Genomic DNA, 461,373 nt, shown 5'->3' with positions numbered 1-461,373 from the left:
CTAAACCGAGGGCAATCGGCAACATGCCGGCCACCATCGCCACGGTGGTCATGATGATGGGCCGGGCGCGCTTCCTGCAGGCATCCAGCAGGGCCTCATGCTGAGATAAACCGTGGTCGCGCCTGGCTGACAGCGCGTATTCCACCAGCAGAATCGAGTTTTTGGTGACGATGCCCATCAGCATGATCAATCCTATCGTCGATGAAATGTTCATCTCGCCGCCAGTGAGCAGCAGCGCGATAAATGCCCCGCCCATCGACAGCGGAATCGCCGACAGGATGGTCAGCGGCTGGAAGAAATCCTTGAACAGCAGCACCAGCACGCAGAACACGCAAAGCAGGCCCGTCAGCATCGCGAAACCGAAACCGCTGGCCATCTCTTCCATGATTTCCGCATCGCCGGTCGAAATCAGCTTGACGCCGGCCGGCAGGTTTTTCGCTGCCGGCAGCGCCTTGGCGTCGGCCAGCGCCTTGCCTAATGACAGTCCGCCCAGATCGGCGTTGATGACGACGAAACGGCGGCGGTCGTAACGATCCACCTGCGCCGAGCCTCCGGCCAGCGATAACTCGGCGACGCTGGACAAAGGTATCAGACCACTGGCGGACTTGATCCGCAGATTGGACAGCACCTGCAGGTCCCGGCGGGCAGCATCGGCCATGCGCACCCGAATCCCGAGTTGCCGGTTATCCAGGTTGAGCTTGGCCAGCTGCGCGTCGAAATCGCCGATGGTGGCGATGCGCACGGTCTCGCCGATCAGCTCCGCAGTGACGCCCAGTTCGGCGGCGCGCCGCCAGTCAGGCCGAATCACGATTTCCGGTCGTTCCAGACTGGCGGTGCTGGTGATGCCGCTCAGGGTGCCGAGGCTGCGCAGATCCCGTTCCAAGGCCTGAGCGCTGGCTTTCAGCGCCGCGACATTATCGCTGGACAGAATCAGCGACATTTTTTCGCCCGGCCCGCCGATGCCGATGGTGAAACGGGCGCCGGCAACATTCTTCAAAGCTTGGCGCACCGCCTTTTCGATGACGAGTTGCGAGGGTCTTTGATCGCGTTCGTTCAACGTCAGCGTCATCGAGCCTTCACGTACTTCGCCGGCCCGGATCATACCGTTGCCCGGCCGGCTGCTGCCGATCGCCGTGAACAGATGGCTGATGCCGGGGATCGGTTGCAGCGCCACCCGCATGGCTTCGGCCACCCGGCCGGCATCGGTGATTGAACTGCCCGGCGGCAATTCGAAACGTACCAACGTATGGTCGCGATCGGCAGCCGGCACAAAGCTGGACGGAATCAACGGCAACAACGCACAGGAGGCAATGAAGAACAGCGTCGCCAATGCCATGGTGGTCTTGCGCCGATCCAGCGTCCAGCGCACGGTCTGCAGATAAAACCGCATCAGCCCGCCGTCTGCCGCCTCCGGATGCTGGCGATCAGTGAGCAGAAATACCGCCAGCACCGGCGTCAGCAACCGCGCCACCAGCAGCGAGGCCAGCACCGCCACCACGGCCGTCCAGCCGAATTGCTTGAAAAACATCCCGGAAATGCCGCTCATCAATGCTGTCGGCATGAATACCGCCACTAAGGTCAGCGTAGTGGCAATCACCGCCAGCGCGATTTCATTGACCGCCTCGGCGGCGGCTTGGCGTACCGTTTTGCCCATCTGCACATGACGGGCGATGTTTTCGATCTCGACGATGGCATCGTCTACCAGGATGCCGACCACAATAGCCAGTGACAGCAAGGTCAGCATGTTCAGGGAAAAATCCAGCCAATACATTGCCGCAAAGGTCGGCAGTATCGATAATGGCAGGGCCGAAGCAGACACCAGCGTCGCCCGCCAGTCGCGCAGGAACCACCACACCACCAGCACCGCCAGCACCGAGCCTTCGTACAGCATCGTCATCGAACCCTGATATTGTTCCAGCGCATAAGCCACCGAACCGGAAATCAAGGTCACGCTGATGGTCGGATCGGCCTGCTGCAAACGTTGCAATGCTTGTTGCACGCCTTCGGCGATGCGGCTTTCATCATGGCCTTTGGCGCGGTAAATATTGAAGCCTATCACCGGCTTGCCGTCCAGCATGGCTAACTGGGTACGCTCGGCCACCGTATCCCTGACCGTGGCGATCTGATCCAGGCGCACGTCGCGCCCGTTGCCCAGCGTTATCGGCAAGGCTGCCAATTCCGAGGCTTGGCGTACCGTTGCCAAGGTCCGGAACGATTGTTCGGCCAGACCGAGATTGCCGCGTCCGCCGGAAGACTCCTGCTGCACCTGTTTCAGCGCCCGGGACACATCGGTGGCCGTCACGCCCAGCGCTGCCATGCGCACCGGATCGACTTCCACCTGGACCTCGCGCTGCACGCCGCCCAGACGCTCGAAGCGGCCGACGCCGCGCACACTGGACAGGGTTTTGTTAACGGTATCGTCGATAAACCAGGACAAGGCCTCCTCGTCCAGTCGCGAAGAGGCAATCGCATAGGTCAGCGTCGGCGCGCCGCCGACGTTGATGGCGCTAATGCTGGGCTGCTGCACGCTGGTCGGCAAGTCCGAACGCACCTGGTCGACGGCATCCTTGGTTTCGATCAAGGCATCCGACAGTTTCTTCTCCAGCTCGAATTCGGCAGTGATTTGCACCAGGCCGTCGGTGATCGAAGTGCGTATGTGCTTGATGCCCGATAGGGTAGCGATGGAGTCTTCGACCTTGCGTGCTACTTCGGTTTCCAGCTGCGCCGGCGCCGCGCCGGGCTGGCTGAGCTTGATGCTGATGCCGGGCAGGTCAAGGTCCGGCAGGCTTTGAATAGGCAGCTGTTGAAAACCGCGCAATCCGGCCAGCGTCAGCAGTATGAACAACAAGATGGCCGGTATCGGGTTGCGTATGGACCAGGTTGCCAGATTCATCGTTTAACCTCATTGCCGGCGAGCTTGTTCTGTTCCTGGACGATCTGCACCAGATCGCCGTCGTTCAGAAAGCCTGCGCCTTCAACCACGACGCGGTCGGCTTCATGCAGGCCTTGTACGATCTCGATCTCGGTGCCTTGCCGGCGGCCGGTGTCGACCGGCTGCAAGCCGACCGGCGTGACGGGATTGTCGTTTTGCAGTTTCAGCACATAACTGCGGCCGTCGCGGATCACCACGCTGGCGGCCGGCACGGTCAGCGCCGGGCTCTCGGTCAGCAGCACCTGGCCGGCGGCATACATGCCGGATCGCGCCTTGCTTCCCGGCGCCAGGTCGGCATAGACGATGCCCAGGCGGGATTGAGGGTCCAGGGTAGGGGCCAGTTGCCGTAAAGCGGCTTCGGCACGGTTGCCGTCCGGCAGGCTAAGATTGATGTGCAGGCCGGGCCGGATTTGCGCCATCTGCGCGGCCGTCAGTTCGCCGCGCCATTCCAGGCGGTTCTGGCGTATCAGCCTGAACAGTTCCTGGCCGCTGGCCGCCACCGTGCCTAGCGTCGCCTGACGGGCGCTGATCACACCGTCGTCCGGCGCCAATACCTGGGTGTATTTTAATTGCAGCTGTTTGGCCGCCAGCTGGGCCTTGACCGCTTCGACCTGGGTGCGGGACGTTTCCGCTTCGGTTTCATAACGCAGGATCTCCTGCTGGCTCAGGCTGCCGGCGTTGTTCACCAGCTTTAGCACCCGCTGCTTGTTGGTTTCGGCCTGCGCCGCCGTGGCCTGAGCCTGGGCCAGATTGGCCTTGAGCTGGGCCATATCGGCGATCAGCATGTCATCATCGAAGCGCGCCAGCAGCTGGCCGCGTTTGACCACATCGCCGACATTGGCCCGCACCTCTGTCAAGCGCACGCCCGACAGCTGGGCGCCGATGACGGCCTCCTGCCAAGGCGCAATGGTGCCTGCCGCTTCGATCGTCGCCGACCACTGCCGCCATTGCGGCGCGGCCCGGGTCACTGATAATGCCGCCACCGGCTGCGTTTGGCCGGCTTCCGTGGGCTTGGGCGCAGCCCGCAGGTACACCAGGCCGGTCGAAATGACCAGCACGGCAAAAACGGCTGTTAGTAAGGCGCCACGGCCGATGCCGCGCTGTTTCGATAAATTGAAGGAAAGGAATCTGGGTGTCGTCATGACAGATAATCTCCGCAGGTAAGAGTTACACGGTGGCTCTATGGCTGAGTCATTGGGTTCGGAGCATTATAACTCAAGCTAGAGTTATAGATGCCGGCCAGTTTCACAAATCCCGAAGCGCAGTAGGGTATCCACATTCTGTTCGCAGATGCGGTACTCGCATTGCACGCCGCCGATGGGCAGAAAGGCAAGTAACTCGGGCGATTCCTGCTATACCGAATATCCAGATAACAGTCATGCCCAGACAGTCTCGCAAAAACCTGTGCACTGTGATGGATAAAGCAAAATATGAACAGGGAAATCTGGTATTATTAGCGACCATTTTACGGTTTGATTAAGAAAGGATAGTGTTGATGAGTAGGGGGCAAGGAAGAAGACCGGAATACCTGCCGGGCCATTGTCATCAGAGCAGATCAATATCCATTCTGGCCGGACTTCAAGCAAATTCCAGACGCCTGACATACAGTCGGCAGGACCGGAAATAAACAATCCTGTCTAAATTTATAACAAGAAGATATGACAAGACGCTCCTTATCAAAAAAAGCCTTAGGTTTAATGATTGTTTTAGCCAGCGCTTCGCCGTTACAAGCCCAAAATCTGATGGAAACCTACGAACTGGGCCTGCAAAATGACCCCGTTCTAAAGGAAGCCCTGGCTAACCAGCTCTCGACAGGTGAATTAAGGGACCAAAGCATTGCCCGTTTTCTGCCCAATCTTTCCGCCACGGGGACCAGCAGCAGAGATTGGCTGCATAATAGAAAAGCCAAGAAAAGCGGCTTTACTTTCCAGGGCGCTCAAGTCAACCAGGAATACTGGGACCATCGTTTTGACCTGAATCTGGCCCAGCCTTTGTTTCACTGGGAGCACTGGATACAGCTCAGCCAGTCCGACAATCAGATTGCCCAGGCGGAAGCTTCCTATCAGGCGGAGCTGCAGAATCTGATGGTCAAGATCAGCGAGGCTTATTTTAATGTCTTATCGGCCCAGGATAACCTGGATTTCACCGTGGCGGAAAAAGACGCTATCGGCCGGCAGCTGGAACAGGCTAAGCAGCGGTTCGAAGTCGGCCTGGTGGCCGTTACCGATGTGCATGAAGCGCAGGCGGCCTTCGATCAGGCCAGCGCCGCAGAAATCGAAGCCAGCAACAATCTGGATAATCAGAAGGAAGCGTTAAGGGAAATCGTCGGCGATACGGAGGCCCAGCTGAACCCGCTCGGCGAAAAGTTGCCCCTGGCCAAGCCCGAACCGGCCGATATCGCGAAATGGAGCGATTCAGCGGAAATGAACAACTTCAGCATCATTTCGGCCTTGAACGAGGCAGAAGTCTTTCGTAAATCGGTGGACCTGCAGCGCAGCGGCCACCTGCCGCAGCTGGATCTGGTCGCTTCTTACGGCGTTTCGGATGTGAACAGCAGCTTCGGCTTCCGCGGCGATACGCAAAGTGTCGGCGTGCAATTAAATGTGCCGTTGTTCGAAGGCGGCGCGGTCAACTCGCGCACCCGTCAGGCCAACTATGACTATGAAGCCGCCAAAGAGCGGCTGATTGCCGCCAAGCGCGCAGTCAAACGGCAGGTCAAGGATGCGTTCCGGGGCGTCATGTCCAGCATCGGCCAGGTCGAGGCGTTGAAAACCACGGTCGTTTCGGCCGAAAGCGCGCTGGAAGCGACGGAAGCCGGCCATGAAGTCGGCACCCGCACTATGGTGGAGGTCTTGAGCGAGCAGCGGAATTTATACCGGGTGAAACGGGATTACGCGCGCAGCCGCTATGACTACCTGATCAACAGCATCCGGTTAAAGCAGGCCGCGAGCACGCTGACCATAGATGATCTCGAGCAGATCAATCTTTTGTTGACGGCGAATGCCAAATAATACATGCGCTGGTTAATCATTCCTTGCCTGAGGCGCGTCTCAGCTTTAGTTCAGGTTGAAGGAATGTATTGCTTAAAATAGTTGGGAAATTTACCGTTCTTCCATCGCAAAACAATAGAAAGAATTGTCATAAGGTCGTAGTGCATCGACATAGGTTGAAAATTCCATGAGTACGGGCCCATTAACAGTTCATGTGGAGTGTTATGCCGGTTACAAGGGAGAGGAAACGCCGCGACGTTTTTTTATGGGTGATAAATCCATCGAAATTGAAGAAATAATCGACCGTTGGCTGGCTCCTGAGTACCGTTATTTTAAAGTGCGCGGAGGCCAAAACGATATTTACATCCTGCGGCATGATGAATTAGCGCAACGATGGGAGCTGACACTGTTTCAAAGCGGGAAGTATGGCGGCAGCCCATTGTCTTCAACTTAAAAATGCAGGCACTTATATTGTAAAAAACTCTGCACTTGGGCTGGCAGTTTCAAGCATTAGTTTGGATTTAAGAAGATTATATTGGTTATGTAGTCGATACAAGCCATGGGATTGAATTCGACTATTATTCCTACCTGCTTATGCGTTAAGCCTAGAATTGAAAAAGTGATGTTATACTTGGCTTTGTGATTGAGAAAATTATTATATTATGAAATTACGTATGTTATTTGCCTTGCCGATTGTAATATCAGCCATCAGTGGCAAAGCCAATGCCACGACTTATAACTGGCCGGAAAATCCCAATGACACTGTCATCACCGAATATTCTGATGGTGTGCCTTTAGTCAAGGCAGAGCAAGAAGAGACCTTGCTGGATGTGGCCAGGCGGTTTAATCTGGGGCAAACTGAAATAGTGCGCCTGAATCCGGATGTGGATCGCTGGCATGTCAAAAAGGATGAGATTATCCGTATCGCCAACAGACGCGTTCTGCCTGATACACCGCACAAAGGCATTACGCTGAATATCTCCGAATATCGTATGTATTATTATCCGCCGGAAGTAAAAGGCGTACCCCGACAGGTGATGTCTTATGCGCATGGTGTTGGCAGGCAGGACTGGAAAACGCCGCTGGGCGAAACTAAAGTTTCACAGAAGGTTAAAAATCCATCTTGGTATCCGCCTGAATCAATCCGACGCGAGCATGCAGCCAACGGTGATCCTCTGCCGGCGGTCGTACCGCCAGGTCCGCATAATCCACTGGGATTATATTCACTGCATCTGGCGCTACCCGGCGAATACCGCATTCATGGCACCGATATCGACAAGATCTACGGCATAGGCATGCAGATTACGCACGGTTGTGTGCGCACCTATCCTGAAGATATAGAGCAGCTCTATAACATGGTGCCGGTAGGGACGCCGGTTTTCATCGTCAAGCAGCCTGTCAAGGTGGGGTGGCTGGATAATAAGCTTTACATAGAGGCGCACCCTGATTTGGAAGGCGAGGAAATGACGCGGGATCAGCGTTTTGAGCTGGCGCTGAGCCTTATCCAGAAAGCCAATAACGGCCAAATACCCGATTTTGATCGACAAACGCTGAACGAAGCCCTGACCAAGCTGGACGGCGATCCGGTGTCGATCTATGAAAGAAAACCACTTTTGCCAGAGGAAGAGGCTGTAGCCGCACGGCAAGAGCCGCTTCAAACGCCTGTCAAAAGTCCGACTTTGACCAAGTATTATCGCGGTCCTCAAAAAGCGCCTGTCTATTAGAGCAGTATCACATCAATCCTAAACCGGCCCGGAAATGGAAGCAAACCCGTCCTACTCAAGATTGACAGGCAACTCAAAAAAATAACAAAGCCTTGCAGTAAAGGCAGTTGGCATCATAAGCCTTCGGCTTTCAAACATCACTTCCTTAATATTTATAAAGTTTGGCGAGGTGTTTTTTTTACACTCGGCATTCTTAAAGCGCACCTATCCTGAAGAATAATGTCCAATCAAATCGATAAATTTCAATGGTCACACAATGCGTATGTGTCCCATGGATAACGTTAATATTCTGAAAAAATGAGAACGGGTATTTATTAAAACGCAGATATGACCCTTTCTGCACGAGAGCTAGTCATTGAGGCGGAAATAAGACCAGGCAGGAATGGTCGCGGTTCATGTGTTGAGAGCCTTTTATTACCGTTATCCTGCGGAAAAAGCGGATGAAATGCATAGGAAGCACATGTAAATAATTTATGCAACTGGCAGCGGTTTCTACACAAATTTAGGAGAAACGCTAATGAACAGACAAACGACGATGCAACTCGGTATGATCGGATTGGGCCGGATGGGTGCCAATATGGTACGCCGCCTGTTGAGAGATGGTCATCAGTGCGTGGTATATGACCAGTCGCAGCCTGCCGTCATCGCAATGGTTCAGGAGCAGGCAGTAGGTTGCAGTTCGCTGCAAGACCTGATATCAAAGCTGGAAAAGCCACGAGCAATTTGGGTAATGGTGCCGGCGGCGGTGACCAACCAGGCCATTGCCGATCTCCTGCCGTATCTGGAAGCCGGCGATATTATCATTGATGGCGGCAATTCCTACTACGCGGACGATATCCGCCGGGCACACGAACTCGCCGCCAAAGGCATCCACTATGTAGACGTCGGAACCAGCGGCGGCGTCTGGGGTTTGGAACGCGGCTATTGCATGATGATCGGCGGCGAGCCAGATGTGGTCGAGCACCTTGATCCTATCTTCAGAACACTAGCGCCGGGAGCGGGCAGCATTCCGCGTACCCGCGGACGCGAGCTGAGCGAAGGAACTGCGGAGTTGGGTTATCTGCATTGCGGCCCGAGTGGGGCAGGGCACTTCGTAAAGATGGTCCACAATGGCATCGAGTATGGTCTCATGGCGGCCTATGCCGAAGGAATGGGCATCCTGAAAGCCGCCAACATTGGCAAGCTTCAGCGTACCAAAGATGCCGAGACCACGCCATTGCGGGATCCTGAGCGCTATCAATATGATTTTAATCTGGACGAGATTGCCGAGGTTTGGCGGCGCGGCAGTGTCATTGCATCATGGTTGCTGGATCTGACAGCCGCCTCTTTAGTTGAAGATCCCGAACTCTCAAAATTCGAGGGACGGGTTTCGGATTCAGGGGAAGGGCGATGGACCATTAAAGCCGCCATAGATGAGGCCGTGCCGGTACCTGTTCTCTCTACTGCGCTCTATCAGCGCTTTAGCTCGCGTGGCGAATCGGACTTTCAGGACAAGCTGCTCTCGGCGATGCGATATCAATTCGGCGGGCATATGGAAAAACCGGGCAATAAATAACCATCTGATCGTTGAAGAGGTTCTGTCCTGGCTGAATAAAAACTTAGTCGTTGGCCTGAAAGTTCTCAAGGCGATGTATCAATGATCGGGCTGACAGCAAACCTTTTCAGTATATGCCAGTTTAATTAAAAGCCTGTGAAATTAATGTAAATAAATAAGAAACAATATGTATATGTTTTGTTATGTTGTTGACTGTAAAAGTCTACCTTATAGTTGAGTTGCATTTTAAAAAAAACCTTTCAACTTAACGAGGATTTATCTATGAATGACTTTTATAAAGATGTGTTAACTGGGATTGTATTTGTTACCGGTGTATTAGGATTTGTCTCCGGGGAATTTATTATCTCCTCTACGCTGTTCGCAACAGCAGCTATTGCCAGCAACGTCAACCTGAACCGTAAACGGGCCAATGCTGGACATCTGCAATGCGAGTAATCATCCTGTTTAGCAAACTGTCTGAATTACTTAACCACGCAGCCACTTAATGACTTCCAAGGCTTAATCGGCCTTGGAAGTTTTTCATTTTTAGACTCCCTTCTTTCAAACTTCATTAATTTCTTCCATTCTTACTTTCCAATACCTTTAACCGCCGATTGACTCTCTGTTCTTCCGTTTTCGTGTTCAGCAATGAAGCGATCAGGGAAACCGTGATAAAAATAATGACAAAATCTTGGTTGTGATAAAAAGGCAAGGCGTAGCCCGCGTATAATGCGGATATCTCAAATAACAGATCATAAGCATCCTATTCCTATGATCGTCTCATGCCATTTTCAAAATTTTTTTCACTGAACTAAACCTCGAAAGGTAGGCGATGCGTATCCTGTAGGGCTCAGGCTTGTAATATTTTTTCGCAACAATCAAGCTGATATTGATTAAAATGATTCGTTTTACCTTAGTTAGCGAATGAGAAAAAATGAGTATTAAATCCAGTTTCTTGAAAATATTAATAAAACTGACACCCAATATATTAATCATTTGGGTCTCGAATATAATCCTCAAAGGCATTGCAGAATTGATAAAATTTAATTTCGATATCGATTCACGGACAGTTTACGTGCAGACCAGGCTTTACGGTGAAGAGGGTACGATTGATGTTCATCTGGAGGACTTTGCTGTTTTTCACGATGGGGAAGCCTACAGATTTATTATTCATCACGCACAATCAGACCGCCCCTGGCTGAACAATTTATTGGCCCGATTCATCGGAAAAGCCTGGAAAATTCCCGCGCTGCCTCAATTCTCGTCTCAAATTGAGCTTTTAGCAGAGCTATTCAAAGCCAATCCTCCTGCACTGGAAAAGATTGATTGAGATTGTACGGCGTAATTGTCATGTTAGTAGAGGATGCGCCGCGTAAGGTCTGTCTTGAGCACAGTCGAAGGGAGGCGCATCCATTGTGAATGATGTGTCAAAGCTTGAGCGACGCGCTTCGTGCCTCGGCACACCGCTATGCTGCTCCTGCAGTCGTTCGTGGTGAAATATTCAGGTCAGACGGTTACAGTAGTGCCATCGAACTTGGTGAAAGTATAGCCGGCAAAGTTTTCATTGTAGGTATAGCGCTGGTCTCTGAGAATGCTGATCGCAAGTGCCTCGCCCAGTGTGTGGGATGCCGAAATATCCGAACGGATATGGAAGCCGTTAAAATTACGGCCGTAGCCGATATTGTTCACCAGCTTGTTCAGCTCTCCGCCGATAGTCAGCGGCGCGCCGGTGTAAGGAATGAGCTTTGTGGGATCAGTAGGATCAACCTGCACCGGATTCGGTATCACATAGTTTTCGTCGAAAAATGCTTTCAGAAGCGTAATCGGCGTAGCGGCGGAAATGGTCGCGCCACTCGGATAGCCGGGGTGTGTCGGCGCCCCGGTATTATTCGCCAACGGCAACAGATAGCTGCCAAAAGCGCTATAAACCCTGGCTACCGCATCGGAATTCAGTATGTCAGCGTGGATGGGATAATTTGCGCCATGGGCCAGGACCTTATGGACAAGGCCGGCATAGTCCTCCGGCCTCAAGCGCCGGTTGACATACCAGTTCTGATAGTAAGAGGTCTTGATTGCCAAAGGACCGGCCAGGGCGAGCAAACCTTGTATGAAACCAGCCGAAAACGACGATCCGCTATTCTGGGTTTTCGAGTTGACATACGGATTGGCCGGATTGAGCGGCGCGCCCACGCCGCCGGCGAGCAGATTGCCTGCAATGGGGGCAGTGAGAAGAATCTGAAGCACATGCAGATAGGTGGGGCCGGTATTTCGAGCCAGTGTGGCCAGGTCGCGGCCATTGATCAGATGACGCCGTCCGGATTCCAATGTGATGCTTTTACCGGTACTGATGCCGTTACGAATCGCAAGCCATTCGTCGAAATCGGTTCCAAAGGTTTCACCCGCCTTCTGGATAGGGCGCAGTTGCGGCTGGCCGGCAATGGTTCCCCATGCAGGCAGAGGCCTTAACAGAAACTGCGAAATATAAGGGCCTTCAAGCGTTCCGGGCGGTATCACATAGTTGCCTTTCTTTCCGGTGGGGTCTGCTTGATAGTCAACATACGCCGCAGTACTGCGGAACAATGTTTCCGGCGTCACCTGACCATTGTCAGTTGGCCCGTTGAATGCAGGAAGGCTGTTAAGCTCGCTGACAGCCGCCAAAACCAATGGGTGAGACGTGTCATTGCGATACTCGGAAAAGGGGACATCGCGAAGCAAGGCCTGCCAGTAGAGTTCGACATGATCGGCTGCAAGCTCAGCGCTGTCCAGAGTTGCCGCCAGGGGAATTGCCAACTGGCTGTTATTGATGCCCTCCAGGGCCGTCGTCAGAGGCCCTTGAGGATCAGCCAGTTTTGCCGTGCCGCCAAGTATGATTTTTTCAAAATCCTCAGGTTTGCGTGATTTCAGCGCGTTCAGCAAGGACTCATAAGAAGCGGGATCCACATGACCATTGGCGTCGTGCTTTAAACCTTTGGTCGCAACGCTGATCTTTTCGGGATAACGTGCCTCATCGCCGTTATTTGGAAGTGGCGGAATATCGATAGCAAATTCCTCTTCAGCCGCTTTTAGGCGCGCCTTGAAAGCTTTTTTGCGTAAATCCTTGGCATGCAGCGTACCGAATGTGTCGTTGTGATACTTTTTGGTGAAGTCTTGTCCTGAAGATTGTTTGATGTCATCGTCTGCTAACCCGAGCCCATCATCCGCATAAGCCGACGTTGATAGCGCCGGCGCTAGAACGCCGGCAGCGGTGAGAGCGCCGGCCTTGCCAATAAATGACCGCCTGCTGATCGAGAAAGAGGCAGCAGCTGCATGAGTCGAGTTGTCCGTATCCAAAGTAACTGCGTCTGCTTCAGGTGATTGTTGCGTGAAGGATTTGCTTGTCATTGTGTTTTTCTCCATAAAACTTTCCAAATACTGAGTACAGTTAAAGCGAGATGAAGCGTGAGGATTTTTATATCCGCTTTGTTTGCTTCAATATTTATGCCATCGGGAAAAGCCGAATTTCATGGCCTGAAAACACAATAATTGCTTGATATCGAACAGTTAGTGTTTGAAGTCTGCTTGTTTTTAAGCAATCTCCGTCTTGATTTAATTCACTGCCTGAATGCATTCAATGAATAGCATGGAACTCGTCAAATCTTAATTTGGCTCGATAAATGCTTTAGATGATGGGAAAAATTTTTACCTTGCCTTATCAATCCATCACAAAATACAGAGATTCCATTCATGGCCGATGATTTAACACAGCTCAGCGCGAACGAATTGCTCGCGCTCTACCGCAGCAAGGCGACGTCACCTGTCGAGGTGACCAAAGCGGTACTGGCGCGCATCGCTACGTTGCAGCCGCATTTTAATGCCTATCGTGTCGTCGATGCCGAAGCAGCGCTGGCTCAGGCAAGAGCCTCCGAGGTACGCTGGCAGCGTGGTGCGCCGCAAGGTGCGCTCGACGGTGTGCCGGTGGGTTTTAAGGACTTGCTGAATGTGCAGGGCTTGCCCACACGCAAGGGCAGTCTGGCCACATCGGACAAACCGCAGGCCGAAGATAGTCCCGCCGCCGCGCGGCTGCGCGAATCCGGCGCAGTGCTGCTGGGAAAAACACAAACCGCCGAGTTTGGCTGGAAAGGCCTCACCGAGACGAAGCTGGCAGGCGTCACGCCCAATGCCTGGGATCGCCAATACGCCAGCGGCGGCAGCAGCGGCGGGGCGGCTGTGTCGGCAGCGCTGGGCCTGGGGCCCTTGCAGATAGGCACTGACGGCGGCGGGTCGATTCGCCAGCCGGCGTCAGTAAACGGCGTATTCGGTTTCAAGCCCAGCTACGGCCGCGTGGCCGGTTACCCGGCGGCGCACAATGGCACCCTGTTCCACATCGGTCCCATCACCCGTACTGTGACGGATGCCGCTTTGTTGCTGAATGTCATTGCCGCACCCGACGTGCGCGACTGGACCAGCCTGCCGAGCGACGGCCGTGACTGGACAGCAAATCTTAATGATGGAGTGAAAGGGCTGCGCATCGCTTACAGCCGAACGCTGGGATACCTTAAAGTTGATCCAGGCATTGTGGCTATCGTTGACCGCGCGGTGGCTCGCTTGACTGAGCTGGGCGCCATTGTCGAGGATGTTGACCCGGGCTTTGCCAATCCTGCGCCCATCCTCGGCGCGTTGGCAGCCGAACGCGCCGCCCGCTTACGACGAGATATTGGAGAAGCGGGGCTGGCGCTGCTGGATCCTGGTATCCGCGCTTCGCTCGAAAAGGCGGAACGGCACACCTTGGCTGAAGTCGTTGAAGCCAACCGACTGCGCGGAGAACTCGCCGTGTTGATGCGGCGTTTTCACCAGCGCTACGATCTTCTGGTCACGCCGGTCACTTCGCAGTCCGTGCCTTATGTTGGTTCAGCGCCAGTGGCTCCGTTCTTGTCGCCTTTCAATCTCACTCAACAACCTGCTGCATCGGTACCGGCCGGCTTTGACGTCAACGGTCTGCCGGTAGGTTTGCATATCGTCGGGGCTCAGTATAATGATGCATTGGTACTGCGTGCAGCGCGGGCTTTCGAAAACATCCAGCCATTTCCTGCGCTGCACCTCAGCTCTTTGCGCGAGCATGCGCCTGCATGGGAGCTTGCCTGAAGCGCTTTTCGAGATGAGTCAGCTCGGGAAATCCTTCGTCGATTTCCCATAATTACACTCATCAGCGCATTGAAATTATCGACTTTCGAGTAGCACAAACTCAAGCTAGGTCGGCTGGCTATTTTTCAACGGTGCTCGGGAGCGGAATTTACTCAGACGAGCGACCGCCTCGTGCAATACCGCATCTTCTTTGGCAAAACAAAAACGTATCAGTCTTTCGCCTTGGGGGCCTTGGTAAAACAAACTGCCGGGTATGCTGGCAACGCCCGTCTGTTCCAGTAGCGCGAGGGCTGCCGCTTTGGCGGTTGGATAGCCCTGATGCGACACGTCAACCAGTACATAATATGCGCCTTGCGGTATCAGCGGCGTCAATCCGGCATCGGCCAAACCCTGGCAGATGATGTCCCTTTTACGCTGATATTCGGCCCTTAGCTTGTCAAAGTATTCCGGCGGAGCTTGCAGGCCCGCCTCGACTCCGTATTGCAATGGGGACGGTGCACAGACATATAGCAGATCATTGACCAGATTGATGGCTTTCGCCAGGCTGGCATCGGCGACTGCATAGCCCAGCCGCCAGCCGGTGATGCTGAAGGTTTTGGAAAACCCCATGATGCTGACAGTGCGTTTGCCCAACCGGCCGATGGAGGCCGGTGACAGATGTTGACGGCCGTCATAAGTAATGTATTCGTATATCTCGTCAGAGATGATCAGCAGATTGTGCTGTTCGGCAACCCGCTCGATAATCGCCAATTCGGCAGCACTGAACATTTTTCCGCTGGGATTGGATGGCGTACAAACCACCATTGCCCGGGTATTGGGACGTAAAGCGGCACGCAACGCCGTTTCATCCAGCGCGAATTCAGGCGGCGCCAAAGGCAGAAAATGCGGTTCCAATCCATTCAACAGGATCGTGTTGAGGTGATAACCGTAATAAGGCTCCAACAGCAAAATGCCGTCTCCCGGATTGAGCAATGCGGTCAAGGTCGCCGCAAAGGCGCCGGTAGTGCCGCTGCTGATAACGATTTCATGGTCGGGATCAACGTCCAGGCCATTGTCCCGCTTTAATTTTTTCGCAATGGCCTGCCGTAGCGACGCTACGCCTTCGGAGGGTGTATAAGTATTGAGGCCGTTTTGTATGGCCTTGATCGCCCCCTCTCTGACCATCGGCGGTGTCGGCAAGTCGCCTAAACCTTGTCCTAAATTGATCCCGCCCAGCCGTTCGCATTCGCGGGTCATCAGACGGATATCAGAGGGTTGTAAATTGGCAATTCGATTTGCGATAGGAAAATTCATTCACTTGTTTCCAAAAATAGCCCAGCCCATGGCTGGCAATAAAAAAGTAAAAACGTAAAGAGAGCTCTCATACTATTCCTGTCGGTTAAGGGCTCACTCACAGACAGGGCAAACGGCTTAATTTCTGGCGTAGTCTTGATTGCGCGCCACGAGGTTCATTGTCTGTTCGATAAAACACCAGAAAGGCTTGCGCGTCATGAAACCATGATTAGGGATGATGCGTTTGTCCACTTGAATCACCCAGTAAGGATCGTGCGCAGACGAATTATCTTGAAGGCTCAGGTGCAAACCGGCGGAAGCCGAACTATCCGCTCCGGATGTGCATGACCAGTCATCTGCAAATGCGCTATTTGACTCCAGCCGATGCGTAATAAATCGTTTGAAATGGCCGACCGCAGTGGTGTCCAACTCCCATTTGGAAACGTCCGCCAGTTCATCATCCGGATTCAAATCTTGCCCGGATTCGAGCAGGGCAGGTACTGCTCTGCTCCAGGCGAACGCGGTCTTGGTCATGGCGTCCGTCTCCGACGTAGCGATCAGCAGTAGCGGATTGTGTCGGTCAGCGAACGGAGACTCACGCTTATAGTGTTGCGCGGCTGCGCGAATCCTGCTGAAACGCTTGGCTTCGAACGCTGGATTGACCAGCGCCACCAGATCGCCGAATCCGACTGGCTGGCTACCGTCCGCGTGAGTCAAACGTTGCAACAAAATGCGTTGCAAAGCATTGAATATTACCGTAGCGCCCAGGCTATGCCCGATCGTCAATAATCTGTTGTGCTCCTTGGTATCCCCCTTAACCACGGCTTCAACCTGTAACAGAAAATCCAATAGCTGGCTGCGGCCTATGGTCTCGCTGACCGCTTTTCTATCCCAGAACGTCACTAATCTCAGCCAGGGCAGATCCAGGATTTCGCCGCGCCAGCCAACATAAATACCCACCACCTGGTATTGCGGATTACGCCGCTTGATATCACGCAGGCTGTCCCTGAAGCGGCGGACATTGCTATCGGTATCACTGGCATTATGGTGCCAGCCATGAGTGTAAATCACTACGTATTGCGGTTGCTGCGCGTGCTTCAACCAATTCAACAATATGTCTGCCTGTCGTTGATCGTAAAATCGGCCACGATCATTGATCTCGACAAAGCCCAACATATAATGGTCTTGCTTGTCGACCACCAGATTGGCCGAACCGCAGTTGTTGCCCGATGCCGATAAACAAGGGGCATCACTAATCTCGGTTCTGAAATAGTCCTTAGGCACGCAACCCGAAACCAGCAGCAGTAACAGCAAAGCCAACAGCGATTTATTCATGCATAAGAATATTGCCGGACAATAGTCGAAGAACAGTCCGCTTTATTAATAAACTGCAACGCATAAAAGTCTCTCCGCAGGATTTCTTGCCAATAATGCCAGACCGTTCATCAAGGCTGTTTCGTCATGGCTAAGTATCAGCAGATTTCGTGCCGCCAACCGAACCGCCACAATCGCGGATTTTTTACACTTGCCACGCGGCAATTGTTCTTCAAGCAACAGCAAATCAACACATGCTGTTACATACGCAGCATCGGCTACACCTTGGCGATGCCGAAATCTTCAAGCTCATAGCGAACTCTAGCAATTTAAGGCTTTCGCCATGCTGCAGCCTGTGGCATGTGTCTTGCGATATGGACAGTTCCACAATCAACTTACAGTCGTTGTAAATCAAACTACGGCAAAAGGCCGAGGAATCGGCCTGCAACAAGCCCATAAAAATTAACAGGAGTTTACATGCACAGATCACTCTATACCGCCGCCGCTCTGGCGGTGGCATTGTCTACCAGCAGCTGCAGTTCATTGCAGCCCCTCAGCCTGCACCTGGCGAGCGATGCCGCCGGCGTAGACGGACTGAGATCCATTGAGTTTTCAGGTACCGGCCGCTGGTATCAATTCGGTCAGGCGCCCAACCCGGATTTGCCATGGCCGCCATTCCATCTCAAAAACTACACTGCCGACATTGATTACGATACAGCCAGCGCCAGAGTACAGATCACCCGCAGCCAGGTTATCGAGCCTGGCCGCAATCGTCCGGCGCCGGTCGAGCAGAAAGCCGATCAATACATCAGCGGCGCGACCGCCTGGAATCTGGCCCAGCCTGCCGCCAATGCCGCCAATCCTGCGCCGGTCGTTAATCCCCAGCCAGCGGCTGTCGAGGAACGCCGCGCAGAAATCTGGGCCAGCCCGCAAGGTTTCCTGAAAGCGGCGCTTGCTCATCATGCAAAATCCGAAACAGTGGATGGCGGCGCTGAAGTCTCGTTCAGTCTGGGCGGGAAATACCGTTATGTCGGCACTTTGAACGCCAAAAACCAGCTGACCAGTGTAAAAACATGGATAGACAATCCGGTGCTGGGCGATACCCTGGTGGAAACTTACTATAGCGACTACAAAGACTTCGGCGGCATTCAATTCCCCAGCCACATCGTCCGTAATCAAGGCGGCTATCCGGTGCTGGACATCAATGTCTCATCCGTCAAAGCCAACCCTAGAGTAGACATAAGCGTGCCTCAGGAAGCCGCCAAGGCGCCCAAAGTCCTCGTTAATGCCAATAAACTGGCTAACGGCGTTTATTATCTTACCGGCGGCACCCATCACAGTGTCGCGATCGAACAAACAGATCACATCGTCGTGATCGAAGCCCCGTTAAATGAGGAACGTTCGCAAGCCGTCATCGCCAAGCTGAAGGAGACCATTCCCGGCAAGCCCATCAAATACCTGATCAACACCCATGCCCACTTTGACCATGCCGGCGGTTTGCGTACGTTTGTCGATGAAGGCGCCACCATCGTCACGCATCAGCCAAACCAGGCTTATTATCAAAAGATCTGGACGAATCCGCACAGCATCCATCCCGACCGGCTGGCCAAATCAAACAAGCCAGCGAACTTTGAAAGCTTTACCGGCAAACGCGTACTGACGGACGGCAAGCGCAGCATCGAGATTCATTCGCTTGCCGACAATAGCCATAATGATGCGTTCGTGCTGGTCTATTTACCCGCAGAAAAAATCCTGATCGAAGCTGACGCTTATACGCCTTTGGCCGCCAACGCGCCGTTGCCGGCTGTGCCGAATCCGTATTCGGTGAACTTGTACGAAAACATTCAAAAATTGAAACTGGATGTCGACCAGATTGCAGCCTTGCATGGGCCGCGTGTAGCGACATTGGCCGATCTGCGCAGTGCCATCGGCATAAGTAGGGCTTCCAGATAAGCCGTGCAAGGATCGAGGCTGAGGAATGGAACTTTGGACTCGATCCTGCCTGCCTCGTATAGGCGCCACCAATGGTTGTGCTGCCTTAGCAAGATGGCGCGTTGTTCGGGTAAGCGGTTCTGTTGCGTGAATTTCCTTCGAGAGCGAAGGGTGGTTTCGCGTAGCAAACCGCCATTTCCAACAGGCCAGCAATATTGCAGAATATTACGGTTTTAAAGCTCCGGTTATTGATGGATTGCCCAGGCGAATCCGCTCTATAATTCATCCGTCATACGACCATGCCCAACGGTTGTGCCGTTGGGTGTCCCTCACACTATGCGCTCCGCGCCCGGTTACCTCCAATGTTAAACGTTATGAGAGCAGAGCCAGAACCAGTCATTGTGGATTTCCCGCTGCGTGGGGAATGGGTGGCTGCGTATACCCCAGCAGAACAGATACCGAGCCATGGTAGCGATCAGCTCGGCCAACGGTTCGCATACGACTTCGTGCGAATCCAAAGAGATGAGAAGGGCTGGAAATTCTTCCGTCCCCCAATCATTGCCTATGCCCTGTTCGGGGTCAGGCTCCAAGATTGCTATGGTTGGGGCGAACCGATCTATGCACCTTTCGATGGCGTGGTGGTCTCCGCCAACGACGGATGGCCCGAAAGGAAACGATTGCATTTCCTGCGGGATATGGCTGTGGTCCTCAAGAATGGGCTGTTCTTCAACCTGGAGAAGCCCGGCGACCTCAGGTCGGTTGTTGGCAACCATGTAGTTCTCAAAATGAAGGGCAGGGAAGTTTACGCTTTCTTCGCCCATGCGCGGCTTGATTCTGTGCGGGTTCATGAAGGCGATCACGTGAAATGCGGCCACTATCTCGCAGATGTGGGGCACTCAGGCAACTCCACGGCGCCGCATCTCCACTTCCAGCTCATGGACAGGGCCAACATCCTCGAAGCACAAGGTGTACCTTGTGGATTCCGAGCATACCAGGCACTCATCGATGGCGTATGGAAGGAGGTTAAAGAGGGGATTCCGGGCAAGAGGGAATTCATCAGATATGGCGAGTAGCATGTCGCTGAACCGGATGCTGCGCCGCGTACCTTTTGTTTTTAAGAGCGGTTAAGAATCACTCGCCCGCACATTGAACGCTATCAAGCGTGGCGTAGTCTTCAGTTCGTGAGCCCCAGCTTTCAGAGTAAAAGCCTTGTTCCAGCCAACGGTGAAACGATGAATAAGGCCAGTCAATGACATTTTTGACCAGTCCGTGCTTTACCGGATTGAAATGCAGGTAATCGAGGTGATTTTGGTAATCGCGTTCATCACGCAACGCGTGTTCCCAAAAGCGACGTTGCCAGATGCCGCGCCGCCGGTAGCGCAGGCGCGAAGCAGTCATCAATTGTTCGGTGCCGCCCGAGGCCAGCCAATTTTGAGTAAAGTGTTTTTTGACGATGCCCCAGCGTTTGGAGTAATCGCAATCATCGGTCGGCAATGTCCAGATGGCATGCACATGATCGGGCAGCATCACCAGCGCATCGACACGGAACGGCAGTTGTTGCCGGCAATGCCGAATCGCATCCCGCAGGCAATCTCGTGCCGCATCGTTCGCCAAAATGCCCGCCCGCCGTTCCGTCACCATGGTAAAGAAATACGATCCGCCCGGCACATAACAGCGACGATAATCAGACATCCCAATCTCCGAAAAAACACGAACGACAATATTACAACGGCAAAGCCACCGTAGGGTACGCATTGCGTACCATTTTCAAAGTTTTTCGATGAACCAAACCTCAAAAGGTACGCGATGCGTACCCTACAAGGCTATCGCCTTTAGTAAAGAACAAACCTTGCGGTCCGTGGCAGCGTATGATGAATTAATTAATGAAATCAAGAGTCGATCCGGTGCTGTTGAAGCGCATCCAAAATGTCCATAGCTTTGTTATGCGCGTCCGTCATTTCCTGTGTCAGAGCATCAAGTGCGGGCATATCGCGGCTACCGCTTTCCATAGCTGAAAGTAATGCTTGTGTCGCTATTGCTTCAGCTTCACGAGCGGATTGGTATTTAACTATCAAAGGCATAGCATTTTCGTTAAAAATCATATCAATATCCTATGTAGGGCATAACAAGTGATTATCTGAATCTGGATAACATGCAAATTAAGTATGTTATCCAGCATTATTTTTAATAGTTGTTCTTTATTCAATTTAAGCTCAGCAGGAGCGATCGAAATTAGATAATCTACCTCATGCCGTTACAAAGCCTAACTCCCATCACCCACACTTACTCTCTGGCGGAACGGGGTTTGCAACCCCGTTCCTGACGGTTCTGTGATGTCTGAGCCAAGCGCCTACATTTAATCAATGTAAAACGTTTCGGACGGGGCAACATGCCCCGTCCGGCTGTAGCAGTGTCCAAATGGCATGCACATGATCGGGCAGCATCACCAGCGCATCGACACGGAACGGCAGTTGTTGTCGGCAATGACGAATTGCATCCCGCAGACAATCTCGCGCCACATCGTTCGCCAAAATGCCCGCTCGTCGTTCCGTCGCCACGGTAAAGAAATACGATCCGCCCGGTACATAACAGCGACGATAATCAGACATCCCAATCTCCGAAAAAACACGAGCAACCATATTACAACGGCAAAACCGTCGTAGGGTACGCATTGCGTACCATTTTCAAAATTTTTTCGGTGAATTAAACCTCAAAAGGTACGCGGTGCGTACCCTACAAGGCTACAGGGCTACAGGGCTTTTGGCCGCGCTACCAAATGCAGGCTTTTGATTTGGTTGTTGAGATCTTCTAATGATCTCGTTAGCGCTGAAAAAACTTCGCTTTCAGGCTTATCGGATTCTAATGCCACTGTTACACTGTCTGAATTAAGCTCAGTTACTGAGGACGTAACTATAATCCCACAGGGGTTCAGGCGTATGGAAAGAAAGTCTGGCAATGTATCGTACTCCATCGCCTTTTGAGCTTCGGATAAAGGATGAATTACCTGATCAAGCCGTAGTTTGCCTTTTTCATCGTGATTGATTTGATATCGATATTGCATAGCAATTCCTATTTCAATTATGAATTGTGGGATTAAAAATTAATTCTTTAATAAGTATCCGATAATGGTAAAACTCCCTCCGATAATAGCGCCAAGTAGTATATTCTTCCGGTTAATTTTTGCTTGATCATCAGCAAGCCTCCTTTTGTACTCACGTTCAACAACAAAGAACTTTGGAGAGCCGTTTATACTCGATGAAAGTAACTCAGCTAATTTAATAGCTGGCATTTTTTTAATTCTGTACCGGTTGGGATTCCGTATAAACCTTCATAAAAATCTCTTTCAAAAGCATCCTGCAAATCTTCGTTTGGAGCTAATAGGTGTGCGAATGAGCTTTTTATCTTCAGCCACATTTAGACTCCCCACAATTCAAACAAGTCATACACCCATCCATCAACACCATAGCCTTGGTGCTGCATTTGGTGCAGAGTACGGCTTTTTCAGGAAACGCCTGTCCCTCCGACGAACCATGCTGAGCTTCGAACTCGCGGCGTTTTTCTTCCAGGAACTGTTTCTGATGGTCGCTCATCACTTCCGGCTTGATCATGCCGATGTGTTTCAGGTGCGACTCGATGGCATAGCCGATTTCAGCCACCAGTGACGGCATGAACACGCCGCCTTTCTTGAAGTAGCCGCCGCGCGGGTCGAATACCGCTTTCAACTCTTCGACCAGGAAGCAGGCGTCACCGCCTTTTCTGAATACGGCCGAGATAACGCGCGTCAGCGCCAGCACCCACTGGAAATGCTCCATATTCTTGGAGTTGATGAAAATTTCGTAGGGACGGCGCTCTTCGTGTTCCGTGCCCTGGTTCAGGATGATGTCGTTGATCGTGATGTACAGGGCATGTTCCGACTGCGGCGTTTTGATCTTGTAGGTGGAGCCTACCAGCACTTCGGGGCGCTCGACGTTTTCGTGCATGCGCTCCAGCGCCTGCTGTTCTTCCTGCTTGGCGGCTTCGGCAGTAGTTTCTTTGGTCAGGACTTTGTAGCCGACGATTTTTTTTGCGATCTTATGTGTCATGTCTGTAATCTCGATTAAAACTTGCCGTAGTAGCCTTCTTTCAGGGCGTCAAACAGATTGGCGGCGGTATGGACTTCTCCGTCATATTCCACTTCTTCGTTACCTTTGAATTCCACCACATGGCCGTCTTCGAGCGTGAATTGGTAGGTGGTGTTTTCCAGATCCGATTCCTTGACCAGTACGCCCTGGAACACTTCCGGGTTAAAGCGGAACGTCGTGCAGCCTTTCAGGCCTTTCTCATAGGCGTATTCGTAAATCGACTTGAAGTCTTCATACGGATAATCGGTCGGCACGTTGGCGGTTTTGGAGATCGACGAATCGATCCATTTCTGCGCGGCGGCCTGGATGTCGACATGCTGCTTGGGCGTGATGTCGTCGGCGGCGATGAAATAGTCCGGCAGTTGCTGATCAGGCTCTTGACTGTACGGCATCGCATTCGGGTTGACCAGTGCGCGATAGGCCAGCAGTTCGAAGGAGTAAACATCGACTTTTTCTTTGGATTTCTTGCCGGCGCGGATGACGTTGCGCGAATAATGGTGCGCAAAGCTCGGCTCGATGCCGTTGCTGGCGTTGTTGGCCAGCGACAGCGAGATCGTACCGGTGGGGGCGATCGAACTGTGGTGCGTGAAGCGCGCGCCGGCTTCGATCAGCTGTGCGACCAGTTCTGGCTCGATCTGGGCCAGTTGCTGCATGTAGCGGCTGTACTTGGAGTGCAGCAGTTTGCCCGGCACCTGATCACCGACTTTGTAGCCGTCGGCGGCCATTTCGGGGCGTTTGTGCAGCATTTCGCCGGTGACGGTGAACATCTGCTCCATGATCGGGGCAGGGCCTTTTTCCTTGGCCAGCGCGAGGCCTTCCTTCCAGCCTTCCACGGCCAGGGTTTTGGTCACTTCTTCGGTGAATTGCAGCGAGCGCTCATCGCCGTATTTCATGCCCAGCATGGTGACAGTGGAGCCCAGGCCCAGATAGCCCATGCCGTGGCGGCGCTTGCTGAGGATTTCGTGCTGCTGCTGCGGCAGGGGCAGGCCGTTGATTTCGACGACGTTGTCGAGCATGCGCGTGAAAATGCGGATGGTTTTGCGGTAAGTGTCCCAATCGAAATGCGCTTCATTGGTAAACGGTTTCTTGACGAAACGGGTCAGGTTGATGGAGCCCAGCAGGCAGCTGCCGTAAGGCGGCAGCGGCTGTTCGCCGCAAGGGTTGGTTGCGCGGATTTTTTCGCAGAACCAGTTGTTGTTCATTTCGTTGACCTTGTCGATCAGAATGAATCCGGGCTCGGCGTAGTCGTAAGTGGAACTCATGATGATGTCCCACAGACGGCGCGCCGGGATCGTTTTAGTGATGCGGCAGGCGAGCAGGCCGTCTTCGTTGACGATATAGCCTTCGTCTTTGCCGGGCAGGTCGCGCCAGATGATCTGCTCGGGATTATTCAGGTCGAGCTTGTCCAGCTGGAGTTCTTTTTCGGTGATCGGGAATGACAGCGGCCACGGTTTGTCGTTTTTAACGGCTTCGATAAACTCCGAGGTGATCAGCAGCGACAGGTTGAACTGGCGCAGGCGGCCGTCTTCGCGTTTGGCGCGGATGAATTCGACGACGTCGGGATGGCCGATATCGAACGTGGCCATTTGCGCGCCGCGCCGGCCGCCGGCCGAGGAGACAGTGAAGCACATCTTGTCGTAGATATCCATGAACGACAATGGACCGGAGGTATAGGCGCCGGCGCCGGACACGTAGGCGTTTTTGGGCCGGAGCGTCGAGAATTCATAGCCGATCCCGCAGCCGGCCTTCAGGGTCAAGCCGGCTTCATGCACTTTGTGCAGGATATCGTCCATCGAATCGGCGATCGTGCCGGAAACGGTGCAGTTGATCGTCGATGTGGCCGGTTTGTGTTCCAGCGCGCCGGCATTGGAAATAATGCGGCCTGCCGGTATGACGCCCTGACGCAGCGCCCACAGGAATTCCTTGTAGTACTGTTCTTGTTTGGCTTTGCCTTTTTCCGCTTCAGACAGCGCTCTGGCCACCCTTTGGTATGTTTCGTCCATTGTGGCGTCAATAGCGACGCCTTCTTTGGTCTTTAAACGATATTTCGTATCCCAGATGTCAATCGAAGCATCCTGGAACGGTATTTCGGTCACGGCATTGGCTACGACATGGAGTTTGGCTGTCATTGATAAGTCCCTGTGATTGTTGTGTAAGGGGATGAAAACAAGCCGTTGCTTTTGCGGGCAATTTATGCTTGTTAATCGATATGTAGTGATTTATAAATAGGATAACACAATATATAGTGGTTATCGAGAAAATAATGAATCCTCGTATGGTTAAAAAATGCTTGCAGGAAGACGATTTTTTAATGTAGGGATTCTGTTTTTCATCAATTTTAGATTCAAAAACGCCTGGCAAAGTTTAGCGGGATTGCGCCAGGGCAGCGTGCGGAATATCGATTGTGGCGGCGGGTGAGGTCATCATCTGCCTTTTGCAAGGCAGACGATGACAAGCAGAGTCGTTTAGGCGGATTTTGCCAGTTTGCTGTGGCGCATAGAATAGGCGAAGTAAATGATCAGGCCAAGAACCAGCCAGATAATGAAACGCAGCCAGGTGAGGGCGGGCAGGAAAGCCATCAAACTGCCGCAGGACAGCATGCCGAGTACCGGGAACAATGGGTGGAACGGCGCGCGGAACGGACGGGGCATGTCCGGTTTGACGATGCGCAGTATGAGCACGCCCAGGCAGACCAGCACGAATGCGGCCAGAGTGCCGATATTGACCAGTTCCGCCAGATCGCCCAGCGGCATGAAGCCGGCAGTCAGCGATATGATGATGCCGCAAAGCACAATCACGCGCACCGGCGTTTGGGTTTTAGGGTTGATCTCGGAAAAGAAAGGCGACAGCAGGCCGTCGCGCGACATGGCGAAGATGATGCGCGTCAGGGCATAATAAAGCACCAGCATTACCGTCGTAAGCCCTGCGATGACGCCGGTTGCGATCAGCGCCGATGCCCAGTTGATGCCGATCAGGCTAAGGGCGTGCGCCACGGGCGAGGAGACGTTCAGGTCGGTATAAGGCACGACGCCGGTCAGCAGGCCGGATACGACAATATAGATGATGGTACAGAAGATCAGCGAGGCGACAATACCAAAGGGCAGGTCGCGCTGGGGATTTTTGGCTTCTTCCGCGGCAGTCGAAACGGCATCGAAACCGACATAGGCAAAAAACACCAGCGATGCGCCGGCCAGAACGCCGGTCGTCTTGCCGTCGGGCAAGGTCTCAAACCAGCCGTAAGGCATGAAAGGGCTCCAGTTGGCCGGATTGACGTTGAACACGGCGACGGCGATGAACACGGTTATGGTGATCAGTTTGACGAATACCATGGCATTGTTGGTTTTGGCGCTGTGCTTGACGCCTATGATCAGCAGACCCATCAGGAGCAGAATGATGGCCGAGGCCGGCAGGTTGATCAAGCCTCCCAGTTTGGGCGCTTTGGTCAGCATTTCCGGCAGCGGCAGGCCGATGGCCACCAAGGCGTTGTTGAAATAGCCGGACCAGCCGTTGGCGACGGCCGCCACCGAAATGCCGTATTCGAGCAGCAAATCCCAGCCGATAATCCAGGCGAACAGCTCGCCGAACGCCACATAACTGTAGCCATAAGCGCTGCCGCATCCTCCGATGGCGGCGGATAGTTCTGCATAAGCCAGCGCGGCAAATGCGCAGGCCAACCCCGCTATGACGAACGATAGTATGACGGCGGGCCCGGACATCGTTGCGGCGGCTATGCCGGTCAGGACAAAAATGCCAGTGCCAATGATGGCGCCAATGCCCAGAAAGGCAAGATCCCATGCCGATAAGCAGCGGTGAAGGCCGGTGCCGGAATGGTCATCCGGCTTGAGGTGTTTGGTGCGAAAAATTTGCAGTGACATATGATCTCTGAGCGTTTATTAAAGTTGTTTATTAAGGAATTGGACATTGGCAGAAGCGTCATCATCTGCTGAGTGAGCTTAATTATAGTGTAGGAAGACAGTATAACGATAAATCTAATGCCATTTTTTGCTTACTTTCAGCGATTAAAAGCAGGTTTTCAGTGATTAAGGGCAAGATGACGGCAAGGCATTGCTCAGCCGGCGTGGTTTCAATCTTGTGTACGCCATCGTACCGACAGAAACGCTGAATGGAACTAAGGTTACAGTCATTTCCGAGGCGAATCGCCTCGTAATCCGTTTCTTCAGGAGCACAGCTATGAGAGCACTTTGTTGGCATGGTAAATCCGATGTGCGTGTTGATACTGTTCCCGATCCCGTTATTGTCGATCCTACGGATGCTATCGTAAAAATAACGTCTACCGCGATCTGTGGCTCCGATCTCCATCTTTACGACGGCTATATGCCGACCATGGAGTCAGGCGACATTTTGGGTCATGAGTCTATGGGAGAGGTTGTTGAGATCGGCGCTGAGGTGAGTACTTTGAATATAGGCGACCGCGTCGTTATCCCTTTCACGATTTCGTGCGGGCACTGCTTCTTCTGCGAAAAAACGCTTTACGCATGTTGCGATACCACTAACCCGAATGCTGAAATGGCGCGCAAGGTGATGGGGCATTCGCCGGCCGGCATTTTCGGTTATTCCCATTTGTTAGGTGGTTTTTCGGGCGGCCAGGCGGAATATCTGCGCGTGCCCTATGCCGATGTCGGGCCGATCAAGATTAAATCCGGGCTGCCCGATGAAAGAGTGCTCTTTCTGTCCGATATTTTTCCTACCGGCTATATGGCTGCCGAAAATGCCCATATTGAGGCAGGGGATACGGTGGCAGTATGGGGCTGTGGACCGGTAGGGCAGTTCGTTATTCAGAGTTGCTGGATGATGGGCGCCGGCCGCGTCATTGCTATCGACCGTGTGCCGGAACGCCTGAGCATGGCGCAAGAGTACGGCAAAGCCGAAATCGTCGATTTTGAGGAAGAGGATGTCTACGATCGATTGATGGCGATGACGAATGGCCGCGGCCCTGATCGCTGCATTGATGCCGTCGGCTGCGAGGCGCACGGTACCGGCAGTTTCGACGCAGTACTCGATAAGGCGAAAGCGGCGCTTTATTTGGCCACTGACCGCCCGCATGCCCTGCGTGAAGCGATTATGTGCTGTCGTAAGGGAGGAACTGTCTCAATTCCTGGCGTATATGTCGGTCTTCTCGATCATATGCCGATGGGGGCAGCGATGAACAAAGGCTTGACTTTGAAAATGGGGCAGACGCATGTGCAGCGCTATCTTGAGCCGCTGCTCGAGATGATTGAAGACGGTCAGATCGATCCGTCTTTTGTTATCACGCATCGTCTGGGATTGGAGGATGGCCCTCAGGCTTACCAGACTTTCCGCGACAAGGAAGATGGCTGCATTAAAGTGGTATTGAAGCCGTAAGCCGGCAAGACAATGGATATTTTATTTCAGATTGATTGGCGGTCGGTTTTTGTTCCATCCGTCGGTATTCTGGAGATTATTGTACGCGGCACGATCATCTATCTGATGCTGTTCGTTTTATTGCGGGTGCTAAGGCGTGAGGCTGGGTCTTTGGGAATAACCGATGTTTTGGTGATTGTGCTTATTGCTGACGCGGCCCAGAATGGCATGGCCGGCGATTATAAATCCATTACCGAAGGGCTCGTTTTAGTCGCGACAATTGCTTTTTGGGATTACCTGCTCGATTGGCTAGGTCACAGTATTCCTTCTTTTCAACGACTTATTCATCCCGCTCCCTTGTTGTTGATAAAAGATGGCCGGATGCTGCGTAGAAATATGCGTCAGGAAATGATTACTCAGGACGAGCTGATTAGCCTGATACGACAACAAGGGGTGGAGCGTGCGAGTGAGGTCAAGGCGTGTTATCTGGAGAGCGACGGCGGCATCAGTGTAATAAAAAAAGATGCTGACGACAGTAGTTCTCAAGGGCCAACGAAAAAGCAGCCGTGAATTTCATAAGCCTCATCGTTATGCCTGTCCGCTTAAATTCTTAAGCAGAGCGACTGCAGGGAGAATTGACTTTTTCTGCCCGCGCAGTCCCTCATAAATTGATGGCAATTTAAAAAAGTGGCAAGTCAAATGGAAAATAAATTGCCTGAATGCGCTTTAATGGCGTCTGCCGTTTCTGCCGCCAGTCGGCTCTTCAAATTTGACTTTTAAAGGTTTTCCGCAGTACAGGTTGCCGTCTAGCCCGGCGATAGCCGCTCGGGCTTCATGGCCTTCCATTCCGATAAAGCCGAAGCCTCGGCATTTACCGCTAAATATATCCGAAGCCAGTTGGATGGAGCGGACTTTTCCATATTGGGAAAATAAAGCTTGTACAGATTCTTCAGTGGCGTCGCTAGGTAAATTTCCTACAAAAATTCGTTTCAACAGATATGTCCTAAGTTCGGAGGATTGGCCAATTTGGCCTATATTAGTCACAACCCCCTCAGTTTATGCCGATGGGGTCGTGGATCAGAAAGTACCGTAAGATTAAGCTATGGATACTTGGGATGCTTGCGGGCCTTTAGGGCCTTTTTCTACTTCATACTTGACTGGTTGACCTTCAGTCAGTGTGCGATAGCCATCGCCAGAGATTGCAGAAAAATGCACAAACACATCTGCACCGCCATCGCTAGGTGAAATAAAACCAAATCCTTTGGATTCGTTAAACCACTTAACAGTACCTAATGCCATATAAATTACCTCAATAAATAAAAGATGTTCGATTGCAGATATATCGGGCAATTTAAAGGAAAAAACGAATAGGATTTCTGTAAAATGCTGAATAACATGCAAAATTGGATTAGTGGCCATATAAGACCTACTAGCTTCCCCATTATAGAGGCTAATGTGAGGTATAGCTATCAATATTATTGATAGCTATACCTCGTCTATCCGCATTTAGGTTGTGGGTTGGCTGTTATCAATCAGGATTTTTATTTTTTGCCCGGGACGCAGAGCCTTGCCTATTGTGTCTGAATTCCATTTGCGGAGGTCTGTAAGCGAGACATTGAATTTCCGGGTAATTTTCATCAATGAGTCGCCCGGCTTGACGGTGTAATGGATCAGGCGGAATGGGTTTGGTTCTGCAGAAGATGAGGTAACAAGCTGTTGCTCTCCGCCTTTAATGATGAGTTTTTGGCCGGGTGTCAATGAACTTGCCAGCGTGAGTTTGTTCCAGCTTGCGATATCTTTGCCGCTAACCGAAAAATTTTGGCCGATCTTCCAGAATGTATCGCCTTTTCTTACAGTATAGGTTCGGCTATTCTGGAGGTGACTTTTAGATGCTTTGGCGATAATCGGGAAATTGGCTGAATTTCTCGATGAAGGGATTTTTAAAATCATGCCGGAGTGAATAGTATTGCCGGCCAGATGATTGGCCTGGCGGATGGCTTTGGTCGTTGTATGATTTCGGGTGGCAATCGAGGTAAGCGTTTCGCCTGATCGAACCTTGTGGCGATTGTAAGCAACTTGCGTGACCTGCTCGTCATGGGGAACATGAGGTACTCGTTCTTCATAATACCGATGCTGGGCGACCCGGTCTTCATCGGGCAGCATTGCCAGGTTTCTTTTGAATGACTGGGCCTGGTCAACGGGAACCAATAAGCGATGAGGGCCTTCAGGCGCAGTGGTCCAGCGGTTAAAGCCGGGGTTTAGTTTTAAAAACTCTTTAAGCGGGGTGTTGGCCAACTGAGCGGCTTTATCCAAATCCAGTTGAGATTTGATGTCGACGACCTCAAAGTAGGGCTTATTTGGAATATATTGCAAAGGAACATGGTATTCGTCGGCATGGGCAAATAATTTGGCCACAGCCAGCAGCCGAGGCACATAATTCATGGTTTCTTCCGGAAGGTTCAAAGACCAGTAATCCGTCGGCAGGGATAGGTCTTCATTCCTTTCGATGGCTTTTCTTATATTGCCTTTTCCATAATTATAGGAAGCCAATGCGAGCAGCCAATCTCCATCAAACGTTTCGTTCAGCTGTTTAAGAAAAGTAGTGGCGGCTTTGGTTGATGCATAGACGTCGCGCCTGCCGTCATACCACGAATCCTGCTTGAGACCGAAGAGGCGGCCCGTAGCCGGTATGAACTGCCAGAGGCCTGAAGCATCGCTTTTTGAATAGGCTTCCGGTAGGAACGCACTTTCAACTATTGGCAGTAATGCCAATTCTCCCGGAAGATCTTTGGCTTCAATTTCATTGAGGATAAGATGCATGTAGGGTTCTGCCCGTTCCTGAACCCTGGCAATATAATCGGGGTGCTGCAGATACCAGTTTAACTCGCGGTCTATGCGTTCATTATTGATTTCGGGCAGTGCGTATAAAGACAGTAACCGGTCCCAGACGCTGATGCGGGCGTTTAATGATCCTTTAAATCTTTTTTTAGATAATGGGGTATGGTGATGGTATACGTAATTGCTGTCTTCCTGGCCTACAAGCGGCGGTTTTTGACTCACGCTCAGGGGATCTTTAGCATTTTCCGAGCAACCTGATGCTATTAAAAGGATCAAAAAAGATAAAAAATTAACTGACCTGTTAAAATTGGTATGCATCATCTAACCCTAAGGTGAAGTCTAATGGTTTAATATTTTATTATTGTACAGCTTGTCTTCCTTGAAAACCATTTAAAGCCATGAATTGTTGAGCTAGATCAATGAAACGCGATTTTTTGTTTGCCTGCTACGAGACTCCCAGGGGCAAGCTGCTGAAGCAGCTTGAAGAATGCTATTTGCGGCGGGCTATTACCGTCAGTTGTAAGCAGACTATTTTGCAGATCGGTGGGTTAGGCTGGGAAAATCAATTCATTGATTGCTCTTTATACAAAAACTATACGGTGCTCGATGCCAAAAATCTGGGCAGTAATGAAGCAAGAAAGATTCAGGCAAAGTCATATAATCTACCGCTGCAAAGCAATAGCATTGATATGATAATACTGCCGCATTTATTGGAATTCGACGCCAATCGGTTTCAGACCATGAGAGAGGTGGAACGCGTTCTGAAGCCGGAAGGCTTGTTGGTCGTGCTGAGTTTTAATCCTTGGAGCTTATGGGTCAGGTATCAGTATTTATGGGATAAAAAAATGGCTGACTCCTGGCGTGGACATTTTATTTCCAGGGCAAGGATATTAGACTGGCTGAAGTTGCTGAACTTTGAAGTAACGCTCTCATCAGATTTTAATCTGAATTCGGTGAAATCGACGAATGGCAGATTGAATGCCAACAGACATGCATTTTCTGCGGCGGCGTATGCGGTGAAGGCGATAAAACGCCGTTATCATTTAATTCCTTTAGCACCTGTGGAAAGGACAAACCCCCAATTGGTCTTTGCCAATTCAATGGGTTCACCAACAGAGTCAAGCCAACATGACTGATCGCGTTATTATTTATACCGACGGCGCCTGCCGCGGCAATCCAGGACCTGGCGGATGGGGCGCCATTCTCAAATACAAAGGTAAGGCCAAGGAACTGTACGGCGGGGAACTGGAAACGACAAATAATCGTATGGAGCTGACGGCTGCCATACAGGCTCTGGAAGCGCTGACAAGGCCCTGTGCTATCGAGCTTCATATCGATTCAAAATACGTACTGCTCGGGATCACCGAATGGATGGTCAACTGGAAAAAGCGGGGCTGGAAAACCGCAGCTAAAACACCGGTTAAAAATGAGGATTTATGGCGCAGGCTGGATGCCGCTATTGAGAAGCACGATATAGAATGGCGATGGGTAAAAGGGCATGCAGGAGATGAGGGCAATGAGCGGGCGGATGCTTTGGCAAATCTCGGCATTGATTCCTTGATGGCAAGACAGGGTAGCCATGCAATTGCCCGCTGACAAGCCTTCCTGAGTTATTTTTTGCTGTCCAGTAAGGCTTTGAGGTTTGCAAAAGGATTATGGGTAGGGATTGACTCGGACGTTTTATGAGATTGACCGCTGTCAAAGCGAGCTTCTTCATACCGCGAATGCTCATTATCGTGGCAGTAAAGGCATAATAATTCCCAATTGCTGCCGTCGGGAGGGTTATTGTCGTGGTTGTGGTCCCTATGATGAACGGTCAGTTCGCTTAAGTTCTTGTGTGTGAATTCTCGGGCACAGCGTCCGCATATCCAGGGGTACATTTTGAGCGCTTGTCCCCGATAGGATTGTTCCCGCAATTCCTGATTACGTCGGGCTTCAATAACAATTTGATTTAATTTATCCTTATCAATATTGGTCTTTTTAGTAGGCATAGGGTTTCTTGTCAGGTAGGCTATGATCTTTTTTACAATTAGAGAAAGGCATCGTCAAATAAGTGCCTTATATATACCTTAAATATGATCTGCTGTAATATTTTTTATCCTTTTGTATCTCCATGTGCTTTAGTTTGCTTGGATGCACGGTAAAAAATAAAGCATGACAAAGCCCCCTGGAAAGTCCTATTATTTTCCCCTTTTTTTGGCTTGAGTCGCAGTTCAGCTAGCGATACAAGGTTAAAGCATGTCAATTCGTTATATTTCCATTCTTATTTTCTCTGCTGGCTATATATTGTCAGGATGCACAACTACCCGTCAAATTGCTATCGATCCTCCATCAATTGAGCCGCATTCTTTCCAGCCTTTGCAGGGATTTTCGGTTATTGACGGCGATGATTATTATGTACGGCTGATTTCCGAGTTTGATTCCAAAGCGGACAATGTATTAAAAAACGGCTGCACTGATATTGCGCCATCCTATAGCAAGGGCGATTCATCAGCGGCTCTGATTTACGGCGTTCGTAATAATGCGCTCAAGTTCAACAGTGAAGCCACCGGTTTCCTATATCAGACCGCGACAGGGAAGTGCAATTTCAAGTTCGAGGCTAAAAAACAGTATCTCACGCCGTGGATACGCTTGGATTCAGGCAAGGAGACTATGGTCGACTACAACATCTATACAGATGCCAATAATGATCTGAATTTATCAAAACTGGTCGGCGATGTGAATGCGGCCAGTGGTCTGCTGGCGATGACTGGGGTCGGTATGGGCGTTGCCGTTATGGGGCAGTTCGCCAGCGAATGGGTGAAAAGCAGTCAGCAAGCGGCGCCGGCCGCCGTCCAGGAATCAGTCAAGCATAGTTCGGAATCGCACTCGTTGCCGGCTGCGACTTCATTTTCAGGCAAGACAGGTACGCTCAATCATTCCGTATTCAAGGTTCATGAGGTGTCGGAAGGCGGCATCAATCCATTTGGCTCGGATATCAAGCTTCTGGGCGAACTAAAGGTTTATCCTGAAATTTTGCCGTCATTATTGTTGAAAATGACGGCGGATGGAATTCCCGACGCGCGAGATTTATCGCTGGAGGAAATGTGGTACTCGCCCATAAAATCAACAACAGGCCAGATTACACTGCAGCAATTGATTGAGCAGTCGCAGCATCCGGCAAAGCCGAAGTTAAATCCCGACTGGAATAATTATGCTGAAGTCGAGAGTAATTGCCGGAAATTAAAGCTGGTTTTGAAGGATCTCGGCTTTAATAAGTTTGACCGTAATGCCGTGCTTTATTATTTTCTGGCTAAAAACGGCGATTGGAAAAGCTATAATATATCTCCTCAGATGGCCATGGCCGACGAGATCCGGCCCAAAGTGCTGGAAGATTATCGCCGCAAGGGCTTCGGTAATTGTCTCGCGGTTGACGATTATGCCGTTATGAAATCAATGGGTTTATCCGTTAATGCGCAGTCGGACTGGAATTTGATCGGTGAATCCAGGCAGAAAAAAGAACAGTTTTTTACGCCGATGCAGTCAGTGGAAAGGCAGTTGATTTCAGTGCTTAAAAATCCCAATCCGGCTGAAATGGCGCGCCAGATGTTCCCTTTATTAACTACTGCAAAGAGTGGTGACGGTACGGTATTGCTACAGAATCATTTGGGCGATTTCGGCCTGGAAACATTGTTGAATCCATCTGCTCCGTTAGCGCCCCCAGTCCCAGGTGCGCCAGAGGCTCAAACAGCGCAGCCAGCTTCATCCGCTCCCGCGGTTATTCCCGGAGAAGGAATCATTATTAGCGCGCATCAATTGGCGCGAGTCTTTTCCGGGCTTTCCATAAGCGAGCTGAGCTGCGCTCGTCCTGCGCCTGAGCAGCAAGGAAAATCAGCGGAGAATGTGGGGATTTTCTTATTTACTACCAACGATGGTAGTCCGCGCGCCAAAGGCGGTGCCATAGAGTTTGAATTTTCAGGCGGAAAAATTAACCGCATAGCATTTCAGTTACCGACTTTCAGGGATTTCGAGCAGGATCTGCTGAATCGTCCCGAAATTGGCGGTTGCCGGATTGATCCGGCTTTTCTGAAGCAGTTGCACTAAAAAATTGCCAGGTCTTTATAGAATTTGACGGGCAATCGAGAATTGAAAATGCTTGGTTGTTTCATTTATCAGTGACTAATTCAAGAAAATTGTTCTACATCAAGTTGAATTGTTCCGCATCAGTTAGAATTATTTTGCATCAAGCTAATTCAGATGTCATAAGAAACCAACACAAATCCAAAATTGTCTTTTTCCGAAGTAGATTTCAATACATAAGATAAATAGCGATAGAGTGAAGCTCTTCGGTCTAAATTCTACAGACTTCTAGCTTAGAGAAGCTTCATAGGTTAGAATTGCACAGTTTATTTGTGAGAATTCTTATAGAAAAGACGCAATGGGGGTTTAGTGCGTCTTTGAAATTACGAAACGATAACGCATACAAGAGTTTATAACTACTAACGAGGAGAGCGCTCCGTGAAAACAATAAAGCAACTGCTCGCAGGTCTGATCTTAATGGCTTTTGGCCTAGGGACAGCGCAGGCGGCGTATACGCTCAATTTAATGAAAGGGGTTACAGAAATCAGTAATGATATTTATGACCTGCATATGCTGATTCTATGGATATGTGTATTCATAGGCGTCGTCGTATTCGGCACTATGTTCTATTCGATTTACCATCACCGTAAATCAAAAGGACATAAAGCGGAGCAGTTTCATGAAAATACTACTGTCGAAATTATCTGGACCATTATTCCGACACTGATTCTCATCGGTATGGCCATTCCGGCAACCAAAGCCATGTTGGAGCTGGATGATGTGCAAAATGCAGATATGTCCATTAAAGTCACTGGTTGGCAATGGAAATGGGAATATGAATATCTAGATAACGGTATTCATTTTTTTAGTAATCTGGATGAAGCCAGTAATAAGGCGCGTCAGGTAGGTTCGGACATAGATCCTCGTACAGTTCCCAACTATCTGTTGAATGTGGATAACCCTTTGGTTATTCCTACAAAGAAGAAGATTCGTTTCGTATTTACAGCGGCTGATGTAATTCACTCATGGTGGGTGCCTGAGTTGGGCTGGAAAAAAGATACTATCCCTGGCTTTATTAACGAAGCCTGGACCTCTGTTGACAAACCTGGTGTATATCGTGGCCAATGTACCGAACTCTGCGGTAAAGATCATGGCTTTATGCCTATCGTAGTCGTTGCAATGGAACAGGCCGACTATGATGCTTGGGTGAAAAAGACTCAGGAAGAAGCGGCAAAAGGGCCTGATTTAAGTGAGCAAAGCCATGATGAACTGATCTCTAAAGGTGCTGCCGTTTATGCGAAAAACTGCGCATCCTGTCATATGGCCGGTGGCGAAGGCGTTCCGGGCACATTCCCTGCTATTACCGGCAGCGCTGTTGTGAAAGGCGATATTAAAGACCAGACTAATTTGGTGCTGAATGGTAAAGGCATGATGCCGGCTTTCGGAAAAATGCTGAACGCAGCTGAATTGGCTCAGGTTATTACTTACACCAGAAATGCATTAGGCAACTCAGTAGGTGATGAAATACAGCCTAAAGCTATACAAGAACTGCTGCCTGCAGGATCTGCTCCTGCCGCAAAAGAAAAGCCGCAGGAAAAAGTGGATGCAAGTAAAAAAATGTCGCTTGATGATTTAGTGGCTCGCGGAGAATCTGTGTACGCCCAGAACTGTGCATCATGTCACATGGCTGATGGCGCCGGATTGCCTGGTACGTTCCCGGCCTTAAAGGGAAGCCCTATGGTAACAGGTGACATCAATGCCCAGGTTGATTTGATGATGAACGGAAAAGGCATGATGCCGGCTTTCGGAAAGACATTAAATGCGGTTGACTTTGCCGCAGTCGCAACATATATCCGTAACAAACTGGGAAATTCGGTAGGGGATTCTATACAGCCTTCAGCGATTCAGTCTCTGCAATCGGCTATGCCTGCTGAAGATGATGATGAGTAAGTCATTGACTTTGTTATCAATAAAATCTTTTCATATATTCATAGAGGTTAAAATATGTCTGCTGTAGTAGCTGAACATGAACATGACGATCATCATGATCACGGCCCTCAGAAGGGGCTTTTAAGATGGGTAATTACAACTAACCATAAAGATATCGGCACCTTGTATTTAATGTTCGCACTGGCGATGTTTTTCGTCGGCGGCGCAATGGCAATGGTTATTCGTGCTGAGTTGTTTGAACCGGGCATGCAGTTTGTCAATCCCCAATTCTTCAACTCAATGACCACCATGCATGCTTTAGTGATGGTGTTTGGCGCGGTTATGCCCGCGTTCGTAGGTTTAGCCAACTGGATGATTCCAATGATGATTGGAGCGCCTGATATGGCATTGCCCCGTATGAACAACATGAGCTTCTGGATGCTCGTAGCCGGTGTTCTATTGCTCGCCAGCACCTTGTTTATGGAAGGCGGCGCACCTGCAGCCGGTTGGACTTTATATCCGCCGCTGGTGTTGCAGACTGGCACTGCATTGCCTTTCGCGATTTTCTCAGTGCATTTGCTGGGTATTTCGTCCATCATGGGGGCGATTAACATCATTGCGACTATTTTCAATATGCGCGCTCCAGCTATGACATTGATGAAAATGCCATTGTTCGTCTGGACTTGGCTGATCACCGCTTTCCTGTTGATCGCTATCATGCCGGTTTTTGCCGGCGCGGTAACCATGCTGTTGACAGACCGCTTCTTTGATACCAGTTTCTTTGATGCTGCTGGCGGCGGTGACCCGGTTCTTTATCAGCATATCTTTTGGTTCTTCGGACACCCTGAAGTGTATGTCATGATTCTGCCAACTTTCGGTGTGGCTTCCACCATCATTCCGGTATTCGCTCGTAAACCTTTGTTCGGTTACAGTTCAATGGTTTACGCAACTGCATCAATCGCTTTTCTGTCATTCATCGTATGGGCTCACCACATGTTTACAGTCGGCATGCCTGTAGCAGGTGAGTTGTACTTCATGTATGCAACCATGCTGATCGCGATTCCGACTGGCGTTAAGGTTTTCAACTGGACAGCCACTATGTGGAAAGGCTCAATGACATTTGAAACACCGATGCTGTTCTCGATCGCTTTTGTCGTACTGTTTACCATGGGCGGCTTTACTGGACTGATGATGTCTATAGCGCCTTCCGATTTCCAGTACCATGATACTTATTTCATCGTTGCTCACTTTCACTACACGCTGGTTCCGGCTTCTGTCTTTATTTTGATGGCGGCAGGCTACTATTGGCTGCCTAAATGGACCGGCTATATGTACAACGAAAGAATCGGCAGATTGCATTTCTGGATATCTGTTGTATCAGTCAATGTTCTGTTCTTTCCTCAGCATTTCTTGGGGTTGGCAGGTATGCCGCGCAGAATTCCTGATTACGCGGTTCAATTTGCTGACTGGAACATGATTTCAAGTATTGGCGGCTTCATCTTCGGAATCAGCCAGTTGCTGTTCCTGTGGATCGTTATCGATACCATTAAAGGCGGTACAGGTATAAAAGCAACAGATGAAGTTTGGGAAGACGCGCATAAGCATGGCCTGGAGTGGACTTTGCCATCTCCTCCTCCATACCATACTTTTACAACGCCTCCAGCCACTGTACCGACTGAACATATCTAATCTGAATATTACAGATCCATTAGAACCTAATGGATCTGTAAGCTTAGATCATGTTTATTAAAGGTAACTTTAAAGATACGTTGCCTCTATAAGAGTCAGCCTATCAGGTGCAATATGGATACAAAAAAGAAGAATATTCTGACAGCAGTAGTATTAATCATCGTTGCGGTCATTATTTATGTTTTTGCGGTAATAAGAGCAGTTTCTCAATGAAAGAAAACATTACGCAAAAAAACACTAAGTTAGTTGTTATATTGGTGTTTGTTGTATTGGGTATGTTTGGTTTTGGCTACGCGCTGGTTCCTCTTTATGACGTGCTATGCGATATCACGGGCCTCAATGGCAAGGTTGAGGGCGCGGCAGTCAAGGAAATAAGTTACGAAGTTGATAAGAGCCGAGAAATTACCGTAGAGTTTATGTCTGCGTTGAATGAATCGACGCCTATGGTATTCCGTCCAGAAACGAAGAAATTAAAAATTCATCCGGGCGAATACCATACAGTGAATTTCTATGCGGAAAACAAGACCGATAAAGTGATGGTGGCACGGGCGATTCCAAGTATTTCGCCAGGGCCTGCGGCTGAATATTTACAAAAAATAGAGTGTTTCTGTTTTTCAGAACAGACGTTCAAAGCGCATGAAGGCAAAACCATGCCCGTGCGTTTTGTTGTGAACCCTGAACTGCCAGAAAAATATAAAACGATTACACTCGCATATACATTTTTCGATAATACTGAATCATCAGTAAAAAAATAATAGGGGATGGTTATGTCTACAAATAACTCTTACTACGTTCCGCATAAGGCTACCTGGCCGTTTATCGGTACTGCCGGTTTAATGATAATGCTGGCAGGTTTTGCAAACCATTTAAATGGTTCATCCATGGGATCAGCCTGGATGATATTGGGGTTGGTTGTTTTTATTATCATGCTGGCCGGATGGTTTACCTTGCAGGCGGGTGAAAGTGAATCCGGCATGTACAATACTCAGGTAGGCATTTCCTATCGTATGGGTATGATGTGGTTCATCTTCTCAGAGATCATGTTTTTCGGCGTTTTTTTCGGCACGCTTTGGTATACCCGTAATTTATCTGTGCCCTGGTTAGGTGGTGAAGGCACAGGTGCGGCAACTAAAGAACTGTTGTGGCCATCATTTGAAGCTACCTGGCCGACTAACGGTCCTGCCCATGTCGGCGGCGAGTTCGAGCCAATGGGAGCTTGGGGTCTGCCTTTTCTGAATACATTGATCCTGTTAACCAGCGGTGTAACTTGCACATGGGCGCATCATGGCTTATTGGCTCAAAAGCGCGATCAACTAATCAAAGGTTTGATGGCGACTGTGGCTTTGGGCTTTTTATTCGTGACTTTTCAGGCCTATGAGTATCATGAAGCTTATACTGAAATGGGCTTGACTTTAGGTTCCGGTATTTACGGATCTACATTCTTTATGCTGACCGGTTTCCACGGTTTCCATGTCTGTGTAGGTGCTATTATTTTGAGCGTTGTGCTGTTCCGTAGCTGGAAAGGCCATTTTAAACCGGAAAATCACTTTGCTTTTGAAGCTGCTGCTTGGTACTGGCACTTCGTTGACGTTGTGTGGTTAGGCTTGTTTGTATTTGTTTATTTAATGTAATCTAAAAACAAGGCTGACAAAAAAGCGCTGCCTAAACCGGCAGCGCTTTTTTTTTGTCGGAACAACAGCAATGCTATTTTTGAGTCTGTGCCGGCTTTTGTCCGTGCATTTGAACGCCCAATCCATGAGGTTTAAAGATACCCGTAGCAAAGGCGATAAAAATAAAAATGAATAGAATGATTGAAAGAGTAATGCGAAAAGTCAGTGCACGGACTGTTTTTTCGGATTGTTCCTGATCTTTATATTTAACCAGATAAAAAAGTGCAGAGCCGAGGCTGATAATGATGAAGACGAAGGCAATAATAACAATGGTTTTTATGATCATGGTGTAGTTATGCTGGCAAGTAAGTTTCTGGTATTCTCGATTATTCAGTTGTCTGTGCCAATAGGTAAAAGCAAAAAAGTATGATTATCAAAGTTGGCTCCAGGTCACTGGAGCTCAAAATAGCCCCGACAATAGTTTACTTGTGTTTATTATCATTGCTGTTGTCATTGGGAGCCTGGCAATTAAGAAGATCGGATGAAAAGCGGACATTTATCAAACTGGAGGAGCAAAGGATGTCTTCCGGTACGCTGCATTTGTCGGCACATGCCGAAGATGATCTGAGTGTGTTGAAATACAGGCATGCTACAGTAACCGGTAGATATGATTCGGCGCATCAGTTTTTGATAGATAATCAAATCAGTGACGGCAAGCCCGGCTATTATGTATTGACACCGTTTATATTGCAGGGGGAGACCAGGGCGGTACTGGTTAACAGAGGATGGGTACCTCTAAATAACAAAGACCGTTCAATTTTGCCTGATCTGTCTGTTGATGAGCAGCAAACGACTGTTTCGGGGCGGATTAATAGTTTTCCTAGTGTCGGTATAAAATTGGCCGGCGCTGAGATTCCGACTGACAGCTGGCCCTCGGTGGTTCAATGGGTCGATAGTGATGTTCTGACTAAGAAGTTAGGCTATCCATTATTCTCGTTCCAGATTGAACTGGATAATAATTTATCCGGAGGATTTAAACGGGAATGGCGCACTACAACAATTATGTCCCCAGAGCAGCATGTAGGATATGCGATTCAGTGGTTCGGGTTAGCCTTGACGCTTACGTTTATATTTATTTGGTACAGTTTTAAAAGAGACAATGAGTAATCAGCAGAAAAGAAATCGTTTATTGATTCTGGCTATTTTTGGTATGTCTATCATTCCTTTTTTAATTGCCTGGGTATTAAAAGAAAATCCTGAGCTTTTGGAAGGCAGAACTAATTACGGTCAGCTTATAACCCCTGTTATCACGACTGAACGGAGCGATTTTGCAGGATTTGATCAGTTTACAGCGCAGAATATGGATCAATTGCCGGGACACTGGCTGATCGTCAATGTGATTCCGCATGATGATTGCAATGAAGTATGCCAGGATGCTATGTACAAAACCAAACAATTACAGCTAATGATGAGCAAGGATTTGATCCGGACTCGTCGTGTCGCCATGGTTTTTCAGGATATTGCACCTGAGACCGCGGCAGCGTGGTGGAAAGATGACACGCGCTTATTAAGACTCAAGCCAAATGAAGCCCTCATTAAAAAAATCGCTGCTATCAGGCAAGACGGTATACCTGACGGTATGCTGCTGCTAATGGACCCGTTAGGCAACTTAATGATGCAATATGAGCCTGGGTTCGATCCTTATAAAGTAAAAAGCGATCTGATGCATCTTCTGAAAATTTCACAAATCGGTTAATAGAAATATAAAAAATGTTTAGAAAAATAACCCTTTTTAGCGCCGTTTTAGCGTTAATAGTGATCGTGCTGGAAGCCTATGTTCGTTTATCGGGAGCGGAACTAGGCTGTCCTGATTGGCCTGGCTGTTATGGTCAATTGGTAATAAGTGATGATGCGGATTTTAGAGCTCAAGCCATACAAGCATTTCCAGATAAGCCGCTTGATACCGTAAAAGCATGGAAGCAAATGAGTTACCGCTATCTGGCGGCCTTCCTAGGCTTTTTTATCGTATTGCTGGCTTTGATGTCGTGGCGTCAGAAACAGGCGCGCATGCAATCTATAACAGTTTCATGGGCGCTGGTGCTCTTGTTCGGATTGCAGGCGGCTCTGGGGGCGTGGATTGTAAAAACGCAAGCCATGCCGATTGTGGTAACCGGTCACGTGCTGCTGGGAATGATGATTTTCTGGGGATTGTCTTGGCTGTACTTGCGGCTGGACCCACTCGTTTCTGTATCAAAATCACGCACAGGTCCTGTAAACTTTGCCCGCTTTGCCATGCTGGTTTTGTTTTTGCAAACTGTTTTAGGCGCATGGACCAGTACAAATTACGCTGCATTGGCTTGCGCCGGTTTTCCGCAGTGCAATGGCGCCTGGTGGCCTGAAGCCGATTATCAAGGTGCACTTAATTTATTCAACGGCTTAATCAACGGATACAGCGGTGTAATTCCCTACAATGCCCAAGTGGCGGCGCACTGGCTGCATAGGGTGGGCGCACTGGTCAGCTTTATTCTGCTCAGTTTGCTGATGCTGAGCGCTACTTCGGAAAAATGTCCGAAGCCCGTTAGAAAAGCCGGTCTGCTTTTGAGTGTGTTGCTGTTTGTGCAAGTCGTCATGGGCATTGTCAGTGTCAAGCTGGCCATGCCTTTATGGGCGGTAGTGGCGCATAATGCGTTTTCTGCGCTGCTGATGCTGCCGCTGGTCGCCATCAGTTTTTACAGCAGATACGTCTATGCAGAAGCGCCGCAGCTTGTTGCGGTGGAAGCGCCTGCCGGCGTTGTTGCTGAAGAGGTCTATGTCGAGCCGCCGGCCGAATCTCTGTATTTACGCCTCAAATCGCAGCTAAAGCGCACCCGCTCCGGACTCAGCGGTGCATTAGCCACTATCTCTCTGGGGCAAAAGGGAATTGACGAGGATTTGCTGGAAGAGATTGAAGCCCGCTTGTTAATGGCCGATGTCGGCATGGATGCCACAACGGAAATCATTAGACGCCTGACTGAGCGCGTCGAGCGGCATCAGTTGAACGACAGCGCCGCGCTGACATCAGCCTTGAAGCAGGAATTGCTGGCTATGCTTCAACCTTGCAGCCAGCCTCTGCATATCCCTAAACAGGATAAGCCATTTGTCATTCTGGTAGTGGGCGTCAATGGCGCCGGCAAAACTACGACTATCGGCAAACTGGCCAAGCGTCTGCAGGCTCAAGGCTATAGCGTCATGCTGGCGGCCGGCGATACGTTTAGAGCTGCAGCCGTCGAGCAGCTGCAAACCTGGGGAGAGCGCAATAACATCCATGTGGTGGCTCAGCATACCGGCGCTGATTCCGCATCGGTTATCTATGATGGCGTCCAGTCCGCGCAGGCAAAAGGCATCAATGTGTTGATTGCCGATACAGCAGGTCGATTGCACACGAAATCAAACTTGATGGATGAGCTGAAAAAAGTAAAAAGGATCATGGGCAAGCTGGATGAAACGGCACCTCATGAAGTCTTATTGGTATTGGATGCCGGTACCGGTCAAAACGCATTGTCTCAGGCCAAGCTGTTTAATGAGACAGTTGCCTTAACGGGACTGGTTTTAACTAAACTGGACGGCACGGCGAAAGGCGGTGTCATTTTCGCCCTGGCTAAACAGTTCGGCATTCCCATCCGTTTCATCGGCATAGGGGAAGGAATCGATGATCTGCAGGATTTCAATGCGGAAACTTTTGTAGACGCATTATTCGTCAAAGACTGAAAAATGTTATGTTAAAGTTTGATAAAGTCAGCAAGCGTTATCCTGAGACCGGGGATGTGTTGCGCAATGTCAGTTTCCATTTGCAACATGGCGAAATGGCCTTTTTAACCGGCCATTCAGGGGCTGGCAAAAGTACCTTATTGAAATTGATTGCCGTCATCGAGCGTTGCAGCCGCGGGCAAATTTTATTGGACGGCCATAACGTTAATCAGGCAAAGGAAAGCCAGATTCCCTATTTAAGAAGGAAAATCGGGTTGATTTTCCAGGACTATAAATTGTTACAGGACAGGACAGTCTTTGATAACGTGGCGTTACCGTTACTGATTGCTGGTTATGGACACCACGAGGTCCCCCGTAGGGTGCGTGCCGCATTGGATAAGGTGGGATTGTTAGGCAAGGAAAGAAAATATCCGCTGGCTTTATCCGGCGGCGAACAGCAGCGTGTTGGCATAGCAAGAGCTGTTGTCAATAAACCGCCGATGATTCTAGCCGATGAACCAACCGGGAATCTGGATCCGGAATTGTCAGCGGAAATCATGCATTTATTCGAGCAGTTTCAACAAGTCGGCGTCACCGTATTGATTGCGTCGCACGATATCTCACTGATCAATCAAATGAACTATCGCGTTTTGAAGCTGGATCATGGGCAACTGGTGGCGGGTTAAACGATGAAGCGCAGAAAAAATACAGCCAGCTTTCCGAGCGTCTTGATGAAGATTTTCAGAAGTCTATATGATGCTCGAGACAGAAAAACACCTGCAAAGCCTCAAAGACATCACCCAAAAAGCAAAACTGCAACGCCAGCCAGAGCGGATGGTCCGAAAACCAGAGTCTTGAGAGGTGATTTCAGAGATAAATTGCACGCCCATCTTGACCTGCATGCACATGCATTTTTTTCCAGCCTCGGGCGTCTGGTCGATTCACCGTACACGGCCATTATGACCATAACCGTGCTGGCCATTGCCATCTCTTTAGCCAGCGTTTTTTATATTGCCGTGGCAAATCTTCAGCAGTTGGCCGGTAATTTGGAAGCAAGCAATCAAATATCGCTGTTTCTGCGCGATGATATTTCCGAGGCAAGCGCCAGAAAATTTGCAGAGAACATAAGGGGCAATCCTGCCGTCCAGGAAGTCAAATTAATAACCAAAAATCAGGCTTTGGAAGAGTTCCAGACTTTCAGCGGTTTCGGCGAGGCTATCAAAGCGCTGGAAAAAAATCCGCTGCCTATCGTCATCCAGGTTTTACCTAAAAATACTCTGGAAGATGGATTGGAACTTGAGAAGTTGCTTAATACCTTTAAACAGGCTGTTGAAGTCGATTTTGCCCAAATGGACATGCAGTGGATTAAGCGTCTGCAGTCTATAATGGAGTTGGCACGGCGCGGCAGCACTGTACTGAGCCTGCTGTTGGGGGTCGCCGTATTGTTTGTTACGGGCAATACCATACGATTGGAATTGCATAAACGCCGCGAAGAAGTCGTGATTGCCAAGTTGGTAGGCGCTACCAACAGCTTTATACAACGGCCATTTTTATACAGTGGATTTTGGATCGGCTTTTTTGCAGGCGTGGCGGCATGGTTTATCGTTGCCGTGATGATGTTGATTGTGAAGCAGCCCATAGAGGAACTTTCCGGTTTATATGAAGGGGATTTTCATATGCTGTTTTTGAGTTACTCGGAAACTGCGGCGCTGCTGTTTATCTCTTCTTTGCTGAGCGTGCTGAGCGCATGGGCTGTGCTTAACTACCAGCTTCATAAGCTAAAACCCGAGTAGAGCAGTGGAACTTAGAAAATTATTAGCACTCTTAAAAAGAGAGTGCTAGAATTCGAACTAAGTTTTTTTACCAAGGGGATACCATGAGCAGTGCATTAGCTTTACCCGTTAATCTGTCAGTCGGAACATTTGACGCTTACTTGAATCTTGTCAGGCAGATGCCTAGATTGACTGCCGATCAAGAACGTGAATTAGCCTTGAGATTCAGGGATCACGACGATCTGGAAGCGGCTCGGGAATTGGTGATGTCCAACTTGCGTTTTGTCGTTCATGTTGCCAGAGGCTACAGCGGCTATGGCTTGCCTATGCCTGATATTATCCAGGAAGGCAATATCGGATTGATGAAAGCCGTGAAGCGCTTCGATCCTGATGTCGGCGTGCGGCTGGTTTCTTTTGCGGTGCATTGGATCAAAGCCGAAATACACGAGTATGTCATCAAGAACTGGCGTATCGTAAAAGTTGCGACCACAAAGGCGCAGCGGAAGCTGTTCTTTAATTTGCGCAAATCCAAAGCGAATCTGGGCTGGCTGTCCAATGACGAAGCGACCGCCATTGCCAAAGACCTGGATGTCGATGTCGATACCGTTTATGAAATGGAAAAACGCCTGGATAGCAGGGATATGGCTTTCGATATGCCTAGCGATGAATCCGAGGAAGAAAGCTATATAGCGCCTGTCAACTATCTACAGCAACACGGCACTGACCCGGCCTTATTGCTTGAAAATGAAGATTGGGGAGGGCATGAGCAGAATTTATTATCCGAAGCTCTATCGGAGCTGGATGAACGCAGCCTGGATATTCTCTCCAGTCGCTGGCTGGCGGATAAAAAAGCCACTTTGCACGAACTGGCCGAGCGCTACAATGTATCTGCGGAAAGAATCAGGCAGTTGGAACAAAATGCCATGAAAAAGCTTCGGGCAGCGGTTGTGCTTGAGGCCTGACCGATTAATCATGTTTAACAGAAAAGGCTTAGCGGTTTAACCGCTAAGCCTTTTTTTATTTGTTCGTGTTTGAATTTATTAAATAAGCGAGGGTAAGGCTGGCAATCAATGAAATATTAAGGAATCCGACAATATATTTCAGGCGGGTTTGAGTATATCCAGAATAGCCTGGGCCTGTTCTGCAACCTCGCGGCCCAGGTTGGTCAGATAGCCGCCATCTTTCTGCGAGATAAGGCCTTTTTCGTATAAACGCTGGGTAGCGTTTATGACTTCCGGCGCTGCTGTCTTGTGAACCTTGACGCCTTCTTGAGTGGTAGTGAGGTTGTAACGGACCAGCATGTTCAGTTCCTCTACAATGTCTTGCGTATAAGGCATAGTGAATCCTCATGAATTATTTTATGAAGCGATAGCATAATGCTTTTCAAGACAAGGCGTATATTTTTTACGATTATCAATATATAGATTTTCAGGCAGGGAATTTCGGCTTCTGGCACGCACTGCGGCCCTGTTTTTCACAGAGCTGATAGCTTAACTGTGCAGCCCAATATTGATAGGCCAGTATGATATCTTCCCAACCGTTGAATGCTCCAATGAGTGCTCTGCCGCCTCCACGGCCGTCGGCCGACGCCATGAGCAATTCACCGGTTTGCGAGTCGGTTATTTTGCCTTCAACGCTGGCTTTGCCGATATGGGATTCCGTGTCAGCATCGGTGATGACAAACTGGATGCGCAGCGTATCGGGCCCGGGTTTGTTGACTAATTTAAAGTCCTGTTTCAAGACTTCGCGGATTCTGTAATCAAGCAGTTCCTTAAGCCGGTAGTTATCGGCGTGGGGCAATACATTGAGTTTGGAATTGGGAAGCTTATGAATAGTGACCGGATCAACAATCACTTTTTTATAAAAAGCCCAGTCTGTTCCGCTTTTCCAGTAACTGAGCAAGGCATCATCTTGCCGATCTTCTTTAAGCAAGGAATAGTCATCCAGAAAGTCAGACGTTTCAATATGTTCCGCCTGATAGGCCTTCCCGCAGCCCGTACTTGAAAAGATAAAAAAAATTAGACCGATGCGGATAAAAATAGACATAAAGTACAGTGACCTGAACTGATATTGGAATTCAGCTTATAAGTGTAATGTATTTTTGCCGGATGGGTAGGGCAGCCGGAAGCGTTTTTACTCGGCCAAATTTAAAGGCGAAAAAAACCTGCCAGGGCAACCCCAGGCAGGTTTCATGTTCGCTGTGAAGAATGGATGGTTAGCGGCCGCTCATGCCGTTGCCGATATAGGCGCCTGCGGCTGCGCCCAGTCCGGAAGCAACGGGGTCGCCCTTGCCGATCTCATAGCCTAAAGCACTGCCTACAGCGCCTCCTACCAGTCCTGATGTGGATCGTCGATCAGGACTTGGATACCGAGGCGCGGGCGGCGGAGGCGGTGCTGGATAATATCTGGCTTCAGGCGCATGGTAATAGTGTCTCTCCACGATTACCTCACGGTGTTTATGATGGCCTCGGCCATGTCCTTTGCCGTGTCCCCCGGATGCATAAGAAGGCGAGGAATATGCGGCGACAAGCGCAGCCAATTGAATTATAAAAAGCAACTTTTTCATAGAATCCTTCTCAGTAAATAATTTAGTTCAGAGCAGGTGTGTCAACCAATACGATTGACGGCAGTTATAGGTTTTAAGAAATAGTAGGCGGCTAAACCTTAATGGATGCTTAACAAACGCTGCCAAGCTATGATTTCCTGTTGAAGTGGGTCGAAATCAAATAGTGACACAGGACCGCTATAACAACCGGCATTTTATTTTCGCATCCTTTATCAATAGCTGCTCCTATCGCATCAAACTACAGCTGAACCATGGAAGTATAGTTCTTCTTGTTCTTTATTCAAAAAACTAAAAAATAATTAATTGCCGCAGCAATTTATGTAACGCTTATAATGATGGCGTTTTTTGATTTAATTATTATTTTTAGTGGCATATTTATAAATGGAAAATTTCATCCCCGGTCAGCGTTGGATCAGTAATACCGAATCAGAGCTCGGTTTAGGTCTTATTCTCGAGGTAACAGGCAATCGAGTCACTGTGCTTTTCCTGGCCAGTGACGAAAGACGCGTTTATGCGCGCGATAATGCGCCCTTAACCCGTGTCCGGTTCTCACCGGGCGATCCGATTGAATCGATGGATGAGGTCAAGCTGAAAGTAATCAGACTGGACGAGCAAAATGGTTTGATCACCTATATCGCTAAAAATGAGAGTGGCCAGGAAGTTCGTCTGGAAGAAGTCGAATTGAATCACCACATCCAGTTTAACAAGCCTCAGGATCGGTTGTTCACAGGGCAAATCGACCCCAGCGCCTGGTTTCAGCTGCGTTACGAAACCTGGCGCCGGCTCCAGCAACACCAGCAATCGCCCGTCAAGGGCCTGCTCGGCGGAAGGACTTCACTGATTCCTCACCAGTTGTTTATCGCCCAGGAGGCGGCTAATCGCTCTGCGCCCAGAATCATGCTGGCCGATGAAGTGGGCCTAGGCAAAACGATCGAGGCTGGCCTGATCCTCCATCATCGGCTGATCAACGGGCTGAGCAACCGGATTCTGATTATGGTGCCGGAAAGTCTGTTGCATCAATGGCTGGTCGAAATGCTCAGACGCTTCAACCTGCGGTTCAGCATTTTTGATGAAGAGCGCTGCCTCGAAACGCACGGGGATAACCCTTTTTCAACCGAACAGCTGGTGCTGTGCAGCCAGAACTTCTTCGCCGCTTATCCGCGCCGGCAGCAGCAGGCGCTACAGGTGGCTTGGGATATGGTCATTGTCGATGAGGCGCATCATCTCGAATGGAGCGAGGAAGCGCCGAGCCTCGAATATCTGTTTGTCGAGCGTCTGGCTCAGTTGGCGCCCGGCCTGATATTGCTGACCGCCACGCCGGAGCAGTTGGGCAAAGAGAGCCATTTTGCTCGGTTAAGATTGCTTGATCCGGATCGCTTCTACAGCTTTGCAGCGTTCCTGGAAGAAGAACGGCTTTTTGAGCCGGTCGCCAACGCGGCCAAGGTGCTGCTGGCCGGTAAACCGCTCGATGGAGCCGCCACAGACTCGTTAAGGACATTGCTTAAAAACGACAATGTTGAAATCCTGCTGCAAAATCTGAGCGATGCCGCCAAAGCACCGGCTGCGCGCAGTGAATTGATCAAGATACTACTGGATCACCACGGCACGGGCCGCATTCTGTTCAGAAACTCCCGGCAAACGGTGCAAGGCTTTCCTGAACGGGAACGTTACGGTTATGCGTTAACCGGACAGGCCAATGCCGATGATCTGCAACAAGATCCCCGCTATGTCTGGCTGGTCGATAAAATCAAGCAGCTGGCCGGCCAAAAAGCCCTGCTGATCTGCAAGCACGCGCAAACGGCGATCGACCTTGAACAAACCCTGAGAAACCGCGCCGGCATTGCCTCGGCGGTATTCCATGAAGGCATGTCGATCATCGAGCGTGACCGCGCCGCCGCCTATTTTGCTGATCAGGAAAGCGCTGCGAGACTGCTGATCTGCTCCGAAATCGGCAGCGAAGGCCGTAACTTTCAGTTTGTCCATCACCTGATTCTGTTCGATTTACCGACCAATCCCGACTTGCTGCAGCAACGCATCGGGCGGCTTGACCGTATCGGCCAGAAGCATGTGATCCAGATTCATGTGCCTTATCTGGAGAATACCGAACAGCACCGCCTGTATCGCTGGTATGACGAAGGCCTGAACGCCTTCCGCAGCAACTGCTCGGCGGCCCAGCCAGTCGCCGACCGGCTGCATGATGAATTGACCGCTTTTCTGCAGACCGAGAGTCAGGCCGAGATAGACGCTTTCATCAATAAAACGAAAGCTCTGACGGCGGAAATCGAGATCGAATTGCACAACGGCCGCGACCAGTTGCTGGAATTGAATTCCTGCCGGAAAGAGCCGGCCCAGGTTATTATCGACCAGCTCAAGGCCTACGAGAACGAAGGCGTGCTTTGGCCCTATATGGAAGATGTGTTTGAGTGCTATGGCGTCGATACCGAATTTCACTCGCCCGACTGCTTTATCCTCAGACCCAGCGAGCATTTGCGGCTCGCCCATTTTCCGGGGCTGCTTGAAGACGGCGTCACCGTGACCATTGACCGGGCCTGCGCGCTGGCGCGCGAAGATATGCTGTTCATGACGTGGGAGCATCCGATGGTAACAGGCGCCATGGATATGGTGCTGTCCAGTGAAACCGGCAACGCCGCGGTCAGCGTGGTTAAACACAGCGATCTGAAAGCCGGGCAGTTTCTGCTGGAGTGCCTGTTCATTGTCGAATGCAGCGCACCTGCCGAACTGCAGGTCGGACGTTTTCTACCGCATACCCCGATTCGGGTCCTCATTGACCAGAATATCAAAGACTTGAGCGAAACCATAGCGCACCGCAGCCTGATTGAAACAGGAACGACTTTCGATAAGCAGAAGATAGTGGCGTTCATGAACGGTCAGCGCCAGCATCTTGTCAAGATGCTGGACAAAGCCGAGCAAAAAGCCAACGCCGATATGCAGGTACTGATCGCCGATGCGACCAAGGCCATGCTGGATTCATTGACCAGCGAGATAAAACGCTTGGCCAGACTGAAGAAAGTCAATCCGACTATTAGAGAGGAAGAAATCGAGCTGCTGAAGGATAGGGCGATGCTGTTGCATGAAAACATTCAGGTGGCGCAATTGAGGCTGGATGCCGTGCGGTTTGTCATCACCAGCTAAGGAATGTGGGGGCGACTTCAGTCGCCCCTAAAAGCATTTCATGTGAAGCAGAAATCAGACAGCTTCATGCTTCGTAGAAACAAGCCACTTTTCAAAAACTTATCGAGTATTTATTCATGATCAACATTGGCAAAATCAACAAGTTGAAAGTCGCCAGACAGCTGGGCTACGAGATATATCTCGATAGCGGAACCGCCAGGAAAATCCTGCTGGCCGATAAAAAACTGCCCACCAATTGCCAGGTTGGCGATACTTTGGATGTGTTCGTCTATGTCGATTCGGAAGGCCATCTGGCCGCGACGACGCAAAAGCCGCTGGCTCAGGTAGATGAAGTGGCTTGGCTGAAAGTGGTCTCTATCAATTATATCGGCGCTTTTCTAGACTGGGGACTGCCCAAGAATCTGCTGGTTCCATTCAGTGAACAGCACCATGAAATGGAAGTCGGCAAGTCCTATCTGGTCAAATTATTCCTGGATGACAAGGGGCGTATTGCCGCGACGACCAAACTGGACGAATGGTTAGAGGAAGAATCGGTCGATTTCAAGCCAGGCCAGAAAGTATCGCTGATCATCGCCGATAAAACCGATCTGGGCTATAAGGCTGTGGTCAACAATAGCCATTGGGGCCTGCTGTATAAAAACGAAGTGTTCCAACCTCTCAGAAAAGGGCAGAAGGCAGAGGGTTACATCAGGCAGATCAGGGATGACAAAAGAATCGATTTGATGCTGCATGAGCCCGGTTACGGCAAAGTCGAACCGCTGACCGATAAAATCCTGGCCAGGCTGAAGCAAAGCGGCGGCTATTTGGCATTGAGCGATAAAAGCCCGCCGGAAGCGATTTACGCGGCGTTCGGGGTCAGCAAGAAAGTGTTCAAGCAAGCCATCGGTGCCTTGTACAAGAAACAGCTTATCCTCATTGAAAAAGACGGAATCAGGCTGGTTTGATCCATACCCAGCAGTTCAGCATATAAAATCACAAAGGACTCAAGGCTCATGAAGGGCTGAGAGTCTGTATGATCTCATCATTTCCGTATTCCAAATAGCTCGTGAACTCTGTGGATGGTTCACCTGCCGATATCTTCTTGCGTGATTGCAGAGCAGTCTGAATGTGATTGCGTCAGCAAATACAAGTTCAAGTTTTTCGAATTTTCCACGCTGGTGTTGGTCACATTTCTAAAAATAAATAAAGGATCGGTTTCAGCGCAGTCATAAAAAATTATTGCACTGGTTCAGCACACTATCAAAAACAGCAAACTCAAATGGTGGTAGCCATTTATGAATGGAAGGTTTTTTATCGCAAACAAGGACCGCCAACGTTGGTTGATAATCCGCCAATGGATTTTAATATGGGTGCTGCTGACGCTGGTGCTGGCCGTCGTTCTGTGGATTGTTCATAAAACTCATGAGGCATCGACGCTGGCCTTGATGTATAGCGAAGGGCAACAGACCGTGAAGACCGCAAGCCAAACCGTTGACGAAGAATTGAGGCTACTGCATGGCGACATACTTTACCTGAGAGACCAGCCGGTGCTGCATGAATGGCTCGAAAAGCAATCCCCCATAGTCTGGAAGCGTTTGGGGAACGACCTGCTCGCCTTCGTCAAATACCGCGAACTTTATGACCAGATCCGGTTTCTGGATGAAAAAGGGCAGGAGAGAGTGCGTATCAACTGGAACCGGGGACAGCCCGTGATCGTGCCGGCGAGAGAACTGCAGGACAGGTCCGAACTCTATTTTGTCGAGCAAGCGCTCGCCCTGGACAAGGACGATATCTACATCTCTTCATTCGACCTCAGCATCGAGCATGACGCCATCGAGCAGCCGATAAAGCCTGTGATCCGGTTTGGCACGCCGGTATTCGACCGGCGCGGACAAAAACGCGGCATCATTCTGTTGAACTATCGGGGACAGCGATTGATCGATCAGCTTCGGGCGATTTCCAGGCAAAGCATCGGCAGCCTGTGGCTGCTCAACACCCAGGGTTATTGGCTGGTCGGCGCCCGCTCCGAGGACGAATGGGGCTTCATGTACCCCGACCGGAAGAACAAGCGCTTCGCCAACGATTATGGCGAGGCCTGGCGTTCTATTACCGAACACCCCGAACGCCCGCAATTCATGGCCAGCGGCGATTTGTTCACTTACGGTGCGATTACGCCGAGCGCACTGTTTGGAAAAGTCGGTGAGAACGTTGTCGCCGGCGATGCACACTGGCTGCTGGTCGCCCATGTGCCGGCCGAGGTGATTGACGAGAAAACGGTGGTACAAGCCCGGTGGTTTGCATTTAGCGCCTTAAGCCTGCTATTAGGCGCAGTCAGCTGGTTCATTGCCTTCTACCGCGTGAGGCGGCGACAGGTCGAAGAGGAAGTGGCGAGCAGCGAAGCCCGCTTTCGAGGGCTGCTTGAATCAGCGCCCGATGCCATCGTCATGACCAATCGCGAAGGCAATATCGTGCTGGTCAACGTTCAGACCGAGAAATGGTTCGGCTATACGCGCAATGAACTGTTGGGGCAGCCGATCGAAATGCTGGTGCCTGAGCGCTTTCGTGAGCACCATGAAGATTATCGGCAAGCTTATATGGATAAGCCATTGGTACGACCGATGGGAATTGGCCTCTATCTGTCCGGCCGCCGAAAGGATGGCAGCGAGTTTCCGGTGGAGATCAATCTGAGCCCGTCGAAGATAGATCAGGAACTGTTCGTAACCGGCATTATCCGCGACATTACGGAGCGCAAGCGGGCGGAGCGGGCACAGCTCGAGGCGCAAGCCAAGTATCGGGAGCTGGTCGACAATCTGCCGGTCGGCGTTTATCGCCAAACGCCAACGGCGGATGGACGGTTTCTGGAAGTCAATCCCGCCATCGTCGATATGTTCGAAGCCGAATCGGCAGAGCAATTACAGGCCCACCCGGTCAGTGATTTGTGCCGTGACCGGGGCTGCTGGCAAGACTTTATAGACAAAATCATGAAGCAAGGATTTGTCGGCAACGAAGAGATACAGCTGGTTACCCTGCAGGGGCGCGAGTTTTTCGCGGCCGTTAGCGCCGCCATGAAAAAAGACAGCGCCGGCAATCTTTATTTTGACGGCATCATCGAAGATATCAGCAGACGCAAGGCAAACGAACGGCGCATCCAGCAACTAAATATGGCCCTGCGCGATCGTGCCATGATTCTGGAATCAGTCAACCATGAGCTCGAAGCCTTCAGTTATTCGGTTTCGCACGATCTGCGCGCTCCATTGCGCGCCGTGGACGGTTTCAGCCGCATTCTACTTGACGAATATACGGATTGTCTGGATGAGACAGGCCAGGATCGCTTGAGACGGGTGAGGGCTGCTGCTCAGAAAATGGCGACATTGATCGATGATCTGCTCAAATTGTCGCGCATCACTCGGTCTGAGCTGAAGCGGGAAGATGTCAATTTAAGCGCGCTTGCCGACGAAGTGATTGAGGAGCTGCGCAAGCAGGAGCCGGAGCGCATTGTACAATATGCGATAGAACCGGGGGTAATCGTTTGGGGCGATGCCCGATTGTTGCGTGTCGTATTAGACAATTTGATCGGCAATGCCTGGAAATTCACGAGTAAACGGCCCGAAGCGCGGATCGAATTCGGCAGGCAAATGCAGGATGGTGAACCGGTCTATTTCGTGCGCGACAATGGCGCCGGCTTCGATATGGCTTATGCCGAAAAACTGTTTGGCGCTTTCCAGCGCCTGCACGACACCAGCGAATTTCCCGGCACCGGCATCGGGTTGGCGACCGTGCAACGGATTATCCATAAGCATGGCGGGCGTATTTGGGCTGAGGGTGCGGTCGAACAGGGAGCCATCTTTTATTTTACGCTGGAGGCGCGAGAGAATTTATGAACAATAAGGTCATTCTTCTGGTGGAAGATAACCCTGATGATGAGGCGCTGACTCTGCACGCCCTCAAGAAGAGCAATATTACCCATAAGATAATCGTGGCGCACAATGGCGCGGAGGCGCTGGATTATCTGTTTGGCACAGGCTCTTATGCAGGACGCGATCCTTATGATTTGCCGCTGGTCGTGCTGCTGGATCTGAAATTGCCCAAGATCGACGGCCTCGAGGTGCTGCGTCGCATACGGGATGATGAACGCACCCAGCTGCTGCCGGTTGTTCTTTTGACTTCATCCAATGAAGAAGAGGACCGGCTCAAAGGCTATATGCTGGGCGCCAACAGCTATGTCCGCAAGCCGGTCGACTTCGACGAATTTGTGCGGGCGGCAGGGCAGCTCGGCCTTTACTGGATATTGCTTAATGAGCCGCCGCCCGACTGATCGGATTGTAGAGAAAGGTGATGTCATGCTGAAGCGGGTAGATACTGCGCAACCCTTGCGCATACTGATCGTTGAAGACTCCGAAGATGATACGCTGCTGCTGGTGGATCAATTAGAGATAGAAGGCGGACAGTCTGTCGATTGGCAGCGGGTCGAGACGGAACAGGCTTTAACCGAGGCGCTGAAACAGCATTGGGATATCGTGTTGTCCGACTATACAATGCCGCATTTCAGCGGCATGCGGGCGCTTGAAGTAGTCAGACAGCACGACCTTGATCTGCCTTTTATCTTTGTGTCGGGAACGATCGGCGAAAATACGGCCGTGCTGGCGATGAAGTCCGGCGCTCAGGATTATGTTATGAAAGGCAATCTGACGCGCCTGGTACCTGCCGTGGAGCGCGAACTTGAAGAAGCGCAACTGCGCCGCGAACAGCGTCAGGCCGAAGACATGCTGCGCAAACTGTCCCTGGTCGTGGAGCAGGCAGCCGAAAGCGTTATCATTACCGATCCCGATGGCTGCATCGAATATGTCAATCCGGCGTTCGAGAGACTGACCGGCTATACACGCGCCGAGGCTGTGGGTTGCAAGCCCTCCATATTGAAATCCGGCCAGCAGGGTCAAGCTTTTTATCAGCATCTCTGGCAAACGGTGCTCAAGGGCGACATATTTACAGGCACCTTGATCAACCGTAAAAAAGACGGCGAGCTGTTCTATGAGGATAAAGTCATCACGCCTTTGAAGGACGAGCAGGGGCATGTTACGCATTTTGTTTCTACGGGACGTAATATCACCGAGCGCGTCAAGGCCGAAGAAGCACGCGCCCAGTTGGCCGCCATTCTGGAGGCCACGACCGACCTGGTCGCAATCCTTGATCTGGGAGGCTGCCTGCGTTACCTCAATAATGCCGGTTATCGCTTGCTCGGCCTCGACCCCAAAACGGATATCAGCAAAGTCTGTCTGACAGAGTTGTTTCCCGAACGCATAGAACATCAATTAAAAAACGAAGCGCTGCCTATCGCTTACCATACAGGCACTTGGTCCGGAGAGACGGCTTTGCGGCGTATAGACGGCATAGAAATCCCGGTGTCCCAGGTGTTGCTGGTGCATTATGATTCGGCTGGAAAAGTCGAATACCTGTCCACGATTGCCCGCGATATTTCCGAACGCAAACGGTTCGAAGCCGAATTGCAGCATCAGGCTACACACGATCTTCTGACCGGCTTGCCAAATCGGGTTCTGTTGCTGGATCGGCTTGCCGCGGAATTGGAGCGTGCCCGGCATGCCAATAATTTTGTGGCCGTATTGTTCCTGGACATTGATAACTTTAAGCGGATCAACGACAGCATGGGGCATGCGGTCGGCGATACCTTGCTCCAGCAGATCGCCGACCGGCTGCAGGCCGCTTTGCGCCCTAATGATACGATCGCCCGCCAGGGCGGCGATGAGTTTGCGATCATAGTGGGCGATCTGCCGCGCACGGAAAACCTGATGGTCGTGCTGCGCAAAATTTATGCGGCTTTCGATCGCCCGATGTCTCTGGGCCTCCAGGAAACCTACATTACCTTCTGCACCGGCATCGCCATCTATCCGAACGACGGCACCGGCGTCGAAGAATTGTTGCGCAATGCCGGTACAGCCCTGTACCGGGCCATCATGTCAGGTCATAATCAGCACCGCTTCTACGCGCCGGATATGAACGCCCGCAGCCATGAACTGCTGACGTTGGAGACTGATCTGCGCCTGGCTTTGAAGCGCAATGAGTTTCTGGTCTATTACCAGCCTCAGGCTGAGCTTAACACCGGCCGCATTGTTGCCATGGAAGCATTGATTCGCTGGCGGCATCCGCAACGCGGACTGGTGACGCCGGCCGGCTTCGTGTCAATGCTGGAGGAGTCCGGATTGATCATGCAGGCGGGCGAGTGGATCTTGAACCAGGCTTGTGCTGAATACAGAGAAATGGGGCTTCACGATGTGCGTATTTCCGTCAACGTCTCGGCTTCCCAGTTCAACGATCCGGACTTGCTGCACAAGGTATGCCGTGTCATGAAACGGGACAACATCCCCCCGAATGCGCTGGAACTGGAAATGACCGAAAATACCGTCATGCAGGACCCGGCAGCGGCGGCCGAGATCCTGAAGAAATTACGGGCATTGGGCGTGCGCATCGCCATTGACGATTTTGGCACCGGCTATTCATCGCTATCCTATCTCAAACGCTTTCCACTGGATGCGCTTAAAATCGACCAAGGCTTTGTGCGCGATCTGGCCCATGATACCAATGATGCGGCCATTGTCGAGGCCAGCATCACGCTCGGCAAAAAGCTCGGTCTCGAGGTCGTCGCCGAAGGCGTCGAAGGCAAGGAGCAATTCGATTTTCTGCGCGCCCACGACTGCGATCTGGCGCAGGGCTACTATGTCAGCCGTCCCCTACGCAAGAATGAACTGATCGATCTGCTGCGGGAAGGCCGGCGCTGGTGAAAAGGGCATAGGCCAGTCATGCAGGCTGGGTTGGCGCTTTAGCGGAAACCCGGCATAGGGCTTTGAAATGCCGGGTTTATCATCCAGCCTGCAATAAAATAAACGCTCAACCGTCCGGAACCAACATGCTGCGATAAACTGCCGGGCCGCATCAATTTTTCAAACATTCCTGTCAGAGATAAAATGAGCGGATACTCCACCGGATATCTCTGAGCGGTTTTCATTCAGTTCCCGGTTTGACCGACCATTCTGATTGTGAGTCAGGTTGTATGACTCGAAACCGAGCAATACGTACAACCGTTAACCTGCCTGAATAATTGACCTGCTTTTTTCAGGGCACTGTCGCAATTGCTGATGGCTCCCAAATATTGAATCGCTTCCTTGGCAGGAAGATGAGCGCAATCCGATCTATGAACCACATGATCGCCATTGCTTTGAGCATTTCTCTCAACGTAAAACTCTGCCATAGTCGATACCTCTTCAGTTTGAGTTGTCTGAAAATTGGCTCGAAAAAGTCAGTCCGTATGACCAAATCCGGCTTCTGTCGGGCTTCGCACATTCAACCTGCACGATGTCATAAAAATGACAGAATATAACGCTGAATACCGGAAACTATCGAGCTCGTTTAACAAAGTAGCAGAATTTGTACCAGCTCAAGTCAATGGTGCGACGATCTGTGAAGATTGTCGCTAAATCAAATGGGGCGTAGCCAGACCTGACTTTACAGCTTCAGTCAGGCCTTTTACCTCGCCGTCGGTGATAAACACCAGCCGGCTGCGGCCATCATCCGATGTTCTGGAGGGCAACAGCGTCGGCGGATAAAGCCGGCCGGCCGATCCTTGCACGCACACCGGAGCATCATGCTCGGTAGTGTAAACCACGCCTTTCAGGCGCAGCAATTGGGTGGCATGCCGGTCTAGCAGGCTCTCCAGCGCAGTTTTTAAGCGCGGCCAGGAAACAGGATGGTCGAGTTGCAGTGTTGTGCTGCCAAACCCGTGTTCCGGTATTGGCGTATTGGTTTTCAGTCGATAGCAATTTCGTCTCGGAAACGCAAGCAAAGTGGCGGGATTAATGTCGCCATGCGCAGCCTGAATTTTTGATGCTGCCGGCGCCAGACGATTCAACAGCGCTATCAGGTTGTCTATTTGCTGGTCTTCCGCCAGATCCGTGTGCGTAATGATCAAGGTATCGGCCCAGGCAATCTGGGCCAGGGCCTCGGGAAAGCGGTTCAAGACATCCGCGCCGGAAGCGGCTGAAACCGTCACGATCACGCCATCCAGTCGATAGCGCGATGATAGCCAGCGCTCTCTTAATAAAGTGTCCAGCACCGGCTCGGGGTTGGCGATGCCGCTGGTCTCGATCAGTACGCGGTCGAACGGCTTCTGGGCTTGCGATTGCCAGGCCATGCGCAGGTTTTTCAGCAGTGGCGTTAAAGCGCCGTGTACCTGGCAGCACAGACAACCGCCCGACAAGGTGCTTAACGGTACGTTATGTTGTCTCAGTAATTGCTGATCGACAGGTACGGCGCCGAATTCATTGATTACGACAGCCGAGCGCGGCGCATGGTTTAGCAGGCGGTTCAGCAAGGTGGTTTTGCCGCTGCCGAGAAAGCCGCTTAAGATGATGACGGGAATTTGTGCAGGCGAATTCATTTAATAACTCAATCTAAAGCCCACTTCCGCTCCACGCCCGGCTTCCGGCGCAAAGTTGCGCAGATAAGAGGTCGAATTGCGAATATTTTGATCGAGCAAATTACTGCCTTTGGCGAACAACATCAACTCGGCGTCCTTATAAGCTTTGATTCTGTAATTAGTGCCTACATTGAGCAGGAAATAACCAGCGGTCGAGGTTTCGAAGTCGCCGGCATGCGGCTGGGAATCGGCGCGGGTAAAGCGCAGGTAACCGGAAAATTCCTGCTTGCTGTAATCCAGTTGCAGTCCATAGCGCAGCGGCGGCATGCGAGGCACATCGCCGCCATTGACGAATTGCCCCCGGGTGTAGTCGCTGAACAAGGTCAGGTCCAGCTGACCATGACGGTTTTCCATCATTGGGAAGACCAGCTTGGCCTCATAGCCTTTGAAGATCGCGTCATTCTGGCGGGTGGTCAGCACAGGCACGCAGTCGACGGCACAAGGATTGTCGTCCTCGTCGACGAATTCGCCGCTGCGCTGCTGCGTGATGTAATCGCTGGCCCAGTTGTGAAACAGATCGAATTCAGCGCGCATCCAGTCAGAGCTGAAACGGTAGCCCAGGTCCAGGTTGTAAGAAGTTTCTTCTGTTAAATTAATGTTGCCGCGTTCGAAGCTGCGCGTGGCATCATGGAAGCCGTTGGTCAGCAATTCCTGGACATTGGGCGCCCGCGAGGAACGGGTGACGGCCAGATTCAGATTGTTTTGGTCATTGACTTTCCACTCTGCCGAGACCGACGCACTGACCGGCGTATAGCTGAGGTCATTCATGCCCTCCGGCTGGATGTCGGTTTGTTCGACCCGAGCGCCGAGCTGGTAGGTGACTGCGCCAACGTCAATCGATTCCACCGCAAACACGCCGTAGCTGTTGATCTGGGAATGCGGAATGATGTGCTCGCCAGTGAGCTTTTCAATGGCATTAAAGTCGCTCGCTTGCGCCTGAAAACCTACCGAGCCATACAATGGTCCCAAGTCCTGATGAGTCAGTTCCAGCCGGCCTTCGTAAGTTTTATTGGTGTAAAATGCGCCGGGTTCGCCATTGGCTATCTCCGTGTGCTGATAATCAGTGTAGCCGAACCGGGTGCGCAGGCTCTTGGCAAAGCGGAACGGATCCTGTAGCTCGCTTTTAAAATCGTACTTATCCTGCCTGAGGGCGATCCGCACAGTTTCCTCGCCGGTGCCGTCCGGCGCGATGCCGTAATTATTGTTCAGATTGTTGATAGAAATGCCGGCGAATCCCGGATCGCCGATCCAGGACAGACCGGCCGAGCCGCTGATGGCTTCAGCACCGGTATTGTTCAGATGGCCGATGGGATTGTCGACTACAACCAGCGACGGATCGGTGATCGATACGGCAGCGGTATCGATGGCACGGCCGCCGATATCGAGATTGCCGCGATGGCGGAAAAAACCGTCGAGATGATAGGCAATGTTGCCTTGCCCGCCTTCCAGCTTCATCGTGGTACTGGTTTCATTGGACGTGGAGTCAAAGCGCTGTTCCAAGGCGCCGCCCAATAACTTATCCGGCATCTGGCCGGGGATGCGATTGTCAATGACGTTGACCGCTCCGCCTATTGCGCCGCTGCCATAGAGTAAAGTGGCGGGGCCGCGCAGCACTTCGATGCGTTCCGCCAAAAGCGGCTCGACACTGGTGGCGTGATCCGGGCTGAGCGCCGAGACATCATTGCTGCCAATACCGTTATTTAGCACTCGTACCCGAGGGCCGGCCTGGCCGCGAATGACCGGCGTACCCACGCCGGGGCCGAACGACTGATTGCTGATGCCCAGTTCGTCTTTTAAGGTGTCACCGATGCTGTGACCGGTCTTCATGCGTAGTTCGTCATCTGCCAGTATCGTTACAGGAGCCGCTGTTTTCAATGAGTCGGCTCGCAAAGGCGCAGTGACGACCACTTCCTCCAATTCAATAGTCGATGATTCTTCGGCAAGCACAGGAACAGTGAGAGATCCTGATGCAGCCAGTAAAATCAATTTTTTGTACATCATCGTTGTAAATTAATAAAAACTAATGTTATATCGTTACACTTAAGCCATAAATGGACAGGCGCTTTTTGCGTTCAGATTAGGCTGATTGATCATGAGATGATGCGCATCCAGCGCAGGTGCCATGGATTTCAATCGATTTATAGCTGATGGAAAAACCGGCCTGTTTGATTTCCGACGATAGGGCATGCATGACTTCGAAGGCGGCGCGTTCTTCAATCTCATGACACTGATCGCAAATCAGCAGTAGTTGTTCATGCTGTCTGCCTGAGCAATTGCAGCCGACATAGGCATTAAGGCTTTCCACTTTATGAATCAGGCCCTGACTCATCAGGAAATCCAGCGCGCGATAGACGGTTGCCGGCTTGGCGGAATAGTTCAAAGGCTTGATTTGATCGAGCAGGTCATAAGCCTTGACGGCTTTGTGGGTCTCCCAGATCAACTCCAGCACTTTGCGGCGTATCGGCGTCAATTTCACGCTGCGGTTGATGCAAAGTCGTTCCGCCATGTTGATGGCTTCGGAAATACATTTTTCGTGATCGTGAGACAGGGAGTAGCTCATGGTTTCATTGGAAAAAGTTAATCAGAAAGAATCAACAATCCATTTGCGATGCAGACGGAGGCTGAATATCTATTGAAATGTTATGTTATAACATTTTAAACGAAAAAGATAGCTAGCGTGCTAACCGATCGTATTGCTTTAAGTTTGTGAGTTATAGCGGGCGATTGCTTGACTTGACGAGCGTGTTTATCGTTCTGATTGTGGGCGGGTTTTTACAGGAGGTCGCACTGCATTGCCATAACCATCAATTCGGCCAGATTTTCGGCCTGCATTTTTTCCATGATATGGGCTCTGTGTACGTCAATGGTGCGGTTGCTGATATCGAGTATTCTAGCGGCTTCTTTGTTGGAATGACTCCTGACTATCAGGTTCAGTACTTCTCTCTCACGTGTTGTTAAATGACTGAGACGTTCGAGTATCTTGTTTTTCTCTCTGAGTTGCTCTCTAACTTGAGCATCTTTGCTCAGGGCTTCTTCAATGCGGCTCAGCAATATTTCTTCATTGAACGGTTTTTCCAGAAAATCGACGGCTCCGGCTCTGAATGCTTTGGCCGAATCGGGCACATCCGCATGGCCGCTGATGAAGATAATGGGAATATCTATGCTTCTTCTGATGAGCTCTTCCTGAAGATCCAGCCCGCTCATGGACGGCATTCTAACGTCCAGAAGCAGGCAGCTTGGCTGTTCAGGATCATAGTGGTCCAGAAAGGATTCGGCCGATTCGAAACTCATCACAGGCTGTCCAGTTGATTCGATCAATATCGTCAGCGAATCACGCACGGCGAATTCATCATCAACTATATAGACTATAGGAGTCGTCGGCTTGTTATGCGTCATTAGATTTCCTCCGTACAGGTATAGTGAAATAAAAAGTACTGCCTTTTCCTGCCTTGCTGGCGAAATGCAATGAACCGTCATGGGATTTGACTATAGATTGGCTGATGGACAATCCCATTCCCATGCCGGACGATTTGGTCGTATAAAAAGGCGTTAATATTTTCTTTTGGCTGGACTCGCCGAGTCCGTGGCCGTTGTCTTTGACCTTTACTTCGATAAAATTCTCATCATTCAAAAGTGTCTGAATGAAGAGCTTTCGTTGTTTGTTATGTGCCACGTCTTTCAACGCATCGATGCTGTTTCTGACAAGATTTAGAATGACCTGTTCAATTTGAACGCTATCGACATAAATACTCGGCAGATTATCGGCCAGGTTGAAAGACAGCTGGATATTGTATTGTTTTAAATCTGTTATTGACAGGCTGACCGCATTTTCGATCAGCGCATTGATGTCGGCGGTCGACCGATGTATTTTTTTGGACCTGACAAAGTCCCGCATGTGATGGATGATCTGTCCGGCTTTCAGCGCCTGGTCATGGGTTTTTTCCAGAATTGATCTGAGTTTTGCCAGATCGGGTTGATCAGCCTGAATGAAACGCAGACAGGCCTGCGCGTAATTGACGATCGCTGTCAGCGGCTGGTTGACTTCATGAGCGATGCCCGATGCCAGTTCCCCCATCAGGCCGAGACGCATGACATGGGAAAGCGCTTCCAGATGCTCTTTCTGCTGCAATTCCTGCATCTTGCGCTGGGTGACGTCACGGACAATGCTGGTGAAATAATTCTGGCCGTCGAGCGTAAATTCAGCGATGGATATATCCAGCGGCACTGCAGAGCCGTCTTTGCGCATGCCCTCAACCTCGCGAATGCGGCCCAGCACTTTGGGCATATCGGCTTCTTGCCGATAGCTCTTTCGCTCGCGATGAGAGCATTTATCCTGCGATAAGGGCATGAGTTTGTTGATGCTGCAACCGATCAGTTCTGCTTCCGTATAGCCAAAAATGGTTTCTACCGCTGCATTCGCGGAAATGATCTTGCAGGACATATCGCAGGTGATGATGCCTTCTACAGACGCATTGAAGATGGAATTAAGTTTAGCCTCGCGCTCCAGTATCTGCTGCTTGGAATGCTTGAGCTCTTCAACCAGTTGGGTTAGGTTCTGATTGCTCAGCGACAAATCGCAATCTTGCTTGAGCACCTTTTGAGCCAATTTCTTATTGAGATTGGCTATGGTTTCTTCAGCGCGTTTGCGCTCCGTAATGTTGTTTAAAGTCAGCCAGATTTCGCTGTCATTATTATTGATGTCATTGATTTTACCCTGACATTCCACATGAGTGATCTCGCTGCCGTCACTCTTGAGCCGGACATCCAATGACTGATGAGTGCGTTCCGTTGCCAGCCTGCGCAGGAATAAATAGTACTGGTCCTGGTCGCTGGCATCGATATATTGCGCCAGTTTCCTGTTGATCAGCTCCTCAATGGGATGATTCAATAGACGCGTCGCAGTCAGATTGGCCTGCAGGATAACGCCGTCTTTATTGAGGGTCAGATAGCCAACCGGAGAAAGGTTGTATAAGTTGGCATACAGGTCGCGTGAGGCGAGCAGCTCCTGATGCGTTCTGTTCAACTCCTCATTCTGGAGCTCAAGCTCTATCTGGTGGACCTGAAATTCGAACAGTAGCTTTTGAATTTCCTGGCTGGACATGCGCGTAATGTCGGTTCCGGATTTGTTAAGCATCGTTTCCGCCCGATTGCGGAGATTCTCGCGATACTGGACAAGCAGGTTCTCCGCATCTGTCTGGAGAATTTCGTAATCGATATTCCCGTCGAATGAATTAAACATGGCGATTTATTCCAGCGGATAAGTGAAAAAGTGAACGCCTGCGGTTGGGGCAGGCGCTCGCCGGATTTATAGTGCGCAATTTTTGCCTATGCGCCGGAGAAATTAGGACGATTGTATTCATGGATTATCCCGTTCGACATCTTCAATGGCTAACAGAATGCGTCTGGCATTGGTCGATGACTGCTGAAGCAAGCGGCCATTGAGGGTTAGATGTTTTTTTCCTATGACAGGGCATTCACACGTATAGTTAAACGCATCGAAAGGCGTATTGCTGTTTAATGTTTCGTATAAATGGCCGCGTAATTGATCCGAATCCCAGGCCGACCTATTGATAGTGAAGAAAGATTGTCCTGTCAGGTCTTCATGGGACGGATTGAAAGTCTTATGAAACGCAGGATTGGCGGTAATGATGCTGAGATTTTCATCGAGCACCAGCAGCGGGTTGGATACGGTATTGACAATCGCGCTGGCCATACTGGCGTCCAAAGCCGCCTGTTCGGCTTTCTTCAGTCTGTCGATGTCGATAAACGTAATAACCAGCCCGTCGATCATGTTTTCCGCGGTTCGATACGGCAGGATGCGCAACAGATACCACGCACCGTTTGTGGACTGCACTTCTGCATCCTTGTAAATCAGTGTTTGCAACACCGCTTTGGCATCATCTATCAGGTGGGCATATTTAAGACTTGACGCCAGGTCGCCGAGCGGCCGCCCTATATCGCTGTTGATCAGATGGACAATATTGATGGCCGATTTGGTGAAGCGTCTTATTTTGAGGTTATTGTCGAGGAAGATGGTTGCAATATTCGTGCTGTTCAAAAGATTTTGCATATCGTCATTGATCTTCGATAAGGCATCGACTTTTGTTTGAAGCTCGCTGTTGATGGTATTTAATTCTTCATTCAAAGACTGCATTTCTTCCTTGGAAGTTTCCAGTTCTTCGTTGGAGCTTTGCAGCTCTTCATTGGCCGATTGCAGTTCTTCGTTCGTGGATTTGAGTTCTTCGTTCGATGTTTCCAGTTCCTCGATAGTTGCGCGCAGTGATTTTTTAGTAGAAAGCAGTTCATGAGCGAGCTGCTCCTTATCGTTTTTATTGATCAGGATCGGGAAGACAGCTGGCTCGCCAGTTTGTGAGCCGGCATCTTTATGATGCGGATGAAAACTGACCAGGAACAGATCCTGTAGTGCTTCCGGCTCCAGGAGCCTTACCAGCTTCAGGTCGATCGTTTCAAAACCGTTATTGGTTTTGACCTTGATTCCACTATTGATGATTTCCATATCGCCCTTTTTTTGGACTTTACGCAGCGATGTCGCTAATGGCACGCGCAAGCCCTCTCTGGCCATTTCGATGATATTCCAGTTGGGCTGGCCTTGCGCAGGTTCCAGATAATTTCCTGTATGGCCATGAATGTAAATAATTCTGCCGTGTTCGTCGATGATAATGCAGACCGGCGCATAGCGCTCCAGCAATAACTTCTCAATTTGCCGGGCGATCTGGCCGGGCTGGGAGTCGAGTTTGTGTGATTTATCTTCCATTGATGGTGCGTTTTTGGCGCTTGTCGGCAACAAACGGGGTTTGGATGTCGGCAAACCGGCCTGGATATCTTTTCGCTGATAGATCTTGCTCTTTTTGTCAACAACTGAGAACAGATGATCAAAATTGCCGATCGACTCAGATGTGCCAAGAAACAGGAGGCCGCCTGGCTTCAGAGTGTAGTGGAAATGCGGAAAAATCTTTTTTTGCAGTTCGCCGTCCAGATAAATAAGCAGATTACGGCAACTGATCAAGTCGATGCGGGTGAATGGCGGATCCTGAAGCAGATTCTGCGTGGCAAATATCACGGTATCGCGAATTTCCTTGGCGATACGATACTGGCTGTCTTCCCGTTCAAAGTAGCGGGTCAGGCGCTCCGGCAAAACATCGGTTTCAATGCCGCTTGGATAAAGGCCTTCCCGTGCCTGAATGATGGATGACTCGTCCAGGTCGGTGGCAAAGATCTGAAAGCTGTAAGTTTTGCCATGTGTTTCATTATATTCTTTAAACAGAATGGCAAGTGAGTAGGCCTCCTCGCCGGTGGAGCATCCCGGAACCCATACGCGCATTTCGTAATTGTCGGGTTTATTTTCAAATAGTTTCGGCAGGGCAATATTTTTTAATGCCGCGAATGCGGGTTCGTCTCTGAAAAAATTAGTGACGTTGATCAACAGTTCCTTAAACAGTTTATCTATTTCAACAGGGTTCTCCTGCAGAAACTGCACGTAAGCGTTCATGGTCTGGATATGATGGATATTCATGCGCCGGCTTATGCGGCGGTTGACCGTGGTAGGCTTATAGGCAGACAAGTCATGGCCGGTGCGGTTGCGCAACAGGATAAAAATTTTTTGTAAAGGTTCGGTGGCAGCTAACATTTCCGCCGGTTCCAGCGTTTGAAAATTGTTGAAGCAAGGTGCATCAAAATATTGAAGCAGTTGTTGTCCCATTTTTTCAACGGGCAATACAAAGTCGACATCGCCCCTTGCTATCGCACTCTTGGGCATGCCGTCAAATTTTGCAGTTGCAGGATCTTGAACCATGGCCATGCCAGATGCGCTTTTGATGGCTTTTAGCCCCAAAGTGCCATCGGTACCGGTACCTGAAAGAATAATGCCGACACTCATTTCTTTTACATCTTCCGCCAGGGAATGAAAAAAGAAGTTTATAGGCATACGCATTGTCTCATGATCGGTTCTGTCCATAAGATAAATTCGACGATGGAATACGGCGAGATTTTTCCCGGGAGGACATACGAATATATGATCTTTTTTCAATGGCATACCGTCTTCGGCAGCAATCACAGGAATTTTGGTAAATCCAGCCAGTAAATCAGGTAGCAGGCTAATGTGTCTGGGCTGTTGGTGAGATACTACGATGAAAGCAAAACCGTTGTGCAACGGCAGATTGGAACAGAATGCTTCTAATGCTTGCAAGCCGCCGGCTGACGCTCCAATGCCGACTACAGGTAATAGAGAGCTTACTAAATGCTTTTTATGCTGTACATCATGAACACTTGATCTAGATGTGACTTTTGGCTCTACTTTGCTGTTGCCTGACTTCACAGAATAGGTCCTCTAATTTGCTACCTTGCTGAATTATTTTGGATTCTTGTTTCATTTCTTCATGTTTTTGGTGAAGGATTTCAGCTTAACACCCGATTAACCTTAAAAACAAGCGCTCTATCAAGAGCTTTGATGCCCTGTTTGAGAGAGGGTGCGCAGTATCAATAAATATGAGTAATTAAGGAAGCATCAGAACCAGTGACCTCAGCAAAGCGGCAGTCGAGTTAATCTACGAATTTTCCAGAATGAGCGTTCTTCAACAATTGCGGACCAATTTTCTCGAAACAGAATCTCAATTTCGTCTACGTGTAAGAAAATTACTACATTTCCCAATGGCTATATATGCGTAAAAACACTTAGGTGAATATACGAATGTTTTAATCAAGCTCTTTCTTTTATAAATATAAGACCATTTAAATAGTTTTAAGTTTAGCTTTGCAGGACTGCTTTCAAATTGAGTATCTCTTTAGGGTTTTTATACATAATTTATCCAAATAGATAGATTTTCAGATTTAAATGGTTGTTGAAAATTCAGATGAAATAGCGAGTATAAAATGTCGGCTAATATTAATGCACTTAAGCAACAGAAAAGTTTTGATTGGCATTACGAAATTGACGAGGTTGATATTGAGTTAAAGGAAAAGAGATTTATGGATGATGAGTTCGAGTATTACAAATCCACAAAAACCAAATCCAAGAAAAAAGTTCGCCAAGACAGGCAAAAATAAATTAAGTGAAATTCTGTAGATGATCGAATGTCAATGGGGCGAATTATCCGGCAAGGCATCAACCGGAACATCCGGAGAATCATGGCGGCCGTAAGAGTAAATCAAGTCATTATCAAATAACAACATTAAAGATTAAGTTAGATTTGACTGTTTTCCCTTCATTACGATCTGGCAAAGAATTCCAGCCATCTATGTTGTAAGACAGGCGTGAAGAGATTTATTCAAAGGCTTGAGTAAATCTCTTCAAAGTTGAAGATTGGGACCCAAGTGGGAAAATCACTATGTTGATCCAGCATAAATATCGCTATACAAGTTACCAGGAATGTTTGAAACATCCTGATGCAATGACGCCTTTATCGTGCGAAGTGATGAAGGAGTAAATGGGCTATGTTCAATTTATTTAAGGACGAATCGCAGAATGTTAATTCATTTTTTCTGTTTATGCAGAGCTTGGTGAATCGCAATCTGGCCGCTGAGGCCTTAAGAGTGAGCGAAACCAGGTATCGGAATTTACTGGAAAATATGGATACGGGCGTTGTATATCTAAATAATACTGGGACAATCATCTCTGCCAATCAGGCGGCAGAGCAAATTCTGGGCTTGCAGTCGGATGACATGATGGGGCGCGCATTGACCGAGACCTGCGCCAGGATTGTCAGAGAAGACGGTTCGATTCTTCCTCATGAGCAGCATCCGGCCATGCTGGCTTTACGCACCGGAAAACCGGTGGAAAATGTCGTTATGGGTTTTTTAAATCACGTACGACAAGATCATACATGGGTGATGACCAGTTCCATGCCGGAATTCCGCCCGGGAGAGCGACAACCCCATCAGGTTTTCATGACTTTGAACGATATCACTCAGCGTAAATTGGCCGAGGAGGAGTTAAATCTGGCATCGGTTATTGTCAATAATACGGGTGAAGGCATCATTGTCGCCGATCAGGACAACAACATCATTTCAATCAACCCTGCTTTTACGATTCTAACCGGTTTTTCCCGGCAGGAGGTTTTCGGCAGGAAAGCCGATTTTCTGCAATCCAAAAAAAATACCATAAAAATCAATGATGAGCTCCACAAAAGCAGAAAAAATAGGCACAGTTGGCAGGGCGAAATGTGGCATCGGCGTAAAAACAGCGATGATTTCCCTTGCTGGACAACCATCAATCAGGTCAAGGATGCGCAGGGTAAGACAACGCATTATGTGTATGTGGTTATGGATATTACCCATCTTAAAAAGGCTCAGAATCGTCTCGGATTTCTGGCTTATCATGATCCGCTGACTCAACTGCCCAACCGGATGTTATTAAAGGATCGCATCAATCATTCCCTGCAAAATGCGCGGCGGGAAAGCTCGCTGGTGGCTGTGCTGTTTCTTGACCTTGACCGCTTCAAGATCGTCAACGATACCTATGGGCATGCCGTCGGCGATGGTTTATTAAAGGAAGTGGCAAGGAGGATCAAAAATCTGGTCAGAAAGGAAGATACAGTGTCACGTTATGCCGGTGATGAGTTTATCGTGCTTATGGAAGACTTTTTGGACGCGAAAAGCCCCGCCAGATTGGCTAGAAAACTGATTGAAACATTTAACGACCCGGTTGAAGTCAAAGGTCACCGCTTGCAAATAACCACCAGCGTAGGCATCAGTTTGTTTCCACGGGATGGGGACGACACTGACAGTTTAATCAAGAATGCCGATGCCGCTATGTATCGCGCCAAAAAAGAAGGGCGCAATAACTTCCAATACTATAACCCGGAGTTAACGACGCAGGCTTTTGAAAAAATGGCTATGGAAAGCGATTTAAAACAGTCGATAGATAAAAATGAGCTGGTTTTATATTACCAGCCGCAAATCTGTCTTACGGCCGGAAACATTGTCGCTATCGAATCGTTAGTGCACTGGCAGCATCCGACTATGGGCTTGATAAATCCTGCACGCTTCATTTCCATAGCCGAAGAGAGCGGCTTCATTCTGGCTATGGGCGAATGGATGATAGAAACGGCTTGTAAACAGATGAGGCATTGGCTGGATGAAGGCGCGCCGATGAACAAAATAGTGGTGAATGTGTCGGCGGCTCAATTGCTGCGTTCCGATTTTGTGGCTACCGTTGAACGCATACTGCGCACGCACGGGCTTTCACCTCATTGTCTGGAACTGGAAATTAGCGAGAACAGTTTTATGGACAATGTCGAACCGATCATCAAGGCTTTAAACGGATTGGCCGAGGCGGGGGTAGATTTGACCATCGCTAATTTTGGCAAAGGCTATTTTTCACTCATCAATTTAAAGCGTATACCGGTAAAAAAGCTGAAAATTGACAGTTCATTCATATCTGAAATGTTGCGTAATTCCAACTACGAAGACATCGTACGCTCCATGATAGCCTTGGGGCACAGTTTGGATTTAAAAGTTATTGCTCCGGGTATTGAATCGGAAGCCCAGCAAAAGCTGCTGGCAGAGTTGGATTGCGATATGGGGCAAGGCCATTTTTATTATCCTCCTGCTTTGCCAGACGCAAATTTCTTTGCAAAATGATGTTGTGAAATTGATACATTTTAAAAAATTAAACAACGTTATTTATTTTTGCAACTGATTCTAAATGTTTGATTAATTAGGTAATTGCTAGGTAATTGTACGGATTGTTGCCAACTCCGTCTGTTCATAGAATAGACTCCAATGAATATTTCTTCGCACTTTAGGAAGAAAGATGAAAGATGATTGCAAAACCATGCAACACATGCCCAAGACAGCTATCAACCCTGATACGTTTCAGGAAATGGTGGCAGAACGCGCTTATTCCAAAGCCGAAAAAAGAGGTTTTGCAGCAGGACACGAACTCGAAGACTGGCTTGAATCCGAAGAGGAAATTAAAAATCAATGTTTCTACTGGTTTCAGGATGCGGAGTAGCTTTTTGAAACGGAGTTTTTTACTTCCTTAGTCTTTTTACCAAACACATTAAGTGATGCATGAACACACGGAATCTCCTAAACATGGTATTCAATATGAAGCGAAACAAAATAATTGACGTTCCCAGTTTTGACAATAAACTCACAGAACACAAGCAATGCGTCGCTTTCCATGAAGCCGGGCATGCAGCGGCAATTTATCTGAACAACAAGGCCCAGAGTCTGCCTCCGGTTTTCTTTCAGATTTTGTTCAAGGATATAGGAGCGGTTTCGGAAGGCCCTAAAAACGTTTATCACATCGCCCATGATGATTGTATTGCCAGAGTGGAAGGCGGACGGTTAATTCAATCATTGCCTTATTCCATGGATGAGTTTCTGGATAAATTGGCTGGACATGACGACATGGCTCAGGCAATGAAGGATTATGTCACGGCTTTCGAGGCAGACATCGTTAATCTGCTTATTGGTCCTCTTGCCGAAGCCAAATACATTGCTGATGCCGATAATGAGCTATTCAATCATCGTCTGGTCAATTTAAACGCATTGAAGAATTATGGCGGACGTTCTGATATCGCATCGGTCTATGAATATTTACAAAGTTACTCCCCCAGTAAACAACGGCAGGATGAGAAACTGGACGAGTTGTTTAATGTCGCCTTTGACTTCATAAACGACTATGAAAACTGGAAAGCAATTTCCAAGCTGGCCAATTACATTATCGACTCTGATAAAGATACGATCAGCTGTGAGGAGGTTATTGCCGTGCTTGAATCCACAAATGCGAACGATTTTGCGGAGGAGGCAGCGCAGCCAGATTGCTATGTAAAATATGCCTGATTAAGGTGTGACTGCTCTTTGATGGGGATAAGCCGTTGTATAACCAAATTAATAGAGTTCCCTGGACGATTGAAAGTTATTTTTTCTCTATCGCCAAAAGGGCTTTTCGGATACGGGAGCGGATTTGTTGACATGCTTCAGATTCATGGACAGGCAAGTATCTATCGATTGGCGGCCAAGGCCGTCCCACATTAAAACTGTGCCGCTTCTAATACAACGTTTAGGTTGAAGGAACTGTACAATGGATAAGCCGGTAAACAGCATTAAAAATCTATTGAATAAGTTATACAACTATTTGAAGGATTTGCTAATGGCCGGTTCCGGCTCACTCTCCAAGGAAAAGCCGGAGGTTGAGCTTCATAAACCCATCGACGAAAAAACGCCCGACTCCAAACAGCGAAGAATCATTTACCTGGCGCTGTTTTTCATAGTGTTATTGTCTTTGTTTAACAGCATCCAGGAAATTCAGCGGGATGAAATCCCTTATAGCCAGTTTCTGAAGTACGTAAAAGAAAAAAAGGTTGAAAAGGCTGTTGTTACCGACCGCTATATTACCGGCGTGATTAAATCGGACGATCCGCGCGAGCCGTCCAGGCCTTTCATGACCATTCCGCTATTACAGGATGATCTGGCTAATTTGCTGGAGCAAAACAACGTCGAATATGTAGTCAGAAGCGGAGAGAACTGGCTGACCAATATTTTGTTCAACTGGGTCATCCCGATTTTAATATTCGTTTTTATCTGGTCCTGGATTATTCGCCGCACCACCGGCGGACAAAGGGAATTCCTGAATCTGGGCAATAAAATCCGTATTCATCAGGATACGCTGCCCAAGATCACCTTTGACGATGTGGCCGGCGCCGACAATGCCAAACAGGAACTGAAGGAATCCATCGAGTTTTTGAAATCGCCGGAAAAAATACAAAGACTGGGCGGGCGCATGCCCAAAGGCATATTGCTGGTCGGCCCGCCCGGCACCGGTAAAACGCTGCTGGCACGGGCGGTCTCCGGGGAAGCGGGCGTGCCTTTCTTTAATATCAGCGGTTCGGAATTCATTGAATTGTTTGTCGGAGTGGGCGCAGCCCGGGTTCGCGATCTTTTCGAGCAGGCACGCAACAAAGCCCCCTGCATGATCTTTATCGACGAGCTCGACGCCATCGGCCGGTCGCGCAGCGGGCCTGTCATGATAGGCGGCCATGACGAGCGTGAACAAACCTTGAACCAGTTGCTGACCGAAATGGACGGTTTTGATACTTCGGTGGGCGTGGTCGTCATGGCGGCAACAAACCGGCCCGAAATTCTGGATAAGGCGCTGCTGCGCGCCGGACGCTTCGATCGCCAGATCATTGTCGATAAACCGGATTTGCAGGACCGCATCGAAATTCTGAAGCTGCACACTCGAAATATGGTTCTGGCTGATGACATCAATATCGAGATCATCGCCAAACGCACGCCGGGGCTGGTCGGCGCCGACCTTGCCAATATTGCCAATGAAGCGGCGATCATAGCGACCCGGGTCGGCCATAACAAAGTTGAAATGGAAGATTTCGAAGCGGCTATAGATCGCATATTGGCCGGACCTGAAAAGAAAAACCGCGCCCTCAGTCCCGACGAAAAGCGCCGGGTCGCTTACCACGAAGCGGGGCATGCGATGGTCGCCGAGCATGTGCCGACCGGACAGCCGGTGCATAAAATTTCCATTATCCCTCGCGGTGTGTCGGCCCTGGGCTTTACGCTGCAATTACCCGTCGAGGAAAAGTTTCTGTCCACCGAAGATGAGCTCAAGGATCAGTTAGCTATTCTGATGGGCGGACACGTCGCAGAAGAATTCATCTTTGGCAACATCTCGACCGGCGCCCAGAATGACCTGGAAAGGGCCAGCGAGATTGCCCGCAACATGGTCTGCAGTCTGGGCATGAGCAAAAAACTGGGACCGTTGACCTACGGCAAACGGCAGCAACTGCAGTTTTTGGAGGCAGAAACACCGGAAGTCCGCAATTTCAGTGATGAGACAGCTCGAATTATCGATACCGAGGTCATGGCGCTGATCGAAGAAGCTGAAACGCGCGCCCGCGGAGTGATTACAACCAACAGAGAGGTATTGGACAAACTGGCGAATCTACTGCAAGAAAAAGAAGTTGTTAACAGAGAAGAAATTACAGACCTACTTAAAAGCGAGATGAAACAGTGAATACGCAAGCAATCTGGGAGCAAAAACAGCTCAATCATCACCGCCTGAGCAATTTTTTTCAGTCGTTGATTTTATACGTCACAATGCAGTTCCTGATCTCCCTTGTCAGTTATTTGTTATGGGGTATGGAAGGATTGAAATGGGCGGCGACTGTTGGCGCAGTTCTGTTGCTCATCGGCATCAAATTTATGCCGGGAATTATCCTTAAACTGTACAGGGCGCGGCCGATCGTTCATGATGAGATTCCCGGTTTACAACAGCTGGTCTCGGAATTGGCGGCGCATGCCAAGCTTGGAGCCGTGCCGCAACTGTATTATGTGCCCAGCCGTACCATGAATGCTTTTAGCGTAGGCAATCACGACAAATCCTGCATCGTCCTGACTGACGGCCTGCTGCGTACGTTGAGCCGGCGCGAACTCATCGGCATCCTGGCTCACGAAATCACTCATATCGGCAACAATGACAATCAGGTGCTGAGCATCGCCGACATGCTCAGCCGAATGACCAGTTTGTTGTCTACTTTTGGCCAATTATTGCTGCTGATCAACCTGCCGATGTTTTTTCTGGGCGGCGTCATAGTGCCCTGGTCAGTGATTGTCATGATGCTTTTTGCTCCGATTATCAACAGTCTTTTGCAACTTGCGCTGCCGAGAGTGCGCGAATTCGAGGCGGATACGCATGCGGTATATCTGACAGGCGACCCTGACGGATTGGTAAGCGCATTATTCAAGATGGAATACTACGGTGCAGGCTTATTCGAATGGTTGTTCCTGGCTGGACACGGAACACCTGAACCGTCCCTGCTGAGAGCGCATCCCGCGACTGAGGAACGAATGAGAGAGCTAAAGTCTCATTTCAAAATAAGCAAAAACCCATCCAATGATGCTTCCGATGAATCCAGACTGCTTACCATTCCTCTGCATGTGCAGAGAGTTCAACGCAGGCCGCGCTGGCGAATAGGCGGCATGTGGTATTAAAGTCTGAAAACTTAATATCGTACTTTTTCACCTTTCAGTTGATCTTATCGGTTCATAGAAACCAGGACTCCGATTGAGTTGCACGACTAAAAACAGAGAAATTCGCCCTTTTTGAGATAAAAAAGCAGAAAAACAGAGCCGATCAGGATAAAAATAACCTTAAAATTATAGTGGTTAATTTCTTGACGGGCTGGTAAGCTTCTTTTATTGAATTAGGTGTTGAGTGGGAACTGTTTTTAACTGTCAGAGTCGAAGTCTCTGTCAATACGATGCGACAGGCACTGACCAGATGTCTTGTGTAAAGTAGCGAATGTTTATTAAGGATGAGAGAGAAGTTGCAACGTCGGTTTGATGCCGGCCAAGCGGGTAATCAATCATTAATAGAGAATAAATAGTCTGTCCTCTAAAGCCCACTATGCAGTTATCAGATTACACCTCAATGGTTTGATCGTCATTCATACACCCATCACAAAATCCTGAAACCATTGCCATTTTTATTTTATTCGGGCGTTAAGAAAGAATTTTGCGCCATATTCGTTTAAAATAGTTGCTTTAGTATTCTTTCCGTTTTATATAGCGGCTAGTTATTTTATAAGTGTAATTTTCCGAGGTCATCCTATGCGTAAAAAACTTCTTACCATTAGTTGGGGCACAGCGATGCTCCTTATGCCTCCCTGGATACAGGCAGCTAATGATTTACCACCTTCGGCCAAAGTTGAAATGGGAGAGGTGGAAGAGGTATGTTCTGACTTCACGCCAAAAGAATGGCGCCAGGAACAGGTTATTGATGGGGTAACGATACAGGAGTCGCGATTATGCAACCCTGACAACCCTGCCGATATCGCCGCTTTTGTTAAAGGCACGAACGGCGTTTCCATGCAAACATTAATGGAAACCCAACTGGCTGCCGACGCTATCACCATGTCCGACGATATGGACGGCGACGGCGACCCTGACAAGATTGTTATCAAACTCGAAGTTATCGAGTTGAACGGTCATTCGCCTGACAGCACTGAATTGACTACCCAGTTTGACATAGCACCGGGCATAAAACCGACTTTCTGGGTTTTCGCACCTAAAACACGCGATATGTCGACCCTGAGCTTGTACGAACCCCAGGCCAATCCGCTGCTGCGTGCGCCGTCTCCGGCTATCCGCGTCGAACAGGATGACGTCATCTGGCTGGTGCTGGAAAATACGCATTACCTGCCGCATTCCATTCACTTGCACGGCATTGATCACCCTTTTATGGATCATAGCGGCCATGGCAACGACGGTGTAGGCCAGACCAGCAACATGGATACGATGCCGGGAGAAACCAAAACTTATGTGATTAAGCCGCGCCAGCCTGGCACCATGTATTATCACTGCCATGTCCAGCCCCATACGCATATTCCTATGGGCTTGCAGGGGATGTTTATTATTGAGGAAAACCGCCCGAACAACTGGGTGCAAACTTTCAACGTTGGCAACGGCCAGGTTCGTCATCCCTCAGTGGCAGTCCTGGAAAAATATTCCCGGGAATACGACCTGCATTATCAGTCTGCAGACAAGGAACTGCATGAAATTGTCGCCCGGTCAGCCAATGATCCGCGCCTGATCGCGAAACATCTGAACGTCGATTACGACGTGACCGACGCGACCGACGACTACTTCATGCTGAACGGCCGTTCATTCCCTTACACACTAAGGGAATCGTTGATCGAAATGGAGCAGGACAAGAAAGTCAAACTGCGCATTTTAAATGGCCATACCGAAGCATTTGCCATGCACATTCACGGGCACAAACCGACCATCACGCATTATGACGGCGTCGATAACGGCCCCGATTCGTATATTACGCGTGACGTGCACGGCATGGTTCCGGCTCAGCGGATTGACCTGGAGCTGAGCGGCGTCGATGACGGCTTGCATAGTTTCGGCCAGGGCATCTGGATGTTCCACGACCACGTCGAGAAGTCCTTTACAACCAATGGCACGGGCGAGGGCGGCGATATCAGCCTGGTGGTCTATAAAGACTTTCTTGATGAGAAAGGCATTCCCAAATCGCATGGCATGAGCCTTGCGCCTTATTTCACCAAAGGTTTCTGGCAGAAGAACTATCCAATCTGGCAGGACTATGATGCATGGCGCAGCTTGGGCTTGCCTGAAGTGAAAGGCGTCACCGATCAAAAAGCCGCTCCTGCACAAACAACAGCAGCGCCTGCTAAACAAGCGGCTGCAGCATCCGCGCCGGCTGTTGAAGAAGGTTCGGCCATTGGCAGACTGTTCAACGGTATCCTGTTGGGTCTGTTGAGCTATACGCTGATTGCCAAACGGAAATTCATTCTCGAACACCTGCGCAAGCTGACGAAGCAACAGTAACGGTGTAACCGGGAAGCGCCGGGTTAAAATCCGGTGCCTTGTTAAACAAAAAGCCATCGCCGGCATGTCCGGCGATGGCTTTTTTATGTCTTCTAGCGCCGGCGCAATAAGGCATTCTTGAGCTGCCATTCGTCTTGCGGCTCGACGTCCTCCAGAAAATTGATTTTTCCCTGAGCGCCGATGGCTATCGGGACGCCGTCACGGTACAGAATGCGCCGGCCTGCCTGCGCCGGCAAGCGCACTCCGGGAGTGATGATGCCGGTCAGATTCAACGGGTCGGCGGCGCTGATGGCGATCAGATCGCCGCGTTTCGCTTGCTTGCGGATCTCGCGCAGAACGCTTACCGCCTCTGGCAGCGCATACTGCTCGCCGGCAAAGCCCTGCACGAAGCGCCCGCCGCGCAGTTCGCCGCGCGCTTCCATGCGCCGGAACACATACAGCAGTTCCCGCCAGCTCGGCAGGTTGTTTTCCTGTTCCAGCACTTTCCGGAACACGACGCCATAACGGCGCAGCAAAACCTGGGCAATATGCTCGCAATGCTGATGGCGCTCCGTTTCGGCTATTGTATGCCGGCGGATCAGTGACCAGCGGCCGGCCTCCGCAAACGGATCGTAGAATGAATAGCGCTGGCTGAGCCGGTGCTGGGTTTTCTGCTCCGTGATCAGCGTGCGCAGGCCCTGAAAACTGTCGGCCGTGACCAGGCCCCAGGTGCTCAGTTCGGCCAGCGCTTCTTCCAGTTGCGACTTCAGCAGACCGGTTTCGCTGAGTAGTTCTTCGAAGAAACTGGCGCCCCATTGTTTTAACGCATCATGGACTTTCTGAGCTTTACCCGACAACTCCAGCGTTTCAATATCGGGTAATGGCGAATAGGCGCGCCAGTGCTGCAGGTGTGCGCGGGCAATGAAACTGAAGGTCGTAGTCTTGCCGGCCGGGCTCTTGCGTTTTAGGGCACCGACGGGCAGGTGCAGGCGCAGCCAGCTGATTTTGCCGGCACTGCACAGCTTATCGAGATCAGACGCTGCATAGGGCCTGATGCGGGCCGGCAGAATATCGGCTTCCCAACTGGCCGCCGGCAGGCTTAAACCTTCCAGCTGCAATAAGCGCTGTTGCAGCGCGGCCTCGCCGGCGCCCGGATCGTCCAGCCCCTGCCAACGGAATAGAAAACGCATGAAGTCAGCCGGCGCGACAGGTTCGATTTCGCTGCGCAGCTGCTTCAGCGTGTAACGGTGGATGCGGGCCAGCAAGCCGCGCTCGCACCATTCCGTGGTTTCGGTGCCCGGCGTGAACTTGCCCTGGATGATGCCGCCTTCCTGCTGCAGGGCGAGCAGGGCGAGTTCAATTTCAGATGCATCGAGCCGCATCGATGCGGCCAGCTGCGCAGCCGTAACCGGCCCCAACCCTTCCATCCGGCTGCTCAGGATTTCGACAAGCGCGCTTTCCCGGTCTGCGGCCTCGTTCGAATCCACAGGCCGGATTACCGGGTCGATCCCGGCATCGGGGAAAACCCATTGCAGCGCTTTCAACCGTTCGGCCGCGACCCACAGGCGCGTATCATCGGCTATAGTCATGACCGTTGCGCGCTTGGTTTTCATCAGCGTTTCCAGCAGCTTAGGCCAATAGTCCTGCTGCACTGCCAGCGAACCGCGTTTGCCTTCGGCTTCGGTCAGAAAGCCCAGCACGACCAGCGCATCGTGCAGTTCATCGGGCGTTTGCGCCTCAGGCCAGGCTTCCATGCGCACGCGCGCAATCGCTTCGGGATTCAGATGGCCGGTTTCGGCGGCCGTTTGCGGATCCATGAAGCGGCGCTGTTGCACGGCCAGCGTGCGCCGTTCCTCGGCCGGGGCATCGTCCAGAAACGCATAGGGCCGCGCGTTCAGGATTTCCAGCGCCAGCGGCGAAGGGCTGGCCAGTTCGCGCGCAACAATGCTGACCGTACCCTGTTCGATGCCGGCCAGCAGGCGTTCCAGGCCGTCGATGTCCATCAGCTCATGCAGGCAATCGGACAAGGTTTGGTTGACCAGCGGGTGGTCGGGCACTTCGCGGTCGCCGGCGATATTTTCAAAACAGGCGAGCTGATCGGGAAAGATCACCGCGATCAGGTCCTCGGCGTTGTTGCGCTGGAAATAGGCCGGGACTTTCTTGCCGGCGCGGTTGCGCGGCACGGCCAGGGCAGTGTTAGCAACCCAGCGCCAGCGCGTCGGAAACATCGGCGCGGCCAGCAGCGCCTGAACCAGTATGTCCCTGACGGTCGCGGCTTTCAGATAGTGTGCGGGCTCTTCCAATGGAAAACTGTGCGTCGGCCCCAGCGACAGCACGATATTGTCTTCGCTGGCTGCGGCCTGTAATTCGAAGTTGAAGCGCCGGCAAAAGCGTTTGCGCAGCGACAGTCCCCAAGCCCGGTTGATGCGCGAACCGTACGGCGAATGCACGACGAAATGCATGTCGCCGGTTTCATCGAAGAAACGCTCGAACACAATGCGCTGCTGCGTCGGCAATACGGTCAGCGCCGCCTTGGCGGCGGCAAGATACAGAAGCAGCTGCTCGGCCGCGGCGGCAGGCAGTTGCAGTTCGTCGGCCAGATAACGGTAGGCCGCTTCCTGTCCGAGTTCGAGTTTGGCGTCCAGCGTTGCGCGCAGGTCCGATACGGCCTGCGACAGTTCATCACTGCGGCCCGGCGCTTCGCCGAACCAGAATGGAATGTTGGGCGGCTGGCCGTGCGCATCCTCGACAAACACGCGGCCTTGCTCGATTTTGAGCATGCGATAGGAATTGTTGCCGAGCTGGAAAATATCGCCGGGCAGGCTTTCAAACGCGAAATCCTCATTCAGGGTGCCGACGAACAGGCTTTCCGGCTGCATGATCACATCGTAGTCGAACTGGTCGGGAATGGCGCCGCCATTCAGCAATGCAGTCAACTTGGCGCCCTTGCGCGGCCGCAGCAGGCCATTGACGGCATCGCGGTGCAGGTAGGCGCTGCGCCGGCCGCGCTGCGTGTGGAAGCCGTCGCTGAGCATTTTGACGACGTCGAGAAACGGCTCGTAGCTCAGCTCGCGGTAATGCCAGGCAGCAGCGAAGGCTTTGAACAGCTCGGTTTCCTGCCATTCGCGGCAGGCGACTTCGGCCACAATCTGCTGCGCCAGCACGTCCAGCGGCGCATCGGGTATCAGGATGCGGTCCAGTTCATCGCGCTGAATCGCAGCCAGCATGGCCGTGCATTCGACCAGATCGTCGCGCGATAGCGGAAACAGGCGGCCTTTCGGCACGGCGCCGAGCCGGTGGCCGGAGCGCCCGACCCGTTGCAGGAAAGTCGAGATCGCATGCGGCGAGCCGAGCTGGCAGACCAGATCGACGTCGCCGATGTCGATGCCCAGCTCCAGCGATGCGGTCGCGACCAATGCTTTCAGCGAGCCCTGTTTCAGGCGCTGTTCGGCCGACAGCCGGTGTTCCTTGGCGAGGCTGCCGTGGTGTGCCGTGACGTACTGATCGCCCAGTCGTTCGGCCAGGGCCGCGGCCGCGCGCTCGGCCAGACGCCGCGTGTTGACGAAGATCAGCGTCGTGCGGTGCTGTCCGATCAGCGCCTCCAGCCGGTCATAGATCTCGCCCCAGACTTCGGCTGCCATGACCGCTTCCAGCGGCGAGCCGGTGACTTCGATCTGCAAGTCGCGCCGGCGCACGTGGCCCGTATCGATAATCGTGCAATCGGTTGCTGTCGTGCCGGTCAGATAGCGCGCTATCGTTTCGATGGGCTTCTGAGTGGCCGACAGGCCGAGGCGCACGGGCGGCGTTTTGGTCAGCTGCGCCAGGCGCTCCAGCGACAGCGCCAGATGCGCGCCGCGCTTGCTGCCGGCCAGTGCGTGAATCTCATCGACGATAACGCTGCGTACGGTGCTGAGCATGGCGCGCCCCGAATCCGATGTGAGCAGGATATACAGCGATTCCGGCGTCGTGACCAGGATGTGCGGCGGCCAGCGCTTCATGGCGTGGCGCTCGGCTGGCGAGGTGTCGCCGGTGCGCGTCTGCGCGCGGATCAGCACGTCGGGCAGGCCAAAGGCGGCCAGGCCCTCGCGGATGCCGCTCAGCGGTTCTTCCAGATTCTTGTGGATATCGTTCGACAGCGCCTTCAGCGGCGAGATGTAGAGAATGCGCGTTTCATCGGGCAGCGGCGATTCCAGCCCTTGCTGCACCAGCTGGTCGATGGCGGCCAGAAACGCCGCCAGCGTCTTGCCCGATCCGGTAGGCGCCGCGATAAGCGTGGAATTGCCGGCGCGTATGGCCGGCCATGCCTGACGTTGCACGTCCGAGGGCTCATTGAAATGCGCTTTGAACCATTGGGCGATAACGGGATGAAACGATGTTAAGGGCATGGCGCTGAGTGATTGCGGGCGATAAAATAATTTGATAAAGAGGTCAGTGACATACAGAGCTCAGTTTCAACAGCTGCATAGTCTAGCATTGAAAGAGCATGGTGGGTGTCCGGAGTGAATGGAAGCGTTTTGTATTTGCCGATACAAAAGACTCAGACGATGCCTGGACAGGAAGCGCCCCTTCATTAACCGGCTTATTCCGTTTTTATGGCTGAGCAGGGGCAAGGCAGCGAAGCGCTCTTACATCCGTTGAATCGGCAATCGTTGCGGCACCGGAAAAAATATTCAACATTTAATTTATGTTGCAAGTTTCTGTATTTAAAAGTGCTCCTAATATTGTCGTCATCTTGTCTGAGTCTCTATTGCAACTTGTGCCCCGGTTAGCCCTCTATAGAACGATCCCATTGATTTTTAAAAACGCAGTAACAAAATAACGTAGTAAATCTTCCGCATGCTAAAACGCCTTATTTTCCCTTCAACGCTCAGTTTGTCTATGTTGATGCTGACGCTACTTTCAACCTGCCCCTTTCTTTCAGGCTGTACTCCCAGGATTTACAAACCCGGCCCCTATGTCCTCAATGGCGGACAAATACTGGAAAACCGCTATGTAACGTCCGATGGCATTGAATTACCGCTCAGGCAATGGCTGCCCGAGCATAGCAAGGCGTCGGCGGTGCTGATAGCGCTGCATGGCTTCAACGACTACAGTCATTTTCTGCAGCAGCCCGGCGATTTTTTCCGGCAGCAAGGCATTATCAGTTACGCCTATGACCAGCGCGGCTTCGGCGGCAGCCCGCATCGGGGCTTATGGAGTGGCGTCGATGCCTATGTGCAGGATCTGGACTTATTCGTGCGGCTGATCCGGAACAAGCATCCAGGGCTGCCGGTTTACTTATTGGGCGAAAGCATGGGCGGGGCCGTCATCATCGCGACCATGGCGCGTTCCCTGAAAACGCCCGTGGATGGATTGATTCTGGCCGCGCCGGCTGTCTGGGGACGGGAAACGATGCCCTGGTATCAGCAGACGCTATTATGGGCGCTGTCGCATACCATGCCCTGGCTGACATTGACCGGCAAAGGCGTCGTCAAAGTCACGCCGTCCGACAATATCGAGATGCTCAGAGCGCTGAGCCGCGATCCGATGGTCATTAAGGCCACGCGTGTGGAAGCGATGTCCGGCCTGGCCGACCTGATGGACATAGCACTGCACAGCGCCAAGCAGATAGAAGCCGATACGCTGGTTCTGTATGGCGATAAAGACGAGATTGTGCCAAAACAGCCTACTTACCGCTTTCTGCAGGATTTTCTGCAAACCCGTCAGCAGCGAAAAAGGGTCGCCTTTTATGAAAACGGTTATCACATGCTGCTGCGTGACCGGCAGGCCCCGATTCTATGGAACGATATCGTCGCCTGGATCAAATCATCGTCAGCGCCGCTGCCTTCCGGCGCCGATAAATACGCCGAACAGGTACTGGCGGCCGCCAATGGGGATGACAATTCCTGACGGAATATAGGGAATTCCCGGATTGACTTGAAAAGCATCCGGATTTAGGATGCCAGTCAGTTTAACTCTGATGAGGAGTTCAGCATGCGCCGTACGGATTTTGCAGTTCCCCGCAGTTCGGCAGTACCGGATCAGGCCCTTTCGGGCGAAGTGCTGGCGCAATATCAGGTCGTCAGGCATGAAACGGAACAGCTGTGCGAGCCGCTCGCCATCGAGGATTACGGCATCCAGGCCATGCCCGACGTCAGCCCGCCGAAATGGCATCTGGCCCATACTTCCTGGTTTTTCGAGACTTTTCTGCTGATGCCTTATCTGCCTGGCTATCAGGCTTTTCATCCCCGCTTCGGCTACCTGTTCAATTCTTATTACCAGACCGTCGGCAGTTTTTTCCCGCGTCCTCAGCGCGGCTTGCTGTCTCGGCCGACCGTCGAGGAAGTTTACCGCTATCGCGCCCATGTCGATGGCGCGATGGCGGAACTGCTAGCCAACACGAATGATTCCCGGCGCGATCAGATCATGTTCCGTACCGTGCTGGGGCTGCACCATGAACAGCAGCATCAGGAACTGCTGTTGACCGATATCAAATATAACTTCGCATTCAATCCGTTGCGCCCGGCTTATCGGCCAGCGCCCGAGCCTGTCGGGAAACCGCCGGTTTTGATGCAATGGCTGGGTTATGACGGCGGCCTTCGAGAGATCGGTTTCTCGGGCCCAGGCTTCGCCTATGACAACGAAACACCCCGGCACAAGGTTTTTTTGGAGGATTTTCAATTGGCCTCGCGCCTGGTGACGAACGGCGAATTTCTGGCCTTTATCGAGGACGGCGGTTATCGGCGCGCCGATTTGTGGCTCTCCGACGGCTGGGCGGCCTTGCTGCAAAGAGACTGGCAGGCGCCGCTTTATTGGGAGAAGCCTGACGGCGAATGGTGGACCCTATCGCTGGCTGGACTTAGGCGCCTGGATCTGAGCGAGCCCGTCTGTCATGTCAGTTTTTATGAGGCCGATGCCTATGCGCGCTGGTGCGGCAAGCGCTTGCCGGGCGAAGCGGAATGGGAGGTTGCAGCCCAGGACTGCGAGCCGCGCGGCAATCTGCGCGAAGCCGGCTTCCTGCAGCCTGTGGCCGCCGAAGACGGCACATGGAACGGACCGGTCCAGTTGTTCGGCGATGTCTGGGAATGGACGCAAAGTCCTTACCGGCCTTATCCCGGATTTCAGCCGCTGAGCGGCTCGCTGGGCGAGTACAACGGCAAATTCATGTGCAATCAGATGGTGCTGCGCGGCGGTTCCTGCGCGACGCCTCAGTCGCACATCGCGGCCACATACCGCAATTTCTTCTATCCTGCCGACCGCTGGCAGTTCATGGGCATACGGCTGGCTAGCGATGCAGACTGAGCTGATCGGGCCGCATCTTCGGTTTTCGGACCTTAAGCCGCCACCGGCTGATTTCCGGCGCGAGGTCGTCGAAGGTCTGCGTCTACCGCAGAAAACGCTATCGCCGAAGTTTTTCTATGATGCCGAAGGCTGCCGGCTGTTCGAGGCGATCTGCGATTTGCCCGAATATTACCCGACCCGCACCGAAATCGGCATCCTGAGCGAACACGCAGAAGGCATCGCCCGAATCCTGGGGCAGGGCGATACGCTTATTGAACTGGGCAGCGGCAACAGCCGCAAGGTCCGGTTGTTGCTGGAGGCGCTAAGGCCGGCTGTTTACATCCCGGTCGACATTGCCAAAGAGCACTTGCTCGTTGCCAGCCGCACACTGGCGGCCGATTATCCGTGGCTGGATATTCATGCGGCCTGCCTTGATTACTCGGAGCATTTCGAGATGCCGTTTCTGCCGGATGCGCAAAGGAAAGTCATTTTTTTTCCGGGCTCCAGCATCGGCAATTTCGAGCCGGCAGCGGCGGAAAACCTGTTGCGCAGCATAGCGCAATGTGTGCAGCCCGATGGCGGCCTGCTGATCGGCTTCGATCTGAAAAAAGATGCAAGCCTATTGCATGCGGCCTACAACGACAGCGCGGGCGTGACGGCGTTGTTCAATCTGAACCTGCTGCGCTGCATCAATGCCAAAGCGGCGGCGAATTTTGCCCTCGACCGTTTTCACCATCATGCTTTCTACAATGAGCCGCAAGGGCGCATCGAGATGCATCTGTGCAGCGAATCCTGTCAGCAGGTTGTCGTGGCCGGCGAAACGTTTGATTTTCTGGATGGGGAGTCCATTCATACGGAGAATTCCTACAAATATAGGATCGAGGAATTCCGGTCTCTGGCCCTCAGCGCCGGATTCGAGCCGGGGCACTGCTGGTGCGACCGGGACGGATTGTTTTGTGTGCATTACTTTGCCATTGGCAGTGCTTAAATATCAGGGCTAGGATCAGATGTGGGGGCGACTAAAGTCGCCCCCACATTTTTAAACTCCGACGTTTCCGCAGTGAGCTAAGGAACTGCACTTAACCAGCGTCAAACGTTTCGGGCGGGGCAACATGCCCCGTCCGGCTGTGTTGCTAATGCTGTGTCCTGTTTGCCCTAGATTGTTTGGTGAAAACTTGCAGCTCACTCTCCCAGAAAATCCCCTTTTTGATGCTGCCACATGGCGTAATACTTGCCTTTCAGGGCGAGCAGCTGCTCGTGCGTGCCCTGTTCGATGATGTTGCCCTTGTCCAGTACGACGATGCGGTCCATGTTCAATATCGTGGACAGCCGGTGCGCGATCACGATGGCGGTCTTGTTCTCGATCAGCTCAAAAATGGCCACCTGGATCTGTTTTTCGGTCAGCGAATCGAGCGCGCTGGTAGCCTCGTCCAGCACGACGATGGGCGCATCTTCGAGAAACGCCCGGGCAATGGCGATGCGCTGCTTTTCGCCGCCGGACAGCTTGACGCCGCGTTCGCCCACCAGCGTATCGAATCCATTGGGCAGTTTCTCGATGAATTCCAGGCTGCGCGATTTCCGGGCTGCATCGATCAAGCGTTCTTCCGGGATATCTTCACCCAGCGTGATATTGTCCCGCACCGAGCGGTGGAAAAGCTCCGGCTGCTGCGGCACCATGGAAATCTGCTGGCGCAGGGCAGGCAGCGTAAAGGCTTTGGCGGGCATGCCGTCGAAAGACAGCGTGCCTTGCTGCGGGTCGAGGAAGCGGAACAGCAGTTTGGTCAACGATGATTTGCCGGAACCGGACGGCCCGACCAGAGCGACTTTCTCGCCGGGTTTGATAGACAGCGAGAAGTTTTCGAACAGTTTCGGCTGGTCGGGATTCGACGGGTTATAGCTAAAGCTGATGTTATCAAAGCGTATCGCACCTTCAGTGATCTTCAATGGCTTCGCGTCGGAGGCATCGACTTCCAGGTCCCGCTGCCTGAACACATCGGCCATCTCGGAGGCATCGGCCAGCGCCGTGAAAAAATTGCGGAAATTGCGCCCGAATTCCCACAAACGCTGGATCAGCATGAGCATGATCGATTGGAACAGCACGAATTCGCCGACCTGGAAGTTTCCGGCCTGCCATTTGCGGATCATCAGATAAACCAGCAGCAGCTCGATGCCGAAGGTCATCAGGCCTTGTACGGCAAAAGAGACAAACATCAATATCCAGGCGATTTTCTTCTTGCGGTAGACGAAATCCGACGCCTGGTTGATCTGAGCCTGCTCCCTGGCTTCCAGGGCAAAGCTTTTGACGATGAAGATATTGCTGATGGCGTCCGAAAAAGCGCCGCCGACTTTCGAATCGCCTTTGGCCACGGCTTTGTCGAAGCGCAGTTTCCAGATTGAATAGCCGATGTTCCAGGCCACGAACAGCACCACCCAGGCCAGGAAATAAATCGCGAACTGCGACTGCTGCCGGTAGAAGATCACGAACGAGATCGCGACCGCGACAATATTCATGAAGAACTGGAACAGGAACCAGTCCATGATGATTTCAAAAGACCTTGAAAAGCGGTTGGCCTGCTTGATCAGGCTGCCTGAAAAGCTGTTCTCGAAAAAGGCGTATTTCTGTTTTTTCAGCACCTCGAAACAGCGTTTTTCCAGCAAGTTGACGCCGCCGCCATCGAGCGGCACGATTGCGACTTCCAGCAGGCGCCATGACAGCCAGATGCAGGCGTAGATCAACGCGATCGTCTTCAGATTGTCCAGCAAAGAAGCCAGGGTCGCATCGGAGTAGGGCTTCGCCAACCCGTTGGCGATGTTTTTGTAATAGAGGGGCGCCGACAAATCCAGCATAACGGCGCAGACCAAAGCAAACAGCGATAACAGAAAATACCACTTTTTCTGCCAGATAACCCGGCCGTATTCTTTAAATATAATGTCCATATGTAATGTTGAGTGTTTTTCCAGTGGCTAATTTAACATTGTATCAAGCCGAGCCCCCTGAAGTTTTACGTGAGAAGGCGAATTTCAGTCGTAGGGTACGCATCGCGTACCTTTTGAAGTTTGGTTCATCGAAAAACTTTGAAAATGGTACGCGTACCCTACAAAGCATTTTTTCCACAAGAAGTAAGCGCCGTAAATATTATCTTGACCGCATGGCTCAAAGCCGGCTATAAGTATTCGTACTTAACATGTTGAAATACAGGCATAAAGGCTTTGATTTGAAGCCGACTAACAATAACCCGCCATATAAATACCGATATGAAAACAGCTGAAAAATATCCTGCAAATTCTCGCATCGGTAAGATTAATCAAGGTGTGAGGAATGAACCTGAATAATTTTCGCGTCATGGGCTCCGGTGGCACCGGCGGCATCATCAACCGTATCCAGACACTGTTCGTCGGCCTGTTGAGGATATGGACAATCCCGATTGTTCTATTGCTGAGTCTGGCCTCCGGATTTACGACTTACTACGGCATGTCGCATTTCATCACGCCGTGGATCGCCTTGATCATCACCGTGGCGATTCAGTCCATCATCGTCATCTGTTCGCTGGAAATTGCCGGCATCCACTGGAAAGCCAACCGGATTCGCTATATCAGCGTATTAGCTTCCCTGCTGGTGGCCATTATCGCCTCGGTTTCATTTTCTTATTTTCAATTTTACGAAATATCGGAAAAGGACAACCTGCATATAGAGCGGCTGAATCAGGTGAGGGATGACGTTAATCATTACCTGAACAAAATCCTGGCCGTAAAAACCGAGATTCTCGAGCAGCAGCGCGCACAACTGGAACTGGCGTCCAAGGAAGTTTCGCAAGCCTATTTCGGCACGCATCCGCAAATTGCTGTCGAGTATAGAAATCAGGTAGGCGAGGGGCCGTTCTGGAAGCATTACAATGAGCTTTATCAGGCTAAAGCGCAGCAGTCAGCCCAGCTTGAACAGGGATTCCGGCAGCTTGACGACGACATGCGCAAACTGCAGGCCAGCCTCAGGCAGGTGAGTCTCGGGCAGGATGAAAGCGGCGCCTACCAGACTGTGCTGTCCAGCCTTAACGACGTGCAGCTTAAATTCAACCAGCTTGCGACCGGTCTGGGCTATGCCGTGCCCGAAGCGCCTGCGGTGATGTCTTACGCGCAGTTTGTGCAGGGCGTGCAGCCGTCGTTCCTGATGTGGAGAGATTTTTCCCCGTTCGCGTTCGTCTGCGCCTCCATGATCGAGTTTTTTACGGTATTGCTGTCATATCGGCTAGAGATGACGGCGCCCGGGCCGTTGACCGATCAGGAGGAGGAACTGGTGTTCGAATGCCTCCGGCAATTCACCGAATTCAGAATCAACGAAAACGACGAGCTTGAAATGGTGATCGAGAAAAGCGAGCTGGAGCGGGCCAGGCGCTATTCCGACTGGTCGAGAATGTTTGCCGTCGGCTTGTTGCTAAGCCGCGGTTTTCTGCGCAAGGTCGATGCCCGAACCGTCGAGTTCGCTCCCAACCTGTATCCGCTGATCGCCCAGCGCATGGGCGAAAAAATCCGCGCTATCAAAGCCGAATCCGGAATTAAACTCGAAGCAGTGCAGCAGGCCGCCAATGAATAATGAAAACACCGATCTGGAAAAATGGCTGGGCGGATTCGATTTCGACCAGGACATTGCCGGGCAGGAGAGTTGGGACCCCGGCTTTGATGCCGAGCGGCGCATCGTTCACTCCCGGCTCGGCTTTTACAGCAAGCTGTTCAGCCGGCCCGAGAAATTCGTCAAGCGCTTTTACCATACCGTCTATCCGCTCACGATAGCCGACTGGTCCTTAACGGCCGATAACAAACTCTATGACGGCTTCTGCACCATAGCGTCGCGGCTCGATATTCGCTTTCAGGCTTCAATCAAGTACGCGGCCGCCAACTGGGAGCTGTTGCCCGACATCAACCAACATATCCAAGCGGCTTATGAAGGCCTGGTCAGGGATGCAGTCGACAGGGAATTGCTGAATCTGGACGACGGCGCCTGGATACAGACAGGCTTGAGGAGCACAGAGCAAAAGATAGCCCAGGCCGTTAATGAGCTATTGATGATCCGCGATATTCAATGCCGGACTTTCTGCACGTTGAAGCCCTCTTTCGAAGAGTTTCCTGACGATGCGGCGCTGGCGCTGGACGGCCGGTTTGCGCAGGCGTCCGTCTATCTGAGCGTAGTTAAAAAGAATTTCGAGTTTCGGGAAAAACAGGCGCAGGAAAAGCAGCGCCAGGCGCAGGAACTGGAAAATCAGAAACTGCTGCATGAACAACAGCAACTGCAGCAGCTGAACAGGGAAGAGGAACTGCGAAGGCTGAAAGCCATTCAGGACGCTGAAAACCAGCAGTTGCGCCTGAAGGACCAGGAAAAGCTGCAGGCCGAGCAATTCGACATTGAAAAGCGTCTGCATGCGGAAAAAATCAGACACGAAAATGCCCTGAAAGAGATGGCATGGCGGGCCGAAATCGAGGAGCAGGAAAAGCGCCAGGCGCTGCTGCACGAGATCGAACAGCAAAACCAGCTCAATCAACTGTCGCATAACGCGCGCTTGAAGGAAACGGCGCTGGACGCCGAAATCAGGGAATTCGAAAAGCAGCAGGCGCGCTGGAACGAGGCCAAGGAAAAAATGCATGTCGAGAACCTTAAGCAGCAGCAGCGCCTGCAGCAGATGGATCTGGAAGCCGAGCTCAAGGCGCAGGAACACCAGCAGCAGCAAAGGAACAATGTGCAGCAGAAGCTGAAGGCGGACAAGATTGAGTACGAAGCGCGTTTGAAAGATATGCAGCTGAAAGCCGAAGTCAAGGAGCAGCAGAAGCGTTTCGAGGCCACTGAAAAATCGGACGAGTATTTGCGCCGCGAAATTGAATTGCTGATTCTGGAAAAGCAGCGCGCCGAACTGGTGCTGGCCGTCAATAAACCGGCCGGCAATCTTTTGGAAGCCCCAAATAGCTGAAATTCAATTCCGTTTGTGTATGCCGGTCCGCTACCAAAAACTGTGAAACAGCGCTGAACTAGCCGATAATCAATTCCAACAGTGAACTTACTATAAAGCCTGGCTCTTATCTTAAACGATAAGTGCAGGATCGGTTTCATCCGACTTTACGCATGCTGACCCCGTCATGTGATGAGTGCCGGACATTGAATGAAGACCGGTTTGACACCCTATCGGCCAGCCCGGCCGACAAAATAAAAAAGGACTCTGCCAAATCAGTTATATCAAGGTATGGCTGCTCGTCTGGCTCAATAAATCTCCACATGATTTCCATTCCGCTGCAATGTACCTTAATTTTTAGTCAGGTATTTTTCAGCGCCAAATACAGTTTTCACCTGATAGCGTATTTTCTTCGCCTTTAATATGCTTGAGCAAGCGTTAAAGGACGCAACAATTCCGGTTTCACGATTACGATTATGAAACCGCCGCCTAACCACTTTAAACCTCTACGTCCTTATCTTTAGGTAAAGGAATTCGGGTGCCTTTTTCGTCATTCGCATCTTTCGAAAAGCTTGGAGAAAAAATTATGAAATCAAGGCGTACTATTTTTCTTCCTCTCGTACTGTTGCCGTTCAGTTTTTTTCAGACAGCGCAGGCGATCACCGGCGGCTGTCCGATTGAAGGGGCGACGCCCATGAATATCGGTCCCCTCAACAATTCCCCGGACAGCGGTTTTCCGCTTTACGTTCAGGATTCCAGCGGACTGACCGTGGAAATATGCCTGCATCCGACGCTGTGCATCTCCGATCCGGTGATTCCAGGGCATGAATTTTCGGAATTGATAGGCTTTGGCGCCGAGGGTTTCTGGGCGGCAGCCGATGCGATTATTACCACGACCGCCGGCATTGATGCGCGTTTGATATCCGGTGTCGAGGCCGCCTTCGTGACCGAAAACCCGGCTGCCGGCCAGCAGTTTCCGTTTACGCGCCTGCGCATCCGCATCGATGTTCCGCAGGCCGGCATTTATACTGTGACGCATCCCTGGGGGCAGGAGGTATACACAATCGACACGCCGGGCGTGCGCGCCGTCAACGACAGCTTTGATATCGAATTCGCCGCCAATTCCGTGCACCAGGGCCGCATCGGGCCGATTCTGCGCTGGGATGCCGGACTGCCGATCACCGACGCGCAGGGCGGACAATATATCGGCGATCCGGCCATACCCCATGCTGTGACCGGCAGCCCTTGCGGCACCAATTTCTTCCGCATCGAAGCCGTGGCGCTGGACGGCGTAACGCCGCTCGCTATCGATCCGGGCGACAGCGATGGTATAGGCGGCACCAGCAGCGTGCAGACCAATTTATTTAACGTTTCCGGCAAGCTTTTCAGCGGCAACGCGCCGGCGCCGTTAGTGGTCGACCGCACCAGCTATACCCGCGAGATCGGCGATGAAGGGCAAGTGAACGCGTTTGTCACCTCGGCGCCCTTAGCCGAAGTCACGGTGAGAGGGGAGCCCAATCTGCCCCCGGATGACGTACCGCTGGATGGCAACGGACAAGGCCTGTTTTTCAAGAGCATTCCAGTGGACGCCAGTGTGTTGCCGGATTCAGTGGAAGTCAGCGCCAAGAACAGCGGCAATGCCAACGCCTCGCATATCAACCTGCTCACCGATGCCGTGAATATTACCAAGGCCGAATATAACGTGACATCACAGACCCTGACCATCCAGGCGAACTCCAGCGACAAGGCAACGAATCCTGTCCTCACGGTCTTCGGGTTCGGCGATCTGACCAACGGCAGCGGCACATTCAGCAATGTGATCGCTCCGCCTGCGAAAGTCACCGTGACCTCGGCAAAAGGGGGAACAGACAGCGAAGACATAACCATCATCCGGTGAAGGTGCGGCTATATCTGACTTATGCCGACACTTGCAACGACTGATAAAAAATACGGAGAAACCTCATGAATTCAAGGCTTAATACGAGTATTGTCGCCGCCTTCGCGCTGTTTGCCTGCGCCCAGAGCGCCCACGCAATTCCCGGCGGCTGTCCGATCGAAGGGGCAACGCCCATGAACATCGGTCCCATTAACCCACAAAACGGTTTTCCTTTATCGGTTCAGGATTCCAGCGGACTGACCGTGGAAATGTGCCTGGACCCGAACCTGTGCATCTCCGATCCGGTGATTCCAGGCAATGTCTTCTCTGAGCAGATCGGTTTCGGCGCCGAGGGCTTCTGGGCGTCAGCCGATGCCAGATTGACTACGTCTGCCGGCATTGATGCGCGCCTGATCACCGGCGTCGAGGCCGCTTTTTTGACCGAAACCCCCAGGAACGGCGATCAGTTTCCGTTTACGCGCCTGCGGATCCGCATCGATATTCCACAGGCCGGCATCTACACGGTAACCCATCCCTGGGGCCGCGAAGTCTATACGATCGAAACGCCGGCCAGACGGGCCGTCAACGAGAGCTTCGATTTCTCGTTTGCCGCCAATTCCGTGCATCAGGGCCGCATCGGGCCGATTTTGCAATGGGATTCCGATCTGCCGATCACCGACGCGCAGGGCGGGCAATACATCGGCAATCCGGCCATACCTCATACTGTGACGGGCAGCCCCTGCAACACCAATTTCTTCCGCATCGAAGCCGTGGCGCTGGACGGCGTGACGCCGCTCGCTATCGACCCGGGCGATAGCGACAATAATGGCAGCGCCAGCAGCGTGCAGACCAACCTGTTCACCGTTTCCGGCAAGGTTTTCACGCAAGTTGAACCGGCCGCGCTGGTGACCACCCGAACCACCTACGCCCGTCAGGCCAACAGCGCCGGCCAGGTGGATATCTTTGCCACCTCGGACGCAGCGGCCAATGTAACCGTGAGCGGCGGCGCGAATCTGCCGGCCGGAGAAAATCCGCTGATCGGCGACGGCAACGGCTTGTTCTATTCCAGTCTGCTGCTGGAAGATGCCGCCATATTGCCCCGAGTGGTCAGTGTGACGGCCAACAGCTCAGGCAAGACACCTACCCGATTGCTGAGCCTGTTGACCGACAAGGTCGACATTACGCGAGCGGAATATAATCTGCAATTGAAAACCATGACCATAGAAGCCGTTTCCAGTGATCTGCTCAATCCGCCGACACTCACGGCATTCGGATTCGGCAATCTGAGCAATGGCGGCCTGACGGTTCCCGATATAACGGCTGCGCCTTCCAAAGTCAGGGTGATCTCGACGGCCGGCGGATCGGATATCGAGAATGTCACCATTGTGGGAGCGGCACAGCCGGTAGCCGTCAACGATGCTTACAGCACATCGCAAAATACCGTGCTTGAGATTCCTGCGCCCGGTGTGCTGGGGAATGATATTAATCCTGATGGGACAGCGCTGACCGCTGTTCTGGCTGCCAATGCCAGTAACGGTACGCTTGCCCTGAATCCGGACGGCTCATTCACCTATACGCCCAATACCGGCTTTATCGGACAGGACAGCTTTACTTATACGGCGCAGGACGGCAACTCGTCTGGTCCGGCAACCGTGACGATCGATGTCATCGGCTCGAATGCCGCTCCGGCGGCCGTGAACGATGAGGCGACAACGGCCGAGGATACGCCGGCGAATATTGCGGTGCTCGCCAACGACAGCGATGCGGACGGCAACACGCTGACTCTGACATCAGTCAATCCGCCTGTGAATGGTACAGCAGCCATCAATCCGGATAATACGGTCAGCTATACGCCCAATGCCAACTTCAATGGCACAGACGCTTTCACTTATAGCATTTCCGACGGCAATCTCACGGCCACTGCCACGATCACAGTTACCGTGACAGCGGTCAACGATAACCCGGTCGCGGTCAATGACGCGGCGACAACCACTGCCGGCACCCCAGTCACTGTTTCTGTGCTGGGCAATGACAGCGATATAGACGGCGACAATCTGACCGTAGCGGCCATCGCATCATCCCCTGCCAATGGTACGGTAAACTTTAACGCCAACAGTGTCACCTATACGCCAAATGCCGGCTTTACCGGCACCGACGCGTTCCAGTACACCGTTTCCGACGGCAGCCTGACAGCCACGGCCACAGTGACGATCACGGTCAATCCCGTCGCCGTAACCGATCAGGTGACAGTGATCACAGCCGATTTCAGGACGAGGGCCGTCCGCTGGTCGATCAGAGGCACCTCGGGGGCCAATACCACCGTCACCATCCATGTCGGTTCATCCGAGACGGGAACCATTATCGGCACTGCGGCGGCGGACCAGCGCGGCAGATGGAAATTCGATAGCCGCGGCGGTGCCCCGTTAGGAAACAATACGACTATCACTGTCGTTTCGTCAGGCGGCGGCAAAATAACCGTCCCTGTCACTGTAAGGAGATAGTAAAGCCGCTTTAGAGCGACGGTAGGGAAATAAGCCGCCGTGCCGGATGGTCGAATCTGACAATCCCGTACGGCGGTTTTTTTATCCCTGCTGGTCTCATCCCGTCTGATGCAAAGCATGCCGCTGCCGGGCGGCGAGGCTGTGGAAACTTGCGGGATTGAAGAGGGTTCGGCTTTTTTCGTCATCTCCTTTTATTGCCGCGCGAGGTTTTCGATCGCTTGGTATCGATGCGTTTGTCCGGTGCTTCGCCATGATTGAGGTCTTTGCCATTCACTATGGAAAATTCAATCATTTCAATTTGTTGAGTATCCTGCCTGCGGATGCTTTCCCTTGAATTAAAAGTTAAATCCCGCTTTTACAATCAGGTATTTGCCTGACTCAATTTCAGGTGTTCACCCGAGTTTGTTTGATTTGCTTTTGTTATACGCTGTGATCGAGAGCAGCTCAGTCTGGCTGCCATTGCGGCCCTTAACGAGCCTGCCTGATGCCCATACCGGACATTAATTAGGCGGCTTCAGTTGAGGAATGGATGAGGATTATCAATACAAGAAATAATTTTCATACAGCAGTTCATGGATTACCGCCTAATGAATGTAAATCCTACAATGAGGTTTAAACATGAAAATGAGACACACAGCTATTGCAGTCGCGCTCGCTGCGTCGGGCTTCTCCGCACAGGCCGATCTGGCCAGGGTCGGGCCTAGTAACGTGCCATCACCGCCGGGATATGGCTTTCCTCTTTGGTATCAGGATCTGAACGGCACAGTTCTGGATCTGTGTTTGCCGGACGCCAATGACCCCGGCGCTGCGCAGCAGAATGCCTGTTTACTGGTCGGACCCGGCTTGCCCGATCCGCCTTACAGCTTCCCGAACAACTTTCCCGATGAAGCGTTTTACTTCAATGCCACATCCGTGATGGACATGCCGGCAGGCAAGCGCGCCACGCTGGTTACGGCGCTGGAAGCGGCATTTTCTGTAGGCCCCGTAGTCATAGGCGATCAAATAACATTTACACGTATCCGCGTATTTGCCGGCGTTCCCGAACCGGGCACTTATACCGTGACGCACCCTTACGGCGTTGAAACCTTTCCGGTTGATTCCGTTTCCGCCGGCAATCGCGACATCGTCTTCAGCGAAGACGTCGGTGTGGCGCGCGGCATATTTGATGGCGCGCTCAAAAGCCGTGTCGGGCCTTTCCTGCAGCGAGCCGACAGCCTGGGCGCCCCGCTTGGAGCGGTCACGGTTAACGGCGCTCAATTCCTGTCGGATGGGGCTGCCACGGAATTTGTCACCGGCAGTCCTTTCGGCACCAATTATTTCGAGATCTGCGGCGTCCGTACAGACGGCACGCCCATCATATTGGGCGATCAGGGCGCTAGCGGTATGTGTATTCGTTCCGACCAGTTCAGCCTGATGGGCCGCCTGCACGATTTTGTGGCAAATCCGATTCCCAGCCCGCTGGAAATCTACAACAGCTTCTATAAGCGCGACGCGGACGGTACGCAGGTCGATGTCTACGCCCGCAATATCAAGGCATTGCCCAGCCAGCCCAATCCCTCGCTGACAGCGGCAGCGGCAAATATAAAGCCTGTCAAGATGATTCCGTTCGGTCCGGCTGGCCTTGGCCAATTCTATACTCAGGGCCTGGTGGATCCCAGCGGCGCATTGCCTGGTCCCGTATCGGTCATCAACAGTGCCGACACGCCGTCCAGCAAGGTCACGAAGGATGCCGTCGATATCGTGACAGCGGCTTCGGCAAATTACGATTACAACACGGATACGCTGACCGTAACGGCAACCAGCAGCGATAAAGGCTTCGGAACCGATCTGCCGCCAAAACTAAGCCTCGACGAGAATAAATACCCTGGCCATACGGCAGTGGCCGCCAACAACGCCAACGATCCCGCCGAAATGATACTGACGGCTACGGGAGTAGGCACGCCGCCGGATACTGTCACCGTTCTGTCGTCTGCCAACGGCAGCGGGACATTCCCCGTAACGCGCAATCAGGCGACAGGCGCCAATATACCTGGACCTGGCGTGCCGCTGGCGCTGGATGACAGCGCAACGGCGGAAGCGAATGGCGCGGCAGTCGAAATTCAGGTTGCCGAGAACGACATTGTGAATTCGGCAACGCCCATCACCTCCTTGCAACTGGTCGGGCCTGCGATACCGGCCGGTTCTGGAACTGCGTCCGCTGATGGCGCGAAAATTATCTACACGCCAGGTTCCGTCAATGGTGTCGTGACTTTTCAATACACAGCATCGAACAGCGTCGGCAAGTCCAATGCGGCGACGGTGACGGTTACGGTTATTCCGTCCGCAGCAGGTCCTGCGCCGATCGTTAATCCCGATGGTCCAGTCAATGCGACTGTCAGCCAGTCGGTAGTGATCAACGTGTTGGCCAACGATTCGGGCAATGGCGGCACGCTGAATCCGGCCTCGGTAACGTTATCCAACGTCACCGGCGGCACGGCGGCTGCCGATGCAACCGGCAAGGTGACTTTCACGGCCGGTACAGCGGCAGGCAACTTCGGCTTCGATTACACGGTAGCCAACGACAACGGCCAGGTTTCGCCGACAGCGCATGTCGCAGTGACGGTCGTCAATCCTGAGAATATCCAGATAACTACATCACAGTGCAAGGTCATCAGTACCACGGCGGGCGAATGGCGCGTGGCCGGCACCAGCTCGGTGCAGACCAATAACAGCATTCAGTTGTATCTGACGGCATCTGTGCCGGCCGATCTGAGTGCCAACAAACTGGGGGCAGCCGCCCCTGTTGTTGCCGGCGTGCCTAACGGTACCTGGGAAGTCCGGTTAAGACCGGGACCAGCCTGCAGGACGCCGATCAGCTTGATTTCCTCGGCGACAAGCGCCAAGCGGGAAAACATCGCTGTTGCGCCCAAATAAGCGCAGGGAATCGGAAACCGGCCCTACCAAGGGCCGGTTTTTAAGGCTGAACGGCAAAACAGCATCTGGACTTGCTGTTGAGCGTTGGGCAAAAAGAAAAGCACTGAAACACAATTTCTTTGCGCGGTTTTTCAAAAATAAAGATGGGGAAGGAGTGTCATGTTTAAGAAAACAGTCAAAGTAACGAATTACAGCCAGCGCGAAAAGGCCATAGCCCGGTATATGCAGGAGGTTAACGATATTCAGAAAGCCGGCATCAGCCGGCGCGAATTATTCAAGATGGGATTGACGGCCGGCGTGGGCGGCCTGACAGCGATCGGAGGTCGCCATTTTCTGCCTAATCTGGCCGAAGCGGCCGATAGAGGATTGATCAGTCCACCCTGTAGGAAGCCCTGGACGGAGCCGCTGCCGATCCCGAAGGCCTGCCAATCGGTCGGCTCTTTTACCGGCCCTTCGCCGGAAGAAGGCAAATGCGGCGAAAAGCATATGCTTTGGAATCCCGGAAAAAATGATTTCGACGATTTCGAGGAAGCGCGCGACGAGGCGCACCAGCGCTGGAGCGAGTTGGGCGGCCTGGACGCCTGCACGAAATATGAACTGATGGTCAGGGAAATCGACTGGAATTTTTATTCAGCGCAAGAATACCCGGCATTCAATTCCAAAGTCTGGACTTATGTCGACCTGAATTCGGACGCGGTCGGAGTGCTGCGCATCAATGCCCATTACGGCGAGCCTATACTCATGCGTATGTACAATGGCTTGCCCAAGGATGACAAGGAAAACCAGGGATTCGGCATCAACCAGTGCTCGCCGCATCTGCATAACGCCCACAATCCCCCTGAATCCGACGGCGGGCCGACCCGGTTCTTCGATTCCGGCAAGTGGTGGGATTACTGGTATCCGAACATCCGGGCAGGCTTCGCCAGCACGCACAGGAACGGCACCTGGTACAATGGCGCCTGGTGTCCGGGCGACTGGCGGGAAACGCAAAGCACGCTGTGGTTTCACGACCACCGTTTCGATTTCACCGCCGCCAACGTCTATAAAGGCATGGCCTCGTTCTACACGCTGTTCAGCAATGACATCAACCTCGATACCGGCGATGAAACGACCGGCCTGAGGCTGCCCAGCGGCGAATACGATGTCCCTCTGCTGTTTACCGACAAGGTCTTCGACCAGGCCGGACAGATGTTCTTCGATACCTTCAATCTGGAAGGCATCGTCGGCGACATGCAGACGGTCAACTTCAAGATCAAGCCCTATATGTATGTCAAACGCCGCAAGTACCGTTTCCGTTGCCTGGATGCGGGGCCGTCGCGGTTCATCGAACTGTTTCTGAGCAATGGCGCCAAGTTCACGCGCATCGCCAATGACGGCAATCTGCTGCCCAAGGCGCAAGTCGTCTCCAGCGTACGGCTGGGCGTAGCCGAAAGGGCGGACGTGATCGTCGATTTCAGCCAATATGCGCCCGGCACCGTGATTTATCTGGAAAACCGGCTGGAACAGCTCAACGGCAAGGGCACTTCCGGCAAGATTTTGCCTTCCGGCAGCAAGACTCAGCTCCTTAAGTTCATCGTGTCCGGCGATCCGGTCGTCGATGAAAGCGCGCCGTTGAGCACGCTCCAGTCTCAGGTCATGGTGCCGTTGCCGGCCAGAACCAATCCCATCAAGGTCAACCGGACCTTCAAATTCGATTCAAGCAATGGCGCCTGGACAGTCAATGGCAGGTTATTCGATCCCTCCAGAATCAGCGCCTATCCGGCAGAGGGTTCGGCGGAGCGATGGACGCTGAATTCGAGCGGCGGCTGGTCTCATCCGGTGCATACACATCATGAGGAATTTCAACTGCTCAGCCGCAACGGCAAGGCTGAGAACCTGGCGATCGATGACAAGTCCCGCAAGGACGTAGTAAGAATCGGCGATGGCGCCGTGGGTTCGTCGGGATCGGGCGAGGTCAGCTACTACATACAATTCCGCGACTGGTACGGCGACTATCCCTTGCACTGCCACAACGTCGTGCATGAAGACCATGCCATGATGATTCGTTTCCGCATCGTGCCGCCCGATGATTCGAAGGCCGGCAAGTAACGCGACTGAGCGAGGATAAAACCATGAACAAAAGAGATTTTATCAAAAAGCTGACCGGTGCTTCTCTCGGCATAGCCGCATTGAACACCTTGCCTTCCGCCGCTATCGCCCAAGGCGATTTTCACCCGGCCAGAATGGACAGGGCCGAGCGCCGCAAAAAATCCTTTCCGAACGTGCCGCTGATTACGCATGAGGGCGAGGCCGTGCGGTTCTACGACGATCTGATCAAGGACAAAACCGTGCTCATCAATTTCATGTACGCGCGTTGCGGCGATATCTGCCCGGGCATGACCGCGAATCTGAAAAAGGTGCAGAGAGAATTTGGCGATAGGGCAGGGCGCGATATCTTCATGTATTCGATCACGCTGGAGCCGGAACATGACACGCCGTCAGCGCTGAAAGCCTATGCCGAGCTCTTCAGGGTCGGACCGGGATGGAAGTTCCTGACAGGCAAAAAAAATGACATCGAACTGCTGCGCAGACAACTGGGTTTTACTTTCTCGGACCCAATACTGGACCAGGACAAAACCCAGCACATAGGCGTCGTCAAATACGGCATCGAGCCGCTGGAGCGCTGGGGAACATGCCCGGCCCTGGGTAATCCCAAATACATCGCCGAATATCTTTATTGGATGGAGCCTGACGGACGGCGGCCGAAACAGTCGGAAATGCTGGGTTAAGCCCGCACTTGGCAGGGACAATGGCGCCACGGACGGCACGGCTCATTCATGGCATAAATCAATGATAGCTCAAAAATGCCTTAAAATTTCCCGCGTGACACGAAATTAATATCAATAATTTCATATATTTATTTAATTTTTAATTAAATAATCATTAGATAAAATTAATATTTAGGTAGTAGTGCTTATTTATCCCTTCTGACGCAAGCGCTAGCATAATGTCGTAGTGTGTCAAGTTAAAAAGAATAAAAAAGCAGACATTTTTTTAAATTTGTGAAACATGTCGCGTTTTTTGTTCACTGATACACCAGATTGGGGGAGCCATGTTGATCATGTGTCTGCCTGATGAGACATATTTTATTCGAGCATCAATAGAATTGATTAGTTGTAAATTTTTAAAAGTATCTTCTTTTCAATGCTTTTAAAAAGTCCCGTCAGAAGTGGAGAATTATAAATGTATAAGATTGCAATAGTTGAGGACCAAACGATTATAAGAGCAGGGCTGTATGCGGTACTGACTCAGGAACCGCAGTTTAATGTTGTTTCTCAATCCGGGGATCCCATTGAATTGTTTCGGCAAACCTGGTTCGTCCCGCCTGATCTGGTGCTGCTGGACCTGATCATGCCCAAGATGAACGGTGTGGAAGCCATAGAAGAAGTTAAGAAGCGCTGGCATGGCACAAAAGTACTGGTTTACACGTTCAAGGATGCGGGCGCGAGCATTTCTGACGCATTCCAGGCAGGCGCTGATGGCTATCTGCTGAAGAACGCCTCGACGGAAGAATTGGTTTCCGCCGTAAAAAACGTATTGGCGGGGCATTACTATGTTTCAGATGAGATTTTACCGACGATCATGAGCCGGTATCTTCGGGCGGAAAGAATGCTGTCGGCCAACCATTTGCAGAACCTCCTGACCACACGGGAGCGTGAATTGCTTAAATTGATAACCGAGGGTTATAAAAATAAAGAAATGGCGGACAGTCTTTGCATCAGTTTAAAAACAGTGGAGACGCACCGGACTAATCTGATGAAAAAACTCAATGTGCATAATGTAGCGGAATTGATCTCAGTGGCAGGAGAGGCCGGCATTACCCGCTCTGACAATCGGTCTTTTAATCCTGTTTCGTTTCGCCAAGTCCAATTGGCGGACTAACGCTCATTTCGGGATGCTGAAACAATAGTAACCGCTGTTGAGCCTATGTGTCGGTTCGACCCGTAAGAAAGAAGGGGTATCACCCCCGTGTCGAACTGATAAATAGTTTCCAGCGCATTGATCAGCTTTTTCCTGCTTAAGTCCCTGCCTGTTCTTTGCAGGCCTTCCGCTAATAGTTTGGCTGCACTGTAAGATACGGCTTGCGCGGTTAAATGATGCATTGAAAGATTATTGCGTTTGATCAGTCGGAAAAACTCATCCGCGTTCGCTTGAACGGGCGGTATGAGAGACAGGGACATGAAAATCCGGCTGCCGGGCGCTTCATTAAACATGCCAGGGCTTGTCAATGAGCTGGAGACAAACAGGTAAGGTTTCAGCTTCAATTGCTTGATGCTCTTCAATAACATGCGCAATTCATCATCGGCGCCAAAAAAGAAAATCACGCCCGGCGCCCGCCTTTTAAGTTCAGCAGCAAACATCTGGGATTGACGCTGCGGATAAATGAATTTGCCGGCCGGACCCAAGCCGCGGGCCTGGCTTTGCTTGTCGATAGCTTCGAGCGCGCCTTGGACCATGGCGTTTTCAGGGCCGATGACCATCGGCGCGGCATTCTTCAGGCGCAATGCATCAGCCGCGTAATCCACCATGGCGCGGGCCTCGTTTTTAAGGCCAGGCAGCAGATAGAAAGCGGATCGGCTGAGGACCGGATTCTCTTCAGGAAACAAGGTATAAGGGCCGATCTGCGGAACGCTGCGGCTCTCGCTCAGCAATAAAATGTCCTGCTCCAGGTTGCCGGCGAACGGCGCTATCAAAGCAAATACCGGTTCGGCTTCGAACAGACGGCGCGCATTCTTTATGGTCGAATCGGCGCTGCCGGTGAACTCGGCGACTTCCAGACGAATCTCGCGATTGTAAATGCCGCCTCGCGCATTGATCTCGTCAAAATAAGCCGACAGCATGTCCTTCATGGCCTGGCCCATGCCCGCCAAGGGGCCGCGCATCGGCAGCACTGTGCCCAGCCGAATGACAGACTCGCTCAGTCCCGGATCGGCATCGGTCGAGAGGCGTTTCAGGTACGCGATCAGGTCGGCGCTGTCGCTGGCAGACAACGCGTATCTCGGCATGGCGGAATCCAGCCGGTTGCCGGCCGGATCGAGGCCGCCGGCAATAGCCGCGGCGATAGTGCCGGCCGTGAAAGCGGCATGTTTTCTGCCGTTGTCATGGGTGTGCCCATAGGCCAGGGTCAGGTGCTCAAAGGTGATGTCGGTTGGAACGATGCCGCCTTCCGGCCGCCCATGCCCATCCTCGCCATGGCAGCCGGCACAGGGCACATCCGTCCCCGACAGTTCCGTCGATTCGGGCCCTACCAGCGCTTTGACCGGCTTGCCGGAAGGGCCGGCGCCGGTCAGGTAAAGCTGCTTGCCCCGCGTTTCCGAAGCCGTCAGCGGCGCAGCCGACAGGGAAGGGCTGAACAACACGGCCGATAACAGCACAAAGCCGGCCGCGTTCAATCCGTTTATTGTTTTATCAGGGTTTTTCATGGCAGGCAGTCAGCAGGTCATAGATTCTGAAGGTAGCACTTACGCAAGCTTGTGGGGGCGACTTTAGCCGCCTTTTATGTTGAAACGGTCGGCTAAAGTCAGTCGCCCCCACACTATTAGAATAGCTTTTTTTCATCTTTAGATCACCTAATCCTGTTTTCTACCGTTTATGAGAGTCTTCCTATTATCGTTATCGAAAGAGCGAAATACTGCCGGCTTTAATGTTAACGTGAGAAAGAGTGCAGCCTATCCGGGGCTGCACTCCGATACGCTTTAGGTAATATTCGACACGTAATTTGCTCCACAAATTGCTACAAAGTCGGAACGATACTTGCCTTATGCCAGTCCTGGCTTAGTTGCCCGCCAGCGGAACCGGGCAGTCGGCCTGATTGCCCACGCAGAGAGGGCGCATCATGTCGTGGTCTTCATGAGACAGAATATGGCAATGCCAGACATACAGGCCGGGGCGGTCGAATCGGGCTTTTACGCGCGTTACTTCGCCGGGATAGGCGATCACTGTGTCTTTGGAACCGAATTCCCAGGCTTCCGGTCCCCTGGCAGCGCCTCCTATTGGTGTTGCCGGGAGCAAAGGCATACCGTTCAGATCGGTTTGCAGCGGCTCACGGCTTTCAACCTGGAACTCTACCAAGTGCATATGGACAGGGTGGGCGTCTGCGGTGAAGTTATAGACTTCCCATATCTCCGTGGCGCCGTTGCCGGGATTTTCGGTAACCGGGTCCATCCAGGGGAAGGGCGCAGGAGCGCCATAGCTATCCAGCGTGCCAAGCATGGAAATGGTCGGGCCGAACGGAATCCCGGTAGGGTCCTCGATAATATTCACCAGGTTGCCATTGGCATCGGTGTTGTAATTGGCAAACACGGTTCCGGATTCCATTTCGTTGAGGGAAACCTTGCGTATCGTTGAAGGGTTGCCTAAATTTTCAGCCGGCAACAACTCCGTTATCTGTTGCGGAGGAACCGAGTTGTCTTTCGAAGTTGCCTGCACGACGTTAAGCTTCATGATCTGGCCTGTGGTGTCCGGATCGGAGAACGCATAATCCACCCCGCCTTGGCCGCCGCCATAAGGCTCATCAGGGCCTTCGTTGATCAGGTAAAGCTGCGTACCGTTAGCCACATTGGTGAAATCCACGATCACATCGGCTCTCTCGGCGGGCCCGACCAGAAGCGAGCCTGATTGTGCCGGCTGGGTCTGAAATCCGCCATCGCCTCCAACCACCCAAAACGGCACGGCCTCTGTTGCTGGCCGGGCTGTCGGGTCGCCGGCAATTTTCAGAATCATGAAGCGCGAGTCTGACGCATTCAGAATGCGAAAACGATAACGGCGCTGCTCGACGTTAAGTTTCGGCCAGCTGTGGCCGTTGACCAGCATCACGTTAGAAAAATATTCCGGATTCCAGATGGGTGAGACATCGCTGTCGCCGCCCGTTGCGGTTTTGCTCGGAATGAAGGGTATCTGAAGATCGTTCTTGGCCAGTCCTTCGAAGAACGCCCGATCGCCCGGATAAAACAGACTGCCGTCACTGTTGAAAGCGCGGTCCTGGATGATCAGGGGAATTTCGTAGACGCCTTTCGGCAATGACGCGCTAGGGAGGTCCGATGCGCCGCCGCGTAAAAAGTAATTTCCTGCCAAACCGGCATAGACGTTGTTTCTGGTCATGCCCAGCGCATGGTCATGGAACCACATATGCGTGGCGCGTTGATCATTGGTATATTGATAAGTTGCGGCTCCGGCCTCATCGGCGGCTCCGTCTATTTGTGTCCAATGGGAGCCTCGGGGCGCATAGCCGGCCGGAATATCCGATGCCGCAGGCAACGTCCACGATTCGGGATAGCCGTCGCTTCCCGAAACGACATGCGCGCCGTGTAAATGTGTAACCAAAGGCACTGGTCCGGTATACGGATTCGGGTTTGTGCCCATGCTGTCCTGTCCTCCCGGGCCTCCGGCAGGATTGGCCCAGTGCACGGTTTGATCGACCGGCAGAAGATGGGGAAGGAAATTTCCTTTTTTATCCTTGAGGTCGTTGATCCATTTTACCTGTACCGGCCGGTTGACTTTCGCTTCGATGGTATAGGAAGGAGAATGGAAGGTTTTCGAATCACTGCTGGCACCATATGCCCATAGTTTCGTTTTAGGCAGCGGAGCCGGAAGAACCTGTTGTGAAATCTGGCGTGCAGCGATTTCGTAATAATCGATTTTAGAATTACTTTTGTAAGGCACTTTAGGCATTGCGGGTGGAACATACAAAGGACTGGCGTATTTGGGTATTGTCGCCGGATCCAAGGTGCCGCCCGGCAGTGCTGCCCAGGCGGCGCTTCCCATCCATGGCAGCATAAGCATCAGGCTGAATCCGGCCAGAGTCCGCCGCTTAAGTGGGCATATGGCTTTTTGCCTGACTTTTCCACGGTACTTTATGGTTTTGCCGGGCAGCTTTTTCGGATCATGCGATTGAGTTGCTAGCGAGGGAAAAACATCATTGTTAGTCACATTATTATTGTCGTTATGCACTCTCTGAGACATATATAAACCCTCAATAATGCTAAGTTATAAAATTTATGTTTCAAAAAAACAAACATAATTATTTGATAAATAAGTAAATTTTTTTAAAACCTTCTTGTTCAATATCCGTGAGCCTCGCTCGGATCACCCGTGTGCACGACCTGAGCATGATTTCTCTTGCATTCATTCCTGTTCCTTTAACAGCGCATTTTTCATCTCGACGGCAGGCATTGGTCTAACCTGCAAGACGGGACTATCCTGCTTTCTATTGCGTGGCTTGGCGCATCCTCCACCATCCGCAGGCAAACCGGAATGGCGCCTGATTCTGGTAGCGCCAATGGATCACGGCATTGGCCGATTCCCACTTGGCGATACCTTAAAAAATCATTAAGGCAGACAGACTTTATCTGTAGAGCTAGAGAGTGCATATCAGGTGAAACCCTGATTTTTAACTCAGAAAGTACCTGATTTGGTGGGCTGCAATTTGTGAAAACTAAGTAGTCGGGTGACGATGCTTCCGTCATTCGAAAATGACGTCATGCAGGGAGGTTCGGCTACTTGTGAGCTTAAGCTCCAGGCATTTTCACGGCGAGCATCAAGCAGTTTATCGGTTAAAGCTCCTGTTTTGTCTGCAGTCCTGCAGAAATGGAAAAGGGTGCAGCCGACCATCGGCCGCACCCTTGATACGTTTTACGGGATGCTATTGCACTCGTAATTTACCCCACAGCCCGCCGTCAAACTGGAACGATGCCTGATCCCGGTAGAGGTAATCCCCGGGCGTTGCAAAGACACCGCCGGCGCCATTGGCCAGCAGGAAGTTGAAATGGCTGCCCGCCCCGATGCCGGCTTGGGAGCCGTGCCATTCCGAGAAGCTGTTGGTGCCGATCACCGTTGAGCCGTTGGTGAACGGTTCCTCCTGCCAGATGTGCCCATGCTGCTGGAAGACATGGTTGCGGGCATGACCGCCGGCCTGCAGCACGCGCAGCCGGACCGGCTCGCCGGCTTTGGCCAGGAAAGTCGGTGTTTCCGCTGCGCCTGCCAACACATTAGAAAAGTCCAGGCCGCGCGTCAGCGTCAGCGGGGTATCCGCCGCAAAGCCCATGCGTGCCCATAGCGGTTCGGTCCTGTAGTTGAAAGCTCTCTGGCCGGTGTCTTCGGGATCTTCCGATTCGGCCAGGTTGGGCACGGGCACGCCGTCTTGCTGCAGGTTCAGGTCGTCCTGGAACAGCAGCACGTGTTCCCTGAAGAACTTGCCGTTGGCCAGCGTGACCGTGGCCGAGGCGCGCATGTTGGCGTCTTCCTGCCACTTCGCGCCCTGCGGTTCGATGATCAACGCGCCGATGGCACCCTTGCTGGCCTGCTTGATGCGATCCGACGGCATCAGGTTGACGGCGCCGTATTCCACCGGCTCGGCAAACAGCTTCTTCAGTTTCGAATTGGCATCAGGGTAGGGCCTGCTCGTCATTCGACCGGCGTACCATCTATAGTTGACCGTTTTGCCGGGGGCGGCGGTGACCAGATTGCCGCCCGTCAGGACCCAGTTCTGGCCTATGCTCAGGCCGGCGCTGCGCAGGGCGTCAAATTCCACCAGTTGCGGCGTCAGGCCGATATGGCTGGACGGCCGGATGTCATTGTTGTTGAAGCCTTCGACGATCATCGGCAGCGTGCTCCAGCCATCCTGTTGCGTGTTGCCGAGGTTGGCGGGCAGGTGATTGACCAGGGCCAGGTTGATGCAGTCCCCGGCACGGGCGCGCAGGATCAACGGCTCAATCGGCACGCCGGGTTTCAGCCTGTTCTTGGCGGCGTTCAGATCGGAATCGCGCACGAACAGGATGGCGCCCGGATCCTCCAGCCCGGCCCTTTGGTTGTAGACCAGCGGGCCGCCCAGCAGGTCCTTCGCCAGAAACGCATGCACCTTAAAGCTAACCTGAGGGGTGCCGGTTGGACAGACGCCATTTATATTTACACAGTTAGGAAGGCCATTCGCACCGATGGTGTTGCAGTTTACCGGCATCAAGGTTCCTTTCGGATTGCTCGACAGTTTCGCCAGCGTCGGTTTCGAATACTTGGGCGAGAAATTTCCTGCATCGTTATAGGTCCGCAGGATGCCCCACAGGCCATTCCAGAGGTCATCGGTCGCTGCGCCCGGAAAATAGGCCTGATCGACAAAGGGCGTACCCACTTTAACGGAGTCTACGGCGTCCACTTCGAACTCAAAGTGTTCGGAAATGCCCAGCATTTGCGAGTTGCGGTAGCCGGAGTCTTTCAGCGACGGCTCGAACAGCCATTTGAGGCCGTGCATGCTGAAGTTGTGGCCTTCCTCATGAGCGCCCATCAGAATCCGGATCTGGACCTTGTCGCCGGCGAACGTTTTCAGCAGCGGCGTGAACGGGTCGCCGGGCAGGACATCGCGGGTCAACGGCTGGGCAAAAAAGTCCGGCTGGCTGTTCAAGGCCGGAATGGCCCGGTCCGTGAGCGATTCGAACGCGAACGACAGGTCGCCGGCCCGGCCCGGGGTTTGGCCATTGGCGCCGTTATTGACGCGCAACGCGATCGGCTCGTTGCGGTAGTTCACGGTCATGGTGCCGGGATCGTCGGCCGAGATGGCTTCGGGGCAGGGCCGGGGGACGCCGCCCGGACAAACTTCCGCGACTCTCAGCAGATCATGGAGCCCGGCTTCCTGTTTGGCGGGCGGATTGACCGGCGTGTCATCATTGCGGTAGGCCAGCGAGAAATCGCCCATTTCCAGCAGGAACTCGCGGTAGGCTTTGTCGCCGTTTTTCGGCTCGATGATGGCCTGCCAGCTGGTCGGGCCGCCGTCCGCCCGGCCGCTCAGGGGCGTGCCGGTCTCGTTGTGCTTCCAGGTCGAATTGGCCGGCTCGACTACCAGGCCGGCGTAGAGCCCCGGATGCTGATGGGTGGACGGGCCGAAGTGGTCGTGCGTGAACACGGTGCGCAGAGAGCGGTCCTCACCGGTATTGTTCAGCACGTCATCGGCATACCAACGCTGCACGGTGGTCTGCACGCAAGTGCCGCCGCCGCGCTGGAAGTCGCCCAGGGTACAGACCGGCGGCTTGCTTGCGGAGGGGTTAGGGCGCTCGGCATCCAGCCAATCGCCATTAGGCGCGTTGATGGCCGCCAGACGCTCATGCACTTCTTCAGGGCTGAAGGTGCCGTCTTCGTAGTTCCAGCCGTTGCCGGAGCCGTCCGAGGACGTGACGTCGAACTTGACCAGATGGATGTGCTGGCCGATGGTGTCGGTCGGCGTCGTTACCTGAAAGTCATCTTGTTCATAGATATTTGGAATCAGGTTGGTGTGGTGGAAGGTGATGCACTCGCCGGTGTTGGCGCGGAAGAACAGGGGCTCGGGCGGCCTGATTTGGTCGAGCGTGTCTTCGACGTCATCCCTCAGGGTCAGGATGCGCTGTTGCGGGAAGTGCCAGCCCACCTTGTTCATCTTGGTATCCAGCTGAATAGCGGCGGCGTGGTAGAAACGGGGCTTGCCGGCCGCGGGCTGCTGCTTGTCGTCGACGCAGGGGTCGGCATACGGCGCGCCCGGCTTGGCGGGCAGGCCGTTGACCTTGAAAGCGCCCGCTCCGCCGTCCGGTTTCGGCGTGCTGTAAGCTTTCGGGCCCGGCGTCACGCCGTCGCCGCCATGGAAAATCATGGCCTGGCGCTCCCAGGGTGTGCCGTTGGCGGGCAGTTTGATGGCCGCTAAAGTGTTGATGATTTTGCTGAAGTCAAGGCGGTTCTGCACACTCGTAGCAGTACCGTCGGCGATCACATGGCGCGGCAGGCCGCCGTCCTCGATCAGATCCATGGGCGGCTGCGGCGGCCGATGGCCGGCGATGCCGGCGATATAAAACGGATAGCCGGGATTGCCGGCGGCGATATCGGGCAATTTGACCTGGCCGTCTTCGATGGCCACTTTCGCGCCCGGCTGCGGCGCCATGGCCATGGTCGGCAAGGGCACGACGGCCGGGATCGGCGTGCCGGCCAGAATTTCCCGGTCGGGCAGCGCGCGGGCGCCGGGTGCCGGTTTGCCGTCGGCAGCGAGCACGGTGCCGGTCTCCAGCACGTCATGCACGCGCATCAGAGACCACATGCCGCCGGCGAAATGCGGGTAGAAATGGCAGTGGAAGATCGAATCGCCGGCCGTGCGGTTGCGGTTGCCGCCGCCGTGATAAGCGATTTCATAGGTATAGCCGCTGCCCGGCCCGATGCTTTGGCTGTCCAGATAGGCCGAGTTGTCGCTGTCGGGCGTGTGCAGCCATTGATGGGCATGCAGGTGGAAGATGTGGTGTTCTTTCGGGCCGGCATGCAGGTTGCGGAATTTGACCCGGTCGTTCAGGTAGCTGTGGTGCACGTTGGACGGGTCAGCCGGGAAAAAAGCCTGGGTCGCGAATTGCGGGTTGGCGACGACGCCCAGCTGGCCGTCGGAGTTGACACCTGCGGGCACATCCACGACCATGGCCGGATCGCCGAGCACCCACGAGGTCAGGAAGAACTCCTCGTACTTGCAATCGACGCAGTCCTTCATCGGGCCGAGTCCGAGGCGGTTGGCGATGATCTCCGAGCCGATGCCGCCGGTGCCGTAGTTGATGGCGAAGACGTCCCGGACACCGAACAGGGTGTGGCTAAGCACCGGATCATTGAACCAGTCCGGAAACGCCTGTACGGCCTTGGCTTCGTCGTGGAAAATGACCGTAAACTCGCGGAACGGATCGAGACGGTCCGGATACACGGCATTTTTGGGTTCGACAGCCGGGCTGAATTTGCCCCGGTTGGGGCCGGTGATGATGGCATTGAGATCGGAGTGGACGATCTGGTTGCGGCTGTCGAGCAGGCTCAGGATAGGCCGGCCGGCCAGCGGATGCGGCGCCGTGCCTTCGATCCGCCAGCTGTACGGGGCCGCTTCCAGCGCGCTGACGGCCGTGATCGGCGCCACGAGGGCAGAGCCATCGGTATTGACCCGTCTGATCGTGCCCTTGAAGTCGCCCGTGATTAGGGTCTTGCCCTGATCGCCGGGGATGAAGCCGATGTTGCTGGTCAGGCGGCTGATCGTGGCTCGATAAAGACCGCCCCGCGCCGCCGTCAGCGTCAGCTTCTCCTGCGGCTTGCGGGTTTCGACGGCTGGATAGACCGCCTGATAGTCGATGACCGGATAAAATTTGCCGTCGGACGCGGACAAGGTCGAGGAAGTCGCGGCCAGGGCCAGGTCCTGTTCGGTGACCTGGCTGCGGTACCATTCCGCGCCCTGGTTCTCGACATTGACGGCGCCGAACAGGCCGTGCGCCAGCGAGCCGCCGTCGCCTTCGCCGCCGGTCGTGGCGGCCGTGCTGTAGGCCAGGAAGGTGCCTTCCTTCTCGGCGTAAAAGGTATAGGTCAGGCTGCCGCCGGGAGCTACCAATCCGCTAGGGTTGTTGCCGACATGGGACGCGTCGGAGACGATGTCTTTCGGCTGCATACCCATGACATGGAACGAGGCCGTACGCGTGGCGGGGCCGTCGTCATTGCGGACCGGCGTGCGGTTGGGCGGATCGCTGGGTGGCACGGGGGCCGGCAAGGAGCCCGCCAGATTCTGGCTCAGCCAGTTGGTGAAGCGGACCTGCAGGCAATCGCCCTCGTTAACACGCAAGGTCAGCGGCCTGGGCCGGTGATCAGGCCGCAGCATGGCATTGCCGGGGCCGGGATGGGGGCCGCCGGCCCGATCCACGACATCGGCCTTCAGTGCGTAGATCATGCCGGCGGGATTCATCGCACCCAGGCGGTTGTAATAAAACACCTGGTCCAGCGCGACCACATCGGCCGACACGGTGTTTTTGCAGTTGGCGTGCGCCGGGCCGGCATAGGCCAGCGCCACGGCGAGCAAGGGTAGACAGACGACGCCTGCCGCTTGCCGGCGCCGGGAAATTGTGCCGCCGGTTTCCAACCGGCCGCTGATTTGCCGAATTTTCATGACATCTCCACACTACAGTAATTGAAGAAATTATTGCCGCCTGAAAGCAGCCTTGAGCCAGCCACTTTTCTGTACAGCAATCGATTAAGGATTTAAAAGACAATCTGACTTTATAAGCACAGCTACAGTGTGGAAATCGGGTGAAACCCTGATTTTTAGCTCAGGAAATACCTGATTTGATGAGATTCAGCCTGAAAAGTAAGTGAACGGGCAGCGGTGGGAAAGCCTATAGCGATGTTTCAGACATTCAAGAGTGATATCGCGTCACAGGGAGACTTGTAAACTTAAGGCGTAAAATTATGAACGGCTGCATGGATGGTCTTTGCGCCTGCATTACCTTACTACACTCAGGTGGGGCGAGGGTTGCAACCAATGCTGAATGTTTTTGGACAGACAGCAAGCCCCGTCCAGCCGAGTGTTTCGGGCCGAATAAAATTCGGCCCTGCAGCCACACCTCGCGCTCAGGATTTTCCATGGCGGGCATTCAGCAATTCATCGATTCGGGCAGCGATGGTATCCGGGCTGGACAGGCCATTGAAGCGCGTCCATTCGCCGCGGACCGGGTCGCCGACCAGAATGACCGGCGCATGGTTGGCGACATCGGTGCTGTAGACGCCAAGGCTTTTGAGTAGGGCGTCGACCTGGGCCTTCTCTCCGGTCAGCCAGAGCCACTCGGGCGCGGCGTGAAAGCGCTCCGCGTAGGCTTTCAGCCGTTCAGGCGTATCCGTAGCCGGATTGATGCTCAGCGAGACCATGCGCACGTCCTTGGCCAATTTGTCGCCGAGCCGGCTTTGCAGCTTGGAGAAAATGCCCGAGACGACCGGGCAGGCCGTCTGGCAATCAGTGTAAATGAAATTGAGCGCCATGATCCGATTGCCGGCGACATCGCTGGCAAAACGGACCGAGGCGCCGTTCTGGTCCTGCAGTTCGGTATTCGGCAGTGCGACCGGAGACGCTATCGTCTTCGGCGCCGGGTCCGGCACAACGGCGATAAGAACGCCGGTAATTAGCAGGGTGATGATGACTCCGGTTCTGAACTTGATATTCATGGCGCCAACTCCTTGACCTGAGCGGTAGCGATTTCCGGTCGGATGGCGCGGAACGTCAGCATGGGCTGTTGTTCAAAGGTGAAATTGAGCGAGGCCGACTGTGCGAATACCTGATAGACGCCCGTTTCCGTCGGCGTGATGTCCGCCTGATACAGGCCGTCGCCCAGCGGTTTGGCCAGCAGCCGCTGTTGCCATTGGCCGGGGATGCGGAAGATCAGCAGTTGCAGGTCGCTGACATTATTTTTTTCCGTATGATTGACTTTGACCCGGATCGATACCGGCGCGCCGACCGGCACTTCCTTACTGTTCAGCAAATACTCCACCTTGACCGGCTGAGTGTCTGATTTGGCCAGTTCAGGGTCCGGCGCGATGTCGGCGGCGAAGCAGTGGTAGACCGTCGGATTGTTCAGCAGTACCGAGACGCTGTAACGGCCGGCCGGCGGCAACTGAGCGGTGCCTGTATAAACGCCGGGCGCGGTTTCCTGCAGACTTCTATCTACAATCATGACCGCCATAGGATTCATGCCGAAGTTCTCGAAATTGCCCATCGGTGCGGCCATGCCTTCCGTGTAGTAGTACACGGATTTATCGGCTGGATTGGCGACCACCACGGCATTGCGCTCAGGCGTCGGCACAATGGCATCGGCCGACAGCAGCCCGGATGAACCCGGGGCGGACTGACCGCCCGGAAAGGTCGTCACGGCTGCCGGCGCGTTCTTGCCCAGCGCATCCAGTTGCAGCATGCTCACGGTTTCATTGCCGGTCGAGCGGACATAGGCGAAATGATCCGTGAACGTGATCTGGTCCGGCGCGGCACCGGCCTCGACGGTCTGGACCAGGCGGTTCACTGAGGCATCGATGATGAACACTTTGTTGTCTCTCTGGCTGAGCGCGAAACCCCAGCGGCCGTCGGGGCTGAAGCGCAACGCTTTCAGCGGCGAGCCGGTCTCGATGGGCGCACCGGCCTGGCTTTCGGCATCGATGACCAGCAGGCGGCCTTTTTCGGTGGCTGCGTACAGGGTTTTGCTCAACGTCGAGAAAGCCAGCGCCACGGGCCGGGCCATGCTTTTGACGGCGTGATGGCTGGCCAGCTTGGCGGTATCGATGACGGCCACCGTCTGGTCGTCGGCATTACTGACGTAAGCCATGCGGCTGTCGGCGCTGAAGGCAAATTCATGGCTGCCTTTGCCGGTGGCGATCGAGGCGGCCACCTGGTTTTTCTCGGTATCGACGGCGCTGACATCGGCTGAGGACTTGTTATCGGTCTTCTCGAGTCCCACCCACAAATAGTGGCCGTCCGGCTGCAAGGCCAGCCGGGTGGGTGAAGCTTCAAATGACAGAAAAGTCTTTACCTGCCAGGTGCCGGTATCGATGACCGCCACTTCGCGGCTTAACGGCGTAGCCACATAGAGCTTTTTATTATCCTTGCTCAAGGCCCAGTCCACGCCGGGGCTGTTCAGCCGGATACGCGTGATCATCTTGCTGCCGCCGAAGCCGTTCATCGGATCGATGACGGAAATGCTGGCCTTGTTGTTCAGTGCCAGCACGAAATAGGAGTTGAGGTTGATATCGGGCTGAAAAGCCAGCTTGCTTTGCAGATAAGAGTTGATGCGGTCCTTGCATGACAGGCTCTGTTCCTGCGGGTTCTGGCGGTCCAGCCAGACGGCCGGGTGCAGACCCTTGACCGGTTCCTTGCTGGACGTATCCCGAACCGTGAATTGCAGGCGCGCCGGCTGGCCCTCGTGCAGAGCCGAGGCCGCGATCTTGTCGGCCTGGACCGGATCGATGGCCAAGGCGATGGACAAGCCTTCCTTGATTACTTCGTTGTCTGACGGATTATTCTTGAACAATGAAGACAGCTGATCGCTGAACACGAAGAAAAGGCCGGTCAATACGATGAAGCATAATGCTGAATTTCTGTAATTGGGTGTTCTCATAGTCATATCCCTGTTTTATCGAGTATCCGATAACGATAAAAAGAGTGCAGCCGGCTTGCGGCTGCACTCCGATACGCCTTACGCGATGCTATTGCACTCGTAATTTGCCCCACAGCCCGCCGTCAAACGTGAACGATGCCTGATCCCGGTAGAGGTAATCGCCGGGCGTTGCGAAGACACCGCCCGCGCCATTGGCCAGCAGGAAGTTGAAATGGCTGCCCGGCCCGATGCCGGCTTGGGAGCCGTGCCATTCCGAGAAGCTGTTGGTGCCGATCACCGTCGAGCCGTTGGTGAACGGTTCCTCCAGCCAGATGTGCCCGTGCTGCTGGAAGACATGGTTGCGGGAATGACCGCCGGCCTGCAGCACGCGCATCCGGACCGGCTCGCCGGCTTTGGCCAGGAAAGTCGGTGTTTCCGCTGCGCCCGTCAGCACATTGGTGAAGTCAAAGGTGCGTGTTATTTCCAGCGGGGTATCCGCCGCAAAGCCCATGCGTGTCCATAGCGGCTCGGTCCTGTAGTTGAAGCCTTTCTGAGCGGTGTCTTCGGGATCCTCAATACCGGCAAGATTAGGCACGGGCACGCCGTCTTGCTGCAGGTTCAGGTCGTCCTGGAACAGCAGCACGTGTTCCCGGAAGAACTTGCCGTTGGTCAGCGTGACCGTGGCCGAGGCGCGCATGTTGGCGTCTTCCTGCCACTTCGCGCCCTGCGGCTCGATGATCAACGCCCCGATGGCACCCTTGCTGATCTGCTTCATGCGATCCGACGGCATCAGGTTGATGGCACCGTATTCCACCGGCTCGGCAAACAGCTTCTTCAGTTTCGACTTGGCATCAGGATAGGCTCCTGGTGTCGTTTTGCCGGCATACCATCTATAGCTGACCGTTTTGCCGGGGGCGGCCGTGACCAGATTGCCGCCCGGCAGGGTCCAGTTCTGGCCTATGCTCAGACCGGCGCCGCGCAAGGCGTCAAATTCCACCAGTTGCGGTGTCAGGCCGACATGGCTGGACGGCCGGATGTCATTGTTGTTGAAGCCTTCGACGATCATCGGCAGCGTGCTCCAGCCATCCTGTTGCGTGTTGCCGAGGTTGGCGGGCAGGTGATTGACCAGGGCCAGGTTGATGCAGTCCCCGGCGCGGGCGCGCAGGATCAACGGCTCAATCGGCACGCCGGGCTTCAGCTTTTTCTTGGCGGCGTTCAGATCGGAATCGCGCACGAACAGGATGGCGCCCGGATCTTTCAGCCCGGCCTTTTGGTTGTAGACCAGCGGGCTGCCCAGCAGATCCTTCGCCAGAAACGCATGAACCTGGAAGTTGACCTTAGGGGCAGTGATCGGGCAGACGCCGTTGGTGGTGATGCAGTTCCTATAGCCTTTTTTATCCACGGTACAGTTCACCGGCATCACATAACCCTCCGGATTGCTCGGCAGTTTCGCCAGCGTCGGTCTGGGGTATTTGGCCGAGTAAGTGCCTTTATCGTTATAGGTCCGCAGGATGCCCCACAGGCCGTTCCAGAGGTCATCGGTCGCCGCGCCCGGGAAATAGGCCTGATCGATAAAGGGCGTACCCAGATTGATGGAGTCTACGGCGTTCACTTCGAACTCAAAGTGCTCGGAGATACCCATCATTTGCGAATTGCGGTAGCCGGAGTCTTTCAGCGACGGCTCGAACAGCCATTTGAGGCCGTGCATGCTGAAGTTGTGGCCTTCCTCATGGGCGCCGAATGCAGTGCGGATCTGGATCTTGTCGCCGGCGAACGTTTTCAGCAGCGGCGTGAACGGATCGCCGGGCAGGACGTCGCGGGTCAACGGCTGGACAAAAAAGTCCGGCTGGCTGTTCAAGGCCGGAATGGCCCGGTCCGTGCGCGATTCGAACGCGAACGACAGATCGCCGGCCCGACCCGGGGTTTGGCTATTGGCGCCGTTATTGACGCGCAGCGCCAGCGGTTCATTGCGGTAGTTCACGGTCATGGTGCCGGGATCGTCAGCCGAGATGGCTTCGGGGCAGGGCCGGGGGACGCCGCCCGGACAGGTCGGCGCGACCTCGATCAGATCATGGAGCCCGGCTTCCTGTTTGGCGGGCGGATTGACCGGGGTGTCATCATTGCGGCTGGCCAACTGGAAATCACCCATTGACAGCAGGAACTCGCGGTAGGCTTTGTCGCCGTTTTTCGGTTCAATGATGGCTTGCCAGCTGGTCGGGCCGCCGTCGGCGCGGCCGCTCAGGGGCGCGCCGGTCTCGTTGTGCTTCCAGGTTGAATTGGCCGGCTCGATTACCAGGGCGGCATAGAGCCCCACCTGCTGATGGGTGGATGGGCCGAAGTGGTCGTGCGTGAACACGGTGCGCAGCGTGCGGTCCTCGCCGATATTGTTCAGCACGTCATCGGCATACCAGCGCTGCACGGTGGTCTGCACGCAAGTGCCGCCGCCGCGCTGGAAGTCGCCCAGGTTGCAGAGGGGCGGTTTAGGCGGATTAGGGTCATTCGGTTTATCAGCATCCAGCCAATCGCCGCCGGGAGCGTTGATGGCTGTCAGGCGCTCAAGTATATCCTCGGGGCTGAAGGTGCCGTCTTCATAGTTCCAGCCGTTGCCGGAGCCGTCCGAGGACGTGACGTCGAACTTGACCAGATGGATGTGCTGGCCGATCGTGTCGGTCGGCGTCGTTACCTGAAACTCATCCTGCTCATAAAGATGCGGTACCAGGTTGGTGTGGTGGAAGGTGACGCACTCGCCGGTGTTGGCGCGGAAGAACAGGGGCTCGGGCGGCCTGATGCCATCCATTGTGTCTTCGACATCTTCCCGTAAGGTCTCAATACGTTGTTGCGGGAAATGCCAGCCTACTTTGTTCATCTTGGTATCCAGCTGAATCACGGCGGCGTGGTAGAAACGGGGCTTGCCGGCCGCGGGCTGCTGCTGGTCATTGATGCAGGGATCGGCATACGGCGCGCCTGGCTTGGCGGGCAGGCCATTGACCTTGAAAGCGCCCGCGCCGCCGTCCGGTTTCGGCGTGCTATAGGCTTTCGGGCCCGGCGTGACACCGTCGCCGCCATGGAAAATCATGGCCTGGCGCTCCCAGGGCGTGCCGTTGGCGGGCAGTTTGATGGCCGAAATGGCCGTCACGGTTTTGTCGAAGCTGAGACGAGTCTCTTCACTGACGGCCGTGCCGTCGGCGATCACATGGCGCGGCAGGCCGCCGTCCGCGACCATATCCAGCGGTGGCTGCGGCGGCCGGTGGCCGGCAATGCCGGCGATATAAAACGGATAGCCGGGGTTGCCGGCGGCGATATCGGGCAATTTGACCTGGCCGTCTTCGATGGCCACTTTCGCGCCCGGCTGCGGCGCCATGGCCATGGTCGGCAGCGGCACGACGGCCGGGATCGGTGTGCCGGCCAGAATTTCCCGATCGGGCAGCGCGCGGGCGCCGGGTGCCGGTTTGCCGTCGGCAGCGAGCACGGTGCCGGTCTCCAGCACGTCATGCACGCGCATCAGAGACCACATGCCGCCGGCGAAATGCGGGTAGAAATGGCAGTGGAAGATCGAATCGCCGGCCGTGCGGTTGCGGTTGCCGCCGCCGTGATAAGCGATTTCATAGGTATAGCCGCTGCCCGGCCCGATGCTCTGGCTGTCCAGATAGGCCGAGTTGTCGCTGTCGGGCGTGTGCAGCCATTGATGGGCATGCAGGTGGAAGATATGGTGTTCTTTCGGGCCGGCATGCAGGTTGCGGAATTTGACCCGGTCGTTCAGGTAGCTGTGGTGCACGTTGGACGGGTCAGCCGGGAAAAAAGCCTGGGTCGCGAATTGCGGGTTGGCGACGACGCCCAGCTGGCCGTCGGAGTTGACACCTGCGGGCACATCCACGACCATGGCCGGATCGCCGAGCACCCACGAGGTCAGGAAGAACTCCTCGTACTTGCAATCGACGCAGTCCTTCATCGGGCCGAGTCCGAGGCGGTTGGCGATGATCTCCGAGCCGATGCCGCCGGTGCCGTAGTTGATGGCGAAGACGTCCCGGACACCGAACAGGGTGTGGCTGAGCACCGGATCATTGAACCAGTCCGGAAACGCCTGTACGGCCTTGGCTTCGTCGTGGAAAATGACCGTAAACTCGCGGAACGGATCGAGACGGTCCGGATACACGGCATTTTTGGGTTCGACAGCCGGGCTGAATTTGCCCCGGTTGGGGCCGGTGATGATGGCATTGAGATCGGAGTGGACGATCTGGTTGCGGCTGTCGAGCAGGCTCAGGATAGGCCGGCCGGCCAGCGGATGCGGCGCCGTGCCTTCGATCCGCCAGCTGTACGGGGCCGCTTCCAGCGCGCTGACGGCCGTGATCGGCGCCACGAGGGCAGAGCCATCGGTATTGACCCGTCTGATCGTGCCCTTGAAGTCGCCCGTGATTAGGGTCTTGCCCTGATCGCCGGGGATGAAGCCGATGTTGCTGGTCAGGCGGCTGATCGTGGCTCGATAAAGACCGCCCCGCGCCGCCGTCAGCGTCAGCTTCTCCTGCGGCTTGCGGGTTTCGACGGCTGGATAGACCGCCTGATAGTCGATGACCGGATAAAATTTGCCGTCGGACGCGGACAGCGTCGAGGAAGTCGCGGCCAGGGCCAGATCCTGTTCGGTGACCTGGCTGCGGTACCATTCCGCGCCCTTGTTTTCGACATTGACGGCGCCGAACAGGCCGTGCGCCAGCGAGCCGCCGTCGCCTTCGCCGCCGGTCGTGGCGGCGGTGCTGTAGGCCAGGAAGGTGCCTTCCTTCTCGGCATAAAACGTATAGGTCAGGCTGCCGCCGGGAGCTACCAATCCGCTGGGGTTGTTGCCGACCTTGGAGGCGTCGGAGACGATGTCTTTCGGCTGCAGGCCCATGACATGGAACGAGGCCGTGCGCGTGGCGGGGCCGTCGTCATTGCGGACCGGCGTGCTGTTGGGCGGATCGCTGGGCGGCACGGGGGCCGGCAAAGAGCCCGCCAGATTCTGGCTCAGCCAGTTGGTGAAGCGGACCTGCAGGCAATCGCCCTCGTTAACACGCAAGGTCAGCGGCCTGGGCCGGTGATCAGGCCGCAGCATGGCATTGCCGGGGCCGGGATGGGGGCCGCCGGCCAGATCCACGACATCGGCCTTCAGCGCGTAGATCATGCCGGCGGGATTCATCGCACCCAGGCGGTTGTAATAAAACACCTGGTCTAGTGCGACCACATCGGCCGACACGGTGTTTTTGCAGTTGGCGTGCGCCGGGCCGGCATAGGCCAGCGCCACGGCGAGCAAGGGTAGACAGACGACGCCTGCCGCTTGCCGGCGCCGGGAAATTGTGCCGCCGGTTTCCAACCGGTCGCTGATTTGTTGCCGAAATCTCATGACATCTCCTACTATTAAATTAAATGAATGATCGCCGCCTGAAAGCAACCTTGAACCAGTCGCTTTCGCATGCAACAACACCTTAAAAAATTATTAAATAGCGGACTGCGGATTGACTCTATACGGTAGAGGTACAGTATGGAAATCGGGTGAAACCCTGATTTTTATCTAAGGAAGGACCTGATTTTATGAGGTTCAGCCTGAAAAGTAAGTGAACGGGTAGCGGCGGGAAAGCCTATAGCGATGCTTCAGTCATTCAGGAATGACATTACGTCATGGATGCTTATAGTCTGTTGAGAATTTAATGATTGATCAGGCGATAAGTGGCTGGTGCTTAGGCAAGTCGGGGACAGAAGCGGCTGCTTATCAGCTTCCGCTTCTGTCCTGGAGTAAATGTTGTGGCAGGCGGCGAGAAAGCTTGCCCAACCTTTAACGAGCTTTACTTTAATCTGTCATCAGCGGTCATCAGGCGGGCCGCTAATTTATGATCGGAGAATTTTTCCAGGGCATGGCCGACTTGCAGGCATTCGCCGCCTTGCGCTTCGTAATCCCGGCTGAAGTCATCGATGAATTCCATGACGGTATGATCGATCAGATAGCCGTTTGAAAAATCGAACACCAGCGTTTTGCCGCCTTCAAGCTCGGCCAACGCCTTTTTTAACGGCAGAAAATTTGAAAACAGCGCCGAGCCCAATAATTTGACGACAATGGTTTGCCGGTCGGGCCGGTGAATTTCAAAATAAATGCGGAACATATTATCCAGCCAGACGCCGCGCATGGCCTGAATCGCCAGCTTGGCGGCTATGCCGAGCGCCACGCCGATCAGCAAATCCGTTGCCAGCACGCCGATAATCGTGATGACGAACAGGAATAGTTGTTCCACGCCGACAGACAGGACATGCTGGAAGGTCTTGGGCGATGCCAGACGATAGCCGGTATAGACCAATAACGCCGCCAGTGTCGCCAGTGGGATGTTATGGATGACATGCGGGAACAGCAGGATAAACGCCAGGAAAATCAGGCCATGGAAGAAATTGGCCCAACCGGTTCGAGCGCCGCTTTCGATATTGGCCGAGCTGCGCACGATCTCGGCGATCATCGGCAGGCCGCCCAGCAAGCCGGCGATCACATTGCCCATGCCGACGGCGGCCAGATCACGGTCGAAATCGCTGGTGCGGTTGTACGGGTCGAGTTTGTCCACGGCGCTGGTGACCAGCAGCGTCTCAAGGCTGGCTATCAGGCAGATGCCTACGACGGCTTCCCAGAATTCAATGGTCATGGCCTTGGAAAAGTCCGGGAAATAGAAGAGGGAGGTAAACTGGTCGGGAATATCGACTAGAAATTGCGGCTGAATCAGATGTTCGTGATTGGCCAGATAGGTTTTGTCCAGAAAGAAAGCATGGATGTGCTCATGCTGCAGGCCGAAAAATTGCCCCAGGCCCATGCCGGTTATCAGCACGACCAGCGGCGCCGGTATTTTCTTTAACGTCGGATGCTTGAGCAGCGGCCAGACGATCAGAATCGCCAGTCCGCTCAGGCCGATAAAGGCGACTGCATGATTGGGGTAGAGCATGCTGTGCGGAATTTGGGCAATAGTCGAAAGAATACTGCCGAATTCCAGGTTGACGCCCAGCAGGACATGGCTTTGCTTGGCGATGATGATCAGGCCGATCGCGGCCAGCATGCCGTGCACGACGGAAGTCGGGAAAAACGAGCTCAACTGTCCGGCTCGATAGACGCCCAGTAGCACTTGCAGGACGCTGGCGATGACGATTGCACCCAGCGTATAGCGGTAACCGGCCATTGCATCGCCTTCTCCCAGCGTCTGCACGGCGCTGTACAGCACCACGATCAAGCCGGCGGCAGGGCCATTGATGGTCAGATGCGAACCATTGATCCGCGATACCAGAAGGCCGCCAACCATGGCGGAGATAATGCCGGCGGCCGGCGGAAAGCCGGAGGCCAGTGAAATGCCCAGGCACAGCGGCAAGGCCAGTAAAAAAACCAGGAAACCGGCCGCCAGATCATGGCGCCAGTTTTCCGTTAAGCCTGCCAAACCGGTTTTAGGTAAACTTGGTTGCATAGGTTTATCCATCAATTTAGTTTTATTATCAAAGAATCGGCTTCCCAGGCATTTGGGACGCCGTAAACTCAAGTCGTTCTGCCATGAATGACGGGCTTGCGGTAGCTTTCGAAACCGATGCGCCTGTTCATCGGGCGGAACGGGCCGGATTATAGCCTATTACCGGTTTTGTCGAATGAATGGATAAGGCGGCAATTGACTATATATTGATTTTTTTGATCTGCATCTTTAGATTATCAGATAACGCCCTATAATAAAGCCGATATGACGGTCAAACAGTGAGGCATTTTATGGCAAACGTGGATTTTTTACATGAGGTTATTAATGACGAAGGCTATGTGGCCGCGAATTCGCTGGCCAAGGTTCTTCATATTACGCAGCATGACCTTGCCGAGGTGACGGGACTATCGCGCGATTCCGTTTCCAAGAGTACTCGGGTCAAGAGCAAAGCGACACAGGCCCGGCTGCGGGATACCGTCGAAATCATCAATCGCGTAGCGGAATGGTCCGGCGGAGCCGGCCGCGCCTTCGCCTGGTTTCGCTCTCAGCCGCTGCCCTCGTTCGGCGATAAAACGGCCGAGGATCTCGTCAAGGAAGGCCGCGCGTCCGCCGTTAAAGCCTATCTCTCCCGCATTGCCGACGGCGGCTACGCTTGAAGCTCCCCACCAGTCGATTCACCGGCATAGTCTATCGCGCCCATCATCCGATGTGGGCCTACACGCCCCTGTCAGGGGAAGGTGCTAAAAGGCACGGCGGGCGTTTCAACCGGCCCGGCAACAGCGCACTTTACACCTCATTAGACCCTACCACCGCCTGGATGGAGGCGCAACAAGGTTTCCCGTTCAAGCCCCAGCCCATGACACTGGTGGCATACCGGGTTGACTGCGCCGATATCGCCGATCTGAACGACCACAAAATACAGCAGTTCATCAATTGCCCGCTAAACTGCGCTTGGGAGGATCTGGCCTTTCAAAACCTGGAGCCCCCGACCTGGCTGTTGGCCGACCGACTGCAGGCCTGCGGCATCGCCGGCATTCGGGTGCGCAGTTTTGCGCCCGGTTGTTCGGCGGATAACCATAACCTGGTGCTGTGGCAATGGGCGGATGCTGAACCTCATTCGGTGCAGGTCATTGATGATTTGGGGCGTTTGCCGAAGACGCCGGATTCGTGGATGGGTAGCCAGGAAAACAATGGATAAAGGACGGGAGTTATTTTGGATAAAAGCTGGTCAACAATAAAAATTGATTGATGACAGTATTGGAGGATTGTATGAAGGTCTTGAAATCGATTGTACTTGGGGTCTCAACCGCCTTATTGACGGGTTGTGCTTCCGGCCCTGAGATTCATGCCCATGATTGGGCCTATGAGGTACAGACAGCGGACTCCCGGGAGGCCCATCTGCGGTTAGCCAAGCATTATGAGGAAGTGGCCCGGATGATGGATGCTGATGCCGAAGAGGAGCGGCGGATGCTGACGCAGTACAGGTCCCGGCCCTATGTTTACGGCAAGCAGATTCTGGATCTCAATACTCGCGCAGAAGCTATGGTTCGCGATTTTGAAAAGGCTGCGGAAGATAGCCGTAAGATGGCTGAGTATCACCGGCAACTGGCAGCCTCCCAGTCGAAATAGAGCTTGTATGATTTATCGGCCAAAACTATGGGATATGGTCAAGCAGACTCAAGCTATAGCCCGCTCTATAGCGCATCAAAGAGTGTCGCCCTTATAAAAAACATTGCAATCGGCCCCATTGCTTAATGCGGTTCAGAATTTGGAGAAACCATTATGTCTGATAAAAAGCCTCGGCTGATTATTCTGTTCACGAATTTATTTATAGCAGCACGCTGGAGTCCATACGCCTTCTCGAACCGACCGGTTACGGAAGATGATCTCAGGTCTCTGTTTGAAGCGGTCCGCTGGACGCTTCCCTCCTATAAGTAACCCTTCAGCTATATCATTGCGAGGAGGGACAATTCCGACCCGTTTCAGGAACTTTTGTCCCGCTTGGCCGAGAGAGCCCGATTTGGGCATTATCCGCTCGCTCGTCTTCACAAATGATGCGGAATAACAGCGTTGGTTAATGCCAAATTAAAAAGGACACACGCTAGATACCTCGACGAATATTGATGATGCGCTGGTCATGCAAAAGCGCGGTTATCTATGGTCGGTGAACCGGTAATCAACCCACAGCATTTGAACGGAAGACAAGTGGCGAGTCTGGTTTTGATTCCAGTGTCACTTTAGAGAGTTTTTCGGAAATGCCAGCCCGCATGGAGGCAGAGAATAGTTATTTTTTGCTAAAAACTGTGACGAACATCACAAAATAAATAATTAACGCCTACGTCCATGTTGAGTAGACCAATGAATTCGATTAGTCTTAAGTTAATCTTAAAATCATATCGATGATATTAAATTCTGCGGCCTTAAGATGGCGATGACAAAGGACAGGGAGTGGCCCGAACATAAGGATGCCTCATGAACAAGTGGAAATGACTGAATTTCTACGATAGTTACTTTTTCCTAGAGAGCTTCGGATACTGCCCAATCTTCAACTGCACCGGCAACTAATTTCAGTAAGAAATTGATTATTGTGCGTCAACTTGTGTTTCAGTTGTAGCAGCTGCGTCAAGAATTTGCCAAGTGTTTTGGAAATGCTTCAAAACACTGTAGCAAGTAAACCCCATCCTGATAGGCTCAGAGTGGGTTATGTTAATAATACAAAAAATAGAGATAATTAATTATGAAAAGCAAACTGATGAAAACATTGGCGGCGGGTGTTCTTTTAACTGCAACAGGTTTTGCTTCTGCCGAGCCTGTGACTTTGACTGATGCTCAGATGGACAATGTTTCAGCTGGTGCTCTTTTGGGGCTGGACGCATTGGTGGGTAGCACTCTTACCCTGGTAGACGGTCTTCTTGGTTCAGTCGTCGGAGCAGTTGATGCCTTGTTGCCGGCTGTAAATCTGCAATTAGCTACATCTGTCAGTCTGGGGCTTGGTTTACAAGTTTCCTTATAATCCAAGCGATTCCGTTTATATTAAGGTAATGGAACGCCCTATGCCTTCCAAAGGCATAGGGCTTTTCTCATTTCTATTCTGCTGAAAGACCTTTCCATGCATCGTATGCATCCAACAATAGGATGACATGAACGCCTGCCGCTCTCCGATCTTAATATAATCCCAATTCAGCTTAGGCCTCATGAAGAAAAGGTAGCCGATCGGCCCAATATGCGCGTAGATGCGAATTTACGTGCACTTTGGGCTATTCGACCGGGAAACCCTAGCCCGGATATTTCATGAAAAGAACGGGCAAATCCCGTAGAGTTCGATAAAATTCAGTTGCTTAGATTGAATTTGAACAAGGATTTGCCCGTGCCAAATTGTACCGCAGCTCAAATAGATTTTCCTGCTTTTAAACGCCGCAAAATACAAGCCCAATTCAGCGGCGGAGCCATCACCAGTGATGGTGGAGTGCTGTTGTTAAGAACCATTGATCAACAGCTTCGCCTCCTATGAGACGCCGCCCAAGTCCTTGATACTGGATTTCGACGCCACCGATGATCCGGTGCACGGCGCACAGCAAGGGCGTTTTTTCCATGGCTATTACCGGCACTACTGTTTTCTGCCCCTGTATGTCTTCTGCGGTGATCAGTGCCTGGTCAGCTATTTACGCCCCAGTAACATAGACGGAGCCAAGCATAGCTGGGCGATTCTGGCCTTGCTGGTCAAGCGCCTGCGCCAGGCTTGGCCGGACGTTCAGATCACCTTCCGCGGCGACAGCGGCTTTTGTCGGCACCGGATGCTGAACTGGTGCGAGCGCAAGGACGTTCGCTATATCGTCGGCCTGGCCAAAAACCGGCGTTTGAAGCGTTTGAGCCAGCTCTGGATTGAGCAAGCCCGGACACAATATGAAGCAACACAACAGAAACAACGCGTGTTTACCGATCTGCACTATAAAGCCGCTACCTGGCGATGCCGGCGCCGGGTCATCCTCAAAGCCGAACATATGAGCCAAGGCAGCAACCCGCGCTATGTCGTGACCAATCTGGCCGGCGAGGCGCAAACGCTTTACGAACAAGTCTACTGTGCCCGAGGCGAGATGGAAAACCGGATTAAAGAGCAGCAACTGGATTTGTTTGCCGACCGAACCAGCTGCAGCCTGTGGTGGCCGAACCAGTTCCGTCTGCTGCTGTCGACGCTGGCCTATACGCTGATCGAGGCCCTCCGCCGGACTGCCCTGAAAAACACCGAACTGGCGCAGGCCACCTGTGCCACCATCCGTCTGAAACTGTTTAAGATCGGCGCCGTAGTCATCCGCAATACCCGCCGTATTCGGCTGCTGCTGAGCAGTCATTATCCCTTCCAATCCTTGTTTCGATCTGTCTGCCAGCGCCTGTGCCCTAATTAGCGCTCGCTCAGTGCTGTACCCGGCACGCGATAAACAATGGGGTAAGGGGGAGCTGTGCCTGAAGATCGGCAATCAACCCTGAAAACAGTCCCTTGAACTTCACCTCCCAAAAATATCAGTCGTTTCTGGTCGCCTGGTGCTCCTAGGGACGGTTTCATGGAGCTGATGAAATATCCGGGCTAGATATATAGGTAGTGCGAATACCCGCAAGGGGCACAAGTAAATTCGCCCCTACACGGCCGCAGTAACATTAAAACAGCACAGAGATCGATTCGTGCGAAACATCAGTTAAGCCCAATATGAATACATCTCTAACTATTTATGTTAGAGATGTTCCCAAACCAGTTTTAAAACTGTCCTTGATTCACAATTTGAAGTTTTATCGGAGCCAGGAGGCGACTTTAACAAGATTATCATATGACATTGATAATCTTGTTAATTTTTGGCAACCGGTAGTTCAGCATATGTTATCTGTCAATGCGAGATTTCAAAAATATGTGAGAAATGTGCAGTGCGTCTCTATTTTGAGTGGGGGGTGTTATTAAAAATGCGATCGATTTCACGGAAATAGGTGGTGGGGCGGTGTAAATTAAACTTAAGTGAAGCTTAAGAGAAAGTTGAGAGTAGTTTAAATTAAAAATGGAATTTTATGCGTCGCGATCAAGAAAATGAGCAATTCATCTTTGGATAGATCTTGTACGACTTTTTCGATGCGGTTGCGAGGCTCAATTTCTTGGTTATATAAGGAATTTGCCAAGTGTTTTGGAAATGCTTCAAAACACTGTAGCAAGTAAATCCCGTCCTGATAGGTTCAGAGTGGGTTATGTTAATAATACAAAAAATAGAGATAATTAATTATGAAAAGCAAACTGATGAAAACATTAGCGGCGGGTGTTCTTTTAACTGCAACAGGTTTGGCTTCTGCCGAGCCTGTGACTTTAACTGATGCTCAGATGGACAATGTTTCAGCTGGTGCTCTTTTGGGGCTGGACGCATTAGTGGGTAACACTCTTACCCTGGTAGACGGTCTTCTTGGCTCAGTCGTCGGAGCAGTTGATGCCTTGTTGCCGGCTGTAGATCTGCAATTAGCTACATCTGTCAGTCTGGGGCTTGGTTTACAAGTTTCCTTATAATCCAAGCGATTCCGTTTAGATTATGATTAGGAGCGCCCTATACTTTCAGAAAGGCATAGGGCGTTCTCAATTTTTTTAGTAGAAAATACTTTTTTAATATTATATATGCCCTGCAATGGAATGATGGGGACCTCTCTCACTTCCTGATGTTATATGCTCACTGCGATTAAAAAGGAAATTATCCTACTAATACTTTAGAGGCAGTTTTTGCGATAATGCGTAACAAAAACAGGGTTATATACCAGTGCTAAGCCTGATTCCGTATCGCTCTTGCAAAAATATATTAACAAATATTAAATTAAATCTTGCTAAATTAAATTGAATTGAATTAAATTAAATCCCACAAAAGATATGTGGGGGTTAATGTCCGGGGATTGGAGAAATGAGAAGTTGCTCACAAAATTAATACTGGATGATGCTTTTCAATTCAGTCATTTTTTTGGTGGGATCTTGTAATTCAATGTCCAGGGTATGCATGGAGATTGCCAAGTATTTGGAAGGTAATTTGAAGCACTACGGTAGAAAAAAGCCCATCCCGATAGGTTCAGGATGGGTTATGTTAATAATACTAAAGTTTTGTGAAACGCATGCCCAGTAATTAAGAAAATGAGAAGTTGATCACAGAATATTCAGTACAGAATAATGCTTTATTATTCAGCCGTTTCTTCCAGTGTGGTTGGCGACTCAATTTCTTGGGCATGTAAGGAATTAGCCAAGTGTTTTGGCAAAATTAAAACACTATGGTAAATGCCTCCCATCCCGATAGGTTCAGGATAGGCTGATAATAATACAAAAATATGCGGAAATTTATGCCCAATAATTGTAAAAATGTGAAACGTATCGCAAAAATAATTCGACGCTGAACAATGTTTTACTAACCGGTCCTTTTTATGGTGTAGCTGTACGGTTCAATTTTGGGGTGCGTAAGGAATTTGCCCAGTGTTTTGGAAAATTAAAACACTACGGTAAATACCCCATTCTGATAGGTTCGGAGTGGGTTATGTGTTAATAATATTAATAATACTAAAGTAGAGATTATTGTTATGAAAAATAAAATGATGAAAGTTTTGGCAGCAGGCGTTCTTTTAACTGCGACTGGTTTGGCTTCTGCTGAGCCTGTAGCTTTGACTGATGCTCAGATGGACAATGTTTCAGCTGGTGCTCTTTTGGGGCTGGACGCATTGGTGGGTAACACTCTTACTCTGGTAAATGGCGTTCTGGGATCAGTAGTCGGAACAGTTGATGCATTATTGCCAGCTGTAAATCTGCAAGCAGGCGCATCTCTGACTGTTGGCACTGCTTTATCAGTATCTTTATAATCTAAACCATTCCGTTTAGACTAAGATAATGGAACGCCCCATGCCTTAAGGAAAGGTGTGGGGCGTTTTTTTATACCGTTGAAAGCACTTTTCTACATGATGTAGGAAGCGGTCCAATATCTTGTATCTTGATGCAAAGCTGATAATCATTTAGACAATCTCGCTCTGATCCGGTCATAGGTTGCTTTCAATTCTTCGCCGACTATTTTGGCTTTTTCGATAAACTCTTCCGAAGTTTCCACTGTATCATCAGCGATGTCGCCCGCTTTTTGGGTAAAAGTGTTCCAGCTTTTTTCGACACTCTCAAATTCCTCCCTGGCTTCCATGGAACCAAGATGCAGTTTCAGTTTGATTTCATCACGTTCGGTTTTTAGGGATTCGAGCAGGCTTCCAAAGTCTTCTTTTAATGCCATAACACACCTCTGTTTTTGTTTGACTGATAAATCAAAGGACATGCTTCAGAGAAAATCAGCTTGTCTTTGAGATTAAGACAGAAAATCCCAAATTCTGTTCATTCTTCAAGAGCTTAAGATGCGGCTTGATGCAAATAACTGATGATTGCGAGGTTGTTCCGGAAAAACGCGAATATTTTGACGTGCCGATTGTCACAGAGGAACTAATGCAACTCATATTGAATAATTGCGATAGAACACGAGGCTCTAAAAGTTGTTATTTTACGAGGACGATTGATGTCAAAAGCAACCACTATCACGATCGACGGCAACGAAGCGGCTGCCCAGATCGCCTACCTGACCAATGAAGTCATCGCCATCTATCCGATTACGCCGGCTTCGCCTATGGGGGAGTGGGCCGACACTTGGGCTTCGGAAGGCCACAAGAATATCTGGGGCGCGCAACCGCAGGTGATAGAAATGCAGAGTGAAGGCGGTGCGGCCGGTGCCGTGCATGGCGCCCTGCAAAATGGCGCGCTGACCACGACTTTTACGGCCTCGCAGGGACTGCTGCTGATGATTCCGAACATGTACAAGATTGCCGGCGAACTGACGTCAACCGTTTTTCATATTGCGGCCCGCACGCTGGCGACGCACGCCTTGTCGATCTTCGGAGATCATAGCGATGTGATGGCGGCTCGGGCAACGGGCTTCGCGTTCTTGTCGGCCAATTCAGTGCAGGAAGTCATGGACTTTACCCTGATTGCGCAGGCGGCGACGCTGGCCGCGCGCATTCCTATCGTGCATTTTTTCGACGGTTTCAGAACCTCGCACGAGATCGCCACGATCGATCCTGTTGACGAAACGACTGTTCGCGCCATGCTCGACGACGAGTTGATACATCAGCACCGCCGGCGCGCCTTGTCGCCGGATCATCCTATTCTGCGTGGCAGCGCCCAGAATCCCGATGTGTTTTTTCAGGCGCGGGAAAGTGTCAATCCTTATTATCAAGCCATGCCCGGCATCGTGCAGGCGGCGATGGACCGTTTCGCCGGACTGGCCGGACGCCAGTATCACCTGTTTGACTATGTCGGTGCCGAAGATGCCGAGCGGGTCATCGTACTGATGGGTTCCGGCGCCGAAACCGCCGAGGAAACCGTTTGCCATTTAACTGCGCATGGGGAGAAAGTCGGCGTACTGAAAGTCCGCCTGTTCCGTCCGTTTGCAGCCGAGGCCCTGGTTAATGTCTTGCCGGCCGCGCTGCGCAGCCTGGCGGTTCTGGACAGAACTAAAGAAGCGGGCGCCGATGGCGAGCCTCTATACAAAGATGTTTTGACCGCGGTTACACAGAATTATCTGGGCGACAATCCCAAGTTTGCCCAGTTGCCCAAAATTGTCGGCGGCCGTTACGGCCTATCCTCGAAAGAATTTACGCCAGCCATGGTCAAGGGCATCTTCGATGAACTGACCAAAGAACGGCCCAAGAACCCGTTCACGGTCGGCATTATCGATGATGTGACGCAAACCCATCTGAATTGGGACCCGTCATTTCGGACCGATGCCGCTAAAGCCACGGTCAGTGCCATTTTCTACGGATTGGGCAGCGATGGTACGGTCAGCGCCAACAAGAATTCCATCAAAATCATTGGTGACAAGTCGCAGCTCAATGCCCAGGGTTATTTTGTCTATGACTCCAGGAAAGCGGGCGCCGTCACGGTTTCCCACCTGCGTTTCGGTCCGGAGAAAATCCGTTCCAGTTATCTGATCGGCGATAACGAAGCCCGCTTTGTCGCCTGTCATCAATCGGTGTTTCTGGAACGCTACCCTATGCTCGACAAAGCGGCTCCGGGCGCGGTGTTTCTGCTGAATACCTCTGTCGGTGCCGATCAGGTCTGGGACAGTCTGCCGCGTAGTTTTCAGGAGGCTATCATCGAGAAAAACATCGCCTTTTTCGTGATCGATGCCTATGCAATCGCCAGAAGCTGCGGCCTGGGCCGGCACATCAATACGGTCATGCAGACCTGTTTCTTCGCTCTGACCCCTGTTATTCCGCTCGACGAGGCGCTGGGCGCGATCAGGGCGGCCGGACAGAAAACCTATGCCAAGGCTGGAAAACGCATACTGCAGGCCAATCTTGAGGCCATCGACTCGGCGCTTGCCCAATTGCATCAGATCACCGTGCCTGAGCAGGCGGGCAGCGTGATCGAAATGCCGCCCGCCGTGGCCGCCGACGCGCCTGATTATGTGCAACGCCTGACTGCCGAGATGATTGCCGGGCACGGCGATTTTCTGCCGGTCAGCCGCTTTGAGCCAGACGGCACCTTTAAAACCGGCACTTCCGCGTTCGAAAAGCGCAATCTCGCTCTGGAGATTCCGGTCTGGGAGCCCGATATCTGCATTCAGTGCGGCAAGTGTGTGTTCGTCTGCCCGCACAGCGTGATCCGCAGCAAGCTGTTTACCGCCGACAGCATTGAAAATGCACCGCCGACATTCAAATCCGTGCCTGTCAAAAGCAAGGCCTTAGGCAACGATCTTTTGATCAGCTATCAGGTCGCGCCCGAAGACTGCACCGGCTGTAGCCTGTGCGTGCAGGTCTGCCCGATCCGCGACCGCGATAATCCCGAACGGAAAGCCGTCAATATGCATCCGCAGCCGCCGCTGCGCGCTCAGGAGCGCGAAAACTGGAATTTCTTCCTGCAGATACCGGTGCCGGACCGCCGCCTGCTGCACCACAACAAACTACCGGAAGCCATGCATCTGCAACCTTTGTTCGAGTTTCCAAGCGCCTGCCCGGGCTGCGGCGAGACGCCGTATCTGCGGCTGGTCAGTCAGCTGTTCGGCGACCGCATGGTGATCGCCAATGCGACCGGCTGCTCGTCCATCTATGGCGGCAATCTGCCGGCGACGCCGTGGACTAAAAACGCCGAGGGGCGCGGTCCTGCCTGGTCCAACTCCTTGTTTGAGGACAATGCCGAATTCGGCCTGGGCATGCGCGTGGCCATCGACCAGCAGGCCCAGTATGCGCGCGGGCTGCTGCAAGATTTGCGCGATCCGGTCGGCCCGGAACTGGCCGATGCGATTCTCGATGCCGACCAAAGCGGCGAGGCCGGCATCTATGACCAGCGCCAGCGCGTCGCCGAGCTGAACCAACGATTGCAAGGCATTGCTGCCGATGTTGCAGGCCGGCTGCTGGAAGTGTCGGAAAATCTGGTCAAGCGCAGCGTCTGGATCATCGGCGGCGACGGCTGGGGCTATGACATCGGCTTCGGCGGCCTGGATCATGTGCTGGCTTCCGGCCGCGATGTGAATATTTTACTGCTCGATACGGAGGTGTATTCGAATACCGGCGGCCAGACTTCCAAGGCCACGCCGCGGGGCGCCGTCGCCAAGTTTTCGGCGGCCGGCAAGACCACGCCCAAAAAGGATCTGGCGCGTCTGGCGATGGATTACGAACAGGTCTATGTGGCCCAGGTCGCTTTTGGCGCCAAGGACATCCAGACCTTGCACGCGTTTCTGGAAGCCGAATCCTATCCGGGCACTTCGCTGATTATTGCCTACAGTCCCTGCATTGCGCATGGCGTCGACATGTCCAACGATCTGCGCCAACAGGATCTGGCCGTGCGCAGCGGGCACTGGCCTTTGCTGCGCTTCGACCCGAGGCGGACGGCGCAGGGCCAGAATCCGTTGGTCCTGGACAGCCAGAAGCCTTCCATTCCTTACCGGGATTTCGCCATGACCGAGGCGCGCTTCAGCATTCTCAGCCGTACGCATGCCGAGCGCTCGGAACAGCTCCTGCAGCAGGCACAGCGCGATGTGAACGACCGCTATCGGCATTACCGGCTGCAGGCCGAGCAGCCGTCCGGCACACAAAATAAAAACGAACAGGAGTAGATCGACCATGAGCAGCATAGATCTGAGCACAAACTACATGGGACTTAAACTGGCCAATCCGCTCGTGCCTTCATCATCGCCCCTGTCGCGCAGCATCGATTCGGCGCGCCGTCTGGAAGACGCTGGCGCTTCGGCTTTGGTCATGTATTCGCTGTTTGAGGAAGAACTGCGCAACGAGGAAAAAATGACGGCGCGCTTTCTGATTCATCAGACCATAGGGCATCCCGAAGCCGAGAGTTTTCTGCCTTTCGACAGCTGTTTTCAACCGGGACTGGATCAGTATCTGGAGCATCTCGCGGACTTGAAAAACGCGCTGAACATCCCGATCATCGCCAGCCTTAACGGCATTTCCCTAAATGGCTGGGTGGAAAACGGCAGATTGCTCGAAGAGGCCGGCGCCGATGCGCTGGAACTGAATGTCTATTATCTGGACACCGATCCCTATGAAACCAATATGGACGTGGAAAACCGCTATCTGGAATTGTTGCGGATGTTGCGCCATAAAGTGCATGTTCCGATTGCGATGAAGCTGTCGCCTTATTTCAGCGCTTTGCCTCGTTTCATCAGGGAGCTGGAAAATGAAGGCGCCGATGCCGTAGCGTTGTTCAACCGTTTTTACCAGCCCGACATGGATATCGACACTCTGCAAATCATCCCGCAACTGCATCTTTCCACCTCCGCGGACGCGCTGCTGGCTATGCGCTGGATAGCCATTCTTTACGGCCGGGTCAAATTGTCGATGGCTGCGACCGGCGGCGTGCACACTGCCGCTGACGTCATCAAGCTGCTGCTGGCCGGCGCCGACGTCACGCACCTGTGCGCCACGCTGCTGCTGCACGGGCCGGAACAGCTGACGCGCATCAAAGCCGGACTGATGTCCTGGATGGAACAGCATGAGTATGCTTCGGTCAAGGACATGAAAGGCCGTTTGAGCCAGCAGTTCTGTGCCGATCCCGAATCGTTCGAACGCACTAATTACCTTGCCGTGCTGGACAGCTACAGTTCTCCGCCGGGGATGCGGCGTTGATTTGTAGAGGGAAGCAGAAGTTCTGTAGGGTACGCATCGCATACCTTTCCGGACTTGTGGTGTGTCGAGAAGCCCTGAATAGGTACGCGATGCGTACCCTTACAGTGGATTTCGCCCTGGTTTTGCAGGGCAGCGGGGTAAGCCGGGCTGTTAAACCCAGTATTTCGAAACCGCCCATGCTGGGTTTCCGCTAAAGCTCCAACCTAGCCTACACTGGTTACGGTAGGGTAGGCGCCGCGTACCGTTTCAGCTCGGTCAGGCTTGGTAGCTTTGCAGACGCTCGACAATTTCCTCGTACTTGCGCAGGTAATCAAAGTGATCAGGCGTGCTGTTCACTCCCCTATCCAGATCATGCCCGACTTCATCGAAATGATCGGCCGGCCAGGGCGGAGAAATGGCTTCCCAGCCGTCGCGCAGGGCGGAAGAAACCGGCACCGTGCCGTCGTTTTCCTCGTCCGTCATTCTTTTGATGTATCGATGCGCCGGAAGCAGCAGCTTGCAGGTCTTCGATGACTCGTCGCCATGGCGCCCTTCGCCAGCGATGCAGAAATAGTCAACCTGCGGATTATCAATATAGATATCGTTGAATTTACGCGTGGATTCCGTAGTTAAGTCATACACGGCATCAAACCAAAGAAATTTACTGACTATGCCGCGAATGACGCCTTCTATGGCTCCCAGCAGCGGCATATCGGATTCGCCATCCACGAATGACTCGAAAAGATCGGCCAGCGGCGAGCCTTGATGCGGTGTGCCGATAGTGGTCAGCGAGCTGACCCGGTCGGCAATATTGTCGGGGTTGGCCGGAGACAGTATGTAGCGGCTGTCCAGTCCGCCCATGCTATGGGCGATGATATGCACTTTCTTGTCCGGGTCCAGGACGGACGGTTTGACGGTTTGCTCCAGATCATCAAGAATTTTACGCTTCAGTTGGTTGCCGCGCACCTCAATACCGGCTACCGGGGCAACTTCAGCGACCAATACCCGAGCCTGGAATCTGTCTTCGAGATGTTTCTGGATGTCGTTGAAGTATTCGATATCCGTAAAAGGCACGGTGTTGAATCCAAGAATGCCATATGCCAGGACTATGTTCATATTTCCCCTATATAAAATGGTTGCGATAAAACGTTCACATTAAATGGCCCGTATCCGTTTCCGCCGGTACGCACAGTACCTGTTTTTATTTTACCCATAAGATAGCTTGGGCTTCGGCAGGTATGCCGGCATCAGGATGGTTGGGTATGATTCTGGGCGTGTAATCCGAAATCGGCCGCTTTGCCGGAATGCTGATAGTATAAACAAAACCGTTGACGGCGCCGGGCAGCGCATGGTCGATGTGCATTTCATGAATGTTGTCCGTATCGCCTTCAATCGGTTCTGCAAACAGCTCCACTCTGACATCCTGCGCCGTTAAGTCGCCCAGGTAAATCTGCAAGCTGAAAAAATACACGGCTTCGCGGTTCTCGATATTGACGCGCGCGATATGAATCTTAGGCCACAGATCATTCAGGCGCGACAGCCAGCGGCTCAGGGACCGGCCAGCCTGCGCGCCATTCACGGTGCGGCGCTGATATTTCTCCGCCAGGGGCAAATAGAAACGGTCGGTATATTCCCGCACCATGCGGTTAGCCGAGTAAAAGGGCGTCAAGGTCGTCATGCTTTCGCGCATCTTGCTTAGCCAGCGCTCCGGAATGCCATTGCCGTTGCGTTCATAGAAGGCCGGCACGATTTCCTTTTCCAGTAATTCGTACAGTATATTGGCCTGATCGGCATCGGTATGCTCGGCTTCATGTCCGTTCAGCGCCCAGCCGACTTCAGGCCGATAAGCTTCGGCCCACCAACCGTCCAACTCGGACAGGTTCAGGCCGCCGTTGACCAGAATCTTCATGCCGCTGGTGCCGCAGGCCTCCCAAGGGCGCCTTGGCGTGTTGATCCACAGATCGACGCCTTGCACGAGATATTCGGCTGTGATCATGTCGTAATCGCTCAGGAAAATGGCATGATTGCGGATTTCCGGGCGCTGCATGAACTGGTTCCAGTCCTTGATCAAACGCTGGCCAGGCAAATCCGCCGGATGCGCCTTGCCGGAAATGACCAATTGCATTGGCTTGTGAGGATCGGTCAACAGGCGCGCCAGCCGGTCAGGATCGGTCAGCAGCAGGTTGGGCCTCTTGTAAGTGGCGAAACGGCGGGCAAAGCCGATAGTCAGCACGTTCGGGTCGAAAAGGCGCAGCGCCAGGTCTTCCACTTCGCTGTCCGATAAATTGCTGTGCACGTTCAGCTCCCGGCTGTATTCATCCCTGACGAACTGCACCAGCCGGTTCCGGTTTCGGGCGCGCAAATGCCACAGGGCCTGGTCTCCTACACGGTGGAATTGTTTGGCCAGATGTTCTGGATCGCAAAACCAGCGGCCCTTGCCGCATAATTGAGTCCATAGCTCGTCGGCTTCCATGGAGTCCCAGGATGGAGCATGGACGCCATTCGTGACATGCGTGACGGGGACTTCATATCTCGGCCAGCCCGGAAAGAGGGGATTGAAAATATCCCGGCTGACCTCGCCGTGTAAACGGCTGACGCCGTTGACGGCGGCGCTGCCGCGTATCGCCAGATAAGCCATATTGAAAGGCGCAGCCACATCGTTGTTGCCGGGGATTCTGCCCAAAGCCAGCAGTTCGTCGAGATCAAGATTCAGTTCTTTGGCATAAAGGCCCAGGCTGTTCTTGATCAGATCCGGGCTGAAGCGATCGAAACCCGCTTCCACCGAAGTGTGGGTGGTAAACAGATTGCCGGCGCGCGTCACTGTCAAGGCCGTTGCAAAATCGACGCGGTGTTCGCGCATGAAATGGCGCGCACGCTCGAGAACCAGCAGTGCGGCATGGCCTTCGTTCAGATGGCAGACATCAGGCGTGATGCCCAATGCCTGCAGCACCTGCCAGCCGCCGATGCCGAGCAGAATTTCCTGGGACAGCCGGTATTCCGAGCCGCCGCCGTACAGTTCGGCCGTGATGCAGCGGTCCACCGGATGATTGGCCGGGTCGTTGGTGTCGAGCAGATACAGCTTGATGCGGCCGATTTGCGCCTGCCACACCCGCACCCATAAGCGGGACGGCGTCAGCAGTTGTATGCGCAGCCATTCGCCACGGTTGATGCGGACCGGCGAGATCGGCATATCGCTGGTTTCGCTGGCCGGGTACAGGGCAATCTGATTGCCGTCGGCATCGAAAGCTTGGCGGAAATAACCCTTTTGGTAGAGCAGGCCGACGCCCACCAGCGGCAGCCCCAGATCATTGGCGGCTTTTAAATGATCGCCGGCGAGCAGGCCGAGCCCGCCCGAATAAATAGGCAGGGCCTCGCTGAGGCCGAATTCCATGCTGAAATAAGCGATTGTCCGCAAGGCGATGTCTTGCGGCTGTTTCGCTTGGAACCAACGCTGTTCCGATAAAGCCTGGCGGTGGGCTGAAACGATAGCCCGCAGTTTTTCACAGAAGGCTTCATTTTTGGACAGATCTTCCAGGCGGGCGCGTGAAACCGTTTGCAGCACCAGCCAGGGATTTCGGGTCTGCTCCCAGAATTCGGCATCCAGCTCGCGCCATATCTCGTCGGCGCCATGGGTCCAGGAATAACTGCAATCCCGGGCCAATTCGTCCAATCCGTCGAGTCTTCGTTCCATATCGGGGCGGAAATATTTGGGGACGGTCATCGTTGTGGGCTCCCTGAAACGGCAATCCGAAAAAAATAGCAACTATAGGGCTGTGGCGGCTAACCTTCGCTGTTTTTGGGTGTTTCCTGTTGTTCGGCCTTAAGTCGGAATTCCTTGCTGATTGCCGTAAATTGCAATAGCTGGGCTTCAACCTTGCCGTTAAACGATGCCGGCGGATACTTGCCCTGTGCGTCGGCAGCGCCGGCTTCCATTCCGGTCAGCAGTTCAAGCGCCTCATCCACGGTCGTGACGGCGTAGATATTGAACTGGCCGGACTGGGCCGCGTGCACGACGTCCCAGCGCAGCATCAGGTATTTGACATTGGCGGCAGGGATGATCACGCCCTGCGTGCCGGTCAGGCCCTTTTTTAAGCAGATATCGAAGAAGCCTTCGATTTTTTCGTTGACGCCGCCTATCGGCTGGATATGGCCCAGCTGATTCACCGATCCGGTAATCGCCAGATCCTGCCGTAAAGGCACCTGAGCCAGCGAGGACAAGATGACGCATAGCTCGGCCAGCGAGGCGCTGTCGCCTTCGACATGACCGTAGGATTGCTCGAACACTAGGCTGGCGGACAGCGAGAACGGGCTGTTTCGCGCATAGCGCGAGGCGATGAAGCTCGACAGGATCAGTACGCCCTTGGAATGTATGGCTCCGCCCAGTTGGGTTTCGCGTTCGATATCGACCACTTTGCCGCTGCCCAGGCGCGTCGTTGCCGTGATGCGCGACGGCTGGCCAAAGGCGAATTCGCCCAGTTGCAGCACTGACAGGCCGTTGATCTGACCGGCCACTTTGCCTTCGGTGTCGATCAGCACGGTGCCGCGTTCGATGTTTTCGTAGAGCTTCTCCCGGATCATATCCAGCCGGTGAATCTTATGGTCGATGGCTTGCTGGACATCGCTGTTGGCGATCAGGGTATGGCCGTTTTCTTCAGCCCAATGGTCGGATTCCGTCAACAAATCCTTGATGCTGCGCAGGTGCGTCAACAGTTTCTCGGCGTCGCCGGCCATGCGCGAGCTGTGCTCGATGACTCTGGCGACGGCCTGCTGGCTCAATGGGCGCAATTTCTCGCGCCGGGCGATCGTGGCCAGCAGGCGTGCATATTCATGCGTGCTGCTTTCACGGTTGGCGGATGTATCGAAATCGGCGGCGACCTTAAAGAAGTCGGGAAATTCAGGGTCATAGACGCTTAACAGATAATAAAGCAGCGGATCACCGAACAGGATGATCTTTAAATCAACGAGCGGGATGGGCTGCGGCTCCAATGGCGAGGTCGTGATCAGGCTGAGCGTCCGCTCCAGCGGTTCGATGCGGATTTCACCCGCTTGCAGCGTTCTTTTAAGGCTTTCCCAGGCATAAGGCTGAAACAGGATTTTCCGGGCATCGATGATCAGATAGCCGCCGTTGGCTTGATGCAATGCGCCAGGCTTGATCATCGTGAAATCGGTAATCAATGAGCCCATGTGAGCCTGATGGTCGGTATGGCCGATCAGGTTGCTGTAATTGGGCAGGTCTTCGTAGATCACGGGAGCGGCGCGCTTGTTGCTGAAATCCACGATCAGATTGACCTGATAGCGTTTCAGCGGATTCCCTTCCTGCGGCATCTCCAGAAAAGGCAGTGCTTTTTCGCTGTGCGGCACGAAATCCCGGACGTGTTCGATGATGTCTTTCTGGACTTCATTCAGGTAATCGATGACGTCCTGTTGCTTGGCGTATTTCTCGATCAACTCATCAATGGAGTGGTTGACGGCCAAGGCGGCGGTTTCGCGGTTCAATGCCTGGAGTTTGCGCTTGGTCTCCTTGCGCCAGATCGGGAATTTTTTCAGCAGCTGCTGAAGGCGTTCCTGCAAATTAAAAATGGTCTCCTGGATTTTATGCTGCTGCTCTTTATCGAGCTTGTTGAATTGCTCGGGCGTCATCGCGACGCCGTTTTCATCGGCCGGCGCAAATCCGTAACCGGTCACCGTTTCGGTCAGCAGAATATGGGCGTTTTCGGCTTCTTCGCGCAGTCGGTTCAATTCGGTGATTTCCCTTTGGCGCGATTCGCTTTCGAGCTCGCCGGCGCGGGAGCGGTATTCATCACCGTCGAATGCCGCTGGAATGGCGACGCTCAATTCGTCGATCAGTTGCGCCATGTCGTGCTGGAAAACCTTGCCTTGCCCCGGTGATAAGCGGATGGCTGTGGGTTTTGCCGGCTGGCTGAAGTTGTTGACGTAGCACCAATCCGAAGGAACAGGCCGATGGAGGGCTTCGTGCTCGACCAGTTGTTTGATGGTCGTGAACTTGCCGGTGCCGGAAGGCGCCATCGCAAAAATGTTGTAGCCTCTTTTATTGATGCGGATGCCGAACCTGATGGCCTCCAGAGCGCGTTCCTGGCCGACGATAATGTCGATGTCTTCAAGCTCGTCAGTAGAATCGAATTTTAACTGCTCGATGTTGCACGGCTTGTAAAGTTGTGAAGGAGCCAGCGGTGTATTTTTCATGGGATGAACCTTGCTTGGAAACCTTGATTTTTCTTAATTGTTCTAAATGTTTCGTATTCAGGTGCGGGAGAAACTTACCCTGTCACAAAGGCTCCAAATGAAGGCAATGTCGTGATATAAAGACAGTCATGGCTTTATAAAGTTCTTAGCCTTATTCGGGCCTTGTTTCCAGATTATAGCCATATTTGTATGGCGTGCTTAATTTATCCGTTTCTCAAGCTAAAGCAGAGTCAATTAGCCTTATGGAATATAAAGATTATTACAAAATAATGGGTCTCTCCAGGGATGCGACGCCGGAGGAGATAAAACGCGCCTACCGCAAACTGGCCCGCAAATATCATCCCGATGTCAGCAAGGAAGCCAATGCCGAGGCAAAGTTCAAGGAATTGGGCGAGGCCTATGAAGTGCTTAAAGATCCTAAAAAAAAGGCCGCCTATGATCAGGTAGGGCGCGGCTGGCAGGAGGGCCAGCCATTTACGCCGCCGCCTGATTGGGGCTTTGATTTCGGAGTTGACCAGGGGTTTACCGGCACGCAGCCGGGCGGTGGGTTTAGTGATTTTTTTGAAGCGCTGTTTGGCGGCGGTTTCAGGAGGGGACGAAGCGGCGCCTATGGCAGGCAGATGCAGGGCAGCGATCAGCACGCCAAGATTCAGATTGATCTGGAAGATGCCTATCGCGGCGCTGACAGCCTGATTTCATTGAACATGCCGCAAGCAGACAGCCAGGGGCATCTGGTTTCCAACGTGCGCACGCTGAATGTCAAAATTCCGAAAGGCATCAAGGCCGGGCAGCGCATACGCTTGGCCGGGCAGGGCATGCCGGGGGTTGGAGGCGGCGGCAACGGTGATTTGTATCTGGAAATAGAATTCAAGCCCCACCGTTATTTCCGCGCCGAGGGGCGCGATATTCATCTTGATCTGCCGGTGACGCCGTGGGAAGCGGCCTTAGGGGCTACCGTTCCGGTGCCGACGCTGGGCGGCGCCGTCGAAGTGAAAATTCCGCCCGGCTCGCAGGCGGGCAAGCAATTGCGCCTGAAAGGCCGCGGCCTGCCCGGAACGCCTGCCGGCGACCAGTACGTGACATTGAAAATCGTCGCGCCATCGGCCAGAACCGATGAGGCAAAAGCCCTGTATGAGAAAATGGCCAAAGTGATGCCGATGAATCCGCGCGCGGCGATGGGGGTATGAGATGAAAAATGAGATAGTCGTCATTTCCGGTATTGTGCTTGATGAAAGCATGCGCTTCTCGCTGGTTGAATTGTGCGATTTCGCCAAGGCCAGCCCCGACCAGGTCATTGAAATGGTCGAGGAAGGGGTGCTGGAGCCCGAAGGAACTTCTATTTATACCTGGCGTTTCGATACGCATGCCCTGAAACGCCTGCAAATCGCTATGAGGCTGGAACAGGACCTGGGCGTGAATCTGCCGGGCAGCGCGCTGGTGCTGGATTTGCTGGAAGAAATGGAAAGATTGAAGCGATAACCGGTACTTGATGTAAACTGCCATTCCCTTTTGCCGCAGCAGGCCTAAGCCTGCTGTGAAACCTCTTGTGATTTCATTTCATGCTGAAAAAACTGCCACAAAACAGCTTCGCCGAGCACTTGCTGCAACACATGCCTGTTCCGACCTTCGTGCTGGATACCCAGCACCGGGTCGTGATCTGGAATAAGGCCTGCGAGCGGCTGACAGGGCTCAAGGCCGAGGACATGATCGGCACGAGCAGGCATTGGCAGGGATTTTATGCCGAGCCGCGTCCCTGTCTGGCCGATCTGCTGCTCGACCACTCGCTCGGAAAACTGGACAGTCTTTACGAAAAAGCCGGTAATTTGGTATCGGATGCCGGTACGCTGCAAACAGAGAATTGGTGCCCGATGCCGGACGGCCGCAAGCTTTATCTGGTCATCGATGCCGGGCCTATTGTCAATGACAAGGGAGAGATCGTCGCCGTCGTGGAAACCCAGCGCGACAGGACCGAGCAGAAGCTGACCATGCAAGCTTTGGCAGAAAGCGAGCACCGGTTTTCAGCCATCCTGGGATCGGCTATGGACGCCATTGTGGCGATCGACCATCAGCACAACATCACGTTATTCAATGCCGCCGCCCAAAGAATTTTCCGCTGTGCCGCCGACCTCGCCATCGGCCAACCCGTAAAGCGATTTATTGCACCGCATTGCCATACATTGTTCAGGCAATTCCTCAATTTTGACGAGCATACTGTCAAGGCGCCGACCTGGGTGCCGGAAGGTCTCAGTGCGCGCCGCGCTGACGGCGAGGAATTCGCGATCGAAGCGACTTTTTCGCCGCTGGAAGCTGGCGGGCAGCGCCTCTACACCATGATCCTGCGCGATGTGAATGACCGCAGGCTGGCCGAACAGGAATTGGACAGGCTCCAGCTCGAGAAAGGCTATCTGCAGGAAGTGATCGATTACGAGCACAATTTCGGCGAGATCGTCAGCGGCTCGAAGGCCATGCGCGCCGTCTTCGAGCAGTCTCACATGGTGGCCCGCACGGACACGCCGGTGCTGCTGCTGGGCGAGACCGGCACCGGCAAGGAACTGCTTGCGCGCGGCATTCACGACCTCAGCGATCGCAGCGGCGCGATACTGGTCAAGGTCAATTGCGCAGCATTGCCCAGCGAATTGATCGAGAGCGAATTGTTCGGCCATGAGAAAGGCGCTTTTACCGGCGCAACCCAGCAGCGCAAGGGGCGCTTCGAACTGGCGCACGGCGGAACCTTGCTGCTGGATGAGCTGGGCGAGCTGCCGGCGGCGGCCCAGGCCAAACTGCTGCGCGTGCTGCAGGAACAGGAGTTTGAGCGCGTAGGAGGCAGCGAGACGTTGAAGGTCGACGTGCGCGTCATCGCGGCGACTAATCGCAACCTCGCCGACGATGTCGCGGCCGGCCGCTTCCGGGCCGATCTGTATTATCGCCTGAACGTGTTTCCCATCAATATTCCGGCGCTGCGCGAACGCCAGGCCGATATTCCGCTGCTGGCCCGGTTTTTCCTGGCCAAATACGCGAAGAAGTTCGGCAGGCGCATCGACGACATCGATCCGGCCTCTCTGGAATCGCTGCAGAATTACGCATGGCCCGGCAATGTGCGGGAATTGCAGAACGTGATCGAGCGCGCCGTCATTCTCTGCCAGGCGCCGATACTGGAAATCGGCCCATTGCTCAATCCGTACGCCGGCGCCCATATTGTCACAGGCCAGCCGTCTACCATGGAAGAGATGGAGCGCAATCACATTCTGCGCACGCTTGAAGAATCAGACTGGGTCATCTCAGGCTCCAAAGGCGCCGCCGCCAAGTTGGATATGAATCCGAATACCTTGCGTTCACGCATGCTGAAGCTAGGCATAACCCGAAGCCGCTGATAGGTATTTGCAGGCTGGATAAAAACCACGCTGCCGCCCAGGCTCTCCGCCGGCAGCTGAGCGAGTCCAGAAAACACCACTCGACATAGAGGCTTAATCTATTAGTTAGAGAAATTGGCTGGTTTGACTATAAAAAATGGCAATTTTTATTTATAAGATTTATCGCCCAAATGGCTATTGACGGGGACAGTAGGAGCGAATATTCTTTTCGCGCCCGGCTTAAGAAAATTAAAACAAATAGTCGCAGTCGGGATGTTGAAATTCTTTGTTTAATCTAGGAGCTCCCATGAAAAAAATACTTTGTTCTGCCGCGCTCGGTTTGGGCCTGCTCGGAGTCAATGCCGCGCAAGCCTCTCTTGTTACTTATACCGCTCCGGCCGGCGGTTTTACCCATAATACGGCGTCATCAAACTTCCTGACAGCACTTGGTGCCGAAAATGACCATATCAGCTTCGCTGGCGCCACTAATAATGATGGTACAAGCTATTCAACTGATGTGACTTTCTCGACAAAGGCAGGCGCTTTTGGCGGTTCAGATACTGTATCAGTGAATGCCGACGGCGCCTTGGGGGAAATCGGCCCTTACGGATCATGGGATGGCATTCTTAATATCGATTTCCTGGCCAACGGATACACCGTTTCCGGGGTCGGCTTCGGACTGGTCGACTTTGGTAGTCCCCTGGAATCTATTCGTATCTACAACGAAGCCAATATATTAACAGCGACTTTTAACAATCAGTTGTCAGACATATTTAGCTTCTGGGGCATCGTCGCCAACGCGGGCGAGAAGATTGGCCGAGTTGAACTGGATGGAAACTTTTTTGCCATTCAGGATATTTACTTTGCCGAGAATTCTGTTGCAGCCGTGCCTGTTCCTGCCGCTGTCTGGCTGTTCGGTTCCGGCGTATTGGGATTGTTGGGCTTCAATCGCAAGCGCTCTGAGTCGTTAGCGGCATAAAATACCACTCACGATTGCTTAACAAGGACCGCCTCTCGGGCAGCCGAAGGCGGTTTTTTATTGCTCAATTCCCGAGAACCGTCCTTTAGTGCCGGGGATGCCGCCGCAATGTCAAACGTATCCCTATACTCTGAGCCAAGCATACAGGAGATCGGCATAACCAGAAGCAACTCATGTTTTGCCGGGCACTGTCCGTTGCCGGTTAAATAGGTATTCTAAAAAACAGCCAGGGGCGGAGCAGTTAGATGCGCTTGAAATTTTTACTAGGTCTATGGAAAGTAATAGTTTTTAGGGGCCTGTCACATAAATAAGCAATGAGGGTAAATATAATCTCGCAGAGCCCCTACAAGTAAAGTAATTCTTTATATTGGCTATGAATGCTTATCAGCTCATAGGGGTGAGATTCCATAAATTTTAGAGTATCAAAAAATATGGACTTTTAACATTAAGCAACAAGGCAGGATACGATGAAAAAAGTGAAATTAGCGGCGGCTATTTTAGGATTGCTGTCTGTCAGTCAAATCGCAAATTCCGCAACGATTACAAACGGAAACTTTGATTCCGGGCTGACAGGTTGGGGCACTGCGGGTAATGTAACTCTGGATGCCGGCGGTTATGCTGTGTTAAATACATTCTTAGGTATTGATACAAGCGCTTATGGCGGAACCAATGGTTCAATATTGTCGCAGACAGTTAATGCGTTAGCCGGCGATGTTATCTCGTTCAGCTATAGTTTCAATACTGATGATTATTTGCCTTACAACGATTTCGCCCTTATTGCGGGCGATGCTCAATATTTGGTGTCAGATGTCGCTACAGTGGGTAATGGCGATTCCAGCGGCTGGCAGAATTTCTCGTTCACCGCACTCAGCGATTTTTCTGATCTTAAGTTCATTGCCAGCAACCACACTGATACTGCATTCAACTCAACTCTTTTTATAGATAACGTCAGTTCAGGTTCGGTTTCAGCCGTGCCGGTTCCTGCCGCTGTCTGGCTGTTCGGTTCCGGCGTATTGGGATTGTTGGGCTTCAATCGCAAACGTTCTCAGTCGTTAGCGGCATAAAATACCACTCACGATTGCTCAACAAGGACCGCCTTTCGGGTAGCCGAAGGCGGTTTTTTTATTGTTCCAGCATTGTCAAGCCTCAGGAAAATACGGTGAATGTGGAAACGCATGGAGCCGTTTTCTAGTTATCTCCTGCTCAGGTACTCGTACAGGATTAATCAATCCGTCACCGAAAGCAGCAATAATTACGATATTTCGTTATTTAACGATATTAAGTAATTATTCGTAACGTCTTATCGCTGACGCTCTGCCGAAAGTTGATAATAATTTTTTGATTTCATTGGATATTTTTTAATTTTTTTACTTTGGCAGGGAAATTGCTCTTATTGGATATCATAATATTCTAATGAGAGGTTTCCATCATGACTATCGTCCGCAAAAAAGCGCGGCATGTCCCGCCACCAACGAAGCCCGACAGCCTGAATGCGGTCAAGGCGAGCCAAGTCAGCTTGAACAGGACGCATTTTATCCTGCTCAACTTCGCATTGCTGCTCGGAAACATGCTGGTGCTTTTCAATACCGGCGCATTTGCATCCATCAGTTTGCATGCCACCGGCGGACTGGGGGTCAGCCCGAGCCACGCAAGCTGGATGCAGTCGTATTATTTCATCAGCATGGCGATGGCCCTGCCTGTCAGTTCATGGATGGCAGTGCGCTTCGGCAGAGTACGCCTGTTTATTGCGGCCATGATGCTGATGGTTTCGGGATCGCTGCTTTGTTCTGTCACGGATGATTTGATCTGGTTTTTGCTAGGCCGGGTTCTTCAAGGGTTTTTCGGAGGCTTGACGATACCTTTGTCGCAGACCTTGTTGCTGAATGAATATCCGGACTCCAAAAAAGGTTTCGCCGTCGCGCTCTGGAGCATGGCTTCGCTGAGCCCGTTCACGCTGGGGCCGGCGGCAGGCGGCTTGATCGCCGATACACTGGGCTGGCGCTGGCTGTTCTATCTCAATGTGCCGCTGCCGCTTGTTTCGGCGGGGCTGGTTTGGGCCTTGCTGTCCGACCGGATGGATCAACCTGCGAAACTGCCCTTTGACCGTATCGGCTTTCTGTTGCTGGCAGTAGCGCTGGGCTGTTTGCAGACGGTAATGAATCAGGGTCAGGATGCAGACTGGTACAATTCCGGCCTGATCGTATCGCTGGTGCTCATCGGCCTGTTGGCGCTGGCCTGTTTCGTCATTTGGGAGCTGGCCGAACGCCATCCGCTGCTGGACATGCGCCTGTTTGCGCGCCGCAATTTTGTCATCGGATCTATCACCCTGAGCGTGAGCTTTCTGCTCATGTACGGCCTGCTGTCGATTCTGCTGGTGCGCCTGCAATCAGTGGCCGGCTATACCTCATTCATGGTCGGTTCCGTACTGCTGCCTCTGATATTTCTGGCCAAGCCCATGGCTGCCTTTTTCCATCGGATCAGCCATTACTTCGACGCACGCCGGCTGGCCAGCTTGAATCTGGCGAGTTTCGCCGTGTTTTGTTTCTGGACCAGCGATTACGATTTTTTCCGGCGCAACAGTTTGTTCAGCGAATCGCTCGGATCTCAGGTATTGGAAGGTTTTTGTCTGGGCGGGCTGTTTGTGCCGCTCACGACGCTATTCCTGTCCGGACTGACGCCGCGGCGTCAAAATCAGGCTGTGGAGTTGGGTGGCATGTTGCGCGTGCTGGGCGGCAGCATCGCATCGCCGCTGCTCGGCGTGATCTGGGAGCGTCGCGCCGCATTTCATCAGAGCCGATTGATCGAAACGCTGACGTCTTACGATACCTTGGGCAGAGAGACCATCGCTAGCCTGAATGCGGCCGGCATGCATGGTCAGATTGCCACGGCCAAGCTGGCCGGCTTGGCAGGCGGGCATGCCGCTATTCTGGGTCTCAACGACACGTTCCGCCTGGCGGCCTGGATATTTCTGGGACTCGCGGCCCTGGTCTGGTTTGCTCATCCGACTGGCCCTACGCGCCGGCCCTCGCCCAAGCGTGCCCTGCGCGAAACGGCCCTGGAAGCGCTGGTTGAGGAGCCCTAACCGATGCGCAGACAAACTGGTAAACGTCGAACAATAACAGGGTTGCTGACCGGCCTGATGTTGCTGGGCAATGGCTGCGCCCTGCTGCCGGAGGCCGGCAACAGGGCAAAATTGCTGGATATGCCGAGCCTGGAGCAAACCGCGAATGCCGATCCGGCCGTCGAAAAGCGCATCAGGGAATGGCCGAGAGCTCAATGGTGGCGCGACTTTCACAATCCGGAACTGGAGCGGCTGGTGGAAACGGCGTTGAGCGGAAGCCCGGCACTGCGGATTGTCCGGGCCAGACTGGGCCAGGCGCAGGCCGTGGCCGATTATCAGGCCGCCGAGATGCTGCCCAGCGTGGGAGCCAGCGCCGACGTTCATCTGCGCCATTTTTCCGAGACCGACTTCTATGGCCCTACCGGCGGGACAACTGCCGTTGGAGCTTACATTGACCCGCTGGTGTTTCGTTATCATCTCGATCTTTGGGGCAAGGACAGGGCTGCGCTGGAAGCGGCACTGGGCAGGGAGCAGGCGCAGGCGTCGGAACTGGCCGTGGCGAAACTGATTTTGAGCACCTCCATCGCACGCAGCTATTTCCGCTTATGTTCTGCCGAGGACGAGATCAAGCTGGCCCAGGCATTGATTGCCGATGCCGAAGAAATGCTGCGTCTTGCCAAGTTGCGCCGGGATAAGGGCATTGACAAGCAGGATCCTGTCCACGCCGCCGAGCAGAAGCTGGAAGCAGCGCATCAGCGGGAAGCCAGCTTGCGCGCTGAGGCCCGGGTGCTGCGCAACCGGCTGGCCGCGCTGTCGGGGCAGGGGGTGGATTGGGGCAACGTCATCACAACCTCAGAGAGCGCCTTTACCGGGCCGTTCCCGTTGCCCGAGTCATTGTCGATAGGCCTGCTGGCTCACCGGCCGGACGTGGCCGCGGCGCTTTGGCGGGTCAAGGCGGCCGCCAAGTTGGTGAAAGTCGCCGAAACCGAATTTTACCCCGACGTCAACCTGGTGGGTTTCGCAGGCTTGCACAGCCTGAATCTGAAGGACCTGTTCCTTTCCAATGGCGCCAGCGTGGCTTATTCGATCGGGCCGACCGTGACGTTGCCGATCTTCGAAGGCGGGCGCCTGGAAGCCTCCCTGAAGAACGAGCAGGCCGGTTACGATGCCGCCGTGGAAAGTTATAACGAAGCCTTGCTGAACGCGGTGCAGCAAGTGGCCGATGCGCTGGCGCACTGGCGCAAAAGCCGGGAACATGACGAGGCCCAGGAGCGGGCGTTGCACGCCGCCGAGGCGGAAGCCGCGCTGAACGAAAAACGTTTTCGGGCCGGCCTCAATACGCGCGACAGCGAGATCGAGGCTGATATGCAGATGATCGAACAGCAACTGAAACTCAGCGAGTTACAAGCCGGACATCTTCAGGCGGCGGTCGGGCTGATCGAAGCTCTGGGCGGCGGTTACGAAAGCAAGGCAACACAGTATGAATAAAACGCAAGACAGCAAAATCAGTCCGCTTAAAATGACGCCGAGAGTGGCGGCCAAACGCCGTCGACGGTGGCGGGATCTGCGGGCGCGCCGTCTGGCTCTGGTTGCCTCGGTAGCCGGCCTGGCCGGGCTTGTTTATTTGAGCTACTGGCAGTTCCATAACCGGCATTTCGTGGTTACCAATGATGCCTACGTCACCGGCAATCTGGCCTCGTTGAAGGCGCAGACCAGCGGCACGATCGTGGATGTGCGCGTCGACAATACGCAATACGTGCACGAGGGTGACGTACTGATGCGTCTTGATGGCCTGGATGCCCAGGTTGCTCTGGAGCGGGCGCAGGCCGATCTGGCCGAGGCCGTGCGTCAGGTTGAAATCCTGTTCAGCAAGGTTGAGACGCTGCGCCAGCGGCTTGCCGAAAAGGAAGCTGCGCTCAATCGAAGCCGCCGCGACCTCGCGCGCTACCGTAGCGTGGCCGAAGACGGCGCCGTTTCGGCGCAGCAGATCGAGGATACGCAGTTCCTCGTTCTCGAACTCGAAGCCGCCATCAGGCAGATCCGCGCCGAACTGAGCGGGGCCGAGGCCCTGGTGCATGGCGCCGGTCTGGTTGACAATCCCAAGGTCCAGCAGGCCGCCGCGGCCCTCAAACGGGCCTATCTGGACCGGGTCAGGCAGGACATCGTGGCGCCGGTGTCGGGATTCGTCGCCAAACGCAGCATTCAGCCCGGTGAACAGGTGCGGCCGGATACGCCGCTGCTGGCTATCGTGCCGTTGGATTATTTATGGATAGAGGCCAACTTTCTGGAAAGCGAATTGACTTTCGTGCAGCCGGGACAGCCGGTCGAAATCACCGTCGATCTGTACGGGACGGATGTGGTCTATCACGGCGAGGTGCTCGGACTGGGCGCAGGCACCGGCAGCGTATTCGGCCTGCTGCCGCCGGAAAACGCCACCGGCAACTATATCCATATCAGCGAGCGCGTGCCCGTGAGGATCAGCCTGAATCCGGAGGAACTGCGCGCGCATCCGTTGCGTCCCGGACTTTCGGCAATCACGCGCATCGATACCCGCAAGCCGGGGCGCTCAGTGCTGGAGCCTTTGACTACGACGCCGCCGGGAACGTATATGACCGATGTTTATGATGCCCAGCTCGAAGGAGCCGATGCCCTGATTGATAAGATAATCGAGGATAACCGGCTGCCCGGTGCGGCAAGGATTGCGGATCAATGAGTCATAAATCGGACTCAAACAATCCCTGCGCTATAGAGGCGTGTTTTACAGGTTGACTTCCAGGTCAGGCGTTATTCTGGCGGCATAGGTTCTTTCATAAAGCGTCTGGCAGACGATGCAGCGTTTTGCGGCAGGGTAGACCAGTAGACGCTTGAACGCTATGGGCGAATCGCACTCGATACAGATGCCGTAGTGGCCCTCGGCGATGCGCATCAGCGCGGCGTCGATATCGTTTATTTCATGCACGTGCCGGTCTATGCTGGCGAGGTTGATATCAACAAGAAGGTCCGCTACCGATTCATCCCCTGAGTCATGAACCGCCCCGGCCAGCTCCCTGTATTGTTGATTGTCATAAGACATCAGTTCTTCGCGTATTTCATTGCGCAGCTCCATATAGCGGCTTTTTAACTGCCTTTTGAAATTGTTGACCTGGAATTCAGATAATTTATGCATGATTAGAAACCTTTAGAGGTGATGATATGCCCGGTATTGAAATTCATTGATCAATAACGGCATGGTTTGGGTTGTTAAATGTTGTCGGGATCACAGGAACCGGCTTTTATCCAGACACCGTAATCGCAATGCAATAAATTGTCGCCGCTGCAGACATAGGCGTCATGATCATATCGCCTATTATTGAACAGGCAGCTCTTGGCGCCGGGTTGCTGAAGTTTGAAATCCTGGGCTTCCAACGGATACTCTTCAAGGATCGGCGAGGTGTTTAATTCTGGATCAGGCGCTCCGACTTGTGGTCTATTAATGCGATCAGCCATTTGTTCTATGCCTTAAGTATAATGATCGAGATGCTTCAATAGCATGACTAAATATCAGGATGAAAGGCGCTTATATTGGTGGAGCCAATAGACGATTTGGGTTTTTCGCCAATGATTTTTGTCATATCGGTAAGTTCCGCAGGCGCATGTTAATGTTTGCTGATATCTTTCCGGCGGCGGTTAACCGCCGGCAGGTTTAAATTGCCGCAGGCTTATCTCAATCCGCATCGTTGATAATCAAGTCTATTCAACATGAGCTAGCGAGTGAGCAAAAACCTGAACAGGATTATGGCTATTTATAGCGAATCGAATGTATTAAAAGTATTCGTAGGATCACTTAGATAATGATACGGATAGATAATGGCCGGATTTGTTTCTACTATAACGGATGGTTAGCAGGAATAGGCGCGTCTGAATGACGTTTTTTTGATTGAGGCGGCTTCTGTCTGCCGGTATTGGCAGAGAGGCTGATGCGGTCGCACCGAGAGCGGTTTTTTTAGAAGAATAAGGAGAGTTATGGAAAAAAAGACATCACATCGAGGGCTTGATGACATCGGCAAGGCCTGGGGCTGGTTATTCGGCAAAAATAGGGAAACAGATGTTGAAAAAGCTCAACTTGATGCCGTGGAAAAGCAAAAAATTGACAATGCCAAAGATGAACAGCGAGCCATAAAGACGGCTCAGGATGACCCATCGGCACCGCCTGCATTAATCAACAGGGCAGAGCTGGAAAGGATATTCTCTTTCTTTAAAACGAAAGCCGATAGATATGGTATGCGTATAGCCTTTCTTGATGTGTTCGTGGGTGATTGCATAAGCATGGATCACGCGCTGGGGCGTCAGGAGTGCGAATCTCTGTTGAATGATATCTGTAACAGAATCATAAGCTTGAGCAGAAAAGACGAGTTTGCAGTAAAGCTGGATAGCAGTGAAGTGTATTTGTTCGTGCCGTTTTTTCAATCGGAGGAAGAGCTTTGCCTATTATCTGAAAGGCTGCTTAAAAGCATTGAAGAAGCTATACAAATAGAATACCGGAATCTTTCATTATCAAGCCGTATCGGCATATCGATTTATCCCAAAAACGGCAAGACGCTCGATGAATTGTTATTGGCAGCCAGAAAAGCGCTATATAAGATCGATACCTCCAATAAAAGACTCTATCATTTCGCCTTATAAGCCGGGGCAGCTTTGAATCCAGTATGCGAATATAAACGTGCATTCGTGCTGATGCGGGTTGAAACCGTTATTTACGGTGGATAATGCTTTACCAAATTTTTAGGTAGTGACACGCCTATCTATTTACCGCACAATTAGGTTATAAACAGCTAATCGTTAAGGAAAAGGTTATGTTTCCAATCAGAGATGAAAATCCGAGGGTACGTCCGCCAGTAACAACCGTCATCATTATAGGGCTTAATATTGCGGTATGGCTTTTTATTCAGGGCGGCGGAAGCGTTATGCCTCTGATCAAGTCATTTTGCCTTTACAGCCTGATTCCTGGCGATCTGCTTGGTACTGTGCCGCCTGGCACTGTTGTTCCGCTGGTTGAAGATGTGGGTTGCGTCCTTGACGGTAAAGGCAGCCTCACAACCTTGATCACGCATGCCTTTCTGCATGGCAGTTGGTTTCATATCATCAGCAATCTCTGGTTCCTGTGGATTTTCGGCGATAATGTCGAGGATTCAATGGGAGGAGTCCGTTTTATAGTCTTTTATTTGGCCTGCACCATAGCGGCGGCTGTGGCGCAAATCGCAGCCGATCCGGCAGCGATCACGCCGATGGTTGGTGCATCCGGCGCCGTCGGCGGCGTGATGGGCGCCTACGCCAGGTTGTACCCCAGGGCTTCTATTTACGCTTTGATCCCGATAGGCTTTTTTCTCACAACGGCGGTAATCCCGGCTGTGTATATGCTTGGGCTCTGGTTTTTCATTCAGTTGCTCAGCAGTCTATTCGGTGCGGAAGGGCCTGCCAATATCGCATTCTGGGCGCATGCCGGCGGCTTTTTAGCTGGCTTGATACTGATAGGCCCCATGCACCGGCGGGATTATCTAAATGAGCATCGCCGCCTGAATCCGGAAAAATAAGACAAGCATTGCTTGAAGTTGATAAATCATGCGCCAATAAGATTCCCTAAAATTGCAGGATTTAGATTAAACAGACGACCGGCGTTTTATTTATCGCGGTATAATCTGCAAGCGAATCAGGCTGTTTCGTACATTTTCCCTTTTATACAGGTTCATCCGCGTTCGCCCGTGCGGGCATTATTATTTCTCAAGTGACAGAATTAGAATCATTCTTTGGCAATGATGGCGCATTATCGAAGATAATTTCAGGTTATCAGCCCAGAACGGCCCAGATTGAGATGGCCGAAGCGATCGTGCGTGCCGTCGAAGAAAGCCGGAATTTGATAGCGGAAGCAGGGACCGGTACGGGCAAGACTTTTGCCTATCTGGTGCCGGCTATTTTATCGGGTAAGAAAGTCATTATTTCAACCGGCACCAAGAACCTCCAGGATCAACTGTTCAATAAGGATTTGCCGGTTATCCGCAAGGCCGTCAAAAAGCCTTTCATGGCTGCGCTGTTGAAAGGCCGCAGCAATTACTTATGCAGCTATCGGCTGAAGAACGCGTTTGAGTCGACCCTGGGCTTCAGCAAGGACGACGCGGCGGCGCTGGCAAAGATCAAGTCCTGGGCGCAGCGCACCAAAATCGGCGATGTCTCGGAAATGTCGGAGGTTGCCGAGGCCGATCCCATCTGGTATCAGGCTACTTCGTCGGTAGAAAATTGCCTGGGGCAGGATTGTCCCGATTATGCCGAGTGCTTTATGGTCAAGGCCCGCAAGAAAGCGCAGGAAGCCGAACTTCTGGTCATTAACCATCACTTGCTCTGCGCCGACTGGTCGATACGCGACAGCGGTTTCGGCGAGCTGCTGCCGGATGCCGATGTCGTGATCATCGATGAGGCGCATCAATTGGCCGATACTGCTTCAAACTTTCTTGGCATCAATATAGGGGGCAGGCAGCTCAGCGATCTGGCCAGTGATGCATTGGTCGAGTATTTCAAGGATGCCACCGACCTACCGGCCTTGCGCACGGCTTGTGAAGATCTGGACCATGAAGTCAGGGATCTGCGCCTGGCTTTCGGGATCGAGCTGAAGCGCGGCGAATGGTACGAAATTGAAAACAATCCCAAAATAACCGCTGGCTTGAATGCCGTGAAAGAGCAATTGCAGCGCCTGAACGACCAGCTTGAGCTGGCTTCGGTCAAGACCAAGGGGCTGGAATCGTGCTTCAAGCGCGCCGAAGATCTGCTTCAGCAATTGAAGATCATTATCGAAGACGACAGCGGCAAATGGATACGCTGGTACGAGATCCATAAAAAAAGCTTTACCCTGAGTCGGACGCCGCTCGATATCGCGGCCGAGTTCCGCTCGTTCATGCAGCGGCATCAGGCCGTCTGGATCTTTACTTCAGCGACGCTGAGCGTGGCGAACAAGTTCGATCATTTCTCGAATAACCTGGGCTTGACCAATGCGGCCAGCGCCAGTTGGGGCAGCCCGTTCGATTATGCCAACCAGTCGCTGTTTTATCATCCCAAGGGCTTGCCGCAGCCGAATGATCCCGAGTTTATTCCGCTTATCATGAATTTTGCCTTGCCGGTCCTGCAGGCCAGCAAAGGGCGGGCATTTTTCCTCTTTACCAGTCACCGCGCGCTGAAACAGGCCGAAATGCTGCTAAAGGACAAACTGGATTACCCGTTGCTGGTGCAGGGCAGCCGTCCCAAAAGGCTGCTGCTGGAACAGTTCAAAGAGGCCGGCAACGCTGTTCTGCTGGGCACCTCGAGCTTCTGGGAAGGCGTCGATGTGCGCGGCGAAGCCTTATCCTGCGTGATCATCGACAAGCTGCCGTTCTCATCGCCCGGCGATCCGGTGCTGAAAGCGCGCCTGAACGCCATGGAACGGCAGGGCCGCAATCCGTTTTTCGAACACCAGCTGCCTGCCGCCGTGATTGCGCTGAGACAGGGCATCGGCCGGCTGATCCGCGACGTCAAGGACAGGGGCGTGCTGATGGTCTGCGATCCTCGCCTGTTGAAGCGGTCCTACGGCCAGATTTTTCTGGACAGCGTGCCGCCCATGAAGCGCACGCGCGATATCGAGGACGTGCGGGCATTCTTTCAACAAGAGACTGAACAATGAAATTACTAGCGGTAGAAACATCCACCGAAGCCTGTTCGGCGGCGCTGTTCATAGACGGGGCCGTGGCCGAGCGGTTTGAAATATCGCCCCAAAAACATACCCGGCTGATATTGCCGATGATCGATGGTTTGATGGCCGAAGCCGGCCTGAGGCCGCAGCAGCTCGATGCCTTGGCGCTCAGCCGCGGGCCGGGCAGTTTTACCGGCGTGCGTATTGCCACGGGCATCATCCAGGGCATCGCCTTCGGCGCCGATTTGCCGGTCGTGCCTGTGTCCACGCTGGCGGCCATTGCGCAGGATTTTTTCGACCACCACGATGACAATATCTCCTTCACGGCTATGGATGCGCGCATGGGCGAGATTTTCTGGGGCGTTTACCGGCGCGATGAGCGGGGCTATGCCGAACTGCTGGGCCAGGAAGCCGTGACACCGGCCGAACAGGTCGAATTTCCGGCGCTGGCCGGCGTTGGCGTCGGTTCCGGCTGGGGCGTCTATCAGGACCTATTGATGGCTCGATTGGCAGGGTTCGTCGAACGCTGCGAGACCGGTTTATTGCCGCGTGCCGGCGCCGTTGTGCGTTTGGGCGCATACGGTTTCGAACAGGGGCTGGCGGTCGATGTTGAACAGGCCATGCCGGTTTATCTGCGCGACAAAGTCGCAAAGAAAGAATCGGAGCGATAATAGGCTATAATAGCTCATCGTTTGCAACCTACCGCGTCAGGCAATGGCTCAATATTTCGAAATTCATCCCGAGAATCCGCAACTGCGTTTGATACACCGCGCTGTGGACATCATTCGTAAAGGCGGCGTCATCGCCTACCCGACGGATTCATCCTATGCGATTGCCTGCCATATCGACGATAAACAGGCGTTGGACAGGGTGCGCCGTATCAGGCAGCTGGACGAGAAGCATAATCTCACGCTGGTCTGCAAGGATCTGGCGCAGGTATCGAATTTCACCAAGATGGGCAATGACGCCTTCCGGTTGATCAGGGCTTTAACGCCGGGTCCGTTTACGTTCATTCTCGGCGCTACGCACGAAGTCCCGCGCAGGCTCCAGCATCCCAAGAAAAAAACGATCGGCATACGCATTCCCGATCACCCTGTCACACAATTGCTGGTCCAGGAACTGGGCGAGCCTTTGCTGAGTTCCACGCTGATATTGCCGGGCGACAGCGAGGCGCTCACCGATCCTTACGAGATCAGAGACAGGCTTGAACATGAGCTGGATCTGGTCATCGATGCCGGCATCATTGCCTCCGAGCAGACGACCATGATCGAATGTTCCGGCAGTGGCTGCGAAATTGTCAGACAGGGCAAGGGACTTGCCCCCATGCTCGATTGATACAGGAAAGCAAATTATGATGAATGAATTGACGCTGCTGCAGCGTATAGTGGTTTGGATATTGCCGGTGGTTTTCGCGATTACCGTGCATGAAGTCGCTCACGGCTGGGTCGCGAAAAAATACGGCGACAATACGGCCTTCATGCTGGGCCGGCTGACCTTGAATCCAATAAAGCATATTGATCTGGTCGGTACCATTATTTTGCCGGGCATATTATTGATCACGGGGACCGGCTTTATTTTCGGCTGGGCCAAGCCGGTGCCGGTCGATCCGCGCTACTTCAAGAATCCGCGCCGCGATATGGCGATCGTCGCGCTGGCGGGGCCTGTTTCCAATCTGCTGATGGCGATCAGCTGGGCCTTATGCGCGCGCATAGGCGTCGCGCTGAACATGGAAGTCTTATCATTGCCGCTGATTTATACGGGCATTGCCGGCATTTCCATTAATCTGGTGCTGGCGCTGATCAACCTGCTGCCGATTCCGCCGCTGGACGGCAGCCGTATTCTGACCGGCATTCTGCCTTCGCGACTGGCCTGGAAATATAACCAGCTGGAGCCTTACGGTTTTTATATCCTGTTGCTGTTGTTGGCAACAGGCGCTTTGGGCGCGATTCTGGCTTATCCAATGTATATTGTTCAGCAGCTGTTTTTTTCGATTGCCGGACTGTAGTTTTTTGAGATGAATCAAAATACAGCCGAGGTTCTGGAGGAGCCGCAAGCCATCGCTATAGTTCATGGCGCGCCGTTCAATGAGTTGCCGGAAGACCTCTACATTCCGCCCGATGCGCTGGAAGTGTTTCTGGAGGCCTTCGAGGGGCCGCTGGATTTGCTGTTGTACCTGATCAGAAGGCAGAATCTCGATATTCTCAACATACCGATCGCCCAGATTACGCATCAGTATGTCGCTTACATACAGATGATGGAACTGCTGAATCTGGAACTGGCGGCCGAATATCTGGTCATGGCCGCGCTGCTGGCGGAGATCAAGTCCAGAATGCTGCTGCCCCGGCCGCCGGAGACGGAAGACGAGGAAGAAGATCCCAGAGCCACGCTGATCCGCAGATTGCAGGAATACGAAGCGATCAAGAATGCGGCCGAGGAAATCGATCTGATGCCCAGGATTGAGCGTGATCTGTTTGAAACGCCAGTTGATGTTTCCACGCTTAACGTCGAAAAAATATTACCTGATGTTCAGTTAAGAGAACTGTTGCTGGCGTTTCAGGATGTACTGAAACGCGTAGAACAGCTTAGTCACCATCAAATTATCAAAGAACCGTTATCAGTCCGTGAACGAATGGCAACCATTTTGGAAAAACTTAAAGGAGAAGATAGTCTCCTTTTCTCGCAATTATTTATCCGAAAAGAAGGACGACAAGGGGTCGTTGTCTCGTTTCTGGCCATCCTCGAACTCAGCAAAGAGCGACTCATCGACATCATCGAATCAGACGCCATTGCCGGGCTTCGAGTCAGAAGAGCCGGTAGCGCCGCCTGAGCCAAAGAGAGAGCGAAAGCCCAGAAAAGCCAAACCGGTACCCAATCTTGCGACTGATTCAGATACCTCGATTATTCCCGAGCCTGTTGAAGGGCCGCCTGTCGATCTAGACAGACTTAGAGCCTACGTCAGCCACAAGAATCGACGCCGACAATATCAACCCATACAATTACCCGAACCGCTACCCGTCAGTGAGCAGCCGGAATTCAACATGGAAATCAAACGCATAGTCGAAGCCATTTTATTCGCTGCCAGCAGGCCGATGACCGCAAAACAGGTGCAACAGGTCTTTCCCGAGATCGAACAGCCGGAATTGCCGGAAATTCAGGCGGCCATCGACGCCATTGTCGAAGAATACCGGTTCAGGCCTGTCGAACTGAAAAAAGTGGCCAGCGGCTATCGGTTTCAGGTCAAACAGGAACTGTCGCGCTGGGTGGCGCGGCTTTTTGAGGAAAAACCGCCCAAATACTCGCGCGCCTTGCTGGAAACGCTGGCGATCATCGCCTACCGTCAACCGGTGACGCGCGGCGATATCGAAGATATTCGCGGCGTCAGCGTCAGCAGCAGCATTATGCAGACGCTTCTCGAGCGCGAGTGGGTGCGCATAGTGGCTTATAAGGAAGCGCCGGGGCGGCCCGCGGTTTACGGCACGACCAAACAATTTCTGGATTATTTCAATATTGCCGCGTTGGAAGACCTGCCGACTTTACAGGAGATTCAAAATCTTGATTTGTCGGTGGACAACGGGCAACAACCCATGCAGGTAAAGAGTGAAGAGCAAGAAACCAGCGAACAGTTCGCAGAAACAGCCGAATAACAGCAAGGCATCGAAAAAGACCGATCGCGCTAAACCGGCGGCGGGCGAACATTATAAAAAAGCGCCGCGGCGCGACGGTTCAGATGCACACAAACCATTCAGCAAAACCAAGCCGGCCAAGCCGCTCAAAAAGACCGATGCGGATCAGCCGGCAGAAGGCGAACGCATCCAAAAAGTACTGGCGCGCGGCGGCGTCGGTTCCCGCCGGGAAATCGAGCGCTGGATAGAAGAAGGCCGGGTCAAGCTGAACGGTGTGGACGTCACCCCGGGCACCCGCTTAAAGCCAGGGGACTTTTTGCAGATCAACGGCAGGGCCGTGCACTGGGAAAAATTCGGCAAGCAGCCTACGCGCGTGCTGCTGTACCACAAGCCGACCGGTGAAGTCGTTACGCGCCGCGATCCGGAAGGCCGCCCGGTCATATTCTCGCAGTTGCCGGAACTGGCGGTGGGCCGCTGGATTGCGGTAGGCCGTCTCGATATCAACACCTCGGGATTATTGCTGGTGACCAATAACGGCGAGCTGGCCAATCGCTTGATGCACCCGTCCACATCCGTGGAGCGCGAATATGCCGTGCGCATTCTGGGCGAAGTATCGGACGCGACGATGGAAAGGCTCAAGCAGGGCGTGGAACTGGAGGACGGCAAAGCTAAATTTGACGAGATCCATTTTGCCGGCGGCGAAGGGGCCAATAAATGGTATCACGTCATTGTGACCGAGGGCCGCAACAGGCTGGTCAGGCGCTTGTGGGAATCGCAGGAGGTCACTGTCAGCCGGCTGATTCGTCTGCGTTACGGGCCTGTGGTGCTGCCGGAGCGTTTGAAAACGCAGGCTTTTTATGAACTGACCGATAAAGAACTGGATCTGCTGTTTGAATTCGCCGGCATGGTTAAAGAGGAGAGAGCGGCTGCAGCCGAACCCGCAACGAAAGTCTATAAGCCAAGACGACATTAACGCCAGTCACATCCGCTGATCAGCTATCAGGATCGTCTGGCAGCTGATCAGCGGAGCGGCATTTTTCGGGCTGATTTTGACATCAGGAATAGCTTTTGAGCGTTTAAAGCAGCGGCTTATTCCACAGCAATATCTTCATTCCAAAGTTGCGGCTTTTCCCGGATTAAACGGGCCATCAGTTCGATGCACCGTTCATCGTCAAGCAAGGTTACTTCGACGCCATGACTTTTTAAAAACTCAATGTTGCCGGGAAAATTTTTGTTTTCGCCAACGACAACGCGTTTAATGCCGAACTGAACAATGGTGCCGGCGCACATCATGCAGGGGCTGAGCGTCGTGTACAGGGTAACGGCCTTGTAACTGCTGCGCCGCCCGGCCTGGCGCAGACAGTCCATTTCGCCATGCGCGATCGGGTCGCCTTCCTGAACGCGTTTGTTGTGGCCTACGGCTAAAACCTTGCCGTTTTCAACCATTGCCGCACCGATAGGCAAACCACCTTCGTCGTAGCTTTTTTGCGCTTGCTCGAAAGCCATGTCCATGAATTTTTGGTCTTGTTCTCTCGTTGTCATAATTGATCACCACTTCTCTGCAATTATTTAGTTTTGACTTGCTTGTCCAGTCATTCCTTCGTTTATCTGCGCGGAAACGAAGCTGGCGGTAATTTATTGATTATGGCTGAAGTGCGCTTTGTCTGCACCCTTAATTTCTCCATCAGAATGACTGTTTTCTAATGGTTTTTCTTCAGACACTTTCTGGAGACAAGGCGTTGGTATCAGGCATTTACGAAACGAGGGCAGTTGGCGGACAAAATAAATTAATCGGCAAATAGACTCTGATTTGTGTCCTTTGATGATCCTGGATAATATGAATAATGCCTGCAGTCAGCGGTCCTGCCGCGGCATCTTTCCGGGCTGGATCAGGCGACCTTGGGTTTCTTTCAATTTTTGGTGTAAAACCCGTTGCGCTTCCTTTTTTCGATTAAACTTTTCGTGGATTTGCTGCAATTCCTGTGTTCGTTTTCTTAAAGTTTCTTCAAGTTGGGCCACAGATAAAGCCAGTGCCGCTTCAATCTGTTTTTGTCTCGAAATATTCATGCCCCAGCCGATAAAGCCGGCAAACTCGTTATTTTCAAACCTTCTGGGAACCGCGGTTTCTAAAACATGAAGGCAGGCCTCATCACGGGTAATCAGCCGGTATTCAATCTGCATTATTGAGCGTTCTTTAAAAGCTCGGGCATATTCGGCCAGTAATCGATTGCGGTCATCCGGGTGAATGTAATTCAGCCATGCGTCGGTTGAATAGTCGCTGGCCGTTAAACCAGTGACTTGCTGCCAGTGTTTATTACAGTAAATAAGCCGGTTGCATTCATCCTTGAGCCAGATAAAGACAGGCAGATCATCGGCAAACGTTGTGAATTGGCTTTCGCTGTCCTGTGGCGCACTGCCGGAAGCGTCCTTGATGAAGTAGCATGCGCTGGTTTCGCCGACAGCTTGCTTGACTTCAAGCATTGTTAACGCCATCTGTTTATCGGCATTGAGTATATGGTCGGTGAGCCAATCCATAAAAAAATTGAGCAGTTCCAGCGAGATTCTTTTCGGGTTGATCGCACACCGGAGCTGTTCCTTGGCAATTTTTTTTACAAATTCCTGATGTTTTACCCGATGCTCCAGAAAGAGCGGTTCAGGATAGTCATTTTGGCGCATGAAATTTTCTTCGGCATCGAAATGATAATAGATATAGGCGACCAGTTTATCTAATGTTCTGATCAGGACCTGCTGCGCTTCTCCCATGGCAATGACCTCATTCAGCCGATTGATTAGATTGAACAGCCGCTTATGCTGTGTATCAATCTTATCAATACCGGTAGTGAATTTCGGGTCCCAAGGGAAGAGTGTCATGGTTCATGTGTATAAATGGATGGTAACAGTAATTTTTACAGTACCCGATAGTTTTATACAATCATGCAAAAATTATAATAATGTCAGTAAATGCTGATAATCTGATTGAATAGGGTCAGAGGAAAACATTGATGAATAGGGAGAGTTGCCGGAAAAAACAATATTCCGAGTGCAATGCCTCGGCGGCAATGTAGCCGGGATGAAAACCGTTTCCCGGTTAATAGTCCTGAAGAAGGGTGAGGGATGGCGGCAGCAGGAATATAGCATCCATCATGCAGCCGCCGGGAAATATCAGGTCCAGGCCCTGGTTGTGCAAGCTCGCGTACGTTAGTGTCGAGCCTGTTCGGGCTTGCTTAATACAGGCCTAGCTGCAACTGAGCGACTTCCGACATCATTTCGCGCGACCAGGGCGGATCGAGCACGATTTCGACATTGACGCTGGCGACGCCGGGCAGCGCGCGGATGCATTTTTCCACATCGCTCTGGATGACAGGCCCCATGCCGCAGCCGGGCGCCGTCAAAGTCATCATGACATGCACGTCGTTCAGTCCTTCACCAGTCGGCGTGACCTGGCAGGAGTAAACCAGGCCCAGGTCGACGATGTTGACCGGGATTTCCGGGTCGTAAACCGTTTTCATGACTTCCCAGCAGTTTTTTTCAACCGCTTCCGGACTGGTATCCTTGACCAGGGTGTGCAGTTGATGCTCATCCTTGCCCAGTGCGTCGGCATCGACGCCGGCAATGCGAACCATGTGGCCGTGTTCGGTTACGACGGTGTAGTTGTTACCGAGAGACTGGTGAATAGTAACCTGGTGGCCTTTGCTCAAAGTTCCGGTATTGCCGTCCGGTATAGTGACAACATTGACATCGCGGGTTAAAACAACGGTTTCTCTTTCTGCCATAATAGTTCAGTTATAGATTAAAGGTTCGGGCGTCTATAATCTGGCCGGTGATGCCAATGCTTTCGGCGCCAAATAAATAGACATAGACGGGGGCCAGGGATTCCATGGCGGGCAGCTTGTGTTTGTCTTCCGCCGGATAAGCGCGTTTTCTTAGCGGCGAGTCAACAGGGCCGGGCACTAAGGTATTGACGCGTATTTTGTTGAAGGCTTCAAGTTCTTCGGCCAGGATATTGGCCAAGCCTTCCATTGCTATTTTCGATACGCCGTAAGCGCTCGAAAAGGCCGGCGCGTTTCTGGCGGATGAGTCGGAGGTGAAGACGATCGAGGCATGCGCGCTTTTATTCAGCACCGGCAGCAATACTCGACTCAGCAGAAAAGGCGCATTCAGATTGACGTTCAGCGTATGCCCCCAATCCTTGGTTTTGGTGACTGAAATAGGCGAGAATGCGGTGAATTCCACGGCCGAATGCAGAACGCCCTGCAGGGAGCCGTATTTTTCGTCGATTCTGTCGGCCAGTTCCTGATAGTCCATTTCATTGGCGCCCGCCAGATCGAAAGGATAAATAATAGGTTCCGGCGCGTTGGCGGCTACGATGGTGTCGTAAGTTTTTTCCAGCTTGGGGATGCTTTTATCGAGCAGGATAATATGCGCACCCTGTTTGGCCAAGGCCAGCGCCGCCGTGCTTCCCAGGCCGCCGCCTGCCCCGGTGATGAGAATGACATGATGAGTTAGCGGCATGTGAATGACTCTATCCAGGTTGGAATTTGTTCGGGCGACTCTATCAGCGCATCGGCGCCCCAGGTTTCCGGCATGTCGCCCGGTTTCAGGTAACCGTACAGTGCGGCCAGGGTTTTCATCCGGGCATTTTTTCCGGCCGTAATGTCATGAACGGCATCGCCGATAAAAACGCATTCCTGGGGCTGAACGCCGGCCTGCCGGCAGGCTTCCAGCATCGGTTCAGGGTGCGGCTTGCTGTTGGCCGTAGTATCGCCGCTGACGATGCAGGCGGCCCTCGCGGTCAATTGCAATGCTTCCATCAGCGGCTCGGTAAAGCGTTTGCGTTTATTGGTCACGACGCCCCATTTCAATCCCAGCGCTTCGATGATGCCCAGTGTTTCGACCATGCCCGAGAAAAACGCCGTGTGTTCGGCAATATTGGTCTGGTAGTAATCGAGCATGCTCTTTAAAACAGCAGCCTGAGTCTCCTGATCGGTATCGGCGCCCACGCTCTCTCTGACCATGGCGGCGCCGCCATAGGAGATAAAAGGACGGATAGCTTCGGGCGCGACGGTTGAAAAGCCATGCTCGGCCAAAGCCTTGTTCAGGCTGGCGATCAGATCGGGCGCGGTATCGACCAGTGTGCCGTCCAGGTCGAATAAAACGCAAGCTAATTTGAAGTCGGTCGACATTGGGCGTCTACTCGGGCCGTTTGAATGCGGCGAGGTAGTTGACATCGATGTCCTTGCCAAGGCTGAAATGCTTGGTGAACGGGTTGTATTCGATGCCCACCATGCCTTGCAGTTCAAGGCCTGCGCTGCGGGCGGACTGGCTCAATTCCGACGGCTTGATGAAGGTTTTGAAATCATGCGTGCCTTTAGGCAGCATTCTGAGCACGTGTTCAGCCGCGACAATGGCCAGCAGATAGGCTTTCGGCTGCCGGTTCAGGGTCGAGAAGAATACCATGCCGCCGGGCTTGACGAGCCGGGCGCAGGCGCTGATGATAGAGCCGGGGTCCGGTACATGTTCGAGCATCTCCATGCAGGTGACATGGTCGAAGCTTTCAGGCTGCTGCTCCGCCAGCGCTTCGGCGCTGATTTTCTGATAGTGCGTGTTGATGCCGGATTCCAGCCCATGCAGATCGGCGATATCGATCAGTTCTTCGCTGAGGTCAATGCCCAGCGCATCGGCGCCAAGTCTGGCGAGCCCTTCGGTTAAAATGCCGCCGCCGCAGCCGACGTCAACGATGCGCTTGCCGGCAATCTCCGCATACTGCTGGATGAACTGGAGGCGCAGCGGATTAATGTCGTGCAGGGTTTTGAATTCGCCTTGCGGGTCCCACCAGCGTTCGGCCATTGAGCCGAATTTGTTGATTTCGTGCAGATGTACGTTGTCTGATGCTGTCATCTTATGAACCGTGTGTTGGATGGCTATTAGTGTACTATATTAGTAGGTTATTCGTCATTACTGGTTGCTCATGCCGACAGGCGTTGCCGCCATTCGCCGAGCTTCTGTTTTAAATCCGTCATATCGATCGTGGTTAGATTGCGTTGTTTCAACAGGCGTTTGCCCGCTACCCAGACATCGGTAACTTGCTGGCGGCTGGCGGCATAGACGATCTGTGAAACCGGACAATACAGGGGCTGGGTTTCCAGTTGCGACAGATCGATGGCAATTACATCGGCGGATTTGCCGATGCTGAGCGAGCCAATTTCCTGATCCAGGCCCAGCGCTTTGGCGCCGTTGATGGTAGCCATGCGCAAAGCGGTCATGGCGGGTATGGCGCTGGCATCGCCGGCAACGGCCTTGCCGAGCAGCGCGGCGGTGCGCATTTCCCCGAGCATGTCCAGGTCATTATTACTGGCCGCACCATCGGTGCCCAGGGCGACATTGATGCCCGCCGCCAGGCATTTGGCAACCGGGCTGAAGCCGCTGGCCAGCTTCAGGTTCGATTCGGGGCAGTGCACGATATGCGCACCGGTTTCGGCAACCAGTTCGATTTCGTCATCGGTCAACTGGGTCATGTGGACGGCTATGAATGACGGACTGAGCAGGCCCAGTTCATGCAATCGCTGCAACGGGCGCTGTCCGGTTTCATGCTTTGCCTGTTCGACTTCATGCAGGGTTTCGTGCACATGCATATGCACGGGCAGTTCCAATTCGTCGGCAAACGTTCTGACTTTGCTCAACGGCTCATCCGAGACCGTATACGGCGCATGCGGAGCGAACGGCGTCGAGATCAGCGGATGATGGCTGAGTTGATCGTGCAGGGCCAGGCCTTTTTCGATGTAGGCTTCACTGTTTTCGGCCCAGACTGACGGAAAATCGATCACGATCAGGCCGACGCTGGCGCGTATGCCATGGTGCAGGGCCTGCTGTGCTGTGATCTCGGGAAAGAAATACATGTCATTGAAGCAGGTCGTGCCGCCCAGAATCATTTCGGCAATGGCCAGATCGGTGCCATCGCGCACAAACGCTTCGCTCATCCATTTCTGTTCCAGAGGCCAAATATGATTTTGCAGCCAATCCATCAGATGCAGGTCGTCGGCGATGCCGCGCAGCAACGTCATGGCCGCATGCGTATGGCTGTTGACGAAACCGGGCAGCAAGGCGTGACTTTCCAGGTTTTCCGTTGTCGTACCTTGGTACTTTTGCCGGGCTATATCCGACGGCAACAGATCGATAATCCGGCCGCCATCGATAACCAGAGCATGGTATTCATATACGGAGGGAGCCGTAGTTACGGATTCCGGTTCAACGGGTATAATCCAGCGCGCGTGGATCACTGTATCGACTATCATAGGTATTCCTGTTATTTAGACGCGGAATTATAACTTTTTTAACTTAATTTTTGATAAATAATGACAAGACAGAGTAAATTGGCTATACAAGCCCTGCAATGGACAGGCGCTGCTTTAAAAGTATTGGATCAACGACAACTCCCCGAAACCATCGTTTATGACGAATACAGCGATGCCGCCGGCGTGACGGAAGCCATTGCTTCCATGCGTGTGCGCGGGGCGCCGGCGATCGGCATTGCGGCGGCTTACGGGGTCGTGCTGTCTGTCATGCGGCATTATTCGGCCGGATCGGACCAGTGGCGGCAGCAGGTGGCGGCCGATATCGACAGGCTGGCGCATTCCAGGCCGACGGCCGTCAATCTGTTCTGGGCGCTGGATCAGATGAAATCGGCATTGAATCAGGCACAGGGTGATCCTTTGGCGGCTGCGCTGATCTGTGCCGAGAAAATTCATGCGGACGATATCGCCGCCAATCACGCCATGGGCGAATTGGGGGCTGACATTCTGGCCGGCGCCAAAGGCATCATGACGCACTGCAATGCCGGCGCGCTGGCGACAGGCGGCTATGGCACAGCGCTTGGGGTTATCCGCAGCGTCTATCGACGTCAGCCGGTCAATGTCTATGCCGGCGAGACCCGGCCTTGGCTGCAGGGTGCGCGCCTGACCGTCTGGGAACTGGCGCAGGATGGCATACCGGCAACGCTAATCGCTGATTCGGCAGCAGCCTGGCTCATGAAATCCGGCGCGATCGACTGGATAGTCGTGGGTGCTGATCGTATTGCCGCCAACGGCGATGCGGCCAACAAAATCGGCACTTATTCATTGGCTGTGCTGGCCAAGCAGCATGGCGTCAAACTCATGGTGGCGGCGCCGACTTCGACGATAGACTGGGACATCAAAGACGGCAGCAGCATAGAGATCGAACAGCGCAATCCAAACGAATTGCTGGCATCTTGCTACATCAAGGAGGATTCTCTGGTCAGCGCCTGGAATCCGGTATTCGACGTAACGCCGGCTGAATTGATTTCAGCGATCGTGACCGAGAAAGGCGTAGTATTGAATCCGTCTGAACATGGGGTAGGGAGTCTAAAACATGCAGATCAATAAAAAAGGCAATAACCCGGCATTGGCAGTCAGCTATTTTTTCAGAGGATTGGGATTATTGGCCAGTCCTCAATTGCGCGCCTTTCTGATCATTCCGGTCCTGATCAACCTGGTGCTGTACAGCGTGATGTTGACGTTGGGCTATTTTTACGTCGACAGTCTGATCGAGCAGTTTATTCCCGGTTGGCTGCAATGGTTGAGCTGGATCTTGTGGCCTCTGTTTTTTATCAGCTTTTTTATCGTTGGCTTTTTTACCTTCACGATACTGGCGAATCTGATAGCGGCGCCATTCTATGGCAGACTGGCGGCAAAAACCTTGGCTATCGTCACCGGGAAAAACGGCGCCGTTGCAGAACAGCCTTTGACCAAAGTCATGGCTGCTGAAGTCAAACGCTTCGGGTATCTTGTTGCGCGGGCTTTGCCGTTACTGCTGTTGTCCATTATTCCCGGCCTCAATGTGATCGCGCCCTTTCTATGGGCCTTGTTCGGCGCCTGGGCCATGGCGCTCGAATACATGGCTTACCCGCTTGAAAACGAAGGCGTGCTGTTTTCGGAACAGAAACGGCTGGCTAAAGAGATGCGTTTGGGCGCCTTGAGTTTCGGCGGATTGACCATGGCAGGATTGACGTTGCCGTTATTGAACATTGTCGTGGCGCCGGCTGCCGTCATTGGTGCAACTATTTATCTTCATGATGTCAAACAGGGTTAAAAGCACGAGGTTGATCATGAACAGCAAATACAAAGCACATCCCTGGCATGGCATTAGTCCTGGCGATAATGCGCCGACCACTGTGACGGCATTTATCGAAATAGTGCCGACCGATATGGTCAAGTATGAAATCGACAAGGCCAGCGGTTATCTTAAAATCGACCGGCCGCAGAAGTTTTCCAATACGGTGCCGACGCTATACGGCTTTATTCCACAGACTTTCTGTGCCGAAAAAATTGCCGAGTTCGCAGGATTAAAATCCGGTAAAACGGTCATTAAAGGTGATGGCGATCCATTGGATATTTGCGTGTTCAGTGAGCGTACGATAACGCATGGCGACATTCTTGTGCCGGCCATTCCTATCGGCGGATTTCGCTTGCTCGATAAAGGCGAAGCCGACGACAAGATCATCGCAGTTATGGAAGATGATGAGTTTTATAGGCAGTGGCGTGATGTATCGGATTGCCCCGAATCTTATATCAATCGCCTGAAGCATTATTTTCTGACGTACAAAAATCTTCCTGATGAAGACAGCGTCAGCGAGATAGTCAATATTTATGGACGGGACGAAGCGCAAGAGGTGATCAGAAAGGCCATGGAGGATTATAAAAATCATTTCGGCCATTAAGCTGTTTTTGCGTCAAAGCCGGGGCGATGAGATCGCCCCGGCTTTAAAAGTTTAATGCAGCTCTATCAGATGTGCGGACCGGCTTTGGTGAAGTCGAAATCATCACCGGCGCTGATGTATTTTTTGAAGTTTTCGATGAACATGCCAGCCAGTTTTGCTGAAGTCGCATCGAAAGCCCCTTTATCAGCCCAGGCATCGCGCGGGTTGAGTCGGGCATCATCGACGCCCGGCAATTCCTTGGGAATGAACAGGCCGAAGTAAGGGATCTTGTTAAACTCGGCATTGTTGATGCTGCCATCCAAGATCGCATTGATACAGGCACGGGTTGCTTTAATGCTCATGCGCTTGCCGATCCCGTAACCGCCGCCGCTCCAGCCGGTATTGACCAGATAGGCATTGACGCCGTGCTTTTCCATTTTTTCGCCGAGCAGTTTGGCATAGACAGTCGGGTGCAACGGCAGAAAGGCCTCGCCAAAACAGGCAGAAAAAGTGGCCTGAGGTTCGATAATGCCGCGCTCGGTGCCTGCAACCTTGGCTGTATAGCCGGACAGGAAGTAGTACATGGCCTGGTCTTTAGTCAGGCGGGATACGGGCGGCAGAACGCCGAATGCGTCGCAGCTCAGGAAAATGATATTTTTCGGCAGGCCCGCCCTGAGCGTCGGCTCATGGTTTTCGATATGCTCGATAGGGTAGGAGACGCGCGTGTTTTCCGTTTTGGAGCTGTCGAAGAAATCAACCACGCCGTCTTCGTCATACACGACGTTTTCGAGCAAGGCCTTGGGCTTGATGGCAGCGTAAATTTCCGGTTCGTTTTCCGGAGACAGGCCGATGCATTTGGCGTAGCAGCCGCCTTCGAAGTTGAAAATGCCTTCATCGCTCCAGCCGTGTTCGTCGTCGCCGATCAGCTTGCGTGCAGCATCGGTCGATAAAGTGGTCTTGCCGGTGCCTGACAAACCAAAGAATAAAGCCACATCGCCGCCTTTGCCGACATTGGCGCTGCAATGCATCGACAGGATGCCGTTCAGCGGCAGCCAATAGTTCATCATGGTGAAGATGCCTTTTTTCATCTCGCCGCCGTACCAGGTGCCGCCGATGATGGCAATGTTCTTTTCGATGTTGAAAATGCAGAAGACTTCAGAATTGAGGCCATGCTTCTGCCATTTTTCATTAGTCATGTTGCTGGCGTTATAGACGCAAAAATCGGGCGCGAAATGCTCGAGTTCCGATTCGTCGGGGCGGATGAACATGTTTTTGACAAAATGCGACTGCCAAGCGAATTCGGTAATGAAACGCACGGATTTGCGCGAGTGCTCATTGGCGCCGCTGTAACCGTCGGTTACATAAATATCCTTGCCGGAAAGATAATCGATGACGTCCGCATAGAGTTCATCAAAAACCTCGGCCGAAACAGGCTGATTGATTTTGCCCCAGGCGATATGTTCGCTGGAGGGAAGTTGTTGGACAAAATACTTGTCTTTTGGCGAGCGTCCGGTAAATTTGCCGGTATCGACCATCATAGTCCCATTGCTTGATTCCTTACCCTCGTTTTTATCGACTTCGTGGGCATGCAAATCAGCATAGCTGAGATTACGATAAACGGTACCAACGCTCTTCAATCCCAAACTTTCTGGGCTCAATCCACTCATTAAAACCTCTCACAGATGGTTTTTTCCACCATCACTAAATAATTAATGTCTAAACTGGTCTTGTTAGTCAGCCACAACAACTTTTTTGCTAAAGGATTGAGAAGCAATTGAAAGCCTCCCTTCATTGATGTCCCCAAGGTGCTAAAATCAGTAGAGCAGGATCTAATACCGCTGCATGTTGAGCTATAAATAAATGATATCTTATTTTAACTTAAAGCTAAACTCCCGGATTAAGGCGGCTCAAGCTGTATTCACGCTTGTTCAAGCAATTATTCGGCAAGTTGGGCAGCAAGATAATTTTCGGCAACCGCTGTCAATCTGGCTTTAATAATTTGATTCTCAAGCGATTCGTCCTGATTGATTACGCAGCCTACGCGCAGATAATTGGGCGTATAGCCAAACACCCTTTTTTTGCCGGCGTCGAGTTCTTCGCTATAGCCTTCCCATAGCACCGGAAACGAATGGCCGACATTGGCTTCAAAAAACTGTCGCTTCATACTGTCGGCCAATTCATGAAGCTGTTGGCTGCGCTGCTTTTTGACTTCATTAGACAGTTGATCGGGCAGTGTAGCAGCTTTCGTGCCTTCGCGCGGCGAATACGTGAAGATATGGATATGGCCGAAACCGGTCTGCTTGATGAAATCGAAGCTGTCCTGCCATTCCTGTTCGGTTTCGCCGGGAAAGCCGACGATGATATCGGTCGTGATGTTGAAGTGCGGTATTCGCGCGCGCAACCGGTTCACGATGGCGGAAAACTCGTCGGTTTTGCAGCGCCGCGCCATGCGTCTGAGCACCGGATCCGAACCGCTCTGCAAGGGCAGATGCAAGTGCGGCATCAAACGCGGATTATCGAACAGCGCATAGAAATCATCCGACAATTCCCACGGTTCCAGAGAGCCTAATCGCAAGCGAGGGATAGCCGTTTCGGCCAGGATGGCTTTTATCAGCTCTGACAGATTGTTGCCCAGATCGCTGCCGTAGCCGCCCAGATGGACGCCGGTCAGGATGACTTCGTCGATGTTCTGGCTGTGCAGCGCGTTGATTTCGCCGATCACGTCCGCGACAGGCCGGCTACGCTCGACGCCGCGCGCGACAGTCACGATGCAGAACGTGCAGCGGTAGCGGCAGCCGTCCTGAACCTTGACAAAGGCGCGCTGCCGGCCGCGCGTGAACAGGGAAATCTCTCCCGGCTCCGTCGACATGGCCGGCATGCTGTCCATGTTGAGCGCGGTCAAGGTTTTTTCGACCAGCCGATCCTTATCCTTGTTGCTGACGACCAGGTCGACGCCCATTAACTGCGCCGCTTCATCTTCGTTCAAAGTGGCGTAGCAGCCGCTGACGACCAGTTTGGCTGCCGGATTGTCCCTGTGTATGCGTTTAATCAGCTGGCGCGATTTTCTGGCGGCGTCCTGCGTCACGGCGCAGGAGTTGATGACGACCAGATTGGCGGCTTCCGCCTGCCGCGTTATCTGATGGCCGGCTTTTTGAAAAGCCTGAGCCCAAGTTTCCAGTTCCGCTTCGTTAAGACGACAACCGAGCGTTTTGAGGTGGATATTCATAAAATCAGCCAAAGAACCAATAGGCAACAAAAATGGCGGCCATAATGCCCGCAAAATCGGCTATTATCCCACAAGCGGCGGCATGACGGATATTTTTGATGCCGACTGCGCCGAAATAAATGGCCAGCACATAAAAGGTCGTTTCCGTGCTGCCTTGTACGATCGATGACAGACGGCCGGCAAACGAATCGGCGCCCATCGTTTTCATCGTATCGATCATCATGGCCCGGGCGCCGCTGCCGCTGAACGGTTTCATCAGCGCAGTGGGCAGCGCATCGATAAAACGGTCGTCGATCATGAATAAAGAGGCCAGATAGCGCGCCAGGTCTGCCAGCAAGTCCAAAGCGCCGCTGGCCCTGAATACGCCAATGGCGACCAGCATGGCGACCAGGTAGGGAATGATGGTGATCGCAGTCTGAAAGCCTTCTTTGGCGCCGTCGATAAAAGCTTCGTAGGCATTGATGCCTTTATGGATCGCGCCGAAAATAAATACGACAACCAGCGTGTACAGAATGACATTGCTCATCAAGGCTGATTGCTCGAGCATCTGCTGCTGGGGCAGGCTTGAAAAATAACTGATGATGCCGGCTACAAGCAAGGTGAAACCGCCCAGGTAAGCCATGACGACTTTATCGAGCAGATTGATTTTCTGCACGAATGCCACGGCAAGCAGGCCACCCAGTGTTGACATATAAGTCGCTAGTAAAATGGGAATAAAAACGTCGGTCGGATTAACGGCGCCCAATTGCGCGCGATAAGTGAAAATCGTGACCGGAAACAGCGTGACCCCCGCGGTATTGATAACCAGAAACAGTATTTGCGCATCGCTGGCCGTGTCGGGATGCGGATTCAGCGTTTGCAGTTCCTTCATGGCTTTGATGCCCATCGGTGTAGCGGCGTTATCCAGCCCCAGCGCATTGGCCGAGATATTCATGACGATGGCGCCCAGCGCAGGATGGTCTTTCGGGATGTCGGGCATCAAACGGCTGAATAGCGGCGTCAGTCCTTGCGTCATTAACTGGATGAATCCGCTGCGTTCGCCGATGCGCATTATGCCCAGCCATAAGGCCAGGACGCCGGTAAGGCCTATGGAGATTTCAAATGCCGATTTCGATAGGCTGAACATCGCGGTCATGATTTGCGCAAAAACCTGTTGATCCCCCAGGAACAGCAGTTTAAACAGCGCAGTGAAAAACGCGGCGACGAAAAAGAAAATCCAGATGATATTGAGCACGGCAGGCCAGTATGAGTAATAACTGCGTGCTATTTTAATGCGGGAAAGCCGTGGTTGTCTTGCCGGGAATAAAAGAGGGCTGTGCCAGGAGCGGCGACACAGCCAGGAAGTCTGATTGTCGAGTTAGCCTAACAAGGGAGAAAGTTAACCTGTGTGACAATCGCGTTCGATTATCTCGAAAATTATTGAATTATGCTGTGAGCCGCCTCACAAAATTGATCATTAAATGTTTCTGGCCAGTTTTTCAGCATAGCCGGTGTAATTGCGCGGCGTTAATTCCAGCAAGGCTGCCTTGGCTTCAGCCGGTATGTCCAGGCTTTCAATGAAGGTTCGAAGCTGCTCTGGCGTAATGCGTTGGCCGCGGGTCAGTTCTTTTAATTTTTCATAAGGTTTTTCAATGCCGTAACGACGCATGACGGTTTGAATCGGTTCGGCCAGCACCTCCCAGTTGGCATTCAGGTCGGCTTCAATGGCTTCGACATTGATCTGCAGCTTGGAGATGCCTTTCAAGCTGGCCTGTATGGCGATGCTGGTGTGAGCGATGCCGACGCCGATATTTCTGAGTACGGTTGAGTCGGTCAAATCGCGCTGCCAGCGGGAAACCGGCAATTTTTCGGCCAAAAACGAGAACAGGGCATTGGCAATGCCTAAATTGCCTTCCGAATTCTCAAAATCGATCGGGTTGACTTTGTGGGGCATTGTCGATGAGCCGATTTCGCCGGCAATCGTTCTTTGGCGGAAATAACCCAACGAAATATAACCCCAGACATCACGGTCGAAGTCGAGCAGAATCGTATTGAAACGCGACAGCGCGTGGAAAAATTCGGCAATATAATCGTGCGGCTCGATCTGGATCGTATACGGATTCCATTGCAGCCCTAAGGATTCGACGAAGTTCTTGGAAAATTCAGCCCAATCCACATCAGGATAAGCCACGGCATGGGCATTGTAATTGCCGACGGCGCCGTTGATTTTGCCTAATAAGGCAACAGCTTCTAGTTGCTCTTTCTGGCGCAGCATGCGCGCGGCCACGTTGGCGAATTCCTTGCCGGTCGTGGTCGGGCTGGCGGATTGGCCATGAGTACGCGACAGCATGGGCTGGCCGGCCGTTTCCACGGCGATAGCTTTGATCGCATTAATGCAGTCAGTGATTTGCTTGGCGATGACTACACGGCCTTCTTTCAGCATCAGTGCGTAAGACAGGTTGTTGATGTCTTCTGAAGTACAGGCAAAATGAATGAACTCACTGACTTTTTCCAACTCAGCGTGGCCGGATATTTTTTCTTTCAGCAAGTACTCAACCGCTTTGACATCATGATTGGTGGTTTTCTCGATGTCTTTAACGCGCTGCGCATCGGCTTCCGAAAAGTTATCAACGATGCTGTTCAATAACTGGTTGGCGGAATCGCTCAGCGGGCTGACTTCGTTAATCTGCGGATGGGCGGCCAGTGTCTGCAGCCAGCGCACTTCAACCTGCACGCGAAAACGAATCAGGCCGTATTCGCTGAAAATAGGCCTTAATTCTTGCACTTTATCGGCATAGCGGCCGTCAATGGGAGAAATAGCGGTAAGAGCAAAATTAGTCATGAGTTTGTCCGAATGTTTTTGATATTTTGTCACGACGAAGCCATACCGATGCCTGATGGCAGCATAGCTTCGCATTGAATAAACTTTAGATATTATTCATTGGCTTTGGATTCAATAATGCCGCCGCCGAGGCAGATTTCCCCGTCATAAAAAACGACGGACTGGCCTGGTGTAATGGCTCGCTGAGGCTGGTCGAAAACCGCTTTGCAGCGGTCGTTGCCGATAGGCTCCAGGCGGCAAGACTGGTCCGGCTGCCGGTAGCGCGTTTTGGCGCTGCAGCGTATCGGCTGAGTCAATGGCTTGTTGCTGCACCAGTCCAATTGGCTGGCTTCCAGCACATTGTGCAGCATCAATGGATGATCGTGACCCTGGCCAACGACAAGAACATTGTTTTCAAGGTCTTTTTCGAGTACATACCACGGTTCGTCCGGCGCGTCTTTAACGCCGCCTATGCCAAGGCCTTGGCGTTGCCCGAGGGTGTAATACATCAAACCTTGATGCCGGCCGATATATTGGCCTTCCGGCGTGCGCATTTCACCGGGCTGGGTCGGCAGATACCGTTGCAGGAACTCCTTGAATTTGCGTTCGCCAATGAAGCAGATGCCGGTGCTGTCTTTTTTCTTGTGATTGGCGAAACCGGCCTTTTTGGCCATGGCCCGGATTTCGGTTTTGTGCAGATGACCGATCGGAAACAAGGTGCGCGACAGCTGTTTTTGCCCCAGCGTATAAAGAAAATAACTTTGCTCTTTGCCGGGATCGAGTCCTTTCAAAAGAAAGTATTCGCCGTTTTTTTCGCTGACGCGGGCATAGTGTCCCGTGGCAATGTATTCGGCACCCAGATCCTCGATCGCATAATTCAGGAAAGCTTTAAATTTGACGTGTTTGTTGCAGAGGATATCCGGGTTGGGCGTGCGGCCTGCCTGGAATTCGGACAGAAAGACTTCAAACACTTCATCCCAGTATTCGGCGGCAAAATTGATGGTTTTTAATTCAATGCCCAGCTTGTCGCAGACCTGTTGCGCGTCAGCGAGGTCCTGCATGGCTGTGCAGTATTCGGTGCCGTCATCTTCTTCCCAGTTTTTCATGAATAAACCGGTTACCTGATGGCCTTGTTCCAGAAGTTGTAACGCTGTTACGGATGAATCGACACCGCCGGACATGCCGACGATTATGTTTTTACGCATGATCAAGATCGAGAAATGATTGTAGTAATGATAAGGAGTGACGCTGCCCGCTAAGGTATTCATCCACGCTGATAAGCACCAAAGGGCTGCGCAAACGATGCTCTCTGGCGGCTATTTCGTCGCGGGTCAGCCAATGGGTGCCAATAATGCCGTCATCCAGTTTCTGGCTTGGGTTGTGCGAATGGCATAGTCCTGAAAAGCAGATTCTGATGAAACTTGGAAATTCCGGGTTCTTTCGCCAAAGTTGAATCGCTACGATGTGTTCGGGCTCAAAAAACCAGGCAGTTTCTTCATGAACTTCACGTTTGACGGCCGTGATCAAATCCTCTCCCTTTTCAAGATGGCCCGCAGGCTGATTGAATTGAATGCCATTGGAGGTTTCTTCTTCAACAATTAAAAAACGATTGTTCTGTTCAATCACGGCAGCAACTGTGACGTGTGGTTTCCAAACCATCGATGAATTCCAGCTGTAAAAAATGCTATTTTACTTGATTTGGCTATATTATGTTTGTAAAGATTTTTGAACTCTACTGATGAAATAAGTCAAACGGGTGTCGCAAGCGTTTCCCGGAGATATCGGTTAATGCTTGAGAATAAACTTTTCGCTAGTCGGAAAGAACGGATGTATTTTGTTATGTTTAGAGTTGAAATTTACTGATATTGGCACTATGGTTAAGCTCTTAAAATACTTTTATTATTTTCGTTGATATGTCTGATTTTGATCCATCTAAAGATAACGATGACGGTTTGGTTGTTCAGGAAGCCAAGCCCAAGTTAAAACGGCCACCTTTATACAAAGTTATCCTGTTAAATGACGATTTTACACCGATGGACTTTGTAATTGAGATTCTAATGGATTTTTTTGCTATGTCTGAAGAAAAAGCGACGCAGGTGATGTTGCAAGTGCATACGCAGGGTGTAGGTGTGTGTGGCACGTATTCTAAAGATGTTGCTGAAACCAAGGTGTATATAGTCAACGAATATTCACGTGAACATCATCATCCATTATTGTGTTCAATGGAAGAAGCATAGGTTGGAGAGATAAATTATGTTAAGTAAAGAACTTGAAATTACATTGAATCATGCTTTTAAAACTGCGCATGAAAAGCGACATGAATTTATCACGGTTGAGCATTTGCTGCTGGTGCTACTCGATAACGCTTCCGCAGAACCTATTCTGAGAGCATGTGGATGTGATATCAAGTTGCTGCGCGCGCAGTTGACCCAATTCATTGATGAGACTATGTCGTTGATTCCGGAAGGCGTGCAACGGGAAACTCAGCCTACTTTGGGATTTCAACGAGTCCTGCAGCGCGCGGTTTTTCATGTGCAGGCATCGGATAAGAAAGAAGTTTCCGGAGCCAATTTGTTTGTAGCCCTGTTCAGCGAACAGGATTCTCATGCGGTTTATCTGCTGAACAAACAGGACATATCCCGCCTGGATGTGGTCAATTATCTGGCTCATGGCATTTCAAAAGTGGATCAGGAGAAAGATTCTCCCGATGAGCGGACATCGGAGGTTGGCAGTTCTGATCCTGACGCTTCAGGTAGTCCGCTGGACAAATATGCCGTCAATCTCAATGAAGAGGCTCTGAGAGGCCGGATAGATCCGTTGATTGGGCGAGAGCTTGAGGTTGAAAGAACCATTCAGATACTTTGCCGCCGCCGTAAAAATAATCCTTTACTGGTAGGCGAGGCGGGTGTTGGTAAAACGGCCATCGCGGAAGGTCTTGCGAAAAGAATTGTCGAGGAGAATGTCCCTGAGGTTCTGCTGAACAGTACCATTTACGCGCTGGATTTGGGAGCTCTGGTTGCCGGCACCAAATACAGGGGCGATTTTGAAAAACGCCTCAAAGCTTTGGTCAGTCAGTTAAAGAAAGAGCCTGATTCGATTTTGTTCATTGACGAGATTCATACCATTATTGGGGCAGGATCTGCTTCGGGCGGCGTCATGGATGCTTCCAATCTGATCAAGCCAGTGCTGGCTTCCGGCCAGTTGCGCTGTATCGGGTCTACCACTTATCAAGAATACCGAGGCATTTTTGAAAAAGATCATGCACTGGCGCGCAGATTTCAGAAAGTCGATATTGCCGAACCTTCTGTTGAGGACACTATCCTTATTCTGAAAGGACTTAAGTCCCGCTTTGAGGAGCATCACGAGGTGAAATATTCCGCTGAGGCCTTGCGTCTGGCAGCGGAATTATCGGATCGCTATATCACGGACCGGCATTTGCCCGATAAAGCCATCGATGTCATTGATGAAGCGGGTGCAAGACAGCGTATGATGACCGAGACTGATCGCAAAGAGGTTATTGATGTCGCTGAAATTGAAGAAATTGTTTCAAAAATAGCCAGAGTTCCTGCGAAATCCGTTTCTTCCAGCGATATAGATAAGCTGGCAAATCTGGAGAAAAACCTGAAAATGCTGGTTTTCGGCCAGGACGAGGCAATCTCGGCATTGGCTTCGGCGATAAAATTATCTCGCGCAGGTTTGCGTGAATCGCAAAAAACCATTGGCGCCTTCCTGTTTGCAGGGCCTACGGGCGTAGGTAAAACCGAAGTGACGCGGCAACTGGCCAAAGTGTTGGGCGTCGAGCTGATCCGTTTCGACATGTCCGAGTACATGGAACGTCATACGGTTTCCAGATTGATCGGTGCGCCTCCCGGTTATGTAGGCTTCGATCAGGGCGGTTTGCTGACCGAGCAGGTGACCAAGCATCCGCATGCCGTATTGCTGCTTGATGAGTTGGAAAAAGCCCATCCGGACGTGTTCAATCTGCTGCTGCAAGTCATGGATCACGGTTCATTAACCGATAATAACGGACGCAAAGCCGATTTTCGCAACATCATCCTGGTCATGACTACGAATGCCGGAGCGGAAGAGGGCAGTCGCGCCTCCATCGGCTTCACCCAGCAGGATCATGCCAGCGACAGCTTGAAAGTGATCGAAAAAGGCTTCTCGCCTGAGTTCCGCAACCGTCTGGACGCCATCATCCAGTTTAAACCGCTGGATATCTCAGTTGTCGGGCATGTGGTCGACAAGTTCATCTTTGAACTCGAAGCCTTGCTTGCAGAAAAGCATGTAACGCTGACGCTGGAGCCCGATGCCCGGTTGTGGCTGGCTGAAAACGGCTGTGATCCCAAAATGGGAGCGAGACCTATGGCGCGCTTGATTCAGGAAAAAATCAAGAAACCTCTTGCTAATGATTTGCTATTCGGCAAGTTGGCGCACGGAGGCGATGTGCGGATTTACGTGGAAAACAATGAGCTTGCCTTTGCTATAGAAAGCAGAGAGCTAAGTGTGCCGGAAAACAGCTAATAAATCAGGAAGCATGCGCTGTCCCATGAACAATGGAATTAGCGCATGCGGAATGTGATGCGGCCCTTGGTTAAGTCATAAGGCGTCATTTCAACCTTGACTTTATCTCCGGTGAGGATGCGGATGTAATGTTTGCGCATTTTTCCGGAAATATGCGCTGTCACAATGTGACCGTTTTCGAGTTCAACGCGGAACATGGTATTCGGAAGGGTGTCAATCACTTTGCCTTCCATTTCGATTTGATCTTCTTTTGCCATCTGTTTTGGTCCAGGTAATATAAAGCCGCCAATGATAACATAAGCTTGTTTTTAACAACAAACGTGTATATCGAAATGGGGCTTTATTTGTCTAAAGGGATAATTCAGTCCAACAATTTTTACTAAATAACTGTAAAGGCTGATATTCACTCTTGTAAGACATTTTTTTACAGTCTTTTATCCAGAAGCCCAGGTATAAATATTCCCGCTGTTGGCGTCTGGCCTGCTCGATCTGCCATAACACGGCGTAAACGCCGAGGCTGTAACTTGAAAGTTCGGGATCAAAAAATGTATAAACAGCCGATAAGGCATTATCAAGGTAATCAACTACCGCTATGCCAGCCAGCCGGTTATTGATCGAAAATTCCACGAAACGAGTATCGCACCACGAACTGCTCAGAAAACTGAGGTACTCATCGGGACTGGAATGCGCCATGGAGCTATCATCGTGCCTCATTTTCTGATAGTGCATATACATATCGTAATGCTGTTGTTCAAAAACAGGCGGTTTAACCGTAACTTGAGTCTGGCTGTTCTTTTTCAGGCAGCGCTTCTGGGCCCTGTTGGCCTTGAATTGGTTGACCGCCAGCCTTGCCGGGATACAGGCAGAGCATTGAAGGCATTTAGGAATATAGATCTGATCACCGCTACGGCGAAAGCCTTGCTCTATCAGTAATGAATAGATAGGCGTAGTCAATTGAAATGTCGGGTGCACGAACGCGGACTGCGCCTGCTCCCCATCCAGATAACTGCAGTCATATTCCTGAGTCAGAAATAGCGGGATAGAAATTGTTGTCATCAAAGTTTCCAGGCGGATTTATTGGCGGCAGTATCGCAATATTGATTAAGCAACTCTACAAAATAAGCTCGGTCAATTTCCTGGGCGCCCAGGCTTTCCAGGTGGCGGGTATGCACCTGGCAGTCTATTAGCTGATAATCCCATAATTTAAGCTGTTCGACCAAACTGACAAAAGCTACCTTGGAGGCATCAGTCATGGTATGAAACATGGATTCGCCAAAAAAAACCTGACCCAGGGCAATGCCATATAATCCGCCGACCAGCGAGCCATTAAACCAGGCCTCTACAGAGTGAGCAAAGCCGAGCCGGTGCAGTTCGCTGTAAGCCTCGGTTATTTCATCCGTTATCCAGGTGCCCGAACTGTCTTTCCGGAGCGCCGCGCAGGCATTGATGACTTTATCAAAAGCCAGGTCGAAAGTTACCGAGAACTTGTTTTGCCGCAAAGTCTTGCGCAAGCTGCGGGAAACGATCAGCTTGTCTGGGAATAAGACCAGTCGAGGGTCTGGCGACCACCAGAGTATAGGATCTTCAGGGTTATACCAGGGAAAGATTCCGTTTCGATAAGCTTTGAGCAGTCGTGTTTTTGACAGGCAGCCGCCTACCGCAAGCAAACCATCGGGATCCCGTAGTGCCTGGCTCAATGACGGGAAGTCTTCATACGGATTATTCGGATCTAGAATTGTCAGTTGCATAATGCGGACAGAAGGCACCAGGCGGGAGTTTTCGCCTGGGTGCCTTCGCGTTTTTGCATATCTCCTATGCTAGTTCATCCAGGAATTTTTCTGCATCGAGAGCGGCCATGCAGCCCGTTCCGGCTGAAGTGATTGCCTGTTTATAAACGGAATCCATGACGTCACCCGCCGCAAATACGCCTTCGACACTTGTAGCCGTGGCATTGCCATGAATGCCGCTTTTCACTTTAATGTAGCCATTCTCCATGTCAAGTTGACCCTCGAAAATGCTCGTATTGGGCGTATGGCCGATCGCGATGAAAACACCGTGCACATCCAGTTCTTTGGTTGAGCCGTTGTGGGTATTTTTGATTCTGACGCCGGTAACGCCCATATCGTCGCCCAAAACTTCATCCAGCGTATGGTTCCACTCGATGGCTACATTGCCGTTTTCGGCTTTTTCAAGCAATTTGCTGGACAGGATTTTTTCGGAACGGAACTTATCGCGGCGGTGGATGACGGTGACTTTCGAAGCGATATTCGCTAAATACAACGCCTCTTCAACGGCAGTATTGCCGCCGCCGATAACCGCGACCGGTTTATTTCTGTAGAAGAATCCGTCACAGGTCGCGCAGGCCGAAACGCCTTTGCCTTTAAAGGCTTCTTCCGATTCCAGCCCCAAATAACGCGCTGAGGCGCCGGTAGCGATTATCAGCGCATCGCAGGTATATCTGCCGGCATCGCCGGCCAGTTTGAAAGGGCGGGCTGACAAGTCGGCCGTATGGATATGGTCAAAAATAATCTCGGTATTGAATCGCTCTGCATGCTTAAGCATTCTCTCCATCAGAGCCGGGCCTTGCAGGCCTTCAACATCGCCGGGCCAGTTATCAACTTCTGTGGTAGTGGTTAACTGACCGCCTTGTTGCATGCCAGTGATGATAACCGGATTCAGGTTGGCGCGCGCAGCATAGATGGCAGCCGTATATCCGGCAGGGCCGGAGCCAAGAATCAAAAGACGACAGTGTTTGACGTCGCTCATCAAAAATCCTCCAAAGGACAAATATAGATAAATCTTCAAGAAATTATGAAGGCGAAATACTATTTCGTAAACTTTATTCTCTAGCATTCAGAGAGAAAGCAGGCGGGCGGTTATTGAGTATACTTCTAATGTAAAATATGTGATCATTCGCCTATAATAATGTTTTATTGGAATTATTATCTGACGAGTTATGACATGGCTGCTGTGATGGAAGAAAAAACTTTTCGGGGTTTGCGCGAGGTCGCTCTACTGAGTTTTTCAGCTGGCGCATTATTCCTTCTCATTTCGCTGATCACTTTCAGCAATGAAGATGCCGGCTGGTCGCATAGCGGCGCGGCACAGACAGTTACCAACGCCTGCGGTGTCGTCGGGGCCTGGCTTTCTGATTTTACTCTCAGCATTTTTGGTTTAACGGCCTACCTGTTTCCAGCCATGATCTCCTGGTATGGTTATCTGATCTACAGGCAGGGCAGGCCAACAGACGGCAAAGTTATTACAGCCCTGCGCTGGTCAGGTCTCATCGCCACTATTGTCTCTGGAGCGGCCTTATTTTATTTGCATTTGTTAAGGGTCAGGATTGAATTGCCGGGCAGCACAGGAGGCATTTTAGGCCAGGAAACCGGAGACGCCTTGTTGATAATATTCGGCAATTCAGGAACGACTTTGTTTCTATTGGTCGTGTTATTGGCCGGCGTTACGCTGTTTACAGGGCTATCCTGGATTACGTTGCTTGATTTGATCGGTAAATCCACAGTCATCCTCTGCCGTTTTTTAGGGGCTAAAACCATGACTCTCTGGCAGATGAGCCCTCTCAACCGGATTGAGATATCTGTCAAGCCTTCTGTCCGGGTTCAGGCGCCTGAATTTTCCGCCGAGAAATCCGAAGTCAAGAAAAAGCCCAAGCCGAAAATGCTGCCTGCAATCGAAGCGGTACCCGTTATTGAAAAGGCAGTCGGAAAGACGGTGCCTATTCTTGAAAAGGCAGAAATCGCCATCTTTGAAAAAGTTGAAAAAATAAGCAAAGCCAAAAAACAACAGAACACCGATTTTTCAATTGCGGGCGAGGGTGTATTACCGCCTTTAACGCTGCTGGATGAACGTGATACGCATGTTAAAGGGTATTCCGAAAGTGACTTGGAAGAAATGTCCCGGCTGGTCGAGAGCATTCTTGAGGATTTTAATGTCGTTGTGGAAGTCGTAGGTGTGTTGCCCGGCCCCGTGATCACGCGCTTTGAACTGCAGCCGGCCGCCGGCGTTAAAGTTAGCCGCATCAGCGGTTTGTCCAAGGATCTGGCGCGGGCCTTATCGGTGACCAGTGTGCGTATTGTCGAAGTGATTCCGGGCAAGTCGGTTATCGGCCTTGAGATTCCGAATCGCGAACGCGAAATGGTAAGCCTGCGCGAGCTGCTGGCCTCAAAGAATTTTGAGAAATCGAAATCACAGCTGACGTTGGCGATGGGCAAGGATATTTCCGGTGCGCCGGTCGTCGCCGACCTGGGCAAAATGCCGCATGCCCTGGTGGCCGGTACGACGGGTTCGGGAAAATCGGTCGCCATCAATACCATGATCCTCAGCTTGCTCTATAAATCGACGCCGGAGCAGGTGCGCATGATCATGATCGACCCCAAAATGCTGGAGTTATCGGTTTATGAAGGCATTCCCCATTTGCTGACGCCGGTCGTGACCGACATGAAAGAAGCCAGCAATGCCTTGCGCTGGGCTGTCGCCGAAATGGAGCGCCGCTACAAGCTGATGTCCAAGATGGGCGTCAGAAACCTGGCCGGCTTCAACCAGTTGATTACGGATGCCGAAGCCAGGGGCGAAACGATTAGGGACCCGATGTTCCAACTGGTTAGGGAGCTTGAAGAAGGTGAAGAATTTCCGATTCTGACGACATTGCCGAGCATTGTCATCGTCATCGACGAGCTGGCCGATATGATGATGATCGTCGGCAAGAAGGTCGAAGAGTTGATCGCACGTCTGGCCCAGAAAGCCAGGGCGGCCGGCATTCATTTGATTCTGGCGACCCAGCGCCCGTCGGTCGATGTACTGACCGGCCTGATTAAGGCCAACGTGCCGACGCGGATTTCATTCCAGGTTTCTTCAAGGATCGACTCGCGCACGATTCTCGATCAGGGTGGCGCTGAAGCGTTGCTGGGCAACGGCGACATGTTGTTTTTGCCATCCGGCACCAGCATTCCGGTTCGCGCACATGGCGCGTTTGTCGATGACCATGAAGTTCATCGGGTTGTCGAGTTTCTGAAGAAAACGGCCCCGGCAAATTACCTTGATGAAATTACGCGCGAATCATCCGATTCCGGCGACGGTTTCAGCATGGGTGGCGGTGGCGGTGGCGGCGGGGAAGGCGATCCGCTGTATGACGAGGCCGTGCAGTTTGTCACTGAATCACGAAAGGCTTCAATCTCCAGTGTGCAGCGGCGCTTCAAGGTCGGCTATAACCGTGCCGCCTCCATGATCGAAGAGATGGAAGCGGCGGGCGTTGTCAGTCCGGCCGAGTCCAACGGCTCGAGAGTGGTTTTGGCGCCGCCTCCGGTCAGGGATTGACGATGAATATTGCAATTATTGGTGTGGTCATGGTGATTATTGCCGTCATCGGCGGTGTCTTTTTCGTCAGACGGCACACCGAACAGCCGCAGATACAAGTAAAAATGGTGCTTTTCGGACTTTATTTCTGGGGGCTCATTTTTGTGGAAATAATTATTCTGGCTCTGGTTTACGCCCTGAACCAAAAGTTTCATTTTTTCCAGTGAGTGTGGGGCGACTTTAGTCGCCTTTATCCAATAGATTTAAGTAATAAAGACTTCAAAATAGCAATTGCCGATCAATCATAGGGCTCTTCATTCTCCCTATAGTCATTCTCTAATAATTTGGCATGTGCGGCGGCGAGCCTTGCCACCGGTATGCGCGGCGCCGAGCAGGAGACATAGTCCAGCTTGATGTGGTGGCAAAAACGGATGGATTGCGGATGCCCGGCCTGTTCCCCGCAGATGCCGATTTTGATATCGGGCCGGGTCTTGCGGCCCAGTTCCACAGTCATCTTCATGAGTTGACCGACACCTTTGACATCCAGCACTTCAAAAGGGTTGTCTTCAAGCAGTCCCACTTCGTTATAAAGCGGCAGGAACTTGTTTTCGGCATCCTCGCGCGAGAAAGAGAAGGTCGCCTGCGTCAAGTCATTGGTGCCGAACGAAAAGAATTCGGCGATTTCCGCCAGCTGTCCGGCACGCGTACAAGCGCGCACCGTCTCGATCATGGTGCCGAACTTGAAATTCAGTTTGAGCCCATAAGAGGCCTCAATTTCCTGCTGTATGTCGATGACATATTCTCTGACCCGTCTCAGTTCCTGAGCAGTAATAACCTGCGGAACCATGATTTCCGGCGCAATGCTTAATCCCTGCTGAATGCAGAGGGCAGCGGCCTCGAGGATGGAGCGGATCTGCATCCGGTAAATTTCAGGATACGACATGCCCAAACGCACGCCGCGGTGGCCGAGCATCGGATTGACCTCGTACAGATCGCGGACTTTTTTCAGCATCAGCTGTTTCTTGGCGATGGTTTTGCGAATGACATCTTTGTTCAGCAGATTGAACGGCGCGGGCAGTTCTTCATGTTCGCCCAGCATTTCCAACGTGACGCGCTGGCCTTTGGCAATAATTTCATACTGTTTGAGTGCCTGTATTTCATCTTTTAACTGCTGTTCGCCGGGCAGAAATTCATGCATGGGCGGATCGAGCAGACGCACCGTGACCGGGAGCGGCGACATCACCGTAAACAGCTGGATAAAATCCTCCCGCTGTATCGGGAACAGTTTCTTCAACGCGGCTTCGCGGCTTTTCTGGTTGTCGGCCAGTATCATATCGATGACCAGCGGCAAGCGGTCCTTAGCATTGAACATGCGCTCCGTGCGGCACAAGCCGATGCCGGCGGCACCGTAATCGATGGCCAATCGGGCGCCGGCCGGCGTATCGACATTGGCGTATACTTTCAACTCTGCATAGTGATCAGCCCAAGCTAACAAAGTCTGGAGATCGCCGGAAACAGAGGGCGTAACCGTCGGAATTTCACCCAGATAGATCAGGCCGGAACCGCCATCGATGGTGATGATGTCGCCTTCCTGTATATGGACATGGCCGACGATGGCCTGGCGTGACTTGACATCGATTCTGATATCTTCGGCGCCAGCCACACAGGCTTTGCCCATGCCGCGCGCGACAACCGCAGCGTGGGAGGTTTTGCCGCCCCGGCTGGTCAGTATGCCCTGGGCGGCAAAAAAGCCGTGGATGTCCTCAGGCTTGGTTTCCTCGCGCAGCAGGATGACTTTTTCGCCGGCGCGGCCCATCATTTCGGCGATATTGGCGTCAAATACGCATTTGCCGCAGGCGGCGCCCGGCGAGGCCGGCAGCCCCTGTGTCAATGGCGGTATTTTATTATTCGGGTCCAGTTGCGGGTGCAGCAATTGTTCCAGTAACTCCGGATCGATGCGCAGCAGCGCCCGTTCCTTATCGATCAGTCCTTCATTGGTCAAGTCAACGGAGGTTTTGACCATGGCCGTAGCGTTCATTTTGCCATTGCGGGTTTGCAGGCAGTAGAGTACGCCGCGTTCAATCGTGTACTCGTAATCCTGAACTTCCCGATAATGGCGCTCGAGCTTATCGCGCAGCTCAACCAGTTGCCGGTACATATCCGGCATTTCCACAGCCATTTCCTGAACTGGCTTAGGCGTTCGGATGCCGGCCACGACGTCCTCACCCTGGGCATTGACGAGGTATTCGCCGTACATTTCATTGGCGCCGGTGCCCGGATTGCGCGTAAAGCCGACACCGGTCGCGCTATCATTGCCCATGTTGCCGAATACCATCGCTACAACATTCACGGCCGTGCCGTTAGCCATTGCCGGCGTGATGCGGAATTCGCGTCGGTAATCGACGGCGCGTTTGCCCATCCAGGAATTGAACACGGCTTTAATGGACAGTTCCAGCTGTTCATATACGTCTTCGGGAAACGGCCGGCTGGTTTCGTTGCGCACCACCTGTAAGAACAGCTCGCAGGTCTGTTTCAGGTCATCCGCGCCCAAATCGGTGTCTGTCTTGACACCGGCCTGATGTTTGATGTTTTCGAAATGCACGTCGAACTTTTCATCGGCGATGCCCAGGGCGACTTTGCCGAACAACTGAATGAAGCGGCGGTAGGCGTCAAAGCCGAAGCGCGGGTCTTGCGTTTCTTCTATTAGCGCTTCCAACGTGATTTGATTCAAGCCCAGATTCAGGATCGTATCCATCATGCCAGGCATCGATAGCGCCGAGCCGGAACGTACCGAGACCAGCAACGGTCTGACCGGTGCGCCGAATACTTTGCCTGTCGTCTGCTCGACTATGCGCATCTGCAGCTTGACTTCATCCATCAAGCCGATGGGCAGCTGTTGATTTTTCAGGTAGTCCAGGCAGGCTTCCGTGGTAATGACAAAGCCGGGCGGCACATTCAGGCCGATCTGGGTCATTTCGCAAAGATTGGCACCTTTGCCGCCTAACAACACTTTATTTTTACCGTCACCTTCGTGAAAAGAATAAATATACCGAGTCGTCATGCCTGCCCCCTGAAAAACAGTGAAAATGAGTGTTTATTTGCCGGTTTGTACCTCGGGCGCCAACAATGTTTTGACATGAACGGCAACACTGGCGGCCAGGGCTTTCAGGTTGTAACCGCCTTCCAGTATTGAAATCATTCTGCCTCCGCAATAGATGCCGGCAATCTCCATCAGTTCCTGAGTAATCCATTGGTAATCGTCTTCAACGAGCCTGATTGATGCCAAAGGATCGTCCTTGTGCGCGTCAAAGCCGGCTGAAACAAGCAGCAACTCTGGCTTGAAGGTTCTCAGCGCCGGTAAAATGATTTTGTTGTATTTTTGCCTGAACTCCAGGCCTGACTCGCCGGCTGCCAGCGGCACATTAATGATATTGCCGACGCCGGTTTCATTCGGATAGCCCGTGCCGGGATAATGCGGTACTTCATGACTGGAGGCATAAAGCACAGCCGGTTGCTCATAAAAAGCCGCCTGCGTGCCGTTGCCGTGATGGACGTCAAAATCCACGATGGCGATGCGCTTGAGCTGATGGTGCGTGCGGGCGTATTCGGCGGCGATGGCGATATTGTTGAATAGGCAGAAGCCCATGGCCCGCTCGGCTTCGGCATGATGGCCGGGAGGGCGTACCGCGCAAAAAGCGTTGTCGGCTTCGCCAGCCAGGATCTTGTCGACGGCATCGCAAACGGCCCCCACAGCCCGCAAGGCGGCTTTGCCCGAACCGGGCGAAAGCACCGTGTCGGAGTCCAGATAGTGCAGCCCATGCCGGGGTACGGCATTCAACACGTTATCGATATGCGCTTGCGTATGGATCAGTCTGATCTGCTGCTCTGTACCAAGCGGCGGCGATGCTTTGATTAAACCCGAGAACTCTGGAGCGTCCAGGACACCGGCTATGCTTCTGAGCCGGTCGGCGCTTTCCGGATGGCTTATGCCAGTGTCGTGAAGCAGGAAATCGGCATGGCTGTAATAAAGTGTCTTCACGACGCCTCGCTTTCAAGAATCTGTTAAAATAAGCTTCTTTTCTACCGATTTTTTGATTTATTTACAAGGAGCATCATGCTAGATCAATACCGCAAACATGTAGAAGAACGCGCAGCTGAAGGAATAGTTCCGAAACCGTTGAATGCAGAGCAGGTTGCCGGTTTGGTCGAGCTGATCAAGCAGCCGCCGGCAGGCGAAGAGGCGTTTCTGCTCGATTTGCTGGCCAATCGCGTGCCGCCCGGTGTTGATGAAGCCGCTTACGTCAAGGCTGGATTCCTGGCCGCTATCGCCAAAGGCGAAGTGATCTCACCGATACTCGATGCCGCCAGGGCCACCGAACTGCTGGGCACGATGCTGGGCGGCTACAATATCGCGCCGCTGATCGAATTGCTCGATAACAAGGCTCTGGCGCCGATTGCCGCCAAGGCGCTTTCGCATACCTTGCTGATATTCGACGCCTTCCATGACGTGCAGGAAAAAGCCGAAGCCGGCAATGAATTCGCCCAACAGGTGCTCAAATCATGGGCGGAGGCCGAGTGGTTCACCAGCAAGCCCGACGTGCCTGAAAAACTGACCGTGACGGTTTTCAAAGTCACCGGCGAAACCAATACCGACGACCTGTCGCCGGCGCCTGATGCCTGGTCGCGGCCCGATATCCCGCTGCACGCCAAAGCCATGCTGAAAATGCCCCGGGAGGGCATAACACATGCCGAGCAGCAGATTGAAGAACTGAAAAAGAAAGGCTTTCCGGTTGCCTACGTCGGCGATGTGGTCGGTACCGGCTCATCGCGCAAATCTGCCACCAACTCCGTGTTATGGTTTACCGGCGATGATATTCCGTATGTGCCGAACAAACGCGCCGGCGGCGTCTGCATTGGCGGCAAGATCGCGCCGATCTTTTTTAACACGATGGAAGACTCAGGCGCCTTGCCATTCGAGTGCGATGTGTCGAACATGCACATGGGCGATGTGATCGACATTTATCCGTATCAGGGCGTCGTCAAGCGCCATGACAGCGATGAAGTCATCGCCGAGTTCTCACTCAAAACCGACGTGCTGCTCGATGAAGTCCGCGCCGGCGGCCGTATTCCGCTGATTATCGGTCGCGGCCTGACCGACAAGGCGCGCAAAGTGCTGGGCTTGCCGCCATCGACCGTCTTCCGTCGTCCGGGCAGCCCTGCCGATACCGGCAAAGGCTTCACTCTGGCGCAGAAAATTGTCGGCAAAGCTTGCGGCATGGCCGGCGTGCGGCCTCATGCCTACTGCGAGCCGCGTATGACCACGGTCGGCTCCCAGGATACGACTGGCCCCATGACCCGCGACGAGTTGAAAGATCTGGCCTGTCTCGGTTTTTCGGCTGATCTGGTGATGCAGTCGTTCTGCCATACCGCCGCCTATCCGAAACCGGTTGACGTGGAAATGCAGCATACCTTGCCTGATTTCATCATGAACCGAGGCGGCGTGTCCTTGCGTCCCGGCGACGGCATCATCCATTCCTGGCTGAACCGGATGCTGCTGCCGGACACCGTCGGCACCGGCGGCGATTCGCATACGCGTTTCCCGATCGGCATTTCGTTCCCGGCCGGCTCCGGCCTGGTCGCTTTCGCGGCGGCTACGGGCGTCATGCCGCTGGATATGCCTGAGTCTGTGCTGGTGCGTTTCAAAGGCGAAATGCAGCCCGGCATTACCTTGCGCGATCTGGTCAACGCCATTCCGTACGCGGCGATTCAGCGCGGCCTGCTGACGGTCGAGAAAAAAGGCAAGAAGAACGTGTTCTCGGGCCGCATCCTGGAAATCGAAGGCTTGCCGGATCTGAAAGTCGAGCAGGCGTTTGAATTATCCGACGCTTCGGCCGAACGTTCGGCCGGCGGCTGTACGATTCGCCTGAACGAAGCGCCGATCCGTGAATACATCAATTCCAACATCACGCTGCTGAAATGGATGCTGACTGAAGGCTACGGCGATGCGCGCACGATCGAGCGCCGCATCAAGGCCATGCAGGAATGGCTGGACAATCCGGTATTGCTGGAGCCCGATGCCGATGCCGAATACTTCGAAGTCATCGAAATCGACCTGAATGAAATCAAGGAACCGCTCCTGGCCTGTCCGAACGATCCTGATGACGTCAGACCGTTGTCGGAAGTTGCCGGCACCAAAATCGACGAAGTCTTTTTAGGTTCCTGCATGACCAACATTGGCCATTTCCGCGCCGCCGGCAAACTGCTCGATAAGCATGCCGGGCAGCTGCCGACCCAGCTTTGGGTGTCGCCGCCGACGAAAATGGACCAGTCACAACTGACCGAAGAAGGCTATTACGGCATTTTCGGCAAGTCCGGCGCGCGCATGGAAATGCCGGGCTGCTCGCTGTGCATGGGCAACCAGGCCCGGGTTGCGGACGGCGCGACCGTGGTTTCGACCTCCACGCGCAACTTCCCGAACCGTCTGGGCAATAACGCGAACGTGTATCTGGCCTCGGCGGAACTGGCGGCCGTATGCTCGATTCTAGGCAGAATCCCGACGGTTGAGGAATACATGCAGTTCGCGCGTCAGATCGACGAGACGGCGGCCGATACCTACCGCTATCTGAACTTTGACCGGATCAAAGCTTATCGGGAAAAGGCCGAAGCTGTAGAGACAGACAAGTAATTGCTGTAAATTATGACTAGTGCACTGCCAACGCTAAGAATATGGGCTACCTAAAACTGTCTAATAGGCTTCTTTCCCAAACCGGAGACGAGACATGCCCAAGAAATACATTGTCCGCCTGAGCGATACGGAACGTCATCATCTTCAAGAGGTGATCAAAAAACTTCAAGGCAGCTCACAAAAAGTCCGGCGTGCGCAGATTCTGTTCAAGGCCGATGCGAATGGCCCGGGTTGGACAGACCAGCGGATTGCGGAGGCCTACGCATGCCGGATCAACACGGTCGAAAAGATCCGCCAGCGCTTTGTCGAAGAGGGCTTTGAACGGGCGTTGGAAGGCCGAAAACGCGAGTATCCGCCGACCCCGAGGTTATTGGACGGGGCACAGGAAGCGCGCATTATCGCCACGCGCTTGGGATCGCCGCCGGCAGGCTATGCGCGCTGGAGCCTGCGGCTGTTGGCCGGGCGCGTCGTGGAACTGGGGATTGTAGACGCCATCAGCCATGAGACCGTCCGCAAGCTGATTAAAAAAACGGCATGACGCAGCGGGCGATTGCCTATTGGGTGATTCCGCCCGAGCAGGACGCCGAATTTGTGGCTGCAATGGAAGAGGTGCTGGACGTGTATGCGCGACCGTATGAGGCCGCGCATCCGGTCCTTTGCATGGACGAACAACCGATACAGTTGATCAAAGAGACCCGTACGCCACGACCGGGGACGCTGACGCAGCCGCCACGGGTCGATTACGAATACGAGCGTGCCGGCACCGCCAGCTTGTTCCTGTTTACCGAGCCGTTAGTCGGATGGCGCGAGGTGACGGCCCGCCCTCAGCGCACCAAAGCAGATTGGGCCAAAGAAGTGGCCCGCTTGCTGGAAGGGCGTTATGCCCAGTGTCCCGTGGTGACGCTGGTGAGCGACAATCTCAACACCCATACCAAAGGAGCCTTTTATGAGGTCTTCGAACCCGAACGTGCCCGCAACCTCGTACGGCGGATCAAGTTTTGCCAGACGCCCAAGCATGGCAGTTGGTTGAATATCGCTGAAAATGAGTTGAGTACCCTGACCCGACAGTGCCTGGCGCATCGAAGGTTCGGTGACATGGAAACCTTACGGACTGAAATTAGCGCCTGGTCGAGCTCTGTTAATAGCAAACAACGCGGTGTCGATTGGCAGATGAAAGTGGACGATGCACGAACGAAACTGAAATCCATTTACCCTAAAATTAAGCTGTGACAATGCACTAGGGCACGCATCGCGTACCTTTTCAGAGTCAACAAACTTTGAAAAAGGTATGCGGTGCATACCTACGGGGTTTAACAGCAGCGAAGCGTCCCGAGTCGAATGAATTCGACCCTACAGCTTGTTATTAACCCGTCAGCGAAGCCAACATCAAAAACAACCCCTGAGTCATTCTGGCAAATGGCTCATAATCGAGCTTATCGGACGTATCTTCAGGCGCATGGTAATAAGGGTACCGATAGAGAGCCGTATCAGTCACCATAAACGCCTTATAACCGTGCCGCCAGAACGACGAGTGATCGCTCCAGGAGACGCCCGGCACTATTTCCGGGGCCGCAATCGTTTCCAGGGGAAAATCGGTCGATGCGGAAAAGGCCCTGGCGCTTTCGAGCATGACGCCTCGAGATTTCAGGTTGGCAACAAAGGCGATGAAATTGCCTGTATCGGGATAGAAGTGCTTGAGCAAAGGCGGGTAGGTCTGGCTGCCCGGACTGTTCCTGTAGCAAGCGATGGTTTCCAGCGCGATCATGAAGCGTATCGGTTCGCGGCGCTGCCTGGCGGCTTTGGCGTAAACCATGCTGCCCATCTCATGGCCGTAGAAAAAAGGCGGCTCTTCATTAACAAAGGCGACAAAACGAATGCTGGTATCGGGCTGAATCTCTCGGAACAGACGCGACAGCTCTAATAAGGCCGCGATGCCGCTGCCATTATCGTTGGCGCCGGGACTGCCGATGACTGAATCATAATGAGCGCCTACCAAAATGTATTTGCCGCTCCGGCTTTTGCCTTCACAGGTAATTTCAAGATTGGCGCGTTCAACGCCTCGATCAACATAAACAAGTGGCCGGACTTCATAGCCTTGTTTGTGCCATTCTTCGGTAATGTATTGCGCGGCAGCACTCAGAGCCTGCGGATGAAATATATTGCGCTGCCCAATCTCACCGGCAAGTTTGTAAACATGCGTTCGTAATCGTTCTGCGGATATTTCAGCCATGTTTTATGGACAGTGACAGAGGCGATCAGTTTAACTATTTTCTGCCACCGCTAAAGCTGGTCAGATTTCCTTGCTTTTATGCGCCAGTTTATGGGTGGATTCTCGCAATTATGAGGCCAAAAATACTACAAGAGGCACGAAGTTTTTGACTTGATCTGCGTGCCTCTGGAAGCTATTGCCTAGCGTCGGAAGTTGATTCTACAGTTCCGTCTCTATATTCAGCTCTTTAGGCTTATTCCTTTTGATCAGGAAATAAACCACCGGAATCACGACCAGCGAGAACAGCGTGGAAGCCACGATGCCGAAGATGAAGCTCCAGGCCAGCCCCGAAAAGATCGGGTCCAGCACGATGATGGCGGAACCGAACACGGCCGCGGCGGCGGTCAGGAAGATCGGCGTCAGGCGTATCGCGCCGGCTTCTATTAGGGCTTCCGGCAGCGTCGTTTCGGCGTCGCGGTTGTAGGTACGCTCGATGAAGTCGATCAGGATGATCGAGTTTCTGACCACGATGCCGGCCAGCGCAATCATGCCGATCATGGCCGTGGCCGTGAAATAGATCGGCGTGGCATAGCCCGCTACCGGTTCCGTGAACAGGTTCAGCAGCCAGAAACCGGGCATGATGCCGATGATGGTCAGCGGGATCGCGATCATCATGACCAGCGGAATGCCCAGTGAGCCGGTCTGGCCGACCAGCAGCACGTAGATCATGACCATGGCCGCGGCAAAGGCTAGCCCTAAGTCGCGGAAGACGTCAACGGTGATTTTCCATTCGCCTTCGCCGGCCATGTCGGCCGAGTAACCTTCTGGCAGAGGGTTCTCGTCGAAGTAGTCGAACATATCCAGTATCGCTTCAACAGGACTGCGGCCGGCCATTTCAGCGGTTACATAAGACAGCCGTTGCAGGTTTTTATGGTAGATGGTCGGATCGCCTGACTCGACGGTCATCGTGCCGATTTCACCCAGCGGCACTAAGTGCCCCTGGTCTGACTTAACGCGCAATGAGAGCAGGTCAGGCAGGGTCGAACGGATGGCACGGGGCAGTTGCAGATAGATTTCCAGTTGCTTGCGTTCGGTCATGACATGCACGGAACCCGCTGGCGCCCCTTGCAGCGCCAGCTGCAGAGTTTGGGCAACCTGGGCTACGGTAATGCCGTTCAGGGCCGCTTTCTCGCGGTTTACGCGGAAGTGTATCTTTTCATGCTCGGCATCGACCATGTCATCAACATCAACCACGCCTTCGGCCTGGGTCAATGCGCCTTTGATACGGTTGGAAACATTGACGATGTCCTTATAGGTCGCTTCAGGCGGACCGTACACTTCGGCGACCACGGTCGACAGCACGGGCGGGCCGGGCGGCAGCTCGACTATTTTAAGTTTGGCGCCGTATTCTTTGCCGATGCGCTCGACTTCAGGCCGTATGCGCAGGGCGATATCGTGCGATTGATGTTCGCGGTGCTCCTTGTCGATCAGGCTGATGCGCATCTCGCCGACATAGCTGCCCTGGCGAAGATAGTAATGACGGACCATGCCGTTGAAATCCATCGGCGAGGCGAGGCCGATGTAGGATTCATAATCGGTCACTTCATTGACGGTGGACAGGTAGCGGCCTAAGGCCCGGGCAACCTCGTCGGTCTGCTCCAGCGTCGAGCCCTTGGGCATGTCGATGACCAGTTGCAGCTCATTTTTGTTGTCGAACGGCAACAGCTTGAGCGGCACGGCACGAGTGACGGCCAGCAGAGCGGAGGCGATAAAGGCGATAATAATGATGCCGATAAACAGCCAGGCGCGCCGTGGCGAAGCCACCAGTGGAGTCAGGATTTTATTATAGATGCGGTAACTGGCGCTTTTTTTCAGCTCGAACGGTTCGCCGTGATCCTTGCCGTAGTCGCCTTTCAGCAGACGGTAGCTGGCCCACGGCGTCACGGTGAAGGCGATGATCAAAGACATCAGCATCGCGATAGGCACGTTGAAGGCCATCGGCGCCATGTAAGGCCCCATCATGCCGGTGATAAAAAACATCGGGATGAAAGACAGGATAACGGCAAACGTCGCGAGAATGGTCGGCGGCCGGACTTCGTCGACGGCTGTCAGCAGTGCGCGCAGCGGCGGCTCCTTGCGCAGCTTGTAATGGCGGTGGATGTTTTCGACGTCGACGATCGGGTCGTCGACCAAAAGGCCCAGCGACAGGATCAGCGCAAACAGCGTGACGCGGTTGATGGTATAGCCGAAGATCAAGTCCAGCAGCAGCGTGACGGCGAAAGTCATCGGCACGGCGATGGAAACGATGAACGACTCTTTCAATCCCAGGCTTAACGCCAGCAGCACGATGATGGTCAGGATCGCGATGCCTAAGTGCTTGACCAGTTCGTTGACCTTATGGTCGGCCGTTTCGCCGTAATTGCGGGTGATAGTCACGAGCAGATCATCGGGAATCAGGGTGCCGCGCAGTTCCTCGGTGGCTTTGATGACGTCCTCGGCGACGCTGACGGCATTGCTGCCTTTGCGCTTGGCGATGGCGATCGTCACCATTTGTCTTTCCTCGCCGGCCTGAGGCTGATCGCCTACCGCCTTGCCGACCGTGCGCATGTGTTCGGCGGCGGGGCCGAAGCCGATGCGCGTGTAATGCTGCACATCGGCCGGGCCGTCCTCGATGCGCGCAACATCGCGCAGATAGACGATGCGGCCATCGATGCTTTTAATGACCGTCGAGGCCACTTCTTCAGGCGTTCGATAGAAAGGGCCGGCTTCCAGCAGGATTTCGCGGTTGTTATGCTCGAAGACGCCGGCCTGCACGTTGATGTTGGCCTGCATCAGCGCCTGTTTGATTTCCAGCAGGGTCGTGTTGCGCGAAGCCAGTTTGCCCGGATCGGGATAGACGGAAATGCGCCGCGGCGGCGCGCCGACCACCCAACTCTTGCCGACGTTTTCAACTGTACGCAGCCGTTCGATCACTTCATCGGCAATGCGCCGCAGACTCATGGCGTCGTAGAGCTGGTTTTGCGGCGACAGGGTCAGCAATACGATCGGCACGTCGTCGATTTCCACAGGCTTTACAACCCAGTTGGTCACGCCGGCCGGTATGATGTCCTGATTGGCAAATAGTTTGTCACGGGTTTTGATGACGCTGTTTTCGCGGTTTTCGCCGACAAAATAGCGGACTGTGATCACGGCTTCGCCGGGCCTGGACATCGAATACACGTATTCCACGCCGTCGATTTGCCGTAACAGGACTTCCACCGGCGTTGTGACCAGTTTTTCCACTTCTTCACTGCTGGCGCCCGGATATTGCACGAATACGTCCATGACCGGCACGATGATCTGAGGGTCTTCTTCGCGCGGCGTCAGCACCAGCGCCGCTGCACCGGCCAGCAGGGAAATGATGAGAAACAGCAGCGACAGTTGCGAGGTAGTAAACAGCCTGACGATACTGACCGTGAAGCTGTCTTTTTTTTCAGGCTCGGCCGGTTGGACCGCCTTGGGTTGATGCTCGCTCATTCTGGTGAACCGTTATTGATCAGTATGGTTTCGCCGTCGCGCAGGCCGGACAGGACTTCGATTTGATCGCCGTATTGCTTGCCGGTGCGGATATGGCGTGTATAAATATGATTGTCTTTAACGATGGTGACCGCTTCGAGCTGGCCATAGTGCAGCACGGCGGATGCCGGTATCAGGATGGCGTGATGCTCTTCGGTGCAGTTCAGCAGCAGCCAGCCCAGCAGGCCGGGTTGCAGCCCTTCAGTCTTTGGCAGCGCGGCTTTGACCAGCTGGGTTCGCGTTTCTATATCGATCTGAGGAGTGATCTCATCGATTTTTGCTTTTAAAATCTTATCCAGGGCATCGATGCGTACATCAACTTCCATGCCGGTACGGATGCGGCCGGCGCAGAAATTCGGAATTGCGACTTCCAGACGCAAATCCTCGGGTTTTTGCAGAATAACGATAGGCTCGCCCGCCAACCCCATGTCGCCCGGTTCTTTCAGCCGCTGGGAAATGATGCCGTCAAAAGGCGCGCGCAGATTGTTTTCGCCTAGGGAGATGCGCAACTGCTCAACGGCGTTGGCGGCCTGTTTGACATTGGCCTGCGCGGCTCTGGAACGGGCAATGACGGCGTCGTAATTCTCGCGCGTGGCGGCCTGTTTTTCATAAAGGACTCGGGTTCTCTTTTCGTCGGCAACCGCTTGAGCGGCTTGCGCTCTGGCCGCCGCCAGGCGCGCCTGGGCTTCGTTCAGGCTTGCCGTTGCTTCACGTTCGTCCAGCCTGGCCAGTACCTGGCCTTTTTTGACGCTGTCGCCGGCATTGACTTCAATGCCGATGATGCGGGCCGTGTATTTGGGCGCTATCTTGGCGACCGTACGCGAACGGATCGTGCCGGGCCAGAACTGGACATCATCGGTCTTGCTCTGGCCGACAGTCAGTGTTCGGGCGTTGGGCGGAACCGGCCGGGCCGCAATCTCCTGCGTGCCCGGTTCTACTTTATCACCGGCGCCGATAAGGCCCAGCGCATAAAGAATGACCAGGATAAGCCCTATGATGGCGGCGGCCGGGATAAGCCATTTGCGCTTCGTGGCCGAATTGTGATCTGTCATAAAGAGTCCTTTATTTCCAATTACCTAATGCTTTATTGAGTTCGGCTTCCGCCTGCAGGGCATCGTAACGGGCGGCGATGACGCGTGAATTGGCTTCGTCGCGCGCGACTTCGCTTTCAATATAGCGTGTGATGGTGACGACATCGGCCTGGCGCTGCTCGCTGACGAGACGGAAAGCTTCTTCCGCGGACGCGACCGAAACGGTTGTGACTTTGACCCGGTCCAAGGCCTCCTGAAGCTTCAGATAGGCGGTTTTAACGTCATTTTCGATGTCGAGCTGTATTTTTCGGGCGATTTTTTGGGCTTCCGCAAGTTGCCTTTCAGCTTTTTTCACATTCTCGCTGGTGCGAAAACCCGAGAAGACGTCCACTTCGACCTGGACGCCGGCCGTGACATTGTCGCGACTGGTCGAATAATCGAGGTTCTTGCTGTCGGAGCCGTAGCTGAGATAAGCATCAGCTTTGGGCAAGTGAGCGCCTTTGGCGGCGCTGAGCTTGCGTTCGGCAATTTCAACCTGTTTTTGGGCCGCTTCAGCTTCCGGCCGTTGCGCGATAGCCTGAGCCAGCAGCGTTGCAAAGGGCTTGTCGAGCTGCGGCAGTTGCCAGGATGAAGCCTCGGCAATAGCAAACGGATCTCCGGCATTGATGCCCATCAGGGTTTTGAGCCCGCTTTGGGCCAGTTCTATGGCATTGGCAGCCCGGATTTCGGCATCCTGAGCTTCGGCCAGTTGCACTTCCAGCGACAGCACATCGGATTTAAGAACCGTTCCGGCCTCAAAGCGCGTGCGGCTTTGTTCCAGCTCACTTTTGACGGCGTCAATGGAGCGCTGGGCGACTTTATGCGCTTCCTTGGCGGCCAGTACACCGTAAAACGCCGAAGTGACCGACTGGATCAATTGGTTGCGAGTCGCCGATTCCTCGAGCGTTGCCGCATCCACGCCCAGCTCGGCGGCTATTTTGTTTTGATAATCCTGGCCGCCGTTAAAAAGAGAATAGGTGGCGATCACTTCCGGACGATAGTTGTCGACGCCGCCAGGATGGTTGAAGTCAGTACCGCCGAAATCCAGCCGCCGCTGCGAGATGATCATGCTGAACGCGCGGGCAGGGTTGTCGGAATGCTCATAGGACAGCCGCGCTTTCACTTGCGGATAAAAACTGGCCCGTGCTTCGCCTAATTGGGCCTCAGCCTGCGCAATACGCTCGTGCATGACCTGCAAGCTCGGATTATTGTCCAGTGCGTAATTGACAGCCTGTTCGAGGGTATAGTAGGTATTGTTTTCGGCGACTGCCGTGACGGAATAGCCAACGCTATTCAATAATAAGGCCGTAGCGGCGGCGGTAGCGCATTTTGATAGATCAAACATTGTGTGTGCCGTTTTTTTGTTGTTATTTCCAGTTGGAAAATCAGCCTAAGATACATTTTAGTATATTAGTAAAAGTTAATGTAGTCTATTAACTCTGCTTCCCATTGTCCTAAACTACCCATTTGTTAATGCATAACATTATGATTGAATTCGATAAAAAAGATAAATTGGCTGTTAAATTGTGCATGGGCATTGCCGCAGTGCTGTCAGGCAGTATAAGTTTTTCCATGCCTGCTAAAGCCGCCCAGGCCGAAAATGGCAAACCCGTGAACAAAGCCTGGGCTTTGCCGTCTTTAATACTGAATGACCTCGATGGAAAAGAGCATAAACTGAATGACTGGCGCGGCAAAGTCATCATGATGAATTTCTGGGCAACCTGGTGCGGGCCGTGTCAGATTGAAATTCCGCATTTCATGAAATACCAGCAAAACTTTGCCGGGCAGGGACTGCAGATCATCGGCATCGGTCTTGATGAGGCGCAAAAATTACGCAACTATGCCCGCACCCTGGGTATTAATTATCCAGTTTTGCACGCCGGCCCCGAGCGGCATCATGCATTGTTGACTCAATGGGGCGACCCGTCAGGCGTCCTGCCTTTTACCGTTATCATTGACCGTGAAGGCCGATTGGTCTTTAAGGAAATCGGCGTATTCGATGACGAGGCATTCGAAACGATCGTAAAACCATTACTTGAGCAACCCATTGTGCTCAAGCCTTAAATATGATCTTGTATTTGCCAATCCAGCGGATATTTTGTCATAACCTGTTCCAGATAAGCTGTCATTTTCTCGGCGATCAGCGCTTGTTTGATCCGGTCTTTTATGGCGGCAAATTCTTTATGCTCGGCAGGCTTGCGGTCCACGATCATGACCAGATGCCAGCCTTTGGGCGTCTGAATAACGTCGCTGACCTGATTGTCAGGCAGTTTTTTCAAGGCCTGTTCAACCGCATCGAAACCGCTGCCTTCCTGCAACCAGCCCATATCGCCGGCATGCTCGCGGCCATAGGGATCAATACTGTACTCGGCCGCCAGTTTGAACAGGCTTTCACCGGCCAGGATGCGCCGGCGCAATGCTTCGGCCTGTTCTTTTGAGACCGCGACAAGCTGGCCGATTTGTCTGCGCTCGGGTACGTAGCCGATGTTCGGATGTTTCCGGAAATAATTGAGCAATGTCTTGTCATCAGGTATCCATTGCTGTTCCTGCTCCGCCAATAGCATTTTTGTGCTTAGATAATGGCCGTAATCGGCCATTTGCTCTTCGACGTTAATGCCTTCGGCCACTGCCGCACGCGCCAGAACCATCAGCTCCAGCCATTCGTTTACTCGGTTTTTTATTTGTTGAGAATCTGCGTTAGCGCCGCTTTGCGGCGGTACCAGATCGGCATATCTGATAGTGTAGCCGGTAGCTTCCGCCAGTACTGTATCGGCTTTTGCATTTTTATCCAGGCGCTCGAAGTAAGTTTTGATCCGGGCTTGCTGTTTAAACTCGGCAATGCGCTTTTCCTTTAATGCCTTGAATTGCTGGGCGATATACGAGGCCCGGGCCGCGGCGAGCGCATCAGTGTTGTTTTTTAAATCGCTTTTCAGCTGGCTTTCCAGCTTGCCCGGAACGCTGATTTGATCGCGAAGATGCGCTAAATAACGTTGAGCCAGCAGCGAAGTGCGGAAATTGCTCATTTCCTGTTTATAGGCCTGCGTTTCAGTCTTGCCCAAAGCGACGGCTTCCTGATAAAGCGCTTCCGATCTGGCCAGCCGCATCAGCATATCGCCGCGCAGGTAAGCCTGATCTTTTTCATCCATAGCCGGAAACTGGCTGGCGAAAGGCGCCGCATTCATGGCTTTTTCCAGTTGCTGCTCGGTAACCTGGCCGCTGCCGACTTTGACTAACACGGTGTCGGCTACGGCGGCGCCGCAGAGTGTGCAGGACAGCCAGAATAATAAGCTGATCTTTTTTAAAGGCATAAAAACTGTCTCATCTAGGCATTAGTGACGGCAGGGCAAGGCCCTGCCGGCGTTTTGCAGCTATTTGGGGTTTTTACCGCCCAAATCAGGCGCATTGGCATGTATCCAGCTGATTGCTGCATCCAGGTCATCCTTGATTTTCTTGCCGTTCCAGGTGAGCGCTTCCGCGACAACCGGCACGCCGAACTTGTTCGTCTGATGGCAGGTGGCGCACAACAGCGGACCGTGGCTGCCGTCCGGATTGTATTGCGGCGCCTGTTTATAGGTTGTCGGGTCGACTACCGGCGTTACTGGAAATAAACCATGGATAGATTCATGGCAAGACTGGCAGGCAAGGCCGGCATGTCCTTTCGAATAACGCATCAGGCTGTATTTGCCGGGCTGATTGATAGGGAAAGCCACGCCCCCCTGGCTTTCAACATAAGGCGGGGCGTGGCAGTCGGCGCAATGCGGCTCGCCCGGCGACAGCCAATAATCCCGGCCATGTGATGCCGCATCATAGGAGACGGCCGTGACACCGTTTGCCTCTTCCGGAACGGTCAGTTTGGACATTTGCACGGAAGGATTGGGCGACAATATCGAGACATTGGCATCACCGTCTTCATCCTTGTGGATTAGCGGCTTGCCGTCTTTGGTAGCGATGACGGCAATGTCAGGCACCATGTGATTTTTAGCCCAGTTTTTCAGAATGCCGGACTTGTCAGGTGTATCATGCCCGTCTTTATCAAGCACTACTTTGGGATCCAGATACTGCTCTTCGAGTGTTCTGCGATCAACGCCTATCGCCTTGGCGATATCATCCAGCGACTGATTGCGGATGGTTTTGCCGGTTTGTTTAAAGGCATTTTCCAGATCATCGCGTTGATATAATTCTCTGGACAGTTGGGTATGGCAGTTCGTGCACCAGACGCCGTTGCCGCCTTCGCCGGTACCGATTTTGGAGACATTGGTCTGTATCCATTTACCGATTTCATTCAGATGTTCGGGTGTGCCGGCGCCGTCTTTCTCCTTGTCGGGATTGGAGTGGACGTCGCGACTGGCAAAACAGCCGCCTTTGGAGTCGCGGTTATCGGATGAGGCATAAAAGTTCTTGCCGTCCGGCGTGATGGCATAGCCGTCCATAGAGCCGTCCTGCCTGTGCGAAGGATGACAACCGGCGCAAGTGCCGGTGCGTCCGTGCGAATCAGGCATGGGTCGGATGGTCTGATGGAGCCGGTGCAGGGCTTCCGAGAGAGGCATGATCGGTGTGTCGTTTTCAACTTTCTGACCGCCTGATATCACTTCAGTGACACCTTTCGATTGCAGCACGCCTATGACGTTATCGGCATGACATTGCTGACATAAAACCGGATCAGCGCCAAGACGGTTTTGAGTGTCACGGCTGGCGGGATTGTATTTGGCCGTAAACTGGGTGCCGTGGCGAGCATCGTGGATCTGTAAAATGGAAATGGAAGTGGCTTTTAAGTCGGCCATGTAATCGCTGGCACCCAGGCCTTTCCAGAACGCTTTTTCCTGTTTATATAAATTGAAGGTGTTGCCATTGGCATTTTCATTGGCATGACAGTTGGCGCAATTCGGTACATCGATCGGATTGGTGCCGATGAATTTCACGGGCTTGCCGGAATGACTGTCAATGACGGGCTGGTTGGTTTTGGCGTCGACCAGTCCTACCCAGGCTTCCTGATAAGGCCGAATGTCGCTTTCCACAATTTCAAGCGGGCTTTTTTTCACCATGTCATCATAGAAAGGCGTCAGCGGCAAGCCTAGCGCATCCCAGATGCCTGGATCGGTCAGCATGATAGGCACATTGTCCAATACGGGCGATTTGGTATAGACAACGGTGCCGTCCTCGCCCGTGTAGTGCAGGTGGCCGCCTCTCATGGGGCTTGGGACTGCCGCGCCGGCCGGACCCATGTCGCGCGGGATCGGTATCTCGATGCCGACCCGTTTCTTCTCGCTGTCCTTGCTGGTTTGGCCGGGATTGCTGCCTTTCAGATCCTTATAAATATACAGATGCGTAAAATAAGCGTTGGCGACATTCTCGTTATTGCCGTATTTGCCGTCATGATTGACGTCATACGGTATGTTCCAGTAAGCCAATTTGGTACCTTCTGAATAGGTGTTGCCGACATGGCCATACTCAAGTTTCATGCGCTTGTCGCCATCGACCAGCACGGTCGGATCGTTCGGGTCGGCGCCCAGTAAGCGCGGAAACTGATTCGGCGCGCCGGACGTTTTGATGACCTGGCTTTGAATGGAATTATAAGGCGGCAAAACACAGCAATAGGAAAAGTCAAACCCGGTGCAGTGCATGCCCAGTTCATAGTTGATAGTGATGTTGTAATCGTTCTTCGGTTTCCGTTCATTCTCCTTAAAGGTTTTGATAGTGTCCGCTTGGGGCGCTTTCTGGGCGAGGGCCGGCATAGCCGGCAGGCTGCCTGTCAGTACGGTGGTTAACAGACCTGCATGAAATAGGTTCATAGTCTCACCATCACTGCAATTGCTGGTAATATTGCGCAAGCTCTTGTATTTCTGTATCGCTTAACTGCTGGCTGAGTATGCGCATACGGCTGTATATGTCGTTGTGGCGTTCACCGTTTTTATAGGCCTTGAGCGTGGCGGCAAAATATTCAGCCTGTTGACCCGCCAAGGCGGGTATATCCATTCTTTCACCTTCACCGTCTGAGCCATGGCAGGTATAACAGGGCGGCAGGGTGCGTTTGCCGTCACCTTCGGAAACCAGCTGCTCGGCAATTTCCAGATCTTTCTTGCCGGTTTTATTCTTGGGCAGCGGCAGGGAACTGTACCAGGCGGCCATATCGGCCATATCCTGATCACTTAGTCCTGCAGCGATTGAAGTCATGAGCGTGTGGGTGCGCTGGCCGGTTTTATAGTCCTGTAACTGTTTATAAGTATAGGTTGCCAATTGGCCCGCTAGCGAGGGAAACTCCGGTGCTGAACTGACACCGTTATCACCATGGCAACCGGCGCACTGCGCGGCCAATTCCTTGCCGTTTTTGCTGTTGCCCTGCTTTATGAAATTCAGTTTATCAGGCGTCCAGGCAACTTGAGACGAGGGCTGGGCATGTGCAAGGCTTGCAGCAAAAAGACCCAACAATGCTGTTTGAATCATTTTATTCATGATTAATACCCCCATCCGCTTGATTCGAACGTGTCCATAATAAAGAACTGAAGAATAGGGTAGCCGAAGCTAATGAACATGAAGGCTGCAATGACCCAGTTCCAGATCTTGAAGTCATTCAGAAACTCGGGCAGATTATTGACCGGATAAATCGGGTCGGCGTATTCGATTTTGCCTGTATAGGCTTCAGTTACAGGATTCAACTGGGTCTTCACGAGGTTATAGACAAACAGGCAGGCTGATCCTAGCATTATCAGTCCGCCCACTATCATAGCCAGCTCAAACGTATCCCAGGCCAGCGTCAGCGGGCTGTTGTATTGAACGCTGGAAATGCGCCGAGGCTGGCCTAATAAGCCCAGGATATGCCAGGGCGTCGTCAGGACAACCATGCCGATAAACCAGGTCCATAATTGCAGCAAGGCCATATTGTTCGAGAACAGCGGCTTGCCCGTCAATATCGGCCAGAAATAATAGGCGACGGCAAAGTACATGATCACGGTCGTGCCGGCAAATATCAGATGGAAATGGCCAGGGACCCAGGCGGTATTATGAATCATGGCGTTCATGGCATAACTGGCATTGATGATGCCGCCGAAACCGCCCAGTATCAGCATCAGCAAGCCTAGAATCATGGCCAGCACCATCGAGTTGCGCCAGGGCAGGGCGCCGATCCAGCCGAACAAGCCTTTGCCGCCTCGCAGTCTGCCGGCTATTTCCAAGGAAGCAAGCACAGCAAAGGCGGTCAATAAAGTCGGCAAGGTCACGATGAAAGTGCCGACGCCGTGCAATAACTTCCAGCCTTTGGCCTGTTCCGGGTCCATATACAGATGATGGAAGCCAATCGGCAGGCTGAAAACGACCAGCACAATAAAAGCGACTCTGGCCATTTCATCACTCAGTATATAGCTGCCCGCCTGCTTGGGCACCAGCACATAAAAGGCCGTATAAGCGGGAATCAGCCAGAAATAAACGATAGGATGCAAGGTCCAGGCAAACAGCGTACGCGCCAGGCCGGGATCGACCGTATCCATCCAGCCGAAAGCCCATGGGAGGATTTGGAACAGGACTTCGGCAGCAACGCCGACACTGGTCCACAGCCACAAATAGGCGTTGGCCACGGTTGAAAACATTGCCAGAGGCACAGGCTGGCCGGGGTTGGCCTGTTTCCACTGCCGCATCATGACAATCATGATCACGCACCAGATCCAGGAGCCGGCGAGCAATAAAGTCGCGCCGACATAAAACAGCGTATGCGCCTTTATCGGTGGATAGAAAGTATAAAGTACGGAAGCCGATCCGGTCAGCAGCGGTATGGCCGCCAGAACCGTGCCCAGCAGGGAAACACCGAAGCCGGTCCAGGCCCACTTGATATTCCATACCGGCTGATTGAGACTGGTCGTGGCTATGTAATAGCCGAATCCGGGCACAAAAAAAATGGTGAGAACGTAAGCCATCAACACGCCGTGGCTGCTGACCGCGGCAAAATAAACCGGAGCCGACTCAATCAGCGGCAGAAAACCGCTGCGTTCCAGAACCTGATAAGCGCCCATGAAGGAGGCGATAAGGAATGCTCCGAAAGCAATCCACATGTGGCTTAACGCCAGTTTTTTTTCTTCCGCATCATTCATGGCTGCGGCCTCCTTTAGACGTTGTTTTTACCGGCGCGGCCCAGTGTTCTTTGGCGACAACTGTAATATTGGCCCACATGTGGTCATGGCCCATGCCGCAATATTCATTGCACAGCAGCGGATAATTGCCGGGTTTCGGAAAGTCCGTCTTCAACTCTGCAACATAGCCTGGCAGTATCATGGTATTCATATTGGTCATCGGCAAATGGATGCCATGCAAGACATCCATGCTGGCCCAACGGAACGTCAGAGGCGTGCCGGAAGGCACGGTAACCTGCTTGGGGTAAAAGCCGTAACGCCCTGCCACTATCCTGACCATGATATTGCCTTTGTCGTCGACCTGAACGCCAAGATTATCTTCAGCGAATTCTTCGCTCAGATGCAGGCGGGCTGAATCGATGGTTTCAACATGACTGGGAGGATTAATGTGATGAACCAGAGCATCTATCACGATGATGGCGGTCAGCAGGCCGACTATGGCCAGGATTACATAGCCCCATTTCTTTTCCAACGGATCGATATGCATAAGATCACCTTATAATCTATAGCGAATCTATAGCGCCACGCGGCAGAAATACGCCGTAATAAAGAAATAGCCAGGCTGCAACCATGCCGGCGCTAACGATAAGCATCAGCGCCCAGGTGCCGACAGGCGGGCTTTTGATGATTTTTTCCCGCTCTTCTTCGCTTAATTGACTCATAGCTTCTCCTCAGTTTTTATTGTTATTGGGGTCTGGTGCAATGCTGGAGATTCAGCCGGTCCGGCAGATGAATCGGATATTTGTCGGAAACTAGCAATATCGAATGTAATTACGAAACAGATGAAAAGTCAACTTATATTTAAGTGACTGAAAAGCAAGAAAAAATCTAAGTAATAATGCTTACTGTCAAACCCTGCAGATTCGATTTATAATGGAAAGTTAATTTGGATCCGTTTGAGAGAGAATCATGGACATCAAACAATATATGAGCAGTCTTGGCCTTAAAGCCAGAGCGGCCGGCAGAGAAATCAGCCGGACTGAGTCGGGCAAAAAAAATCTGGCATTGTTAAAGATTGCAGAAGCCATCGATGCTGATCAGGACATGCTGATTGCGGAAAACACCAGGGATTTGGAGGCCGGCAAGCAGAACGGTCTGGATGCGGCATCGCTGGACAGGCTGGCCCTGACGCCGGCACGCATTCAGGCGATGATTGAAGGCTTGAAGCAGGTTGCCGCTTTGCCCGATCCTGTCGGCGAAATCACTGATTTAAGCTATCGGCCCAGCGGCATACAAGTCGGGCAAATGCGCGTGCCTTTGGGTGTGATCGGCATTATTTACGAATCCCGCCCTAACGTAACCGTTGATGCGGCGGCTTTGTGCCTCAAATCGGGCAATGCCTGCATCTTGCGCGGCGGTTCGGAAGCGCTGCATTCCAATCAGGCGATTGCGGCATGTATTTCAAAAGGACTGGCGGCGGCCGGCTTGCCGGTAGAAGCCGTGCAATGCGTTGCAACGGCTGATCGCGCGGCCGTCGGTGAATTGATCACGATGGACCGCTATGTGGACGTGATCGTGCCGCGCGGCGGCAAAAGCCTGATCGAGCGCATTTCCAGGGATGCAACGATTCCTGTCATCAAGCATCTGGACGGCATCTGTCATGTTTATATCGATGACACAGCCGATATCGATAAGGCGGTCAGAATTGCCGTCAACGCCAAAACCCATCGCTACGGCGTTTGCAATGCCATGGAAACATTGCTGGTGGCCGAAGGCATTGCCGCAAAGGTATTGCCGATATTGGCTACAGAATATGGCAATAAAGGCGTGGAACTGCGCGGCTGCCTGAGGACCTGTTCCCTGATTCCCACTTGTAAAAGAGCGACTGAGGAAGACTGGAACACTGAATATCTGGCGCCGATTTTGTCGATCAGGATTGTCGATGGGTTAGATCAGGCTATTGAGCACATCGCCCAATACAGCTCCGGCCACACCGAAGCCATTGTTACGGAAGATTACACGCTGGCCAGACGCTTTCTGAGAGAAGTGGATTCCAGTTCGGTCATGGTCAATGCCTCGACGCGTTTTGCCGACGGCTTTGAATATGGCCTGGGCGCGGAGATCGGCATCAGCACCGATAAGCTGCACGCACGCGGCCCGGTCGGTTTGAAAGGATTGACTTCGCTGAAATACATCGTGCTCGGCGATGGGCATATCCGGCAATAAATGATCGGTATTTTTGGCGGTACGTTCGACCCCGTTCACTACGGGCATTTACGCTCGGCGCTGGAAGTCAAGGAGATCTTCGGACTGACTGAAATCCGCTTGCTGCCCAGCGCCCAGCCGCCTCATCGCGAACAGCCCGTGGCCACAGCGCTGATGCGGGTGCAGATGCTGGAACTGGCCATTAAAAACCAGCCGGGATTTATCATCGATACCCGAGAGCTGGATAGGGCGGGTCACTCTTATATGGTCGATACGCTGAAATCCTTCAGGCAGGAATTCCCAGAGCAGCCGTTATTGCTGTTTATCGGCAGCGATGCGTTTAAAAATCTGGCAACCTGGCATCGATGGCAGCAGTTGTTCGATTATGCCCATATAGTCGTCATGACCCGTCCGGGATTTCAACTGCAGGAACTTGATGGCTATTTTGCGGCCAAAAAGGCCATTGAGATAACAGAGCTGGCGCAAGCATCGGCCGGCAGATTGTTTTTTCAGCCCATCACGCAGCTCGAAATCTCGGCGACGGCCATCAGGAAAATGATTGCGGAAAAACGCAATCCGGGTTTTTTATTGCCTGATGCTGTCATAGAATACATTAAGCAGCATGCGCTTTATGAGAAATAAAGCTTTCATAATTATTTAGTACAGGAATTTGAATGCAGACAGATGAGTTATTACACATTGTCCAGACGGTTTTGGATGAACGCAAAGGGCAATACATCACCACAATAGATGTGCGGGGCAAGACCAGTTTTACCGATTACATGGTTATCGCTACCGGTACTTCCGACCGTCATATACAGTCTTTATGCCAATATGTGTCGGAAAAAGTTCAAGAGAGCGGCTTAAAACCGTTGGGTATTGAAGGCGGGCAGGGTTCTGACTGGGTATTGCTGGATCTGGGCGATGTCATCGTCCATGTGATGACTGCTCAAGCGCGTGAATTTTATCAATTGGAAAAATTGTGGTCGGTTGATCATGCCAAAGAAGCGGGTTGATTTAGCCGAGTAAGAAAATGATCGTCACAGAGGGCCTTTATGCCCTCTGTGGGCAACATCAATTAAATTTCTTTATAGGCTGTCTGCGTATCAGGCATTGATTTGAACAGCTTGATGATTAGGTAGATAGTCAGTCCGTAAACCATGGCGAAGCCTACATAAGGCGGATAATACTTTACTACGCGAGCGAAGTATTGTGCCCATGACAAATCCGTATAACGTCCTGAGAACAGATAGAAACTGCCGTTCGAGATAATGAACGCAGCCGATGCAGCCAGCGTCATCAGGCCGATAGAACTGGCCAGTTCATATGCGTTCAAGGACTTGAATTTCGAGCAGTAGCGGCCCGCTACCCACATGACTGCATAAGTCGGAATCAAAAACACGTAAGCCGGGGATACGCACCAGCTGCTGGTGCCGTTTGCGATAGCGATATAATCGATCAAACCTGCCAACAATAACAAAAAGACGAAAAAGGCTTTCTTGCGATAAAAGCCGGCGAAGAAAAAAACCGCCAGCGATGCGTCGGGCAGATGCAGGACATCGCCGAAGTGATGAAAGCGGGTCAGCGCCATCAATGCAATCAAGGGAATAGGCAAATACTCGACTTGCAGCCATTGTTTCATGTTCATATTGTTATCTCCAAATGGGTTAGTGATTAAGATCCAGCTTGTGGTCAGTTATTATAATGGATAGCCAGGAAGAAGTTTCTATCCGCCGTATTATAAGTATTGATGGTTTGATAATTTTTATCTAGTAAGTTATTGAGCTGCGCGCTCAGCATCCAGTTTTTATTGAAATGATAGGCTGACCGCAGGTCGACGGTTACGTAACCGGCTATTTTCGTTTTATTGCCTATGTCATCGAATCGGTCACCTTGGGCCAGTATGTGCGTGCCCACATCAAGCGATCCGAGCGATTTGGATAGGTCGAATGTCAGGGTTTTCTCGGCGCGTCGCGGCAAGCGGGCATTGGTTTCCCGGTTTTTGGGGCTTAACAGATCGAGGCCCAGTTTGCCGTCCCAGCCCAGCCACTGCTTGCTGATTTCAACTTCAATACCGTCGATTTGCGCTTTGCCGATGTTTTCCGCGCTGAATTGAAATGTGACCGGATTCGTGACCGGCGTGATCAGGTTGTCGATGTTGGTATGATAGGCCCGCACTTCCCATTGCAGCCAGTGGTCGCCGGCAAGCCCCGCTTCGAACGAGGTCGATTTTTCCGGTTTCAGGTTGGCATTGCCATAATTCGGAAAATAAAGATCGTTGAACGTCGGCGCCTTGAAAGCATTGCCAAAGCTGGCAAAAGGGCTGATGCCGAAGTCTGAGTTATAGCGCCAGCCGAAATTGCCGGTGACATAATCGCCGAAAGCCTCATTTTCATCCCAGCGCAACGAGGCATTGACAAAGTGATTATCCAGCACGCGGCTGTGCAACTCCGTGAACACGCCGACATCATAACGGGACTTTTCCTTATAAGACGTTGTGCTGTCCACTTCATCGACGCGGTAATCCGTACCGGCAATCAATTGATGGTTATCAGATAAGGTGAAATTATTCAGCCAGGTGGTGTTCCAGCGCGTCGTGTTGAAACGGCTGGTGAATGAACCGTCGGGCGCAAACTGGTCGCTGTCATCGCGGCTTTGGCCTAAACGTAATGTTGATCGCCAGTCCTCCATAAAATCCATGCTGGCGGAGGCGCCGACAACCTGGTCGACGAATTTGGTTTTATTCTGGGCGTTGCCATCATATTCGTTTTTGCCTTCGGCACGCATGAAAAACGCTTCTACTTCGGCGTTATTGTCGAAGCGGTGGCCAAGCCGCGCATTCAAGCCTGTGTTGCGGTAGCCGTCTTTGTCGGGCTGATCGAAACCGAAACGCCCCGGAATCGGTTCACGGTTATTAAAGCCCTGAGAGTTGAAATGCGATGCGCCCAGGCTGTACCAGCTGTTTTTCCATTTGCCGCTGACCGTGCCGGAAGTCTTAATTGTATCGTATGACCCGCCGCCGGCGTCCAGCGTGAAACCGGGCTTTTCTTCCTGACTGCCTTTGCGCGTAAAAATCTGGATGACGCCGCCTATCGCTTCCGAGCCGTACAGGCTCGATTGCGGCCCTTTGATGATCTCCACGCGTTCGATCTGGTCGATGGGAATAAACTGAAACGGTGTCGTGCCTAAAGTTGCCGAGCCGACTTTAATGCCGTCGATCAGGACCAGCACATGATCGGAATTGGTGCCGCGCATGTACACGCTGGTATTTTGGCCGTAGCCGCTTTGTGCCATATCGATGCCGGTCGTGTTTCTTAATAATTCCGGCAGGGTTTTGGATTGAAGACGTTCGATATCGGTCCGCGTATAAATTGTTGATGCAGCCGCCAACTGGTCTTTCGGCGTTTCCGTTCGTGTGGCCGTTATGACCATTTCGGGTAAATTGAGTGAATTGTCGGCCTGCGTTTCCCGAGCCTGTAACGGGCTGTTAAAACCGGCCAGCACTAATGAACCGACTATGAATTTTTGCATGTGTCCTCTGCGCCGCCCGCGCATCAAGGTTGTGTGTAATTACAACGGAGGACAAAAGAAGACGACAGGGATGTGCGGTCTTTTTCGTAGACAGCCCTCCGCTGTACCGAATTAAACTTTCGGGCCGGTCTCCGGGCTTATAAGTGGCATGGGCCTGAATCGTCACCTTCCCGTGCATGACACAGTGGCATTTTAACGATTCTTTTACTTATCTACCGTTGCGGGGGCAGCGTCGGCTTTGGCAGGACCTGACCGACTTCCCGTTTAATCATCAGGTAAAAACCTGACAGAACCTGAAAGCAGGCGGCAATTATAAGGGGTAACAGGGATAAAGCAAATTAATGCTGACTGCATATGCCTCAAGCAATTGGTATTGGAGAGAGTATGCAATGGTCCGGTTTGAAGCAGACCGTAGTTTACGTATTTTCTAAGTCTGATGATCAGGCTCAAGGAACGCAGTATTTATTGTGAAAAATTACACTGCTTATTGTGAAAAATTACATTGTTGATCGAAATCTATAAAGGATAAGATTCTGTTTGAGATAGATTGAAATATCTCTGCTTTAGCATGCTCTATATTATAAATTCCTCATTCAATCCAAATTTAAACTTCAGGAGGCAGATAATGCGTCTAAATTTAGCCATAATCGCGGCTTTGCTACCGATCCATCTCGTCTTTGCAGCAGATAATCCCGTGTTGCAGGGCGATTCATTGGCAATCTCTCATGTCGATACGCCTGAGCAGGTCGGGCAATATCGGGATGCCAGGTTTCAACGGAATGAAAAAGACGGTACCTGGACATTGTCAGGCATGACAGAAACCCAATTGGCGACAGTAGAAAAAGTCGAAGTAATCAAAATTCGCTCTCGTCCTGTGCAAGTATTTCTAAAGGTGAGCGGCTATCTTCCTAACCCCTGTTATCAATTGGAGCAAGCCGGCCAACGCTACGAGCCTGTCTTCGGCATACCGGAAGCCAATCTGCCGGCGGGACGATTCGAAGTGGCGCTGGGGCTTGTTCCGCTGCAAACTTTTGCCGTGTGCGCTCAGGTCATCGAGCCGTTCGAACGCACTATTCCTCTGCCTGTTTACGGGCTGAGTCAAGGGACTTACGAATTTGATGTCAATGGTATTACTGGATCATTTCGGTTAAATACTGATAACAATCTGCCGGTTTTTTACGGCTCGAAAGACAGCCCCATCCGTGTATTGGACGGCATCGTTCCCTCTAAATAATCAGCAGGCAACGATCAGCTTTAACCAATAAATTCGAAGTGAGTGGAATTCAGAATGGCTTTTACGCAGGTTTTTTTGAATTCCGCCGCTTAATCTGCGGGCTAGTGAGACGGATTATCGCTCTACCGCTGGCAGTCACTGCAAAATACCGTTGACCGGTTGGCTAGTCTGATTTCCTTTAAAATCTGTTGGCATCGGGTGCAAGGCTGTCCGACGCGCCCGTAGACATTGAGTTGTTGCTGAAAATAACCCGGCTTTCCGGCTTCATTGACGAAATCGCGCAACGTCGTGCCGCCTTGTTCAATAGCCTGGCGCAAGATCACTTGAATACAGCCGGCCAGTTTCTGATAGCGGGACAAGGCGATTTTTCCTGCCTGGCGTGCAGGGTGTATGCCAGCCATGAATAAGGCTTCATTGGCGTAGATGTTGCCGACGCCGACGACAATGTGGCTGTCCATAATGAATGATTTGATGGGTGTTTTCTTGTTTCTGGACAGATCATAGAGAAGATCGCCGCTGAAATCCTCCAGCAGCGGTTCGGGGCCCAAATCTTTGAGCAAGGGATGCTGTTCGGCCGGTTCCGTCGTCCACAACACCGCGCCGAACCGACGCGGATCATTGAAGCGCAGGATGATTTCGTCCGCGAAAATAAAGTCGATATGGTCGTGCTTGCCGGCCGTCTGGCTGTCGGAGATGATCCGCAAACTGCCGGACATGCCCAAATGCAGCAGCAGCGTGCCGGCATCGGTCGCAAGCAACAGATATTTCGCTCTTCTGGAAACCGTCTGTATGCGCAGGCCTTTCAAGGTTTGCTCGAGATTTTCCGGTACGGACCAGCGCAGCCTGGGCTGGCGGATAATGACGCGTTTGACGGTTTGCCCTTCAATATAAGGCGTTATGCCGCGTCGGGTCGTTTCAACTTCGGGTAATTCAGGCATGAAAGTAAAGCTAAAGCATTATAGGGAGTTGTATTTTATTTATTAAAGCATAAGACTACGAAGAATACAGAAGACGCGAAGCTTTATTCGGTTTTTACCGCTGTTTGCGTTTGCGCCAGACGAAAAAACCGGAGCCCGCTAGCAATAACGGTATGACAACCAGAAAGCCAAAACCGATGACCGCAACGGAGGTTTCCGTTAACTGCAGGGTTTTATCGGTAGCGGTCTTGGCCGGGATGTCGATAAACTGGTCTTCATGGATCAGCCAGTTGACGATTCTAAGGCCCATGTCCAGATTGCCGACATTGCCGATATAGGCATTGGACAAAAAGTCGCCGTCGCCGACAACGACGATGCGTTGCTGGTTTTTTCCATTGACGGTGCGCGTCAATGCATAGGCTACGGGCAACGGGCCTTGTTTTTCGTCGCTGTCGGCATCAAAACGGACCTCTCCGTTGATAGGGCCGGTTTCTGTCCAGGATTGCTGCGCGCTGTCGAATAGGGCTTCAGCTTGGAAATTCGACTCCGCATCCATCTCCAGCGCCGCGGCCGCAGGATAGATCGTCGTGGTTTGAAAGCCTTGGGTAACGGCGTGTTGCGCATATTCCGCGACAAGGACAAAGCTCGGATCGGTAATGCCGTAAAGCTTGGTGCTGCCGTCCATAATGGCGCCTGGCAATCGGTGTATGCCCAGGCGCTGTTCCAATATCTCCAGATGCTTGGCGTCAGGATCGGTCAGCACGAGCAGATTGCCGCCTTGTTCTACGTAGCGATGGATAATCTCGATTTCATTGGTCAGCAGCGGCACGGCCGGGGCAGTCATAACCAGCAGGGCAGAGTTGTCGGGTATGGCTGGCAGCGTGGCCAGGTTAATGGTTTGGGCATTGATCTTGCGCCGGGCCAATTCCTTGCCGAACTGCTCTAGATCAAAATTGGCTTGTCCGTCAATGGCGCGCTCGCCGTGGCCGGTCAGGAAGGTGATCCAGCGCTCGTGGGCATTGGCCAATTGCAGCAGGGCATTGGTCAATGATGATTCATCAACAAAGGTTATTTTCTCGGTACGGCCCTGATAATCGACCAGAATGGCGCCGGCCGCGCCGATATTCAGTTCGCGTGTTTTCTCCGGCTGCGCGTCAGGATCTATAAAAGCAAGGCTTAGGTTGGGTTTATGCCGTTTGTAACGATCAATCAGTTGCGCAATCTGACTGCGTATTGGTTGATCCGCTTTCATGTAAACCGTGATGGCTATTGGGTCCGGCATGGAGGCGAGCAGTCTGATGGAAGCGGGCGATAGCGTGTTGCCGGCATTGGCGGTTATGTCTGCTTCCAGCGTATAGCGGTTGCTTAACCAAGCCAGTCCGCCGATGGCGCTCAATAAGACCAGCGTCAGAAACAGGTTTTTCAAGCGTATCCGCTGGTGTATGCGTTGGGATATCTTCATTTTTGTAAACGGTCGTTATCGAGTCTGCGAATGCTGAGCAGGATGAATGTGCCGGTAACTAGCAGAAAATAGCTGATATCGGCGCTGCTGATCAGGCCGGTTTGAATGTTCTGAAAGTGTCTCAGCAGAGACAGGTATTCAAACAATTCGCTGCGCTGGTCTTCAATGCCCGTGGTCCAGTCTATGAGCCACAGCACCAATAACAGGCCGAATGTGCCCAGGGCGGCGACAGTCGGATGGCCGGCCAGACAGGATACAAAAAGGCCGATGGCGGCGAAAGTCGAAACCAGCAGCAATAATGCCAGCATGTTGGCGAATAATTTGCCGAAATCTAGTTCGCCGCCCGCCAGCAGGGATAACGGCATCAATGCGGTCAGCAGGATAATCAGCAATAACAGGCCGAGCGTGCCCAGATACTTGCCGATGATGATATCGCCGTTGGAAACAGGCGCGGAAAGCAGCAATGACAGGGTTTTGTTTCGGCGTTCCTCGCAGATCAGCCGCATGGTCAACAAGGGAGTCGCCAGTAACAGGATGATGGCCGCGTTGCCGAACAACGGCGTGACGACAATATCGGTCAGCCCCGGCGCCCCTTCAATAGCGGTCAGCTTAGGTTGGAGCATGGTGAAGGTTTCAACCTGGGATAAGAATAAAAAAGCCAGGATAAATTGCAGGATAGCCAATATCGTCCAGGCCATCGGCGATAAAAACAGGGTTTTAAACTCACGCGCAGCAATAGCTAGAATCATAAATCGATCTGTTTCGGCTCTTGGGTCAGGGTAATAAAAATATCTTCCATCGATTGCTTTACGGGTGTCAGTTCTTGCAAACCCCATCCCGAGGCGATAATGGTCTCGGCAATTCGCTCAACGGTGTTGTCGGTCATGCTGTGATGGATTTTGATCTGATGTTCGGTTATTTTGTCTATGGATGTCACGCCGGGCAATGTCAATAATACGCCTACATTAGGCTCAAGACGCGTAGCGACCCGCAACGTGCCCGTATTCATTTGCCGGTTAAGTCCGGCGATGGTTTCATTCAGAATCAGCCGTCCCTGATGGATGATTTGTACATGTGAGCAGGATTCCTGCACTTCGGTCAGAATATGTGTCGACAGAATGACCCCATGATCCTGGCCCAGCTCTCGGATCAATTCACGGATTTCACGGATCTGTATAGGGTCGAGGCCAACGGTCGGCTCATCCAGTATGATGATTTCCGGGTTGTGCAGGATAGCCTGGGCGATACCGGCCCGCTGTTGAAAACCTTTTGACAGATTGGTAATCAGCCGGTCGGCGACATCGCCAAGGCCGCAGCGCTCCTTGGCCTTATCGACAGCCTGCCTGATCGAATGCCGCGGGACGCCATGCAGTTGCGCACAGTAATGCAAATATTCCTGCACGCTCAGTTCGCGGTAGAGAGGCGGTGTATCGGGTAAATAGCCCAGGCTCTGCTTGGCTGGTCTGGGTTGATCGAGCAGATCAAAACCGTTAATTTTAATCTGGCCGGCGCTGGGCGCCAGATTGCCGCACAGCATCTGCATGGTTGTGGTTTTGCCGGCGCCGTTGGGTCCCAGAAAACCCAGAACTTCGCCTTTGGACAGGGTAAAACTGACATCATGAACGGCGCAATGCTTGCCGTAATAGCGATACAAATGCTCGGCTTCTATAAGAGTTGTCATGTTGGCGGTTAAACTTGTTTCAGCAGGCTTGCCAGTTCGGTTTGAATTTTTTTGCGGAAAAACAGAAATTTCCAACGGGTGCCGCCGCATTGTTTCCATAATATGGCCGAGCGAATGCCTGCCAGCAGCAATGCGCGTATTTTATTGACTATGTCGGGCCGGGATATATAGGCCGGATTGCCATTGACCATGATTCTCGGCTGCAGGGTGCTGATGGTGCTGTGGTATATCTCGCCAAGGTTGGCCAGTACATTTTCATGCATCGGTTCGAAATGCCCGCTTTGGATCTGGGCTTTTTCCACGCCGTTTCGTATGGCCTTGATCATGTCCGGACGGCTGGACAGTTGCTTCTCCAGAAAAACCAGGGACGCGGAATAACGCGCCTGTTCAGGGTTGACAATTTTATAACCGGTCATTTGCTCATTAAGTTGTTCAAGCCCTAGTTTTACACCGGACAGACCGCCATAAACATCGGAAACGCTATCGGAATCGATTTTTAAAATACTGGTAATGCTGGCTTCCATGGCGGCGGCATCGGCCGTGCCGGTTGTTGCCAGTTGTTGAACCAGCGCCGCTGCTTGCGCAATGCCGGCAAGCGCAATAGTTTGGTTGGTAATCGTGTTTAATTGCATGGTTATTTATCGATGTGGAAGCCGGGCAGTTTATATCAAAGATGATGTTGCTCAGAACATCTTTTGCCCAGTTGATACTTAGATATAGGTTTTGCTAAAAAACTTTAGATCCAGATCATGAAAAGCCATGGTCTGGCCGAAATGTTCCAGTCATTATAGTTGATAATGCATTGCTGCACTTCTCCGGTTGGCTCTTCGCCCGTTAATATGGCCGAAGTCATGCCGCACGTCAATGCTGACTGGGCAAGCGCTTCTTTATTGCAATACGTCCGATACTGCCCAGGCTGGACAATATATTAATTTGAAAAAGGGTTTGGTCTGTTCGATAAGGACATTACAATTAGTATATTTACCTAGCGTTTTAATTCTTTTAATCCAAGGTAAGAAACTAAATTTTGAATATTGGAACAAAATTTATTGTTTGAATCAAAAAGCCGGCTGATAAGGTAGACTTGAAGCTTTGATTTTCAGCGGGAATAATATATTTCCCTGTTAATATGATCAGGATAAATAGCAAAGCAAACGAACATATTGGAACGGTCAATTTACATCATGCTTATCGGCTGCCAGTCGAGTATGATATTAAAGATGAAAAGTATTATTTAAGGAGAGCGAAATGACTGAATCAGTAACATTAACTGTCACCGGCATGAAATGCGGTGGTTGCGAATCGAATGTAACAAACAAGCTGAAGGCTGTCGAAGGTGTTTTATCGGTTAAAGCATCCGCCAAAGATAATGAAGTCAGCGTTGAATATGACGCTGAAAAAACGGATCTGGATGCGATTGAGGAAGCCATTACTGAAGCAGGCTTTAGCGTAGAGTAGCGGTAGCTGTTATTAGTGGATAAACATCTTTATCAGGCCGGGTAATTTATGAACGCGCAAGTGACTTCTAATATGACAGAGAAAGAATTGCGGCTGTCAATTCTGGGCATGCGCTGCGCGGGCTGCGTGAGTGCTGTTGAGAGTGCTTTGGCAGCGGTAGACGGCGTGACATCGGTCAGCGTTAATTTTGCCGATCACTCGGCAATGGTGAAAGGGCAGGCCGATCCCGACGTTTTAACGCGGGCTGCCAGGGAAGCCGGTTATGACGCAGCGGTGATGGAGGGTCTCGAAGATATAACCGAGCAGGAAGAACTGGAACTGCAACGCTACCGGAATCTGATGAAGAAAGCAGCCGTGTCCGCAGTTATCGGCCTGCCGCTCATGCTCGGCGATCATTTCGGCTGGCTGCCGGAAATCGGTTCGGCGACAGGGCAGTGGTTCTGGCCGGAAGTCGCGCTGATTACCTTTGCTATCCTGTTTTATTCGGGCGGCCATTTCTTCAGTGGCGCCATCAAGCTGTTACGTTTGGGCCAGGCCAATATGGATACGCTGATCGCATTAGGTACGGGCTCGGCGTGGCTTTATTCCACCATCATAATCGACTATTCCGACACGCTGCCTTCTCTGGCTCAACATGCTTACTTTGAAGCGGCTGTGGTCATTCTGGCCTTTATCAATCTCGGGTCCGCGCTGGAAATGCGGGCAAGGGGCAAGACCTCCGGCGCCATTCGCCAGTTAATCGGTCTACAGCCGCGTACGGCGCGCGTGATCAGAAATGGCGTGGAAACGGATATTCCCATTGAGCAGGTGGGACTGGGCGAAACCTTGAGAGTAAGGCCCGGCGAAAAAATCGCGGTGGACGGCGTACTGCTTGAAGGGCATTCCACTGTTGATGAATCCATGTTGACAGGCGAGCCGCTGCCGGTAGAAAAAATAGCTGGGTCAGAGGTTGCCGCCGGCACAATAAACCAGAACGGCAGCTTCCTGTTCAAAGCAACGCGCATTGGCCGCGATACCGCATTGGCACAAATCATTAAAAGCGTGCGTCAGGCGCAGAGCAGCAAACCTGAAATCGCCCGCTTAGCGGACAAGATCTCGGCTGTTTTTGTGCCGTCAGTGGTCGCACTTTCACTGATGACGTTCTTGATCTGGTACGCATGGGGGCCTGAACCCGCATTGGGTTACGCCTTCGTGACATCCATGACGGTTCTGGTTATTGCCTGTCCGTGCGCGCTGGGGTTGGCGACGCCCATTTCGGTCATGGTCGCAGTCGGCAGAGCCGCCCAATCAGGGATTTTGATTCGCAATGGCGAGGCATTGCAGACGGCAGGCAAGCTGACCTGTATAGTCCTTGATAAAACTGGCACCGTGACTGAGGGCAAACCCGTTGTTTCAGCTATTGAACCGATAGGCGATTACAGCGACGAGGTGATCTTGCGATGGGCTGCAAGCCTTGAAGCAGGCTCTGAGCATCCGTTGGCGGCAGCTATTTTATCAGCCGCGGAAGAAAGAAAGCTCAAGCTGGAAAAAGCCAGAAAGTTTGAGGCGGTTATAGGGCATGGCGTAGCGGCGCAGCTTAATGAACAGTCCGTACTGTTCGGCAACAGGGCCTTGATGGATCAGAAAGGTATTAAATATTCCAGGCATAATAGCAAGCTGGAAAAGCTTGCAGCGTTGGGTCAGACGCCGATGCTGTTGGCAGTGGATCAGAAAGTCGTCGGCATTATCGCCGTTTCCGACCCTATTAAGGCAGATTCGGCGGAAGCTGTACGGCTTATGAAAAGCCAGGGCATCCGTCTGATAATGGTGACGGGCGACAATGAAGTCACAGCCCAGGCCATTGCGCGCCAGGCAGGCATTTCTGAAGTGAGGGCTCAGGTATTGCCGCAGGATAAGGCGGCGGTGGTGAAAGCGTTGCAGCAGCAAGGGGAAATCGTCGGCATGGTCGGCGACGGCATTAATGATGCGCCTGCATTGGCTCAGGCCGATGTCGGGCTGGCTATCGGTACCGGTACCGATGTCGCGATTGAGAGCGCCGATGTGGTAATTTTGCAGGGTTCGTTATTGAAAGTGCCTGAAGCTGTCGAATTGTCCAAAGCCACTTTGGTCAATATAAAACAGAATCTGCTAGGCGCTTTTTTCTATAATACAATCAGTATTCCTGTCGCGGCAGGCCTGCTATATCCGCTATTTGGAATTTTATTGAATCCGATGATTGCAGGCGCAGCAATGGCTATGTCTTCTGTGACTGTGGTTTCAAACGCCAACCGTTTGCGTTGGACAAAGTTCAGTGAGAGTAAATAATGAAATACATGTTTCAATTTGCCATTGTTGCGATGCTGCTGCTTTTAGGCGGTTGCGGCGAGTCATCAAATGATAAGGGGGGGGCTGCTGGAAATTATTCCCGTATTGAGGGAATTGTCACAGATAGAGACGGGCCGATAACCAGTGGTAAGGTTATAATCAAGGATAAAAATGGCGCCGCAATAACCTTGGTAACACTTAACGGAGACTCCAGATACTCGGCGGATATTCCGGCTAATACCGCTTATCCGGTTTTTCTAGAAATTGAGGGGCACGATGAATTATTGGAAGCAGTAGTCCTCGACCCTATGGCAGTGAAGCAAGATATCACCCCCATGTCTTCATTAGTGGTGCGCTCAGCACGAGATCTGGGCGGCGTAACCAAAGAAAACATGGCCAGAGCAGCGATCAACGCAATTTCACAAAGCAAAACGGCTAGCGGCAAAAACACGACAGCCGGTTTCAAGGGCGATCCTACTAAGCAATATGGGGGCTGGCATTAGACCTTGGCGTACGGACTTTTTGTTTTTAGTGTTAGAAGTGAGAATAGGTAGCTGCAAACACTAGAATCAGAGTTGGTAAACGCGTCTATAGAGGCTCATGCGGTTAGATAGAAATTAATGGAACTTTTTACGTTGCATCCGTATGTCTATGAAAAACTCACCAGTTTCATAAAAGTCGGCATTATCGTCTCGGCAATCGGTAGTTCCTCGGTCAATGCGGCTGAAATAGTTGTCAATCAAACAGTACCCTCAAAGCAATATACGCTGGCAGATGCGCGCGCCATCTTTATGATGCGGCAACGATTCTGGCCTAATGGCGAGCAAATAAAGGTCTTTACTCTATCTGACACTGACCTCCTGCATAAGGATTTCGTTAAAAATAATCTTGATATGTTTCCTCATCAACTCAGGAGGATATGGGACAGAATGCTTTTTTCAGGGACAGGCGCGACACCCGTTCAGTTGGATTCAGAACAGGAAATGATTGATAAAATAGCGAATACCCCTTATGCAATCGGGTATTTAAATAGCAGGCCGGACAATGAAAAAATACGCTTGTTTGAATACCAATAACGGCATCTTGTTGTTGGGCGTATTCTGCGTGTCCGGCATCGTACAAGCCGGTATTATGCCGGATGAAATTGAGTTTCATGGTTTTTTAACGCAGGGCTTTTTTCATTCATCCGACAATAATATTTTTGGGCAAAGTGACGATGGCATCAGTCCCGGATTGACCGAAATAGGTTTGAATGGCTCCTATCAACCGCTTGATCGATTAAGGTTTACGGCTCAAGGTCTATATCGACGCAATGGCGATTTGGACCGGGGCAGCGTAAACCTTGATTATGGCCTGGTTGACATAGCGTTGTTGAATTATGAGAGCGGCAGGGTCGGCATGCGCGCCGGCCGGATTAAGACACCGTTCGGTTTATATAATGAAACTCGGGATGTCTCTTTTACGCATCCGACTATATTATTGCCTCAGGGAATCTATTTCGAACGTTCACGCTCGCTATTGGTATCTTCGGATGGCGGCTCACTTTACGCTGAACAGCGCACGCTCTATGGAGATTTTTCCGTCAAGCTTAATGTCGGGATTCCGTTAGGGAATAACAGCGAGATACGGTCATCTATACTCGGTCCTGATGCTAAAGGCGAGTTTCAGTCGAAGCCGGCTGTTGCTGCGCAGCTTAATTATGAGATTAATGGTGGAGAATATATTTTTGCTGTGAGTTACGGAAGTATTGACCTTGAATATCAGCCTGCAGCGGGCGAGACGTTATTAAACGGTGAGGCGTATATTCAGTCATTAGTGTTTTCTGCTCAATATAATGGTGAAAAATTCTCGTTAACAGGCGAATTTGACCACCGTTGGAACAATATCAGTGACTTTGGAAATTCTCTTCCAGATTCTAAATCGATTACGGAAAGTTGGTATATTCAGGGGGGATATCAGATTTTGCCGCAGTTGCAAGCGAATGTTCGTTATGATGTTATTTATAACGATATAGATGATAAGCATGGGCAACGCTTTGCTAATAGCAGATTGCCCAATCATATTGCCTATGCTAATGATTGGATGTTTGGTCTGCGCTGGGACCCGGCAGCATCGTGGATGTTAAGAGCAGAATATCATAGCGTTCATGGTACGGCCTGGTTGCCTCTGGCGGATAATCCCGTCACCAGTTCGCTTATTCAGGATTGGGATTTGTATGGATTGCAATTATCGTTCAGGTTTTAGTTAAGCAGATGCATATCAAGGGAATCTTTTTTAGTTTGAGATGGAAGTTAGCTATTCTGTTTGGTAGTGTCTTTTTGATATTGCATAGCGTTTTTTCCTATTTTTCCTATCTGGAAGCTATAGATAATTTTGAGATAGGCCGAAAAAAAATTCAAAATAATCATATCAATATCGCTATAGCGCTAACTGAAGACTCATTTTTAGTGCTAGAGCAATTTGGTGAACTGTTGTCGTTGATCGATCTTCTCTCGTCTCACGACAAGTCGCGAAACCAAACATTATCGGTGCTGGATGAAACTTTGTCGAAATGGCAGTTCAGTTGGGACATGGAAAATGTCACTTTTTTCGACAGACAAGCACAGCCTGTAAAGTCCTGGGGCAGTCAACTGGTTGCCGTAAATTCGGCCGTCAAGCAAGTTCTGAGCAATGAAGCGCCGGCGCATCAGATTTTTTGCCCCCACACGTGTTTTCAGCAGACTATTACGCCGGTTATGGCAGACTCCGAAATAACCGGTGCTTTTAGCGTCATTCGGTCATTTGCCGACGTTATCATTAAATACAAGCGGGCAACGCATTCGGATATCGGTCTTTTAATCATGGATGAAGCGACAGGTGAGCATCAATGGCCTTATAAACTATCTGGCATGACATTGCCTGAAAAAAATATACCGGTATATGACTATATCTCCAGACATTTCAAGATTGATGAGCTGTTGGAGCACAGCAAGACGATAAAACTGGATAATGCTGTTTTTGAGGTTAGAGTTTTCCCCGTTCATCAAGAGGCGGCAGGGCCGCCCTTTTTTCTGTTTGTCGATGACATTACTGCTGATTTCAAAGGCTTTAAGGATGATCTGAAGCAAGTCTGGTTTCAGGGGGCTGTCAGTTTTTTGGTTTCCCTTATATCGCTGGTAGTGGTTCTGCATTTGTTGTTGCGCCGCGTTACGAAACTTTCACAGGCTTTGCCTTTATTATCGCAGAATCAATACGAGGCATTTAAGCAACAGATAGCGATAAAAAATTTTTCTAATCTGGGCTACGATGAGTTGGATAAATTAAATGATACGGCCTTAACCTTGTCGGACCAATTGGAGTCTCTGGAGTTGGCGGTGCGCCGTAATACGCTCAAATTGCTGGAAAAAAGCCAGGCTCTCGGAAAAGAGAGGGATTTTATCCGGCAATTAGTTGAAGCGGCGCCCATTATTATTATTACCCAAAAATTGAACGGCATAATTTTAACCATCAATCAGGCCGGCGTTGATGAGTTTGAGTCCGATAGCCGATCTATAATCGGCAAAGTGTTTGATGCTTTCCTGCCGGAATCGGACAAGGAGCACCTAAACAAGTTGAACCAATTAAGAGCGGGCGATTTGGGTTCCGGCCGGTTTCAGGTTGACGGCTTCTTATTGACTGAATCCAGTAAGTTGCTGAATGTCTCTTGGTTGCACACGCTACTGAAATCCAATGACGAGAATAACGAGATGGTTATTTTGACTTTGGGTGTCGATATTAGCGCCCGCAAGATTGCGGAAGAAAAAGAGTCTCAGCATACCCACTCGTAATCATTTTTACACAGGCTGCGTCTTAGGGTTGTAAATATCGATTTGCTTTGGATTATTATTTAACAGCTCAAGTTCGTAGATGAGGCAATAAAACTGAAAAGTGTTTGACTTTATTGCGAATAGGGCGGCTGTACAAAATTTTCTGAATATAGGCTGATGGTTTACAATACCCGGTTTTATCCCGTAACAGAGCAGATGACATCGCGAAATTTCTGTTGTTATCAAGCCTTCTTGTTGGGGTGCAAGTTGAACTAAATATAAAGTAATTACATGAAAAAAATAAAATGCGCTGTTATTGGTACAGGCTATTTGGGGAAGTTCCACGCACAGAAATACGCATCATTGCCTGATTGCGAGCTGGTTGCTGTTGTTGACATTAATGAAGCGGCGGCTAGAGATGTTGCCGGGCAATATGGCGCCAAAGCGCTGACAGACTACAAACCGCTGCTTGGCGAAGTCGATGCCGTAAGTATTGTCGTACCAACGACGCTGCATCATGAGGTTTCAAAGGATTTTCTTGAAAATGGCGCGCATGTGCTGGTGGAGAAGCCGATTACCGTAACGGTTGAGGAAGCCGACGAATTGATAGCGATTGCCAGGGCAAAAAACTTGATTTTGCAGGTAGGGCATCTGGAGCGTTTTAATCCGGCCGTATTGGGGCTCGATAACGAACAAAAGCCGCTGTTTATCGAATCTCATCGCTTATCGCCTTTTAACCCGCGCGCCAATGATGTCAGCGTGGTGCTGGATTTAATGATTCATGACATCGATATTATCCTGGCCTTGGTAGATTCCGAAGTAGAGCGCATCGATGCCAGCGGCACGCCGGTGCTGACCCAGGGCACGGACATCGCCAACGCCAGGCTGTTATTTAAAAACGGCTGCGTGGCCAACGTGACCGCCAGTCGCATCAGCATGAAGATGGAGCGCAAAATGCGCATGTTCCGTCCCGATTCATATGTTTCGGTCGATTTCCAAAACCGTATTCTGACCAAGCACCGTACCGGCACCAAAGAAATGTTCCCCGGTATTCCCGAAATAGAAACCGAAGAATCTGTGTTTGAAAGCGGCGACGCCTTGCTGGAAGAAATCAAGCATTTCATCAATTGCATTCATACCGGCGAGAATCCTCTGGTGTCCGGTGAAGCCGGCAAAAGAGCACTCGAGACGGCGATACAGATTACGCGCTTGTTGGGCGATAAATAACCGCACTTTTTATATTACGCTATAAGATTTTCTGAATAAATAAAAGGCAATAACAATATGATACCAATGGTAAACCTGAAGGCTCAATACGCTGAAATTAAAGACGAAATTGAGCAAGGGCTGGCTGAGACAATAGCAAACTGCTCGTTTATTCTAGGCCCTAATGTACAGGCATTTGAAAAAGAAGCGGCTGAATATCTGGGGGTCAAACATGCCATCGGCGTGGCTTCAGGAACCGATGCCCTGCATCTGGCATTGATTGCGGAAGGCATCGGCGCTGGTGATGAAGTCATCACTACCGCCTTCACTTTTATTGCTACGGCCGAAGCGATCAAATACGTCGGCGCCAAGCCGGTCTTTGTCGATATCGATCCAAAGACTTTCAATATCTCGCCGGAAGCCATAGAAAAAGCCATTACGCCTAAAACTAAAGCGGTGATGCCCGTGCATTTGTTTGGCCAGCCGGCTGACATGGCTAAAATTCAAAAGCTATGCGATGAACACAATCTGAAGCTGATCGAAGATTGCTGTCAATCATTCGGCGCCAGCATCAATGGCAAACAGACCGGCGCTATCGGGCATGCGGCTGGCTTCAGCTTCTTTCCGAGCAAAAACCTGGGCGCCTTCGGAGATGGCGGTCTGGTGACGACAAACTCCGATGAAACCGCTGCCAAGATTAAGCAGCTGCGCAACCACGGCTCCGACGTACGTTATTATCATGATGTCATTGGCTATAACAGCCGCCTCGATGACATGCAGGCGGTAATTCTGAGAGCCAAGCTGAAACGGATCGATCAGTACAATAAAGGCCGCCGTCATGCCGCGCATCTTTACTCGGAATTAATGGCTGACTTGCCATTGGCGACGCCGTTTGAAGATGGTCTGGGCGAGCACGTGTATCATCAGTATACCTTGCTGTGCGATCGCCGGGATGATGTGATAAAAGCCTTGCAGGACAAGCAAATAGGCTGCGCCGTGTATTATCCGGTGCCATTGCATAAGCAAAACGTTTTCAAAGAGGAGTGCGCGGAATTGAGCCTGCCTGTGACTGAGTCTGTTGCGGCCAATTGTTTCTCGCTGCCGATCTGTCCTTATCTGGCTGATGCGACTATCAAAGAAATTGTCAGTGTTATCCGTGAGGTTTTAACCGCTTAAACTTATCGCAGGATTGATCAAGCGATAAAAACTGACGCAATACCAATAAAGGCCGGCTCTTAGTCGGCCTTTTGTTTGGTAGTCGCTGATATTATTTACTTAATAGGTTATTTCTTGTCACACAACAAACCCTTAACTGTCCTGTTTAGCGCTGGCGAATCCTCGGGTGATCAGCATGCTGCCAATATGTTTCTGGAATTGCGCAAATATCGGCCTGATATCCAAGGCATTGGCATGGGCGGCGCAAAAATGGCTCAGGCGGGTATCGATGTTCGCTATGATTCATCGAATATCGCCGTAATCGGTCTTGTCGAGGTTATAAAGCATTATGGCGAAATCCGCCGCGCATTAAAGCTCATGCAGAAGCTAATCTCCGATGAGCAACCTGATTTGCTGGTTTGCGTCGATTATAAGGAGTTTAACTTCAAACTGGCGCGATATGCCAAGCAATGCGGTATCAAAGTATTGTTCTATGTCAGTCCACAGATATGGGCATGGCGCCCCGGGCGAGTCAAGAAATACGGCGAAGTGATCGATATGATGGCCGTTATCTTTCCTTTTGAGACGGCTTATTATGAAGCCGAAAGTGTGCCGGTTCGTTATGTTGGGCATCCGTCTGTCGACAAAGTCCACGCCCAGCATTCGAAGGAAGAAGATTTAGTGCGTTTTGGGCTGGATCAAAAAAAGACGATTATCGGCCTATTGCCGGGAAGTCGCGCCAATGAGATCAAGCGCATGCTGCCGGTCATGCTGAAAGCCGCCGAAGAAATTCAAAATGATATGCATGAAGTCCAGTTTCTGCTGCCTCAGGCCGACTCGATCAGCGATGCCTTACTTGAAGCGTATTTGAGTCAGTCGCCGGTTAAAATTATTACGGTAAAAAATCAGCCTTATGATGTGATTCAATGCTGCGATGTAGTCATGACGACTTCGGGCACGGCAACGCTGGAAATTGCTTTATTAATCGTGCCTATGGTTATCACCTATAAGCTTTCATCGCTGACCTACATACTTGGCAGATGGCTGGTAAAGACGCAGTTTATTGGATTGCCCAACATTATTGCCGGCAGAGGGATCGTAAAGGAGTTTATTCAACATGAAGCGACTTCGGAAAATCTGGCTGCGGAAGTTAACCGGATTTTGACCGACAAGGTCTATGCCGATGCGATGCGCGACAATTTAACCCAGGTTAAAGCGCAGTTGGGCGAAGGCGGAGGCTCAAAGAACATGGCGGAACTCGCTTGGACTATGCTGTCTAAAAATGAAGCAATTTAATATCATAAAGATAAATCTTGATTTGAAAATCAAAACTATCCGAATGCATATCTCTATGTGATAATAAACAGTTCGATTGGGTAATACTTCTTTACATACAGGACATAAACAATGGACGAGAACAAGAAGAAAGCGCTGGGCGCAGCGCTGATGCAGATAGAAAAACAGTTCGGCAAAGGCTCTGTCATGCGCATGGGCGATGTGGCCGCCGCGCGTGATATCGAAGTGGTTTCTACCGGTTCTCTGAGCTTGGACATTGCGCTGGGTTGTGGAGGCTTGCCTCGCGGCCGTATCGTGGAAATTTATGGGCCTGAATCTTCCGGTAAGACTACCTTGACACTGCAAGTCATCGCTGAAATGCAAAAGCTCGGCGGTACGGCGGCATTTGTCGATGCCGAGCACGCGTTGGACCCTGGTTATGCCGAAAAAATCGGCGTCAATGTCGATGATTTGTTGGTGTCCCAGCCCGACACTGGCGAACAAGCCTTGGAGATCACCGATATGCTGGTGCGTTCAGGCGCTGTTGATGTGGTCGTCGTCGACTCGGTCGCGGCCTTGACGCCTAAAGCCGAAATTGAAGGCGATATGGGCGATTCGCACATGGGCCTACAGGCACGTTTAATGTCCCAGGCATTAAGGAAATTGACTGCCAATATCAAACGCTCCAATACACTGGTTATTTTTATCAACCAGATCAGGATGAAAATCGGGGTCATGTTCGGCAGTCCGGAAACCACAACCGGCGGTAATGCGCTTAAATTCTATGCTTCAGTGCGGATGGATATCCGACGCATCGGTTCGGTTAAGAAAGGTGAGGAAGTGATAGGCAATGAAACCCGCGTAAAAGTGGTTAAAAACAAAGTCGCTCCGCCTTTCAAGCAGGCCGAATTTGAGATTTTGTATAACGAAGGCGTGTCGTTTCTGGGTGAGTTGGTTGACTTAGGAGTCAATTACGGTTTTATTCAAAAATCGGGTTCCTGGTATAGTTACGGTAATGAAAAAATCGGCCAAGGCAGGGACAATGCCAAAGCCTTCCTGAAAGAGCATCCCGACATGGCCAAAGAGATCGAAGACAAAATACGGGCCGAAGCGTTCGGCCGAAGAGTCGAGTTCAGTGAGGAACCTAGCTTTACTGATGAAAGCGAATAGTCCATTTAGTCCTCATAGCCTGTTGTGAATGACGTTCATAAGGATATTAAAGAAACTTGCCTGCGATTGCTGGCCCGTAGAGATCACAGCCGGAAAGAATTGCTCAACAAGCTGACAGGCAAAGGCTTTGATAGGGAAGATGTATCGGCTGTCATTGATGAATTGGCACAGCAAGGCTGGCAGGATGATCAACGTTATGCGCAGAACTACGCTCGCTACCGCATACAGAAAGGCTACGGACCTGTTCGTATTGAATATGAACTGCGGCAAAATGGTGTTGACGAGATTGATTTAGACGCAGTTTTGCAGGCGTCTGCCAGTAGCTGGATGGACTTGCTGGAACAGGTTTACAACAAAAAATACAACCATAAAAAGAATCTGGACAGAAACGAGTGGGCTAAACGCAGTCGATTTTTGTTGCACCGCGGCTTTACTGGTGAAATGATCAGCGCTTTGCTTGACCATTTGAATATTAACAAGAATAAATTTTAGTTTTAAAAATCATTTATTTACCATTACCATGAAAAAAATGACTAGCTCAGAACTGCGCACTGCTTTTCTGGAATTCTTTCGTGAACGAGGACATTCTGTACAGCCTTCAAGCTCCCTGGTGCCCGGCAATGACCCGACATTGTTATTCACCAATGCCGGCATGGTGCAGTTTAAAGATGTATTCCTAGGCAGAGAGCACCGTGATTATAACCGGGCGGTGACTAGTCAGCGCTGCGTCAGGGCGGGCGGCAAGCATAACGATTTGGAAAATGTCGGTTATACGGCGCGCCATCATACCTTTTTTGAAATGCTGGGCAATTTCAGTTTCGGCGACTATTTCAAGAAAGAAGCGATTTATTATGCCTGGGAATTTTTAACGAAAGAGTTGGATATTCCGCCGCAGAAATTATGGGTGACTGTTTTTGAGGAAGACTCCGAAGCGGAAAAAATATGGCTTCAGGATGTTGGGATTGATCCAAACCGATTCTCAAGAATCGGCGCCAAGGATAATTTCTGGTCTATGGGCGACGTAGGGCCTTGCGGGCCTTGTACTGAAATATTCTATGATCACGGCGAAGGAATTGCCGGCGGCCCTCCAGGTTCGCCGGATGAAGACGGCGACAGATATATCGAAATCTGGAACCTGGTATTCATGCAATATGATCGCGACAGTGAAGGCAATTTGCATCCACTGCCCAAACCTTCTGTTGATACCGGCATGGGGCTTGAGCGGATTTCTGCGGTAATGCAGGGCGTACACAGCAATTATGAGATTGATCTGTTTCAGAAATTGCTGCGGGCTGCGGCCGAGATTGCCGGAACCCATGATTTAACGCAAAGTTCATTGCGCGTGATCGCCGATCATATCCGTTCCTGCGCCTTCTTAGTGGCTGATAGCGTCATGCCTTCAAATGAGGGACGTGGTTATGTCTTGCGGCGCATCATTCGCCGGGCTATTCGCCACGGTTATCGTCTAGGTATCCGTGAGGTGTTTTTCTACAAATTGGTCGCCCCACTGGTCGAAGCAATGGGCGAAGCTTACCCTGAGCTTAAAAACGGGCAGGCACAGGTTGAACGCGTACTGAAAAAGGAAGAAGAGCGTTTTGCTGAAACCTTGGAACAAGGCATGAAAATCCTTGAAGCCTGCGTGGCCAAAATGGAAGGCTCTGTGATTCCTGGCGAGACTGTATTTCAGCTTTATGATACTTATGGTTTTCCAGTGGATTTGACGGCTGACTTTGCCCGTGAAAACAATCTCACTGTCGATCACGCCGGATTTGAAATGGCTATGTCTGAGCAACGGGAACGAGCGCGGCTGGCCAGCAGTTTCGGGGCCGATTACGATCAGGATATCAAGCTGGACGTGCAGACCGAATTTACCGGTTACGGACAACTCGATGATCAGGTGCATATCATAGGTCTGTACCAAAAAGGTCAGCCGGTCGATAGCCTCAAAGAAGGCGATGAAGGCATTGTGGTTCTGGATAAGACGCCTTTCTATGCTGAATCCGGCGGTCAGGTAGGTGATTGCGGCAAAATTGAAGCCGGTGGTGCAATATTTGAAGTTACCGATACACAAAAGCAGGGCAGTAATCTGTTCTTGCATAAAGGTAGGGTGACTGCCGGAACACTAAACAAGGGACAATTGTGCGATGCGCGTGTCAGTGCAGCAGATAGAAAAGCAACCGAATTGAATCACTCTGCCACGCATTTGTTGCATGCGGCATTAAGAAAAGTCTTGGGCGAGCATGTGGCTCAAAAAGGCTCACTGGTTAACCCGGAGCGCTTGCGTTTTGACTTTTCCCATTTTGAGCCGGTAACGGCTGACGAAATCAGTACTGTTGAGCGCCTGGTCAATGAGCAGATCCGCATGAATAATCCTGTTTCTGCGCAGATTATGGCAAAAGATGAAGCTATGAATGCCGGAGCCATGGCCTTGTTCGGCGAAAAATATGGCGACGAAGTCAGGGTCTTAAAAATCGGCGACTTCTCAACCGAGCTGTGCGGCGGTACGCATGTTGAGCGATCAGGCGATATAGGTTGCTTTAAGATAATCAGCGAAACGGGTATTGCTGCTGGCGTCAGACGTATTGAGGCGGTTACTGGCAGTGTCTGTATCGACTGGATCGAAAGTCGCGATAAAGCATTGAGCAGTATTGCGGGGCTTTTGAAAAGTTCGGCGGACAAGGCATCTGACAAGGTCGAGCAGCTGATAGAAAAGAATAAGTCGTTGGAAAAACAGCTGGAGCGGCTGAAATCGAAACTGGCAAGTTCAGCAGGCGGTGAGCTCAGCTCTCAGGCCATCGATGTCAATGGGATCAAAGTGTTGGCCACTAAACTTGATGACGTTGATCCTAAGTCCATGCGTGACATGGTGGATCAGCTGAAAAACAAATTAGGCAGCTCTGCAATCGTGCTGGCAGTCGTCGAGGGCGATAAGGTCATGCTGTGTGCAGGTGTTTCCAAAGATCAGATGGGCCGTGTAAAAGCCGGTGATCTGGTTAATTTTGTGGCGACTAAAGTCGGCGGCAAAGGCGGCGGTCGGCCTGATATGGCTCAGGCTGGCGGCAACGATCCGTCAAAGTTGGCTGAGGCACTGGCTCAAGTTTCTGCTTGGGTGCAAGAGCAAATGAATGCTTGAAGATAAGGTTATAGTGAATGGCATTATATGTATATAAATTTGGCGGTACATCGGTAGGCTCTGTAGAGCGTATTAAAGCAGTCGCCGAAAAAGTTAAAAAAGTGCATGATCTGGGGGATCAGATTGTTGTTGTCGTTTCAGCAATGAGCGGAGAAACCAATCGTCTGGTTGCGTTGGCAAAAGAAATGCAACCACAGCCCAACGAAAGAGAAATGGATGTTCTGCTTTCCACAGGAGAGCAGGTTACCGTTTCGCTTTTAAGTATGGCTTTGCATGAGCTTGGATGCCCAGCATGCTCCTATACAGGTGGGCAAGTAAAAATTCTGACCGATAGCAGTCATACGAAAGCGCGCATTCGTAATATCGATGACACCCGCATGCGAGCTGATCTTAGTGCAGGTAAAGTAGTGGTTGTCGCCGGTTTTCAGGGGGTTGATGAAAACAACAATATTACAACGCTAGGGCGCGGAGGTTCTGATACGACCGCTGTCGCTTTAGCTGCCGCTTTGAAAGCCGATGAGTGCCACATCTATACCGATGTGGATGGTGTTTATACCACTGATCCTCGGGTAGAACCGAAAGCCCGCAGACTTGATAAGATTACCTTTGAAGAAATGCTGGAAATGGCCAGCTTGGGTTCAAAAGTATTGCAAATAAGATCGGTAGAGTTTGCCGGCAAGTATAATGTTGCTTTAAGAGTATTATCATCATTTACAGAAGGTAAGGGTACGCTCATTACCTATGAGGAATCACAAATGGAAAGTGCTTTAGTTTCCGGAATCGCATTTAATCGTGACGAGGCAAAATTAACCATTACTGGCGTGCCTGACTTACCAGGGGTTGCATTTAAAATTCTTGGGCCGATAGCTGATGCAAATATCGAAGTCGATATGATCATCCAGAATATTGCTGATGACGCGACGACTGATTTTACCTTTACCGTGCATCGCAACGATTATCCCAGAGCAAAAGCTTTGTTGGAAAATGGATGTGCAGAGCTTGGGGCCAGAAAAGTGACTGGAGATGACAGCATAGTAAAAGTTTCAATTGTAGGCGTAGGCATGCGTTCTCATGCTGGAATTGCCAGCACTATGTTTAAAACGCTTGCAAAAGAAGGCATAAACATTAAAATGATATCGACATCGGAAATTAAAATTTCCGTCGTTGTTGATGAGAAATATTTGGAATTGGCGGTCAGAGCATTACATGCGGCTTTTAAACTAGACCAAGAAATAGAGTCTTAGATTTTATTTTAACTTAGGACTTTATTTATCTGAAAAAGCTGCTATAATTGTCGTTCTTGGTTGGATGCTGTGTAAGAACAGTGGTTTTTAAATAGACATAGGGAGAAGCCATGCTTATCTTGACTCGTCGGGTAGGAGAGACTTTGATGATCGGTGATGAAGTTACAGTCACTGTTCTTGGAGTCAAAGGAAATCAGGTTCGCATCGGTGTTAATGCACCAAAAGAAGTCTCTGTTCATAGGGAAGAAATTTACGAACGGATTAAAAAAGAACAGGCCGAGTCTACAGGCTTAACCGGTTCAGAAGAGTAAAAGTTTTAGGAGAGATGGCCGAGAGGCCGAAGGCGCTCCCCTGCTAAGGGAGTATGTGCCAAAAGCGCATCGAGGGTTCGAATCCCTCTCTCTCCGCCACTTAATTAAAGGTTGATTTTTGTTTTTTAAGAGAATGAAAAATAAAGGTTGACAAGGATGAGGTAAAGAAGGATAATAGTCGGATCAACAAGGCGCCCGTAGCTCAGCTGGATAGAGTACTCGGCTACGAACCGAGCGGTCGGGAGTTCGAATCTCTCCGGGCGCGCCATTGAAGAAGACAAAAAGTTTATTCCCCTGTAGCTCAGTCGGTAGAGCGGATGACTGTTAATCATTAGGTCGGCGGTTCGAGCCCGTCCGGGGGAGCCAAGTAAAACAAGGCCTTAGGTAATTTACCAAGGCCTTTTTTATTGCCTGAAAGTTTCTGCATGTCCTTGGTAGGGCATATTCAAAATAAAAATCACAATAAAACTCACCAAAAATCCAGAGTATTGCAGGTCTGTAATTCAGGTTTCAACAGTAGCGAGGTATGATGAAACTTCTTGGAATGCATACCATCATAAACCCAGAGCGCTAAGTTCAATTATTTCAACTCCATCAATTGGATTTACTTAAGTAAAATCCAACATTGGTTTTATTGAGTAAGAAGGAAATCAAATGAATAAATCATATTTAGCTTGGCGGCTGATAACTTTCGCCTTACTCACTCAGTTCAGCGCTGCTGTTTTGGGCGATGATGCACCAAGCCTGGACAAAGATTGTACCGATTCAGCGAACAGTGCTAGTGACGCGTGTAGTCTTTGGCACAGTGTTGAGGACTGCAAAGATGTTCAACCGGGTGATTCCTGTCCGCATCATCCACCATACATTAAACATATCGGAACAATGCCGGCCCATTATCATACTGTGTTTAATGCAGTGTATGACAGTTGCGATACCTCAAAAGGACCCGGCCATTGGCTGGTTGTGCCAAACTATCCTGTTATCGGTGTAGAGGATCATGCTCAACGAGACCCAATGTCTTGGAACTTGGCGTGGGATCTGGCTAAGGATGAAAATATTCCCACTGAGGATATTGCACTCGCGATTAATCCACTCCCGAAGCGGAGCAAACATCAATTGCATATTCATATCGGCAAACTCATGGGCGATATGAAAAGCGCAATCAATAATAGTCAGATCGTTCCTCATGATGGACATTGGCATCAAGTTAAGCTCGGAAATATAACCTATTCTGCAATTTTCGATGACAGTCCGTTTACCGACCCATTCACGATGGTTAGTAAAAAAGTTGGCGAAGAAAATATGGTGTGTAACGGTATAATTATTGCCGGATCGAAAAGTGGGTTTTATGTTTTACATACTGGCGGCACTTACAACGCTGGAAGTAATCTATGCACCTATAGCGTGTTTGTTGAGGGACAGCTTAACTACTCATGTCCTCCTTGATAAACCAGGGTTATAGTTAAGCCCAGGTTGAAATAACGGAGTTCTGGCCCGCTATAAAGACAGTAAATGCAATGAGCTTTGCTGCCCTTTTGATGGGCTAAAAATCGGAAGAGGTACTCAATTCAAGCGGATAACTCGCCGCCTTCCATGCCCTAAACCGATCCTTGCTTCTTAGTTTGAGATGGATTAAAAAATTATTATCGCTGATTTGCTGTATCAATTTAGGGAAGTTGTTTCTGGCGGTATCCTAAGCAGACTAATAGATATTTTTTCTGTTTCATTTTTGGACTTGGATTTTTGTAGTGAAATGGTTTGTACGCACCGATCTTGACGGTTTTTTTGGCTTGGCTTTGGATAACCTTGTGCAATTGTTGGTTATCGTGGGGTTATGTGATCAGGTCCTGGGTTTTTCAGAAGATTTGATTTACCGCCATATTCTGCCTGGCGTCGCCGTTTCTTTATTGATCGATAATATCTATTATGCTCATCAAGCCAAACAATTGGCGGCGGCGACTGGGCGCGCCATGATGTTTGTGCCTTGCCTTACGGCATCAACGCCGTGTCTTTATTTGCTTATATTTTTTTAATCATGTTGCCGGCAAAAATGCTGGCAGAGGCCGGCGGCGCTGAGAATCCGGAACGTATTGCTTGGCAAGCAGGCTTGTTGGCTTGTTTGGGTTCCGGTTTGATTGAGTTAGGCGGCGCCTTTGTCGTGGAAAAATTAAGAAAAGCGACGCCACGTGCAGCTTTGCTATCGACTTTATCCGGAATCGCCTTAACATTTATTTCTCTGGGCTTTTTATTTCGCACCTATGCGCATCCTGTCGTCGGTTTGGTGACACTAGTGCACTGCCAACGCTAAGAATATGGGCTACCTAAAACTGTCTAATAGGCTTCTTTCCCAAACCGGAGACGAGACATGCCCAAGAAATACATTGTCCGCCTGAGCGATACGGAACGTCATCATCTTCAAGAGGTGATCAAAAAACTTCAAGGCAGCTCACAAAAAGTCCGGCGTGCGCAGATTCTGTTCAAGGCCGATGCGAATGGCCCGGGTTGGACAGACCAGCGGATTGCGGAGGCCTACGCATGCCGGATCAACACGGTCGAAAAGATCCGCCAGCGCTTTGTCGAAGAGGGCTTTGAACGGGCGTTGGAAGGCCGAAAACGCGAGTATCCGCCGACCCCGAGGTTATTGGACGGGGCACAGGAAGCGCGCATTATCGCCACGCGCTTGGGATCGCCGCCGGCAGGCTATGCGCGCTGGAGCCTGCGGCTGTTGGCCGGGCGCGTCGTGGAACTGGGGATTGTAGACGCCATCAGCCATGAGACCGTCCGCAAGCTGATTAAAAAAACGGCATGACGCAGCGGGCGATTGCCTATTGGGTGATTCCGCCCGAGCAGGACGCCGAATTTGTGGCTGCAATGGAAGAGGTGCTGGACGTGTATGCGCGACCGTATGAGGCCGCGCATCCGGTCCTTTGCATGGACGAACAACCGATACAGTTGATCAAAGAGACCCGTACGCCACGACCGGGGACGCTGACGCAGCCGCCACGGGTCGATTACGAATACGAGCGTGCCGGCACCGCCAGCTTGTTCCTGTTTACCGAGCCGTTAGTCGGATGGCGCGAGGTGACGGCCCGCCCTCAGCGCACCAAAGCAGATTGGGCCAAAGAAGTGGCCCGCTTGCTGGAAGGGCGTTATGCCCAGTGTCCCGTGGTGACGCTGGTGAGCGACAATCTCAACACCCATACCAAAGGAGCCTTTTATGAGGTCTTCGAACCCGAACGTGCCCGCAACCTCGTACGGCGGATCAAGTTTTGCCAGACGCCCAAGCATGGCAGTTGGTTGAATATCGCTGAAAATGAGTTGAGTACCCTGACCCGACAGTGCCTGGCGCATCGAAGGTTCGGTGACATGGAAACCTTACGGACTGAAATTAGCGCCTGGTCGAGCTCTGTTAATAGCAAACAACGCGGTGTCGATTGGCAGATGAAAGTGGACGATGCACGAACGAAACTGAAATCCATTTACCCTAAAATTAAGCTGTGACAATGCACTAGGTGTGATTTTATTAGTCTATTTTGGCCGACTGCGTTTTCGCGGCAATATTCCGGGAGGTTTGGTTGCTATAGTATTAGGCGCTTTGCTTGCTTGGTTAATAGGATTGGCTCCCGTTGGCGATAGACCGGATAATGATTTAAATCTGTATTTGCCTATACCGGTGCTTGGCGATTTATTCGAAGTGCTGACTTCGGAGCATAGCTTAACTTATTTGTCAGTCATCATTCCGATGGGACTCTTCAATCTCATCGGCTCCCTTCAAAATATTGAATCTGCCGAGGCTGCGGGTGACAGTTACTCTACACGGTCTTCTTTGGCGGTCAACGGCATTGGAACATTAGCGGCTAGAGCATTTATCTGTTACCTAAGATCAAGCCGTATTGCTAAAATGGGGCTTCATTGAATGAGAATGACCGAAGATGCCCAAACCTTACTCAGAAGACTTGCGCTTGCGTGTCGCGAAGGCTGTTGACAGCGGCAAAACGACACGCGAAGTCAGCGCGCACTATCAAGTCAGCCCCTCCTTTGTCTCCAGAGTGCATCAACTCTGGAAAAACACCGGCGGCGTTCAGAGCAAGCCGATCGGTGGTTACAGACGGGCCCTGTTGGAACCCTATGCAGCCGCCATCAAGGAACAGTTGGCGAACAGCCCATCGATGACCTTGAAGGAACTGCAGGATTGGCTGGAAACTGAACAAGCCCTGAGTGTATCGATTTCGGCCATTGATAAGTTTATCCGGCACAAACTGGGCTATCGCTATAAAAAAAACGGTCGTTGCCAGTGAACAGCAGCGCGAGGATGTCGCCAGGGCTCGCGAGCAATGGCAAGCCTGGCAGCAAACCTGCGATCTGTCGAAGTTGGTGTTTCTGGACGAAACAGGGCTATCTACCAACATGATCCGTCGTTATGGACGGGCCTTGGGTGGTGCTCGCTGCCGGGATGCTGCCCCAGCTGGTCACTGGCAAACGCTGACTTTTATTGCCGGCTTGCGTGCCGACAAACTCACGGCACCCTGGTGTGTGGATCAAGCCATGACGGGCGAAGCCTTCAAGGAATACCTGCGTTCGCAGCTGGCGCCAACTTTGAAACCCGGTGATATTGTTATTTGTGACAACCTGCCTGCGCATAAGGTGGCGGAAGTCCGGGATATTGTTGAAGCACACGGGGCGACGATCAAATACCTGCCGCCTTACAGCCCTGATCTGAATCCGATCGAGCAGGTTTTCGCCAAGCTGAAGGCGCTTTTGCGCAAGGCAGCGGCACGAACTTATGACAATCTCTGGCGCACTGTCGGCCAATTAATGGAGCGGTTTCATCCCGACGAATGCCTGAACTTCTTCAGGCATTCAGGCTATGTTTCTGACTAAAAAATAAATGCTCTAGTTTGTTCGGTTCCTGTTTTCCGACGACAATTTATATTGGACATCCTGGTTGGAAAGCGATGGGATCTCGTGCCGGCTATTCGACTTTAAACGGAGCGTTTATCACGCTCATTTGTTTAACCGGCAGTTTGTCTTATATCGCTTGGGTGATTCCGATCGATGCCGGCATGGCGATTATGTTGTGGATCGGTATTGTCATTGCGGCGCAAGCTTTTCAGGAAACTCCGAAAAACCATGCGCCGGCGGTTGTAATGGGGTTGCTGCCCGGCATTGCGGCTTGGGGAGCCTTTATGGCAAAAAGCGGTATCCGGGCGGCAGACTATGGCGGCGGGCCCATGCCGGCATTTTCGGACGCAATGCTAGCGCGTTTTCAACAGGCCGATGTCTGGATTCAGGGCGCTTTTGCATTGGAGCAGGGCTTTATTATGACAGCGATGATCTTGGCCGCGTTGACGGTAGCGATTATTGAGCGTCATTTTATCAAGGCTGCGCTCTGGAGCGGCTCGGCCAGTCTATTGTCGGCTTGTGGTCTGATGCATTCTTACCAGTGGACAGCTAGCGATACAGCCTTATCATTAACTCCCGCGTGGGAGTGGGCTATGGCTTATGCAATTATGGCATTAATATTTTTAAGTGCAAAATGGCTATGTGTTGAGGCTGATGGATACTGATCTTTAGTTATCAAACTGATGTTACGCACGAATCGATTTATGTTTTGTTTTAGTTTTACTGCGATGCCGTGCTCATTCGCACTGCGGAGGCCGGTACGTGGGCGTTTGTCCCCCGCCGAATGAATTCGACCCTACAACGGCGTTTAAATCAAGGTTAAAGTTTTACAGGCATAAAAATGCAATAGCCAGAATATTGAAATGGGACTGAAGATTGTTTTAGCGCCGTTTTAGTCTTACCGGAATGCCCCCTTTAGGCCGTACAGTCACAGCCATTTCAATCTCGACTTCATCAGCATTGAGCAATTCCACATCATAATGCTGAACAATCATACTTAGCAGCAACTGACTTTCGAGTAAGGCAAAATGGTTGCCGATGCACACGCGTTCGCCGGTACCGAAAGGCATATAGGCGAATTTCCGTTTTTCAGCCGTTAAAAAACGTTCAGGATCAAATTGTTCAGGCTGTTGCCAATAGTCGGGATGATGGTGAACATTGTAGATGCTGAATATTGCCAGACTGTCAGCTTTAAGGGCATACCCGTCAATTTCAGTATCTTGGCTTATTTTGCGTATCAGAATGCCTGCCGGTGGGCGGATGCGCATGGCTTCGCTCAATACCGCCCGGGTATAAACCAATTGCTGTAGAGATTCGGCATCGGGAGTATTGCCTTGCAACTGATCATGGAGCTCAATTTTGAGTCTTGCTAGAACATCTGGATGTCGAGCCAATAAATATAATGCCCAGGTAAGCACATTTGCCGTGGTTTCATGGCCGGCAGTGAAAATCGTAATCACTTCATCACGAATTTGCTGGTCACTCATGGGATTGCCTGTATCGTCATCGCGCACCTTCAACAACATGCTCAATAAATCGCGTTGCTTGATAGATTGGGATCGGCGCTGATTAATCATGCTGTAAATAATGTCATCTAATACGCCGGTAGCTTGTCTGAATGCTCGATTGGCGGGCGTCGGTATAAATAAAGGCGGGGTTAAAGGATTCGATATGGTTTTGGCAGCGTACTTTAATCCGGTATCCAAAGCTGATGCGATCTCGCCTACTTTGTCGAGTACGCTGGTGCTGAACATCGTTTGGGTGATGACTTCCAGTGCCAATTGCATCATCTCGTCAGCAAGATTAACTTGCGCCTCATCACCTAATTGCTGCCAACGATGCAACAGGTTATTTCCGGCCGTGATCATTTGTGGCAGCATGGATGTTAAATTGGCGCGCTGAAAGACCGGCTGCATTAAGCGTCGTTGTCTACGCCATAAATCGCCCTGGCTGGTAAGCAGTCCTTGTCCTAAAATCAAGGACAGACCCGTCGGCTTTTTCGGGTTGTACATTTTGACAAAGTTATGGCTTTGTTTGACCAAAGCCTGTTCCACTAACTGTGGATGACTGAATAAATAAAGCTGACGGGCGGCTAGCCTGAAACTGACCAAGTCTCCATAATCGCGCTGCCAGCTGCAGATCGCTTGAAAAGGATTAGCTTTATATTGACGCAAATTGCCCAGCAAAAAATCGCCTTTGACGCAAGGAATCGTTTTGGTTGCCATTGTCGATAAAATTGGAAAAAAGGCTATTTTTGACGAAAAACAGGAAATGTCAATGAATGGCTGATCTCGTGTAAGAGTTTAAAGTGCCATTATCGATAATTAATGTGATTTATAGAAGCATAAAATTCACTGTTCTAAAGTTTAACTTGCATCTGAAGATCGCTTCATGGCATTGACGTTAACTTTCAGCATGACTGTAGAGATTGCTGAATAGCTGAACCACTATGAAAACCATGGTTTGGGTCACTCGGATGGTTGTTTTCCTGCTGGGAATTTCTGCCGCGAAATCCTCAATGGCTTTATTCAGGAATCTGACCAGGACCGGCTGCGGGCTGTCCTGAGTCGAACGCTGCATGAATCGGCTCTGTAATCGAGCCCTGATCTTCTCGTCCATGTCCTTCTCCTTGATCAGTGATTGCAGTTCAGCCTCCAACAGCATGGCTTGCTTTTCCAGCCAGTCGAAGTCCATCCCTTCTTGGGAAGGCAACGGGCCGAAAGCTTGCTGGAAGACGCACAGGACATCGAAGCATAGGGTCAGGAAAAGATATGACATATCCTGGTTTTGTTCGGCAATGACGGCTGGAAAGACGTTGAAAATTGCTTGCGATAGAGCTGCCTGATCGAACTGAAACCGTTCGATGATCTCGCTGACTTCCTCTTCATCCAGGTGCTTGGCGTATTTGAGTGCTCGATAAAGTTCGGGACCGTCCAGTTCGCGCATGATGCTATGGTTTAAAGAGTGATAACAAAAATTTTCCTTAAAGGTGTTGTTATAGTACACATTTGAAGCCAATGAAATAACGATGAATGCGTATATAGCTCAGCTGCGGCAGGTAGTTATCCTTGTAAAGGCAAGTTGAAAAAGGCCAAGAGCAATTTTTCGTCGCTTTGATGGATGAGGATGGGCGGATATTGCTAGATGAATGCACTGATTAAGCAGCAGTTTGGTAAAAACTTTATCTTCATCGCAGTATAATGGGCGTTATTTCTTCAGAGTCAAAAGAAAAAATTGCGGAATCCGACGAGTTACAAGAACCCTACATGTGCTGCTGCAATGCCACTGAAATTTGTACTTCGCAGAAGTGGGGAAAGGACTATTCTTAACAAGTTTCTTGCCTCTCGCCAATAGAGACTATCAAGGTTACAAGTTAAGTTGTTTTCTCAATTTATCAGGATGTTTATCTCTATTAAATTGCTGTATTACAATGAAAGGGTGAAGCAGAGTCTCCTGCAAAGGAAAAGTGGAAATACGGAGCTTTGAGGAATTTTGAAAGAAGGAGATCTAAAAATAAAAAAACTTCCAAGGCCGTTAAGCCTTGGAAGTTATTAAGTTGCTACGTGGTTAAGTAATCCAGGCAGTTTGTTAAATTGGATGATTACTCGCATTGCAGATGTCCAGCATTGGCCCGTTTACGGTTCAGGTTGACGTTGCTGGCAATGGCCGCCGTTGCGAACAGCGTAGAGGAGATAATAAATTCTCCAGAAACAAATCCTAATACACCGGTAACAAATACAATCCCAGTTAACACGTCTTTATAAAAGTCATTCATAGGTAAATCCTCATAGAGTTGAAAGTTTTTTGAAATGCAACTCAACTATACGTTAGACTTTTGTCATTAACAATATTACAAAATATATACATATTGTTTCTTATTGTTATACATTTATTTAATAAACTTTTAATTAAAACAGGATAAAGTTATAGAGTTCATCATCGGTTGCTCTGCCATACAGTTATTGCAATTCGTCCCGATTTTGCGGCTTTGTACAATCCCATTTCTATTGATTTAGGGAATCGACCTGTTGGAAATTGCCGATCAAGATTATTGTTCAAGTAGAAATGCCGGCTGTCTCTCCGTTTCTGCCAAACATTAATCCATCCGTAATAAGAGCCCATTAACCTCTTATTTTTCTACCGCTCCTTATATTGTCGGCGGATTCTACCTTCCTCTGAAAAGTTCTGGTCATCGTCAGCATGTCTGAACCAATGCCTCTGAAATAATAAAGATAATCGGGCCGGAACTAATGCTTGTGAGATCCGTTAGCACAGCCTTTAGTTTATTCCCCATCCATGTATAACGCCATTCTTGAATTAAGAATTGATGCTACGCCGTTGCAGGGGCAAGTTCACTTATGCTCTTTGGGTATTCGACCGGAGACAAACGCCCACGTACCGGCCTCCGCAATGCGAATGAACACGGCATCGCAGTAAAACTAAAACAAAACATAAATCGATTCGTGCGTAACATCAGTTAAGAAAAATATAATATATCAAGAGTGTCTCATCGTCTCATTTGAAGCTGGGACTCGGCAGGAGTTTCATTTCCAATCTCTTTACGTAACAGGCATTTAGATAAAAATAACAACGGAAAAAGCGGAGACATAAAATAAAGTTAGTAAATTATAAAACTCTAATATACTATAGCAAGCAAAGAAGCAATTCATGCTTTGCAAATAGCGTTTAAGCTTTTGGCCTTGTTTACCGTTATCTGCCGCGCTTATTTGATAAGCATTGTAGTTTCTTAAATTCAGCTGCTGCAGTAGTGGTCAGGCCTGGAACCAGCAGATTGACAGCCTGCCAGCTGACATTTTTAGTTTCTCAGGGATAGAAAGAGCGAGCATGAGGGTTGTTGTATGCAAAAAGAAAGGATTAACGCATTTAGGGAGACAAGTAAAACATTTGTCGATGAGTTAGGCAGCTTGTTGATAGATGTGTTTCACTATTTGGCCTTGTTTATTATCGGCGCCAGCGTAGTCTGGTCGGCGGTAGTGGCGTATGCCGGCATGATCAGTCAGGGACATGCCACCATAGGCGATATATTACTGCTGTTTATTTATCTTGAACTGGGGGCCATGGTCGGCATTTACTTCAAAACCAACATGATGCCAGTGCGCTGCCTGATCTTTATTGCCATCACGGCACTATCAAGACTTCTTATTTCCGATATACAGGCACATCACCAAGCCGATACGGGAATTCTGCCGATATCCGGATCAATTCTGCTGCTGGCCTTATCAACGCTCGTTATCGGCAAACCATTTAATAATTGATGAATATGAACACCTTGTTTTAACACTATTTAAATTAGTCCAGAGGAGGAGCCATGATTGGTTCAGCCAAGATAAATCGGATTCTGCCGCATCCCGGATTGCTGCGGTGGGAAATCGGTATTGCATTATTGATCAAAATCATTCTGTTGATGGGCCTTTGGTTCCTGATTTTCCGCTGGGAAGGTAAACCGTCAACCGGAAAACCAGATATCGCTCAACGCTTTTCGCTACCTGCCAAGCAATCTTCAATAACCCCAAGTTTTTCGTCTCAGTCTTATAAGGAGTTCAGCCATGTTCAGTGATGATGTTGTAATGCTGTCCAGAATGCAATTCGGTCTGACGGCGCTTTATCACTTTCTGTTCGTGCCGCTCACCTTGGGCATGACGTTTATTCTCGGCATTATGGAATCGGTGTACGTCATGACCGGCCGGGAGGTTTACAAGGATATGACCAAGTTCTGGGGTAAGCTGTTCGGCATCAACTTCGCTATGGGCGTTACCACCGGCTTGACGCTGGAATTTCAGTTCGGCACCAACTGGGCTTATTACTCGCATTACGTCGGCGATATTTTCGGTCCGTTGCTGGCGAGTGAAGGCTGGATGGCGTTTTTTCTGGAATCCACCTTTGTAGGGCTGTTCTTTTTCGGTTGGGACAAACTCTCCAAGGTTCAGCATTTGGTTGTGACCTGGCTGCTAGCGATAGGCACTAGCGTATCAGCGCTGTGGATTTTGATCGCCAACGGCTGGATGCAGCATCCGGTAGGAGCTGAATTCAATTATGAAACGCTGCGCATGGAAATGACCAGCTTTGCCGACGTGTTTTTCAACCCGGTCGCTCAGGTTAAATTCGTCCATACTGTGGCCGCAGGTTATGTGACCGGCTCGATGTTCGTGTTGGGCGTCAGCTCCTGGTATTTGCTGAACAAACGCGATGTCGGCTTTGCCCGGCGTTCTTTTTCGATCGCTTCAGCATTTGGCTTGGCCTCAATCCTGTCAGTGATCGTACTCGGCGATGAAAGCGGTTATACCTCCGGCGAGACTCAAAAGATCAAATTGGCGGCGATCGAAGCGGAATGGGAAACCAGCCCTGCGCCAGCCAGCTTTACGGTGTTCGGCTTGCCTGACCAGGAGCATGAAAGAACGGATATGGCGATAAAAGTGCCTTATCTGCTGGGATTGATAGCGACTCGTTCCATTGATGAAGATGTGAAAGGCTTGAAAGATCTTCGCAATGAAAGCGCCGAACGCATCAAGAGCGGTATGGTGGCTTATGCCGAGCTGCAAAAACTGCGCGCCGGCGATAACAGCGAACAGACTCGTCAGCGTTTTGATGCCCATAAAAATGACTTAGGCTACGGGCTGCTGCTGAAAAAATATACCGACAAAGTCGTGGATGCCGATGCCGGGATGATCCAGAAAGCGGCCAACGATACGATTCCGAAGGTAGGGCTGCTGTTTTGGACATTCCGCATCATGGTCGCTTGCGGTTTCACCATGCTGTTTATCTTTGCCGTAGCCTTTTACCACTGCGCTGTACGCAATGCCGACCAGAAACGCTGGTTGATGCGCATGGCGGTATGGAGCATTCCTTTGCCCTGGATCGCTGCCGAGACCGGCTGGTTTGTCGCCGAGTATGGCCGCCAGCCGTGGACGATTTCCGGCGTTTTGCCGACCCATCTGAGCGTTTCCAGTCTCAGCAGCGAACAGCTCTGGTTTAGCATCGGCGGCTTCGCATTGTTTTACACGGTGCTGCTGGTTATCGAACTGTATCTGATGTTCAAGTATGTTCGCCTGGGACCGAGCAGTCTTCATACCGGTCGTTACTTTCATGAACTGCAAGTCGATCAAGGCCGCTAGGGCCATGCCACACTATTTAATAAGGAGCCTATTATGTTCGATTATGAAACCATTCGTCTGATCTGGTGGCTGTTTATCGGAGTCGTCGCCATCGCCTTCGCGCTGACCGAAGGCTTCGATTTCGGCATTTGCACTTTACTGCCGCTGTTGGGCAAGAGCGATGTGGAACGCCGCGTCATCATCAATACGGTCGGCGCCACTTGGGAAGGCAATCAGGTTTGGCTGATACTGTTGGGTGGCGCCATTTTTGCGATCTGGCCAGCTGTATACGCGGCGCTGTTCTCGGGGCTATATGCGGCCATGCTGCTGGTGCTGTTTTCGTTGTTTTTCAGGCCGGCTGGTTTTGACTACCGCAGCAAGATCAGCAATCCGGCTTGGCGCAATGCCTGGGACTGGGGGTTATTCATCGGCGGAACTTTGCCGCCGGTTCTGTTGGGCGTTTTGGTCGGCAATTTGCTGCTTGGGCTGCCGTTTCACCTGGATCAGGATTTGCGCCCTTTCTATGACGGTTCGTTCTGGGCCTTGCTGAGCCCCTTTGCGTTATTATGCGGCGTAATCGGCCTGCTGGTTACCAGTTTTCATGGCGCTCTGTTCCTGAAGTGGCGCACGGAAGGCGTAATCCATGAGCGTGCCAGAACAGCCGTATCAGTGCTCGGCCCGCTGTTGCTGATCAGTCTGACGGTAGCAACGTTATGGCTAATGTCGACTGTCAACCGTCCTGAAATCACGCAGATGGCGGGAGCATCCGCAGCATCGAATCCGCTCAATAAAACCGTTATCGCAACTGGTGCGGATTGGCTGCATCATTTCCTTTCTACGCCCTGGATGCTGCTTGCGCCCGCATTGGGTTTTTCGGGTCTGGCCCTGGCTTGGCTGCTGGGCAAGGGGCAATCCAAGGCCGGGGCTTTTCTGATGAGCAGCATCGGTATCAGTGGGGTATTGTTGACGGTAGGCTTGGGGCTGTTTCCATTCCTGCTGATTTCGACTACTGATCCTCGCTCCAGTCTGACGCTATGGGATGCTACGGCCAGCCACACTACGCTGCTGCTGGCATTTTGGATTACCGTGGTCTTCCTGCCGATTGTGCTGTTATACACGCGCTGGGTTTATAAGGTGATTTGGGGCAGCGTCACTGAAGCTGCAGTGTTAAAAGATTCACATACACTCTATTAAGATTAAGAGGAGAAACACGCATGTGGTATTTCACTTGGATGCTGGGCGCCAGCTTCGCCGCCGCTTTTGCCGTCATCAACGCTATGTGGCTGGAATCAAATTGCGATATCGATAACGAGGGCATTGATCAGTCTTGCGATACTGTGCAAAAAGGCGATTCGTAATTGAATAAATAAAGGGTTGGCGTAAAAAGCCAACCCTTTTTATGCTTGAAACCCGAGCAAGCAGATCCCGGAACTTCTCCAACCGGGAGGCAGTCATTTGGGAATAAATCCACGACAGCCGGTTTGGAGACCATGCTGTATATCGTCAAAACCTGATTGACTTGTATCAGGAGATCCTCATGAAACAGCGGGAAGTTTATCAGCACAAACTGCAAACACAGCTGGCCGAGTGGAGCGCCGCGATTGATCAGCTGAAATTCAGAGCGGATGAGACGGAGGCCGATGTCAAAGCTGAGTATGATATGCAGGTCGGCGAGCTGCAGCAGAAACTGGATATTGTGCAGGGAAAGCTGGATGAACTGCAGCAAGCCCGCGATGACGTTTGGGAAAGTCTTAAGGCCGATGTGGAAGCAGCCTCAAATAATCTGGGAGAGTCGGTGAACTTGACCACTGCCAGGTTTCATTAGCCAAGAGATTTAAAAACAATTGGCAGCTGAATATTTTCTTAAACTCGGGAGAAGATCATGCCTTACAAGCGTTTAACCGACTTGCCTGATAATGTAAAAAATCATTTGCCCACGCATGGGCAGGAGATCTATCTGTCGGCCTACAACAATGCCTGGGATGAATACAAGGAACCCGAGGAGCGCCGCTCCAGTGACGATGACAGGGAGACGGTGGCGCACAAAGTAGCCTGGGCGGCCGTGAAAAAGAAATATGAAAAGCACGGCGATGATTGGGTCGAGAAAAAGCATTAATTCAATAGGATCAATGTCCTGCTAATAGTCTTGCCTTACGTCGTCATGTTCAGTTTCTGGTTCGGATAACGTCAAGTGCTATATCTGTTAAAGTTCATCCAGTTTGTAGCACGACAAACGACAAAAAACCTCATCACTGCAATATCGGTTATATAATGCCAAGCCTACTGACCGGAACCGCATGAGCGGTTTAAATTCCGGGGCTGTTTGAGCATGTACTCATCAGCCCGAGTATTTCCTTAATCGATCAACAAATTTAAATGGGCATTATAAAAAAACTGGCATCCCAAACTGCAATCTATGGCATCAGCAGTATTTTCGGGCGCTTCCTCAACTATCTTTTGGTGCCACTTTATACCTATTATTTTTCGGCGGCGGAATATGGCGTGGTGTCGGAGTTTTATGCCTATGCGGGATTTTTTTCCGTGCTGTTGTTGTTCGGGTTTGAAACGGGCTATTTTCGCTTCCGCGACAAGGAGTCACCCGGGCGCGATACGGCATATTCAACCGCGTTGATCTTTGTCGTTCTGGTCAATCTGGGTTTTTTTCTGCTCATCCGATGGATTAATGCACCGCTATCGGCAGCACTGCATTATGCCGATCATCCGGAATACGTGCTGTGGTTTGCAACCATTCTGACACTGGATGCGATGACGGCAATTCCTTTCGCACGGCTGCGGGCCGAAAACAAGGCGCTGCGTTTTGCCGGCATCAAAATGGCCGAGATCATGATAACGATCCTGCTGAGCCTGTTTTTCATCGTTTATTGCCCCAAGGCGCTCGGGCAAAGTCCTGGTTCCTGGGTAAGTCGGGTTTATGATCCGGCTATTGGCGTGGGCTACATCTTTATCGCCAATCTGCTGGCCAGCATATTCAAGTTTTTACTGTTAATTCCGCAGTTTAGAGGACTGACCTGGGGCTTCGACCGGCAATTGTTCGGCCGCATGCTGCGCTATTCGCTGCCGATGGTCGTGATCGGCTTCGCCGGCATTATCAACGAAATGCTCGATCGCGCCTTGCTCAAATATCTGCTGCCTTATGATGATGTCACTAATCTGAAAATGCTCGGTATTTACAGCGCCTGCTATAAGCTTTCGATTTTGATGTCATTGTTCATTCAGGCTTTCCGTTATGCCGCCGAGCCGTTTTTTTTCGCCTATGCCGGCAACAGCGATGCGCGCAAGGTCTATGCCGATGTGCTCAAGTTTTTCGTGATTTTCTGCGTGTTTATCTTTTTGATGGTGGCATTGTTCATCGATTTCTTTAAATATTTTATCGGCGAGGAGTTTCGCGCAGGGCTTGAAGTTGTACCGATATTGTTGCTGGCCAATCTGTGCCTGGGTATTTATGTCAATCTGTCGATCTGGTACAAGCTGACCGATCGCACCGTAATGGGTGCTTTTGTGTCATTGGCCGGTGCAGCTTTGACAATCGTGCTCAATATCTGGTTGATCCCTACGATGGGGTATATAGGTTCGGCCTGGGCGACACTGGCCTGTTATGGCGCGATGGTCATCGTCTCTTATGTGCTGGGCAGGAAGTATTACCCGGTGGCTTATGACCTCAAGCGCGTGGTTGGCTATACCAGCCTCGGCATCGCGTTGTATCTGGCGCATGAGCAATTGCCGCTCGATGCCGGCCGGCCGGCATGGCTATCTGCCGGCGGACTGATGCTGGTCTATCTTTTAAGTGTCGCGCTCTTTGAAAGGCGCAAGATAGTGGTAAAGCCGGCTTAAAGAGAGGTGCTGTTATCTTTTCCCGCCGGCGTGAGTCCTACTTATTGGCTCGATGATCGATAATATCTTCAACGACGGATGGGTCAGCCAGGGTAGACGTATCACCGAGATTGCTGATGTCATTGGACGCCACTTTGCGCAGGATTCGGCGCATGATCTTTCCTGAACGCGTTTTCGGCAACCCCGGCGCCCATTGAATCACATCAGGATGTGCGATAGCGCCGATTTCTTTTCTGACCAGTTCGATCAGTTCCTGTTTGAGCTTTTCCGTGGGCTCTACACCGACATTTAACGTCACGTAGGCATAAATGCCTTGGCCTTTGATGTCGTGAGGATAGCCGACCACGGCCGCTTCAGCGACATCTTCATGCAGCACCAGTGCGCTTTCAACTTCGGCTGTGCCCATGCGGTGTCCGGACACATTGATCACGTCATCAACGCGCCCGGTGATCCAGTAATAGCCGTCCTGATCGCGCCGGGCGCCATCGCCGGCAAAATAATAATCGGGATAGTTCTTGAAATAAGTGTCGACAAAGCGTTGATGATCGCCATAAACCGTTCGAGCCTGTCCAGGCCATGAACGGCTGATGACCAGGATGCCCTCGGCGACGCCTTCCAGCAGGCGACCTTCATTATCGACAATCTCGGGTTTGATACCAAAAAACGGCAAGGTGGCGGAGCCTGGCTTCAGCGCAATGGCGCCGGGCAGAGGCGTAATCATGATGCCGCCGGTTTCGGTTTGCCACCAGGTATCCATGATCGGGCAACGGCCATTGCCGACCACGTGATAATACCATTCCCACGCTTCCGGATTGATCGGCTCGCCGACGCTACCGAGAATCCTGAGGCTGCTGCGGTCGGTGCGCGTGACAAAATCATCGCCCTGCGCCATCAGGGCGCGGATGGCGGTCGGCGCGGTATAGAAGATGTTGACCTGATGCTTGTCGACAATTCGCCAGAAACGATCGGCTTCCGGATAAGTCGGCACGCCTTCGAACAGCAACGTCGTGGCGCCGTTGCATAATGGCCCGTAAATGCTGTAGGAATGGCCCGTGACCCAGCCGATATCGGCCGTGCACCAGTAAATGTCGCCGTCGTGGTAATCGAAGATATATTTGTGGGTCATGGCCGCATACAGCAGATAGCCGCCGGTCGTGTGCAGGACGCCCTTGGGCTTGCCGGTGGAGCCTGATGTGTACAGGATAAACAGCGGATCTTCCGCATCCATGGCTGCGGCCGGACAGTCGGTTGAAGCTTCGGCCATGGCTTCGTGATACCAGATGTCGCGATGTTCGTGCCAGTCTATGTCCGCGCCGGTGTTTTTGATGACGATGACTTTTTCAAGTCTGGGGCAATTCGCAGCCGCTTTATCGACATTAACTTTTAAGGGGGCGGTCTTGCCGCCGCGATTGCTTTCGTCGGCGCAGACCAGGTATCGGCAGTCCGCATCGATGATGCGATCTTTTAATGCGTCAGCGGAAAAGCCGCCGAAAACGATTGAATGCACGGCGCCGATGCGCGTGCAGGCCAGCATGACGATTGCCGCCTCGGCAATCATAGGCAGATAAATGCAGACGCGATCGCCTTTTTTGACGCCTTGCGCTTTTAAAACATTGGCAAATTTACAGACCTGTTCGTGCAGTTCGCGGTAAGTGACTTTTTTATCATGAGCCGGATTGTCGCCTTCCCAGATAATGGCCGTCTGGTCGCCGCGAGTAGGCAAGTGGCGATCCAGGCAATTGACGCTGACATTGAGTTTCCCGCCTTCGAACCAGCGGATATGGCCTTTGGGGAAATCGTATGCCATGACCGTATCCCAGCGCTTGCTCCAGTTCAGAAACTGCTCTGCCTGCTCCGCCCAGAACGCTTCGGGGTCATCAATAGAGTGTTGGTAAAGTGCTTTGTACGTTTCGGTGTTAATATGCGCGCTGGCAGCGATTTCCGGTTGTACGTCGTAAATTTTAACGTCTGACATGTTTTTTTAATCCTTATTTGGCAAATGCCTTGGTTAATTCATCGGCTGATTGCACGCAATTTCTCCAGAGGGTTCGGGTTCCAGTGAGCAATGGCCCAGTTAAGCAGTTCGGTGGTTTCGGCATGTTTAAGTTCGTCCGGGGGCGCTTGTTTTAATAAGGTCAACAGCTCAAAGATCAGCTTGTTCGGTGCTTTTAAATCGACTGCCTGCGCCAGGGTTTGTTTACTGAGCTTGTAGCCCTGGGTATCGATGATAATCGGCACGTGCATGTATTGCGGTGTAGCGAGCCCCAGTTGCTGCTGCAGATAGATTTGTTTGGGCGTCGAATCGAGTAGATCAAAACCGCGCAAGACATGATTGATTTGCTGCCTGTGGTCATCGACCACGACAGCGAACTGATAAGCTATGATGCCGTCTTTTCTTTTCAGGATAAAATCGCCGTGCTGTTCAGCCAGGTTCTGCGCGATGAAGCCTTGCAGACCATCCTGAAATGAAATGATGCGATTGTCGGTTTTGATGCGGAATGCATAGGCGGTATGCGGTGGGGGAGGCCTGTCCCGGCAGATGCCCGGATAAATATCGGACTGAGCCTGTTCCGGATGTGTTTCAGTAAGCATTTTGCGGCTGCATGTACAGGCATAAATAAGCCGGTTTTCTGTCAATTCATGCAGCGCGTCTTCGTAAACGTCGAGATTATGGCTCTGAAAGTAAACACTATCGTCCCAATGCAGGCCGAAAATATCCAGCGTTTTCAGGATGTGATCGATTGAACCCTTGGCGTTTCGCGGCGTATCGAGGTCGTCGATGCGCAGCAGCCACTTGCCTTTCTGCGATCGGGCTTGAAGAAAACCGGCCAAGGCTGTATATAAGGATCCGAAATGGAGTGGGCCGGTAGGCGAAGGTGCAAACCGGCCGATATAAGGTTGTTTGTCCTGAGACAGACCTACCCCATTTGTTTTTCCCGAATTTCATCGAGAGTTTTGCAGTCTATGCACAAGGTGGCGGTCGGCCTGGCTTCCAGGCGGCGTACGCCGATCTCGATGCCGCATGATTCGCAATAGCCATAATCACCCGATTCAATTTCTTTCAGGGCTTCTTCAATTTTCTTGATCAGCTTGCGTTCGCGGTCACGAGTTCTTAATTCCAGACTGAATTCCGACTCCTGAGTCGCCCGGTCATTAGGATCAGGGAAATTAGCGGCGTCATCCTGCATGTGGTGCACAGTACGGTCAACTTCCTGCATTAATTCAGCTTTCCAGTTTCTTAGAATGGTCTCAAAATGCTTTAGTTGAGCCTCGCTCATATATTCTTCGCCTTCTTTTTCTTTATAAGGCGTAAAACTGAAAGGTGATGCGTCAGTTTTAGAACTATCGGTCATCCTTTAACTCCTAAGACAAGATAAATAAAACTGAGCATTTTTATCAGAATCATAATAAGATGGCAAGAATTATTGGTATCATTAAGAGTTTTTGGCGAGCGATAAGACATGAGCGAAAGACTGGCTAAGCGGACTCAGACTATTTCTCCATTCTACGTTATGGAATTGCTTCGACGCGCCAAGCAATTGGAAAGCGAGGGCAGGGATATTATCCATATGGAAATCGGCGAGCCCGATTTTGCTACACCGCAGACCATTATTGATGCTGGTATCGAACATATTCAAACCGGCGAGATTAAATACACACCGGCTGCGGGCCTGCCCGAACTGCGTGAAAAAATAGCCGGCTTTTACCGGCAGCGCTACGGTGTGGCAGTAGCGCCGGAGCGCATTTTTGTAACGCCAGGCGCGTCCGGCGCCTTTTTGCTGGCGCTGGGCAGCAGTTTGAACCCAGGCGAAGAGCTGCTGATGGCGGACCCCTGTTATCCGTGCAACAGTAATTTTGTCAAAGTGTTCGAGGGCAGAACCCGAGCAGTGCCCGTAGGTTCGAGCACCCGTTATCAGTTAACAGCGGAATTGATAAGAGAGAACTGGACGGAAGCGACTAAAGGAGCGCTGATTGCCTCGCCGTCCAATCCTACCGGTACGATTATCGACCCGGCGATACTGAATTCGGCCATTCAAGCGGTCAATCAGCTAGGCGGATGTTTTTATTCCGATGAGATTTACCACGGCCTGGTTTATGTCAAGAGTGCACCGACAGCGCTGGTGTTCAGCGACGACGTGTTTATCATTAACAGTTTTTCCAAATATTTCGGTATGACCGGCTGGCGAATTGGTTGGTTGATTGTGCCCGATGAGTTTATTGAAGCCACCGAGAGGCTGGCGCAGAATATTTTCATTTCCACGCCCACGCATTCTCAATATGCGGCTTTAGCCGCTTTTGATGAGCGTACGCTTGATGAGCTTGAATTCAGGCGGGCAGAGTTTGCCGCCCGGCGCGATTTTCTCTATGACACCCTGTTGCGGTTAGGTTTTGATATTCCGATCAAGCCGGAAGGCGCCTTTTATATTTACGCCAATTGTGCAAAATTTACCGATGACAGCTATCAATTCGCACTGGATTTTTTAGAGGCCGAAGGCGTGGCGATCACGCCAGGCAAGGATTTTGGCGACTATGAGTCAAATCATTACATCCGTTTTGCCTATACGACTTCCATAGATAGAATGGCTGTTGCCATGCACCGTTTAGAAAGATTCATTAATAGATAGAAGGTAATCATGTCTGTAAAACAAATTTCAGCGATTGAATTGAAAAATAAGATCCAAAATGGCGAGTCTCTGTTTTTGCTGGATGTCAGAGAGCCGCATGAGTTTCAGTACGCGCATATCGAAAAGAGTGTGTCGGTTCCGCTGAATCAAATTCCATACAGACTCGATGAACTGGATCGGCAGCAGGACATAGTCGTGATTTGCCACCACGGCATGCGCAGCCAACAGGCTGCCGACTATCTGGTGCATTACGGCTTTGAAAAGGTTTCAAACCTGAGAGGCGGCATCGACGCCTGGTCTTGCGAATGCGACAATTCGGTACCGCGCTATTAATCTATTCTACACAAACAGGCTGAACGGCTCGACGGTCACTTGTTCGCCGGCTTCCACGCCTGTGCAGTCGGCCGGCAAGATAATATAGCAATTGGCACGACTGAATGAGCCGAGCAGGTGTGAGCCCTGCTTTCCCGATGAGGTTACAAGCAATTTGCCGGCATCGCTTTGGGTCAGTATGCCGCGCTGAAACTCCTGCCGTCCCGCCGCTTTTTTCAACGAGCTTGTGCAGATGGCCGTCAATCGTAGAGGTTGGGTAAACGGCTCGCCGGCCAGTTGCTTTAATGCTGGCTTGACCAGTTGGTCAAAGGTGGCAATGACGGCAACCGGATTGCCGGGCAGTCCGAAAAAATAACAATTGCCGATTTTGCCGAATGCCAGCGGTTTTCCGGGCTTCATGGCAATCTTCCAGAAATTGACTTGGCCGCAGCTGGCCAGTACGTCCTTGACGAAATCGGCTTCGCCTACCGAAGCACCGCCTGTTGTGATGATGACATCGTAATTCTTGGCCGCTTCAACAAGGTTTTCTTCCAGTTTGTCACGGTCATCGGCAATCACGCCTTTATCGGCTATGCTATAGCCTGGATCAGCCAGCAGGCCGCTCAAAATATAGCGATTGCTGTCATATATTTTCCCGGATTGCAGCGCCTGGCCTAAGGCCGTCAGTTCATCGCCGGTAGAAAAAAAAGCAATGTTCAATCGACGCTTGACGGTAATCTCGCAAACGCCGGCAGAGGCCAGCAATCCTAAATCCGCGGCAGTCAACTTTTTAGGTGGGGCAATCAGACAGGTGCCTTGCCGGGTATCTTCTCCGATTTCGCGGACATTCTGATAGGGCCGTGCCTGTGCCGGAAAATGTATGGTTTGTCGGTCGGCGCGCACCTGCTCCTGCATGATGACAGTATCGGCCTGTTCAGGCAATACCGCGCCAGTAAAGATTCGGATGCATTCGCCCGGTTGCAGTTGTTCCTGAAACGGTCTTCCGGCCCAGGAGGTGCCGGCTAAATGCAGAGAAAAAGGCTGATTCGGCGCTATGTCACTAGCGGCCAAGGCATAGCCATCCATCGCGGCGTTTCTTTCATGAGGTATATTGATGGGCGAGTAAACCGGTTGCGTCAGGGTGCGTCCCAAGGCGTCTTTTAAAGCCACCTTTTCAGAGCCGGCGGCAGGCAGCAGGGCTGCTCTGACTCTGGCCAATGCTTCCGGCAGTGATAACAGCGGGTTTGTGTCCTGACTGCATAAGTCAATCATAATTTCCTCTCATGAATTGATTCAGAATGAATGCCGCAATCATTTCAGGTTGGTTGATATCGAGCTGAATCAGCTCCGGGGGCGTTTCCAAGGCGCAATCCGAGGCGATCGCCATGATGTGCGGATCGTCAGGATAAAGCAATGGTTTGTTGAGCGAGGCGCGGTGCAATTCTATCTTCGGAAATGGCTCGGTTCTAAAACCTTCAACCAGAATCAGGTCCAGTTCAGACTGATCAAGCACCTTTAGCTGATCGTCCAGCCTAGGCTCTTTTTCGGGTGTGATCTCGGTAATAATGGCACGCCGGGATTTCGATATCAGCATGACAGGCGAAGCCCCCGCTGCCCGCAAGCGGAAGCTGTCTTTGCCCGGCTTGTCGATTTCAAAATCATGATGGCTGTGTTTGATTAAACCTACGCGCAGGCCATTGGATTTCAGAATCGGGATCAATTGCGACAGTAAAGTTGTTTTGCCGGTGCCGCTGAAAGCGGCAAAACCCAGGACTGGAATTTTGGCATTCTGCATGGAATCAAATATTAAGGCTGTTATCGTGAGATGACTTATTCTAAGGTATTATTCATAAGGCCACTAAGAAAAAGCGGTTTGAAAACGGATATTGATCCCGGAGACAACATTGATTCGAATTTATCTGGTTTTATTGCTAATCATTATTTCATTTTTCGTCCTGCGCAGGTTTTTAAAAACGCCGCCGGCTCAGATGGTCCGCTATATCAAAGCTCTCGGTCTCGGGTTCGTCGGTATAATTTTAATTTATTTAGGCGCGACCGGGCGCTTGAACTGGCTTTTTGCCCTGGTCGGCATCGTTGTTGCCTCTTTGTTCAGATTAATACCGGTCTTGCTGCATTATGCGCCTCAACTGCACAGATTATGGACTGAGTTTAATTCCGCCAAGCAGGGGGCATCATCGTATCAGCGTGCATCAGGTTCTTCGGGAAAAATGACGGCTGAAGAGGCCTACGAAGTGCTGGGGTTGAAGATAGGAGCATCGAAACAGGAAATCATTGAAGCTCACCGCAAATTGATGCAGAAAATACACCCTGACCGCGGCGGGTCAGATTATCTGGCCGCGAAAATAAATTTGGCAAAGAAGATATTGCTGGCCAGATAGCTCATGCGCTCTCGTTATGCCCAGCCTGTTTTTATTGTAAGGCTGATGCTGGTGTTTCTATTAAGCGCCTGTTCAGAACATGAAAATTCTGAACCGGTAAAATCTTATGACATTGATTCTTCTGAAAATCAGACCAAACCCTCAGAAAACAAGATCGAGGCGGAAGATAATACCAAACGCATTACTGCCGGAACAAAATACTATGTGATAGAAAGAGGCGATACCCTATATTCTATTGGCTTGCGTTCGGGGCATGGCTACCAACGCCTGGCTCAGTGGAATCGCCTGTCGCCGCCTTACGTTTTGGCGATTGGCCGAAAACTGAAATTATTTAATTCAGATCAAGGATATAGTGCAGTGGCTGCGGTCAATCCTATCAAAAAAAACAGACGTAATTCGCAAAAAAAGCTGATTTTTTCAGACAATAACAAAATAGTAGCAAAGTTAAACTGGCAGTGGCCGATAAAGGGAAAGGTAATAAAAAACTTTACTCAATCGAATAACAAAGGAATTGATATTAGCGGAAAAGCAGGACAGGCCGTCAGCGCTGCTGAAGCAGGAAAAGTGGCTTATAGCGGAAAAGGCTTGATTGGCTATGATAATTTACTGATTATCAAACACAATGAGAGGTATTTAAGTGCTTATGCCAATAATAACCGTTTGCTGGTTTCGGAAGGACAAACCATAAAAAAAGGCCAAGTTATTGGCTATGTTGGAAAAACCGGACCAGGGCAAGCTTCGCTGCATTTTGAAATAAGAAAAAATGGAAAATCGGTAAATCCATTAAATTATTTACCCAAAAATCATCGCCAGCCTGCTCAAGTGTCTATAAGCAAATAATAATTTTTAAGCTTAGTTTAATCAGTGTATGCATATGGCCAAATTTTCCGAGACTAATTCAGGCAGTGCACTCGGTCGGCTTGTGCTCCGGGCATGGCTATCACCGCCTGGCGCTATGGAATCACCTGCCGCCGACTTACGCTTTGGCGGTTGTCCGGAAACTGAAATTATTCAATTCAGATCAAGGATATAGTGCAGTGGCTGCGATCAACCCTATCAAAAAAAACGGACGTAGTTCACAAAAAAAGCTATTTTTTTCAGACAATAAAAAAATAGTGTTAAAGTAAACTAGCAGTGATTGATAAAGGAAAACACCGATAAAAACTTTACTCAATAGAATAACATAAGGAATTGATATCAGAGGAAAAATCGACAGGCCGTCAGCGCTGCTGGAGCAGGAAAAGTTGCGTATAGCGGAAAAGGTTTGATTGGCTATGGTAATTACTGAATTATCAAACACAATAAATGTATTTAAGTGCTTATGCCAATAATAACCGTTTGCTGGTTTCGGAAGGGCAAACCATAAAAAAAGGCCAAATTATTGGCCATATTGGAGAAGCCGGACCCGGGCAAACTTCGCTGCATTTTGAAATAAGAAATAATGGAAAAAAACATATCCATTAAATTATTTACCAAAAATAACGGTGTTTCGACTCAGGTCGATTAGCCAGAGGGGGGTGTATGCAGGAAGAAATGTGTGAAGTATTGGACGATGATATTTGTGTAGCGTTTGACGACGAACTTGATACAGATTCCGTGTTAGGTGAAGTGATGGAGGTTGACGAGGCAATTTCCATGGAAGCTCATAATGATAATAGCTTCGATGCGACGCGGTTCTATTTAAACGAGTTGGGCAAATCACAATTACTGACCGCGGATCAGGAAAAATTCTACGGCAAGAAAGCGTTGCGAGGCGATGAAGCAGCCCGCAATATCATGATCGAAAGCAATTTGCGCCTTGTCGTCAAAATTTCCCGCCGTTATTTGAACAGAGGGCTGCCGTTGCTGGATTTAATAGAGGAAGGCAATCTGGGACTGATCCGCGCCGTTGAAAAATTCGATCCTGATAAAGGGTTCAGATTTTCAACGTATGCCACTTGGTGGATCAGGCAAACAATAGAGCGGGCTATCATGAACCAGACCCGCACGATCCGATTGCCGATTCATATCGTAAAAGAAATGAATGTTTACCTCAAAGCCCAGCATCATTTGGCCCAGTTGATGGATCGTGAGCCCAGCGCCGAGGATATCGCTGAGTATCTCGATAAGCCGGTCAGCGTGGTGAAAAAAATGCTCAAGCTCAATGAACGGGTCACATCAGTGGATATACCCGGCGGGAAAGATTTTGACAAACCTTTGGTAGAAACGATTTCGGATGCCGAGACTATGTCGCCGACCGAAAAATTACAGGAAGACGGCATTAAAAAGAATATTGCCAATTGGGTATTTCAACTATCTGAAAAGCAACGTGAAGTGATTTGCCGCCGCTACGGGCTATGCGGTTATGAAAATGCAACGCTTGAACAGGTCGCTCAAGAGTTAGGTGTAACAAGAGAGCGTGTTAGACAAATTCAGATGGATTCGTTAAAAAGACTGAAAGAAATATTGGAGTTTAACGGTTATTCTTTCGAGGCGATTTTTTGATTAACTGAACTGATGTTGCGCGCATGGCGGATTCTGTTCGCTGCGCTGAGCGTTGCGGCCTTAGTCAAGCGCAATCAATATGCATATAGATACGGATTAACTTGTGCCACAGGGGATATTCGCATTGCATGATGGCAATACTGCCATGTTATAAAGTACGGCAGTCGTTTGGTCGAATTCTTCGACCAAACGACTGGATAGCATCAGTTATCTGAATTTTTGTTGCAATGGCCAGTCCCGGTAATTAAAGACCTGCCCTTGTTGCCGGACTGCCTCGCAAGCGCTGAGAGAGATTTCCGCCATGACCCATTGCCCCTTGTTGAGCTCGCCGATAGCCAGAATGCCATTGTCAGGAAAACCGCGGTCCACAGGCGTATAAACGGCCGCCGCACCGATATTGACGTCAACCGCTTCAGACCAGGGCGCTTCGCCTACTGTCGGAGATTGCACAACATAACACTGGTTTTCCAGAGCCCTTGCCTGGCAGCCTATTTTGACCCGATGATAGCCGGCGAGCGTGTCTGTGCAGCTGGGTACCAAAATCAGGTTGGCTCCGGCTTCAACCTGTTTTCGCGCCAGCATCGGAAATTCGCTGTCGTAGCAGACATTGATTGCGATTCTTCCGTATTCGGTATCGAAACATTTCAATTCCTCGCCGCTATTGATCAGCCATTGCTCATTCTCAAAGCGGGTCATAATCAGCTTATCCTGGTAATCGAGCCGGCCGTCGGGCATGAACAGATAAGCCCGGTTACGATAAACATTGGGCTCGATTTCCACCGGAAACGTGCCGGACTGGATATAACAGCCGTATTTTTGCGCCAATGCCTGAAACAGGCCGGTATAGTCATCCAATAGGGATTGCATGGACGCCAGTTGCTTGCTGAGCGATGAATAGACCTCTTTAGGAAACAGTGAGGCCAGTTCCATGCTGCCATATTCGGGGAAAAGCAGAATCTTCGCGTCCTGTTCGGCCGCTTCGCCAACCCAGCGCTCAATTTTGGCTTGATAATTCTGCCAGTTCTCCAGGAAGCTGATGTCGTATTGGGCGGTAGCAATCTTAACTTTCATGTTTCAGCCAGAATGTCATCGGTTTAGGGGTTTCTTCAGCATCGTCCAGGTCTTTCCAGCTGTAAGTTGTCGATAATTCGGGATGCTTGAAATAGCCGCGTTTGTTCCAGAACTTATCGAGCGGCACATAATCGGCCGGACGGCGGGGGTGGTCGGCTGGCCGTTCCACGCAGCAAAAGCAGATATGCTTAAAGCCGCCCAGTTCCCGGGCATGAGCCTCTCTTTCCTCAAAAAAACGCACGCCGATGCCGAGACCGCGATAATCCTTGTTCAGTACTGATTCGCTGCAATAAAAAATTTCGTCGAGGTTGTAGCCGTGCTCAATAAACGGTTTTTTTAGTTCATCCGTTTCATATTTCATCGGGATGGCGGTCGATGCACCGACTACCTTATCGCCGTCGAATGCCATAACGATGACGCTCGCCGGGCAATTGATATAAGTCTGCAGGTACTTTTCTTCATACTCGTAAGTACCGTCATACAAATAAGGGAAATCATGGAACACTTCAATTCTTAAACGGGCCAACTCTGGAATATACCGTTCCAGCGCTTTGCCGCTACATCTTTCAATGCGAATATTTTTGGACATGGGATATAAACGTAGATAAAAGATTACAATTTTATCCGAACTTGTGAGCGGATGCGTAGCTTATAAAACAAAAATATAGCCATGGCTGCGCCGACGGTATCGGCAATCCAGTCAGCGACATCAGACGTCCGGCCCTCGACAAAAGATTGATGCCATTCATCGGATATGCCATATACACTGCAAAAGGAAACAGCGAGTATAGCGAGTATAATAGGATGCTCGATCCAGTGCCTGAAGCTGCGCCAGGCCAGTAGCGCCATAATGGAAAAGATTCCGGCATGGTGGAGCTTATCCTGATGGGGGAACCACTCGGGGCCTTTCAATGATGGTTGATCGGAAAGCCAGTAGATACACAGGCAATAGGCTAATAGAAAAGTGAAATCCAAAATTTTATTCATTCTTTTACTGTCACTTTGATTAATGAAAAATATATTTGAGTTTGCCGAAGCATGCTTGCATCGGGCTGATATCGACGAAAAGTTAGCGCTTACGCATCAGGCTTGGCAATTATTGCAATCGCAACGTTTAAGCCTTGATTCCGATCGACCGGTATTGCCGATTGTTAATGTAAAGTTTCCTGACCGGCCGCAGTTATTGGCGCCGCGCCATATGCCGCAGCGGAAATTGACTACTCCGGACGGCCTCATCGCTTTTTTTCATGCTATTGCGCACGTTGAATTTGTCGCTATTTATCTGGCCTGGGACATACTTTATCGTTTCCGCGGCTTGCCCGATCAATTTTATCAGGATTGGCTGCGCGTTGCTGACGAAGAAGCGCAACATTTCGCATTGATTAGGGATCATCTCCGATCTCTGCAGATCGATTATGGCGATCTGCCGGCCCACAGCGGTTTGTGGGAACATGCCACGGATACGGCCGATAATGTGCTGGCTAGGCTAGCCATGGTGCCGCGCTGCATGGAGGCGCGCGGCCTGGATGTGACGCCGGCCATCATTGAAAAATTCAAGAAACTGGGCGACGATACCAGTGTAGCACTCCTGACCCGGATTTTAACCGATGAAGTCGGGCATGTGGAGCTGGGTTCCTACTGGTTTAAGTTTGTCAGCCGGCAGCACGGCTACGAGTCCGAAGCGAAATATCGTGAATTGATCAGGGAATACTACAAAGGCGGCAAACCAAAAGGCCCATTTAACCGAGAAATGCGTATAATTGCAGGTTTCTCGAATGCTGAACTGGACTGGTTGGAAAATTGATCGACATGAAATCATCTACTATTTTTGATTATCCTCTGTTTGCCTTGGGATTTAGGGCGTTCTTCGGATTAGCCGGCTTGTCAGCGCTGATTCTGATCGTGCTCTGGAACGCTATTTTCAAGGGTGAGTTGACGCTGAGCAATTACTTTGCCAATACCTATTGGCATGCGCATGAAATGCTGCTCGGGTATTCCGTCGCCGTGATTGCAGGCTTTTTATTGACGGCGGTTAGAAATTGGACCGGCCGGCCTACATTAACCGGCGATCAATTGGCCGGCTTGTGTCTGTTATGGTTATACGGGCGCATCGTGCCATTCTATGCCGGGCTCCTGCCGGATGCATTGATTGCCTTAATCGATTTTTCCTTCCTGCCGGCTCTGGCTTACCAGATCAGCAAACCGATCATGCAGGTCCGCCAATACAGAAACCTGATCTTTATCGGGCTTTTGCTCCTGCTGGCCTTGGGCAATGGTTTGATACATGCCGAGACTCTCGGCATTCAGGAAAACAGCGCATGGCCGGGCATTCAGATGGTTGTTGCGACTATCATTATCATGATTCTGGTCATCGCCGGGCGCGTCTTTCCTTTTTTCACGGAGCGAGGCTTGCCAGGCGCGCGGGTGGTGAGAAATCCTATCATGGATGGTCTGTCGATTGCGGCGGCGGCACTGGTATTCGGCTTGCAGCTGTTCAATATTTCGGGCATTGTCTTGGCGCTGATAGCGGTTCTGGCCGTTGCCGTTAACATTATCAGAGTGGCGGGCTGGTACGTGCAGCGCATCTGGTACGTACCGTTATTGTGGGTGCTCTATATCGGCTACGGTTGGGTCATTTTAGGCTTTGGACTGACGGCGTTTTCCGCTTATGAGCTGGTGGCGCCGACTTTGGCCTTGCACGCTTTTACGGTTGGCGGCATTGGCGTGCTAACGCTGGGCATGATGGCGCGCGTGTCGTTAGGGCATACCGGCAGGGCGCTTCGGGTTTCTAATGCCATGGCGATCGGATTTGTGTTGATCAATGTGGCGGCCTTGTTCAGGGTTTTATTGCCGATAGCGTTGCCGGACTGGTACGGCGTTCTCGTGTATGTGTCGACGCTATCCTGGCTGGCGACGTTTTCGCTGTTTGTGTTTGTTTATGCGCCGATATTAACTACGGCCCGGATCGACGGTCAGGAAGGGTGATTGAAGATACCGGCTGAATTCAGCATTCAGCCGGTGAATGGCGGCTTACGCGCCGTAATGCGATTCGATGTAACGCTGTACTATTTCCTGAAATTCTTCGGCAATCCGGTCGCCTTTCAGGGTGACTGTTTTTACGCCGTCTTCATAAACAGGCGCGACAGGTGATTCGCCGGTACCGGGAAGGCTGATGCCGATATTGGCGTTTTTGCTTTCGCCGGGACCGTTGACCACGCAACCCATGACCGCCACTTCCATGGTTTCAACGCCCGGATATTGGTTGCGCCAGACCGGCATGCTTTCACGCAGATAGGTTTGAATTTCCAACGCCAGCTTCTGGAAATAATCGCTGGTAGTGCGGCCGCAGCCAGGGCAGGAGATAACCATCGGCGTAAACGAGCGAAAACCCATCGTTTGCAGGATTTCCTGGGCAACAATGACTTCCTGGGTTCTTGCCGAACCGGGCTCGGGCGTTAGGGAAATACGAATGGTATCGCCGATGCCTTGCTGCATCAGCACCGATAGCGCGGCGGACGAAGATACGATGCCTTTCGAACCCATGCCGGCTTCGGTCAGGCCCAGATGCAAGGCGTAATCGCAACGTCTGGACAGTTCCTCATAAATACTGATTAATTCCTGCACATTACTGATTTTACAGGACAGCACGATTTTGTTTTTGGCCAGGCCGATTTCTTCGGCCTTGGCCGCGCTTTCAAGGGCCGAAACAATAATCGCTTCGCGGGTGATGGCCGACAGTTCTTCAGGATTGGTCTTGTTTCTGTTTTCTTCCAACAGGCGAGTCAATACCGATTGATCGAGACTGCCGCCGTTGACGCCGATACGGACCGGTTTGTCGTAGCGGCAGGCAAACTCGATCATTTGCTGGAATTGCGGGTCGCGGCTTTTCCCGCGGCCGACGTTGCCCGGATTGATGCGGTATTTGCTCAATGCTTCAGCGCAGTCCGGATATTTTTCCAGTAATTTATGCCCATTGAAGTGAAAATCCCCAATAATAGGGGTATCGCAGCCTTTCTGATCCAATTGATTGCGGATTTCAGCGACGGCTTTAGCCGCTTCTTCCGAATTAACCGTAATACGGACAAGTTCAGAACCCGCCTTGGACAGCTCGATAATCTGATTAACGGTTGCGGAAGCATCGGCCGTATCAGTATTGGTCATCGATTGAACCACGATAGGCGCGCCGCCGCCGACTTTAACATTGCCGATTAAAACTTGCTGAGTAATTTTTCTAGGGCTAATTGACATATAAAATCTTTATGGAAAAGGTTACGGTTATCTGAAAGAATAACCGGAAATTATACTCTCATACAGGACATTGAGCAGATTAAATCGTGAGGATCAATTATTTTTCTGATGTACATTTGGAATTCGGGGCACTGGAAGCGTCGGCCAATGATGCCGATATTATTATTGCCGCAGGTGATATCGGAGTTTGCACACAAGGTCTGGAATGGCTGAAATCCCTGGATAAACCCGTTGTTTATGTAGCCGGCAATCACGAATTCTATTACCACGACTATCAGGAAACGCTGCAAAAGCTTAGAGAACAGTGCCAAGGCAGCAATGTACGATTTCTTGAGAACAGCGAGTTTTTATTTCAGGATGTTCGTTTTTTAGGCTGCACGATGTGGACCGATCTGTTTATTGAAGGTGATGAAAAAGCCGATACCTTATGCAAAAGCTTAAATGATTTCAAGAAAATCAGATTGGCAGGAAGGTCATTCGACAGCGCTGATTTTACCCAATTGCATCGAATTTCGAAGGAATGGCTGGAGCAGGAACTAGCCCAGCCATTTCCAGGCAAGACCATTGTAGTTACGCATCATGCGCCGTCCCAATGGAGTTGGTATGAGTCGCCGAATGCCCTTAGAAAATTAGCCTATTGCAATGACTTTGACTTACAGCCCTTGTTTTATGAATACGAGATCGACGCCTGGTTTCACGGCCATGTTCACAGTTCGTCCGATTACCGGATAGCCGGCACCCGAATATTATGCAACCCCAGGGGATATGCCGGCAAAAAAACAGTACCGGGCTTTGAACTGAACAGAACCGTGGTTATCTAACACGGCTTTACAATGCCTTACTGTTTCTAAATATTCATAAAAAATTATATTTATAGAGAACGACACCGATGATAGTGACGCCTGAAATTATTGGCTATATAGCTGCAACATTGACGACAGCCTCATTTTTACCGCAGGCCATATTGACCATAAAAACCAGAGATACGGAAGCGCTGTCTTTGAGCATGTACAGTATATTCACATTGGGCGTGCTATGCTGGCTTGTCTATGGCGTTTATATTTCCGATAAGGCCATTATATTCGCCAATGCGATAACGCTGGTGCTGGCAGCCTCGATACTATCCTTCAAGGTATACAATACAGTCTGCAAAAAAAGTTAGGCCTTCATCTCTGTTACGAATGCTTGCGGCCGATCTGAGCCGCACTCTGATCATTGATAAAATTCAAAACAGGGCACATAACGTATAATAGTTTTATTTGCCTTGATTGTACTGGATGTCCACCCTCGATCTTATTAAACAACTCACTTCCCGATTACCTCAATGCCTGAGCCAGGACCGGCACGGATTCAAGCGGCAACTGGACAGGTTGCGCAGTGACTGTCAAAAAGGCAAAGATCCGATCGAATCCTTTAATGCGCTGAAAGGCCGTATTGAAAGATCGATAGCCCTGCGCAATAAACGCTTGGCCAGTATTCCTGCGATTAATTTTCCCGACTTGCCGGTCACGGGCAAGAAAGATGATATTGCCGAGCTGATTAAAGCCAATCAGGTTGTGATCGTCTGCGGCGAAACCGGGTCGGGCAAGACTACGCAATTGCCGAAGATTTGTCTGTCAATCGGCCGCGGTGCTTCGGGTTTTATCGGCCACACGCAGCCTCGGCGTATTGCAGCGCGCACCGTAGCCGACCGGATAGCCGAAGAGCTGGGAGAGCTGATAGGCAAATCAGTTGGCTACAAAGTCCGCTTCAACGACAAGACTCATGCCGAGTCGCTGGTCAAGCTCATGACAGACGGTATTTTGCTGGCTGAATCGCAAAACGATCCTTATCTGACTCAATACGATACGATCATCATCGACGAGGCGCACGAGCGCAGTCTGAATATCGATTTTCTATTGGGCTACATGAAATGGTTGCTGCCCAAGCGTCCCGATTTGAAACTGATCATTACTTCAGCCACGATCGATCCGCAGCGGTTTGCCAATCATTTCAACGATGCGCCGATCATTGAAGTGTCAGGACGCACCTATCCGGTAGAAATCCGCTACCGCCCGATAGAGCAACGGGACGAAGAGGACGATGAAACCAGCGATGATCTGCAGCAAGCCATCCTCGATGCCGTCGACGAACTGCAGCGGGACATCCGCGGCGATATCCTGATTTTCCTGAGCGGCGAACGCGAAATCCGCGAAACGGCCGATTCATTGAAAAAGCACCATCCGGCCCAGTATGAAATCCTGCCGCTGTATTCGAAACTCAGCGTCAGCGAACAGGAGCGCGTGTTCAAGCCCAAAGGCGGCAAGATCCGCATCGTGCTGGCGACCAACGTCGCCGAAACGTCGCTGACCGTACCGGGCATACGCTGCGTGATCGATACGGGCCATGCACGCATCAGCCGCTACAGCCACCGCAGCAAAATCCAGCGCCTGCCGATTGAAAAAATATCGCAGGCCAGCGCCAACCAGCGCGCCGGACGCTGCGGCCGTGTCGCCGAGGGCATCTGCATCCGGCTGTACTCGAAGGACGACTATCTGGCCCGGCCCCTATTTACCGAGCCGGAGATCATGCGCACGAACCTGTCATCAGTCATTCTGCAGATGACATCGCTGAATCTGGGCGATATCGAGAAATTCCCGTTTGTCGAGCCGCCCGAAGACAAAATGATCCGCGACGGCAAAAACGCGCTGCATGAAGTCAACGCGCTCGACAAGCAGGGTAAGCTGACCGAGATCGGCAAGCAACTGGCCAAATTCCCGACCGACCCGAAACTGGCGCGCATGCTGATCGCAGCCGAGAAGCAGCATTGTCTGACCGAAGTGGCGATCATCGTGTCGGCCTTGAGCATTCAGGATCCGCGCGAGAAACCGGCCGATAAAATGCATCAGGCCGAGGCCAAGCATGCGGTCTTCCGCAAAGAGGATTCCGATTTTCTGACGATCCTGAATATCTGGAATACTTTCGAAGAGCAGAAGAAGCATCTGTCCAACAACAAGCTGCGCAAATACTGTACCGAGAATTTCCTGTCCTATATCCGTATGCGCGAATGGTACGACATCCATGCGCAGATCATGCAGGTGATCAAAGGCGAACTGAAAATGAAGCCGAATATGATCGAGGCCAGTTATGAAGAAATTCACCGCGCCTTGCTGCCTGGGCTGCTGTCGAACATCGGCTTCCGCCATGAGCAATACGAGTACCTGGGCGCCAGAGGTCTCAAGTTCTTTATTTTCCCCGGTTCCGGCCTGCATAAAGCCCGGCCGAAGTGGATCATGGCCGCCGAGCAGGTCGAAACCAGCAAGGTTTACGCACGCAATGTCGCCAAGATTGAGCCGGAATGGATAGAACAGTGCGCCGAGCATTTGATCAAGCGAAGCTATTATGATCCGCACTGGGAAAAGAAAGCCGGCCGCAGCGCCGTTTATGAACGAACTTTGCTGTTCGGCCTGACCTTGCAGGCCGGCCGCAAAGTGCCTTATGAACGCGTCGATCCCAAGGCGGCACGCGAGATTTTTATCCGCTCGGCGCTGGTCGATCAGGATTACCATAGCAATGCGCCGTTTTTTATCGCCAACCAGAAGCTGCTCGAAGAAGTCGGCTATATCCAGCACAAAGGCCGCCGCGTCGATCTGATCGAAGATGAAGAGTGGCTTTATCAATTCTACGACAAGAAACTGCCGGCCGATATCGTCAGCGGCATTGCGCTCGATCAATGGCGTAAAATCGCCGAACGGGAAAATCCCAAAATCCTGTTTCTGACCAAGGAGGACCTGACCCGCGGGCAGGACAGCCAAGTCAGCGAATGGGATTTTCCCGACAGCAAGAAAGTAGGCAATCTGGCGATCGCGCTGCAATACCGCTTTGAGCCGGGCCATGATGAAGACGGCGTCACGGCCGTCATTCCCGTGCATCAGCTGAATCAGGTTTCGCAGGTGCCGTTCGACTGGCTGGTGCCGGGCATGCTGGAAGAAAAACTGGTCGCATTGATCAAATCGCTGCCTAAAAACCTGAGAAAACATTTCGTGCCGGTGCCGGAAACCGTCAAGCAATGTCTTGAAATCGAGCCCGACTTTAAAGGCTCGCTTTATGAATGGCTAAGCACCCGCCTCAGAAAATTGACGGGTGAAGCGATACCGCTCAATGCCTGGAATCCGGAAACGCTGCCTGAGCACCTGAAAATGAATTTCAGAGTCATTGACGACGAGGGCAAACTGCTGGACTACGGCCGTGACCTGAAAAAGCTGCAAGGCAAATATACCCAAACGGCTGGGGAAAGTTTTGATCAACTGGCAGCCGATGAATTGAATTATACCGGCTGCATACAATGGGCATTCGATGATCTGCCCGAAACCTGGCAATTCATGCAGAAAGGGCAGGCATTTGTTGGCTATCCGGCCATTGTCGATGAAGGCGATGCCGTCGGGGTGCGCATTTTCGATACCGAGCAAAAAGCCGCGCGCCAGCACCAAGCGGGGCTCATGCGCCTGTTCCAGCTCTATCTGCGCAAGGAGTGCACATATGTCGTCAAAAACCTCCCCAAGTCGGCGGTTGCGGAATTAACTTACAACCAGTTGCCCAAACATCCGATCATAGAGACGGACGCGGTGGCTTCCTATAAAGACGATATGCTCTATTTGATCCTGTACACGGTGTTTGTCGAAGGCAAAACGATACGCACACAGCAGGCTTTCGAACAAAGTTTAAAACAGCATAAAGGTGAGCTGGCCGGGTTTTCCAATGAGGCGGGCAGGATCATTCTGGAGATCATGGAACTGCATGGCGCCGTCAAAGCGCAGCTTAAACGCTTCAATGTCAACGATCCGATGGTTCAGGACATCAATGAGCAACTCAAGTTTATGATCTACGAGTGCTTTGTCCGCCACACGCCGTTCCAGCAGCTTAAAGCCATGCCGCGTTATTTAAGGGCGATTCTCTACCGTATCGATAAGCTCGATAACAGCATGCAGAAAATGCAGGAAATAAACCGGTACTGGACGCGCTACTGGAAAGACGTTGAGAAGAAGACTAAAAAAGAGCCCGTTATTCCCGAGCAGGATAATTACCGCTGGATGCTGGAGGAATTCCGAGTTTCGCTGTTTGCGCAGCAACTCAAGACGGCTTACCCGATTTCGGCAAAGCGCATGGAAAAAGCCTGGGATGAAAGAGGGTAAAAATCGGATGTTTTTGGAAAGTGTTGACTCAATATCAGTTGCCCACAGGCTAAATCAATAACTTAGCGCATATTTATCCGGCTTGAATCAGGCTTAAAGCTAGAGTTTAACTTATTGATAATTAATGAATAAATGGATTGGTTCGTTTTTGTACAATTTAACAAAACTGTAATAAAAACGGTAATTAAGCGATGAATAAAACAATCAATCCACAGAGTTATCCACAGGTTTTGTGAATAACTGCAAAAGAAGCCTATCGGATGCCTGCCGATAGGCTTATCTCAACAAAGCCATATTTGGTTTTCCTGTCTGAAGCGCTATAAAAAACTGAGTAAATCCAACGCAAGGATTAGCTTGATGCTTATGGAAGTGGTATTGACTCAATATCAGTTGCCCACAGGCTAAATCAATGACTTAGCGAGCGCTAACCTAGGCTCCAATATATGGGGAATTTATCTGTAAGTTATTGATAACAATAAAATTACCGTATTGGTTTATTTTTGTACAATTTAACAAAACTGTAATAAAAACGGTAATTAAGCGGTGAATAAAACAACCAATCCACAAAGTTATCCACAGGTTTTGTGAATAACTTTTTAAAGCATGCGGTGTGGCTATTTTTATCGGCATGTTTCTGAAACTGAAGCCCTCTCTAAAGCTGAAAGTGTATAATATCGGTCCATGAAAGACGTATGCCGCCGGCTTTACACTCGCTCTAAAAACCATGCGCTTCGTGGTAAAAAATAGGCTTGGCTGTTCAAGCCTTGCCTGTTTCGCGCTGCTTTACCCGCTTTGATGCAAGCACTACTTACCAGCACTACTTACCTGATTCTGATAAAAAAACACCTATGCAACCCGCGTTTGTTCATTTAAGGCTTCATTCCGAATTTTCCCTGGTTGACGGCATCGTCAAAATCAAGCCGCTGGTTAAGCGTCTGGCCGAATTGAACATGCCGGCCGCTGCGGTGACCGAACATGCCAATCTGTTCTCGCTGGTCAAGTTTTATAAGGCGGCGCTGGGGCAGGGCATCAAGCCGATAGGTGGGGCGGACGTGCTGATATTCAATCCGGAGGAGCCAGCGACGCCTTTCCGGATGACCTTGCTGGTCAACAATCACACGGGTTACATCACGCTGACCGAACTCATTTCCAAAGCCTATCAGGAAGGGCAGCATCAGGGCGTGCCGATGCTGAGAAAGGAATGGATAGAAGCCAATCATGCTGGCTTGATTGCCTTGTCGGGTGCCATGAGCGGCGATATCGGCAAGGCCTTGCTGGCCGAAAACAAGGAGCTGGCAAAACGACTGGCCGAGCAATGGGGTGCGCTGTTCGACCGGAGCTTTTATCTGGAGCTGCAGCGCGTCGGCAAGCCCGATGAGGAACGTTACATAGCCGCAGCCGTCGAACTGGCTCTGGCTGCCGATCTGCCGGTGGTGGCGACCAATGATGTCAGGTTTATACATCAGAAGGATTTCGAAGCGCATGAAGTCCGGGTCTGCATCAACCAGGGGCGCGTGCTCGATGATGCCCGGCGGCCCAGAGATTATACCGACCAGCAATATCTGCGCAGCAGCGAGGAAATGCAGGCGTTGTTTGCCGATATTCCTGAAGCGCTCGAAAATACGGTCGAAATTGCCAAGCGCTGCAATTTGAAGCTGACGCTGGGCGAGAACTTCCTGCCTGATTTTCCGGTGCCGGCCGGTGTGTCGCTGGGCGATCATCTGATCGATTCGGCCAGAAAAGGGCTGGAGGAGCGTTTGGTGCAATACCCGGCCGTTGGCAAGGGCACCGATCAGGAAAATCGCCAGGCCTATTACGACCGTCTGGAGGTTGAGCTCAATGTGATCGTTCAGATGGGCTTCCCCGGCTATTTCATGATCGTCGCCGACTTTATCCAGTGGGCAAAAAACAATCAGATTCCGGTCGGACCGGGCCGTGGATCGGGCGCCGGCTCTCTGGTGGCGTACGCGCTTAAGATTACCGATCTGGACCCTATCGAATTCGATCTGCTGTTCGAGCGGTTCCTGAATCCGGAACGTATTTCCATGCCCGACTTCGACGTTGACTTCTGCATGGACCGGCGCGACGAAGTGATCGATTATGTGGCGCGCCATTACGGCCGCGATCACGTCGCGCAGATCATCACCTACGGTTCGATGGCGGCCAAGGCGGTTATTCGCGATGTCGGGCGCGTGCTGGGCTTTTCCTATGGCTTTGTCGACCGGCTGGCCAAGCTGATTCCGTTCGAGATCGGCATGACGCTGGATAAGGCGCTGAAAGACAGCCCCGACCTGAAGCAGCTTTACGATACCGAGGAAGAAGTCAGGTCGCTGATCGATATGGCGCGTGCTCTGGAAGGAACATCCCGAAACGCAGGCAAGCACGCAGGCGGCGTGGTAATTTCGCCGACCAAACTGACCGATTTTACGCCGCTGTATTGCGAGCAGGGCGGCGGCAATCTGGTCACGCAGTTCGACAAGGACGACGTGGAGGCCGTCGGTCTGGTTAAGTTCGACTTCCTGGGGTTGCGCACGCTGACGATTATCGACTGGGCGCTGCAGACGATCAACCAGAAGAAAAAACAGGCCGGCGAGCCATTGGTCGATATCACGACCATTCCGCGCGATGATCCTGCTTCCTATGAGCTGCTGAAAAATGCGCAAACGACAGCCGTGTTCCAGCTCGAATCCCGAGGCATGAAGGAGCTGATTAAAAAGCTCAAGCCCGACTGTTTTGACGATATTATCGCGCTGGTGGCGCTGTTCCGGCCGGGCCCTTTGGAATCGGGCATGGTGGACGATTACATCAACGTCAAGCACGGGGCCAAGGCCGAATACGCGCATCCCTTGCTGATACCGATTCTGAAGCCGACCAATGGCGTTATTCTGTATCAGGAGCAGGTGATGCAGATCGCGCGGGAAATGGCGCAGTATACGCTGGGCGGCGCCGATATGCTGCGGCGCGCGATGGGCAAGAAAAAGCCCGAAGAAATGGCCAAGCAGCGCGAAGTGTTCACGCAGGGCGCCGTCGCCAATCAGATCGATGAAGGCATTGCGACCTATATCTTCGACTTGATGGAAAAATTCGCCGGTTACGGTTTCAACAAATCGCACTCGGCCGCCTATGCGTTGGTCGCGTACCAGACCGCCTGGCTGAAGGCGCATTACCCGGCCGCGTTTATGGCGGCGGTGCTGTCCTCGGATATGGACAACACCGACAAGATCGTGGTGCTGATTGAGGAATGCCGGCAGATGAAGCTGACCATCTGTCCGCCGAATATCAATGTGTCCAATTTCCGCTTTACCGTCAATGACAAGGGGCACATCGTCTACGGTATAGGCGCCATCAAGGGCGTAGGTCAGGCGGCCATTGACGACATGCTGAAGGAGCGGGATGAAAACGGCCCGTTTACCGGCTTGTATGATTTGTGCAAGCGTGTCGACTTGAGAAAAGTCAACCGGCGCGTGCTGGAAGCGCTCATACGCGCCGGTGCATTCGATGAGTTTGACGATAACCGGGCCGGCCATCTGGCCGAGCTGTCTACGGCTTTGAGAGTGGCTGAGCAGCACGGCAAGATGGCGCAGACAGGCCAGAATGATTTGTTCGGCCTGGCGGTCAATGCCGAGAATAATGTCGAAGAAACCGAAGCTTATTCAACGACTGTCGAGCCTTGGTCTGAAAAGGATCGTCTGGCAGCGGAAAAGTTAACGCTGGGACTGTTTCTGACCGGTCATCCTATTGACCAGTACGAGGCGGAACTGAAAGAGTTTACGCATGGGAAAATAGCCAGTTTGGCCGCCAATGTCGAGCGTGCAGGCCCTCAACGGGGCATGAAAGGCAAGATGGAAGCGCGAGTTGCCGGGTTGGTCGTGGAAATCAGAACCCGTCAGACCAAGCAAGGAAAAATGATGGGGTTTGCCACGCTGGATGACAGGTCCGGCCGGCTCGAAATCGCGGCGTTTAACGATGTTTATGAAAAATATCGCGATATCTTTGCTCGCGATACGTTGCTGGTCGCTGAAGGTCCGCTGGCGGTTGACGATTATTTGGGCACCCTGCGCTTGACGGTAGAGAAACTCTACAGCATGGATCAGGCCCGGGATGCTTTCGCCAGAGGGATTCAGCTGACATGGCAGGCCGAAGAGCATGACGATACATTCCTGCAGAGATTAAGTGCGGTGCTCAGCCCCTTCAAGGGCGGCGGGTGTCCGGTGCTGATGAATTACAAATCGCGCCAGGCGAAGGCAACCGTGCGTCTTGGCGATGAGTGGCGTGTGCTGGCAACAGATGAATTGATTATGCGCCTGAAACGTCTGCCGGGAGCCAGCGAAGTGGAAGTTAAGTACAAGTAATGATCGCCGCGAAGCATAAGCTTTTATGCTTCGCGGCGATTCATAATGCAACCGATCGATTAAGAGTCGGAGCCAGATTCTTGTGTTACGGGTTCAACTCTAGCCCTTGGTTCAGCGACAGGTTTCGGCGATTCTGAAACCGGTTGACTGGTGTTTTCATGGGCCTGCGGCTCATGGCGTTCTATTCTTTCGGCTCTTTCAGCAAAATCGTGAGCATAGGGCCGAGGTTCGCTTCGGGCTTCTTTTGGCGCTTCCTCTGAAACGGCATGGATTTCGCCATTTGCATCGCCATTGGATTCAGGTTTTTTGTAATTAGGATTACGCGGTCTTCTGCGATTAGGTCCTCTTCTGTTTCTGCCGCCGGATGGTTTCTGCGCTTGCTGTTCCGCTACCGGTGCGGCATTTTCGGCAGGCTTTTCCGCTACTTCCGGCTCTGCGACAGGCTCGCTTTTAGCCGGCTCGCTTTTTGCCTCAGGCACGCCAGCAGCAGCCTCAGAGGGGCGCTTGCCGTTTCTGTCCTGGCCGCGGCCGCCACGCTTGGGGCGAGGGCCGCGTCTGCTATCGCGGCTTCTGCTTGGCTGGGTTTCATCTGCGCCTCTGGCCTTCTCGGTGGCGCCTGTCGAGGCTTCTTTTCTCTCGGGCTCGGGTTCTGCGCTTAGAATGCTCGGGCCGATCAGTTTATACCAGAAGCGCTTGATCAGGCTGGCTGAAACGTTCTTTTGCATCGGAGCCGGGGATTCCGGTAAAAATTCCCTGATAGCCGCCTTCTCGATTTTTTGCCTGACTTGCTGGGCAAATTCCGGAATTGTGATCTCTTCTTCTTTTATCTGCTGGTAGCTGGGTTTTTCTTCAATAGCATCCTTTTCCTTGATGCGCTCGATGTCATAAGCCGGCGTTTCCAGATGTTTGCTGGGCAGGATCACAATGCTGACTTTCAGTCTTGATTCAACCTGCTCAATGGCATGGCGTTTTTCATTCAGCAGAAAAGTGGCGCACTCAATCGGCAAGTGGGCGATGACTTTTTCCGTGCCTTTTTTCATGGCTTCTTCTTCAAGAATACGCAGCACAGCCAGCGCAACCGATTCTACATTGCGGATAGTGCCCTGGCCTTTGCAGCGCGGGCAGGGCAGTTGCGTGGAATCGCCCAGTGACGGGCGCATTCTCTGCCTGGACATTTCCAATAGACCAAAGCGCGAGATGCGGCTGGTCTGGATGCGGGCACGGTCTATTTTCAGCGCATCGCGCAGACGATTTTCAACGAGACGCTGGTTTTTATTGGACATCATGTCGATGAAGTCGATGACGAACAGGCCGCCCAAGTCACGCAATCTGAGCTGGCGGGCAATTTCATCGGCTGCTTCGAGGTTGGTATTCAGAGCAGTTTCTTCAATGTCGCTGCCTTTTGTGGCGCGCGCCGAGTTGATATCGATCGAAGTCAGAGCCTCAGTATGATCGATGACCAGGGAGCCACCGGAAGGCAGAGGTACTTCGCGGCCATAGGCCAGCTCGATCTGTGATTCGATCTGGTAGCGGCTGAACAGAGGAACCGCGTCCTGATACAGTTTTGCTTTCGGCAAAAAGTGCGGCATGACTTGCTTCAGGAATTTCTGCACCAGTTTGAACGAGGATTCGTTGTCTATCAGGATCTCGTCGATATTGCCGCGCAAATGGTCGCGCAGGGCGCGGATGATGACATTGCTTTCCTGAAACACCAGGAACGGCGCGGTTTGTTCGCTGGAAGTGCGTTCTATGGCTTCCCATAACTGCAGCAGGTAATTTAAATCCCATTGCAGTTCTTCAGCGTTTTTGCCGCAGCCAGCCGTGCGCACGATCAAGCCCATGCCGTCCGGAATATCCAGTGCTGCCATGACTTCACGCAATTCACTGCGGGTTTCGCCTTCGATGCGGCGAGAAATGCCGCCTGCTTTCGGATTGTTAGGCATCAGCACCAGATAAGTGCCGGCCAGGCTGATATAGGTGGTTAAGGCGGCGCCTTTATTGCCGCGTTCCTCCTTTTCAATTTGAACCAGAATTTCCTGGCCTTCTTTAATCAGGTCTTTAATGGATGGGCGGCGGCCTTCGGTTTCGGCGCCTTCTTGAGGTTGGCGGTAGACGGAAGAAATTTCCTTAAAAGGTAAAAAGCCGTGTTTTTCGGCGCCATAGTTTACAAATGCTGCTTCGAGGCTGGGCTCTACGCGAGTAATGATGCCTTTGTATATGTTGGACTTTTTTTGTTCTTTAGAAGGGACTTCTATGTCAAAATCATACAGTTTTTGACCGTCTACCAATGCGACTCGCAGTTCTTCTGCCTGCGTAGCGTTGATAAGCATTCTTTTCATTCAATTATCCTTGTGGTTTCCTGCTCCATTATCAGAATTTACTGATCAGACTGGGTTAGGGTCTAGTGCTAAGTAAGTTTGTAAGGTCAAACTAGATTCATTTTTCTGGCCAATAACGCGTCAGACTTGTTTTTTTACGGTTTTGTTTTTCCGTCATCTAAGCGTTGCAGTTGGTATCTTGACCTTCAAGACGTGAAGGCAACGATAATTGGCACGGACAACTACTAAGCAAATAAATATTCTTTTTTCAGTCTTGTTGTAAATTCTGTCTTAAACAGGAGTTATAAATCGTTCGTCATGGGTCGAACGCTACCCGAAAAATCGTATTTGAAGACCCAGCATCGTAATCGGCTGTTTTATCTTCAGTTGGGTTGCCGGTTCAGTTTCGTCATGGAAATCTGCCGAGCAAAAGTATGTTTTTTATATTCAAACTTGCTTAATATAGCAACCTTATCGCTCTACATCAATTTAAAGAATCAATCCTAACGAGATGCTGGTATTATCTATATCATGAATTCAGAAGAACAAAGCGCGCCAAAAGTTCAATTTGTCGAAATTACGGAAGAAAATAGTGATCAACGATTGGACAATTTTTTAATTACCCGCTTGAAAGGTGTTCCTAAAAGCCGCATATATCGTATTGTTCGCAAAGGCGAGGTTAGAGTCAATAAAGGCCGTGTGGACGTTAAGTACCGCCTGGAAGCGGGCGATATCGTCAGAATTCCGCCGGTCCGGGTATCGGAAAAAACCGAGGAAACATTTGTCGGCCAGAATTTGAGGGATGCCCTGCAAAAAAATATTTTATTTGAGGATGATGCCTTTTTAATTTTGAACAAGCCTTCGGGTTTTGCCGTTCACGGCGGCAGCGGCGTAAATTCGGGCATTATAGAAGGTCTCAGGCAGATAAGGCCCGAGGCTCATTTTCTGGAGCTGGTGCATCGGCTGGACCGCGATACTTCCGGTTGTTTGTTGATAGCGAAGAAGCGTAGCGCTTTGCGCAAGCTGCATGAACTTTTCCGCAGTGATCAGGTTCAAAAAACCTATGTAGCCTTACTGGCAGGTCAGTGGGCCAAGAAGCAAACTATAGTTACTGTACCTCTGCAAAAGAATGTCAATAAAGGCGGCGAGCGTATGGTGGTCGTCAGTCAATCCGGCAAACAGGCCGAAACGGCTTTCAAGCGTCTGAAATTATTCCCAAATGCAACGCTGGTCGAAGCTTCGCCGAAAACGGGGCGTACTCATCAGATACGTGTGCACGCCGCTTGGTTGGGCCATCCTATTGTCGGCGATGAGCGTTATGGTCTGGACGAGGTCAACAAGGCATTTAAGAGCAGAGGCTATAAACGTTTGTTTTTGCATGCACAGAAACTGAAGTTCCTGCATCCGGTCAGCGGGGAATTACTGAAAATTTTCGCTCCTCTGCCGCAGGATCTGGAGGAATTATTAAGCAATGAAGAACAGGTTTGATTTAATTATATTTGATTGGGACGGTACTTTAGTCGATTCCATCGACTGGATCGTCAGTTGCTTGCAGCAAGCCGCGGCATCGTGCAATTGCACTGTTCCGGAGCGGCAAGCGGCGAAGGATGTGATCGGCTTAAGTACCCAAAATGCAATACGGACCTTATTTCCGGAAGCCGACGAAAAAATCCGCGATCAGCTAATGTCCCATTACATTCAGGCATTTTTCGCAAGGCAGACTAGTCAGGATGATTTATTTGAAGGCGTTTATGAGATGCTGGTGCAGCTGAAACGGGCGGGCTTTCAGCTGGCTGTAGCGACCGGGAAGAGCCGAACCGGTTTGGAAAAGGCTCTGCAGGCGACGGGAACCGAAGATTTGTTTCATATCACGCGCTGTGCCGATGAGACCGCTTCGAAACCCGACCCCGCCATGGTTCTGGACATTATTCAGCATATGGAGGCCGCCAATGAGCGAACGCTTATGGTAGGCGATTCGGTTCACGATATGCAAATGGCGCTCAATGCACAGATTTCATCAATCGCCGTATCGTGCGGAGCGCATTCAAAAGACATATTGCAACAATACAATCCGTTGATATGCTTACAGCGGCCGACGGAATTACTGGATATTATTGGAGGTTAAATCAAGTAATGGAAAATCAACAAGACAACCAAATTAAAATGGCTGCCGGATGGGAGCGTGAAGTTCTTGAGAAAGTGGCTTTGGCGGCCGTTACAGAGCAAGCAAGAGCAAGACGCTGGAGCGTTTTTTTCAAATCCCTTGTATTCTTATATCTATGCGTCATATTAACCCTGTTCACATTTCCGAATATTATGGAGGGTATGAGCGGCGACACTGAGGAGCATACGGCAGTTATTGATATAGTCGGGATGATTGCGGAGGATAAGGACGCCAATGCCGATAGCATTATAAAAAGCCTGAAGAATGCGGTAAAAGATACGAATACCAAAGGCATTATTCTGCACGCCAATTCACCTGGCGGCAGTCCGGTTCAATCATCCTATGTTTATGATGAAATCAGAAGGATAAAAAAAGAGCATCCTGACTTGCCGATTTACACTGTAGTCAGCGATATTTGCGCTTCAGGTTGCTATTATATCGCTTCAGCGAGCGATAAGATTTTTGTCAACCAAGCCAGCCTTATCGGTTCCATAGGCGTTCTCATGGATGGCTTTGGATTTGTTAATGTCATGGAAAAATTGGGCGTCGAACGTCGGTTGCTGACGGCAGGCACGCATAAAGCCATGCTGGATCCGTTTTCGCCGCCTAAAGAAGATGAAACACGCTACATGCAGGGGTTGCTGGATCAGGTTCATCAACAATTTATTGGCGCCGTTAAAGCCGGCCGCGGCGACAGGCTTAAGGATGCGCCTGAACTCTTTTCGGGACTGGTGTGGACCGGTGAAGAAGGCGTCAAGCTTGGCGTTGCCGATGCGTTTGGTAATGATGACTACGTTGCCAAGGAAGTTATTGGCGTCGAGAATAAAGTTGATTTTACACAACAGGAACAATTGCTGGACAGAATTGCAGGCAAATTGGGTGCATCTTTCGGACAAGCTATCGGCACTATGGTTAAAGGAATGTCATTGCAGTAGCGGATTCAGTTCGGATTCAGTATGGTGATTTAAAATCCTTTCCGCTCAATGTATTCTCCTGATTGTAAAAATCCGGGCACGGTTACTTTCGGCAATGGCTAAATAAACAATAACTTAAGCTCTGGATCATCCATGAGAAATTTGATTAAACTGCTCGCATTGGTCTTGTTATTTTCCAATGTCTGTTATGCGGAAAGCGCTGTCATACTGGCGCGCGTCAGCCTGGATCAGGCTACGAAACAAATCATTAAAAAAGGCGGTAAAAGAGTGCTGGGCGCTCAAACTGAGATAATTAACGGCAGGGAAGTCCATGTTATTAAAGTTCTAACACCTGATGGACGTATTCAGCATTATTTGATTGATGCCGAGACCGGTGAGTTAATCGGTTAATTTAAGGAAGAAAAACATGCGTATTCTTGTCGTCGAAGATGAAGTAACCCTTTGCGAACAGATCCAGGAGTTCTTGGCGGACAAAGGTTTTGCCGTCGATACGGCTCATACGGGCAGCGATGGTTTTTATATGGGCAAGGAGTATCCGCTCGATGCAGCTGTCGTTGATATTGGGCTTCCTGATTTTTCCGGCATCGAGTTGATCAAACGCCTGCGCAAAAACAACATTAAAATACCGATCCTGATCCTGACGGCCAGGAGCCGATGGCAGGAGAAAGTGGAAGGGCTGGAAGCCGGCGCGGATGATTATCTGGTCAAGCCTTTCCATTATGAAGAGTTATTGGCCAGGCTAAATGCCTTGATCAGGCGTTCCGCCGGACTGGCGCATCCCGTTTTGAGCCACGGCAATATAGAACTGGATACCGTGGCGCAGGAAGTCTCCGTTGGCGGAGTGAAGCTGGAGCTGACGGCTTATGAGTACAAGGTGCTGGAATACCTGATGTTCCGTAAAGGCGAAATCGTTTCAAAATCCGTCCTGACCGCACACATTTACGATGAAGACTTCGATCGTGACAGCAATGTCATTGAAGTCTTTATCGGCCGCTTGAGGAAAAAACTCGATCCTGACGGTACGTTGAAACCCATCGAAACATTGCGCGGCCGAGGTTATCGCGTGCCGATCATTCCTTCCTGACATAATCATTTCTGCAAAAGCGCTTAATGCGTCTTTGTATCTTATTTTTCCTTAAAGGCATTGTGTGCAAACCAGATCTTTAAGCTTTCGATTGCTGATGTCCGCCGGTTTGGTGCTTGCTGCTTTCTTTGCGCTGGTGGCTGTCGTTCTTGAACAGAGCTTTCGCGAAAGTGCCGAGCAGGTGTTGAAGGAAAAATTGCAAGTCCAGGTTTACTCACTTCTATCCGCCGCCGATCTTAAGAATTCCGGTCAATTGGTTATGCCCGCCGATTTGCCTGAGCCCCGGTTTACCAATCCGGGATCAGGCCTTTACGGATTTATTCAGCAAATAAAAAAGGGCAAGCCGTCATTGGTCTGGCATTCGGCGTCGGCTATCGGTCTGGACCCTGTGGCGCCGCCGGCTGAATTAAGCGCGGGCGACACAGCTTTTTTATTGGATGAGCAGGGGCGCTACTATGCGCTGCATTATGATGTGATTTGGGAAAGCCGGGCCCATGTGGAGCGCGAATATACCTTCACAGTGACTGAAGATGCCGAGTTTGTAAAAGGCCAGGTGGAGCGTTTTAAAGCGGCGTTGAGATTCTGGCTGCTGGCGATAGGACTGATCCTGATTTTTATCCAGTTTGCCGTGTTGCGCTGGAGCTTAAAGCCGCTGCGCGTTGTCGTCAGGGATCTTGAGGAGATAGAAAAAGGCAAAAAAACTCGGCTGGACGGCCGTTATCCAACGGAATTGCAAGGCTTGGCAGGAAATCTGAATGCCCTGATCAGCAGTGAACGGGCGCATTTGGAGCGTTATCGCAATACTCTGGCTGATCTGGCGCACAGCCTGAAAACGCCGCTGGCCATCCTGCGGGGGTGCGCCGAGTCTTTCAGCGATAACAAGGAGACCGTACAAGAGCAGATTTTTCGCATGAACGAAATTGTCGAATATCAATTGCAGCGAGCCGCCGCGAAAGGCGAGCACCAGATTACCCGAACAGTGGATGTGGCGGTCATCATTAAAAAAATTATCGCATCGCTCAGCAAAGTTTATATTGATAAAGGCATTGCTTTCGATATTGATGTTCCCGAGCCTTGCCAGATCTATTGCGAAGAAGGCGACTTTTACGAAATTGCGGGCAATTTGCTGGACAATGCCTGTAAATGGTGTCGTCAGAAGATCAGTATCAGCGTTTCGTTTCATGACCCGAAGGCCAATGCCGGCTTTTCGGTGCTGCTGCAGATTGAGGATGACGGTTCCGGCATTCCTGCCGATAAGCTTAAGGAAATTCTGAAAAGAGGGGTTCGGGCCGATGAAAACATTCATGGGCACGGTATCGGCATGGCAGTAGTCTACGAATTAACGGGACTTCTGGGAGGCAAGCTGGAAGGGGGTAAAAGCAAGGCGTTGGGCGGCATGAGTTGGCGCGTTTACTTGCCATGACTTTGGATTTATATGCCTTTGCTTCGGTTCTCCATGCGCCTTAGGAATTCGGTCAGGATCAATACATAAAGCTCATCGCCCAGGTATTTGTCTTCAATGCCGCTGTCGATGTTTGGATTGTCGTTCACTTCTATTACATAGCCCTTGCCGTTTTTTTCCTTGACGTCCACGCCGTACAAGCCATTGCCTATCGGCTGTGTGGCTTTTAGCGCTGCTTCCAATACGGCTTTAGGTACTTCAAAAGTCGGCAGGGTATCAAAGTTTCCGCTATCGGTCCGGCTGCTGCCGTGACGGTAAATCTGCCAGTGGTTTTTAACCATATAATAACGGCAGGCATATAAAGCCTTATTGTTGAATACGCCGATGCGCCAGTCAAAATCCGTATATAAAAATTCCTGAGCCAGAAGCAGTGCCGATTTTTGAAACAATTCCTCGACTTTAAGATCCAGTTCTTGTCGGTTATGAACTTTAACAATGCCTCGGGAGAAAGAGCCGTCCGGTATTTTGATGACCACCGGAAAGCCGGCTTCTACTTCCAGTTTATCCAGATGTTCGGCATTGCCTTTATGCAGCAGCCAGGTTTTGGGTGAGGGAACGCGATGCGTGCGAAACAGATCGGCAAGATAAACCTTGTTCGTGCAGCGCAGGATGGAGGTAGGATCATCGATGACCACCAAGCCTTCGGCCTCGGCTTTTTTGGCAAAGCGGTAGGTGTGATGATCTATGGCAGTGGTTTCGCGGATAAACAAGCCGTCAAATTCAGACAGGCGGATATAGTGCTGCTGCGATATCAATTCGACTTCAATGCCCAGCTGCCTGCCGATTTTGATGAATTTTTTAAGGGCGGCGAGGTTGCTCGGCGGCAGTTTTTCTTCCGGATTAACCAGAATGGCAAGATCGTAGCGCGCGGCTTTACGGGCGCGGCCTTTGCGCCAGACTTTTTTGCTGAACTGGTCCAGTGCTTCGGCAAAAATCGTTTCCTGTTCTTCGCTCAGGCCGCGGTGTGAGATGGCTTTTAAACTGGTGATTTCCCATTGTTGCCGAAAACGTAGCGTGACTTCTAGGATCGGGCAGGGGAAGCGTTCAAACAATAGCCTTGCCAATTCGTTAAAAGCCGGATCGGACGTAGTGCCGAAGTAAGTCTGCAGGGTAATGTCAGTGTCTTGGCTATGGCTTTTAAAGGCCCGATTCAAGGTCTGGGACAAGTCTTCGAGTGGCGATCGGTACGAAGCGCTTTCGGTTTCCTTGCCGTAACTCTTAAAAGTGCGCGTTAGCGTCGGGGACAGGTCTTCAAGCTGTAGCCGGTATAAGGATTTCTTGCCCAGATCGTTCAGTACCTTGACAGATGGAATAACGTGATGACCTCTGGCTTCGGCCAGCAGAGAACAGTAATAACCGTCTGAAAGATAACGATAGCTGCTGCAGAGATTGATAACACGCGTGCGCTGCTGAGGGTCGCCTTGCTCGATTGCCAGATAGGTTTCAAAGGCCATGACCTGGTCGCTGGGATAATAAGGTCCCCAATCGGTAAGATTATCGACAACCAGAATCGTACGCGCCATAGCAAGCAAAAGCCTCAAATTAAGATAAAATATAATTTTGGAGCCAGTCAGATTTTTCTACAAGGAGTTTTTTGGGGCTGGAAAAATATTTCATATTGTTCTGACTGGCGCTATGCTAAAGAAAAATTCTTAGGTAATCATTATGTCCTCTTCTCTTCCCGTTGCCGCTTTTGATACAGACGTTTTTCCAGTCAGCTATGCAGTTGGCAGGCAGCGTTGGCAGGCGGCGCTGGCTCAGCTGTCCTGCTTCAAGAAACATATACCGTATCGCTGCGCCGGGGCGGGGCCTGAAGGCGAGGAGTTATTTACCGATACGGTCTGGCTGGGTTCGGAAGAGGCTTCCAAAGTGGTGGTGCTGATAGGCGGCACGCATGGCATTGAAGGATTTGCCGGTACGGCGGTGGAAATTGACCATTTGCGCCTGATTGCTGCTGAACATATCTGTATTCCGGCTGATACGGCTGTGTTAATGATTCATGCATTGACGCCTTGGGGCTATGCCTGGCAGCGCCGCTGTGATGCCGATGGTGTTGATCTGAATCGGAACGTGGTCGATTTTTCCAAACCGTTGCCCAGAAATCCGGGCTACGAGTCGCTGCGCCCTATTTTATTTCTGGCCGATGCCGGTCAAAGACAGGCGGCTTTTGCTGATTGGGAACGTAAGTATGGGCGCGAATCGCTTGAAAGCGCTATCAGCGCCGGACAATATGTCGACGCCAGCGGTCCTTTCTATGGCGGGCAGGCGCCCGCGCATGGCAGACGGGTCGTTGAAGATCTTATCGATAAATATGACCTGCAACAGCGTGATCTGGCTGTTATCGATTTGCATACCGGGCTTGGATCTTATGGTTACGGTGAGATTATTTGTGACCATGAGCCGGATAGTTTCGGCACAAGCGTAGCTCGCCGCTGGTATGGCGATTCTGTGGCCTTGCCGGCTTTGGGCACGTCCAGTTCAGTGCCCAAAATAGGCTTGCTGGATTATGCCTGGCATGCGGTCATGAATGAGAGAAGTTGCTATATCACCCTGGAATTCGGTACGTTCAAAACAGATCAGCTCTTTGAAGTCTTGCTGCTCGATCATCAGGTGTGGGCGCAGCCGGACAACCAGCGAGCCCGTTTAGAGCATGCCAGGCGCATGCGGCACCATTTCTGTCCGGATGATCAAGCCTGGAAGGAAATGACGCTTTTTCGGGCAAGGCAGGTGTTTTCGCAGGCATTGCGGGGGCTATCAGTTTAATGACTATCAACAATATCCTGATTCGACATGCCGAGCCAGATGATCTTGATCAATTGGTAGCGCTTGAAAATGCCAGTTTCGAAACCGACAGACTGAGCAGGCGCAGTTTCCGGCACTGGATAACGACGGAGCATCGCGCTTTACTGGTGGCGGAAGTGGAAGGCAGGATCGTCGGTTATATCCTGATTATCTATCATCCCGGCACCCGCCTGGCCCGTATCTATTCGCTGGCCGTATCGCATCAGCAACGCGGCTCCGGCATTGCCAAATTGCTCATGGCGGCAGGCGAACAGGAAGCCATTGAGGATGGTCGATTATACCTGCGCCTCGAAGTGGGCATTGATAATATCGCGGCGATTAATCTGTATGAAGCACTGGGCTTTCAGAGGTTCGGCGTATACCATGATTATTATGAAGACCACAAAGACGCCCTGCGTTACCAGAAGCGCATCCGCCGGTATCGAGAGCCATTAGAGCACAGGCCCGTGCATTGGATGAGGCAAACGACGCCTTTTACTTGCGGGCCGGCTTCGCTGATGATGGCCATGCACGGACTCAACAAGACGTATCTGCCGTCCCAGGAAGAAGAGCTCAATTTGTGGCGTGAAGCGACGACGATCTTTATGACGTCCGGCCATGGCGGCTGTCATCCGGTGGGGTTGGCCTTGGCGGCAAAGCGCCGGCATTTTAATGTCGAAGTCTGGATCAGTCAGACAGGGCCGCTGTTTATAGATAGTGTACGCAGTGAGGAAAAAAAACAGGTTGTCGAGTTGGTGGATAATGGTTTTAAGCGCGAAGCCGAAGAGCAGGGCGTGAAAATACATTATGCCAATATTACCCAAAACGATTTGATTGAAGCCTTTAATGCCGGAGCGATACCGCTGGTGCTCATCAGTACTTTTCGTATGGACCGTAAGAAAGCACCGCACTGGGTGGTTATGAGCGGAAGCGATGAAGATTGTTTGTATATGCATGATCCAGACCCGGAAGAGGGGCGTCAAAGTGAGGTCGACTGCCAGTATATTCCCGTGGCGCGTGAGGATTTTGACCGCATGTCCTGCTTTGGCAAAAACCGTCTGCGGGCGGCGGTCATACTCTGGCCAGCTTAAAAATTTTTAAAAATATTTCATCAGGGCTTGCATCATTAAGCAAATTCGATCATAATAGCACTTCTTTAGCCGCTACGGCTGATTGTTTCATGGTAACCGTGTCGGTCCTCTCGCAACGATACGCTGTAAACCCCGCCAGGCCCGGAAGGGAGCAACGGTAGCAGCAGATTCGTGTGCCGGGATGTGGCTGGCATGGTTGCCGCCCAACCTCATAATCATCAATTCGAGCCTGCAATGAATTACCAGGTTCTCGCCAGAAAATGGCGTCCTCATAATTTCACAGAAGTTGTCGGACAAGAGCATGTTGTCAAATCGTTAATGAACGCTTTGCAGCATGACAGACTTCATCATGCCTATTTGTTTACCGGAACCCGCGGTGTAGGCAAAACCACAATTGCCAGAATTCTAGCCAAAGCCATCAATTGCCAGAATCTCCAGGATTTCAATCCTTGTGGACAATGCAGCGTTTGCCGTGATCTTGATGAAGGTCGGTTTCTGGATTTGATCGAAGTGGATGCGGCATCCCGCACCAAGGTCGAAGATACGCGGGACTTGCTGGATAATGTCCAGTATGCGCCCAATCAGGGCCGTTATAAAGTCTATCTGATCGACGAAGTGCACATGTTGTCAGGGCATAGTTTCAATGCCTTGCTCAAGACCCTGGAAGAACCGCCGCCGCATGTGAAATTCCTGCTGGCAACTACTGATCCACATAAGATTCCAATAACGGTATTGTCCCGCTGTCTGCAGTTTAATCTGAAGCGTCTGCTGCCGGACCAGATTTTCAAGCAGATGGAATTCATACTCCAGCAGGAACGGATTGAATTTGAAATTGCGGCTTTAAAATTACTGGCCCGCGCTGCCGATGGCAGTATGCGTGACGGGTTAAGCCTGCTGGACCAAGCCATCGTCTTCGGTAACGGCAAGGTAAATACTGAGCAGGTCAGCGCCATGTTAGGCACTGTCGCCCAGCAGCCTGTCGATGACCTGCTGACAGCCCTGGCTGATAGCGATGCCGAGGCCATCCTTAATAAAATCAACGAAATCGCCAATTTGACTCCCGATTTCGGCGACGTTTTGCAGCAAATCCTGCAGGTCCTGCATCGCATAGCGTTAATTCAGCAGGTGCCCGGCGCACTCAATCATGATTTTGACGCTGAAATGATCGCAGCATTGGCTTCGCGGTTAACGCCCGAAGATGTCCAGCTTTATTACCAGATCGGCTTGATAGGGCAAAGAGACCTTGATCTGGCGCCCGATCCGCGCAGCGGTTTCGAAATGGTCATGTTGCGCATGCTGACTTTCAGGCCGGTAGCGCAAGAACAGAGTCTTGCCAAGCCGGTTCAGGTTTCCCGGTCAGCTGTCAAGCCGGAAGTCAAGGCATCACAAGTGACTGTCAGCGCATCGAATAAACCGGAGTCCGTTCAGGAGTCTGCGATTGATAGGGCAGATAATAATTGGGCAGAGATGGTTGTAGCCATGAAGATTGGCGGCATGACGCGGGAGCTGGCGAATAACTGCGTTTTGGACAGTATTGACGACAAAGTTTGTACATTAATATTGGATCCGGGGCACAAACATCTACGCAGTGCGGTCACAGAGGAAAAATTGCAAAGCGCTCTGCAGCGTTATCGAGGCACATCACTGAAGCTGGTGATCAATACCGAAAAAATAGCGGTTGACACGCCGGCGGTGCAGTTGATTAAAGAGCGCGAAGACAGACAGCAGGCAGCTGTTGACGCTATTAATTCAGACGAAAATATTCAGGCTTTGAAAGAGCATTTTGATGCCAGGGTGCTGCCCGGCTCAATAGAGCCTGTTTAACAACATAAAGGAGAGCGACAATGAAAAATGCACTGGGTAACCTCATGCAGCAAGCCCAAAAAATGCAGGAAGACATCAAAAAAGCGCAAGAAGAGCTTGCTTCCATGCAGGTGATGGGGGAGGCCGGCGGCGGTCTGGTCACCATCTTGATGACCGGTAAGCGAGAAGCCAGAAAAGTCACTATTGATGATTCTTTGCTGGGTGAAGATAAGGATATGCTGGAAGATATGGTTGCGGCCGCCATTAATGACGCTGTCAATAAAGTGGCAAAAATGAAGCAAGAAAAAATGGCTGAGCTAACATCTGGCATTCCATTGCCGCCCGGGTTCCAGATGCCTTTTTAATATGCAGAAAAGGGGCTTGTTAGGGCAGTTGATACAGAATTTATGCTGCTTGCCAGGCGTAGGGCCGAAAACCGCGCAACGCATGGCTTTCCAATTGCTGCAGCGCAACCGTGATGGAGCCAGAATACTGGCCGAGACGCTATTGCGGGCTGTTGATGAAATTGGCTATTGCCGCGAGTGCCGTACGCTGACCGAAGATAACCTCTGCGAAATCTGTGCCGATAGTTCACGGGATGATTCCGTCATCTGTATCGTTGAGAATCCGGCTGATGTCTGGATCATTGATCAATCTACTGCATTCAAAGGGCGCTATTTTGTCTTGCATGGAAGATTATCTCCGTTGGATGGCATCGGTCCTGATGAACTCGGTCTGGATGTGCTGGAACAGCGGCTTGCGACAGGCAGTGTCAAGGAATTGATATTGGCTACGAATTTAACGGTAGAAGGCGAGGCAACGGCCTATTTTATCGGCGAACTGGCCAAAAAATATCATGTGCAGGCCAGCAGAATCGCTCATGGCGTACCGATGGGCGGAGAATTGGAGTATATTGACAGCAGCACCTTATCGCACGCCTTTAATGGAAGAAAACAGATTTAGATTCAATATTCAAGGGGAAAAATATGGCTGATTGTTTGTTTTGCAAGATGGTTGCGGGCGAAATTAAGCCCGATGTGGTTTTTGAAGACGAGCATGTTCTGGCATTCAGGGATATCAATCCGCAGGCTCCTGTGCATATTCTCGTGATCCCTAAAACACATATCGCCACATTGAATGATTTGGATGATGTCCAACTGGCCGGCCGCCTGTTGCAGACCGTCATAAAGTTGGCGAAGCAGGAAGGCTTGTCTGAAAATGGCTACAGAACGGCAATCAGCTGCAATAAGCAGGGTGGGCAGGAAGTCTATCACCTGCATTTGCATCTGTTGGGCGGACGCCAGATGAAATGGCCTCCGGGCTGAGCCTTTTGGCAGCAACAGGGTTATTTATTCATTAAGGCTTGCTTGATCTTCCAGATACTCGACTTCCACTTCTGTATTCCCCCGCAAGCCGATTTTCCTTGCGGCTCCTTTTGACAGATCGATCAAGATGCCGTTTTTAAAGGGGCCGCGGTCATTCACTATTACATCAACGTAACGACCATTACGCAGATTAGTCACACGTACCTTGGTCGGTAATGGCAATATTCTGTGAGCGGCTGTCAGGCCGTGCGGTCTAAAACGTGTTCCCATGGCGGTGCGATTGCCGGATTCCGAACCATACCAGGTAGCGATCCCTTGTTCTTTATAGCCTTCCGCTGAAGGGAGTGGATAGTATGTTTTGCCTTTCACTGTATAAGGCCGGTTATAAGGCGCGCTATGAGAATAAGCGGGGGATTTGTAAGGATAAGGCGATTTGTAGATGGAGGGTGCTGTGGTTACCGAGGTACAGCCGCTGAATAAGCTGGTAAATAGCAACATCAGACCGATGTTTCCGGGCTGTAAATGCGTTTTTCTATTGTTCGAGGTGGTTATTTGCCAGGACATGCAATTCCGTATTGATGATATGGTTTTTTATTTTAAAAAAAGCGTTTTTAAAAATTCCTTTCTTTGTTATCTCATCGTTTTAACGGGAACAATGATAATTGCCGTTTTATTTTGCCCTGCTTAATGATTCCGTGCCTTAAGCTTTTATTTTTAAGTTTATCTTAAAAAACTGGGCGACCCTTGCTGAGTTGCTGTTATTTCTAATGCTTGCCTGGATATTTCATGACAAAATATGATTTATCTTAATGTGTGAGGAACTGCCTTTTTATGAAAATTGCTATTTTGTCTCGTAACTCTAAATTATATTCAACCGCTCGGTTGGTTGAAGCCGCAGAGGCGCGCGGCCATGAGGTACGGGTTTTGGATGTTTTGCGTTGTTATATGAACATTACTTCGCATAATCCATCCATCCATTATCGGGGTGAGGACCTGACAGGGTTTGATGCTGTTATCCCCCGTATTGGAGCTTCAGTTACATTTTACGGTACTGCAGTGTTAAGGCAATTTGAAATGATGAATGTGTTCCCGTTGAATGAATCGGTAGCCATATCACGCTCACGCGACAAACTGCGCTCAATACAGTTGTTGGCGCGAAAAGGCATAGGCTTGCCAGTAACCGGTTTTGCCAACAATCCGGATGATATTGAGGATTTAATCTCTCAAGTGGGCGGCGCGCCACTGGTTATTAAATTACTGGAAGGTACGCAGGGGATAGGCGTGGTATTGGCCGAAACCCATAATGCGGCCGAAAGTGTTATTCAGGCCTTTATGGGGCTCAAAGCCAATATTATGGTACAGGAATTTATTAAGGAAGCCGAGGGTAGCGATATACGCTGTTTTGTGGTTGGCGATAAAGTGGTGGCCGCCATGAGGCGTCAGAGTGCGGCGGGTGAGTTCCGCTCTAATTTGCACCGCGGCGGAACGGCTTCATTGGTTCGATTGACGCCGGAAGAACGCTCTACCGCTGTGCGGGCTGCCAAAATCATGGGGCTGAATGTCTGCGGTGTGGATATGCTGCGTTCCAATCACGGCCCTGTAATTATGGAAGTCAATTCATCGCCCGGATTGCGTGGTATCGAACAAACCAGCGGCAAGGATATCGCCGATCTGATCATTCAATTTATTGAAAAACGCATTGAAACGTTGGCAACGGTTAAAGATAAATCATCATTCCACCCCAGCCGTACGCGCACGCGCGGTAAAGGCTAGTCGCTAGGCGACCCCATAAAAGTCAATCTGAAGCTGGCGGCGATGGAATGCATGGGCCAAAAAGGATGGCGTTAAACTAATCCTTGACTATGATGTCCTTGTAGCAAAGATTTAAACAATTCTTAAATAAATCTTGACAAAATATATAGGTTAATAGTCTATTTAAGGCTGAAATTGTAATAGTAATTTTTTCTTATCCATGTGTTCATCATGGTAGAAATTAAAAAGTTCTTTAATGTGAGTTCAAAAATGTCTAAAACATCCTCAAAATCGGTTGTCAAAACCCGTTCAAGAAATAGCGCAGACATCGAACATGAAGATGAAGAGCTGTTTGAAGATAGTGAATATGCTTCATTTTCCGATGGCGTTGAAAAAGAAGCGATAAAAAGGGATGCTCGCAGAAAGATCGAGATCTATTGGGAAAAGAAGCGCTTGAAAGAGCAGTTAGATGGTCTTGATGAGTCTGAATTCGACGAGTCTGATCTCGACTTCTAGCTATTAATTGAAAAAGATAATTGCCTGGGCTTAATCTTCAGAAGGGCGACCGGTTTGGCTGGTCGCCCAAAGATAGTTTGTATTTAGCCTTGCTTCAGCATGCGGTTTTGCTTGTTTGTGGCTCAAAAGCAAGCTTTTAAAACCGGCCAATAGAACGTCATTGTCAGGTGCGATCTTTGATATCGCGGTAATGGCGTATAGATTCGCCGACATAGATCTGACGGGGGCGATAAATAGCAACACGCTCGCCATGTATCATTTCACGCCAGTGAGCCAGCCATCCAGGCATACGGCCAATAGCAAACAGGACAGTAAACATATTGGTAGGAATGCCGGCTGCGCGCAGTATCAGGCCTGAATAAAAGTCGACGTTCGGATAAAGCTTGCGAGAAATGAAATAGTCGTCATTCAGCGCGACTTCTTCGATTCGTCTGGCAATATCCAGCAGAGGGTCTTTGATGCCAGGCTTGTTGAGCAGCACGTCGCAATGTTTTTTCAGTACAGTGGCGCGCGGATCATAATTCTTATAAACCCTGTGACCAAAGCCCATCAGGCGCTTGGACGAATACTTGTTTTTGGCTTCGTTGATGAATTCGGTACCGTCTCCGCCTTCAGCATGTATTTGCTCCAGCATCTTGATCACTTCCTGATTGGCCCCGCCGTGCCTTGGTCCCCATAATGCGGAAATGCCGGCCGAGATAACGGCATAGACATTCGCCATGCTGGAGCCTGCGGTACGGACAGAAGACGTGCTGCAGTTCTGTTCGTGGTCGGCATGCAATATCAGCAGCATATCGATCGCGCGCACGATATCATCGTCCAGTTGGTAATCGCGTACCGGCGACGCGAACATCATGTTCAGAAAGTTGCGGACGTAGGATAGCGTGTGGGATGGATAGACCAGCGGTTCACCTATCGATTTTTTGTAAGAGAAGGCCGCGATAGTGCGTACCTGCGAAACCAGATTCGCTACAATCTGTATTTCGGATGCTTCATCGAGACGGTCGAAAACCGGGTAAAAAGTCGACAGTGATGCGACCATCGTTGCCAGGATGCCCATGGGGTGCGAGCCGCGCGGGAAACCGTTGAAAAAATGGTGCATGTCTTCGTGAATGATTGATGAGTCATTCAATGCGGTTGAGAAGTGCTGCAGCTGTTCCACGGTCGGCAGTTCGCCATACAGCAACAGGTAGGCGACTTCGACAAAGCGCGAATGTTCAGCCAGTTCTTCAATAGGATAGCCCCGGTAACGCAAAATGCCTTTTTCACCGTCAATATAGGTGATGGCGCTTTCGCAGGCGCCTGTATTTCCATAACCCTCATCTAGTGTCACATAACCGGTCTGGCTGCGAAGCTTGGAGATATCGATCGCTTTCTCACCTTCAATTCCTATATAGGTGGGCAATGTGTAAGTCTTATCATCCAAGGTCAATATAGCCGGGGTTAGCGGCTTTAATCTATCGGTCATATATACTAAATCTCCAAAACTAATAGGTAACCTTGAAATTGAAGACTACCAAGGTTACCGCAAGCTATTCTCTCACTAATTGTTCATTATATCCGGATCTCCCTTTCAACTTTCAGTTTTCGTTAACTGTTAAGTTGAAAGGCTCTAAAGCGCCAGTCTGTTGGATTATTTTTTCATTCAGATGCTGATGCTATAACTCAACAATACCATATTAGCTATATGACAAGGCAATAAAAGCTTTCACAATTTCAGCCGCATTAGCCATGCCGGTATGCAAATGGTGTTCAATTTCCGCCATGGTAATTTCGCCTTCGGTTTTGCCGGCAGCCCAGTTGGCAACCACAGCAACCGTGGCGTAGTCCATATTCAGCTCCTTGGCCAGAGCCGCTTCCGGCATGCCGGTCATGCCGACCAGGTCGCAGCCGTCGCGTTCCATTCGTTGAATTTCTGCGGCTGTTTCCAGGCGCGGGCCTTGTTTGCAACCGTAAGTACCTAGGGGGGAAACTTTAATATTGGCTTGGGCTGCGGCAGTGATCAAGCGCGAACGCAGCTTTTGACTGTAAGGGTAGGTGAAGTCTATGTGGGTCACTGCATCTTCATCATCTTCAAAAAAAGTATGGCTGCGGCCATAAGTGTAATCGATGATCTGATCCGGGATGGCGATATGGGCGGGCGCCATTTCAGCGGTGATGCCGCCGACTGCGGCCACGGCAATGATTTCTTCAATGCCCAGCTCCTTAAGTCCCCAGATATTGGCCCGGTAATTGATTTTATGAGGCGGTATGCTGTGTGGATTGCCGTGCCGGGCTAGGAATACCACTTCAACGCCGTTCAGTTCGCCAGTAACATACTCAGCCGAAGGCGATCCATAAGGCGTGGTGATCCGATCCCGTTTGATGATTTTCAGTTCAGGCATTTGGGTAAGACCTGTACCGCCGATGATGGCCAATTGGGTCATGATAGTTTCCTCGTTTTTATTCTTTACAGGCATAAATGCCGGCTGCATTGCGTAAGTAACCCTTGTAGTCCATGCCATAGCCGAACAGGTAACGGTTTTCAACTTCCAGGCCGACAAAATCTGCTTTTATCGGTTTTTCATGATCGAGAATTTTATCGACCAGTACGGCGGTAAAGACGGCCTTGGCGCCTTGCTCCAGGCAATATTGGTAAATTGCCTTTAATGTAATGCCTTCATCCAGAATATCGTCGACCAGAAGAACTGTTCTGTCTTTAAGCGGGGCGCCTGGCTTAAGAATCCATTCGATGTGGCCTCCCGAGGTCTGGTTCTGATAGCGGCTGGCATTGATGGCATCCAGCGTCAGCGGTATCTTCAAGCGAGTCATTAATTTGCCTGCCGTAACCATGCCTCCGTTCATGACGCAGAGGAATAACGGGTTGCGGTCGGCGAGTGCGGCATCGATTTCTTGAGCCATTTTATCCAGGGCGGCCTCAACTTCCTGTTCGCTGTGCAGTAAATCGGCGGTAGCCTGTACGTGTTTGATTTCTTCAAGCATGATTAAAAGTTTGGTTAATTTGATCTGAGATTTTTTGCCATTTCTCGCAGTTCATTAACTGCTCGCGGTCCATTTGCGGCTTACCCCGCATGCTGTTGAGGCGTCGTTCCCTGAGCGGATCTTGGGTAACGGGCAGCGAATCAAGCACCTGCTCTGCAGCGCGCGGATTATTGCAGACCAGTATCATGTCGCAGCCTGCCTGTTGTGCCAGCCTTGCACGTTCGGGGAAATCGCCGACCGATGCGGCGCCTTCCATGGTGAGGTCGTCGCTGAAAATTGTGCCGTTGAAGTTTAATTCCCTGCGCAGAATTTGTTGTATCCAGAACGGCGAAAAGCCGGCTGGGCTGGCATCGATGTTGGGATAAAGCACATGCGCGGGCATAATGCCTTCCAGTCCTTCAGTAATGAGTTGCTTGAATGGCAGCAGGTCTTTATTTCTGATGCTGTCTATGTCCCGTTCATCTATGGGCAGCGTAAGATGCGAATCCAGCGCTACAGCGCCATGGCCCGGAAAGTGTTTCCCCGTAGCGGCCATGCCGGCGGCCTGCATGCCTTTTCTGAAGGCGCTTGATAAGCGTGTTGCCAGTTCATGATCTGTTGAAAATGAGCGGTTGCCGATGATCTCGCTGACACCGCAATCAATATCCAGGACGGGGGCAAAGCTGAAATCGACGCCGACAGCCAACAGTTCGGCAGCCATAAGCCAGCCGGCGGGTTCGGCCAATTCAGGGGCTTCTGCATAACGCGCCGCAGGCGGCAGGCGGGTAAAACCTTTCTGGAAACGCTGAACTCGTCCGCCTTCCTGATCAACGGCAATCAGTAGATCGCCTTGGCGTGCAGCGCGAATGCTTGCGATCAGTTCAGTGACTTGCTCGGGGCTTTCATAGTTGCGCGAAAAAAGTATGACTGCACCGGTATTGGGATGATTTATGACTTCTTTTTCATGCGGCGTCAGGGTCAAACCCTCAACATCCAGCATAATCGGGCCGATAGGATAGTTATGTGTCATTGCCTATTGTCGTTTGGAAAAGGCCTATTCAGATCTGATATTTAAGTTATACAGAATTAAATTTGCATTGTTATTAAGCTTTTGTGCATTCCGGCTTATACAATTTTGCTGGAGATGAACAAAAATAGAGCCAATTATAGAGTATTTGCAGGTAAATCCGAAGTTTGCTGTAAATCTGGCGATATTTTTAATCAATGTTTAATTAAAGATCGAGAGTTAAATAGCGCTTAAAAAACCTCCGGAATTACAGTATGAACGCATCTGCTTTCGAAACGGATGCAACGCAAAACCACTGAGCGGCATAAGGCGCAATGACAGAAACGTATCGCCGCCAATAAGCAGAACAGTGGACAAGCATGAATATGGCGAAACCTGAAAAGGCGTGTTTTTGCCACATTTCTGGTTAATTCAAGCGGTCGCCTAACCGGTCTTCAATAAGCTTGAGATTTTCTAAAATTTGCTGCTGTGTGTAGGGGATTGGGTCGAATTTTCCCCAGACGGGCGCCGGCCAGGCTTTATCGGTCCGGTAGCGGACGATGTGATGAATATGCAGTTGGGGCACCAGGTTGCCGATCGAGGCGATATTCATTTTGTCGGCTTTGTAAAGCGCGGCCAGGTTTTCCGCCAGATAGCCGGATTCCTCCATTAACAGTTCCCGCTCCGGCTTTGACAATTGATAGATCTCATTCAATCCCGCCTTTTCAGGCACCAGGATAAACCAGGGATATTGGCTGTCGTTCATCATCAGCAATCGGCATAACTCAAACCGGCCGATTTCGATGCAGTCTTGCTGGAGGCGAGGGTGTAATTGGAATGTCATGATTTTTATATACTGAGGCTTGAATTAAACTCAAAAATAGGTGAAATTTGCTATTTAAAATATAACAAATAGTAAAAGGTAGTTTCATGTCTGCGCAAACGATTTCAATTCAAGACTTGCCCCATGAAAATAAACTGGCGGTCTCGTTCCGGTTGCTGCTGGGATTGTATGCCATCATTCCTGCTTGTTTGCTGCTGCAACTGATTGATGTCGGATTTTTGCAGGGATATCTAAAGCAATATCTACCAAGCAGTCCTCACCATTTCATATTGTTCCAAATTGTTTTCGGTACGCCTCATATTGTTGCCAGCGCCATTGTCATGGCCAGCAACACGGAATACCTGAAGTTTTACAAAAAGAAAATCATTTTGATGACGGCCGCTCTTGCGGCTTTTTTCGGCATAGGCAGCCTGTTTATTCCTTATCTGGTTTTTTATGTGCTTGTGGCATGCTGGACTGTCTACCATGTGCTTAAACAGCAGCATGGCGTGGCGCGGAGCATCTGCCATCTGCCGGCATGGGCGTTCTATCTGCTATTATGGTTGAGCGTGGCAGCCGGCATTGTAGTTTACATCGGCATATTTCTGAAAAACACCCTGGACGCCCAACAGACTGAATGGGTCAAGCATGCGGCCGCCGGCTTGTGTATTGGCCTGGCATTGAGCACGGTTTTGTGCCAGCGCTACGTCACTACATCGTTTGGAAAGCTGTTTCTCTGGGCCAATACCTTGCTGGTGCTGAGCAGTTTTTATCTTTACAGTCAGCAGTATTACTTTCTGGCCATTCTGGTGCCAAGGCTGGTCCATGATGCCACGGCTTATGTATTTTATGTGACGCACGATTACAACAAGCATTATTCGCATCCACAGAATTTCATTTATCGTTGCGCCGCTCGCTGCAACCTCCATGTTTTTGTTGTGTTGCCTGCGCTTTCCTTTATGCTGGCGTTTGCTTTGCAGAACTATGGCGATGCGGCGGTTAATTTAATGACCAACTACATCTTTGGCATAGAGTTCCGCAAGGTTATTACCGTCGGCTTGCTGGGCTATCTGGCTTTGATGCATTATTACACGGAAGCTTTTACCTGGAAGCAGGGCTCTCCATATCGGCGTTTTATCGCTTTTACGAAGTGACAGAGGTGAATGGCAGCTCGCTTGCGGCGGTTGTGGCTGAGAGGCTTTTTCGGCTTAAAGCAGCCGGTTAGGGCAGGGGAGCTGCCTCAAAGCGTAAACGAATGCAGATAACGCCTGTCTTATGGACAGCGTTATTCTGCTAAGGCTATAAGTTGCTGATGCGGGTTGCAAGAAACAGAATTCTTATTACGCTAAAGCCCGTCATCATCCATTTGGGCGGCAAATCCGGAAAAGTTATAGCCGTGTCAGCAAAAATATCAAGCGCATCAAGTCGCCCTGACGTCGGGTATTGGTTTTCTCGAATACCTTTTTCAACTGACTGCGAGCGGTATTGTCGGTGATATCGTATTTTTGACCATATTCGGCCAATGACAAACCGTCCGCCAAGGCCAGACATAGCCGCAACTCGGCGGCTGTCAAGCTGAATAAATCCTGAAATGCCCGCCATTGCTCTTCGGAATAACAGCCGGGGTCACACAATATCGCCATGATTTTTAATCCACCCTCGTCGCCCGGCGATTGCCGCATTGGAAAACAGCCCAATAACAGTGGAGAGCTATTAGCGCGCTCTAACAGCAGAATACAGCTTCTAGCCCGCCGGGAATCAAGCGCCGAAGGCGTCGAATCGACGGTACGAGATTGCGCCAATCCATTGATAAATGCCTTGAACTGTTTTGCATTGTAGGAGTCGAGCAGAGTGAATTTCGGTTTCAACCGCAAAGGTATCGCATCGCTCTCCAGAAGGGCATCGACCTTTTTAGACCGATACAACACACGCGATTGACTGTCTAACAGCAAAACATGTCTGCCGAAAGTTTCAAACGAGGAGAAAATGTGTTGAAAATGCTCGGCCTGATAATCGGCGGCGCGCCGGAATTGCCTGCGGCGTTCGATGCGTGATGAATTATTTTCGTTTACCGGATCAGGTGGGTCGGATTCGCTGGTCATTGGATTATTACGGTTGCGCTTTTTGTTGTTTGTCTTTCGCTACCACTAGGTATCGGGCTGTTTTTGATCGAACTCAGGCAATTTGGTCTATTTCAGCAGTTAAGCCAAAGGCGGGCCTCCATGGACGCTGAGTATTAATCCCTTCTTAATTGTAGGGTTACAGCTATTGTAGCGATAAAATGCGCATTCGGCACCATCAACTTACAAGTTAGGCTGATTGGCTTGGTTTAATCAATCTTCGGCGTTACACTAGGGGCTTGCTGATACGCGGAGATAGTGTTGTGACTACATTAAAACAAACGCCGCTTTACCCTCTTCACCTTGAACTAGGGGCCAAAATGGTGCCTTTCGCCGGTTATCGGATGCCGTTACACTACCGCAACGGCACACTGCACGAACATCTGCATTGCCGTCATTACGCCGGCTTCTTTGATATTTCCCACATGGGCCAATGCCTGATTCTGGGCGATTCAGCCGCCGGCGAATTGGAGAGGCTGACACCCAGCGACATCATCGGACTCGCTCCCTGCCAGCAGCGCTATACCGTTTTGACCAGCGACACTGGCGGTATCATTGACGACATCATCGTGACTCGCCTGCCTTCAGGTTGCATGGTCATTGTCAATGCGGCCTGCAAGGAAAAAGATTTTGAGCATTTTAAAACTCATTTATCTGACCACTGTCATTTCAAAGAAATGACCGATCGGGCACTGTTCGCTCTGCAAGGCCCTGCCGCAGCAACGGTCATGCAGAAATTCTCTGCGGCAGCCGCTGATTTATCCTTTATGCATGCTTGCGAAGACGACATTAACGGCATCCGCTGCATAATCAGCCGCAGCGGTTATACCGGCGAAGACGGTTTTGAAATTTCCGTGGCCGGCGAGCAGGCGGATCATCTTGCCCGCTTATTGTTGGCTGAAGAGGCGGTGGAACCCATAGGGCTCGGCGCACGCGACAGTTTGCGGCTGGAAGCGGGCCTGTGCCTGTATGGGCATGAACTCGACGAATCGATAACGCCTGTGGAAGCGGGCCTGCGCTGGCTGATCAAAAAAGGCCATGATCAGTTTCCGGGCGCTGACAGGATTCTTACGCAGCTACAGCACGGCACAGAGAAAAGCAGTGTCGGCCTGCTGGTCGAAAGCAAAATACCGGCGCGCGAAGGCTGTATTATTGCCGATGAAGCGGGCGAGGCTATCGGCCATGTCACCAGCGGCGGTTTTTCCCCTAGCCTTGGCCGCCCCATCGCCATGGCGATGCTGCACAACCCGGCGCCGGGCTCCGACAGGGCATTATATGCACGAGTCCGTGATCACCTGCTGCCGGTCATGATCACGGAATTGCCTTTTATCCCCCATCGCTACCGGAGATAAAACCATGCCTTCATCTCGCCTCAGTCTGGACAAACTGGAAATGCGCGGCAACTTTATCCATCGCCACATCGGGCCTGATCAGCAGCAAATTCAGGATATGCTAGCGGAACTCGGCTTGAATGAACTGGAAGACATCATCCAGCAGGCGGTTCCGGCGGATATTCTGACTGACGAACCGCTGAAGCTGACTGAAACGATCAGCGAACGTGCCGTGCTCAAATACCTGCGCAGGATGCGCGCACGCAACCAGGTGTTCACCTCCATGATCGGCATGGGCTATTACGGCACGATCATGCCGGCCGTAATCAAACGCAACGTACTGGAAAACCCCGGCTGGTACACGGCGTACACGCCGTATCAGGCCGAAGTCAGCCAGGGCCGGCTCGAAGCCCTGCTGAACTTCCAGCAGATGGTGATCGATTTGACTGGCATGGAACTGGCGAATGCCTCGCTGCTTGATGAAGCAACCGCCGCGGCCGAAGCAATGACCATGTCGCGGCGTTTATCGAAAAGCGCTTCCAACAGCGTGTTCGTCGATCAGGACTGCCACCCGCAGACCATCGCCGTTATTCAAACCCGCGCGCACTCGCTAGGCTATGAAGTTATCGTCGGCGATCCGTATCAGGATCTGACGCAGCAGGACTTCTTTGCGTTGATCGTGCAATATCCGGGTTCGAAAGGCGAAATTCATGATCTCGGCGAAATGACCGCAATCGCCCATAGCAAATCGGCGCTGGTTACGGTCGCGGCGGACTTGCTGAGCCTGGTGCGGCTGAAGCCGCCCGCCGCCTTCGGGGTCGATATTGTCGTCGGCAATTCGCAGCGCTTCGGCGTGCCGATGGGCTACGGCGGCCCGCATGCCGCTTTTTTTGCCACCAAGGACGACTACAAGCGTTCCGTGCCGGGGCGCATCATCGGCGTATCCAAAGACAATCACGGCCAAGTCGCGTTGCGCATGGCCCTGCAAACGCGCGAGCAGCACATCCGCCGCGACAAAGCCACCAGCAATATCTGCACGTCGCAAGTGCTGTTGGCCGTCATTGCGGGTTTCTATGCGATCTACCACGGCTCTGAAGGCCTGCGCCTGATTGCCGGCCGCGTGCACCGCTATGCGGAAATTCTGGCCGCCGGTCTCAGGCAATTAGGGCACCACGTTATCAGCCAATGCTATTTCGACACGCTGCTGGTGCATACTCCGCACCGGGCCAAGCGCCTTGCCGCGCATGCCGCCGAATCCCATATCAACATACGCGTCGTCGACCCTGACCATATCGGCATTTCGCTCGATGAAACGACGACGCGCAATGATTTAAGAGCGCTCTGGCAGGTCTTTTCATCGCCTTTTGCCAGTCTGCCCGATATTAATGCGCTTGATGCATCGATAACGGAATGCATTCCCGAATCGTTATTGCGTGCCGATGACATTCTTGAGCACCCGGTATTCAAACGCTACCATTCGGAAACCGAAATGATGCGTTACATGCGCCGATTGGCGCGGAAGGATATTGCGCTGGACCGCTCGATGATACCGCTAGGCTCCTGCACGATGAAGCTGAACGCGGCCACCGCCATGCAGACCATTTCCTATCATGAGTTTCATAGTCTGCACCCGTTTGCGCCGTTGTATCAAACCCATGGCTATCAGCAAATGTTCGCCGAACTGGAGGATATGCTCTGCGATCTGACCGGCTTTGACGCCATTTCGCTGCAGCCCAATGCCGGCTCTCAGGGCGAATACACCGGCTTGCTGGTCATCCGCAAATATCATGAAGTCACGGGTCAAGGCCAGCGCAACATCTGCCTGATACCGGCTTCGGCACACGGCACGAATCCTGCCAGTGCCACTATGGCTGGCCTCAAGGTCGTTGTCGTGGCCTGCGATGAAAACGGCAATGTCAGCCTTGATGATTTACAGGCGAAAGTCGCCGAGCATCACGACACGCTGGCTGCGTTGATGATTACCTATCCGTCCACGCATGGCGTTTATGAAGAATCATTCCGCACCATCTGCGACCTGATCCACAAGCATGGCGGGCAGGTCTATCTGGACGGCGCCAATTTCAATGCGCTGGTAGGCTTGAGCCGGCCCGGCAAAATCGGCGCCGATGTCGCCCATCTCAATCTGCACAAAACTTTCAGCATTCCGCATGGCGGCGGCGGGCCCGGTGTCGGCCCCATAGGCGTGCGCGCCCATCTGGCGCCATACTTGCCCGGTCATCCGGTGGTCAAGGGCGTCAATCCGGCCCAAAGCAAATACGGCACGATCGGCACCGTGTCGGCCGCGCCATGGGGATCGGCCAGCATACTCGCCATATCCTGGGCTTATATTGCCATGATGGGGGCGGCCGGGTTGAGACGCGCGACTCTGTTAGCCATTTTGAATGCCAATTATATCGCCAGGCGGCTAGCGCCTTATTACCCGATCTTATATACCGGCAAAAACGGCTGGGTCGCTCATGAATGCATTATCGACTGCCATGCCTTCAAGAAATCCTGCGATATTACCGTCGACGATATCGCCAAGCGCCTGATTGACTTCGGCTTTCATGCGCCGACCGTCTCGTTCCCGGTTGCCGACACGCTGATGATAGAGCCGACCGAAAGCGAGAATAAAGTTGAAATCGACCGTTTCTGCGATGCGCTGATCGCGATCCGCCAGGAAATCAAGGCCATTGAAGACGGCACGGCCGATGCTGAAAACAATATATTGCGCAATGCGCCGCATACGCATCGTTTATTACTGGAAGAATGGACGCTGCCTTATTCTAAACAGCAGGCTTTTTTTCCGGCCAGCTATCAGCATGACGATAAATACTGGCCTCCGGTGGGGCGTATCGATAATGTTTATGGCGACCGGCATCTGGTATGCACTTGTCCACCTATGTCGGAGTATGAATAGTGGTATTTAAGTAAGACTATCAGGACCTACGCAAGCCTGTGCAGGGATCTCCCGATACTAATCGCTGCAATGCCCGAACTGACCGGTTTGCCTGTAGAGGGAACTTACTGCACAATCGCCCCATCTTAATGGGTATTTAACCCCCCAATAGCGGATATTCCTGATAGCATTGATGCCTTGGTCGTGGAAACTATCACAGACAACGCCTCTCCTGTGATTGCTTAATCCTGCGTTCGCTGTAATTAAGCCTGTGATCTATATCCAGGCTATTGTTCAAAGAGTAGTAAAAGTTTGATACCCATAAAACAGCCGATGGCTTTTGTTGACCTGGAAACTACCGGCGCTTCTGCAACTAAAGACCGCATTACAGAAATTGGCATCGTGTTAGTCGATGAAAACGGCATTCAGGAATGGAGTCAGTTGGTTCATCCGCAAACCCGAATACCTGCGTACATCGAGCAGATGACCGGCATCACCAATGCCATGGTTGAACAGGCGCCGAAGTTTGCCGAAGTGGCAGACGAAGTCGAGGCGATGTTACAGGGCAGGCTGTTCATTGCCCACAATGCCCGTTTTGATTACGGCTTTTTGAAAAATGAATTCAACCGCCTGGGCATGACGTTCAGGCCTACGGTGTTATGTACCGTCAAGTTATCGAGAGCGCTCTATCCCCAGTACAGGCATCATAATCTCGACAGTCTGATGGAACGCCATAACCTGATCACCAAAGATCGCCATCGGGCCTTGGCCGATGCCCAGCTGATTCACCAATTCTGGCATGTGCTCTTGGAAAAATTTTCCGAATCAGAGCTCAACGACACGGTCCGGCAGTTGATCAATCGTTCGAGTCTGCCGTCGCATATCGATCCGCTATTGATCCATGAACTGCCCGAAGGCCCCGGCGTTTATCTATTCTATGGCGAAAATGACCTGCCGTTGTATATAGGTAAAAGCGTCAATATTAAAAGCCGTGTTTTGTCGCATTTTTCCGCCGATCATCGTCACCATAAGGAGATGAGCCTGTCGCAACAGTTACGCCGAATCGACTGGATTGAAACGGCAGGCGAATTGGGGGCATTGTTGACCGAAGCCAAACTGGTCAAACAATTGCTGCCGACGCACAATCAACGGTTGCGAAGGAAAAAGGCGCTGTGCGCCTGGCAGCTTCAGCAACAAGGTGATCATCTGCGGCCGGTATTGGCCTGGGCCGACGATCTTGATTTTGGCGCTCAGGACAATCTGTATGGCTTGTACCACAGCCAACGCGATGCGCAAAAAGCATTGCGCAGTCTAGCCGATCAATATCAGCTCTGTTTGAGTGTGCTGGGTCTCGAAAAGACAGCCGGAAACCGCCCTTGTTTTGCCCATCAGCTTAAAAAATGCCGGGGAGCTTGCGTAGGCAAGGAACGACCGCTGGTTCATGCAGGCCGGCTATTGATGGCAATGACTAGGCTTAAACTCGCCGCTTGGCCTTATCCGGGCGCCATCGGCATTCGGGAGGGGGATGATCTGCATGTCATTGATCAATGGTGCTGCCTCGGTACGGCAAAAAATGAAGCGGATGTTCAGGCATTATTGGCCGCAGGAAAGCCGGTGTTTGACCGAGATACTTATCTTATTCTCAACAAAGCTTTGAAAACATCGAAGGTGGTCCTGTTAAAAGATAGTTAATTTAAATGACTGAAACTTAAGCGTTCTTTGAGTAAAATAGGCATAGTTCGTCTCAATAGATTCTGCTAGTTTATCTCCCTGTGCCATCTTTTGATTAAGGAGCGGGTGATGAAACAATCAGCACTAATGCTTTTTATACTGGCGCTACTTTGGGGCTGTGAAAATACCAAAGGGCAATATCGGCATGATCCCAATCATCATGAAAATATCATGCAAAATAATCGGGATTGAATGCGCCTCTGCCTGAAAGGGGAGGATTGCCGATCCAAGCCACAAGGCCAGGCTCAACGGCGCATCAGCGCTTGAAGATTATCGCTTTCAAAGTCCGATCTGCTACTCAAATAGCTAGTGCGCCAGAGCCCATGGGCGCTTAGTCGCTGCCGGACGGCTTGGGTTTGGTTGTCTGCCGCGGAGCAGGCAAATTTGGCGGCGGCGGCGCAAGCCATTCCTGCTGAGTACCATACGTCAGCCTTCCCGGCACGGGAACCCGATGGTTTTGACTGTACATGCACTGAATGTAAATGATGTCATAATCTTGTTGACCTTCCTCTTCGGAATCGGGCCGGTTTTGCGATTCGTCAATTTGCTTATAGGCAAGCCGCCTGCACAACTGATCGTCATTATGGAACTGATCGTAGCTTTTACCAGTGCCTGGCAGTACTAAAATACTCGGGCTGCTTGGCATTGTCGTGCATGCGCCGAGCACGAAAACAGAAATTAGGATTATCAGAATCTGTCGCATTGGGCACGCCTCCGTTAGGGAACAATTTTTTGCCAACTGGTTGAGCAATTCCTGACATAAGGATAATAACCGGCTGGCCTGGTGCAGTAATACCAATAGCCGGGTTCTTGCCCGGCAGGTTGAGGATCGATTTTCGCCCAGCCTGACGGACATTCTTTCACATGGGGATAATATCCCTTGGGATTTGAACAATAGCTCCAACTGCCCGGTTCAAGCGGCTGGACTTTGGGCGCAGTCCCTTGTTCTATGTAAACAGGAGGGGTGATAGTCGAGGAGTAATAAGGAGGGGTTGAATAGTAAGGCCAGTAATAATAGGGCGGCCAATAATAGTCTGGCCAGAAGAAAGGGTAGCCTGCGTAAAATCCCCAACCGCCGTAATAATAAGAGGGATATACTTTATGCCCTGGCCCGATATAACCGCCTCTGCGAACATCTCCATAGCCGCCGCTAAATCTGCCGCTGTAGATCCCCCTGAAACCGCCGCCTCTATAGCTTCCGCCATAATCTCCTCGATGATCGCCGCCACTAAATCCACCGCTGTAGATCCCCCCAAAACCGCCGCCCCTATAGCCGCCGCTGAAGCCGCCTCCATGACCTCCACTGATACCGCCTCCACGGCCTCCGCCAAAACCGCCGCCTTGAATTCCGCCAAAGCCGCCTCCACGGGCTCCGCCTCCGTCACGGGCCGAGGAACTTTCGCTAACTAGGAAAGCAACAAGGATCATCAGCACAATTGATAGTTTTCTGAACATCATGATCATTTCCTCATCTGGCGGATTGAGCCGAAGAGAACGGGAGTCGTCTTTTACATTACCTCACAATTGACCATTTTTAGGAATCGAAAGTCCAACGATCAGTCCTCTGCGTGGCCTGGCCGGGACATGTAAGCCCAGGAACATGCGCTCTCGAATCGGCACAGCATCATTGACACGATGCCCTGGTCAACCAGCCCGCTAAATCACCCACATCGACTAAAACGCCATCAGGACCCAGATAATAAACATGGTTGTTGTCGGCTGAAACCCCTGCATAAGAGTTTGTCTGGCTATAATGGCGATAAGTATACGGCGGTTGAAATTGCGAGGTTGCTCCAGCCGGAGAAAATAAGTCTGGGTAATTATTTTCCGCCCAATTCAGAAGGCACTCTATTCGATTGCGCAACACGGAATCCCGCGTAAATTTACCGATTGAGTTTAATGTACACGAAAAGGGTACGCCGGAGTCCGTGCCTCTGATTTGGCCCGTACCACTTAAAGTAAACTCATCCGGAGCGTTTACTGCGCCTGTCGCGGTAAAGCTATTTTCAGAAAGCGTTACGCCGGCCCCGGGAACAACAAGTACCCCGGAAAGAGTGACCATGTTGCCGTTTATCTGGCCGGTTCTTTTGATTGGATCGGGGCCTGGTCCCGTATAGCTGATGTTGCAACCATTCTGCAGAATGTCAAATGTTCCCGTGTCGCTTATAGGGTCAGTAAACGGCTGTTCTCCCTCAGCTTGACAGGTAAAAGTGCCATTTTCCGAAAAATTCCATCGGCCGGCGATATTAATGCATGCCGCCCCGTTAGAGCCTTTAACCGTGATTTCCGGCTGCGTTTCGCCATTATTAGGTTTCAAGATATCTACTTGGCGGCCGTTTCCTCCGCCGATGCCGTAGATTTTCATGGATGGCGCGGAATCCACTCCGGCTGAGACAAAAAGCAGACAGGCCATCATATATAGTGAAAACGATTTTTTCATTTTCTTTCTCCTCTATTTATCAGCCTCAATTTTTGAACCGAAATTAGAGGCTTACGATAAAAGTTAAGCAAGCCGCATGATTAGCGGAGCATTTCGGAATTATTGGGCCGGCCAATCCTCCTGTAAGCGCTGTTCTAAAGGATGAACGGTATGACCGGTCGATGGGGTAGTCCTTGAATCGGACTTAATCTGGAAAAGCACAGGCATATGATTGCGCCGGATGAAGATAGAGCATCAATGTGGAATTGATCGGGATCAGTAGCTGCTTGCAGTAATGCAGGCAACTCGATAGGCTTCTTTTTCATACTTCTCAGACACCGCTCGCTCGTTCAAGTGCCCTATCAGTTCAAGGAGTCTTTGAAAGTCTTAATAGATTAAGTCGACGGATGTTCAGGTCATTATTCTCTAAAAAGATTACGTTATTAACCCATGTAATCCATATAAGCTCTGTAGCCGGCAAGGACTGCCAATATCAGAAAAATTGCGCCGCTGATTTTGTGCAGCAGAGTTAACGGGAATTTCTGCAGGATAGTGCGTCCTGCCAGAATGCCAAGGGCCGATGTTGAGGCGAGGGCGGCTGTAGAACCCAGCCAGACGGCAACAGGAGAGGCGGTACTGCTTAAAGCGACGACGGCCAACTGCGTTTTATCGCCGAATTCAGCCACTGTAATCAGCAGAAACGTGGTAAAGAAAATGCCGTGGCCGCTTTTTTCCTTGACTTCCTCGTCTTCATCCTCTTCTTCTATCCGTAATGCATGAATGCCAAAGGCCGCAAACAAGAAAGCGACAGTGGCCGCAACGATATACTCAGGCAGCCAGGCGGCGATAGCAACACCGAAAACCACGGCCAGCGTGTTTAAAAAAGCGAAGGCGGTGATGGCTCCGAGCATGACCGGCAGCCCTCGATGCCTTGACGCCAGCGTCATGCAAACCAGCTGGCTTTTATCGCCGATTTCGGCCGCTGCAATCAGCGCATAGCTGGTTGCGGCCGTGGCCGATATTTCAGCCAAGTTGCCGGAAGTCAGTAGAGATAAAAAGTGTTGTAGATAGTTTTGAAAGTGCTGTAGATAATTTGGAAAGTGTTGTAGATAGTTTTGAAAGAAATTTTGCAGCTCACCCATTATTTGTCTCTGTAAACAGTACGAAAGGCAAACGTCCGCCCCACCGGCAGATGCGGCGGACAGCCGATATATGTGTTTGGTTTGTAGTGGAAGTTAGGGATCTTTGTCAGCCCAACAGGTTATCCAGAACCATCATGATGATAAAGCCGATCATGAGGGCGAAAGTGGCATAACGCGAACGGCCGCCGGAATGCGTTTCAGGAATGATCTCCTCGCTGATGACGAACAGCATGGCGCCGGCAGCAAATCCCATGGCGACCGGCAGTACCGGTTCGAACAGCGTGACCATGGTGATGCCCAGCAAGCCCCCCACGGGCTCAACTAGGCCGGTGACAGTGGCGATGCCTATGGCTTTCCAACGGTTATAGCCGAGGCCCACCAGCGGCAGGGCGACGGCCAAACCTTCGGGAATGTTTTGCAGGGCGATCGCGACAGCCAGAATCACACCGTTTTTGATCTCTCCTGAACCGAAGCTGACGCCGACCGACATGCCTTCAGGAAAATTGTGAATCGTAATAGCGATAATGAATAACCAGATTTTTTTTAACGAGGCCAGTTGCGTATCTGAGATGGTCTCGAAATGAACATGGGGCAGTTGGCGATCGGCATAATGCAGAAACAGCCCGCCAATCAGCATGCCGATGGAGACGACGTAAATGCCGTTGCCGGGCCAGATCTCGTTGCCATAAGTCATGCCGGGAACCAGCAGGGAAAAGGCCGTCGCCGCGAGCATCACGCCGGCCGCCGCACCAAGCATGCCATTGAACAGGTTGACTGAAATGTTTTTAAAGTACAGGGCGGGCAGGGCGCCGATGCCGGTCGCCAGTCCAGCCAGAATGCTGGCGAAAAAGCCAATCACAACGATTTTGCCGAAAATCAGATACAAAGCGCCGAACAGGGCTATCTGCGACAATAAAAACAGTCCGGCTACAACGCTCCAGCGCTTCAATGGAGGCATGGCCTGCAGTTTTTGATAGTTCTGGCTGGATTTTATCCGGACTAATTGATGTTCTAAGTAGCGCTGTATTTTATTGACAGTATTTACTGTGATTGTCATAAGCGTGGCCTGCCTCAGCTGATCTGAATGGTTATAGTTATTGTGCCTGGCATTATAGCTAAATACTCTGCTGTTGTATGGTTATAAAAACCTAAGAAGCTGTTTGGAAACTCCCGCTTCAAGCCAGGCGATTCAACATAATGCGGGTCATGGCGATGTAAATCCAGGTTTCATCGGTGAGAGTGAGACGCTCATAGCTTTTGCTGAGGCGGCGTGAGTGATTCAGCCAACCGAAGGTGCGCTCAACCACCCAGCGCCGGGGCAATAGCACAAACTTCCGGGTTTCCTTGGGTCGCAGCACCACTGCCAGACAGAATTTGAAGCGTTCTGCGACCCAAGCCACTAGCCGACCACTGTAGCCACCATCCACCCAAATTTTCTTCAGTTTTTTGCAACTCCCCGGCAGTTGACGGAACAATAACCGAGCACCGTCTCGGTCTTGCACACTGGCAACGGTCACTACGGCAACCAACAGCAGCCCCAGTGTATCCACCAGAATATGGCGTTTACGGCCATTGACCATTTTCCCGGCATCGAACCCGCGTGCTCCGGGAACCGCTGTGCACTTGATACTTTGGCTGTCCAGGCAACCGGCCGTCGGGTGTTTATGACGACCGCATTGTTCCCGCAGTCTTGCGTGCAGCAGATGGTGCAAACGCTTCCAGGTGCCCGTTGCAGGACCAACTACTAAAATAGTAGTAAACGGCCGTCCAAGCCGGAAACTCGCGGGGCAGTTGCCGCCACTGGCAACCGGTCTTCAGAATATAGAGGATGGCCTTGATCACCTGCCGCAGACTTATCACTCGAGGCCTTCCCATTGCCGACACCGGCAGATGGGGTTTCAGGTAACGCCACGCTCCATCGCTCAGGTTACTCGGATAACGCTGCTTCCGCTTTTTGATTCATGAGTACACCTGCTGGTAGCAAAATTTCATTACCCTAAATCAGAAAAACGAAATTTCCAAACAGCTTCTAAGTAATTCAATAAGCCTGTATCTGCCGCATGGTAATTTAATTGCCCGAATATAGGAATTTTTCCTTTTTTGGGGTCATGTCTATGTTCTCCCGGTTGATTTAGCTACCATGTCTGGTTCTTAAGTTTGGGGGGATAATGAAAAAAAATCTTGTTTATGGAGCGATCGGGCTTTTCAGCCTGTCCTCGCTGTCTGCCGTTATGGCGGAAGAGCAATCAAAAGTTACGCTGGAAACCATCGATGTCGTAGGCGTTACGCCATTGTCGGGCAGTGGCGTTGAGGCCGCCAAGATACCGGCCAATATCCAGACGGTGACCTCAGAGCAGTTGGAGAAGGCGCAGAGTCTGTCTCTGAATGAATATATCAACCGCTATCTGGGCAGCGTACATGTCAATGAAGCGCAGAACAACCCGTTGCAGCCTGATATATATTACCGCGGCTTTGTCGCTTCGCCATTGCTGGGATTGCCGCAAGGCTTGTCGACCTATGTGAACGGAGTCAGATTTAACGAGCCTTTCGGCGATACGGTCAACTGGGACCTGATCCCCAAGGGTGCGATTGACACGATGGCATTGGTGCCAGGGTCCAATCCGATGTATGGCTTGAACACGCTGGGCGGCGCCATAGCGCTCAAGACCAAAACCGGCTTTTCGGCGCCTGGCCATCAGTTTGAAGTTTACGGCGGTTCATGGGACCGGCATTCGGAAGAATTAACCAGCGGCGCCAATAACGGCACCTGGGGCTATTTTCTCGATGTGCACAATTTCGGCGAACAGGGTTGGCGCGATTTCTCGCCGACGCGCGCCAAGCAGGTTTTAGGCACCTTGAGTTGGCAGAACGACCGCGGAGAACTGGATTTAACGCTGGCCGCCAACGATAACGATATGAAAGGCAACGGCGCAGCGCCTGAACAGTTGCTGGGTCTGGGCAGAAAAGCCGTATTTACGCATCCTGACCAAACCATTACGCGCATGTTCTTTTCCGAACTGTCAGGCAGTTATGACCTGACCGATGACATTGAAGTAAGCGGTAATGCCTATTTCCGTCAGAACCGGATCAGAACCTTTAACGGCGATGACAGCGATTTTGATGGCTGTGCAGATGACAGCGGTTTGCTGTGCGATGAGTCAGGCGAATTTCCGGTTGTCGATATCAACGGCAACCAGGTGCTTGAAGACGACAGCGTGGAAGGCGCGACCAATAATACCAGCGCAACCAATATGCGCAGCCGGGGCGGCACTTTGCAATCGATGTTCAAGCAGGACTGGTTCGAGCATGAAAACAATCTGACAGTCGGCGCCAGCTATGATTATGCCGATGTGCATTTTGGTTCCGATACCGAATTGGCGCAGCTGACCGATGACCGCGGCACCATAGGCAGCGGTATTCTGGTCAGAGACGCCAGGGTGCGCCTGAATACCAATACCGAAACCTATGGCTTCTATCTGAGCGATACATTCTCGGTGACCGACGATCTGGCCGTCACATTGGCCGGACGTTACAACCATGTCAGCATCACCATGGCCAACCAGTTCATCGACGGCGAGGACAAATTAAGCGGCAAGCATAGTTTCGAGCGCTTTAATCCATCGGCCGGCTTTACTTATCAGATTATCGATAACGTCGGCATGTACGGCAGTTACAGTGAATCCTCGCGGGCGCCGACGCCGATGGAGTTAAGCTGCGCCGATCAGGATGATCCCTGCCGGCTGCCGAATGCGTTTGTTTCCGATCCGCCGTTGGATCAGGTCGTGGCCAAAACTTGGGAGGGCGGTTTCCGCGGGGATTTTGATAAATTCTTGGAGAAAGGCGACATGAAGTGGAATCTGGGCTATTTCCATACCGTGAATCATGACGATATCATCTTTAATCGCGGCGGCGACAGCATCAGCGAAGGATTTTTCAGCAACGTCGGGCAAACGCGCCGTTACGGCATAGAAGCCGGCACTACGCTTAATTATGCGCAGTTGTTCAGCGGCATTGACGACTGGCATTTTGCGGCCAATTATACCTACCTGAATGCGCGTTTTATGGATGGCTTTACGATTCAAAGCCCGTTGGATGAAGACGAGCCGGCTCAAGTAACGCGCGGCAATAGAATTCCGGGCATGCCCGAGCATATCTTCAAGGCGTCGATCGGTGTCGATTTATGGAAACGTTTCTCGTTGGGCATTGATGGCCTGTACAGCGGTGATCAGTTCTTTAGGGGCGATGAGGCCAATACCACTCCGAAGCTGGCCGGTTACTGGTTGTTCAATGCGAAGGCGGAATATAAGATCAATAAACACCTGGCCTTGTTTGGTAAGGTGGATAATATTTTCGATAAGGACTATGCCTCTTTCGGTGTCTACGGGCAAGCTGATGAAGTTTTGGGCGATGCTTTCAATAGCGGCCGTTTTGTCTCGCCCGGCGCGCCAAGGGCCGGATGGATCGGTGTGCGCTTGAGCATGTAAAATTCCGGATTGAGCTGAGCAGGGACGCTCGAAAATCTGAAACAAGTTTGTATAAATTGCAGGCAATAAAAAGCCCGCATGGAGCGGGCATACTGAGTGTTATTATTTTTATTATTTTTGTTGTACTCTATGATCCTCTGTACAACTTAACTCAAGCAGAATTACTTAATTTATTATTGTTATCAATAGCCTGAAAGGCTTATCCTCCTCTTAGCCGGCCGTTAAACCGGGCTCACTCCGTTAAGCTGGTGAAGATTCTATATCAAAAAAAACAGTAGTGTCCATCAAAAAAAATGATTTTTTAAGTTAAATAGTATCGGCTCGAAAATAGTTAATAGATACATTATGTTATGAAATTTTAGCGATTTCTAATGTAAGAAATGGCTGGCAAAGATTGCAGTCAATTAAGTAAACGTTAAGAATACACGTGATTGCTTTTTGCCAGTCAATGCAAAATTTTTACCGGTCACGCCGGGCTTCTTCTTCCTCGTTCAGAAAGAAACTGAGGCGCTCGTTAAGAATGGAGGATAGATAAAAATTAAGGTCTTTTGATTTCTGGGCCAATCTGATCTGCAGGATGGCGTCTCTGGTTTGTCCTGTCATATAGTAGTATTCGGCAAGATAGCGATGCGATTCGGCCGATTGGTTTAAATCGCTGTAGGTTTGCGCCAGGAGCTGCATATACATCGGCTGCTGCTGGATTTTAGGACTCAATGCCATTAGATTTTTGCGGGCCGCCTCGGGGTTGCCCGCTTTCAACAGAGACGTTATATATTCAAGCTTGACGGCATCATTGTCAGGAAATTGTTTAACCGTTTTTTGATAGAGGGCAAGGGCTTCAGGATAATGCTTTGCTTCAAGCAGCGTACGGGCCAGCGCCGCTACGTATTGGGCCTGCTCGGGATGTTCTTGGGCCAGTTGTCGAAAGATGGCTTCGGCTTCCTTGAATTTTTGCGCATGAAGCTGAGCCAAACCCATGCCGTAACGGGAAACGGTGCGCTGCTCTTCGGTGCCCTGCGTCAAGCGTGATTGAAAATAGTTGACGGCATCGGCAGTATCGGTTGCGGTTATTACGCGCAGCTTGGCTTTGACCAGCTGATAGCCGAGCGAGTCGGGGTATTGTCTGTAAGGATAGGTTTCCGCCCGGCCGCGGGTATCGGAAATACGCGAAGCGGTAACCGGGTGTGTTCTTAGAAACTCCGGAACATCCTGCCCGTAATAGCGGGTGGATTGCTGCAGGCGTTCAAAGAAAGTGGGCATGCTGCGCGGGTCATACTGCGACCCCGCCAATGTTTGCATGCCGACGCGATCGGCTTCCGCTTCATGTTCGCGTGTAAAGTCAATTTGAAACTGAACACTGCCGGCCTGTATGGCCATGAGTGCCGCTTGTGCAGCCGCTGGCGATTGTGTGCCTAATAAAATAGCGGCCAGGGTGGCGGCAGCCGTGGGAAGCGACAAACGGCTGGCGGCTTCAAAGGCACGGTATAGATGACGCTGGGTTACGTGAGCAACCTCGTGCGCCATGACCGAAGCCAGCTCGCTTTCGGCTTCAGTTGTCAGAATGAGCGCGGAATTTACGCCGATATAGCCGCCAGGACCCGCAAAGGCGTTGATCTGATTTTCCATGACGACAAAAAAATGGAAAGGATAACCCGGGGTATCACTGTTGGTTGCAAGCCTTTTGCCGATAGAGTCAATATACTGCTGGATTTCGGCATCCTGGCTGATGGAAACTTGGCTGTGCAGGCTTCTGAAAAAAGCGGCGCCGAGTTCCTGTTCCTGCGCCGGGGTGATCAGTGCGCCTGAGGAATCGCCCATGTCGGGCAATTCAATCTTATCAATTTCAACAGCCTGCTGTGCAGCAGGGAACAGGGCAAGGCCCAAAGCCAGCGTTAGAGCGGATGGTTTAAATTTCATGGCGATGAGACTGAGTGAGACAGGATTGGTTCCGAAAATAATGAAATAACGGCCTGACAGCCGACTATTGATATTTTATAGGATTATAATAGGCTAAGATCGTCACTATCAACAAGGCTGTTCTCGAGGGTTCCGAGTGTATTTATTCTATGTCTAACTATTCTTTTAATAATGAAATTTGCCATTCAAGTTAATACCTGTCCTTATCAGTCGAATGCCGGCCATACTGCCTATCAGTTTATCAAGGCCGTTTTGGCACAGGGGCACGAAGTGTTTCGGGTGTTTTTTTATCATGAAGGCATCTATCATGCCTTCAGGTACGCCACGCCCCCGGATGATGAGCTTCAGTTCACGGCGCAGTGGAGTGAATTGGCGCGGCAGCATCAAATTGACCTGGTCATTTGTATCTCTGCCGCCCAGCGGCGCGGTTTATTGTGCACGGACGAAGGCAAAAGGCAGGGCAAGGCCGATAATGATCTGGCTGAGGGCTTTCGTATTTCAGGGCTGGGGCAATTGGTTGAGGCTACGCTGGAAGCTGATCGTTTCATCGTTTTTGGTTGAAAGAAATGAAAAAATATTTGTTTGTATTGCGCAAACCGGCGCACAGCGGCGGCCAGGTTCAGGAAATGCTCGATATTGTTCTGACCACGGCAGCATTCGATCAGCAAGTCGCGATCCTGTTATTGGATGATGGTGTTTTCCATCTGAAAAACGGCCAGCAACCCGGTATTGCGGGCATGAAGGATACGGCCGCCATCTTTAAGGCGCTGGAAATCTATGATGTACATAATATTTATACGGAAGTTGAATCCCTGCAAGAGAGAGGGTTAAAACCGGGCGATTTATGTCTGCCGGTGCAGGAGTTTTACCGAAAGGATATAGCCGGGCTGATGAAGCGGTATGACGTTGTGTTTGCGGGCTAAGGGATCGGGTATGGAGCGGGTTATTCCCGCTCCATACGACTGACACTATTGAGCCAGCTTTTTGTATTTCAACCGGTGAGGGTTATCCGCATCGCTGCCCAGGCGGCGATGGCGGTCAGCTTCGTAGTCCTGATAGTTGCCTTCAAACCAGACCACGTTGCTGTCGCCTTCAAAGGCCAGCATGTGCGTGGCGATTCTGTCCAGGAACCAGCGGTCATGCGAGATAACCACGGCGCAGCCGGGGAAGGCGAGCAAGGCTTCTTCCAGAGCGCGTAAGGTTTCAACGTCGAGATCGTTGGTCGGCTCGTCAAGCAGCAATACGTTGCCGCCGGTTTTCAGCAGCTTGGCTAAATGTACGCGGTTGCGCTCGCCGCCGGAAAGCTCGCCGATGCGTTTTTGCTGATCAGCGCCTTTAAAGTTAAAACGCCCGACATAAGAGCGCGAAGGCGTTTCATACCTACCGACCGTAATCATATCCAAACCGTCGGAAATTTCTTCAAAGACGGTCTTGTTCGGGTCCATGTTGTCGCGCAACTGGTCAACATAGGCCAACTGCACGGTTTGTCCCATGGTCAGCGAACCTGAGCTGGGCTGCTCCAGGCCCGCCATCATACGGAACAGCGTGGTTTTACCTGCGCCGTTAGGTCCGATAATGCCGACGATGCCGCCCGGCGGCAGTTTGAAGCTCAGGCCGTTGAACAGCAGCCGGTCGCCGAAGCCCTTGCTGATGTTATCCGCTTCGATCACTACATCGCCCAGGCGTGGACCGGGCGGAATATAAATTTCCTGAGTCTCATTGCGTTTTTGTACTTCCTGGGATGACAATTCCTCAAAGCGCGCCAGACGGGCCTTGCTTTTGGCATGACGGCCTTTGGGATTCGAACGCACCCATTCGAGCTCGGCTTTCATGGCTTTTTGGCGGGAAGATTCCTGCTTTTCCTCCAGTTCCAGGCGGCGGCCTTTTTGTTCCAGCCAGCTGGAGTAATTGCCTTCCCATGGAATGCCCGAGCCTCTATCCAGTTCCAGAATCCAACCGGCGACATTATCCAGGAAATAACGGTCGTGCGTTACTGCGACGACAGTGCCGGGATAATCGTGCAGGAAGCGTTCCAGCCAGGCGACCGATTCGGCGTCCAGATGGTTGGTGGGCTCGTCCAGCAGCAGCATGTCCGGATTGGATAGCAACAACCGGCACAGGGCGACGCGGCGTTTTTCGCCACCGGATAATTTGGTCACATCGGCATCCCAGTCCGGCAGGCGCAATGCATCGGCCGCAATTTCCAGTTTCCTGTCCAGCTCCCAGGCGCCGGCCGCTTCAATCTTTTCCTGCAGCTCGGCCTGTTCTGCCAGTAAGGCGTCGAAATCGGCGTCAGGATCGGCAAAAGCATTGCTGACTTCGTTAAAACGGTCCAGGATCGCTTTGGTTTCGGCAACGGCTTCTTCGATATTGCCGCGCACGGTTTTATTGGGGTCTAATTGCGGTTCCTGCGGCAGATAACCAATATTAGTGCCTTTTAGCGGAATCGCTTCACCTTCGATTTCTTTATCGATGCCGGCCATGATTCGCAGCAATGTCGATTTACCGGAACCGTTCAAACCCAGCACGCCGATTTTGGCGCCGGGAAAGAAGGATAGCGAAATATCCTTGAGTATGTATTTTTTGGGCGGGACAATTTTCCCTACCCGATTCATTGAATATATGTATTGCGCCATATTTTTGCGTATCAGTTGTAAATTGATAAAGGGTAACCTGATGTTTACTATTATTCCATGTTATTTATAAATTTTTAACCGTTGACAGGTATCGGATCAAGCTTTCTTCTCCAGACTTCATGACGCGTGCATGGTTCCATGCAAAAATCGGCGCGGCTAATGTGGCAAATCGGTTCATCCAGGGTTTGCAGGTTTGCACCTGCCATCTGAATTCAACTTCAGTGCGGCTGTTAGTGGAGTCCGGGCATAATTGACAATAGCCATGACCTTGCAGATCGCCGTCAACCTTTACGGCGATAAAACGACGAGGCTGTATTTCAGTGACGCATAAATTAAGCATCAGCGTGTACGGCAAGCAGGTGCGCCAGTAATAACGCCTGATATTGTTGATGCCGGACGCATCTCCCGATTCTATTTCCTCAACCGATATCACATATTTCCACCAGGACGGCCAGTTTTCAGTATCGATCAGGCACGGCCAGACGGCTTCAACAGGCGCAGGGATCAGCCAGTTTGTGTTTAAGGAAAACTCAGGCATGGCAAAGACTCCGTTACCGTATCGGTTTGGTATAAATCTGACTTTTGCTGAAAAAAACGGTAGCTGGGCGGCCGCAATCAGAGAATCGCAAGGCCTGCGAGAAAGTCTATAAGCAAGACAGCAGTCTTGCTAAATGAGAGAATGCCAACAATGACTATATCAAATAGTACAGGGAAGCTTTAATAAATAAACCTGAAAAGGTTTTAGCTCCCAATGCATGGCCGAAGCGAACCGGCAGTTATTTCGCATGCAAAATAAGCCCAAAAGTCTATCGACTTTTGGGCTTGATTTTGGGGTTGGTTACGCTGGGGTCACATTCTCAGCTTGCGGGCCTTTTTGACCTTGAGTTACCTGCATAGTAACTTTTTGGCCTTCGCGCAAGGTTTTGCGACCGGTGCCGTTAATTGCACTGTGATGAACAAAAACATCTTTACCACCTTCTTGTTCAATAAATCCAAACCCTTTTTCATCATTGAACCACTTAACGGTACCTACGACTTGCTCTGACATATTTCACTCTTAAACTTAAAAAAAATCGCCAATTTCTGTTGGCTTTATAAATCCCAGCCTTAACAATAAAGCCGGCTCAAACGTCTCACTGCATCCAATGGTAGAACTTAAAATACTGGCGGAGCAAAACTTAATGAATAATATTTTGACCGGGTTGAAACCCCCTGTTATTCGGCCTATAGCGGGATACAGAGAAATCAAAACCAGTAGAAAGATACGCATAAATGCTAGTCACAGTATATAGATAAATTAGATTTTTTAGCAATGAATTTAACTCTTCGACAAATATATTTTTACTAAGGATCTCTGCATTCTCGACGGCTCAATTAGAGCCTTCGTAATTGCTGAAGCCGCCAGTCACCTACTATAAAAATTTTATTAAAGCCAAACGGGTTAAAAAGCCTCTAACAGTTTATCTATGCTTCTGTTATTGCCTTGCAAATTCTTTGGCTGATTCTAGAGATTTAGGGCTGAATTGCTGATGTTGCCTTTACGCTGGGAATTTTTTCTATTGGCTCGTCTTAAATTTTCATGGCGCAAGTCCGGAAAGCGGAAATAGCGATTCTCCTTAATCCAGATGACGATTCTTGACAAAAATTGGCATGAGCGAGCGATTAGAAAAAATGAATGCGGTGCTTGGCTTGAGAGGCAGCATTAGCGCGCACCTACTCGCGGCTCTCTCGATATTAACTGATGTTACGCAGTTAGTTGAAGTTAGATCGATCTAATAAAGTATCGCTAGCGCGGCGGTTGTGTTAGTCGGGTTTGTCGCACCGGAAGGCGAGTTACTTGCTTTTAACAGCCTGTGTAGGCTGGGTTGGAGCTTTAGCGGAAACCCGGCAGGGGCGGCCGAAATGCTGGGTTTAGCAACCCAGCCTACCCCGCTGCCCTGCCAAGATCAAGGCAAAATCCACGGTAGGGTACGCATCGCGTACCTTTCCGGACTTGTGGCGTGCCGAAAAGCCCTGAACAGGTACGCGATGCGTACCCTACGAAGATTGAGAGGCTTCAAATGCTGGGTTTGGCAACCTAGCCTACCTCCGCTAAAAGCTGCAGTGCTCGGCGCGGCAAACGGGAAAAATCTTCCGTGCGTCACATCAGATCTTAAAATAGCTTATCCGATTATATTTTTTGAAAGGCCGTAAAGTAGGCCTTATTAAGCATTGCTAAAGTCGATTTTCTGCCACAACCTTCGTATGGATATAAATAACTCACGTTATTGCGCTAGCTAAGAATTTCTTAATAATTCCGAAATAAAATTAAGCAATAATGGTTTCTCTCTGGAGTTAGCGATTCTGATTGTCTTTCGGAGTTGCCGGACTTACATCAACCGAGTTTAGAGCAATTCTAATTTCTGGCAGGTCAGTTGGAGCGTTATACCTCGTAACCGGCTCTCTCGGTGTGAATTAATGAGAGATTCCAGACGGTTCTTCAAAATACCGGGACATTGAAGACTGCGGCCAGTTTCTGCATGGGAAGCCAGCTTGAAATTGAGGAGAGTGAATACAAGCTCTCCATGCCGATCAATCAATGACTAAATAGACAGTTGGATATGGATAAGATGAAGTCGGCAGGCAGGATTTATGGAGAGTCAATGAGATACAGCAAACTTGCACAACCTGAAGTACAGGCAAACCGGCGTAGCCAGATGCACAGCGATTCGTTCAAGCACGCTCACGTATTAAGAAAGATCAAACCCTTTGACTGGGGCGACAGCAGATTAGGCATCAGGCGGGACGACATTGATGTTTTTAAAGCAGCGGCCCAGGTCTTCAATCACATTATCCTGGTCAGAGCGACCAATCCCGAGTCGTTGAAATACATCGGCAATAAGAATATGTATCCGAAGCCGATAGACTGCAAGGCAAAGACAGCCGATTGCGACGTTTATATACCATTCGCTTCCGGCCACATTATTCATGCAAAAACCGCCGGCCTGGTGGTTGATCCTACCTTGACGGGGGCGCAGGCTTTTAAGGATGGAAAGTATGCAAAAGCTGTCGAGGCTTGGGATGAGTTCCTTAAAGACAAAACGCCCCTTGAAAAATCAAAAAAAATATTCAAGCGGTATGGCAGCGAAAAAGGCTGTTTTGCCGTGGATACCGACATCAACAGTGAATATTATGGCTGCCTGATGATTTCCAGGGAAGATGCGCCTGCCAGTTTTGACGAGGCGGCAGTGCCGAACTGGAGAAACAGTCATGCATGGATGGATAGCGCCAAGCATTCTACGTGCATGCAATATATACACGGTGATTATGATTTATACGCTCTGCTTAATCTGGATAATCCAAACGAACGCCATCTGGAAAATGTAGTGCATGGCGTCAAGCACTATTACAGCCCGAAGCTTGAGGCGATTCAGGATTTCATTAACAAAGGCATCGGTACGCCCATGATCCAGCATGGTGACCAATTTCGCTATAAGCACCAGAGCGATAAAATCTATGCTTTCTATCCGAATAACAGCGTATACATCATTGACGAATCAACCGCCTCAATTGAAGAAATCTTTGAGATTGTCTATGGCGTCAATTGAAATCAAACGAGCAAACGCATTAACGAAAAGTAAAGCCCGTCATTGACATTGAGCGCAACACGGGCTCAATGCATTTCCCCTTTGAATAGCATAAAAATAGATCTTTATTGCCGGGGCAAGCCTTTAAAAAACTATCATGCTGTTGATAATGCCACTATCTGCGGAGCTGAAACAGCTCATCAGGTAATTGCTGCTTCAGCGGCACGGACAATTTTCTCCCTCCGTCAAGACCAATAATCATAACAACATAAAGTAGGATGATTGCAGTGCGGCTGGCAATAATCCCGATTACAATTAAGATATAGCGGTTTAATCAAGTAGATATAAGACCAAAATATCATGAAATCTAATGAACGACGGTTTGCAGCCAAGAAAAACAAACGACGAAAACAGACAGATCCGAGCAGTGCCTTATCGTCGGCGATTAGCATGCACCAAAAGGGGCATTTTGGTGAAGCCGAGAAAGTCTATAGATCAATTTTGAAAAGCCAACCGGACAATCCCGATGCTCTGCATTTCCTGGGTGTGCTGCTGCATCAGGCCGGCCAGAGCGACAAGGCCATCACCAGCATCAGTCAGGCGCTCCGGATTAATCCGTTCTACCTGGACGCCTGCAATAACCTGGGCAATGTCTACAAGGAGACAGGCGACATGCAAAAGGCGGCCGAAACGTATCGGAAAGTGATCGACATGATGCCCAATCACGCCAGTGCCTGCAATAATCTGGGCGTTGTGCTAAGAAACCTAGGCGAGTACGAGGAATCGGTGCACGTATTGCTGAGAGCCGCCGAGCTAAGTCCGGGCAACGCCGATGTCTTCCAGAATCTCGGCAATACTTATCAGGAGCAGGACGAATACTACAAGGCGGCAGCCGCCTACCAGCAAGCCATTGCTATAAAACCTAACCACAAATACGCTTATGAAAGTTTGTGGCGGATGATGTTGAAAACGGGTCAGCCCGAGCAGGCCAGAAGCGTTTTGCAGCGCTGGATCGAAGCCGATCCCGAGAGTCCGATTGCGAAGCATCATCTTTCCGCCCTTTTAGGCGAAGACATTCCCGACCGGGCTTCACAGGCTTACATACAGGACATATTCGACAAATTTGCGGCCAGCTTCGACACAGTGCTAAACGGGCTTGGTTATCGGGCGCCCGAGTTGGTCACGCAGGCTGTCTCCGTGCTTTTCCCCGAGCCCCGACAGGAACTCAGAGTGCTGGATGCAGGCTGCGGCACCGGGTTGTGCGGGCCTTTGCTGCGGCCTTATGTCCGTACACTGGTCGGAGTTGACCTGTCCTCCGGCATGCTGAACAAGGCAAGGGGGCGCAATGTCTATGACGAACTGATCGAAGCCGATCTGGTGGAATATTTAAGCCGGTATAAAGCCTTATTCGATCTGATCGTTTCTGCTGATACACTGGTTTATTTTGGCGAGCTCGGTCCTTTTCTGCAGGCTGCCGCGCATGCGCTGAATGCAGCGGGTAGTCTGGTTTTTACCGTGGAAAAGAGCAATGAAGACAGTGGTAACGGCTTTAAATTAAACCCTCATGGCCGTTATGCGCATACGCATGAGTATATAAAGGCTGCCTTGACGGCTTCGGGCTTTGATATGTGCGCGGCGGACACGGTTGTGCTGCGCAAGGAAGCAGGACAGCCAGTGATCGGACTGCTGGTGACGGCTGCCTTAAAATAGACTTTGATCAGCAAGGCAATCTGAACGGCGGATGTGGAGTGGCTTTGCCGTTAGGGAGGCAATGAGACTGATCGGAGCAGCCTTATCTAATCGTGTTGATTGCTGGATGTAAGCAGCCACAGGACTTTGGATAACCGGAGCTATGCGGGGGAGGGGCCGGGCGGTTGCTTGATGGCTGGATATTTCCTTTAGTAATTGGAAATCACATATGAACTAACAAGGAAGTGCCCAGTCACATAAAGGTATAACAATACAGGAAAATTGACTTTTCTCAGCATTTTGAAAGTGCTGAATAAGTATGATTTTATTTTCATGGAATTAACCTTGGAGTGATTTCAGCTCCTGCTTATGTTGATTCGGTGCCTTGAGAGATATTTCCTTGTCCGGAAATATTTCATTGTTGCTTAAAGAAGAAGGCGCCATTTATCTAAAGTATTAAGGAGATATTTCATGTTGAAAAAAAAACTGTTTATGCCATTCCTGGTATCTTTGTTCATCGTTTTCTTTTCTTCCATTTCCTTCGCTCAATCTGAATCAGAGCAACAAGAAGAAACTTTTAGTACAAATCCTAAAGAGCTAACCGGTAGAATAGGAGATGTGCCTGTTTATTCTCATATCTATGGCGCTGATTTCATGACTGAGCAAGAGCGGTGCAATTATTTGCTGAAGCTGGATAGCATGAAAACTAAGGAAGAAAGGGATGCGTTTCGGAAGCAGCATCACGAAAAAATAGACATGCTTCGCAGAGAGAAAGGCGGCTAATAAACGGATTGTTGATCAGCTTCCGGCAATATGGAGGCGGAATATCGCAGATTGGGGCGAAGTACTCGCCGATTATAGGGTCGGCGAGCAGAACCGATGTTTATTCGGAACAACTAAAAATCCGGCTCGAAATCTCCGCATAGATTTTAAGTATCGCTTCTTTTGGTATTTTAGCCAGCCTGGTCAGTCAATTGCTCTAAACGATAGATTTCTGTTTGCGAGGAGTGAAAAAGCCTACTATTCCAAGACCAAACAACAGCATCGTAAGAGCAGTAGGTAGTAGAGCCAGCGCAAGAATGGCGGGGAGCGACACAGTTGAAGGATGGCTGGCTGACATATGCAACGTTCCGCTTTCGCTTAGAGCCATTCGATTTTGGTAACCTTTAGCAATAGCATAGTAAAAATTCGCATTCAGATAGGTCTCAATAATGTCACCATACGAATTATTATATTGCCCGTTATCAGAACTAAAAACATCGCTGTCATTATAGGTTGCATAAAGGTTATGCGCTGTGTCGATGCTATCAGCATCCATATCTGTAATTGCTCTGGATAAGTCAGTTAGACTGAATGAGAAGTAACCATAGCAATCATTATTAGCGCTATATCGTGAGGCACAAGCTATGACGGTAGCGTTGTCAAATTCGCTGTCGAAATGATCAAGAGTTTGTGTTGTTTCAAGGCGATCGTTAGGTTCGATCTTGGTCATGGAGTTGGCTTGTGTACCAGTAACGGATACCAGAAAAATCGCCAGTAAAATCTCTGCTCTGAATGTCTTTTTCATTATTCTTATTGATGCCCGTCTTGATTAACATCACATACTGAATATTATTTGCGCTGCAGTACTGGTAATAGGCTAACCTGGCAGATACAACAAGAGAAATAACTATTTGCTATAGAGCTTCAGTATGAGTATTGAAAGATTATCAAAAAGTGCGATTGAGTTCAAAAATATCATATAGCGCAGGCTATTACTCAACCATTCTGAATGAAGCGATAAGTATTATCGGGCAGATGATTTTTAAGCCGCAAGTGAGCCTGACCACCGGATAGCTTGAAATATTAATGTTATACTAACTGATGTTACGCAGTTAGCTGAAGTTAGATCGATTTAATAAAGGTCGTTAGTTACTTGCTTTTAACAACCTGTGTAGGCTGGGTTGGAGCTTTAGCGGAAACCCGGCATGGGTGGCCGAAATGCTGGGTTTGGCAGCCTGGCCTACGGCTGGCTGCCCTGCCAAAATCAAGGCGAAATCCACGGTAGGGTACGCATCGCGTACCTTTCCGGACTTGCGGTGTGCCGAAAAGCCCTGAAGCAGGTACGCGATGCGTACCCTTATATCTCGATTTTACCCAATTAGGGATAAAATCCCCGGCTGATCACCGGGCGGGAAGCGGAGAAGCCGGGCGTACCCTGAGGCTTCGAGCCTGCTGCGTAGATTTCGCTCTCCGTTTCCCTCATCCGCCTCATAAGTTCGTACGGTATGCGTAGGCCCCCGTTTCGCCGGGAGAGCCTGTATGATCTAAGGCTGAACCAGGCGTATGCCTTAAAATTGATCTTATTGATTTTATATAGTTTTTTGGAGTGTTTAAAGATGTCCCAAGTGACGGTTGGTGTGGATATTGCCAAGCATAAATTCGATGTTGCCCGCCTGGAGAACGGCAAATACAAGCATAAAAAATTCGACAACACGCCGGAAGGTTTTGCCGCTTTGATCGTCTGGCTGACGACGTTCGGCGGCGTCAAGCCCTCGGTTTGCATGGAAGCGACTGGCGCCTACAGCATCCCTCTGGCCGAATGCCTGGCCCAATCAGGCTATCCGGTGGCTGTCGTCAATCCTGCCAGAATCAAGGGATTCGCCAAGAGCGAATTGAGCCGAATCAAGACCGACAAGGCTGACGCCAAGCTGATCGCCCGGTATGCCCAGGAAAAGAAACCGCCTTTGTGGACGCCGCCACCTGCCAATATCCGCGAACTGCAAGCCTTATTACGCCGGATCGAAGACCTGCTGGAAATGCAGCAAATGGAGAAAAACAGACTGGATACGGCTGACCCCACGATTGCCGAATCCATCAGAGCCGTCTTGGCACATCTGGAGCAGGCGCTTAAAACCACACGCGAACGCGTTCAACGTCTTATCGATCAAGACCCTGATCTCAGGCACCGGCGCGCTTTGCTGGAAACGATTCCTGGCATCGGCGAAGCCTCCTCTGCCCACCTCATGGTCGCTTTGAGCGATCACTACGGCTTCACCACCGCCAAGCAAGCTGTCGCCTTTGCTGGACTCAATCCCGCCTTGAACGAATCCGGCAAGTGGAAAGGCAAAACCCGCATTTCCAAGATGGGTGATCCGATGTTGCGCGCGAAGCTATACATGCCCGCCGTGGTCGCGGGAAGACACAATCCCGTCATCCGCCTTTTCCGCGAACGCTTGGCTGCACGCGGCAAGAATGGCATGGCCATCGCCTGTGCTTCAATGCGCAAACTCGTCCATATCGCCTTTGCCATTCTGAAATCGAATAAACCTTTCGACCCCAATTTTGCGCTTGCATAATGGGCAACAAGACGGTATCTACGAAGATGGGGAGACGCCAAATGCCGGGTTTAGCAACCCAGCCTACCGCAGCTTTTAGCGGCGGTGCTCGACGCGGCAAACGGAATTCGCCGTACGTAACATCAGTTATACTAACAGGACTTACGCAGTTTGCCTGTTCAACCGCCGAAACAAGTGGTTTTAAAACTTGTGGGGGCGACTTTAGTCGCCCCCACAGGCTTGCGTAAGTCCTGACTAATTTAGATTTTACAACTTGTGAGTTTATATTTTATGGCTTTAAACATTTCTTTTTCGCTAACCAAACTGATGACAGGCTCTAACCGATGAAAGTATTAGTCACCGGCACAGCGGGCTTTATCGGCAATCACGTAGCCATCAAATTACTGGAACGGGGCGATGAAGTCATCGGCGTGGATAATCTCAATGATTACTACGATGTCAACCTGAAAGAAGCCCGCCTGGCCCGTATTCTCGATCATAAGCATTACACTGACGTACGCGCCGATATCGCCGACCGGGAAGCGATGGAGCGACTTTTTAGACAGCATCAGCCGCAAAGGGTAGTCAATCTGGCGGCACAGGCTGGGGTTCGCTATTCCATAGAGAACCCGCATGCGTATATCGACAGCAATATTGTCGGCTTTATCAATATCCTGGAAGGCTGCCGGCATCACAAAATAGAGCACCTGGTTTATGCCTCCAGCAGTTCGGTTTATGGCGCCAATGAGACGATGCCGTTCTCCGTGCACGACAATGTCGATCATCCGCTCAGCCTGTATGCGGCCTCCAAAAAAGCCAATGAGCTAATGGCGCATACCTACAGCAATTTATATCAACTGCCGACTACCGGATTAAGGTTCTTTACCGTTTATGGTCCGTGGGGCAGGCCGGACATGGCGCTGTTTCTGTTTACCAAAGCCATCCTGGCCGGCGAGCCGATCCAGGTGTTCAACTACGGCAAGCATCGGCGGGATTTCACCTATATCGACGACATTGTCGAGGGCATCATCAGAACCCTGGACCATCCGGCCCCGCCTAACCCGGACTGGACCGGCAAACGGCCTGATCCGGGCACCAGCAAAGCGCCGTGGCGGGTCTACAATATCGGCAACCAAAATCCGGTCGAGTTATCGGCTTACATAGAAACCCTGGAAAAAGCCTTGGGCAAAACAGCAGAAAAACAGCTCTTGCCATTGCAGCCCGGGGATGTGCCGGATACTTATGCCGATGTGGAAGCCTTGGTAGAAGATGTGGGGTATAAACCGAATACGCCCATCGAGAAAGGCATTGGGAAATTCGTGGACTGGTATCTGAGCTACAACAACATCTCAGTTGATTAACCAGCGTTTCTCTTGCGATGATGGCAAGCAAGTAGAAGCAAGACGGGGCACTATTGATTATTGCACCGATAATCAATAGTGTTAAGGATGAGGCGAGAAATAACTTCCCTGAATTTTATAGAACAACAGGTGTGGGGGCGACTTCGCCTACCAACAGTAGGCGCTCTAGGCGAAGCGCCTACTGTTGGTAGGCGCCCTGGGCGAATACCCGCAAGGGGCACAAGTGAATTCGCCCCTACAAAGCGCTGGTTTCGTCGATAAACCTTTTAACCGAATCCTGAAAACGCCTGGTTCGTGAAGTTTGCCAGGCGCTGCTCAATTTCGCGCTTAACGCCTTCAGGCTTAATTTAAGGCGCGTCCCAGTTTATAGTTATAGTTTTTATAAAAATCTTTCCCATAACCATAGCCATAACCATAACCGTAATTGTTGCCAAGCGATCTTTCCGGCAGGTCATTGAGCACGATGCCTTTTACCTGTACTCCTGATTGAGCTAATCGTTTAGTGCATTGTTCCAGCTCTTGTTTGGAATGTATGCCGGCTTTAAGAGTGAGCAGCGTCACGCTAGCTAGTCTGCCTACTATGGACGCATCCGTTAAAAGCAGTGAAGGCGGCGTATCGATGATTACATGGTCGTATCGTTTGCTAAATACTTCCAGCAACTGTCCGAATCGTTCATGCATTAATAGTTCCGAGGGATTGGGTGGAATGTCGCCTGTGGTAATAAAATCGATATTGCTGGCCTCAATATGACGGATTCCTTTACTTGGCGCTATCAAGCCGGAAATTAATTCGGATAACCCTTCTTCTCTTTTAATTCCAAAGGCTTTATTAAGCAGTCCTTTGCGCATGTCAGCATCTATCAATAAGACTTTTTTTCCGGCATCAGCCAAAACTATTGCCAAATTAAGAGATACGAATGATTTGCCAACGCCAGGTCTGGGACCGGTAATCATGATGATATTATTTTTAGCTTCCAGAAAAGCGAAGTGTAACGTGGTGCGCAAACTTCTAAGGCTTTCTATCGCCAGATCATCCTTAAAATCCAGAGCCAAAATTTTGGCTGGACCATTTTTTTGTTTGATAATTTTGGTTTGTTCAGCGCTATGCGGAATGGTCACATAAACAGGAATATTGAGATACTTTTCAATTAAATTAGAGCTATCAATACCTTTGTTAAGGAATTTCCGTACAAATGTCAGGATAACGCCTATTATTAACCCTGCGATTAAGGAAATTGCAATGATCAATATTTTTTTAGGCTTGATTGGCACTGTGGGCAATACAGCTTCATCAATAATCCGAACATCACCCACTGCGCCGGCTTTCGCAACTTTCAGCGTTTGCGAATTGTTAAGCAGACTCATGTAAAGTTCGCTATTGACCTGAACATCTTTTGATAATCGCAAAATAGTCTGTTGAGTCTCCGGCAAGCTCTTTACCTCTCTCTCATATTCACCGATTTGATTTTGCAGAATATCCATTTGTTTTTGCAGAGCAATAACGGCAGGATATGATTCAGTAAACTTCTGCCGAAGCTCTTCATGTTTCTGTTGCAGCAGTGTCAATTGGGTTTTTTTCTCAACCACAGCGTTTAAGATGCCTTGGGTTTCCATGGTTAAATCAATCGAACCCTTATAAGCCTGATAATTGTTCAGGTTGGCTGTGGCTTCCTGCAGTTGATCCTTGATGAACTGCGATTGCTTGTCCAGGAACTCTATTCTTTTCTGAGCTTCCTCCGATTTTTGCTCAACATTTAACCGTACGTAAATATTGGCAATTTCATTAACAGTCTTTGCGGCTGCTTGCGGGCTCGGAGATTCCAGCGTTAATTCAAGAATTCCTGTATTTTTAATTTTCTCGGTTACCTCGAATCTTTGCTTTAGTTGGTCAACTGCGTTCAATTCCGATTGGCGCATGACTATAAATTGAGTATCCGGTCTGGCTTTTAATTGAGAAACAAATATGGAAATACTGTCTTGAGTTCCTTCTAGCTGCTGCGTCGCATATTTGCCGGCCTCGCCTTCAAGAAGGATCTTTTCCTCGTTCATTAATTTGAAGCGGCCATGTTCACCGGCAATTAAGGTCAGTTTCTTATTCAACCAGCTTGACGGAATTTTTAAGGTATCGACCTGGATAATTTCACCCCCCCAGGCATAGTGGGATTGACCGAATAAGGGGGTGGAAATTTGCTCGACATTGTTTTGCTGAAAATGTCTTGCGATCGCTTCACCAATAAACGGGAAATATTGGGGCTTGGCAATTATTTCAAGATTAAGATTTTTAACGGCTTCCCCTAATATCATCCTGGATTTGATAATTTCAATTTCCGCCATGATAGGCTTTTTGTTTTCTACCAATCCGGATAATGGTTCCAACTCACCGAGAGACGGCGCGTTTTCCACGATCTGCAGCATGGTATTGCTCTTGTACTCAGGCGTATCAAGAAAAGTTTTAGAGATCCCTATCGTTAATGCAAATAATACTGCAGATATAATTAGCCATTTGCTTTCCATCAACGTGGCTAATAATTCACCCAAATCAATTTCATCGTTTTCTTCTTCACTGAAAAAACTGGCAGGGGAAGAGCTCTTATTAAATGGTATAGTTGACATTAAATTCGTACTTCTATCTTATGATTTCAAAGTCTATTAAACAGGACTTACGCAGTTTACCCGTTTCACCGTCGAAACAAGCGGTTCTAAAACCTGTGGGGGCGACTGAAGTCGCCCCCACAGGTTTGCATAAGTCCTGTTAAAAATAGTAGTGGGTTATTTAAATGCGCCGAAATAAAGGCTCTATTTTTAAAAAACGCCAGCTATTCCTAACAAGGCAATAGTCGGTGCAATTTGTAAAACAATCTGATTCCACCGGATACCTTCAGCCCGGTCTACGTAAATCACATCGCGAGGCTGCAGAGGGAAACGATCCGCGAGCAATAACGCATCCGGCGACTTTGCATCTAAATGAAAGATTTCCGGCTTGCCCATGCCGCCTCTAAAGACGAATATTCGCGCAGGATCTGATTTTTCCTGATTCACACCGCCGGCATCACTGAGCGCTTCGGTCAAGGTCATGCGGCCCTTGTTCATGAATATACTGCGCGAGCTGCCCTCTGTTTCGCCCAGTACAAAGATTTTGTTGAAGTTGTTATCAGGGACGTTCAACACATCGCCCTGCTTAAGCATGACATTTTGAGAAGTGTCTCCGCCTTCATAAAGGGCGAGAAGATTGATTTTGTAAGTTTTGCCCCCCCGGGTAAGGGTAATATTGCGCATGTCCGCATCGGTCTTGACTCCGCCGGAATTGTTGATCGCTTCAAGGACAGTGAGAGGGATATCCTTCACGGTCTGAATCCCTGGCTGATTGACTTCCCCTACGACATAAACCCTCTGGCTTCGATAACTGATCACCCGAACATCCAGTTGCGGGTTTTCAATGTATTGTGATAATTTCTGGATCAGCTCGGCACGGATATCTTCGACGGTTCTTCCCGCGGCTTTTACGACGCCGGCATAAGGGTAAAAAATAGTGCCATCTTCACCGACAACATTTCCTGCAGATTCGGCAGAACGGAATTGGCCGGCAGGAATTGTCAATTCAGGGTGTTCCCAAACGGTAATGTTAAGAATATCCCTGGGGCCGACGATATATTGGGTATAAGGCTCCTTATCGGGAGTGCCGGGCACGGCATTTGACCCAATCCGGTAATCAAAATAGTGGTTGGCAACGTTATTCGGTCCTAAACTGCGATTATTGATGTTTTTTTCTAAATCAACAATAAGCTGCGCGGTAATGGTTTTAATGTTGAGCTTTTTAAGCAGCGTTTCATTATTTTCCGTAACCGGTAAATTCACGCTGGATTTATCGGAAAACGGGTTCATATGCATGCCCGGTATAACCGTACATCCGGTGGTAATTAAGACAAGCAGGCTGGAACACAATTTTTGTAACATAATCAGTTTAATTTTTCTTGATGCATGTGAACTTAAATGCATATCTTTGCATGCGCATTGTCATGGTTGCAGGTATGCATATTTTTTATTTGATAATAAATAACAATAACTTATAGTTTCTCAATCCATTGAGCTACTCCCTGCTCAATTAATTTCAGCGTCGATTCGAAGACCTTTAGATCCTGTTTGTAAGGATCCGGTATATCAAATCCGCCCCATTCGCCCAATCTAAATACTTTGCCTTTTGCAGTAGGCTCTTCGGCCTCAATAGATGTTTTATGGGACGATTCCATCACCAGAATTAAATCGGATTTCCTGATCATTTCCTTATTCAGCTGACAGGCCCGGTGAAGTGAAATGTCTATGCCTTTGCTTTGCATTAATTGACAAGCCGCAGAATCCGGTTTTTTGCCAACTAGCGCATTAAGGCCGGCCGAGCTGACTATGCAGTTTTTTTTATCAATATCATTGAGGGCTTTTCTTAAAAGGCTTTCTGCCATTGGGCTACGGCATATGTTTCCTACGCAGACAACAAGTATATTGCTAAACATGTAATACCTATTTTTTGGTTATTATTAATTATGCTGAATACGATTAAATTTTGCTTTTATAAAAATAGATATTAGCGGCTTTATATTGTTTTAATAAACAACAATATTATTTAGTTGGGTTGGTCGCACTAATTATTTTTAATACTATTAAGTCATGTGAGAAATTGTAAAAAACCTTTTAATGATTTAGAAATATACGTTTTAATGCATTTTTATTAGAAGGTTGTAATATGAGCCAGACCAATATATTGAATATCTGTTTATGATCCCAATATTATCGATGCCAAAGCCAGCCTTGATTAATGCTTGTGGAAGTTGAGAAAATACTAAAGCAGATTGTTGAACTCTGGCTAGGGGAAACTCCTTTGGAATTCTCACGGTTTGGGCAGCCAGCTCTACGCCTCTGGTCACACTAGGCCTTGACATTAAGCAGCTAATAATGTTACGGAAAAACATAGAGACATATTATACAAGGATAAATAGGCATTTTGTTTTGGCTAGTCCTCAATTTTTGAAACCGAGATTCCTCTTCAGAAGAGAGATTTTTGATTGGCGTTGATGCAAGCAAATCCATTACCTCTCTAAAACTGCAATCCTTATAATCATAAGCTCTCAATTATCAGATTGGTTTTTCTCACCTCTTCAGCCTATGTATAAATGCCTTGCATACGAGGTGTTTCAACAAATACCGGCTAACGGCAACCTAAATAATTGAATTATGCGACTTTGATATTATAGCGAAAAATACAACATATACGCCAATTTTCGTTTAAAAGTGATAGATTTGACAAATATGGGGCCACTCAAAGTTGAGTATAATAAAAGGCATTGAATAGCTGATGTTACGCATCAGTTGAATTGAGACGAACTTAAAAAGTAACGCCAGTGCGATGGTAAACTGTAGGGTCGAATTCACTTGTGCCCCTTGAGGGTATTCGACCTGGGATAAAAGCCCGTGTACAGGCCTCTGTAGTGCGAATGAATTCCCACCTACACACACGCATCCCTGTTCAGGCGACGAGGTCACTGTAAGGATCGGTTTAACAACTTAACCTGCAAGCCGTCTGGCTGCGGCGAATTTCTGCTCGATTGAAAGGCATGCAAGGAAACATCGCATGCCAATTAAAGAAAGGCGTCCTTGCTGAGCATGATGCAATATGGAAGATAAGCGATCCCTCAAATGCCGGAAAATGCTCAGCAAGCTCCCATTCGGTAATGCAGCTTCAGTTTGACTGCGCTGTTTGCCGTGACAGAATGTCTTGAATAGCCTTCAGATATTTCTCGATGACAATCCGCTCGTCAAATTGGCGTTCCATTTTTTCACGGCCGCGCTGCCCCATCTCACGCCGCTGCTCATCGCTGAGCGACAGCATAAGCTCCATTTTTTCTGCCAGGTCCCCGGCATCGCGCAGTTTGCAAAGAAAGCCGTTATGCCCGTCATCAACCACTTCGCGGCAGCCTACTGCATCAGTGGTGATGATAGGCCGGCCCATGGCGGCGGCTTCCAATAAAGCACGCGGCGTGCCTTCCCTATAGGAGGGCAGAACAACACAATCCGCTACCGCTATTTCAGGGCGCACGTCATCGCTCACCCCAAGATAATTCACAATCCCTTCCTCTACCCAGGAATCCATTTGTTCACGGGAAATCGCAGCGGGATTTTGGACATCCACAAACCCAAGCAAGCAACACTCAGCCTGCGGCCAGCGTTTGCGTATTATTCTAGCCGCTTCAACATATTCCCCAACGCCTTTGTCCCACAACATTCTGGCAATCAACAAGAAACGGAATTTCCGATCCGTGCCGGTTAGGGAATGGCTCGGAGCTACCGAAAATTTGGTCAAATCAATGCCGGAACCCGGCAAAAGATCCGTGATTTCAGCCCGAACCAGTCCGCCCGTCGTGAATAATTGGCGGTCATCATCGTTCTGGAAAAATACTTTCGCCGAACGGCCCAGGGCTAAGCGATAAAGTCTGCGGACAAGTTTGACAAGCCACCCGTCCCTGATGAATACAGCCCCAAGGCCTGCAATATTGTTAATAACAGGAATGCCGAGCGCACGAGCAGCCAGTGAGCCGAACACGTTCGGCTTGACGGTGTAACCCAGATAGACATTGGGCCGCTCACGCATAAACAAGCGCAAGAAACGCCAAAACAGCAAGGCGTCACGCCCTGGATGCGTGCCTTGGTTGTCCATTTCTAACGGCAAATATCGACAGCCAAGATCAGGAAGCTGTAAGGCGTGGTCGTCGTAGGGCGCTACGGCGACGACTTCATAACCTTCTGCAGCCAGGGCACGAATGAGGCCAGCCCGGAAGTTTAATAAATTCCAGGCTGTGTTGAGCGAAATCAGAATTTTCATTAGCCCTTCTTAAATTTTAACCAAACGATGAGCTTGAGATTGCAAAAATCAACTTGATAGGAAGTATGCATTTATAACAGGTGTTATCGATCACCAACCGGAGCGATCGATATACGACAAAAAATAAAATACATGATGTCTTGCATATAAAATATTTCAGCGATATTGGTTGATAGCGATCTGAAATAATTAAATTATGCGGCTGTTTGCCTATTATAAAGATAAATATAATAAATTTGTCAAATATAGTTAAAATTGATAAATATAATAATTAATGTCAATAGAAGTTAAGAGGACAATATGGACCGCGCACTGCGATTAAGAAGGAAACATTGAATGGTATATTCAGTGTGGGAGCGATGCTATGACGTAAACACACTTAATCATTTCCAGCCAAACTATTTCCAGGGTAGCTGGATCCGACCACCAGTGATTTCCTGGAGAAAGCAAAAAATTATAATCGTCAGAACTTATTACAGTAAATGAAACGTTGCTATGTTTAAACTCATTCGAAAAAGTTAACGAAACCCGACGTGTATGATAGGGATCGGTAACGACCAAAAGGGATTTAATACCATGCTCAAGGCAATAGGTCTTAACTATGCTAGCATCGGTAAAAGTAGATGTTGAGCCCGAGAGAATAACAACATTTTTACCATCTAATACGCAATCTTTACAACCATTATGAGTAACATGCGCCCAAGCGCTGGTTTCTTTATCGATTAGTAATAATCGATGAGCAAAGCCCTGATCATACAGATTGAGCCCTTTGCGTAAGCGACTTCCTGGGTCACCGCCCAAGATAACAATCATGTCAGCGTTAACCGGTCTGTTCTCAACTACCAGCCAGTAATCAATTTGTAATATAAAGTAAGCCGCTATAACACAGACTAATACAGTTCCTAAACAAAAACCAACAACAAATTTAAATCCTTTGCAATGCTTACTCTCTGGATACATCAATATAATGTTAATCTACTCAGTAGTGAGTGATTCAATTGTTTAAAAATTTTAAACATATAAGATATTCATATAATTAAATGCCCAAAACGGGGTCAAGTTGAGGCTTTTGATGAATACAGCAAATGAAAGCAAGATCAGATGAATCAATAAGCATCTAATAATCAAAAATTAATGTTCACCTTCCAGCCATGCCTGAAACATCAATATATTCCAAAGCAAAACTTGCCCATTGCGTTTGCCTGAGAGATGTTCCTGCCATAGCTCACGTACAAACGATACATTAAAAAAACCTTCTTGCTGGAGACGATTTTCATTTAATAAACCTTCAGCCCAGCTCCGAAGCGGTCCCCTTAGCCATTCACCCAGAGGGATGCCAAAACCCGTTTTGGGTCTTTCGATAAGCTGTTTGGGTACATACTGATACAATACCTGTCTTAATAACCATTTAGTTTGGCCGTCACGAAACTTCATCGATAAAGGCAGTGACCAAGCCAATTCAATGATATTCTGATCAAGAAAGGGCACCCGTGTTTCTAAACTGACAGCCATCGCAGCGCGGTCAACCTTGGTTAAAATATCGCCGGGTAAATATGTCATGCCATCCAGATACATCATGTGCAGCTTGGCATCAGAAAATGACATGTTGAGTCCGGATTTAACAAGCCAGGTTAAAGGTTCTTTAGCGTTAATAAGCGCTTGTTCCGGATGCTTAATTTCAGATATCAGGCTATAGTACAAATCTTCAACACGATCTGCCGACTCTAGCCGTATCGCCAGTTTGTCGAGTTTTTGGCCCATATTGGCAGGTAAAGCCACAACTTTGCCGATTTGCTGAAAGATGCCTTCCCATGCAGCAGGCCCTATCTTACTTATCAAGCGGCCTGTCGCTTGCCTCATCCCGAAGGGCACTTTGGAAACCTTATCCCATTGATCAGCCAATATATAACGATTATATCCGCAAAACAGCTCGTCTCCCGCATCGCCGGACAAAGATACCGTGACATGTTCGCGCGCCATTTGCGCTACTAAAAAGGTAGGGATTTGAGAAGAATCGGCGAAAGGCTCATCATACATACTTCCAAGCTTGGGTATAACTTGCATACTATCAGCCGGCGAAACGTAAAGTTCCGTATGGTCTGTCTTAAGATGGGCAGCGACGGCCTGGGCATATTCGGCTTCGTTATAACCCGCCTCAGAAAAACCGATCGAAAAAGTCTTGACCGGACGATTGGATTGCGCCTGCATTAACGCCACAATCGTCGATGAATCGATGCCGCCTGACAGAAAAGCGCCCAAAGGCACATCCGCCATCATTTGCAGGCCAATGGACTGCTTCAATTGCGCATCCAGGGCTGCGATGGCTTCCATGTCCGAGCCTGCAAAAGGTTGCGCGAGACCTCTCGCGACAACATCTTCCAAACGCCAGTACGCTTTAGGCGTTGGCATGGTTAACGGATTGAAGTCCTGATTAAGCAGAAGCTGAAGATAGGAGCCAGGCAGCAGTTTATGAATGCCTCTATAAATGGAATAGGGCGCCGGTATATAGCAATGTCTGAGATAGAGGCAAATCACATCACGGTTAATTTCACCGACAAAATCAGGATGCGCTTTAAGCGCTTTCAATTCTGAACCAAACAGAAAAGTGCTATTTTGAAAGCCATAGTAAAGCGGCTTTTCGCCCATGCGATCCCGTGCCAGAGTCAGTGTTTTTTCCTGTCTATCCCACAGCGCAATGGCGAACATGCCCACTGTTTTTTGCAGCGTTGCTTCAATGCCCCAGATTTCAAATCCCGACAGTAGCGTTTCCGTATCGGAATGCCCGCGCCAATATCGGCTGGTTATTTTTTCCAGTTCCGCACGTAAGCTGAGATGATTGTAAATCTCACCATTAAAAACCAGTACATAGCGCCCAGAGGACGAAACCATAGGCTGATGGCCTGCAGGGGAAAGATCAACAATCGCCAGGCGACGATGCGCCAGTGCAATGCCTGAATTTTCATCCACCCATATGCCGTTATCATCGGGGCCTCGATGAGCAATACGATCAGCCATTCGTTCGGCAACAGCAGAAGCAGTGTCAGCAGAAAAATTTTTGGCTTGCCAAAAGCCAGTCAATCCACACATTAATTTATTTACCTTGAGAATTTCAGAATAAAGTTAACTTTATTCATAATTAGAGCTTTATCTTGAGATTTACGATTTATTCTCGTCTTTTTGATGATCAGGCACTGGCCGCATCTATTAGCAGCTTCGTTAATTTAGGCCCGGTAACCTGAATACAATAGTGTTGTTCGACTTTCTGCCTGCCCGCCAACCCCATGCGCTGACGTAGACCTTCGTCTACTAACAGCATTTGCAGTGCTTGCTCCCATTGCTCAGGCGTTTCGGCCAGAAAACCGTTCACGCCATGCTCAACGATCTGGCAATTCACTCCCACAGGAGAGGCTACCACCGGCAAACCGCAGGCCATGTACTGAATGAGTTTGTAGCCGCATTTGCCGCGCTCGAACGGCTCGTCCACCAGCGGCATGATACCGATATCGAAACTGGCAATAGAAGATGCCTCAGTCTTCTCAGTCCATGGGATGGACTCCATGGGCAAGCCGAGAGATAGGGCATCAATGCCAATCGCAGTAAAGCGTGCTTGACCAGCGGATAGAAGGCGCTCAAAAAGCTGTTTATAAGGTTCAAGAAAAGATGCTGTGCTGCGCTGACCAATCCAGCCGACACAAGGCGGTAATGATTTATCTGTCGCTGATCTTTGTATAGGAGCAGGGTAGCGGTCCAGATCAATTACCGTAGGCAAAATCTCAACATGCTTAGCTCCAGACTGCTTAGCAAATTTGGCCAAATACTTGTTGCCCGTAACGACTAGGGCCGCGCCTCGCATCAATGCAGGATGTTTATCACCTAATATAGTTTTCACTAGGGGATTGCAGTGCAGGTCGTAATAGTGGAAAACGGCGTCGTCATAGTCCAGAATAAAAGGAATACCGTTTGACATTAACGCTCGCTCGATCCAAGCTGGCAACCAGGGGAGAGCCTCTTTTTCAATCCATACTAGATCAAACGATCCGCTGCCTAACAATGCTTTGATTCGTCCAGCATATGCCAGTGCTACGTTGCCCAGTTTACGGCTGTTGCGTTGCAATCCTGATACATAAGTATCTGAAAACAGAGGTGAAATAGTCACACTAACGTCCGCCTCCTCTAACCAAGGCAGATATTGCAAGAAGCGGACACGACTGCTAGCCCCTAGACGATTGTATCGAGGCAATAAAAGTAATCTCATTTGTATCTTGTAAAACAAATAGGAATGGATAGATAACGGGCTGTGTCCTTATCAATTGATAGCTCTCTCCAGAGCATAGTTATCAACAGGTTTAGCATTGAATGAGAAATCTGTCGTGTAAGAACATCAGCCATCCGGGCAATGCAAATACGTGTGATGCTCGAAATTCCGATACGGCGATTTTGTGTTGGTTATTTGCATGGTACCGATAGCGCCACCAATTGATTGACGCCCTTACTCGCAAACGCCAAGGCAGAATCGATTCCAACATCGCGGCATATACTTCCATTGCACTGCACGGAGAGCTAGCCCTAATGCGTCGACTACTGGCTGATAATCCCTCTGGCTGATAGAAACATTCTATCCATGGGCTATTGATGAACAATGTTAGGTGAGTCCGATCAAGATGGTACCAAAGCCAGCTTTCAGCCATGAAACGTTCGCCTGGTATATCCGGGAACGGATGCATTTGAAGAGCTGTTCTGCGTATTACCTCGGCTGTATCAATCGGGTGTTGAGAAAGCAGCCATTCAGCATGACTACAAGGATTAGTTGGCATTTCGAAACTATACTCTATGCCAAGCTCCGGGAATTGTCTCAAGGCACGCACGAGTCCGATGCGAGGGTCGCTATTAACCAAGCGAATGGTTTCTAACACTTGATTGATTGATCCATTGACCAAGTAATCGTCACTGTCGACTATCATGACCCAATCACCGTTAGCCCGCTCCGCAGCCAAATTAATTGCGCGATGCTTGCCACCGTTCTTGACAAGTATGAACCTGATCAAGTCCGGGCGCTTGTCAGCAAATTCCGCCAAAACTGCTTCAGTGTTATCCGTAGATCCATCATCAATCACCAGCCACTCAATTGGGTCATCTGGATGAACCTGTGAACAGATTGAATCGAACACTCGAGGTAGCAGATTGGCTCGATTGTAAGCCGGAGTGAAAATTGTCAGTAATACTTTCTTGTCTTGTATCTGACTCATCACAATCCCTCCGGCATGCGAATGAATGAACCAGTATAAAACTGCAACATTACTACGTTGATCAACATGATTGTTCCAACAAAATATACCAACATTTTTCGGCTGCGCGTTTCTATGACTTGGAGCAATATTACTAGCGGCAATAGAAACCAGGAAAAGGCGGAAAATCGGTCAGCGAATGGCACAAAAGAAAACAAATGGTAAATAATATTGAGGCTTAAATAGAGCGACAGCCACCAGCCAGATCCCATGTAACTGAAGATGGGTGCTTTTTTTCGCAACAGCCATCCGGTAATCAGTGGCAACAACGAGAAGAGAAAAAAATCAGCGCGAAAGCCAGTTCGATAAGCTATCTCCTCATTATTATTGAAGTAAATTTCATGCGTCTGGCGAAGTGAAATTAGTTCTGGAAGAGCTGACATAATTGATTCATTAAGGCCACTAGCCGACAAGCCAACAGCCACGAACAGCAGGCCCAGCACGAGCGCCCAGCGCATTCGGCCACTTGAAACAGATTGACACATTGCTTGATGTAAAACAGTAACCCCAACGCCCAGCCATGCCCCGGAATGCCAAAATGGAGCTAGCAGAAGCCAAGCCCATGCCGTTAGCTTTTGTTGGCGGAAGCCAACAAAAGCCATTAGTAGGAACACGAGGGAGAGTCCTTGGCGTAGTCCACTCGAAGCATATGCAATGAAGAAGGGGTAACCCATATAGCACATCAGAAGGATTGATGCGCCGATTGGTCCTGCTAGCTTGTAAACCGACGACAGGAACACACCCATAAAGATCAGGAGCGTAGCACCGAATAGTAACCATTGGCTATCGCCCAACTGGCCGGTCGTCCAGTTGAGTAATACATAAAGTGGATCTGATTCGCTCTGATAGTTGAACGCGTCCTGTAACTCCATATTGCGCAATACAAGAAAATATTGGTAATAACGCCACGAGTCACCTATCACTGGGCGCAGTAATAGAGCTAGAAATATTAAGGTCGTGGTTATGCCGGCAGTGAGCACGAGGCCAGAGCGAGCATATGCATCCCGCCTTTCCGAAAAATGCACAACAAACGACAAGCTCAGCAAGGCATACGGAATCAGCAGGAAGTGCATTCTATAGCATCCAGTTCTGCATTGAGAGGTAACATTGCCGCCGCACGCCGGCCTGCTGTTAGACCGCGAAGCGTAGCCAATAGCGGCCTTGGGGATTGATCCAATCGGCTATAGGAAAGGCCAAGCATCAGCAATCGTAACAGTGCCGTTGGTCGATGCCATGGCTTAAGGTGTCTAAAAATCAGTATGCTGCGGTTGTGGGCTAAACCAAACATATATTTTGGCCAGTCCTTTGTGACGCGGCATCCTCCCATCGGAGCTGCAAGATGCAGCAACCTCGCCGATGGCTCGAACCAGGTACGCTTGCCCGCTTTATAGAGGCGAAGCGCGAGTTCGGATTCCTCATAAAGTGCAGCACCAATACTAAGTACTTCGTCAATCCCTCCGACCGCGTCAAGCACTGATCGGCGAATGGAAAAGTTTCCTCCCGGCGCGTGCAAGCACCAGCCTGAGGTAGTTGCGCTGAAATTACGCGTAGCTGTGGCTGTCCACCAATTGAAAGAACCGGTTGGCAATTGGCAAGGCTTGTCGCCCGCCGCTTCGTCGATTCCACCGGCGACCATGTCGGCACCTGTCTTGATGTGGCTATCAAAATGAGACCGCACAAGGCCCGATCCCGTCCTGATATCGTCATCAATGTATAGCACCACATCTTTTGCTGCGTGTCGCCATCCAAAATTCCGAGCTTGTGGAAGCCCCTTGAAATTGGCTTTGAAATAACGAATTCGTGGCTGGGTGCTTTGTTTTGCCAGGGACAGGACTTCTTCATTGATTTCGTCTGATTGATCAACGATAAGTATTTCGTAATCATCAAACTGCTGTTTCAGCATATCACGCACTGTATCAGCCAGTACTGCTGCGCGGTTGATGGTTGGAATCACGACGCTGACACCGCCGAGAGAGTTTTTTTCAGGCATCTTTAACATCCACTACGTTCAATAATTTCGACACATAAACCTCCCAAGACCCTTTGGTCAACGCGCGTTGTCGACCGCGTAAGCCCTGTTCCTTGAATGAAGAAACATCCATGCTCAGACGCTCTAAGTGTAACTGCAGAGCAGTCACATCGCCTTGTTCAATTAGCCATCCCCCTTCGCCCTCCTCCACGGCATCAGGAATTCCTCCCGCTGTAGTGCCAATGACTGGCACTCCAGTAGCCTGAGCCTCCAGAAACACCATACCGAATCCTTCTACGCCTCGTGCCTGAGGATCTTCCTTTGTACATAGCACAAACAAGTCTGCGCAACCGTATAGCGTGGGCAAGTTTTCATCTGCCACAAATCCAAGCCAGGTTATTGAATTGCTTAGTCCGAGAGAAACCGCTAGCGCTTTCAATGAGTCAAGATGCGGTCCACGGCCAGCTATTACGTAATGCAATGTTTCTCGTCGCTCAGCCGGCATTTGCGCCAGTGCGTTAAGTACCAGATCGTGACCTTTATAGGCATCCATACGTGATACGCTGAGAATGATTCGACGATCTGTAGGCAAATGAAACTGTTGCTTCGCCAAGAGCTCATCTTCGACAGGTTTGAAACGAGTAGCATCGACACCCGGTGTGATCACTACGGTATTGGCTTCTGGACTGATAGCTTGAACCAGACGTTCGGTATAGCGACTGTTGCAGATTACAGCGCGAGCCGATGACAGCGCCTTACGTCGCAGCCAATTTTTGACAAAGTAACGTAGCCCGCCAGGATAGGGCATCACTTCGTTACCATGTGCCATCAATATGCTGTTTGTGCGGCATGCTAAATAAGCCAGTGCTCCTTCAGGACTCCACACTGTTGACAATACTGGAATGCTGGAAGGCAATCCTCGCAAGTAGCCAAATGTGGCAATGTCGCGCTGCAGTTTGGAGCGCGGTACCTCTTGTGTGGAAATTTGAGGGCGAGCGAGACCCGGACGCCTGTCTGCTGAAAGCGTCAGCACTTCGATCTGGCGATCACGTCGAGACAACTCATTGACGACAGCGCTGACAAGGCGACTAATGCCACCATCGTTGGGAGGATAGTCGTAACTTAGTATGGATAATGTAGACATCAATTTTTGTTATAAGACTTTGACTTTATTGTTTGAATTGCTTTATTAATAACTGCTCACTCATCAATTAGGGCAACATATGGGTGAGAAATATTCCCTCATTCGGCGAATAGTCGTAACTAAACATCAAATAAGCAGGTTTTAAATTCAATTGTTATGCAGTAGTTTAAATATCTGGGCGAAGTCATTTACTTGGGTCTTTGCAAGATAACGAGAACAATAGTCAGTTGGCTCTAACCTTAGCTCATCGTTAAAAAACTGCAGCATTAACTGGGCATTTTCTTCACTATTACCATCAAGAAATAAACCTATTCCCGCTTTGCTTAATTCTTTTCGAGCTTCGCTTGGATCAGGAATGATAGCTAAAACAGGTTGCTTTAAAGCAATGTAATCTACCATTTTAGCAAAGTTATTCCACCAATGGCTGTATCTGCCGCTAATCAATAAACACGCTTTTGAAGCAACAATAAGTTTGTAAAGATCAGTTTGAGGTATATGGTCAATGTAGCGTATTTTTTGCTGCATACCATATTTTATAACCAATGGATTAACTAATGGGTAATTGATTTCTTTTCTACCTATGATATAAATATCTGGAATAATATTTTTATCATCCGCTAATTTCATCACATGTGAAAAACTAGCAAAAAACTCTTTTCCATAATCAGCCTGAAACTCTCCTGAAAACAAAATATAATTTTCTTTTTTAGTGACTTGTTCAGGTATATAAGCTTCGTCTAAGCCTGTTGGTATAAAGACAAAATCACGTTCAGATATATCTAAAAAGTCACCATAAATCATGGGATAAGAAGATGATAATACTGTAACAACATCTGCTTTTTCTAAAGTTTTATGTATGAGATTTTTACGGTTTTTATTAATGCGATTAGAGGAAGTTATATATCTGCCAATAAGGAAAGGATCTCTAAAGTCAGCAACCCATTTGTAGCCTTTTTCTTTAAGTGACAGCCCGATGTTGCTCATAGTATAAGGAACTGAAGTTGTGTAAAACACCTGAATATCATGCTGTTGCATTATTTGCAGCGCCTTTTTAGTAGCTGAATTGCGCCATGTCCAGTATGCATCAGGGTTATTAACAGCACTGACAGCATGAGAATAAGTCTGACTTAATATCTTTTTAATTTTCTGTTTTGGAGATGGTTTTATCTGAAGGTTAACATTATTCTCTTCAGATCTTTCTGGTTTTAATTCGCTTTTAACTGCCTTAAAGCTTCTATCCTTGCCACCTAAAGCCATTCGGATGCCTCTTAAGGTCGGCTCTATGTAACGGGCATAGTGGATTTCAACACTATCAGGAAGATCAGCTAACAAGGACAGTTCTTCATTATAAAGATAATTAATATCAACCGTTAATACATGCACTTTAAAATTATGATCAGCTAGATATTTAGCTAATTTATAAACTCGGAAAACGGCAGCATGAGTTTGGGGGGCGAAATAAGGCGTAATGAGAAGGATAGGCTTCATAGGTTATTCTGATATTTTTATTAAGCCAATAACGTTGGTTCGATAAAACGTTATTAATAACAATAATGTACTTATTATAATTAAGCTAATACGAACAAAGATATTTAGCAATAACCCAAAATCAGATAAATAATTAATAGATAACCACCAAGTCAGAGTTAAAGATAGAATAGATATAATGGTTACAGGCGTTAAAAAAATGATCGTTTTTAACAATGAAATGCCAGCAATATAATGCGCAAATGCTAATGCCGAAAAACTTAAAATAATACCCATAACTAAAGAATAACTCCAGGCGACACCTACAGATCCCCATTTAACACCAATAAAGAAACCGGCACTTAAAATAATAGCCGAAATGATACCCCAGTAGAACATTGGCTTACTCTTACCTTTGGCGGTAAATAACCAACCCATAGTGTTGTACAAAGGTTGCGTTATACCTGCTATCGAGAGAATTTGTAGAAGAGGAATAGCATTATTCCAGCGATTCCCATATAGTAATAATATAATATCTTGAGGAAAAACTAGAAAATATCCAGCTATGGAAAAACAGAATAATGCAATTAAACGTAAAGCTCTCTTATAGTAAAGGTGGAACAAAACTGTATTGTCTTGATGCTTTGCTAATACAGAAACCATTAAACCTGTCAATGCGCCAGTTGTTAACATACTAGGAAGAGTCATTATGAAATAGGCTTTCTCATAAAAAGCCAGCTCTTCAGCTCCTAAGGTTTTAGCAATTAAAATACTGTCCAAATTTCTGGAAAAATAATTAACAGCTCCAAAACCTAGCAAGCCGCCGCTGAATTTAACCATGTCCATAGTTGGTGTTTTGCTACAATAGAATTGTAATGGCATTTTGGCTATAGCAAGTGTCCCTAAGAGTGTAATAATTCCCTTAATCAAGGTTTGGACAGCCAAAGACCAATACCCAAAACCTGCATAGGCTGCATATACGCCGCCTACGCCTGCTGCCAGCAATGCAAGAATATTAATCACCGCAATTTCACGTAATTTTAATTGCCTTTTTAACCACGCAGTTCCAGGTACAGTCAAACCAGTGAGAATAAAATTTATACTCATTATGGCAGTTAGATTAGCTAACTCATCATAGCCATAAAAATTTGCTAACAGAGGAGCAATTAATAGGCACATAAGTGCCATCAAACCGCCTAAGCCAGCATTAATCCAAAATAAATTTGATACAGCTGCGTCACTAATTTCTTTTTTCTGAATAATCGACCAAGCCAAACCTCCGTCAGCGAAAATCATAAAAAAAGCGGTTACTGTGGAAACCATGTTAAACAGGCCGTAATGCTCAGGTAAAACCAAGCGGGCTAGGATCGCGGTAAAAACTAATGACAACGAATAATTAACAAATTGAGATCCAATTGACCATACCGCACCATGATTAATTTTCTTGCTCATTTATTAACTTTTTATATAGTTCAATATTTTTATTAAAAATGTCAGTGTTTGAAAAGTTTTGTAAAACTCTTTTCCGCCCATCAGCACCTAATTGTTTGCGTAATTTCTCATTTACTAATAACTGACATATTTTTTGGCTGATATCATGTATGTTATTAGGATCACAGAGATAGCCTTCCTTATCTGCAATTAACTCAGGCCCACTTGCACAAGATGAATAAATTGTAGGAACTCCTAAAGCCATTGCTTCCATTGGAGCTAGGGCAAATGCTTCTGAGTAGGATGGATAGATAGCTAGGTCTGAATTAGCCAGCATGTTTTCCATTTCTGTTTTACTGAGATGTCCAGTAAAACTAATCGAATCAGTATTGTCGCCCGCCAGCCTTTTGATTATTTTTTGGGCCGATTCACCTTGATACAATACATCCTTGCCGATCATGATTAATTTTGCTTGAGGGTATTGTTTTTTGACCAGCGGCCACGCTTCGGCTAGAGAGAATACTCCTTTCTTTTTTACTAAGGAACCGCTATAGGTTATCGTGTACGTTGGCTCATAGTTTTTTTTACAGCGACTTTCATGCGGCAAGATAACTGTATTATAAATAACAGATATATTTTTCTTTATAGAAAATAAGCGTTTAGTTTTATTTGCAGTATATTCACTAACTGAAACAATAGTATTTGCTCGATTTAAAGAGAGTTTCTCCAATAATCGAGTTATAACAGAAACTTTCTCGCTCATTTCTGCAGCAAAATAAGTCAAGGATCCGTGCAGCCGAACTATTACCGGAATTTTTAGTTTTGGCCAGCCAGCAGCCCAACCTTCAAAATCAGGTAATTCAATTAGCTGTATATCACCCTGATCAGCCAATTTTTTAACTAAGTGAAATATGCGAATTCTATTTCTATATGTCGCAAATTTTCCTTTATCTGATGCCAATTTATATACAGTCAACAAACCATTATGCTCGGTCGTGCATTGATCGTTTTCCAGGTCTCCATAAATACCAATTACTACTACATGACAATTATTTTTGACTAAATTTTCAGCTAGTTCACTTGTGAAAACACCTATGCCGCCACATTTTCCTGGCGGAAATTCATTGCAGATAAACCCAATTTTCATTTTACACGCCAGCTCTAGTATATTTTTTTAGGCACAAACGTTTTCCATAATCCATAAAAGGTTTTTCTATTAAATGAAAGCAAAGCACTGGTAAAATAAATAGGCTCATTAGGAACACCATCCATCCTATTAATGATTTACCAAAAAGTTCAAATCCCAAATAAATAGCCAACATGTGTGACAAATAGATACCATATGAGTATTTTGATATTGTCGAACACATTTTCTTTAAATAAGGATTAAAGTCGTCTTTGATGATAACCAGTGTAAAGCCAACTAAAATTGCACTTAAAATTTGAATAAAAAAATTATAATTCAATATCCTTGAAAATAAAATTAATCCTAAAATAGGCCATATATAAGCAAAGTTTAGTTTTTTACCGCTGAATTCTTTTTGAGCGTAATATGCCATTACTCCTGGAATAAAACAAAGCCCCCATTTGGTATAAGCAGGAATTTCAAAGTAACTGAACAGTTTATTTATAGTATCCATTTTGTCAGTGGCGACAAAAAAACTAAGACACAATATGAAAAACAAAAAAATACCTCGCCATTTTGAATCTGTATTTCCAATATAAGTGAAAATTATAGGTAACAATAAATACATTTGAAATTCATAAGGTAAACTCCACAATGGTCCTAAAATATCTTTTTCAACTGTGAAGTTTTGAATTAACAATATATTTTGGATTAAACCACTTACGGATACATATGCTGGAAGAAAATCTGTTCCATTTTCAAAGTAAGAAGGTATATTAAAATGGTAATACAATATCACCGCTATAATTGCTAAAGGATAAATACGAAAAAATCGTCTTGTTATAAAGTCAATATATAATTTATTACTTGTTTTTTTTAAACGATCTAGTGAAAACATTAAGACATAACTGGTTAATACAAAAAATATTGCAACACCTGTCAAGCCCAATAAACTTGGTTTTATAAATTTAAAGAAAACAGGATTGCCCCACCAAGTTAAAGTGTGTGCTAGGACAACCAAGAACACAGCAATAGATCGCCATAAATCTACTATTGCAAACATACATTATCTACTCTTAAAAATTTCAATTAACCGGCCTAAGATGCTTCTATTTGTTTAGTAATTTACTATAAATATTTTCAATATATTGATCTGTCATCCTTTAATTGCCCGATAAATATTATGTTTCGGTGCATAAGTTATTCGTTTCTGTACTTTTAAAATTTAAGTGTATAAATATCTGAATTGGGGCATATAGATATCGTCCACTATAAAGTCTCATTTAATTGCATGAGATTGTGAAAAACTTGGCTATGTGTCTTTAGTATTTTTGACCAGATTACAATTTGGATAGATTTAATTGATTTATTTATAGTTTTCTATCAGCAATATCATTAACATACCATTTAAGCGCTTCCTTAATCCCAGCTTTAATACAATGGCTAGGGCAATAGCCCAACAGATTTTTAGCTTTGGATATATCAGCAAGCGAATGCCTTATATCTCCTGCACGAAAATCTTGATAGATGGGTTTGAAATTCTTCAAATGCGAATACTCGTTTTCCAGGCCCGCTCTTATTAATTCGAACAAATCGTTAAGCGTGGTCCGATCACCAACAGCTACGTTGTAGACCTGATCAGCAGACTCATCACCGGCGACAGCAGCCATAATATTGACTTGAACGGTATTATCTATATAACAAAAGTCTCGGCTTGTTTCTCCGTCGCCATTAATATAGACCGGTTTATTGGTAATCATGGCCTCGACCCATTTAGGTATAACGGCTGCATACGCGCCGTTTGGATCTTGTCTTGGTCCAAATACATTGAAATATCTCAGCCCGATGGTCTTGAATTCATAATTCCGGGCAAAAACCTGGGCATACAGCTCATTGACTAGCTTGGTAACTGCATAAGGTGAAAGTGGGTTGCCTATGTTATCCTCAACTTTGGGTAAACCTGGGTGATCACCATAGGTAGAACTGGATGCAGCATAGACAAGGCGTTTTACTTTAGCATCCCGCGCGGCCACCAGAATGTTCAAGAAACCGGAAATGTTGTTGTCGTTGGCATGAATGGGATTCTCAATTGAGCGCGGTACGGAGCCCAAGGCAGCTTGGTGGAGGACATATTCGACGGCTGTCCCTTCACGCCACACCATGGCGCGCTGGCACTCTTCTAGGTTGCGGATATCGCCTTGGATGAAGTGGAAGTTAGCCCACTGTTCTGGTGTAACCAGTGATTGTACTTCGTCTAGGTTGCGTTGATACCCTGTGGCAAAGTTATCTAACCCAACGACTCTCTGATTGAGTTTGAGTAGCGCTTCGAGCAGGTTGCTGCCGATGAAGCCCGCTACACCAGTAATGAGCCAAGTGTGGGGATTGGCGATGAGGTCTGTTTGAAGTTTTTCGTATTGGTTGTTTGATGGCGCGATCATTTAATTATTTAATTAGTTTTATAGGATATTCAATTTTTGCGATTTTTGAAGATTCAGCAGGTTTGCTAGTTTTCTTTTCTTTTTCTTTGCAAAACCTAAAGGATAGAGGAAGGTACTTATTCTTCAAAGCATCCGTAAAGAACGGATAGCTATATTGGTTGGTTGCATCACATCCAGTTCTGTCGATCAATTTAGCTAACGGTCGGGCATCGCCCCATGTGGAGCCGTCTAGTCTTAAACTAAACAACTGCACACAAGCTTGCTTCCTGTTAGCTGAAAGGCAAGTTGGGATGGAGTCTGCTCATTAGTCAATTAGGAGCATTACTTCTAAACTCCCTCGACTAAAGTCTTCCATCCACTTGATTTGCAGGAAAGAGATATTTCACGTCGAACAATATGGAATTCGATTTACCTAATGTACGAATTTTTTCCACACCCATTTCAACAAACTGTTTGTGCGATACCGCCAGGACGATTGCGTCATAGTGGCCTTTAGTCAATTCGCTAACAGGTGTTATTCCATATTCGTGCTGCGCTTCGGCGGCGTCTATCCAGGGGTCATAAACATCCACTTGAGCATTGAGCGCTTTGAATTCGTTGATGATGTCCACGACTTTGGTATTGCGCAGGTCAGGGCAGTTTTCCTTAAAGGTCAGACCCATTACCAGGATTCTGGCATCGACAACATGAATGCGCTTTTGCGTCATAAGCCGCGCAACCTGGTCGGCCACGTAAGCGCCCATGCCGTCATTGATGCGCCGGCCGGACAGGATGACTTCGGCATGGTAGCCGAGTTCCTGTGCTTTGTGTGTCAGATAGTAAGGATCGACGCCAATACAGTGTCCGCCTACCAGGCCGGGCCGGAAAGGCAGGAAGTTCCATTTGCTGCCGGCTGCTTTTAATACTTCTTCGGTATTAATGCCCATGCGGTTGAATATGAGGGCCAGCTCGTTGATGAGTGCGATATTGACGTCGCGCTGGGTATTCTCGATGACTTTGGCGGCTTCCGCCACTTTGATGCTGGACGCCTTATGCGTGCCGGCAGTCACGACGCTGGCATAGAGCGCATCGACATAGTCGGCTATTTCCGGCGTGGAGCCTGAAGTGACTTTTTTGATGGTGGTGAAGCGATGCTCTTTGTCGCCGGGATTGATGCGTTCGGGGCTGTAGCCGGCAAAGAAGTCGACATTGAATTTAAGGCCGGAAATTTTTTCAATGACCGGGATACAGTCTTCTTCGGTAGCGCCGGGATAGACGGTTGATTCGTAAATCACTACATCGTTTTTCTTGATGACTTTGCCGAGCGTCTCGCTGGCTTTGATAAGCGGCGTGAGGTCAGGCCGGTTGTGTTTGTCTACGGGCGTGGGTACGGTGACAATAAAAGTATTGCATTCCCGAAGTGTTTCCAATTTTGCAGTATAGCGCAATTTGACAGCTAGCTTGAGTTCATCATCGGAAACCTCGAGAGTCCGATCTTCGCCCGCCTGGAGTTCTTCAATGCGTTTTTCGTTGATATCAAAACCCACAGTAGGATAGTGGCGGCCAAACTCGACAGCCAGTGGCAGGCCGACATATCCCAGGCCAATGACTCCAATTACGGAGTGATTTAAGTCTTTTTTCATTTAAATACTCGGTTTATTTTTCTGAATAATTCTATAAAGGCTTTTTGATGCTTAAAAATTAGCCTCTTTGAGTGTGTTTTCCTCTAAATGCCTGGAGCCCTTCATGACTCTTGAAGAAAAAATTACCGCCAGATAATAGGTGATAAAAAGGCTGATAAAGAGGTAAAACATGAACCAAGCCGGTATATTGAACAAAATGTCTGCTGCTAGACCAAAGGTCGTCAATGTGGCTGAAAAGAACAGTATAATGACGAGTGTTTGATTGACCCCGAAGCCGGCATCGATCAAGATATGGTGAATATGATTGCGGTCAGCGTCGAATACGGATTTGCCTTCAAAGAAGCGCCTGAGCATGATGCAGACAGTATCAAGAACAGGAATCGCGATAACCCATAAAGCTGTAACGGGCGAAATGATTCTTTCCTGGCCTTGTGAGGCAGAAATAATCAGCCAGCAAATGGTGAAGCCAAGCAACATGCTCCCTGCATCGCCTAGAAATACAGATGCTTTTTTCTTGCCGAATATGCGCAGGTTAAAAAGTAAAAAAGCAAGAACGGAAGGGATGATTAATAAAAGGGGTATGCTGATATTGCTGGAAGGAAATAGCGCTTCCAGTATGGCAAAAATAACAAAAATCAGCAAAGCCATACTGCCCGCCAAGCCATCTATGCCGTCAATCATGTTAAACGCATTGATTCCGCCGACCACTGCAAAGACTGTAAATACGGTCGAGAACGCGCCTAATTGGATTTCGCCGAAACCGAATAAATTATCCAGGCTGGTAATTTCATAGCCGGCCCATTTGATCATAATCAATGAAGCTATAATTTCTATAACTAACCGGATTTTAAAGCTTATGTTTTTGAAATCATCTGCAAGACCACATAAAATAATCAGTCCTGCCGCTGCAAGATAAGCTGTGTTTGCCTGCCCGATCAGATTCTGCATTGAGAAGACGCTGAGGTAGATTGTTAATCCGCCGATTAGCGGAATCTCTCCTTGATGTTTTTTTCGAGAATTTGGCTGGTCGGTTAGCCCCACTTTGGCGGCAATAGGCTTAAGCACTATGATGGCTAATAACGTCATGAAAAAACATAAAGTTACGCTATACCAAAATAAATGAGTATTAAACACTTAGGCTATTTCCTAGCTTTACTAAAATCGATATGTTCCAATTCAGAAGAGAAATTTTACTGTTATTGCTGCAGAAGCAGATTGTAATTTTCTTCTTAAGGGATCCTTTAAGTCATATTTTTATATGAATTTGCTTTCACACGCTCACTTGCACATGCCTATGCTCGTAGGCATTTCAATGGATATCCAATAGGGATGTTCTAAGAGGGTTTGAAATGTGTGACTTCCTAGTATTAAACAGTAAATATGGCATTTTTGTCAATTTTTGTTGAAAATTAATATATATAATAAATATAGCTTAATAAATTGATAATGCAAAAAAAACAGTGGATAATTCAATAGATTGGCTGGTTGCAGTGGGCTTCTGTTCTAAGGTAAGGAACAAAAATCTTTTCAATCAAAGGCTTCTAAACCCTAAAATCAGTTGATACTTGATAATCATCTTTCATTTAAGATTGTTGCTCCTTTGGGGCGAAGATGAAATATTAGGGTGAAGATGGCTAATGGGATGTTTTTATTAGTTGTCGCTATTTTATGAAGTAAGCGCATATTGCGAGCATTCAGATATGCTGCGTTTTCTAAATCCAGTTTTGTGTTGAATTTTATCTTGATCGGTGATGCCGGTTAAAAACTGAATTCATATAGCCTGTTTTGGGGCTCTTATATAATAACTGAACCAACAAAGTATTATTGGCATCCAGTCGGCAGGAAAATAAAATTTTAATCATCAAGGGTAAAAAATCATGAAAATTACTATCTTCGGCAGCGGTTATGTAGGGCTGGTGACCGGAACCTGTCTGGCGGAAGTCGGCAATGACGTCGTCTGCATGGATGTCGATGTCACCAAAATAGAAAAACTCAAACAAGGCATCATCCCGATTTATGAGCCCGGGCTGGAAGCCATGGTCCGCGAAAACCAGGCCGAGGGGCGGCTGCGGTTTACCTCCGATGTCAAGGAAGCCGTGGAACACGGCCTGTTTCAGTTCATCGCGGTCGGCACGCCGCCCGATGAAGACGGTTCGGCCGACCTGCAGTACGTGCTGGCGGTCGCGCGCAACATTGCCGAGCATATGGACGGCTACCGGGTCATTGTCGACAAATCGACCGTACCGGTCGGCACGGCCGACAAGGTCAAGGCGACGATGCAGAAAATCCTGGACAATCGCGGCCTGGACCTGGAGTTCGATGTCGTGTCCAATCCCGAATTTCTGAAAGAAGGCGATGCCTTGAGCGACTTCATGAAGCCCGACCGTATCGTCATCGGCACAGACAATCCCCGGACCGCCGAACTGCTTCGGGCCCTGTATGCGCCGTTCAACCGCAGCTACGAGCGCGTCATTACCATGGACATCCGCTCGGCGGAACTGACCAAATACGCGGCCAACGCCATGCTGGCGACCAAAATCAGCTTTATGAACGAACTGGCCAATCTGGCCGAACAGCTGGGCGCCGATATCGAGCATGTCCGGCAGGGGATAGGCTCCGACACGCGCATAGGCTACAGCTTTATCTATCCCGGCTGCGGCTATGGCGGCTCCTGCTTCCCGAAAGACGTCAAGGCGCTGGAGCGGACGGCCAAAGAATGCGGCTATCAGGCGGAACTGCTCAATGCCGTGGAGAACGTCAACAACCGCCAGAAGCACCGGCTGTTCGATAAGATCAATCAGCACTATCAAGGCGCTTTAAGCGGCAAGACCTTCGCCCTGTGGGGCTTGTCATTCAAGCCCAATACCGACGACATGCGCGATGCTCCTAGCCGGGTCGTGCTGGAAGCCTTGCTGGAGGCCGGCGCCACCATTCAGGCGTACGATCCGGAAGCGATGGACGAAGCGCGGCGCATTTATGGCGACAGGCAGGGATTGAGCTATTGCGATTCGCCCAAGGAGGTGCTGAAACAGGCCGATGCGCTGGTGATTGTGACGGAATGGAAGCAGTTCCGCAGCCCGGACTTTGATTTTTTAAGCCAGCAGCTGCAGGATAAAGTCATTTTCGACGGACGTAACATGTACGAGCCGCATCTGGTCCGGCGCAGCGGCTTGCAATATTACGCCATCGGCCGATGATCCCGTGATTTTTTGATGTATTTATTTGCGACAAGCTCATGACTTATTGCCCGCTGAGCGCTTTCATGCTGGCGGGCTTATGAGGAGTGCTCATCATTTTAATGCCGAGAATGCTGCCGGAGCGGTAGTTGACTAATGGCAAGGCTTGAGGTTGTCTTAAATAGACGTGTACTCGCCAAGTCGGCAAAGAGGGGGCTGGTTAACCCTTTGCAGTAATGCCAGCTTGGCGCTTACATATCCATAGAGTGTGTTAAAGGGCATTGGTTTGTAAAATACTGTCACGTCTTTGGGTAAGTGGCCTTTGTTGTCGATATCGGTCTTGTTTAATGTGGTGACTACAATGATGTCCATCGTGTCGAACCAAGGATCCTTTCTAATGGTATTTATCATTTCTAAACCGTCTACTCCAGATATACACAGATCAGTGATTAGAATGTCAGGAGAGTGTTTGGCGATTTCAACAAATGCGGATAATCCATCATTAACAAAGGAGAGATCGATGGGCATATTCGATTCCGCAACGGATTGTTCATAATGCTTTTGTAAGGACGAATTATCTTCTATGAGAAGGACGGATAGGTTCTTGGATTGATCAAAGAAGGTATTGGGTTGCTGTTGGTGGGTTTTCAGAAAGTCTTCGATGGAGCTGCCAAGAATCCGGCGATGGCCGCCTGCGGTTTTCCAGGCTTGCAGCACCCCTCTCTCAACCATTTTCTGCACGGTGCCTAATGACAATCCCAGCATTTCAGCAACCTCGCGCGTATTATAATAGGCGTCGCTTTCAAGGCTTGCGTTAAAATTAAGTTGTTTTTTGCTGGAGTCGAATTGTTTTTTCATAAACGGATCAAATTTAAATGCTTAAAAATAGTCGTCTACTAAGTATTGAGGTAGTAGGGATTGTCGTTGATTTCTATATTAAGCAAGAAAAATCTTTGCACTCACGGTAATTGGTTGTTTTTAGTGCCAGACTGCATGAGCTAGCAGATTATATTCTTATGGTATATTTGCTAGATTTTATAAAAATGGCATTGGATTGCATATACGTTATATTGCTTATTTCGCCGATTCAATTTTGATATTGCATATATTGCACGCAATGTGAGTGCTCGAAATATATAGTAGTTTTAGAGTATTAATTGAATCTTAAGGTAAGCAATGTTAGTACATTGTCCGTTGATTTAAATTGACTTGTATCGCAAAACGGCAATTTGTTCTTGACTATGTAAAATTTCTTCCTTGTAGGGGTTGGAAATATAAATGGTGTTGGAAAAAATTGATAAAATTGCAAAAATGCGAGATGAACGTGGTCTGTTGCTTTTGAAATTGTTTTCTGCTTGGGCTTGCTTTGGAGGGCTGGGGATGGGGTGGTGCCGTTTCTGTATTATTGCTGTCTGGTATGTAGTTTTTATCAATTTTTATAAATAAATAAAGAATATTAATTTTGTTTGTAAGGCATTTTTTATTGTCTTATAATCCTTATGAATTATTTATATGTATTGTTTTAGATGCTGGGTATATCAGACTCTTTCTTCACCGAATTGCTTAACGGTTCTTTGAGTAAAGTCGCACCCAAAAAACGCCGTAACCTGCTGATTGCAAGTGCAGTCGGCATTGTCATCGGAGCTATTGATAATATGGCTCTCCAAAAACTTAATGTACTCGGAATCGACTTTGTTCTGTCGGTACAATATTCATTTTTAGCCTTGACGGCAGTCGTCGTTGCATACTTCTTCTTGGTCTTCATCGGGTATGGTTTGGCTGAGTTCTTCATTTGGCGGAAAGATTGCAAAGATTATCTCGCCAAGCTAATGCGAGAGTCTCAAGAAGGGTTATACGAAGATTGGGCGGAATGCGAAGAGCTTCACCAAAGCAGCGCTAGAGCTCAATGGCTGAGCGACTGGTACGGGCCAATTGCTTTTTTTAAGCTTGCATTCGAGTTCGTCGCGCCTTTAGCAGCAGGGGCATTAGCTGTATACATGCTGCTGTTTTAATGCCTGTGTCTCCCGGTACCCGATTGGGCCTGCGCAAAGCCAAATTCTTAACCATGCTTTATATTTTCATAGTCGGAAAAATGCAAGGCTGAGCTTTGCAATCTAATAATCCATTGCTGTTTCTCGTGCGTCATGGATTCTGGTCTGGTGGGTGTGTATCTCGTAAGTGGGATTTCTTTAGTCGGTTAAGCTGCCTTCCAAAAAAGTCAAACAATTGGGTAGTTGCTTGCTTCGTCATTGTCCTGTCTGACATTACGCAAAGGTGGTTTCGTCCGGTTTGCCGCGCCGAGCACCGCGGCTTTTAGCGGAGGTTTCCTCGTTCCCGCGCTCCTGTGTGGGAACGCATACTGAGCTTGGATACGACGTGCTGCTCTCAAAGCTCGGTATCGGTTCCCACGCAGGCTGAGTTCATAAGCCCCGCATTTGGCGTTTCCCTATCTTCGTAGATACCGTCTTGTTGCCCATTATGCAAGCGCAAAATTGGGGTCGAAAGGTTTATTCGATTTCAGGATGGCAAAGGCGATATGGACGAGTTTGCGCATTGAAGCACAGGCGATGGCCATGCCATTCTTGCCGCGTGCAGCCAAGCGTTCGCGGAAAAGGCGGATGACGGGATTGTGTCTTCCCGCGACCACGGCGGGCATGTATAGCTTCGCGCGCAACATCGGATCACCCATCTTGGAAATGCGGGTTTTGCCTTTCCACTTGCCGGATTCGTTCAAGGCGGGATTGAGTCCAGCAAAGGCGACAGCTTGCTTGGCGGTGGTGAAGCCGTAGTGATCGCTCAAAGCGACCATGAGGTGGGCAGAGGAGGCTTCGCCGATGCCAGGAATCGTTTCCAGCAAAGCGCGCCGGTGCCTGAGATCAGGGTCTTGATCGATAAGACGTTGAACGCGTTCGCGTGTGGTTTTAAGCGCCTGCTCCAGATGTGCCAAGACGGCTCTGATGGATTCGGCAATCGTGGGGTCAGCCGTATCCAGTCTGTTTTTCTCCATTTGCTGCATTCCAGCAGGTCTTCGATCCGGCGTAATAAGGCTTGCAGTTCGCGGATATTGGCAGGTGGCGGCGTCCACAAAGGCGGTTTCTTTTCCTGGGCATACCGGGCGATCAGCTTGGCGTCAGCCTTGTCGGTCTTGATTCGGCTCAATTCGCTCTTGGCGAATCCCTTGATTCTGGCAGGATTGACGACAGCCACCGGATAGCCTGATTGGGCCAGGCATTCGGCCAGAGGGATGCTGTAGGCGCCAGTCGCTTCCATGCAAACCGAGGGCTTGACGCCGCCGAACGTCGTCAGCCAGACGATCAAAGCGGCAAAACCTTCCGGCGTGTTGTCGAATTTTTTATGCTTGTATTTGCCGTTCTCCAGGCGGGCAACATCGAATTTATGCTTGGCAATATCCACACCAACCGTCACTTGGGACATCTTTAAACACTCCAAAAAACTATATAAAATCAATAAGATCAATTTTAAGGCATACGCCTGGTTCAGCCTTAGATCATACAGGCTCTCCCGGCGAAACGGGGGCCTACGCATACCGTACGAACTTATGAGGCGGATGAGGGAAACGGAGAGCGAAATCTACGCAGCAGGCTCGAAGCCTCAGGGTACGCCCGGCTTCTCCGCTTCCCGCCCGGTGATCAGCCGGGGATTTTATCCCTAATTGGGTAAAATCGAGATATAAGGGTACGCATCGCGTACCTGTCCAGGGCTTTTCGGCACGCCACAAGTCCGGAAAGGTACGCGATGCGTACCCTACCGTGGATTTCGCCTTGATTTTGGCAAGGCAGCGGGGTAGGCTAGACTACTAAATCCGGCGTTTCGGCCGCCCCTGCCGGGTTTCCGCTAAAGCTCCAACCCAGCCTACACAGGCTGTTAAAAGCAAGTAACTCGCCCTAAACCGATTTGAATTCAACTTACTGCGTAACATCAGTTAGGAAGTTATTTCTCGCCTTACCCATATGATCAAATCGACAGTATTTAACGCCATTGGGTTTGATGAGTTGATGCAGTCCGCCGCCGTCATTAAGCTGCTTGTCTTTGGCTTCTGCTTGGCGTTGCACAGTGCGGTGTTGGTGAGTAGTTGTCTTGCCATGCAGTAACTTTTTTGCCGCTTTGGAGTTGCTGCAAAAATTGTCGAGTGTTACTGTATTTATTGTATTTCGTTGGACAATAAAAAACCCGCTAAGCCTTACAGCTTGCGGGTTTTTGTAGTTCTTTGCACTGCACGGAACCTAAATTTGGTACCGAGGGTCGGAATCGAACCGACACTGAGTCACCCCAATTGGATTTTGAATCCAACGCGTCTACCAGTTTCGCCACCCCGGCAAAGAGCTCATATTATAGATAAGCTTTTTTAGTCTTGTCCAGTTTATTTTTTAATTTTTTACCTGATGTTACGTACGCATCGATTTATGTGCTGTTTTAGTGCGCTATAGGTGAGAATTTATTCGCACTACAGAGGCCGGTACACGCAGGCGTTTGCCTTGGTCGAATACCCCACAAGGGACACAAGTAAATTCGATCCTACAACTGCATAACATCAGTTTTTTAAGTATATTCGTCAGCTCAAAACTGATAACATCGCGCGCCATGAAGAAAAGTGACTTTAATTACTATTTACCCGAACATCTGATCGCCCAAAAACCCTTGCCTGACCGCAGCGCCAGCCGTCTTTTATGCATGGACAGGGAGTCAGGCTGGATAGCCGATAGGCAGTTTGCCGATTTTATTGATTTGATCGGCGAGCGTGATCTGCTGGTCTTCAACGATACCAAGGTTATCCCGGCGCGGCTGTTTGGCAGGAAGCAAACCGGCGGTAAAGTCGAGGTTCTTGTCGAGCGCATTCTCGATGCCCATCATGCCATTGCCCATGTTCGGGCCAGCAAATCGCCGAAAGCGGGAGCGGTGATCGAATTGGATGAAGGCCATCGTTGCCTTGTGCTGGGCCGGGAAGGCGATTTGTTTCAACTGGAATTTCCGGAGGCGAATTTATTCGAATTGCTGGAACAAATCGGCCATATGCCGCTGCCGCCTTATATTACGCGCGCCGATGACGAATCCGATCTGACCCGCTATCAGACGGTTTTTGCCAGAGAGGCGGGCGCGGTCGCGGCGCCTACGGCAGGCCTGCATTTTGATCAGGCTATGATGGATAGGATCAAGACAAAAGGCGCGCAAACGGCTTTTGTGACCTTGCATGTCGGCAGCGGTACGTTTCAGCCGGTCAGGGTGGAGGACTTGTCGGAGCATTTGATGCACAAGGAGTTTTTCTCCGTGGCTTCAGATACTGTCGATGCGGTGCGTCAGACTCGGGAGCGGGGCGGCAGGGTCATCGCCATCGGCACGACAGCGGTCAGGGCTTTGGAATCGGCGTCCCGAAGCGGCCGGCTTGAAGCCGGTTTCGGCGATACGGATCTGTTTATTACGCCGGGCTATCAGTTCAAGTCCGTCGATGCGATGCTGACCAATTTTCATCTGCCTGAATCGACGCTGCTGATGCTGGTGTCCGCTTTTGCCGGTTATGAGTCTATTATGCAGGCTTATCGGCATGCCATCGATCAGTCATACCGGTTTTTCAGTTACGGGGATGCGATGTTTCTAGGGGAGGTTAAGGAACGTGTATAAGCTATCCTCCGTAAGTGGGCAGATGATTTTTCGGTGTAGATGCGGATAAATCCGCACAGTGCGAATACCCGCAAGGGGCACAAGTAAATTTGCACCTACGTTGCCGATTTATTTATGATTATTGCTAAGTATTTGTTATATAATGCGTTTTATATTGACTGCTCGTTAAGTAATGGCTAACAATCCCGATTTGATTTTTTCTCCCGGCGTTCCTCAAAAAGATAATCCATCCCTGGTCTGGTCCGGCCTGGCCGGTTGCGGCGATGCGCTGGCATTGACTTCCGCGATTAAAAACGAAAATCGCCTGTTTGTCATCGTGACGCCGGATAATCAGACGGCCTTGCGTCTAGAGCATGAGTTAGCGTTCTTTTTAGGAAGCGAGCATCCGATTCTGCATTTTCCCGACTGGGAGACGCTGCCTTACGACGTGTTTTCGCCGCTGCCGGAAATTATTTCGGAACGGCTGAAAACGCTGGCGCTGTTGCCGCAGGTCAAACGCGGCGCGCTGATCGTTTCGGTGACGACGCTAATGCACCGGCTGGCGCCGCGCGAGCATGTTTTGGCGCACAGTTTTGTGGTCAAGGTCGGCGATATTTTCAACCTGGAGCTGAACCGGATCAAGCTCGAAAGCGTCGGTTATCAATGCGTGCCGCAGGTTTTTCAGCATGCCGAATTTGCCGTGCGCGGTTCGATAGTCGACTTGTTCCCGATGGGCAGCAAGGTGCCGTTCCGGATCGAACTGTTCGACGAGGACATTGAATCGATCCGCACGTTTGATCCTGAAACCCAGCGCTCGCTGGAAAAAATAGAGCAGATCGAGCTGTTTCCGGCGCGCGAGTTTCCATTGACCGATGAGTCGATCAAACATTTCCGCCAGGCTTTCAGGGATTGTTTTCCCCAGGCTTCGCCTAAAAATAATTTGTATCTCGATGTCAGCAAAGGTATTACGCCGGGCGGCATCGAATATTATCTGCCGCTGTTTGTAGAGCAAACCGCAACTTTGTTCGATTATCTGCCCGCCTCGGCGACTTTGGTCATGCCCGCGGCTTTCGCCGATCTGTCGCAGGCTTTTTATGCCGAAGCCGAAGAACGTTTTCAGCAAAGAAAATACGACGTCGAGCGGCCATTGCTGGCGCCCGAGCTGTTGTTTCTGTCGGCGCAGGATCTGGTGCAAAAAACGGCCGCGTTTGCCCGCATTACCATTGAGAATCAGATTACCGTCGAGGGCAATCGGGTCGATTTCAACTGTCATGTGTTGCCGGATTTGACAATAGACGCCAAGCTGAAAGAGCCGGCACAGGCCCTTCAGCAGTTCGGCCGCGAGTTCGCAGGCAAAATACTGTTTGTGGCCGAGTCGGCCGGCCGCCGCGAAGGCCTAATCGAAAAGCTGAGGCAATATGGCATCAAGGTCAGACAGGTGGACAGCTGGCAGGACTTTCTGCGCAGCGAGACATCGCCGTGTATCGTGGTCGCGCCTATGGATCACGGCCTGTGGCTGGACAATCCGCCTATCGCCGTTATTACCGAAAGCCTGCTTTCCGGCGAGAAGGTGCAGCAGCGGCGCCGGCGGCGGAGATCGGCGGCCCGCGAGCTGGAAAATATCGTCAATAACCTGAATGAGCTGACGATAGGCTCGCCGGTCGTGCATCAGGAGCATGGCGTCGGCCGCTACATGGGGCTGCAGACGTTGGAAATCGGCGGCGTTCCGGCCGAGTTTCTGACGCTGGAATACGCCAATAACGATAAGCTGTATGTGCCGGTTTCGTCGCTGCATGTGATCGGCCGTTATACGGGCATGAGTCCTGAAGAAGCGCCCTTGCACAAGCTGGGCGGCGATCAGTGGAGCAAAGCCAAGAAAAAGGCCATCGAGCGCATCCGCGACGTCGCAGCCGAACTGCTGGAAATTCATGCCAAGCGGGCGATTAAACAGGGTCATGCGTTTGATGTCGATAATGTCGAATACCAGGCTTTTGCCGACGCCTTCCCGTTTGAAGAAACGCCGGATCAGCAAACCGCCATTGAAGCCATTCTGGATGATATGGCCAGCCCGCAGCCTATGGACCGCGTGATCTGCGGCGATGTCGGCTTCGGCAAGACCGAAGTCTCGATGCGTGCGGCTTTTATCGCCGTGCAAAGCGGCAAGCAGGTGGCCGTGCTGGTGCCGACAACCTTGCTGGCGCAGCAGCATTATCAGAATTTCAGGGATCGTTTCGCCGATTGGCCCGTGCGCGTCGAGGTCATGTCGCGGTTTGTGACGCCCAAGCAGCAGAAGGAAATCACGGACGAGCTGGAGCAGGGCAAGGTCGACATCGTGATCGGCACCCACAAGCTGCTGTCGAACGAGATTAAGTACAAGGCGCTGGGCCTGGTCATTATCGACGAGGAACACCGTTTCGGCGTGCGCCAGAAAGAGCACTTCAAAAAGCTTCGCAACGAACTGGACATGCTGACGCTGACCGCGACGCCGATTCCGCGCACGTTGAATATGGCCATGTCCGGCCTGCGCGATATTTCCATTATCGCCAGTCCGCCGCCGAACCGGCATGCCATTAAGACTTTTATCAGCGAATGGATAGATTCGCAGATCAGGGAAGCCTGCCTGCGCGAGATCAAGCGCGGCGGCCAGGTTTTCTTTCTGCATAACGACGTCAAGTCAATGGAGAAAATGGCACTGGAGCTCGGCAGGCTGGTGCCGGAAGCGCGCATCGAGATCGCGCACGGCCAGATGCCGGAGCGCGAGCTGGAACGCATTATGCTGGATTTCTACCACCAGCGTTTCAACCTGCTGATTTGCAGCACGATTATCGAAAGCGGCATCGACATTCCCAGTGCCAACACCATTATCATCAACCGCGCCGATAAGCTGGGCCTGGCGCAATTGCACCAGCTGCGCGGCCGGGTAGGGCGCTCGCATCACCGCGCTTATGCCTATTTCGTCGTGCCGCCCAAAACCTTGTTGAGTAAGGATGCGGTAAAGCGGCTGGAAGCGGTTGAAGCATCGGGCGATCTGGGCGCCGGCTTCATGCTGTCGTCGCACGATCTGGAAATCCGCGGCGCCGGCGAGCTACTCGGCGACGATCAAAGCGGCCAAATCCAGGAAATCGGCTTTACGCTGTATACCGAACTGCTGGAGCGCGCGGTCAATGCATTGAAATCGGGCAGACAGCCGGAGCTTGAAGCGCCGATGGATATGGGGCCGGAAGTCGATCTGCAGGCGCCGGCGTTGATACCGGAAGATTACCTGCCCGACATCCATGCGCGGCTGGTGCTGTATAAACGCATAGCCAGCGCCGAAACGCAGGAGGATCTGCGCGAGTTGCAAGTGGAAATGATAGATCGCTTCGGCCTGCTGCCGGAGTCGGTAAAAACCCTGTTCAGCGTTGCCGAATTAAAGCAGAAGGCCGAAAAACTGGGCATCAGGAAAGTCGAAGCCAGCGCAGCCGGCGGCCGCCTTGTTTTCAGTGCGCAGCCTGTTATCAATACCGAACAGCTGATCACCTTGATACAAACCGAGGCCCAGGTTTATAAATTCGACGGCGCCGATAAGCTGAGGTTTGTGAAAACGTTCGCTACGACGCAAGAAAAGCTGGAGTTTATTTCAGCGTTGCTGCAGCGATTGACGATTGACTAGGCGTGGGCGGTGTTTTATTTTCAGGCTGCCTTTCTCTCTACGGGAGAAGATGGGGGTGAGATGATTTGAAAAAGTCGGAAAGCTGTTTTAAAACTTGTGGGGCGGCTAAAGTCGCCCCCGCATTTTTTGCATAAGTCCTAAAACTATTACCGCGGCCTCTCCCTGGCTATTCGGCATGTTGTGCAGGAGTATTTAGGATCTAGCTAAAATTTACTTCCTGAAATCAGAATCCGGCATAGGATGTGCTGACCAAGAGTAGGCGCTTTAAGCGACACAGTGAAGCGCATCAATCGCGAACGATGCGCCTCCTGTCGTCGGCACATCCTATATTAATCAGGGAAATTATTTAGGGCCAAATCCTTACCCGTTGCTCATCCAATCATAACCCACTTTCGAGCGTTTTTAATTTATCAAGATAAGGGGATTTCAGTTTATAAATTTTGGCAGGCCGATAGGCACCCTGTCTGGATAATTGCCCCGCCACTTCTTCAATCACATCCATTTCCGCTATTTTTCGCCTGAAAGACACTTTATTGAGTTTTTCATTAAGACAAATTTCATAGATCTTTTGTAAAGTCGGCAAGGTAAACGTCTCGCCTGCTAAAAAACAGGGTAAAGAAGAATATTGCGCTTTATTCCTGATGCGGCTAATGGTAGTTTTTATAATTTTCGCATGATCGAAAGGCAGTTCCTTCACGTCATCAATGTCGGCCAATGATGCCAAAGGGGTATTCGCTGCTTCAATTACTTCCAGAGGCACCAAGGCAAAATAAACCACAGACACCGACCAGCCTCTCGGATCTCTGTATTTACCGGAAAAAGTTTCCAGTTGCTCCAGATAAGGCGGGCGTATGCCCATTTTAGTCTTTAAAACCCGTAGCGCACTGTCCAGACAGTCGTTATCTTCCTGCTCATGCACATACCCCCCGGGCAGCGCATAGTGATCTTGAAAGGGCGGGTTTTCACGTTTGAGCAACGCCACATGGAGGGTGCTGTTTTTTATGGTCAACAAGACCACATCAATGGTTTGGATGATGCTTGAGTTCATAATAGAAAAAACATAGTTAGTTTCATTTTTATACTAATTAAATAGTAAATATTGTCAACCTTAAGTGGGGCATTAATTTTTTATTGGATATTTAGTTGCAAATTGAAACTAAGTAAACTATGCTTATCCCAACTGCTAAAGGAGAGAGAGGCATAATGAAAAAGAACATTCAACTTGTCATTATTGACGCGCAAAATGACTTTTGCGATTTGCCGGAAGGCTACCGCCCGACGATTCAAGGCGTCAAATATACACCTTCGCTGCCTGTAACCGGCGCGCATCAGGATTGCCTGAGAATAGCCAGGCTGATTAACGAGGGCGGCGCAGGGATTACTGCGATCGAGGCTTTTATGGATACGCACCAGTATCTGGATATGGGGCACGTTTCTTTCTGGATGGATGTCGACGGCAATGCATTGACCGAGCCAGTCAGGATCACCTTGAATGATGTGATTGGAAAAAAATACCGTCCGCGTATGGTAGGCGCGACGGAAAAAGTCATGGCCTATTTTGCGCAGCTGGAAGCAGCAGGGATCGGAAGCATTTCTGTATGGCCGGTTCATTGCCAGATAGGGTCATTCGGCCACAACATACATGCCGATATCCTGGCCGCGTGCAGCGCATGGGAAAGCCGGCAATTGAAGCATGTCGATTATATCCAGAAAGGCGAAGACCCCTGGTCAGAACATTATTCGGCATTGCAAGCGGAAGTGGCAGATCCGGACAAACCTTCCACTTTACTGCGGTGGGCTTCCATTGATAAGTACCAATCGGCAGATCTGGTGCTTTTTACGGGCGAGGCGAGCAGCCACTGTGTCAGCAAGACTATTTGGGATGCGGTGAATAACCTCGGCATTGAATGCCGAAAAAAACTGGTGGTGCTGACGGATTGCATGAGCGCAATCCCGGGCTACGAAGCCAAAACGCAGGATACTTTCAACAATCTGGCGGCCATGGGGCTGCGGCTGGCTACTTCGGCAGAGATCCTGCCCGAATTAATGGCAAACAAATAACAAGAACATAAGGAAATAAACGGATGATAGTGAAGAGCCTGTTAGAAAACGATATGTACAAGTTCACCATGTGGCAGGCGATGCTGCATAAGAATCCTGGCGCTATGGCTAAATACAAATTCTTATGCCGAAGCAAGCCTGAATACCCATTGTCGCAATTGGCCGACGATCTCAATAAGGAATTGGATCACCTGTGCAGCCTGTCTTTTCAAAAGGATGAACTGGACTATTTGAGATCCTTGCAACTCTTTAGCAGCGATTTTATTGCCTTTCTCGCCATTTTCAGATTTCAGAGGGATTTTATCAGGGTCGCTGTAGATAAAGACGCATTGATGATCGATGCCGAAGGCCCGCAAATCCATATCATGGGTTTTGAAATATTTTGCTTATATATCGTTTCCGAGCTGTATTTCCGGCGCTTCGATCAGGCGGCATTGCTTCAGGAAAGCCGCAACCGGCTGCAGCGGAAAATCGGGCTGGTTAGAGATCATCAATTTAACAGAAAACATCCTTTTGAATTTTTCGATTTCGGATTAAGAAGGCGCTGGTCAGGGCTGTGGCAGGATGAAATGGTCCGGACATTAAAAGCCGAACTGCCCGAGTATTTTAAAGGGACCTCTAATGTTTATCTGGCAAAAAAATACGGTCTCACGCCGATCGGCACGATGGCGCATGAGTATCTGCAATCCTATCAGGCAAGTTCTTGCAATCTGCGTGATTTCCAGAAAAATGCCCTGGCCGATTGGCTGAAAGAGTTTAATGGCTCCCTGGCAACCGCACTGACGGACACGATCAGCATGGATGCTTTTTTGAATGATTTGGACCGGGCGCTTGCTGTCTCGTACGAAGGCTTGCGACATGACTCCTCATGCCCTTTCGAGTGGGGCGAAAAAGGGCTGGCGCATTACGCAAAACTGAATATTGATGCCAGCACCAAACGCTTAGTTTTTTCCGATGGCCTGGATTTTCAGCTGGCGTTGGAGTTATACGAGCACTTCGCCGACCGCATTAAAACCGGCTTCGGTATCGGTACTCATCTTACTAACGACGCTGGGATCAAGCCATTGAATATTGTCATGAAACTGATGAGCCTGAACGGCCGGCCCGTTGCCAAGCTGTCCGATGCGCCAGGGAAGACGCTCTGTGAAGATGACGTTTACGTGGCTTATCTGAAACAGGTCTTCAATTACGCCGCATAAATCAGGGGAAAAGGAATGATCAAGATTGCAATCAACCAAATGAATTCAACCGTTGCTGACTTTCAAGGCAATACGGCAACCATGATGGAAGCCATGAGACAAGCGGATCAAAGCAGAGCCGATTTACTGGTGTTCCCGGAATTGTCGGTATGCGGCTATTACCCTTACGACCTGATCGATGAACCTTTCTTCCAGGATCAATCAGAGCAGGCCTTGACGGATCTGCTGGCGTTTTCAGAACAGGTTCCGTCATTAACGACCATTGTCGGCACGGTCCGCAAAAACTCGGGTCAAGGCAAGCCTTTTTATAACGCCCTGGTGGCGATCAGAAACGGGGCCATTGCGACCGAGTATTACAAACAACTGTTGCCTACCTATAACGTCTTCGATGAAAGACGGCATTTTGAACCCGGCCCTGTGGCGCCTTGCGTCATCACAGTCGGCAACACCAAAATAGGGCTGATCATCTGTGAAGACGGCTGGAACGACAGCGAGACGGAATACAGGGAAAATCCCTTTAAACAGTTGATGGCGCAAAAGCCCGATCTGGTAGTCAGCATCAACGCCAGCCCGTCCAATATCGGTAAACGCGAGCAGCGCCATGACATCATGTCCAACGTGGCCGCGCGTTATGAATTGCCTTTGCTGTACGTGAATTCGGTGGGCGGACAGGACAGCCTGGTATTCGACGGAGCGTCATTTGCCATGGACCGGAGAGGGGCGCTTGTTTTTGAAGCGGCGCGTTTCAGCGCTACCCAGGAATACCTGGCTTTTGATGTCAAGGAAGCCGGCTTCCAGTCAGGCGCCGATGCCATTAAAGCGATGTCCGACAGCGAGTTGGCTTTTAATCAGATTGTATTGGGGCTAAGAGATTATGTGCGCCGGTGCGGCTTCAAGAAAGTGGTCGTCGGGTCCTCGGGCGGCATTGATTCGGCCTTGACGTTGGCTTTAGCGGCGGAAGCATTGGGGCCGGAGAATGTGGTGGCGATCACCATGTCTTCTGTTTTTTCAAGCGCGGGCTCGGTAACGGATTCCGAAGCGCTGTGCAGCAACCTGGGTATTGAGTTGATTGTCCACCCCATCAAGACTTTGGTGGAGCAATATGCCAGGGATTTCAGTTCGGCTTTTGCCAGGACCTTGAAAGGTCTGACTTTGGAGAATCTGCAAGCCCGTATTCGTGGTACCATTTTAATGGAGTATTCCAATGAATTCGGGGCTTTGTTGTTATCAACAGGCAATAAATCCGAGATATCCGTCGGTTATTGCACGTTGTATGGCGACACCAACGGCGGTTTGAACCTGATCGGTGATTTGTATAAAACGGAAGTTTATCGTTTATCCCGATATATCAATGACCGAGCGGGGCGTGAAATGATACCTGCGGACATTATCACCAAAGAACCTTCTGCAGAGCTGGCGCCTGACCAGAAAGATACGGACAGCTTGCCGCCTTATGAGGTTTTGGATGAAATTTTGAAGTATATAATTGAAGGCAAGCAATTATCCAAAACTGAGTATCAACGGGTAAAATCTTATGTGGATCAGATCAATGAAACAAATCAAGGGCTGGTCAATAAGATTACAAAAATGATTGCGCGGAATGAATACAAACGTTTTCAGGCGCCGCTGATCATCAGGATTCGGGCAAGAGCGTTCGGCAACGGCAGGCAAATGCCAATCGCAGCAAAATATTAAAAAATACATACGCATGAAAAAGAAATTTAAAGTAGCCGTTGTGATCGGCCGCCATCAGATCTCTCACGTCGGGCATGAATTATTAAAGCGCAAGGCGTTGGAAATTGCGGAACAGGTGATCATTATCATCGGCTCATCCTTCCAGTCGCGGAATCCAAGAAATCCGTTTAAATGGACAGAGCGCCGGGAAATGATACTTTCGACATTATCAGAAGAAGACAGGGCGCGCACAGTCTGTGTCCCTATCCGTGATTACTATAATGATGAGCGCTGGAATACCGAAGTCAAAAGGATTGTCGGCGAATACGCCGCTCAGGATATTGCGCTCGTCGGTCATAAAAAAGAAACGGATATCGATACGTATTATCTGGATAACTTCCAGGAATGGAGTTACCTTCCGGTTGAATCGGATATCAAAATAGATGCCTCGGAGTTGAGGTCCATCTATTTTGAAGCGGAAGATGTTGACGTGTCGCTTTCAGCGATATCCGACTGGATACTGCCGCCTGTTAAACAGTTTCTGAAGGCGTGGTCGCTGAGAGCCGAGTACCGCGAGCTGGTGAAAGAATATAAACAAGTGAAGCATGAGCAGGACTTATGGCGCGGAAGCCCTTATCCCGTTATTTTCAGTACCGCTGATGCCGTCGTTAAAATAAATAATTCCGTATTATTGGGCAAAAGAAAGCATTGCCCGGGCAAGGGATTGTGGGCTCTGCCTGGCGGGTTTGTCGAAAAAGATGAACGCGTTTTTACAGCGGCCCTGAGAGAGCTGAAAGAAGAGACGCAGATAGGTCTGATGCCTGTAACGCTGATCAATGACTTTAAAGCCGTTAAAGTGTTTGATCATCCCAAACGGTCCTGTCGCGGACGCGTGATTACCCACGCTCACTTCTTTGATTTGAGAGGCGCCAAGTTTCCGGCTATTAAAGCCGCCGATGATTTGGAAGAGGTGACCTGGATAGCGATCGATCAGCTCAATGATATGGAAGAGCTGTTTTTTGAGGACCACTTTCACATCCTGAATGAGTTTCTAGGTTTGCGTTGAAAAAATAATACGCCTCGCCTGATTTTGGTTACTCGAGGCTGGGCGGCAGTTTTTCTGCATGGCAGTTGCTTCCTTGATATCGCCATGCAATCATTGCCGCCCCTTACCATTGATGTAAGGGTGAGGTGAAATTGTCCGCGCGAACGGAAATATTGTCGCTGATATACGTCCGGCTCAGGTGAAACCTTTTCTTTAGTGTCCCGTGCGGGTATCGGGAAAGGGAAGATATTGGTGGCGCCGAAGCAATCGGCATTGACTTTTATCGGCAATCCAATAACATTGGCCGGATATGGAGAAAATGGTATAAACGGCAAAACTGGCATCGGCCGTTTATAGGCGGACGTTCAGTATTGGATGCATCTTTGTTTCAGGAATAAAAACAAACATGGCGGTTACACAAAAAAATCGGAAGATTCAGGTCTTTACCTCGCTTGGTGAAGATACCTTACTGTTTTACCAGATGCACGGCCGGGAGGGCTTGAGCGAGCCGTTCGAGTATCGCGTGGATCTGGTCAGCGAAGACCGGGCCATCGACCCCAAAAAAATCCTGGGCGAACCCATCGTCATTAGGCTGCAGCTGGAGACCGGCAACTGGCGCTACTTTCACGGCTATATCAGCCGCTTCGGGCAAGGCAGCGACCTGAATGGCTTGGCCTGTTACCACGTCGCAGTCCAGCCCTGGCTGTGGTTTCTGACCCGCACCTCCAACTGCCGGATCTTCCAGAACCAATCCGTGCCCGAGATTATCAAGCAAGTCTTTCAGGACCACGGCTTCAGTGACTTCAAAGTAAAGTTGAGCGGCAGCTATGCCACGCGCGAATATTGCGTGCAATACCGCGAGACGGATTTCAACTTTGTCAGTCGGCTGATGGAAGACGAAGGTATTTACTATTATTTCAGCCATGAAAAGGACAAGCATTACCTGGTCCTGGCCGACTCCGGCAATGCCCATGATCCGTTTCCGGGCTATGACAGCATCCCTTACCATGTCGACACCGGCTCGACGGACCGTACCCGCAAGGACCACATTCAGGCCTGGTCCTTCATGCACGAAGTCCAGCCGGGCGCCTATGAACTGACCGATTACGACTTCAAGAAGCCGAAAGCCGACCTGCGGGTCAAAGCCCTGCTCATGGAGTCCCATGCACGGGCCGGCTATGAACTCTTCGATTACCCCGGCCGCTACACGGAAACCGGCATCGGCGACAATTTCGTCCGCCAGCGCATCGAGGAACAGCATGCCCGCTTCGAACGCGGCGAGGGCAGAGGCAACGCCCGCGGCCTGGCGGTCGGCTGCCGGTTCAAGCTGAAAGAATTTCCGCGCCAGGACCAGAACCGCGAATACCTGGTGATTTCGGCCAATTACCGCCTGCAACTGGATGAATACGGGTCCTCCGGAGCCGCCGCCGGCGAAGACAAGCTCTTTGACTGCAGCTTTACCGTCCAGGACAACAAGCGGCCTTACCGCACCCCGCGCAGCACACCAAAACCCCATATTCAAGGTGCGCAGACCGCCTTCGTAGTGGGGCCTGCCGGCGAGGAAATCTATACTGACCAATACGGCCGGGTGAAGGTCCAGTTCCACTGGGACCGCTACGGCAAGGCCGACGAAAACAGCTCCTGCTGGGTGCGGGTGTCGCAGCCCTGGGCCGGCAAGAGCTGGGGCATGATCGCGCTGCCCCGCATCGGCCAGGAAGTACTCGTCGACTTCCTGGAAGGCGATCCCGACCAGCCCATCATCAGCGGCCGCGTGTACAACGACGGTTCGATGCCGCCGTACAAACTGCCTGACAACGCCCACATCAGCACGATCAAGACCAACTCCACCAAAGGCGGAGACGGCTTCAACGAACTGCGCTTCGACGACAAAAAAGGCGAAGAACAGGTGTTTATCCATGCCGAGCGCAACCTGGATGTGCGCGTTAAGAACGACAGCCTGGAATGGATCGGCAACGAGCGGCATCTGATCGTCAAAAAAGACCTGCTGGAGCAAATCGACGGCGACCGGCATTCAACGATCAAAGGCGACAGCAACGCGGCGGTGGTCGGCAGCCTTTCCCTCAAGGTCGATCAGGACATGCAGGAAAAAGTGGGCATGAAGCACGCGCTCGACGCCGGCCAGGAAATCCACTTGAAGGCCGGCATGAACGTCGTCATCGAGGCCGGCGCCAGCATTACCCTGAAAGCCGGCGGCGGCTTCATTGTCGTCGGGCCTTCCGGTGTGACGATCTCCGGCACGCCGGTCCTGATCAACAGCGGCGGGTCGGCCGGATCGGGTTCGGGCTGTGCGCCGGATGCGCCCAAAGCGCCCAAAGAAGCCGACCAGGACAAGGCCGGTCAGGTCAATGAAGCCAAAGCCGCCTCGCGGCCGCCCAAACCGACCGTCTACGGCCCCTCTGCTCAGGTACTGAAAGAAGCCGCACAGAACGGCGCCCCTTTCTGTGAAAAGTGCGCGGAAGCGGCCGCGGGCAATAAAGCTTGAGGGCCGCGAACATGACGATTACTCTGCAGAAAGCCGAACTTTTACAGAAAAACCTGATGCGCCAGCTGTTCGACAGCCCGAACCTGCAGGCCTACGCCATTCTGGACGGCGCCTCCAATCCGGCGCTGCTCGATCATCTGTATGACGAGCGCCCCGAATTCGCCTGCCTGTACCGCGGCGAACTGGCGCCGGACATCGCCGAATGCGCGCCGTATCTGGTTCGGCTGGAACTGGGCACGGCGTTTACCGAGTGGGTGACGGGGCAGGGCTGGGGCAGGCACTGGGGCATATTCGCAGTCGCCGACTGCGACTTTCGCACCTTGCATCGGCATTTGCGCAAGCTGAACATGGTCTACGACCGGGAACTCCATAAATCTTTGTTGTTTCGTTACTACGATCCGCGCGTGCTGAGCACTTTTTTGCCGACCTGCAATGCCGAGCAGAGCGCCGAGTTTTTCGGACCGGTGAAAACCTGGTTCGCTGAAACAAACGAGGGCAAGAACCTGGCCAGTTTTTTTCGGGACAGACAAAATTTACTCATGGATACGTTAACCTGAACAACTCGGATCATTATGTTCGTCATAACCAAATCACAAAAGCAGCAATTGTCCGACCAGTTTATCGATCGACAGACTGATCGCTATGTTCGAGACGCCGTCGCAGCATGGTTGGCTTTCAAACCGCAGTGGGAAAGTGAATTTCAGGCAGGACATGTTCTGGAATTGGAGCAAATCTACAATATTGCCAATTGGCTGTTTGACTGGGGGCAGTCAAATGGATTTACCCGACAGGCAGCTTATATTGCATTGACCGTTTTGGTTCTCAAAGCAATACATTTAGGTGGCGATGATCGATATGTAAACAGAATGTTGGCAACCATTAAAAGCTATGGCGATGAAGAAGAGGAAATAGAGGCCGCTTTGATTTGGCTTGACTATGCCGTGGGATCAAGAATCGGCCTGCCGGCAAAGAATTAATAATCTGGAAGAATCCTTGGCTTGAACGGGTAAATATTAGCTGAATATAAACAAATGGCTCCAGCGGGTCCAAGAACTAAAATCCGGCATTTCTCTGAACCACTGCCTTTTAGTGACTACAAAAACCAGTCAATGGATGTGATTATGTGCATGGTAAGTATTAAAAAGGCGTCAAGGTGGATCATGTTTTTATCCTATAAACCGGCACCAGCTTGCAGGATGAAATCGAAAATAAAAATACAGCAGGAATTAATTTATGGCTAGATCAAGACGATCGAGAAGAAGGCTTCCACAGCCGCTGACGGAAGAAGAGCGGCAGAACCTTCAACCGGTGGCCGTCGAGTGGCAAGAGAGGCTGAGCACTATGACTCCGGCAGAAAAGGCAGAAGTTCTGTTAACTGCAAACCGGATTCGTCCAGGCATGGTTTCTGATGGCGTTTACCAGCCATGCCCGAACGAAAGGGGACCGAGCAAACTAAACTGTGTTAGTCCTACCGTTAAAATGGGCATTAGCGAGGCTGCGAAGCAAAAAATTCTGCATGACGCTCAAGCGGAGACTGGCAAAACCATGCGTGCCGATATTGATAAGATTTTAGGCTGGGAGGATAACTATGGCGGCGCTTATGTGCCTTGGGCTCCGGCATTCGAGCAAAGAAGGGTTAACCTCGGCACTCGTTCCATTAATGTTTTGCAGCCTTCCACAGCGCGCGATAGAGGGGCACTCAGTGGCTGGAGTGTTGGTGAATCTTTAAATCGTGCCGGTGTTACGGTGGGTGCGGGGGTCGATCTGGGGCAAAAATCAGAGAGAGACATCGATCGCTTGGTGGATGATGGCGTTGCTGGTACCAGACTATTGAATGCTGAACAGGCTCAGGCGCTTAAAGATAAATTAAAGCCGTACGCGGGCAAAACCCGCGCAGAAGCTTGCCAGTACCTGCGCATGCACCCGCTGACCTTGAACCAAAACGAAGTGGATACCTTGAATTACAGTTCTTTAAAAGATCACTTAAAAAGGGCTGTAGAACAATATGAATCGCGTCGTGACAGATTGAGAGGTGTTTCTTTCGATGATCTTGATAGAGAGGAACAAACAACTGTTTTATCAAAAGTATATCACACGGGTACTATCAATAGAGGGCTGGCTAAGGCAATTTCAATACGAGACCAGAATGAAATCTTTACTCGACTAAGAGAGAGGGATAGAGAATATTCTTATTTAAGAGCTCATTTCAATGCTGGAAATCTTTTAACCGAGGATACCTTGCTGCAGGGAAATAATCCATGAATCCAGGCAAATTTCTTTTTACGTTATTTATTATTTTGTTTCATCTCACCATTCAATCTGCCGAATCCGGAGAATCCCAAAACATGCTTGAGCCCAAAATTGGCGGCCGTTGGAAAGTGGCCGAAGTCTATATTGTAAAAGACGACAACAAACTGACGCCCTATGACATCACGAATCTGTATTGGAATGATATTGATAATGTTGTTCTGCCCACTGGCTTGGAAGTCAGCTTCTTCCCGGACCGGGACCCGATTACGGGAGAGGCGCTTTCCATTATGGAAATGCATACCATGGGCGACAAGACCTTGTGCAGACATAAAATTTTTGGATACGGCTATAGGCCTGGGGCATGCGATCAATTTCCTGAAACCATCAGAAAAGAATTCAACCTGTGGTTTCAGCGCGAACCGGATTCTCTTGAGGAGTTCAAAATCGTAGGCGCTAGTAAAGATGACATTCTTTACGAAGTGCGCATAGGTAATGACTGGTTCGCCCAGTTCTTCGTGTCACATGATAATCAAACGATGTGGTCCAACCTGGCTCTCGTAGAACTTAAAGATGGAAAGCGGATGCCTGGATCAGACGTATATCCCGGCTACCAGCGCTGGGTCCGGTTGAAATAGCTGTAGCCAAATACTTTCGTTACTCGGCTAAAGTTATATCGGACTTTGACAGATCCCGTATTGGCATTGCAGGGTACATTTAAGCAATCCTGAATAAATTGATTTCGTCCATAATTTGATAAGCTAACCTTTAATAAAAATCGACCATTTACCGTTTATCCCGAGTTTAAGGAGTCTCTATGCCCCCCGCCGCCCGAATTTCCGATATGCACACTTGTCCGATGGTTACCGGCACCGTTCCGCACGTCGGCGGCCCTATAGCCGCCGGTTGCCCGACCGTGATGATCGGCTATCTGCCGGCCGCCCGTGTCGGCGACACCTGCGTTTGCGTGGGACCGCCCGACACGATCGCCCAGGGCTCGGCCACCGTCATGATCGGCAATATGCCCGCCGCGCGAATGGGCGATATGACCGCGCATGGCGGCGTGATCATAGGCGGGAGTCCTACGGTGATCATCGGGGGATAAGCAGAAGCAGATTATCAAGAGGAATATAACAAAGGAAAAATAAGAAAGTGAGTAATTTGGATACAGCCATTGCAATATCATCTCGAGCTCATGCTGGCCAGATAGACAAAGCCGGTCAGCCTTACATCCTGCATCCTCTACGGATAATGTTCAAATTTCAAAGCGAGCACGAAAGAATTGTTGCCGTTTTACACGATGTTATCGAAGATAGTGAGATTTCGCTTGATGATTTAAAGAGGTTAGGTTTCTCGACGACAATTATTGAGGCTATCGACTGTTTGACAAAGAGGAATGGTGAAACTTATGAAGAATTTATTTCACGCGTATCTCTTAATGATTTGGCTAGAAAAATAAAAATCGAAGACATTAAAGATAATATGGATTTGACCAGAATTGACTCAATTAATGATATAGATCTGGCAAGAATAAAAAAATATCACCGAGCGCTAAAGTTTCTAAGTAAATCTTGAATATATGCCTCGTAATGATTAGAGGTCATAACTTTGTTGACCTTCCTCTTTAGAGTCGGACATCTATTTTTTTATAAAGGAGATACCGTCCTAAAATATTTTTCCAAATCCACGAAATCCATACAGGATGGCGTTGCTGCAAGATATAAACAAGAGCGCAAATGCACCAAACACATGTTGCAGACAGAAAAATCAATAACATTATGCTCAATCATAAATATATCCTTGCTATATCCTTATTACTAACTGCTAATCTTGTCCAGGCAGAGGTCACCGCGCCATCGTTCAACTGTAAAAAGGCAACAACAGCGGTTGAAAAAACAATTTGCGCCAACGATACGCTGGCTCGGCTAGATCGCAAGCTGGGCGAAATATGGAAAAGTTTTATCGACGCGTTTAATGATGATGCCTTTAAATCCCGTTTACGCCAGGATCAGGCCCTATGGGTCAAATTGCGCGATAAATGTCAAAACGATGTCGATTGTATTTCAAACGCTTACCAACAACGTCTCGCCGTATTCGGTGCAGATAAAAAGCTATCTGTGCTTGCCGGCCAATATGAAAAAAAGGATATTGGCATAATGACCGTTTATCCGACAGAAGATAAAAATTATCTGATAACTATCCAGACCGCTGACCCAGAGCAAGGCGCTTGGACTTGTGAGATTACGGGCACCGCGACTGAAAACGGCAATCAATTACTAATAACTGTCGGCACTGACCATTTTACAGCGCGATTAACAGATGCAGATGCCATCACTATCGATCCGAATACAGAGTCCTTTAAAGCAGCTGAAAATAACTGTGGCCTAAATGGTGGTTTTTTCTATACCTACCACAAAATTGAATGACAAGTAGCTGGTTCTGTTGACATTTCACCGCAGCCAAATAGCATGGGGAGAGAATTTCGCAGGGTTTATTGGAAAGATGCTTTATCATAATTCATTTCCGTTGTTCATCAATCTCTGCACGCACAATCATGCCAATCAAAAACAGACAAATGCCGGTTTCCAGCATGGCCGAGAATAGCCTTGAACAACAGGCGATGTCCCAGGCAAACGCCGGTAAATACAAAAAAGCGATTGAGCTGTACACAAATTTATTGCAGGGCGCCGACAACAGCGAGTGGCGTCGGCAATTGGCTTATTGTTACCTGCAAAGCGCCCTGGCGTTTGCTGCAAAGGGTCTGTACAAGAAAGCGCTGGCGTCATGGGAAAACTATAGCCAATATGCCCAGCCGCCTTACGAGAAATACGATCACTACATTACCTGGCTAATTAAAATCAAAGACTCAGCCCGGGTTCAGCCATGCCTGGCGCAGTTATCCGCCCGGCAACTGGATAAAGAATATCCCGAACTGGCCGCCTTGCTGGGCTTGCTGATTATTGCCGATCATCCTGAATTTCAGCAGGTCTTGCCGCCAGACTCCGACTTTATAGCGCATTTAGCGAACGTGCAGACGGCATTGCTGGCCTATCAGGAAAACAACCTGAGCGGCATGGATGAAGCGCTAAAACAACTGCCCTACCGTTCGGCATTCCGGGATTTCCGCACATTGCTAAAAGCGGCGGCTGCAGTATCCGTCACGCCTGGGGAAGCGCAGGCATCGCTGGCCAAAATCCCGCTTCACTCTCCCTATGCGCAAGCCGCTGGCCTGTTGCTGGTCTGCACTCTGAAAGGCTCAGCGTTGGTTCGGGAGATGTTAAAGCTTAATCCTCAGCAACGTGAGCTTATCGGGAAAATAGCAGGGCTGCAGCGAGAGCAGCTCGAGCTTATCGGGCAGTTAAGCCAGCAAAAAAATGACTGGTCCGACCAGATGAAATTTGATCTGGCTCTTCACTACCGATCGCTCTGCGGTTCGGAACTGGCGCAGCGCTTCTGTCTTGCCATGCTGGTCCGGCATTCATCCGGCCAACAGGACTTCAACAGCGCCTTCGGCCCGATCGGTGAATTCGAACAAAACCGGTTAACGGCTCTGGCCTGCGAGCGTGAAGACAACAGTTACGATGCCGAATATCATTGGCGGCAATGCATGGAAGTCCTGGCAAGGGAAGGCTCCGGCAATGCCTTGAAAATAGCGTTGATTTTGCGCCATATTGCGGAAAATCAGCCAGATGCCGAGGAAAAAATCCAGTTGCTGATTGAAAGCCTGGAGCATGATCCTGACGATCAAGGCAGCTATCTGCAGATCCTGGGCTACTACGGTCAGTTCCCGGACACAGCCGGCACCTTTAAACAATGGCTGGGCAAAGCCCTCGCCCGGTTCCTGCGGGACCTTGACGTGCTGACTCTGGCGCTTCAGGCAGCCATGCGCGATAAGGCCCCTGAAGAAGCCGGTCAATATGCACAGAAAATACTAGCTATCGATCCGCTTAATACGGTTGCCAAACAAGCGCTATTTTTAAGCCATTTAGCGCATGCGCGCAATCTGCTGCAGAGCAGGGCATATCCGTCGGTTGAAAATGAAATTCAGCAATCGGAAAGCCTGAAATTGGGTAAAAGTTATATCTTTCAGGCTCAGCTCATGCGGGGGCTTTTGGTTTTTGCGAGCCAGGATAAAAGACAGGGCTTGCAACATATAACCGAGGCTTTGAGCCAGCTCAATACGGACCCGGTCAATATGCATTTTCAGGCCGCCATGGAAGCGCTTTTAACGGGCCTGCCTGTCGCGACGCTTCTGCGGGAGTTGCCGCCCGCAAAAGATCATGTGCTATCGGCGCAGGAACTGGCCCGGTTGATTGAACGGCTAAAGCGGTACGATCAGGAGTCGGACACTCAGGGGCAACTGCACAAGGCGCTGGAGAAAATCAAGGCCGCCCTGAAAAAATCGCTGCAGCAGGAGGATTATGCTGAAAGCCTGCTGCTGGCGTTATGCGAGACGCTGGACGGCATTAAGCACTTCGAATTGTTGCGCCATTGCTCGAAACGGGCGCAGTCCAGCTGGCAAAAGCCTATCTGGATCTATTACGGGATTTATTCTGAGACCGACGGCGACCCCGAACACTGCTCCTTTATTGACCGATTGCGCCTGGAGGACAATCGCGAAAAAGCCAGGCTGGAGAAGGATCATCGCGCCGCAATGCTGATCGGCCATTACCTGGACGGCTATCGCCAAGCGCATCCGGTGAAAGCGATGCGCTTTCTCGACAATCTGTTTTCTTCGGCTGAACAGAATAATCCGGAAGATCCGTTTGATAAGCTTTTCGGCCATTTGTCTTATGAGACATTCCACAAGCTCAATAAAAAGCTGGCATCCTTATCCAAGAAAACATCGCCGGAACGGCTTGTTCAAGAGCTGAACAGCGCGAATGGCGACAAAGTTCTGCAAGCTATCATGATAAATCCTGATCTATTCACGGCGCTGATGGTAGTGAAAGCGGCAGATGCTTTAGGCATCGCCATCAATGTCAGCGTAGAGGATGTCCTGGCGTGCTTCAATGTAAGCAAAAAATCCGGCTTTTCTCTTTTTAATCTCGGTAAATCATCATGAAAAACCCTTACGAAATACTTGAGGTTGCAGCCGACGCAACCGATGCTGCAATCAAGCAGGCTTATTTAGAGAAAGTTAAGGACAATCCGCCTGATCGCGATCAGGAACGGTTCCAGCTGATACATAACGCTTATCTGTCGATAAAGGACCACAAAAGCCGGCTGAGCCATACCTTGTTCAGTGTCCCGACCGCTGACTTCGATGAATTGCTCGATCAAGCCCTGCACGTAACGCAAGCCCCGCAGGTCAGGCCGGAACACTTTAAACAACTGCTGCGCGCAGGACTTGATGAGACAATGCGCCTTGACGCCAAACCTCATGCTAGAAAATCATGACCACCGACGCACAGAAAAACGAATTGCTCGAAGACTTCCGCAATTATCTGGAACAGAGTCGGCTCGAGCCGTTCACCGCACAGGAGCAGCCCGACCTGCACACCTTGCTGAGCGAAATGGCGGGCTTGAAAGCGGAAGTCAAGGCCGAATCCAGGCAGTTTAAAAGTGCGCTGGATACGCTCAGCTCGGCGCTGGCCACTGTGCAGGAGGATAATAGAGCCCTGGCGGCGGAGCTTGCCGTGCATGCTGAACGAATGGAGCAACAACAGCGTCAAATCATGCGCACCGTGCTGCTGGATATTGTCGAAATCTATGATCGGCTGGCCGCAGGGCTGGAAGCCTTGCAAAACTACAGGCCGGTCTCGTCGCTGTTCAAACATTCCAGAGACCAGGACGTACGGTTCATCAAGCACTTTAGGGAAGGGCAGGCGATGACGGTCAGGCGTTTCGAGCAGCTTCTGCGACAGTATCAGGTTCGGCCGATAGATTGTGTTGGCCAGTTATTCGATCCTGTTACCATGAGTGCGATTGATACAGGCTATGACCCAAAGCTCGAAAACGGCATCGTGCTGGAGGAACTGCGGAAAGGTTTTCTGCTCCAGGATCAGGTTCTGCGGCTGGCGGAAGTTAAAGTCAATAAAAATCAACGCTAGGGAACACTTATGAAAGACATCATCATTGGCATCGATTTAGGCACTACCAATTCGGAAGTTGCGGTTGTCGAGCAGGGGAAGGTCAGGGTTATCGCCGGCGACGGCAAAACAATCCTGCCTTCGTTTGTCGGCATCGATGACCACGGCAACATTCTGGTCGGTGAAACGGCGAAGAACCAATACCTGGTTTACCCGGAGCGCACCGTTAAATCCATCAAGCGCCTGATGGGGCAAGACATCCAGGTGCCATTGGCGGGCCAGTCCTATGCGCCGCAGGAAATTTCCGCGATCATTCTCAAACGCCTGAAAGCCATTGCCGAAAAGCACCTCGGGCAACCGATCGGCAAGGCCGTTATCACCGTGCCGGCTTATTTTTCCGACGCCCAGCGGCAAGCTACGCGCGAGGCCGGCGAAATTGCCGGGCTGGAAGTCGTGCGCATGATTAACGAGCCCACTGCGGCGGCGCTGGCTTACGGCGCCAGCCAGTCCGAAGCCAAACGCATGCTGGTGTATGACCTGGGCGGCGGCACGTTTGATGTGTCCGTGGTCAACATTCAGTCCGGCGTTGTCGAAGTGCTGTCCAGCCACGGCGACAATCACCTGGGCGGCGATGACTTTGATCAGAAAATCATAGAACACCTGCTCAAGCATCTGCAGAAAACCAGCCGTGTAGACGCCCGCGACCACAGCAAAGCCATGGCGCGCATCGCCCGGGCTGCGGAAAATGCAAAAATCCTGCTTTCCGATCAGCCTTATGCACAGATTGAGGAAGAGTATCTGCTGGAACATGAGGGATCGCCTGTCCATTTGTCGGTTGAGTTGTCTCGGATGGAATACGAGGCTATGATCGAGGACTATATCAATTCTACCCTGGATGCCGTGCACATCGCTCTGAAAGGGGCAAAACTGACCGCATCGGATATCGATGAAGTCATTTTGGTCGGCGGCTCCACCCGTACCCCTTGTGTACGGGAGCGCCTGTTCAGTGAATTCGGTTTCGAACCGCACGGCGAAGTCGACCCTGACTTATGCGTGGCCATGGGGGCAGCCATTCAGGCGGCCATGATCAGCGGCGAGCAAGTGGATACGGTGCTGGTCGACGTGACTCCGTACACCTATGGCACCAGCGCTATAGGCACATTGAACGGCGAGTTTTACCCTTTCATGTTCGTGCCGGTCATTCATAAGAACAGCGTGTTGCCGAACCGCAAAACCGAGGCCTTCATGACCAATTATGATGGTCAGGAATTCGTTGAAGTCGCCATTTATCAAGGCGAAGATCCCGATGCCTTAAATAATACCCTCATAGGCGAGTTTCGGGTTGAAGGTCTGCAAAATGTGGCAGCCGGCAACGTGATAACGCTGACGCTGGCTCTGGACCTCAACGGCATTCTGCACGTTTCGGCGCAGGAAAAAGCCACCGGTCTGGAAAAATCAATCGTCATTAAAAATGCCCTGTCGCGTTTTGAAAGCACCACACTGGATACCGCCAAGCAGCGCATCACGTCGTTATTCGGGCAATTGGAACACAATCCTGATGAGTTGGGCGAACCGGCACCTTTCGAAGAGCCGGCGGCGCCGGAAATCGAAGCCGCGCGCAGTGTGATGGCAAAAGCCGAAAGCTTGTTTGAGCGTGTCTCCGAGACGGACAAAGAAGATATGGTCGATTTGATCGGCACTATAACGGCGTGCATCAAAGCCAAGGATATCGAAGGCCTGAAAGAGCCGGTCGATCAATTGAACGACATTATCTACTATCTGGAATCCTGATGGAACGCTGCCCATGCTGCAATGCCCGCCTGGGCGGCGCGGCGCAATGCCCCCGATGTCAGGCTGATTTAGGCAACATGATAGCGGCCGAGCAATCCGCCCGGTTCTGGCTGTCCAAAGCGATACAGCACTGGCAGGACAACGAAGCCGGGCAAAGCGCCGGCGCTGTGGCGCTTTCGCTGCGCTTTAAAAAAACCGGGCTGGCACTTGTCTTCCGTGATTTCTTGATTCACCAGCAATGCCGGGAAATTTTGGCGTTACTGGCGCAAAAACAGCTGCTGTCTGCGAAACAACGGCTCTACAGTGTGCGCAATTTGTTTCCCCACAGTCAATTGTTGCAGCAATTGAACGCGTTCACTGATCATTTATTGGTACAAAATCAATAAAAAATACTTTTGTGGAGGCGCCTCCGACGCTGGAGGCGTATGCATTCCTACAAGGTCTCGTATACTATTTCTTCCGGCAACGGAACTTGATGTCCTTTGCCATACATGCACTGGATATAGCCGATGTCATAACCTTGCTGGCCTTCCTCTTTAGAGTCGGGTTCTTTTTGCGGCGCCGTGATCAGTTCGTTGGCGTACTGCCTGCACGCCACATCATCAGCATGGAATTGGTTAAAGTCTTTGTCGTCGCCTGGCAGCACCAATACGCTGGGGCCTGCCGGCATTGTCGAGCATGAGTTGAGTATAAAGATGAACATTAAGGATTTTAAAGTCCGCAACATTTTTTAATCCCTCCGTTAAGGAACGATCTTTTTCCAGGGAATGGGCACTTCCTTACTTGAGAAGCGTATATTTTGAGCATGGGATTAATTAAATTAGAGCCATCGTGAGGCATGTGTTTGCACATTGATCTTAATATCAACGCCGCCTTAGGCCGCCAAAGCCCCCGCCGCTGAATCCTCTGCTGCGGCCGCTGCCTCTGTTGGGGCTTCCCCAACCGTAATTTCTGGGGCCATATTGATAGTATCGATATGGCTTGTGGCCATAATAATAAGGATGATAGCCATAAGGGCGATACCCATAATAACTATACGGGCGGTAAGGATAATAGCTATAAGACCCTAAACCCAAGCCAAAACCGTAATAAGGGCCATCTCCGCCGTAAAATCCTACCTGCCCATAAGGTTGAGCATAGAAAGCGCAGCTTTGAATCATAAAGGCAAGCCCAATTATGGCCAACGAAGATATAACTCGCTTTTTCATAATTGCCTCTCTTTGCGGGCAAGTATTTACTGAATTAAAATGAGGTTCGGGTGTTTTTGCAGCGCCGCTGCCTGTGTCCATGGAGGGCTCATTCAGAGTTCTTTGTTACATTCTTCCGGTATTCTTCCGGTATGGAATCATATACATCGGTAAAGTGAATCACGCCTTCTGCATCGGTATAGCGGTAGATCACCCTATTGCCCGGTGTCTGGTCAACGAGAGTTTCCGGGCTTGGATTAACATTTAATCCAAGCTTGGCCTTGATATCACCGAAAAGCTTCAGCGCCTGATCCTTTTTGAGAGCGATTTTCTTTTGATCGCTGGCGGCGGAAATTCCCTTCTCGATATCATTTAGCACGACCGGAGTGATCGGGCGCTCCGAAACCCACCCATTTGAAGGTTTTATGCCCAGATTGCTCAATAGTTCTTCGGCTTTTGTTCCGCCAGAAATAGGGCCAAGCTTTAACGCTTCAGCAAGTTGAACAGCGAAGGTACCTTCAGGAACTTGCGTTTGCTCTGCCGATGGCCAGCTGGCGCCATCCTGGTGGGTTGAAGGCGTTGGAAACGGCTCGACAAGCTCTTCGTCTTGTCCATAAGAGGCTGTCAAAGGCAGACACAAGGCAACAAGAAGAACGCTTAGGTCGCGAATGAAGTGCCATTTAAAGTCATGTGCGAACATGATTGACACACCTTCTGGAAATAAAATTTTCGACTATGCGATCGGGTGGTTGTTCAATGGCTTTCAGTCGGGAATCCGTACAGTTGCCGCACAATCTATCTCGGATCGGAATTTCTTGCCGGCATTTTTCAGAAGTTCGCAACACACTCTCAAAAAGTCACTATTTAATTTAACTCGATATCAAATTGAACCTTTAGCGTTTTCAAGGGATCAACTATTGAGTATTTGAACTGACAAAAACTCCAATTAAGTGATTCTTAGCTCGAAATTTATCTTTTATGAGGAGGCATTTATGAAAATGAGCAGCAATATAGCGATACTAATAGCCGGTTCTTTAGCCGCAACTACACCTTTATTTGCGAAGGATGTGCCTGATGATGGAATCAGTTCATCGAGCGCATCGGGTACAAATGGCACATCAGGCACAAGCGGCCTATCAGGTACAAATGGCACATCGGGTACAAATGGTACATCAGGTACAAGCGGCCTGTCAGGTACGAATGGCACGTCAGGTACAAACGGCGCATCAGGCGACATTGATCCCAGGAAAAAAGTTGTAGCCGGTTTTAGTGATAAATTATTGGTCATCCCTTGTGTTGATGTGAGAAATTCTCCATTTGATGGACGTTACAACGTATTGATGAGCTTGGCCGGCGATGGCAGCGGCTTTGACTGGAAGCTTAAACGCGCTGAGCGCACAACGGATCCGATCTGTGAAAATCCGTTTGATGATGATATCGATACCGACGATGTGCTGGCCGCCATCGGCATGCCGAGCGTTTCGGTGTTCAAAGGCGAGGATGGAACTGGCAAAACATTGGAAGTCACGATAGATTATGACCTGCGCAAGAAAGTGAGCAAGAAAGTGAGGGTTAGTTTTGACGATAGCCTGTTGGTGATTCCTTGCGTCGACGTACAACAGACAATCTTCGCCGGACATTACAATGTCGTGATGGAAAAAAATCCGAATAATGTCGAGGAGTGGAAAGTCAGGGAGGCTAAACCTACTACAACTTGCGATGGAACATCGGCCGGAGAAAGTAATCTGGAAATTACTCTTGATTATGTTTTACAAAGCATCAATATGGCAAAATAATTTTATAAATCTGTAAAGATCGCGTCATCCGTACCTATCCTTGAGATTGCAAACGCGGATGACGCATTTTCTCGCGTTCGAGAGCATTGTAAACAGCACGGATAGAGGTCGCTGTCGAATCGCCCAACAATCGCCGGATTTGTTCACTATGGGCAAAAGCAAACGCAAAAAACAATTCAATTTCCGGAAAGAATTGCCGGTGAATATCTGCCGCTTCAGTTTTATTGACGGTGCGTCGATCGAAATAATTGGCAACGTTCATGAATTCTATTTAGTGCAGTTTATTGATACGGCAAACGATGAAGTCGTGCATCAGGGCGTAATACAGAACAACCAATGGATTCGCACAGCGCGAAGCTATTTTACGAAATGGAAAATCAATATTTTCAGAAAATCCGATAATGCCCAGGTATTCAGTCATGTTTATGATTGTAAAGACCAGAGAGTCTATATTGCCTTGGAATCTAAAGCACTGGGCGATACGCTGGCATGGCTGCATTCAGTAGAAGAATTCAGGGAAAAACATGCGTGCCAAATGGTCTGTTCGACCTTTATGAACGATTTGTTCGCGGAAAAATATCCTGAAATTGAATTCGTTGAACCCGGCGTAGTCGTGAGTGACTTGTATGCCATGTATCGTCTCGGATGGTTTTATGATGCCTATGGGAATATCGATTACAACAAGAATGTCAGAAATTTTCGTGAACAACCTTTGGGCGAAACGGCTTCCGACATTCTCGGCCTGGATTATTCAGGCAACCGGCCTCGCATCAAAGAAGTGGATTTGCCTCGGCCCATGGCTCAGGACTATGTCTGCATTGCCGTTCATTCCACAGCCCAGGCCAAGTACTGGAATAACAGGACGGGATGGGAGAAAACCGTCCGGGTTCTGAATGATAGCGGCTATCAGGTCGTGCTTTTGTCGAAAGAGGGGCATGAGCACATGAACAATAAAGCGCCGGATGGAATTATTTATATTCCGGAAGGTCCTCTCGAACAGATTATCAATTATCTGAAGCATGCAAAGCTGTTTATAGGAATCGGCAGCGGGCTAAGCTGGCTGTCCTGGGCTGTCGGATGTCCGACTTGTCTGATTAGCGGATTTTCATATCCTTATTCCGAAATGAAAGACTGCATCAGGATTTCCCCGGATGAGCCGGTATGCAGCGGATGTTTCAACAGGTACAGACTCGATCCCGGCGACTGGAACTGGTGCCCGGACCATAAAAATACGGCCAGAGCATTCGAATGTACAACAAGCATCACTGCGGAACAGGTTATATCGGCTCTCCAAAAAGCCGGGCATGCGCTCAGGCCAAACGGGTGCAATACCGTTTGAGGAATAGTCTGAACCGATCTGGTTTGTAGAGATTATTCATCTCCTGTTCATCGGATGAAGTTAAGATTAGTTACCTTTAAGCTTTATGGATAATCAGGATGAAAAAAATATTGCTGCTGTTTGGTTTTCTCATTTTTGCCGGCACGGCCAATGCAGCCATGAGATGCGGGAAGTGGGTCATCGAGAGAGGTGATCATGAGACAGAGGTTCTGCAAAAATGCGGCGAACCCGAATACATGGATGAGCGGATAGGCTATAGGGGAGAGCGTTTACGACATCCGGGCGGTTCGCTTGAAATTGAAGGCTTTCAGCAGGTTATCATCCATGAGTGGATTTACAATTTCGGACCGAGACGGCTTAAGCAGCGCCTATTGTTTGAGGACGGCATACTGAAAGAGATAAATGACCTTGAGCGTGGCTATTGAAAATAAATGATCCTGCCCGCTATAAACTTTCAAAAAATACTAATCGCCATTTCATGCTGTCTGCATCTATCGGCATGCGCCGAGTTTAAGGAAGCGGGCAGAACCATAGGGCATACTACGCGCGATGTGACCCGAGAGATCGGCCACGGCACGCGCGATGCGGCCAAATCGATCGGCAGAGGCACTAAAAGAGTGGTCAAATCAGTGACCGCAGAAGGGGAATAAATTCCTTGCAGACATTCATCAGGCTGGATGTAAACTGTCGATAGGTTTAATATCTTCGATTTAGTTAAAACATTTTCGGATTAAACTGATAAATGCCGCTATTGAATGATAGAAATGCAAGGATGGGAAAACTGATGGCTTATGGCTTAGCTATATTGCTGAGTTTCTTTAGTAGCCAAATTTGTGCCGAGCCTCATGATTATCAGATTGAATTGATAGTTTTTGCTCAGAATATGCCTAATACCGAGGTATTTGAGCAAACAGAGAGCCAAATTGAATGGCCGGCCGACCTGACTGAATTGTCAGCTTATAAAAAAGCCGATACGCTATCGCTTGGCAATGCTTATGCGGCCTTATCGAAAGATCCCGTTTATACGCCTGTTATGCATGTCGCCTGGCTTCAGACCGTTGCAGAAGGCGCATCGGGCAGTCCTGTTCATATCCAGAGCGCTGAAGGGGGATTGAACGGCTTTGTTCACATCCAGCGCGGCCAGACGCTGCAGTTGGTTGTCGACCTGGAATACACGCCCGCCCAGATTAACAATGAAGCGCTTGTTTACCGCTTAAATGAAAACAGACGCATTAAACTGAACGAGGTTCATTATCTGGATCATCCCAAATTCGGCGTTGTCGCCAAAGTAAGCCAGCTATAGAAGATGCAGGGCACAAGTGAAGCATTTCTGCAGCAGGCCGTCCGGCATGCTGTTGACGCCAGCACACCCTTGAAGATTGTCGGCGGCAACAGCAAGGCTTTTCTCGGCAGGGAAACGGCAGGGTTGCTGTTAAGTACCCTGCAGCATCAAGGCATCGTTAATTATCATCCTTCCGAGCTGATCATTACCGCCCGCGCCGGCACACCCTTGTCGGAGATAGAACAAACCCTGGCAGAACAAGGCCAAATGCTGGCGTTTGAACCGCCGCATTTCTCGGATCAGGCAACCTTGGGAGGGACACTCGCTTGCGGACTGTCCGGGCCGAGGCGTCCTTTTACCGGAGCGGCACGGGATTTCGTCCTGGGTTGCAAGCTCATCAACGGCAAGGCGGAAATCATATCGTTCGGCGGCGAGGTCATGAAAAATGTGGCCGGTTACGATGTATCGCGCCTGATGGTCGGCGCCATGGGCACGCTGGGCGTGTTGTTGGAAGTTTCCCTGAAAGTGCTGCCGTTGCCTGCGCTTGAACAGACGATCTGCTTCGAACTGGATATTGTCGCTGCGATCAGTAAGATGACGGAACTGGCTTCGCAATCGCTGCCGGTTTCCGGCTTAAGTTACTATGACGGCATTTTATATGTCAGGTTATCCGGCGGCGAAAAAGCAGTCAAAGCGTCCGCCGGTAAACTGGGCGGCAATAAGGCTATGACTGATCATTCGTTTTGGCGGCATCTAAACGAGCAGCGCCTTGATTTCTTTCAAGGCGACATGAACTTATGGCGCATCGTCGTGCCTCCCGCCGCCGCAGAACTGGATCTGGCCGGCGCCTGGCTTTATGACTGGGGCGGCGGTCAGCGCTGGTTGAAGTCGGAAGAACCGGCGCAACGCGTTTTTTCGGCTGCTGAAAACGCGCAGGGGCACGCGGTTTTGTTCCGAAGCACGGACCGTACCGGCGATGTCTTTCAGCCGTTAAGCGGCAAGCTGCAAGAGCTCAACCGGAACATAAAGCAGGCGTTCGATCCCTCAGGCATCTTCAATCCGAACAGAATGTACAGGGATTGGTAAATGCAGACTAATCTGGCCGAATTCGTCAAGAAAAAGCCCGAGCACGACGAGCTGGAGGGGATCTTGCGCGCCTGCGTGCATTGCGGTTTTTGTAATGCAACCTGTCCGACTTATCAATTATTAGGCGATGAGCTCGACGGTCCGCGCGGGCGGATTTATCTGTTAAAACAGATGCTGGAAGGCGAGCCCGTCACGCGCATAACGCAACAGCATCTGGATCGCTGCCTGAGTTGCCGGTCCTGCGAGACGACCTGTCCTTCGGGTGTTCGCTATGGACGCTTGCTTGATCTGGGACGGGTTATGCTGGATGAGCGGGTAGGGCGCGCAGCCGGGCAGAAAATACTGCGGGGATTGATCAAAGCGGTCTTGCCTTATCGGAACCGTTTCGGCGCTTTGCTGCATGGCGTTCGGCTGATCAGGCCGGTTTTGCCGCAAACGCTAAAAAATAAAATCCCAGACAGAACAAAAGTCCCTGATTGGCCTGAAGCGGTTCATGCCCGGAAAATGCTGATCATGCCGGGCTGTGTGCAGCAAGCGCTGGCGCCGTCAATTGATGCGGCAACAGCCGGAGTTCTGGATAAACTGGGTATTTCATTGATTCAAGTGAGGGCAGCCGGTTGCTGCGGCGCTTTGGATTACCATTTGTCCGATCATGAAAAAGCGCTGGCGTTTGCGCGTAAAAACATCGATGCCTGCTGGCCTTATATTGAGCAAGGCGCGGAAGCCATTGTCATGACAGCGAGCGGTTGCGGCGTCATGGTGCAAGATTACGGTGAGTTATTAAGGCATGACCATGATTACGCTGAAAAAGCAATGCGATTTTCGGCACTGGTCAAGGATGTCAGCGTCGTGCTAATGTTGGAGGACCTGTCCCAATTTAAAGGCGATGGCAGAAAAGTTGCCTTTCAATCGCCTTGCACGCTACAACACGGGCAAAAAATAACCGGAACTGTGGAAGCGATACTCGAAAAAGTCGGTTATCGGCTGACGGCCGTCGCCGACGCGCATCTTTGCTGTGGTTCTGCGGGTGTTTACTCCTTGCTGGAGCCGGCTTTATCCCGGCAATTATTGCATAATAAACTGCAGGCGCTTCAGGCGAATGAGCCTGATCTCATTGTGACGGCCAACATAGGCTGCCTGAACCATCTGCAATCGGCCGGCTCCGGAAAGGTGTTGCATTGGATTGAATTGTTGCTTTGCTAAATAGTCTTAAAAGGTAATTGAATCCGGAACGATGATTGGTCATGGTACGAGTTTCTTGTTTAAACGCTATTCAGGTTATAATGTCCGCTTTTCGTTAAGCTCTTGTTAATGTTCAAGGGTTTTTTTATTATCGGGCGCATGAATCGCCGTTTCATCGCAAAATAAAGCCGGGTTGATTCCGGGCTTTTTATTTCCGGGTGATTTACCAATACAAAATATGACTCAAAAACTTTATATTCAGACCAATGGTTGTCAAATGAATGAGTATGATTCCGATAAAATGCGGGATGTACTTAAGGCTTCACACGGTCTTGAACTGACAGATGATCCGAAACAGGCCGATGTTTTATTGCTCAATACCTGTTCGATACGCGAGAAAGCACAGGAAAAAGTATTTTCAGCCTTAGGCAAATGGCGCAAAATTAAAGACAAGCGTCCCGATGTCATTATCGGTGTCGGCGGTTGCGTAGCCAGCCAGGAAGGGGCCGCCATTCAGAAACGCGCGCCTTATGTCGATATCGTCTTTGGTCCGCAAACCCTGCACCGTCTGCCGCAGTTGCTTGAACAAGCACGCACGAAACATGAACGCGTGGTTGATGTGTCATTCCCCGAAATAGAGAAATTCGATGCCTTGCCCGAACCCAGAGCCGAAGGGCCGAAAGCGTTCGTGTCTGTTATGGAGGGTTGCAGCAAGTATTGTACTTACTGCGTAGTTCCCTATACGCGCGGAGAAGAAATCAGCCGGCCTTTGAATGATGTGATTGCCGAAATCACAGCACTGGCAGCGCAGGGCGTGCGCGAGATCAATCTGTTGGGCCAGAATGTCAACGCCTATCGCGGCGAGATGGATGATGGCGATATCGCCGATTTCGCTTTATTGCTGCACTATGTCGCGGCCGTGGACGGCATAGACCGCATCCGCTTTACGACATCTCATCCGGCTGAATTTACCGACAGCCTGATTGAAGCGTTTGCTGAAATCCCGAAGCTCGTCGATCATCTGCATTTGCCCGTGCAAAGCGGCAGCGATCACATATTAAAGCTGATGAAGCGTGGCTACACGCGCGCCGATTACATCGAAAAAATTCGCAAATTGCGCGAAGCAAGGCCTGATATTTATCTGTCTTCGGATTTTATTGTCGGTTTCCCGGGTGAAACCGAGGCTGAATTTGAAGAAACTATGACGCTTATCGAAGAAATCGGTTTCGATTTATCGTATAGTTTCGTTTATAGCCAGCGCCCCGGAACACCAGCAGCCGATATGCCTGATGATGTGTCTGAGGAAGTTAAAAAACAGCGTCTCGACCGCCTTCAGCAGCGCATCAATGAGATGGCTGCCGCGATTTCAGATAGCATGGTCAATTCCGTGCAGACCGTTTTAGTCGAAGGACAATCAAAAAAGAACCCGTTACAGATGCAAGGCAGAACCGAAAATAACCGCGTCGTCAATTTCATTGCCCATCCCAGATTGGCAGGGCAGTTTGTCGATGTATTGATTACCGAAGCGCTGGCCAACTCTTTGCGAGGACGTATTGTGGATACTTCTGTCGATAAAATTATCCAACACAATTAATTATTGACTGTTATGACAACTCAGGAAATTACCCTGTTGCCTGCCGATAACGTCAGGCTCTCTAATTTTTGTGGTCAGTTCGATTCTCATTTGCGGCAGATTGAAGCCCGCCTTCAGGTTGAAATCGCCAATCGCGGTAACCATTTCAAAGTGACCGGCGTTGACAGTTCAGTAAAAGCGGCTTGCGCAGTCATGCAGAAATTGTTCGAAAGCACTGAAAGAGAACCGCTGACATCCGAATTGATCCATCTGGCCATGCAGGACGCTTCTATAGAACAGATTCTGGCGGCGCCTGAAGAGCCGGATAAACCGAATGTCCTGATCAAGACCAAGCGCGGCATCTTGAAAGGCCGAGGAGCCAATCAACAGGATTATCTGCGAAAAATTATGTCGCATGACATCAACTTCGGCGTCGGTCCTGCCGGGACCGGCAAGACCTATCTGGCTGTAGCCTGTGCGGTTGAAGCGCTGCAAACCGAGAAGGTCAGAAAAATCATCCTGGTGCGTCCAGCCGTGGAAGCCGGCGAGAAACTCGGCTTCCTGCCCGGCGATATGGCGCAAAAAGTCGATCCGTATTTGCGCCCTCTTTATGATGCCCTGTATGAAATGCTCGGTTTTGAGCGTGTTGAAAAAATGATCGACCGCGGCGTTATCGAAGTGGCTCCGCTGGCGTTTATGCGCGGCCGGACGCTCAACGATGCGTTCATTATTCTGGACGAGGCGCAAAATACGACTACGGAACAGATCAAGATGTTTTTGACCCGTGTCGGTTTCGGCTCGACTGCCGTAGTGACGGGCGATGTGACGCAAATTGATTTGCCTTCCGAAAAAATGTCCGGCTTAAGGCATGTGCTTGAGGTTTTGAAGGATGTTGAAGGCATCAGCTTTACTTTTTTCAATGCGAGGGATGTCGTACGGCATCCCCTGGTGCAACGTATCGTTTCTGCTTATGAAACGTATGAGAACAAGCACAAGGCGAATTGATGAACCAGATAGACATCCAGCGCGTTTTTGAATCGGAAGGCCAGCCGGATGAGGCGCAAATTCAGGCATGGGTTGATGCAGCGCTTGAAGATGTCAATCAGGACACCGAAATTGTCATCCGTATTGTCGATGAGGCGGAAAGCGCTCTGCTCAACGAACAATACCGTCATAAAAAAGGGCCTACCAACATTCTCAGTTTTCCGTTTGAAGTGCCGGATGGCATTGAATTGAATTTGTTGGGCGATCTGGTGATTTGTGCGCCGGTTGTGGTCAGGGAGGCGAGCGAACAGCATAAGCCGCTAGGTCACCATTGGGCGCATATTGTTGTGCACGGTGTATTGCATTTGTTGGGCTATGACCACATTGATGATGACGAAGCCGAACTGATGGAAGGCAAAGAGATAGAAATTCTCAAAAAATTGAATATAAATAATCCTTATATTGAGGTGATAAAAACATGAATGATGAGCAACCCCCAAGTAGAAACTCCCCGCAGAAGAGTTGGGTTGATAAAATAAGCCATCTGCTGACCGGGGAGCCGCAGGATCTGGATGACCTTCTTGAAATTTTGAGAGAAGCTAGGGAAAAACGATTGTTGGATACCGATGCTTTGTCCATGATTGAAGGGGTTTTACAAGTATCTGAGATGCGTGTCAGGGATATCATGATACCGCGTATCCAAATGGTAGTAGTGCCGCGCGATGCCGAGCTCAACACCATCTTTCCGCTGGTTTTGGAATCAGCGCATTCACGTTTTCCGGTTATTGAAGATGACCGCAGCAAAGTCGTCGGTATTTTATTGGCGAAAGATCTTTTGGCGCATGCCTTGCAGAATAAGCATCTTAAAGTTGAAGAAATCATGCGTCCGGTCAATTTCGTCCCGGAAAGCAAGCGTCTGAACGTTTTACTGAAAGAATTCCGTACTAACCGAGATCATATGGCCATCGTGATAGATGAATACGGCTTGGCGGCAGGCTTGATCACCATTGAAGACGTGTTAGAGCAGATTGTCGGTGAAATCGAAGACGAATATGATGAGGAGGAAGATGAAGGATATATCTCCCAGCGTAATGAAAACGAGTTCATGATAAAAGCTTTAACGCCGATAGAAGAATTCGATGAGTATTTCTCCACACACCTGGCAACTGACGAGTACGATACCGTTGGCGGATTCATTGTCAGCCAGATGGAGCATATGCCTAAAAAAGGCGAAAGCCTGGTTGTAGACAATCTGCGGTTTGAAGTGATCAGGGCCGATAATCGGCGCTTGCATTTAATAAAGTTGAAAAAAATTGACTAACGAGAGGTCGCAGGCATGAATGGACAAACGATATTGGTCACTGGCGGGACTGGCTATATTGGCAGCCATGCTTGTGTTGAATTGCTTACGGCCGGCTATCAGGTTGTCGTCGTCGATAACTTATCCAATAGCAAAGTGGAGCCTTTGCGCCGGCTGGAGCAAATAACCGGTAAAACGCTACAGTTTTACGAAGCCGATATTCGTGACAAGAAGGCATTAACAGAAATTTTTGACCGGGAACCCATCGGCGCCGTCATGCATTTTGCCGGATTAAAGGCCGTGGGCGAGTCGTGCAGGCAGCCGTTAAGTTATTATCATAATAATGTATACGGCACGATGGTACTGGCTGAAGCGATGGCCGAAGCCAACGTTAAGCAGTTGGTGTTCAGTTCTTCCGCGACCGTTTATGGTGAATCTACCTCTGTGCAGTATGTCGAGGATTTTCCTCTGGGCGCGATCAATCCTTACGGCCGATCCAAACTCATGATTGAGGAGATTCTGCGCGACCTGTCGGCGGCCGATGCAATCAACGGAGCGCAATCACCCTGGAAAATTGCCTTGCTGCGCTATTTTAATCCGATCGGTGCACACGAGAGCGGTTTGATCGGCGAGGATCCCAACGGTATTCCCAATAACCTGATGCCCTACGTTTCGCAAGTGGCGATCGGTAAATTGGCGCAGTTATCCGTCTTCGGCGATGATTATCCGACCCGGGACGGTACTGGTGTCAGAGATTATATTCACGTGGTTGATCTGGTTAAAGGCCATATCAAGGCGCTGGAAGCGTTACAGGGCGAAAAATTCAAGTCAGGCGGCTGCAAGGCTTATAACCTCGGTACGGGCAGAGGCTATAGCGTTCTCGACATTATAAAAACTTTCGAAGCAGTAACGGGACGGAAAGTAAATTATAAAATCGGCCCGCGCAGAGCAGGGGATCTTCCCGAATATTTCGCCAATGCTGAGTTGGCGTACAAAGAACTTGGCTGGAAGGCAGAGAAAAATCTTGATGATATGGTTGCAGATACCTGGAACTGGCAATGCAGAAATCCGCAAGGGTATGTTTAGGTTTCGCATTCTTAATGCATTGCTGAACTAACGCTCCGTCAAAACTGATCCGTTCTATTTATCCGACCTTTCCGAACCTGTGTTACGAGCCCTTGCTTTAGGGGCGATCTCATAATAGACAGGACTTACGCAAGCCTGTGGGAGCGGCTTCAGTCGCCTTTTATACTCGAATGGGCGACTGAAGCCGCCCCTCCCTACAGGTTTTAAAACCGCTTGTTGCGGTAGTTGAACAGGCAGACTGCGTAAGTCCTGATAGATACTTTTTTCGCTTCCTTGCGAATTCCAGCGGGCGGACCTAGCTATTTGTTTTCCTGATTCTGCTCGCGTTTTTTGTTTTGGCCGCAGTCTTTGTTTTAGTTGCGCTTTTTGCTTTAGAAGCGGTTTTGGTTCTGCTTACCTTTCTGGTTTTGGCAGCGCTTTTGGTTTTGCTTATGTGCGCGGCTTTTCTCGTATGCTTGACTTTGTTCACGCGCTTGATGTGATGGGTCTTTCTGGAGTGCGTGGCATGACTTATATGCCTGCTAATGTCGTCGCCTTGCGCTAACAGACTTGATGTCGCCCGGTGGCTGCCGCAACCAAGTTGATAAGGCGGAGGGCTGAATGAGCTGGTTTGTATGGAATAAATATCTCTTGATGGATTATCGCTAAATCTTTTGGCAAAGCTGGCATCCATGATCTGAGTCATTAGCTGATAGCGTTCCTTGCTGGTCATTCCTCCTAATACTACGCCGATCAGTCGTTGACCATTCTGATGCGCTGATGCCATCAGGTTATAGCCCGATCCGCAGGTAAAGCCGGTCTTCATGCCTTCAGCGCCAGGATAATTCTTCACGAAAGCATTGATGCTGCGCAAAGTGGTGCCCTTGTAATCGAAACTTTGAGCAGAAAAAAATTGATAATAAACAGGAAAATCGCGCTGGATCCGCCATGCCAAAATCGCAAGATCCCGCGAGGTGGTGACTTGCAAATCATTAGGAAGCCCGGTCGCATTCATGAATCGAGTGCTGCTCATGCCTAATGAGCGTGCTTTTGCAGTCATCATTGCACCGAAGTTTTCTTCGGTTCCTCCCAGCTCTTCGCCAAGAACGACCGCTGCGTCATTCGCCGAGCGTGTGATTACGGCTAAGATAGCATCCCTGACAGTCAATGTCTCTCCCTGCCTCAGGCCTAGTTTGCTGTTAGGCTGCCGTGCCGCATGCCAGGAAGCAGTCAAAGTATCATGCAGACTAATTTGCCCTTCTTTTAAAGCATCAAATGTCATGTAAAGTGTCATGACTTTTGTCAGGGATGCCGGGAACCAGCGCTGGTTGGCCTCTACTTCGTGCAATATGTTGCCGTTATCGGCATCGATAACAATGGCGGAATGTCGTCCGTAACTGATTTCAGATACGAAAAACAAAAGGAATGGCAATAAAATAAGTCGAATAAATTTCACGTTTAGTAATAGAGAATCTGGTTTTTTAATGAAATCAATAGTTAACGCATGGTTGCGAGTTGCTTTTACTAATCGATAATATAAGTGAAATTTGAATCCACATTATACCAAGGATTCGGTCGTAAATAATTTCCCTGATTAATAGCAGGATGTGCCGGCGTAAGGCCTATCCTGAGCGCAGCCGAAAGGAGGCGCATTGTCCGCGAGTAATGCGCTTCACTGCGTCGCTTAAAGCGCCTACTCTTGGTCAGCAAATCCTATGCAAGATTCAAATTTTAGGAAGTAATTTTTAGCCAAATCCCAAGTGAACTATATATCACCGCCGGAATTGGCTTGAAATTTCCGGTTAAGTGCATTTTTTTTATTAGAAAATGCCCGTAAAAACAATAAGGTATATTTAATTTATCTTAGCGGCGTGCCTGTGAGTTAATGTATGTCACGCGATGTTTAACTAATTTCCAAGTATTAGTTCACTATGAGTAAGGAATGGTGACGAAGTTAACATAATTTTATACTAACTTTTCATTTAATGAAGAGTTACGCGCTTCCTGAGAGCAATGCAATTGTATGCATTGTTTGCATAATTACAAAAATCCGCGTTGTTATTAGATTATCGTTAATATTCTTTACAAAGATAATGCGCGGCCTCAATTAATTATGAGTTTAATGTCAAGAATTTCTTAAGGTTCATGCCTAATTGATCATATAAGCATATTCTTTAATTCTGTCTGCACAAAATTTGTGGATTTTACAGGTATTCAGATCAAGGACGATTTCTAAAATTATTGCTATTGCAAGCAATAAGTTATTTTTAAATATTATTAATATTCAATAAAATAGCTTATGTTTTTAATTTTGTAAGAAAAAATAATTAGAAAAGTTCATGATTCTTTTTTCTTTTTTGCGATTGATATTTCAATATGAATTCCATGCCAAAAATTACTCACCTTGATGCGTTGCTGTTTGATAATCGTTTTATCCGCGAGTTGCCTGGCGACCCTGATGTTTCAAATAATCGCCGTCAGGTAATTGGCGCCTGTTATTCCCGTGTGTTGCCGGCTAAGGTCGTCAAGCCAAAACTGATTGCCTATTCCAGAGAAGTTGCAGATCGGCTGGATTTGACTCCGGAAGTTTGCGAATCGGATTATTTTGCTGAGGTATTTACAGGCAACAGATTGTCGGTGGGCATGGAGCCCTATGCAACCTGTTATGGTGGGCACCAATTCGGTAATTGGGCAGGGCAACTGGGCGATGGGCGGGCTATCAATCTGGGCGAGGTCCTCAATCGTCAAGGACAGCGGTTGATTTTGCAACTCAAAGGCGCCGGCCCTACGCCATACTCGCGTACGGCGGACGGTCTGGCTGTACTGCGCTCGTCAGTACGCGAATTTTTGTGCAGCGAGGCTATGCATCATCTGGGTGTGCCGACCACGCGGGCTTTGAGTTTGACATTGACCGGTGAAAGCGTGATTCGGGATATGTTCTATGACGGCAATCCAAAGGCTGAGCCGGGAGCTGTCGTGTGCCGGGTGGCCCCTTCCTTTACGCGTTTCGGCAGTTTTCAGATTTGTACAGCGCGCGGTGATATCAAACTGCTTAAAGAGTTGGTGAATTACACGATTCGAACTGACTTTCCGCATTTAGGCGAGCCTTCGCCAGCGGTTTATCTGGCCTGGTTTGAAGAAGTCTGCCGCAAGACAGCCGAGATGATTGTGCACTGGCAGCGTGTGGGATTCGTTCACGGCGTCATGAATACTGACAATATGTCTATCCTCGGGCTCACTATTGACTATGGGCCTTATGGTTGGTTGGAGGATTATGATCCTGACTGGACGCCCAACACGACCGATGTCTCAGTGCGCCGTTATCGTTTCGGCAATCAGCCGCAGATCGCCTTCTGGAATCTGGCGCAATTGGCCAATGCCATTTATCCGTTGATCGAACAAGCTGATCTGATGCAACAGGCGATCAATGTTTATGCTGAAAGCTTTGAGAAAGGCTGGCGGGATATGATGGCCAGTAAGTTGGGCTTGAGAGCCTTTGACAATTCATTAAGCACGGAATTATTGGCTATATTACAGTTGGTTGAAACGGATATGACTATTTTCTATCGCAAGCTGGCCACGATGAAGATCGATAATAGACCGCCTGAGGATGTCAGCGATGAAACACTGATAATGCCGCTGATGGAAGCTTATTATGTGCCGGAGCAATTAACCCCTCAATATAGAGAGCGCATTGGTCATTGGTTAAGAAATTACATGCGGCGAATCCAGAAGGAAGAAACGCCGGATCAGAATAGAAGAGTGCGCATGAATTCCGTCAATCCTAAGTATGTGCTGCGAAATTACATGGCTCAATTGGCTATCGACAAAGCCGGGCAGGGCGACTATTCAATGATTGATGAGTTACTGCAGTTGCTGCGGCATCCGTATGATGAACAGGTCGGTAAGGAAGCGTTTGCTGCAAAGCGTCCGGATTGGGCAAGGAAACGTGCCGGTTGTTCGATGTTATCATGCAGTTCATAGGCAAGGTGGATCGGTTCTATTGGCTTTTAGGTGTTTTAGCGGTTTGTAATGGGTTTATAACATAACATTAACATCGGGAAAACAAGAGGGTATATGTAATGGAATTTGTATTTTAATATATTCTAATATACAAAAATAATTTGATTATATTGTGCAATAAAAGCATACAGTATCAGTCGGTCTTTGTTGAGAAAAGCTTGATTTTATGGTGTAATGCCGCTGTTTTATGTCTTAATATGCCTCTTGTTTTGCCGTTCTTAAAATAGGGGGAAAGTTTTACAGCATTGCTTGGAGAATAGGCTTATTAACTATGCAATTTACTATTAAAAAAGGTTTGGACTTGCCCATAACTGGGGGGCCCAAACAAGTTATTGAGGATGGCAATGAGGTTGGGTCCGTTGCCGTCCTGGGGATGGATTATGTAGGCATGAAGCCTACTATGATGGTCAGTGAAGGGGATACGGTCAAACTAGGCCAGATACTCTTCAGTGACAAGAAAAATCCTGGCGTTAATTTTACTTCGCCTGGAGCGGGCGTTGTGAAAGTCATCAATCGGGGTGCTAAACGGGCTTTACAATCTGTTGTGATTGAACTGCAAGGAAATGCGGAAGAGTCATTCACAAAATATGAAGAGTCCAAGTTAAATGATTTAACAGCGGAACAAGTTAAAGAAAATCTGTTGGCATCAGGCCTGTGGACGTCCTTGCGTACACGTCCGTATGGAAAAATTCCAGCGATTGATAGTACACCTCATTCCATTTTCGTAACGGCGATCGATACCAGCCCTTTAGCGGCTGATCCCGTCGTTATCATTAAGGCGCGCGGCAATGATTTTGCCAATGGATTAGCTGTTGTTTCCAAGCTGACGGCCGGTAAAACCTATGTTTGCAAGGCTACCGGCGCCGATATCACCACAGGCAATACGCCTTCAGTGGTTGTTGCTGAGTTTTCAGGTCCGCATCCTGCAGGGTTGCCTAGCACGCATATCCACTTTATCGATCCTGTCAATGCGGAAAAGTTCGTCTGGCATCTGGATTACCAGGCCGTGATGGCAATTGGCGCGTTGTTTACAACCGGCAAGCTGAATGTTGAAAGAGTTGTGTCATTAGCGGGGCCAACCGTCAAAAATCCAAGACTGATTCGTACCCGTGTCGGTGCTAATACCGAGGACCTGGTTGCCGGTGAGTTGGATGAGAGCGTTGAAAGCCGCGTGGTTTCAGGTTCTGTCTTATATGGACACAGAGCAGCAGATTGGGCTGCCTATTTAGGTTATTACAGTAATCAGGTTTCAGCACTGCAAGAAGGCCGTGCGCGTGAATTATTCGGCTGGATTGTTCCTGGTAAAGATAAATACTCTGCGCTGGATGTTTATACCTCAAGCGTTGATCGCAAAACCGGCCGCAAGTTTCCATTAACAACAAGCAAAAATGGCAGCAACCGGGCGATTGTTCCTGTCGGCATTTATGAGACCGTGATGCCCCTGGATATCTTACCTACGCCATTAGTGAAATCACTGGTGGTAGGCGATACGGATCAGGCTCAATTATTGGGCTGTCTGGAACTTAATGAGGAAGATATGTCCTTGTTAACTTTTGTCGATCCGGGCAAACATGATTTCGGTCCCGTACTGAGAGCGAATTTAACTAAAATTGAGAAGGAAGGATAATGTCGGCTAGAGATTTCTTAGATAGCATAGAGCCGCATTTTACAAAAGGCGGCAGGTTTGAAAAGTACTACGGTCTCTATGAGATGGTGGATACTTTCATTTATACACCCTCTGATGTAACACGTGGCACAACGCATGTTCGTGACGGTAATGACCTGAAACGGACCATGACTTTTGTTGTGATAGCAACATTTTTCTGTATTTTGATGGCTTTCTATAACACAGGCTATCAAGCCAACGTGGCTATGGAAACAATGGGACTAGAAAAGGCGGATAACTGGCGCAGTATTCCCATGATGATATTCGGGTACAGCCCATATAATCCATTGTCATGCTTGGTACATGGCGCTTTGTACTTCCTGCCTGTCTACATTGTGACACTGGCTGTCGGCGGTATTTGGGAAGTTTTGTTTGCCACAGTGCGTGGACATGAAGTCAACGAAGGCTTCCTGGTTTCATCAATGTTGTATTCATTGATTCTGCCTCCTGAGATTCCTTTATGGCAGGTTGCCCTGGGCATTTCATTCGGTATTGTTATCGGCAAGGAAGTATTCGGTGGCACCGGCAAAAACTTTCTAAACCCCGCATTAACTGGTCGTGCATTTTTGTTCTTCGCTTACCCTGCTTCCATGTCAGGTGATTCAGTATGGGTCGCTGTAGACGGTTTTACTGCGGCAACGCCTTTGAGCCTTGCATCAGCAGGCGGCGTTGAAGCGATTAAAGAAGGGTATGGCTGGCTGCAGGCTTTCTTTGGCTTTATTCCTGGCTCTATGGGCGAGACATCTACTTTTGCTATTCTGCTCGGCGCTGCATTCCTGCTTTATACACGTGTGGCATCTTGGAGAATCATGGCAGGTGTCATGATCGGCATGATAGCGTCATCGTTGTTGTTGAACATCGTAGGCAGCGAAACTAATCCGATGTTTGCGTTACCTTGGTATTGGCATCTGGTTTTAGGTGGCTTTGCTTTTGGTACTGTTTATATGGCAACTGATCCCGTAACAGCAGCTGGTACTGACACAGGCCGGTGGGTATATGGACTATTAATTGGTGTGATGGTAGTGATCATTCGCGTCATCAATCCTGCTTTCCCTGAAGGCATGATGCTGGCGATTCTGTTTTCCAATATGTTTGCACCAATCATTGATTATTTTGTCGTTCAGGCAAACATTAGAAGAAGGGTGAAACGTCATGCCTAACGCAGTTAAAAAATGTGAACATTACGAAAAATTTAAAGTTTACCGCGACAAAATTCTGGCACTGAGCAATGATAGTTTGGAAAAAACTATCGCTATCGCATTGTCACTGTGTTTGTTCTGCGCAGTTTTGGTGGCATTCGCGGCTGTCGCGTTGAAGCCATTGCAATTCGGCAATAAAGAACTCGACATGAAGAAGAATATTCTTGATGTAGCGGGCTTATTGGAAGCCGATACTGATATCGACAAAGCTTTCGAGGAACAGATTGAAGCCAAACTGGTTGATATTGAAACGGGCGATTATGTAGAAAATATGGATGTAGCTACTTACGATCAACGTAAAGCAGCAAAAGATCCTGCGCAAAGTATCGCTATCCCTGCTGATAAAGACATTGCGCACATTCGTGCAAAAGCCAAAATTGCTAAAGTTTACTTAGTCAAAAACGGCGATAATATTCAATCTATCATTCTGCCTGTGAATGGTTATGGCTTGTGGTCGACGCTGTACGGATTTATTTCCTTGGCGGCTGATGGACAAACTGTACAAAGCATTAACTTTTATGATCAAGCCGAAACACCGGGCCTGGGCGGTGAAGTTGTAAATCCTAACTGGCGTGCCTTGTGGAACGGTAAAAAAGTTTATTCTACATCCGGAGAGCCTGCTTTAGGTTTGGTCAAAGGTGTAGTGGACAAGAATAAACCGGGATCTGAATACCAAGTGGACGGTTTGGCCGGCGCGACTTTAACAAGTAATGGTGTAAGCAATCTTATTAAATACTGGATGGGCAATGAAGGTTTTGCGCCGTATTTAAATAAAGTAAGAAAGGCTGGAGAGAATAAATCATGAGTGCAGTATTAACTGGCGAAACAAAAAAAGTATTGACCGAACCATTGGTCAATAACAATCCGATTACGTTGCAGGTTCTGGGGATTTGTTCTGCTTTGGCGGTCACATCTCAGATGTCTACATCGCTGATCATGGCGCTCGCGCTGACATCCGTAACGGCCTGTTCAAGCGCGGCGATCAGTGCCATCAGAAACCATATTCCAAGCAGTATACGTATTATCGTGCAGATGATCATTATTGCGTCTTTGGTAATCGTGGTTGATCAAATTCTGAAAGCATTTGCTTTCGAAGTAAGTAAGCAATTGTCCGTATTCGTGGGTTTGATTATCACCAACTGTATCGTTATGGGACGCGCTGAAGCGTATGCGATGAAAAATCCGCCTTTAGCAAGCTTTATGGATGGCATCGGTAACGGTTTGGGTTACAGCTTGATTCTTGTCACTGTGGCTTTCTTTAGAGAGACTCTGGGTTCAGGTAAATTATTGGGCTTTGAAGTATTCCATTTATCAAAAGACGGCGGCTGGTATGATCCTAACGGTTTAATGCTGTTGCCTCCTAGCGCGTTTTTTATCATTGGCTTGATTATCTGGGCTATTCGTCAATTCAAACCTGAGCAAGCTGAAAAGGCTGATTTCAAAATCATGTCGATTGCTCATGGTGAAGGAGGGCATCACTAATGGAAGCTTACATTAGCTTATTTGTAAAAGCGGTTTTCATTGAAAACCTGGCTCTTGCGTTCTTCCTGGGCATGTGTACTTTTCTGGCGGTTTCTAAGAAAATTTCGACGGCTATGGGATTGGGCATAGCGGTAATGGTTGTGCAAACCATTACGGTGCCTGCCAACAATATTATTTACCATACGCTGTTAAAAGAAGATGCGCTGTCGTGGATGGGCATTACCGGCGTGGACTTGAGCTTTTTAGCGCTGTTAAGCTGTATCGGTATGATTGCCGCCTTGGTACAGATTCTGGAAATGATTCTGGACAAGTTTTTCCCGGCCTTGTACTCGGCATTAGGTATTTTCCTGCCGTTGATTACCGTGAACTGCGCTATTCTTGGTGGAAGCTTGTTCATGATTGAGCGTGATTATAACCTTGGTGAAAGTGTTACCTATGGTATCGGCAGTGGTTTCGGCTGGGCATTGGCTATTACGGTTATTGCCGGTGTGCGCGAAAAACTGAAATACAGTGATATTCCAGCCGGCTTACAAGGTTTGGGTATCACATTTATTACTGCAGGTCTGATGTCGCTTGGCTTCATGGCTTTCTCTGGAATCCAACTATAAGAAGGTAGCATAATGCTGGAAATTGCATTAGGGATTATTATTTTCACGGTTATCGTGATTGCGCTGGTATTTGTTATTATCGGCGCAAAAAATAAACTGGTTGCCTCCGGGGACGTTGAAATTCTGATCAATGATGAAAAGAAAATTCATGTGCCTGTGGGGTCAAAATTGTTAACGGCATTGGCTGATAACGGCTTGTTCGTACCATCAGCGTGCGGCGGTGGCGGTACTTGTGCTCAGTGCCGGGTAAAAGTACATTCAGGCGGCGGTGAGATTCTGCCGACTGAAACATCGCATATTACTAAACGTGAAGCGGCCGAAGGCGAGCGTCTTTCCTGTCAGGTCACGGTTAGAAATAATATGGAAATTGAAGTCGAAGACGATGTTTTCGGCGTCAAGAAATGGGAATGCACAGTTAAATCCAACCACAACGTAGCGACTTTCATTAAAGAGCTGGTGCTGGAATTGCCTGAAGGTGAAGAAATCAAGTATCGTGCAGGCGGTTACATTCAGATTGAGTGTCCTCCGCATGTGGCTAAATACAGTGATTTCAACATCGAAGAAAGATTCCATGAGGATTGGGATAAATACAACCTGTGGCGTTATGTCTCCGACGTAAAAGAGCCGGCTTTGCGCGCTTATTCCATGGCTTCCTATCCTGAAGAGAAAGAGATTATGCTGAACGTGCGTATTGCGACACCGCCTCCAGGTGCTCCTGATAGCGTACCGCCAGGTATCATGTCTTCTTATATCTTTAATTTGAAGCCAGGTGATAAATGTATCGTTTCCGGTCCTTATGGCGAATTCTTCGCTAAAGACACCGATGCCGAAATGGTCTTCATCGGTGGTGGTGCAGGTATGGCACCTATGCGTTCTCATATCTTTGACCAACTGCGCAGGCTGAAGTCCAAACGCAAGATGACGTTCTGGTATGGCGCACGAAGCAAACGCGAAATGTTCTATGTGGAAGATTTCGATATGCTGGCCAGAGAAAATGATAACTTTGAATGGCATGTGGCTCTATCAGATCCATTGCCTGATGATAACTGGACAGGTTATACCGGTTTTATTCATAATGTGCTTTATGAAAACTTCATAAAGAACCATCCGGCGCCTGAAGATTGTGAGTTCTACATGTGCGGACCTCCAATCATGAACTCCTCAGTTATCAACATGCTGTTGGAAAACGGCGTTGAACCAGAGAATATCTTCCTGGATGACTTTGGCGGTTAAGTAAGACATAGAATCTCTCCCGCAAGGATAAACTTCTTGCGGGAGAGGGCTAGTGGAATCACATGAAAACTATCAAACAGCGACGAGGAGCATGGCTTGGTCTGCTCCTCGTTTTTTTATTGTCGGCATGCGGCAATGAAGCAGAAGAGTACCCGTTCATCTACTCAGGATTAACAGAGGGTACCAGTTTCCATATTAAAGTCAGTAAATTGCCCGAATCAGTGGTTTCAGAGCAACTGAAACATCAAATCATGGCTCTTTTGGATGAGATAAATGGGCAGATGTCCACTTATCTGGAAGATTCGGAACTGTCCAGTTTTAATCAAAACACTTCGACTGATTGGGTCCCCGTTTCCGCGCCTTTATTTACAGTATTGAAAGAAGCGCAAAGAATTAGCCGATTGACCAACGGAGCCTTTGATGTAACCGTGGGTTCTCTGGTCAATTTGTGGGGATTTGGGCCAGATCCGATGAAATTTGTCGCGCCTGACGATGCGCTTATACAGGAGCGATTGAACAAAATTGGCTATAAATATCTAAGTATTAAAGAAGAATCGTTAGCTGTTAAAAAAGCGATACCAGACCTGTATGTGGATTTGTCGGCTATAGCAAAAGGCTACACTGTGGATCAGGTAGGCTTGTTATTGGAAAAGAATGGCATAACCGACTATATGGTCGAAATTGGCGGAGAGATAAGAGTAAGAGGGAAAAATGCGAATGCCGAGCCTTGGCATATAGCTATTGAGAAGCCAACACCGGATACAAGAGTGATAGAGAAAGTGGTTGGCATTTCCGATATAGCTATGGCAACTTCCGGGGATTATCGGAATTTTTTCGAAGGTGATGGCGTACGTTTTTCCCATACTATCGATCCAAGAACAGGGCGGCCCATAACGCATAAGCTCGCATCCGTTACGATCCTGAGCAAAACGACGATGGAAGCCGATGCACTGGCAACCGCTATTATGGTGTTGGGTCCGGATGAAGGTTATAAATTTGCCGAGCGCAATAATATAGCGGCATTATTTATTATTAAAAAAGATTCGGGTTTTTACGAAAAAAGCACGCGAGCCTTTACTGGCTTTACAGAATTGAAAAGGTAACATCATGACTTATTTTCTTGTAACTTTTGTATTCATGCTTGTTGTTATTGCAATAATGGCGATAGGGGTTATTTTTGGCAGAAAGGCTATTAAAGGATCATGCGGCGGCGCTAATAACGGAAATTGCATATGCGTTGAAAAATGTGATAAAAGGAAAAAGCTGGAGGCTGAAGGAAAGGTTTAGGACAGTTCTGCAAGGATTTGCATAAGCAGGACGGCAGGCTCTGAAGTGAAATAATAAATTACAATGAGGAGTTCGTTATGTTGGCTAAAATCACTGTTGCAGATTATATGACCAAGCATTTGGTTACTTTGACTAAAGAAATCAATGTTTTTGATGCTATAAAGAAACTGTTGGATCATAGAATTACCAGCGCCCCGGTGCTTGACAATCATGGCCAGTTGATCGGTATGTTCTCGGAAAATGATGTGATGCGGGTTGTTGCGGAAAACGTTTACGATCAGGGCATGGGCGGTAAAGTCGGCGAATATATGACAAAAGACGTAATTCGTGTTGAGTCTGACTCATTTATTGTTGACGTGGCGGAAAAATTTCAGCAATCCAAAGACAGAAGCTTTCCTGTTTTTGAAGATACTGACCTGGTAGGCATTGTCAGCCGAACTGATGTTTTAAGAGCATTGGCTTCGCTCGAATCTTAAATAAAGTTTAGGGATTAATTTTCATTGGATGAAGAGCGGCACGTTTTTTTGGCATGACTATGAGACATTCGGAACAGACCCGCGGAGAGACAGGCCTGTTCAGTTTGCCGGTATTCGGACCGATTATGATTTCAATATTGTAGACGACCCTCTCGTCGCTTATTGCCAACCATCGGCAGATTCACTGCCGCATCCTGACGCCTGTGTTATCACAGGAATTACCCCTCAATTTGCCGAGCAGAAAGGCATTTGCGAAGCGGAATTCACGCGACTGATTCATCAGCAGTTGTCTCAGCCTAATACCTGCACTGTCGGCTATAACAGTATCCGTTTCGATGACGAAGTAACGCGCAATTGCCTTTACCGAAATTTTTATGATCCTTATGCGCGTGAATGGCAAAATGGCAATTCACGCTGGGATCTGATCGATCTGGTTAGGGCTGCGCGTGCTCTGCGTCCTGATGGCATACACTGGCCAGTTAATGAAGATGGAAGGCCCTGTTTCAGGCTCGAAGAGTTAACCCAAGCGAATGGTATTGAACATTCAGCTGCGCATGATGCGCTTTCCGATGTGTATGCCACTATAGCGATAGCCAGGTTAGTTAGAAAAGCCCAGCCAAAACTGTATCAGTTTTTACTGCAGCATCGGATTAAATCCGAGGTGCTTAATTTGTTGCAACTCGGCAGCTTTAAACCGCTTGTGCATATTTCGGGCAAATACGCAGCGACCAAGAATTGTCTTGCTGTCATTTTACCTGTCTGCAAGCATCCGACCAACAGTAATGGCATCATTGCTTACGATCTTTCTATAGATCCTGAACCGATGCTGTCGTTATCTGTCGAAGAAATTCAGCAGAGGATCTTTACATCAACCGGTGAATTGCCGGAAGGCGTTGAGAGAATACCGCTAAAAACGGTTCATATAAATAAATGTCCCGTGCTGGCTCCGGTGTCTGTTATCAGGCCGAATGATGCGGAGCGGCTGGAAATCGACCTGGCTTTCTGCTATGCCAATATTGAAAAGATTAAGGCGGCAACTAACCTGGAAGCGAAACTTTCGGCCGTTTTTAGTCACGACTACGCAGAGCAGGAATATGATCCGGACTTGGCGCTTTATAGCGGCGGTTTTTTCTCTGAATCAGATAAACAAAAAATGGCGAGAATTAGGGGTATGGCGCCGGATCAATTGGCAAAAGCGGTTTTTGATTTTTCTGATGCTCGCTTGCCGGAGATGCTATTTAGATACCGGGCGCGCAATTATCCGAAAACTCTGACTCATGAAGAGACGCAGAGATGGCATGAGTTTTGTGGAAACCGGTTAACAGGCGGACGGACTGGGGCCGGGATTCTGTTTGGCGATTATTTCAATCGCCTTGAAGAACTTAAAGGTAATGAAAATATTAACCCGGATGTGATTACAGCACTGGAAGCATACGCTTTCGAGAAAATGGAACGGTTCGGCGTTAAGTTAGTTTGATGAAAGGCTCTGCAAAATTAATTTTATATTCAGTTGTATCAGTCAAGATAACTGTTCCGCTCATAAGCTTGGATTAAGAATGCGCTAACTGATGCCAGTTGCATGGAGTTGGCATATAATGGGTGGTTCAGTTTATATGTTTCCATAAGGAAGTTAATCATGAAGAAATTTGTTTTATTTGCTCCAGCTTTACTGTTCTTTTTTGCTTCGGCTGTTAATGCGCACGGTCCTGTTCGCCAGAAAGCGGAAGAAGAAATCACCATCAATGCGCCTGCCGAAAAAGTCTGGGGCATCATTAAAGACTTTGGCGATATGTCATGGCACCCCGGCATCAAGGATACCAAAGCCGATAAAGGCAACGATAAAGGTTCAGTCCGTGTTCTGACTTTGAAAGACGGCGGTACTATTACCGAAGAATTGAAAAAGCATGACGACAAAAAAATGACGTATGCTTATAAAATCACTGAAATGAGCACAGCGAAAACCATTACTCATGCCGGCGCTGAAGAGAAAGTGCCTGTTTTGCCAGTTGACAACTATGCGGCCAGCATTGAGGTAGAAGGCAAAGGCAATACATCGGTTGTATCCTGGAAAGCGGGTTATTACCGCGCTTACATGAATAACAATCCGCCTGCGGAAATGAATGAAGAAGCTGCTAACACGGCTGTGACGGCTATTTTAAAATCAGGTTTGGAAAATCTGAAAACCTTAGCTGAAAAGTAAGGGTTTACGCGTGTTCCGAGTGAACCACATGGCTGTAGCGATGGCGGTCGCTACAGCCTTCTTATCAGCATCGGTTATGGCGGAGCCTTTCGCCTATATCAGTAATCAATTGGCGGACAGCGTTTCCATTATCGACACGAAAAAAGGTACAGTAGTCGATACGATTGCCGTTGCCGGCAAGCCTGCCGGTGTTGCCGTTGCACCGGACGGTAACAGAATTTATGTCAGCGCTCCGGAAGCGAGAGGCTTTGCTGTTCTGGATGCAGTAAAACGCAGAGTTATTTCTGAAGTCGCCGTCGGCGATGGTGCTTTAGGCATTGCTACGGCGCCGGACGGCAAGCGCATCTATGTAGCGGATTGGTATAAGAATACCGTATCAGTGATTGATGCCGATAGTTTGAAAATCGTAGAAACCATTGTCGTGGGCAAATCGCCCTCCGGCTTGATGGTGAGTCCTGATAATCGCTGGTTATATGTCGCTAACCGGTTGGATGATTCAGTCTCGCAGATCGATCTGGATAAACTGACGATCAGAAATACTACAAAGGTTGGCGCGCATCCGTTTGGCCTGACCGTTGATAGCAAAGGCGAACGCATCTATGTCGCTAATGTGGAAAGCGATGATGTAACGGTATTGGAAAAAAGCCATCTAAAACGCATTGCGACAGTCAAAGTAAATAGCCGGCCTTATGCTGCTGCCCTGGCGAAGGGCGACGGTCTTTTATTTGTCACCAATCAGGATGACGGCTCGGTTTCGGTCATTGATACCGCCACATTAAAAGAAATCGCCCTGATTGATGTCGGCGATAAACCGGAAGGCATTTATACGCATCCGGATGATCGGCATGTTTATGTGGCGAACTGGTTCGACAGCAATGTTTCCGTGATCGACGCACAGACATTGGAAGTGGTTGATACGATCCAGACCGGCGAAGGCAGTCGCGCGTTCGGGCAATTCATCGCCAAGTAACATGGCTTCGGATAAGTGTCGGAAAATTGCTGAACTATTGTTTCAAGTGGAAGTTCAGTTGCGACAGCTGAATTATTGGCAGGGTGCTTTACCTCCGGTTGAGGCGCTTTCGAGTGAACTGCCTTTTAGCTGCGATACTTTGGATTTCCCTCAATGGTTGCAATTTATATTTCTGCCAAGAATGCGGGCATTAATCGAACATGCAGCACCGTTGCCGACTGCTTGCGCTATTGCGCCTTATGCCGAGGAATATTTCAGACATGATGCCAATCTACAAACTTTATTGGCGCATTTGGCCGAAATTGATACACTGCTCACCGATTTGTAATAACGTGGAGCTAATATGGCTGAAACTGTAGATGAATTGACTGTAACTTACGAAGATGGCGGGATTGAGACGGTCAAAGAGCTGGATAAAAAAGTGCTGACCAAAGGAGCCTGGGCTACGGTCATGTTCCGTTACCAGGATTGGGATCGCGCCAAAGGGGAATATGGCCCTGATAAATATACCATTCGCCGCTATCAGAAACGCAACGGCGAATACCAGCAAAAATCAAAATTCAATATTTCCAGTAAGGAGCAGGCAAAGGGCATTATTGAGGCGCTGGAAGCGTGGATAGAAAAAGAATAGTCTTGGAGCCACTGGTTGTAGGCTAATTAATCCAGCCATTCGATAATATGATCTTCCAGATCATCAACCTCTGATTCCCTTATCGCATAACTACTGATTGAGATACCTGCTTCCTGCACGCTTTCGGCATTTCCTGAAACCAGAGGATGCCAGTCAGGAAGCTCTCCGCCATCATTGAGCAAACGGTAGGCGCAGGTTGATGGCAGCCAATTGTATGCAGTAAAGCCGGGCTGTCTTAAATCAATGCACTCGGGCACTACAGTGAAGCGGTCGGCGTAGTGGGTGCATCGGCAAGTTTCCAGGTCTATCTGGTCGCAAGCGGCGCTGGTGAAATAGATATCACCGGTATCTTCGTCTTCCAGCTTGTTCAGGCAACATCTGCCGCAGTTATCGCACAACGACTCCCATTCTTCGGCCGTCATTTCAATCAGTTTTTTGGTTTTCCAGAAGCTCATAAATGTATTCTTTCCATTAAATAACACAGGCAGTCCTGCCTGATCACATGTTCATCCAGTGTCAGCATGGAAGGCATGGTGTTATTTCGGTTTATCAATAAATCGCCGTTTTCAATAGAGAAACATTTTTCAGTCACATCATTTCCGGATTCATCCTGAGCGATGAGCGGTATCAGCGAGTTGAATCTGGAAGTTCCCCATACAGTACCGGCTGGAATCTCGGTAAAGTTCATGCGTTCAAGGTCTTCATTCAGCAAAAGATCGGCATCGGTTCGGTTAAAGCTGAAATTAATTTTTTCATGCACTTTAACCTGGGCGATCGTATGAAAAAGGTCAATATCCTGAGGCTGAACTTGATGCAACGGTAATGCGGCAAGATTCAGGCAACTGTTCAGGTATTCAAGCACATGTTCGATACCATAGTGTTGGCCGGGGCGGCCGCACTCCAGAGTGACAGCCGGGCATATTTCCGCGAATGCGGCTGTTTGTACGCCTTTAGGCCGGATAAAGTAGACAACCAGCCGGCCGAATAGGGAGGCCAGTTGTAGAAACGGGTTATCCAGCCTAGTGACACAGGCATAATGAGGGTTTAATCCGGTATTGTTATGTATATCGACGCTGGCAAAAACACGGCGCTTCTTCATGATCGAGACAATTTCCCTTGCCATTTCGGTTTCCGCGCAATCAGGCAGCTCGGTGCCAGGCCAGATGCGGTTGTAATCAGGCTGGTTATCAAGTCTTCGCAAGTTTTTACTGGCGGCGCTGATATTGCCGAAGAAAATGGACAGTGAGCGCGGCAAAGGCTGGTTTTGATATTTTTTCAGCAGTAGTTGCAGTGCGAAAAGTCCTGTCGATTCATTGCCATGCAGCAAAATTGATACAAATAGAGGTTCGGCATGTCTGCCCGCCAAATGAATCAGGGTTGGCTCGGGCAATATCCTGTGCAAACTTTCCGGCGTGGCTTCCAGCAGGCCATCGGGCAAGTAATCCAATTGATTAAGGCTCAATGTTTTCACGCTAAGGTCCAAGTGCTGACAGGGTTGCCGCTATTTTGATTTTTAAGGTAATTTCGCATCATCTCCGTGAAATCATGATCGTGTTCGTGGATATACTGGCGCTGCCATTGAGAGCCATTTTGCCTATGGGCGATACGTTGCCGGATAATATCCAGATAAGTGTCGATATCTGTACGGCGAATGCCCAGAGATTCCAGACCTGACGTCGCTCTAGGTAAAAGTTCGGTTTGGAATAAATGAGATAGACGCTGTTTATGGCCGTCAAACCAGATGATATGGCTGTCCAGGCCGAAACGGGCTGCCTTATAAAAATTATCCTTGGCTTGGGCAAACGGCAATGGCCAGCCTTTGGTTACGATTTCATCGCAGATGCTCTGGGTCAGTCCATAGTAAAACGCCGCGTTGGCAATCGAATCGATCACGCTGGGGCCGGAAGCGGGTGTTCTATGTTCTACCCGGATATGCGGTGTGCCGTCTCCATCGAAACCGACTAATGGCCTATTCCAGCGCCAGATGGTGCCGTTATGCAGACGCAGGTGTGCGAAGGCTTCGATGGCGGAGTCCTGCTCGACAGGCAATAACACAGGAAAGTGATCAAGATTTTCCTGAAAGCATTCGATGATAGAGTGTCTTGCGTAGTCAGATCCGAAGCTGACGCGTTTGATCGGGCCATGCGAGGCGCCTGAATAGCCGCCGGATTCAACAGACTGTTCGAACAGCGGAATGCGTGATTCATGCCAGAGCTCTCTGCCGAACAAGAAAGGAGCGTTGGCGCATAACGCGACAACTGGAGCCGAGGCCATGATCGAAGCGTTATAAAAATGATGCGCAATGCTTAGCGGCAGTTGGATATGCAATTGAAATGACGTGGTGGCTGACTCTATCATCACGTCGTCATGGTCGAATTTCAGGTGTTCCGCACCATTGATATCGATGTGTATCGGCCTGCCGCGGGCATGCAGCACTTGCTCATTCAGGGCGCGATACCTGTTCATGTTTGACATATTGCTCAGATTCAAGTCCGACTGTTTTAAAGTCGGCAGAATGCCAATCATGACAACGTTGCTGCTTAGGGCTTCCGCGTGCTGACAGGCTTCTGCCCAAGTTGTCTGCAACTGCTCGTGCAGGCGGCTGAAAACATCATCCGTTAAAGGTGCAGGCGTGCTGTTGAATTCTATATTGAATTTGGCGAGTTCCGCCGAAGCCCACGGATGGTTGAACGTAGCCAGATAATTTTCATTAGTCGGTGATGGGCGCATGTTTTCATCGACCAGCCAGGCTTCAATTTCGAAGCCGGCCACAGGCTGATGGGTGGAACAGGCATTCTGTTCAATTAATTGGCTGAGCAGATGAGTCTCCTGCTTGAGCTTTTGATAAAAACGCTCGAAGTTCTTCTCATCAAATTGCTCTAAAGAGATTTCCTGGCCCATGATTGCACCAAATCAAGCAAAGTTAAATCATCATACGTCGGTTCAAAGCTCACATCAATGTGATTGGCAACGGATGAAAAAGTGCCATTAACCTTGAACTTCCAGTAATTCCCATACGGGCTTGATATGGGGAGGGAGAGGGGCGAGCCGGCCTAACTCAACCCACTGATTTTCAGGATTGTGAAAGTCAGAACCTGCTGATCCCGCCAGCTCAAAGCGTGCGGCGTAGCCGGCAACCAATTTAATTTCATCGGCACTAATTCTGCTTGTTACAACCTCTATACCTTGGCCGCCAGCTTCCTTAAAAGCGGTCAACAGCCGTTTCATCCAGTTGGCCGTCAGCTTGTAACGCAACGGATGGGCCAAGACGGCAATGCCGCCTGACTCGGTGATCCAATTGATCGCTTGCTCCAGTTCGGCCCAGGGTGTGGATACATAGGCCGGTTTACCCCGGGCCAGATAACGGTCGAAAGCTTCCTGCTGCGTTGACACGTGGTGCTGTGACAGCAGGAAGTCAGCAAAATGGGTGCGTGTGATCATGCTGTCGCCAGCAGCTCGCTTGACAGCTTCGAATGCGCCGGGAATACGTTTTTTCTCGAGTTTCTGGGCGATTTTTTCAGCGCGTTCCAGACGCACGGTTTGCAGGTTCTGAGTGGCTTGAGCCAATGGGCCATAATCAGGATTGATCCCCAGGCCGACTATATGAAAACATTTGTCGTGCCAGCTGGTGGAAAGTTCGATGCCAGATATCAGCTTGATGCCGCTTGCAGCCGCCGCAGCCCGGGCTTCGGTGAGTCCGGCTGTCGTATCGTGATCGGTCAAAGCCAGTGAGGTAACGCCTTGCTCATGGGCGCGTTTTATGAGTTCCGTTGGCGATAATGCACCATCGGAAGCCGTTGAGTGACAGTGCAGATCGTATATTTCAGCCATGACTATTGATAATCCCCATAAAGCTTGGCGTAAAGACCTTTTTGATTGATTAAAGTTTCATGACGGCCTTGTTCGCAAATACTGCCGCCTTCAAATACATAGACATGATCGGCTTGTTTTACGGCGCTCAGGCGATGCGCAATAATGATGGTTGTGCGGCCTTTCAGGAAATCGGCGAGGGCTTGATGCAATTTATGTTCTGTTTCGCTATCGAGTGCCGAAGTGGCCTCGTCAAGTATCACGACTTTAGGATTGGCGACTATCATCCGCGCGATGGCCATGCGTTGCCGTTGGCCGCCGGAAAGCCGCATGCCATGACGGCCGACTACCGTATCCAAACCTTTTTCCAGGTCGCTGACCGTGTCTTTTAATTGCGCGATCGCCAGTGCATGCCATAATTCGGCATCGGTAGCGGATCTGCCCAGTGTCAGGTTGGCGCGGATGGTATCGTTGAACAGAATAGGCTGCTGCAGGACGGTTACGACATTTTCCCGGACAACCTCAAGGCCGATATGATCGATGGGGACATCGTCAAAATAAATCCGGCCGCCGCTGGACGGATAGAGACCGATGAGCGTTTGTATCAGTGTGGATTTGCCGCCGCCGCTGGCGCCGACCAGCGCCACTTTTTCGCCGGCTTTGATTTCCAGATTGATGCCGTTCAGTATTTGCTCATCGCCATAGCTGAAGTGTAGATTGTCGACACGTATGGAGACGGTTTTTTTATTCAGGAACGGATTTTCCAGATGTGGGTAATGGGGTTCCTGCTGCAGCGCATTCAGGCGGTTGATGCGTCTTAGAGCGGCTTTGGCCGCGTAAAACGCATATTGAATATTCAGCACTTCCTGGACCGGAGCCATCATAAACCAGAGGTAGCCGAATACGGCAAGCATTTCGCCTATGCTAAGGTCGGAATAGAAAACCATGAGCATGGCGCAGGCGCGAAACACGTCGAAGCCGAATAGAAATACCAGAAAGCTCATCCGGTTGGCCGCATCGCTTTTCCAGGCAAAGATCATTGAATAATCCTTCACCGAACGGGCCGATTCGACCAGCTGTTGACAATAATGCTTCTCGCGATTGCTGGCGCGGATTTGATGAATCGCTTCCAGCGTTTCGGTTAACGATTGCTGAAATACTTCATAAGCGGAATTTTCCTTGGCTTTCAGATCCTTGACACGTGATCCGACGACACGCGTGAAATAGATCACGACAGGATTTAATAATAAAATAAACAAACCCAGCTGCCAGTGCATCCATAGCAGGATGCCGGCTGTACCGATGATGGTCAGGGCGGCTATCAGCAATTTGCTGATGGTAGAGCCTATGAAGGTATCAATCGTATCCAGATCAGTCACCAGGTGCGTGACCACAGTGCCTGTTCCCAGGTTTTCGTATTCGGACATGGAAATCGTCTGCAGACGCCTGATCAGATTCTTACGGATACGAAAAATGATATCTTTGGAAATAAAGGAGAATTGCCGGGCTTGAATGATGTTGAAAATAATCGCAAAAATGCGCAGCAGCAGGCTTGCCAGCAAAACGGCCGCAATATAAAGGATCGGCGTGTGCCAGTGGGCCGGCGTCAGCGAATTGATGAATGCGATGGTCATGCCGGGCTTGTTCAGCAGGACTTCGTCGACCAGCAACGGCATCAGCAAAGGAACCGGTACGCTGGCGATAGTCGCCAGAATCGCGATCAGATGCGCATTGATCAGTTGTTTTTTGTGCTCTGAAACGATTTGAAAGATATAATCCCAGCCGTAATATTGCGTGGCCTGTTTTGAGGGATGCTTTGTTTGCACGATAGGTATGATGCGTTCTATAAACCCCCCATTATATCTGTCTGACATCTTTAAGAAAATAACTAAAACTGTTGTTAAAAATTATGAAGAAGAAATACCGATACGGATATTTGTTATTAATGTGCGTGCTGACCTTGCCAGTTAACGTATCGGGAAATACACTGGAACAGCAACGAGCTGATTTTCTGCAAGCGGAAAAGTTGATTGCCCAAGGAAACGACGAGGCATTTTGGGACCTCGCTCCGTCTTTAAAAAGCTATCCTTTGTATCCGTATCTGCACTATCAGTGGCTAAAGAATAATTTGCATCAGACGAGCCGAATTCTGGGATTTTTATCGGAATACAAAGATACACGTTATGCCGATTTGTTAAGGTCTCAATGGCTGAGCTACTTGGCTCAGCATGAAAACTGGTACGAATTTCTTCAACATTATCAGGCAAGCGGCAACAGCGCGCTGGAATGCCAGTTTTACTGGGCCAAATATCTGACGGGCGACACTGAACTGGCATTGAATGAAGCAAAGCGCCTGTGGACAGTGGCGAAGTCTCTGCCTAAGGAATGCGATGCATTGACGTCAGCATTGATCAAGTCGCCGCTTTTTACGCAGGAGTTGATCTGGCAACGCTTCGAATTGGCATTGCGGAAAGATAATGTCCAGCTGGCGGAGTATCTGAAGCGTTTATTAACGGATCAGGCTATTGCCGATGTATGGCTGCAAATTCATAAAAAGCCCGAGCTAATAGGAAGCGATACTTTAGGGATCAACCCGGACCAGCAGGGTGGGCGTATCTTTGCGCATGCTGTCGACAGAATGGCCAAAACAGATCCCGAGTTGGCGATGCAAATCTGGGACAGCAGGAAATACAATTTCGCTATAGATGCGCAAACGGACCAGCGAATCGAACGAAGACTCGCACTGGCCCTGGCATTCAATAAGAACAAAAAAGCCTATGATCGTCTGAGCCGATTGGGCAATGTCGATGCGGAGGTCAGGGAATGGAAAGCCAGAGCCGCCTTGCTCGAACAGAATTGGCAACATGTTGCCGATGCGCTGGCGGGCTTGACGGATCAGGAGCGGCTGGAGCCCCGATGGCAGTACTGGCAAGCTCGCTCGCTGGCTAAAACGGGCGATGTGTTGCAGGCGCAGGCTATCTACAATCATCTTGCTGAAGACCGGAGTTTTTACGGCTTTCTTGCAGCCGATACCGTCAGCAAGCCTTATCATTTAACCGATAAACCTGTTTTTCTGTCAGGGAATGAGCTTGAGGCACTGGCCGAAGAAAATGACTTTGAAATAGCCCGGGAGCTCGATTTTCTGGGGCGTATGTCAGAAGCGCAACGGCAATGGTGGTTTGCCATCAAAAAACTGCCCAAAGAGCGCTTGATGACTGCGGCCAAATTGGCTCAACAGTGGCAATGGAATCAAGTGGCTATTTTTACGCTGGCTAAGGCCGATTACTGGGATGACATGGGGCTACGGTTCCCGGTCAATTATCTCAATGAAGTCAGTAATAATGCATATAGACACAATCTTGATCCGGCTGTAATTTTCGGCCTCATTCGCCAGGAGAGCGTGTTTGACAGGTATGCCGAGTCGCCGGTCGGCGCCAGAGGACTTATGCAGATTATGCCGAAAACGGGCCAGCAAATTGCACGGGACCTTCGCGAGAATTGGCAATCCGAGGCAAGCCTGTTTGATCCCGATATTAATGTCAAATACGGTTCCTTTTATTACAGACAACTGTTGGACCGGTTTAACGGTCATTTCGCACTGGCAACTGCCGCTTATAATGCAGGGCCCAGGCGGGTAGGACAGTGGCTGCCTAGTGGCGAGACTGTGCCGGCGGACATATGGATAGAGACCATCCCGTTTAAGGAAACCCGAAAATATGTATCTTCAGTGCTTTCTTACATTATGATTTATCAGGAGCGTATGCACAGGAAAGCGCTCAGGATAAAAGATTTCATGCTGGATGTGCTACCGGGCTAAAAATTGAGCTGATTTTTTTTGGTGTCTGTTAGATAATGCGCGTTTGATGCAAGAATAATTATTATTAACTTAGGTACATAAATATTATGGAGAAACAGCATAGTTTTACGCGCGAAGAATTATTGAAGTCCGGTAGGGGGGAGCTATACGGGCCGAAAAATGCGCAATTGCCTCTACCAAATATGCTAATGATGGACCGGATTACTCATATATCGGATGAAGGCGGCGCTTACGGGAAGGGCGAAATTATTGCTGAGCTGGATATAACTCCTGATTTATGGTTTTTTGCTTGCCATTTCCAAGGCGATCCGGTGATGCCGGGCTGCTTGGGATTAGATGCCATGTGGCAATTGATAGGCTTCTATTTGTGCTGGATGGGCGGACCAGGTAAAGGACGGGCTTTAGGTGTAGGTGAAGTTAAATTTACTGGGCAGGTTTTGCCAACCGCTAAAAAAGTGATTTACCGAGTCAATCTGAAAAGAGTAATAATGCGGAAGTTGGTTATGGGTATCGCTGATGCCACTATGGAAGTTGACGGTAAAGTAATTTACGAAGCTACCGATTTGCGGGTTGGTTTATTTACTTCTACAGAAGATTTCTAGAGGCTATTGTAATGAAAAGAGTCGTGGTAACCGGTTTAGGCATCGTTTCCAGCATCGGCAATAACCGAAATGAGGTTGTAAATTCCTTAAAAGAAGGGCGTTCTGGAATCGTTTTTGCCGATGTTTATAAAGAACTTGGCTTTCGCAGTCATGTTCATGGACCTGTCAATATAGATCAGGACGAATTTATAGACCGTAAAATAAAACGTTTTATGGGCGATGGCGCTGCATTTAATTACATTGCCATGCAGCAGGCCATTGATGATGCAGGCCTTGCGGAGTCGGACGTATCAAATGTCAGGACCGGTCTGGTGATGGGATCAGGTGGCCCTTCAACCTCGAATCTCGTGGATGCGGCTGATATTTTGCGCGAAAAAGGCATTAAAAAAGTAGGCCCTTATATGGTGACCCGGACCATGTCCAGCACCAATACGGCTTGTCTGGCGACACCTTTTAAAATCAAAGGCGTCAATTACTCCATCAGCTCCGCTTGTGCGACCAGTGCTCACTGTATCGGCCATGCCATGGAATTGATCCAGATGGGTAAGCAGGATATTGTGTTTGCCGGCGGCGGCGAGGAAGTGCACTGGACCATGTCCGTCCTGTTCGATGCGATGGGCGCACTGTCAGCCAAGTACAACGATACGCCGACGACAGCGTCAAGGCCTTACGATGAAACCCGCGACGGTTTCGTTATTTCCGGCGGCGGCGGTGTGCTGGTCATCGAGGAGCTGGAACATGCCAAAGCCCGCGGCGCCAAGATCTATGCCGAACTGACAGGTTACGGCGCAACCTCTGATGGTTATGATATGGTTCAGCCTTCAGGCGAAGGCGCTGTGCGCTGCATGCAGCAGGCGCTGGCAACTGTGCATGACAAGATCGATTACATCAATGCACATGGTACCAGTACGCCCGTTGGCGATACCAGAGAATTGGAAGCCATGCGTACCGTATTCGGCGCCGGCAATGTGCCATGGGTCAGCTCAACGAAGTCCCTGACAGGCCACGCATTAGGTGCAGCCGGTGTTAATGAGGCCATTTATTCTTTATTGATGATGGAAGAAAACTTCCTGAGCGCTTCAGCCAATATCACGCATCTGGATCCGAATGCGGAAGGTATTCCCATCGTGCGCGAGCGGCAGGATGATGTCACGCTAAATACCATCATGTCGAACAGTTTCGGCTTCGGTGGAACCAACGCAACCTTAATCTTCCAACGTTACAACGGCTAACGTATTCCATCCGGGGTTCTGATGAACCCCGGTCTTTATTTCGTTTTATTAAGTCAACATTATTCTGACCATGTCAGATCCAGATCAAAAATCCAGAACCCAATTCAATAAATTACAGAAACGTTTGCGCCATGCTGTAGGCGATGCAATCGCCGACTATAACATGATCGAAAACGGCGATAAGATCATGGTGTGCCTGTCCGGCGGTAAGGACTCCTATACTTTATTGGATATTCTGCTCAATCTGCAGAAAACAGCGCCGGTTGAATTCGAACTGATTGCCGTCAATTTGGACCAGAAACAGCCGGGCTTCCCCGAGCATGTATTGCCGGACTATCTCGAATCCATCGGCGTTCCTTATCATATTATCGAAAGGGACACTTACAGCATCGTCAAGCGCATCATTCCCGAAGGCAGCACAACCTGCGGCCTTTGTTCACGATTGCGGCGCGGCGCCTTGTATGGTTATGCTGAAGCCAACGGCATTACCAAGATCGCTTTAGGCCACCATCGCGACGATATTCTTGAAACTTTCTTCCTGAATATTTTTTATGGCGGCAAGCTGAAAGCCATGCCGCCCAAACTGCTCAGTGACGACAGGAAAAATATCGTGATCCGGCCGCTGGCCTATTGCCGCGAGAAAGATATTGAACGGTTTGCTGCGTTCAAGAAGTTCCCGATCATTCCTTGCAATCTGTGCGGCTCTCAGGAGAACCTGCAGCGGCAGGCCATGAAAGTCATGCTGAAAGGCTGGGACAAACAGTTTCCGGGCCGGTTGGAAACCATCTTTACCAGTCTGCAGAATGTGGCGCCTTCGCAATTGGCCGATACGCAATTGTTCGATTTTGCAGGACTGAAACGCGGCGAATCCACTGGAGAGGAAGAACAGGTCATTTCATTTAATGCCGCCGGGTTGGATATATTAGCTCAATAAGGGCTATGGCAATCATCGTTCTTTTTACTGACTTTGGGCCGGCCGGGCCGTATACCGGGCAAATGGAGGTTGTGCTGCGGCAAATGGCGCCAGCGCATCCGGTTATTGATCTGCTCAGTAATGCGCCTATTGCTAATCCTCGCGCTAGTTCTTACTTGCTGGCCGCTTTGCGGCACAGCTTCCCGAAAGGCAGCATTTTTTTGACGGTGATCGATCCCGGCGTCGGAAGCGAACGCAAAGCGGTAGTTTTGCAAGCCGACGGCCAGTATTTTGTCGGCCCCGATAATGGTCTGTTAAATACGGTCGCCGTGCAATCCCGACAGGTGCAGTGGTTTGAAATTGTCTGGCGTCCCGAACAGTGTTCGATGAGCTTTCATGGCAGGGATTTATTTGCGCCTGCCGCAGCGAGGCTCGCCTGTGATGCCGCAGACGATTTATTGAGACCGTTTACTAGGCATGATCTGGACGCTTGGCCTGTAGATTTGGCTGAAGTGATCTATTTTGATCATTACGGCAATGCCATGACCGGCTTGCGCTATCATGAAGGGTTGGCGGGCAAGTCGTTGATGGTTAACGGTATTGTTATGGAACAGGCCGATACTTTTAGCGCTGTCGCCGAACATCAGGCTTTCTGGTATAAAAACTCCAGCGGCCTGGTTGAAATAGCCGTCAATAAAGGCAGTGCGAGGCAGCTTGGCCTTGATGTAGGTACTGTCATTTCTTTCGGCAAATAACACACCTGCCGATATTCACAGACATTCGCTCATGATCGAATCATCTAATCGCTGGCAGTTCTGGATAGACAGGGGCGGGACCTTTACCGATATCGTGGCCCGCAGTCCTGAAGGCGGGCTTGTCAGCCGGAAACTCCTGTCCGAAAATCCGGAACGCTATCAGGATGCTGCTATACAAGGTATGCGTGAAATACTGGGCGTTAAGGATGGGGTGTTGCCCGGTGAAATGATAGAGGCGGTAAAAATGGGCACAACGGTAGGGACCAATGCCCTGCTGGAGCGGCATGGCGAGCCGACCGCTTTGATCATAACCCGTGGCTTTAAGGACTGTTTGCGCATCGGTTACCAGAACCGTCCCGATATTTTTGCCTTGAACATCCAGTTGCCTGAGCAGCTCTATCGAAGCGTTACGGAAATCGACGAGCGGGTTAGCGCCCAGGGCGATATTCTGATTCCTCTCGATAAACAACAAGCCAGACAGCAATTGCAGGCTGTTTACGATGCCGGTTTTCGCTCCATAGCCATCGTGCTGATGCATGCCTGGCGGTATTCGGCTCACGAGCGGTTATTGCAGGATTTGGCTGAAGAAATCGGTTTCCCGCAAATATCAGTATCGCATCAGGTCAGTCCCTTGATGAAGATTGTCGGCCGGGGCGATACGACGGTCGTTGATGCCTATCTGTCGCCGTTGCTCAGGCGCTACGTCAAACAGGTGGCCGATGGCATTAATGGTAATAGTCATGCGGCCCGCCTGCTGTTCATGCAGTCAAACGGCGGTTTGACCGATGCTGCAAGTTTTCAAGGCAAAGACAGCATTCTCTCGGGGCCGGCCGGCGGCATAGTCGGCGCAGTGGCTGTTTCAGCCAGGGCTGGGTTTGATAAGATCATTGCTTTTGACATGGGGGGGACATCCACTGATGTCGCTCATTATGCCGGTGAATATGAGCGCAGTTTTGAAACGGAAGTGGCCGGCGTAAGGATGCGTGCGCCAATGATGCATATTCATACCGTCGCTGCAGGCGGCGGCTCCATTCTGCATTTCGAAGCGGGACGCTATCGGGTAGGGCCCGATTCCGCCGGCGCCAATCCGGGGCCCGCGGGCTATCGTCGCGGCGGTCCTTTAACCGTTACCGACGCCAATATTTTGCTCGGCAAGCTGCCGTTATTTCCCCATGTTTTTGGCCCCGAGGGTAATCTGCCATTGGATCAGGGCCGAGTCAGGCAGTTGTTCACCGAATTGGCGGAACAGATCAATGCAAAGACCGGCGACAATAGAACCCCGGAACAGGTTGCGGAAGGATTTTTGTCCATCGCAGTTGAAAACATGGCGGCCGCGATTAAAAAAATATCGGTACAGAAAGGCTATGATGTTTCCCAATACAGTTTATGCTGTTATGGCGCGGCCAGTGGCCAACATGCCTGTGCGGTTGCTGATAGATTGGGCGTTCAACGTATTCTGCTGCATCCGCTGGCCGGCGTCTTGTCGGCTTACGGCATGGGGTTGGCCGATGTCAGGCTGCTGAAAGAACAGGCGCTGGAACTGCCGTGGCAGGAAACTTCGCTGGCCGATTTGCAATCGATTATAGCGGGCCTTGAACAGCGCGGCCGCCAGGAGATGCTGGCGCAGCATATCGATGCGGCTCACATTAACGCAATCGGCCGCCTGCGCCTTCGTTTTCAAGGCACCGACACGGCTTTACCGGTCGTGTTTGCCGATAAGGAAACGATGCTCAATGCGTTTCAAAGCAAATACAGGCAGCAATTCGGTTTTGTTTATCAGGGCAAACCGCTGGTGATCGAAGCAGCTTCTGTGGAAGTCATCGGCGTCAATGAACAGGTCGAAGATCGGCAGTTTTATGCAGAGCATCCGCATGATCAGCCGTTGTTCCTCACGCGCGTATTCATGCAGAATGACTTTCACCAAGCGCCGGTTTACCGTAGAGAGCAACTGCAAGCCGGCGTTCCGATACCAGGACCCGCCATTATTATCGAGCCGACTTCGACTATCGTCATCGAGCCGGATTGGCAGGGCGAAATGACTGCTCAGCAGGATTTGATCCTGACGCGCGTACAAACCAAAGCCCGGCAGAACATTCTGGCATCATCGACACCCGATCCGGTGATGCTGGAGATATTCAACAAACTGTTCATGTCCATTGCCGAGCAGATGGGCTTTGTGCTGCAAAATACCGCATACTCGGTCAATATCAAGGAACGACTGGATTTTTCCTGCGCCATTTTCGACGGAAAAGGGCAGTTGGTTGCCAATGCGCCCCATATTCCAGTGCATCTGGGATCAATGGGTGAAAGCGTTCAGTCCTTGCTGCGGGCAGAGCGCGCCACCATGCAGGAAGGCGATGTTTATCTGCTGAATTCACCCTATCATGGCGGAACGCATCTGCCTGATATTACGGTCGTGACACCGGTTTATAGAGACAACGAGCTATTGTTTTTTGTCGCTTCCCGAGGGCATCATGCCGACGTCGGCGGCATCACGCCCGGCTCAATGCCCCCGCATAGTCGGGAAATAGAAGAGGAAGGCGTGCTCAGCAGCGGTATGAAGATTGTCAGCAGAGGGCATTTTCAGGAGCATCTCATTCGAAACTGGCTGTTGTCAGGAAAGTATCCTGCACGCAATCCGGAACAAAATATAGCCGATCTGCAGGCTCAGATTGCCGCCAATCAAAAAGGGCGGCAGGAGCTCAAAAACATGGTCGACAGCTATTCGCTGGCTACGGTCCGGGCCTACATGCAGCATGTGCAGGACAATGCCGAAGCGGCGGTGCGCCATGTCTTGAAGTCGCTACCAGATGGACAGTTTGTTTACAGTATGGATGACGGCGCCGAAATCGTCGTAGCTGTCACCGTAAATCGGGAAACCGGAACAGCGATAATCGATTTCAATGGCACTTCCAAACAGTCGGCAACTAACTTCAATGCGCCGTCAGCCGTTTGTAAAGCTGCCGTGCTCTATGTGTTCAGAACCTTAGTGCAGCATGACATCCCGCTGAATGCGGGTTGTCTGAAACCGCTGGAACTCATCATTCCGGAAGGTTCGCTGTTAAATCCGCATTATCCTGCGGCGGTTGTCGCAGGCAACGTCGAAACTTCGCAATATATTGTCGATGCTTTATATGGCGCATTAGGCGTATTGGCAGGATCACAAGGCACAATGAATAACCTGACCTTCGGCAATGCCCAATACCAGTACTACGAGACGATCTGTGGCGGTGCGGGAGCTGGCGCTGATTTTGACGGTTGCGATGCCGTTCATACGCACATGACCAATTCCCGCATAACCGATCCTGAGGTGCTGGAGTGGCGGTTTCCGGTTTTATTGGAAGAGTTCTCAATGAGAGCAGGCAGCGGCGGCACCGGCAGGCATAAAGGCGGCAATGGTGTGCAGCGCAGGATCAGATTCATGGAGCCTATGACCGTCAGTGTTTTATCCAGTCACCGGTTCAAACCCACATTTGCAGTCAACGGCGCAGAACCGGGGAAATGCGGCAAAAATAGCGTTATCCGGAAAAACGGCACAATAGAATGTTTACCGGGCTGCGCACAAATTGAGGCTCAAGCTGGCGATGCAATTCAAATTGAAACTCCAGGAGGAGGCGGTTATGGATGATTTTCAATTTTGAGTCGGATTTTGAGCTAAAAAACTGACGAAAAAGGTTGCTTTTTAAAGTGGTTGGGTTAATATATACAGATCGCGGAGAGATGGCTGAGTGGTTTAAGGCAGCGGTCTTGAAAACCGTCGTGGGTTTGTAGCCCACCCAGAGTTCGAATCTCTGTCTCTCCGCCATTCATACTTTCCTTTCTAAAAATAATCACCCGGCATTCAATCAAAACCTTATCTAAGCGAAGGTGTTGCTTTGATATGGTAGTAATGCATTAATTGACTATCAAATTCTCATCTCAATATTATCTAAATTTTATTTTATTTCAATAAATTAAATATTAATTTATTGATTCCCATCGTACAAGTTTTCATAATCCAGTAGCGCGAAATTAGTTGCAATAGCTAACGATTTGCGAAATTCATCTTCAAATTTGCGCTTGAAAGGGACAAAGTCATTTTCGTGCGCGATAACCCACCTTCTCCCATGACTCATGTCGATTGTTCAAGAGCTCTCGGTCGTATTTGTACTGAGAGGCTTCGGATCAACCTCATTACCGAAAAATGGCTGGGCGTCCAGCTGATGGGCGGAGAAGTGATCAATGCCGAGAGGACTGTTGGCGGTAGAAGAAGCGTAGTCTGACCCGGCGAGCTGTATGTGATGAATCGGTTTGGAATCAAAGCCGCATGAAGCGGTCAACAATTATTGATTCGAGTGCAGCGGGTTATGGCTTAGTTATAGAGATTTGCAGTTAGCGCATAATCATGAAAACTATCTCCCAGGCGCGATTTCATGCTTCATCTGATTCTTTTGAGTAGCCGTTTAATCAGTAATAGAACTTTGAGAGAAGCAAATGAGTTTACAAACAAAATTAATAGTAGCTGCCATAATGGGCAGTATAGTTAGTAGCGTAAATGGCTCGTCAATCTCAAGCGATCAATCCAGCGAGCCGACTTACATTAAGATGGCTGGTGTTGAGGCATTTGGCATCAACACGTCAGATACACCTGAAGTCGATACGCCTGATACACCAGACGTACCTGAAGTCGATACGCCTGATACACCAGACGTACCTGAAGTCGATACGCCTGATACACCAGACGTACCTGAAGTCGATACACCTGATACACCAGACGTACCTGAAGTCGATACACCTGATACGCCAGACATACCTGAAGTCGATACACCTGATACGCCAGACATACCTGAAGTCGATACACCTGATACACCAGACGTGCCTGATGTTGACACACCTGATACACCAGATGTACCTGAAGTCGATACACCTGATACACCAGATGTACCTGATGTTGACACACCTGATACACCAGATATTCCTGAAGTTGATACACCTGACGTTGATACTTCCGATTAAGCTGCCTAGTGTTTAAGCACGCCACCTTTCTATATTCGTCGGCGCATTTGACGTACTACTGAAAAAACTCAAGGCTGGAACTATCGGAAATGAACATTGCTCCACTGATCTGCCAAAGATCAATTAATTTTTAAATTGATTCCTCAATATTGACAGGATCGCACCGTTGCCACCCCGGTTTTTTCGTTTCTACATAGAGATATACCCCTGTATGGCGAAAAAACAGATAACCAATTTAATTTTTGCTCTGTCTCGGAATGACTTGATATACATAAGATTATTGGAGCCATTCTTTATGAGAGCCTGATATTCAATGGCGGCAGGGTAATACATGGAATATATTTATTTATGTAACATCCTAAAATTCAGTTCGTTAAGCTCGCATTAAGTTTTCAAGATGAAAATATATTCAAATAATTCAGACTAAGAATAAATGAGTTATTTGAATACTTGAAACGTTTATTAAATAAAACTGTTAGCGCCAGTTAATTGCCACAAAAGCGCATCAAAATTGACTGTATAAAACTCTGATCTATTATTTCTTAATAATATTGACGAGAAAAAGGTAAAGATAGGCGCTGAAAGTGGACAACATTAAAAAATGCTTAACTTAATATATAAGTTATTTTTGTAACAATAATCTATAACAAGGAAAAAATAATATGAAAAAAGTAATGAAATTATCAATGATTTCCCTGATTTTCAGCATGGTTACGGCTTGTGCGACTACTTCGGACGTTGAAAATTTACAGTCGCAAGTTGATGGCCTGAATTCTAAAGTATCTCAAGCATCCGCTGATGCGGCTAACGCACAGACTGCAGCGGCTGATGCGGCTGCAAAGGCTGAAGCGGCTGAAGCCGCCGCTAATCGGGCAGCCGAATTAGCTCAAGATACCAATAACAAACTGGACAATAGGTTCAGAAGATCAATGATGAAATAAACCCTTGTCGCTGGAGCGGAAAATAGACCAGCGAGAAAATTCCTTGCTCTTTTGGAGTCAATTTCTGCCTATCTAAAGCTGTGACACGGCTTTAAAGGATTATTGATAAATATTATCAAAACTGACAGTCAATAATATGTATGTTTTTGTTTTAAATGATGATTATTTTCAGTCGGTAAAAATTGGAGGCCGAAAAGGGAACCTATCGGACGCTGATTCCCATGCTTTAGATAGGTTTTTTGTATTAATCACTATCAACAACAGTTATCATGTTAAGGCACTGAAAAATAGCAGTGCTTTAAGTTTTAGAGTATTGATAGGGCTTTAATCCTTTGGAATGCTCAACCGGACAGTGCTTCAGATGAGGCGGCAGCTGGCGTAGTCAAGCTATTGCTGGTTGTCTGGCTCTTCTGTCAGAGAAAATAGAGACGCTGACTAATGCACTGATGCGGATTATAAGAATAACTGATGAGGGTAGTGAATTGATTGCAACAAGTGTTTATATTTTAACGTGTGTTTTTACAACCTATGTCTTTTATAGAGCGCGTAAAAGCTAATTCGCTTTAGCTTGGGTTGTAAACAATATTCTACGCAGTCACATATGCGGATTTTGAAAAATAGCTAAATGCGCACAATAGGCTCATAGCGTTAACAGTTTCTGTATCTGTGGCTGTGTAGATCATAACTTCCATGACTTTATTTTCAGCATTCAAGCGATACCGCTGTGCCAATTTTTGATAACCTTCCTCGGTTAGCGAAACTGTCAATCTCAGGCGTATAGGCGAAGCGGCTTGATATCCAGCTAAATGATCTTTCTGATTTGATCAGAAATGCCCGGGCCATGGGCTTCACGCTAAATGCTTTCGAAAGACATGGCGCGAAATTCGAGAGCGAACTGCAGATAGCGCGTATGCTTTGCGTTCGACTTTTTCAAGTTTTCAGGCGGTTTTTTTACTCATAAAATTCTTTTTTACGATCAATGCGCCAGAGCCGCGTATCATCGGCCATCTCAAATCCGGCTTCTGTCTGGCTGGAATCCTCCCCAAAAACGTCATCGGCGATCACATCAGCGTGTTGATGGCGGCCGCGGCTAAATCTCTCGCCATATTGCTTGTCGGCCTTTGAGGAATCCCGCGAAGATGATTCGACAATAACTATGAAATCTTTTTTCAGAATCAACTAAATCCTGTCTATTTTAGCTGTCTTGAGTATTGTTTATGTTATGCTTGAGCTCCCTAAATCAGAGTAATGTAATTATGGATCAAGCAAGCCTGTCTAGTAATTACAATTTAGGCTAACTATTGAACGAGATATAAAGAGACAATGAATATCAAATACTATCAATTCTATCTGGGCGGCCTGATGGCAATCATAAGTGCAGGGGCAATAGCCGAGGAAAATGCGGCAATGGAAGACGCCTGTCGAAAAGCCGCCAACGAAACCGCAAAAGGCGAAATCGTCAAAATCGAAGCGAAAAAAGTAATTGACGGCGGCGAGATTTATGAAATCGACCTTAAAGCGGCCGACGGAGCTCAATGGGAATTTAAGTGCGATAAAACCAGCGGCAAAATAACCAAGAAGGAACAGGAATTGCCGAGTGCCGATCATCCGGCTTTCGCCGCCTTGAAAAAAATCGATGAAGCTGAAGCCCGTAAAATCGCTTTGACGCAGTATACCGGCATAATTAACAAGGTTGCGTATGAAATTGAATCGGATGGCACCGCAGTTTACGAGATTATCATCCAAACAGGAGACGGACTTGAAATGGAAGTCGAAGTCGATGCGGCTACCGGCAAAATTATAGAAGCCGACGAAGACTCTGATTAAAATGGCCGGCCGGGTTAGGCAATAGCCATAACCCGGCGTTGCTGCCTTGACTTGCCTGGTTATGTCTATGACATACCCCATGCTTGGATGGCTTTTTGCATTTGCCGTCACTCTGCATAATGCGGAAGAAGCAATATTTTTGCCAAAATGGTCGATGCGTACCGGAAGATGGCATGCTCCGGTGGGCGAACTTGAATTCAGACTGGCTGTAGCAGTGCTTACGCTTCTCGCATATGGGGTTGCATATCTCTGCTCAATACAAGGACCACAAACAGTTGCAGCTTATGCGCTAGCTGGCTACGCTTTGACAATGTTGCTGAATGTTTTTTTTCCGCACGTGCTGGCGGCAATTGTATTGCGAGAATATGCGCCTGGTACGGCAACAGCTTTATTATTCAATCTGCCTGTGTGCAGTGCATTACTGTATGTTGGGGTTCAGGATGGATATATCAATGTCGAAAAGCTTGCGTGGTTTGGCCCAGCGAGTGCTGCAGTCATTTTGGCGAGCATACCGATACTGTTCTTGATTGGCCGAAAGTTGGTCGGTGCAGTAAAACATTCTTAATCCGAATCTGACGATATTTTCACTGTTCCCTTTAAAACAGCCAAAGACTTTTTGAGCAATTGCTTCTTCTTGCCGGTCGTAGCTTAAATAGATTCTGTTAGATTCTGCGATCGCCCAATTTAATTTGCCGGAGGTTTCGAATGAGCATTCAAAGCGAATTACAAGCCACCATTGCCGATATGGTAGGCGAGGGTAAAGGTATCCTGGCGGCCGATGAGAGCCTGCCGACTATCGCCAAGCGTTTCAAGGCGGTCAATGTGGAATCGACCGAGGAGAACCGTCGCGCTTACCGCTCGTTGTTGCTGACCACGCCTGGCCTGGGCGAATTCATCAGCGGCGTGATCCTGTTTGAAGAAACGCTGGGGCAGAAAACCGCTGACGGAAAACCTTTGCCGCAAGCAGCGGCCGAGCAGGGCGTCGTGCCCGGCATCAAAGTCGACAAAGGTACGATTCCGCTGGTCAATGCGCCGGGTGATCTGGTCACGCAAGGGCTGGACGGTCTGGCTGACCGGCTGACAGGATATAAAGAGCAGGGCGCGCGCTTCGCCAAATGGCGCGAGGTCTATCCGATTGCCGGACACAATCCGACAATGCTGGGCATAAAGACCAATGCCGAGGTGCTGGCCCGTTATGCCGCCATTTGTCAGTCGCTGGGCATCGTACCCATCGTGGAGCCGGAAGTGCTGCTGGACGGCGATCACACCATCGAGCGCTGCTTTGAAGTCACGGAAGCTGTTCAGCATGCAGTCTTTCACGCCTTGCATCGACACCGCGTAGAACTGGAACATATCATACTGAAACCGAGCATGATCCTGCCGGGCAAGGATGCGCCGAAGAAAGCCGGCCCCCAGGAAATTGCCGAAAAAACGCTGGCGCAGTTGCGCCGGACCGTGCCGGCAGCCGTACCCAGCATTAATTTCCTGTCCGGCGGCCAGACGCCGGAAGAAGCGACCGCCAACCTGAATGCCATCAACGCGATGGCCGGCAATGCGCCCTGGCAGCTGAGCTTTTCCTATGCGCGGGCGCTGCAAGACCCGGTATTAAAGACTTGGCAGGGCAAGGCCGAAAATGCACAGGTGGCGCAGCAGGCACTTTATAAACGCGCAAAGCTGAACAGCGTGGCACGCACCGGCAGTTATACTTCTGAGATGGAAAAGGATTAGCGGCTGGGGGCTGTAGGGGTGAATTCACTTGTGCCCCTTGCGGGTATTCGCCTTCTGGGTGCTTGTGCCCTTTAGGGTGCCCACCCTGGGCGACTGAAGTCGCCCCCACAATGGGCAGCGCACAATCAGATAAACGCCTGTTCTCAAAATCAACAACAAAATGAACTCTTTATGCAGGAAGTCATAATCGTCATCAATGCCGGTTCATCGAGCATCAAGTTCGCCCTGTTCGCCGCCAACGGCAGCCAATACCCCGGTATGCTGTATCGAGGGCAGATTTCCGGTATCGGCAGCGAGGCGCGGTTTACCGTTCAGGGCGATAGCCGCTCGCTGCCGATACGCGATCACCAGGAAGCCTTGCGCGTCCTGGTCGATTGGCTGGACGCGCATGACGACGACTTGAGGCTGCTGGCCGTCGGGCATCGCATCGTGCATGGCGGCAGCCGATACGTCCGCCCGGCGCTGATCGATGAGGCCGTGATGGCCGACCTCGAGGCGCTGGTTCCGCTGGCGCCGCTGCATCAACCGCATAATCTGAGTGCTATCCGCGCCCTGCGGCAACTGCATCCCGGCTTGGCTCAAGTGGCCTGTTTCGATACGGCCTTCCACCACACGATACCCGAGCTCGCCCACACGTTCGCGCTGCCGAAATCCCTGCATGAAGAGGGCGTGCGTCGCTATGGCTTTCACGGTCTGTCCTACGAATACATCGTCAACGTACTGCCGCAGCATTCGGAAGCCGAGGCCGGCGGGCGCATCGTGATCGCGCATTTAGGGCAGGGCGCGAGCATGTGCGCGGTCAAGAACCGGCAAAGCATCGCCACGACGATGACGTTCACGCCGCTGGACGGCCTGCCCATGGGCACGCGCTGCGGTTCCATTGATCCGGCCGTCGTGCTGTATCTGCTGCGTGAGAAAAACATGACGGCCGATGCCATTTCGGATCTGCTGCATCACCGGTCCGGCCTGGCCGGCTTGTCCGGCATCAGCGGCGACATGAAAACGCTGCTCGGCAGCGGCCACGCCGATGCCCACAAGGCTGTCGACATCTTCGTTTACCATATCTGCCGCGAGCTGGGCTCTCTGGCCGCGGCCTTGGGCGGCCTCGATACGTTGATTTTTACCGCCGGCATCGGCGAGCGCGCGGCCGTGATCCGCGACAAGGTCTGCAAGGGCGCCGCCTGGCTCGGCATTGACATCGACCCGGAAGCCAATCGCAACAATGCGGCGCGGATCAGCAGCGCGAGAAGCCCTGTCTCGGTCCGCGTGATTCCGACCAATGAAGAACAAATCATCGCGCATCATACCTATACCTTAACCAGCGGAGGCCATAATGAATAGCATTCAGGACCCATCAGTATTGCCCCTTTCCGAGCAGGAAGCCGCGCGCATCAACGCCTACTGGCGCGCGGCCAATTATCTGTCAGTCGGGCAGATTTACCTGCTTGACAATCCGCTGCTCAAAGAGCCGCTGCAACTGAAACATGTCAAGCCGAGGCTGCTGGGCCATTGGGGCACCACGCCCGGCCTGAATTTCATTTACGTGCACTTCAACCGCGTGATCAAGGCGCGCGATCTCGATGTCATTTATATCGCAGGCCCCGGCCACGGCGGGCCCGGACTGGTCGCCAATACCTATCTGGAAGGCAGCTATAGCGAGTTCTATCCCAATGTCTCCCAGGATGCCGAAGGCATGCGGCGCCTGTTCAAACAGTTTTCGTTTCCGGGCGGCATTCCCAGCCATGCCGCGCCGGAGACGCCGGGCTCCATCCATGAAGGCGGCGAACTCGGCTATGCGCTATCCCATGCTTACGGGGCGGCGTTCGATAATCCCGATTTGCTGGTATGCTGCGTGGTCGGCGACGGCGAGGCCGAGACCGGACCGCTGGCGACCAGCTGGCATTCCAACAAGTTTCTGAATCCCGAGCGCGACGGTGCGGTGCTGCCGATACTGCATCTGAATGGCTACAAGATCGCCAACCCAAGTTTTCTGGCGCGCATCGATAATGACGAACTGTGCGCTCTGTTCACCGGCTACGGCTACATGCCCTATTTTGTCGAGGGCGACGAACCTGAAATCATGCATCAAAAAATGGCCGCTACGCTCGATGTCGTGCTCCAGGAAATCGCCGATATCCAGAAAGACGCGCGCACCAACGGCTATTCCGGACGCCCGCGCTGGCCGATGGTGATTCTGAGAACCCCGAAAGGCTGGACCGGCCCTGAAGTGGTGGATGGCGTGCCGGTCGAGAATACCTACCGCTCGCATCAGGTCCCGCTTGCCAAGCTGGCAGAGAACCCCGCGCATTTGAAAATGCTGGAACAGTGGCTGCGCAGTTACAAGCCGGAGGAACTATTCGACGACAACGGCACGCTGATCCAGGAACTGGCGGATCTGGCTCCGAAAGGCGAGCGGCGCATGGGCGCCAATCCGCATGCCAACGGCGGTTTGCTGCTGCGGGATCTGAAAATGCCGGATTTTCGTGACTATGCGGTGGAGGTGAAAAATCCCGGCGCCGAATCGGCTGAATCGGTGCGCGTGATGGGCAAATTTCTCCGGGACATCATGAAGGCCAACGAGGATCAGCGCAATTTTCGCATCATGGGGCCCGACGAGACGGCCTCGAATCGGCTCGATGCCGTGTATGAAGCTACCGACAAGGTTTTCACCGGCGAGATTATCGCCACCGATGATCATCTGTCGGATGATGGCCGGGTCATGGAAGTGCTCAGCGAGCATCAATGCCAGGGCTGGCTGGAAGGCTATCTGTTGACCGGGCGTCATGGCCTGTTCTCCTGCTACGAGGCCTTCATCCATATCATCGATTCGATGTTCAACCAGCACGCCAAATGGCTCAAGGTCACCAAGGACATCCCGTGGCGCCGGTCCATCGCTTCGCTGAACTACCTGCTGACGTCGCACGTCTGGCGCCAGGACCACAACGGCTTTAGCCACCAGGACCCGGGCTTTATCGACCACGTCGTCAACAAGAAGGCCGAGGTGATCCGCGTCTACCTGCCGCCCGACGCCAACACTTTGCTCTGGGTGACCGACCACTGCCTGCGCAGCCGCAACCGGGTCAACGTCATCGTGGCCGGCAAGCAGCCGCAGCTGCAATACCTGGATATGAGCTCGGCCATCAAGCATTGCACGACCGGCATCGGCATCTGGGAATGGGCCAGCAACGACCGCAATACTGAGACCGATGTGGTAATGGCCTGTGCCGGTGATATTCCGACACTGGAAACGCTGGCCGCCGTATCGCTTTTACGCGAGTTTTTCCCAGAGCTCAAAATCCGCGTCGTCAATGTCGTCAACCTGATGCGCCTGCAGCCGAGATCAGAACATCCGCATGGCCTGTCGGACAAGGATTTCGACTCGCTGTTCACGGACAGCAAGCCGGTTATCTTCGCCTATCACGGCTATCCGTGGCTGATCCACCGTCTGACTTATCGCCGGACCAACCATGAGAATCTGCATGTGCGCGGCTATAAGGAAGAAGGTACGACCACGACGCCGTTCGACATGGTCGTGCTCAATGAGATGGATCGGTTCCATCTGGTTATCGACGTTATCGACCGGGTGCCGCACCTGCGCTATGTCGGCGCTCATGTGAAGCAGATCATGCGCGACAAGCTGATCGAGCATAAGGAATATATCATCGAGCACGGCGAGGACATGCCGGAGATTCGCAATTGGGCCTGGCCGGTTGGATGAGGGATAAGCCGTTGGAGATTTGCCTTAGCAGTGAGCATGAAACTTGTTGGTGCGAATTTACTTGTACCCTTTAGGGTATTCGCATTGTACGGAAGTCCGCGCCTGCGCCGGAAAATCCAAGCGCTCTCGAGAAAGTTATAGAACACAGCAAAACTTATGAAACAGAGCAGAAATAAACACCTCATTATCAAGCTAGTGACAATCGGTTTGCTGATCGCCGGTCTGAGCTATATTCTCCATCCGGGCCTGGGACAGTTCAGTCTTACTATCAATGGTCATCCGGTCGCCGAGCCCCTGGCCCGGCTAACGGCGATCCCGACCTTGCTGCTCACGCTGTTGTTTACCGGCTTGCTCGTGCTGCTGCTGTTTTTGGGCGTCGGCATGATGCTGTTTCTGAGCACATTGTTATTTGTAGCGCTGGGGATTTTCATCATAGCGCCTTATTTGTGGCCGGTGCTGGCTGTTATTTTTCTGGTTGTCGTACTCATGTCATTGGGTGGCGATAAACAGGTCTGATTTTTGCCGATGAATATTCTTAGACGCGCACGGGTCCGGTATATCCTGCACCGCTACCCGATCAAGCATGACGTATGGGAGGCCGCCACAGCCAAGCTGGCCGTGTTGCAGGGACTGACTTCAGTCGAAAAAGCGCATCTGCGCGAACTGAGCACATTGTTTCTGCATGACAAAAGGATTTACGGCGCGCAGGGTTTTGAGGTGAGCGAGGCGATGCGCATCCATGTAGCGGCCATAGCCTGTCTGCCGATTCTGCATTTGGGAATCGGGTTGTTTTCGGCATGGAGCGATGTGGTGATTTACGCCGACGCTTTTCGGGTCAGCCGTGAGGAAGTTGACGAGATGGGCATCGTCCATTATCAGGATAGGGTATTAAGTGGCGAATCGTGGTCGCGTGGGCCGGTGATCCTGTCCTGGCGCGATATCGAGCAGGACACTCAAAGAGGTTATGAAGGACACAACGTGATCATTCATGAAATCGCGCACAAACTGGACATGCTGGACGGCAGCGCCAACGGCATACCGCCGCTGCATGTGGCCATGCCCGTGCCGCCCTGGACCGATGCATTCAGCACGGCCTATGCCGCATTGAATCATCGCCTTGAACACCATCATGAGGTTTGTGTCGATCCGTATGCGGCAACCAGCCCTGCCGAGTTTTTCGCCGTGTTCAGCGAATACTTTTTCTGCGCGCCCGACATTCTGCATGTGCACTTCCGCGACGTATACCGGCAACTGCAACTTTATTACCGGCAGGACCCGCTGAGCCGGATTCATACGGATAAAACAGCCGATCAGCCGGTTCATGAGGCCGCGGAGTAAAGGGTTTGAATTCAGCTGTAGGATCGAATTCATTCGACCCGAAACGCGGCTATTTTTTAAATGGGGTTAAGTGCGAATGCCCGCAAGAGGCACAAGTGAATTCACACCTACACGCGCATCACTATTCAGGCGGCAAGGTCCGCCGTGAGTTGAATGAAAAGCGCGGCAACCAGGATAAAAAACAGTCCGTACCTAATATCAGTTATTAATGTTGACAGTTTAGAAACTGATAATGTCGATTTGAAGAGGTAGCTTAGCCTTGGTAAATGATCGCCTGCCAATCAGCCGGAAGGAGAGGGCGCTTGCAGAAATCAAAGGTTGCGGCAGTTGTTGTGTTTAATATTGATGAGGAGATGAATAATGGCCGATAGAATTGAAATCGAAATTCGGGAAATGCAACAGAGAATGCAGGAATACCTCCAGATGCACTGGAAGTTCTTCCTGGCGGAAGGCGCTTTTTTTATCATTCTCGGCATAGCGGCCATCATCGTGCCGCAGGTTTTCACCATAGCCATCGCCTTATTCATTGGCTGGCTACTGCTGCTGGGCGGCATCTTTCAAATCGCCAGAGCCATCCGCTTCAGCTCGATGCCGGGCTTTGGCATGTGGCTTCTTATCGGCGTTCTGCAGGTGTTAATCGGTTATTTTCTGATCGCGCAGCCCATGAAAGGCGCGCTGACTTTAACCATGCTGATGACGCTGTATTTTGCCGTGGAAGGCATTGCAAAAATATCCCTGGCATTCATGATGCGTCCATTGGCCCATTGGGGCTGGGTATTTTTCAGCGGCTTTACCGCCCTGATGCTGTCCGTCGTCGTCTGGGCCGGCTGGCCAGGCACGGCCGCTTGGGTGCTCGGCCTACTGCTGGGAATTAACATGATCTTTCTCGGCGGCTCATTGGTCAAGATCAGCTTGCATCATGGAGGAAACGCTTGAGCTGACCATTTTGTAACAGGAATTAAGAAAACTTGCCGTTCATAAGCTTTTGTTTTGGATTTTTGGCCGAGAATATTATATAATTATTATTCTAAATTCCTATTCGGGGTGTTAGCTCAGTTGGTAGAGCAGTGGACTCTTAATCCATGGGTCCAGGGTTCGAGTCCCTGACGCCCCACCATATAAATCAAGGCCTTACGCGCAAGCGAAGGCCTTTTTTATTGCCTGATTGTTCATCTAGTTGCAAAGGTGGTTGCAATTGGTTAGTTTTTGTCGACTTATGATGGCTGCTGTAATACTAGTCAGCTTGACATCCTTTGTGTCTCGTGTAACGCTGCGTGTTAAGTTGCTTAACGGATATTTTATATGATTGGTATTGATCTGTTTTCTGGTGCAGGGGGGATGTCTTTGGGAGCAAGAATGGCTGGCATTGATGTTCAGCTAGTTGTGGAAGCTGACAAATATGCAGCTGATACATATTTGCATAACCACATGCCCAAGCATGGAGTTTTTGTTGATGATATACGAAAATTTAAACCGATTAGTCTAAAAAATAGAAGCAAAGAAGAGCTAGTTGTTTTTGGTGGTCCACCGTGTCAGGGATTTTCGACATCTAATCAAAGAACTAGATCCTCGCAGAACGATAATAATTGGTTGTTTAAAGAATTTGTTCGTGTTATTGAGGCGTATAAGCCTGACTGGTTTGTATTCGAGAATGTCAAGGGTATTCTCGAAACAGAGAGGGGGCTTTTTGTTGATCAGATTCTCGGAGAGTTCGGCAAGCTCGGTTATACGACGAGCTATGATTTGTTGCATGCTACAGATTTTGGCATTCCTCAGAAGCGTGCACGCTTTTTCATTGTAGGATCACTGCATGGAGTAACATATCAGTTTCCAAGCCCGACCCATAAGACGCCCATTACGGTAGCTGCAGCAATCGATGATTTGCCTGTTTTAGATAATGGGGCGTCAAAATGCTATTTGCCATATGCAAAAGCTGCAATGAGCGAATATGCCAAAGGTCTCAGAGGCAATCTTATCGGTTGCCACAACCATATATTGACACGGAATAACAAATTAATTATTGAGCGTTATAAGCATATACCTCAAGGCGGTAATTGGGAAAATATTCCTGATCATTTGATGAAGAATTATGCTGATAAATCTAGATGCCATACTGGAATTTATCGAAGATTGCATGCCGATAGGCCGTCTGTAGTGATAGGTAATTTTAGGAAAAACATGTTGATTCATCCAACTCAGGATAGAGGTCTGTCTGTTCGAGAAGCGGCGAGATTACAATCTTTTCCAGATAATTTCGTGTTTAAAGGATCTATTGGGTTTCAACAACAGCAGGTGGGAAATGCGGTACCGCCATTGTTAGCTCAAGCTGTTTTTAACCAGGTAATACGTAACGATTAGAAAAATGATGGTAAATACGAACGACTTGCTTCCGTTAGAGCTGTGGCTATATAACAAGCAATCTTTAAAAAATAAGTTTCCAGGTCGTAGCGACCAATATTTCGCTCGTTATTTAGCTATAAAAAAATGGCTTGAAGAAAATGTCTATAGGTATATAGGGGCGGGCACATCAGCTGAAGACGGTGGAATTTATACAGATCATGGTCCTGATCATTTTAATGCAGTTATAAATTATGCTGGAAAGTTAGTAGGAGTAGATGAAGATGAAAGAACGATAAACATAGAGCCTTATGAAGTGTTTTTGCTGTTAAGTTCAATCTTACTTCATGATGCAGGAAATATTCATGGAAGGATAGAACATGAAAAGAAGCCTCTAGATATCCTGAATGCAATGGGGGCTCTCGCTACTTCCGATCGTTTCGAACGAAAAATTATAGCGGATATCGCAGAAGTGCATGGTGGCAAAACTAAACAGGGAGATAAAGATACCATTGGCAATAAAAAATGGGATGATCGCCGGAATTACTTGGACGTTAATTATAGGCCCAACATGATTGCAGCATTAGTGCGTTTTGCTGATGAAATCTGTGAAGATCGAAAACGAGCTGCAATGCACCTCATTGAAACAAATTCTTTACCAAAAGAAAGTGAGGTATTTCATCAATATGCTTATGCAATTAATAGTGTAGTTGTTGATAGACAAGATAAATCAATTAAGCTTGAGTTTTATATTGAAGAGAAAAACATTTGCAAGAAGTTTGGCAAGCAGGAAGAAGAGGTCTACTTAATTGATGAGATTATGTTGCGCCTGGGAAAAATGAATGATGAGCGAATATATTGTTCGCGATTTTTTCATGAGATCATTCAGCTTCAACAAATTAGAGCTACTGTTATTATCATTGATGAAGATGGTGAAGAATTGAAGAAAGAAGAATTTAAACTCAAGGATTCAGGATATCCATCTAATACTTTTTTGCTTACAGAGGAATATCCTGATTGGGTTGGTGAAAAACTAAAAGAAACTATATCAAGTCGTAGGACAATATTATGAAAAACCCATTCGCGGTTAGAACTCCGGAATCTTTATCGCCTAAAGAGGTTGCCGATTTGTTCATTGATGTATTTTCAGATTTTCCCAAAATTAAAGATGTAGGACATACATTTATCCATGGCCCTAGAGGATCTGGGAAAAGCATGATGCTGAAATACCTAGAGCCATCTGTACAGCTGCATGCTGGCAAAGTTAGTCGCATCGAGGACTTGGACTTTTTAGCAGTGCATATCCCCTTCAAAGTTGCAGGACTTGATATTACAGACATACAACGTTTGGAAGGAGATTCATATCTCTATTTGTCAGAACATTTGATGCTGATGCATATTACTAGTCTGTTGTTAAATCTTTTGTCGGAGTTATATGAGAAAGATACTTTAAGGCAAGATGAAATCAATGATTTTTTTCAGAACACTTTTTTGAAATTGATAACAGTAGCAGGTTCCGATGTTGCGAAAGAAGAATGTCCAACATTCCAGAGAATGGCGAAGATTTGCGATGAAGAGAGGCAAAAATCAATTTTATATATAAAAAAGCTCTCTTTCAGCAAAGACTATATGCCTTATACTGGCGCATTATGTGGCTATACTGATTTCTTTCAACCTTTATCTCAAGCCATTAAATCTCTTCCATTTACACCCAATGGTCCTATCTATCTGATGCTGGATGATGCCGATAATTTAAGTGAAAGAATGCAAAATATATTAAATACTTGGGTTTCGTGCAGAACAACTCAGTATTTATGCCTTAAGATCAGTACACAGCAAAGATATAAAACTTATAGAACATTGAATGGACAGCTGATTGACTCGACCCATGATTATACTGAAGTAGATATCAGCACATTGTATACATCTCAAAAAGACCATTATTTAAGAAGAATAAATGATATTGTTAGCAAGCGATTAACTCTAGCTGGGGTTGATAAACCACCACAAGAGTATTTTCCAAGCGATAAAAAACAAGATGAAAGAATTAGTGTGTTTAAATCAGAGTTAAAAGCTAAATGGGAAAAGGGGGAAGGGAAAGGTCATAGAGCGTCAGATGATGTTACCCGATATGCTATTCCTGACTACATGAAAAGTCTAGCTCAAAAGAAAGCAAGCGCTACCTATAGCTACGCAGGATTTAAAAATATCGTTGATATTTCGTCAGGCATTATCCGCTTCTTTCTAGAACCTGCAGCACAAATGTATTCAGAAGCAAAGGCACAACAAGCGCAGAATGAGTTGTTATGCAGTATTCCTCCAGCAATTCAGGATGGTGTTCTAAAATCATGGTCGGAAGAATTTATTCTCTCGGAATTTGAGAAATTAAAAAGGGATGCAGAGAATAACGATGAGCCTAGTATTGTTTCTAAGCTTTATTGCTTGATTAATAGTCTAGGAGAACTCTTCCGCCAAATGCTTCTTTCAGAGGGTTCACAACGGCGAATTTTTTCTATCATGGTTACTGGAAAAATGGACGAAACGCTAGAGCATGTTTTCGAGCTAGGCGTTGAATGGGGATACTTCCAAAGATCAACCGCCCCTAGCAAGGAGGGATATGGAAGGCAGTATCGCTTTGTTCTTAGTAGACGCTTAGCACCTTATTTTAAATTGGATGCTTCTAGCTATGCGGGGCAATTGTCTGTGACGGTTGAAGATTTGAATCTTGCTTGCATTGACTCTGATACGTTCGTGAAACGTCGCATGAGTAAGATACAAAAAGACCAGAAATTAAATCAAATAGATTTATTTAAGGATCAGTCGCTATGAAAAGATTAGAAACCGATTTACTTAAAGCAGAGCTTCACCAGCCTATAGACCTTTTAATGGGGTGTATCAGTTATGAGAGCCGTTGTTTATCTATTCCAACGGCATTAGAAAATTCAGATATCCAATATTTGAGTTATTTTAAAGTCAGAGAATTCAGTAAAGCTTCTTCAAATAATGAAGACAAGCTAAAAGTCCTCTTCAACGATAAGTTAACAATTAGCGAATACAGTAATCACAATCCTATAGAATTTTCTAATTTTTGTATTGATCAACTGGATCGAGTTTATGCCGATATCGGGAGGCCGTTAAATATCGTGCTTGACATATCTACATTTACTCGAGACGCGCTCATTATGGTTATCGGTATGCTCTTCTATAAGCAAGAGTATATTGATCAACTGTCATTGATTTATATGCCTGCGTCAAAAATGAGTAATGAATGGTTAAGTCGTGGATTCAGAAATGTTAGGTCTGTATTAGGTTTTCCTGGCAAGCGTTCTTCATTAAAGCCTCTACATGTTGTAATAATGACTGGTTTTGAGCTTGATCGAGCAAAATATATTATTGATGAATATGAGCCTGATTTAATTTCCATTGGTGTTGGCAAGTGTGAAGAATCAATCAATCCAGAGTTTTATGAACGGAATCAGAAGTTTGTTAATGTTCTGAGCAATTTTTATGCATCCAGGATCAATAATTTTTGTTTTTCATTAATAGATCCAATTAAGGTAGCCACTGAATTGGCTGAATACCTGAGTCAATTTAAGGAATACAATACGGTAATAGCTCCTTTGAATAATAAGGTCTCAACAGTCGGTGCGGCTTTATATGGACTTAAGCATGAAGAATCTCAGATATGTTATCTTCCGGTAGAAGAATACAATACAAAAAATTATTCAGAGCCAGATAATGTTGTTTATTTCGACAAAATCAATTTAACCTCAATTTAATATTTTGATAGTATGAATAATTATTCTTGTGCTATGCCTCTCTAGTTACTCATATTAACAGCTATAGAATTGGCGCTAAATCTGCTCTGTTCATCTTAGCCAATGATTAATTTTGAGAAAGGAATGATCTTATTTTTTCTGCAAGGTTGCTGTTTTTGATTTCACATTCCCAGATAATCATCACATTCCATCCGGCAGCTACCAAAGCAACCTGATTTATTTTGTCGCGCCTACTATTTCTTTTCAATTTTGGATACCAGTAATCCCGATTTGATTGCGGAACTGTGGCACGCTTACAGCCAGCATGACAATGCCAGAAACATCCATGAACGAAGATAACTTTTTTCTTCCCTGGAAAAACTATATCAGGGCAACCAGGCAATTGTCTTCTATGCAATCTATAGCGATAGCCCATAGAAAATATGAGTTTTCTCACTACCATTTCCGGAGCAGTATTCTTGCTTCGGATACGGCTCATTATCCGACTGCGTTTTTCAGTGGTGATTGTATCTATCATTGAATAAGGGATGACTAAAGCTTGGTTCAACATTAGAGTGAAATACTTCCGCTGACAAGATTTATGGGGCGGATGTTCAGTAACAGGTTTATCGAATGATTCTCTTTTGCGTGCTTCTCATATAAAGCCATGGCGTGATTGTTCAAATCATGAGCGATTAGACCCAAAGAACGGCCTGTTGCTCCATCCTGTACTGGACCGTCTATTTGACGTAAGATTTATAACATTTGATGAGGACGGAAGAATTCGTATATCTGGCAGCTTATCAGAATCTGATGTCAAAACACTCCATGTCAACAGGAATTGGAGTCTGCGGAAAATGCCTGATGGATTGGTAAAATATTTACGCTATCACAGAGAGAAAGTATTCAACCATAAGCTAATAAGTTGCTTCACTGGATGATAATTCTTTTGCGCTTTATTGCTTGTCAATAATCTTCAATGAGGTATCAGAACCCACGCATGTCGAACCAAGTTTTTCCGAAGCGCCTGTATAAATACCGTGCATTCAACGTCGGCACGCTTCGACTGCTCAGTGAAGCAGAAGCCTATTATGCTAGCCCCACAGCGTTCAACGATCCACTTGACAGTAGTCCAACCATACAGATTGATACTGATTATCAGGCGTTGGAGAAGCTTCTCTATAGAATGCTTTCCCAATCTGTTGGCAAGGAACATGCTGCTCGCGAGATCAACAATCATCGCTATATGTCAACCGAGTTAGGAGACTACAAAGTCAGTTCAGAGGCTGAAGCCTACTACATGCGACTCCTTGCTTCGAATGTAAAAGATCTGTTATATGAAGAGTTTGGGAAACGTGGTGTGCTTTCGCTTGCAGAGAAATGGAACTGTCCCTTAATGTGGAGTCACTATGCTGACGAACATCGTGGTCTATGCGTTGAATACGATTTGAGCGAAACGGCATTTAATGATCTTCGACCAGTCGATTATCGTAGATCTCGTAGTATAAAAGTCAGTGATTTGATCGACTGGAAGCTTAAGCAATCATCTTCTGCTCATCAGGCGGTCTTGGAAACCTTCTTCTTTACCAAGGCACCTCAATGGCGCTATGAGCGAGACCCCCTGTGTCAGGATAGTTGTCATTCCATTAAAATTGGACTCTAAATGAGAGTCTGATGGGGGCGACAAGGCGAACCAATGAAATACCCAAGCGAGCGGAGGGAAGCAGTCCTGAAAAAAATGCTCCCGCCGCATAACAAATCCATCCCAGAGATAGCCAAAGAGGAAGCTATCTCCGAAGCGACCCTGTACAACTGGAGAAAAGCGGCTCGAGCGGAAGGTCGCTTATTGCCTGACGGCGATAATACGCCCTCTGGCTGGAGTGCGGCGGATAAATTCGCGGCTGTTGTAGAAACAGCGGCGATGAATGAAGCAGCGTTATCAGCTTACTGCCGGCAAAGAGGTCTTTATCCTGAGCAGATCAGAGCCTGGCGGGAAGCGTGTGAACAGGCGAATGATTGGGACAGGACTCAAAACCTGCGATTAAAAGAAACGCGCAAAGCGGATGAGAAACGCATCAAAGAACTGGAACGCGAACTGAGGCAGAAGGAGAAGGCGTTGGCCGAAACCGCCGCCCTGCTGGTGCTAAGAAAAAAAGCCCAGGCGATCTGGGGGGACGAAGAGGACGATGATCAGCCTCTCAGATCGCCATAAAGCGGTAAATCTGATCGAAGAAGCCGTGGAAGCCGGCGCATTGGCCGGGAACGCTTGTGACATGTTGGAGATCAGTCTGAGGACTTACCAGCGCTGGACGCAAGACTCTGCGGTAAAAGAAGACGGCCGACCACAAGCCGAGCGGCCGGCACCGGCAAATAAACTGAGCCTGGAGGAACGACAGCAGATCCTGGCGATCTGTAACCGGGAAGACTACCGCAGCTTGCCGCCTTCCCAGATCGTGCCAGCACTGGCGGACCAAGGGATTTACCTCGCTTCCGAAGCCAGTTTTTACCGCGTATTGCGGGAAGCCAACCAACGGCATCACCGCGGCAAAGCCCAGGCGCCAAGAAACGTCGCCAAACCCAAAGGATACCGGGCGACAGGTCCCAACCAGGTCTGGAGTTGGGATATTACCTACTTGGCGACCGTGGTGTCCGGCCTGTTTTATCGGCTCTATCTGGTCATGGACATCTACAGTCGCAAGATCGTTGGCTGGGAAATCCATGAACATGAAAAAGCCGAGTATGCAGCGCTATTGATCAGGAAGGCGTGCCTGGCGGAAGGTGTCACGGAAAAAGGCCTGGTGCTGCACGCCGACAACGGCTCACCGATGAAGGGAGTAACGATGTTGGCTACCCTACAGCGACTGGGTGTGGTGCCCTCGTTCAGTCGCCCCTCGGTGAGCAATGACAATCCCTATTCGGAGAGTCTGTTTGGTACCCTGAAATATACGCCGGCTTATCCATCGAAACCGTTCCAGAGCCTCGAAGAAGCCAGAGCCTGGGTCTATGGCTTTGTCAGTTGGTACAACAAGGCGCATCGGCATAGCGGCATTCGTTTTGTCACGCCCGCCGAACGTCACAATGGCTCTGATCATCAGATCCTGGCAGCGCGAAAAGTCGTTTACGAAACAGCCAGGCAAAGACGGCCTGAGCGATGGAGCGGCAAAACCAGGAACTGGTCACCTGTCGGTGAGGTATGGCTCAACCCGGATAAGGAGGGTGCATTGAACAGCGTAGCTAGAGACCAGGCAGCGTAGAAAACACGACAACTATTTTGACAAACGTCGAAGGATAAAAGCTATAAAGCTTTATAAAGATGGAATATAAAGAATTTTTGTACCAGAATGCACGTATTCAGGATTTCATCTACAAATTCTGCCTTGTGCATTTGCTAAGAGGAGATGAATATGAAGAAAAAATTATTGCTATTTGCAATGTTATTTTTCAATGCTACTGCTTATGCAGTAAATCTAGAAATGATTGATGAAATACTAAGTCAAGAAGCTTGCGCTTGTAGATGTGGCAATAGTACATCGCAATGTCTTAAAGTGCATACCTCATGCCAAGTTAGCAGGAACAGATTTAATTATGTTTATTCAGCAATCATGGCTCAGCAACAGCAGGCTCAACAATGGCAAGGATATCCTCAGCAGGATCAGTATCAGGCACCTCAAATAAGTGGTCCAGCTGCGGGCACTATTGGCACGATTAACAGAATGATGCATGATGCTTTGCATGGTGATGCTGAAGAGATTGAGCGTAAGTATCATGGAATTAATTCCTTGAATGAAGGGGCTGCTACTCAGAATCGTATCTATAACGAAGTTTATCAGAATCAATTGAGAAATAATAGATAAATGCTGGAATGAAATTGAGCTAGACAGGTTGATGATGCCGCAATAACACAATATCAATTGGACTGGATGAGCGCTTGCGTCCCCAACTCCAAGCCAACCTACGGCGAGTCGACTGAAATGCCCTCAAGCTATAGGGCTTATGTTCAAGTCGCAGTGGATGCGTATTGCGAAGGAAAATATACCGCAGAAGAGACGAACTGGTGCATATGGGTATTCTTACATATTGCGTATTTAGTATGAAATATGTATTGTTGAATATGGGTTCAAATTAATCCCGCAATCTCATGTAACATTTCTGTCGGTTGTTTAAATTCACCAATCCTTAAGGAGATGTGCTATGAAAACGTGCGTCCAGGGAGCTTCGGATCCTAATGGCCTAGTTCTCAACAATCCAGAGCAACAACTCTCACCCGACATCATTGAGGCTTTGTCGCTCAGACGGGCGGCGCATCTCGATATACTCGAGCTTCATAATCAAAGTGACCTATCACCTGACATCAGAAAGAAGCTTTTAGAGTCAAAGCAGCTTTTGTATCGAACAGTTGTGGAAACGACTGGCCTAGATATTGAGAAATTCAACGCTGAGCTATACGATATAGCCACTGAGAAGAACCACCAGATAGCTAATAGCTTGAAGCTTCGTATTAATAGATGGCAAGGATGGAGGGATCGAGTTGGTATTGTACCTCCTATGGTTGTGGTGTTTCCTCCACCAGCCGTGACGGACCACTCATTTTGGTGGGCACAGACGGCGGTATCGTCTATTGCTCCAGACACGAGAGCGGATTTTCGGGATGATGGCCTACACTTCTTTGGCGGGCCTAAGGTCAATAACTACGATGGCGAGATGCACACCAGCTTTGGTGCGACGGCTCTCTTTGCGTTGCAGCCCGAACGGATTCCAACTTCGGCGAGCGGTTGGTTTATGTCCAGCCCACACGTCGAGATCTTCGGCGGAATTGTAGCTTTTGCTCCTGATTGGGATCTGATCCAGGGCAATGGCATTGCCTCATGTAACCTGGTACTTAGACAGACTGTTTTCCAGTGGAAGTTCGGCCAGAGCGGCCCTGTAGCCGGAATTGTGAACCAAGCTGAGAGCAATGAACAGTGGATCTACTTAAAGAATACAGGATATTCTCGGCATGCAAATATGCCAGGATTCAAGCCCATACCGCCTGTTGGCTTTCACGAATCTCAATTCAATAGAAACGAGCAGTTAATGGCGGAAATTGAGGTTCGCTTTGATATTTATCTCAACACGACAGGAGCTCTGCTCTGGTGTGATCCGGAGGTCCTATTGAGAAACTTCCAATGGCCACTCGTTCCCGTGTAGTCTATACGCAATAATGCAATCAGTTTATTTAGTGTCTATATAAGTTCCCTTTATAGCCAGGAAGAAATGGGACTGAGAACTATGTTCTACGAGTCAACTAACGTCCTCATGTCCAGGAAGCTATCCAGTCCGTGACTGGACCGGGAACCTTAGTAGCCTGATAATCGATCCGCAACAGGCCGCCATAAGTTTCTGACTTTTTTGTTCGGCACATGATTATCTTCCTCAGCATTCTCCAGGCCGAACTGCTGCAACACTAAAGCAGCTTCTTCTGATGCACATCATTGAAATTTGCTATTTATATCGAATATAAAGATTGTTTCAGGACGCAATAAACTTCACAAGATAACGGCAACAGCACAGGTTGATTGTTCTGAAGAATTACATTGCGGGGAGGCTGCATGGATAATTGCAATTTCTTGGATATCAAAGATGTACTGTTTACCTTCGTTCCGCCATTTGTTCAATGGTTCGTACGCGAAATGATGGGCAAACCTTCTAAAAATATTGCAGAGGACATTTTTGAAGCGGTATTTAATGGAGTTGGTATATTGTTGGTTATATATCTAATAGCATGTGATTGATCGTCTTAAATGTTTTGGAGCCTTCTGATGGGAACAAACACAACTAGCATATCAAAGCTAGAAAAAAAGCAGGAATGGTATCAAGGGCCGAATTGGGCTGATTCGATAATTAGAGTGGTAATATCGGTAATGATCGGTGTTACTACTAGTCTATTACTATTTGGCCTAGGTCTGCCTAAGGTTGCTGGCTTGACTATAGGCATGGTTATTTCTGGTGTAGCCTTAACCGCAATTAAATACGCTGGACGTGATTAATTATATCGCCATAGGGATTCTCAAATAGCCCTCTTATCAGTTTTTTGTCGGTTTTACGACGTCCGGTTTAACGTCATAAACCCGCATCATGGCCGCCGATCTGTGGCCGCTGGCTTTCAGTTTGTCGCCTTCAGTATCGAAATGCCCTTGCGCTTCAGGTCATGGAAGGTGAAGTAGTTATATTCCACGCCATCCCTTTTGGCCTGTTCTGCAGCTGCGCGCTGGATGCGCTGCATAGCGGTTTGCAGTGAGCTGATATTGATTTTATTGCCGGTGCGCTCGCTGATGAGCAAAAACCGCTTATCGGCAAGGATAGGGTGAGGCTGTTTGCGATCAAACAGAATCTTGTTACGCTTTTGCTTGAGCGCTTCCCAATTTTCTCTTAACCTGGGCGTCCAGCGCGTGATGTTATCTTTGCTGCCTTTACGACGACGGATTAACAATCCATGGGTCCAGGGTTCGAGTCCCTGACGCCCCACCATTAAAATCAAGGGGTTGCAGAAAAAAATCTGTAACCCTTTTTTATTGTCTCAAAGAAATGTAAACAATATGTAACCGGATTTACTCAACAGGAACGCAACAATTGCCGATGCATCAGGCACAAAAAAGCCCCTATTGAAAGAGGCTGAATAAGGACTTTGTATTGAGGGTGAGAGCGTAAACCCTCACTCATGATGTTACCGTTAATTTCTTGTCGACTAATTAATGAGCCACAAAAAAGGCCAGCATATAGCCAGCCTTGATTGATGATTGTTCTTTGATGTAATGCTTCGGTTACTTTAGGTGGAGTTTCTCTAAATATTCCGCTGATTCTCCGATTGTATCGGCTAGCAGATTGACAGCGTCTAGCATAGTCACTTTGTTAAAGTTGCTCTTGATGGCTTCCGGTATAAGACTTTCGCATTCCTCATCCACTTGAAACCGTCTAAGCATGTCTGATATTGCCAATATTGCTCCACTTGCCTGTTTAATCTTCTCAATATGCTCCTGAGTTACGTCATAGGGCCTAAAAGCGGGTTCTTTTCGGCGGTCATGCTTTCTCTTATCTTTAGCACGCGACTCAATAAATCTATACAGTTTTTTATCTGGTTCTGTCTCTAATTTCATATTGTTTGTACTGTGCAAGAAACACAAGATAAGCATAGTTGACAAAAATAAAACTGCCAGTAAATGGTGGGCTTGGCTGAGCTTTGATGCTCACTATTGGTTATACTGACACTGACTCAAGCGCTCGCAATGGAAGAACAAAAAGCCAAAAAAGCCCCTGTTAAAAAGGGGCTGAATAGAGACTTCACTGTAAGTGAGGGTGGGGTGTAATCCCTCGGTCATGATGTTACCGCTCATTTCTTATTTTTTAATTAATGAGATACAAAAAAGCCGGTGTTCCCCGGCTTTGATTAAGTATTTTCTGATTACGGCTATTCGCAAACAGCCTCTAATTTTTCCCAAGTCGTCATGTGTTGGTGTTTGATCGCTGATGCTGAGCTGGTCAGCGTTGAGGTGGTCTAATTCAGGTAGACATCAAACTCGGCCGACAATTCGGCTAAGGTCTTATCGCCTCTCAGCGCTGCCAGAGTCATCTTGGCTTTGAACTGGGGCGAGTAATTGCTTCTTTTCTCACTCACGTTTTTTCCTCATGCGTTGAGATCACCATAGAGCCGTTTTATCACTTAAGCCACCGCCCAGTTCTCTGGGACCATTTCTATTCATGTAAATAAATCACATATTGCCTGTGTAATTTTTCACAGATTTCAACGATCCATTTCTTCAAACTATCCTGCAAGTACTTCGATGTTCAACAGGGCGGAACTTGGCATTTCAATTTTAATGTGGGGTGTGAGTTAAGGTTCAGCTGGTTCTATCCAGAAGTATTTAGTACAGAGGGTGTATTTAATACGGATGATGCAACGGTCTCGTCTGGGGTTGAAGATTAGCCGATCTCATCAGCCTTTAAGGAGAAAAGTGAAGGAGCATTTAAAGTTGCGATTGAGATGGCGTTTACGGATTATTTAGGCATCAGCATGTCATGCCGTTATTCGATGGCACGGCATTGCTCAAGCTGATCCTCTAGCTTGCTACCAGTTAGTTAATGCTCGATAATTTTTCTGCATCATTAGCATTAGCAGGCGCCGCTCAGCTACGTTAAAAAAGGAAGCCCAAGCAGCGCCGGAGTGAATATAACAAGTAGAACAATCATCTCATAATTGGAGAAAATCTTGTGGAGCAGCAATATAAATTAATACCTTACATTTTATTCGGGCTTTTATCCTCTCATTTTGGCAGTGCGGTCGTAGCCGCTCCTAAAATCTGTCCGCCCGGACTTGAAGCGGATTCCCCGACCGTTCCTTTCTCAATAGAACAGGCAGACATCAATAGTGGCGCTCTCAGCTTCCAGCAAATCAGCAACCACGGTAAATCGCTGTTTGACGCCAGATTCAACCGTTGCGACGGTTCAGGCCGACCTGAAACGACTGGCGGCGGCGACAAACGCGACATTCCCAGCTTCTCAGAAGAGGGTGAACCCATCACCGCGGCACAGGTTGAAAAACTGCGCACTTCGGCCCCGGATTCCGATGCCTGTTCCGGCTGCCATGCTCAGCCCGAAAGCGGCGGCGCGGGCGATTTTGTCGCCAACGTATTTGTTTTGGCCCAGACGCTGGATCCTGTCACGCTGTCTGTAAGCCCGACAAGAAGCAACAGCCGCAACACCCTGGGCATGCACGGCTCAGGGCCGATCGAAATGCTGGCGCGCGAAATGACGGCGGATCTTCAGGCGCAAAGAGCCGGCCTGGGTGACGGCGTTCATACGCTGACCACGAAAGGCGTCAAGTTCAAGGTCAAAATTGCTAACGGGCAAGTGGTTGAATCGGAAGGCATAGATCACGATCTGATAGTCAAGCCTTTTCATCAAGCAGGCAAAGTCATTTCATTGCGCGAATTCTCTAACAATGCCATGAACCACCATCACGGCATGCAAGCCGAGGAGCGTTTTGACTTGAATCCGTCTAAAGGCATGGATTTTGATGGAGACGGCGTCGAGCGCGAGCTGACCATCGGCGACGAGACCGCCATTAGCATCTGGCAGGCTCAATTATCCACGCCGGTGCAGGTCATGCCGGAAAAACACGAAGAGCGCGAGGTTGTTAAACACGGTGAAAAGGTATTCAACGATGTCGGCTGTACCTCCTGTCACGTGCCTTCAATGGTGCTGAACACCCGCCATTTTGTCGAGCCTAACCCGTACAACCCTGCCGGCAACTGCAAATCCGCCGAGGACGGCTGTCCGAATTTTTCCTTCGACATGACCAAGACCGGCGACAAGCCCAGACTTGAAAAAGGCCCCAAAAATACGGCCATTGTCCGCGCTTATACCGATCTTAAACGCCACAACCTGTGCGATGATGCCAATAGCGCCAATCCTATCCGCTGGTTCTGCAACGAGCAGCTCGCGCAGGGCCGGCCGGACCAGAACGGCAAGCCCGGTTCCGAATTCTTCTTGACCCGCAAATTATGGGATGTCGGCAATACTGCGCCTTATGGCCACCGCGGCGACATCAGCACCATTACAGAAGCCATTCTGTACCACGGCGGAGAAGCCCGCGCCTCTCGCGACGCCTTCGCCGAGAAACCGGTAGAGGATCAAAAAGCGCTTGTGGCATTTTTGAAGACACTGCAGATCGTGCCGCAAAAAAAGTAAATTCAGTATAGCGGCTGAATTAGCCAGCCCCGTTGTCGGACCGGTATCTTCCGGTCCGGCAACGGGCATTGAAACGCTAACCGAATAATGACACGTCGACTCTTATGAAATGGATCAAGAGTAAAATCCTGTTCTCACTATCACTGCTGTTACCCCTGGGCAGCTGCAACTACAACGACGCCAGAATTGACTATGACAAACAGATAAAAGTCTGTTCGACCGCTGAAAGCAACGGGCTGATAGATATGGCGGCTCAAGCCTGCCATCAGGCGCTGAAGATTGCGGACGATCAGGTCTTTGCGCCCTCGGAAGTCTCGGAGCTGTTGTATCAGCTAGGCTATCTGGAGCGCCAGCGAGGACAGTTTAAAGACGCGGAAAAGCTTATCCGGCGCTCACTGGCGATCGAGGATCTTCTTAAAAATCAAGGAAAAATCGCCTCCCGGCTGATTGAGCTGGCATTGAACCAAGCCGGGCAGGATCTCTGGCTGGATGGCGCCGATACATTGAAACACGTTGTCCCTTTGCTCGAGGGCTTGTCAGACAATGATCGGAAAGCGGCAGCCGGTGCGTTCAGGTTATTCAGCGTACGGCTTGAGATGCGCGGTTATGCCGCGGAGGCCAAACTATTTAAGGCCGATTTCCCTGATCGGGGAAATATTAGCGGTCTAGCCACCATTAATTAGGAGGATATAAACAGTGGAGCAGAAAGAAATTAAGGGCATCTACGCCAATATCCCTGCCAAAATCGAGACGATTGATTGCACCTTGCGCGATGGAGAGCAGGCGCCGGGCGTCTGGTTCTCGCTGGAAGAAAAGCTAAGGTTGGCAAAGTTATTATCGGAAGCGGGGGTTGATGTTCTGGATGCGGGCTTTCCGGCCAGCAGCTGCGCCGATACCGAGGCTATGCAGGAAATGAAAAGCATGGGGCTGCGCTCAAGCATAGGCGCAACCGCCCGCGCCGTTCATAACGATATTGTCGCGGCCGAAAGAGCCCATGCCGATGAAGTGTTTTTGTTCATTCCGACCAGTGATTTTCGTATTCAGCAAACCCTTGGCGCAGACCGGTCCAAGGCGCTCGGCATGCTCAAAGCCGCGGCCGAAGAAGCGGCCGGCAGGGCCATGGGCGTCAATCTGGTTTTCGAGGACGCAACACGGGCAAGCTTTTCATCATTGATGCTTTTTATGAATACATTGCTGGCCAATGTACCCATAAAGAGAATTATTGTTTGCGACACGGTCGGCTGTACTTTTCCCTACGCCATGGAGCGGTTGATAGCGCACCTATACGATGCGGTCCCCAAAGACGTCAGGCTGTGTGCTCATTGCCACAACGATTTTGGTCTGGCTGTCGCCAATACGCTGGCCAGTGTCGCCGCAGGCGCATCCAGCATTACCTGTACAGTCAACGGCATCGGGGAACGTGCCGGAAATGCCGACCTGGCGGAGACCATCGCCGCTCTGGAGCATCTTTTGTTCGTAGGGCATTCAGTTCGTCCCGACTATCTGCCGGTTCTGGCCCGGGAGGTTGAGCGGATCAGCGGCATTCATACCAGCCCGACCAAACCTGTCACCGGCTTTAATGTGTACCGTCACGAGTCGGGCGTACATGTCGACGGCATGCTCAAAAATGCAAAAAGTTACGAATATCTGCCTTCTTCATGGGTTGGCGCGAAAACCGAATATGTGCTGGGCAAGCACAGCGGCGCCGCGCTGGTGCGCCATCTGTTGAAACAGGCCAATATCGACGCAGAGGAAGAAATGGTCCATCAGATACTCGGCAGCGTCAAGAAGGCTATGGAAAAACGCGGCAAGGAACGCCACAAACAAGCTTACAGTGATTGCCTGCAGTTTCGTACCCAGGCTTTGTCAGGCGTGAGAATTGCCGATTTTCTCGCCCAACATGTCAGTGACTGATTCGGAGAGTTTATTGTGCGGGAAACATTAAGCGACAAGGTCATTCGCAGCCATGCCTTGAACGGCACCGGCCAGGAAGACTATGTGCATGCCAGGATAGATGCGTTGCTGGGCCATGACGCAACCATTGCTTTGCTTATCAATGAGTTCGAGCGGCGCCAATTATCCATTTGGGACAAAAGCAAAGTCATTTTTACCAATGACCATTTCTCACCGGCGGCCAGCATTGAACGTGCCGATATTTCCGCCAATTTTCTGCGTTTTTCCCGAAACCAGAAGATAGACCACTTATTGGTGGATAAAGGCATTTGCCACCAGTTGCTGGTCGAAAACAGCCTGTGCCAGCCGGGCAGCCTGATTGTCGGTGCCGACAGCCATACCATTATGGGCGGCGGATTGGGCGCTTGCGCCACCGGCATGGGCTCTACCGATATTCTGTTCGCGCTGGCCACAGGCACGACCTGGCTGCGCAAGCCGAAAACGATACGCGTCATTTTCCACGGCAGCCTGCCTGAAACCTGCAGCGGGCGGGATATCATCCTGGAGCTGCTGCGCCTGCTGGGCGAGGACGGCGCCCAGTATCGCTGCCTCGAATTTCACGATCATGCCCAGCCCAAATTGTCTCAGGATGACCGTTTCGCGATCGCCAATATGGCGGTTGAAATCGGCGCCAAGTTCGGGGTTTTTGTGCCCGACGAGATTACGCTGGCTTACTGTCATGCGCGCGACAAGCAGACGCCGGGCAATTTGGTGTTGCCGGATGCTGATGCCGACTACGAATACACTCTGGAGCTTGATCTATCAGAGCTCAGCCCAAGAATAGCCAAGCCCTGGTCGCCGGCCAATGTAGTCGCGCTCAGTGAGCTTGACAGCATACCGATCAGCACGGCTTTCCTGGGCTCCTGCTCCAGCGGCAGAATCGAGGATATTCAGGAGGCCGCCGAAGAACTGGAAGGAAAAACCATTCATCCCGACGTGCGCCTGATCATTATTCCGGCCTCAATCAATATCTTCAAACAGGCGCTGGACAAGGGTTATGTCAAAACCCTGACAGAAGCCGGGGCTATTTTCAATCAAAGCAGCTGCGGGCCGTGCGGCGGCATAGACAAGGGCGTATTGGGCTCCACCGATGTCTGTATTTCCACGTCCAACCGTAATTTTCGCGGGCGCATGGGGCATTGGGACAGCAGAACCTATCTCGCCAGCGCCAGGACGGTGGCGCGGGCGGCACTGAAAGGTTGTATCAGCGGAGATTTATATTCATGAACAGTATCCAGGGCAGCGTTTGGTTATTTGGCGATAACCTCAACACCGATGTGATCCATCCGCCCAATTGTTACAGTCTGGACCCCGTAGTGGTCAAGCAGGGCCTGTTTTCAAAACTGGACGCCACGCTGCAATCCCGCCTGAAGCCGGGCGATATTCTAGTGGGCGGCAAGAATTTCGGCTGCGGCTCCAGCCGGGAGACGTCCATTCGAAGTCTGTTGCTGAATGAGATAGGCGCGATTGTCGCAGTCGATTTTGCGCGCATTTTCTTCCGAAATGCCACCAACAACGGCCTGCCTTGCCTGCAATTTGCCAATGCCGAAGACAAGCAGAAGCTGGCTGAAGGCGAAACCTGGACGATCTCTTTCGATGACTGGACGTTGACAAGCAAAACCGGCTTGACTATTCCTTTAGTGCCGGCGGGTTCCTTTGTCAGGAAAATCTGGTCGGAAGGCGGTTTATTAAATCTGTTGCCGGCTTCGGCTGAAGACGCATGACGCAAGCAAAACGTTTTGACAAACCCGAATGCCTCGATGTGATGACCTGGGCCGGAAAATGGGGGGACAGCCTCGAAAAGGTGGTGTCGGCCCGTTTTACCGAATTGACAGGCGTGCCTGTCAGGCATCATACGAACATCGGCCTGCGCCTGCCGGAGCGGCTTCATGATGCGTTGCGCACCCGGAAACGCCCACCTTATGACGTGGTCTGGTCCAATGCAGTGCCGGCGGTCGCCATGGCAGAACTGGATTATTGCCAAGTGTTCGATGAAGATGACATGCCATCACTGGCTGAGCTTTATGAGCGCGCCCGGCCGACGGGCTTTGCCGACCGGCTGGTGTTTCCCTACAGCGTGCATTATGTGCTGGTCTATTTAAAGCCGGCCGTCGAGGCTCGTGCGCTCAAAAGCTGGGATATTCTCATGGAGCAAAGGCATGCCGGCAAGATCGCCGTTTACCCGAACGGCAAGGGGTTCTATCCGATTGCCCAGGTGCTGGGCGGCGGCAGTATTGATAGCGTGCCTGAAAACATGCAGCCCTGCTGGAATTACTTGGCCGGATTCCGGCCCCGGATAGCCGTTCTAGATTACAGCATCGGCATGGAATCCCTGTTCAGGACGGGAAGTATCAATCTGTGTTTCCGGGCCTTGCCGAATGCGCTGGGCTTTATTGAAGCGGGGCTGGATGTCGGCTGGACCATTCCTGAGGAAGGCACCTCGGATACCACCGACGCGCTGTGGATTCCACGGCATGTGCCAGAAGATCGCGCCTATTGGGCAAGGAAATACATTGATGTCGCTCTGTCCGCCGGCGTGCAAAGCGAATGGTGCAGCAGATTAGGAGCTTTGCCCGCCAACAAGAGAGCTGAAGCTTCGGCTATTTTCGATGGGCCGGGCTTCCCGCGCAACATGGATGACACTGGCGGTTTTCTGTACGTGCCTGACGCTGTGATGTGGCGACACGAAGCCCAATGGGAAGCGATCTTCGAACAATTGCCATCGGTAGGTTGCTGAAAAATTCGACGATTTGCTATTGGCCTAGTTAACAGGCCGTTTTTGCCGCTACATTCCGTCTCGTCTCAGCGCATCAGATGCAGCAATTTTTATAGTGAGTCAAAAGATCTCATTCAGCTGATTTCAGGCGACGGCTCATTATGCTGGTGCAACAGAACCGGCGAGCTATCCAGGTAAATAGATCACACTTTACGTGTGTAATTTTTCACAGATTCCGTCGGCCTGTTTCTTCATACTATTTCACAAGGTTCGATGTTCGACAGAACTCGATGAGTGAATCAAACTTGAGATGTCATGCTATGACCGATAAATCTTCCACCGATAAATTATTTCTTCCGGGACAGGATTTCACAATCCGTCCGGAATGGCGAAGAACAGCACAGCCACAGTACGCACAAGCCCTGGTTTATGCGCCCGGCAGAGTGCATTTTTGCGTATTCGATTTTTCCAAAATGGGCCCCGGCCTGGGCGGCGGGGGGCTTGGAGTCTCCACGTCAACCGCGGTCAATAAACTGCTTGTTTCCAGAAAGCGCAATGCCAGTCAGGAAATGACGGCCACCACACGGCATCTGGTGCAGCTTTTTAAGGAACTGGTCAATTACGCCGACGACGATATTTTTGTCGACATACAGGAAAAGATTCAGTTTTCCCATGCGGGCCTTGGCTCCAATGTCAGCCTGAATACGGCTGTGATTGCAGGGCTGAATGCCTTGTTCGGCAGTCCTTTTTCCGTGGAAAACATGTGGGACATCATCACCCGTAATTACGTCGAGAACGCCGCGGACGGCCATGCCATTTATCGCGGGTTGGATACCGGCGTCGGCGAGGCCTGCCTGTTGTATGGCGGTCTGGTATGGATCGCCGAAGGGGAGGGCATGGGCGATGGACGGTATATCGGCAATCTGGCCACCGATGGTCTTTGGATAGTGACCGCGGTAGGCGATGTCGGGAAATTGTCCGGTGATGTGCTCAAGGCGTTCGGCGCCGATGCGGATATGTCCGGAAAAACCGAAAGCGAAGTCGTTGCCGGCAAATGCAACGAGTATCAACGCCAGTACGGCGATGCGCTTCACGCGGTGCTGCACAGAATGCGGGCCGATCTGTTGAGAAATGATCTGCGTGGTCTTTTATCGACTTGCTGGGACATGAATGAAGTCGGCAACATTAAAGTGCTGGAAGGCATCTATGAACCCGCCATTTTGCATAAACTGGTCAAAACCCTGCGCAATGCAGGAGCCTTATACGCCGGCATGAGCAGCGCCGGTCCAGGGTTTTTCGCGTTTGCTGATTCAGAACACAGCGCGCTAAGGCTGCAATCCGTTCTGCAGGACCGGTTTGGCGATTATTTCAATAATTTCGCCGTGGGTCAGGCGGGCTCAAAATTGAGTATCTATCTGGATTAGCGCCCATACCGAACTTCAATCATCAAGTCCATCAGAGAACACGCTTAAAATGACACCGCAGGCTGAACATCATTTGACCAGGGATCATATTTTTACCGTTATGCAGGCGCAGCTGAAAAAGCTGGCCGACAGCTACGAGACCATACCCGAAGAGATCCATTGGTCCGATTCCATTATGACCGATCTGGGCTTTGACTCGATAACCGTGGTCGAACTTTGCTGCGCCGTTGAGGAAGCCCTGCAGATAAAGGAACTGCCATTAAACCGGTGGCTTAACGAACAATCGGAAAAAGACGGTGAGCGTTATACGATTGCCTCATTCGTTGATCTGGTTCTCAGCGCCAATGCGCCACAGTGACAGGGAGTAGACTGTCATGGAACAGGTATCAACAACTCTGCCGTTCGAAACCATCGGCACCCGCCGTGCCAATGCCCTGTCCCTGCGGCCACACGGACTGCCCGGCACGTTAATAACGCTGTGCGGCATTGATGGCGCGGGCAAAACGTCCACCATCAAGGCCATCACGGATTATATCGGCAGTCAGGGCCTGCCGGTATTCTGCACCTACACGCCCACCGAGCGGGTCAGAACCAACAGCCTGTTTCGCGCTTTGGTTGACGCCGCGGACGACAAGGCACGCAGCCAGATAGACATTCTCGGCTTGTGCCTGACCATTCTGGGGGATTTGATCCAGCACATCAGCGACACCATCATCCCTCATCTTGAGCTGGGGCATGTCGTGATTTGCGACCGCTACATCTACACCAGCCAAGCCGAAGTCCACAGCCGGGCGGCCGATGAAATCCCCAAAACCGTGCTGGCCTATATCGCCCGGCATGTCATACGTCCTGACTTGGCCATCGGCATGCATATCGATCCCGATACGGCCAGACAGCGCATACAACAGCGCGAGCATGAGCGGGACAAACCGCTTGATCTCGAGTTCATGAAAATCCAGGCGGAGGCCTATCTCAATGTCGCGCGCGACAACGGGCTGCTCATGATTACAACCGATGCGCCGCTGGAATCCACTTTCGCCCTGCTGAAGCCCAGCCTGGATTATTGCTTGGCAAGGTATAAAAAATGATTTCCAGCAGCCAAAACGAACAACGGCGTAAAAAAATCGCCGGCGTGTTGCCGGCTCTGCGTTGGTTTCGCTCTTATGCCCGCACCCGCTTGCCTTTCGGCAGCCTTATTCTGCCGCTGGCGCTGAGTTTTCCTTCATCCTGTATTTTATATCATAGACTTAGTAGTCAACCAATTAACCTCAGCCTCGTATCTGTCGTTGAATGGCTGAGCTTCATTCTGCTTTTTGTCCAGTTGCGCCTGATCGATGACCTGGATGACGTGCAGGATGATCACCGTAATCAACATCAGCAAACCGAGCTGACAGAGCATTTATCCATGCTGCTGATCATCACGGCCAGCACGTTAATCGTGCTGAACATGGCTTCCTTCAGAACCCTGTCGGCGGTTATTTTTTCAACCTTGATTTCATACGCCGGGCCGTTCCTGATCAAGCGCTTTCTTCCCCCGCATCCGGCCAGCCTGGTTCTGGGCTGGCTGGTTTTTGAAGGGGCTCCGGCATCCTTTTTTGTTTATATCTATTTCGCCTGGTTAAGCCATTCCCCGGCAGAAGCGCTCTCCATCACGCAGATAGCCCCGGTGGCCGGCATGTTCTGGCTGGCTTACGAAATCTGGAAGTTTTCCCGCAAAGTCCATGTTAATGCCATGCAGCCCTATTTTCTGCCGAAAAAAGGCGTCAGGGTGGTGTTGAGTTTATTGCTGGCTCTGGCGGCGGCCTTGATGGCGGCCTTGGCCGACATGGCTGATTTTTCAGCCTTCGGACGTTACGGCGCCGGTTTGTTGCCTCTGGTTTTTTTAGTCTGGATGAACGGAACATGGCCTGATCTTTCAGGGCTTGAAGGCCGCGAAACGGTCGCGGCGCCGGCTTGGAACGGCATGAGCTTTCTGATCATCTTTGAAATCATGCTGAGCGTTGAATTTATTTTTGAATGGGTACGGTTATAAATATGCAAATACTGGTAACAGGCGCGAGCGGTTTAGTGGGCGCGGAAGCCATCGCCAGGCTTCTGAAAGCCGGGCACACCATTGTGGCGCTCGTTCATTCCGTCGGTAATATTGTTACCAACGACGGCACACTTTTGCCCAGCCGGCCTTATACCGGCGG

The 461,373-nt window shown here is 50.3% G+C and carries 390 protein-coding genes, 6 tRNA genes, 1 other RNA gene, 2 pseudogenes and 1 riboswitch (2 of these 400 running past the window's edge); of the genes and pseudogenes, 252 read left to right on the top strand and 147 right to left on the bottom strand.

What is annotated here, in order from left to right; all coding sequences use genetic code 11:
- Both ACTNE6_RS13610 and ACTNE6_RS13605 read right to left on the bottom strand, forming a co-directional pair.
- A protein-coding gene (locus ACTNE6_RS13610; RefSeq protein ID WP_442497114.1) for an efflux RND transporter permease subunit crosses the window boundary here: on the bottom strand, window positions 1–2,893 show its 5' portion. It extends 212 nt beyond the left edge of the window; 2,893 of the gene's 3,105 nt are visible here — the first part of the coding sequence; the start codon lies at window positions 2,891–2,893; its stop codon lies beyond the left edge, outside the window.
- On the bottom strand, window positions 2,890–4,074 hold the full coding sequence (locus ACTNE6_RS13605; protein ID WP_442497113.1) for an efflux RND transporter periplasmic adaptor subunit: 1,185 nt from the start codon (window positions 4,072–4,074) through the stop codon (window positions 2,890–2,892). The genes ACTNE6_RS13610 and ACTNE6_RS13605 overlap by 4 nt, the downstream gene beginning before the upstream one ends.
- A gap of 555 nt (window positions 4,075–4,629) precedes the next feature.
- Here ACTNE6_RS13605 and ACTNE6_RS13600 point away from each other — a divergent pair.
- From ACTNE6_RS13600 to ACTNE6_RS13575, 6 genes are all read left to right on the top strand, one after another.
- Entirely contained in the window at window positions 4,630–5,943 is a 1,314-nt protein-coding gene (locus ACTNE6_RS13600; RefSeq protein ID WP_228778993.1) for a TolC family outer membrane protein, read from the top strand.
- Window positions 5,944–6,109: 166 nt separating this feature from the next.
- On the top strand, window positions 6,110–6,376 hold the full coding sequence (locus ACTNE6_RS13595) for a hypothetical protein (RefSeq protein ID WP_331819135.1): 267 nt from the start codon (window positions 6,110–6,112) through the stop codon (window positions 6,374–6,376).
- A 208-nt stretch (window positions 6,377–6,584) separates the two neighbouring features.
- Window positions 6,585–7,646, top strand: a complete 1,062-nt coding sequence (locus ACTNE6_RS13590; protein ID WP_442497112.1) for a L,D-transpeptidase family protein — start codon at window positions 6,585–6,587, stop codon at window positions 7,644–7,646.
- A 517-nt stretch (window positions 7,647–8,163) separates the two neighbouring features.
- Window positions 8,164–9,201 (top strand): phosphogluconate dehydrogenase (NAD(+)-dependent, decarboxylating), encoded by a 1,038-nt coding sequence (gnd, locus tag ACTNE6_RS13585; protein WP_442497111.1) that lies wholly within the window; start codon window positions 8,164–8,166, stop codon window positions 9,199–9,201.
- Window positions 9,202–9,462: 261 nt separating this feature from the next.
- The gene (locus ACTNE6_RS13580; protein ID WP_194968375.1) at window positions 9,463–9,636 is read left to right on the top strand and encodes a hypothetical protein; all 174 of its coding nucleotides are present in this window, start codon (window positions 9,463–9,465) and stop codon (window positions 9,634–9,636) included.
- 478 nt (window positions 9,637–10,114) lie between these two features.
- Window positions 10,115–10,510, top strand: a complete 396-nt coding sequence (locus ACTNE6_RS13575; protein WP_442497110.1) for a hypothetical protein — start codon at window positions 10,115–10,117, stop codon at window positions 10,508–10,510.
- 176 nt (window positions 10,511–10,686) lie between these two features.
- On the opposite strand, the gene ACTNE6_RS13570 is transcribed toward ACTNE6_RS13575, so the two are convergent.
- Window positions 10,687–12,561 (bottom strand): twin-arginine translocation signal domain-containing protein, encoded by a 1,875-nt coding sequence (locus tag ACTNE6_RS13570; RefSeq protein WP_442497109.1) that lies wholly within the window; start codon window positions 12,559–12,561, stop codon window positions 10,687–10,689.
- Between the two features lie 342 nt (window positions 12,562–12,903).
- Here ACTNE6_RS13570 and ACTNE6_RS13565 point away from each other — a divergent pair, with 342 nt between their 5' ends.
- Window positions 12,904–14,301 (top strand): amidase, encoded by a 1,398-nt coding sequence (locus tag ACTNE6_RS13565; RefSeq protein WP_442497108.1) that lies wholly within the window; start codon window positions 12,904–12,906, stop codon window positions 14,299–14,301.
- A 105-nt stretch (window positions 14,302–14,406) separates the two neighbouring features.
- On the opposite strand, the gene ACTNE6_RS13560 is transcribed toward ACTNE6_RS13565, so the two are convergent.
- Both ACTNE6_RS13560 and ACTNE6_RS13555 read right to left on the bottom strand, forming a co-directional pair.
- Window positions 14,407–15,594 carry a pyridoxal phosphate-dependent aminotransferase gene (locus tag ACTNE6_RS13560; RefSeq protein ID WP_442497107.1) on the bottom strand — a complete coding sequence of 396 codons (1,188 nt, stop codon included), beginning with the start codon at window positions 15,592–15,594 and terminating at the stop codon, window positions 14,407–14,409.
- Between the two features lie 117 nt (window positions 15,595–15,711).
- The gene (locus ACTNE6_RS13555; RefSeq protein WP_442497106.1) at window positions 15,712–16,908 is read right to left on the bottom strand and encodes a hypothetical protein; all 1,197 of its coding nucleotides are present in this window, start codon (window positions 16,906–16,908) and stop codon (window positions 15,712–15,714) included.
- 456 nt (window positions 16,909–17,364) lie between these two features.
- Between ACTNE6_RS13555 and ACTNE6_RS13550 the strand changes: the two genes are divergently transcribed.
- Together ACTNE6_RS13550 and ACTNE6_RS13545 are read left to right on the top strand one after the other, a co-directional pair.
- Complete coding sequence (locus ACTNE6_RS13550) at window positions 17,365–18,840, top strand: MBL fold metallo-hydrolase (RefSeq protein ID WP_442497105.1); 1,476 nt, start codon at window positions 17,365–17,367, stop codon at window positions 18,838–18,840.
- A gap of 353 nt (window positions 18,841–19,193) precedes the next feature.
- Window positions 19,194–19,892, top strand: a complete 699-nt coding sequence (locus ACTNE6_RS13545) for a M23 family metallopeptidase (RefSeq protein ID WP_442497104.1) — start codon at window positions 19,194–19,196, stop codon at window positions 19,890–19,892.
- 58 nt (window positions 19,893–19,950) lie between these two features.
- Here ACTNE6_RS13545 and ACTNE6_RS13540 read toward each other — a convergent pair whose 3' ends face one another.
- From ACTNE6_RS13540 to ACTNE6_RS13510, 7 genes are all read right to left on the bottom strand, one after another.
- A complete protein-coding gene (locus ACTNE6_RS13540; RefSeq protein WP_442497103.1) occupies window positions 19,951–20,511 on the bottom strand; it encodes an REP-associated tyrosine transposase in 561 nt (186 codons plus the stop codon).
- 197 nt (window positions 20,512–20,708) lie between these two features.
- Window positions 20,709–20,921, bottom strand: a complete 213-nt coding sequence (locus ACTNE6_RS13535) for a hypothetical protein (RefSeq protein WP_442497102.1) — start codon at window positions 20,919–20,921, stop codon at window positions 20,709–20,711.
- 647 nt (window positions 20,922–21,568) lie between these two features.
- Window positions 21,569–21,880, bottom strand: a complete 312-nt coding sequence (locus tag ACTNE6_RS13530) for a hypothetical protein (RefSeq protein WP_442497101.1) — start codon at window positions 21,878–21,880, stop codon at window positions 21,569–21,571.
- 209 nt (window positions 21,881–22,089) lie between these two features.
- Window positions 22,090–22,233, bottom strand: coding sequence for a hypothetical protein (locus ACTNE6_RS13525; protein WP_442497100.1), 144 nt, complete (start codon window positions 22,231–22,233; stop codon window positions 22,090–22,092).
- Window positions 22,224–22,901: a TSCPD domain-containing protein gene (locus ACTNE6_RS13520; RefSeq protein WP_194969548.1), complete on the bottom strand. Its 678-nt coding sequence runs from the start codon at window positions 22,899–22,901 to the stop codon at window positions 22,224–22,226. The genes ACTNE6_RS13525 and ACTNE6_RS13520 overlap by 10 nt, the downstream gene beginning before the upstream one ends.
- Before the next feature lie 14 nt (window positions 22,902–22,915).
- Entirely contained in the window at window positions 22,916–25,069 is a 2,154-nt protein-coding gene (locus ACTNE6_RS13515) for an adenosylcobalamin-dependent ribonucleoside-diphosphate reductase (RefSeq protein WP_442497099.1), read from the bottom strand.
- 336 nt (window positions 25,070–25,405) lie between these two features.
- Window positions 25,406–26,815 (bottom strand): amino acid permease, encoded by a 1,410-nt coding sequence (locus tag ACTNE6_RS13510; protein ID WP_194969550.1) that lies wholly within the window; start codon window positions 26,813–26,815, stop codon window positions 25,406–25,408.
- Window positions 26,816–27,131: 316 nt separating this feature from the next.
- On the opposite strand from ACTNE6_RS13510, the gene ACTNE6_RS13505 reads away from it, so the two are divergent.
- Both ACTNE6_RS13505 and ACTNE6_RS13500 read left to right on the top strand, forming a co-directional pair.
- Window positions 27,132–28,304: a zinc-dependent alcohol dehydrogenase gene (locus ACTNE6_RS13505; protein WP_442497098.1), complete on the top strand. Its 1,173-nt coding sequence runs from the start codon at window positions 27,132–27,134 to the stop codon at window positions 28,302–28,304.
- A gap of 12 nt (window positions 28,305–28,316) precedes the next feature.
- The gene (locus ACTNE6_RS13500) at window positions 28,317–28,853 is read left to right on the top strand and encodes a DUF421 domain-containing protein (protein ID WP_194969552.1); all 537 of its coding nucleotides are present in this window, start codon (window positions 28,317–28,319) and stop codon (window positions 28,851–28,853) included.
- A gap of 156 nt (window positions 28,854–29,009) precedes the next feature.
- On the opposite strand, the gene ACTNE6_RS13495 is transcribed toward ACTNE6_RS13500, so the two are convergent.
- The 3 genes from ACTNE6_RS13495 to ACTNE6_RS13485 all read right to left on the bottom strand — a co-directional run bounded on the left by ACTNE6_RS13495 (window position 29,010) and on the right by ACTNE6_RS13485 (window position 31,343).
- Window positions 29,010–29,276: an RNA recognition motif domain-containing protein gene (locus ACTNE6_RS13495; RefSeq protein WP_194969553.1), complete on the bottom strand. Its 267-nt coding sequence runs from the start codon at window positions 29,274–29,276 to the stop codon at window positions 29,010–29,012.
- A 102-nt stretch (window positions 29,277–29,378) separates the two neighbouring features.
- A complete protein-coding gene (locus tag ACTNE6_RS13490; RefSeq protein ID WP_194969578.1) occupies window positions 29,379–29,582 on the bottom strand; it encodes a cold-shock protein in 204 nt (67 codons plus the stop codon).
- Between the two features lie 207 nt (window positions 29,583–29,789).
- The gene (locus ACTNE6_RS13485) at window positions 29,790–31,343 is read right to left on the bottom strand and encodes a LysM peptidoglycan-binding domain-containing protein (RefSeq protein WP_442497097.1); all 1,554 of its coding nucleotides are present in this window, start codon (window positions 31,341–31,343) and stop codon (window positions 29,790–29,792) included.
- Window positions 31,344–31,540: 197 nt separating this feature from the next.
- Here ACTNE6_RS13485 and ACTNE6_RS13480 point away from each other — a divergent pair, with 197 nt between their 5' ends.
- Window positions 31,541–32,257, top strand: a complete 717-nt coding sequence (locus ACTNE6_RS13480) for a class I SAM-dependent methyltransferase (RefSeq protein WP_194969554.1) — start codon at window positions 31,541–31,543, stop codon at window positions 32,255–32,257.
- The gene (gene rnhA, locus ACTNE6_RS13475; protein WP_442497096.1) at window positions 32,250–32,717 is read left to right on the top strand and encodes a ribonuclease HI; all 468 of its coding nucleotides are present in this window, start codon (window positions 32,250–32,252) and stop codon (window positions 32,715–32,717) included. Before ACTNE6_RS13480 ends, rnhA begins: the two co-directional genes overlap by 8 nt.
- Window positions 32,718–32,731: 14 nt before the next feature.
- On the opposite strand, the gene ACTNE6_RS13470 is transcribed toward rnhA, so the two are convergent.
- Window positions 32,732–33,112: a YajD family HNH nuclease gene (locus ACTNE6_RS13470; protein ID WP_194969556.1), complete on the bottom strand. Its 381-nt coding sequence runs from the start codon at window positions 33,110–33,112 to the stop codon at window positions 32,732–32,734.
- 247 nt (window positions 33,113–33,359) lie between these two features.
- On the opposite strand from ACTNE6_RS13470, the gene ACTNE6_RS13465 reads away from it, so the two are divergent.
- The 5 genes from ACTNE6_RS13465 to ACTNE6_RS13445 all read left to right on the top strand — a co-directional run bounded on the left by ACTNE6_RS13465 (window position 33,360) and on the right by ACTNE6_RS13445 (window position 40,429).
- Complete coding sequence (locus tag ACTNE6_RS13465) at window positions 33,360–35,204, top strand: hypothetical protein (protein ID WP_442497095.1); 1,845 nt, start codon at window positions 33,360–33,362, stop codon at window positions 35,202–35,204.
- A 501-nt stretch (window positions 35,205–35,705) separates the two neighbouring features.
- Window positions 35,706–37,130: a cytochrome c oxidase subunit II gene (gene coxB / locus ACTNE6_RS13460; protein WP_442499699.1), complete on the top strand. Its 1,425-nt coding sequence runs from the start codon at window positions 35,706–35,708 to the stop codon at window positions 37,128–37,130.
- 54 nt (window positions 37,131–37,184) lie between these two features.
- Entirely contained in the window at window positions 37,185–38,798 is a 1,614-nt protein-coding gene (gene ctaD, locus ACTNE6_RS13455) for a cytochrome c oxidase subunit I (protein WP_194969559.1), read from the top strand.
- A gap of 209 nt (window positions 38,799–39,007) precedes the next feature.
- On the top strand, window positions 39,008–39,553 hold the full coding sequence (locus ACTNE6_RS13450; RefSeq protein WP_434482267.1) for a cytochrome c oxidase assembly protein: 546 nt from the start codon (window positions 39,008–39,010) through the stop codon (window positions 39,551–39,553).
- A gap of 12 nt (window positions 39,554–39,565) precedes the next feature.
- A complete protein-coding gene (locus tag ACTNE6_RS13445) occupies window positions 39,566–40,429 on the top strand; it encodes a cytochrome c oxidase subunit 3 (RefSeq protein WP_194969561.1) in 864 nt (287 codons plus the stop codon).
- 73 nt (window positions 40,430–40,502) lie between these two features.
- Here the strand turns inward: ACTNE6_RS13445 and ACTNE6_RS13440 are convergent, their stop codons facing one another.
- The gene (locus ACTNE6_RS13440; RefSeq protein WP_194969562.1) at window positions 40,503–40,754 is read right to left on the bottom strand and encodes a twin transmembrane helix small protein; all 252 of its coding nucleotides are present in this window, start codon (window positions 40,752–40,754) and stop codon (window positions 40,503–40,505) included.
- Between the two features lie 80 nt (window positions 40,755–40,834).
- Here ACTNE6_RS13440 and ACTNE6_RS13435 point away from each other — a divergent pair, with 80 nt between their 5' ends.
- From ACTNE6_RS13435 to rpoH, 6 genes are all read left to right on the top strand, one after another.
- On the top strand, window positions 40,835–41,575 hold the full coding sequence (locus tag ACTNE6_RS13435) for an SURF1 family protein (protein WP_442497094.1): 741 nt from the start codon (window positions 40,835–40,837) through the stop codon (window positions 41,573–41,575).
- A complete protein-coding gene (locus ACTNE6_RS13430; protein WP_442497093.1) occupies window positions 41,568–42,164 on the top strand; it encodes a hypothetical protein in 597 nt (198 codons plus the stop codon). The genes ACTNE6_RS13435 and ACTNE6_RS13430 overlap by 8 nt, the downstream gene beginning before the upstream one ends.
- 14 nt (window positions 42,165–42,178) lie before the next feature.
- A complete protein-coding gene (ftsY, locus tag ACTNE6_RS13425) occupies window positions 42,179–44,155 on the top strand; it encodes a signal recognition particle-docking protein FtsY (RefSeq protein WP_442497092.1) in 1,977 nt (658 codons plus the stop codon).
- A gap of 8 nt (window positions 44,156–44,163) precedes the next feature.
- Window positions 44,164–44,820 carry a cell division ATP-binding protein FtsE gene (gene ftsE / locus ACTNE6_RS13420; protein ID WP_027157159.1) on the top strand — a complete coding sequence of 219 codons (657 nt, stop codon included), beginning with the start codon at window positions 44,164–44,166 and terminating at the stop codon, window positions 44,818–44,820.
- 192 nt (window positions 44,821–45,012) lie between these two features.
- Window positions 45,013–45,927 carry a permease-like cell division protein FtsX gene (gene ftsX, locus ACTNE6_RS13415; RefSeq protein ID WP_442497091.1) on the top strand — a complete coding sequence of 305 codons (915 nt, stop codon included), beginning with the start codon at window positions 45,013–45,015 and terminating at the stop codon, window positions 45,925–45,927.
- A gap of 83 nt (window positions 45,928–46,010) precedes the next feature.
- Complete coding sequence (gene rpoH / locus ACTNE6_RS13410; RefSeq protein WP_194969566.1) at window positions 46,011–46,868, top strand: RNA polymerase sigma factor RpoH; 858 nt, start codon at window positions 46,011–46,013, stop codon at window positions 46,866–46,868.
- A gap of 138 nt (window positions 46,869–47,006) precedes the next feature.
- Here the strand turns inward: rpoH and ACTNE6_RS13405 are convergent, their stop codons facing one another.
- From ACTNE6_RS13405 to ACTNE6_RS13395, 3 genes are all read right to left on the bottom strand, one after another.
- On the bottom strand, window positions 47,007–47,243 hold the full coding sequence (locus ACTNE6_RS13405; RefSeq protein ID WP_194969567.1) for a TIGR02647 family protein: 237 nt from the start codon (window positions 47,241–47,243) through the stop codon (window positions 47,007–47,009).
- A gap of 91 nt (window positions 47,244–47,334) precedes the next feature.
- Window positions 47,335–47,952 carry a DUF3313 domain-containing protein gene (locus ACTNE6_RS13400; RefSeq protein ID WP_434482262.1) on the bottom strand — a complete coding sequence of 206 codons (618 nt, stop codon included), beginning with the start codon at window positions 47,950–47,952 and terminating at the stop codon, window positions 47,335–47,337.
- Window positions 47,953–48,121: 169 nt separating this feature from the next.
- A complete protein-coding gene (locus tag ACTNE6_RS13395; protein WP_442497090.1) occupies window positions 48,122–48,472 on the bottom strand; it encodes a hypothetical protein in 351 nt (116 codons plus the stop codon).
- Between the two features lie 381 nt (window positions 48,473–48,853).
- Between ACTNE6_RS13395 and rapA the strand changes: the two genes are divergently transcribed.
- From rapA to ACTNE6_RS13370, 5 genes are all read left to right on the top strand, one after another.
- Window positions 48,854–51,625, top strand: coding sequence for an RNA polymerase-associated protein RapA (gene rapA / locus ACTNE6_RS13390; protein ID WP_442497089.1), 2,772 nt, complete (start codon window positions 48,854–48,856; stop codon window positions 51,623–51,625).
- A gap of 116 nt (window positions 51,626–51,741) precedes the next feature.
- The gene (locus ACTNE6_RS13385; protein WP_442497088.1) at window positions 51,742–52,569 is read left to right on the top strand and encodes a CvfB family protein; all 828 of its coding nucleotides are present in this window, start codon (window positions 51,742–51,744) and stop codon (window positions 52,567–52,569) included.
- Between the two features lie 330 nt (window positions 52,570–52,899).
- Window positions 52,900–55,485, top strand: coding sequence for a sensor histidine kinase (locus tag ACTNE6_RS13380; RefSeq protein ID WP_442497087.1), 2,586 nt, complete (start codon window positions 52,900–52,902; stop codon window positions 55,483–55,485).
- On the top strand, window positions 55,482–55,919 hold the full coding sequence (locus tag ACTNE6_RS13375) for a response regulator (RefSeq protein WP_194969572.1): 438 nt from the start codon (window positions 55,482–55,484) through the stop codon (window positions 55,917–55,919). The genes ACTNE6_RS13380 and ACTNE6_RS13375 overlap by 4 nt, the downstream gene beginning before the upstream one ends.
- Window positions 55,920–55,944: 25 nt before the next feature.
- A complete protein-coding gene (locus ACTNE6_RS13370) occupies window positions 55,945–58,398 on the top strand; it encodes an EAL domain-containing protein (RefSeq protein ID WP_442497086.1) in 2,454 nt (817 codons plus the stop codon).
- Between the two features lie 689 nt (window positions 58,399–59,087).
- Here the strand turns inward: ACTNE6_RS13370 and ACTNE6_RS13365 are convergent.
- The 6 genes from ACTNE6_RS13365 to ACTNE6_RS13340 form a co-directional block, all read right to left on the bottom strand.
- Window positions 59,088–60,050, bottom strand: coding sequence for a CobW family GTP-binding protein (locus tag ACTNE6_RS13365; protein ID WP_442497085.1), 963 nt, complete (start codon window positions 60,048–60,050; stop codon window positions 59,088–59,090).
- Window positions 60,051–62,087 (bottom strand): TonB-dependent receptor, encoded by a 2,037-nt coding sequence (locus ACTNE6_RS13360; protein WP_442499698.1) that lies wholly within the window; start codon window positions 62,085–62,087, stop codon window positions 60,051–60,053.
- Between the two features lie 79 nt (window positions 62,088–62,166).
- Window positions 62,167–62,649 carry a transcriptional repressor gene (locus tag ACTNE6_RS13355; protein WP_194969574.1) on the bottom strand — a complete coding sequence of 161 codons (483 nt, stop codon included), beginning with the start codon at window positions 62,647–62,649 and terminating at the stop codon, window positions 62,167–62,169.
- Window positions 62,650–62,861: 212 nt separating this feature from the next.
- A complete protein-coding gene (locus ACTNE6_RS13350; RefSeq protein WP_434482253.1) occupies window positions 62,862–63,485 on the bottom strand; it encodes a response regulator transcription factor in 624 nt (207 codons plus the stop codon).
- Window positions 63,475–65,328 carry a PAS domain-containing sensor histidine kinase gene (locus tag ACTNE6_RS13345; protein ID WP_442497084.1) on the bottom strand — a complete coding sequence of 618 codons (1,854 nt, stop codon included), beginning with the start codon at window positions 65,326–65,328 and terminating at the stop codon, window positions 63,475–63,477. The genes ACTNE6_RS13350 and ACTNE6_RS13345 overlap by 11 nt, the downstream gene beginning before the upstream one ends.
- Before the next feature lie 117 nt (window positions 65,329–65,445).
- Entirely contained in the window at window positions 65,446–68,424 is a 2,979-nt protein-coding gene (locus ACTNE6_RS13340; protein ID WP_442497083.1) for a CheR family methyltransferase, read from the bottom strand.
- A gap of 554 nt (window positions 68,425–68,978) precedes the next feature.
- Here ACTNE6_RS13340 and ACTNE6_RS13335 point away from each other — a divergent pair.
- From ACTNE6_RS13335 to ACTNE6_RS13305, 7 genes are all read left to right on the top strand, one after another.
- Complete coding sequence (locus ACTNE6_RS13335) at window positions 68,979–69,152, top strand: hypothetical protein (RefSeq protein ID WP_194970721.1); 174 nt, start codon at window positions 68,979–68,981, stop codon at window positions 69,150–69,152.
- Window positions 69,153–69,539: 387 nt separating this feature from the next.
- Entirely contained in the window at window positions 69,540–71,687 is a 2,148-nt protein-coding gene (locus ACTNE6_RS13330; protein WP_442497082.1) for a sensor domain-containing protein, read from the top strand.
- Window positions 71,688–71,859: 172 nt separating this feature from the next.
- Window positions 71,860–72,060 (top strand): DUF2934 domain-containing protein, encoded by a 201-nt coding sequence (locus ACTNE6_RS13325; protein WP_194970723.1) that lies wholly within the window; start codon window positions 71,860–71,862, stop codon window positions 72,058–72,060.
- 95 nt (window positions 72,061–72,155) lie between these two features.
- Window positions 72,156–72,896, top strand: coding sequence for a hypothetical protein (locus ACTNE6_RS13320; protein WP_442497081.1), 741 nt, complete (start codon window positions 72,156–72,158; stop codon window positions 72,894–72,896).
- A gap of 241 nt (window positions 72,897–73,137) precedes the next feature.
- Window positions 73,138–75,087, top strand: a complete 1,950-nt coding sequence (gene ftsH / locus ACTNE6_RS13315; protein WP_442497080.1) for an ATP-dependent zinc metalloprotease FtsH — start codon at window positions 73,138–73,140, stop codon at window positions 75,085–75,087.
- Window positions 75,084–76,064: a zinc metalloprotease HtpX gene (locus ACTNE6_RS13310; RefSeq protein WP_442497079.1), complete on the top strand. Its 981-nt coding sequence runs from the start codon at window positions 75,084–75,086 to the stop codon at window positions 76,062–76,064. The genes ftsH and ACTNE6_RS13310 overlap by 4 nt, the downstream gene beginning before the upstream one ends.
- Window positions 76,065–76,682: 618 nt before the next feature.
- Window positions 76,683–78,428 carry a multicopper oxidase domain-containing protein gene (locus tag ACTNE6_RS13305; RefSeq protein ID WP_194970727.1) on the top strand — a complete coding sequence of 582 codons (1,746 nt, stop codon included), beginning with the start codon at window positions 76,683–76,685 and terminating at the stop codon, window positions 78,426–78,428.
- A 92-nt stretch (window positions 78,429–78,520) separates the two neighbouring features.
- Here the strand turns inward: ACTNE6_RS13305 and ACTNE6_RS13300 are convergent, their stop codons facing one another.
- Window positions 78,521–82,792, bottom strand: a complete 4,272-nt coding sequence (locus tag ACTNE6_RS13300; RefSeq protein WP_442497078.1) for a DEAD/DEAH box helicase — start codon at window positions 82,790–82,792, stop codon at window positions 78,521–78,523.
- Window positions 82,793–83,243: 451 nt separating this feature from the next.
- Here ACTNE6_RS13300 and ACTNE6_RS13295 point away from each other — a divergent pair, with 451 nt between their 5' ends.
- From ACTNE6_RS13295 to egtD, 3 genes are all read left to right on the top strand, one after another.
- Window positions 83,244–84,296 carry an alpha/beta hydrolase gene (locus tag ACTNE6_RS13295; RefSeq protein WP_228779148.1) on the top strand — a complete coding sequence of 351 codons (1,053 nt, stop codon included), beginning with the start codon at window positions 83,244–83,246 and terminating at the stop codon, window positions 84,294–84,296.
- An 84-nt stretch (window positions 84,297–84,380) separates the two neighbouring features.
- Window positions 84,381–85,688, top strand: coding sequence for an ergothioneine biosynthesis protein EgtB (gene egtB / locus ACTNE6_RS13290; RefSeq protein WP_442497077.1), 1,308 nt, complete (start codon window positions 84,381–84,383; stop codon window positions 85,686–85,688).
- Window positions 85,678–86,655 carry an L-histidine N(alpha)-methyltransferase gene (gene egtD, locus ACTNE6_RS13285; RefSeq protein WP_442497076.1) on the top strand — a complete coding sequence of 326 codons (978 nt, stop codon included), beginning with the start codon at window positions 85,678–85,680 and terminating at the stop codon, window positions 86,653–86,655. The genes egtB and egtD overlap by 11 nt, the downstream gene beginning before the upstream one ends.
- Before the next feature lie 194 nt (window positions 86,656–86,849).
- On the opposite strand, the gene ACTNE6_RS13280 is transcribed toward egtD, so the two are convergent.
- Entirely contained in the window at window positions 86,850–88,604 is a 1,755-nt protein-coding gene (locus tag ACTNE6_RS13280; RefSeq protein ID WP_442497075.1) for an ABC transporter ATP-binding protein, read from the bottom strand.
- A 382-nt stretch (window positions 88,605–88,986) separates the two neighbouring features.
- Between ACTNE6_RS13280 and ACTNE6_RS13275 the strand changes: the two genes are divergently transcribed.
- The 8 genes from ACTNE6_RS13275 to ACTNE6_RS13240 all read left to right on the top strand — a co-directional run bounded on the left by ACTNE6_RS13275 (window position 88,987) and on the right by ACTNE6_RS13240 (window position 102,811).
- The gene (locus ACTNE6_RS13275) at window positions 88,987–90,255 is read left to right on the top strand and encodes a hypothetical protein (protein WP_442497074.1); all 1,269 of its coding nucleotides are present in this window, start codon (window positions 88,987–88,989) and stop codon (window positions 90,253–90,255) included.
- A complete protein-coding gene (locus ACTNE6_RS13270; RefSeq protein ID WP_442497073.1) occupies window positions 90,248–91,621 on the top strand; it encodes a hypothetical protein in 1,374 nt (457 codons plus the stop codon). The genes ACTNE6_RS13275 and ACTNE6_RS13270 overlap by 8 nt, the downstream gene beginning before the upstream one ends.
- A 565-nt stretch (window positions 91,622–92,186) precedes the next feature.
- Window positions 92,187–93,497, top strand: a complete 1,311-nt coding sequence (locus tag ACTNE6_RS13265; protein WP_442497072.1) for a hypothetical protein — start codon at window positions 92,187–92,189, stop codon at window positions 93,495–93,497.
- Window positions 93,498–93,562: 65 nt separating this feature from the next.
- On the top strand, window positions 93,563–95,977 hold the full coding sequence (locus ACTNE6_RS13260; RefSeq protein ID WP_442497071.1) for a cadherin-like domain-containing protein: 2,415 nt from the start codon (window positions 93,563–93,565) through the stop codon (window positions 95,975–95,977).
- A 618-nt stretch (window positions 95,978–96,595) separates the two neighbouring features.
- Window positions 96,596–98,890 carry an Ig-like domain-containing protein gene (locus ACTNE6_RS13255; RefSeq protein ID WP_442497070.1) on the top strand — a complete coding sequence of 765 codons (2,295 nt, stop codon included), beginning with the start codon at window positions 96,596–96,598 and terminating at the stop codon, window positions 98,888–98,890.
- Window positions 98,891–99,049: 159 nt separating this feature from the next.
- Entirely contained in the window at window positions 99,050–100,978 is a 1,929-nt protein-coding gene (locus tag ACTNE6_RS13250) for a multicopper oxidase family protein (protein WP_442497069.1), read from the top strand.
- Between the two features lie 23 nt (window positions 100,979–101,001).
- Complete coding sequence (locus ACTNE6_RS13245) at window positions 101,002–101,658, top strand: SCO family protein (protein WP_442497068.1); 657 nt, start codon at window positions 101,002–101,004, stop codon at window positions 101,656–101,658.
- A gap of 454 nt (window positions 101,659–102,112) precedes the next feature.
- A complete protein-coding gene (locus ACTNE6_RS13240; protein ID WP_194970738.1) occupies window positions 102,113–102,811 on the top strand; it encodes a response regulator in 699 nt (232 codons plus the stop codon).
- Here ACTNE6_RS13240 and ACTNE6_RS13235 read toward each other — a convergent pair.
- The 7 genes from ACTNE6_RS13235 to ACTNE6_RS13205 all read right to left on the bottom strand — a co-directional run bounded on the left by ACTNE6_RS13235 (window position 102,808) and on the right by ACTNE6_RS13205 (window position 123,260).
- Window positions 102,808–104,352, bottom strand: a complete 1,545-nt coding sequence (locus ACTNE6_RS13235) for an ABC transporter substrate-binding protein (RefSeq protein WP_442497067.1) — start codon at window positions 104,350–104,352, stop codon at window positions 102,808–102,810. The genes ACTNE6_RS13240 and ACTNE6_RS13235 overlap by 4 nt on opposite strands.
- 352 nt (window positions 104,353–104,704) lie before the next feature.
- The gene (locus ACTNE6_RS13230; RefSeq protein WP_442497066.1) at window positions 104,705–106,891 is read right to left on the bottom strand and encodes a multicopper oxidase family protein; all 2,187 of its coding nucleotides are present in this window, start codon (window positions 106,889–106,891) and stop codon (window positions 104,705–104,707) included.
- A gap of 679 nt (window positions 106,892–107,570) precedes the next feature.
- Window positions 107,571–112,829, bottom strand: coding sequence for a hypothetical protein (locus tag ACTNE6_RS13225; protein WP_442497065.1), 5,259 nt, complete (start codon window positions 112,827–112,829; stop codon window positions 107,571–107,573).
- 461 nt (window positions 112,830–113,290) lie between these two features.
- The gene (locus ACTNE6_RS13220; protein ID WP_442497064.1) at window positions 113,291–113,878 is read right to left on the bottom strand and encodes an SCO family protein; all 588 of its coding nucleotides are present in this window, start codon (window positions 113,876–113,878) and stop codon (window positions 113,291–113,293) included.
- Window positions 113,875–115,815: a hypothetical protein gene (locus ACTNE6_RS13215; RefSeq protein ID WP_442497063.1), complete on the bottom strand. Its 1,941-nt coding sequence runs from the start codon at window positions 115,813–115,815 to the stop codon at window positions 113,875–113,877. Before ACTNE6_RS13215 ends, ACTNE6_RS13220 begins: the two co-directional genes overlap by 4 nt.
- Before the next feature lie 88 nt (window positions 115,816–115,903).
- A complete protein-coding gene (locus tag ACTNE6_RS13210; RefSeq protein WP_442497062.1) occupies window positions 115,904–121,165 on the bottom strand; it encodes a hypothetical protein in 5,262 nt (1,753 codons plus the stop codon).
- A gap of 439 nt (window positions 121,166–121,604) precedes the next feature.
- Window positions 121,605–123,260: a SulP family inorganic anion transporter gene (locus ACTNE6_RS13205; RefSeq protein ID WP_194972154.1), complete on the bottom strand. Its 1,656-nt coding sequence runs from the start codon at window positions 123,258–123,260 to the stop codon at window positions 121,605–121,607.
- A 278-nt stretch (window positions 123,261–123,538) separates the two neighbouring features.
- On the opposite strand from ACTNE6_RS13205, the gene ACTNE6_RS13200 reads away from it, so the two are divergent.
- The 7 genes and pseudogenes from ACTNE6_RS13200 to ACTNE6_RS13170 all read left to right on the top strand — a co-directional run bounded on the left by ACTNE6_RS13200 (window position 123,539) and on the right by ACTNE6_RS13170 (window position 130,103).
- Window positions 123,539–123,904, top strand: a complete 366-nt coding sequence (locus ACTNE6_RS13200) for an antitoxin Xre/MbcA/ParS toxin-binding domain-containing protein (RefSeq protein WP_442497061.1) — start codon at window positions 123,539–123,541, stop codon at window positions 123,902–123,904.
- Window positions 123,901–124,446 carry an RES family NAD+ phosphorylase gene (locus ACTNE6_RS13195; protein WP_331815253.1) on the top strand — a complete coding sequence of 182 codons (546 nt, stop codon included), beginning with the start codon at window positions 123,901–123,903 and terminating at the stop codon, window positions 124,444–124,446. Before ACTNE6_RS13200 ends, ACTNE6_RS13195 begins: the two co-directional genes overlap by 4 nt.
- 71 nt (window positions 124,447–124,517) lie before the next feature.
- Window positions 124,518–124,877: a hypothetical protein gene (locus ACTNE6_RS13190; protein WP_442497060.1), complete on the top strand. Its 360-nt coding sequence runs from the start codon at window positions 124,518–124,520 to the stop codon at window positions 124,875–124,877.
- A gap of 1,108 nt (window positions 124,878–125,985) precedes the next feature.
- Window positions 125,986–126,261 carry a hypothetical protein gene (locus tag ACTNE6_RS13185; protein ID WP_442497059.1) on the top strand — a complete coding sequence of 92 codons (276 nt, stop codon included), beginning with the start codon at window positions 125,986–125,988 and terminating at the stop codon, window positions 126,259–126,261.
- Between the two features lie 354 nt (window positions 126,262–126,615).
- Window positions 126,616–127,651: pseudogene (locus tag ACTNE6_RS13180) on the top strand (IS1380 family transposase).
- 857 nt (window positions 127,652–128,508) lie between these two features.
- Window positions 128,509–128,784 carry a hypothetical protein gene (locus tag ACTNE6_RS13175; protein WP_442497058.1) on the top strand — a complete coding sequence of 92 codons (276 nt, stop codon included), beginning with the start codon at window positions 128,509–128,511 and terminating at the stop codon, window positions 128,782–128,784.
- A 1,043-nt stretch (window positions 128,785–129,827) separates the two neighbouring features.
- A complete protein-coding gene (locus ACTNE6_RS13170) occupies window positions 129,828–130,103 on the top strand; it encodes a hypothetical protein (RefSeq protein ID WP_442497057.1) in 276 nt (91 codons plus the stop codon).
- A 146-nt stretch (window positions 130,104–130,249) separates the two neighbouring features.
- On the opposite strand, the gene ACTNE6_RS13165 is transcribed toward ACTNE6_RS13170, so the two are convergent.
- On the bottom strand, window positions 130,250–130,516 hold the full coding sequence (locus tag ACTNE6_RS13165) for a hypothetical protein (protein WP_442497056.1): 267 nt from the start codon (window positions 130,514–130,516) through the stop codon (window positions 130,250–130,252).
- Between the two features lie 276 nt (window positions 130,517–130,792).
- Here ACTNE6_RS13165 and nifJ point away from each other — a divergent pair, with 276 nt between their 5' ends.
- Complete coding sequence (gene nifJ / locus ACTNE6_RS13160) at window positions 130,793–134,386, top strand: pyruvate:ferredoxin (flavodoxin) oxidoreductase (RefSeq protein ID WP_442497055.1); 3,594 nt, start codon at window positions 130,793–130,795, stop codon at window positions 134,384–134,386.
- 7 nt (window positions 134,387–134,393) lie between these two features.
- Window positions 134,394–135,413 (top strand): dihydroorotate dehydrogenase-like protein, encoded by a 1,020-nt coding sequence (locus ACTNE6_RS13155; protein WP_442497054.1) that lies wholly within the window; start codon window positions 134,394–134,396, stop codon window positions 135,411–135,413.
- Between the two features lie 255 nt (window positions 135,414–135,668).
- Here the strand turns inward: ACTNE6_RS13155 and ACTNE6_RS13150 are convergent, their stop codons facing one another.
- The 3 genes from ACTNE6_RS13150 to ACTNE6_RS13140 form a co-directional block, all read right to left on the bottom strand.
- On the bottom strand, window positions 135,669–136,508 hold the full coding sequence (locus tag ACTNE6_RS13150; protein WP_442497053.1) for a lipase family alpha/beta hydrolase: 840 nt from the start codon (window positions 136,506–136,508) through the stop codon (window positions 135,669–135,671).
- A gap of 85 nt (window positions 136,509–136,593) precedes the next feature.
- Window positions 136,594–139,113 carry an alpha-glucan family phosphorylase gene (glgP, locus tag ACTNE6_RS13145; protein ID WP_442497052.1) on the bottom strand — a complete coding sequence of 840 codons (2,520 nt, stop codon included), beginning with the start codon at window positions 139,111–139,113 and terminating at the stop codon, window positions 136,594–136,596.
- A gap of 59 nt (window positions 139,114–139,172) precedes the next feature.
- Entirely contained in the window at window positions 139,173–141,596 is a 2,424-nt protein-coding gene (locus tag ACTNE6_RS13140; RefSeq protein ID WP_442497051.1) for a Lon protease family protein, read from the bottom strand.
- 242 nt (window positions 141,597–141,838) lie between these two features.
- Between ACTNE6_RS13140 and ACTNE6_RS13135 the strand changes: the two genes are divergently transcribed.
- The 8 genes from ACTNE6_RS13135 (at window position 141,839) to ACTNE6_RS13100 (ending at window position 151,699) form a co-directional block, all read left to right on the top strand.
- Entirely contained in the window at window positions 141,839–142,783 is a 945-nt protein-coding gene (locus ACTNE6_RS13135) for a DnaJ C-terminal domain-containing protein (protein WP_442497050.1), read from the top strand.
- 1 nt (window position 142,784) lies between these two features.
- Window positions 142,785–143,075 carry a chaperone modulator CbpM gene (locus ACTNE6_RS13130; protein WP_442497049.1) on the top strand — a complete coding sequence of 97 codons (291 nt, stop codon included), beginning with the start codon at window positions 142,785–142,787 and terminating at the stop codon, window positions 143,073–143,075.
- A gap of 80 nt (window positions 143,076–143,155) precedes the next feature.
- A complete protein-coding gene (locus ACTNE6_RS13125) occupies window positions 143,156–144,967 on the top strand; it encodes a sigma 54-interacting transcriptional regulator (protein WP_442497048.1) in 1,812 nt (603 codons plus the stop codon).
- A 286-nt stretch (window positions 144,968–145,253) separates the two neighbouring features.
- The gene (locus tag ACTNE6_RS13120) at window positions 145,254–145,925 is read left to right on the top strand and encodes a hypothetical protein (protein WP_442497047.1); all 672 of its coding nucleotides are present in this window, start codon (window positions 145,254–145,256) and stop codon (window positions 145,923–145,925) included.
- 467 nt (window positions 145,926–146,392) lie between these two features.
- Window positions 146,393–146,989 (top strand): hypothetical protein, encoded by a 597-nt coding sequence (locus tag ACTNE6_RS13115; protein ID WP_442497046.1) that lies wholly within the window; start codon window positions 146,393–146,395, stop codon window positions 146,987–146,989.
- Window positions 146,990–147,354: 365 nt separating this feature from the next.
- Window positions 147,355–149,007: a DHA2 family efflux MFS transporter permease subunit gene (locus ACTNE6_RS13110; RefSeq protein ID WP_442497045.1), complete on the top strand. Its 1,653-nt coding sequence runs from the start codon at window positions 147,355–147,357 to the stop codon at window positions 149,005–149,007.
- A gap of 3 nt (window positions 149,008–149,010) precedes the next feature.
- The gene (locus ACTNE6_RS13105; RefSeq protein ID WP_442497044.1) at window positions 149,011–150,474 is read left to right on the top strand and encodes an efflux transporter outer membrane subunit; all 1,464 of its coding nucleotides are present in this window, start codon (window positions 149,011–149,013) and stop codon (window positions 150,472–150,474) included.
- Complete coding sequence (locus ACTNE6_RS13100) at window positions 150,467–151,699, top strand: HlyD family efflux transporter periplasmic adaptor subunit (protein WP_442497043.1); 1,233 nt, start codon at window positions 150,467–150,469, stop codon at window positions 151,697–151,699. The genes ACTNE6_RS13105 and ACTNE6_RS13100 overlap by 8 nt, the downstream gene beginning before the upstream one ends.
- A gap of 45 nt (window positions 151,700–151,744) precedes the next feature.
- Here the strand turns inward: ACTNE6_RS13100 and ACTNE6_RS13095 are convergent, their stop codons facing one another.
- Together ACTNE6_RS13095 and ACTNE6_RS13090 are read right to left on the bottom strand one after the other, a co-directional pair.
- Window positions 151,745–152,152, bottom strand: coding sequence for a TraR/DksA family transcriptional regulator (locus ACTNE6_RS13095; protein WP_442497042.1), 408 nt, complete (start codon window positions 152,150–152,152; stop codon window positions 151,745–151,747).
- A 74-nt stretch (window positions 152,153–152,226) separates the two neighbouring features.
- Entirely contained in the window at window positions 152,227–152,472 is a 246-nt protein-coding gene (locus ACTNE6_RS13090) for a hypothetical protein (RefSeq protein ID WP_194968445.1), read from the bottom strand.
- 516 nt (window positions 152,473–152,988) lie between these two features.
- On the opposite strand from ACTNE6_RS13090, the gene ACTNE6_RS13085 reads away from it, so the two are divergent.
- The 9 genes from ACTNE6_RS13085 (at window position 152,989) to rluB (ending at window position 161,272) form a co-directional block, all read left to right on the top strand.
- Window positions 152,989–153,648 carry a diguanylate cyclase domain-containing protein gene (locus ACTNE6_RS13085; RefSeq protein WP_442497041.1) on the top strand — a complete coding sequence of 220 codons (660 nt, stop codon included), beginning with the start codon at window positions 152,989–152,991 and terminating at the stop codon, window positions 153,646–153,648.
- 170 nt (window positions 153,649–153,818) lie between these two features.
- Window positions 153,819–154,556 carry a rhomboid family intramembrane serine protease gene (locus ACTNE6_RS13080; protein WP_194968443.1) on the top strand — a complete coding sequence of 246 codons (738 nt, stop codon included), beginning with the start codon at window positions 153,819–153,821 and terminating at the stop codon, window positions 154,554–154,556.
- Between the two features lie 191 nt (window positions 154,557–154,747).
- Complete coding sequence (locus ACTNE6_RS13075; protein ID WP_442497040.1) at window positions 154,748–156,667, top strand: ATP-dependent DNA helicase; 1,920 nt, start codon at window positions 154,748–154,750, stop codon at window positions 156,665–156,667.
- Window positions 156,664–157,347, top strand: a complete 684-nt coding sequence (tsaB, locus tag ACTNE6_RS13070; RefSeq protein ID WP_442497039.1) for a tRNA (adenosine(37)-N6)-threonylcarbamoyltransferase complex dimerization subunit type 1 TsaB — start codon at window positions 156,664–156,666, stop codon at window positions 157,345–157,347. Before ACTNE6_RS13075 ends, tsaB begins: the two co-directional genes overlap by 4 nt.
- A 43-nt stretch (window positions 157,348–157,390) precedes the next feature.
- Window positions 157,391–158,011, top strand: a complete 621-nt coding sequence (locus ACTNE6_RS13065) for an L-threonylcarbamoyladenylate synthase (protein WP_442497038.1) — start codon at window positions 157,391–157,393, stop codon at window positions 158,009–158,011.
- A gap of 16 nt (window positions 158,012–158,027) precedes the next feature.
- On the top strand, window positions 158,028–158,681 hold the full coding sequence (locus ACTNE6_RS13060; RefSeq protein ID WP_442497037.1) for a site-2 protease family protein: 654 nt from the start codon (window positions 158,028–158,030) through the stop codon (window positions 158,679–158,681).
- A 9-nt stretch (window positions 158,682–158,690) separates the two neighbouring features.
- On the top strand, window positions 158,691–159,503 hold the full coding sequence (locus tag ACTNE6_RS13055; RefSeq protein WP_434484306.1) for a segregation and condensation protein A: 813 nt from the start codon (window positions 158,691–158,693) through the stop codon (window positions 159,501–159,503).
- Window positions 159,463–160,320: an SMC-Scp complex subunit ScpB gene (gene scpB / locus ACTNE6_RS13050; RefSeq protein WP_442497036.1), complete on the top strand. Its 858-nt coding sequence runs from the start codon at window positions 159,463–159,465 to the stop codon at window positions 160,318–160,320. The genes ACTNE6_RS13055 and scpB overlap by 41 nt, the downstream gene beginning before the upstream one ends.
- Window positions 160,274–161,272 (top strand): 23S rRNA pseudouridine(2605) synthase RluB, encoded by a 999-nt coding sequence (rluB, locus tag ACTNE6_RS13045; protein WP_442497035.1) that lies wholly within the window; start codon window positions 160,274–160,276, stop codon window positions 161,270–161,272. The genes scpB and rluB overlap by 47 nt, the downstream gene beginning before the upstream one ends.
- Before the next feature lie 116 nt (window positions 161,273–161,388).
- Here rluB and ACTNE6_RS13040 read toward each other — a convergent pair whose 3' ends face one another.
- From ACTNE6_RS13040 to ACTNE6_RS13010, 7 genes are all read right to left on the bottom strand, one after another.
- A complete protein-coding gene (locus tag ACTNE6_RS13040) occupies window positions 161,389–161,841 on the bottom strand; it encodes a nucleoside deaminase (RefSeq protein ID WP_442497034.1) in 453 nt (150 codons plus the stop codon).
- A 312-nt stretch (window positions 161,842–162,153) separates the two neighbouring features.
- Window positions 162,154–163,170 (bottom strand): bacteriohemerythrin, encoded by a 1,017-nt coding sequence (locus ACTNE6_RS13035; protein WP_442497033.1) that lies wholly within the window; start codon window positions 163,168–163,170, stop codon window positions 162,154–162,156.
- A gap of 353 nt (window positions 163,171–163,523) precedes the next feature.
- A complete protein-coding gene (gene sufT, locus ACTNE6_RS13030; RefSeq protein WP_194968435.1) occupies window positions 163,524–164,072 on the bottom strand; it encodes a putative Fe-S cluster assembly protein SufT in 549 nt (182 codons plus the stop codon).
- 10 nt (window positions 164,073–164,082) lie between these two features.
- The gene (locus ACTNE6_RS13025) at window positions 164,083–164,811 is read right to left on the bottom strand and encodes an SDR family NAD(P)-dependent oxidoreductase (protein ID WP_442497032.1); all 729 of its coding nucleotides are present in this window, start codon (window positions 164,809–164,811) and stop codon (window positions 164,083–164,085) included.
- Window positions 164,802–165,482, bottom strand: coding sequence for an HAD family hydrolase (locus ACTNE6_RS13020; RefSeq protein WP_442497031.1), 681 nt, complete (start codon window positions 165,480–165,482; stop codon window positions 164,802–164,804). Before ACTNE6_RS13020 ends, ACTNE6_RS13025 begins: the two co-directional genes overlap by 10 nt.
- A gap of 7 nt (window positions 165,483–165,489) precedes the next feature.
- The gene (gene ubiG, locus ACTNE6_RS13015; RefSeq protein ID WP_442497030.1) at window positions 165,490–166,197 is read right to left on the bottom strand and encodes a bifunctional 2-polyprenyl-6-hydroxyphenol methylase/3-demethylubiquinol 3-O-methyltransferase UbiG; all 708 of its coding nucleotides are present in this window, start codon (window positions 166,195–166,197) and stop codon (window positions 165,490–165,492) included.
- 68 nt (window positions 166,198–166,265) lie between these two features.
- The gene (locus tag ACTNE6_RS13010; protein WP_442497029.1) at window positions 166,266–167,591 is read right to left on the bottom strand and encodes a TRZ/ATZ family hydrolase; all 1,326 of its coding nucleotides are present in this window, start codon (window positions 167,589–167,591) and stop codon (window positions 166,266–166,268) included.
- Between the two features lie 60 nt (window positions 167,592–167,651).
- On the opposite strand from ACTNE6_RS13010, the gene mtnA reads away from it, so the two are divergent.
- From mtnA to ACTNE6_RS12995, 3 genes are read left to right on the top strand one after another with little or no spacing between them, the layout of a single operon-like run.
- The gene (gene mtnA / locus ACTNE6_RS13005) at window positions 167,652–168,698 is read left to right on the top strand and encodes an S-methyl-5-thioribose-1-phosphate isomerase (RefSeq protein WP_442497028.1); all 1,047 of its coding nucleotides are present in this window, start codon (window positions 167,652–167,654) and stop codon (window positions 168,696–168,698) included.
- Window positions 168,685–169,404 carry a sulfate transporter CysZ gene (gene cysZ, locus ACTNE6_RS13000; RefSeq protein WP_442497027.1) on the top strand — a complete coding sequence of 240 codons (720 nt, stop codon included), beginning with the start codon at window positions 168,685–168,687 and terminating at the stop codon, window positions 169,402–169,404. The genes mtnA and cysZ overlap by 14 nt, the downstream gene beginning before the upstream one ends.
- Before the next feature lie 16 nt (window positions 169,405–169,420).
- Window positions 169,421–170,032, top strand: a complete 612-nt coding sequence (locus tag ACTNE6_RS12995) for an inorganic pyrophosphatase (RefSeq protein ID WP_194968428.1) — start codon at window positions 169,421–169,423, stop codon at window positions 170,030–170,032.
- 65 nt (window positions 170,033–170,097) lie between these two features.
- On the opposite strand, the gene pckA is transcribed toward ACTNE6_RS12995, so the two are convergent.
- From pckA to ACTNE6_RS12965, 6 genes are all read right to left on the bottom strand, one after another.
- The gene (gene pckA, locus ACTNE6_RS12990; protein ID WP_442497026.1) at window positions 170,098–171,678 is read right to left on the bottom strand and encodes a phosphoenolpyruvate carboxykinase (ATP); all 1,581 of its coding nucleotides are present in this window, start codon (window positions 171,676–171,678) and stop codon (window positions 170,098–170,100) included.
- 269 nt (window positions 171,679–171,947) lie between these two features.
- Window positions 171,948–173,237, bottom strand: a complete 1,290-nt coding sequence (gene mtaB, locus ACTNE6_RS12985; RefSeq protein ID WP_442497025.1) for a tRNA (N(6)-L-threonylcarbamoyladenosine(37)-C(2))-methylthiotransferase MtaB — start codon at window positions 173,235–173,237, stop codon at window positions 171,948–171,950.
- Between the two features lie 4 nt (window positions 173,238–173,241).
- A complete protein-coding gene (locus tag ACTNE6_RS12980) occupies window positions 173,242–174,471 on the bottom strand; it encodes a nucleoside recognition domain-containing protein (RefSeq protein WP_442497024.1) in 1,230 nt (409 codons plus the stop codon).
- A gap of 222 nt (window positions 174,472–174,693) precedes the next feature.
- On the bottom strand, window positions 174,694–176,058 hold the full coding sequence (gene purB / locus ACTNE6_RS12975) for an adenylosuccinate lyase (RefSeq protein ID WP_442497023.1): 1,365 nt from the start codon (window positions 176,056–176,058) through the stop codon (window positions 174,694–174,696).
- Between the two features lie 92 nt (window positions 176,059–176,150).
- Window positions 176,151–177,242: a tRNA 2-thiouridine(34) synthase MnmA gene (gene mnmA / locus ACTNE6_RS12970; RefSeq protein ID WP_442497022.1), complete on the bottom strand. Its 1,092-nt coding sequence runs from the start codon at window positions 177,240–177,242 to the stop codon at window positions 176,151–176,153.
- Complete coding sequence (locus ACTNE6_RS12965) at window positions 177,235–177,696, bottom strand: NUDIX hydrolase (protein ID WP_442497021.1); 462 nt, start codon at window positions 177,694–177,696, stop codon at window positions 177,235–177,237. Before ACTNE6_RS12965 ends, mnmA begins: the two co-directional genes overlap by 8 nt.
- A 254-nt stretch (window positions 177,697–177,950) precedes the next feature.
- On the opposite strand from ACTNE6_RS12965, the gene clpS reads away from it, so the two are divergent.
- Window positions 177,951–178,274: an ATP-dependent Clp protease adapter ClpS gene (gene clpS / locus ACTNE6_RS12960; RefSeq protein ID WP_027157262.1), complete on the top strand. Its 324-nt coding sequence runs from the start codon at window positions 177,951–177,953 to the stop codon at window positions 178,272–178,274.
- Window positions 178,275–178,290: 16 nt separating this feature from the next.
- Window positions 178,291–180,561, top strand: coding sequence for an ATP-dependent Clp protease ATP-binding subunit ClpA (gene clpA / locus ACTNE6_RS12955; RefSeq protein WP_194968421.1), 2,271 nt, complete (start codon window positions 178,291–178,293; stop codon window positions 180,559–180,561).
- Between the two features lie 38 nt (window positions 180,562–180,599).
- Here the strand turns inward: clpA and infA are convergent, their stop codons facing one another.
- From infA to trxB, 4 genes are all read right to left on the bottom strand, one after another.
- Window positions 180,600–180,818: a translation initiation factor IF-1 gene (infA, locus tag ACTNE6_RS12950; RefSeq protein ID WP_020157601.1), complete on the bottom strand. Its 219-nt coding sequence runs from the start codon at window positions 180,816–180,818 to the stop codon at window positions 180,600–180,602.
- Window positions 180,819–180,909: 91 nt separating this feature from the next.
- Window positions 180,910–181,617 carry an arginyltransferase gene (locus tag ACTNE6_RS12945; protein ID WP_434484287.1) on the bottom strand — a complete coding sequence of 236 codons (708 nt, stop codon included), beginning with the start codon at window positions 181,615–181,617 and terminating at the stop codon, window positions 180,910–180,912.
- Window positions 181,617–182,309, bottom strand: a complete 693-nt coding sequence (gene aat / locus ACTNE6_RS12940) for a leucyl/phenylalanyl-tRNA--protein transferase (protein WP_442497020.1) — start codon at window positions 182,307–182,309, stop codon at window positions 181,617–181,619. Before aat ends, ACTNE6_RS12945 begins: the two co-directional genes overlap by 1 nt.
- A 64-nt stretch (window positions 182,310–182,373) precedes the next feature.
- Window positions 182,374–183,327 carry a thioredoxin-disulfide reductase gene (trxB, locus tag ACTNE6_RS12935; protein ID WP_194968418.1) on the bottom strand — a complete coding sequence of 318 codons (954 nt, stop codon included), beginning with the start codon at window positions 183,325–183,327 and terminating at the stop codon, window positions 182,374–182,376.
- A gap of 195 nt (window positions 183,328–183,522) precedes the next feature.
- Between trxB and ACTNE6_RS12930 the strand changes: the two genes are divergently transcribed.
- Together ACTNE6_RS12930 and ACTNE6_RS12925 are read left to right on the top strand one after the other, a co-directional pair.
- A complete protein-coding gene (locus ACTNE6_RS12930) occupies window positions 183,523–185,892 on the top strand; it encodes a DNA translocase FtsK (protein WP_442497019.1) in 2,370 nt (789 codons plus the stop codon).
- 2 nt (window positions 185,893–185,894) lie between these two features.
- Window positions 185,895–186,098: a hypothetical protein gene (locus ACTNE6_RS12925; RefSeq protein WP_434484283.1), complete on the top strand. Its 204-nt coding sequence runs from the start codon at window positions 185,895–185,897 to the stop codon at window positions 186,096–186,098.
- A gap of 71 nt (window positions 186,099–186,169) precedes the next feature.
- Here the strand turns inward: ACTNE6_RS12925 and ppdK are convergent, their stop codons facing one another.
- Together ppdK and ACTNE6_RS12915 are read right to left on the bottom strand one after the other, a co-directional pair.
- Complete coding sequence (gene ppdK / locus ACTNE6_RS12920) at window positions 186,170–188,932, bottom strand: pyruvate, phosphate dikinase (protein WP_442497018.1); 2,763 nt, start codon at window positions 188,930–188,932, stop codon at window positions 186,170–186,172.
- 33 nt (window positions 188,933–188,965) lie between these two features.
- Entirely contained in the window at window positions 188,966–189,910 is a 945-nt protein-coding gene (locus tag ACTNE6_RS12915) for a histone deacetylase family protein (RefSeq protein WP_442497017.1), read from the bottom strand.
- A 75-nt stretch (window positions 189,911–189,985) separates the two neighbouring features.
- On the opposite strand from ACTNE6_RS12915, the gene acnB reads away from it, so the two are divergent.
- The 3 genes from acnB (at window position 189,986) to ACTNE6_RS12900 (ending at window position 193,786) form a co-directional block, all read left to right on the top strand.
- Complete coding sequence (acnB, locus tag ACTNE6_RS12910) at window positions 189,986–192,556, top strand: bifunctional aconitate hydratase 2/2-methylisocitrate dehydratase (RefSeq protein WP_442497016.1); 2,571 nt, start codon at window positions 189,986–189,988, stop codon at window positions 192,554–192,556.
- Window positions 192,557–192,650: 94 nt separating this feature from the next.
- A complete protein-coding gene (locus ACTNE6_RS12905; RefSeq protein WP_268120897.1) occupies window positions 192,651–193,094 on the top strand; it encodes a helix-turn-helix domain-containing protein in 444 nt (147 codons plus the stop codon).
- Complete coding sequence (locus ACTNE6_RS12900) at window positions 193,091–193,786, top strand: IS630 family transposase (RefSeq protein WP_442496985.1); 696 nt, start codon at window positions 193,091–193,093, stop codon at window positions 193,784–193,786. The genes ACTNE6_RS12905 and ACTNE6_RS12900 overlap by 4 nt, the downstream gene beginning before the upstream one ends.
- Before the next feature lie 133 nt (window positions 193,787–193,919).
- On the opposite strand, the gene ACTNE6_RS12895 is transcribed toward ACTNE6_RS12900, so the two are convergent.
- The 4 genes from ACTNE6_RS12895 to ACTNE6_RS12880 form a co-directional block, all read right to left on the bottom strand.
- Entirely contained in the window at window positions 193,920–194,786 is an 867-nt protein-coding gene (locus tag ACTNE6_RS12895; RefSeq protein ID WP_442497015.1) for a M28 family peptidase, read from the bottom strand.
- Between the two features lie 198 nt (window positions 194,787–194,984).
- On the bottom strand, window positions 194,985–198,281 hold the full coding sequence (locus ACTNE6_RS12890; RefSeq protein ID WP_442497014.1) for an efflux RND transporter permease subunit: 3,297 nt from the start codon (window positions 198,279–198,281) through the stop codon (window positions 194,985–194,987).
- On the bottom strand, window positions 198,278–199,372 hold the full coding sequence (locus ACTNE6_RS12885) for an efflux RND transporter periplasmic adaptor subunit (RefSeq protein ID WP_442497013.1): 1,095 nt from the start codon (window positions 199,370–199,372) through the stop codon (window positions 198,278–198,280). The genes ACTNE6_RS12890 and ACTNE6_RS12885 overlap by 4 nt, the downstream gene beginning before the upstream one ends.
- A gap of 10 nt (window positions 199,373–199,382) precedes the next feature.
- Window positions 199,383–200,735 (bottom strand): TolC family protein, encoded by a 1,353-nt coding sequence (locus ACTNE6_RS12880; RefSeq protein WP_442497012.1) that lies wholly within the window; start codon window positions 200,733–200,735, stop codon window positions 199,383–199,385.
- A gap of 140 nt (window positions 200,736–200,875) precedes the next feature.
- Here ACTNE6_RS12880 and ACTNE6_RS12875 point away from each other — a divergent pair, with 140 nt between their 5' ends.
- Window positions 200,876–201,454: a TlpA family protein disulfide reductase gene (locus ACTNE6_RS12875; RefSeq protein WP_442497011.1), complete on the top strand. Its 579-nt coding sequence runs from the start codon at window positions 200,876–200,878 to the stop codon at window positions 201,452–201,454.
- On the opposite strand, the gene ACTNE6_RS12870 is transcribed toward ACTNE6_RS12875, so the two are convergent.
- From ACTNE6_RS12870 to ACTNE6_RS12845, 6 genes are read right to left on the bottom strand one after another with little or no spacing between them, the layout of a single operon-like run.
- Window positions 201,451–202,698: a peptidylprolyl isomerase gene (locus ACTNE6_RS12870; RefSeq protein ID WP_442497010.1), complete on the bottom strand. Its 1,248-nt coding sequence runs from the start codon at window positions 202,696–202,698 to the stop codon at window positions 201,451–201,453. The two genes, ACTNE6_RS12875 and ACTNE6_RS12870, sit on opposite strands and share 4 nt — an antisense overlap.
- Window positions 202,699–202,758: 60 nt before the next feature.
- Entirely contained in the window at window positions 202,759–205,179 is a 2,421-nt protein-coding gene (locus ACTNE6_RS12865) for a hypothetical protein (RefSeq protein WP_442497009.1), read from the bottom strand.
- A 10-nt stretch (window positions 205,180–205,189) separates the two neighbouring features.
- Window positions 205,190–205,840, bottom strand: coding sequence for a c-type cytochrome (locus ACTNE6_RS12860; protein WP_442497008.1), 651 nt, complete (start codon window positions 205,838–205,840; stop codon window positions 205,190–205,192).
- Window positions 205,841–205,842: 2 nt separating this feature from the next.
- Complete coding sequence (locus ACTNE6_RS12855; RefSeq protein WP_194968405.1) at window positions 205,843–207,468, bottom strand: b(o/a)3-type cytochrome-c oxidase subunit 1; 1,626 nt, start codon at window positions 207,466–207,468, stop codon at window positions 205,843–205,845.
- Entirely contained in the window at window positions 207,461–207,994 is a 534-nt protein-coding gene (locus tag ACTNE6_RS12850; RefSeq protein WP_442497007.1) for a cytochrome C oxidase subunit II, read from the bottom strand. Before ACTNE6_RS12850 ends, ACTNE6_RS12855 begins: the two co-directional genes overlap by 8 nt.
- A gap of 16 nt (window positions 207,995–208,010) precedes the next feature.
- Window positions 208,011–208,169, bottom strand: a complete 159-nt coding sequence (locus tag ACTNE6_RS12845) for a hypothetical protein (protein WP_194968403.1) — start codon at window positions 208,167–208,169, stop codon at window positions 208,011–208,013.
- A 247-nt stretch (window positions 208,170–208,416) separates the two neighbouring features.
- On the opposite strand from ACTNE6_RS12845, the gene ACTNE6_RS12840 reads away from it, so the two are divergent.
- The 3 genes from ACTNE6_RS12840 to rsfS are packed head-to-tail and all read left to right on the top strand — an operon-like array spanning window position 208,417 to window position 210,668.
- Window positions 208,417–209,673, top strand: coding sequence for a glutamate-5-semialdehyde dehydrogenase (locus tag ACTNE6_RS12840; RefSeq protein WP_442497006.1), 1,257 nt, complete (start codon window positions 208,417–208,419; stop codon window positions 209,671–209,673).
- Window positions 209,674–210,294 (top strand): nicotinate-nucleotide adenylyltransferase, encoded by a 621-nt coding sequence (gene nadD / locus ACTNE6_RS12835; RefSeq protein ID WP_442497005.1) that lies wholly within the window; start codon window positions 209,674–209,676, stop codon window positions 210,292–210,294. It abuts the gene before it with no gap.
- Between the two features lie 32 nt (window positions 210,295–210,326).
- Window positions 210,327–210,668: a ribosome silencing factor gene (gene rsfS / locus ACTNE6_RS12830; protein WP_194968400.1), complete on the top strand. Its 342-nt coding sequence runs from the start codon at window positions 210,327–210,329 to the stop codon at window positions 210,666–210,668.
- A gap of 62 nt (window positions 210,669–210,730) precedes the next feature.
- On the opposite strand, the gene ACTNE6_RS12825 is transcribed toward rsfS, so the two are convergent.
- On the bottom strand, window positions 210,731–211,300 hold the full coding sequence (locus ACTNE6_RS12825; RefSeq protein WP_442497004.1) for a hypothetical protein: 570 nt from the start codon (window positions 211,298–211,300) through the stop codon (window positions 210,731–210,733).
- Between the two features lie 44 nt (window positions 211,301–211,344).
- Entirely contained in the window at window positions 211,345–213,183 is a 1,839-nt protein-coding gene (locus ACTNE6_RS12820) for a TonB-dependent receptor domain-containing protein (protein WP_442497003.1), read from the bottom strand.
- Window positions 213,184–213,288: 105 nt separating this feature from the next.
- A riboswitch (cobalamin riboswitch) is annotated at window positions 213,289–213,495 on the bottom strand.
- Window positions 213,496–213,808: 313 nt separating this feature from the next.
- Between ACTNE6_RS12820 and ACTNE6_RS12815 the strand changes: the two genes are divergently transcribed.
- The gene (locus ACTNE6_RS12815; RefSeq protein WP_442497002.1) at window positions 213,809–214,417 is read left to right on the top strand and encodes a hypothetical protein; all 609 of its coding nucleotides are present in this window, start codon (window positions 213,809–213,811) and stop codon (window positions 214,415–214,417) included.
- Between the two features lie 122 nt (window positions 214,418–214,539).
- On the opposite strand, the gene mutM is transcribed toward ACTNE6_RS12815, so the two are convergent.
- The 5 genes from mutM to hflD form a co-directional block, all read right to left on the bottom strand.
- Window positions 214,540–215,355 carry a bifunctional DNA-formamidopyrimidine glycosylase/DNA-(apurinic or apyrimidinic site) lyase gene (gene mutM, locus ACTNE6_RS12810; RefSeq protein WP_442497001.1) on the bottom strand — a complete coding sequence of 272 codons (816 nt, stop codon included), beginning with the start codon at window positions 215,353–215,355 and terminating at the stop codon, window positions 214,540–214,542.
- Between the two features lie 94 nt (window positions 215,356–215,449).
- Window positions 215,450–216,796: a GldG family protein gene (locus ACTNE6_RS12805; RefSeq protein WP_442497000.1), complete on the bottom strand. Its 1,347-nt coding sequence runs from the start codon at window positions 216,794–216,796 to the stop codon at window positions 215,450–215,452.
- Complete coding sequence (locus tag ACTNE6_RS12800) at window positions 216,793–217,545, bottom strand: ABC transporter permease subunit (protein ID WP_194968394.1); 753 nt, start codon at window positions 217,543–217,545, stop codon at window positions 216,793–216,795. Before ACTNE6_RS12800 ends, ACTNE6_RS12805 begins: the two co-directional genes overlap by 4 nt.
- Window positions 217,542–218,477, bottom strand: a complete 936-nt coding sequence (locus ACTNE6_RS12795; RefSeq protein ID WP_442496999.1) for an ABC transporter ATP-binding protein — start codon at window positions 218,475–218,477, stop codon at window positions 217,542–217,544. The genes ACTNE6_RS12800 and ACTNE6_RS12795 overlap by 4 nt, the downstream gene beginning before the upstream one ends.
- An 8-nt stretch (window positions 218,478–218,485) precedes the next feature.
- A complete protein-coding gene (gene hflD, locus ACTNE6_RS12790) occupies window positions 218,486–219,109 on the bottom strand; it encodes a high frequency lysogenization protein HflD (protein ID WP_194968392.1) in 624 nt (207 codons plus the stop codon).
- Window positions 219,110–219,725: 616 nt separating this feature from the next.
- Here hflD and ACTNE6_RS12785 point away from each other — a divergent pair.
- The 26 genes from ACTNE6_RS12785 to ACTNE6_RS12660 all read left to right on the top strand — a co-directional run bounded on the left by ACTNE6_RS12785 (window position 219,726) and on the right by ACTNE6_RS12660 (window position 241,085).
- Window positions 219,726–219,935 carry a heavy-metal-associated domain-containing protein gene (locus ACTNE6_RS12785; RefSeq protein WP_194968391.1) on the top strand — a complete coding sequence of 70 codons (210 nt, stop codon included), beginning with the start codon at window positions 219,726–219,728 and terminating at the stop codon, window positions 219,933–219,935.
- A 48-nt stretch (window positions 219,936–219,983) separates the two neighbouring features.
- Complete coding sequence (locus ACTNE6_RS12780; RefSeq protein ID WP_442496998.1) at window positions 219,984–222,239, top strand: heavy metal translocating P-type ATPase; 2,256 nt, start codon at window positions 219,984–219,986, stop codon at window positions 222,237–222,239.
- On the top strand, window positions 222,239–222,742 hold the full coding sequence (locus ACTNE6_RS12775) for a hypothetical protein (RefSeq protein ID WP_442496997.1): 504 nt from the start codon (window positions 222,239–222,241) through the stop codon (window positions 222,740–222,742). Before ACTNE6_RS12780 ends, ACTNE6_RS12775 begins: the two co-directional genes overlap by 1 nt.
- Before the next feature lie 117 nt (window positions 222,743–222,859).
- Window positions 222,860–223,315, top strand: a complete 456-nt coding sequence (locus tag ACTNE6_RS12770) for a hypothetical protein (protein ID WP_442496996.1) — start codon at window positions 222,860–222,862, stop codon at window positions 223,313–223,315.
- Window positions 223,284–224,483 (top strand): hypothetical protein, encoded by a 1,200-nt coding sequence (locus tag ACTNE6_RS12765; protein WP_442496995.1) that lies wholly within the window; start codon window positions 223,284–223,286, stop codon window positions 224,481–224,483. Before ACTNE6_RS12770 ends, ACTNE6_RS12765 begins: the two co-directional genes overlap by 32 nt.
- 203 nt (window positions 224,484–224,686) lie before the next feature.
- A complete protein-coding gene (locus tag ACTNE6_RS12760) occupies window positions 224,687–226,045 on the top strand; it encodes a cache domain-containing protein (protein WP_442496994.1) in 1,359 nt (452 codons plus the stop codon).
- Between the two features lie 270 nt (window positions 226,046–226,315).
- Window positions 226,316–227,251 (top strand): Gfo/Idh/MocA family oxidoreductase, encoded by a 936-nt coding sequence (locus ACTNE6_RS12755; protein WP_331819557.1) that lies wholly within the window; start codon window positions 226,316–226,318, stop codon window positions 227,249–227,251.
- Between the two features lie 57 nt (window positions 227,252–227,308).
- On the top strand, window positions 227,309–228,406 hold the full coding sequence (locus ACTNE6_RS12750; protein WP_194968385.1) for a DegT/DnrJ/EryC1/StrS family aminotransferase: 1,098 nt from the start codon (window positions 227,309–227,311) through the stop codon (window positions 228,404–228,406).
- 114 nt (window positions 228,407–228,520) lie between these two features.
- Window positions 228,521–229,681, top strand: coding sequence for a lipid-A-disaccharide synthase (gene lpxB / locus ACTNE6_RS12745; protein ID WP_442496993.1), 1,161 nt, complete (start codon window positions 228,521–228,523; stop codon window positions 229,679–229,681).
- Window positions 229,682–229,792: 111 nt separating this feature from the next.
- Window positions 229,793–230,830 carry a recombinase RecA gene (recA, locus tag ACTNE6_RS12740; protein ID WP_442496992.1) on the top strand — a complete coding sequence of 346 codons (1,038 nt, stop codon included), beginning with the start codon at window positions 229,793–229,795 and terminating at the stop codon, window positions 230,828–230,830.
- Window positions 230,831–230,854: 24 nt separating this feature from the next.
- Window positions 230,855–231,322: a regulatory protein RecX gene (locus ACTNE6_RS12735; protein ID WP_442496991.1), complete on the top strand. Its 468-nt coding sequence runs from the start codon at window positions 230,855–230,857 to the stop codon at window positions 231,320–231,322.
- A 28-nt stretch (window positions 231,323–231,350) separates the two neighbouring features.
- Window positions 231,351–233,963, top strand: a complete 2,613-nt coding sequence (alaS, locus tag ACTNE6_RS12730) for an alanine--tRNA ligase (RefSeq protein ID WP_442496990.1) — start codon at window positions 231,351–231,353, stop codon at window positions 233,961–233,963.
- A 17-nt stretch (window positions 233,964–233,980) separates the two neighbouring features.
- Window positions 233,981–235,207 carry an aspartate kinase gene (locus ACTNE6_RS12725; protein WP_442496989.1) on the top strand — a complete coding sequence of 409 codons (1,227 nt, stop codon included), beginning with the start codon at window positions 233,981–233,983 and terminating at the stop codon, window positions 235,205–235,207.
- A 110-nt stretch (window positions 235,208–235,317) separates the two neighbouring features.
- Window positions 235,318–235,518: a carbon storage regulator CsrA gene (gene csrA, locus ACTNE6_RS12720; RefSeq protein ID WP_027157308.1), complete on the top strand. Its 201-nt coding sequence runs from the start codon at window positions 235,318–235,320 to the stop codon at window positions 235,516–235,518.
- 8 nt (window positions 235,519–235,526) lie between these two features.
- Window positions 235,527–235,617 (top strand) — tRNA-Ser (locus tag ACTNE6_RS12715).
- A 92-nt stretch (window positions 235,618–235,709) separates the two neighbouring features.
- Window positions 235,710–235,786: transfer RNA gene (locus ACTNE6_RS12710), tRNA-Arg, on the top strand.
- A gap of 22 nt (window positions 235,787–235,808) precedes the next feature.
- A tRNA-Asn gene (locus ACTNE6_RS12705) sits at window positions 235,809–235,884 on the top strand.
- Between the two features lie 288 nt (window positions 235,885–236,172).
- Window positions 236,173–236,964 (top strand): CDP-diacylglycerol diphosphatase, encoded by a 792-nt coding sequence (locus ACTNE6_RS12700; RefSeq protein ID WP_442496988.1) that lies wholly within the window; start codon window positions 236,173–236,175, stop codon window positions 236,962–236,964.
- A gap of 302 nt (window positions 236,965–237,266) precedes the next feature.
- Window positions 237,267–237,551, top strand: a complete 285-nt coding sequence (locus ACTNE6_RS12695; protein ID WP_442496987.1) for a hypothetical protein — start codon at window positions 237,267–237,269, stop codon at window positions 237,549–237,551.
- On the top strand, window positions 237,524–237,826 hold the full coding sequence (locus ACTNE6_RS12690; protein ID WP_442496986.1) for a hypothetical protein: 303 nt from the start codon (window positions 237,524–237,526) through the stop codon (window positions 237,824–237,826). Before ACTNE6_RS12695 ends, ACTNE6_RS12690 begins: the two co-directional genes overlap by 28 nt.
- 57 nt (window positions 237,827–237,883) lie before the next feature.
- Window positions 237,884–238,327, top strand: coding sequence for a helix-turn-helix domain-containing protein (locus tag ACTNE6_RS12685; protein ID WP_268120897.1), 444 nt, complete (start codon window positions 237,884–237,886; stop codon window positions 238,325–238,327).
- Window positions 238,324–239,019 carry an IS630 family transposase gene (locus ACTNE6_RS12680; RefSeq protein WP_442496985.1) on the top strand — a complete coding sequence of 232 codons (696 nt, stop codon included), beginning with the start codon at window positions 238,324–238,326 and terminating at the stop codon, window positions 239,017–239,019. Before ACTNE6_RS12685 ends, ACTNE6_RS12680 begins: the two co-directional genes overlap by 4 nt.
- A gap of 13 nt (window positions 239,020–239,032) precedes the next feature.
- Entirely contained in the window at window positions 239,033–239,434 is a 402-nt protein-coding gene (locus ACTNE6_RS12675; RefSeq protein ID WP_442496984.1) for a hypothetical protein, read from the top strand.
- A gap of 16 nt (window positions 239,435–239,450) precedes the next feature.
- A complete protein-coding gene (locus ACTNE6_RS12670; RefSeq protein ID WP_442496983.1) occupies window positions 239,451–239,816 on the top strand; it encodes a helix-turn-helix domain-containing protein in 366 nt (121 codons plus the stop codon).
- The gene (locus ACTNE6_RS12665; protein ID WP_442496982.1) at window positions 239,755–240,399 is read left to right on the top strand and encodes an IS630 family transposase; all 645 of its coding nucleotides are present in this window, start codon (window positions 239,755–239,757) and stop codon (window positions 240,397–240,399) included. The genes ACTNE6_RS12670 and ACTNE6_RS12665 overlap by 62 nt, the downstream gene beginning before the upstream one ends.
- A gap of 74 nt (window positions 240,400–240,473) precedes the next feature.
- Entirely contained in the window at window positions 240,474–241,085 is a 612-nt protein-coding gene (locus ACTNE6_RS12660) for a hypothetical protein (protein ID WP_442496981.1), read from the top strand.
- A gap of 216 nt (window positions 241,086–241,301) precedes the next feature.
- Here ACTNE6_RS12660 and ACTNE6_RS12655 read toward each other — a convergent pair whose 3' ends face one another.
- The 3 genes from ACTNE6_RS12655 to ACTNE6_RS12645 all read right to left on the bottom strand — a co-directional run bounded on the left by ACTNE6_RS12655 (window position 241,302) and on the right by ACTNE6_RS12645 (window position 244,195).
- Window positions 241,302–242,645: a cytochrome P450 gene (locus tag ACTNE6_RS12655; protein ID WP_442496980.1), complete on the bottom strand. Its 1,344-nt coding sequence runs from the start codon at window positions 242,643–242,645 to the stop codon at window positions 241,302–241,304.
- Between the two features lie 178 nt (window positions 242,646–242,823).
- Window positions 242,824–243,366, bottom strand: coding sequence for a hypothetical protein (locus tag ACTNE6_RS12650; RefSeq protein ID WP_442496979.1), 543 nt, complete (start codon window positions 243,364–243,366; stop codon window positions 242,824–242,826).
- Window positions 243,367–244,021: 655 nt separating this feature from the next.
- The gene (locus ACTNE6_RS12645) at window positions 244,022–244,195 is read right to left on the bottom strand and encodes a hypothetical protein (RefSeq protein ID WP_194968375.1); all 174 of its coding nucleotides are present in this window, start codon (window positions 244,193–244,195) and stop codon (window positions 244,022–244,024) included.
- 1,084 nt (window positions 244,196–245,279) lie between these two features.
- On the opposite strand from ACTNE6_RS12645, the gene ACTNE6_RS12640 reads away from it, so the two are divergent.
- The 8 genes from ACTNE6_RS12640 (at window position 245,280) to ACTNE6_RS12605 (ending at window position 251,384) form a co-directional block, all read left to right on the top strand.
- The gene (locus ACTNE6_RS12640) at window positions 245,280–245,696 is read left to right on the top strand and encodes a phosphate-starvation-inducible protein PsiE (RefSeq protein ID WP_442496978.1); all 417 of its coding nucleotides are present in this window, start codon (window positions 245,280–245,282) and stop codon (window positions 245,694–245,696) included.
- A 53-nt stretch (window positions 245,697–245,749) separates the two neighbouring features.
- Window positions 245,750–245,998, top strand: coding sequence for a cytochrome oxidase putative small subunit CydP (gene cydP, locus ACTNE6_RS12635; RefSeq protein ID WP_442496977.1), 249 nt, complete (start codon window positions 245,750–245,752; stop codon window positions 245,996–245,998).
- Entirely contained in the window at window positions 245,988–247,553 is a 1,566-nt protein-coding gene (locus ACTNE6_RS12630; RefSeq protein WP_442496976.1) for a cytochrome ubiquinol oxidase subunit I, read from the top strand. The genes cydP and ACTNE6_RS12630 overlap by 11 nt, the downstream gene beginning before the upstream one ends.
- A gap of 33 nt (window positions 247,554–247,586) precedes the next feature.
- Window positions 247,587–248,726, top strand: a complete 1,140-nt coding sequence (cydB, locus tag ACTNE6_RS12625) for a cytochrome d ubiquinol oxidase subunit II (protein ID WP_442496975.1) — start codon at window positions 247,587–247,589, stop codon at window positions 248,724–248,726.
- 20 nt (window positions 248,727–248,746) lie between these two features.
- Entirely contained in the window at window positions 248,747–248,890 is a 144-nt protein-coding gene (gene cydX, locus ACTNE6_RS12620; RefSeq protein ID WP_442496974.1) for a cytochrome bd-I oxidase subunit CydX, read from the top strand.
- A gap of 179 nt (window positions 248,891–249,069) precedes the next feature.
- Complete coding sequence (locus ACTNE6_RS12615; protein WP_331819585.1) at window positions 249,070–249,357, top strand: coiled coil domain-containing protein; 288 nt, start codon at window positions 249,070–249,072, stop codon at window positions 249,355–249,357.
- Window positions 249,358–249,414: 57 nt separating this feature from the next.
- Entirely contained in the window at window positions 249,415–249,648 is a 234-nt protein-coding gene (locus ACTNE6_RS12610) for a ChaB family protein (RefSeq protein WP_442496973.1), read from the top strand.
- A 260-nt stretch (window positions 249,649–249,908) separates the two neighbouring features.
- A complete protein-coding gene (locus ACTNE6_RS12605; protein WP_442496972.1) occupies window positions 249,909–251,384 on the top strand; it encodes an oligosaccharide flippase family protein in 1,476 nt (491 codons plus the stop codon).
- 37 nt (window positions 251,385–251,421) lie between these two features.
- Here the strand turns inward: ACTNE6_RS12605 and acs are convergent, their stop codons facing one another.
- The 3 genes from acs to dksA are packed head-to-tail and all read right to left on the bottom strand — an operon-like array spanning window position 251,422 to window position 254,737.
- Window positions 251,422–253,359 (bottom strand): acetate--CoA ligase, encoded by a 1,938-nt coding sequence (acs, locus tag ACTNE6_RS12600; protein WP_442496971.1) that lies wholly within the window; start codon window positions 253,357–253,359, stop codon window positions 251,422–251,424.
- 38 nt (window positions 253,360–253,397) lie between these two features.
- A complete protein-coding gene (gene gluQRS, locus ACTNE6_RS12595; protein WP_434484326.1) occupies window positions 253,398–254,300 on the bottom strand; it encodes a tRNA glutamyl-Q(34) synthetase GluQRS in 903 nt (300 codons plus the stop codon).
- 2 nt (window positions 254,301–254,302) lie between these two features.
- Complete coding sequence (gene dksA / locus ACTNE6_RS12590; protein ID WP_194968365.1) at window positions 254,303–254,737, bottom strand: RNA polymerase-binding protein DksA; 435 nt, start codon at window positions 254,735–254,737, stop codon at window positions 254,303–254,305.
- Between the two features lie 108 nt (window positions 254,738–254,845).
- Between dksA and ACTNE6_RS12585 the strand changes: the two genes are divergently transcribed.
- Window positions 254,846–256,009 carry a pyridoxal phosphate-dependent aminotransferase gene (locus ACTNE6_RS12585; protein WP_194968364.1) on the top strand — a complete coding sequence of 388 codons (1,164 nt, stop codon included), beginning with the start codon at window positions 254,846–254,848 and terminating at the stop codon, window positions 256,007–256,009.
- A 9-nt stretch (window positions 256,010–256,018) separates the two neighbouring features.
- Window positions 256,019–256,342: a rhodanese-like domain-containing protein gene (locus ACTNE6_RS12580; RefSeq protein ID WP_442496970.1), complete on the top strand. Its 324-nt coding sequence runs from the start codon at window positions 256,019–256,021 to the stop codon at window positions 256,340–256,342.
- Window positions 256,343–256,348: 6 nt separating this feature from the next.
- On the opposite strand, the gene moeA is transcribed toward ACTNE6_RS12580, so the two are convergent.
- Window positions 256,349–257,593: a molybdopterin molybdotransferase MoeA gene (moeA, locus tag ACTNE6_RS12575; protein ID WP_442496969.1), complete on the bottom strand. Its 1,245-nt coding sequence runs from the start codon at window positions 257,591–257,593 to the stop codon at window positions 256,349–256,351.
- Window positions 257,586–258,116 carry a molybdopterin-guanine dinucleotide biosynthesis protein B gene (mobB, locus tag ACTNE6_RS12570; protein ID WP_442496968.1) on the bottom strand — a complete coding sequence of 177 codons (531 nt, stop codon included), beginning with the start codon at window positions 258,114–258,116 and terminating at the stop codon, window positions 257,586–257,588. Before mobB ends, moeA begins: the two co-directional genes overlap by 8 nt.
- 109 nt (window positions 258,117–258,225) lie before the next feature.
- On the opposite strand from mobB, the gene ACTNE6_RS12565 reads away from it, so the two are divergent.
- From ACTNE6_RS12565 to rpoS, 4 genes are all read left to right on the top strand, one after another.
- Window positions 258,226–258,720: a DnaJ domain-containing protein gene (locus tag ACTNE6_RS12565; RefSeq protein WP_442496967.1), complete on the top strand. Its 495-nt coding sequence runs from the start codon at window positions 258,226–258,228 to the stop codon at window positions 258,718–258,720.
- 3 nt (window positions 258,721–258,723) lie between these two features.
- Window positions 258,724–259,560, top strand: a complete 837-nt coding sequence (locus ACTNE6_RS12560; RefSeq protein ID WP_442496966.1) for a peptidoglycan DD-metalloendopeptidase family protein — start codon at window positions 258,724–258,726, stop codon at window positions 259,558–259,560.
- A 465-nt stretch (window positions 259,561–260,025) separates the two neighbouring features.
- A complete protein-coding gene (locus tag ACTNE6_RS12555) occupies window positions 260,026–260,184 on the top strand; it encodes a peptidoglycan DD-metalloendopeptidase family protein (RefSeq protein WP_442496965.1) in 159 nt (52 codons plus the stop codon).
- A 57-nt stretch (window positions 260,185–260,241) separates the two neighbouring features.
- A complete protein-coding gene (gene rpoS / locus ACTNE6_RS12550; protein ID WP_194968357.1) occupies window positions 260,242–261,204 on the top strand; it encodes an RNA polymerase sigma factor RpoS in 963 nt (320 codons plus the stop codon).
- Between the two features lie 207 nt (window positions 261,205–261,411).
- Here rpoS and ACTNE6_RS12545 read toward each other — a convergent pair whose 3' ends face one another.
- The 3 genes from ACTNE6_RS12545 to ACTNE6_RS12535 are packed head-to-tail and all read right to left on the bottom strand — an operon-like array spanning window position 261,412 to window position 263,262.
- Window positions 261,412–262,275 (bottom strand): carbon-nitrogen hydrolase family protein, encoded by an 864-nt coding sequence (locus ACTNE6_RS12545; RefSeq protein WP_442496964.1) that lies wholly within the window; start codon window positions 262,273–262,275, stop codon window positions 261,412–261,414.
- A complete protein-coding gene (locus ACTNE6_RS12540) occupies window positions 262,265–262,864 on the bottom strand; it encodes a GNAT family N-acetyltransferase (RefSeq protein WP_442496963.1) in 600 nt (199 codons plus the stop codon). The genes ACTNE6_RS12545 and ACTNE6_RS12540 overlap by 11 nt, the downstream gene beginning before the upstream one ends.
- A 23-nt stretch (window positions 262,865–262,887) precedes the next feature.
- Window positions 262,888–263,262, bottom strand: a complete 375-nt coding sequence (locus ACTNE6_RS12535) for a VanZ family protein (RefSeq protein ID WP_434484224.1) — start codon at window positions 263,260–263,262, stop codon at window positions 262,888–262,890.
- 22 nt (window positions 263,263–263,284) lie between these two features.
- Between ACTNE6_RS12535 and ACTNE6_RS12530 the strand changes: the two genes are divergently transcribed.
- Window positions 263,285–264,079 carry a ferritin-like domain-containing protein gene (locus ACTNE6_RS12530; protein WP_442496962.1) on the top strand — a complete coding sequence of 265 codons (795 nt, stop codon included), beginning with the start codon at window positions 263,285–263,287 and terminating at the stop codon, window positions 264,077–264,079.
- 5 nt (window positions 264,080–264,084) lie between these two features.
- Complete coding sequence (locus tag ACTNE6_RS12525; protein WP_442496961.1) at window positions 264,085–265,260, top strand: NnrS family protein; 1,176 nt, start codon at window positions 264,085–264,087, stop codon at window positions 265,258–265,260.
- 45 nt (window positions 265,261–265,305) lie between these two features.
- On the opposite strand, the gene ispG is transcribed toward ACTNE6_RS12525, so the two are convergent.
- Window positions 265,306–266,523, bottom strand: coding sequence for a flavodoxin-dependent (E)-4-hydroxy-3-methylbut-2-enyl-diphosphate synthase (gene ispG / locus ACTNE6_RS12520; RefSeq protein WP_442496960.1), 1,218 nt, complete (start codon window positions 266,521–266,523; stop codon window positions 265,306–265,308).
- Between the two features lie 86 nt (window positions 266,524–266,609).
- Here ispG and ACTNE6_RS12515 point away from each other — a divergent pair, with 86 nt between their 5' ends.
- The 4 genes from ACTNE6_RS12515 (at window position 266,610) to dnaE (ending at window position 276,046) form a co-directional block, all read left to right on the top strand.
- The gene (locus tag ACTNE6_RS12515) at window positions 266,610–267,344 is read left to right on the top strand and encodes a metallophosphoesterase (RefSeq protein ID WP_194968350.1); all 735 of its coding nucleotides are present in this window, start codon (window positions 266,610–266,612) and stop codon (window positions 267,342–267,344) included.
- Between the two features lie 68 nt (window positions 267,345–267,412).
- A complete protein-coding gene (locus ACTNE6_RS12510) occupies window positions 267,413–267,685 on the top strand; it encodes a SemiSWEET transporter (protein ID WP_194968349.1) in 273 nt (90 codons plus the stop codon).
- A gap of 115 nt (window positions 267,686–267,800) precedes the next feature.
- Window positions 267,801–271,694, top strand: a complete 3,894-nt coding sequence (gene hrpA / locus ACTNE6_RS12505; protein ID WP_442496959.1) for an ATP-dependent RNA helicase HrpA — start codon at window positions 267,801–267,803, stop codon at window positions 271,692–271,694.
- Between the two features lie 848 nt (window positions 271,695–272,542).
- Window positions 272,543–276,046 carry a DNA polymerase III subunit alpha gene (gene dnaE, locus ACTNE6_RS12500; protein WP_442496958.1) on the top strand — a complete coding sequence of 1,168 codons (3,504 nt, stop codon included), beginning with the start codon at window positions 272,543–272,545 and terminating at the stop codon, window positions 276,044–276,046.
- Between the two features lie 59 nt (window positions 276,047–276,105).
- On the opposite strand, the gene ACTNE6_RS12495 is transcribed toward dnaE, so the two are convergent.
- Window positions 276,106–278,385: a ribonuclease E/G gene (locus tag ACTNE6_RS12495; protein WP_442496957.1), complete on the bottom strand. Its 2,280-nt coding sequence runs from the start codon at window positions 278,383–278,385 to the stop codon at window positions 276,106–276,108.
- 510 nt (window positions 278,386–278,895) lie between these two features.
- On the opposite strand from ACTNE6_RS12495, the gene rluC reads away from it, so the two are divergent.
- From rluC to ACTNE6_RS12465, 6 genes are all read left to right on the top strand, one after another.
- Window positions 278,896–279,852 carry a 23S rRNA pseudouridine(955/2504/2580) synthase RluC gene (rluC, locus tag ACTNE6_RS12490; RefSeq protein ID WP_442496956.1) on the top strand — a complete coding sequence of 319 codons (957 nt, stop codon included), beginning with the start codon at window positions 278,896–278,898 and terminating at the stop codon, window positions 279,850–279,852.
- Window positions 279,836–280,489, top strand: a complete 654-nt coding sequence (locus tag ACTNE6_RS12485; RefSeq protein ID WP_442496955.1) for an HAD-IA family hydrolase — start codon at window positions 279,836–279,838, stop codon at window positions 280,487–280,489. The genes rluC and ACTNE6_RS12485 overlap by 17 nt, the downstream gene beginning before the upstream one ends.
- An 8-nt stretch (window positions 280,490–280,497) precedes the next feature.
- Entirely contained in the window at window positions 280,498–281,463 is a 966-nt protein-coding gene (locus ACTNE6_RS12480; protein ID WP_194968452.1) for a S49 family peptidase, read from the top strand.
- A 132-nt stretch (window positions 281,464–281,595) separates the two neighbouring features.
- Complete coding sequence (locus ACTNE6_RS12475) at window positions 281,596–281,853, top strand: PepSY domain-containing protein (RefSeq protein WP_194968343.1); 258 nt, start codon at window positions 281,596–281,598, stop codon at window positions 281,851–281,853.
- Window positions 281,854–281,869: 16 nt separating this feature from the next.
- Window positions 281,870–282,547, top strand: a complete 678-nt coding sequence (locus ACTNE6_RS12470; RefSeq protein ID WP_194968342.1) for a response regulator transcription factor — start codon at window positions 281,870–281,872, stop codon at window positions 282,545–282,547.
- Between the two features lie 97 nt (window positions 282,548–282,644).
- Window positions 282,645–283,970, top strand: a complete 1,326-nt coding sequence (locus tag ACTNE6_RS12465; RefSeq protein ID WP_442496954.1) for an ATP-binding protein — start codon at window positions 282,645–282,647, stop codon at window positions 283,968–283,970.
- An 8-nt stretch (window positions 283,971–283,978) separates the two neighbouring features.
- On the opposite strand, the gene ACTNE6_RS12460 is transcribed toward ACTNE6_RS12465, so the two are convergent.
- Complete coding sequence (locus ACTNE6_RS12460) at window positions 283,979–285,532, bottom strand: RimK family protein (protein WP_442496953.1); 1,554 nt, start codon at window positions 285,530–285,532, stop codon at window positions 283,979–283,981.
- A gap of 142 nt (window positions 285,533–285,674) precedes the next feature.
- Between ACTNE6_RS12460 and ACTNE6_RS12455 the strand changes: the two genes are divergently transcribed.
- From ACTNE6_RS12455 to ACTNE6_RS12425, 7 genes are all read left to right on the top strand, one after another.
- Window positions 285,675–286,772 carry a DUF2817 domain-containing protein gene (locus ACTNE6_RS12455; RefSeq protein ID WP_442496952.1) on the top strand — a complete coding sequence of 366 codons (1,098 nt, stop codon included), beginning with the start codon at window positions 285,675–285,677 and terminating at the stop codon, window positions 286,770–286,772.
- Window positions 286,772–287,881, top strand: coding sequence for a peptidase C39 family protein (locus tag ACTNE6_RS12450; RefSeq protein WP_442496951.1), 1,110 nt, complete (start codon window positions 286,772–286,774; stop codon window positions 287,879–287,881). Before ACTNE6_RS12455 ends, ACTNE6_RS12450 begins: the two co-directional genes overlap by 1 nt.
- A gap of 99 nt (window positions 287,882–287,980) precedes the next feature.
- Window positions 287,981–288,077, top strand: an RNA gene (gene ffs, locus ACTNE6_RS12445) — signal recognition particle sRNA small type.
- 38 nt (window positions 288,078–288,115) lie between these two features.
- Complete coding sequence (gene dnaX, locus ACTNE6_RS12440) at window positions 288,116–289,705, top strand: DNA polymerase III subunit gamma/tau (protein ID WP_442496950.1); 1,590 nt, start codon at window positions 288,116–288,118, stop codon at window positions 289,703–289,705.
- 20 nt (window positions 289,706–289,725) lie between these two features.
- Window positions 289,726–290,049 carry a YbaB/EbfC family nucleoid-associated protein gene (locus tag ACTNE6_RS12435; RefSeq protein WP_194968336.1) on the top strand — a complete coding sequence of 108 codons (324 nt, stop codon included), beginning with the start codon at window positions 289,726–289,728 and terminating at the stop codon, window positions 290,047–290,049.
- Between the two features lies 1 nt (window position 290,050).
- Complete coding sequence (gene recR / locus ACTNE6_RS12430; RefSeq protein ID WP_442496949.1) at window positions 290,051–290,647, top strand: recombination mediator RecR; 597 nt, start codon at window positions 290,051–290,053, stop codon at window positions 290,645–290,647.
- A gap of 23 nt (window positions 290,648–290,670) precedes the next feature.
- Window positions 290,671–291,009: a histidine triad nucleotide-binding protein gene (locus ACTNE6_RS12425; RefSeq protein ID WP_442496948.1), complete on the top strand. Its 339-nt coding sequence runs from the start codon at window positions 290,671–290,673 to the stop codon at window positions 291,007–291,009.
- Window positions 291,010–291,033: 24 nt separating this feature from the next.
- On the opposite strand, the gene ACTNE6_RS12420 is transcribed toward ACTNE6_RS12425, so the two are convergent.
- Complete coding sequence (locus tag ACTNE6_RS12420) at window positions 291,034–291,573, bottom strand: septal ring lytic transglycosylase RlpA family protein (RefSeq protein WP_442496947.1); 540 nt, start codon at window positions 291,571–291,573, stop codon at window positions 291,034–291,036.
- Window positions 291,574–291,840: 267 nt separating this feature from the next.
- On the opposite strand from ACTNE6_RS12420, the gene rimK reads away from it, so the two are divergent.
- A complete protein-coding gene (gene rimK / locus ACTNE6_RS12415; protein ID WP_194968332.1) occupies window positions 291,841–292,782 on the top strand; it encodes a 30S ribosomal protein S6--L-glutamate ligase in 942 nt (313 codons plus the stop codon).
- 210 nt (window positions 292,783–292,992) lie between these two features.
- Window positions 292,993–293,277 carry a PA3496 family putative envelope integrity protein gene (locus ACTNE6_RS12410; RefSeq protein WP_434484016.1) on the top strand — a complete coding sequence of 95 codons (285 nt, stop codon included), beginning with the start codon at window positions 292,993–292,995 and terminating at the stop codon, window positions 293,275–293,277.
- Between the two features lie 163 nt (window positions 293,278–293,440).
- Here ACTNE6_RS12410 and ACTNE6_RS12405 read toward each other — a convergent pair whose 3' ends face one another.
- From ACTNE6_RS12405 to ACTNE6_RS12385, 5 genes are all read right to left on the bottom strand, one after another.
- Window positions 293,441–294,745 carry a citrate synthase gene (locus ACTNE6_RS12405; protein ID WP_194968331.1) on the bottom strand — a complete coding sequence of 435 codons (1,305 nt, stop codon included), beginning with the start codon at window positions 294,743–294,745 and terminating at the stop codon, window positions 293,441–293,443.
- Window positions 294,746–294,956: 211 nt separating this feature from the next.
- Window positions 294,957–295,703, bottom strand: coding sequence for an S-methyl-5'-thioinosine phosphorylase (locus ACTNE6_RS12400; protein ID WP_434484014.1), 747 nt, complete (start codon window positions 295,701–295,703; stop codon window positions 294,957–294,959).
- A gap of 16 nt (window positions 295,704–295,719) precedes the next feature.
- On the bottom strand, window positions 295,720–296,259 hold the full coding sequence (locus tag ACTNE6_RS12395; protein WP_442496946.1) for a hypoxanthine-guanine phosphoribosyltransferase: 540 nt from the start codon (window positions 296,257–296,259) through the stop codon (window positions 295,720–295,722).
- The gene (gene nagZ / locus ACTNE6_RS12390) at window positions 296,252–297,268 is read right to left on the bottom strand and encodes a beta-N-acetylhexosaminidase (RefSeq protein WP_442496945.1); all 1,017 of its coding nucleotides are present in this window, start codon (window positions 297,266–297,268) and stop codon (window positions 296,252–296,254) included. The genes ACTNE6_RS12395 and nagZ overlap by 8 nt, the downstream gene beginning before the upstream one ends.
- A 403-nt stretch (window positions 297,269–297,671) precedes the next feature.
- Window positions 297,672–298,088, bottom strand: a complete 417-nt coding sequence (locus ACTNE6_RS12385) for an HIT domain-containing protein (protein WP_442496944.1) — start codon at window positions 298,086–298,088, stop codon at window positions 297,672–297,674.
- An 86-nt stretch (window positions 298,089–298,174) separates the two neighbouring features.
- Between ACTNE6_RS12385 and ACTNE6_RS12380 the strand changes: the two genes are divergently transcribed.
- On the top strand, window positions 298,175–299,221 hold the full coding sequence (locus tag ACTNE6_RS12380) for a hypothetical protein (protein ID WP_442496943.1): 1,047 nt from the start codon (window positions 298,175–298,177) through the stop codon (window positions 299,219–299,221).
- A 234-nt stretch (window positions 299,222–299,455) separates the two neighbouring features.
- Here ACTNE6_RS12380 and ACTNE6_RS12375 read toward each other — a convergent pair whose 3' ends face one another.
- A complete protein-coding gene (locus ACTNE6_RS12375) occupies window positions 299,456–300,169 on the bottom strand; it encodes a helix-turn-helix transcriptional regulator (protein WP_442496942.1) in 714 nt (237 codons plus the stop codon).
- Window positions 300,170–300,450: 281 nt separating this feature from the next.
- Between ACTNE6_RS12375 and gcvT the strand changes: the two genes are divergently transcribed.
- From gcvT to ACTNE6_RS12355, 4 genes are all read left to right on the top strand, one after another.
- Window positions 300,451–301,539 (top strand): glycine cleavage system aminomethyltransferase GcvT, encoded by a 1,089-nt coding sequence (gene gcvT / locus ACTNE6_RS12370; protein WP_442496941.1) that lies wholly within the window; start codon window positions 300,451–300,453, stop codon window positions 301,537–301,539.
- 4 nt (window positions 301,540–301,543) lie between these two features.
- Window positions 301,544–304,438: an aminomethyl-transferring glycine dehydrogenase gene (gcvP, locus tag ACTNE6_RS12365; protein ID WP_442496940.1), complete on the top strand. Its 2,895-nt coding sequence runs from the start codon at window positions 301,544–301,546 to the stop codon at window positions 304,436–304,438.
- Window positions 304,439–304,750: 312 nt separating this feature from the next.
- The gene (locus tag ACTNE6_RS12360) at window positions 304,751–306,109 is read left to right on the top strand and encodes an exonuclease domain-containing protein (RefSeq protein ID WP_442496939.1); all 1,359 of its coding nucleotides are present in this window, start codon (window positions 304,751–304,753) and stop codon (window positions 306,107–306,109) included.
- A 108-nt stretch (window positions 306,110–306,217) separates the two neighbouring features.
- Window positions 306,218–306,340 carry a hypothetical protein gene (locus ACTNE6_RS12355; protein WP_255528652.1) on the top strand — a complete coding sequence of 41 codons (123 nt, stop codon included), beginning with the start codon at window positions 306,218–306,220 and terminating at the stop codon, window positions 306,338–306,340.
- A 139-nt stretch (window positions 306,341–306,479) separates the two neighbouring features.
- On the opposite strand, the gene ACTNE6_RS12350 is transcribed toward ACTNE6_RS12355, so the two are convergent.
- The 6 genes from ACTNE6_RS12350 to ACTNE6_RS12325 all read right to left on the bottom strand — a co-directional run bounded on the left by ACTNE6_RS12350 (window position 306,480) and on the right by ACTNE6_RS12325 (window position 311,668).
- Window positions 306,480–306,851 carry a glycine zipper family protein gene (locus ACTNE6_RS12350; RefSeq protein ID WP_194968322.1) on the bottom strand — a complete coding sequence of 124 codons (372 nt, stop codon included), beginning with the start codon at window positions 306,849–306,851 and terminating at the stop codon, window positions 306,480–306,482.
- A gap of 14 nt (window positions 306,852–306,865) precedes the next feature.
- Window positions 306,866–307,606 carry a hypothetical protein gene (locus tag ACTNE6_RS12345; protein WP_442496938.1) on the bottom strand — a complete coding sequence of 247 codons (741 nt, stop codon included), beginning with the start codon at window positions 307,604–307,606 and terminating at the stop codon, window positions 306,866–306,868.
- 166 nt (window positions 307,607–307,772) lie between these two features.
- Window positions 307,773–308,588 (bottom strand): hypothetical protein, encoded by an 816-nt coding sequence (locus ACTNE6_RS12340; protein ID WP_442496937.1) that lies wholly within the window; start codon window positions 308,586–308,588, stop codon window positions 307,773–307,775.
- Window positions 308,589–309,010: 422 nt separating this feature from the next.
- Window positions 309,011–309,709 carry a TMEM165/GDT1 family protein gene (locus ACTNE6_RS12335; RefSeq protein ID WP_442496936.1) on the bottom strand — a complete coding sequence of 233 codons (699 nt, stop codon included), beginning with the start codon at window positions 309,707–309,709 and terminating at the stop codon, window positions 309,011–309,013.
- Between the two features lie 106 nt (window positions 309,710–309,815).
- Window positions 309,816–310,766 carry a ZIP family metal transporter gene (locus ACTNE6_RS12330; protein ID WP_194968318.1) on the bottom strand — a complete coding sequence of 317 codons (951 nt, stop codon included), beginning with the start codon at window positions 310,764–310,766 and terminating at the stop codon, window positions 309,816–309,818.
- Between the two features lie 118 nt (window positions 310,767–310,884).
- Window positions 310,885–311,668 (bottom strand): IS5 family transposase gene (locus ACTNE6_RS12325; RefSeq protein WP_442499697.1). Its coding sequence is split into 2 segments (ribosomal slippage): window positions 310,885–311,442 and window positions 311,444–311,668, totalling 783 coding nucleotides; the frame shifts between segments, so codons are not numbered across the junction.
- A gap of 209 nt (window positions 311,669–311,877) precedes the next feature.
- On the opposite strand from ACTNE6_RS12325, the gene ACTNE6_RS12320 reads away from it, so the two are divergent.
- A complete protein-coding gene (locus ACTNE6_RS12320; RefSeq protein WP_442496935.1) occupies window positions 311,878–314,193 on the top strand; it encodes a TonB-dependent receptor in 2,316 nt (771 codons plus the stop codon).
- 459 nt (window positions 314,194–314,652) lie between these two features.
- On the opposite strand, the gene ACTNE6_RS12315 is transcribed toward ACTNE6_RS12320, so the two are convergent.
- Window positions 314,653–316,110 (bottom strand): beta-barrel assembly-enhancing protease, encoded by a 1,458-nt coding sequence (locus ACTNE6_RS12315; RefSeq protein ID WP_442496934.1) that lies wholly within the window; start codon window positions 316,108–316,110, stop codon window positions 314,653–314,655.
- 171 nt (window positions 316,111–316,281) lie between these two features.
- Between ACTNE6_RS12315 and tusD the strand changes: the two genes are divergently transcribed.
- The gene (tusD, locus tag ACTNE6_RS12310) at window positions 316,282–316,671 is read left to right on the top strand and encodes a sulfurtransferase complex subunit TusD (protein ID WP_442496933.1); all 390 of its coding nucleotides are present in this window, start codon (window positions 316,282–316,284) and stop codon (window positions 316,669–316,671) included.
- A gap of 5 nt (window positions 316,672–316,676) precedes the next feature.
- Complete coding sequence (tusC, locus tag ACTNE6_RS12305) at window positions 316,677–317,033, top strand: sulfurtransferase complex subunit TusC (protein ID WP_442496932.1); 357 nt, start codon at window positions 316,677–316,679, stop codon at window positions 317,031–317,033.
- Between the two features lie 45 nt (window positions 317,034–317,078).
- On the opposite strand, the gene ettA is transcribed toward tusC, so the two are convergent.
- The 3 genes from ettA to ACTNE6_RS12290 form a co-directional block, all read right to left on the bottom strand.
- Entirely contained in the window at window positions 317,079–318,746 is a 1,668-nt protein-coding gene (ettA, locus tag ACTNE6_RS12300) for an energy-dependent translational throttle protein EttA (RefSeq protein ID WP_434483999.1), read from the bottom strand.
- 64 nt (window positions 318,747–318,810) lie between these two features.
- The gene (locus ACTNE6_RS12295; RefSeq protein ID WP_442496931.1) at window positions 318,811–319,284 is read right to left on the bottom strand and encodes an SRPBCC family protein; all 474 of its coding nucleotides are present in this window, start codon (window positions 319,282–319,284) and stop codon (window positions 318,811–318,813) included.
- A gap of 300 nt (window positions 319,285–319,584) precedes the next feature.
- Window positions 319,585–319,794, bottom strand: a complete 210-nt coding sequence (locus ACTNE6_RS12290; RefSeq protein WP_020157177.1) for a cold-shock protein — start codon at window positions 319,792–319,794, stop codon at window positions 319,585–319,587.
- Between the two features lie 1,594 nt (window positions 319,795–321,388).
- Here ACTNE6_RS12290 and ACTNE6_RS12285 point away from each other — a divergent pair.
- The 3 genes from ACTNE6_RS12285 (at window position 321,389) to ACTNE6_RS12275 (ending at window position 324,784) form a co-directional block, all read left to right on the top strand.
- Complete coding sequence (locus ACTNE6_RS12285) at window positions 321,389–322,333, top strand: hypothetical protein (RefSeq protein WP_442496930.1); 945 nt, start codon at window positions 321,389–321,391, stop codon at window positions 322,331–322,333.
- A gap of 429 nt (window positions 322,334–322,762) precedes the next feature.
- The gene (locus tag ACTNE6_RS12280; RefSeq protein WP_442496929.1) at window positions 322,763–324,022 is read left to right on the top strand and encodes a tetratricopeptide repeat protein; all 1,260 of its coding nucleotides are present in this window, start codon (window positions 322,763–322,765) and stop codon (window positions 324,020–324,022) included.
- A gap of 450 nt (window positions 324,023–324,472) precedes the next feature.
- Window positions 324,473–324,784 carry a hypothetical protein gene (locus ACTNE6_RS12275; protein WP_442496928.1) on the top strand — a complete coding sequence of 104 codons (312 nt, stop codon included), beginning with the start codon at window positions 324,473–324,475 and terminating at the stop codon, window positions 324,782–324,784.
- Window positions 324,785–324,980: 196 nt separating this feature from the next.
- On the opposite strand, the gene ACTNE6_RS12270 is transcribed toward ACTNE6_RS12275, so the two are convergent.
- Window positions 324,981–325,568 carry a hypothetical protein gene (locus ACTNE6_RS12270; RefSeq protein ID WP_442496927.1) on the bottom strand — a complete coding sequence of 196 codons (588 nt, stop codon included), beginning with the start codon at window positions 325,566–325,568 and terminating at the stop codon, window positions 324,981–324,983.
- Window positions 325,569–325,968: 400 nt separating this feature from the next.
- On the opposite strand from ACTNE6_RS12270, the gene ACTNE6_RS12265 reads away from it, so the two are divergent.
- From ACTNE6_RS12265 to ACTNE6_RS12255, 3 genes are all read left to right on the top strand, one after another.
- Entirely contained in the window at window positions 325,969–326,145 is a 177-nt protein-coding gene (locus ACTNE6_RS12265; protein WP_442496926.1) for a hypothetical protein, read from the top strand.
- A 234-nt stretch (window positions 326,146–326,379) separates the two neighbouring features.
- On the top strand, window positions 326,380–327,339 hold the full coding sequence (locus ACTNE6_RS12260; protein ID WP_194971213.1) for an IS110 family transposase: 960 nt from the start codon (window positions 326,380–326,382) through the stop codon (window positions 327,337–327,339).
- Window positions 327,340–327,662: 323 nt separating this feature from the next.
- A complete protein-coding gene (locus tag ACTNE6_RS12255; RefSeq protein WP_442496925.1) occupies window positions 327,663–328,679 on the top strand; it encodes an NAD-dependent epimerase in 1,017 nt (338 codons plus the stop codon).
- Between the two features lie 342 nt (window positions 328,680–329,021).
- Here ACTNE6_RS12255 and ACTNE6_RS12250 read toward each other — a convergent pair whose 3' ends face one another.
- From ACTNE6_RS12250 to wecA, 19 genes are all read right to left on the bottom strand, one after another.
- A complete protein-coding gene (locus ACTNE6_RS12250; protein WP_442496924.1) occupies window positions 329,022–331,292 on the bottom strand; it encodes a polysaccharide biosynthesis tyrosine autokinase in 2,271 nt (756 codons plus the stop codon).
- A 189-nt stretch (window positions 331,293–331,481) separates the two neighbouring features.
- On the bottom strand, window positions 331,482–332,567 hold the full coding sequence (locus ACTNE6_RS12245) for a polysaccharide export protein (protein WP_331818880.1): 1,086 nt from the start codon (window positions 332,565–332,567) through the stop codon (window positions 331,482–331,484).
- A 176-nt stretch (window positions 332,568–332,743) separates the two neighbouring features.
- Entirely contained in the window at window positions 332,744–333,184 is a 441-nt protein-coding gene (locus ACTNE6_RS12240) for a low molecular weight protein-tyrosine-phosphatase (RefSeq protein WP_194971358.1), read from the bottom strand.
- Between the two features lie 1,223 nt (window positions 333,185–334,407).
- Window positions 334,408–335,547: a glycosyltransferase family 4 protein gene (locus ACTNE6_RS12235; RefSeq protein WP_442496923.1), complete on the bottom strand. Its 1,140-nt coding sequence runs from the start codon at window positions 335,545–335,547 to the stop codon at window positions 334,408–334,410.
- 345 nt (window positions 335,548–335,892) lie between these two features.
- Window positions 335,893–336,507 (bottom strand): YdcF family protein, encoded by a 615-nt coding sequence (locus ACTNE6_RS12230; protein ID WP_442496922.1) that lies wholly within the window; start codon window positions 336,505–336,507, stop codon window positions 335,893–335,895.
- Window positions 336,508–336,678: 171 nt separating this feature from the next.
- A complete protein-coding gene (gene asnB / locus ACTNE6_RS12225; RefSeq protein WP_442496921.1) occupies window positions 336,679–338,634 on the bottom strand; it encodes an asparagine synthase (glutamine-hydrolyzing) in 1,956 nt (651 codons plus the stop codon).
- Window positions 338,635–338,731: 97 nt separating this feature from the next.
- Window positions 338,732–339,703, bottom strand: a complete 972-nt coding sequence (locus ACTNE6_RS12220) for a glycosyltransferase family 4 protein (RefSeq protein WP_442496920.1) — start codon at window positions 339,701–339,703, stop codon at window positions 338,732–338,734.
- A 190-nt stretch (window positions 339,704–339,893) separates the two neighbouring features.
- Window positions 339,894–340,793 (bottom strand): glycosyltransferase family 2 protein, encoded by a 900-nt coding sequence (locus ACTNE6_RS12215; RefSeq protein ID WP_442496919.1) that lies wholly within the window; start codon window positions 340,791–340,793, stop codon window positions 339,894–339,896.
- Window positions 340,793–341,905: an EpsG family protein gene (locus ACTNE6_RS12210; protein ID WP_442496918.1), complete on the bottom strand. Its 1,113-nt coding sequence runs from the start codon at window positions 341,903–341,905 to the stop codon at window positions 340,793–340,795. Before ACTNE6_RS12210 ends, ACTNE6_RS12215 begins: the two co-directional genes overlap by 1 nt.
- Window positions 341,890–342,822 carry a glycosyltransferase family 2 protein gene (locus ACTNE6_RS12205; protein ID WP_442496917.1) on the bottom strand — a complete coding sequence of 311 codons (933 nt, stop codon included), beginning with the start codon at window positions 342,820–342,822 and terminating at the stop codon, window positions 341,890–341,892. The genes ACTNE6_RS12210 and ACTNE6_RS12205 overlap by 16 nt, the downstream gene beginning before the upstream one ends.
- Window positions 342,815–343,945: a glycosyltransferase family 4 protein gene (locus ACTNE6_RS12200; protein ID WP_442496916.1), complete on the bottom strand. Its 1,131-nt coding sequence runs from the start codon at window positions 343,943–343,945 to the stop codon at window positions 342,815–342,817. The genes ACTNE6_RS12205 and ACTNE6_RS12200 overlap by 8 nt, the downstream gene beginning before the upstream one ends.
- 147 nt (window positions 343,946–344,092) lie before the next feature.
- Window positions 344,093–345,433, bottom strand: coding sequence for a hypothetical protein (locus ACTNE6_RS12195; RefSeq protein WP_442496915.1), 1,341 nt, complete (start codon window positions 345,431–345,433; stop codon window positions 344,093–344,095).
- Window positions 345,434–345,436: 3 nt separating this feature from the next.
- Complete coding sequence (locus ACTNE6_RS12190) at window positions 345,437–346,864, bottom strand: lipopolysaccharide biosynthesis protein (RefSeq protein ID WP_442496914.1); 1,428 nt, start codon at window positions 346,862–346,864, stop codon at window positions 345,437–345,439.
- Window positions 346,848–347,990 carry a glycosyltransferase family 4 protein gene (locus ACTNE6_RS12185; RefSeq protein WP_442496913.1) on the bottom strand — a complete coding sequence of 381 codons (1,143 nt, stop codon included), beginning with the start codon at window positions 347,988–347,990 and terminating at the stop codon, window positions 346,848–346,850. The genes ACTNE6_RS12190 and ACTNE6_RS12185 overlap by 17 nt, the downstream gene beginning before the upstream one ends.
- A 1-nt stretch (window position 347,991) precedes the next feature.
- Window positions 347,992–349,032, bottom strand: a complete 1,041-nt coding sequence (locus tag ACTNE6_RS12180; protein WP_442496912.1) for an acyltransferase family protein — start codon at window positions 349,030–349,032, stop codon at window positions 347,992–347,994.
- Between the two features lie 307 nt (window positions 349,033–349,339).
- A complete protein-coding gene (locus ACTNE6_RS12175) occupies window positions 349,340–350,407 on the bottom strand; it encodes an NAD-dependent epimerase/dehydratase family protein (RefSeq protein ID WP_442496911.1) in 1,068 nt (355 codons plus the stop codon).
- 4 nt (window positions 350,408–350,411) lie between these two features.
- Window positions 350,412–350,660 (bottom strand): hypothetical protein, encoded by a 249-nt coding sequence (locus tag ACTNE6_RS12170; RefSeq protein ID WP_442496910.1) that lies wholly within the window; start codon window positions 350,658–350,660, stop codon window positions 350,412–350,414.
- Between the two features lie 88 nt (window positions 350,661–350,748).
- On the bottom strand, window positions 350,749–352,029 hold the full coding sequence (tviB, locus tag ACTNE6_RS12165) for a Vi polysaccharide biosynthesis UDP-N-acetylglucosamine C-6 dehydrogenase TviB (RefSeq protein ID WP_442496909.1): 1,281 nt from the start codon (window positions 352,027–352,029) through the stop codon (window positions 350,749–350,751).
- Between the two features lie 51 nt (window positions 352,030–352,080).
- Complete coding sequence (gene wecA / locus ACTNE6_RS12160; RefSeq protein ID WP_442496908.1) at window positions 352,081–353,163, bottom strand: UDP-N-acetylglucosamine--undecaprenyl-phosphate N-acetylglucosaminephosphotransferase; 1,083 nt, start codon at window positions 353,161–353,163, stop codon at window positions 352,081–352,083.
- 743 nt (window positions 353,164–353,906) lie between these two features.
- Here wecA and ACTNE6_RS12155 point away from each other — a divergent pair.
- Window positions 353,907–355,226 (top strand): UDP-glucose dehydrogenase family protein, encoded by a 1,320-nt coding sequence (locus tag ACTNE6_RS12155; protein WP_442496907.1) that lies wholly within the window; start codon window positions 353,907–353,909, stop codon window positions 355,224–355,226.
- 156 nt (window positions 355,227–355,382) lie between these two features.
- Here the strand turns inward: ACTNE6_RS12155 and ACTNE6_RS12150 are convergent, their stop codons facing one another.
- Window positions 355,383–356,063 carry a helix-turn-helix domain-containing protein gene (locus ACTNE6_RS12150; protein WP_442496906.1) on the bottom strand — a complete coding sequence of 227 codons (681 nt, stop codon included), beginning with the start codon at window positions 356,061–356,063 and terminating at the stop codon, window positions 355,383–355,385.
- Between the two features lie 420 nt (window positions 356,064–356,483).
- Here ACTNE6_RS12150 and ACTNE6_RS12145 point away from each other — a divergent pair, with 420 nt between their 5' ends.
- Window positions 356,484–356,651, top strand: coding sequence for a hypothetical protein (locus ACTNE6_RS12145; protein ID WP_194972239.1), 168 nt, complete (start codon window positions 356,484–356,486; stop codon window positions 356,649–356,651).
- An 80-nt stretch (window positions 356,652–356,731) separates the two neighbouring features.
- Window positions 356,732–357,217: a hypothetical protein gene (locus ACTNE6_RS12140; protein ID WP_442496905.1), complete on the top strand. Its 486-nt coding sequence runs from the start codon at window positions 356,732–356,734 to the stop codon at window positions 357,215–357,217.
- Between the two features lie 464 nt (window positions 357,218–357,681).
- On the opposite strand, the gene ACTNE6_RS12135 is transcribed toward ACTNE6_RS12140, so the two are convergent.
- The 3 genes from ACTNE6_RS12135 to ACTNE6_RS12125 all read right to left on the bottom strand — a co-directional run bounded on the left by ACTNE6_RS12135 (window position 357,682) and on the right by ACTNE6_RS12125 (window position 359,543).
- Window positions 357,682–358,014 (bottom strand): transposase, encoded by a 333-nt coding sequence (locus tag ACTNE6_RS12135; protein ID WP_442496904.1) that lies wholly within the window; start codon window positions 358,012–358,014, stop codon window positions 357,682–357,684.
- On the bottom strand, window positions 358,002–358,640 hold the full coding sequence (locus ACTNE6_RS12130; protein WP_442496903.1) for an IS110 family transposase: 639 nt from the start codon (window positions 358,638–358,640) through the stop codon (window positions 358,002–358,004). Before ACTNE6_RS12130 ends, ACTNE6_RS12135 begins: the two co-directional genes overlap by 13 nt.
- Window positions 358,641–359,456: 816 nt before the next feature.
- A tRNA-Leu gene (locus ACTNE6_RS12125) sits at window positions 359,457–359,543 on the bottom strand.
- 264 nt (window positions 359,544–359,807) lie between these two features.
- On the opposite strand from ACTNE6_RS12125, the gene queA reads away from it, so the two are divergent.
- Complete coding sequence (queA, locus tag ACTNE6_RS12120) at window positions 359,808–360,842, top strand: tRNA preQ1(34) S-adenosylmethionine ribosyltransferase-isomerase QueA (RefSeq protein WP_442496902.1); 1,035 nt, start codon at window positions 359,808–359,810, stop codon at window positions 360,840–360,842.
- Between the two features lie 172 nt (window positions 360,843–361,014).
- Window positions 361,015–364,473 (top strand): transcription-repair coupling factor, encoded by a 3,459-nt coding sequence (mfd, locus tag ACTNE6_RS12115; protein WP_442496901.1) that lies wholly within the window; start codon window positions 361,015–361,017, stop codon window positions 364,471–364,473.
- A gap of 379 nt (window positions 364,474–364,852) precedes the next feature.
- Here the strand turns inward: mfd and ACTNE6_RS12110 are convergent, their stop codons facing one another.
- Window positions 364,853–365,521 carry an NUDIX hydrolase gene (locus ACTNE6_RS12110; RefSeq protein WP_442496900.1) on the bottom strand — a complete coding sequence of 223 codons (669 nt, stop codon included), beginning with the start codon at window positions 365,519–365,521 and terminating at the stop codon, window positions 364,853–364,855.
- A gap of 155 nt (window positions 365,522–365,676) precedes the next feature.
- Between ACTNE6_RS12110 and ACTNE6_RS12105 the strand changes: the two genes are divergently transcribed.
- The 17 genes from ACTNE6_RS12105 (at window position 365,677) to ACTNE6_RS12025 (ending at window position 383,411) form a co-directional block, all read left to right on the top strand.
- A complete protein-coding gene (locus ACTNE6_RS12105; RefSeq protein WP_442496899.1) occupies window positions 365,677–366,534 on the top strand; it encodes a hypothetical protein in 858 nt (285 codons plus the stop codon).
- 23 nt (window positions 366,535–366,557) lie between these two features.
- Entirely contained in the window at window positions 366,558–367,733 is a 1,176-nt protein-coding gene (pncB, locus tag ACTNE6_RS12100) for a nicotinate phosphoribosyltransferase (RefSeq protein WP_442496898.1), read from the top strand.
- A 15-nt stretch (window positions 367,734–367,748) separates the two neighbouring features.
- Window positions 367,749–369,428, top strand: a complete 1,680-nt coding sequence (locus ACTNE6_RS12095) for an NAD+ synthase (protein ID WP_442496897.1) — start codon at window positions 367,749–367,751, stop codon at window positions 369,426–369,428.
- A 13-nt stretch (window positions 369,429–369,441) separates the two neighbouring features.
- Window positions 369,442–370,473, top strand: coding sequence for an NUDIX domain-containing protein (locus ACTNE6_RS12090; protein WP_434484766.1), 1,032 nt, complete (start codon window positions 369,442–369,444; stop codon window positions 370,471–370,473).
- A 385-nt stretch (window positions 370,474–370,858) separates the two neighbouring features.
- Window positions 370,859–372,955 carry a type VI secretion system Vgr family protein gene (locus ACTNE6_RS12085; RefSeq protein WP_442496896.1) on the top strand — a complete coding sequence of 699 codons (2,097 nt, stop codon included), beginning with the start codon at window positions 370,859–370,861 and terminating at the stop codon, window positions 372,953–372,955.
- An 11-nt stretch (window positions 372,956–372,966) separates the two neighbouring features.
- Window positions 372,967–373,512 carry a DUF4123 domain-containing protein gene (locus ACTNE6_RS12080; protein ID WP_442496895.1) on the top strand — a complete coding sequence of 182 codons (546 nt, stop codon included), beginning with the start codon at window positions 372,967–372,969 and terminating at the stop codon, window positions 373,510–373,512.
- 15 nt (window positions 373,513–373,527) lie between these two features.
- Window positions 373,528–373,932 carry a hypothetical protein gene (locus tag ACTNE6_RS12075; RefSeq protein WP_442496894.1) on the top strand — a complete coding sequence of 135 codons (405 nt, stop codon included), beginning with the start codon at window positions 373,528–373,530 and terminating at the stop codon, window positions 373,930–373,932.
- Between the two features lie 256 nt (window positions 373,933–374,188).
- The gene (locus ACTNE6_RS12070; RefSeq protein ID WP_442496893.1) at window positions 374,189–375,217 is read left to right on the top strand and encodes a pesticin C-terminus-like muramidase; all 1,029 of its coding nucleotides are present in this window, start codon (window positions 374,189–374,191) and stop codon (window positions 375,215–375,217) included.
- Entirely contained in the window at window positions 375,214–375,840 is a 627-nt protein-coding gene (locus tag ACTNE6_RS12065; RefSeq protein WP_442496892.1) for a hypothetical protein, read from the top strand. The genes ACTNE6_RS12070 and ACTNE6_RS12065 overlap by 4 nt, the downstream gene beginning before the upstream one ends.
- A gap of 179 nt (window positions 375,841–376,019) precedes the next feature.
- A complete protein-coding gene (locus ACTNE6_RS12060; protein ID WP_442496891.1) occupies window positions 376,020–376,307 on the top strand; it encodes a PAAR domain-containing protein in 288 nt (95 codons plus the stop codon).
- Window positions 376,308–376,354: 47 nt separating this feature from the next.
- Window positions 376,355–376,777: a GTP pyrophosphokinase gene (locus tag ACTNE6_RS12055; protein ID WP_442496890.1), complete on the top strand. Its 423-nt coding sequence runs from the start codon at window positions 376,355–376,357 to the stop codon at window positions 376,775–376,777.
- 161 nt (window positions 376,778–376,938) lie between these two features.
- Window positions 376,939–377,628, top strand: a complete 690-nt coding sequence (locus ACTNE6_RS12050; RefSeq protein ID WP_442496889.1) for a lysozyme inhibitor LprI family protein — start codon at window positions 376,939–376,941, stop codon at window positions 377,626–377,628.
- 128 nt (window positions 377,629–377,756) lie between these two features.
- The gene (locus ACTNE6_RS12045; protein WP_442496888.1) at window positions 377,757–380,267 is read left to right on the top strand and encodes a hypothetical protein; all 2,511 of its coding nucleotides are present in this window, start codon (window positions 377,757–377,759) and stop codon (window positions 380,265–380,267) included.
- Window positions 380,264–380,602, top strand: a complete 339-nt coding sequence (locus tag ACTNE6_RS12040; protein WP_442496887.1) for a J domain-containing protein — start codon at window positions 380,264–380,266, stop codon at window positions 380,600–380,602. The genes ACTNE6_RS12045 and ACTNE6_RS12040 overlap by 4 nt, the downstream gene beginning before the upstream one ends.
- Window positions 380,599–381,255 (top strand): nucleotide exchange factor GrpE, encoded by a 657-nt coding sequence (locus ACTNE6_RS12035; protein ID WP_442496886.1) that lies wholly within the window; start codon window positions 380,599–380,601, stop codon window positions 381,253–381,255. The genes ACTNE6_RS12040 and ACTNE6_RS12035 overlap by 4 nt, the downstream gene beginning before the upstream one ends.
- Before the next feature lie 9 nt (window positions 381,256–381,264).
- The gene (locus ACTNE6_RS12030; RefSeq protein WP_442496885.1) at window positions 381,265–383,025 is read left to right on the top strand and encodes an Hsp70 family protein; all 1,761 of its coding nucleotides are present in this window, start codon (window positions 381,265–381,267) and stop codon (window positions 383,023–383,025) included.
- Window positions 383,025–383,411, top strand: a complete 387-nt coding sequence (locus ACTNE6_RS12025) for a hypothetical protein (RefSeq protein WP_442496884.1) — start codon at window positions 383,025–383,027, stop codon at window positions 383,409–383,411. Before ACTNE6_RS12030 ends, ACTNE6_RS12025 begins: the two co-directional genes overlap by 1 nt.
- A 47-nt stretch (window positions 383,412–383,458) precedes the next feature.
- Here ACTNE6_RS12025 and ACTNE6_RS12020 read toward each other — a convergent pair whose 3' ends face one another.
- The 3 genes from ACTNE6_RS12020 to ACTNE6_RS12010 form a co-directional block, all read right to left on the bottom strand.
- Window positions 383,459–383,728: a hypothetical protein gene (locus ACTNE6_RS12020; RefSeq protein WP_442496883.1), complete on the bottom strand. Its 270-nt coding sequence runs from the start codon at window positions 383,726–383,728 to the stop codon at window positions 383,459–383,461.
- A gap of 160 nt (window positions 383,729–383,888) precedes the next feature.
- The gene (locus ACTNE6_RS12015) at window positions 383,889–384,314 is read right to left on the bottom strand and encodes a hypothetical protein (RefSeq protein ID WP_442496882.1); all 426 of its coding nucleotides are present in this window, start codon (window positions 384,312–384,314) and stop codon (window positions 383,889–383,891) included.
- Between the two features lie 7 nt (window positions 384,315–384,321).
- Window positions 384,322–384,912: a hypothetical protein gene (locus ACTNE6_RS12010; protein ID WP_442496881.1), complete on the bottom strand. Its 591-nt coding sequence runs from the start codon at window positions 384,910–384,912 to the stop codon at window positions 384,322–384,324.
- Window positions 384,913–385,204: 292 nt separating this feature from the next.
- Between ACTNE6_RS12010 and ACTNE6_RS12005 the strand changes: the two genes are divergently transcribed.
- The 12 genes from ACTNE6_RS12005 to galE all read left to right on the top strand — a co-directional run bounded on the left by ACTNE6_RS12005 (window position 385,205) and on the right by galE (window position 395,840).
- Window positions 385,205–386,008, top strand: a complete 804-nt coding sequence (locus ACTNE6_RS12005) for a hypothetical protein (protein ID WP_442496880.1) — start codon at window positions 385,205–385,207, stop codon at window positions 386,006–386,008.
- 58 nt (window positions 386,009–386,066) lie between these two features.
- Entirely contained in the window at window positions 386,067–387,347 is a 1,281-nt protein-coding gene (locus ACTNE6_RS12000) for an autotransporter strand-loop-strand O-heptosyltransferase (protein WP_442496879.1), read from the top strand.
- Window positions 387,348–387,445: 98 nt separating this feature from the next.
- Window positions 387,446–387,772 (top strand): DUF2845 domain-containing protein, encoded by a 327-nt coding sequence (locus ACTNE6_RS11995; RefSeq protein ID WP_194970102.1) that lies wholly within the window; start codon window positions 387,446–387,448, stop codon window positions 387,770–387,772.
- A 6-nt stretch (window positions 387,773–387,778) separates the two neighbouring features.
- Window positions 387,779–387,997, top strand: a complete 219-nt coding sequence (locus ACTNE6_RS11990) for a hypothetical protein (RefSeq protein WP_442496878.1) — start codon at window positions 387,779–387,781, stop codon at window positions 387,995–387,997.
- 212 nt (window positions 387,998–388,209) lie between these two features.
- Window positions 388,210–388,650, top strand: coding sequence for a CsiV family protein (locus tag ACTNE6_RS11985; RefSeq protein WP_442496877.1), 441 nt, complete (start codon window positions 388,210–388,212; stop codon window positions 388,648–388,650).
- Between the two features lie 3 nt (window positions 388,651–388,653).
- The gene (gene glcE / locus ACTNE6_RS11980) at window positions 388,654–389,715 is read left to right on the top strand and encodes a glycolate oxidase subunit GlcE (protein ID WP_442496876.1); all 1,062 of its coding nucleotides are present in this window, start codon (window positions 388,654–388,656) and stop codon (window positions 389,713–389,715) included.
- Complete coding sequence (gene glcF / locus ACTNE6_RS11975) at window positions 389,716–390,918, top strand: glycolate oxidase subunit GlcF (RefSeq protein ID WP_442496875.1); 1,203 nt, start codon at window positions 389,716–389,718, stop codon at window positions 390,916–390,918.
- A gap of 217 nt (window positions 390,919–391,135) precedes the next feature.
- On the top strand, window positions 391,136–392,491 hold the full coding sequence (gene miaB, locus ACTNE6_RS11970; protein ID WP_442496874.1) for a tRNA (N6-isopentenyl adenosine(37)-C2)-methylthiotransferase MiaB: 1,356 nt from the start codon (window positions 391,136–391,138) through the stop codon (window positions 392,489–392,491).
- A gap of 12 nt (window positions 392,492–392,503) precedes the next feature.
- Entirely contained in the window at window positions 392,504–393,475 is a 972-nt protein-coding gene (locus tag ACTNE6_RS11965; RefSeq protein WP_442496873.1) for a PhoH family protein, read from the top strand.
- On the top strand, window positions 393,475–393,936 hold the full coding sequence (gene ybeY / locus ACTNE6_RS11960; RefSeq protein ID WP_442496872.1) for an rRNA maturation RNase YbeY: 462 nt from the start codon (window positions 393,475–393,477) through the stop codon (window positions 393,934–393,936). The genes ACTNE6_RS11965 and ybeY overlap by 1 nt, the downstream gene beginning before the upstream one ends.
- The gene (locus ACTNE6_RS11955; RefSeq protein ID WP_442496871.1) at window positions 393,933–394,775 is read left to right on the top strand and encodes an HlyC/CorC family transporter; all 843 of its coding nucleotides are present in this window, start codon (window positions 393,933–393,935) and stop codon (window positions 394,773–394,775) included. The genes ybeY and ACTNE6_RS11955 overlap by 4 nt, the downstream gene beginning before the upstream one ends.
- Before the next feature lie 15 nt (window positions 394,776–394,790).
- On the top strand, window positions 394,791–395,840 hold the full coding sequence (gene galE / locus ACTNE6_RS11950; RefSeq protein ID WP_442496870.1) for a UDP-glucose 4-epimerase GalE: 1,050 nt from the start codon (window positions 394,791–394,793) through the stop codon (window positions 395,838–395,840).
- Between the two features lie 295 nt (window positions 395,841–396,135).
- Here galE and ACTNE6_RS11945 read toward each other — a convergent pair whose 3' ends face one another.
- On the bottom strand, window positions 396,136–397,275 hold the full coding sequence (locus tag ACTNE6_RS11945) for a D-alanyl-D-alanine carboxypeptidase family protein (protein ID WP_370526983.1): 1,140 nt from the start codon (window positions 397,273–397,275) through the stop codon (window positions 396,136–396,138).
- Window positions 397,276–398,195: 920 nt separating this feature from the next.
- On the opposite strand from ACTNE6_RS11945, the gene ACTNE6_RS11940 reads away from it, so the two are divergent.
- The 15 genes from ACTNE6_RS11940 to ACTNE6_RS11870 all read left to right on the top strand — a co-directional run bounded on the left by ACTNE6_RS11940 (window position 398,196) and on the right by ACTNE6_RS11870 (window position 411,594).
- On the top strand, window positions 398,196–399,803 hold the full coding sequence (locus tag ACTNE6_RS11940; protein WP_442496869.1) for a protein adenylyltransferase SelO: 1,608 nt from the start codon (window positions 398,196–398,198) through the stop codon (window positions 399,801–399,803).
- A 310-nt stretch (window positions 399,804–400,113) separates the two neighbouring features.
- Entirely contained in the window at window positions 400,114–401,469 is a 1,356-nt protein-coding gene (locus tag ACTNE6_RS11935) for a Na(+)-translocating NADH-quinone reductase subunit A (protein ID WP_442496868.1), read from the top strand.
- The gene (locus tag ACTNE6_RS11930) at window positions 401,469–402,668 is read left to right on the top strand and encodes an NADH:ubiquinone reductase (Na(+)-transporting) subunit B (protein WP_194970092.1); all 1,200 of its coding nucleotides are present in this window, start codon (window positions 401,469–401,471) and stop codon (window positions 402,666–402,668) included. Before ACTNE6_RS11935 ends, ACTNE6_RS11930 begins: the two co-directional genes overlap by 1 nt.
- Complete coding sequence (locus ACTNE6_RS11925; RefSeq protein ID WP_442496867.1) at window positions 402,661–403,512, top strand: Na(+)-translocating NADH-quinone reductase subunit C; 852 nt, start codon at window positions 402,661–402,663, stop codon at window positions 403,510–403,512. Before ACTNE6_RS11930 ends, ACTNE6_RS11925 begins: the two co-directional genes overlap by 8 nt.
- Window positions 403,509–404,189 carry an NADH:ubiquinone reductase (Na(+)-transporting) subunit D gene (locus tag ACTNE6_RS11920; protein WP_194970090.1) on the top strand — a complete coding sequence of 227 codons (681 nt, stop codon included), beginning with the start codon at window positions 403,509–403,511 and terminating at the stop codon, window positions 404,187–404,189. Before ACTNE6_RS11925 ends, ACTNE6_RS11920 begins: the two co-directional genes overlap by 4 nt.
- Window positions 404,189–404,797, top strand: coding sequence for an NADH:ubiquinone reductase (Na(+)-transporting) subunit E (nqrE, locus tag ACTNE6_RS11915; RefSeq protein ID WP_027157411.1), 609 nt, complete (start codon window positions 404,189–404,191; stop codon window positions 404,795–404,797). Before ACTNE6_RS11920 ends, nqrE begins: the two co-directional genes overlap by 1 nt.
- A gap of 12 nt (window positions 404,798–404,809) precedes the next feature.
- Window positions 404,810–406,030 (top strand): NADH:ubiquinone reductase (Na(+)-transporting) subunit F, encoded by a 1,221-nt coding sequence (gene nqrF / locus ACTNE6_RS11910; RefSeq protein WP_228779067.1) that lies wholly within the window; start codon window positions 404,810–404,812, stop codon window positions 406,028–406,030.
- A 62-nt stretch (window positions 406,031–406,092) separates the two neighbouring features.
- Entirely contained in the window at window positions 406,093–407,133 is a 1,041-nt protein-coding gene (locus ACTNE6_RS11905) for an FAD:protein FMN transferase (protein ID WP_442496866.1), read from the top strand.
- A 4-nt stretch (window positions 407,134–407,137) separates the two neighbouring features.
- Window positions 407,138–407,317: a (Na+)-NQR maturation NqrM gene (gene nqrM / locus ACTNE6_RS11900; RefSeq protein WP_194970088.1), complete on the top strand. Its 180-nt coding sequence runs from the start codon at window positions 407,138–407,140 to the stop codon at window positions 407,315–407,317.
- Between the two features lie 77 nt (window positions 407,318–407,394).
- Window positions 407,395–407,793, top strand: coding sequence for a CBS domain-containing protein (locus tag ACTNE6_RS11895; RefSeq protein ID WP_442496865.1), 399 nt, complete (start codon window positions 407,395–407,397; stop codon window positions 407,791–407,793).
- A gap of 28 nt (window positions 407,794–407,821) precedes the next feature.
- Window positions 407,822–409,270 (top strand): exodeoxyribonuclease I, encoded by a 1,449-nt coding sequence (gene sbcB, locus ACTNE6_RS11890; protein ID WP_442496864.1) that lies wholly within the window; start codon window positions 407,822–407,824, stop codon window positions 409,268–409,270.
- Between the two features lie 159 nt (window positions 409,271–409,429).
- On the top strand, window positions 409,430–409,993 hold the full coding sequence (locus ACTNE6_RS11885) for an SRPBCC family protein (RefSeq protein WP_442496863.1): 564 nt from the start codon (window positions 409,430–409,432) through the stop codon (window positions 409,991–409,993).
- A gap of 28 nt (window positions 409,994–410,021) precedes the next feature.
- Window positions 410,022–410,963, top strand: coding sequence for a YVTN family beta-propeller repeat protein (locus ACTNE6_RS11880; protein WP_442496862.1), 942 nt, complete (start codon window positions 410,022–410,024; stop codon window positions 410,961–410,963).
- 1 nt (window position 410,964) lies between these two features.
- Window positions 410,965–411,291: a YqcC family protein gene (locus tag ACTNE6_RS11875; RefSeq protein ID WP_194970084.1), complete on the top strand. Its 327-nt coding sequence runs from the start codon at window positions 410,965–410,967 to the stop codon at window positions 411,289–411,291.
- A 15-nt stretch (window positions 411,292–411,306) separates the two neighbouring features.
- The gene (locus ACTNE6_RS11870; RefSeq protein WP_194970083.1) at window positions 411,307–411,594 is read left to right on the top strand and encodes a hypothetical protein; all 288 of its coding nucleotides are present in this window, start codon (window positions 411,307–411,309) and stop codon (window positions 411,592–411,594) included.
- 26 nt (window positions 411,595–411,620) lie between these two features.
- On the opposite strand, the gene ACTNE6_RS11865 is transcribed toward ACTNE6_RS11870, so the two are convergent.
- The 5 genes from ACTNE6_RS11865 to ACTNE6_RS11845 form a co-directional block, all read right to left on the bottom strand.
- On the bottom strand, window positions 411,621–412,049 hold the full coding sequence (locus ACTNE6_RS11865) for a YcgN family cysteine cluster protein (protein ID WP_194970082.1): 429 nt from the start codon (window positions 412,047–412,049) through the stop codon (window positions 411,621–411,623).
- Window positions 412,046–413,056, bottom strand: coding sequence for a M14 family metallopeptidase (locus ACTNE6_RS11860; RefSeq protein ID WP_442499696.1), 1,011 nt, complete (start codon window positions 413,054–413,056; stop codon window positions 412,046–412,048). The genes ACTNE6_RS11865 and ACTNE6_RS11860 overlap by 4 nt, the downstream gene beginning before the upstream one ends.
- 5 nt (window positions 413,057–413,061) lie before the next feature.
- Window positions 413,062–414,495 (bottom strand): glutamate--cysteine ligase, encoded by a 1,434-nt coding sequence (locus tag ACTNE6_RS11855; protein ID WP_442496861.1) that lies wholly within the window; start codon window positions 414,493–414,495, stop codon window positions 413,062–413,064.
- A gap of 87 nt (window positions 414,496–414,582) precedes the next feature.
- On the bottom strand, window positions 414,583–415,425 hold the full coding sequence (locus ACTNE6_RS11850) for a PHP domain-containing protein (protein WP_442496860.1): 843 nt from the start codon (window positions 415,423–415,425) through the stop codon (window positions 414,583–414,585).
- A gap of 2 nt (window positions 415,426–415,427) precedes the next feature.
- On the bottom strand, window positions 415,428–417,230 hold the full coding sequence (locus ACTNE6_RS11845) for an ABC transporter ATP-binding protein (RefSeq protein ID WP_442496859.1): 1,803 nt from the start codon (window positions 417,228–417,230) through the stop codon (window positions 415,428–415,430).
- Between the two features lie 83 nt (window positions 417,231–417,313).
- Here ACTNE6_RS11845 and ACTNE6_RS11840 point away from each other — a divergent pair, with 83 nt between their 5' ends.
- The 9 genes from ACTNE6_RS11840 to ACTNE6_RS11800 all read left to right on the top strand — a co-directional run bounded on the left by ACTNE6_RS11840 (window position 417,314) and on the right by ACTNE6_RS11800 (window position 428,659).
- A complete protein-coding gene (locus ACTNE6_RS11840) occupies window positions 417,314–419,221 on the top strand; it encodes a transglycosylase SLT domain-containing protein (protein WP_442496858.1) in 1,908 nt (635 codons plus the stop codon).
- An 86-nt stretch (window positions 419,222–419,307) separates the two neighbouring features.
- Window positions 419,308–419,823, top strand: a complete 516-nt coding sequence (fabA, locus tag ACTNE6_RS11835; RefSeq protein ID WP_194970078.1) for a 3-hydroxyacyl-[acyl-carrier-protein] dehydratase FabA — start codon at window positions 419,308–419,310, stop codon at window positions 419,821–419,823.
- Window positions 419,824–419,834: 11 nt separating this feature from the next.
- Complete coding sequence (fabB, locus tag ACTNE6_RS11830; RefSeq protein WP_442496857.1) at window positions 419,835–421,055, top strand: beta-ketoacyl-ACP synthase I; 1,221 nt, start codon at window positions 419,835–419,837, stop codon at window positions 421,053–421,055.
- A gap of 70 nt (window positions 421,056–421,125) precedes the next feature.
- Window positions 421,126–421,989 (top strand): tRNA 2-thiocytidine(32) synthetase TtcA, encoded by an 864-nt coding sequence (gene ttcA / locus ACTNE6_RS11825; protein WP_442496856.1) that lies wholly within the window; start codon window positions 421,126–421,128, stop codon window positions 421,987–421,989.
- 5 nt (window positions 421,990–421,994) lie between these two features.
- Window positions 421,995–422,723, top strand: a complete 729-nt coding sequence (locus ACTNE6_RS11820) for an SAM hydrolase/SAM-dependent halogenase family protein (protein ID WP_442496855.1) — start codon at window positions 421,995–421,997, stop codon at window positions 422,721–422,723.
- A gap of 31 nt (window positions 422,724–422,754) precedes the next feature.
- A complete protein-coding gene (locus tag ACTNE6_RS11815) occupies window positions 422,755–426,351 on the top strand; it encodes a hydantoinase B/oxoprolinase family protein (protein WP_442496854.1) in 3,597 nt (1,198 codons plus the stop codon).
- 86 nt (window positions 426,352–426,437) lie between these two features.
- A tRNA-Ser gene (locus ACTNE6_RS11810) sits at window positions 426,438–426,528 on the top strand.
- A gap of 668 nt (window positions 426,529–427,196) precedes the next feature.
- Window positions 427,197–427,718, top strand: a complete 522-nt coding sequence (locus tag ACTNE6_RS11805) for a hypothetical protein (RefSeq protein WP_442496853.1) — start codon at window positions 427,197–427,199, stop codon at window positions 427,716–427,718.
- A gap of 662 nt (window positions 427,719–428,380) precedes the next feature.
- Window positions 428,381–428,659 (top strand): Lpp/OprI family alanine-zipper lipoprotein, encoded by a 279-nt coding sequence (locus ACTNE6_RS11800; RefSeq protein ID WP_442496852.1) that lies wholly within the window; start codon window positions 428,381–428,383, stop codon window positions 428,657–428,659.
- Window positions 428,660–429,610: 951 nt separating this feature from the next.
- On the opposite strand, the gene ACTNE6_RS11795 is transcribed toward ACTNE6_RS11800, so the two are convergent.
- The gene (locus ACTNE6_RS11795; RefSeq protein ID WP_442496851.1) at window positions 429,611–429,838 is read right to left on the bottom strand and encodes a hypothetical protein; all 228 of its coding nucleotides are present in this window, start codon (window positions 429,836–429,838) and stop codon (window positions 429,611–429,613) included.
- A 144-nt stretch (window positions 429,839–429,982) separates the two neighbouring features.
- Here ACTNE6_RS11795 and ACTNE6_RS11790 point away from each other — a divergent pair, with 144 nt between their 5' ends.
- The 13 genes from ACTNE6_RS11790 to ACTNE6_RS11730 all read left to right on the top strand — a co-directional run bounded on the left by ACTNE6_RS11790 (window position 429,983) and on the right by ACTNE6_RS11730 (window position 443,386).
- Complete coding sequence (locus tag ACTNE6_RS11790) at window positions 429,983–430,486, top strand: PepSY domain-containing protein (RefSeq protein WP_442496850.1); 504 nt, start codon at window positions 429,983–429,985, stop codon at window positions 430,484–430,486.
- A gap of 79 nt (window positions 430,487–430,565) precedes the next feature.
- A complete protein-coding gene (locus ACTNE6_RS11785) occupies window positions 430,566–431,051 on the top strand; it encodes an HXXEE domain-containing protein (RefSeq protein ID WP_442496849.1) in 486 nt (161 codons plus the stop codon).
- A gap of 140 nt (window positions 431,052–431,191) precedes the next feature.
- Window positions 431,192–432,214, top strand: coding sequence for a class I fructose-bisphosphate aldolase (locus tag ACTNE6_RS11780; RefSeq protein ID WP_442496848.1), 1,023 nt, complete (start codon window positions 431,192–431,194; stop codon window positions 432,212–432,214).
- A gap of 171 nt (window positions 432,215–432,385) precedes the next feature.
- Window positions 432,386–433,555 carry an acetate/propionate family kinase gene (locus ACTNE6_RS11775; RefSeq protein ID WP_442496847.1) on the top strand — a complete coding sequence of 390 codons (1,170 nt, stop codon included), beginning with the start codon at window positions 432,386–432,388 and terminating at the stop codon, window positions 433,553–433,555.
- The gene (locus ACTNE6_RS11770) at window positions 433,548–435,932 is read left to right on the top strand and encodes a phosphoketolase family protein (protein ID WP_442496846.1); all 2,385 of its coding nucleotides are present in this window, start codon (window positions 433,548–433,550) and stop codon (window positions 435,930–435,932) included. The genes ACTNE6_RS11775 and ACTNE6_RS11770 overlap by 8 nt, the downstream gene beginning before the upstream one ends.
- A gap of 156 nt (window positions 435,933–436,088) precedes the next feature.
- Window positions 436,089–436,448 (top strand): hypothetical protein, encoded by a 360-nt coding sequence (locus ACTNE6_RS11765; protein ID WP_442496845.1) that lies wholly within the window; start codon window positions 436,089–436,091, stop codon window positions 436,446–436,448.
- Window positions 436,449–436,457: 9 nt separating this feature from the next.
- Window positions 436,458–437,270 (top strand): zinc-dependent peptidase, encoded by an 813-nt coding sequence (locus ACTNE6_RS11760; protein WP_442496844.1) that lies wholly within the window; start codon window positions 436,458–436,460, stop codon window positions 437,268–437,270.
- 360 nt (window positions 437,271–437,630) lie between these two features.
- Window positions 437,631–438,206: an HdeD family acid-resistance protein gene (locus ACTNE6_RS11755; RefSeq protein WP_194970613.1), complete on the top strand. Its 576-nt coding sequence runs from the start codon at window positions 437,631–437,633 to the stop codon at window positions 438,204–438,206.
- A 105-nt stretch (window positions 438,207–438,311) separates the two neighbouring features.
- Window positions 438,312–438,387 (top strand) — tRNA-Lys (locus tag ACTNE6_RS11750).
- 185 nt (window positions 438,388–438,572) lie between these two features.
- Complete coding sequence (locus tag ACTNE6_RS11745; RefSeq protein ID WP_442496843.1) at window positions 438,573–439,628, top strand: DNA cytosine methyltransferase; 1,056 nt, start codon at window positions 438,573–438,575, stop codon at window positions 439,626–439,628.
- A gap of 4 nt (window positions 439,629–439,632) precedes the next feature.
- Window positions 439,633–440,679, top strand: coding sequence for an HD domain-containing protein (locus tag ACTNE6_RS11740; RefSeq protein ID WP_442496842.1), 1,047 nt, complete (start codon window positions 439,633–439,635; stop codon window positions 440,677–440,679).
- The gene (locus ACTNE6_RS11735) at window positions 440,676–442,436 is read left to right on the top strand and encodes an ORC-CDC6 family AAA ATPase (RefSeq protein WP_442496841.1); all 1,761 of its coding nucleotides are present in this window, start codon (window positions 440,676–440,678) and stop codon (window positions 442,434–442,436) included. Before ACTNE6_RS11740 ends, ACTNE6_RS11735 begins: the two co-directional genes overlap by 4 nt.
- On the top strand, window positions 442,433–443,386 hold the full coding sequence (locus ACTNE6_RS11730) for a hypothetical protein (protein ID WP_442496840.1): 954 nt from the start codon (window positions 442,433–442,435) through the stop codon (window positions 443,384–443,386). Before ACTNE6_RS11735 ends, ACTNE6_RS11730 begins: the two co-directional genes overlap by 4 nt.
- Window positions 443,387–443,492: 106 nt before the next feature.
- Here ACTNE6_RS11730 and ACTNE6_RS11725 read toward each other — a convergent pair whose 3' ends face one another.
- On the bottom strand, window positions 443,493–443,936 hold the full coding sequence (locus ACTNE6_RS11725; protein ID WP_442496839.1) for a very short patch repair endonuclease: 444 nt from the start codon (window positions 443,934–443,936) through the stop codon (window positions 443,493–443,495).
- A gap of 52 nt (window positions 443,937–443,988) precedes the next feature.
- Here ACTNE6_RS11725 and ACTNE6_RS11720 point away from each other — a divergent pair.
- The 7 genes and pseudogenes from ACTNE6_RS11720 to ACTNE6_RS11690 all read left to right on the top strand — a co-directional run.
- Window positions 443,989–444,306 (top strand): annotated as a pseudogene (locus ACTNE6_RS11720) (HNH endonuclease); the annotation flags it as partial.
- A 59-nt stretch (window positions 444,307–444,365) separates the two neighbouring features.
- Window positions 444,366–445,028: a DUF2971 domain-containing protein gene (locus tag ACTNE6_RS11715; RefSeq protein WP_442496838.1), complete on the top strand. Its 663-nt coding sequence runs from the start codon at window positions 444,366–444,368 to the stop codon at window positions 445,026–445,028.
- 33 nt (window positions 445,029–445,061) lie between these two features.
- Window positions 445,062–446,619 (top strand): IS3 family transposase gene (locus ACTNE6_RS11710; RefSeq protein ID WP_442496837.1). Its coding sequence is split into 2 segments (ribosomal slippage): window positions 445,062–445,534 and window positions 445,533–446,619, totalling 1,560 coding nucleotides; the frame shifts between segments, so codons are not numbered across the junction.
- Between the two features lie 150 nt (window positions 446,620–446,769).
- Window positions 446,770–447,219: a hypothetical protein gene (locus tag ACTNE6_RS11705; RefSeq protein ID WP_442496836.1), complete on the top strand. Its 450-nt coding sequence runs from the start codon at window positions 446,770–446,772 to the stop codon at window positions 447,217–447,219.
- Between the two features lie 337 nt (window positions 447,220–447,556).
- Window positions 447,557–448,552, top strand: coding sequence for a hypothetical protein (locus ACTNE6_RS11700; protein WP_442496835.1), 996 nt, complete (start codon window positions 447,557–447,559; stop codon window positions 448,550–448,552).
- A gap of 401 nt (window positions 448,553–448,953) precedes the next feature.
- Window positions 448,954–449,136, top strand: coding sequence for a hypothetical protein (locus ACTNE6_RS11695; RefSeq protein WP_442496834.1), 183 nt, complete (start codon window positions 448,954–448,956; stop codon window positions 449,134–449,136).
- A gap of 27 nt (window positions 449,137–449,163) precedes the next feature.
- Window positions 449,164–449,391, top strand: a complete 228-nt coding sequence (locus ACTNE6_RS11690) for a hypothetical protein (RefSeq protein WP_442496833.1) — start codon at window positions 449,164–449,166, stop codon at window positions 449,389–449,391.
- Window positions 449,392–449,507: 116 nt separating this feature from the next.
- Here ACTNE6_RS11690 and ACTNE6_RS11685 read toward each other — a convergent pair whose 3' ends face one another.
- From ACTNE6_RS11685 to ACTNE6_RS11675, 3 genes are all read right to left on the bottom strand, one after another.
- Window positions 449,508–449,873, bottom strand: a complete 366-nt coding sequence (locus ACTNE6_RS11685; protein WP_442496832.1) for a hypothetical protein — start codon at window positions 449,871–449,873, stop codon at window positions 449,508–449,510.
- 292 nt (window positions 449,874–450,165) lie between these two features.
- Window positions 450,166–450,498 (bottom strand): hypothetical protein, encoded by a 333-nt coding sequence (locus ACTNE6_RS11680; protein ID WP_194970614.1) that lies wholly within the window; start codon window positions 450,496–450,498, stop codon window positions 450,166–450,168.
- A gap of 398 nt (window positions 450,499–450,896) precedes the next feature.
- The gene (locus ACTNE6_RS11675) at window positions 450,897–451,016 is read right to left on the bottom strand and encodes a transposase (protein WP_442499728.1); all 120 of its coding nucleotides are present in this window, start codon (window positions 451,014–451,016) and stop codon (window positions 450,897–450,899) included.
- Window positions 451,017–451,609: 593 nt separating this feature from the next.
- Between ACTNE6_RS11675 and ACTNE6_RS11670 the strand changes: the two genes are divergently transcribed.
- From ACTNE6_RS11670 to ACTNE6_RS11620, 11 genes are all read left to right on the top strand, one after another.
- Window positions 451,610–453,088, top strand: a complete 1,479-nt coding sequence (locus ACTNE6_RS11670; RefSeq protein ID WP_442496831.1) for a di-heme oxidoredictase family protein — start codon at window positions 451,610–451,612, stop codon at window positions 453,086–453,088.
- A gap of 104 nt (window positions 453,089–453,192) precedes the next feature.
- Window positions 453,193–453,771, top strand: a complete 579-nt coding sequence (locus ACTNE6_RS11665) for a hypothetical protein (RefSeq protein WP_442496830.1) — start codon at window positions 453,193–453,195, stop codon at window positions 453,769–453,771.
- 13 nt (window positions 453,772–453,784) lie between these two features.
- Entirely contained in the window at window positions 453,785–455,002 is a 1,218-nt protein-coding gene (locus ACTNE6_RS11660; protein ID WP_442496829.1) for a LeuA family protein, read from the top strand.
- A gap of 15 nt (window positions 455,003–455,017) precedes the next feature.
- Window positions 455,018–456,268, top strand: a complete 1,251-nt coding sequence (locus ACTNE6_RS11655) for a 3-isopropylmalate dehydratase large subunit (protein ID WP_442496828.1) — start codon at window positions 455,018–455,020, stop codon at window positions 456,266–456,268.
- Entirely contained in the window at window positions 456,265–456,765 is a 501-nt protein-coding gene (locus ACTNE6_RS11650) for a LeuD/DmdB family oxidoreductase small subunit (RefSeq protein WP_442496827.1), read from the top strand. The genes ACTNE6_RS11655 and ACTNE6_RS11650 overlap by 4 nt, the downstream gene beginning before the upstream one ends.
- Complete coding sequence (locus tag ACTNE6_RS11645) at window positions 456,762–457,778, top strand: extracellular solute-binding protein (RefSeq protein WP_442496826.1); 1,017 nt, start codon at window positions 456,762–456,764, stop codon at window positions 457,776–457,778. Before ACTNE6_RS11650 ends, ACTNE6_RS11645 begins: the two co-directional genes overlap by 4 nt.
- Window positions 457,779–458,077: 299 nt before the next feature.
- Entirely contained in the window at window positions 458,078–459,181 is a 1,104-nt protein-coding gene (locus ACTNE6_RS11640; protein WP_442496825.1) for a hypothetical protein, read from the top strand.
- A gap of 49 nt (window positions 459,182–459,230) precedes the next feature.
- Window positions 459,231–459,539, top strand: a complete 309-nt coding sequence (locus ACTNE6_RS11635) for an acyl carrier protein (protein ID WP_442496824.1) — start codon at window positions 459,231–459,233, stop codon at window positions 459,537–459,539.
- Window positions 459,540–459,555: 16 nt separating this feature from the next.
- Entirely contained in the window at window positions 459,556–460,269 is a 714-nt protein-coding gene (locus ACTNE6_RS11630; protein WP_442496823.1) for a dTMP kinase, read from the top strand.
- Window positions 460,266–461,213 (top strand): hypothetical protein, encoded by a 948-nt coding sequence (locus ACTNE6_RS11625; protein WP_442496822.1) that lies wholly within the window; start codon window positions 460,266–460,268, stop codon window positions 461,211–461,213. The genes ACTNE6_RS11630 and ACTNE6_RS11625 overlap by 4 nt, the downstream gene beginning before the upstream one ends.
- Window positions 461,214–461,215: 2 nt before the next feature.
- Window positions 461,216–461,373 carry the start of an SDR family oxidoreductase gene (locus ACTNE6_RS11620; RefSeq protein ID WP_442496821.1) on the top strand. It continues 925 nt past the right edge of the window, so only the first 158 of its 1,083 coding nucleotides appear in the window; it begins with the start codon at window positions 461,216–461,218; the stop codon falls past the right edge of the window.

This window comes from Methylobacter sp. sgz302048, from assembly GCF_052162025.1.
Lineage (GTDB): Bacteria > Pseudomonadota > Gammaproteobacteria > Methylococcales > Methylomonadaceae > Methylobacter.
The sequence above is the reverse complement of the archived record's forward strand: the minus strand, read 5'-3'. Positions and strand labels throughout refer to the sequence as shown.

What these genes read in the sequence shown, in the direction of transcription:
- ACTNE6_RS11770 (WP_442496846.1), top strand. Translation starts at nt 433,548, where the DNA reads ATGAATAGCATTCAGGACCCATCAGTATTGCCCCTTTCCGAGCAGGAA.
- ACTNE6_RS12795 (WP_442496999.1), bottom strand. Translation starts at nt 218,477, where the DNA reads ATGACAACTCTTATAGAAGCCGAGCATTTGTATCGCTATTACGGCAAG.
- ACTNE6_RS12400 (WP_434484014.1), bottom strand. Translation starts at nt 295,703, where the DNA reads ATGACCCAATTGGCCATCATCGGCGGTACAGGTCTTACCCAAATGCCT.
- fabA (WP_194970078.1), top strand. Translation starts at nt 419,308, where the DNA reads ATGGAGAAACAGCATAGTTTTACGCGCGAAGAATTATTGAAGTCCGGT.
- ACTNE6_RS11940 (WP_442496869.1), top strand. Translation starts at nt 398,196, where the DNA reads ATGAATTCCATGCCAAAAATTACTCACCTTGATGCGTTGCTGTTTGAT.
- ACTNE6_RS13110 (WP_442497045.1), top strand. Translation starts at nt 147,355, where the DNA reads ATGACTATCGTCCGCAAAAAAGCGCGGCATGTCCCGCCACCAACGAAG.
- ACTNE6_RS11695 (WP_442496834.1), top strand. Translation starts at nt 448,954, where the DNA reads ATGGATAATTGCAATTTCTTGGATATCAAAGATGTACTGTTTACCTTC.
- ACTNE6_RS13430 (WP_442497093.1), top strand. Translation starts at nt 41,568, where the DNA reads ATGAGTAATCAGCAGAAAAGAAATCGTTTATTGATTCTGGCTATTTTT.
- gcvP (WP_442496940.1), top strand. Translation starts at nt 301,544, where the DNA reads ATGCCTTCATCTCGCCTCAGTCTGGACAAACTGGAAATGCGCGGCAAC.
- ACTNE6_RS12585 (WP_194968364.1), top strand. Translation starts at nt 254,846, where the DNA reads ATGAGCGAAAGACTGGCTAAGCGGACTCAGACTATTTCTCCATTCTAC.
- ACTNE6_RS13325 (WP_194970723.1), top strand. Translation starts at nt 71,860, where the DNA reads ATGAAAGATGATTGCAAAACCATGCAACACATGCCCAAGACAGCTATC.
- ACTNE6_RS12905 (WP_268120897.1), top strand. Translation starts at nt 192,651, where the DNA reads ATGCCCAAGAAATACATTGTCCGCCTGAGCGATACGGAACGTCATCAT.
- ACTNE6_RS13540 (WP_442497103.1), bottom strand. Translation starts at nt 20,511, where the DNA reads ATGTCTGATTATCGTCGCTGTTATGTGCCGGGCGGATCGTATTTCTTT.
- ACTNE6_RS12630 (WP_442496976.1), top strand. Translation starts at nt 245,988, where the DNA reads ATGTTCAGTGATGATGTTGTAATGCTGTCCAGAATGCAATTCGGTCTG.
- ettA (WP_434483999.1), bottom strand. Translation starts at nt 318,746, where the DNA reads ATGGCGCAATACATATATTCAATGAATCGGGTAGGGAAAATTGTCCCG.
- alaS (WP_442496990.1), top strand. Translation starts at nt 231,351, where the DNA reads ATGAAAAAAATGACTAGCTCAGAACTGCGCACTGCTTTTCTGGAATTC.
- ACTNE6_RS12470 (WP_194968342.1), top strand. Translation starts at nt 281,870, where the DNA reads ATGCGTATTCTTGTCGTCGAAGATGAAGTAACCCTTTGCGAACAGATC.
- glgP (WP_442497052.1), bottom strand. Translation starts at nt 139,113, where the DNA reads ATGACCGTCCCCAAATATTTCCGCCCCGATATGGAACGAAGACTCGAC.
- ACTNE6_RS12855 (WP_194968405.1), bottom strand. Translation starts at nt 207,468, where the DNA reads ATGAATGATGCGGAAGAAAAAAAACTGGCGTTAAGCCACATGTGGATT.
- ACTNE6_RS13565 (WP_442497108.1), top strand. Translation starts at nt 12,904, where the DNA reads ATGGCCGATGATTTAACACAGCTCAGCGCGAACGAATTGCTCGCGCTC.
- ACTNE6_RS12875 (WP_442497011.1), top strand. Translation starts at nt 200,876, where the DNA reads ATGATTGAATTCGATAAAAAAGATAAATTGGCTGTTAAATTGTGCATG.
- ACTNE6_RS11885 (WP_442496863.1), top strand. Translation starts at nt 409,430, where the DNA reads ATGAAGAAATTTGTTTTATTTGCTCCAGCTTTACTGTTCTTTTTTGCT.
- mnmA (WP_442497022.1), bottom strand. Translation starts at nt 177,242, where the DNA reads ATGCGTAAAAACATAATCGTCGGCATGTCCGGCGGTGTCGATTCATCC.
- ACTNE6_RS11775 (WP_442496847.1), top strand. Translation starts at nt 432,386, where the DNA reads ATGCAGGAAGTCATAATCGTCATCAATGCCGGTTCATCGAGCATCAAG.
- ACTNE6_RS13505 (WP_442497098.1), top strand. Translation starts at nt 27,132, where the DNA reads ATGAGAGCACTTTGTTGGCATGGTAAATCCGATGTGCGTGTTGATACT.
- ACTNE6_RS13370 (WP_442497086.1), top strand. Translation starts at nt 55,945, where the DNA reads ATGCTGAAGCGGGTAGATACTGCGCAACCCTTGCGCATACTGATCGTT.
- ACTNE6_RS12805 (WP_442497000.1), bottom strand. Translation starts at nt 216,796, where the DNA reads ATGAAGATATCCCAACGCATACACCAGCGGATACGCTTGAAAAACCTG.
- ACTNE6_RS12090 (WP_434484766.1), top strand. Translation starts at nt 369,442, where the DNA reads ATGAAAAAGAAATTTAAAGTAGCCGTTGTGATCGGCCGCCATCAGATC.
- ACTNE6_RS13545 (WP_442497104.1), top strand. Translation starts at nt 19,194, where the DNA reads ATGAGAGCAGAGCCAGAACCAGTCATTGTGGATTTCCCGCTGCGTGGG.
- ACTNE6_RS11990 (WP_442496878.1), top strand. Translation starts at nt 387,779, where the DNA reads ATGATCCTGCCCGCTATAAACTTTCAAAAAATACTAATCGCCATTTCA.
- ACTNE6_RS11820 (WP_442496855.1), top strand. Translation starts at nt 421,995, where the DNA reads ATGGCAATCATCGTTCTTTTTACTGACTTTGGGCCGGCCGGGCCGTAT.
- ACTNE6_RS13320 (WP_442497081.1), top strand. Translation starts at nt 72,156, where the DNA reads ATGAAGCGAAACAAAATAATTGACGTTCCCAGTTTTGACAATAAACTC.
- ACTNE6_RS11780 (WP_442496848.1), top strand. Translation starts at nt 431,192, where the DNA reads ATGAGCATTCAAAGCGAATTACAAGCCACCATTGCCGATATGGTAGGC.
- ACTNE6_RS12655 (WP_442496980.1), bottom strand. Translation starts at nt 242,645, where the DNA reads ATGGCAACCAAAACGATTCCTTGCGTCAAAGGCGATTTTTTGCTGGGC.
- ACTNE6_RS11635 (WP_442496824.1), top strand. Translation starts at nt 459,231, where the DNA reads ATGACACCGCAGGCTGAACATCATTTGACCAGGGATCATATTTTTACC.
- ACTNE6_RS12000 (WP_442496879.1), top strand. Translation starts at nt 386,067, where the DNA reads ATGACGCATTTTCTCGCGTTCGAGAGCATTGTAAACAGCACGGATAGA.
- ACTNE6_RS12150 (WP_442496906.1), bottom strand. Translation starts at nt 356,063, where the DNA reads ATGAAAAAACAATTCGACTCCAGCAAAAAACAACTTAATTTTAACGCA.
- ACTNE6_RS11925 (WP_442496867.1), top strand. Translation starts at nt 402,661, where the DNA reads ATGCCTAACGCAGTTAAAAAATGTGAACATTACGAAAAATTTAAAGTT.
- ACTNE6_RS13210 (WP_442497062.1), bottom strand. Translation starts at nt 121,165, where the DNA reads ATGAGATTTCGGCAACAAATCAGCGACCGGTTGGAAACCGGCGGCACA.
- ACTNE6_RS12030 (WP_442496885.1), top strand. Translation starts at nt 381,265, where the DNA reads ATGAAAGACATCATCATTGGCATCGATTTAGGCACTACCAATTCGGAA.
- ACTNE6_RS12685 (WP_268120897.1), top strand. Translation starts at nt 237,884, where the DNA reads ATGCCCAAGAAATACATTGTCCGCCTGAGCGATACGGAACGTCATCAT.
- tusD (WP_442496933.1), top strand. Translation starts at nt 316,282, where the DNA reads ATGAAATTTGCCATTCAAGTTAATACCTGTCCTTATCAGTCGAATGCC.
- ACTNE6_RS12825 (WP_442497004.1), bottom strand. Translation starts at nt 211,300, where the DNA reads ATGAACATGAAACAATGGCTGCAAGTCGAGTATTTGCCTATTCCCTTG.
- ACTNE6_RS12670 (WP_442496983.1), top strand. Translation starts at nt 239,451, where the DNA reads ATGCCCAAACCTTACTCAGAAGACTTGCGCTTGCGTGTCGCGAAGGCT.
- fabB (WP_442496857.1), top strand. Translation starts at nt 419,835, where the DNA reads ATGAAAAGAGTCGTGGTAACCGGTTTAGGCATCGTTTCCAGCATCGGC.
- ACTNE6_RS11935 (WP_442496868.1), top strand. Translation starts at nt 400,114, where the DNA reads ATGCAATTTACTATTAAAAAAGGTTTGGACTTGCCCATAACTGGGGGG.
- ACTNE6_RS11755 (WP_194970613.1), top strand. Translation starts at nt 437,631, where the DNA reads ATGGCCGATAGAATTGAAATCGAAATTCGGGAAATGCAACAGAGAATG.
- cydP (WP_442496977.1), top strand. Translation starts at nt 245,750, where the DNA reads ATGATTGGTTCAGCCAAGATAAATCGGATTCTGCCGCATCCCGGATTG.
- ACTNE6_RS12860 (WP_442497008.1), bottom strand. Translation starts at nt 205,840, where the DNA reads ATGAATAAAATGATTCAAACAGCATTGTTGGGTCTTTTTGCTGCAAGC.
- ACTNE6_RS12755 (WP_331819557.1), top strand. Translation starts at nt 226,316, where the DNA reads ATGAAAAAAATAAAATGCGCTGTTATTGGTACAGGCTATTTGGGGAAG.
- ACTNE6_RS13330 (WP_442497082.1), top strand. Translation starts at nt 69,540, where the DNA reads ATGTTCAATTTATTTAAGGACGAATCGCAGAATGTTAATTCATTTTTT.
- ACTNE6_RS13465 (WP_442497095.1), top strand. Translation starts at nt 33,360, where the DNA reads ATGTCAATTCGTTATATTTCCATTCTTATTTTCTCTGCTGGCTATATA.
- nqrM (WP_194970088.1), top strand. Translation starts at nt 407,138, where the DNA reads ATGACTTATTTTCTTGTAACTTTTGTATTCATGCTTGTTGTTATTGCA.
- mtnA (WP_442497028.1), top strand. Translation starts at nt 167,652, where the DNA reads ATGACAAGACAGAGTAAATTGGCTATACAAGCCCTGCAATGGACAGGC.
- ACTNE6_RS12610 (WP_442496973.1), top strand. Translation starts at nt 249,415, where the DNA reads ATGCCTTACAAGCGTTTAACCGACTTGCCTGATAATGTAAAAAATCAT.
- ACTNE6_RS11965 (WP_442496873.1), top strand. Translation starts at nt 392,504, where the DNA reads ATGACAACTCAGGAAATTACCCTGTTGCCTGCCGATAACGTCAGGCTC.
- ACTNE6_RS12775 (WP_442496997.1), top strand. Translation starts at nt 222,239, where the DNA reads ATGAAATACATGTTTCAATTTGCCATTGTTGCGATGCTGCTGCTTTTA.
- ACTNE6_RS12900 (WP_442496985.1), top strand. Translation starts at nt 193,091, where the DNA reads ATGACGCAGCGGGCGATTGCCTATTGGGTGATTCCGCCCGAGCAGGAC.
- ACTNE6_RS11725 (WP_442496839.1), bottom strand. Translation starts at nt 443,936, where the DNA reads ATGTTGAACCAAGCTTTAGTCATCCCTTATTCAATGATAGATACAATC.
- ACTNE6_RS12815 (WP_442497002.1), top strand. Translation starts at nt 213,809, where the DNA reads ATGCGTCTAAATTTAGCCATAATCGCGGCTTTGCTACCGATCCATCTC.
- coxB (WP_442499699.1), top strand. Translation starts at nt 35,706, where the DNA reads ATGAAAGGGGTTACAGAAATCAGTAATGATATTTATGACCTGCATATG.
- ACTNE6_RS13240 (WP_194970738.1), top strand. Translation starts at nt 102,113, where the DNA reads ATGTATAAGATTGCAATAGTTGAGGACCAAACGATTATAAGAGCAGGG.
- cydB (WP_442496975.1), top strand. Translation starts at nt 247,587, where the DNA reads ATGTTCGATTATGAAACCATTCGTCTGATCTGGTGGCTGTTTATCGGA.
- ACTNE6_RS13555 (WP_442497106.1), bottom strand. Translation starts at nt 16,908, where the DNA reads ATGAATAAATCGCTGTTGGCTTTGCTGTTACTGCTGCTGGTTTCGGGT.
- ACTNE6_RS12005 (WP_442496880.1), top strand. Translation starts at nt 385,205, where the DNA reads ATGAAAATGAGCAGCAATATAGCGATACTAATAGCCGGTTCTTTAGCC.
- rpoS (WP_194968357.1), top strand. Translation starts at nt 260,242, where the DNA reads ATGCAGGAAGAAATGTGTGAAGTATTGGACGATGATATTTGTGTAGCG.
- ACTNE6_RS12085 (WP_442496896.1), top strand. Translation starts at nt 370,859, where the DNA reads ATGGCGGTTACACAAAAAAATCGGAAGATTCAGGTCTTTACCTCGCTT.
- galE (WP_442496870.1), top strand. Translation starts at nt 394,791, where the DNA reads ATGAATGGACAAACGATATTGGTCACTGGCGGGACTGGCTATATTGGC.
- rluC (WP_442496956.1), top strand. Translation starts at nt 278,896, where the DNA reads ATGAATTCAGAAGAACAAAGCGCGCCAAAAGTTCAATTTGTCGAAATT.
- ACTNE6_RS13375 (WP_194969572.1), top strand. Translation starts at nt 55,482, where the DNA reads ATGAACAATAAGGTCATTCTTCTGGTGGAAGATAACCCTGATGATGAG.
- infA (WP_020157601.1), bottom strand. Translation starts at nt 180,818, where the DNA reads ATGGCAAAAGAAGATCAAATCGAAATGGAAGGCAAAGTGATTGACACC.
- ACTNE6_RS13570 (WP_442497109.1), bottom strand. Translation starts at nt 12,561, where the DNA reads ATGACAAGCAAATCCTTCACGCAACAATCACCTGAAGCAGACGCAGTT.
- ACTNE6_RS12510 (WP_194968349.1), top strand. Translation starts at nt 267,413, where the DNA reads ATGATAGTGACGCCTGAAATTATTGGCTATATAGCTGCAACATTGACG.
- nadD (WP_442497005.1), top strand. Translation starts at nt 209,674, where the DNA reads ATGATCGGTATTTTTGGCGGTACGTTCGACCCCGTTCACTACGGGCAT.
- ACTNE6_RS12340 (WP_442496937.1), bottom strand. Translation starts at nt 308,588, where the DNA reads ATGAAAAAATCGTTTTCACTATATATGATGGCCTGTCTGCTTTTTGTC.
- ACTNE6_RS11850 (WP_442496860.1), bottom strand. Translation starts at nt 415,425, where the DNA reads ATGGCTGAAATATACGATCTGCACTGTCACTCAACGGCTTCCGATGGT.
- ACTNE6_RS13055 (WP_434484306.1), top strand. Translation starts at nt 158,691, where the DNA reads ATGAATCAAAATACAGCCGAGGTTCTGGAGGAGCCGCAAGCCATCGCT.
- ACTNE6_RS12260 (WP_194971213.1), top strand. Translation starts at nt 326,380, where the DNA reads ATGTCCCAAGTGACGGTTGGTGTGGATATTGCCAAGCATAAATTCGAT.
- pckA (WP_442497026.1), bottom strand. Translation starts at nt 171,678, where the DNA reads ATGAGTGGATTGAGCCCAGAAAGTTTGGGATTGAAGAGCGTTGGTACC.
- ACTNE6_RS12145 (WP_194972239.1), top strand. Translation starts at nt 356,484, where the DNA reads ATGGTGTTGGAAAAAATTGATAAAATTGCAAAAATGCGAGATGAACGT.
- tsaB (WP_442497039.1), top strand. Translation starts at nt 156,664, where the DNA reads ATGAAATTACTAGCGGTAGAAACATCCACCGAAGCCTGTTCGGCGGCG.
- ACTNE6_RS13080 (WP_194968443.1), top strand. Translation starts at nt 153,819, where the DNA reads ATGTTTCCAATCAGAGATGAAAATCCGAGGGTACGTCCGCCAGTAACA.
- ACTNE6_RS12845 (WP_194968403.1), bottom strand. Translation starts at nt 208,169, where the DNA reads ATGAGTCAATTAAGCGAAGAAGAGCGGGAAAAAATCATCAAAAGCCCG.
- ACTNE6_RS12335 (WP_442496936.1), bottom strand. Translation starts at nt 309,709, where the DNA reads ATGGGTGAGCTGCAAAATTTCTTTCAAAACTATCTACAACACTTTCCA.
- recR (WP_442496949.1), top strand. Translation starts at nt 290,051, where the DNA reads ATGCAGAAAAGGGGCTTGTTAGGGCAGTTGATACAGAATTTATGCTGC.
- dksA (WP_194968365.1), bottom strand. Translation starts at nt 254,737, where the DNA reads ATGACCGATAGTTCTAAAACTGACGCATCACCTTTCAGTTTTACGCCT.
- ACTNE6_RS12240 (WP_194971358.1), bottom strand. Translation starts at nt 333,184, where the DNA reads ATGTTTAGCAATATACTTGTTGTCTGCGTAGGAAACATATGCCGTAGC.
- sufT (WP_194968435.1), bottom strand. Translation starts at nt 164,072, where the DNA reads ATGGCAGAAAGAGAAACCGTTGTTTTAACCCGCGATGTCAATGTTGTC.
- ACTNE6_RS11715 (WP_442496838.1), top strand. Translation starts at nt 444,366, where the DNA reads ATGTCGAACCAAGTTTTTCCGAAGCGCCTGTATAAATACCGTGCATTC.
- ACTNE6_RS11840 (WP_442496858.1), top strand. Translation starts at nt 417,314, where the DNA reads ATGAAGAAGAAATACCGATACGGATATTTGTTATTAATGTGCGTGCTG.
- ACTNE6_RS13130 (WP_442497049.1), top strand. Translation starts at nt 142,785, where the DNA reads ATGAAAAATGAGATAGTCGTCATTTCCGGTATTGTGCTTGATGAAAGC.
- ACTNE6_RS13525 (WP_442497100.1), bottom strand. Translation starts at nt 22,233, where the DNA reads ATGTGGCTGAAGATAAAAAGCTCATTCGCACACCTATTAGCTCCAAAC.
- ACTNE6_RS13260 (WP_442497071.1), top strand. Translation starts at nt 93,563, where the DNA reads ATGAATTCAAGGCTTAATACGAGTATTGTCGCCGCCTTCGCGCTGTTT.
- ACTNE6_RS13095 (WP_442497042.1), bottom strand. Translation starts at nt 152,152, where the DNA reads ATGCATAAATTATCTGAATTCCAGGTCAACAATTTCAAAAGGCAGTTA.
- ACTNE6_RS11760 (WP_442496844.1), top strand. Translation starts at nt 436,458, where the DNA reads ATGAATATTCTTAGACGCGCACGGGTCCGGTATATCCTGCACCGCTAC.
- ACTNE6_RS13165 (WP_442497056.1), bottom strand. Translation starts at nt 130,516, where the DNA reads ATGGCATTAAAAGAAGACTTTGGAAGCCTGCTCGAATCCCTAAAAACC.
- ACTNE6_RS12660 (WP_442496981.1), top strand. Translation starts at nt 240,474, where the DNA reads ATGGGATCTCGTGCCGGCTATTCGACTTTAAACGGAGCGTTTATCACG.
- ACTNE6_RS12035 (WP_442496886.1), top strand. Translation starts at nt 380,599, where the DNA reads ATGACCACCGACGCACAGAAAAACGAATTGCTCGAAGACTTCCGCAAT.
- ACTNE6_RS12380 (WP_442496943.1), top strand. Translation starts at nt 298,175, where the DNA reads ATGTCTGCGCAAACGATTTCAATTCAAGACTTGCCCCATGAAAATAAA.
- gnd (WP_442497111.1), top strand. Translation starts at nt 8,164, where the DNA reads ATGAACAGACAAACGACGATGCAACTCGGTATGATCGGATTGGGCCGG.
- ACTNE6_RS12540 (WP_442496963.1), bottom strand. Translation starts at nt 262,864, where the DNA reads ATGTCCAAAAATATTCGCATTGAAAGATGTAGCGGCAAAGCGCTGGAA.
- ACTNE6_RS13490 (WP_194969578.1), bottom strand. Translation starts at nt 29,582, where the DNA reads ATGGCATTAGGTACTGTTAAGTGGTTTAACGAATCCAAAGGATTTGGT.
- ACTNE6_RS12205 (WP_442496917.1), bottom strand. Translation starts at nt 342,822, where the DNA reads ATGCCTGAAAAAAACTCTCTCGGCGGTGTCAGCGTCGTGATTCCAACC.
- ACTNE6_RS13255 (WP_442497070.1), top strand. Translation starts at nt 96,596, where the DNA reads ATGAAAATGAGACACACAGCTATTGCAGTCGCGCTCGCTGCGTCGGGC.
- ACTNE6_RS13560 (WP_442497107.1), bottom strand. Translation starts at nt 15,594, where the DNA reads ATGAATTTTCCTATCGCAAATCGAATTGCCAATTTACAACCCTCTGAT.
- ACTNE6_RS12925 (WP_434484283.1), top strand. Translation starts at nt 185,895, where the DNA reads ATGAATATTGCAATTATTGGTGTGGTCATGGTGATTATTGCCGTCATC.
- ACTNE6_RS12765 (WP_442496995.1), top strand. Translation starts at nt 223,284, where the DNA reads ATGAAAAAATACGCTTGTTTGAATACCAATAACGGCATCTTGTTGTTG.
- ACTNE6_RS12640 (WP_442496978.1), top strand. Translation starts at nt 245,280, where the DNA reads ATGCAAAAAGAAAGGATTAACGCATTTAGGGAGACAAGTAAAACATTT.
- nagZ (WP_442496945.1), bottom strand. Translation starts at nt 297,268, where the DNA reads ATGACACATAACTATCCTATCGGCCCGATTATGCTGGATGTTGAGGGT.
- ACTNE6_RS12725 (WP_442496989.1), top strand. Translation starts at nt 233,981, where the DNA reads ATGGCATTATATGTATATAAATTTGGCGGTACATCGGTAGGCTCTGTA.
- ACTNE6_RS12405 (WP_194968331.1), bottom strand. Translation starts at nt 294,745, where the DNA reads ATGACCGATAGATTAAAGCCGCTAACCCCGGCTATATTGACCTTGGAT.
- ACTNE6_RS12785 (WP_194968391.1), top strand. Translation starts at nt 219,726, where the DNA reads ATGACTGAATCAGTAACATTAACTGTCACCGGCATGAAATGCGGTGGT.
- mfd (WP_442496901.1), top strand. Translation starts at nt 361,015, where the DNA reads ATGGCTAACAATCCCGATTTGATTTTTTCTCCCGGCGTTCCTCAAAAA.
- ACTNE6_RS13105 (WP_442497044.1), top strand. Translation starts at nt 149,011, where the DNA reads ATGCGCAGACAAACTGGTAAACGTCGAACAATAACAGGGTTGCTGACC.
- ftsE (WP_027157159.1), top strand. Translation starts at nt 44,164, where the DNA reads ATGTTAAAGTTTGATAAAGTCAGCAAGCGTTATCCTGAGACCGGGGAT.
- ACTNE6_RS11735 (WP_442496841.1), top strand. Translation starts at nt 440,676, where the DNA reads ATGAAAAACCCATTCGCGGTTAGAACTCCGGAATCTTTATCGCCTAAA.
- recA (WP_442496992.1), top strand. Translation starts at nt 229,793, where the DNA reads ATGGACGAGAACAAGAAGAAAGCGCTGGGCGCAGCGCTGATGCAGATA.
- ACTNE6_RS13020 (WP_442497031.1), bottom strand. Translation starts at nt 165,482, where the DNA reads ATGTCGACCGACTTCAAATTAGCTTGCGTTTTATTCGACCTGGACGGC.
- ACTNE6_RS13480 (WP_194969554.1), top strand. Translation starts at nt 31,541, where the DNA reads ATGAAACGCGATTTTTTGTTTGCCTGCTACGAGACTCCCAGGGGCAAG.
- ACTNE6_RS12995 (WP_194968428.1), top strand. Translation starts at nt 169,421, where the DNA reads ATGAACAGCAAATACAAAGCACATCCCTGGCATGGCATTAGTCCTGGC.
- ACTNE6_RS12285 (WP_442496930.1), top strand. Translation starts at nt 321,389, where the DNA reads ATGAGATACAGCAAACTTGCACAACCTGAAGTACAGGCAAACCGGCGT.
- ACTNE6_RS11815 (WP_442496854.1), top strand. Translation starts at nt 422,755, where the DNA reads ATGATCGAATCATCTAATCGCTGGCAGTTCTGGATAGACAGGGGCGGG.
- ACTNE6_RS12295 (WP_442496931.1), bottom strand. Translation starts at nt 319,284, where the DNA reads ATGCCTGAGTTTTCCTTAAACACAAACTGGCTGATCCCTGCGCCTGTT.
- ACTNE6_RS12890 (WP_442497014.1), bottom strand. Translation starts at nt 198,281, where the DNA reads ATGAGCGAGCATCAACCCAAGGCGGTCCAACCGGCCGAGCCTGAAAAA.
- ACTNE6_RS12320 (WP_442496935.1), top strand. Translation starts at nt 311,878, where the DNA reads ATGAAAAAAAATCTTGTTTATGGAGCGATCGGGCTTTTCAGCCTGTCC.
- ACTNE6_RS12680 (WP_442496985.1), top strand. Translation starts at nt 238,324, where the DNA reads ATGACGCAGCGGGCGATTGCCTATTGGGTGATTCCGCCCGAGCAGGAC.
- ACTNE6_RS13185 (WP_442497059.1), top strand. Translation starts at nt 125,986, where the DNA reads ATGAAAAGCAAACTGATGAAAACATTGGCGGCGGGTGTTCTTTTAACT.
- ACTNE6_RS11880 (WP_442496862.1), top strand. Translation starts at nt 410,022, where the DNA reads ATGGCTGTAGCGATGGCGGTCGCTACAGCCTTCTTATCAGCATCGGTT.
- ACTNE6_RS12095 (WP_442496897.1), top strand. Translation starts at nt 367,749, where the DNA reads ATGATCAAGATTGCAATCAACCAAATGAATTCAACCGTTGCTGACTTT.
- ACTNE6_RS12230 (WP_442496922.1), bottom strand. Translation starts at nt 336,507, where the DNA reads ATGTATCCAGAGAGTAAGCATTGCAAAGGATTTAAATTTGTTGTTGGT.
- ACTNE6_RS13150 (WP_442497053.1), bottom strand. Translation starts at nt 136,508, where the DNA reads ATGAACATAGTCCTGGCATATGGCATTCTTGGATTCAACACCGTGCCT.
- ACTNE6_RS12275 (WP_442496928.1), top strand. Translation starts at nt 324,473, where the DNA reads ATGTTGAAAAAAAAACTGTTTATGCCATTCCTGGTATCTTTGTTCATC.
- ACTNE6_RS13280 (WP_442497075.1), bottom strand. Translation starts at nt 88,604, where the DNA reads ATGGACATTATATTTAAAGAATACGGCCGGGTTATCTGGCAGAAAAAG.
- clpA (WP_194968421.1), top strand. Translation starts at nt 178,291, where the DNA reads ATGTTAAGTAAAGAACTTGAAATTACATTGAATCATGCTTTTAAAACT.
- ACTNE6_RS13595 (WP_331819135.1), top strand. Translation starts at nt 6,110, where the DNA reads ATGAGTACGGGCCCATTAACAGTTCATGTGGAGTGTTATGCCGGTTAC.
- csrA (WP_027157308.1), top strand. Translation starts at nt 235,318, where the DNA reads ATGCTTATCTTGACTCGTCGGGTAGGAGAGACTTTGATGATCGGTGAT.
- ACTNE6_RS12645 (WP_194968375.1), bottom strand. Translation starts at nt 244,195, where the DNA reads ATGAATGACTTTTATAAAGACGTGTTAACTGGGATTGTATTTGTTACC.
- ACTNE6_RS12155 (WP_442496907.1), top strand. Translation starts at nt 353,907, where the DNA reads ATGAAAATTACTATCTTCGGCAGCGGTTATGTAGGGCTGGTGACCGGA.
- ACTNE6_RS12455 (WP_442496952.1), top strand. Translation starts at nt 285,675, where the DNA reads ATGTCCTCTTCTCTTCCCGTTGCCGCTTTTGATACAGACGTTTTTCCA.
- ACTNE6_RS13115 (WP_442497046.1), top strand. Translation starts at nt 146,393, where the DNA reads ATGAAAAAAGTGAAATTAGCGGCGGCTATTTTAGGATTGCTGTCTGTC.
- ACTNE6_RS11625 (WP_442496822.1), top strand. Translation starts at nt 460,266, where the DNA reads ATGATTTCCAGCAGCCAAAACGAACAACGGCGTAAAAAAATCGCCGGC.
- ACTNE6_RS12195 (WP_442496915.1), bottom strand. Translation starts at nt 345,433, where the DNA reads ATGAAGCCTATCCTTCTCATTACGCCTTATTTCGCCCCCCAAACTCAT.
- ACTNE6_RS12070 (WP_442496893.1), top strand. Translation starts at nt 374,189, where the DNA reads ATGGCTAGATCAAGACGATCGAGAAGAAGGCTTCCACAGCCGCTGACG.
- ACTNE6_RS12560 (WP_442496966.1), top strand. Translation starts at nt 258,724, where the DNA reads ATGCGCTCTCGTTATGCCCAGCCTGTTTTTATTGTAAGGCTGATGCTG.
- ACTNE6_RS11930 (WP_194970092.1), top strand. Translation starts at nt 401,469, where the DNA reads ATGTCGGCTAGAGATTTCTTAGATAGCATAGAGCCGCATTTTACAAAA.
- ACTNE6_RS13225 (WP_442497065.1), bottom strand. Translation starts at nt 112,829, where the DNA reads ATGAAAATTCGGCAAATCAGCGGCCGGTTGGAAACCGGCGGCACAATT.
- ACTNE6_RS11645 (WP_442496826.1), top strand. Translation starts at nt 456,762, where the DNA reads ATGACGCAAGCAAAACGTTTTGACAAACCCGAATGCCTCGATGTGATG.
- ACTNE6_RS12945 (WP_434484287.1), bottom strand. Translation starts at nt 181,617, where the DNA reads ATGACAACAATTTCTATCCCGCTATTTCTGACTCAGGAATATGACTGC.
- ACTNE6_RS13270 (WP_442497073.1), top strand. Translation starts at nt 90,248, where the DNA reads ATGAATAATGAAAACACCGATCTGGAAAAATGGCTGGGCGGATTCGAT.
- ACTNE6_RS12615 (WP_331819585.1), top strand. Translation starts at nt 249,070, where the DNA reads ATGAAACAGCGGGAAGTTTATCAGCACAAACTGCAAACACAGCTGGCC.
- ACTNE6_RS13380 (WP_442497087.1), top strand. Translation starts at nt 52,900, where the DNA reads ATGAATGGAAGGTTTTTTATCGCAAACAAGGACCGCCAACGTTGGTTG.
- ACTNE6_RS13435 (WP_442497094.1), top strand. Translation starts at nt 40,835, where the DNA reads ATGATTATCAAAGTTGGCTCCAGGTCACTGGAGCTCAAAATAGCCCCG.
- ACTNE6_RS12395 (WP_442496946.1), bottom strand. Translation starts at nt 296,259, where the DNA reads ATGCTTGAAGAAATCAAACACGTACAGGCTACCGCCGATTTACTGCAC.
- ACTNE6_RS11680 (WP_194970614.1), bottom strand. Translation starts at nt 450,498, where the DNA reads ATGAAATTAGAGACAGAACCAGATAAAAAACTGTATAGATTTATTGAG.
- ACTNE6_RS12865 (WP_442497009.1), bottom strand. Translation starts at nt 205,179, where the DNA reads ATGAACCTATTTCATGCAGGTCTGTTAACCACCGTACTGACAGGCAGC.
- ACTNE6_RS13250 (WP_442497069.1), top strand. Translation starts at nt 99,050, where the DNA reads ATGTTTAAGAAAACAGTCAAAGTAACGAATTACAGCCAGCGCGAAAAG.
- ACTNE6_RS13170 (WP_442497057.1), top strand. Translation starts at nt 129,828, where the DNA reads ATGAAAAATAAAATGATGAAAGTTTTGGCAGCAGGCGTTCTTTTAACT.
- ACTNE6_RS11855 (WP_442496861.1), bottom strand. Translation starts at nt 414,495, where the DNA reads ATGGGCCAGGAAATCTCTTTAGAGCAATTTGATGAGAAGAACTTCGAG.
- ACTNE6_RS12605 (WP_442496972.1), top strand. Translation starts at nt 249,909, where the DNA reads ATGGGCATTATAAAAAAACTGGCATCCCAAACTGCAATCTATGGCATC.
- ACTNE6_RS11705 (WP_442496836.1), top strand. Translation starts at nt 446,770, where the DNA reads ATGAAGAAAAAATTATTGCTATTTGCAATGTTATTTTTCAATGCTACT.
- ACTNE6_RS13060 (WP_442497037.1), top strand. Translation starts at nt 158,028, where the DNA reads ATGATGAATGAATTGACGCTGCTGCAGCGTATAGTGGTTTGGATATTG.
- ACTNE6_RS12010 (WP_442496881.1), bottom strand. Translation starts at nt 384,912, where the DNA reads ATGTTCGCACATGACTTTAAATGGCACTTCATTCGCGACCTAAGCGTT.
- ACTNE6_RS12050 (WP_442496889.1), top strand. Translation starts at nt 376,939, where the DNA reads ATGCACCAAACACATGTTGCAGACAGAAAAATCAATAACATTATGCTC.
- nqrF (WP_228779067.1), top strand. Translation starts at nt 404,810, where the DNA reads ATGCTGGAAATTGCATTAGGGATTATTATTTTCACGGTTATCGTGATT.
- ACTNE6_RS12350 (WP_194968322.1), bottom strand. Translation starts at nt 306,851, where the DNA reads ATGCGACAGATTCTGATAATCCTAATTTCTGTTTTCGTGCTCGGCGCA.
- ACTNE6_RS13510 (WP_194969550.1), bottom strand. Translation starts at nt 26,815, where the DNA reads ATGTCACTGCAAATTTTTCGCACCAAACACCTCAAGCCGGATGACCAT.
- hflD (WP_194968392.1), bottom strand. Translation starts at nt 219,109, where the DNA reads ATGCAATTAAACACGATTACCAACCAAACTATTGCGCTTGCCGGCATT.
- ACTNE6_RS12410 (WP_434484016.1), top strand. Translation starts at nt 292,993, where the DNA reads ATGGTAGAAATTAAAAAGTTCTTTAATGTGAGTTCAAAAATGTCTAAA.
- rimK (WP_194968332.1), top strand. Translation starts at nt 291,841, where the DNA reads ATGAAAATTGCTATTTTGTCTCGTAACTCTAAATTATATTCAACCGCT.
- mobB (WP_442496968.1), bottom strand. Translation starts at nt 258,116, where the DNA reads ATGCAGAATGCCAAAATTCCAGTCCTGGGTTTTGCCGCTTTCAGCGGC.
- ACTNE6_RS12375 (WP_442496942.1), bottom strand. Translation starts at nt 300,169, where the DNA reads ATGACCAGCGAATCCGACCCACCTGATCCGGTAAACGAAAATAATTCA.
- ACTNE6_RS12020 (WP_442496883.1), bottom strand. Translation starts at nt 383,728, where the DNA reads ATGTTCATCTTTATACTCAACTCATGCTCGACAATGCCGGCAGGCCCC.
- ACTNE6_RS12425 (WP_442496948.1), top strand. Translation starts at nt 290,671, where the DNA reads ATGGCTGATTGTTTGTTTTGCAAGATGGTTGCGGGCGAAATTAAGCCC.
- ACTNE6_RS11995 (WP_194970102.1), top strand. Translation starts at nt 387,446, where the DNA reads ATGAAAAAAATATTGCTGCTGTTTGGTTTTCTCATTTTTGCCGGCACG.
- ACTNE6_RS13035 (WP_442497033.1), bottom strand. Translation starts at nt 163,170, where the DNA reads ATGACACTCTTCCCTTGGGACCCGAAATTCACTACCGGTATTGATAAG.
- ACTNE6_RS12265 (WP_442496926.1), top strand. Translation starts at nt 325,969, where the DNA reads ATGGGTGGCCGAAATGCTGGGTTTGGCAGCCTGGCCTACGGCTGGCTG.
- rapA (WP_442497089.1), top strand. Translation starts at nt 48,854, where the DNA reads ATGGAAAATTTCATCCCCGGTCAGCGTTGGATCAGTAATACCGAATCA.
- ACTNE6_RS12965 (WP_442497021.1), bottom strand. Translation starts at nt 177,696, where the DNA reads ATGGTTTGGAAACCACACGTCACAGTTGCTGCCGTGATTGAACAGAAC.
- rnhA (WP_442497096.1), top strand. Translation starts at nt 32,250, where the DNA reads ATGACTGATCGCGTTATTATTTATACCGACGGCGCCTGCCGCGGCAAT.
- ACTNE6_RS12015 (WP_442496882.1), bottom strand. Translation starts at nt 384,314, where the DNA reads ATGGACACAGGCAGCGGCGCTGCAAAAACACCCGAACCTCATTTTAAT.
- ACTNE6_RS13500 (WP_194969552.1), top strand. Translation starts at nt 28,317, where the DNA reads ATGGATATTTTATTTCAGATTGATTGGCGGTCGGTTTTTGTTCCATCC.
- ACTNE6_RS12820 (WP_442497003.1), bottom strand. Translation starts at nt 213,183, where the DNA reads ATGCAAAAATTCATAGTCGGTTCATTAGTGCTGGCCGGTTTTAACAGC.
- ftsH (WP_442497080.1), top strand. Translation starts at nt 73,138, where the DNA reads ATGGATAAGCCGGTAAACAGCATTAAAAATCTATTGAATAAGTTATAC.
- tusC (WP_442496932.1), top strand. Translation starts at nt 316,677, where the DNA reads ATGAAAAAATATTTGTTTGTATTGCGCAAACCGGCGCACAGCGGCGGC.
- ACTNE6_RS11905 (WP_442496866.1), top strand. Translation starts at nt 406,093, where the DNA reads ATGAAAACTATCAAACAGCGACGAGGAGCATGGCTTGGTCTGCTCCTC.
- ACTNE6_RS11790 (WP_442496850.1), top strand. Translation starts at nt 429,983, where the DNA reads ATGAATATCAAATACTATCAATTCTATCTGGGCGGCCTGATGGCAATC.
- ACTNE6_RS12465 (WP_442496954.1), top strand. Translation starts at nt 282,645, where the DNA reads ATGTCCGCCGGTTTGGTGCTTGCTGCTTTCTTTGCGCTGGTGGCTGTC.
- ACTNE6_RS12535 (WP_434484224.1), bottom strand. Translation starts at nt 263,262, where the DNA reads ATGAATAAAATTTTGGATTTCACTTTTCTATTAGCCTATTGCCTGTGT.
- ubiG (WP_442497030.1), bottom strand. Translation starts at nt 166,197, where the DNA reads ATGACAGCATCAGACAACGTACATCTGCACGAAATCAACAAATTCGGC.
- ACTNE6_RS12025 (WP_442496884.1), top strand. Translation starts at nt 383,025, where the DNA reads ATGGAACGCTGCCCATGCTGCAATGCCCGCCTGGGCGGCGCGGCGCAA.
- clpS (WP_027157262.1), top strand. Translation starts at nt 177,951, where the DNA reads ATGTCTGATTTTGATCCATCTAAAGATAACGATGACGGTTTGGTTGTT.
- ACTNE6_RS13065 (WP_442497038.1), top strand. Translation starts at nt 157,391, where the DNA reads ATGGCTCAATATTTCGAAATTCATCCCGAGAATCCGCAACTGCGTTTG.
- ACTNE6_RS11685 (WP_442496832.1), bottom strand. Translation starts at nt 449,873, where the DNA reads ATGGTGGGGCGTCAGGGACTCGAACCCTGGACCCATGGATTGTTAATC.
- egtD (WP_442497076.1), top strand. Translation starts at nt 85,678, where the DNA reads ATGCAGACTGAGCTGATCGGGCCGCATCTTCGGTTTTCGGACCTTAAG.
- ACTNE6_RS13235 (WP_442497067.1), bottom strand. Translation starts at nt 104,352, where the DNA reads ATGAAAAACCCTGATAAAACAATAAACGGATTGAACGCGGCCGGCTTT.
- ACTNE6_RS12215 (WP_442496919.1), bottom strand. Translation starts at nt 340,793, where the DNA reads ATGAGTCAGATACAAGACAAGAAAGTATTACTGACAATTTTCACTCCG.
- ACTNE6_RS12105 (WP_442496899.1), top strand. Translation starts at nt 365,677, where the DNA reads ATGAAAAAGAACATTCAACTTGTCATTATTGACGCGCAAAATGACTTT.
- ACTNE6_RS13405 (WP_194969567.1), bottom strand. Translation starts at nt 47,243, where the DNA reads ATGCCTTATACGCAAGACATTGTAGAGGAACTGAACATGCTGGTCCGT.
- ACTNE6_RS13530 (WP_442497101.1), bottom strand. Translation starts at nt 21,880, where the DNA reads ATGCAATATCGATATCAAATCAATCACGATGAAAAAGGCAAACTACGG.
- ACTNE6_RS11955 (WP_442496871.1), top strand. Translation starts at nt 393,933, where the DNA reads ATGAATGATGAGCAACCCCCAAGTAGAAACTCCCCGCAGAAGAGTTGG.
- miaB (WP_442496874.1), top strand. Translation starts at nt 391,136, where the DNA reads ATGACTCAAAAACTTTATATTCAGACCAATGGTTGTCAAATGAATGAG.
- dnaE (WP_442496958.1), top strand. Translation starts at nt 272,543, where the DNA reads ATGCAACCCGCGTTTGTTCATTTAAGGCTTCATTCCGAATTTTCCCTG.
- ACTNE6_RS11665 (WP_442496830.1), top strand. Translation starts at nt 453,193, where the DNA reads ATGAAATGGATCAAGAGTAAAATCCTGTTCTCACTATCACTGCTGTTA.
- pncB (WP_442496898.1), top strand. Translation starts at nt 366,558, where the DNA reads ATGATAGTGAAGAGCCTGTTAGAAAACGATATGTACAAGTTCACCATG.
- ACTNE6_RS12190 (WP_442496914.1), bottom strand. Translation starts at nt 346,864, where the DNA reads ATGAGCAAGAAAATTAATCATGGTGCGGTATGGTCAATTGGATCTCAA.
- ACTNE6_RS12290 (WP_020157177.1), bottom strand. Translation starts at nt 319,794, where the DNA reads ATGTCAGAGCAAGTCGTAGGTACCGTTAAGTGGTTCAATGATGAAAAA.
- ACTNE6_RS13580 (WP_194968375.1), top strand. Translation starts at nt 9,463, where the DNA reads ATGAATGACTTTTATAAAGATGTGTTAACTGGGATTGTATTTGTTACC.
- ACTNE6_RS12450 (WP_442496951.1), top strand. Translation starts at nt 286,772, where the DNA reads ATGACTATCAACAATATCCTGATTCGACATGCCGAGCCAGATGATCTT.
- asnB (WP_442496921.1), bottom strand. Translation starts at nt 338,634, where the DNA reads ATGTGTGGATTGACTGGCTTTTGGCAAGCCAAAAATTTTTCTGCTGAC.
- ACTNE6_RS12530 (WP_442496962.1), top strand. Translation starts at nt 263,285, where the DNA reads ATGAAAAATATATTTGAGTTTGCCGAAGCATGCTTGCATCGGGCTGAT.
- ACTNE6_RS12545 (WP_442496964.1), bottom strand. Translation starts at nt 262,275, where the DNA reads ATGAAAGTTAAGATTGCTACCGCCCAATACGACATCAGCTTCCTGGAG.
- tviB (WP_442496909.1), bottom strand. Translation starts at nt 352,029, where the DNA reads ATGAAAAAAGACTTAAATCACTCCGTAATTGGAGTCATTGGCCTGGGA.
- ACTNE6_RS12480 (WP_194968452.1), top strand. Translation starts at nt 280,498, where the DNA reads ATGGAAAATCAACAAGACAACCAAATTAAAATGGCTGCCGGATGGGAG.
- ACTNE6_RS12525 (WP_442496961.1), top strand. Translation starts at nt 264,085, where the DNA reads ATGAAATCATCTACTATTTTTGATTATCCTCTGTTTGCCTTGGGATTT.
- ACTNE6_RS12315 (WP_442496934.1), bottom strand. Translation starts at nt 316,110, where the DNA reads ATGAAATTTAAACCATCCGCTCTAACGCTGGCTTTGGGCCTTGCCCTG.
- ACTNE6_RS11800 (WP_442496852.1), top strand. Translation starts at nt 428,381, where the DNA reads ATGAAAAAAGTAATGAAATTATCAATGATTTCCCTGATTTTCAGCATG.
- ACTNE6_RS13470 (WP_194969556.1), bottom strand. Translation starts at nt 33,112, where the DNA reads ATGCCTACTAAAAAGACCAATATTGATAAGGATAAATTAAATCAAATT.
- ACTNE6_RS12780 (WP_442496998.1), top strand. Translation starts at nt 219,984, where the DNA reads ATGAACGCGCAAGTGACTTCTAATATGACAGAGAAAGAATTGCGGCTG.
- ACTNE6_RS13140 (WP_442497051.1), bottom strand. Translation starts at nt 141,596, where the DNA reads ATGAAAAATACACCGCTGGCTCCTTCACAACTTTACAAGCCGTGCAAC.
- ACTNE6_RS12385 (WP_442496944.1), bottom strand. Translation starts at nt 298,088, where the DNA reads ATGACATTCCAATTACACCCTCGCCTCCAGCAAGACTGCATCGAAATC.
- ACTNE6_RS13385 (WP_442497088.1), top strand. Translation starts at nt 51,742, where the DNA reads ATGATCAACATTGGCAAAATCAACAAGTTGAAAGTCGCCAGACAGCTG.
- ACTNE6_RS12110 (WP_442496900.1), bottom strand. Translation starts at nt 365,521, where the DNA reads ATGAACTCAAGCATCATCCAAACCATTGATGTGGTCTTGTTGACCATA.
- ACTNE6_RS12040 (WP_442496887.1), top strand. Translation starts at nt 380,264, where the DNA reads ATGAAAAACCCTTACGAAATACTTGAGGTTGCAGCCGACGCAACCGAT.
- ACTNE6_RS13205 (WP_194972154.1), bottom strand. Translation starts at nt 123,260, where the DNA reads ATGGATAAACCTATGCAACCAAGTTTACCTAAAACCGGTTTGGCAGGC.
- ACTNE6_RS12130 (WP_442496903.1), bottom strand. Translation starts at nt 358,640, where the DNA reads ATGTCCCAAGTGACGGTTGGTGTGGATATTGCCAAGCATAAATTCGAT.
- ACTNE6_RS13085 (WP_442497041.1), top strand. Translation starts at nt 152,989, where the DNA reads ATGGAAAAAAAGACATCACATCGAGGGCTTGATGACATCGGCAAGGCC.
- ACTNE6_RS12435 (WP_194968336.1), top strand. Translation starts at nt 289,726, where the DNA reads ATGAAAAATGCACTGGGTAACCTCATGCAGCAAGCCCAAAAAATGCAG.
- ACTNE6_RS13010 (WP_442497029.1), bottom strand. Translation starts at nt 167,591, where the DNA reads ATGATAGTCGATACAGTGATCCACGCGCGCTGGATTATACCCGTTGAA.
- ACTNE6_RS11805 (WP_442496853.1), top strand. Translation starts at nt 427,197, where the DNA reads ATGAGTTTACAAACAAAATTAATAGTAGCTGCCATAATGGGCAGTATA.
- ACTNE6_RS13600 (WP_228778993.1), top strand. Translation starts at nt 4,630, where the DNA reads ATGATTGTTTTAGCCAGCGCTTCGCCGTTACAAGCCCAAAATCTGATG.
- ACTNE6_RS13365 (WP_442497085.1), bottom strand. Translation starts at nt 60,050, where the DNA reads ATGAATTCGCCTGCACAAATTCCCGTCATCATCTTAAGCGGCTTTCTC.
- ACTNE6_RS13535 (WP_442497102.1), bottom strand. Translation starts at nt 20,921, where the DNA reads ATGATTTTTAACGAAAATGCTATGCCTTTGATAGTTAAATACCAATCC.
- ttcA (WP_442496856.1), top strand. Translation starts at nt 421,126, where the DNA reads ATGTCAGATCCAGATCAAAAATCCAGAACCCAATTCAATAAATTACAG.
- ppdK (WP_442497018.1), bottom strand. Translation starts at nt 188,932, where the DNA reads ATGACGACTCGGTATATTTATTCTTTTCACGAAGGTGACGGTAAAAAT.
- acnB (WP_442497016.1), top strand. Translation starts at nt 189,986, where the DNA reads ATGCTAGATCAATACCGCAAACATGTAGAAGAACGCGCAGCTGAAGGA.
- ACTNE6_RS13215 (WP_442497063.1), bottom strand. Translation starts at nt 115,815, where the DNA reads ATGAGAACACCCAATTACAGAAATTCAGCATTATGCTTCATCGTATTG.
- ACTNE6_RS13300 (WP_442497078.1), bottom strand. Translation starts at nt 82,792, where the DNA reads ATGCCCTTAACATCGTTTCATCCCGTTATCGCCCAATGGTTCAAAGCG.
- ACTNE6_RS13305 (WP_194970727.1), top strand. Translation starts at nt 76,683, where the DNA reads ATGCGTAAAAAACTTCTTACCATTAGTTGGGGCACAGCGATGCTCCTT.
- ACTNE6_RS12280 (WP_442496929.1), top strand. Translation starts at nt 322,763, where the DNA reads ATGCACCAAAAGGGGCATTTTGGTGAAGCCGAGAAAGTCTATAGATCA.
- moeA (WP_442496969.1), bottom strand. Translation starts at nt 257,593, where the DNA reads ATGATTGACTTATGCAGTCAGGACACAAACCCGCTGTTATCACTGCCG.
- ACTNE6_RS11865 (WP_194970082.1), bottom strand. Translation starts at nt 412,049, where the DNA reads ATGAGCTTCTGGAAAACCAAAAAACTGATTGAAATGACGGCCGAAGAA.
- ACTNE6_RS13345 (WP_442497084.1), bottom strand. Translation starts at nt 65,328, where the DNA reads ATGTTTAATTCATTCGACGGGAATATCGATTACGAAATTCTCCAGACA.
- ACTNE6_RS12175 (WP_442496911.1), bottom strand. Translation starts at nt 350,407, where the DNA reads ATGATCGCGCCATCAAACAACCAATACGAAAAACTTCAAACAGACCTC.
- ACTNE6_RS13575 (WP_442497110.1), top strand. Translation starts at nt 10,115, where the DNA reads ATGAGTATTAAATCCAGTTTCTTGAAAATATTAATAAAACTGACACCC.
- ACTNE6_RS12185 (WP_442496913.1), bottom strand. Translation starts at nt 347,990, where the DNA reads ATGAAAATTGGGTTTATCTGCAATGAATTTCCGCCAGGAAAATGTGGC.
- sbcB (WP_442496864.1), top strand. Translation starts at nt 407,822, where the DNA reads ATGAAGAGCGGCACGTTTTTTTGGCATGACTATGAGACATTCGGAACA.
- ACTNE6_RS11895 (WP_442496865.1), top strand. Translation starts at nt 407,395, where the DNA reads ATGTTGGCTAAAATCACTGTTGCAGATTATATGACCAAGCATTTGGTT.
- ACTNE6_RS12345 (WP_442496938.1), bottom strand. Translation starts at nt 307,606, where the DNA reads ATGATGTTCAGAAAACTATCAATTGTGCTGATGATCCTTGTTGCTTTC.
- ACTNE6_RS13175 (WP_442497058.1), top strand. Translation starts at nt 128,509, where the DNA reads ATGAAAAGCAAACTGATGAAAACATTAGCGGCGGGTGTTCTTTTAACT.
- ACTNE6_RS13605 (WP_442497113.1), bottom strand. Translation starts at nt 4,074, where the DNA reads ATGACGACACCCAGATTCCTTTCCTTCAATTTATCGAAACAGCGCGGC.
- acs (WP_442496971.1), bottom strand. Translation starts at nt 253,359, where the DNA reads ATGTCAGACGTTAAAATTTACGACGTACAACCGGAAATCGCTGCCAGC.
- ACTNE6_RS13550 (WP_442497105.1), top strand. Translation starts at nt 17,365, where the DNA reads ATGCACAGATCACTCTATACCGCCGCCGCTCTGGCGGTGGCATTGTCT.
- egtB (WP_442497077.1), top strand. Translation starts at nt 84,381, where the DNA reads ATGCGCCGTACGGATTTTGCAGTTCCCCGCAGTTCGGCAGTACCGGAT.
- ACTNE6_RS12850 (WP_442497007.1), bottom strand. Translation starts at nt 207,994, where the DNA reads ATGCATATCGATCCGTTGGAAAAGAAATGGGGCTATGTAATCCTGGCC.
- ACTNE6_RS12140 (WP_442496905.1), top strand. Translation starts at nt 356,732, where the DNA reads ATGCTGGGTATATCAGACTCTTTCTTCACCGAATTGCTTAACGGTTCT.
- ACTNE6_RS12250 (WP_442496924.1), bottom strand. Translation starts at nt 331,292, where the DNA reads ATGTCAACTATACCATTTAATAAGAGCTCTTCCCCTGCCAGTTTTTTC.
- ACTNE6_RS13120 (WP_442497047.1), top strand. Translation starts at nt 145,254, where the DNA reads ATGAAAAAAATACTTTGTTCTGCCGCGCTCGGTTTGGGCCTGCTCGGA.
- ACTNE6_RS12420 (WP_442496947.1), bottom strand. Translation starts at nt 291,573, where the DNA reads ATGTCCTGGCAAATAACCACCTCGAACAATAGAAAAACGCATTTACAG.
- ACTNE6_RS12235 (WP_442496923.1), bottom strand. Translation starts at nt 335,547, where the DNA reads ATGAAAATTCTGATTTCGCTCAACACAGCCTGGAATTTATTAAACTTC.
- ACTNE6_RS12770 (WP_442496996.1), top strand. Translation starts at nt 222,860, where the DNA reads ATGGAACTTTTTACGTTGCATCCGTATGTCTATGAAAAACTCACCAGT.
- ACTNE6_RS13335 (WP_194970721.1), top strand. Translation starts at nt 68,979, where the DNA reads ATGTCGGCTAATATTAATGCACTTAAGCAACAGAAAAGTTTTGATTGG.
- ACTNE6_RS13400 (WP_434482262.1), bottom strand. Translation starts at nt 47,952, where the DNA reads ATGTCTATTTTTATCCGCATCGGTCTAATTTTTTTTATCTTTTCAAGT.
- ACTNE6_RS12555 (WP_442496965.1), top strand. Translation starts at nt 260,026, where the DNA reads ATGTATTTAAGTGCTTATGCCAATAATAACCGTTTGCTGGTTTCGGAA.
- mutM (WP_442497001.1), bottom strand. Translation starts at nt 215,355, where the DNA reads ATGCCTGAATTACCCGAAGTTGAAACGACCCGACGCGGCATAACGCCT.
- cydX (WP_442496974.1), top strand. Translation starts at nt 248,747, where the DNA reads ATGTGGTATTTCACTTGGATGCTGGGCGCCAGCTTCGCCGCCGCTTTT.
- ACTNE6_RS11870 (WP_194970083.1), top strand. Translation starts at nt 411,307, where the DNA reads ATGGCTGAAACTGTAGATGAATTGACTGTAACTTACGAAGATGGCGGG.
- ACTNE6_RS12580 (WP_442496970.1), top strand. Translation starts at nt 256,019, where the DNA reads ATGTCTGTAAAACAAATTTCAGCGATTGAATTGAAAAATAAGATCCAA.
- ACTNE6_RS13355 (WP_194969574.1), bottom strand. Translation starts at nt 62,649, where the DNA reads ATGAGCTACTCCCTGTCTCACGATCACGAAAAATGTATTTCCGAAGCC.
- ACTNE6_RS13295 (WP_228779148.1), top strand. Translation starts at nt 83,244, where the DNA reads ATGCTAAAACGCCTTATTTTCCCTTCAACGCTCAGTTTGTCTATGTTG.
- purB (WP_442497023.1), bottom strand. Translation starts at nt 176,058, where the DNA reads ATGACTAATTTTGCTCTTACCGCTATTTCTCCCATTGACGGCCGCTAT.
- ACTNE6_RS12080 (WP_442496895.1), top strand. Translation starts at nt 372,967, where the DNA reads ATGACGATTACTCTGCAGAAAGCCGAACTTTTACAGAAAAACCTGATG.
- hrpA (WP_442496959.1), top strand. Translation starts at nt 267,801, where the DNA reads ATGTCCACCCTCGATCTTATTAAACAACTCACTTCCCGATTACCTCAA.
- ACTNE6_RS12475 (WP_194968343.1), top strand. Translation starts at nt 281,596, where the DNA reads ATGAGAAATTTGATTAAACTGCTCGCATTGGTCTTGTTATTTTCCAAT.
- ispG (WP_442496960.1), bottom strand. Translation starts at nt 266,523, where the DNA reads ATGTCAATTAGCCCTAGAAAAATTACTCAGCAAGTTTTAATCGGCAAT.
- ACTNE6_RS12180 (WP_442496912.1), bottom strand. Translation starts at nt 349,032, where the DNA reads ATGTTTGCAATAGTAGATTTATGGCGATCTATTGCTGTGTTCTTGGTT.
- ACTNE6_RS11875 (WP_194970084.1), top strand. Translation starts at nt 410,965, where the DNA reads ATGGCTTCGGATAAGTGTCGGAAAATTGCTGAACTATTGTTTCAAGTG.
- ACTNE6_RS12750 (WP_194968385.1), top strand. Translation starts at nt 227,309, where the DNA reads ATGATACCAATGGTAAACCTGAAGGCTCAATACGCTGAAATTAAAGAC.
- nifJ (WP_442497055.1), top strand. Translation starts at nt 130,793, where the DNA reads ATGTCAAAAGCAACCACTATCACGATCGACGGCAACGAAGCGGCTGCC.
- ACTNE6_RS12330 (WP_194968318.1), bottom strand. Translation starts at nt 310,766, where the DNA reads ATGACAATCACAGTAAATACTGTCAATAAAATACAGCGCTACTTAGAA.
- ACTNE6_RS12270 (WP_442496927.1), bottom strand. Translation starts at nt 325,568, where the DNA reads ATGAAAAAGACATTCAGAGCAGAGATTTTACTGGCGATTTTTCTGGTA.
- ACTNE6_RS11650 (WP_442496827.1), top strand. Translation starts at nt 456,265, where the DNA reads ATGAACAGTATCCAGGGCAGCGTTTGGTTATTTGGCGATAACCTCAAC.
- ACTNE6_RS13040 (WP_442497034.1), bottom strand. Translation starts at nt 161,841, where the DNA reads ATGACAACGAGAGAACAAGACCAAAAATTCATGGACATGGCTTTCGAG.
- aat (WP_442497020.1), bottom strand. Translation starts at nt 182,309, where the DNA reads ATGCAACTGACAATTCTAGATCCGAATAATCCGTATGAAGACTTCCCG.
- ACTNE6_RS11700 (WP_442496835.1), top strand. Translation starts at nt 447,557, where the DNA reads ATGAAAACGTGCGTCCAGGGAGCTTCGGATCCTAATGGCCTAGTTCTC.
- ACTNE6_RS13265 (WP_442497072.1), top strand. Translation starts at nt 92,187, where the DNA reads ATGAAATCAAGGCGTACTATTTTTCTTCCTCTCGTACTGTTGCCGTTC.
- glcF (WP_442496875.1), top strand. Translation starts at nt 389,716, where the DNA reads ATGCAGACTAATCTGGCCGAATTCGTCAAGAAAAAGCCCGAGCACGAC.
- ctaD (WP_194969559.1), top strand. Translation starts at nt 37,185, where the DNA reads ATGTCTGCTGTAGTAGCTGAACATGAACATGACGATCATCATGATCAC.
- ACTNE6_RS13445 (WP_194969561.1), top strand. Translation starts at nt 39,566, where the DNA reads ATGTCTACAAATAACTCTTACTACGTTCCGCATAAGGCTACCTGGCCG.
- ACTNE6_RS13395 (WP_442497090.1), bottom strand. Translation starts at nt 48,472, where the DNA reads ATGAAAAAGTTGCTTTTTATAATTCAATTGGCTGCGCTTGTCGCCGCA.
- ACTNE6_RS12360 (WP_442496939.1), top strand. Translation starts at nt 304,751, where the DNA reads ATGGCTTTTGTTGACCTGGAAACTACCGGCGCTTCTGCAACTAAAGAC.
- ACTNE6_RS12700 (WP_442496988.1), top strand. Translation starts at nt 236,173, where the DNA reads ATGAATAAATCATATTTAGCTTGGCGGCTGATAACTTTCGCCTTACTC.
- ACTNE6_RS12255 (WP_442496925.1), top strand. Translation starts at nt 327,663, where the DNA reads ATGAAAGTATTAGTCACCGGCACAGCGGGCTTTATCGGCAATCACGTA.
- ACTNE6_RS13275 (WP_442497074.1), top strand. Translation starts at nt 88,987, where the DNA reads ATGAACCTGAATAATTTTCGCGTCATGGGCTCCGGTGGCACCGGCGGC.
- ACTNE6_RS12135 (WP_442496904.1), bottom strand. Translation starts at nt 358,014, where the DNA reads ATGGTCGCTTTGAGCGATCACTACGGCTTCACCACCGCCAAGCAAGCT.
- ACTNE6_RS11765 (WP_442496845.1), top strand. Translation starts at nt 436,089, where the DNA reads ATGAAACAGAGCAGAAATAAACACCTCATTATCAAGCTAGTGACAATC.
- ACTNE6_RS12210 (WP_442496918.1), bottom strand. Translation starts at nt 341,905, where the DNA reads ATGCACTTCCTGCTGATTCCGTATGCCTTGCTGAGCTTGTCGTTTGTT.
- ACTNE6_RS13190 (WP_442497060.1), top strand. Translation starts at nt 124,518, where the DNA reads ATGAAGGTCTTGAAATCGATTGTACTTGGGGTCTCAACCGCCTTATTG.
- ACTNE6_RS12495 (WP_442496957.1), bottom strand. Translation starts at nt 278,385, where the DNA reads ATGAAAAGAATGCTTATCAACGCTACGCAGGCAGAAGAACTGCGAGTC.
- ACTNE6_RS11740 (WP_442496842.1), top strand. Translation starts at nt 439,633, where the DNA reads ATGATGGTAAATACGAACGACTTGCTTCCGTTAGAGCTGTGGCTATAT.
- ACTNE6_RS13090 (WP_194968445.1), bottom strand. Translation starts at nt 152,472, where the DNA reads ATGGCTGATCGCATTAATAGACCACAAGTCGGAGCGCCTGATCCAGAA.
- glcE (WP_442496876.1), top strand. Translation starts at nt 388,654, where the DNA reads ATGCAGGGCACAAGTGAAGCATTTCTGCAGCAGGCCGTCCGGCATGCT.
- ACTNE6_RS13100 (WP_442497043.1), top strand. Translation starts at nt 150,467, where the DNA reads ATGAATAAAACGCAAGACAGCAAAATCAGTCCGCTTAAAATGACGCCG.
- ACTNE6_RS13360 (WP_442499698.1), bottom strand. Translation starts at nt 62,087, where the DNA reads ATGTACAAAAAATTGATTTTACTGGCTGCATCAGGATCTCTCACTGTT.
- ACTNE6_RS13135 (WP_442497050.1), top strand. Translation starts at nt 141,839, where the DNA reads ATGGAATATAAAGATTATTACAAAATAATGGGTCTCTCCAGGGATGCG.
- cysZ (WP_442497027.1), top strand. Translation starts at nt 168,685, where the DNA reads ATGCAGATCAATAAAAAAGGCAATAACCCGGCATTGGCAGTCAGCTAT.
- ACTNE6_RS11690 (WP_442496833.1), top strand. Translation starts at nt 449,164, where the DNA reads ATGGGAACAAACACAACTAGCATATCAAAGCTAGAAAAAAAGCAGGAA.
- ACTNE6_RS13155 (WP_442497054.1), top strand. Translation starts at nt 134,394, where the DNA reads ATGAGCAGCATAGATCTGAGCACAAACTACATGGGACTTAAACTGGCC.
- ACTNE6_RS13440 (WP_194969562.1), bottom strand. Translation starts at nt 40,754, where the DNA reads ATGATCATAAAAACCATTGTTATTATTGCCTTCGTCTTCATCATTATC.
- mtaB (WP_442497025.1), bottom strand. Translation starts at nt 173,237, where the DNA reads ATGAATATCCACCTCAAAACGCTCGGTTGTCGTCTTAACGAAGCGGAA.
- ACTNE6_RS13520 (WP_194969548.1), bottom strand. Translation starts at nt 22,901, where the DNA reads ATGACACATAAGATCGCAAAAAAAATCGTCGGCTACAAAGTCCTGACC.
- ACTNE6_RS13125 (WP_442497048.1), top strand. Translation starts at nt 143,156, where the DNA reads ATGCTGAAAAAACTGCCACAAAACAGCTTCGCCGAGCACTTGCTGCAA.
- ACTNE6_RS12075 (WP_442496894.1), top strand. Translation starts at nt 373,528, where the DNA reads ATGTTCGTCATAACCAAATCACAAAAGCAGCAATTGTCCGACCAGTTT.
- ACTNE6_RS12880 (WP_442497012.1), bottom strand. Translation starts at nt 200,735, where the DNA reads ATGTTTGATCTATCAAAATGCGCTACCGCCGCCGCTACGGCCTTATTA.
- ACTNE6_RS11640 (WP_442496825.1), top strand. Translation starts at nt 458,078, where the DNA reads ATGACCGATAAATCTTCCACCGATAAATTATTTCTTCCGGGACAGGAT.
- ACTNE6_RS13230 (WP_442497066.1), bottom strand. Translation starts at nt 106,891, where the DNA reads ATGTCTCAGAGAGTGCATAACGACAATAATAATGTGACTAACAATGAT.
- ACTNE6_RS13590 (WP_442497112.1), top strand. Translation starts at nt 6,585, where the DNA reads ATGAAATTACGTATGTTATTTGCCTTGCCGATTGTAATATCAGCCATC.
- rsfS (WP_194968400.1), top strand. Translation starts at nt 210,327, where the DNA reads ATGCAGACAGATGAGTTATTACACATTGTCCAGACGGTTTTGGATGAA.
- ACTNE6_RS12840 (WP_442497006.1), top strand. Translation starts at nt 208,417, where the DNA reads ATGGACATCAAACAATATATGAGCAGTCTTGGCCTTAAAGCCAGAGCG.
- queA (WP_442496902.1), top strand. Translation starts at nt 359,808, where the DNA reads ATGAAGAAAAGTGACTTTAATTACTATTTACCCGAACATCTGATCGCC.
- ACTNE6_RS12460 (WP_442496953.1), bottom strand. Translation starts at nt 285,532, where the DNA reads ATGGCGCGTACGATTCTGGTTGTCGATAATCTTACCGATTGGGGACCT.
- ACTNE6_RS13450 (WP_434482267.1), top strand. Translation starts at nt 39,008, where the DNA reads ATGAAAGAAAACATTACGCAAAAAAACACTAAGTTAGTTGTTATATTG.
- ftsY (WP_442497092.1), top strand. Translation starts at nt 42,179, where the DNA reads ATGTTTAGAAAAATAACCCTTTTTAGCGCCGTTTTAGCGTTAATAGTG.
- ACTNE6_RS13515 (WP_442497099.1), bottom strand. Translation starts at nt 25,069, where the DNA reads ATGACAGCCAAACTCCATGTCGTAGCCAATGCCGTGACCGAAATACCG.
- ACTNE6_RS13025 (WP_442497032.1), bottom strand. Translation starts at nt 164,811, where the DNA reads ATGCCGCTAACTCATCATGTCATTCTCATCACCGGGGCAGGCGGCGGC.
- ACTNE6_RS12930 (WP_442497019.1), top strand. Translation starts at nt 183,523, where the DNA reads ATGGCTGCTGTGATGGAAGAAAAAACTTTTCGGGGTTTGCGCGAGGTC.
- nqrE (WP_027157411.1), top strand. Translation starts at nt 404,189, where the DNA reads ATGGAAGCTTACATTAGCTTATTTGTAAAAGCGGTTTTCATTGAAAAC.
- ACTNE6_RS12200 (WP_442496916.1), bottom strand. Translation starts at nt 343,945, where the DNA reads ATGTCTACATTATCCATACTAAGTTACGACTATCCTCCCAACGATGGT.
- ACTNE6_RS12245 (WP_331818880.1), bottom strand. Translation starts at nt 332,567, where the DNA reads ATGCATATGAACCCGTTTTCCGATAAATCCAGCGTGAATTTACCGGTT.
- ACTNE6_RS12060 (WP_442496891.1), top strand. Translation starts at nt 376,020, where the DNA reads ATGCCCCCCGCCGCCCGAATTTCCGATATGCACACTTGTCCGATGGTT.
- ACTNE6_RS12355 (WP_255528652.1), top strand. Translation starts at nt 306,218, where the DNA reads ATGAAACAATCAGCACTAATGCTTTTTATACTGGCGCTACTTTGGGGC.
- ACTNE6_RS12800 (WP_194968394.1), bottom strand. Translation starts at nt 217,545, where the DNA reads ATGATTCTAGCTATTGCTGCGCGTGAGTTTAAAACCCTGTTTTTATCG.
- ybeY (WP_442496872.1), top strand. Translation starts at nt 393,475, where the DNA reads ATGAACCAGATAGACATCCAGCGCGTTTTTGAATCGGAAGGCCAGCCG.
- ACTNE6_RS13350 (WP_434482253.1), bottom strand. Translation starts at nt 63,485, where the DNA reads ATGACGCATAACAAGCCGACGACTCCTATAGTCTATATAGTTGATGAT.
- rpoH (WP_194969566.1), top strand. Translation starts at nt 46,011, where the DNA reads ATGAGCAGTGCATTAGCTTTACCCGTTAATCTGTCAGTCGGAACATTT.
- ACTNE6_RS12885 (WP_442497013.1), bottom strand. Translation starts at nt 199,372, where the DNA reads ATGACAGATCACAATTCGGCCACGAAGCGCAAATGGCTTATCCCGGCC.
- ACTNE6_RS11785 (WP_442496849.1), top strand. Translation starts at nt 430,566, where the DNA reads ATGCTTGGATGGCTTTTTGCATTTGCCGTCACTCTGCATAATGCGGAA.
- ACTNE6_RS11630 (WP_442496823.1), top strand. Translation starts at nt 459,556, where the DNA reads ATGGAACAGGTATCAACAACTCTGCCGTTCGAAACCATCGGCACCCGC.
- ACTNE6_RS12045 (WP_442496888.1), top strand. Translation starts at nt 377,757, where the DNA reads ATGCCAATCAAAAACAGACAAATGCCGGTTTCCAGCATGGCCGAGAAT.
- ACTNE6_RS12485 (WP_442496955.1), top strand. Translation starts at nt 279,836, where the DNA reads ATGAAGAACAGGTTTGATTTAATTATATTTGATTGGGACGGTACTTTA.
- ACTNE6_RS12870 (WP_442497010.1), bottom strand. Translation starts at nt 202,698, where the DNA reads ATGCCTTTAAAAAAGATCAGCTTATTATTCTGGCTGTCCTGCACACTC.
- ACTNE6_RS13200 (WP_442497061.1), top strand. Translation starts at nt 123,539, where the DNA reads ATGGCAAACGTGGATTTTTTACATGAGGTTATTAATGACGAAGGCTAT.
- ACTNE6_RS13220 (WP_442497064.1), bottom strand. Translation starts at nt 113,878, where the DNA reads ATGAATATCAAGTTCAGAACCGGAGTCATCATCACCCTGCTAATTACC.
- ACTNE6_RS11920 (WP_194970090.1), top strand. Translation starts at nt 403,509, where the DNA reads ATGAGTGCAGTATTAACTGGCGAAACAAAAAAAGTATTGACCGAACCA.
- ACTNE6_RS13245 (WP_442497068.1), top strand. Translation starts at nt 101,002, where the DNA reads ATGAACAAAAGAGATTTTATCAAAAAGCTGACCGGTGCTTCTCTCGGC.
- ACTNE6_RS12650 (WP_442496979.1), bottom strand. Translation starts at nt 243,366, where the DNA reads ATGCGCGAACTGGACGGTCCCGAACTTTATCGAGCACTCAAATACGCC.
- ACTNE6_RS11730 (WP_442496840.1), top strand. Translation starts at nt 442,433, where the DNA reads ATGAAAAGATTAGAAACCGATTTACTTAAAGCAGAGCTTCACCAGCCT.
- dnaX (WP_442496950.1), top strand. Translation starts at nt 288,116, where the DNA reads ATGAATTACCAGGTTCTCGCCAGAAAATGGCGTCCTCATAATTTCACA.
- trxB (WP_194968418.1), bottom strand. Translation starts at nt 183,327, where the DNA reads ATGAGCGACGTCAAACACTGTCGTCTTTTGATTCTTGGCTCCGGCCCT.
- ACTNE6_RS11745 (WP_442496843.1), top strand. Translation starts at nt 438,573, where the DNA reads ATGATTGGTATTGATCTGTTTTCTGGTGCAGGGGGGATGTCTTTGGGA.
- ACTNE6_RS12895 (WP_442497015.1), bottom strand. Translation starts at nt 194,786, where the DNA reads ATGGCTGAAATATCCGCAGAACGATTACGAACGCATGTTTACAAACTT.
- ACTNE6_RS12065 (WP_442496892.1), top strand. Translation starts at nt 375,214, where the DNA reads ATGAATCCAGGCAAATTTCTTTTTACGTTATTTATTATTTTGTTTCAT.